Annotated in this window: 394 protein-coding genes, 14 tRNA genes, 3 rRNA genes, 1 other RNA gene, 6 pseudogenes, 1 riboswitch and 3 other annotated features (2 of these 422 running past the window's edge); of the genes and pseudogenes, 75 read left to right on the top strand and 343 right to left on the bottom strand. The window is 46.4% G+C overall.

Features of this window, described 5'->3' with window-relative positions; all coding sequences use genetic code 11:
- The 8 genes in view from ACKPBX_RS13150 to ACKPBX_RS13115 are tightly spaced (at most 50 nt apart) and all read right to left on the bottom strand, a layout consistent with a single transcriptional unit that may run on beyond the window.
- Positions 1 to 427, bottom strand: the start of a protein-coding gene (locus ACKPBX_RS13150; protein WP_086628161.1) for a V-type ATP synthase subunit B. The gene continues 950 nt to the left of window position 1, outside the view; 427 of the gene's 1,377 nt are visible here — the first part of the coding sequence; its start codon is at positions 425 to 427; the stop codon falls past the left edge of the window.
- A complete protein-coding gene (locus tag ACKPBX_RS13145) occupies positions 420 to 2,204 on the bottom strand; it encodes a V-type ATP synthase subunit A (protein ID WP_140185965.1) in 1,785 nt (594 codons plus the stop codon). Before ACKPBX_RS13145 ends, ACKPBX_RS13150 begins: the two co-directional genes overlap by 8 nt.
- A 16-nt stretch (positions 2,205 to 2,220) precedes the next feature.
- Positions 2,221 to 2,532, bottom strand: coding sequence for a V-type ATP synthase subunit F (locus ACKPBX_RS13140; protein ID WP_086985312.1), 312 nt, complete (start codon positions 2,530 to 2,532; stop codon positions 2,221 to 2,223).
- Entirely contained in the window at positions 2,522 to 3,529 is a 1,008-nt protein-coding gene (locus tag ACKPBX_RS13135) for a V-type ATPase subunit (RefSeq protein ID WP_319995600.1), read from the bottom strand. The genes ACKPBX_RS13140 and ACKPBX_RS13135 overlap by 11 nt, the downstream gene beginning before the upstream one ends.
- Before the next feature lie 12 nt (positions 3,530 to 3,541).
- A complete protein-coding gene (locus ACKPBX_RS13130; protein WP_086628165.1) occupies positions 3,542 to 4,132 on the bottom strand; it encodes a V-type ATP synthase subunit E in 591 nt (196 codons plus the stop codon).
- 50 nt (positions 4,133 to 4,182) lie between these two features.
- Positions 4,183 to 4,659, bottom strand: coding sequence for a V-type ATP synthase subunit K (locus ACKPBX_RS13125; protein ID WP_407433261.1), 477 nt, complete (start codon positions 4,657 to 4,659; stop codon positions 4,183 to 4,185).
- Between the two features lie 28 nt (positions 4,660 to 4,687).
- Positions 4,688 to 6,652, bottom strand: coding sequence for a V-type ATP synthase subunit I (locus tag ACKPBX_RS13120; protein ID WP_319995599.1), 1,965 nt, complete (start codon positions 6,650 to 6,652; stop codon positions 4,688 to 4,690).
- Positions 6,639 to 6,959, bottom strand: a complete 321-nt coding sequence (locus ACKPBX_RS13115) for a hypothetical protein (RefSeq protein WP_140185972.1) — start codon at positions 6,957 to 6,959, stop codon at positions 6,639 to 6,641. Before ACKPBX_RS13115 ends, ACKPBX_RS13120 begins: the two co-directional genes overlap by 14 nt.
- Before the next feature lie 535 nt (positions 6,960 to 7,494).
- Between ACKPBX_RS13115 and ACKPBX_RS13110 the strand changes: the two genes are divergently transcribed.
- A complete protein-coding gene (locus ACKPBX_RS13110) occupies positions 7,495 to 7,839 on the top strand; it encodes a hypothetical protein (RefSeq protein ID WP_086628169.1) in 345 nt (114 codons plus the stop codon).
- Positions 7,840 to 7,945: 106 nt separating this feature from the next.
- Here the strand turns inward: ACKPBX_RS13110 and cls are convergent, their stop codons facing one another.
- The 8 genes from cls to uvrB all read right to left on the bottom strand — a co-directional run bounded on the left by cls (position 7,946) and on the right by uvrB (position 19,291).
- A complete protein-coding gene (gene cls, locus ACKPBX_RS13105) occupies positions 7,946 to 9,394 on the bottom strand; it encodes a cardiolipin synthase (RefSeq protein WP_086628170.1) in 1,449 nt (482 codons plus the stop codon).
- 120 nt (positions 9,395 to 9,514) lie between these two features.
- Entirely contained in the window at positions 9,515 to 10,117 is a 603-nt protein-coding gene (locus tag ACKPBX_RS13100; protein ID WP_160117016.1) for an energy-coupled thiamine transporter ThiT, read from the bottom strand.
- Between the two features lie 60 nt (positions 10,118 to 10,177).
- Positions 10,178 to 11,857, bottom strand: coding sequence for a ribonuclease J (locus tag ACKPBX_RS13095; protein ID WP_086628172.1), 1,680 nt, complete (start codon positions 11,855 to 11,857; stop codon positions 10,178 to 10,180).
- A 382-nt stretch (positions 11,858 to 12,239) separates the two neighbouring features.
- Positions 12,240 to 13,280: an aspartate-semialdehyde dehydrogenase gene (locus ACKPBX_RS13090; RefSeq protein ID WP_086628173.1), complete on the bottom strand. Its 1,041-nt coding sequence runs from the start codon at positions 13,278 to 13,280 to the stop codon at positions 12,240 to 12,242.
- 235 nt (positions 13,281 to 13,515) lie between these two features.
- Positions 13,516 to 14,079, bottom strand: a complete 564-nt coding sequence (gene citX / locus ACKPBX_RS13085; RefSeq protein WP_319995598.1) for a citrate lyase holo-[acyl-carrier protein] synthase — start codon at positions 14,077 to 14,079, stop codon at positions 13,516 to 13,518.
- A 480-nt stretch (positions 14,080 to 14,559) separates the two neighbouring features.
- Positions 14,560 to 16,668 (bottom strand): polyribonucleotide nucleotidyltransferase, encoded by a 2,109-nt coding sequence (gene pnp, locus ACKPBX_RS13080; protein ID WP_086628175.1) that lies wholly within the window; start codon positions 16,666 to 16,668, stop codon positions 14,560 to 14,562.
- Between the two features lie 223 nt (positions 16,669 to 16,891).
- Positions 16,892 to 17,161, bottom strand: coding sequence for a 30S ribosomal protein S15 (rpsO, locus tag ACKPBX_RS13075; RefSeq protein ID WP_086628176.1), 270 nt, complete (start codon positions 17,159 to 17,161; stop codon positions 16,892 to 16,894).
- Between the two features lie 138 nt (positions 17,162 to 17,299).
- Complete coding sequence (uvrB, locus tag ACKPBX_RS13070) at positions 17,300 to 19,291, bottom strand: excinuclease ABC subunit UvrB (protein WP_119093095.1); 1,992 nt, start codon at positions 19,289 to 19,291, stop codon at positions 17,300 to 17,302.
- Between the two features lie 262 nt (positions 19,292 to 19,553).
- Between uvrB and rpsT the strand changes: the two genes are divergently transcribed.
- On the top strand, positions 19,554 to 19,808 hold the full coding sequence (rpsT, locus tag ACKPBX_RS13065; protein ID WP_068562182.1) for a 30S ribosomal protein S20: 255 nt from the start codon (positions 19,554 to 19,556) through the stop codon (positions 19,806 to 19,808).
- A 366-nt stretch (positions 19,809 to 20,174) separates the two neighbouring features.
- On the opposite strand, the gene holA is transcribed toward rpsT, so the two are convergent.
- The 22 genes from holA to gdhA all read right to left on the bottom strand — a co-directional run bounded on the left by holA (position 20,175) and on the right by gdhA (position 46,165).
- Positions 20,175 to 21,209, bottom strand: coding sequence for a DNA polymerase III subunit delta (holA, locus tag ACKPBX_RS13060; RefSeq protein WP_319995597.1), 1,035 nt, complete (start codon positions 21,207 to 21,209; stop codon positions 20,175 to 20,177).
- Between the two features lie 23 nt (positions 21,210 to 21,232).
- Positions 21,233 to 23,548, bottom strand: a complete 2,316-nt coding sequence (locus tag ACKPBX_RS13055; protein WP_140185976.1) for a DNA internalization-related competence protein ComEC/Rec2 — start codon at positions 23,546 to 23,548, stop codon at positions 21,233 to 21,235.
- Between the two features lie 20 nt (positions 23,549 to 23,568).
- Positions 23,569 to 24,078 carry a ComE operon protein 2 gene (locus ACKPBX_RS13050; protein WP_086628212.1) on the bottom strand — a complete coding sequence of 170 codons (510 nt, stop codon included), beginning with the start codon at positions 24,076 to 24,078 and terminating at the stop codon, positions 23,569 to 23,571.
- Between the two features lie 60 nt (positions 24,079 to 24,138).
- Positions 24,139 to 24,831 (bottom strand): helix-hairpin-helix domain-containing protein, encoded by a 693-nt coding sequence (locus ACKPBX_RS13045; protein ID WP_200831739.1) that lies wholly within the window; start codon positions 24,829 to 24,831, stop codon positions 24,139 to 24,141.
- 150 nt (positions 24,832 to 24,981) lie between these two features.
- A complete protein-coding gene (gene coaD / locus ACKPBX_RS13040) occupies positions 24,982 to 25,497 on the bottom strand; it encodes a pantetheine-phosphate adenylyltransferase (RefSeq protein ID WP_086628213.1) in 516 nt (171 codons plus the stop codon).
- A 4-nt stretch (positions 25,498 to 25,501) separates the two neighbouring features.
- Positions 25,502 to 26,068 carry a 16S rRNA (guanine(966)-N(2))-methyltransferase RsmD gene (gene rsmD, locus ACKPBX_RS13035; RefSeq protein ID WP_319995596.1) on the bottom strand — a complete coding sequence of 189 codons (567 nt, stop codon included), beginning with the start codon at positions 26,066 to 26,068 and terminating at the stop codon, positions 25,502 to 25,504.
- A 44-nt stretch (positions 26,069 to 26,112) separates the two neighbouring features.
- On the bottom strand, positions 26,113 to 26,433 hold the full coding sequence (locus tag ACKPBX_RS13030; protein ID WP_106448741.1) for a YlbG family protein: 321 nt from the start codon (positions 26,431 to 26,433) through the stop codon (positions 26,113 to 26,115).
- A 4-nt stretch (positions 26,434 to 26,437) separates the two neighbouring features.
- The gene (locus ACKPBX_RS13025) at positions 26,438 to 26,881 is read right to left on the bottom strand and encodes a YlbF/YmcA family competence regulator (RefSeq protein ID WP_319995595.1); all 444 of its coding nucleotides are present in this window, start codon (positions 26,879 to 26,881) and stop codon (positions 26,438 to 26,440) included.
- Between the two features lie 78 nt (positions 26,882 to 26,959).
- The gene (locus ACKPBX_RS13020; RefSeq protein WP_160117020.1) at positions 26,960 to 28,003 is read right to left on the bottom strand and encodes a CAP-associated domain-containing protein; all 1,044 of its coding nucleotides are present in this window, start codon (positions 28,001 to 28,003) and stop codon (positions 26,960 to 26,962) included.
- Positions 28,004 to 28,187: 184 nt separating this feature from the next.
- A complete protein-coding gene (gene ftsW / locus ACKPBX_RS13015; RefSeq protein WP_319995594.1) occupies positions 28,188 to 29,357 on the bottom strand; it encodes a putative lipid II flippase FtsW in 1,170 nt (389 codons plus the stop codon).
- Positions 29,358 to 29,365: 8 nt separating this feature from the next.
- Positions 29,366 to 29,665: an Fpa/YlaN family protein gene (locus ACKPBX_RS13010; RefSeq protein ID WP_086628219.1), complete on the bottom strand. Its 300-nt coding sequence runs from the start codon at positions 29,663 to 29,665 to the stop codon at positions 29,366 to 29,368.
- 217 nt (positions 29,666 to 29,882) lie between these two features.
- A complete protein-coding gene (typA, locus tag ACKPBX_RS13005) occupies positions 29,883 to 31,721 on the bottom strand; it encodes a translational GTPase TypA (RefSeq protein WP_086628220.1) in 1,839 nt (612 codons plus the stop codon).
- A gap of 368 nt (positions 31,722 to 32,089) precedes the next feature.
- Positions 32,090 to 33,364, bottom strand: a complete 1,275-nt coding sequence (gene icd, locus ACKPBX_RS13000) for an NADP-dependent isocitrate dehydrogenase (RefSeq protein ID WP_319995593.1) — start codon at positions 33,362 to 33,364, stop codon at positions 32,090 to 32,092.
- Positions 33,361 to 34,509, bottom strand: coding sequence for a citrate synthase (locus ACKPBX_RS12995; protein ID WP_319995592.1), 1,149 nt, complete (start codon positions 34,507 to 34,509; stop codon positions 33,361 to 33,363). Before ACKPBX_RS12995 ends, icd begins: the two co-directional genes overlap by 4 nt.
- Before the next feature lie 53 nt (positions 34,510 to 34,562).
- Positions 34,563 to 37,274 (bottom strand): aconitate hydratase AcnA, encoded by a 2,712-nt coding sequence (gene acnA / locus ACKPBX_RS12990; protein WP_119093102.1) that lies wholly within the window; start codon positions 37,272 to 37,274, stop codon positions 34,563 to 34,565.
- Between the two features lie 468 nt (positions 37,275 to 37,742).
- Entirely contained in the window at positions 37,743 to 38,516 is a 774-nt protein-coding gene (locus ACKPBX_RS12985) for an inositol monophosphatase family protein (protein ID WP_119093103.1), read from the bottom strand.
- Between the two features lie 48 nt (positions 38,517 to 38,564).
- Positions 38,565 to 38,843, bottom strand: a complete 279-nt coding sequence (locus ACKPBX_RS12980; protein WP_086628225.1) for a UPF0223 family protein — start codon at positions 38,841 to 38,843, stop codon at positions 38,565 to 38,567.
- Between the two features lie 102 nt (positions 38,844 to 38,945).
- Positions 38,946 to 40,352: a dihydrolipoyl dehydrogenase gene (lpdA, locus tag ACKPBX_RS12975; protein ID WP_119093104.1), complete on the bottom strand. Its 1,407-nt coding sequence runs from the start codon at positions 40,350 to 40,352 to the stop codon at positions 38,946 to 38,948.
- A gap of 9 nt (positions 40,353 to 40,361) precedes the next feature.
- Positions 40,362 to 42,008, bottom strand: coding sequence for a 2-oxo acid dehydrogenase subunit E2 (locus ACKPBX_RS12970; protein ID WP_319995591.1), 1,647 nt, complete (start codon positions 42,006 to 42,008; stop codon positions 40,362 to 40,364).
- 106 nt (positions 42,009 to 42,114) lie between these two features.
- Complete coding sequence (locus ACKPBX_RS12965; protein WP_086628228.1) at positions 42,115 to 43,092, bottom strand: alpha-ketoacid dehydrogenase subunit beta; 978 nt, start codon at positions 43,090 to 43,092, stop codon at positions 42,115 to 42,117.
- Between the two features lie 2 nt (positions 43,093 to 43,094).
- Positions 43,095 to 44,204 (bottom strand): pyruvate dehydrogenase (acetyl-transferring) E1 component subunit alpha, encoded by a 1,110-nt coding sequence (gene pdhA / locus ACKPBX_RS12960; RefSeq protein WP_319995590.1) that lies wholly within the window; start codon positions 44,202 to 44,204, stop codon positions 43,095 to 43,097.
- Between the two features lie 614 nt (positions 44,205 to 44,818).
- A complete protein-coding gene (gene gdhA / locus ACKPBX_RS12955) occupies positions 44,819 to 46,165 on the bottom strand; it encodes an NADP-specific glutamate dehydrogenase (protein WP_086628230.1) in 1,347 nt (448 codons plus the stop codon).
- 218 nt (positions 46,166 to 46,383) lie between these two features.
- Between gdhA and def the strand changes: the two genes are divergently transcribed.
- A complete protein-coding gene (def, locus tag ACKPBX_RS12950; RefSeq protein WP_086628231.1) occupies positions 46,384 to 46,944 on the top strand; it encodes a peptide deformylase in 561 nt (186 codons plus the stop codon).
- Between the two features lie 333 nt (positions 46,945 to 47,277).
- Here def and ACKPBX_RS12945 read toward each other — a convergent pair whose 3' ends face one another.
- Positions 47,278 to 48,018 carry an amino acid ABC transporter ATP-binding protein gene (locus ACKPBX_RS12945; RefSeq protein WP_407433628.1) on the bottom strand — a complete coding sequence of 247 codons (741 nt, stop codon included), beginning with the start codon at positions 48,016 to 48,018 and terminating at the stop codon, positions 47,278 to 47,280.
- A gap of 19 nt (positions 48,019 to 48,037) precedes the next feature.
- A pseudogene (locus ACKPBX_RS12940) lies at positions 48,038 to 49,716 on the bottom strand (ABC transporter substrate-binding protein/permease).
- Positions 49,717 to 49,909: 193 nt separating this feature from the next.
- A riboswitch (Lysine riboswitch) is annotated at positions 49,910 to 50,064 on the bottom strand.
- A 200-nt stretch (positions 50,065 to 50,264) separates the two neighbouring features.
- On the opposite strand from ACKPBX_RS12940, the gene ACKPBX_RS12935 reads away from it, so the two are divergent.
- Both ACKPBX_RS12935 and ACKPBX_RS12930 read left to right on the top strand, forming a co-directional pair.
- Entirely contained in the window at positions 50,265 to 50,978 is a 714-nt protein-coding gene (locus ACKPBX_RS12935; protein ID WP_319995587.1) for an HAD family hydrolase, read from the top strand.
- Positions 50,979 to 50,981: 3 nt separating this feature from the next.
- Positions 50,982 to 51,941, top strand: a complete 960-nt coding sequence (locus ACKPBX_RS12930) for a lactate/malate family dehydrogenase (protein WP_319995586.1) — start codon at positions 50,982 to 50,984, stop codon at positions 51,939 to 51,941.
- A gap of 71 nt (positions 51,942 to 52,012) precedes the next feature.
- On the opposite strand, the gene panD is transcribed toward ACKPBX_RS12930, so the two are convergent.
- The 10 genes from panD to ACKPBX_RS12880 form a co-directional block, all read right to left on the bottom strand.
- Entirely contained in the window at positions 52,013 to 52,399 is a 387-nt protein-coding gene (gene panD, locus ACKPBX_RS12925; protein WP_086628237.1) for an aspartate 1-decarboxylase, read from the bottom strand.
- 15 nt (positions 52,400 to 52,414) lie between these two features.
- Complete coding sequence (gene panC, locus ACKPBX_RS12920; protein ID WP_319995585.1) at positions 52,415 to 53,257, bottom strand: pantoate--beta-alanine ligase; 843 nt, start codon at positions 53,255 to 53,257, stop codon at positions 52,415 to 52,417.
- A 14-nt stretch (positions 53,258 to 53,271) separates the two neighbouring features.
- Complete coding sequence (gene panB, locus ACKPBX_RS12915; RefSeq protein WP_407433627.1) at positions 53,272 to 54,111, bottom strand: 3-methyl-2-oxobutanoate hydroxymethyltransferase; 840 nt, start codon at positions 54,109 to 54,111, stop codon at positions 53,272 to 53,274.
- 448 nt (positions 54,112 to 54,559) lie between these two features.
- On the bottom strand, positions 54,560 to 54,760 hold the full coding sequence (locus tag ACKPBX_RS12910; protein ID WP_119093112.1) for a hypothetical protein: 201 nt from the start codon (positions 54,758 to 54,760) through the stop codon (positions 54,560 to 54,562).
- A 466-nt stretch (positions 54,761 to 55,226) separates the two neighbouring features.
- Complete coding sequence (locus ACKPBX_RS12905) at positions 55,227 to 55,451, bottom strand: hypothetical protein (RefSeq protein ID WP_319995584.1); 225 nt, start codon at positions 55,449 to 55,451, stop codon at positions 55,227 to 55,229.
- A 63-nt stretch (positions 55,452 to 55,514) separates the two neighbouring features.
- Complete coding sequence (locus tag ACKPBX_RS12900) at positions 55,515 to 55,724, bottom strand: hypothetical protein (RefSeq protein ID WP_319995583.1); 210 nt, start codon at positions 55,722 to 55,724, stop codon at positions 55,515 to 55,517.
- Positions 55,725 to 56,002: 278 nt separating this feature from the next.
- Positions 56,003 to 56,075, bottom strand: a tRNA-Ala gene (locus ACKPBX_RS12895).
- Between the two features lie 69 nt (positions 56,076 to 56,144).
- Positions 56,145 to 56,927, bottom strand: a complete 783-nt coding sequence (locus ACKPBX_RS12890) for a Cof-type HAD-IIB family hydrolase (RefSeq protein ID WP_319995582.1) — start codon at positions 56,925 to 56,927, stop codon at positions 56,145 to 56,147.
- Between the two features lie 13 nt (positions 56,928 to 56,940).
- Entirely contained in the window at positions 56,941 to 58,722 is a 1,782-nt protein-coding gene (locus tag ACKPBX_RS12885) for an ABC transporter ATP-binding protein (protein WP_086628265.1), read from the bottom strand.
- On the bottom strand, positions 58,719 to 60,449 hold the full coding sequence (locus tag ACKPBX_RS12880) for an ABC transporter ATP-binding protein (protein WP_086628266.1): 1,731 nt from the start codon (positions 60,447 to 60,449) through the stop codon (positions 58,719 to 58,721). Before ACKPBX_RS12880 ends, ACKPBX_RS12885 begins: the two co-directional genes overlap by 4 nt.
- Before the next feature lie 369 nt (positions 60,450 to 60,818).
- On the opposite strand from ACKPBX_RS12880, the gene ACKPBX_RS12875 reads away from it, so the two are divergent.
- Positions 60,819 to 61,037, top strand: a complete 219-nt coding sequence (locus ACKPBX_RS12875; RefSeq protein ID WP_086628267.1) for a DNA-directed RNA polymerase subunit epsilon — start codon at positions 60,819 to 60,821, stop codon at positions 61,035 to 61,037.
- Positions 61,034 to 62,710, top strand: coding sequence for a ribonuclease J1 (rnjA, locus tag ACKPBX_RS12870; RefSeq protein WP_086628268.1), 1,677 nt, complete (start codon positions 61,034 to 61,036; stop codon positions 62,708 to 62,710). Before ACKPBX_RS12875 ends, rnjA begins: the two co-directional genes overlap by 4 nt.
- A 63-nt stretch (positions 62,711 to 62,773) precedes the next feature.
- Here the strand turns inward: rnjA and ACKPBX_RS12865 are convergent, their stop codons facing one another.
- The 22 genes from ACKPBX_RS12865 to gshAB all read right to left on the bottom strand — a co-directional run bounded on the left by ACKPBX_RS12865 (position 62,774) and on the right by gshAB (position 87,194).
- Complete coding sequence (locus tag ACKPBX_RS12865) at positions 62,774 to 63,082, bottom strand: HesB/YadR/YfhF family protein (protein WP_086628269.1); 309 nt, start codon at positions 63,080 to 63,082, stop codon at positions 62,774 to 62,776.
- Positions 63,083 to 63,180: 98 nt separating this feature from the next.
- Entirely contained in the window at positions 63,181 to 63,780 is a 600-nt protein-coding gene (locus ACKPBX_RS12860) for a LuxR C-terminal-related transcriptional regulator (RefSeq protein ID WP_407702599.1), read from the bottom strand.
- Between the two features lie 75 nt (positions 63,781 to 63,855).
- Positions 63,856 to 64,926: a sensor histidine kinase gene (locus ACKPBX_RS12855; protein ID WP_140185996.1), complete on the bottom strand. Its 1,071-nt coding sequence runs from the start codon at positions 64,924 to 64,926 to the stop codon at positions 63,856 to 63,858.
- A complete protein-coding gene (gene liaF / locus ACKPBX_RS12850) occupies positions 64,923 to 65,657 on the bottom strand; it encodes a cell wall-active antibiotics response protein LiaF (RefSeq protein ID WP_086628272.1) in 735 nt (244 codons plus the stop codon). Before liaF ends, ACKPBX_RS12855 begins: the two co-directional genes overlap by 4 nt.
- A 264-nt stretch (positions 65,658 to 65,921) precedes the next feature.
- The gene (gene greA, locus ACKPBX_RS12845) at positions 65,922 to 66,401 is read right to left on the bottom strand and encodes a transcription elongation factor GreA (protein ID WP_319995581.1); all 480 of its coding nucleotides are present in this window, start codon (positions 66,399 to 66,401) and stop codon (positions 65,922 to 65,924) included.
- A 251-nt stretch (positions 66,402 to 66,652) separates the two neighbouring features.
- A complete protein-coding gene (gene udk, locus ACKPBX_RS12840; protein ID WP_086628274.1) occupies positions 66,653 to 67,282 on the bottom strand; it encodes a uridine kinase in 630 nt (209 codons plus the stop codon).
- A 42-nt stretch (positions 67,283 to 67,324) separates the two neighbouring features.
- The gene (gene mltG, locus ACKPBX_RS12835) at positions 67,325 to 68,497 is read right to left on the bottom strand and encodes an endolytic transglycosylase MltG (RefSeq protein WP_086628275.1); all 1,173 of its coding nucleotides are present in this window, start codon (positions 68,495 to 68,497) and stop codon (positions 67,325 to 67,327) included.
- Positions 68,498 to 68,774: 277 nt separating this feature from the next.
- Entirely contained in the window at positions 68,775 to 69,107 is a 333-nt protein-coding gene (locus tag ACKPBX_RS12830; RefSeq protein WP_086628276.1) for a DUF1292 domain-containing protein, read from the bottom strand.
- A gap of 85 nt (positions 69,108 to 69,192) precedes the next feature.
- Positions 69,193 to 69,609: a Holliday junction resolvase RuvX gene (gene ruvX / locus ACKPBX_RS12825; protein ID WP_086628277.1), complete on the bottom strand. Its 417-nt coding sequence runs from the start codon at positions 69,607 to 69,609 to the stop codon at positions 69,193 to 69,195.
- Entirely contained in the window at positions 69,606 to 69,875 is a 270-nt protein-coding gene (locus ACKPBX_RS12820) for an IreB family regulatory phosphoprotein (RefSeq protein WP_086628278.1), read from the bottom strand. The genes ruvX and ACKPBX_RS12820 overlap by 4 nt, the downstream gene beginning before the upstream one ends.
- Positions 69,876 to 70,025: 150 nt before the next feature.
- Positions 70,026 to 72,677: an alanine--tRNA ligase gene (gene alaS / locus ACKPBX_RS12815; RefSeq protein ID WP_319995580.1), complete on the bottom strand. Its 2,652-nt coding sequence runs from the start codon at positions 72,675 to 72,677 to the stop codon at positions 70,026 to 70,028.
- A gap of 316 nt (positions 72,678 to 72,993) precedes the next feature.
- Positions 72,994 to 74,100: a DUF7278 family profilin-like fold-containing protein gene (locus ACKPBX_RS12810; RefSeq protein WP_319995579.1), complete on the bottom strand. Its 1,107-nt coding sequence runs from the start codon at positions 74,098 to 74,100 to the stop codon at positions 72,994 to 72,996.
- 200 nt (positions 74,101 to 74,300) lie between these two features.
- Complete coding sequence (recD2, locus tag ACKPBX_RS12805) at positions 74,301 to 76,799, bottom strand: SF1B family DNA helicase RecD2 (protein WP_319995578.1); 2,499 nt, start codon at positions 76,797 to 76,799, stop codon at positions 74,301 to 74,303.
- 122 nt (positions 76,800 to 76,921) lie between these two features.
- The gene (gene mnmA, locus ACKPBX_RS12800) at positions 76,922 to 78,046 is read right to left on the bottom strand and encodes a tRNA 2-thiouridine(34) synthase MnmA (protein WP_086628282.1); all 1,125 of its coding nucleotides are present in this window, start codon (positions 78,044 to 78,046) and stop codon (positions 76,922 to 76,924) included.
- Between the two features lie 137 nt (positions 78,047 to 78,183).
- Complete coding sequence (locus tag ACKPBX_RS12795; RefSeq protein WP_086628283.1) at positions 78,184 to 78,777, bottom strand: TraX family protein; 594 nt, start codon at positions 78,775 to 78,777, stop codon at positions 78,184 to 78,186.
- Between the two features lie 115 nt (positions 78,778 to 78,892).
- Positions 78,893 to 80,185, bottom strand: a complete 1,293-nt coding sequence (locus tag ACKPBX_RS12790; RefSeq protein WP_319995577.1) for an O-acetylhomoserine aminocarboxypropyltransferase/cysteine synthase family protein — start codon at positions 80,183 to 80,185, stop codon at positions 78,893 to 78,895.
- A gap of 150 nt (positions 80,186 to 80,335) precedes the next feature.
- On the bottom strand, positions 80,336 to 80,911 hold the full coding sequence (locus ACKPBX_RS12785; protein ID WP_319995576.1) for a xanthine phosphoribosyltransferase: 576 nt from the start codon (positions 80,909 to 80,911) through the stop codon (positions 80,336 to 80,338).
- 265 nt (positions 80,912 to 81,176) lie between these two features.
- Positions 81,177 to 81,953 (bottom strand): formate/nitrite transporter family protein, encoded by a 777-nt coding sequence (locus ACKPBX_RS12780; RefSeq protein ID WP_086628425.1) that lies wholly within the window; start codon positions 81,951 to 81,953, stop codon positions 81,177 to 81,179.
- Positions 81,954 to 82,225: 272 nt separating this feature from the next.
- The gene (locus tag ACKPBX_RS12775) at positions 82,226 to 82,573 is read right to left on the bottom strand and encodes a cysteine desulfurase (protein WP_319995575.1); all 348 of its coding nucleotides are present in this window, start codon (positions 82,571 to 82,573) and stop codon (positions 82,226 to 82,228) included.
- A 54-nt stretch (positions 82,574 to 82,627) separates the two neighbouring features.
- Positions 82,628 to 83,770 carry a cysteine desulfurase family protein gene (locus ACKPBX_RS12770; protein WP_319995574.1) on the bottom strand — a complete coding sequence of 381 codons (1,143 nt, stop codon included), beginning with the start codon at positions 83,768 to 83,770 and terminating at the stop codon, positions 82,628 to 82,630.
- A 30-nt stretch (positions 83,771 to 83,800) separates the two neighbouring features.
- Positions 83,801 to 84,892, bottom strand: coding sequence for a hypothetical protein (locus ACKPBX_RS12765; RefSeq protein WP_319995573.1), 1,092 nt, complete (start codon positions 84,890 to 84,892; stop codon positions 83,801 to 83,803).
- A gap of 10 nt (positions 84,893 to 84,902) precedes the next feature.
- Positions 84,903 to 87,194: a bifunctional glutamate--cysteine ligase GshA/glutathione synthetase GshB gene (gene gshAB / locus ACKPBX_RS12760; protein ID WP_319995572.1), complete on the bottom strand. Its 2,292-nt coding sequence runs from the start codon at positions 87,192 to 87,194 to the stop codon at positions 84,903 to 84,905.
- 190 nt (positions 87,195 to 87,384) lie between these two features.
- Between gshAB and ACKPBX_RS12755 the strand changes: the two genes are divergently transcribed.
- From ACKPBX_RS12755 to ACKPBX_RS12740, 4 genes are all read left to right on the top strand, one after another.
- Positions 87,385 to 88,656, top strand: coding sequence for a replication-associated recombination protein A (locus ACKPBX_RS12755; RefSeq protein WP_086628290.1), 1,272 nt, complete (start codon positions 87,385 to 87,387; stop codon positions 88,654 to 88,656).
- Between the two features lie 104 nt (positions 88,657 to 88,760).
- A non-coding RNA gene (gene ssrS / locus ACKPBX_RS12750) (6S RNA) lies at positions 88,761 to 88,950 on the top strand.
- 114 nt (positions 88,951 to 89,064) lie between these two features.
- Complete coding sequence (locus tag ACKPBX_RS12745) at positions 89,065 to 89,346, top strand: Asp23/Gls24 family envelope stress response protein (protein ID WP_319995571.1); 282 nt, start codon at positions 89,065 to 89,067, stop codon at positions 89,344 to 89,346.
- 118 nt (positions 89,347 to 89,464) lie between these two features.
- Positions 89,465 to 89,932, top strand: coding sequence for a universal stress protein (locus ACKPBX_RS12740; RefSeq protein ID WP_086628292.1), 468 nt, complete (start codon positions 89,465 to 89,467; stop codon positions 89,930 to 89,932).
- 311 nt (positions 89,933 to 90,243) lie between these two features.
- Here the strand turns inward: ACKPBX_RS12740 and ACKPBX_RS12735 are convergent, their stop codons facing one another.
- From ACKPBX_RS12735 to ACKPBX_RS12630, 22 genes are all read right to left on the bottom strand, one after another.
- Entirely contained in the window at positions 90,244 to 91,434 is a 1,191-nt protein-coding gene (locus tag ACKPBX_RS12735; protein WP_319995570.1) for an acetate/propionate family kinase, read from the bottom strand.
- Positions 91,435 to 91,484: 50 nt separating this feature from the next.
- On the bottom strand, positions 91,485 to 92,498 hold the full coding sequence (locus tag ACKPBX_RS12730) for a class I SAM-dependent methyltransferase (protein ID WP_319995569.1): 1,014 nt from the start codon (positions 92,496 to 92,498) through the stop codon (positions 91,485 to 91,487).
- 130 nt (positions 92,499 to 92,628) lie between these two features.
- On the bottom strand, positions 92,629 to 92,913 hold the full coding sequence (gene rpmA, locus ACKPBX_RS12725) for a 50S ribosomal protein L27 (RefSeq protein WP_068560128.1): 285 nt from the start codon (positions 92,911 to 92,913) through the stop codon (positions 92,629 to 92,631).
- A gap of 34 nt (positions 92,914 to 92,947) precedes the next feature.
- Positions 92,948 to 93,283 carry a ribosomal-processing cysteine protease Prp gene (locus tag ACKPBX_RS12720; RefSeq protein ID WP_086985390.1) on the bottom strand — a complete coding sequence of 112 codons (336 nt, stop codon included), beginning with the start codon at positions 93,281 to 93,283 and terminating at the stop codon, positions 92,948 to 92,950.
- Between the two features lie 14 nt (positions 93,284 to 93,297).
- On the bottom strand, positions 93,298 to 93,606 hold the full coding sequence (gene rplU / locus ACKPBX_RS12715; RefSeq protein WP_086628296.1) for a 50S ribosomal protein L21: 309 nt from the start codon (positions 93,604 to 93,606) through the stop codon (positions 93,298 to 93,300).
- Between the two features lie 16 nt (positions 93,607 to 93,622).
- Positions 93,623 to 93,696, bottom strand: a sequence feature (ribosomal protein L21 leader region).
- A gap of 194 nt (positions 93,697 to 93,890) precedes the next feature.
- On the bottom strand, positions 93,891 to 94,571 hold the full coding sequence (locus tag ACKPBX_RS12710) for an amino acid ABC transporter ATP-binding protein (protein WP_319995568.1): 681 nt from the start codon (positions 94,569 to 94,571) through the stop codon (positions 93,891 to 93,893).
- 15 nt (positions 94,572 to 94,586) lie between these two features.
- On the bottom strand, positions 94,587 to 95,222 hold the full coding sequence (locus tag ACKPBX_RS12705; protein ID WP_086628298.1) for an amino acid ABC transporter permease: 636 nt from the start codon (positions 95,220 to 95,222) through the stop codon (positions 94,587 to 94,589).
- A gap of 32 nt (positions 95,223 to 95,254) precedes the next feature.
- On the bottom strand, positions 95,255 to 96,055 hold the full coding sequence (locus ACKPBX_RS12700; protein ID WP_319995567.1) for an amino acid ABC transporter substrate-binding protein: 801 nt from the start codon (positions 96,053 to 96,055) through the stop codon (positions 95,255 to 95,257).
- 30 nt (positions 96,056 to 96,085) lie between these two features.
- Positions 96,086 to 96,883, bottom strand: coding sequence for an amino acid ABC transporter substrate-binding protein (locus tag ACKPBX_RS12695; protein WP_319995566.1), 798 nt, complete (start codon positions 96,881 to 96,883; stop codon positions 96,086 to 96,088).
- Positions 96,884 to 96,987: 104 nt separating this feature from the next.
- Positions 96,988 to 97,238 (bottom strand) — a binding site (T-box leader).
- Between the two features lie 79 nt (positions 97,239 to 97,317).
- Positions 97,318 to 97,842 (bottom strand): rod shape-determining protein MreD, encoded by a 525-nt coding sequence (mreD, locus tag ACKPBX_RS12690; RefSeq protein ID WP_086628301.1) that lies wholly within the window; start codon positions 97,840 to 97,842, stop codon positions 97,318 to 97,320.
- Positions 97,842 to 98,696 (bottom strand): rod shape-determining protein MreC, encoded by an 855-nt coding sequence (gene mreC / locus ACKPBX_RS12685; protein ID WP_086628302.1) that lies wholly within the window; start codon positions 98,694 to 98,696, stop codon positions 97,842 to 97,844. The genes mreD and mreC overlap by 1 nt, the downstream gene beginning before the upstream one ends.
- Before the next feature lie 45 nt (positions 98,697 to 98,741).
- A complete protein-coding gene (locus ACKPBX_RS12680; RefSeq protein ID WP_119093235.1) occupies positions 98,742 to 99,755 on the bottom strand; it encodes a rod shape-determining protein in 1,014 nt (337 codons plus the stop codon).
- A gap of 290 nt (positions 99,756 to 100,045) precedes the next feature.
- Positions 100,046 to 100,246 (bottom strand): cold-shock protein CspD, encoded by a 201-nt coding sequence (gene cspD, locus ACKPBX_RS12675; RefSeq protein WP_086628303.1) that lies wholly within the window; start codon positions 100,244 to 100,246, stop codon positions 100,046 to 100,048.
- 327 nt (positions 100,247 to 100,573) lie between these two features.
- Positions 100,574 to 101,974 carry an ISLre2 family transposase gene (locus ACKPBX_RS12670; RefSeq protein ID WP_319995042.1) on the bottom strand — a complete coding sequence of 467 codons (1,401 nt, stop codon included), beginning with the start codon at positions 101,972 to 101,974 and terminating at the stop codon, positions 100,574 to 100,576.
- A gap of 159 nt (positions 101,975 to 102,133) precedes the next feature.
- Positions 102,134 to 102,823, bottom strand: a complete 690-nt coding sequence (gene radC, locus ACKPBX_RS12665) for a RadC family protein (protein ID WP_168173183.1) — start codon at positions 102,821 to 102,823, stop codon at positions 102,134 to 102,136.
- 59 nt (positions 102,824 to 102,882) lie between these two features.
- Positions 102,883 to 103,542, bottom strand: a complete 660-nt coding sequence (locus ACKPBX_RS12660) for an HAD family hydrolase (RefSeq protein ID WP_086628304.1) — start codon at positions 103,540 to 103,542, stop codon at positions 102,883 to 102,885.
- Between the two features lies 1 nt (position 103,543).
- Positions 103,544 to 104,854 (bottom strand): bifunctional folylpolyglutamate synthase/dihydrofolate synthase, encoded by a 1,311-nt coding sequence (locus tag ACKPBX_RS12655; protein WP_086628305.1) that lies wholly within the window; start codon positions 104,852 to 104,854, stop codon positions 103,544 to 103,546.
- A gap of 90 nt (positions 104,855 to 104,944) precedes the next feature.
- Positions 104,945 to 107,593 carry a valine--tRNA ligase gene (locus ACKPBX_RS12650; RefSeq protein ID WP_119093133.1) on the bottom strand — a complete coding sequence of 883 codons (2,649 nt, stop codon included), beginning with the start codon at positions 107,591 to 107,593 and terminating at the stop codon, positions 104,945 to 104,947.
- A 63-nt stretch (positions 107,594 to 107,656) separates the two neighbouring features.
- Positions 107,657 to 107,881, bottom strand: a binding site (T-box leader).
- Between the two features lie 44 nt (positions 107,882 to 107,925).
- Positions 107,926 to 108,420, bottom strand: coding sequence for a thiol peroxidase (gene tpx, locus ACKPBX_RS12645; protein ID WP_086628307.1), 495 nt, complete (start codon positions 108,418 to 108,420; stop codon positions 107,926 to 107,928).
- A gap of 84 nt (positions 108,421 to 108,504) precedes the next feature.
- Positions 108,505 to 109,719 carry a tRNA uracil 4-sulfurtransferase ThiI gene (gene thiI, locus ACKPBX_RS12640; RefSeq protein WP_119093135.1) on the bottom strand — a complete coding sequence of 405 codons (1,215 nt, stop codon included), beginning with the start codon at positions 109,717 to 109,719 and terminating at the stop codon, positions 108,505 to 108,507.
- A 29-nt stretch (positions 109,720 to 109,748) separates the two neighbouring features.
- On the bottom strand, positions 109,749 to 110,885 hold the full coding sequence (locus ACKPBX_RS12635) for a cysteine desulfurase family protein (RefSeq protein ID WP_319995565.1): 1,137 nt from the start codon (positions 110,883 to 110,885) through the stop codon (positions 109,749 to 109,751).
- Positions 110,886 to 111,060: 175 nt separating this feature from the next.
- Positions 111,061 to 112,779: a septation ring formation regulator EzrA gene (locus tag ACKPBX_RS12630; RefSeq protein WP_319995564.1), complete on the bottom strand. Its 1,719-nt coding sequence runs from the start codon at positions 112,777 to 112,779 to the stop codon at positions 111,061 to 111,063.
- A gap of 415 nt (positions 112,780 to 113,194) precedes the next feature.
- Between ACKPBX_RS12630 and rpsD the strand changes: the two genes are divergently transcribed.
- Entirely contained in the window at positions 113,195 to 113,806 is a 612-nt protein-coding gene (gene rpsD, locus ACKPBX_RS12625) for a 30S ribosomal protein S4 (protein WP_119093136.1), read from the top strand.
- A gap of 415 nt (positions 113,807 to 114,221) precedes the next feature.
- Here the strand turns inward: rpsD and ACKPBX_RS12620 are convergent, their stop codons facing one another.
- From ACKPBX_RS12620 to ACKPBX_RS12580, 9 genes are all read right to left on the bottom strand, one after another.
- Positions 114,222 to 114,848, bottom strand: a complete 627-nt coding sequence (locus ACKPBX_RS12620; protein ID WP_319995563.1) for a DUF1054 family protein — start codon at positions 114,846 to 114,848, stop codon at positions 114,222 to 114,224.
- Between the two features lie 69 nt (positions 114,849 to 114,917).
- Positions 114,918 to 115,880: a siderophore ABC transporter substrate-binding protein gene (locus tag ACKPBX_RS12615; RefSeq protein WP_319995562.1), complete on the bottom strand. Its 963-nt coding sequence runs from the start codon at positions 115,878 to 115,880 to the stop codon at positions 114,918 to 114,920.
- Positions 115,881 to 115,898: 18 nt separating this feature from the next.
- Positions 115,899 to 116,660, bottom strand: a complete 762-nt coding sequence (locus ACKPBX_RS12610; RefSeq protein WP_119093144.1) for an iron ABC transporter ATP-binding protein — start codon at positions 116,658 to 116,660, stop codon at positions 115,899 to 115,901.
- Entirely contained in the window at positions 116,657 to 117,619 is a 963-nt protein-coding gene (locus ACKPBX_RS12605) for an iron chelate uptake ABC transporter family permease subunit (protein WP_319995561.1), read from the bottom strand. Before ACKPBX_RS12605 ends, ACKPBX_RS12610 begins: the two co-directional genes overlap by 4 nt.
- A complete protein-coding gene (locus ACKPBX_RS12600; protein ID WP_119093146.1) occupies positions 117,616 to 118,569 on the bottom strand; it encodes an ABC transporter permease in 954 nt (317 codons plus the stop codon). The genes ACKPBX_RS12605 and ACKPBX_RS12600 overlap by 4 nt, the downstream gene beginning before the upstream one ends.
- A gap of 404 nt (positions 118,570 to 118,973) precedes the next feature.
- On the bottom strand, positions 118,974 to 120,482 hold the full coding sequence (locus ACKPBX_RS12595) for a helicase HerA-like domain-containing protein (protein ID WP_319995560.1): 1,509 nt from the start codon (positions 120,480 to 120,482) through the stop codon (positions 118,974 to 118,976).
- Positions 120,483 to 120,691: 209 nt separating this feature from the next.
- A complete protein-coding gene (locus ACKPBX_RS12590; protein ID WP_086628318.1) occupies positions 120,692 to 121,384 on the bottom strand; it encodes a 5'-methylthioadenosine/adenosylhomocysteine nucleosidase in 693 nt (230 codons plus the stop codon).
- 33 nt (positions 121,385 to 121,417) lie between these two features.
- Complete coding sequence (locus ACKPBX_RS12585; RefSeq protein WP_319995559.1) at positions 121,418 to 121,825, bottom strand: hypothetical protein; 408 nt, start codon at positions 121,823 to 121,825, stop codon at positions 121,418 to 121,420.
- Between the two features lies 1 nt (position 121,826).
- Positions 121,827 to 122,387, bottom strand: coding sequence for an NUDIX domain-containing protein (locus tag ACKPBX_RS12580; RefSeq protein ID WP_319995558.1), 561 nt, complete (start codon positions 122,385 to 122,387; stop codon positions 121,827 to 121,829).
- Positions 122,388 to 122,598: 211 nt separating this feature from the next.
- Between ACKPBX_RS12580 and ACKPBX_RS12575 the strand changes: the two genes are divergently transcribed.
- From ACKPBX_RS12575 to ACKPBX_RS12565, 3 genes are all read left to right on the top strand, one after another.
- On the top strand, positions 122,599 to 123,318 hold the full coding sequence (locus ACKPBX_RS12575) for a 5-bromo-4-chloroindolyl phosphate hydrolysis family protein (protein ID WP_086628321.1): 720 nt from the start codon (positions 122,599 to 122,601) through the stop codon (positions 123,316 to 123,318).
- A gap of 11 nt (positions 123,319 to 123,329) precedes the next feature.
- The gene (locus tag ACKPBX_RS12570; protein ID WP_086628322.1) at positions 123,330 to 124,553 is read left to right on the top strand and encodes a toxic anion resistance protein; all 1,224 of its coding nucleotides are present in this window, start codon (positions 123,330 to 123,332) and stop codon (positions 124,551 to 124,553) included.
- 246 nt (positions 124,554 to 124,799) lie between these two features.
- Positions 124,800 to 125,048 (top strand): GlsB/YeaQ/YmgE family stress response membrane protein, encoded by a 249-nt coding sequence (locus ACKPBX_RS12565; protein ID WP_086628323.1) that lies wholly within the window; start codon positions 124,800 to 124,802, stop codon positions 125,046 to 125,048.
- A gap of 166 nt (positions 125,049 to 125,214) precedes the next feature.
- Here ACKPBX_RS12565 and cspD (ACKPBX_RS12560) read toward each other — a convergent pair whose 3' ends face one another.
- From cspD (ACKPBX_RS12560) to ACKPBX_RS12375, 38 genes are all read right to left on the bottom strand, one after another.
- A complete protein-coding gene (gene cspD / locus ACKPBX_RS12560; protein ID WP_086628324.1) occupies positions 125,215 to 125,415 on the bottom strand; it encodes a cold-shock protein CspD in 201 nt (66 codons plus the stop codon).
- A 282-nt stretch (positions 125,416 to 125,697) separates the two neighbouring features.
- Entirely contained in the window at positions 125,698 to 128,478 is a 2,781-nt protein-coding gene (ileS, locus tag ACKPBX_RS12555; protein WP_319995557.1) for an isoleucine--tRNA ligase, read from the bottom strand.
- A gap of 290 nt (positions 128,479 to 128,768) precedes the next feature.
- Positions 128,769 to 129,431, bottom strand: a complete 663-nt coding sequence (locus tag ACKPBX_RS12550; protein ID WP_086628326.1) for a DivIVA domain-containing protein — start codon at positions 129,429 to 129,431, stop codon at positions 128,769 to 128,771.
- 29 nt (positions 129,432 to 129,460) lie between these two features.
- Positions 129,461 to 130,240, bottom strand: a complete 780-nt coding sequence (locus ACKPBX_RS12545; protein WP_319995556.1) for a YlmH family RNA-binding protein — start codon at positions 130,238 to 130,240, stop codon at positions 129,461 to 129,463.
- A gap of 39 nt (positions 130,241 to 130,279) precedes the next feature.
- Positions 130,280 to 130,567, bottom strand: coding sequence for a YggT family protein (locus tag ACKPBX_RS12540; protein ID WP_086628328.1), 288 nt, complete (start codon positions 130,565 to 130,567; stop codon positions 130,280 to 130,282).
- Between the two features lie 12 nt (positions 130,568 to 130,579).
- Complete coding sequence (locus ACKPBX_RS12535; protein WP_086628329.1) at positions 130,580 to 131,053, bottom strand: cell division protein SepF; 474 nt, start codon at positions 131,051 to 131,053, stop codon at positions 130,580 to 130,582.
- Between the two features lie 23 nt (positions 131,054 to 131,076).
- Positions 131,077 to 131,760, bottom strand: a complete 684-nt coding sequence (locus ACKPBX_RS12530) for a YggS family pyridoxal phosphate-dependent enzyme (protein ID WP_319995555.1) — start codon at positions 131,758 to 131,760, stop codon at positions 131,077 to 131,079.
- Between the two features lie 2 nt (positions 131,761 to 131,762).
- A complete protein-coding gene (gene ftsZ, locus ACKPBX_RS12525) occupies positions 131,763 to 133,052 on the bottom strand; it encodes a cell division protein FtsZ (RefSeq protein ID WP_086628331.1) in 1,290 nt (429 codons plus the stop codon).
- Positions 133,053 to 133,097: 45 nt separating this feature from the next.
- The gene (ftsA, locus tag ACKPBX_RS12520) at positions 133,098 to 134,414 is read right to left on the bottom strand and encodes a cell division protein FtsA (protein ID WP_086628332.1); all 1,317 of its coding nucleotides are present in this window, start codon (positions 134,412 to 134,414) and stop codon (positions 133,098 to 133,100) included.
- Positions 134,415 to 134,668: 254 nt separating this feature from the next.
- Positions 134,669 to 135,610 carry a cell division protein FtsQ/DivIB gene (locus tag ACKPBX_RS12515; RefSeq protein WP_319995554.1) on the bottom strand — a complete coding sequence of 314 codons (942 nt, stop codon included), beginning with the start codon at positions 135,608 to 135,610 and terminating at the stop codon, positions 134,669 to 134,671.
- 18 nt (positions 135,611 to 135,628) lie between these two features.
- Positions 135,629 to 136,729: an undecaprenyldiphospho-muramoylpentapeptide beta-N-acetylglucosaminyltransferase gene (gene murG / locus ACKPBX_RS12510; protein ID WP_319995553.1), complete on the bottom strand. Its 1,101-nt coding sequence runs from the start codon at positions 136,727 to 136,729 to the stop codon at positions 135,629 to 135,631.
- Positions 136,730 to 136,745: 16 nt separating this feature from the next.
- Positions 136,746 to 138,134, bottom strand: a complete 1,389-nt coding sequence (murD, locus tag ACKPBX_RS12505) for a UDP-N-acetylmuramoyl-L-alanine--D-glutamate ligase (RefSeq protein ID WP_319995552.1) — start codon at positions 138,132 to 138,134, stop codon at positions 136,746 to 136,748.
- 18 nt (positions 138,135 to 138,152) lie between these two features.
- A complete protein-coding gene (gene mraY / locus ACKPBX_RS12500) occupies positions 138,153 to 139,118 on the bottom strand; it encodes a phospho-N-acetylmuramoyl-pentapeptide-transferase (protein ID WP_086628336.1) in 966 nt (321 codons plus the stop codon).
- Positions 139,119 to 139,187: 69 nt separating this feature from the next.
- Positions 139,188 to 141,116 carry a penicillin-binding protein gene (locus ACKPBX_RS12495; protein WP_319995551.1) on the bottom strand — a complete coding sequence of 643 codons (1,929 nt, stop codon included), beginning with the start codon at positions 141,114 to 141,116 and terminating at the stop codon, positions 139,188 to 139,190.
- A 227-nt stretch (positions 141,117 to 141,343) separates the two neighbouring features.
- Positions 141,344 to 141,724 carry a septum formation initiator family protein gene (locus ACKPBX_RS12490; RefSeq protein ID WP_119093155.1) on the bottom strand — a complete coding sequence of 127 codons (381 nt, stop codon included), beginning with the start codon at positions 141,722 to 141,724 and terminating at the stop codon, positions 141,344 to 141,346.
- Positions 141,725 to 141,819: 95 nt separating this feature from the next.
- Positions 141,820 to 142,770 (bottom strand): 16S rRNA (cytosine(1402)-N(4))-methyltransferase RsmH, encoded by a 951-nt coding sequence (gene rsmH, locus ACKPBX_RS12485; RefSeq protein WP_119093156.1) that lies wholly within the window; start codon positions 142,768 to 142,770, stop codon positions 141,820 to 141,822.
- Positions 142,771 to 142,778: 8 nt separating this feature from the next.
- On the bottom strand, positions 142,779 to 143,210 hold the full coding sequence (gene mraZ, locus ACKPBX_RS12480) for a division/cell wall cluster transcriptional repressor MraZ (RefSeq protein ID WP_086628340.1): 432 nt from the start codon (positions 143,208 to 143,210) through the stop codon (positions 142,779 to 142,781).
- A 256-nt stretch (positions 143,211 to 143,466) separates the two neighbouring features.
- Complete coding sequence (locus tag ACKPBX_RS12475; RefSeq protein WP_319995550.1) at positions 143,467 to 144,510, bottom strand: LTA glycolipid anchor biosynthesis glycosyltransferase, IagA/BgsA family; 1,044 nt, start codon at positions 144,508 to 144,510, stop codon at positions 143,467 to 143,469.
- A gap of 33 nt (positions 144,511 to 144,543) precedes the next feature.
- Positions 144,544 to 144,921, bottom strand: a complete 378-nt coding sequence (locus ACKPBX_RS12470) for a DUF3397 family protein (RefSeq protein WP_160117024.1) — start codon at positions 144,919 to 144,921, stop codon at positions 144,544 to 144,546.
- Positions 144,922 to 145,072: 151 nt separating this feature from the next.
- Positions 145,073 to 145,252, bottom strand: a complete 180-nt coding sequence (gene rpmF / locus ACKPBX_RS12465; protein ID WP_086628343.1) for a 50S ribosomal protein L32 — start codon at positions 145,250 to 145,252, stop codon at positions 145,073 to 145,075.
- A gap of 58 nt (positions 145,253 to 145,310) precedes the next feature.
- Positions 145,311 to 145,868 carry a YceD family protein gene (locus ACKPBX_RS12460; RefSeq protein ID WP_160117026.1) on the bottom strand — a complete coding sequence of 186 codons (558 nt, stop codon included), beginning with the start codon at positions 145,866 to 145,868 and terminating at the stop codon, positions 145,311 to 145,313.
- 94 nt (positions 145,869 to 145,962) lie between these two features.
- The gene (locus ACKPBX_RS12455; RefSeq protein WP_119093160.1) at positions 145,963 to 146,667 is read right to left on the bottom strand and encodes an aspartate/glutamate racemase family protein; all 705 of its coding nucleotides are present in this window, start codon (positions 146,665 to 146,667) and stop codon (positions 145,963 to 145,965) included.
- 41 nt (positions 146,668 to 146,708) lie between these two features.
- Positions 146,709 to 147,926: a carboxylate--amine ligase gene (locus tag ACKPBX_RS12450; RefSeq protein WP_319995549.1), complete on the bottom strand. Its 1,218-nt coding sequence runs from the start codon at positions 147,924 to 147,926 to the stop codon at positions 146,709 to 146,711.
- 142 nt (positions 147,927 to 148,068) lie between these two features.
- Positions 148,069 to 149,286, bottom strand: coding sequence for a nucleotidyltransferase (locus tag ACKPBX_RS12445; RefSeq protein WP_119093162.1), 1,218 nt, complete (start codon positions 149,284 to 149,286; stop codon positions 148,069 to 148,071).
- 54 nt (positions 149,287 to 149,340) lie between these two features.
- Complete coding sequence (locus ACKPBX_RS12440) at positions 149,341 to 150,084, bottom strand: class I SAM-dependent DNA methyltransferase (protein ID WP_319995548.1); 744 nt, start codon at positions 150,082 to 150,084, stop codon at positions 149,341 to 149,343.
- A complete protein-coding gene (gene rsfS / locus ACKPBX_RS12435; protein ID WP_086628349.1) occupies positions 150,081 to 150,446 on the bottom strand; it encodes a ribosome silencing factor in 366 nt (121 codons plus the stop codon). Before rsfS ends, ACKPBX_RS12440 begins: the two co-directional genes overlap by 4 nt.
- Positions 150,443 to 151,060: a bis(5'-nucleosyl)-tetraphosphatase (symmetrical) YqeK gene (gene yqeK, locus ACKPBX_RS12430; RefSeq protein ID WP_119093164.1), complete on the bottom strand. Its 618-nt coding sequence runs from the start codon at positions 151,058 to 151,060 to the stop codon at positions 150,443 to 150,445. Before yqeK ends, rsfS begins: the two co-directional genes overlap by 4 nt.
- The gene (locus ACKPBX_RS12425) at positions 151,047 to 151,673 is read right to left on the bottom strand and encodes a nicotinate-nucleotide adenylyltransferase (RefSeq protein WP_086628428.1); all 627 of its coding nucleotides are present in this window, start codon (positions 151,671 to 151,673) and stop codon (positions 151,047 to 151,049) included. The genes yqeK and ACKPBX_RS12425 overlap by 14 nt, the downstream gene beginning before the upstream one ends.
- 77 nt (positions 151,674 to 151,750) lie before the next feature.
- The gene (gene yhbY / locus ACKPBX_RS12420; RefSeq protein WP_086628351.1) at positions 151,751 to 152,062 is read right to left on the bottom strand and encodes a ribosome assembly RNA-binding protein YhbY; all 312 of its coding nucleotides are present in this window, start codon (positions 152,060 to 152,062) and stop codon (positions 151,751 to 151,753) included.
- Positions 152,063 to 152,292: 230 nt separating this feature from the next.
- Positions 152,293 to 153,420, bottom strand: coding sequence for a ribosome biogenesis GTPase YqeH (gene yqeH / locus ACKPBX_RS12415; RefSeq protein ID WP_319995547.1), 1,128 nt, complete (start codon positions 153,418 to 153,420; stop codon positions 152,293 to 152,295).
- Positions 153,413 to 153,940, bottom strand: a complete 528-nt coding sequence (locus tag ACKPBX_RS12410) for a YqeG family HAD IIIA-type phosphatase (RefSeq protein WP_086628353.1) — start codon at positions 153,938 to 153,940, stop codon at positions 153,413 to 153,415. The genes yqeH and ACKPBX_RS12410 overlap by 8 nt, the downstream gene beginning before the upstream one ends.
- An 811-nt stretch (positions 153,941 to 154,751) precedes the next feature.
- Positions 154,752 to 155,621 carry a homoserine kinase gene (gene thrB, locus ACKPBX_RS12405; protein ID WP_119093167.1) on the bottom strand — a complete coding sequence of 290 codons (870 nt, stop codon included), beginning with the start codon at positions 155,619 to 155,621 and terminating at the stop codon, positions 154,752 to 154,754.
- A gap of 82 nt (positions 155,622 to 155,703) precedes the next feature.
- Entirely contained in the window at positions 155,704 to 156,993 is a 1,290-nt protein-coding gene (locus ACKPBX_RS12400) for a homoserine dehydrogenase (RefSeq protein ID WP_319995546.1), read from the bottom strand.
- Positions 156,994 to 157,182: 189 nt separating this feature from the next.
- Positions 157,183 to 157,413, bottom strand: a complete 231-nt coding sequence (locus ACKPBX_RS12395) for a YkuJ family protein (RefSeq protein ID WP_086628356.1) — start codon at positions 157,411 to 157,413, stop codon at positions 157,183 to 157,185.
- A 110-nt stretch (positions 157,414 to 157,523) separates the two neighbouring features.
- Positions 157,524 to 158,390, bottom strand: coding sequence for an NAD(P)-dependent oxidoreductase (locus ACKPBX_RS12390; RefSeq protein ID WP_319995545.1), 867 nt, complete (start codon positions 158,388 to 158,390; stop codon positions 157,524 to 157,526).
- Positions 158,391 to 158,509: 119 nt separating this feature from the next.
- Positions 158,510 to 159,703, bottom strand: coding sequence for a glycosyltransferase (locus ACKPBX_RS12385; protein ID WP_319995544.1), 1,194 nt, complete (start codon positions 159,701 to 159,703; stop codon positions 158,510 to 158,512).
- 238 nt (positions 159,704 to 159,941) lie between these two features.
- A complete protein-coding gene (ptsP, locus tag ACKPBX_RS12380) occupies positions 159,942 to 161,675 on the bottom strand; it encodes a phosphoenolpyruvate--protein phosphotransferase (protein ID WP_119093170.1) in 1,734 nt (577 codons plus the stop codon).
- A gap of 1 nt (position 161,676) precedes the next feature.
- Positions 161,677 to 161,943: a phosphocarrier protein HPr gene (locus tag ACKPBX_RS12375; RefSeq protein WP_068559983.1), complete on the bottom strand. Its 267-nt coding sequence runs from the start codon at positions 161,941 to 161,943 to the stop codon at positions 161,677 to 161,679.
- Between the two features lie 397 nt (positions 161,944 to 162,340).
- On the opposite strand from ACKPBX_RS12375, the gene ACKPBX_RS12370 reads away from it, so the two are divergent.
- Positions 162,341 to 164,545, top strand: coding sequence for an ATP-dependent Clp protease ATP-binding subunit (locus ACKPBX_RS12370; RefSeq protein ID WP_319995543.1), 2,205 nt, complete (start codon positions 162,341 to 162,343; stop codon positions 164,543 to 164,545).
- A gap of 160 nt (positions 164,546 to 164,705) precedes the next feature.
- Entirely contained in the window at positions 164,706 to 164,981 is a 276-nt protein-coding gene (locus tag ACKPBX_RS12365) for a DUF1827 family protein (RefSeq protein ID WP_068623254.1), read from the top strand.
- Between the two features lie 100 nt (positions 164,982 to 165,081).
- Here the strand turns inward: ACKPBX_RS12365 and ACKPBX_RS12360 are convergent, their stop codons facing one another.
- From ACKPBX_RS12360 to ACKPBX_RS12340, 5 genes are all read right to left on the bottom strand, one after another.
- A complete protein-coding gene (locus tag ACKPBX_RS12360; RefSeq protein ID WP_086628361.1) occupies positions 165,082 to 166,659 on the bottom strand; it encodes a peptide chain release factor 3 in 1,578 nt (525 codons plus the stop codon).
- Between the two features lie 258 nt (positions 166,660 to 166,917).
- Positions 166,918 to 168,315, bottom strand: coding sequence for a hemolysin family protein (locus ACKPBX_RS12355; RefSeq protein WP_119093172.1), 1,398 nt, complete (start codon positions 168,313 to 168,315; stop codon positions 166,918 to 166,920).
- Positions 168,316 to 168,491: 176 nt separating this feature from the next.
- The gene (locus ACKPBX_RS12350) at positions 168,492 to 169,850 is read right to left on the bottom strand and encodes an FAD-dependent oxidoreductase (protein ID WP_086628363.1); all 1,359 of its coding nucleotides are present in this window, start codon (positions 169,848 to 169,850) and stop codon (positions 168,492 to 168,494) included.
- Positions 169,851 to 170,030: 180 nt separating this feature from the next.
- Complete coding sequence (locus ACKPBX_RS12345) at positions 170,031 to 171,134, bottom strand: AI-2E family transporter (protein ID WP_086628364.1); 1,104 nt, start codon at positions 171,132 to 171,134, stop codon at positions 170,031 to 170,033.
- A complete protein-coding gene (locus ACKPBX_RS12340) occupies positions 171,122 to 172,198 on the bottom strand; it encodes a M42 family metallopeptidase (protein ID WP_119093174.1) in 1,077 nt (358 codons plus the stop codon). Before ACKPBX_RS12340 ends, ACKPBX_RS12345 begins: the two co-directional genes overlap by 13 nt.
- Positions 172,199 to 172,354: 156 nt before the next feature.
- On the opposite strand from ACKPBX_RS12340, the gene ACKPBX_RS12335 reads away from it, so the two are divergent.
- Positions 172,355 to 172,789 carry a GNAT family N-acetyltransferase gene (locus tag ACKPBX_RS12335; RefSeq protein ID WP_319995542.1) on the top strand — a complete coding sequence of 145 codons (435 nt, stop codon included), beginning with the start codon at positions 172,355 to 172,357 and terminating at the stop codon, positions 172,787 to 172,789.
- 70 nt (positions 172,790 to 172,859) lie between these two features.
- Here the strand turns inward: ACKPBX_RS12335 and mgtE are convergent, their stop codons facing one another.
- The 5 genes from mgtE to ACKPBX_RS12310 form a co-directional block, all read right to left on the bottom strand.
- Positions 172,860 to 174,230 (bottom strand): magnesium transporter, encoded by a 1,371-nt coding sequence (gene mgtE, locus ACKPBX_RS12330; protein WP_140186045.1) that lies wholly within the window; start codon positions 174,228 to 174,230, stop codon positions 172,860 to 172,862.
- Entirely contained in the window at positions 174,211 to 175,098 is an 888-nt protein-coding gene (locus ACKPBX_RS12325; protein WP_370738854.1) for an RluA family pseudouridine synthase, read from the bottom strand. Before ACKPBX_RS12325 ends, mgtE begins: the two co-directional genes overlap by 20 nt.
- A gap of 300 nt (positions 175,099 to 175,398) precedes the next feature.
- Positions 175,399 to 176,352: an NAD(P)-dependent oxidoreductase gene (locus ACKPBX_RS12320; RefSeq protein ID WP_319995541.1), complete on the bottom strand. Its 954-nt coding sequence runs from the start codon at positions 176,350 to 176,352 to the stop codon at positions 175,399 to 175,401.
- Between the two features lie 2 nt (positions 176,353 to 176,354).
- The gene (locus ACKPBX_RS12315; protein ID WP_319995540.1) at positions 176,355 to 177,185 is read right to left on the bottom strand and encodes an NAD kinase; all 831 of its coding nucleotides are present in this window, start codon (positions 177,183 to 177,185) and stop codon (positions 176,355 to 176,357) included.
- A gap of 23 nt (positions 177,186 to 177,208) precedes the next feature.
- Entirely contained in the window at positions 177,209 to 177,850 is a 642-nt protein-coding gene (locus ACKPBX_RS12310; RefSeq protein WP_086628370.1) for a GTP diphosphokinase, read from the bottom strand.
- 294 nt (positions 177,851 to 178,144) lie between these two features.
- Between ACKPBX_RS12310 and ACKPBX_RS12305 the strand changes: the two genes are divergently transcribed.
- Both ACKPBX_RS12305 and ACKPBX_RS12300 read left to right on the top strand, forming a co-directional pair.
- Positions 178,145 to 178,738: a CYTH domain-containing protein gene (locus ACKPBX_RS12305; protein WP_319995539.1), complete on the top strand. Its 594-nt coding sequence runs from the start codon at positions 178,145 to 178,147 to the stop codon at positions 178,736 to 178,738.
- A gap of 359 nt (positions 178,739 to 179,097) precedes the next feature.
- A complete protein-coding gene (locus ACKPBX_RS12300) occupies positions 179,098 to 179,796 on the top strand; it encodes a DsbA family protein (protein ID WP_119093178.1) in 699 nt (232 codons plus the stop codon).
- Positions 179,797 to 179,884: 88 nt separating this feature from the next.
- On the opposite strand, the gene pepF is transcribed toward ACKPBX_RS12300, so the two are convergent.
- The 4 genes from pepF to spxA all read right to left on the bottom strand — a co-directional run bounded on the left by pepF (position 179,885) and on the right by spxA (position 184,614).
- Complete coding sequence (gene pepF / locus ACKPBX_RS12295) at positions 179,885 to 181,702, bottom strand: oligoendopeptidase F (protein WP_086628373.1); 1,818 nt, start codon at positions 181,700 to 181,702, stop codon at positions 179,885 to 179,887.
- A gap of 82 nt (positions 181,703 to 181,784) precedes the next feature.
- On the bottom strand, positions 181,785 to 182,951 hold the full coding sequence (locus ACKPBX_RS12290; RefSeq protein WP_319995538.1) for a competence protein CoiA: 1,167 nt from the start codon (positions 182,949 to 182,951) through the stop codon (positions 181,785 to 181,787).
- Between the two features lie 383 nt (positions 182,952 to 183,334).
- Positions 183,335 to 183,997: an adaptor protein MecA gene (locus ACKPBX_RS12285; RefSeq protein ID WP_233436801.1), complete on the bottom strand. Its 663-nt coding sequence runs from the start codon at positions 183,995 to 183,997 to the stop codon at positions 183,335 to 183,337.
- 218 nt (positions 183,998 to 184,215) lie between these two features.
- Positions 184,216 to 184,614, bottom strand: coding sequence for a transcriptional regulator SpxA (gene spxA, locus ACKPBX_RS12280; RefSeq protein ID WP_086628375.1), 399 nt, complete (start codon positions 184,612 to 184,614; stop codon positions 184,216 to 184,218).
- A 389-nt stretch (positions 184,615 to 185,003) separates the two neighbouring features.
- Here spxA and trpS point away from each other — a divergent pair, with 389 nt between their 5' ends.
- Entirely contained in the window at positions 185,004 to 185,996 is a 993-nt protein-coding gene (gene trpS, locus ACKPBX_RS12275) for a tryptophan--tRNA ligase (protein WP_319995537.1), read from the top strand.
- A 261-nt stretch (positions 185,997 to 186,257) separates the two neighbouring features.
- Here trpS and ACKPBX_RS12270 read toward each other — a convergent pair whose 3' ends face one another.
- The 25 genes from ACKPBX_RS12270 to pepA all read right to left on the bottom strand — a co-directional run bounded on the left by ACKPBX_RS12270 (position 186,258) and on the right by pepA (position 211,389).
- A complete protein-coding gene (locus ACKPBX_RS12270) occupies positions 186,258 to 187,265 on the bottom strand; it encodes a lipoate--protein ligase (protein WP_119093183.1) in 1,008 nt (335 codons plus the stop codon).
- A 66-nt stretch (positions 187,266 to 187,331) separates the two neighbouring features.
- Positions 187,332 to 188,072, bottom strand: a complete 741-nt coding sequence (locus tag ACKPBX_RS12265; protein WP_319995536.1) for an MBL fold metallo-hydrolase — start codon at positions 188,070 to 188,072, stop codon at positions 187,332 to 187,334.
- 237 nt (positions 188,073 to 188,309) lie between these two features.
- Positions 188,310 to 189,740, bottom strand: a complete 1,431-nt coding sequence (hemG, locus tag ACKPBX_RS12260; protein ID WP_319995535.1) for a protoporphyrinogen oxidase — start codon at positions 189,738 to 189,740, stop codon at positions 188,310 to 188,312.
- A gap of 118 nt (positions 189,741 to 189,858) precedes the next feature.
- Positions 189,859 to 190,944 (bottom strand): M42 family metallopeptidase, encoded by a 1,086-nt coding sequence (locus ACKPBX_RS12255; RefSeq protein WP_119093185.1) that lies wholly within the window; start codon positions 190,942 to 190,944, stop codon positions 189,859 to 189,861.
- A gap of 111 nt (positions 190,945 to 191,055) precedes the next feature.
- Positions 191,056 to 191,415 (bottom strand): 50S ribosomal protein L20, encoded by a 360-nt coding sequence (gene rplT / locus ACKPBX_RS12250; protein ID WP_086628381.1) that lies wholly within the window; start codon positions 191,413 to 191,415, stop codon positions 191,056 to 191,058.
- Between the two features lie 53 nt (positions 191,416 to 191,468).
- Positions 191,469 to 191,669 (bottom strand): 50S ribosomal protein L35, encoded by a 201-nt coding sequence (gene rpmI / locus ACKPBX_RS12245; protein WP_086628382.1) that lies wholly within the window; start codon positions 191,667 to 191,669, stop codon positions 191,469 to 191,471.
- A 30-nt stretch (positions 191,670 to 191,699) separates the two neighbouring features.
- Positions 191,700 to 192,203, bottom strand: coding sequence for a translation initiation factor IF-3 (infC, locus tag ACKPBX_RS12240; RefSeq protein ID WP_086628383.1), 504 nt, complete (start codon positions 192,201 to 192,203; stop codon positions 191,700 to 191,702).
- 261 nt (positions 192,204 to 192,464) lie between these two features.
- Positions 192,465 to 192,965 carry a 2-amino-4-hydroxy-6-hydroxymethyldihydropteridine diphosphokinase gene (gene folK / locus ACKPBX_RS12235; RefSeq protein WP_119093186.1) on the bottom strand — a complete coding sequence of 167 codons (501 nt, stop codon included), beginning with the start codon at positions 192,963 to 192,965 and terminating at the stop codon, positions 192,465 to 192,467.
- 4 nt (positions 192,966 to 192,969) lie between these two features.
- The gene (gene folB / locus ACKPBX_RS12230; RefSeq protein WP_068559928.1) at positions 192,970 to 193,338 is read right to left on the bottom strand and encodes a dihydroneopterin aldolase; all 369 of its coding nucleotides are present in this window, start codon (positions 193,336 to 193,338) and stop codon (positions 192,970 to 192,972) included.
- Positions 193,331 to 194,164 (bottom strand): dihydropteroate synthase, encoded by an 834-nt coding sequence (folP, locus tag ACKPBX_RS12225; RefSeq protein WP_233436802.1) that lies wholly within the window; start codon positions 194,162 to 194,164, stop codon positions 193,331 to 193,333. The genes folB and folP overlap by 8 nt, the downstream gene beginning before the upstream one ends.
- Positions 194,165 to 194,195: 31 nt before the next feature.
- Positions 194,196 to 194,753 carry a GTP cyclohydrolase I FolE gene (gene folE / locus ACKPBX_RS12220; RefSeq protein ID WP_106450871.1) on the bottom strand — a complete coding sequence of 186 codons (558 nt, stop codon included), beginning with the start codon at positions 194,751 to 194,753 and terminating at the stop codon, positions 194,196 to 194,198.
- A gap of 18 nt (positions 194,754 to 194,771) precedes the next feature.
- The gene (locus tag ACKPBX_RS12215) at positions 194,772 to 195,962 is read right to left on the bottom strand and encodes an amidohydrolase (RefSeq protein ID WP_119093187.1); all 1,191 of its coding nucleotides are present in this window, start codon (positions 195,960 to 195,962) and stop codon (positions 194,772 to 194,774) included.
- Positions 195,963 to 196,120: 158 nt separating this feature from the next.
- Positions 196,121 to 198,055 (bottom strand): threonine--tRNA ligase, encoded by a 1,935-nt coding sequence (gene thrS / locus ACKPBX_RS12210; protein WP_086628387.1) that lies wholly within the window; start codon positions 198,053 to 198,055, stop codon positions 196,121 to 196,123.
- A 721-nt stretch (positions 198,056 to 198,776) separates the two neighbouring features.
- On the bottom strand, positions 198,777 to 199,703 hold the full coding sequence (dnaI, locus tag ACKPBX_RS12205; protein WP_119093188.1) for a primosomal protein DnaI: 927 nt from the start codon (positions 199,701 to 199,703) through the stop codon (positions 198,777 to 198,779).
- Positions 199,703 to 201,136, bottom strand: a complete 1,434-nt coding sequence (locus tag ACKPBX_RS12200; RefSeq protein ID WP_119093189.1) for a replication initiation and membrane attachment family protein — start codon at positions 201,134 to 201,136, stop codon at positions 199,703 to 199,705. Before ACKPBX_RS12200 ends, dnaI begins: the two co-directional genes overlap by 1 nt.
- The gene (gene nrdR / locus ACKPBX_RS12195) at positions 201,133 to 201,678 is read right to left on the bottom strand and encodes a transcriptional regulator NrdR (protein ID WP_119093190.1); all 546 of its coding nucleotides are present in this window, start codon (positions 201,676 to 201,678) and stop codon (positions 201,133 to 201,135) included. The genes ACKPBX_RS12200 and nrdR overlap by 4 nt, the downstream gene beginning before the upstream one ends.
- Positions 201,679 to 201,773: 95 nt before the next feature.
- Entirely contained in the window at positions 201,774 to 202,373 is a 600-nt protein-coding gene (gene coaE, locus ACKPBX_RS12190; RefSeq protein WP_119093191.1) for a dephospho-CoA kinase, read from the bottom strand.
- 6 nt (positions 202,374 to 202,379) lie between these two features.
- Positions 202,380 to 203,264, bottom strand: coding sequence for a DNA-formamidopyrimidine glycosylase (gene mutM, locus ACKPBX_RS12185; protein ID WP_119093192.1), 885 nt, complete (start codon positions 203,262 to 203,264; stop codon positions 202,380 to 202,382).
- A 37-nt stretch (positions 203,265 to 203,301) separates the two neighbouring features.
- On the bottom strand, positions 203,302 to 205,953 hold the full coding sequence (polA, locus tag ACKPBX_RS12180) for a DNA polymerase I (protein WP_319995534.1): 2,652 nt from the start codon (positions 205,951 to 205,953) through the stop codon (positions 203,302 to 203,304).
- A gap of 21 nt (positions 205,954 to 205,974) precedes the next feature.
- Entirely contained in the window at positions 205,975 to 206,520 is a 546-nt protein-coding gene (locus tag ACKPBX_RS12175) for a MaoC/PaaZ C-terminal domain-containing protein (protein WP_086628394.1), read from the bottom strand.
- 431 nt (positions 206,521 to 206,951) lie between these two features.
- The gene (murC, locus tag ACKPBX_RS12170; protein WP_086628395.1) at positions 206,952 to 208,283 is read right to left on the bottom strand and encodes a UDP-N-acetylmuramate--L-alanine ligase; all 1,332 of its coding nucleotides are present in this window, start codon (positions 208,281 to 208,283) and stop codon (positions 206,952 to 206,954) included.
- Between the two features lie 237 nt (positions 208,284 to 208,520).
- Entirely contained in the window at positions 208,521 to 209,216 is a 696-nt protein-coding gene (locus tag ACKPBX_RS12165) for a hypothetical protein (protein ID WP_119093194.1), read from the bottom strand.
- 101 nt (positions 209,217 to 209,317) lie between these two features.
- Positions 209,318 to 209,932, bottom strand: a complete 615-nt coding sequence (gene ytpR / locus ACKPBX_RS12160; protein WP_119093195.1) for a YtpR family tRNA-binding protein — start codon at positions 209,930 to 209,932, stop codon at positions 209,318 to 209,320.
- 54 nt (positions 209,933 to 209,986) lie between these two features.
- Entirely contained in the window at positions 209,987 to 210,298 is a 312-nt protein-coding gene (locus ACKPBX_RS12155; protein ID WP_119093196.1) for a thioredoxin family protein, read from the bottom strand.
- Between the two features lie 14 nt (positions 210,299 to 210,312).
- The gene (gene pepA / locus ACKPBX_RS12150; protein WP_086628432.1) at positions 210,313 to 211,389 is read right to left on the bottom strand and encodes a glutamyl aminopeptidase; all 1,077 of its coding nucleotides are present in this window, start codon (positions 211,387 to 211,389) and stop codon (positions 210,313 to 210,315) included.
- 251 nt (positions 211,390 to 211,640) lie between these two features.
- Here pepA and ACKPBX_RS12145 point away from each other — a divergent pair, with 251 nt between their 5' ends.
- Positions 211,641 to 211,994: a PepSY domain-containing protein gene (locus tag ACKPBX_RS12145; protein WP_233436803.1), complete on the top strand. Its 354-nt coding sequence runs from the start codon at positions 211,641 to 211,643 to the stop codon at positions 211,992 to 211,994.
- Between the two features lie 101 nt (positions 211,995 to 212,095).
- On the opposite strand, the gene trmB is transcribed toward ACKPBX_RS12145, so the two are convergent.
- From trmB to ACKPBX_RS12125, 4 genes are all read right to left on the bottom strand, one after another.
- Complete coding sequence (gene trmB, locus ACKPBX_RS12140) at positions 212,096 to 212,761, bottom strand: tRNA (guanosine(46)-N7)-methyltransferase TrmB (RefSeq protein WP_086628399.1); 666 nt, start codon at positions 212,759 to 212,761, stop codon at positions 212,096 to 212,098.
- A 72-nt stretch (positions 212,762 to 212,833) separates the two neighbouring features.
- Positions 212,834 to 213,631 (bottom strand): phosphotransferase family protein, encoded by a 798-nt coding sequence (locus ACKPBX_RS12135; protein WP_119093197.1) that lies wholly within the window; start codon positions 213,629 to 213,631, stop codon positions 212,834 to 212,836.
- A gap of 445 nt (positions 213,632 to 214,076) precedes the next feature.
- On the bottom strand, positions 214,077 to 215,309 hold the full coding sequence (locus ACKPBX_RS12130) for an ABC transporter permease (protein ID WP_119093198.1): 1,233 nt from the start codon (positions 215,307 to 215,309) through the stop codon (positions 214,077 to 214,079).
- Complete coding sequence (locus ACKPBX_RS12125) at positions 215,306 to 216,043, bottom strand: ABC transporter ATP-binding protein (protein WP_119093199.1); 738 nt, start codon at positions 216,041 to 216,043, stop codon at positions 215,306 to 215,308. The genes ACKPBX_RS12130 and ACKPBX_RS12125 overlap by 4 nt, the downstream gene beginning before the upstream one ends.
- A gap of 174 nt (positions 216,044 to 216,217) precedes the next feature.
- On the opposite strand from ACKPBX_RS12125, the gene ACKPBX_RS12120 reads away from it, so the two are divergent.
- Together ACKPBX_RS12120 and ACKPBX_RS12115 are read left to right on the top strand one after the other, a co-directional pair.
- Positions 216,218 to 216,652 carry an HIT family protein gene (locus ACKPBX_RS12120; protein ID WP_119093200.1) on the top strand — a complete coding sequence of 145 codons (435 nt, stop codon included), beginning with the start codon at positions 216,218 to 216,220 and terminating at the stop codon, positions 216,650 to 216,652.
- Between the two features lie 2 nt (positions 216,653 to 216,654).
- Positions 216,655 to 217,035 carry a YtxH domain-containing protein gene (locus tag ACKPBX_RS12115; protein WP_119093201.1) on the top strand — a complete coding sequence of 127 codons (381 nt, stop codon included), beginning with the start codon at positions 216,655 to 216,657 and terminating at the stop codon, positions 217,033 to 217,035.
- 103 nt (positions 217,036 to 217,138) lie between these two features.
- On the opposite strand, the gene ACKPBX_RS12110 is transcribed toward ACKPBX_RS12115, so the two are convergent.
- Positions 217,139 to 217,567, bottom strand: a complete 429-nt coding sequence (locus tag ACKPBX_RS12110) for a MarR family winged helix-turn-helix transcriptional regulator (RefSeq protein WP_200831742.1) — start codon at positions 217,565 to 217,567, stop codon at positions 217,139 to 217,141.
- Between the two features lie 146 nt (positions 217,568 to 217,713).
- Here ACKPBX_RS12110 and ACKPBX_RS12105 point away from each other — a divergent pair, with 146 nt between their 5' ends.
- Complete coding sequence (locus ACKPBX_RS12105; protein ID WP_407433219.1) at positions 217,714 to 218,586, top strand: aldo/keto reductase; 873 nt, start codon at positions 217,714 to 217,716, stop codon at positions 218,584 to 218,586.
- A gap of 231 nt (positions 218,587 to 218,817) precedes the next feature.
- Positions 218,818 to 219,816 (top strand): peptidylprolyl isomerase, encoded by a 999-nt coding sequence (locus ACKPBX_RS12100; protein WP_119093202.1) that lies wholly within the window; start codon positions 218,818 to 218,820, stop codon positions 219,814 to 219,816.
- A gap of 64 nt (positions 219,817 to 219,880) precedes the next feature.
- Here the strand turns inward: ACKPBX_RS12100 and ACKPBX_RS12095 are convergent, their stop codons facing one another.
- The 5 genes from ACKPBX_RS12095 to ACKPBX_RS12075 form a co-directional block, all read right to left on the bottom strand.
- A complete protein-coding gene (locus ACKPBX_RS12095) occupies positions 219,881 to 220,849 on the bottom strand; it encodes a 3'-5' exoribonuclease YhaM family protein (RefSeq protein ID WP_140186099.1) in 969 nt (322 codons plus the stop codon).
- 21 nt (positions 220,850 to 220,870) lie between these two features.
- Positions 220,871 to 223,693 (bottom strand): ATP-binding protein, encoded by a 2,823-nt coding sequence (locus ACKPBX_RS12090; RefSeq protein ID WP_319995532.1) that lies wholly within the window; start codon positions 223,691 to 223,693, stop codon positions 220,871 to 220,873.
- A complete protein-coding gene (locus tag ACKPBX_RS12085) occupies positions 223,674 to 224,933 on the bottom strand; it encodes a metallophosphoesterase family protein (RefSeq protein WP_160117032.1) in 1,260 nt (419 codons plus the stop codon). Before ACKPBX_RS12085 ends, ACKPBX_RS12090 begins: the two co-directional genes overlap by 20 nt.
- A gap of 471 nt (positions 224,934 to 225,404) precedes the next feature.
- A complete protein-coding gene (locus tag ACKPBX_RS12080; protein ID WP_086628410.1) occupies positions 225,405 to 225,755 on the bottom strand; it encodes a YlbF/YmcA family competence regulator in 351 nt (116 codons plus the stop codon).
- Positions 225,756 to 226,480: 725 nt separating this feature from the next.
- Positions 226,481 to 228,562 carry a PBP1A family penicillin-binding protein gene (locus tag ACKPBX_RS12075; protein WP_319995531.1) on the bottom strand — a complete coding sequence of 694 codons (2,082 nt, stop codon included), beginning with the start codon at positions 228,560 to 228,562 and terminating at the stop codon, positions 226,481 to 226,483.
- Positions 228,563 to 229,037: 475 nt separating this feature from the next.
- On the opposite strand from ACKPBX_RS12075, the gene ACKPBX_RS12070 reads away from it, so the two are divergent.
- On the top strand, positions 229,038 to 230,417 hold the full coding sequence (locus ACKPBX_RS12070) for a hemolysin family protein (protein WP_086628412.1): 1,380 nt from the start codon (positions 229,038 to 229,040) through the stop codon (positions 230,415 to 230,417).
- A 70-nt stretch (positions 230,418 to 230,487) separates the two neighbouring features.
- Here ACKPBX_RS12070 and ACKPBX_RS12065 read toward each other — a convergent pair whose 3' ends face one another.
- From ACKPBX_RS12065 to ACKPBX_RS12050, 4 genes are all read right to left on the bottom strand, one after another.
- Positions 230,488 to 232,020, bottom strand: a complete 1,533-nt coding sequence (locus ACKPBX_RS12065) for a phosphohexomutase domain-containing protein (protein ID WP_321381508.1) — start codon at positions 232,018 to 232,020, stop codon at positions 230,488 to 230,490.
- A 119-nt stretch (positions 232,021 to 232,139) separates the two neighbouring features.
- On the bottom strand, positions 232,140 to 232,649 hold the full coding sequence (gene trmL, locus ACKPBX_RS12060; protein ID WP_086628414.1) for a tRNA (uridine(34)/cytosine(34)/5-carboxymethylaminomethyluridine(34)-2'-O)-methyltransferase TrmL: 510 nt from the start codon (positions 232,647 to 232,649) through the stop codon (positions 232,140 to 232,142).
- Positions 232,650 to 232,675: 26 nt separating this feature from the next.
- The gene (gene queG, locus ACKPBX_RS12055; RefSeq protein ID WP_119093208.1) at positions 232,676 to 233,833 is read right to left on the bottom strand and encodes a tRNA epoxyqueuosine(34) reductase QueG; all 1,158 of its coding nucleotides are present in this window, start codon (positions 233,831 to 233,833) and stop codon (positions 232,676 to 232,678) included.
- A 253-nt stretch (positions 233,834 to 234,086) separates the two neighbouring features.
- The gene (locus tag ACKPBX_RS12050) at positions 234,087 to 234,944 is read right to left on the bottom strand and encodes a methyltransferase domain-containing protein (protein ID WP_068559860.1); all 858 of its coding nucleotides are present in this window, start codon (positions 234,942 to 234,944) and stop codon (positions 234,087 to 234,089) included.
- A 215-nt stretch (positions 234,945 to 235,159) separates the two neighbouring features.
- On the opposite strand from ACKPBX_RS12050, the gene ACKPBX_RS12045 reads away from it, so the two are divergent.
- The 3 genes from ACKPBX_RS12045 to ACKPBX_RS12035 all read left to right on the top strand — a co-directional run bounded on the left by ACKPBX_RS12045 (position 235,160) and on the right by ACKPBX_RS12035 (position 238,855).
- The gene (locus ACKPBX_RS12045; protein ID WP_086628416.1) at positions 235,160 to 235,570 is read left to right on the top strand and encodes an Hsp20/alpha crystallin family protein; all 411 of its coding nucleotides are present in this window, start codon (positions 235,160 to 235,162) and stop codon (positions 235,568 to 235,570) included.
- A 146-nt stretch (positions 235,571 to 235,716) separates the two neighbouring features.
- Entirely contained in the window at positions 235,717 to 236,196 is a 480-nt protein-coding gene (locus tag ACKPBX_RS12040; RefSeq protein ID WP_319995530.1) for an RrF2 family transcriptional regulator, read from the top strand.
- A gap of 19 nt (positions 236,197 to 236,215) precedes the next feature.
- On the top strand, positions 236,216 to 238,855 hold the full coding sequence (locus tag ACKPBX_RS12035) for a YhgE/Pip family protein (RefSeq protein WP_319995529.1): 2,640 nt from the start codon (positions 236,216 to 236,218) through the stop codon (positions 238,853 to 238,855).
- Between the two features lie 283 nt (positions 238,856 to 239,138).
- Here the strand turns inward: ACKPBX_RS12035 and ACKPBX_RS12030 are convergent, their stop codons facing one another.
- Positions 239,139 to 240,587 carry a glycoside hydrolase family 1 protein gene (locus ACKPBX_RS12030; RefSeq protein WP_319995528.1) on the bottom strand — a complete coding sequence of 483 codons (1,449 nt, stop codon included), beginning with the start codon at positions 240,585 to 240,587 and terminating at the stop codon, positions 239,139 to 239,141.
- Positions 240,588 to 240,762: 175 nt separating this feature from the next.
- Between ACKPBX_RS12030 and ACKPBX_RS12025 the strand changes: the two genes are divergently transcribed.
- Complete coding sequence (locus tag ACKPBX_RS12025; RefSeq protein WP_319995527.1) at positions 240,763 to 241,116, top strand: MerR family transcriptional regulator; 354 nt, start codon at positions 240,763 to 240,765, stop codon at positions 241,114 to 241,116.
- 110 nt (positions 241,117 to 241,226) lie between these two features.
- Positions 241,227 to 242,918 carry a 1-deoxy-D-xylulose-5-phosphate synthase gene (locus tag ACKPBX_RS12020; RefSeq protein WP_319996437.1) on the top strand — a complete coding sequence of 564 codons (1,692 nt, stop codon included), beginning with the start codon at positions 241,227 to 241,229 and terminating at the stop codon, positions 242,916 to 242,918.
- Between the two features lie 126 nt (positions 242,919 to 243,044).
- On the opposite strand, the gene ACKPBX_RS12015 is transcribed toward ACKPBX_RS12020, so the two are convergent.
- The 20 genes from ACKPBX_RS12015 to ACKPBX_RS11920 form a co-directional block, all read right to left on the bottom strand.
- Positions 243,045 to 243,422 (bottom strand): MerR family transcriptional regulator, encoded by a 378-nt coding sequence (locus tag ACKPBX_RS12015; protein ID WP_119093215.1) that lies wholly within the window; start codon positions 243,420 to 243,422, stop codon positions 243,045 to 243,047.
- 103 nt (positions 243,423 to 243,525) lie between these two features.
- Entirely contained in the window at positions 243,526 to 244,014 is a 489-nt protein-coding gene (locus ACKPBX_RS12010) for a GNAT family N-acetyltransferase (protein WP_319995526.1), read from the bottom strand.
- A 119-nt stretch (positions 244,015 to 244,133) separates the two neighbouring features.
- Positions 244,134 to 244,217: transfer RNA gene (locus ACKPBX_RS12005), tRNA-Leu, on the bottom strand.
- Positions 244,218 to 244,255: 38 nt separating this feature from the next.
- Positions 244,256 to 244,326, bottom strand: a tRNA-Cys gene (locus ACKPBX_RS12000).
- 23 nt (positions 244,327 to 244,349) lie between these two features.
- Positions 244,350 to 244,421 (bottom strand) — tRNA-Gln (locus tag ACKPBX_RS11995).
- Positions 244,422 to 244,429: 8 nt separating this feature from the next.
- A tRNA-His gene (locus tag ACKPBX_RS11990) sits at positions 244,430 to 244,502 on the bottom strand.
- A gap of 20 nt (positions 244,503 to 244,522) precedes the next feature.
- Positions 244,523 to 244,593, bottom strand: a tRNA-Trp gene (locus ACKPBX_RS11985).
- Positions 244,594 to 244,626: 33 nt separating this feature from the next.
- A tRNA-Tyr gene (locus ACKPBX_RS11980) sits at positions 244,627 to 244,707 on the bottom strand.
- A gap of 13 nt (positions 244,708 to 244,720) precedes the next feature.
- Positions 244,721 to 244,793, bottom strand: a tRNA-Phe gene (locus ACKPBX_RS11975).
- A gap of 18 nt (positions 244,794 to 244,811) precedes the next feature.
- A tRNA-Asp gene (locus ACKPBX_RS11970) sits at positions 244,812 to 244,884 on the bottom strand.
- Between the two features lie 2 nt (positions 244,885 to 244,886).
- Positions 244,887 to 244,959 (bottom strand) — tRNA-Val (locus ACKPBX_RS11965).
- 17 nt (positions 244,960 to 244,976) lie between these two features.
- Positions 244,977 to 245,048: transfer RNA gene (locus ACKPBX_RS11960), tRNA-Glu, on the bottom strand.
- A gap of 24 nt (positions 245,049 to 245,072) precedes the next feature.
- Positions 245,073 to 245,161: transfer RNA gene (locus tag ACKPBX_RS11955), tRNA-Ser, on the bottom strand.
- 52 nt (positions 245,162 to 245,213) lie between these two features.
- Positions 245,214 to 245,287 (bottom strand) — tRNA-Asn (locus ACKPBX_RS11950).
- 10 nt (positions 245,288 to 245,297) lie between these two features.
- Positions 245,298 to 245,413: ribosomal RNA gene (rrf, locus tag ACKPBX_RS11945) — 5S ribosomal RNA — on the bottom strand.
- Positions 245,414 to 245,505: 92 nt separating this feature from the next.
- Positions 245,506 to 248,419: ribosomal RNA gene (locus ACKPBX_RS11940) — 23S ribosomal RNA — on the bottom strand.
- A 210-nt stretch (positions 248,420 to 248,629) separates the two neighbouring features.
- Positions 248,630 to 250,188 (bottom strand): 16S ribosomal RNA (locus ACKPBX_RS11935).
- The 16S, 23S and 5S rRNA genes sit together here with 12 tRNA genes alongside, the layout of an rRNA operon.
- 1,310 nt (positions 250,189 to 251,498) lie before the next feature.
- Positions 251,499 to 253,778 carry a maltose phosphorylase MdxK gene (locus ACKPBX_RS11930; protein WP_319995525.1) on the bottom strand — a complete coding sequence of 760 codons (2,280 nt, stop codon included), beginning with the start codon at positions 253,776 to 253,778 and terminating at the stop codon, positions 251,499 to 251,501.
- A gap of 167 nt (positions 253,779 to 253,945) precedes the next feature.
- Positions 253,946 to 255,256, bottom strand: coding sequence for an alpha-amylase family glycosyl hydrolase (locus tag ACKPBX_RS11925; protein ID WP_140186308.1), 1,311 nt, complete (start codon positions 255,254 to 255,256; stop codon positions 253,946 to 253,948).
- Between the two features lie 20 nt (positions 255,257 to 255,276).
- Positions 255,277 to 256,980: an alpha-glucosidase gene (locus ACKPBX_RS11920; protein ID WP_319995524.1), complete on the bottom strand. Its 1,704-nt coding sequence runs from the start codon at positions 256,978 to 256,980 to the stop codon at positions 255,277 to 255,279.
- 341 nt (positions 256,981 to 257,321) lie between these two features.
- Between ACKPBX_RS11920 and proC the strand changes: the two genes are divergently transcribed.
- Positions 257,322 to 258,140 carry a pyrroline-5-carboxylate reductase gene (proC, locus tag ACKPBX_RS11915; protein WP_119094056.1) on the top strand — a complete coding sequence of 273 codons (819 nt, stop codon included), beginning with the start codon at positions 257,322 to 257,324 and terminating at the stop codon, positions 258,138 to 258,140.
- A 104-nt stretch (positions 258,141 to 258,244) separates the two neighbouring features.
- On the opposite strand, the gene perR is transcribed toward proC, so the two are convergent.
- Positions 258,245 to 258,736 (bottom strand): peroxide-responsive transcriptional repressor PerR, encoded by a 492-nt coding sequence (gene perR / locus ACKPBX_RS11910; RefSeq protein WP_086629687.1) that lies wholly within the window; start codon positions 258,734 to 258,736, stop codon positions 258,245 to 258,247.
- A gap of 282 nt (positions 258,737 to 259,018) precedes the next feature.
- On the opposite strand from perR, the gene ACKPBX_RS11905 reads away from it, so the two are divergent.
- On the top strand, positions 259,019 to 260,116 hold the full coding sequence (locus ACKPBX_RS11905) for an FUSC family protein (RefSeq protein WP_119094055.1): 1,098 nt from the start codon (positions 259,019 to 259,021) through the stop codon (positions 260,114 to 260,116).
- Positions 260,117 to 260,220: 104 nt separating this feature from the next.
- Here the strand turns inward: ACKPBX_RS11905 and ACKPBX_RS11900 are convergent, their stop codons facing one another.
- From ACKPBX_RS11900 to ACKPBX_RS11860, 9 genes are all read right to left on the bottom strand, one after another.
- Positions 260,221 to 261,033 (bottom strand): Cof-type HAD-IIB family hydrolase, encoded by an 813-nt coding sequence (locus ACKPBX_RS11900; protein ID WP_319995523.1) that lies wholly within the window; start codon positions 261,031 to 261,033, stop codon positions 260,221 to 260,223.
- A gap of 342 nt (positions 261,034 to 261,375) precedes the next feature.
- The gene (gene pulA / locus ACKPBX_RS11895) at positions 261,376 to 263,355 is read right to left on the bottom strand and encodes a type I pullulanase (protein WP_319995522.1); all 1,980 of its coding nucleotides are present in this window, start codon (positions 263,353 to 263,355) and stop codon (positions 261,376 to 261,378) included.
- Between the two features lie 450 nt (positions 263,356 to 263,805).
- The gene (locus tag ACKPBX_RS11890) at positions 263,806 to 264,957 is read right to left on the bottom strand and encodes an SGNH/GDSL hydrolase family protein (RefSeq protein ID WP_319995521.1); all 1,152 of its coding nucleotides are present in this window, start codon (positions 264,955 to 264,957) and stop codon (positions 263,806 to 263,808) included.
- Positions 264,958 to 265,129: 172 nt separating this feature from the next.
- The gene (gene ntdP, locus ACKPBX_RS11885; RefSeq protein WP_068561041.1) at positions 265,130 to 265,675 is read right to left on the bottom strand and encodes a nucleoside tri-diphosphate phosphatase; all 546 of its coding nucleotides are present in this window, start codon (positions 265,673 to 265,675) and stop codon (positions 265,130 to 265,132) included.
- 123 nt (positions 265,676 to 265,798) lie between these two features.
- Positions 265,799 to 267,073 (bottom strand): A/G-specific adenine glycosylase, encoded by a 1,275-nt coding sequence (mutY, locus tag ACKPBX_RS11880; RefSeq protein WP_319995520.1) that lies wholly within the window; start codon positions 267,071 to 267,073, stop codon positions 265,799 to 265,801.
- Entirely contained in the window at positions 267,073 to 267,909 is an 837-nt protein-coding gene (recX, locus tag ACKPBX_RS11875; protein ID WP_319995519.1) for a recombination regulator RecX, read from the bottom strand. The genes mutY and recX overlap by 1 nt, the downstream gene beginning before the upstream one ends.
- Before the next feature lie 144 nt (positions 267,910 to 268,053).
- On the bottom strand, positions 268,054 to 268,866 hold the full coding sequence (locus ACKPBX_RS11870; RefSeq protein ID WP_319995518.1) for a general stress protein: 813 nt from the start codon (positions 268,864 to 268,866) through the stop codon (positions 268,054 to 268,056).
- A gap of 117 nt (positions 268,867 to 268,983) precedes the next feature.
- A complete protein-coding gene (locus tag ACKPBX_RS11865) occupies positions 268,984 to 269,322 on the bottom strand; it encodes a hypothetical protein (RefSeq protein ID WP_319995517.1) in 339 nt (112 codons plus the stop codon).
- Positions 269,297 to 270,058, bottom strand: a complete 762-nt coding sequence (locus ACKPBX_RS11860; RefSeq protein WP_319995516.1) for a hypothetical protein — start codon at positions 270,056 to 270,058, stop codon at positions 269,297 to 269,299. The genes ACKPBX_RS11865 and ACKPBX_RS11860 overlap by 26 nt, the downstream gene beginning before the upstream one ends.
- Before the next feature lie 273 nt (positions 270,059 to 270,331).
- Here ACKPBX_RS11860 and ACKPBX_RS11855 point away from each other — a divergent pair, with 273 nt between their 5' ends.
- The 4 genes from ACKPBX_RS11855 to ACKPBX_RS11840 all read left to right on the top strand — a co-directional run bounded on the left by ACKPBX_RS11855 (position 270,332) and on the right by ACKPBX_RS11840 (position 272,321).
- On the top strand, positions 270,332 to 270,871 hold the full coding sequence (locus ACKPBX_RS11855; RefSeq protein WP_319995515.1) for a sigma-70 family RNA polymerase sigma factor: 540 nt from the start codon (positions 270,332 to 270,334) through the stop codon (positions 270,869 to 270,871).
- A 91-nt stretch (positions 270,872 to 270,962) separates the two neighbouring features.
- Positions 270,963 to 271,169, top strand: coding sequence for a DUF1659 domain-containing protein (locus tag ACKPBX_RS11850; RefSeq protein WP_086629677.1), 207 nt, complete (start codon positions 270,963 to 270,965; stop codon positions 271,167 to 271,169).
- A gap of 57 nt (positions 271,170 to 271,226) precedes the next feature.
- On the top strand, positions 271,227 to 271,460 hold the full coding sequence (locus ACKPBX_RS11845) for a DUF2922 domain-containing protein (RefSeq protein WP_319995514.1): 234 nt from the start codon (positions 271,227 to 271,229) through the stop codon (positions 271,458 to 271,460).
- Between the two features lie 150 nt (positions 271,461 to 271,610).
- Positions 271,611 to 272,321: a LysM peptidoglycan-binding domain-containing protein gene (locus ACKPBX_RS11840; RefSeq protein WP_319995513.1), complete on the top strand. Its 711-nt coding sequence runs from the start codon at positions 271,611 to 271,613 to the stop codon at positions 272,319 to 272,321.
- Positions 272,322 to 272,606: 285 nt separating this feature from the next.
- Here the strand turns inward: ACKPBX_RS11840 and ACKPBX_RS11835 are convergent, their stop codons facing one another.
- From ACKPBX_RS11835 to ACKPBX_RS11820, 4 genes are all read right to left on the bottom strand, one after another.
- Positions 272,607 to 272,861, bottom strand: coding sequence for a hypothetical protein (locus tag ACKPBX_RS11835; RefSeq protein ID WP_319995512.1), 255 nt, complete (start codon positions 272,859 to 272,861; stop codon positions 272,607 to 272,609).
- Positions 272,862 to 272,975: 114 nt separating this feature from the next.
- Positions 272,976 to 273,590, bottom strand: a complete 615-nt coding sequence (locus ACKPBX_RS11830; RefSeq protein ID WP_319995511.1) for an RloB family protein — start codon at positions 273,588 to 273,590, stop codon at positions 272,976 to 272,978.
- Positions 273,580 to 274,809: an AAA family ATPase gene (locus tag ACKPBX_RS11825; RefSeq protein WP_319995510.1), complete on the bottom strand. Its 1,230-nt coding sequence runs from the start codon at positions 274,807 to 274,809 to the stop codon at positions 273,580 to 273,582. The genes ACKPBX_RS11830 and ACKPBX_RS11825 overlap by 11 nt, the downstream gene beginning before the upstream one ends.
- Before the next feature lie 183 nt (positions 274,810 to 274,992).
- Complete coding sequence (locus ACKPBX_RS11820) at positions 274,993 to 275,643, bottom strand: YdcF family protein (protein ID WP_319995509.1); 651 nt, start codon at positions 275,641 to 275,643, stop codon at positions 274,993 to 274,995.
- A 168-nt stretch (positions 275,644 to 275,811) separates the two neighbouring features.
- Here ACKPBX_RS11820 and ACKPBX_RS11815 point away from each other — a divergent pair, with 168 nt between their 5' ends.
- Positions 275,812 to 276,573 (top strand): glucose 1-dehydrogenase, encoded by a 762-nt coding sequence (locus ACKPBX_RS11815; protein ID WP_319995508.1) that lies wholly within the window; start codon positions 275,812 to 275,814, stop codon positions 276,571 to 276,573.
- 260 nt (positions 276,574 to 276,833) lie between these two features.
- Here the strand turns inward: ACKPBX_RS11815 and ACKPBX_RS11810 are convergent, their stop codons facing one another.
- The 3 genes from ACKPBX_RS11810 to ACKPBX_RS11800 form a co-directional block, all read right to left on the bottom strand.
- Positions 276,834 to 277,232: a GtrA family protein gene (locus tag ACKPBX_RS11810; protein WP_177208593.1), complete on the bottom strand. Its 399-nt coding sequence runs from the start codon at positions 277,230 to 277,232 to the stop codon at positions 276,834 to 276,836.
- On the bottom strand, positions 277,225 to 278,199 hold the full coding sequence (locus tag ACKPBX_RS11805) for a glycosyltransferase family 2 protein (protein WP_319995507.1): 975 nt from the start codon (positions 278,197 to 278,199) through the stop codon (positions 277,225 to 277,227). The genes ACKPBX_RS11810 and ACKPBX_RS11805 overlap by 8 nt, the downstream gene beginning before the upstream one ends.
- Positions 278,200 to 278,273: 74 nt before the next feature.
- Positions 278,274 to 279,431 (bottom strand): acyltransferase family protein, encoded by a 1,158-nt coding sequence (locus ACKPBX_RS11800; RefSeq protein ID WP_319995506.1) that lies wholly within the window; start codon positions 279,429 to 279,431, stop codon positions 278,274 to 278,276.
- A 194-nt stretch (positions 279,432 to 279,625) separates the two neighbouring features.
- On the opposite strand from ACKPBX_RS11800, the gene ACKPBX_RS11795 reads away from it, so the two are divergent.
- Positions 279,626 to 280,252 (top strand): FMN-dependent NADH-azoreductase, encoded by a 627-nt coding sequence (locus ACKPBX_RS11795; RefSeq protein ID WP_319995505.1) that lies wholly within the window; start codon positions 279,626 to 279,628, stop codon positions 280,250 to 280,252.
- 187 nt (positions 280,253 to 280,439) lie between these two features.
- Positions 280,440 to 281,141 (top strand): metal-binding protein ZinT, encoded by a 702-nt coding sequence (locus ACKPBX_RS11790; protein ID WP_319995504.1) that lies wholly within the window; start codon positions 280,440 to 280,442, stop codon positions 281,139 to 281,141.
- A gap of 229 nt (positions 281,142 to 281,370) precedes the next feature.
- Here ACKPBX_RS11790 and ACKPBX_RS11785 read toward each other — a convergent pair whose 3' ends face one another.
- Positions 281,371 to 284,268, bottom strand: coding sequence for a GW dipeptide domain-containing protein (locus ACKPBX_RS11785; protein WP_319995503.1), 2,898 nt, complete (start codon positions 284,266 to 284,268; stop codon positions 281,371 to 281,373).
- A 457-nt stretch (positions 284,269 to 284,725) separates the two neighbouring features.
- Between ACKPBX_RS11785 and ACKPBX_RS11780 the strand changes: the two genes are divergently transcribed.
- Both ACKPBX_RS11780 and ACKPBX_RS11775 read left to right on the top strand, forming a co-directional pair.
- Positions 284,726 to 285,505 (top strand): DeoR/GlpR family DNA-binding transcription regulator, encoded by a 780-nt coding sequence (locus ACKPBX_RS11780; RefSeq protein WP_319995502.1) that lies wholly within the window; start codon positions 284,726 to 284,728, stop codon positions 285,503 to 285,505.
- 2 nt (positions 285,506 to 285,507) lie between these two features.
- Positions 285,508 to 286,194, top strand: a complete 687-nt coding sequence (locus ACKPBX_RS11775) for an HAD family hydrolase (RefSeq protein ID WP_177187559.1) — start codon at positions 285,508 to 285,510, stop codon at positions 286,192 to 286,194.
- Here ACKPBX_RS11775 and ACKPBX_RS11770 read toward each other — a convergent pair.
- The 12 genes from ACKPBX_RS11770 to ACKPBX_RS11715 all read right to left on the bottom strand — a co-directional run bounded on the left by ACKPBX_RS11770 (position 286,163) and on the right by ACKPBX_RS11715 (position 298,002).
- Entirely contained in the window at positions 286,163 to 286,414 is a 252-nt protein-coding gene (locus ACKPBX_RS11770; protein ID WP_319995501.1) for a hypothetical protein, read from the bottom strand. The two genes, ACKPBX_RS11775 and ACKPBX_RS11770, sit on opposite strands and share 32 nt — an antisense overlap.
- A 108-nt stretch (positions 286,415 to 286,522) precedes the next feature.
- Positions 286,523 to 287,926 (bottom strand): 6-phospho-beta-galactosidase, encoded by a 1,404-nt coding sequence (gene lacG, locus ACKPBX_RS11765; RefSeq protein WP_319995500.1) that lies wholly within the window; start codon positions 287,924 to 287,926, stop codon positions 286,523 to 286,525.
- A 15-nt stretch (positions 287,927 to 287,941) separates the two neighbouring features.
- Positions 287,942 to 289,642 carry a lactose-specific PTS transporter subunit EIIC gene (locus ACKPBX_RS11760; protein ID WP_319996436.1) on the bottom strand — a complete coding sequence of 567 codons (1,701 nt, stop codon included), beginning with the start codon at positions 289,640 to 289,642 and terminating at the stop codon, positions 287,942 to 287,944.
- Between the two features lie 5 nt (positions 289,643 to 289,647).
- A complete protein-coding gene (locus ACKPBX_RS11755; protein WP_016173973.1) occupies positions 289,648 to 289,965 on the bottom strand; it encodes a PTS lactose/cellobiose transporter subunit IIA in 318 nt (105 codons plus the stop codon).
- A 19-nt stretch (positions 289,966 to 289,984) separates the two neighbouring features.
- Entirely contained in the window at positions 289,985 to 290,146 is a 162-nt protein-coding gene (locus tag ACKPBX_RS11750) for a hypothetical protein (RefSeq protein ID WP_319995499.1), read from the bottom strand.
- Positions 290,147 to 290,437: 291 nt separating this feature from the next.
- The gene (locus ACKPBX_RS11745; protein WP_319995498.1) at positions 290,438 to 291,493 is read right to left on the bottom strand and encodes an EpsG family protein; all 1,056 of its coding nucleotides are present in this window, start codon (positions 291,491 to 291,493) and stop codon (positions 290,438 to 290,440) included.
- Between the two features lie 16 nt (positions 291,494 to 291,509).
- On the bottom strand, positions 291,510 to 292,580 hold the full coding sequence (locus tag ACKPBX_RS11740) for a hypothetical protein (RefSeq protein ID WP_319995497.1): 1,071 nt from the start codon (positions 292,578 to 292,580) through the stop codon (positions 291,510 to 291,512).
- Entirely contained in the window at positions 292,577 to 293,683 is a 1,107-nt protein-coding gene (locus tag ACKPBX_RS11735; RefSeq protein WP_319995496.1) for a glycosyltransferase family 1 protein, read from the bottom strand. The genes ACKPBX_RS11740 and ACKPBX_RS11735 overlap by 4 nt, the downstream gene beginning before the upstream one ends.
- Before the next feature lie 21 nt (positions 293,684 to 293,704).
- Positions 293,705 to 294,748 (bottom strand): glycosyltransferase family 2 protein, encoded by a 1,044-nt coding sequence (locus ACKPBX_RS11730; RefSeq protein ID WP_319995495.1) that lies wholly within the window; start codon positions 294,746 to 294,748, stop codon positions 293,705 to 293,707.
- A gap of 90 nt (positions 294,749 to 294,838) precedes the next feature.
- A complete protein-coding gene (galU, locus tag ACKPBX_RS11725) occupies positions 294,839 to 295,723 on the bottom strand; it encodes a UTP--glucose-1-phosphate uridylyltransferase GalU (RefSeq protein WP_068562604.1) in 885 nt (294 codons plus the stop codon).
- Positions 295,724 to 295,866: 143 nt separating this feature from the next.
- Entirely contained in the window at positions 295,867 to 296,880 is a 1,014-nt protein-coding gene (galE, locus tag ACKPBX_RS11720) for a UDP-glucose 4-epimerase GalE (RefSeq protein ID WP_068562603.1), read from the bottom strand.
- Positions 296,881 to 296,925: 45 nt separating this feature from the next.
- The gene (locus ACKPBX_RS11715) at positions 296,926 to 298,002 is read right to left on the bottom strand and encodes an LCP family glycopolymer transferase (protein WP_319995494.1); all 1,077 of its coding nucleotides are present in this window, start codon (positions 298,000 to 298,002) and stop codon (positions 296,926 to 296,928) included.
- A 435-nt stretch (positions 298,003 to 298,437) separates the two neighbouring features.
- Between ACKPBX_RS11715 and ACKPBX_RS11710 the strand changes: the two genes are divergently transcribed.
- The gene (locus tag ACKPBX_RS11710; protein WP_319995493.1) at positions 298,438 to 304,185 is read left to right on the top strand and encodes a glucosamine inositolphosphorylceramide transferase family protein; all 5,748 of its coding nucleotides are present in this window, start codon (positions 298,438 to 298,440) and stop codon (positions 304,183 to 304,185) included.
- Positions 304,186 to 304,712: 527 nt separating this feature from the next.
- On the opposite strand, the gene ACKPBX_RS11705 is transcribed toward ACKPBX_RS11710, so the two are convergent.
- Positions 304,713 to 306,032, bottom strand: coding sequence for an IS1380 family transposase (locus ACKPBX_RS11705; RefSeq protein ID WP_319995492.1), 1,320 nt, complete (start codon positions 306,030 to 306,032; stop codon positions 304,713 to 304,715).
- Between the two features lie 437 nt (positions 306,033 to 306,469).
- Positions 306,470 to 307,720 carry an IS110 family RNA-guided transposase gene (locus ACKPBX_RS11700; protein ID WP_200831711.1) on the bottom strand — a complete coding sequence of 417 codons (1,251 nt, stop codon included), beginning with the start codon at positions 307,718 to 307,720 and terminating at the stop codon, positions 306,470 to 306,472.
- 555 nt (positions 307,721 to 308,275) lie between these two features.
- Between ACKPBX_RS11700 and ACKPBX_RS11695 the strand changes: the two genes are divergently transcribed.
- On the top strand, positions 308,276 to 309,643 hold the full coding sequence (locus ACKPBX_RS11695; RefSeq protein ID WP_319995491.1) for a glucosamine inositolphosphorylceramide transferase family protein: 1,368 nt from the start codon (positions 308,276 to 308,278) through the stop codon (positions 309,641 to 309,643).
- Positions 309,574 to 312,306 (top strand): glucosamine inositolphosphorylceramide transferase family protein, encoded by a 2,733-nt coding sequence (locus ACKPBX_RS11690; RefSeq protein ID WP_319995490.1) that lies wholly within the window; start codon positions 309,574 to 309,576, stop codon positions 312,304 to 312,306. Before ACKPBX_RS11695 ends, ACKPBX_RS11690 begins: the two co-directional genes overlap by 70 nt.
- Positions 312,307 to 312,406: 100 nt before the next feature.
- Here the strand turns inward: ACKPBX_RS11690 and ACKPBX_RS11685 are convergent, their stop codons facing one another.
- From ACKPBX_RS11685 to ACKPBX_RS11635, 11 genes are all read right to left on the bottom strand, one after another.
- Entirely contained in the window at positions 312,407 to 313,378 is a 972-nt protein-coding gene (locus tag ACKPBX_RS11685; protein WP_319995489.1) for a glycosyltransferase family 2 protein, read from the bottom strand.
- Positions 313,379 to 313,431: 53 nt separating this feature from the next.
- On the bottom strand, positions 313,432 to 314,346 hold the full coding sequence (locus tag ACKPBX_RS11680; protein ID WP_319995488.1) for a WlaTC/HtrL family glycosyltransferase: 915 nt from the start codon (positions 314,344 to 314,346) through the stop codon (positions 313,432 to 313,434).
- Positions 314,346 to 315,884, bottom strand: coding sequence for a lipopolysaccharide biosynthesis protein (locus tag ACKPBX_RS11675; RefSeq protein WP_068559242.1), 1,539 nt, complete (start codon positions 315,882 to 315,884; stop codon positions 314,346 to 314,348). Before ACKPBX_RS11675 ends, ACKPBX_RS11680 begins: the two co-directional genes overlap by 1 nt.
- A gap of 54 nt (positions 315,885 to 315,938) precedes the next feature.
- Entirely contained in the window at positions 315,939 to 317,123 is a 1,185-nt protein-coding gene (locus tag ACKPBX_RS11670) for a glycosyltransferase family 4 protein (protein WP_319995487.1), read from the bottom strand.
- Positions 317,124 to 317,167: 44 nt separating this feature from the next.
- Positions 317,168 to 318,208 carry a glycosyltransferase family 2 protein gene (locus ACKPBX_RS11665; protein WP_319996435.1) on the bottom strand — a complete coding sequence of 347 codons (1,041 nt, stop codon included), beginning with the start codon at positions 318,206 to 318,208 and terminating at the stop codon, positions 317,168 to 317,170.
- 524 nt (positions 318,209 to 318,732) lie between these two features.
- On the bottom strand, positions 318,733 to 319,953 hold the full coding sequence (locus tag ACKPBX_RS11660; protein ID WP_068559247.1) for an LCP family glycopolymer transferase: 1,221 nt from the start codon (positions 319,951 to 319,953) through the stop codon (positions 318,733 to 318,735).
- A 345-nt stretch (positions 319,954 to 320,298) separates the two neighbouring features.
- The gene (locus ACKPBX_RS11655; protein ID WP_319995486.1) at positions 320,299 to 321,075 is read right to left on the bottom strand and encodes a tyrosine-protein phosphatase; all 777 of its coding nucleotides are present in this window, start codon (positions 321,073 to 321,075) and stop codon (positions 320,299 to 320,301) included.
- Positions 321,072 to 321,809, bottom strand: coding sequence for a CpsD/CapB family tyrosine-protein kinase (locus ACKPBX_RS11650; protein WP_319995485.1), 738 nt, complete (start codon positions 321,807 to 321,809; stop codon positions 321,072 to 321,074). Before ACKPBX_RS11650 ends, ACKPBX_RS11655 begins: the two co-directional genes overlap by 4 nt.
- 13 nt (positions 321,810 to 321,822) lie before the next feature.
- Positions 321,823 to 322,563: a YveK family protein gene (locus ACKPBX_RS11645; protein WP_319995484.1), complete on the bottom strand. Its 741-nt coding sequence runs from the start codon at positions 322,561 to 322,563 to the stop codon at positions 321,823 to 321,825.
- Between the two features lie 290 nt (positions 322,564 to 322,853).
- Entirely contained in the window at positions 322,854 to 323,603 is a 750-nt protein-coding gene (gene map / locus ACKPBX_RS11640; RefSeq protein WP_319995483.1) for a type I methionyl aminopeptidase, read from the bottom strand.
- A 439-nt stretch (positions 323,604 to 324,042) separates the two neighbouring features.
- Complete coding sequence (locus ACKPBX_RS11635) at positions 324,043 to 324,696, bottom strand: VanZ family protein (RefSeq protein WP_319995482.1); 654 nt, start codon at positions 324,694 to 324,696, stop codon at positions 324,043 to 324,045.
- A 579-nt stretch (positions 324,697 to 325,275) separates the two neighbouring features.
- Between ACKPBX_RS11635 and ACKPBX_RS11630 the strand changes: the two genes are divergently transcribed.
- On the top strand, positions 325,276 to 325,983 hold the full coding sequence (locus ACKPBX_RS11630) for an EAL domain-containing protein (protein ID WP_319995481.1): 708 nt from the start codon (positions 325,276 to 325,278) through the stop codon (positions 325,981 to 325,983).
- 616 nt (positions 325,984 to 326,599) lie between these two features.
- Here ACKPBX_RS11630 and ACKPBX_RS11625 read toward each other — a convergent pair.
- The 3 genes from ACKPBX_RS11625 to ACKPBX_RS11615 form a co-directional block, all read right to left on the bottom strand.
- The gene (locus ACKPBX_RS11625) at positions 326,600 to 327,280 is read right to left on the bottom strand and encodes a nuclease-related domain-containing protein (protein ID WP_319995480.1); all 681 of its coding nucleotides are present in this window, start codon (positions 327,278 to 327,280) and stop codon (positions 326,600 to 326,602) included.
- A gap of 1,099 nt (positions 327,281 to 328,379) precedes the next feature.
- Positions 328,380 to 328,691 carry a type II toxin-antitoxin system RelB family anti-toxin gene (locus ACKPBX_RS11620; protein WP_319995479.1) on the bottom strand — a complete coding sequence of 104 codons (312 nt, stop codon included), beginning with the start codon at positions 328,689 to 328,691 and terminating at the stop codon, positions 328,380 to 328,382.
- A gap of 166 nt (positions 328,692 to 328,857) precedes the next feature.
- Positions 328,858 to 329,574 carry a nuclease-related domain-containing protein gene (locus tag ACKPBX_RS11615; protein ID WP_319995478.1) on the bottom strand — a complete coding sequence of 239 codons (717 nt, stop codon included), beginning with the start codon at positions 329,572 to 329,574 and terminating at the stop codon, positions 328,858 to 328,860.
- A gap of 531 nt (positions 329,575 to 330,105) precedes the next feature.
- Between ACKPBX_RS11615 and ACKPBX_RS11610 the strand changes: the two genes are divergently transcribed.
- A protein-coding gene (locus tag ACKPBX_RS11610; protein ID WP_319995477.1) for an IS3 family transposase occupies positions 330,106 to 331,232 on the top strand; the annotation gives its coding sequence in 2 pieces (ribosomal slippage) (positions 330,106 to 330,355 and positions 330,355 to 331,232; 1,128 coding nt in all).
- A gap of 563 nt (positions 331,233 to 331,795) precedes the next feature.
- Here the strand turns inward: ACKPBX_RS11610 and ACKPBX_RS11605 are convergent.
- The 8 genes from ACKPBX_RS11605 to ACKPBX_RS11570 form a co-directional block, all read right to left on the bottom strand.
- On the bottom strand, positions 331,796 to 332,311 hold the full coding sequence (locus tag ACKPBX_RS11605; protein WP_319995476.1) for a YjbQ family protein: 516 nt from the start codon (positions 332,309 to 332,311) through the stop codon (positions 331,796 to 331,798).
- On the bottom strand, positions 332,308 to 333,012 hold the full coding sequence (locus ACKPBX_RS11600; protein ID WP_319995475.1) for a triose-phosphate isomerase: 705 nt from the start codon (positions 333,010 to 333,012) through the stop codon (positions 332,308 to 332,310). Before ACKPBX_RS11600 ends, ACKPBX_RS11605 begins: the two co-directional genes overlap by 4 nt.
- Before the next feature lie 9 nt (positions 333,013 to 333,021).
- Positions 333,022 to 333,861 (bottom strand): class II fructose-bisphosphate aldolase, encoded by an 840-nt coding sequence (locus ACKPBX_RS11595; RefSeq protein WP_319995474.1) that lies wholly within the window; start codon positions 333,859 to 333,861, stop codon positions 333,022 to 333,024.
- A gap of 11 nt (positions 333,862 to 333,872) precedes the next feature.
- Positions 333,873 to 334,157 (bottom strand): PTS sugar transporter subunit IIB, encoded by a 285-nt coding sequence (locus ACKPBX_RS11590; protein WP_319995473.1) that lies wholly within the window; start codon positions 334,155 to 334,157, stop codon positions 333,873 to 333,875.
- 12 nt (positions 334,158 to 334,169) lie between these two features.
- Complete coding sequence (locus ACKPBX_RS11585; protein ID WP_319995472.1) at positions 334,170 to 335,516, bottom strand: PTS galactitol transporter subunit IIC; 1,347 nt, start codon at positions 335,514 to 335,516, stop codon at positions 334,170 to 334,172.
- An 11-nt stretch (positions 335,517 to 335,527) separates the two neighbouring features.
- Positions 335,528 to 335,983, bottom strand: a complete 456-nt coding sequence (locus tag ACKPBX_RS11580; protein WP_319995471.1) for a PTS sugar transporter subunit IIA — start codon at positions 335,981 to 335,983, stop codon at positions 335,528 to 335,530.
- Entirely contained in the window at positions 335,973 to 337,925 is a 1,953-nt protein-coding gene (locus ACKPBX_RS11575) for a BglG family transcription antiterminator (protein WP_319995470.1), read from the bottom strand. Before ACKPBX_RS11575 ends, ACKPBX_RS11580 begins: the two co-directional genes overlap by 11 nt.
- Positions 337,926 to 338,825: 900 nt before the next feature.
- Positions 338,826 to 340,649, bottom strand: coding sequence for a polysaccharide biosynthesis protein (locus ACKPBX_RS11570; protein WP_319995469.1), 1,824 nt, complete (start codon positions 340,647 to 340,649; stop codon positions 338,826 to 338,828).
- A 773-nt stretch (positions 340,650 to 341,422) separates the two neighbouring features.
- Between ACKPBX_RS11570 and ACKPBX_RS11565 the strand changes: the two genes are divergently transcribed.
- Positions 341,423 to 343,174 (top strand): IS1634 family transposase, encoded by a 1,752-nt coding sequence (locus ACKPBX_RS11565; RefSeq protein ID WP_319995468.1) that lies wholly within the window; start codon positions 341,423 to 341,425, stop codon positions 343,172 to 343,174.
- Positions 343,175 to 343,576: 402 nt separating this feature from the next.
- Here the strand turns inward: ACKPBX_RS11565 and ACKPBX_RS11560 are convergent, their stop codons facing one another.
- Complete coding sequence (locus tag ACKPBX_RS11560; protein WP_319995467.1) at positions 343,577 to 344,641, bottom strand: glycosyltransferase; 1,065 nt, start codon at positions 344,639 to 344,641, stop codon at positions 343,577 to 343,579.
- 629 nt (positions 344,642 to 345,270) lie between these two features.
- Positions 345,271 to 348,222, bottom strand: a complete 2,952-nt coding sequence (locus ACKPBX_RS11555) for an SIR2 family protein (protein WP_319995466.1) — start codon at positions 348,220 to 348,222, stop codon at positions 345,271 to 345,273.
- Between the two features lie 792 nt (positions 348,223 to 349,014).
- Between ACKPBX_RS11555 and ACKPBX_RS11550 the strand changes: the two genes are divergently transcribed.
- Complete coding sequence (locus tag ACKPBX_RS11550) at positions 349,015 to 349,749, top strand: helix-turn-helix transcriptional regulator (RefSeq protein ID WP_319995465.1); 735 nt, start codon at positions 349,015 to 349,017, stop codon at positions 349,747 to 349,749.
- Between the two features lie 33 nt (positions 349,750 to 349,782).
- On the opposite strand, the gene ACKPBX_RS11545 is transcribed toward ACKPBX_RS11550, so the two are convergent.
- From ACKPBX_RS11545 to ACKPBX_RS11415, 28 genes and pseudogenes are all read right to left on the bottom strand, one after another.
- Positions 349,783 to 350,625 carry an MBL fold metallo-hydrolase gene (locus ACKPBX_RS11545; RefSeq protein WP_319995464.1) on the bottom strand — a complete coding sequence of 281 codons (843 nt, stop codon included), beginning with the start codon at positions 350,623 to 350,625 and terminating at the stop codon, positions 349,783 to 349,785.
- 22 nt (positions 350,626 to 350,647) lie between these two features.
- Complete coding sequence (locus ACKPBX_RS11540) at positions 350,648 to 352,078, bottom strand: MFS transporter (RefSeq protein WP_319995463.1); 1,431 nt, start codon at positions 352,076 to 352,078, stop codon at positions 350,648 to 350,650.
- A 1,498-nt stretch (positions 352,079 to 353,576) separates the two neighbouring features.
- On the bottom strand, positions 353,577 to 354,392 hold the full coding sequence (locus ACKPBX_RS11535; protein WP_319995462.1) for a S1 family peptidase: 816 nt from the start codon (positions 354,390 to 354,392) through the stop codon (positions 353,577 to 353,579).
- 308 nt (positions 354,393 to 354,700) lie between these two features.
- The gene (locus ACKPBX_RS11530) at positions 354,701 to 355,009 is read right to left on the bottom strand and encodes a hypothetical protein (protein WP_319995461.1); all 309 of its coding nucleotides are present in this window, start codon (positions 355,007 to 355,009) and stop codon (positions 354,701 to 354,703) included.
- Positions 355,010 to 355,303: 294 nt separating this feature from the next.
- Positions 355,304 to 355,645, bottom strand: coding sequence for a hypothetical protein (locus ACKPBX_RS11525; protein WP_319995460.1), 342 nt, complete (start codon positions 355,643 to 355,645; stop codon positions 355,304 to 355,306).
- A gap of 207 nt (positions 355,646 to 355,852) precedes the next feature.
- Positions 355,853 to 356,143, bottom strand: a complete 291-nt coding sequence (locus tag ACKPBX_RS11520; protein ID WP_319995459.1) for a hypothetical protein — start codon at positions 356,141 to 356,143, stop codon at positions 355,853 to 355,855.
- Between the two features lie 899 nt (positions 356,144 to 357,042).
- Positions 357,043 to 357,969 (bottom strand): UTP--glucose-1-phosphate uridylyltransferase GalU, encoded by a 927-nt coding sequence (gene galU / locus ACKPBX_RS11515; protein WP_319995458.1) that lies wholly within the window; start codon positions 357,967 to 357,969, stop codon positions 357,043 to 357,045.
- A gap of 190 nt (positions 357,970 to 358,159) precedes the next feature.
- Positions 358,160 to 359,185, bottom strand: a complete 1,026-nt coding sequence (locus ACKPBX_RS11510) for a PfkB family carbohydrate kinase (RefSeq protein ID WP_319995457.1) — start codon at positions 359,183 to 359,185, stop codon at positions 358,160 to 358,162.
- The gene (locus ACKPBX_RS11505) at positions 359,182 to 360,771 is read right to left on the bottom strand and encodes an aldolase catalytic domain-containing protein (RefSeq protein ID WP_319995456.1); all 1,590 of its coding nucleotides are present in this window, start codon (positions 360,769 to 360,771) and stop codon (positions 359,182 to 359,184) included. Before ACKPBX_RS11505 ends, ACKPBX_RS11510 begins: the two co-directional genes overlap by 4 nt.
- A 32-nt stretch (positions 360,772 to 360,803) precedes the next feature.
- Positions 360,804 to 361,541 (bottom strand): 3-deoxy-manno-octulosonate cytidylyltransferase, encoded by a 738-nt coding sequence (gene kdsB, locus ACKPBX_RS11500; protein ID WP_319995455.1) that lies wholly within the window; start codon positions 361,539 to 361,541, stop codon positions 360,804 to 360,806.
- A gap of 726 nt (positions 361,542 to 362,267) precedes the next feature.
- Positions 362,268 to 362,677: pseudogene (locus ACKPBX_RS13835) on the bottom strand (IS1634 family transposase); the annotation flags it as partial.
- Positions 362,678 to 362,687: 10 nt separating this feature from the next.
- Positions 362,688 to 363,473, bottom strand: coding sequence for a 6-hydroxymethylpterin diphosphokinase MptE-like protein (locus tag ACKPBX_RS11495; protein WP_319995454.1), 786 nt, complete (start codon positions 363,471 to 363,473; stop codon positions 362,688 to 362,690).
- A 71-nt stretch (positions 363,474 to 363,544) separates the two neighbouring features.
- On the bottom strand, positions 363,545 to 365,074 hold the full coding sequence (locus ACKPBX_RS11490) for a lipopolysaccharide biosynthesis protein (protein ID WP_319995453.1): 1,530 nt from the start codon (positions 365,072 to 365,074) through the stop codon (positions 363,545 to 363,547).
- Positions 365,075 to 365,099: 25 nt separating this feature from the next.
- Positions 365,100 to 366,134: a polysaccharide pyruvyl transferase family protein gene (locus tag ACKPBX_RS11485; protein WP_319995452.1), complete on the bottom strand. Its 1,035-nt coding sequence runs from the start codon at positions 366,132 to 366,134 to the stop codon at positions 365,100 to 365,102.
- Between the two features lie 115 nt (positions 366,135 to 366,249).
- Positions 366,250 to 367,395 (bottom strand): non-hydrolyzing UDP-N-acetylglucosamine 2-epimerase, encoded by a 1,146-nt coding sequence (wecB, locus tag ACKPBX_RS11480; RefSeq protein WP_319995451.1) that lies wholly within the window; start codon positions 367,393 to 367,395, stop codon positions 366,250 to 366,252.
- Positions 367,396 to 367,832: 437 nt separating this feature from the next.
- Entirely contained in the window at positions 367,833 to 368,837 is a 1,005-nt protein-coding gene (locus tag ACKPBX_RS11475; RefSeq protein ID WP_319995450.1) for a glycosyltransferase, read from the bottom strand.
- An 8-nt stretch (positions 368,838 to 368,845) separates the two neighbouring features.
- The gene (locus ACKPBX_RS11470; RefSeq protein WP_319995449.1) at positions 368,846 to 369,394 is read right to left on the bottom strand and encodes an acyltransferase; all 549 of its coding nucleotides are present in this window, start codon (positions 369,392 to 369,394) and stop codon (positions 368,846 to 368,848) included.
- Between the two features lie 4 nt (positions 369,395 to 369,398).
- The gene (locus ACKPBX_RS11465; RefSeq protein WP_319995448.1) at positions 369,399 to 370,523 is read right to left on the bottom strand and encodes a glycosyltransferase; all 1,125 of its coding nucleotides are present in this window, start codon (positions 370,521 to 370,523) and stop codon (positions 369,399 to 369,401) included.
- A gap of 25 nt (positions 370,524 to 370,548) precedes the next feature.
- Positions 370,549 to 371,691: an EpsG family protein gene (locus ACKPBX_RS11460; protein ID WP_319995447.1), complete on the bottom strand. Its 1,143-nt coding sequence runs from the start codon at positions 371,689 to 371,691 to the stop codon at positions 370,549 to 370,551.
- Between the two features lie 11 nt (positions 371,692 to 371,702).
- Positions 371,703 to 372,599, bottom strand: coding sequence for a glycosyltransferase family 2 protein (locus ACKPBX_RS11455; protein ID WP_319995446.1), 897 nt, complete (start codon positions 372,597 to 372,599; stop codon positions 371,703 to 371,705).
- An 80-nt stretch (positions 372,600 to 372,679) separates the two neighbouring features.
- Positions 372,680 to 373,813 (bottom strand): glycosyltransferase family 4 protein, encoded by a 1,134-nt coding sequence (locus ACKPBX_RS11450; RefSeq protein WP_319995445.1) that lies wholly within the window; start codon positions 373,811 to 373,813, stop codon positions 372,680 to 372,682.
- 59 nt (positions 373,814 to 373,872) lie between these two features.
- On the bottom strand, positions 373,873 to 375,033 hold the full coding sequence (locus ACKPBX_RS11445; protein ID WP_319995444.1) for a glycosyltransferase family 4 protein: 1,161 nt from the start codon (positions 375,031 to 375,033) through the stop codon (positions 373,873 to 373,875).
- 4 nt (positions 375,034 to 375,037) lie between these two features.
- Entirely contained in the window at positions 375,038 to 375,901 is an 864-nt protein-coding gene (locus ACKPBX_RS11440; RefSeq protein ID WP_319995443.1) for an NAD-dependent epimerase/dehydratase family protein, read from the bottom strand.
- Positions 375,902 to 375,903: 2 nt separating this feature from the next.
- Positions 375,904 to 376,518, bottom strand: a complete 615-nt coding sequence (locus ACKPBX_RS11435; RefSeq protein ID WP_319995442.1) for a sugar transferase — start codon at positions 376,516 to 376,518, stop codon at positions 375,904 to 375,906.
- A gap of 622 nt (positions 376,519 to 377,140) precedes the next feature.
- The gene (locus ACKPBX_RS11430) at positions 377,141 to 377,335 is read right to left on the bottom strand and encodes a hypothetical protein (protein WP_319995441.1); all 195 of its coding nucleotides are present in this window, start codon (positions 377,333 to 377,335) and stop codon (positions 377,141 to 377,143) included.
- A gap of 179 nt (positions 377,336 to 377,514) precedes the next feature.
- On the bottom strand, positions 377,515 to 378,771 hold the full coding sequence (gene uvsE, locus ACKPBX_RS11425; RefSeq protein WP_319995440.1) for a UV DNA damage repair endonuclease UvsE: 1,257 nt from the start codon (positions 378,769 to 378,771) through the stop codon (positions 377,515 to 377,517).
- Positions 378,772 to 378,819: 48 nt separating this feature from the next.
- The gene (locus ACKPBX_RS11420) at positions 378,820 to 379,809 is read right to left on the bottom strand and encodes a Gfo/Idh/MocA family protein (protein WP_319995439.1); all 990 of its coding nucleotides are present in this window, start codon (positions 379,807 to 379,809) and stop codon (positions 378,820 to 378,822) included.
- Between the two features lie 392 nt (positions 379,810 to 380,201).
- Entirely contained in the window at positions 380,202 to 382,706 is a 2,505-nt protein-coding gene (locus ACKPBX_RS11415; RefSeq protein WP_319995438.1) for a CoA-disulfide reductase, read from the bottom strand.
- 601 nt (positions 382,707 to 383,307) lie between these two features.
- On the opposite strand from ACKPBX_RS11415, the gene ACKPBX_RS11410 reads away from it, so the two are divergent.
- The 4 genes from ACKPBX_RS11410 to ACKPBX_RS11395 all read left to right on the top strand — a co-directional run bounded on the left by ACKPBX_RS11410 (position 383,308) and on the right by ACKPBX_RS11395 (position 387,283).
- The gene (locus ACKPBX_RS11410) at positions 383,308 to 383,757 is read left to right on the top strand and encodes a flavodoxin (protein WP_140186521.1); all 450 of its coding nucleotides are present in this window, start codon (positions 383,308 to 383,310) and stop codon (positions 383,755 to 383,757) included.
- A gap of 100 nt (positions 383,758 to 383,857) precedes the next feature.
- Positions 383,858 to 384,757: a hypothetical protein gene (locus ACKPBX_RS11405; protein WP_319995437.1), complete on the top strand. Its 900-nt coding sequence runs from the start codon at positions 383,858 to 383,860 to the stop codon at positions 384,755 to 384,757.
- Positions 384,758 to 384,869: 112 nt separating this feature from the next.
- Positions 384,870 to 386,066 carry a hypothetical protein gene (locus tag ACKPBX_RS11400; protein ID WP_319995436.1) on the top strand — a complete coding sequence of 399 codons (1,197 nt, stop codon included), beginning with the start codon at positions 384,870 to 384,872 and terminating at the stop codon, positions 386,064 to 386,066.
- A 2-nt stretch (positions 386,067 to 386,068) separates the two neighbouring features.
- Positions 386,069 to 387,283: a hypothetical protein gene (locus ACKPBX_RS11395; protein ID WP_319995435.1), complete on the top strand. Its 1,215-nt coding sequence runs from the start codon at positions 386,069 to 386,071 to the stop codon at positions 387,281 to 387,283.
- A gap of 78 nt (positions 387,284 to 387,361) precedes the next feature.
- On the opposite strand, the pseudogene ACKPBX_RS11390 reads toward ACKPBX_RS11395, so the two are convergent.
- From ACKPBX_RS11390 to ACKPBX_RS11380, 3 genes and pseudogenes are all read right to left on the bottom strand, one after another.
- Positions 387,362 to 387,545, bottom strand: a pseudogene (locus ACKPBX_RS11390) (family 1 glycosylhydrolase); the annotation flags it as partial.
- 198 nt (positions 387,546 to 387,743) lie between these two features.
- A complete protein-coding gene (locus ACKPBX_RS11385; protein WP_319995434.1) occupies positions 387,744 to 389,033 on the bottom strand; it encodes a hypothetical protein in 1,290 nt (429 codons plus the stop codon).
- A 27-nt stretch (positions 389,034 to 389,060) separates the two neighbouring features.
- A complete protein-coding gene (locus ACKPBX_RS11380; protein ID WP_319995433.1) occupies positions 389,061 to 389,798 on the bottom strand; it encodes a DUF6577 family protein in 738 nt (245 codons plus the stop codon).
- A gap of 636 nt (positions 389,799 to 390,434) precedes the next feature.
- Between ACKPBX_RS11380 and ACKPBX_RS11375 the strand changes: the two genes are divergently transcribed.
- The 3 genes from ACKPBX_RS11375 to ACKPBX_RS11365 all read left to right on the top strand — a co-directional run bounded on the left by ACKPBX_RS11375 (position 390,435) and on the right by ACKPBX_RS11365 (position 392,479).
- The gene (locus tag ACKPBX_RS11375) at positions 390,435 to 391,679 is read left to right on the top strand and encodes an aminopeptidase (protein WP_319995432.1); all 1,245 of its coding nucleotides are present in this window, start codon (positions 390,435 to 390,437) and stop codon (positions 391,677 to 391,679) included.
- Positions 391,680 to 392,025: 346 nt separating this feature from the next.
- On the top strand, positions 392,026 to 392,292 hold the full coding sequence (locus tag ACKPBX_RS11370) for a hypothetical protein (protein ID WP_119092618.1): 267 nt from the start codon (positions 392,026 to 392,028) through the stop codon (positions 392,290 to 392,292).
- Positions 392,293 to 392,406: 114 nt separating this feature from the next.
- Positions 392,407 to 392,479, top strand: a tRNA-Arg gene (locus ACKPBX_RS11365).
- An 81-nt stretch (positions 392,480 to 392,560) separates the two neighbouring features.
- On the opposite strand, the gene ACKPBX_RS11360 is transcribed toward ACKPBX_RS11365, so the two are convergent.
- The 5 genes from ACKPBX_RS11360 to ACKPBX_RS11340 form a co-directional block, all read right to left on the bottom strand.
- Entirely contained in the window at positions 392,561 to 393,136 is a 576-nt protein-coding gene (locus ACKPBX_RS11360; RefSeq protein WP_119092619.1) for an NADPH-dependent F420 reductase, read from the bottom strand.
- A gap of 218 nt (positions 393,137 to 393,354) precedes the next feature.
- Entirely contained in the window at positions 393,355 to 394,260 is a 906-nt protein-coding gene (locus ACKPBX_RS11355) for a helix-turn-helix domain-containing protein (RefSeq protein ID WP_319995431.1), read from the bottom strand.
- A 286-nt stretch (positions 394,261 to 394,546) separates the two neighbouring features.
- Complete coding sequence (locus ACKPBX_RS11350) at positions 394,547 to 396,145, bottom strand: IS1634 family transposase (RefSeq protein WP_319995163.1); 1,599 nt, start codon at positions 396,143 to 396,145, stop codon at positions 394,547 to 394,549.
- A 1,039-nt stretch (positions 396,146 to 397,184) separates the two neighbouring features.
- Positions 397,185 to 398,216, bottom strand: coding sequence for a GMP reductase (locus tag ACKPBX_RS11345; RefSeq protein WP_319995430.1), 1,032 nt, complete (start codon positions 398,214 to 398,216; stop codon positions 397,185 to 397,187).
- Positions 398,217 to 398,441: 225 nt separating this feature from the next.
- Positions 398,442 to 399,314, bottom strand: a complete 873-nt coding sequence (locus ACKPBX_RS11340) for a LysR substrate-binding domain-containing protein (RefSeq protein WP_319995429.1) — start codon at positions 399,312 to 399,314, stop codon at positions 398,442 to 398,444.
- A gap of 120 nt (positions 399,315 to 399,434) precedes the next feature.
- Between ACKPBX_RS11340 and ACKPBX_RS11335 the strand changes: the two genes are divergently transcribed.
- A complete protein-coding gene (locus ACKPBX_RS11335) occupies positions 399,435 to 400,493 on the top strand; it encodes a YeiH family protein (protein WP_319995428.1) in 1,059 nt (352 codons plus the stop codon).
- 246 nt (positions 400,494 to 400,739) lie between these two features.
- On the opposite strand, the gene ACKPBX_RS11330 is transcribed toward ACKPBX_RS11335, so the two are convergent.
- Both ACKPBX_RS11330 and ACKPBX_RS11325 read right to left on the bottom strand, forming a co-directional pair.
- A complete protein-coding gene (locus ACKPBX_RS11330; RefSeq protein ID WP_319995427.1) occupies positions 400,740 to 402,011 on the bottom strand; it encodes a glycoside hydrolase family 16 protein in 1,272 nt (423 codons plus the stop codon).
- A complete protein-coding gene (locus ACKPBX_RS11325; RefSeq protein ID WP_319995426.1) occupies positions 402,008 to 402,472 on the bottom strand; it encodes a hypothetical protein in 465 nt (154 codons plus the stop codon). The genes ACKPBX_RS11330 and ACKPBX_RS11325 overlap by 4 nt, the downstream gene beginning before the upstream one ends.
- A gap of 199 nt (positions 402,473 to 402,671) precedes the next feature.
- Between ACKPBX_RS11325 and ACKPBX_RS11320 the strand changes: the two genes are divergently transcribed.
- From ACKPBX_RS11320 to ACKPBX_RS11305, 4 genes are all read left to right on the top strand, one after another.
- Complete coding sequence (locus tag ACKPBX_RS11320; protein WP_319995425.1) at positions 402,672 to 403,529, top strand: TSUP family transporter; 858 nt, start codon at positions 402,672 to 402,674, stop codon at positions 403,527 to 403,529.
- Positions 403,530 to 403,826: 297 nt separating this feature from the next.
- Entirely contained in the window at positions 403,827 to 404,522 is a 696-nt protein-coding gene (locus ACKPBX_RS11315) for an AEC family transporter (RefSeq protein ID WP_319995424.1), read from the top strand.
- 274 nt (positions 404,523 to 404,796) lie between these two features.
- The gene (locus ACKPBX_RS11310; RefSeq protein WP_319995423.1) at positions 404,797 to 405,441 is read left to right on the top strand and encodes a TetR/AcrR family transcriptional regulator; all 645 of its coding nucleotides are present in this window, start codon (positions 404,797 to 404,799) and stop codon (positions 405,439 to 405,441) included.
- Between the two features lie 98 nt (positions 405,442 to 405,539).
- Positions 405,540 to 407,591 (top strand): ABC transporter ATP-binding protein/permease, encoded by a 2,052-nt coding sequence (locus ACKPBX_RS11305; RefSeq protein ID WP_319995422.1) that lies wholly within the window; start codon positions 405,540 to 405,542, stop codon positions 407,589 to 407,591.
- A gap of 279 nt (positions 407,592 to 407,870) precedes the next feature.
- Here ACKPBX_RS11305 and ACKPBX_RS11300 read toward each other — a convergent pair whose 3' ends face one another.
- The 7 genes from ACKPBX_RS11300 to ACKPBX_RS11270 all read right to left on the bottom strand — a co-directional run bounded on the left by ACKPBX_RS11300 (position 407,871) and on the right by ACKPBX_RS11270 (position 414,012).
- Positions 407,871 to 409,019, bottom strand: a complete 1,149-nt coding sequence (locus ACKPBX_RS11300; protein WP_319995421.1) for an iron-containing alcohol dehydrogenase family protein — start codon at positions 409,017 to 409,019, stop codon at positions 407,871 to 407,873.
- A 107-nt stretch (positions 409,020 to 409,126) separates the two neighbouring features.
- A complete protein-coding gene (locus tag ACKPBX_RS11295; protein WP_319995420.1) occupies positions 409,127 to 409,939 on the bottom strand; it encodes an ABC transporter ATP-binding protein in 813 nt (270 codons plus the stop codon).
- A gap of 12 nt (positions 409,940 to 409,951) precedes the next feature.
- A complete protein-coding gene (locus tag ACKPBX_RS11290) occupies positions 409,952 to 411,010 on the bottom strand; it encodes a taurine ABC transporter substrate-binding protein (protein ID WP_319995419.1) in 1,059 nt (352 codons plus the stop codon).
- Positions 411,011 to 411,022: 12 nt separating this feature from the next.
- The gene (locus ACKPBX_RS11285; RefSeq protein ID WP_319995418.1) at positions 411,023 to 411,871 is read right to left on the bottom strand and encodes an ABC transporter permease; all 849 of its coding nucleotides are present in this window, start codon (positions 411,869 to 411,871) and stop codon (positions 411,023 to 411,025) included.
- Between the two features lie 38 nt (positions 411,872 to 411,909).
- The gene (locus ACKPBX_RS11280) at positions 411,910 to 412,227 is read right to left on the bottom strand and encodes a P-II family nitrogen regulator (RefSeq protein WP_319995417.1); all 318 of its coding nucleotides are present in this window, start codon (positions 412,225 to 412,227) and stop codon (positions 411,910 to 411,912) included.
- Between the two features lie 27 nt (positions 412,228 to 412,254).
- Entirely contained in the window at positions 412,255 to 412,584 is a 330-nt protein-coding gene (locus ACKPBX_RS11275) for a P-II family nitrogen regulator (protein ID WP_319995416.1), read from the bottom strand.
- A gap of 63 nt (positions 412,585 to 412,647) precedes the next feature.
- On the bottom strand, positions 412,648 to 414,012 hold the full coding sequence (locus ACKPBX_RS11270) for an aminotransferase class III-fold pyridoxal phosphate-dependent enzyme (protein ID WP_319995415.1): 1,365 nt from the start codon (positions 414,010 to 414,012) through the stop codon (positions 412,648 to 412,650).
- A 631-nt stretch (positions 414,013 to 414,643) separates the two neighbouring features.
- Here ACKPBX_RS11270 and ACKPBX_RS11265 point away from each other — a divergent pair.
- Both ACKPBX_RS11265 and ACKPBX_RS11260 read left to right on the top strand, forming a co-directional pair.
- Positions 414,644 to 415,048: a type II toxin-antitoxin system HicB family antitoxin gene (locus tag ACKPBX_RS11265; RefSeq protein ID WP_319995414.1), complete on the top strand. Its 405-nt coding sequence runs from the start codon at positions 414,644 to 414,646 to the stop codon at positions 415,046 to 415,048.
- A gap of 80 nt (positions 415,049 to 415,128) precedes the next feature.
- Entirely contained in the window at positions 415,129 to 415,944 is an 816-nt protein-coding gene (locus ACKPBX_RS11260; protein ID WP_319995413.1) for a Fic family protein, read from the top strand.
- A gap of 420 nt (positions 415,945 to 416,364) precedes the next feature.
- Here ACKPBX_RS11260 and ACKPBX_RS11255 read toward each other — a convergent pair.
- The 8 genes and pseudogenes from ACKPBX_RS11255 to ACKPBX_RS11220 all read right to left on the bottom strand — a co-directional run bounded on the left by ACKPBX_RS11255 (position 416,365) and on the right by ACKPBX_RS11220 (position 429,176).
- Positions 416,365 to 418,172, bottom strand: a pseudogene (locus ACKPBX_RS11255) (ABC transporter permease/substrate binding protein).
- Complete coding sequence (locus tag ACKPBX_RS11250; RefSeq protein ID WP_407702547.1) at positions 418,165 to 419,367, bottom strand: quaternary amine ABC transporter ATP-binding protein; 1,203 nt, start codon at positions 419,365 to 419,367, stop codon at positions 418,165 to 418,167. The pseudogene ACKPBX_RS11255 and the gene ACKPBX_RS11250 overlap by 8 nt, the downstream one beginning before the upstream one ends.
- Positions 419,368 to 420,020: 653 nt before the next feature.
- A complete protein-coding gene (locus tag ACKPBX_RS11245) occupies positions 420,021 to 421,346 on the bottom strand; it encodes a 6-phospho-alpha-glucosidase (protein WP_319995411.1) in 1,326 nt (441 codons plus the stop codon).
- Between the two features lie 31 nt (positions 421,347 to 421,377).
- Positions 421,378 to 422,967 (bottom strand): PTS transporter subunit EIIC, encoded by a 1,590-nt coding sequence (locus ACKPBX_RS11240; RefSeq protein WP_319995410.1) that lies wholly within the window; start codon positions 422,965 to 422,967, stop codon positions 421,378 to 421,380.
- 149 nt (positions 422,968 to 423,116) lie between these two features.
- Entirely contained in the window at positions 423,117 to 423,899 is a 783-nt protein-coding gene (locus ACKPBX_RS11235) for a MurR/RpiR family transcriptional regulator (protein WP_086628628.1), read from the bottom strand.
- A gap of 223 nt (positions 423,900 to 424,122) precedes the next feature.
- Positions 424,123 to 425,613 carry a glycoside hydrolase family 32 protein gene (locus ACKPBX_RS11230; protein WP_319995409.1) on the bottom strand — a complete coding sequence of 497 codons (1,491 nt, stop codon included), beginning with the start codon at positions 425,611 to 425,613 and terminating at the stop codon, positions 424,123 to 424,125.
- Positions 425,614 to 425,691: 78 nt separating this feature from the next.
- Entirely contained in the window at positions 425,692 to 427,170 is a 1,479-nt protein-coding gene (locus ACKPBX_RS11225; RefSeq protein WP_319995408.1) for a sucrose-specific PTS transporter subunit IIBC, read from the bottom strand.
- A 617-nt stretch (positions 427,171 to 427,787) separates the two neighbouring features.
- Positions 427,788 to 429,176 carry a PTS transporter subunit EIIC gene (locus tag ACKPBX_RS11220; protein WP_086628625.1) on the bottom strand — a complete coding sequence of 463 codons (1,389 nt, stop codon included), beginning with the start codon at positions 429,174 to 429,176 and terminating at the stop codon, positions 427,788 to 427,790.
- 874 nt (positions 429,177 to 430,050) lie between these two features.
- Between ACKPBX_RS11220 and ACKPBX_RS11215 the strand changes: the two genes are divergently transcribed.
- Positions 430,051 to 431,073 (top strand): PLP-dependent cysteine synthase family protein, encoded by a 1,023-nt coding sequence (locus ACKPBX_RS11215; protein WP_319995407.1) that lies wholly within the window; start codon positions 430,051 to 430,053, stop codon positions 431,071 to 431,073.
- Between the two features lie 450 nt (positions 431,074 to 431,523).
- Here the strand turns inward: ACKPBX_RS11215 and ACKPBX_RS11210 are convergent, their stop codons facing one another.
- From ACKPBX_RS11210 to ACKPBX_RS11155, 12 genes and pseudogenes are all read right to left on the bottom strand, one after another.
- Complete coding sequence (locus ACKPBX_RS11210) at positions 431,524 to 432,528, bottom strand: LCP family glycopolymer transferase (RefSeq protein ID WP_319995406.1); 1,005 nt, start codon at positions 432,526 to 432,528, stop codon at positions 431,524 to 431,526.
- Between the two features lie 103 nt (positions 432,529 to 432,631).
- Positions 432,632 to 433,978 (bottom strand): leucine-rich repeat domain-containing protein, encoded by a 1,347-nt coding sequence (locus ACKPBX_RS11205; RefSeq protein WP_319995405.1) that lies wholly within the window; start codon positions 433,976 to 433,978, stop codon positions 432,632 to 432,634.
- A 261-nt stretch (positions 433,979 to 434,239) separates the two neighbouring features.
- Complete coding sequence (locus tag ACKPBX_RS11200; protein WP_119092650.1) at positions 434,240 to 435,478, bottom strand: L-lactate MFS transporter; 1,239 nt, start codon at positions 435,476 to 435,478, stop codon at positions 434,240 to 434,242.
- A gap of 434 nt (positions 435,479 to 435,912) precedes the next feature.
- On the bottom strand, positions 435,913 to 436,824 hold the full coding sequence (locus tag ACKPBX_RS11195; protein ID WP_319995404.1) for an AEC family transporter: 912 nt from the start codon (positions 436,822 to 436,824) through the stop codon (positions 435,913 to 435,915).
- A 200-nt stretch (positions 436,825 to 437,024) separates the two neighbouring features.
- A pseudogene (locus ACKPBX_RS11190) lies at positions 437,025 to 437,618 on the bottom strand (carbonic anhydrase).
- A gap of 390 nt (positions 437,619 to 438,008) precedes the next feature.
- On the bottom strand, positions 438,009 to 438,167 hold the full coding sequence (locus tag ACKPBX_RS11185; RefSeq protein WP_218142798.1) for a hypothetical protein: 159 nt from the start codon (positions 438,165 to 438,167) through the stop codon (positions 438,009 to 438,011).
- Between the two features lie 208 nt (positions 438,168 to 438,375).
- Complete coding sequence (locus tag ACKPBX_RS11180) at positions 438,376 to 439,356, bottom strand: LacI family DNA-binding transcriptional regulator (RefSeq protein WP_319995403.1); 981 nt, start codon at positions 439,354 to 439,356, stop codon at positions 438,376 to 438,378.
- Positions 439,357 to 439,620: 264 nt separating this feature from the next.
- Positions 439,621 to 440,946 (bottom strand): DEAD/DEAH box helicase, encoded by a 1,326-nt coding sequence (locus tag ACKPBX_RS11175; protein WP_319995402.1) that lies wholly within the window; start codon positions 440,944 to 440,946, stop codon positions 439,621 to 439,623.
- A 75-nt stretch (positions 440,947 to 441,021) separates the two neighbouring features.
- Positions 441,022 to 442,029, bottom strand: coding sequence for a Gfo/Idh/MocA family protein (locus tag ACKPBX_RS11170; RefSeq protein ID WP_319995401.1), 1,008 nt, complete (start codon positions 442,027 to 442,029; stop codon positions 441,022 to 441,024).
- A 156-nt stretch (positions 442,030 to 442,185) separates the two neighbouring features.
- Entirely contained in the window at positions 442,186 to 442,887 is a 702-nt protein-coding gene (locus ACKPBX_RS11165; RefSeq protein WP_319995400.1) for a DNA-3-methyladenine glycosylase family protein, read from the bottom strand.
- 98 nt (positions 442,888 to 442,985) lie between these two features.
- The gene (locus ACKPBX_RS11160; RefSeq protein ID WP_319995399.1) at positions 442,986 to 443,864 is read right to left on the bottom strand and encodes an aldo/keto reductase; all 879 of its coding nucleotides are present in this window, start codon (positions 443,862 to 443,864) and stop codon (positions 442,986 to 442,988) included.
- Positions 443,865 to 443,998: 134 nt separating this feature from the next.
- Positions 443,999 to 444,880 (bottom strand): metallophosphoesterase, encoded by an 882-nt coding sequence (locus ACKPBX_RS11155; RefSeq protein ID WP_319995398.1) that lies wholly within the window; start codon positions 444,878 to 444,880, stop codon positions 443,999 to 444,001.
- Between the two features lie 264 nt (positions 444,881 to 445,144).
- Between ACKPBX_RS11155 and ACKPBX_RS11150 the strand changes: the two genes are divergently transcribed.
- From ACKPBX_RS11150 to ACKPBX_RS11135, 4 genes are all read left to right on the top strand, one after another.
- The gene (locus tag ACKPBX_RS11150; RefSeq protein WP_319995397.1) at positions 445,145 to 446,632 is read left to right on the top strand and encodes a DUF1538 domain-containing protein; all 1,488 of its coding nucleotides are present in this window, start codon (positions 445,145 to 445,147) and stop codon (positions 446,630 to 446,632) included.
- Entirely contained in the window at positions 446,633 to 447,298 is a 666-nt protein-coding gene (locus ACKPBX_RS11145; protein WP_319995396.1) for a hypothetical protein, read from the top strand.
- 546 nt (positions 447,299 to 447,844) lie between these two features.
- Entirely contained in the window at positions 447,845 to 448,735 is an 891-nt protein-coding gene (locus ACKPBX_RS11140; RefSeq protein WP_319995395.1) for a transporter substrate-binding domain-containing protein, read from the top strand.
- A 54-nt stretch (positions 448,736 to 448,789) separates the two neighbouring features.
- The gene (locus ACKPBX_RS11135) at positions 448,790 to 449,470 is read left to right on the top strand and encodes an amino acid ABC transporter permease (RefSeq protein WP_319995394.1); all 681 of its coding nucleotides are present in this window, start codon (positions 448,790 to 448,792) and stop codon (positions 449,468 to 449,470) included.
- 99 nt (positions 449,471 to 449,569) lie between these two features.
- On the opposite strand, the gene ACKPBX_RS11130 is transcribed toward ACKPBX_RS11135, so the two are convergent.
- On the bottom strand, positions 449,570 to 450,076 hold the full coding sequence (locus ACKPBX_RS11130) for a methylated-DNA--[protein]-cysteine S-methyltransferase (protein ID WP_319995393.1): 507 nt from the start codon (positions 450,074 to 450,076) through the stop codon (positions 449,570 to 449,572).
- Between the two features lie 252 nt (positions 450,077 to 450,328).
- Between ACKPBX_RS11130 and tnpA the strand changes: the two are divergent.
- From tnpA to ACKPBX_RS11110, 4 genes and pseudogenes are all read left to right on the top strand, one after another.
- A pseudogene (gene tnpA / locus ACKPBX_RS11125) lies at positions 450,329 to 450,702 on the top strand (IS200/IS605 family transposase).
- Between the two features lie 35 nt (positions 450,703 to 450,737).
- Positions 450,738 to 450,956 carry a hypothetical protein gene (locus ACKPBX_RS11120; protein ID WP_319995392.1) on the top strand — a complete coding sequence of 73 codons (219 nt, stop codon included), beginning with the start codon at positions 450,738 to 450,740 and terminating at the stop codon, positions 450,954 to 450,956.
- A gap of 46 nt (positions 450,957 to 451,002) precedes the next feature.
- Positions 451,003 to 451,290 (top strand): hypothetical protein, encoded by a 288-nt coding sequence (locus ACKPBX_RS11115; RefSeq protein ID WP_319995391.1) that lies wholly within the window; start codon positions 451,003 to 451,005, stop codon positions 451,288 to 451,290.
- Positions 451,274 to 451,930, top strand: a complete 657-nt coding sequence (locus tag ACKPBX_RS11110) for a hypothetical protein (protein ID WP_319995390.1) — start codon at positions 451,274 to 451,276, stop codon at positions 451,928 to 451,930. The genes ACKPBX_RS11115 and ACKPBX_RS11110 overlap by 17 nt, the downstream gene beginning before the upstream one ends.
- Positions 451,931 to 452,348: 418 nt before the next feature.
- Here the strand turns inward: ACKPBX_RS11110 and ACKPBX_RS11105 are convergent, their stop codons facing one another.
- The 6 genes from ACKPBX_RS11105 to ACKPBX_RS11080 form a co-directional block, all read right to left on the bottom strand.
- Positions 452,349 to 452,942 (bottom strand): TetR/AcrR family transcriptional regulator, encoded by a 594-nt coding sequence (locus ACKPBX_RS11105; protein ID WP_319995389.1) that lies wholly within the window; start codon positions 452,940 to 452,942, stop codon positions 452,349 to 452,351.
- A 729-nt stretch (positions 452,943 to 453,671) separates the two neighbouring features.
- Complete coding sequence (locus ACKPBX_RS11100; RefSeq protein ID WP_319995388.1) at positions 453,672 to 455,138, bottom strand: glycoside hydrolase family 32 protein; 1,467 nt, start codon at positions 455,136 to 455,138, stop codon at positions 453,672 to 453,674.
- Positions 455,138 to 455,983: a carbohydrate ABC transporter permease gene (locus ACKPBX_RS11095; protein ID WP_319996434.1), complete on the bottom strand. Its 846-nt coding sequence runs from the start codon at positions 455,981 to 455,983 to the stop codon at positions 455,138 to 455,140. The genes ACKPBX_RS11100 and ACKPBX_RS11095 overlap by 1 nt, the downstream gene beginning before the upstream one ends.
- Positions 455,973 to 456,863, bottom strand: coding sequence for a carbohydrate ABC transporter permease (locus ACKPBX_RS11090; protein ID WP_319995387.1), 891 nt, complete (start codon positions 456,861 to 456,863; stop codon positions 455,973 to 455,975). Before ACKPBX_RS11090 ends, ACKPBX_RS11095 begins: the two co-directional genes overlap by 11 nt.
- Positions 456,864 to 457,016: 153 nt before the next feature.
- Positions 457,017 to 458,321, bottom strand: a complete 1,305-nt coding sequence (locus ACKPBX_RS11085) for an ABC transporter substrate-binding protein (RefSeq protein ID WP_319995386.1) — start codon at positions 458,319 to 458,321, stop codon at positions 457,017 to 457,019.
- 168 nt (positions 458,322 to 458,489) lie between these two features.
- Positions 458,490 to 459,473, bottom strand: coding sequence for a LacI family DNA-binding transcriptional regulator (locus ACKPBX_RS11080; RefSeq protein ID WP_319995385.1), 984 nt, complete (start codon positions 459,471 to 459,473; stop codon positions 458,490 to 458,492).
- A 509-nt stretch (positions 459,474 to 459,982) separates the two neighbouring features.
- Between ACKPBX_RS11080 and ACKPBX_RS11075 the strand changes: the two genes are divergently transcribed.
- Positions 459,983 to 460,438 (top strand): MarR family winged helix-turn-helix transcriptional regulator, encoded by a 456-nt coding sequence (locus ACKPBX_RS11075; RefSeq protein WP_319995384.1) that lies wholly within the window; start codon positions 459,983 to 459,985, stop codon positions 460,436 to 460,438.
- Positions 460,439 to 460,448: 10 nt separating this feature from the next.
- On the top strand, positions 460,449 to 461,373 hold the start of the coding sequence (gene ftsH / locus ACKPBX_RS11070) for an ATP-dependent zinc metalloprotease FtsH (protein WP_319995383.1). It continues 950 nt past the right edge of the window; the window shows 925 of its 1,875 coding nt (coding positions 1–925); its start codon is at positions 460,449 to 460,451; its stop codon lies off the right edge, out of view.

Raw genomic sequence — 461,373 nt, 5'->3', positions numbered from 1 at the left:
TTACAAGTGTGTTCAGGTGGTCGATGGCGGAAATTCCCGTTTGGATGAACTCATCCGGATAGTCACGCGCTACAGGGTTGATTGCCTGTCCGTTCACATCCAAGTTCATTTCCGGGATGATTTCCGGGCCGCCATCAATCGGATTGCCCATCCCATCGAACACACGGCCTACCATATCCTCAGAAACAGCTATGGAAAGAGGTTTTCCTCGGAAGCGGACTTTGGTGTCTTTGATGTTGATACCGCTTGGGCCTTCAAAGATCTGCACCATCGCTTTATCTTTGCTGACTTCCAAAACTTGACCATGGCGGATTTCGCCGTTTTGCATTTGTATCTCAACCAATTCGTCGAATTTGACTCCCTCGATCTGCTCTACAACCATCAACGGGCCTACAACTTCGGTTACTGTTTTATATTCCTTAAGCATGGCGTGTCATCCCTCCTTCCGCAACGATTTCATGCAATCTGTTCTTCATGTCTGCCTTGATGTTTTTCATTTCTTCAAGGTCTTCTTCCCTGATGTATTTACTTCTTGCGATCCGGTCGCGCAATTCAACTGTGCCCTCAATGATTTCGTTGAAGTAAGCGCCTAAACGCATCGCTTCACGTGCTTCTGTTTCGAAGTCAAGGATCATATCCAGCATCGCCAATTGCTTGTTGCGGGAAGTGTACGTATCGACATCATCGAAAGCGTTCTGTTGCAGATAGTCCTCACGCAGCGATTCCGCGATTGCCATGGTCATGCGGTCTTTTTCGGACAAAGATTCGATACCGACCAAACGGACGATTTCTTCCAATTCCGATTCTTCCTGCAAGAGGTTCATAGCATGCTGAACCATCTCTGACCATTTTGTCTGTAAGGCATTGTTCAGATATTCCCCCACTTCGGTATTGTAAAGGGAATAGGAAGTCAGCCAGTTCATGGATGGAAAATGTCTTTTTTGTGCCAATGTAGCATCCAACGCCCAGAAAACTTTAACGACCCGCAATGTATTTTGGGTTACCGGTTCAGAGGTATCCCCACCAGGAGGCGATACCGCTCCAATGGCCGTAATGCTCCCTTCACGATCTTCCGACCCCAAAGCCAACACTCGTCCTGCCCGTTCATAATACTCTGCTACACGGCTTCCTAGGTAGGCTGGATAGCCTTCATCACCAGGCATCTCTTCCAGACGGCCCGACATTTCGCGCAAAGCCTCTGCCCAACGGGATGTCGAGTCAGCCATGATCGCTACACTGTAACCCATGTCACGGAAATATTCCGCGATCGTGATGCCTGTATAGATGGATGCTTCACGCGCCGCAACCGGCATGTTTGAGGTGTTGGCGATAAGGATCGTACGCTCCATCAATGATTCACCCGTGTTCGGATCGATCAATTCCGGAAATTCATTCAATACGTCAGTCATTTCATTCCCGCGTTCGCCGCAACCGACATAAATTACGATGTCCACATCACTGTATTTTGCGATTTGGTGCTGCACAACGGTTTTCCCCGCTCCGAAAGGTCCAGGAACAGCGGCTGCTCCACCTTTTGTGATCGGGAAGAACGTATCAATGACCCGTTGGCCGGTAACCATCGGCGTGTGCGGATTCATTTTTTGCTTGAATGGACGTCCGCGACGGACTGGCCATCTTTGCAACATAGTCATTTCTTTCGGGCCATTTTCCGTTTCGATGACATATACCGTGTCATCCAAAGTGTAGCTGCCGTCCTGGATGGCAGTCAGCTTCCCGGAAATGCCGTAAGGAACCATGATCCGGTGCTCGATGACTTTCGTCTCCTGCACGGTACCGACAATATCACCGGCGATGACGTGATCGCCGACTTTCTTCGTGGCTTTGAATTCCCAGATGTTTTCTCTCTTCAATGGTGAGATATCCGTCCCACGCACCAAATAGTTACTTTGAGTAATTTCACGGAACGTATGCAAAGGACGTTGGATCCCGTCAAACATCTGCGACAGGATGCCTGGTCCCAATTCGACCGACAATGCCTCCCCTGTTGTGATTACCGGTTCTCCAGGACCAATACCGGAAGTCTCTTCGTAAACTTGAATGGATGCGACATCATTGCGCATCTCGATGATTTCGCCGATCAATCCTAATTCACCGACGCGGCAAATATCTTGGATGTTCGCTTCTTCCATTCCTTCCGCCATAACTAAAGGTCCGGAAACTTTTATTATATTTCCATTTTTCAAAAAAGTCCCCTCCAAATTATAAGATATTCTGTCCAACTGCTTTTTCAACATTCTCCTGAATACGGCTTTTCCCGATATTCAACGTACCTTTATGGTTCGGAATCAGGATGATGGCTGGTTGGACACTACTGTCATACCTGCTCACTGTATCAGGTATTTCTTTTGCCATTTCTTCCGTCAGATAAATGATTCCATAATTCTCCATCGCCAGGCGATCTACCGTTTCACGGGCAGTCTGGGCATTATGGCATGCAAATACTGCGAAGCCCAAAATCTTAAAAGGAAGGATGGAATCTTTGTCTCCCACAACTGCAATATTATGAGCCATATACAGGTCGCATCCTCTCTCTCAATATTTGTTCATCTATCTGATTGTCTTTGCCCACCAAAATCAAGCGGATATTGGTGACTTCCTTCTCTTTGGCAAACAGATAACCCAACAAGGGGATCGGACCGAACGGTTGGTACAAGCCTTCCGCAATCAATTCATAGGTCAGTTCATCTACGAGTTTATCCAGCTTCTGTGTGTCCACTTCGTTCGTTGTCTCAGAAATCATATTGGATAAGCGCGTGCCGTATTCTTTGCTGAAATAATACTTGCGCATGACCGCGCTTGGTCCGTTGATCGATTCTTCAATCAAATCGCGTTTCAAAATCGAACCTGAACTGGATAAGACCGTATAGAGAAAACCGCGGGGCTTATTTTGTTTCAAGCTTCGGATCATGGTCGAAAGGTTATAGAGGTCGATCATGCCATCCACCATTTTCGTGATGCTCGGTTGTTGGAGCTCGTTGCTGATGGAACGCAGATGCCTGAAATAATAAGTGTCCATAAAGATAGTGGCCGCTTCGATGCGATGACCTTCATCGAAATCGCGGATCGCTTCTTGAACTCCTTCTATCAGAATCGGATGTTCGTCGTTGCCGTCGCCGGTTTCGACCAATTTCTTCAGACTGGCTATGGAATATTTGCCGATGGGAATCAACAACTGCTCCAGATTTTCACCCGAAAAACGTTGTTTCAACAACACTTTCAGGTTGTGATAGGTATAGCGCAGGGCGAATAATTCCACAATCTCAGCAACCGGTGTGATGCTGAACAAGTCCTGATAGACTTCTGCCAGGTGTTTCATGAGAAAACCTTCGAAATTTTTGTTCATCAGTGTTTCTTTCTCGTCAAACTCATAACCGGTACCTTTCAGAACATCCAAGGCATCTTTTAGAGAAGAGGCTTTCAGCATCCAATCGTAATCCGCTTCCGCCAATAATTTTAATTCATAGGTGCGAAGTATCGTATTGACGCCTTTGTAATCAATCTCTTGCATAGTGCCCCTCCTTTACTTTTCGTCTTGGAATGCTAAAGTCGCCAGCTCCGCTGCGAAGTCGTTCTTTACATCTTCGATCAGATCATCGAAGCAATAGTTGTAGTCGACTCCGCCTTCCTGAAGGATGAATCCGGCTTTATTCGGAATGGACTCCTCAGAAATCTTGACAGCCGGATATTTGACCAACAGCTGCTGCAACTCTTTCCCCTTAAAGTGGGCGATCGATTTTGCGCCCGGAACAATGCTGTAGGCTTTCGAATCGCCAGCCTGAGCAAGCACACCGTTCAGGAATTGCGCAAAATGGATTTCATCCCACGTGTTCATTTTTTCTAAAGCCTGCTGGAAGACCGATTTCAGGATGACCTGTTTCTCTTTCAAAACAGCATTGCGCTCTTTATTTTTCAACGTTTGTTGCTCACGATCAAAATCGTTGCCAACTTTTTTCAAAATGGCAGCTTTGCGCGCCTTTTGTTGTTCAACCAGAGTCAATCTGCTCTCTTCTATCTTTGCGACAGAAATTTTTTCAGCATCCTCCAGCTTGCTTTGTCCTTTTGCTTTTGTCTTGTTCAGGATCTGTTCAGACAAGGATTGTAGATCTTTCACGCTTTCTCATCTCCTTACTTTTTCTTAAATTCTTCTGGAGCTTTTGAGATTTAAGCGTTCAATACCAACAAGAATGATGTAACGAATCCTAGGATCGCATACGTTTCAACCATGGCAGCATAGATGATCCCTTTTGTGTTGTGCTCTTCTCTCTTAGCCAAGATCTGCAGACCCGCTGTAGATACACGGCCTTGCGCGATACCTGAAGTCAAACCAGTGATTGCGATAGGCAGACCGGCCATCAGATAATACAATCCTTGTGCAACGGTCATTTCAGGAGCCATTTGCAGATAAATCAGGAATCCGATAACGAAACCGTACAACCCTTGCGTACCCGGCAATAGTTGCAGGATCAATGATTTACCGAATTTCTCCGGTTGTTCCTTGATCAAGGCAGCAGCGGCTTCACCACACATACCGACTCCTTTTGCTGAACCTGTTCCCGCCAAGCCGACTGCCAAAGCGACGCCTAAAGCCGCGAACATCATACCTCCGTTATTGTCGATAAAATATTGTAACCATGTCATATTTTCCATTTTATAATTCCTCCGATAGTTAAGCTTCTTTTTTATTTTTTAGGTAAATGTATTTCTCTTCTGTCTTCAACGGCTCCAAAGCTCTTCCGCCACCCTCGTAAAACTTGCCGAAAAACTCGACAAAAGCTAGACGAGCACCGTGCACATAGGCACTCAGCATGGACAAGCCGAAGTTGATAGTGTGCAACAAAACAAACAATACAGCACCGATAGTGAACCTTGCCCATATCGGCATAAAGTCGATGATCATGTTAAAAGCTACCGCTATACTTCCCCCGGATACGCCTAAGGCCATCAAACGGGTATAACTGACGATGTCGCCGATGTAGCTTGTGATACCGTACAGATTGTACAAACCGGCGCCTGCCCCCAACGCTTTGTTGTCCGAGGCCATTGCCGTTGCCAGCACAATCGCGACCGCACTAGTGATGGCAACTGCAGCACCCACTGTCACAAGCACTTGGCTCGGGAATAGCATCTTCCCGAACAGGATAAAAATGAGACCCACAAAAATCCCCAGCCAGCCGATGCTGCCGGAAATCGCACCCAGCGGATCTTTGTCGCGCAAGGATAAATAAGTCTTGATTCCCAAACCGAACATAATCTGAACAACCCCGAACACAACCGATATCAACAGGATCGTGTTGGCATCATCGCTCGTGGACAGTAGCACAATCGGCAATTCAAGACCGAAGAAAGAGCCGTAGACCAATCCCCACAAGATGGCTGGATAGGACAGGATGTGAAAGAACAGCAGATTTGTGCGCATGCCTTTATTGAAGTTCAGGAACTTCAATGCCAGTAATGTTCCGATAAGGAGCAACAGACCGTACCCGACATCCGCAATCATCATTCCGAAGAACAAGAGATAGAAAGGCGTCAATAGTGGTGTGGGGTCTATTTCGTCATATTTCGGTAAACTGTACATGGCCGTGATACTCTCAAAAGGAGTGACCAGCTTATTGTTCTTCAAAACGGTTGGAATGGCCGAAATATCCGAATCATCAGCATCATCAACCGTCAGTGCGTACTCATTCTCAGCAACAGTATCAGTCAACGCCAGCTTGATTTCTTTGACTTTATCTTCCTCAAGCCATCCTTGGATAACGAAGAGATGTTTCTCATTGACCAACAATTGTTGGCTTTTGATCCGCTGCAGTTTTGCATAATAAAACTCGGACAGTAGCATTAACTGCCACTCTTCTGCTTTCATGTCGGAAAGATCCGCCAACAACTGTTTGTTTGCTTCACGGTTATCCTGAATACGGCTTTGAACATCCGCCAATGCCTCTGCAGGCGGCAAATCATACTCATACGTTAAAGCTTGGAAATGATTGCTGTCCAACAAAGCGTTTACATCAGTAACTTTTGACGGATCATAGAAAATCACCGTTCCAAATGATTCTTTGTTCTGGAAGATTTCTTCCGTATAGACCAAGGGGTTGGAAGTCACGTTTGTGATGTAATCGTTGGAGAGCGTCTGAGGAATCGTGCCCACTTTGACCGCGATATGTTCAAATGCTGCTGTATCTCTCGGATTGAATGATAATTTTTTCCATAAAAGCAGGAAATCCTCTTGTTCATAAAGATGTTTTTTAGCATCTTCGAGTTTCTTCTGTTCGGCTTTCAGACCCAACACTTTATCCAGAACATTGTCGGAAGAAAATTCGCCCACAGCCTTTTCCAGTTCTTCCAAAGACAAGGATTGTCTAGGGATTGTATACTGTTTGATCAAAGACTCTTTCTTCAGATACGACTTCAAAAAAGATAAGGCTTCCGTGACATTTTCCAGATAACTTTCGGTCTTCTTGATGTTTTGCTCAATTGACTCTCGTTCTTTAGGCGATAAGGATTGCAAATTTTCTTTTGCAGCAGGCAAATCGATGACTTCTAAGCTTTGCAATGTCTGGATAGCCGTCAATAGCTGCTCTTTTTTTTCGTGAAAAGAAATGAGAGTAACTTTTTTCATTTTAGCGATTGCCATATTTCCTCATCACCTCCCCAATTACGGCATTCACAAGTTCTTCTTCTTTCGCTTTAAACCGAGTCTGCAACTTCTCGATTTCCGATTTTTCACTTTCTGCGGAAGCGTTCTTGAGAATTGCCAGTTGCTCTGATTTTTGCGCAAGTTCTTCGGATTGAAAAGTGGCTAATTCCTTTTCGATATTCCTTTTCATCTCGCCTATTTTATCTTGCGTGTTCTGTTCCAGTTTGCGCAGCTTGTTCTGGTAATCCAATTCCAGATCCGTTGCTTCCTGCTCAATCTTTTTAACTTCATCAAATATTTGCATCTTTCATTCCACCTCCGTCCCTCATTTGATTATCCTTAGGAAAAAAGTTTTTTTCCAATCAGTATTTTCATTATACAGTTATTGTAACGGCCGTTCAAATCTATTTGAACGCCATTTTCAGCGGTTTCAACAATCAATGCGGTTTCATTAATAGGAAGAAACTTTCTGAAATTTCTTTAAAAAAGTTAAATGAACATTTTGTGAACAAAAATCCCCAAGAAGCAGGCATCAATGCAAGCCCTCCTCGTGGAGTCACTTTTGCAGCTTATTTTTACGGTGATTCCTCCAAGCAATGAAACTATCTTTTTTTCCTCCTTCAAAGTTAATTTTTGGCCAACACGTTTTTTTCATGACTCTACTTTACTTGATAACGTGGGATTTTTGGGCCATTTGCAGCCGAAACGACAAAACTGCAGGTTGAGTTGCATGAGTGCTGTCCTGAAATTTTCTTGAGCGCAAAATAAATAGCTTGCAAAAAAGAACAGATGTTCTTATAATAGAGTTACAAGACAAACACATGTTCGGAGGAACCAATATGCAAAACTACATCTATCCTGTATCCAATAATAATGAAACTCCTTCCAAGAAAGCATACCTGCGCCCACTATCATCCGTCCAATCCATCAATGAAGCCATCCTGGATAAAGTGATGCCGATCCATCAGGTTGTCCGTTTCGCTAATCAAGCCTTTGAAAATCACACCCCTGTGTATGTTGTGATCGAAGAAAAGCAGGGACCGAAATCATATACAAGAACACTGGTCTGGGGCAAGTTCAATTCCCGCGTAACCCCGAAAAGGCAGGTCATGTTCACAACCGCCGATAAAAAAGTCACTTACCTGCTCAACATCAGTCAAATCTTGGCCATCCAACTTGGTTAATTCACTTCGAACTATGGAGTATTCATAAAATAAATAGAGGACAAGGCCTCCCGTTGCAGATGGGATGGCCTTGTCCTCGTTTGTTCATTTCAATCACGCGCACTGCCTAAAGTATCGGCGAAAGCAATCTGGAAAAAGCCTGCTTGAATTTCCGGCCTTTCGATTGTTTCGCGAAGTAATCATGAGTTGCGCGTATGCACTTTTCCTGATCTTCTTCAAAATTCGCAATCAATTCCGCGGCCACTTCACGATCGTAAATAAAGGCATTGATCTCAAAATTCAGTTTGAAGCTGCGTACATCCATATTTGCCGTGCCTAACGATACAATTTCATCGTCGACCACCATCACCTTTGAATGCAGGAAACCGTTCTGGTACATATAGACTTCAGCACCGTACTCTATGATGTCTTTGGAAAAATATTCCGTTGCCCGGTAGACGAAAGGATGATCCGGCTTCGAAGGGATCATGATTTTGACGCTTACACCGGATAAAGCCGCAATTTTGAGCATTTCGTGCAGACTCTCATCAGGTATAAAATAAGGTGTCTGTATGTAGATCGATTCTTTGGCTTGGCTGATCATCTTCAAGAAACCCATTTTGATGGTCTGATCTTCGTCATCCGGCCCGCTTGCCACAATCTGCATGGCTGTATCGCCTTTTTTATCGGCAATCGGGAAATAGGCCTCTGCATAATCTTTCCGATTCTTGGGCTTGGCAACTGCATTCCAATCCATGAAGAATCGGCTTTGAAGCGTCAGGACCGCATTGCCTTCTATCTTCATATGCGTATCCCGCCATTCACCGAGTTCGCCTTTCCCCAAATACTCATCGCCGATATTGAAACCGCCAAGATAAGCAACTTTGGCGTCCACCACCATTATTTTGCGGTGATTACGATAATTCATCCGCAAGTTGACGAAAGGTATTTTTGACCCAAAAAATACTTCCGTCCTTCCGCCTAATTTTTCAAGGTTTTTGAAAAATCTTGGGTCGTTCCCTCTGCAACCCATCGCGTCGTAAACGACCAGAACTTCCACACCGGCTGCTGCCCTGTCTTCCAAAGCCGCCAGAATGCGTTTCCCCAACTCGTCTGAGCGAAAAGTGTAATAAAGCATATGCACATGATCTTCAGCTTTGTAGATGTCCTGAACGAGCGCATCAAACACACCTTCACCGGTCTTGAATATTTCAAGTTTGTTCCCCTTAGTCAAAATGGATTCATCACTTTCCAGGAACAGGATGGCTGTTTTTTGTGCATAGTCGGTTTCGACCAAACCTTGCGCCAAATCTTCATCCTCCAGCATCTCAATCTGGACCTTCGCCAACTGGGACATACCCAAGCTTTTTTGCGTGCGCATATCATAGATGTTTTCTTTTGACATCTTTTTCCCTATAAAGAGATAGATGATGAAACCCGCCACCGGAAGCAGGTTTAACGTCAACAACCATGCCCAAGTGGCAGCAACGTCTCTTTTTTCTTTGAAGACGGTGATGATTGCACCGATTGTATTTAAAATGATGATTGCCGTAAATATCATTGACCAAATACTCATATGACCACTCCAAATCAACATAATGACAAAACATGTTACTCCCTCATGATAGCACACGAGCACACAAAAACAGAAAGGCGAAGTCCGGATAATTAAAATCCGTCCTTCGCCTTCTATTTTTTAATCATTTAATAGTTTCGATTTTTCTTTTCTGCTCAAGAAACGGCTGCCTTTTGGAATGTACGCTTTAGGAGCGAATTTTGCGATCAACACCAGAACAACTGCGCTGACGCCAAAAGTTGCCGCAAACGATAACGCCTGTCCCGGAAGGAAATGCGCAAAGGCAGAAACGCCAGCAGGAACTGCTTCCTCGCTGAGGAATATGTCCGAAATCAGCGCCCAAACAAAATAGACAAGCGTTCCGAAAAAGGATGCCGTCACTATATTCAAGGCTGCATTCGGGAAACGTTTATTGTTCAACGTGCGTTGCGTGAACTTCGCGAAAAAACCGGCGATGCCCACGAAAACGAATGGCGCCGCTTGGGTCAGGATATCTGCGGCAACATCCATTCCCTCTCCTTTGAGCATAATCAGAACGAGGCCGGTCAGCGTTCCTGAAACCAGTCCAAGCAATATTCCTCTGCGGAGGGAAACGAAAAGCAACGGCAACAAAGCAAAAACAATAGTGTATTCTCCAAATGGCATGACCACATATGCCAAGGCGATCGCGAGGACAGCAAACAGAGCTGCCTCGACCCAAGCCTTCGTACTATTAGAACCCATAAAGATGAATCTCTCCTTTTCAACAACGATCCGTTTCATTGCCTATCCGGCAAACGGGCATCAGCTCTTCTTCTGATAATTGGATGCTTCCATGATGATCGGTAAAATGACCGGTTTGCGCTTCGTCTTCTCAAAAAGATAACGGCTCAACGAATCACGTATCTCTTGTTTCAACTTGGCCCAATCAAAGTCTTTCGTATGCAGATTGTCTTCCACTACTTCCCGGACGATATTCGAACTTTCCTTGACGAGCTCTTCGCTCGCCTTCATGTAGACGAAACCGCGCGAAACAATTTCCGGACCTGACAAAATTTTGTTCAATCTTCTGGAGATCGTCACAACGACAACGAAGATGCCATCTTCCGACAACAGTTTGCGGTCGCGCAGGACAATATTGCCGATATCGCCGACGCCGATTCCATCGATCAGTACATTCCCGGCTGGGACCTGCCCTGTCATACTCATACGGCCTTTCGCATATTCGATGACGTCGCCTTTTCCGGGGATGAATATGTTTTTGAACGGAATGCCGACTTCATTCGCCAACTGGGCATGTGCAGCCTGCATCCGGTACTCGCCTTGGACAGGCACGAAATACGTAGGTCTTAGCAGGTTGATCATCAATTTCAGATCGTTCGGCGAAGCATGTCCGGATGCTTTGTATGTTCCCGATATTTCCCGCACTGAGGCACCGGCGCGGTAAATCAGATTCTTGGTTTTCGCGACTGTTGTTTCCATCGCTGTGGAAGGCGTAGTCGTGATGTAAACCAAATCGCCTTCTTTAAGGTTCACTTGCTTATGTCTGCCTTTGGACATCCGTTGCAATGCTTCCAATGGTTCACCGCTGTTGCCGGTTTCCAGAACCAAGACTTGACCATCACGGTAATCATTGATGTTTTTTACGTTCACAAGCAGATCGGGAGTCGGCAAGACTAGTTTCCCTAGTTTCATGGCGACATCGACTGTTTCAACCAAAGTCGGTCCTGTCAAAAAGATCTTGCGATTAGCTCGGAGAGCGACATCAAAAACTTGCTGAATGCGCAAAATGTTGCTTGCGACACAGGACACGATGATGCGTCCCTCAGCATTGATGAAGGTATCAAGCATTTCTTCCTCAATCTTGCGGTCGCTGACATTTTCCGTAGTTGATTCGGCATCTCCGGAATCGCTCAATAGCGCCAATACCTTGCCTTCGCCGATATCCGTAATTTTGCCGTAATCAGTCCGATACATCGGGGATGCGCTTTGATCAAACTTGAAGTCACCTGTATAGACGACACTGCCTTCTTCCGTCTTCACACAAATCCCTACAGAATCAGGGATGGTATGCGTGGTTCTGAAGAACCGGACGCTTGTGTTTTCAAATTCAATTTCAGTGTTCTCATCGATGACATGGTAATCCTCAAAGCCTGTAGCCAATCCGGTTGACTCAACCGCCAGTTTAGCCAGCGCAATCGTCAAACCTGTACCGAACACAGGTGCATCGATATTCTGCAGTAAATAAGGCAATGCTCCTACAGCATCCGCATGACCATGCGTCAGGAAAATACCTGCTATCTTATTTTTGTTTTCCTCCAGGTACGTGAAATCTGGGATGACAACATCAATTCCCAACAATTCGTTTTCTGGATAGAGCAGACCGCAATCCAATACAAAAATTAAATCGTCCACTTCCACCAAATACATGTTTTTACCGCTTTCTCTCACACCTCCAAGAGAAATTATTCTTACTTTACTCATTGTACCACCTCTTATTTTTCAGCTTTCTATGCTGTTATCTATTTTGATCGTTTGAATGCCTTTCTCCGTATTTTCGTCCCTGAAAATCAGCGCTGCTGCTTTGCCGAACTGCCTTCAGGGTCTACAAGCGAATGCGTTTTCTTCGCATCCGGCTAAACGTGACCGATATCCTCTCTGTTATATTATACATGATTATCGGCAAAATTGTAGCATTTGCTTCAGTTTCTGTTCCGGTTTTCTGAAAGTGCAAAAAAGACCTGCCAAAAGGAACAGACCGGGAACGATGTTTTCACCAAACACCCTTCCCGATCCATCCCTTGACAGGTCCTGTCATATCCGATTCTTCAGTTGACGCGGACTTGCTCATCCGCACTCAAAAATTTTACAGTAGGCCCATTTCGATCATTTTTTCAGCGATCTGCACAGAGTTCCAAGCAGCGCCCTTCAACAGGTTATCCGAAACAACCCACATATGGAACCCATTGTCGACATCCACATCCTTACGGATACGTCCGACAAATGTTTCATTCTTTCCGACTGATTCGCGGGCGGTAGGATAGACTTGATTAGCTGTGTCATCCTGAAGCACAACTCCTGGAGCATCTTTCAGCACTTCCCAGATATCTGCGACAGAAACGTTTTTATCGTCCACTTCAAAATAGACGGATTCCGAGTGTCCGGACATTACAGGGATGCGCACACAGGTTGCAGAGACTTTGATGTCCTTGTCGCCCATGATTTTTTTGGTTTCATTGATCATTTTCCACTCTTCATACGTGTAGCCGCCTTCGCTGAACACATCGATTTGCGGTAAAGCATTGAATGCGATCGGGAAATGCTTCTTATCGCCACCACAAGGCAAGATCTTCGCAACCGGCTCTTCACCGTTCAGGACAGCTTGGGTTTGAGCTTTCAATTCTTCCAAAGCATGCAGGCCAGCTCCGCTTACCGCTTGGTACGTGGAAACGATGACGCGATCCAAACCAAATTTTTCGCGGATCGGTTGCAAAGCCACAACCATCTGAATAGTGGAGCAGTTTGGATTAGCGATCAGCCCTTTGTGTTTGCGCAAGTCTTCCGGATTCACTTCAGGAACAACCAATGGCGTTTCCGGATCCATACGAAAAGCACTCGTATTGTCGATGACGATGGCTCCAGCTTTGATCGCTGCAGGGGAGAATTGTTTCGTGATGCCGCCCCCAGCGCTGAATAAGGCAATATCGATGCCTTCAAATGAGTCATCAGTCGTTTCTTCAATCTGCAGTTCCTGTCCTCGGAAAGTCTTCACTTTGCCTACAGACCGTTTAGAAGCCAACAGCTTCAAACTTTTTATCGGAAAAGAAGCCTTCTCCAACAAGCCCAGCATTTTTTCTCCAACAGCACCCGTAGCACCTACAATGGCAACATTATACTCTTTCATCATTGATCCCTCACTCATTCATTTTCTGTACTATCTATTTTTTAGGATTTGGATATCCTTCACTTAAGCATTTTACCATACTTTATTAGAATTTTTTAATCTATTTTTTAATTATCAAAAAAAACATTCCACGCAGAAACCCCGCCTGGGCTCTCTGTTTGGAATGCTGAATGTTGACTATTTTGTTGTTTCCGATGATTTCGCGGATTTTCTGGATGCAATAAATCAACTAGGTTTCTTAATCCAAATGGACTCTTCCATCTTCCTGCAGAATCGATTCGATTTTTTTCTGGATTTCTTCCCTGCTGTGCACATTCGCGTTTTCGCATTCGAATGCTTCGTCCCCACAAATCATGCACGTTCTCGGTTCATAGCCTATTTCCATTCGCTGCACCTCGATCATTTTGCCTTCTTCCAGATAAAACACGCTGATCGTGAATAGCTGGCCGAGCAAACTGCCGTCTTCTATCATGATGGCTGCTTGCTTCACGGTGGTCGGATAGGTATCGACGACAACAAAGTATTCCGGGCCTGTATCCAAATCCATCAATTTTTCATAGGTGACTTTCCATTTATTTGTTTGGATCGCATTTTTGACTTCTTGGATGCCGATTTCAGAAATCTGCCTTACGATGGCATTATACTTGACGGGTCCAGGAATATTGCATTTAAGGGAAATCAACGTCTGGTTTGCGTTCGTCTTGCTGATTTCTTCTTCAAAAAAGGCACGTTGTTCCCTTGAGGCCAACACTTCCTTGAGCGTCGGCATTTGACCTTGTGAGAAAATAGATTCTGACGCCATTGCACTCATCCTTTACTGTTTTATTTTGTTCTCTGATAATACCATTATTTGTAATAAAAGCTTACATGGAAGCTTCGCGATAGCCACAATTTTAATATAAAAGAGTCTTGGAGGCGAAATTGGAGCCATTATTTGACTTTACTGGAGATTGCACACAAGGGAATGATGAGGTCACAAGAACATTTAAAGCGCTTACATTAACACGGACGATATAATCAGAGAATATATCCAGAAAATGTAGCCGTAAAAATTTGTTTCTCTTTACACTATAATAACGCTTTTATGGAAAAAATTCATTGATTTAATATTAAAATCTATTATTAATCAATATTACTCTATTTGTCAGGATTCTTAGAATAATTTTGACAAGCTTTCTTACGGGCACTGACCTTAAATACTGTCAGCAAAAAGAACAGGCATCGCCTTTTTGTGAAGGTTATGCCTGTTCTTTGCGGAAAGTATTATTCTGTTATAAGCAGATTATTTTTCTTCCTTAGTCAATAGTGCTTTACGGGAAAGATTGATTCTGCCTTGTCTATCGACTTCGATGACCTTGACTTTGACTTTGTCGCCGATGGCTAGGACGTCTTCGACTTCTTTGACACGTTCGTTGGCCAATTCGGAAATATGGACCATGCCGTCTTTGCCTTTTGTGATTCCGACGAATGCGCCGAATTTTTCGATGCGTTTTACAGTGCCCTCGTAGATTTCGCCGACCTTCACTTCATGCGTCAACTCTTCGATGATTTGTTTAGCGCGGGCAATCATCGCAGTATCAGCTGAAGCGATGCTCACGTTACCGTCTTGGTCGATGTCGATCTTCACGCCGGTTTCTTCGATGATGCTGTTGATCGTATCTCCGCCCTTACCGATGACGACTTTGATCTTATCAGGTTTGATTTGCATCATTTCGATCTTCGGAGCATATTGAGACAACTCTTCGCGAGGCGCTGCAATTGTGCTTGTCAGCTCAGCAAGGATTTCCATCCGCGCTTTTTTCGCTTGCATCAAGGCTTCAGTCAGGATTTGTTCTGTGATTCCTTGGATTTTGATGTCCATCTGCAAGGCAGTGATGCCTTCGCTTGTTCCGGCAACTTTGAAGTCCATGTCGCCCAGGTGGTCTTCAAGTCCTTGGATGTCAGTCAAGACTGTGTAGTTTTCGCCTTCCATCACTAAGCCCATCGCGATACCCGCTACTGGCGCTTTGATCGGTACACCGGCATCCATCATTGCCAACGTGCTGGCGCAGATGCTTGCTTGTGAAGAGGACCCATTGGATTCCAATACTTCCGAAACCAAACGGATTGTGTATGGGAACTCGGCTTCAGTCGGGATGACTTGTTTCAATGCGCGTTCACCCAAAGCACCATGGCCGATTTCGCGGCGTCCAGGGCTTCCTGCTCTTCCGGTGCTGCCGACCGAGAATTGCGGGAAATTGTAATGGTGGATGAATCGTTTGCTGTCTACCAGACCCAGGCCATCGATGATCTGATGTTCGCCCAGCGGAGCCAATGTACAAGTGGACAACGCTTGCGTCTGTCCACGCGTGAACAAGCCGGAACCGTGCACGCGCGGCAATAAACCGACTTCTGAAGCCAACGAACGAATCTCGTCGATTTTACGGCCATCAGGACGGATTTTATCGACTGTGATCAAACGGCGCACTTCGTCTTTTTCCATGTCTTCCACGATTTGGCGGACTTCTTTGGAGATTTTTGCAAAGTTGGCGTCATCCAGATACTTTTCGTTGAAGAACACGATTGCTTCAGCTTTCACATCTTCAATAGCGGCTTCACGAGCCAATTTCTCTTCTGTCATGATCGCTGCCGTCATTTTTTCGCCATAAGCAGCGGTAACTTCGGCTACAAGTTCAGGATTCAAAGATAAAAGTTTGACTGTCATTTTTTCCTTGCCGACTTCAGCTACAATTTTATCTTGGAAATCGCATAATTCTTGGATCGCTTTGTGGCCGAACATCAATGCTCCAAGCATATCTTCTTCATTAACCATTGCAGCACTGCTCTCAACCATGTTGATGGCAATTCTTGAACCAGCAACGGTCAATTCGATATCGGATGCTTCATTCTGTGGAGCGGTAGGATTCAATACATATTCGCCATCCACGCGGCCTACATTGACTCCAGCGATCGGTCCGTAGAACGGAATGTCGGAAATCGCCAATGCCAACGAGGAACCGAACATAGCAGCCATTTCAGGCGCGCAATCCTGTTCAACTGACATGACAACGTTTGTGATCTGTACTTCGTTACGGAATCCTTCAGGGAACATCGGGCGGATCGGACGGTCGATCAAACGCGCCGTCAACGTTGCATTTTCACTTGGGCGGCCTTCACGCTTGATGAATCCTCCAGGTATTTTACCGACTGAATACATTTTTTCTTCATAGTTCACAGTCAATGGGAAGAAATCGGTATCTTTTGGTTCTCTTGAACCTACAGCAGCCGTCAGCACAACGGTATCTCCGTATCTCACCAATACCGCACCATTGGCTTGCTTAGCCAATTGGCCGATTTCGACTTGCAGCAAACGACCTGCCCAGTCCATTTGGAACACTTTTTTTTCTGACATGTTATCATTCTCCTTTTGCGATGCTTCCCATCTACCAACTACTAAACAAATGTCAACCTACTGATGACTATAAGCTCACATTTGTATAGTAGCGGTCTGTAGAGCGGGAGCCTCATTCCATTATAGCTGATTGCTCAGCATTTTTGCACTCATTGTCCGAAAAATCCCAAAAAATAAGCGAGATTCACAGTGGAATCTCGCTTCATATATCTTAGCCACGAAATTAACGACGTAAGCCTAATTTTTGGATTAGTTCACGGTAGCGGGGAACGTCTTTGTTACGCAAGTAAGCCAACAAATTACGACGGTGTCCAACTTTTTTCATTAAGCCACGGTAAGAATGGTGGTCTTTTTTATGAACGCGTGCGTGCTCGTTCAAGTGGTTGATTTCATATGTAAGAACTGCGATTTGCACTTCAGGGGATCCAGTATCTCCTTCGTGAATAGCGTATTCTTTGATGATTTCATTTTTAAGTTCTTTTGAAATTGCCATTTTTTTCACCTCTTTCATAAAGTTACCTTTAACTGAGTAAAACGTTGGTGATTCGTTTAACCAAGTTGAAGGTCGTATATATAATACATGGAACAGTTTAACGTAATTCCTTACCGATTGCAAGTGAAAATCACTTTTTTATAAACCTTTGTATTCGGCTTTCAGCTCCAATACCATGTCACGGATTTCTGCCGCTTTTTCAAAATTGAGGGCTTTGGCGGCTTCCCTCATTTCCCTATCCAGTTGATCGAGCGCTTCGCGGCGTTGTTCCATCGTCATCGCCTTATAGACGCTCAAAATGCTGACATCCCCTTCTGCATCTTCTGGCGTGTGCGAGATGCTGATGCGGTCACGGACTTCTTTGATGATCGTTTTCGGCGTGATGCCATGCTTAATGTTGTAGGCTTCCTGCGTCGCACGTCGCCTGTTCGTTTCATTTATGGCCCGCTCCATGGAATCTGTTATGCGGTCTGCATACATGATGACTTTCCCGTTCTCATTGCGGGCAGCCCGGCCGATCGTCTGGACAAGCGAGCGTTCGCTCCTCAGGAAGCCTTCTTTGTCGGCATCCAAGATGGCAACAAGGGAAACCTCGGGAACATCCAACCCCTCCCGCAAAAGATTGATGCCGATCAATACATCAAATTCTCCCAATCTGAGCTTGCGGATGATTTCCGCGCGCTCCATCGTTTTGATTTCACTGTGCAGATAATTGACTTTGATGCCAACTTCCTTCAGATAATCGGTCAAATCTTCCGACATCTTCTTCGTCAGCGTAGTGATGAATACCCGTTCATTGCGTTCGACGCGCAAATTGATTTCACTGATCAGATCATCGATCTGGCCTTTGATCGGACGCACTTCCACAATCGGATCCAACAAGCCGGTCGGACGGATGATCTGTTGGGAAACATAAGGGCTTTGTTCATATTCGTATGGTCCCGGTGTCGCTGAAATATAAAGGATCTGGTTGACCCGTTCCTCGAATTCCTTCAACATCAACGGGCGATTATCCAAGGTGCTCGGCAGACGGAAGCCGTATGCCACCAGCTGTTCTTTCCGTGAACGGTCTCCGTTGTACATGCCGCGTATTTGCGACATCGTGATGTGCGACTCGTCGATGACTGTCAAATAATCATCCGGGAAAAAATCAAGCAGCGTGTATGGTGGCTCTCCAGGAGCGCGTCCATCCATGTGCCTGGAATAGTTTTCGATTCCGTTGCAGTATCCCATTTCCATCAACATTTCCATGTCGTAGTTGGTGCGCTGTTCCAAGCGTTGGGCTTCCAGCAGTTTGTTTTCTTCACGCAGCACTTTGAGGCGATCCTTCAATTCTGCCCGGATCATATCGACTGCATGCAAAGTCTTTTCTTCATTAGCCACGAAGTGAGTGGCCGGAAAAATGGGGAAATGTTCGACGTCGTTCTTGATTTCTCCGGTCAACACATCGACTTCCCTGATCCGATCGATTTCATCCCCAAAAAATTCGACACGGATCGCCTCGTTGTCGCGGGATGCCAGAAAAATTTCGACCACATCCCCGCGCACACGGAAAGAACCGCGCCTAAAATCGATATCATTGCGTTCAAACTGCATTTCCACCAACCTGCGCAGCAGTTCATTCCGCTCCATCTCCATCCCTTGCCGCAAAGATAAGGTATGCTCTTTATAGTCCAAGGGATTCACCAGACCATAGATGCAGGATACGGAAGCCACAACAATAACGTCACGCCTTTCCAGCAAGGAACTGGTTGCGGAATGACGCAGTTTGTCGATTTCATCATTTACGCTGGATTCTTTCTCTATATAAGTGTCACTGGAGGGAACATACGCTTCGGGTTGATAATAGTCATAGTAACTCACAAAATATTCGACGGCATTGTTCGGGAAAAATTCCTTCAATTCGCCATACAATTGCCCAGCCAACGTTTTGTTGTGTGCAATGACAAGCGTCGGCTTGTTTACTTGCTGGATGACGTTTGCTACCGTGAAAGTCTTGCCGGTCCCGGTCGCGCCCAACAAGGTCTGCGCCCGTCTTCCCAGATTCAAGCCGTCGACGAGCTCTTTGATGGCTTCCGGCTGATCACCACTTGGCTGGTATGGAGAAACTAATTCAAATTGATCTTTCATCTGGATGATTCACCTCTTCACTTACTTTTAAAACTATTTTACCACCCAAACATACTTTCGTACACTTTGGAGCTTTTGGCATGGCCTTACACGATTTTGACCCAACAATTTCAAATAAAGCATCCCGGAATTCCGGGCAGCAGTGATTAAAAAGGGAATCTCTTTCATTTTTTATTGCACAACCCTCGAAAATTATGTATAATATGGCATGTTGGCAAAACAGCCTAATAGTTATAGAAATAAGGAAAGAGGGGTGAACCCAATGCCAAATATCGATTCAGCAATCAAACGTGTTCGCACTAGCGAAAAAGCTAACCTAAAAAACAACGCTCAAAAGAGTGCTATGCGTTCAGCTATCAAGAAATTTGAAGCTGCAGTAGCAGAAGGCGCTGAAAATAGCGAAGAATTATTAAAGGCAGCAGTTAAATCTATCGATTCAGCAGCTTCTAAAAACTTAATTCATCAAAACAAAGCGTCTCGCGACATTTCTCGTTTAACTAAAAAATTAGCAAAATAATTTTTTGATTTAAGAGACTTCAAAACGTAAGGCCGAAGACAGACCAGTTCAACTGGTCTGTCTTCGGCCTTTTTCGTATGTAAAGTAATTTGTATAACTTATCAAACTAAGAAGCGTATCACCGCAGGTGTTAAACTGATTTGCAACTTATTTCACGCATCCAAAATGATGTCCAGCTTCACGGGTAAGCCCTTCGGAAATTAGATAAATCGTACCTATTGCGCTCTACGATGCTCAGTTGCATGGGAGTCTTAGGGATTCATCCCTTAGAGTCCCAGTACAAGGTGACCGTAGGGAACGTTGCATGGCACGATTTCCTAAATTTCTTTCAGGCCTGAGCGAACCCGTTCCGCTTTTCTGATCGTTTCACTGTTTGGGCATTGCGTTTGCGTAGCGGATCAGAAACAGCTCAAATTGTATGTCCTTCAGCCCCTGCCCTGTCTTCATGTTGTATTCCGTCTCGACCAATCCCTGAAAAGCATCCGCCAAGACCTTTTCGGAAAGGTTCCTCACTTGTTGGAAAGCAAGTTTGACACGATAAGGATGGATCTTCAATACTTTGGTGATGTCGGTTTGTTGATACCCATTTTTTGAGAGTAGCTTCACTTGCAGCAAGAGCCGGAATTGCCCTAAAAGGATGGCGTTGATTTTGATCGGTTCCTCTTTTTGGAGCAACAGATCCCGGTAAATCTGGATGGCCAGATACGTGTTCTTGTTCAGAACCTGCGTCACCAATTCAAAAATATTTTGTTCCAGATTTCGCGGGATCAAGTCGATCACCATCTGTTTTGTGAGTTTCTTGTCTTCAGATCCGGCGAGAAACAGCTTAGGCAACTCTCTCATTCCCCGGGACAGCTGATTTTCGATCCGCTCGTAAAATAACTCGAGTACGTCGCGGTCCATCTGATAGCCTTCATTTTTTATCATATCCCCCAAAAATTTGCGGGCTTCTTTTTCCGCTAAAGGAGAAACATCCACAGTGACGGCCTTCTTAGCCAAGAGTTTCGATATTTTTTTTCTGCTGTCCAATTTTTCGTAAGGCGCAAAAATAGCCAGAATTGTTGAGGGCGAAGGGTTCTCGAGATAACTCTCCAGCCAACCAAGATCATGCTCCAGCCCATTTTTGGGTTTTTCGGCCGTCAAAAACAGCGGGTTTTCGATGATGACCAAACGTCTTTCCCCAAAAAAAGGCAGCGACTCCGCATCTTCAAGAGCCCGATCCACCAACGTCCCATCCATATTGAATATGCCGACATTCAAATCCTTGTCGGCTTCGTCAACCACCGTACGCAGCAACAGCTGCTTCGCTTCTTCTATAAAAAAATCTTCTTTGCCCAAAAATAAATAGACCGCCTGAAGCTGACCTTTTTTTATTTTGGACATCTCCGTTGTATAATTCACGTTTGGACCACCATTCATCATTTTTATTTTTTGTTCTCCAAAATGGTTCGCCATTCTGTTTCTTCTGACCCATACAAAAAGTGGATAGCGCCCTGTCGATCCGTACGAAATATAGGGATATTCCGCAATTCCAGACGTTCCAGTATTTGCGCATCCGGATGTCCATACCGGTTCTGTTTTCCAGCCGATATCAAGGCCAATTCAGGTTGGACATGATCCAAGAAACCTTCCGAACTGGATGTTGCGCTGCCGTGATGACCTATTTTCAGGACATCGGTCTTCAGATCAGGATAAGTCCGCATCAGCACCTCTTCACCTTCTTCTCCGAGATCGCCTGTGAACAACCAATCCAAACCGCCTATGCTGGTTTGGATGACCAATGAATCCTCATTTCCGCCTTCACCCGGCGCTAAAGGTGCCAGGATGTGAAAAACAAAATCGGCATCAATCTCTAGATCGACCTTGCCCAATAAAGGGAAGAGACCCACTTGATGCTGGCTTTGCAGTTCAAGGAGCACTGCGGCGAAAGCCGCATTCCCCTCCGCTCCTTTAGGGAAATAAACCGCATCGATCGGCAACCCTTCGGCTAGTTCCCGCAACGAACCGACATGATCCTGATCGGCATGTGTCAGAAAGACCCTGTCCAATTTTTTCACGCCTTCCGCTTTTATTATCGACACAAGCTTTTCGCCGGCGGTGGTCGCTGTTTCCCGGACTTGCCAAGCTTCCCTTTCAAAAGTGATCACGCCTCCCGTGTCAATCAGCACGGCACTACGATGAAAGGGCGTTATGATCAGAATGGCATCCCCCTGCCCCACATCAAGCATGACGACTTTTCCGGAAGCCGTCAGCTGGTGGGCGAAGGAAAACAGTCCGACAGCAGCCATCAGGAAACAGAGCACACGGATATCCCTTTGTGCCTTTTCAACGCTCAGCAAGAGCAACACCAAGGCGATCCAGACCAGCGCAAAATAAAAGGCAGGCGGTCTCCCTGTGACGAGTGACGCAAAATCCAAATCCGCAGCTGCTCCAGCGAAGGTTTCCAACAGGGTGAGCAAGTTGTCGGAAACGGCGCAAAGCACCCCCAGAAACGGGGCTTCCGGAAAAAAAAGCACCGCGAAGAACAACAACCAAAACAGCGGAAAAAGCAGCCAGGAAAAGAAGAAGGAAAAGATCACATTCACAAAGATTCCAAGCCAGGAAACCTCAAAAAAATGATAGGCGACAACAGGAAAAGAAACCATCGTCATCAGCGCCGTCAAACAGATATCCTTCAACAGCCCATTCAGTTTCCATTCCGCACTCACCGGAGCAACGAAATACAATACTCCCGCCAAAAGATAGCTCAATTGAAAACTTGCCGAATAAATCAGCAGCGGATTATAAAAAACAGCAACCATCACCGTAAGCGCGAAGGCATCTTTCGCTTCAATCCGATGGCCGGTGATTTTTCCCATCAAAAGGATAAAATGCGTGCAGATAGCTCGGAAGACACCGATTCCCCACCCGGTCAACACACCATAAGCGATCAAAAAAACGACCAGCAGCTTATTTGTAGTCTCATGGCTGACTTTCATCCGCAAAAGGATATAGCGCATCTGAGACAGCAGCAACTGGATATGCATGCCGGAAATCGAAAAAAGATGCAATAAACCGATCCCGCGATAGGCATCCAAGGTATCACCCGCAATAGTATGCGACTGATTGAATAACATGGTTTGAATATAGTCGGTCGTCTGGACAGCAGGCAATTTTTCCAGCATCAAAATGATGGATCTCCTGATGCTGCTTGGCCAGGACCAGAAAGAACGATCCTCACTTAGGGACTGTATCGCTTCGACAGTAACGACCCAATGGACGCTTTTCGCATTCAGATAATCTTCAAAATCAAATTGATGCAGATTCCTCTCAGCTTCCGGCTTCTCCAACTGGACTGTGGCCACGACCCGTTGGGGAAATCGCTGTTGTTCCCAGTTGAACTTTTCTTCTTCCGTTCCGATCGTGTAGTAGAAATAAACGGTTTCTTCCTTGCCTTCCGATTGCAGCAGGGCTTCCCCTGTCAACAGATTGCCGTTGATCCGCATGTCGTTCGGATCCAACTGCAGCGCAGCTGTTCTGATTCCTTCCGCTTCCTGAGCAGAGAACGCAGATGCACTTGACCACTGGTGGACCAGCAAGCTCAAAAGGCTTGCGGTCACTACCGCAGCAGCAATGAAGTTCAGAAGCTTAGATTGCATAAAGAAAAGGCGCGCAAAAATGGCAAACAGCAGTACCCATGCGAAAACGTTGGTTCCGTCAAAACCAAGAATGGTCAACGGGAAGACGAGCAAGGCAGGCAAAAGCAGATAACCTTTAATGGTCAGTCGTCATGATGACCGCAACAAGCAGCAGAGTCATCATCTGGTTGTTCTTTTCGTTTCAGTAATTGAGAAAAATAATCCGGATCGAGGGGAACTTGTTCATACGGAATGTCCATTGTATCCAAAAGATGGACGGCGTAGGAGTCATTATGGTAGTCTTCCAAATAGTAGATTTTCTTGATGCCGGCCTGCAGAATCATTTTTGTGCATTGCAGGCAAGGGAAATGTGTCACATATATTTCCGCATCCTGTGTCTGAGCGCCGAATTTGGCGCACTGCAGGATCGCATTCATTTCCGCGTGGATAGTGCGGACACAGTGCCCGTTCACGACATAGCAGCCCTCATCGATGCAGTGGACATCGCCGGAAACACTTCCGTTGTATCCTCCGGCTATGATGCGTTTGTCTCTGACGATTGTTGCCCCTACCTCCAAGCGTTTACAAGTGCTCCTCAGCGAGAGCAGCACGCTTTGTGCCATAAAATATTGATTCCAAGGAATTCTTTCCATGCAGTAACCTCCATCCATATATAAAATTAAGTATACAAGAGCCGCTCCCTTGATTCAATTTTATTTTGCTCCGACCGTGATTAGATTTTTAAACCCCTCGAAGGTTTTTTCACCGATTCCTGAAACTTCCATTATTTCCTCGATCGTCTGGAAAGAGCCGTTCTCCTCACGGTACGCGATGATGAGCGCAGCTTTTTTTCCACCTATCCCATTCAATGTCTGCAGCAATACCGCGTCTGCCGTATTGATGTCCACTTTCTCGGTTCCGGCCTCCTCGTTTCCGATTTCTTGTTCGGTCAGGTTGTTTTCCGGCACCGCAATCGGCCGCTCGGCTGCTTCCCCGACTGCAGGAATATAGATCACCATCTGATCCGTCACGCGCTGGGACAGATTCACTGTGTCGGCATCAGCCGTTTCACTCAAGCCACCCGCCAAATCAATTATGTCAATGACGCGCATATCAGCCTCAGCTTGGTATACACCCGGATTTTTTACGGCCCCCTTGATGTCGACAATGATGATTTCCTGGGCCGGCCCCGACTCTTGCGGCTGCACTGGCGTCTGATCAGACTCAACAGAGCTTGCCGCCAGATAAGTTTCATCCAACTGCAGTGACTCGGTGTCGGTTTCTGCCGTATTGCCGGATATCAATCTGCCCAAGCCAAAGAGACATACCGCGAGAAACATAAACAAAACAGCAAATCTGATCACTTCCCGTTTATGCCCAGCAAGCCATTCCCGAATAGCATCCAAACTATCCCTCCTTTCGCATCCACTGAAAACATACGCAAAAAGGCACAGAAACATTCAGCCATTCGAAAAAATTATCCACCTGGTCATCAAAATAAAAAGGTCGGGACAAGAACCAGCGGCTCCTCTCCCAACCTTATGCACATGCTCGATTCATTCCGATATTTTTTTCCCCTTGAACGCGCTATCCTTGAATTTCTGAAGGATAGCGGCGTTGATGTTGGCCGGCACCAAGGTGGATACATCCCCGCCGAACATCGCGACTTCCTTGATTAGGCTGGAACTGAGGTAACGATAGTTTTCCGAAGACAAGAGAATCACCGTCTCAAGATCGGGAGCCTGCAGCTTATTCATCGAGGCAATGCTGTGTTCATACTCGAAGTCCTTTACGTTTCGCACCCCGCGCAAAAGCGCACAGGCACCGACATCCCTTGCCATTTCGATTGTAAGCCCACCGGTATGGCGGATGACCCGGACCTTCGGAAAGTCACGCAAAGCTTCGGCAACCAACTGAATCCGTTGCTCACCGTCAAATAATGATTGCTTGGATGTATTGGTCGACACCGCAACGACGATTTCGTCGAAAACAATGGCTGCACGGGAGATCGTATCGATGTGCCCGTTTGTCAAAGGGTCAAAACTCCCTGCAAATAGTGCTGTTTTCCCCATGGAATCACCCTTCCTGATAGTAGTCGAACATTTCGATAGCGATGGTCCCATAAACGGCACGCTTCCATTTTCCGTAAGGGCCGATCTGTTCAGGCAACGTGTTCTCCTTTGCCATTTCACAAACAAATACGGTTTCTTCGTTGACTAACTGCAAAGCGATCATTTCAGTGATGTCAGCCACTGTCTTTTCTTCAGCATACGGCGGATCAAGGAAGACCAAAGAAAATTGCGTATTCGGATTTTCCGAGGCAAAGACACGCAGATTTTTTCGCGCATCCCCTGCATAAATAGTGAATTTCTCCGCTTCCTTTGTGACCGCGATGTTTTCCTTGATCGTATCAAGCGCTTTTCGGTTCTTTTCGAACAACACCGCTCTGTCTATCCCGCGGGAAACCGCTTCGATTGATAAGCCACCGCTGCCTGCAAACATATCCAAGCTGATTCCGCCATCAAAGAACGGACCGATGATATTGAACAAGGACTCTTTGACCTTGTCCGTCGTTGGGCGTGTATTGCTGCCAGGAACGCTTTTCAATCTGCGTCCTTTGTATTCTCCTGCGATAACTCGCATCTGTCCTCACCTACAAACAAATATTTTTTATTTCGATATACATTCTAAAAAGAATATGTCTTCGTTTCAAAAGCGGATACGTTGTATTCCGATTCAGGATTACTGCGATCTTTCCTGTCAGGAAGAGCATTCTTCAGGGTCATGTCGATTTCAGGACGATGCGACAATTCCACTTTCCTGACAAAATGCAGACTGTTCAATTTTTCTGCTGTAGCCTGTGCCTCTTCTTGGTCGACGTACAATAAGACATACTTCATTCTGTTGGAAACATAATGGATATAGCCGTATCTTTTCAAATTTTTGATCTGTCTCAAGGTATAGACCCAGACGACGATGCCCTGCCTTTTGGTCACTTCTAAACTCATATGTTTACCCCCTACTGGAAATATGTATCTGGCAAGCTGCAGGCATGTTTGATTCTCCTGATTGAAAAAATGGGTCCCCTGCAGAAACCAATATATTCGGTGAAATGGCATGCGCCAATCGCTCGGAAACCTTGTCCAAAAGCAGTTGCAATTCACGTTCCGCTGTCCGAAAGCGATAGACGGATTCATCCAAATCCATGATCCGCTTCGCCTGGTAAACGCGTTGTTTGATTTCCGCATAATCCGGTGCAAATTCAGGGTAGGCTTCGACCCGTTCGTATGCCTCTTTTGCTTCATTGAATGCCCTTATCTTAGCGTTGGCCTCTTCATTTTTTGCCAGAAGACGCTTTGCTTCCTTATAAGATGACATAGTTTCTCCGCTGCAGATTGCTTCCACAAGCCGGAATGTTTGGTCTTCCAACGCAAAGTACGCTTCATTGATGATCATCTTATTCCCCTGCCTCGTATGTGTTGATGATGTCTACTTTTTAGTATAGCTTGAAACGACGGGCGACTCAACCGTTTTTTATGGTTCTATCGGCTGCTCGCTCAAAAGGATCAATTGGTAATGCTCATTGCCCGCGACGGCGTAGCGCGTCAGATAGTCATCAAATATCACGTTATCCTCTTGCAGCACCTTCAGGAAGAGCGCAGGAACACTGTAGACATCGTCATCAAAAACAAAGGCCGTCCGCGTATCCGGGGCAACTTCCGCTAATTTTTTCTCGATGCGTTGATCCGATAAAGTGAAGGCCGCGGTAAAATCATTGATTCCTGCTTCACTCGGCATAAGCTCGCCTGTAGCCGTAAGCAACTCTTCGGATTCCTGGAACATAGTCAAGCCTCTGCGTTCGCGCAGTAAAGCTAAAATGCTTTTGATTTGCAGTACATTTTCTTCATCCGCAGCAACGCTTCGTTCCCAGTCATCACGTCCGACTTCATAGGATTCGTCTGAAACGATGGAATAATATTCCAAATCCAGCAGCGCCTCATTCGAAAGGAAGTACATCCCATAAACCGTTTCTGTCACGTCGTCAAACAGCAAAATCACAAAGCTGTCATTCTCGAACTGAATCAATGGCGCTAATTTTTTTTGTTTTTTGGACAATGCCAGTTCATACGGCGTATCACCGACAGTAAGTTGAAAATCCCTTGCCAGGTAACCCTCATCGAGTACATTTTCCTGCGTCATGCCGATTGTGTACATGCCCGTTTCGATTTTGTTTCCCAAAATATACAGGGAGCGGATGATATCATCCTTGACGCCTATTTGGATGTAGTCAGTTGCATTTGTTCCGAATATCCACCATTCGCTGTCTCCATAGGCTTTGCCTACGCGTATCGGATCCCCGTGTTTGGCCGTGTAGGCAGCAATGGGCTGACCGATGTAGGATTCATAACCCGTCACAGGCAAAGGATACCCTTCATTTTCATCAATGGATGCTTGCTCGTTCCTCACAACGCTTGCAGGCGGTCTTGTTTGATCCCCGTTATCCACATAGAGAGGGAGTGTATAGGCTATGAAAGTGAACAAAATGAAAAGTGATACTACTTTGATGGAAAATTTCATCCCTATCCCTCCTTGTGATTTCTGAACGTTCAAGATGGCACGATTACCACGATAAATCTTATTATACTCTATTTTTGTTCGATACGAAAAGCTTTCCGGCAACTGCTGCTCCGAGGCATCCGCTGGTTGCGGAATCGAAGCCACCATTCAAAAAAAGAGCCGGATTCCCGGCTCTTTTTCCTGTTTATTTTGGTTGTTTGGAAATCTGATCGTTGATGTACATATTGTTGACTATGCCGATCGAAACAGCGGATACCAACAGGCTCGATCCTCCGTAGCTCACGAACGGGAAAGTGACCCCGGTCAATGGCATCAGACCGGTTGCACCACCAACATTGATTACTCCCTGGACCAGGAACATAGTGCCGATTCCGATACAGACCAGTTGGGCAAACGGATCTTTGATTTTGATTGCATCCTTAAAAATACGATAGACCATATAGAAAAACAGCACCAAAACGAATGCGACACCCACTAGACCCAACTCTTCCCCGATGATGGACAAGATGAAATCGGTGTGGGGTTCCGGCAGATAGCCGGACTTTTGGATGCTTTCACCGATGCCTACACCGAAAAGGCCCCCCCTGCTTAAAGCGTAGTACGAATTCACCACTTGGTAACCGGAATCCTGTATGTCGGCGAACGGATCGATGAATGATGTGATCCGTTCCATCTGATAGGAATGGAAGAAAGGGATGCTGCGCCCGAATGTTTTCACCATGACGATAATCAGACCATAGATCACACCGATTGCCCCAAAAATCATTACTCCATACTTGACCTTGACACCACTGTGAAGGAACAGCACGAGGCAGATGAAAGCAATGATGGCAGCCCCGCCGAGATCGGGCTGCACGAATACCATCGCAACTGCTGCTGCCGTTAACAGGAGCGGTTTCTTCATCGTATCGTAAAAACCATCATTGATGTGGGACTGGTGTTTGGAAATGATCAAGGACAAGTAAAGGATCAGGTTCAATTTCATGAACTCGGCGGGTTGTAATCCGAAAGATCCGAAGTAGATCCAGCCGCGCGCCCCTTTCGTTGCCGTACCCGGCCAAAGCAAAAGATAAGCCAAGATACCGAAAAGAATATACAAAACAAACATCAGCAGCTTTTCATTTTTGAACAGACGTTTTGAGAGAAATGAAACGAACAGCGCACCGAACAGACCCAGGACAGCGAATAACATTTGCCTGTAAAAGAAGTGTTCTGAATTATTGTAATCCGTCATGGCGCGGTAACTGCTGGAACTGTAGACCATCAGTATGCCGAAACCCGACAGGATGATGTATGGAATCAGAAGACGCCAATCCATATAGGAGAATTTTTTCTTGATTGCATTTTTAATCATGTAGATAACTAAACCCCTTTGTCGGCGGAATCGTTTTTCGATTGATCAAAATAGTTCGTGTACATGGCGTTCAAGGAAGCTTCCAAATCACTCAATATTTTGTGTCCCTCTTCTTTCGAGATGATTCCCAATTTTACAGCATACTCGACTTCACGGGAGAATCCGTACATTTGCGTATCCACCACATCCTCAAAGGCTGGACAGTTCGCAAAGCAGAGGTGTTCTTTTTGGCTATTGATTAATTTGTAGATCTTTTCAGCATCCTGCATCAAGATTTCCAAGGCAGTCGTTTTGTTGATGCTATCCATATTAATTCCTCCCCTCAAAAGTTACTTCATTCTATCTTGAATTACTCCGCATTCCTTGCGGTTGATACAAAAATTGTACGATCTTTCCAGTCTATTATACCAAACAATCAGGCCGGCGCATACCGCCATTCTTCCCCAAGCGGATTCCAGCCTAATGAAGAGAAAAAGGCCCGAGGCAATGATTGCCAAGGACCCTTTTCCAGAACTTGCTTTCGGATTATTCTGCTTTTTTCTTGCGTTTTGCAGCTTTTTCGCGCTCATTTTTATCCAGGATTTGTTTACGCAGACGAACACTTACAGGTGTCACTTCGCAATACTCATCTTCTCCCATGAATTCAAGAGATTCTTCCAGCGTCAATGTGCGTGGACGTTTGATCACGTTTGTAGAATCTTTGTTTGCAGAACGGATATTCGTCATTTGTTTCGCTCTTGTGATGTTGACAGCGATATCTGTGTCGCGGGCATTTTCGCCGACAACCATACCTTCGTAGATTTCCACACCAGGTTCGATGAAGATCGTACCACGATCCTCTACGCCCATGATGCCGTAAGTTGTTGTTTTGCCTGTTTCAGTAGAGACAAGCGCGCCTTTGCTGCGTCCGCCGATTTTTCCTGGCAACTCTGGTAAGTACGCTTCAAACGTATGAGCCATGATGCCATAACCGCGTGTAATGGATAAGAACTCAGTAGAGTAACCGATCAGTCCACGTGATGGAACAAGGAAGATGATACGGACTTGACCATTTCCGCTGTTTTGCATATCCTGCATTTCAGCTTTGCGTTGGCTGATTGTTTCGATTACGGAACCCATGTATTCCTCAGGGGTGTCGATCTGAACACGTTCAAACGGCTCGCATCTTACGCCATCAACTTCTCTGATGATAACTTCTGGACGGGATACTTGTAATTCGTAGCCTTCACGACGCATGTTTTCAATCAGGATGGACAAATGCAATTCGCCACGTCCAGAAACGATCCAAGCATCAGGAGAGTCGGTAGGATCAACACGCAAAGATACGTCAGTGTGCAATTGTTTCATCAAACGCTCTTCGATTTTGCGGGAAGTGACCCATTTACCTTCACGACCTGCGAAAGGAGAGTTGTTTGTAAGGAAAGTCATTTGCAGTGTAGGCTCGTCGATATGCAGAACCGGCAAGGCATCACGGTGGTCGACAGGAGTCACTGTTTCACCAACAAAGATATCTTCCATACCGGAAATGGCAATCAAATCGCCCGCTTTTGCTTCTTCGATTTCGATACGGTCCAAACCAAAGTAGCCGAACAGTTTTGATACACGGAAATTCTTGAATGAACCGTCCAATTTAAGTAAAGATACTTGATCCCCAACTTTGATTGTGCCACGGAATACGCGTCCGATACCGATACGGCCAACAAAGTCACTGTAGTCAAGTAAAGCTACTTGGAATTGCAATGGTTCAGCAGAGTTGTCGATTGGAGCTGGAATGTGTTCGATGATTGCATCAAAAACGTTATCCATTGTATCTTCTTGTTCAGTTGGATCATCTGACATGCTTGAAGTACCGTGCATTGCAGAAGCATAGACAACCGGGAATTCCAATTGTTCGTCATCAGCGCCCAATTCGATGAATAATTCCAGAACTTCATCCACGACTTCAGCAGGTCTGGCAGTCGGTTTGTCGATTTTGTTTACAACGACGATAGGAATCAGTTTTTGCTCCAAGGCTTTTTTCAATACGAAACGCGTTTGCGGCATCGTACCTTCGTAAGCATCGACAACAAGTACTACACCATCAACCATACGCATGATACGTTCTACTTCTCCACCGAAATCCGCGTGTCCTGGCGTATCCATGATGTTGATGCGCGTACCTTTGTATTGTACAGCTGTATTCTTCGCCAAGATCGTAATTCCGCGTTCTTTTTCAAGATCGTTGGAGTCCATTGCGCGTTCCATAAGTTCAGTTCTAGCGTTCAATGTATCCGATTGTTTCAACAATTCATCTACTAATGTTGTTTTACCATGGTCGACGTGGGCGATGATTGCAACATTACGAATATCTTTTCTAAATTCCATTTGTTGTTTTCCTCCAAAATGTTTACTTGTTTTTCACTGCTGTTTGATATGCCAACTGCTACTGCCATTATATAGTCGATCACAATTCTGAATTTGAACTTCCCATCAGTTTTCGTTTACGGAATAGGTGAAAACCCGTTGAAAACTCATGAAGACAACTATCAACTTGTCCAGTCTATCACCTCCGGAACCATTTGGAAAGAAAAAAGTTCAATGTAACGGCTTTCTTGAAAAAGTTTTTCTTTCAGTTGTCACTCAGGCTCAACTGGCCCTGACCAGCAAGTATTCAGGGCCAGCCTCTTTTTGGCTTAATCCGCAAAAAGAGACATAATCCAAAAAGATTATGCCTCTGTTTTTTTGATTGGGTCCTACATGTTTTTGATGACCAGTTCCGCAAATCCAGAGCAGCTGACTTTTTGGGCAGCCTCATCCTTCATCAGATAATAGAAATCGCGTGTGACTGTTTTGTTGGCAATCGTCTTTTCGATGCCACGGGTGATCAAGTCGCTGACTTCATTCCAGCCGATATAATCGAACAACATAGCACCTGACAACAGCACCGATGAAGGATTCAATTCATCCAAGCCGGCATATTCCGGTGCAGTGCCGTGTGTTGCTTCGAAAATAGCATGCCCAGTGTCCTCATTGATGTTAGCCCCGGGTGCAATCCCGATTCCGCCCACTTGAGCAGCCAACGCATCAGAAATATAGTCACCGTTCAGGTTCAATGTAGCGATGACGTCATAGTTCTCAGGGTTCATCAAAATCTCCTGTAGGAAGATGTCGGCGATCCGGTCCTTGATGATCAACTTGCCTTCCGCTACAGCATCTTCATAAGCTTTATCAGCTGCCGCCCTGCCATCCGCAGCTTTTACGGCATCGTATTGGGCCCAAGTGAAGACTTTATCGCCAAATTCGCGTTCAGCTAAAGCATAGCCCCATTTTTTGAAACCGCCCTCTGTGAATTTCATGATGTTGCCTTTGTGGACCAAGGTCACTGAAGTGCGCCCATTTCCCAAGGCATATTTGATGGCGCTGCGGATCAAGCGTTCCGATCCTTCGATTGAAACCGGCTTGACGCCGATTGCTGATGTCTCAGGGAAGCGGATTTTGTCCACGCCGAATTGGGTCTGCAGAATCTCGATGATTCGTTTTGCCTCTTCGCTTTGCGCTTCGAACTCGATCCCTGCATAGCAGTCTTCGGTATTTTCCCGGAAGATGACCATATCGGTTTTCTCAGGTTCTTTCAATGGTGTCGGCACGCCTTCGAAATAACGGACAGGGCGCAAGCATACGAAAAGGTCCAATGTCTGGCGCAAAGCAACATTCAAAGAACGGATGCCCCCGCCGATTGGTGTTGTCAGTGGTCCTTTGATGGCCACCAAATGTTCACGGATGACATCCATAGTCTCGTCAGGCAACCAGGAACCAGTCAAATCGAATGCTTTCCCTCCTGCAAGCACTTCTTTCCAGACGATTTTACGGGAATCGCCGTAGGCTTTCTCAACTGCGGCTTCAAATACTTTTTTGGATGCTTGCCAAATTTCCGGACCGATGCCATCCCCTTCGATGAAAGGGATGATCGGAAAATCAGGTGTGTGCAACCCTGTTTCATTCATAACAATTTTTTCGCCAACTGTCATTGTGCTGTACCTCCAATAGTTTCTTTTTCAGTCAAAGGGATGTAAGTAAGATTTACGGCTCCCACATATTTAGAACGCGGACGGATCAAGGTAGCTTCACGCTTTTGCTCAAAGACATGCCCTAACCACCCGGAAACACGGCTCATTGAAAACAATAGCGTGAAGAGGTCATGTTCGATCCCGAAGCAGTGATAAACAGTTGCTGAGTAGAAATCCACATTCGGAATCAAACCCTTTTCCTTCAATAGATAGTCTTCCACTTCGCAGGAAAGATCATATAAATCTTCTTTTCCGAATTCCTGGGTCAATTCCTTAGCCATGCGTTTCAAATGTTTCTTGCGGGGATCTTCCGTTTTGTAGACACGGTGACCGAATCCCATGATTTTTTCTTTATTGTCCAACTTTGATTTCAAGTAACCTGGAACATCTCTGGTGTCTGATTCAGCGATTTCGGAGAGCATATCGAATACGCGCTCATTTGCGCCACCGTGCAAGGGGCCCTTTAGAGCTCCGATAGCACCTGTGATACAAGAATAGACATCCGTCAGTGTAGAAGCTGCAACGCGTGCAGTGAAGGTCGAGGCGTTAAGATCGTGATCGGCATGGAGTACCAAACAATGATTATACGCTCTGACCAAATCCGGATTCGCTTCTTCGCCTGTCAACATATACAGGAAATTGGCTCCGAACGATAGGTCCTCGCGTGGCGCGATCGGATCCAAACCTTTGCGTAATCGGGCAAATGCGGCAACGATCGTCGGAATTTTTGCTTGTATCGAGATTGCTTGAATGTAGACAGAACGTTCGTCCATATCTTCCGCATACGGATCGAATACGCCCAATAGTGAGACTGTCGTGCGTAAGACACTCATCGGGTGCAGATTTTGGCGGCACTGTATTTTCAGGCAAGCAATGACACTTTCAGATAAGGCCATATGCGTGTGAAGATCTTGCTCCAACTGCGCAAATTCTTCCCGGCTAGGCATTCTTGAATTCCACAACAAAAAGATGATTTCCTCAAACGATGCATCTTTTTCCACTAATTCGTCGATATTATATCCTGAGTAGGATAATTGTCCCTCAACAATTGCGCTTAGGGAGGTTTCTGATACGACAACGTCTGCTAATCCTTTATGTACTTCCATGATTTTTCTCTCCTCTCAAAAACCTCTCTTCAGCAAATTGGATGGCTTGCTACTTAATAAGCAAGCCCCATTTTTTTACGGATCACCATCGGCAGGATGCCTCCGTTACGGTAGTAAGTCATATCCACTTCAGAATCAAAACGGGCAATGGTCGTAAATTTGATTTCTTGGCCATCTGATTTGACTGCCGTCACCGGAATTTCCGCATGGATGCCGACACTATCGTTCAAATCGATCGTGATTTTTTCCGATCCGTCCAGTCCCAGACTTTCTGCATCTTGACCTGTTTGGTATTGCAAAGGCAATACGCCCATCATCACAAGATTCGAACGGTGGATTCTTTCATAGCTCTTGGCGATGACTGCTTCGACCCCAAGCAGTTTGACACCTTTGGCAGCCCAATCGCGGGATGAACCCATCCCATAATCGTCACCTGCAAAAATCACTAATCCGGTTCCGTTTTGACGGTATTTTTCTGATGCATCAAAGATACTCATCTCTTCGCCGGTCGGCCAGTAAATCGTGAAGCCGCCGTCTTTGCCAGTTACCAGTTGATTGCGGATACGCATATTCGCCAACGTACCGCGCATCATCACTTCATGATTTCCGCGTCTTGCGCCGTATGAGTTGAAATCACGGACGCCCACGCCTTTAGAAGACAAATATTGTCCAGCTGGTGTGCTGATGTCGATGCTTCCTGCAGGGGAAATGTGGTCGGTCGTAACCGAGTCACCGAATTTACCCAATACCGATAGCCCATTCAAAGATACGATTGGCTTCGGTTCAGGCGATAAATTCTCGAAGAATGGCGGATTTGCGATGTAGGTCGATCCCTCTTCCCACTGGTACAAAGCGTCATCATTCGTTTCGATCGCATTCCATTCAGCATTGTCATCAAACACATGCAAATATTCCTCTTTGAATATCTCAGGTGTCACAAAATCACGGATCATCGCTTCGACAGCGTGTCTTTCTGGCCACAGATCAGCTAAGTAGACGGGTTGACCATCTTTGCCATTGCCGATAGGCTCGGTTTTCAGATCGATGTTCATCGTACCTGCCAACGCATAAGCGACTACCAATGGCGGCGACGCCAAGTAGTTGGCTTTGACCAATGCGTGGATCCGTCCTTCAAAGTTACGGTTTCCGCTCAATGCGCTTGAAACCAATAAGTCGTTGTTTTTGATTGCTTCTTCCACTTCAGGCAAAAGCGGTCCTGAATTTCCGATGCAGGTCGTACAGCCGTAGCCGACGGTATTGAAGCCCAGTTCTTCCAGGTAAGGCAGTAAACCGGCATTATCCAAATAAGCAGTGACTACTTTTGATCCGGGTGCCAACGAAGTCTTGACGTATTTCGGAACGTTCAGTCCCAATTCCACAGCTCGTTTCGCCAATAATCCGGCACTCAACATTACGTATGGATTCGATGTGTTCGTGCAGCTTGTGATGGCCGCGATTGCAATGTCTCCTGTTTTCATCTTCACTTCTTCTCCATCGAGGATAAGCGAAACTTCTTTTTCTGTTTCATCTTCGGATAATCCAAATCCGGCATTGCCTTTCGGCGCAACCAAGGATCTTTGGAAATCTTCTTTCAACTTCGATACCGGCACCAAGTCTTGAGGGCGTTTAGGTCCTGCAACATTGGCCTCGATTGTGCTCAAGTCGATTTCAACGACTGTGGTGTATTCTGGTTCCGGATCTTCAACACGGTAGTAAAGATCGTTTGCTTTTACGTATTCCTCTACTATAGAGACATGTTTTTCATCCCTGCCTGTCAACGTCAAGTAGTTAAGCACTTCATCGTCAACCGGGAAGAAGCCGCAGGTCGCACCATATTCGGGCGCCATGTTGGCGATGGTCGCACGATCCGCTAATGTCATGGAAGATAATCCAGGACCGAAGAATTCGACAAATTTTCCGACTACTTTCATTTCACGCAATTTCTGCGTGACTTTCAATGCCAAGTCGGTTGCGGTAGCTGCTTCCTGCAATGAATTTATGAAGCGTACACCTACGACTTCAGGAACCGGGAAGAAGGAAGGCTCTCCCAGCATGCTGGCTTCCGCTTCGATTCCGCCAACTCCCCAGCCCAATACGCCAAGCGCATTTGCCATCGTCGTATGCGAATCCGTTCCCACCAAAGTGTCAGGGAAAACTAAGCTTCTGTTCTCATCGATTGCTTTTTCTGTGACGACTGATGCCAAATATTCAATATTGACTTGGTGTACGATACCAGTTGCAGGTGGTACGGCGCGGTAGTTGTCGAATGCTTTTTGCGCCCAGCTTAAAAATTGATAACGTTCCTGGTTACGCAGGAATTCCATCTTCATGTTCGCGATCAAGGCTTGCGGGGATCCGAAGTTATCAACTTGTACGGAGTGATCGATGACCAGATCAACTGGCACTTCCGGATTGATGATAGCTGGATCTCCGCCTAAATCATGGACCGTTTTTCTTAAGGAAGCCAAGTCAACAACTGCCGGCACCCCTGTGAAATCCTGCAGGATAACGCGGGAAGGTTTGAATGGTATTTCGCCCTCGTTCGTTTCAGTTGCGCTCCAGTTAGATAAAGTGACAACATGTTCTTCCTTGATGCCGCTTTCTCCCACCTGACGTAACAATGATTCAAGCAGAACTCTGATCGAGTAAGGCAGTTTAGCGATTTTGATTTTTTCATTGTTTTCTAATTTTTTTAATTTATAGTATTCATACTGATGACCATTTAAACTAAAAGAAGCTATGGCATTTTGATTAAATTCTGACATTGTATAACCCCCGTTTATCATCTTTTTCACATTCAACTCATTTAATACGAAGATTATAACCATAATTTAATCAAATGTAAATGTTTTAAATAAAAAAAACACCGTCAGGATGCGCAATCAATTGGAAAAACCTTACATGGATTTGTAAGGTTTTTCATTAGAAAAAATGAGAGACCTGCCTCCAATCACACCAAAAATGAGATTCCCCCTCATTAAGCATCATTAGAAAGGGTCTTAAATACTCATTTATTTATCATTTTTAGGTTTTTTCTCACATTTATGATTTTTAATCTAATCCTCTTTCTGAGAAAAGTAATTTCTTTTTTCAACACAAGTGAATAAAATCGTTTATACCATACCTTCCCATGTCATGATTCCTGACATCTTTCGTTAACCAAAAAAAAGTGAACAAAATACATTATTCTGTATCTTGTCCACTTAATTTTAATCTTAATGAGGCTCCGACATTCATTGCCATTCGTTCTTGATCTCCTGGAAAGCACATCTGTTGGCGACAATCACTGCATTATTCTGGAGCAGGTTTATTTTTTCTCCCGTAACTTGTCTATATACCAAGCCCACCTCTTCGGCTATGACCAATCCGGCAGCGATATCCCATGGGGCCAAGGAAGGAGCGATATAAGCCACCAGTTTACCGGAAGCAACCCAAGCTGTTTCCAACCCGGCGGAGCCATTCACGCGCAACCCACTGCTGTTTTTTGCGATTCTGCGCGCTTCCCCCGCATCCGATACCACCAACCGGTTGCTGATTGCGACCAAACCCTCAGAAAGAGGCAGTTCCTCCACGGTCGGCAGTCTTCGATCGTTGCAGTAAGCGCCATTATGCCGGATCGCAAAGTAGAGCTCATCCCTGACGACATCATAAATATATCCCAGATGGCCGACACCATCTTCATAGATCCCTATCATGATGGCGAAATTTGCTCTCTGCTTGATGAAATTGAGGGTACCATCAATCGGATCGATGATCCAGACAATCCCTTCCAGATCCTGTATATCATGTCCTACGCTTTCTTCTCCCAAAATACGCTCATCAGGGAAATGCGCAGTGATTTTCTCATACAGGAACAACTCGATTTCCCGATCCATGTTTGTCACCAAATCCGTTCGCGACGTTTTTTCTTTAATTTCAAGTTCTTTATTGAACGATTCCCGCAGCAAATCTGCAGCCTCATGCAACCAAGACATGATCAGGCTGTGTCTTTTATCGATCTGATTCATCCGGCCCCTCCCTTCTCCTGCTTCTATATCTGCGCCTTAACCAGTCATTTAACGCTCCCCAAGGAAGATCTTGTTTTTTTCGCTCTTCTTTATTTCCTGCAGCACCTTGTACAAGGAGTAACCAGATTCTTTTTCGAACTGATTGCCGTATTTCTTTTCCTGACCGACTGAAGGCAGCACCGTTTTAAATTCCCGGTAAGCCTTCATAAAGTCTTCTTTGCTGATCCCACTTTCATAAGCACGCTCGACAGCATTCCATAAAGAGATGACTTTAACGATCTCCTCTTTGGACCATTCTACTTCGAACGGATAGTCATAATGTTGCATCTTATTCCCTCCATCTGATTCCTGTTTCTACTATATTATACATGACAAAAAAAATAAAGAGAATCCGGATCCGGATTCTCTCTACCTTTTACTATTTTTGAATTAGATGTGGATCGGCATGCCCAAAGCCAATTCGGCAGCGTCCATGATTGTTTCGGATAATGATGGGTGACCGTGGATCGTCAACGCGATATCTTCTGCGTTCATTCCAGCTTCAATCGCCAATCCAAGCTCAGCGATGATTTCGCTGGCATTCACACCGGCAACTTGCGCGCCGACAAGAACGTTGTCTTCTTTTGTCGTAACCAAACGGACAAAGCCTTCTGTCTGGTTCAAAGACAATGCGCGTCCGTTACCTGATAACGGGAATTTGGATGCTTTGACATCCAACCCTTTATCTTTTGCTTCGGCAGCAGTGAAGCCGATGGTAGCTAATTCAGGATCCGTAAAGGCAACCCCTGGCATAGCGCGGTAATCAACTGCAGAAGGATGTCCTGCAATAGCTTCAGCAGCAATTTTAGCTTCATAGCTGGCTTTATGAGCCAAGGCAGCACCAGGAACGATATCGCCGATCGCAAAAATGTGTTTTACATTTGTGCGGCCTTGATTATCGACCTTAACCAAACCACGGTCAGTCATTTCAACTCCGACTACTTCAAGACCCAAGTCATCCGTATTTGGACGGCGACCGACAGTAACCATTACGTAGTCAGCTTCGATAACTTCTTCTTTACCGTTTGCTTCATATTTGACGGTTACGCTGTCTCCGTTGTCGACGGCTTCTTTAGCCATTGCTTTCGTGACGACTGTAACGCCTTTTTCTTGGAATGATTTTTCAACGAACTTGACCATATCTTTTTCAAATGTCGGCAAAATTTGTGGAGACCCTTCAAGAATAGTCACTTCAGAGCCTAGGTTAGCGTATGCTCCGCCTAGTTCAGTACCGATGACACCGCCACCGACGATGACTAATTTCTTAGGAACTTCAGTCAAATTCAATCCGCCAGTGGAATCGATGACGCGTCCGCCAAATTTGAAACCTTTGATTTCGATCGGACGGCTACCAGTAGCGATGATCGCATTTTTGAAAGTGTACGTTTGTGCTGCATCTTCAGTGAAGACACGCAATGTTTCTCCGTCATTGAAGAATGCATTACCACGGATGATTTCAACCTTGTTTTTCTTCAACAAGTACTCAACACCGGACGTCAATGTTTTGACGACTTTGTTGTCTTTCCATTCTTGAGTTTTCGAGAAGTCCAGTTTCACATTTTCAGTTGTGATACCGAAAACGGAGGAATCCAAAGCTTCTTGATAATGATGTCCAGCAGAAATCAATGCTTTTGAAGGGATACAACCGACGTTCAAACAAACGCCTCCGATCCATTCTCTTTCGATGATTGCTACTTTTTGTCCTAATTGTGCAGCGCGGATGGCAGCTACATAGCCACCAGGTCCCGCTCCAACAACAACTGTATCTAATTCAACTGCGAAATCGCCTACTACCATTGTCTATTTTCACCCTTCCATCAATAATAATTCTGGATCAGCCAATAATCTCTTAATGTTGTTCATTGCTTTTTGAGCAGTTGCGCCGTCAACGATACGGTGATCGAAACTCAATGAAAGTTTCATAACGCGGCCGACTGCCAATTCGCCTTCTGCATTGACGATAGCTTGTTGCGCTATCGTTCCAACACCAAGGATGGCCACTTCAGGGTAGTTGATGACTGGCGTGAAGAATCCGCCGCCAACAGAACCGATGTTGCTGATAGTTACAGAACCGTTTCTCATATCCGCAGCTGCCAGTTTGCCGTCATGGGCTTGCGCAGCCATGTTGTTGATTTCATCGGCAATTTTGAACATGCCTTTTGTATTTGCATCTTTAACGTTCGGTACGAACAGACCGTTGTCTGTATCTGTAGCGATACCGATGTTGATGTAGTTCTTCAATACGATTTCTTGAGCGGCATCGTCGATTGAAGCGTTCAGGATAGGGAAGTCACGTACAGTCGCTGCCAAAGCCTTAACAACATAAGGCAAGAAAGTAAGTTTTGTTCCTTGCGCTGCAGCAACATCTTTGAATTTCTTGCGGTGATCCCATAATTTGGACACTTCAACTTCATCAAACAAAGTTACGTGAGGCGCTGTATGCTTGCTGTTGACCATCGCTTTCGCAATCGCTTTTCTCATCGGAGACATTTTTTGACGTGTTTCCGCTTCGCCCATAGTGGATGTGAATGGTTGAGCTGGCGCTGCAGCTTGTGTTGCTTGAGCTGCTGCTACAGGAGCCGCTTGGACTGCTGCTTGTGCCGAAGCTTGACCTTGGACTGCTGGAGTCACAGCTTTAGCTGCCACTGGAGCCACTCCGCTGAAGTTATCGATATCTTCCTTCAGTACACGACCACCTTTTCCAGTCGGTGCAACTGCAGTGATGTCGATGCCTTTTTCGCGTGCGTATTGACGGACGGATGGCATAGCCAAAACTTGCTTATTAGGATTTGCTGCTGCAACCACGCCTGATGACGCTGGTGCAGTTGAAGCTGCTGCAGGTGCTGCGGCTGCTTTTGGTGCTGGCGCTGCTGCGGCCGGGCCATTTTGGCCTGGTGCATCGATTTCCACCAATACATCGCCGATGACTGCAACCGTGCCTACTGGCGCTACGATGCGGACTACTCTGCCTGTAACAGGAGATGGAATCTCTTCAACAGATTTGTCGTTCTGCACTTCAACCAATGTATCATCTTCATTGATCATATCGCCTTCTTTGATAGGCCAAGAAACGATTTCACCTTCCATGATACCTTCGCCTAGAGCAGGCAATTTGAATTGGAACAGTCCTCCTGTTGAAGCTACAGGTGCTGCTGGAGTTGATGCCGCTGAAGCTGTTGCTGGTGCAGGATCTTCAGAACCTTCATCTTCATGACCTGGAGCATCGATTTCCACCAATACATCTCCAATGACTGCAACCGTACCTACTGGCGCAACAATCTTCAAGACTTTCCCGGTTACTGGGGATGGGATTTCTTCGACTGATTTATCATTTTGTACTTCTAATAATGTATCATCTTCATTGATGGTGTCGCCTTCTTTGATTGACCAAGAAACGATTTCACCTTCCATGATACCTTCGCCTAGAGCAGGCAACTTGAATTTAAAAGACATTTTCTTAACTTCCCTTCATTTGTCTATTTTTGGATTTCCGACGCACAAAAGCGAACAAATACAATTCTCTGGGATATGGAATTGTATTTGTTCAAGCTTTCAGCTCTTAGAAATGATAAGTTTCTCTTACTTTATTCTCGATATCAGTAGCATTCGGTAACCAAATGTTTTCTGCTTGACCGAACGGGAAGACAGTATCCGGAGCAGCTACACGTCCGATAGGAGCTTCTAACGATAACACTGCACGTTCAGAAATTTCGGACATGACCATTGCGCCCACACCAGCTTGACGCTGTGCTTCTTGGACTACTACGACACGGCCTGTTTTTTGTACAGAGGCAATGATCGTTTCGACATCAAGAGGAGCAACCGTACGCAAATCGATTACTTCAACCGAAATGCCTTCTTTTTCTAGTGTTTCTGCAGCTTTGATAGCTTCGCGGACCATTGCGCCGTAAGTGATGACGGACACGTCAGATCCTTCTTTTGTGATGGCAGCTTTGCCGATAGGAACAGTGTACGCTTCTTCAGGAACTTCATCACGGAATGAACGGTACAATTTCATGTGCTCCAAGAAGACAACAGGATCGTTATCACGGATAGCTGAAATCAACAAACCTTTTGCATCATATGGGTTCGAAGGGATAACCACTTTCAAACCTGGTGATTGAGCCATCAAGCCTTCCAAGTTATCCGAGTGCAATTCAGGTGTATGCACACCGCCACCGAAAGGAGAGCGGAAAACGATAGGCAAATTACGCGTACCTGCCATGCGGTAACGTGTACGTGCAGCTTGTGCTACAACTGTATCCATTACTTCAAATACAAAACCGAAGAATTGGATTTCCGCAACGGGACGGAAACCTTCCAACGCCAAACCGAATGCCAAACCACCGATACCGGATTCAGCTAAAGGAGTATCAAACACGCGGTCTTCTCCGAATTTTTCTTGAAGTCCTTGTGTTGCACGGAATACACCGCCGTTTTTACCAACGTCTTCTCCGAAGATCAAAACGTTTGGATCGTTTGCAAGTTCAATTGCAAGCGCATCAGTGATGGCTTGGATCATAGTTAATTGTGCCATGATTATTTAGTCTCCTTTGCTTCGTAGTACGCGATTTGTTCTGCTATAGTTTGGTTAGGTTCTTCGAACATGCTCTTCAAGAAGTCAGATACTTTTTGTTTAGGAGCTTGGTCAGCTTCCTTGATGGCATCTTTGATCTCTTCTTTGACTGATTCGATGACTTCATTTTCTTTTTCTTCAGACCACAAACCTTTTGCCGTCAAGAATTTGCGCATGCGGATCAATGGGTCTTTTGCTTGCCAGCCTTCCAATTCAGCAGTGTCACGGTAACGTGTTGGATCATCACCTGACAAAGTGTGTGGACCAAAGCGGTAGCAGATTGTTTCGATCAATACAGGGCCATTTCCGGCAACAGCGTATTCTCTTGCTTTTTTGGTTATGGCATATACAGCCAAGATGTCCATTCCATCGACTTGGATACCAGGGATTCCGGCAGCCATAGCTTTCTGCGCCAACGTTTGAGCAGCTGTCTGCACGTGGCGAGGTGTTGAAATCGCCCATCCGTTATTTTGGATGAAGAAGATGGCAGGTGCTTTGTAAGATCCAGCAAAGTTGATTCCTTCATAGAAATCCCCTTGCGAGCTTCCGCCGTCACCAGTGTAAGTGATGGCAACATTTTTCTTGTTGCGTTTCTTCAAGCCCAACGCGACACCGGCAGCTTGCACGTATTGTGCGCCGATGATGATTTGCGGTGGTAAAGCTTTGATGTTGTCAGCATATTTATTGCCATCCACATGGCCTCTTGACCAAAGGAAAGCTTGGGTCAACGGCAAACCGTGTTTGACCAATTGAGGAACATCGCGGTAACCAGGCAACAAGACATCTTCCTTGTCGATTGCTGCGATACTTCCTAATTGGCTCGCTTCCTGACCGGCTGTCGGCGCATAGAAACCTAATCTACCTTGACGATTCAACGCAGTTGAACGTTCATGCAAAATTCTGGACCATACCATATCTGTCATGAATTGAACCAATTGTTCATCAGAAAGATCTGGCATAAGGTCAGGGTTCACAATATTCCCTTCTTCGTCCATGATTTGGACCATGCGAAAATCTGTGTTCGTGCTGCTTAATAATGCGTCAATGTCGATTTTTGTTTGTTTTGTAGCCATGCTAACACTTTCCTCTCTATTCCCTTGATATTTCATCTCTGTCGATGAGGTTTATACAGATGATTTCAACTGTATCAATTCACAGTTGGTACATGAATAATTTACCACGCATCCGAGATATATGCAAGGCAAAAGGAAAGTTTTCGATTTTTGTGCACAGAATATCTATCGCTACTTAATTGTAAGCGTTTAACAAATCAGTTTTGTTCATTTGTTAACGAGTGCTGCCCCTCGCTATTTTAACGTAAATTAATGCATTATTATTATGTATGTTTACAGATTGTCGCAATCAGACACAAGGAGTCTGTACTACATTTAAAATAAAACTGTTTCTATAAAAAATATGAACCCTTGATGGAATAGGCTTTCAAAAGTATAACAGCCTTAATATTATAACTACCCCTTTTTCGATAATCATTTTCTGCATTTTTTCATAACCACTTTACAATTTTCTCTCGGCTTCCAGCCTGCCATTCCATTCATTCACGAAATCACAAACTCACTACTATGAAAATATGATTAGAGCCCATGCGCATTCCCCTCAAAAACAAAGAAAAAAGGTTATTTCAATTAAGAAATAACCTTTTTTAGAAAAATTTATGCAGAAACTTATTTTAAACCAAACCTTGATAAATCATAGCATCGGCAACTTGCACAAACGCTGCGATGTTGGCACCTGCCAAATAGTTGCCCGGTATGCCGTATTCTTCAGCTGTTTTTTCTGCTGTCTTAAAAATGTTTGTCATGATCTCCTGCAGCTTGCCGTCGACTTCTTCGAATGTCCAATGACTATGGGCACTGTTCTGAGCCATTTCCAACGCGGAAGTAGCTACTCCACCTGCATTGGCTGCTTTAGCCGGACCATAAAAAATGTTATTGTCTGCATAGATTTCCACAGCTTCCAAAGTGCTAGGCATGTTTGCGCCCTCGCTGACACAATAGACGCCAGCTTTGACTAATCTTTCAGCTTGTTCTTTGTCGATTTCATTTTGCGTTGCGCTAGGCAAGGCAATATCATAGTTCAGATCGAAGTCCCAAACGCTGCCATCTTTATATACCGCCGTCGCTTTTTCGGCAGCGTAGGCAGTCAATCTTTCACGACGAACTTCTTTGATGTCCTGAAGCAAAGCGACATCGATGCCCGTTTCATCGTAGATAAATCCATTTGAATCGGAACAAGCCACAACCGTACCACCAAATTCATGAACCTTTTGGATAGCATAGATGGCAACATTTCCGCTTCCGGATACTATCACTTTTTGGCCGGCAAACGATTTCCCGTTCGCTTTCAGCATTTCTTGTGTATAGTAAACCAACCCGTATCCTGTCGCTTCTGTACGAGCCAAACTTCCGTTCATGACGACCGGTTTGCCCGTCAGAACACCTGTCTCAGCGCCATTCAAGCGTTTGTATTGGCCATACATGTAGCCGATTTCGCGTCCGCCGACACCGATATCGCCAGCAGGGACGTCCAAAGTAGGCCCGATGTGTCTTTGCAGCTCAGTCATGAATGATTGGCAGAATCTCATCACTTCAGCGTCGGTTTTGCCCTTAGGATCGAAATCAGATCCGCCTTTACCGCCGCCGATCGGTAATCCGGTCAGGCTGTTTTTGAAGATCTGTTCGAAACCTAAGAATTTCAGGATGCTTTCATTGACTGTCGGGTGGAAACGCAACCCGCCTTTGTATGGTCCGATCGCTGAATTGAATTGGACACGGAAACCTTTGCTGACTTGAACGTCCCCTTTGTCATCCATCCAAGGAACACGGAAGGAAACGATGCGTTCAGGTTCTACCATTCTTTCAAGAATGTTCCATTTTATGTAGTGCGGATTCTTTTCCAAAGCTGGTTCGATCGTGTCGAACAACTCCCTAACCGCTTGTAAAAATTCTTTTTGATGCGGGCCTCTGTCTTCAACCTTTTTATAGACTCCTTCAATATAATCTTTAGCAACTGTCATAAAAATCATCTCTCTTTCGCTATAAAGTAAGAAAAACCTCACACCGTCGTGTAATCATTTTTTCATTTTCTTATTTTACACATACCCCTTCTTTATTACAAGAAAAAGATGAGTCTAGCTTTTTTTTTTCGAAACGTGTACTATGTAACGTGAAGTGTTTTGTAGTTTGCTAGCCCAATCATTTCAATATAAAAACCAACAAAAGGAGGAATGCATGCATGATCACTATGGATAACATCATCCGGGAAGGTCATCCTACATTGCGGAGGTCGGCTGACTTGGTCACTTTCCCTTTATCTGCGGAGGATCGAAAAATCGCCGCAGAAATGATGGAGTTCCTTTCGAACAGTCAGGACGAAGAAATCGCCGAGCAACTCAACTTGCGCGCAGGTGTCGGTTTGGCAGCTCCGCAAATTGACGTATCCAAGCGCATCGTTGCGCTACTGATACCAGGGGAGTATGAAGATGATCCTCCGGAATTGGCTAAAGTGATGTTCAACCCTAAAATCGTAAGCCACTCCATCGAAAGCGCCTGCCTTAAAGGTGGCGAAGGTTGCCTTTCCGTGGATCGCGAAGTACCGGGGTTTGTCGTCAGACATAGCCGGATTACGGTAGCTTACCAAGATGCCGAAGGAGTGACACACAAAGCCCGCTACAAAGGCTACACAGCCATTGTGGTTCAACACGAAATCGACCATCTCAACGGTGTCATGTTCTACGACCACATCAATGAACAAGCACCCTTTGCAGTCGCAGACGACGTCATCATTATTGAATGAGAATGAAAAAGAAGGGGCTGTCTCAAAATGAGTCAGCACCTTCTTTTTGGTTTGCTGGTATGATTGTCTAGTCCGGCGTTCGCATTTATGATTGTGATTGTGAGCGCGATTCCCCGCCAAAATGGTTTTGACGGGGAATCGAGTGTTGTCCGTGGACGTTTTTCCCCGCCAAGGTAGTTTTGGCAGGTTTTCTGACCGTGATTTGAACTGTTTTTCCCCGTCTAACCGCTTTTGGCGGGTTATTTTTGAGCATTCATTCATTTCCCAAATAGAAGGGGCAGTACCAAAATCAGAAAGTACTTTTCTGATTTTGGTACTGCCCCTTCTTTGTTTTTATTTTGTAAGATATCTCTCCAGAAATTGCTTCGTGCGTGCCTCGGTTGGATGATTGAAGATATCATCAGGGGCTCCCTGCTCCAGGATGACGCCTTGATCCATGAAGATGACGCGATCGGAAACTTCCTTCGCGAACTCCATTTCATGCGTCACGACGATCATCGTCAAGCCACTGTTGGCAAGATCCTTCATGACCTTCAATACTTCTCCCACCATCTCCGGGTCCAAAGCCGATGTCGGCTCATCGAACAACAGCGCATCCGGCTCCATCGTCAAAGCGCGAGCGATAGCGACGCGTTGTTTTTGGCCGCCTGACAATTGATCCGGTTTGGCGTTTATGAAGTTCCCCATCCCGACCTGTTCCAGATAGCCCATGGCGATCTTTTCGGCTTCTTGCTGAGACTTTTTAAGGATTTTCACAGGTCCTACCGTGCAATTATGCAATACATCCAAGTTGTTGAACAGATTGAACTGCTGGAATACCATCCCCAATTTGCTGCGGTACTTGAAGATATCATGCTTCGAGTCCAGAACGTTTTCACCGTTGTAGATGATTTCTCCCGCTGTAGGTTTTTCAAGCAAATTGATGCATCGCAACAGAGTCGATTTACCGGATCCCGATGAACCGATGATGCACACAACTTCCCCTTTATTCACGCTGAAATCGATGTCCTTCAGCACTTCATGTTGACCGAAGTTCTTCTTCAGATGCTGTACGTCAATTACTTTTTCCATCAAATGATTCCTCCTGTGGCAATTAATTTGCTCTGTCTCTTTCTGCTTGTTTTTTGCGAGCCATTAATTCTGGTGTAGTCAATTGGTCTTGACCTGCACCCATCATCTGATAATTATCAGGGCCTTGCATTTTTCTTTCGATAGCACGCAGAATGCGCGTCACCGTGAAGGTCATGACGAAGTAAATGATTGAAGCCACGAAGAATGATTCGAAATAACGGAAGTTATTCCCGGAAATCGATTTGGTCGTAAAGAACAATTCCGAAACGGAGATGACGTTCAATACGGACGTATCTTTTATGTTGATGACGAATTCGTTCCCTGTCGCCGGCAGGATATTCCGGATCACTTGCGGCATGACGACATTCCGCATCGTCTGCAAGTGATTCATCCCGATTGCTTGAGCGGCTTCGAATTGCCCTTTGTCGATGGAAATGATCCCGCCGCGGACGATCTCCGACATATAAGCGCCCGTATTGACCGATACGATCAAAAGCGCTGCAAAGATGCGGTTCATGTCGATGTCAAACGCCAATGCGGCACCATAATAGATGACCATGGCTTGCACGATCATAGGCGTGCCGCGGAAAATTTCGATGTAGCATGACAGCAAAAAATTCACCACGTTGTACACGTGTTTTTTCCAACCCGATTCCGCAACCGGGATCGTACGGATGACGCCGATCATCAGACCGATCCCCAGTCCGATGATGGTTCCGATTAAAGCTATATATAATGTTGTCCATGCACCTGATAAAAACTGTCTCCAGTTTTCTTCGATGATGCGGATAACCCAACTAAACTCCATTTAATGTATGCCCCTTTTTGATGTTCCGTCAGTCTTGATTATTCAGCTGATGGTTGGTTTTGGATTGCTTCATCCATCATTTGGATGCGTTCTTCTTCTGTGATGCCGCTCAGGATCTCATTGATCTGGTCTTTCAATTCACTTTCTTTGATCAAACCGATTGCGATTTCTGAATCAGCCGCGGACAATTCGAAAGTATCCGTTTCATCCAATTCGATCATTTTGAAAGCGGAATTGGCTGCTGAAGCGCTGATGGCTTCCGGACGTTCCGATACGTAAGCATCAATTGTGCCTGATTCCAAAGCTACGCGCATGGAAGTGAAACTGTCCATTGCCGGTTGCTTTTGCACGCCTTCAATCTGATCGATGACGCCATAGTGCAACGTATTCAACTGTGCGGTAACTTTTGCGTCCGCGAAATCAGCCAAAGTTGTCGCATCTGCATAAGCGCCATCCGCTTTGACGACAAGTACTAGTTCAGTCGTATAGTAGGAATCCGAGAAATCAATCGCTTCTTTGCGTTCCTCTGTCGGCGACATGCCTGCAACGATAGCATCGATTTTAGATGAAATCAACGCCGGCACCAGGCCATCCCATTCCGTCTTAACGATGACCAGTTCCTTACCTAAACCGTCCGCCACTTTTTTGGCCATCTGAACATCATAGCCATTAGCGTACCCGTCAGCGCCGTCGATTTTCACTGCGCCGTTGCTGTCATCATTTTGGGTCCAGTTGAAAGGAGGGTAGCCTGCTTCCATTCCGACCACGAATGTTTCAGAATCCGCTGAACCGTTGGCTGCGGATGAATCATCAGTGGCTCCGTTACCGCAACCCGCCAAAATAAACAAGCCTGTCAATGCTGCCATTGTTTTTTTCCATGTTTTTACTGTCATCTCTATTTCCTCCTAATGTATATAGTCTTTTTTTTACTGCTCAAAAATAATAAAAAATAACCCTTCTTATACGGCCGCTTTTGTCCACCTTTCTTCCCATAGAGCGTCATAACAACGATAATTCAGTCCGTTTTTGTGCAAAAAAATAGACTATAAAGCAAAAGGCCCTATAATCCAGCTTCCTTCTGCCCGCAATACCGAAAGTACTCCACAAACGATTTTGGGCAAATCGTTCTGACAGTGTCAGGATTCTTAACCCTGACCCCAACACAGCAAACGCTGTATTTCGGCGAACACCCCTTTCAAACGGGCATTTTACTCTTGATGTTCGCAGCCTCTTTCATTATTGTATGATCGTATGACATTATTGTATGTTATTATACTGTACGGATTTTTAATTTGCAACAAAAAGCGCTTTGCCCCGCCATCCGAAGCACTACACTCATCGACGGGCACCATCACGGATCGTCCCTATTTTTTCCGTTTCAAAAAATCGGTTTCGGATGCTATACTGACTGCAACGACAAAAGGGAGGAACTACCTCAATAATGCTTACTATACTATTCGATTTAGACGATACTTTATACGACACAGCAAGTCCGTTCTTCCAGGCGCTGGAAAATTACCGCTTGGAGAACAGCCACAGCGACGAAGAAACCTTCGCACTTTTCCGCGAACATTGCGATGCGGCTTTCGATCTGTTCTCCAATGGGGAGCTGACGCTGGCCGAGTCCCATATCATGCGCACACAGCATACGTTCGCCGACCTGGGCCTTGCGCTCACCAACGAAGAGGCGATGCACTTCCAGGAAACCTACCAAAAGAGGCAAGCAGAAATCACGTTAAGCCCAGGCATCGATCAACTTTTGAATGAGCTGGAAAGTCGGAACATTCCGATTGCGGTCTTCACAAACGGTCCTGAAAAGCACCAGATGAAAAAGTTCAACGCCTTGGGTCTGGAGAGATGGGTGCCGCCCGCACGCACCTTCATTTCCGAAAAAATCGGTTGCCCAAAACCCTATGCCGAAGCCTTCGCGCATGTGCAGGAGGCTTTGAAGGCCAGTCCTGATGAGCTGCTCTTCATCGGGGATACCTACGAAACGGACATCATCGGCGGCCAGGCTGCGGGTTGGACTACTTTGTGGTATAACCATCGCCAGAAACCGGAAGATGAAAAAGTGGTGCTGGAGCCAACCTTCTATTCTGTAGCGGAAATGCACCAAGCCATAAACAATAACATCTCAAAACGAAAGGAAATATGACCTATGATCCAGACAAAATTAGCCATCATCGGGGTCGGCCATGTCGGTTCCCAAGTATTGACCGACTGCAGCCACCTCAACTTATTTTCTGACATCGTCCTGATCGACAGCAACGAGGACACGGCAAGAGGCGAAGCCCTGGACCACCGCCATGCGCTGGCCGCTAGCTACCGGACACACAGCAAAATCTACGCCGGCGATTATGCGGACTGCGCGGATGCCGACGTCATCATCATTTCCGCAGGCGTCAGCGAGAAGCCTCGCCCCGGTGAGGATATGCCCCCAAGAGCGTTGATGGGCAAGGAGAATGCCAATGAAATACGCAAAATCATGGCCGGCATCACCCAGCACACAAAAGACGCCATCATCATCCTGATAACGAATCCGGTCGATACGATCACCTACATCGCCGAAAATGAGTTCGACTATCCGAAAGGTAAGATTTTCGGCACCGGAACGACTTTGGATACTTTCCGCTACCGTCAGATTGTTGCTGCCCATTATCATGTCGATCCCAAAAACGTCAGCGGCTACATCATGGGCGAACACGGCAGCACCGCCTTCCCGGCTTTCAGCAGCACGACTGTGGGTGCACTCACCCTTACCCAAAGTGATGCCTTATTGGACCCTGCGGCACCATTGGACCGGGAATTCGTGACCCAAGAAGTGGTGCACACAGCTTCCGATGTCTTCAACTGGAAAGGCTGGACCAATTCAGGCATCGGGGAAGTGGCGGCAGCCTTGGCCCGCGCAGTCATGCTGGACGAGAAAAGCATCTTCCCTGTGACCGCGACCGTCGACGGCTTTTACAACTGCCATGGCGAAGCGGCCTTCAGTATGCCTTGCATCATCGGCAGGAACGGCTTGGAAAAACAGATCCCCTTGCCGCTGGATGATGAGGAATACGAAAAACTGCAACTCTCCATCAAAGATATTCAATTTACGCTGCAATCCGTGAGATAGGAAAAGCGCAACCGCATCAAGCCAATCGGCCATGATGCGGTTGCGCTTCTTTTTATTCCTATATGGACAAATTACATGCTGAGTCTGCCGTGTTCTTCATATCTTGTTACTGTTGTGATGGCATTCTGCTCATCCACAAACACCACCAGCGGTTTGTGTTCCTTCGCTTCCTGTTCATCCATCATGCAGTAAGCCATGATGATGATTTTATCGGACACCTGAACGCAACGGGCGGCGGCACCGTTCAGGCATATCATACCCGAGCCGCGTTCGCCTGCGATGACGTAAGTTTCGAACCTGGCCCCGTTGTCGATGTCGACGATCTGGACCTTTTCATATTCGATCAGCCCTGCGGCGTCAAGCAGATCCTTGTCGACAGTGATGCTGCCCACATAGGAAAGCTCCGCTTGGACAACGACGGCGCGGTGTATTTTACTTTTTAGCATATTGAGTTGCATTGTTTTTCCCCCCACTTATTCCGTGATAAAATTATCGATCAGACGCGTTTTTCCGATATAGACTGCCAAAGCCACCAATACAGGTCGCTCGACGCTGTCCACTTGCTGCAGCGTACGCGCATCCACCAACTCCACATAATCGATCTTCGCCATTGGTTCGGCTTGGATCATTTCCGAAATGGCCTTCAGGATTTTGGCAACATCCCGCTCGCCATCCGCAAGCATTTGCTTCGCAACTTCGAGCGCTCGGCTCAGCACCAACGCTGCCTTGCGCTCATCCGCTGACAGATAACTGTTGCGCGAGCTTTTGGCCAATCCGTCCGCTTCCCGGATGATTGGGCAGCCAATGACTGTGATGTCCATATTGAGGTCGCGGACCATCTGCTGGATGACCGCCAATTGTTGGGCGTCCTTCTGTCCGAAATAGGCACGGTCCGGCTGCACGATGTTGAACAGCTTTGTCACGACTGTGCAGACGCCCCGGAAATGGGCCGGCCTGCTTTTCCCGCATAAACTCTCCGTCAGACCATGCATGTCCACAAAGCTGCTGAAATCGGGATGGTACATTTCTTTCGGCTCGGGATGGAAAATCAGGTCCACTCCACTGGCTTCGCACAAAGCGGCATCCTTTTCCAGATCTCTTGGATAGCTTTCCAAATCTTCGGATGGGCCGAACTGCATCGGATTCACAAAAATGCTGACGACCACCCGATCATTTTCGCTGACGGCTTTCTGCATCAAGCTTTGATGGCCTTCATGGAGATAGCCCATCGTCGGAACAAAGCCAACCGACAAACCTTCCTTTTTCCAGGCCTTCACGGCACTGCGGATTTCTTCAACCGTTGCTGCAATCTTCATTCGTGATTACTCCTCTAATATAATTTTTCGATGACCGCATCGGAGAGTGCAAACGTATGCTCCGCTGCCGGAAACGCGCCGCTTTTCACTTCAGATATGTAGCCTTCGATGGCTGTCTGCATCTGTGGTCCTATTTCAGCATAACGCTTGACGAATTTTGGTGTGAAATCGGAATAGAGTCCCAGCATGTCCTGGTAGACCAACACTTGGCCGTCGCAGCCATTACCGGCACCGATGCCGATCGTTGGAATCGAGATACTCTTTGTGATCAACTCAGCCAACTTGGCCGGTATGCATTCCAGCACCACCGCAAATGCTCCAGCCGCTTCGACAGCCTTCGCTTGCTCAATCAGGCTGCGCGCCGCTTCTTCATCTTTCCCTTGGACCTTGAATCCGCCGAAAGCATTGACGGATTGGGGCGTCAGGCCGAGATGCGCCATGACCGGAATGGAAGCTTCCACGATTGCCTTTATCTGCGGGCAGACTTCAATGCCGCCTTCCAGTTTGACGGCCTGCGCCCGGCCTTCCTTGATCAGCCGGCCTGCATTTGAGACCGCATCATAGACGGAGGTCTGATAGGACATGAACGGCAGATCGCTTACGACTAATGCATCCTTTACTCCTCTGGCGACAGCTTTCGTGTGGTGGATCATGTCCTCCATTGTTACCGATAAGGTGTCTTCATACCCCAACATCACCATCCCCAGCGAATCGCCCACCAGTACCGAGTCGATCCCTGAAGCATCGATCAGTTTGGCAGTGGAATAATCATAAGCAGTCAGCATCGTCAGCCGCTCATTTTTCTGCTTGGCATTGCGGAAAGTCAAAACCGATTTCTTCACCCGAATTCTCATCCTCTCTTCATCCAATGTAATATATTATTCACACATTACGTTCTGCGGGGAATAATGTCAACAACTTTTTGAAACTGGAAGCCCTACCAAAAACAATTGCTGTCATGACAGTTGGGTATTCCGGTTTAAAAATAGTCTGAAACGCATTCAAAATGGTATTCAATCCAAAAAAATAACCTTTAGAGCGTTGAATGAACACCGTCCTGACAACGTTTCTAAAGGTTATTCATGTAATTATGATGGAGACGATGGGTATATCTAACACAAAAACAACCATATATAATAGAATGCAAAACGTCGCTACAGTTATGCTTTTCAACTTTCAGCCAATGAATAATAATCAATGTATAGCATTCAAATGGCATTCAATTTAGGGCAGGGCAATTAATCTATTCGCTATTGGATAGGTTATTTTTTTTGCACCCGGTCAGCAGCCGTCTTGCTGATTCTATTTGAATAAATCCCAGAATGAGAACGTGGTTTTCTTATAAATTTTATTGTACGCTGCGCGCTTTGGATCTCTTATCCATCCCATGCCCTTTTTACCATATAGCGGATTGATAGAACTCTTGACCGCGCGTTTCACTCGTCCGGTTGTCCTTGCTTTGATTGATCGTTTAATACTTGGTGTACGCATTCCGAATTTCATTGCATTCAGTCCTTTGTAGTTCGAATAACTTCCTACTTCAGTATACTACTTTGGCAAGAAATATCCCTATATTCGTTTCGGATACATTAGCCAATAACTAACCATATGCCAATCTGGAATAGCGTGATAATGCGTTAAAATCGCTCATGAATGAAGGCAAAAAAATAATGCTGACTACCTTAGGGGTATTTATCTATATAAGCCTGACAACTATTTCATATGCCAATTATTGAAAACGCGATTATTTTTTGGTTCTTTCTTCAGCAAGTAATTTCTGCATTGCATTCGTGCCAAAAACAAATTATTAATGTTGCTTTAGGTATTTTACATGACTGCATGGAAAGTCTCTTAAATCGCTTGTATTTGCCTTCTTCTGCAATATGAGGATGCCATTGATGCCGCTCCACTTTATTTTGCACACAAAAATGAGTACCTAATTTTAGAATTTAGATACTCATTTTTGTTATTAAATTTGAAAGACGCCATCACTCGCGATTATCTCTTTCGCGCGCTCCTCGGTTATTTCCTCGAAATCTGTAAAGTCATTCATGATGATTTCTTCGTACCAATAATCGGATGCTTCCCAGGTTTTGCTCTCCGGGACGTACTTAAACATCCAGTCGCCGTATTTCAAAAGGAAATTTTTCCGATTCGCCCTCGTCGTTATGTAATATTTTGTCGTTCTCATCATTTCACCTCTTCCTTTTTTTGCCTTTTGATGCGCGACCTCGCCCCTGCCTTTTCCAAACAACGGTCACGGCCGCAAACTGGCAGCAATTTCTGTTTCTCCTATTTCGTACAATTTTCGGATGATGATTGATGATTTGGCCCGTCGCTCCAGCTCGTCCTCCGTGCTTTGATAAATATCAGTGTAGTTGATGGCATTGTATTCCCGAACCAGTTTTTCGATCTGCTCTTTGTTTTCTGGATGCTTTATCCAAAAAGCTGGGATGTAGGTACTCATGCTTTATCCACCTTGTCTTAATTATTTTGATTCATCCAAGCTAACCTCTTTAAGTTAATTATACACCCGTTCTTATTCAAAATGATCATTGCTAAACGTGTCCAGCGATGTGATTCTGAATGTTTATGCTCATGTAACCGAAAAAGAAAAAGGCGAAACAGCTGATAAACTTGCCGCATACGTGAATTTTTAACATTACATGGTCAAAAAAACAGACCATAGAAAACTACAGAATTGGCTCTGTATCAACGTTTCTATGGTCTGTTATTTTTATATGATGGAGACGATGGGGCTCGAACCCACGACCTCTTGACTGCCAGTCAAGCACTCTCCCAACTGAGCTACGCCCCCGAAATAACAGGGTATCAACGACGTTCGGCAAAAACGCCTTATGAATGATATGATACCCTATTTTCGATTCTATATCAAGCCTAATTTTCCAAGTGCGTAGGCAATTCCGCCTGAATTACAGTCTTTCGTGACAAATTTGGCGACATCCTTGACGGAATCGACCGCATTGCCCATTGCGACGCCATAGCCGACGCTGGAAATGAGTTCATAATCGTTGTTTCCGTCACCGAAAGCTATTGTATCTTCATGCGCAAAGCCCAGATGTTTCGCCATCCACAGAGCAGTTTGTGCTTTTGAACCAGGATTCGGCAACACGTCCACTCCAGCATCGTGCCATCGCACAAAGCGGAATTCCGGAAAAGCACCGTCTTCATAGATTGCTTTCTCTTCTTCTTTATAGAACAAAAGTGCTTGATAAAGCGGATTGTTTTGATAGAAAGACACATCGTGGTCAGGGACTTCGAACTCGATGCTGCGCATCGCTTCGCTTGCGTTGTTCTCGATCGATTCATGGCGACGAGCCAGAGCATGCGCTGATTCGTAGACAACCTGATGGCCGCTCTCATCGGAAATCTGCAGCAATTTTTCGAATGCATTCAAATCCAATTTGTTTTCATACTTTAGTTCATGCTTGAAGTAACCTGCTGCGCCGTTGCAGACGATGTAATTGTCCAATTGGAACGTATCGATGACCTCTTGGGCCAGAAACAGATTCCGCCCTGTCGCAATCGCGATTTCGTGCCCGTTCTTCTGCAGTTGGCGCAAAGCTTGGACAGTGCTCTCAAGCGGCATCTTTTCATCATTAAGCAATGTTCCGTCGATATCAAAGAAAATGAATTTTTTGTTCTTCAAATTTTTGCTCCCCTTACTCTGACTCATTTTTGAATTGACTGGTGTACAAATCGTAATAAAATCCTTTTCTTTCCAACAGCTCTGCGTGCTTGCCATGTTCGATTATTTCGCCTTGATCCATGACGAGGATCAAATCGGCATCGCGGATGGTGGAAAGCCGGTGCGCAATCACAAAACTGGTCCTGCCTTGCATAATGCGTTTCATCGCTTTTTGTATCAAAGCTTCCAGTCTAGTATCTACGGAACTTGTCGCTTCGTCAAGTATTAAGATTTTAGGATCCGCTATAAAAGCGCGGGCAATCGTCAGCAATTGCTTTTGACCCAAGGAGATATTGGAGGCCTCCTGGTTTATGACCGTCTCGTAGCCTGCACCCAAAGTCTGGATGAAATGGTGGACATTGGCTGTGGTCGCGGCATCCACCACCTCTTCGAAGGTCGCATCCAGTTTTCCGAAGCGGATATTCCCTGTGATCGTGTCCTTATAGAGCCAAGCGTCCTGCAGTACCATCCCGAACTGGGAGCGCAAGTCAGCGCGGGTCAGTTCTTTTGTGTCGTAGCCATCTATTTTGATGGCGCCCGAATCCACCTCATAGAAGCGCATCAGGAGATTGATCATCGTGGTCTTGCCGGCGCCTGTCGGACCGACGATCGCCACTGTTTCCCCGCTTTTTACATTGATGTTGAAATTCTTGATCAGCGGGTTTTCTTTGTCATAACTGAAGGAGACATTCTCAAAAGTGACATCGCCGCGGATTTCCTTCGGCAAACTCATTTTCACTTCTCCTTGCACTTCCTCCTCTTGATCAAGGAGATCGAAGACACGCTGGATGGAAGAAGTGGCCGATTGGATGATGGCCGATAATTGTGTGATTGTCGAGATTGGCTGATTCACTTGCCAGACATACTGCACCATAGCCTGCACATTACCGATCGTCATCGCTCCGGCCATCGCTTGCAGGATCCCGAGCACAGCGATGATGATATAGGAAGCATTGGTGATGAGTGCCACAGCCGGAGACATCAGCCCGGAAATGAAGGCCGCCTTGAAACCATTCTTTTTCAATGATTCATTGATGGAATGGAATTCATCGAAAGCATCCTCTTCTTTGCCGTAAAGCTTGATGATGGAGAAGCCGGTCAGCGATTCCTGGACAAACCCGTTCAGCTGTCCGAGATATTTCGCTTGCCCACGGAAATACGGTTGCGACAGCAGCGTGATCTTTTTGGAAAGGATGGTGGCCAACGGAATCAGCACGACCATGGTGAGAGCCAGCTTCCAACTGATCGCGAACATCATGATGAGCGCAAATGTGATCCCCAAAACGGCATTCAGCACCTGAAGCAACGATTGCTGCAACGCATTGCCGATGGAATCGACATCGTTCGTCACTTTGCTCAGAATATCGCCGAATTGGTTGCGGTCAAAGTAGGCAATCGGCAGCCTGTTCAATTTGTCGCTCAGATCCTTGCGCAAATCACGCATGGCATCCTGGACGACATCCGTCATGAACAATTGCGAATAGAGATTCGTAGCCTGGAAAAGCAATGCCCGAACAAAATAGATGATCAGCACTTTCGATAAATAATCGTAATTGATGCCGGCACCTTCCACGCCTTTCAACATATCCGAAACATTTCTGCCGATTTCCGTGATGGCAAATCCGATTATGAAAGGCTCAAGTACATTCAGTATCGTCATCGCTACGGTCAAGAGGATGGAGCCGAAGAACTTCAGTTTGTAAAATTTGAGGTAATCCCATACCCGGAGCAACGTTTTTTTGTCCACTTTTTTCATGCGAGTTCCTCCTTGCTCATTTGCGAGGATGCTATATCATAATAGATTTCACAATTCTGCAATAGGTCTTTGTGGGTCCCCTGACCGACGACCTCACCTTCATTCATTACAATGATCTTATCTGCATGCATGATCGTGCTGACGCGTTGGGCCACAATGATGACTGTCGCTTTTCCGGTCTCTTTTTTGAGCCGCGCGCGCAAAGTCGCATCCGTCTTGTAATCCAAGGCCGAGAAACTGTCATCGAAAATATAGATATCCGGTTTACGGACGATTGCCCGGGCAATCGATAACCGTTGCTTTTGCCCGCCGGAAAGATTGCTTCCGCCCTCCGACAAATGTTCATCGAAACGCTTCGGTTTGCGCGCTATGAATTCCTTGGCTTGGGAAATATCGGAGGCTTCCTCGATTTCTTTTTTCGAGGCATCCCATTTCCCGTACCGAAGATTTTCGGAGATCGTTCCGGTGAAAAGCAAGGCTTTCTGCGGAATAAAGCCGATTTTCTTGCGCAAAGCTTTCAGATTATAATCGCGCACATCATGCCCATCGATCAGGATGCGCCCTTTCGTGACATCATAAAAACGCGGAATCAATTGGATCAGCGTCGATTTGCCGCTCCCTGTGCTGCCGATGAAGGCGATTGTTTGCCCTGGTTCAGCCGAAAAGGAAATATCCTTGATCACCGGGGTGTCGGTGTTCCCAGGATACGCAAAACTGACCGCTTCAAAACTCAGATAACCATGCGTCGTGGTTTCCGTAATCCCTTCTTCGTTCGGGGAAATGCTGCTGGTTGTGGACAACACTTCCTGGATCCGCTTCGCGGAAACCGATGCCCGCGGGTACATCATGAAGACGACCGCAAAATTCAGAAACGAGAACAAGGCATGGAAACTGTATTCGATGAAAGCCGTCATGTCCCCCAGTTGAAGGCTGCCTCCCTCGATCTGCTCGGAACCAAACCACATGATGGCGATGATGATCAGATTGATGACATGTGAAAATACTGGCTGGTTCCAGGCCATCAGGCGGAACAGTTTTTTTGAAACCACGCTATAGGCGTTGTTGACTCCCTCAAACCGTTGAGCTTGAAAAGCCTCCTGGACAAATGCCCGGATGACACGCATGCCGGAAAGTGACTCCCTTAAATTCCCGTTGATGTCATCAAGATTTTGCTGTTGAGCCTCGGATAGCGGCTGTGATTTTTTGCCGATCACAATGATCATCACAAGCAATGCCGGAAAAGCCGGCAACAGGATGATCGATAAGTCCGGACTCGTGCGCGCTATCATGAATGCGCTGGCGAACATCATGATGAAGGTCATCAACCCCATCCGCAGCAGCATCTGGGCGAATTGCATCAGAATGAAGGCGTCATTGGTGACCCGCGTCACCAATGATGAAACGCCGATGCGGTCATACTCTTCGTGGGAAAAGGTCTGGATATTTTGGTACATGTCATTGCGCATATCCGCTACCATGTTGGTAGTGATTCTGCCGGTTGCATAGGCGACAATGATTCTTCCCACAAACCCGATCAAGGCCAAGCCGACCATGACTGCAGTCGTGCGCAGTATATTCTCTTTTCCGCCGCCTGCAACCGTTTCGTTGATCAAGCCTGCAAGCATCGTGGGCAACCCCAACTCCACAAGCACAAAGCCGAAAGCTCCCAGCACATTTAATAAAAATAATTTGTTATATCGACTGATATAACGCCAAATTAAAGACATTTCGATACACCTACCTTAATGGAAAAGATTCTCCGGGGTTCTTCAGGGCAAAAAAAAAGAGCACGCTCGTTTTTCTGTCCAGCCTTCCAAACCCTCTGTATCCAGTCTAGCCAATTACTGTGTTTAAGTCTACAAAAATATTGATTGCTTTCGTTAAAAAAAACAAAAGAGAATTGCTTTACTATTGGAAAGGCTTGCACCCTTCAAAAATGATTTTGCCAGTCATTTCTATACTAACTGCCTTAATTGTGGTAAACTTACAGTACCGATTGTATGAAAAAATACAACTATTGACCAAGTTAACAAACTAAGATTGTAATTTTTAAGTACAGTACTATCAAAAACAATAAGAAAAATGGAGTGAACTATATGATATTTAAAGTAACATACCAACCAGCAAAATTTGATGCACCTACCAGAGAGAACACGGAATCTCTTTACGTGGAGGCATCCGATATCGTCATAGCCAGAAGATTAGTTGAACAAAATACCCCCTACAACATTGAATTCATCCAACCTTTGGAAGGCAGCCATTTAGAATACGAACAAAAAGATCCTAATTTTAAAATCACGGAGTTCAATGTATGAAACCTAACATAAAAAACAATGAGGTCGGTGTATTTGCCCTCGGGGGTTTAGGGGAAATCGGCAAAAATATGTATGGCATACAATTCCAGGATGAGATCATCATTCTTGATTCCGGGATCATGTTTCCGGAAGATGACTTGCTTGGCATTGATTATGTGATACCCGACTACAGTTATTTGGTGCAAAACCAAACCAAAATCAAAGGATTGTTCATTTCTCACGGGCACGAAGATCACATCGGTGGTGTCCCTTTTCTTTTGAAAGAATTGAATGTCCCTATCTATGCAGGCAAATTGGCGCTCGCCATGATCCGCAACAAACTGGATGAGCACGGCTTGCTAAGGGATGCTATCCTGCATGAAATCAATGAAGATTCTATCATCAAATTCCGTAAAACCAGCATCAGCTTCTTCGGAACAACGCACAGCATACCGGAAACCTTGGGGATCGTGGTCAAGACTCCTCCAGGCAACATAGTGTTTACCGGTGATTTCAAGTTCGATTTCACGCCTGCAAACGGCAAACCGGCCAATATCCATAAGATGGCGAAAATCGGAGAAGAAGGCGTGCTTTTACTTCTGAGCGACAGCACAAATGCGGAAACACCAGCATTTACGCAATCAGAGCAAATTGTTGGTGAGTCCCTAAAAAACATCATTCAAAAAGTTTCGGGAAGAATCATTTTTGCTTCCTTCTCGTCCAACATCTACAGACTGCAACAAGTCACTGAAGTCGCACTCGAAACGGGCCGGAAGATCGCTATATTCGGCCGCAGCATGGAGACGAACTTCCGTACGGCCAGAGAATTGGGTTTCATCGTGGCTCCTGATGATCTGTTCATTGAAACACGTGAGCTGAACAGCCTTCCCGCTGATAAAGTGCTGATCATGTGTACGGGGTCCCAAGGTGAACCGATGGCTGCATTAAGCCGGATCGCCAACGGTACACACAGACAGATTTCCATTCATCCCGGCGACACTGTCATTTTCTCAAGTTCACCGATTCCTGGGAACACAACCAGCGTCAACCGCGTCATCAACCTGCTTTTGGAAGCTGGGGCAAACGTTGTTCACGGTAAAGTAAACAACGTCCACACTTCCGGACATGGTGGCCAACAAGAGCAGAAACTGATGTTGACTCTGATGAAACCAAAATACTTCATGCCTGTCCACGGCGAGTACCGGATGCTGAAGATTCATACAGAATTGGCAAAAGCAGTCGGCATTCCACCCGAGAATTGCTTCATCTCCGATAACGGAGAAATCCTCGCCCTGACTGCGGATTCCGCGAGACGTGCCGGCAGCTTTACGGCAACGGACGTCTACGTAGACGGAAAAGGCATCGGCGATATCGGGAACATCGTCTTGCGCGATCGTCGTGTCCTTTCTGAAGATGGCCTTGTGGTCGTAGTATTGACCGTTGATTTCCGCAACAAAGATTTATTGGCAGGACCGGATATCCTTTCGCGAGGATTCATCTATATGCGCGAATCAGGCGACCTGATCAATGAAGCGCAAGCAATCGTCCGCCAGGATGTTCTTTCCTTATTGAAGGGAACCGATGCTGTCACCGAGAAGAAACTGAAGGACACCGTTACGAATGCCATTCAACCTTACCTGTATGAAAAAACGGAACGCCGCCCTATGATTGTACCCGTCATCATGAGCGTCTGAAACTAAAAACCTAAACAGAATAGAAAAAGAGGGCCTGGATCAAAAATCCAGCGCCCTCTTTTTCTATTTGTCCTCTTTATTTTGTGCGATGAAGTTATACTCCGGTTCGCGTTGTTTTTCATCGAATCCGACATGCAGATCATAGCCATTAAAGAACCAATCATCAGCATCCTCTACATAATATAAAATGCCATTGTATTCAGCTTTTGCAATCGGAGATACTGGCTCATCCACATCAAGGCCAACGGAGAACCCTTCATGTATTTGGCTGCTGCCGTATACCTTCCCAAGGAAACGAACCCCTTTTTTGCCTGAAATGCCCATTTCCTGTTCAAACCATTTTTGTGCGCGTTCACTGATTTCTATTTTCATCTAGTCGCTGATCGGATGATCAGCCTGCCCCCCTCACTGCTATCTATCATATTCATCTTATCATAAGGAAGCATCATTTTATAACACTTTGCTCACAGTCATCGAATCAGATGATGCTTGAAAGCATAGATTGTCGCTTGGGTCCTGTCATCCACTTCCAACTTTGTCAGAATATTGGACACATGTGTTTTGACTGTCTTCAGTGTGATGAACAGTTGATCGGCAATGTCCTGATTGGAGTAGCCCTGCGCGATGAGCAGCAACACTTCCCGCTCTCTGGCGGTCAGCTCTTCATGCAGCGGCCGGATATTTCTTTTCGAGAAGCGCTCCAGCATTTTATCGGTCACTTCTGGCTCCAGGACAGACTCGCCGTGGTAAGTGGAACGGATCGCATCGGCAATTTCATGCGCTGAAGAGGTTTTCAGCATGTAACTGGAAGCCCCCGCCTCCAAAGCCGGATAGACCTTCTCATCATCGATGAAACTGGTGACGATGATAATTTTTGCTTTGGGCCATTCATTCAATATCGCTTTTGTCGAGGCAATGCCGTCCATTACTTCCATGACCAGATCCATCAAAATGATGTCCGGACGAAGATCCAGGGCCATTTCATAGCCGATCAAGCCGTTTTCCGCTTCCCCTATTACTTCAATGTCATCTTGGATGGATAAATAGGCCGAGTAACCCAGCCTCACCATCTCGTGATCGTCGATAATCAATACACGTATCAACCTGAACCCTCCTAATGAAAATTTTTCAAAAATTCCGTCATTCTATTCAGCGCTTGCGTCGTTGGTCTTCACATTGGTATTCGGGATGCGTATTTCGATCACGGTCCCTTTTTTGGGAAAACTGATGATTTTGCAGCTCCCGCCCATCCCCTGCACGCGTTCTTTGATGTTCATCAGACCATAGCTGCCGGATTTTTCGATTGAGGTATCGAAGCCGACACCATCATCGTAAACGCGGAGACTGATTTCCTGCAAGGTTTGTTTCAGATACACTTCCAGATGGGTTGCCTTTGCATGCCTCAGCGTGTTCGAAAGCAGCTCCTGCACAATACGGAAAAAATGATCCTCGATGCCGCTCATCGTGTGCACATCGTCGATTTCCCATTTGATCGCGATTTGGACTTTCGACTTCAATTCCACCAACAACTGTTCGATCCCTTTTTTCAGGGATTTGCCTTCGAGTTTGGTTGGACGAAGATGAAGCAGCAATGCTCGCATCTCCGACTGGGACTCGTTGATGATGCCTTCTATGAGACGCATCTGTTTCTGTATTTTTTCCGGAAAATCACCCGACCGCTCATTGACCGCCGACAACATCATCATTGCGGCAAAGAGTTGTTGGCTGACGGAGTCATGCAGTTCCCTCGCGATGCGGTGCCTCTCCTGCTCGAGTATTTCTTCTTTCGTTTCGTTGCCGACCTGCTGCGGATTTGCACTCAGATGCTGCACTTCCCGGGACAGGCTGAGCATCTTTTCCCTGAGCATTTCAATTTCAATATGGATAGCCTGACAGTACTGATCCAAAAACAGTGATTTATCCCGCTTTTTGTTGAATGCCGTATGCTCATAATTGCCAAGATAAAGCCAATGCAACTTGTCCTTGATGCGGTTTTCTTGATTTTTCAAGTAAAAGTGGGCGATCCAAGTTACAACGATCGCAGCAAAAAGCAGCAATACGATGATGTAAAGGAATGCCGGCACATAAAAACGATCCACCTCAAGCAGTTCCTGATAACTTAAATAAGGTCTGAGGGCAAATAAAACGCCGGCCACGATAAAAACAAAGACGCCGAGTATCGTGCTGAACAGAATCAAAACCGCGCTTCTCCTCATAGGTAGATCACCTCCAGATCACCCAGCAGGCTATTGGACACGATTTTTATTTTTCTGTTTGTCTCATCGTAGTCCCGGCTGTATAATTTGACCGTTTCGTTGGTCAAGTCTATTTCATCTTCATTGAACAAAAGCTGGCCTTTGATGGCGGAATGGTGGACAGCCACTCCGATTCCCAAAGGTACGATTACCCTGGTCTTTCCGAATCCTTTGCGGATCAGAATGATATTTTCCTCTTTCGGCAGCAATGTATTCCCCAAATCGATGATCGTATCGCCCATGAATACTGTCAGATTGACATCATCCCATTCATAGACATCCGACCCGATACTGGTGTTTCCGATCCATTTCTGACGCTTTCTGGAACCGTTCCGCTGTTCCGGCTCTTTCGTTTTGACTGTGCGAAATGCTTTTTCTTCCCATGGAACGTCCACAAAAGTATCCAGCTTCAGTTCAGACCAGATTCCCTTTCCATTGATGACAACAACCAGTATGAAAAGAATCAACATCAGCCACACTGAGAAAGTGGAGAGTATGCTCATGACTACCATAAACCATCCGATCAAGCCTAGAATCTGACGACGCTCGCCTTTTCCGGTTCCGAATTTAATGAATATCAGTCCGAACACAAAGACCAGCAGTAAATCGGTGTCCTGCACCAATTGAAACAGGACAGCCAACCCTAATAGCCCTTCAATGAGCAAAAATAATTTCAAGGCACTCTTTTTCATCCCAAGCCCCTCCTTCCTCTACAATGCTCTATAAATTTCCCGCTGAACCTTAGCTTAAGCATCTGCTTCCATTATAGATTACCTGCACCGTTTTGACAGGGCGCTAAGGGTTGATAGTATGCTAAGACTAAAGTCGTAGGGCCCAAATGATTGCATCTACTCTGTCATTATACCCGATGAACCCCAAAGAAACATAAACAAATAGAGGGTAGGACAAAAATCATTTGGAATGATTTTTGTCCTACCCTCTTCTTGGATGCTTTTTTAAGCTTGTTCGATTCTGACGATTTTCACGTTCATATCGCCGCCCGGTGTGCCGATGGCGACTTCTGCGCCGATTTGCTTGCCCAATAAGGCTTTAGCGATCGGGGAATCGTTTGAAATCTTGCCTTCAAGCGGATCTGCTTCTGCACTGCCGACAATGGTGTACGTTTCTTCATCACCATCCGGTAATTCTACGAATGTCACTTTCAGTCCAATCGAAACCACGTTGCTGTCGACGTTTTGTACTTCAATGATTTCCGCAAAACGGATCATTTTTCCCAATGTTGTGATGCGGCCTTCGACGAAAGCTTGTTCGTCTTTTGCAGATTCATATTCCGAATTTTCGGATAAATCTCCATAGCTTCTGGCAATCTTGATGCGTTCAACGATTTCTCTTCTTTTATTCACTTTTAAGTCTTCAAGTTCAGCTTCTAATTTGGCTTTACCTTCAGCTGTCATCGGATATGCTTTTTCGATCATAAGAAATATGCCCCTTTTAAGTAATGATTCAATATTCAATATGCAGCACAGGACCGCAGTTCCCTTTTTTTATTGATAGCTGTCCCCGAAAGCCAAAAGGATCCGGGACAGGTAGCATGTCATCCAAAGAGAAATAATCATTTCCTGTGGCTCTATATCGTTTATTGGCTGCCTAATTAATAGTGAATTTAAAATACCATTTAATTCCAGTAAAAGCAATTATATTTTGAAAATATTACAGGCATCTATTATTATTCTGCATTTTCAGACAAAATTGAAGCAATTTTTGTGGTCATCAGATCGATTGCGACTTGATTTTGTCCACCCTCAGGAATGATGATATCCGCAAATTTTTTGGTTGGCTCGATGAATTGCTGATGCATCGGTTTGACCACTGACAGATATTGGTGGATGACAGAGTCAAGCGTCCGGCCTCTTGATTCCATATCGCGTTTGATTCTGCGGATGATACGGATATCATCATCCGTATCCACATAGACTTTGATGTCCATCAGATCACGCAGTCGTTGATCCTCTAAAATCAGGATTCCCTCAACGATTATGACTTCTTTCGGCTCGCGATGGATCACTTTATCGCTGCGTGTGTGCTTGGAGTAGTCGTAAACAGGTTGCTCGACGCTCTCGTATTTTATTAATTTTTTAAGATCTTCGATGAACAAGTCCGTATCAAACGCAAACGGATGATCATAGTTTGTTTTCAGGCGTTCCTCAAATGGCAGATTGCTTTGATCTTTGTAATAAAAATCCTGTTCCAACAGCAAAATGGAAACATCAGTAAACTTGTCTAAGATGGCCCGGCTGACACTGGTTTTCCCGCTTCCCGATCCCCCTGTCACCCCAATAACGATAGGTTTTTTCACTGGTGTATTCTTCCTCTCTTCATGCAGCTCACTTTATTCGTCTTATTCGCTGTCTACGTATTGGCTTTGCAATTGCAAATGTTCTTCATATGTTTCTGAAAAATAAACGATGCCTGTTTTTGTGTCCGCAACGAAATACAGATAGTTCGTATCAGCTGGTGATAGAGTCGCTTGAATGGATCCTTCGCTTGGGCTATTGAATGGCCCAGGCCCCATTCCTGTGTTTCTGTACAGGTTGTACGGCGAATCTATTTCAAGATCCTCGAAAGTCACTAATTCCTTGTGCTCATTCAGCGCATACAAAATACTGATGTCCGATTGGATCGGCATATCGATTTCCAGACGATTAAAGAATACGCCGGCAATGTTCGCACGATCTTCCGGTGTAACGCCTTCTTTTTCGACTAGTGAAGCAATCGTCAGAATTTCATGAAGGGTATGGCCTGAAGAAGCAATCTGCTCTGCATAGGGCGTTAGCACTTCATTCGTCTTCTGCAACATCTGTAAAACCACTTCATCCAAACTATTTCCGGTCATATAATCATAAGTCGCCGGATAGAGGTATCCTTCCAAACGATAACGCGTATCGGTACGTTGGGATGCTTCAGTCAAAATATCAGGGTACTGTGCAGCCGCATTCGTCAAGAATTCCGGTTCATTCACTTTCGCCAAAAATTCATCAGCTGTGAAATCCGTCTTCGCTTCGACTTCCGCTGCGATTTCCTCGATCGTATTGCCTTCTCTTACGATGATTTTGTGATCGCTCGATTGCGGCACAGGACTTCCGCCCGCTTGAAGCGTCGCAATGATATCGTCCAGGCTCATGGAAGGCGATAATTCATAAAAGCCTGCTTGGAAATCAGAAACATTTTGCGTCTTGATGTAGTAGTTGAAGATGGTCGCGTTTTTGATGACGTTGCCTTCTTCCAACAGTTGGGTGATCCCTTTTGTGGACGTCCCTATCGGAATTTCCACTTCGACGACTTCCGTGCTTTCTGGCTCCAATGGCTGAAGTGCGTCTGTTATATATTTGTAGCCGGCAAAACCAACGATGACTCCTAACAGGATCCCTATCGTTACAATTGCAAAAACAATTTTCCGCACTAGCGACCGTTCTTTTTTGCGTATTTTCATTTTGTCTACGGCTTCTTTCTCCAACGTAGGACGAATGAGTTTTTGCTGCTCTTGAGGTTCTTGCTGATCATTTTGAGACAAAGACGAGTCCCTCCTTACTTGAGTATATGGCTATTTGTGGACTATTAGCCATTCGACATCCGTAATTATACACGAAAACCTATATAAATTGAATCTTTTTTGTTATTTGCATAGACATATGGAGCATATTGGACAGTTTTCTCATCATTTTATCAGGCCGGCCCCGGTTGCATGCCAAAAGCTCAAAAAAGCAACGCAGCAACCGCAAAAGAAAAAGAGGACCCAGACAATAATTGTCCCGATCCTCCCTTATTTTCCTTACAAGTCACTGACAAATTTATTGAAGGTCTTCGTCTTCCATAAATGTGTTCAGAACTTCTTCGATCATATCCCATTCTTCATCCGATTCGATCGGCTCTAAATCGCCTTCTCCGCCATCTTCAGTTTCAACATAGGAATAAGCCTGCAATTCGATTTCTTCTCCTTCAGGAGCTCCTGCTGGATAAACCAGCACGTAAGACTTTCCGAAATCTTCTGATTCGAAAGTGAATAAGATTTCGAATAACTCTTCATTTCCGTTCTCATCCACGATTGTGATGTGCTCGTGGTTATCTTCGTGGTCATGGTCGTGGTTATGGTCATGATCGTGATCGTGATTATGTTCAGTCATGGTATGCACCTCTTTATCTAATTATTGTTTTTATCGTTCAAACAAAGGATATTGTAACGCAAATAGGACAAAAAAACCACTTTCTTTACTGGCTGTCCAAATAATTCTGAAGAAGTATGACAGCAGCAAGTTTATCGATTACTTTTTTCCGTTTTTTACGGGAAACATTTCCTTCATTGATCAACATTTTTTCTGCTTGAACAGTGGTGAGTCTTTCATCAACATAATCGACCGGCAATCCCAACTCTTTTTCAAGCAAATTCCCATAAGCGATGGAAGCCTCCGCCCGGAAACCAATGCTGTTGTCCATATTTTTGGGCAATCCGAGTACAAACTTCTCAACTTCATACTCCTTGACCAATTCGGCAATCCGTTCAAGACCAAATATTCCGTTGGCTTCGTCGATTTTGACGATTTCGATCCCCTGCGCCGTCCATCCCATCGGATCGCTGATGGCCACGCCTACCGTTTTTGATCCGACATCCAAGCCCATGAGCCTCATTGGATGATTCTGCCTGTTCCAGAAAGATAGCTTTTCACTAATTCCTCCATTATTTCATCACGTTCGTGACGGCGGATCAGGTTTCTGGCATCGTTATGACGCGGGATATAAGCTGGATCGCCAGAAAGCAGGTAGCCTACAATCTGATTGATAGGATTGTATCCTTTTTCTTCCAATGCGTCATAAACAAGGGCTAATGTCTCTTGGATATTCTTTTTCAGATTATCATCAAAATTGAATAACATCGTTTCATCTTTCGAACTCATAGCGACACCCCAGTTTTCTTTAGTATATTTACCATTTTACAAGAAATGACTAAAAACTACAACAAAGAAATGCCGCCGCCTTTTTGCCGATCGAGTTAAAAACACAGGGGCAGGCATCTTTTTTGGATGCCTACCCCTGGGAAAGGACGCTTATTTTGTATTTTCAGCGATCCAGGACGCAACGTGTTTCAGAGCGTCCGGGATGCCTGCCGGGTTATTGCCGCCTGCTTGAGCCATATCCGGACGACCGCCGCCTTTGCCTCCAGCAAACGGAGCGAGCGTCTTGATCAGATCGCCGGCTTTCAGGCCTTGTTCCAATTTATCTTTGGAAACGGCAGCCAGCATATTGACTTTGCCGTCTGTGGCCGAAGCTGCCACGAAAAGATCAGAGACTGCCTTTTGACGCCATTGGTCAGCCAATTGACGCAAAGCATTCATATCCTGATTCTTCGTTTCATAGGTGATGTACGTTACACCGTTGACGATTTCGACATTTTCAAAGAGATCTTTGGCTTCTGCGTTCATGATTTTGGCTTTCAAGGACTCATTTTCGCCTTGCATTTCCTTCATTTCTTGCTTAAGCTGATTGATTTTACCGGCAACTTCTTTTGTTTGTTGGGCTTTCACAAGTTGTGCCGCCTCGCTCAACTCAGCTTCTTTTGTACGGAAATACTGGTAAGCTGCCTGACCGGTAACTGCTTCGATGCGTCGAACGCCTGCACCGATGCCGGATTCAGACAAAATCTTGAAGACGCCGATGTCCTGCGAATTTTGTACATGAACCCCGCCGCATAGTTCGACAGAGTAGCCGCCGACGTCAACCACTCGGACTTCTTTGCCGTATTTTTCACCGAACAAAGCCATGGCGCCCATTTCTTTCGCCTTATCAACAGTTGTTTCGACAGTTACGACAGGCAATGCTTCCCAAATCTTTTCATTCACGATTTCTTCCATCCGCACCAACTCTTCTGCTGTGACTTGCCCGAAATGGGTGAAGTCAAAACGAAGTTGATTCGGATTCACAAGCGAACCGGCTTGATTGGCATGATTCCCTAAAACATCCTTCAGCGCTTGGTGCAATAGATGAGTAGCTGTATGGTTCTTGGTTATGCTTCTTCTGCGCGCTTCATCCACGTGCAGGATATATGTTTCGTTCGAATGGATTTCCGTCAGGACACGCGCAATGTGCATGGTTTGGCCATTAGGGGCGCGCTTGACGTCTTCGATTTCTGCAATCACTTCACCAGCTTCGGTTTCGATTGTTCCTTTGTCTGCAACTTGTCCACCCATTTCTGCATAGAACGGTGTTTCGCGGAAAATGATCTGAACGCGATCATCTGCAGCTGCTTTTTCGACGATTTCGTCATTCGCAACCATCACTGAAAGCTCGGACGAAATTTTTGTTTGTGCATACCCGGAAAACGTGCTCGGAACCAGTACTTCAGCCCAGACCGGTGATTGCACGGAGAAGGAGTCTTCCACTTGCCTTGCTGCACGGGCGCGGTTACGTTGTTCCTGCATCTCTTGGTTGAACCCTTCTGTATCGACTGTGAAGCCTTTTTCTTCGGCATATTCGCTAGTCAATTCCAACGGGAATCCGTATGTATCATACAGTTTGAAGGCATTCGTGCCGTTTACGGCAGTTTCACCTTTTTCGTTCATCTCTTCAAAGACGCTGTTCAGGATTTCCATCCCTTCATGGATCGTTTCCTGGAAACGTTGCTCTTCATTTGTGATGACTTTGATGATGAAATCTTGGTCCGCTTTGACTTCAGGATAATAAGATTCCATGATGGCTGCCACAACCGGAACCAATTCGTTCAGGAACATTTTTTCGATGCCCAATTTTTGGCCATGCATGACGGAGCGACGGATCAAACGACGCAAAATGTAGCCGCGGCCTTCATTTGATGGCAAGGCACGGTCCCCTATCGCAAAGCTGACGGCGCGGACGTGATCAGCGATGACTTTGAAGGAAATATCCAATGTTTTGTTTTCACCATATTTCTTGCCGTTGCTTAACGTCTCGATTTTTTCGATGATCGGCATGAACAGATCCGTTTCGAAGTTGGTCGGTGTGTTTTGGACTACGCTTGTGACACGTTCCAGACCCATCCCCGTATCGACGTTCTTATGCGGCAGCGGCTCATAGGTGCCATCCGGCTTGTGGTTGAATTCAGAGAATACTAGGTTCCAGATTTCAAGGTAGCGTTCATTTTCACCGCCCGGATACATTTCAGGGTCTCCGTCAGGCAAATCCTGGAAGGCTGGTCCGCGATCGTAGAAGATTTCCGTATCCGGTCCGCATGGCCCTGCTCCGATATCCCAGAAGTTGTCTGCGATCGGAACGATATGATCTTCCGGCAAACCTACTTTTTCCTGCCAAATGCGTTTTGTGTCCGTGTCTTCCGGATAATAAGTGACGTAAAGCAAATCCGGATCGAACGCCAACCATTTTTCATCCGTCAGGAATTCCCAAGCCCAAGGGATCGCTTCTTCTTTGAAGTAGTCCCCGATCGAAAAATTCCCCAACATTTCGAATAAAGTATGATGTCTTGCAGTCACACCAACATTTTCGATATCGTTTGTGCGGATGCTTTTTTGGGCGTTGGTGATGCGCGGATTTTCAGGAATCAACGTGCCATCAAAATATTTTTTCAATGTCGCTACGCCTGAGTTGATCCATAATAAGGTAGGGTCGTTGACTGGTATCAGCGAAGCGCTCGGCTCCACTTTTGACCCTTTCGTTGCCCAAAAATCAAGATACATTTGACGGATGTCACTGCTTTTCAGATTCTTCATTATTACCTTCCTTTTCTCTTCATTTATTTTTGGAGTGGAAAAAATAAAAAACACCCCACTGCATACAAGGACGAATCACGCGGTACCACCTTGTTTGCAATGAAATGTTTTGAGCATTCATTACCTCTCGGATCCGTTAACGCTGGAAGCGATAGTATTTCTACTATATTCACGCAAAGGGAGCATAAACGGATGCGTTTCCTTTCACCAAACGGAAACTCTCTTTTGTTATCCATTCCTATATCCTCTGCTTCAATCAGGAATAAGTATAACCAAAATCACGTCCGCATGCAAGCAGTTCTTAAGAAAAGCCGGGTCACATTTCTATGCGAATGGAACGTCTTGCGCAGTAATAACCGGGTGACAAGGGCTCTTGCTGCTTCGCTTTCAAAGCATCCGCATGGTTTTCATAATAGGTAGCGTAAGGGAGAAGTTTCTCCAGTATATTCTCGGCTTGAATGAAAATCCAGCCGCCTTTGGCCAACAGCCCGTCTTCGACGAGTTCCGGTCCCCAGCCCATGTTCGCGATTTCCAGACCGAACATGTTTTTTTTGTAGAGGTAGCTTTCATCCGGTTCGAACAGGTTGCGATGCAACTGATTTCCCCAACGGAAAAGCCTGCGGGTGGATGCGCCGCAGCAATATTCCCATTCATCGCTGGACAACAGCCCCATGCCATCTTTCTCCAATTGCTTGCGCATCTCTGCATACGTTGTCTGGTAAGGAGCGTATACGGTGTACGTATCCAAATCTTCATTCTGTTGCAGGAAGAAGGCATCATTTTGGACCAGATGCGCCGGAAAATCCGCAAATACCGAGGATCCGTTAGCGCTCGGCATCAAGGCCTGATGAATGTCCTTCTCGTGTATGCTGAACCAATCGGTCTGGCCTTCAAATTTCCCGTTTATGACTGCATAATTCCCGACTTTCGTCATTCCCACATAAGTCGGGCTGACTTCCACCAATAACGGCGGGATCTCTGTCGTCCGGAGCTGCGACATTTGGCTGTTGACCAATTCGTCCAATTCCTCCAACGAATGGATTGGTTCGATCTTCTTCTTCATCCAATGATCGTCATGCAAAAACTCGGCGCCTTGAACAGATAGTTTCAGGCAATTTTCGATGGCGAGGTACATCTCTTTCCTGTCGGAGCTGATGTCCAATGGGTCCAGGCCGTTGATTCCGCTGTCCCAACCGAGGACTGCCTCCTTATGGCCGGGCACAAAAACAAATGGTGCGCCGTTGATGTCCACTGTGAACGTCTCGGTCTTGATGCCACCCATCTGATAATAAGCCGGACGGATATCCGCGACAGCCAACAGGGGATTCACAAAATAACGGACAACGCTGCTGGCCAGAACAAGCTTGTGCTCCATCGGGATGTTCTTCCAGTTCGGATTCATCAATTGATCAAATAGTTCCATTATACCACTCTCTTCTTGTAGCTGTATTGGAAAACCAGTAACTTGCTTTACTGTCAGTATAGCAGAATATTGGGGCGGCGAGTAGCTTATTTCTTTTGCTGAAGCGATCGACTTTAATTGGAGTATTCTGCGCTGATTGATTTTCTGACAGCAGAAAAGTCCGCAGACAAATTCTTCATTGTCTGCGGACTTCTCCCGGATTATTTTTCATTCATGAAAGTTTCCGGCGTTATATTTTCCATGCCGATCATCGGATCGATGCTCCCATCGGAAATCTGCCCGATGGTCAAATGGTAGACGGGTATTATTTTTGGCGACTCTTTATTTTCTGGCTTTTGGGTTGCGGATACTGTAGTTGTTTCGGTGATCGATACAGCAACTTCATTCCCGGCGCCGAGCGCCTTCGTTTCCTTGCTTTCGGCCGGCTCTTCCGCAGTGAAGACCTTGTCATTGTTCAGGTTGTGTTCCAGTTTTTCATGCAGCATCGTTTTCCGGATATCGCCGGTGCTTACGACTGCCGTTTCGAAAGCTTCGTAATCCCCGCACAAAATCAATTTGCTTTTGCTCCTGGTGATGGCGGTGTAAAGCAGATTGCGGCGCAGCATCCGCCCGTACTGTTTCACCATCGGCAGAATGACCATCGTAAATTCGCTGCCCTGCGATTTATGTATGGAACAACAGTAAGCCAAAACGAACTTGTTCCAATTGTTCCGATTGTAGGTGACTTCCACGGTATCAAACAGGATCGTGATCTGGTCGACTTTCTCTTCCGTCTCCTTGGCGAATTGGATGGCAGTGATTTCACCCATGTCTCCGTTGAAGACGTTGTTTTCCGGTTGGTTCACCAACTGAAGCACCTTGTCGCCTACCCGATAGACGACATCAAAAAAAGCGACTTCCCGTCTTTTCTTGTTCCCTTTCGGATTGAAGATCTCCTGCATCATCGTATTGATGGCATCAATGCCGGCAGCACCTTTGTACATCGGCGCCAGAATCTGGATATCCTTCGCGGTGAAACCTTTTGACTTCGCCTTTTCGACGACTTGCCGGATCACCGGCTCGATCTGATGCGTTTGGCAAGGCAGAAACGACCGGTCAGCTTGATTGTTGCGGAAATCGCGCGGGAGGATGCCGTTTTTGATTTCGTGAGCCAACGGGATGATCGACGAATCGCCTGATTGTCTGAATATCTCGTTCAGCTCGACCTGCGGCAACGCTTTGCAGTTCAGAAGATCGAACAGCACCTGGCCCGGCCCGACAGACGGCAATTGGTCCTTATCCCCCACAAACAGCACTTGCATGCCCTGCGGCACCGATTTCAGGAGCCTGTGCATCAACCAAGTATCCACCATCGAAACTTCGTCGATGATCAACAGCTTGCCTTCCAGTTCTTGCGTATAAAGTTCTTCGGATTCCTTTTCCTGGCCCGTCAAACCCAGCAAGCGGTGAATCGTGCTGCCGGGCAGGCCTGTCGTTTCCTGCATCCGTTTTGCTGCACGTCCGGTCGGAGCGGCAAGCAAAATCGGGAAAAGTCCGTCTTTGTAATCCTTAGGGTCTTCCGGCAGATCGTTCAATTCGGAGAACATGCGCACGATTCCTTTGAGAACGGTCGTTTTGCCGGTACCGGGTCCACCGGTCAGGATGAAGAACGGTGAAAGCAAAGCTGCTTTTATCGCTTCGATTTGGGAGGCGCCGTAGCGGATCTGCAGATTTGATTGCAGATGCTCGATTTCCAGATCCAAATCCACTCCCGGATAAGCAATTTTCGTCTTTCGTTTCAGAAGTCTATCGATCGATGATGCGATGCCCTCTTCTGCGAAATAAAGGGATGGGATGGCAAAACGGCTGTGATCCTCGACCACTTTCATCCCCATCACCATCTCCATCAGCGCCTCGATGACGGGCGCATCCTCGATGATGAAGCGCCGGCTTTGTTCAAGCAAGTGGATCGTCCGCTCAAGCAAGACGGTCCCGTCGACATAGGTATCCCCGTTCGAGAGGCAAAGTTCCTGCAATGTCGCAAACAAGCCACCCTTCAGCCGGCTCGTGTGATCCGGAGCGAAATTCAACTCCTCCGCCAATTGATCGGCTTTCTTGAAGCCGATGCCTTCGATATCCTCGAGCAGTCGGTAAGGATTTTCATTTAGGACAGTCAGCGTTTCGGTGCGGTAAAAATGAAAGATATTCGCTGCCTGGTTATTGGAGAAGCCATAGTTACCCAATGCGATCAGGATCTTCTCGGTTCCTTGCGTCTGCATCAGCACATCGCGCATCATTTCCCTTTTTTTGGGCGTCATGCCGCTGATGCTTTTCAGAGCTTCCGGGTCATCAAGGATGACGTCGACCGCTTCCTCGCCAAAAGTTTCCACGATTTTTTCCGCAGTCCGTTTCCCGATTCCCGGGAAACGTTCCCCCGACAAGAATGCAATCAACCCGTTCTTGGAGGTGGGTTTTTCCTGTTGATAGGAATTGGCTTGGAATTGGACGCCGTATCTTGGGTGCTCCACGACCTCACCGAAAAAGCGATAAGCTGTATCTTCGGTTATCTGCCCGAAGCTTCCCGTCACAACAATTTCATCATGCTTTTGCGGGAGATTCGATTCATTGACTGAAATCAGCATGACTTTGTAGAAATTACTCGCGTTTTCAAAGAAAATCGCTTTGATTTCTCCGACGATATAGCCTTGTTCTGTATCCATCCGGATGATCCCCTCCCTTTTTTGACTATTCAGACTTGTTATAAGATTCCTTAAGAACGATACCACAATTCGCGCACAAATTAAAGAGAGGCCGGAGAAAAAACCGACCTCTCACTCATTATTTAGATGTACTGCAGGGTGCGTTCGGCTTGATATGCCTTATCGATTGTGCCCCCACCCAGACACTCCATGCCATCATAAAATACAACTGCTTGGCCTGGTGTAATGGCGCGGACCGGCTCCGCAAATTCCACACGGGCAGTCGTTTGGTCTTCGTTCAGGTAGACAGTGACTGCAGTGTCCTGTTGACGGTAACGGAATTTAGCCGTGCAGGTGAAGACGGATGGTTTTTTCACTTCGGATGTGAAATGGATATCAGTCGCATCCAGACTGTCGGCATACAGGTTCTCATGATGGTAGCCTTGGCCCACGTAAAGCGTGTTGGTCGCCAAGTCCTTGCCGATGACGAACCACGGATCATCGGATTCCCCGCCGCCTCCGATTCCCAAACCTTTTCTTTGCCCGATCGTATAGTACATCAATCCGGCATGCTCACCCATCACATCGCCGCTCAAAGTGACCATTTTACCCGGGATCGCCGGCAGAAAGTTCGTCAAGAATTCTTTGAAGTTCTTCTCGCCGATGAAACAGATGCCTGTCGAATCTTTTTTCTTGGCAGTCGCCAAACCCGCTTCTTCAGCGATGCGGCGCACTTCCGGCTTTTTGATCCCGCCCAGCGGAAACATCGTTTTGGAAAGTTGCTCTTGGGAAAGCTGATTCAGGAAATAGGTTTGGTCCTTGTTGTCGTCCACTCCTCTGAGCAGATGAGCGGTGCCGTCTTCGTCACGGACGACTTGTGCATAATGCCCGGTTGCGACATAATCCGCGCCCAGTTCCATCGCATAATCCAGGAAAGCCTTGAATTTGATTTCCTTATTGCACATGACATCCGGATTCGGTGTCCGTCCTTTCTTGTATTCGTCCAGGAAATATTGGAAGACCTTGTCCCAGTATTCCTTTTCGAAATTGACGGAATAATAAGGAATCCCGATCTGTTGTGCGACAGCCTGAACATCCTTGTAATCTTCGGTTGCCGTGCAGAATCCGAATTCATCCGTATCATCCCAATTCTTCATGAAAATGCCGATGACGTCGTAGCCTTGTTCCTTCAAAAGCAATGCTGTGACAGAAGAGTCAACGCCACCGCTCATTCCGACCACCACGCGTATTTTTGAATTGTCTTGCATGCCTATCACACCCTTACTTTATTTGTGTATTTTATCACTTCTTACAATATATAAGTTAAACCCGATACAAAAAAACAGTTTACACCATCCCGGCGCATATTTCAAGCTTTCTCGCCTGTCCGCATCCAACCCGACAGTCACATCAGCCTGGCGATAAGCATCAGGATAACTTGATGGATAGGGTAATAGGCATATCCGGCCCATTTCGGCAGCGGTCTGATCTGAAAATCAACCGGCAGAAGCATGGGAATGAGCGACACTGCAGCGAGTGCCTGCAACGAGGGGAATTGCATAGCATTCACCAATAAAAACAAAACAATTCCCGCTCCGACATGTTTTTCCGAAAGCACATAGATTGTCCACCCCATCAAAAAGCCATACAAACCGTATTCCGTAAATTGGACCAAAAAGATTGCCGGCAAGATGAACCGGTAGTCTTTGATCGATAAGGCAAAAAGTGCCAAGGTGAAAAGGATATTGAAGACATTCCCTGTTTGGGCGGTTATCGGCATACTGATGAGCCCGGTAAGGACCAACCGCAGCAGATACTTGCGGAAATCACGCGTTTCCCTTACCCCTTGCACGGTTGTGTACAAAAAACAAGGGAAAGCGATGCGTCCGACAACTCGCAGAAAAAGCAATGAGGGGAACAGATAGTAGCCGATATGGTCGATCGTCATTGTGAGGATCGCAATCCATTTGATGAGTGCCGTTTTGTTGTTGTACGCCATTCCTTCACTTCCTTTCTATTCATATTCACCAAGCTGCAAAAGTACTTTCGCAATAAAGAAAACAAAGCAGAAAACCTTGGGAGGATTTCTGCTTCATCTTCAGGTAAACTTTCGATCAGACTGTATAAGGCTTCGCATCCAGGTTCAGAGTTGCCAAAGCTTGCTCGATGTCTTCGATGATATCTTCCACGTTTTCAAGCCCTACCGAAAAGCGGATCAGGCCTGGTGTGATGCCTGCTGCCGCCAATTGCTCGTCGGTCAGCTGTCTGTGGGTCGAACTTGCCGGATGGAGCACACAAGTCCGGATGTCGGCCACATGGACTTCATTGGACGCCAGCTTCAGGCTGTCCATGAATTTGATGGCATTTTCTCTGCTTCCTTCGATCGAGAGCGAAATGACGCCGCACGTTCCGAGCGGCAAATATTTATTCGCCAATTCGTGATACTTGTCTCCTTCTAAGCCAGGATAATTCACAAATTCAACTTTTTCGGATTTTTTGAAATATTCAGCGACTTTCAAGGCATTGCTGCAATGTCTGTCCATCCTCACAGGGAGTGTTTCAAGCCCAAGATTCAATAAGAAGGCAGCATTCGCGGTTGGGTATGCCCCCATGTCCCTCATCATCTGTACCCGTGCTTTTGTGATATACGCAGCTTTCTCGAAGCTTTCCGTATAGACGATGCCATGGTAGGATTCATCCGGTTCGGTGAATTCTGGGAAATTGCCGTTTTTCCAGTCAAAATTGCCGCTGTCGACAATGACCCCGCCCATCTGTACTGCATGGCCATCCATGTATTTAGAGGTGGAATGGACCACAATGTCCGCTCCAAACTCGAACGGTCTGCAAAGGTATGGCGTCGGGAACGTGTTGTCCACGATCAAAGGCACGTTGTTGTTGTGAGCGATCGCTGCCCATTTTTCGATGTCCAAAACGGATAAAGCAGGATTTGCGATGGTTTCACCGAATACAGCCTTCGTGTTCGGTTTGAACATTTTTTGGATTTCTTCTTCAGGCAGTTCTTGGTCGACAAAGGTGCATTCGATTCCGAATCGCTTCAAAGTTACGGCAAACAGATTGATGGTTCCGCCATAAATGGAGGCGGTGCTGATGAAATGATCGCCCTCCTTCAGGATGTTCATCAAGCTGATCATGGTCGCTGCCTGTCCTGATGTTGTGCACAAAGCCCCTACGCCACCCTCCATCGCCGCAATTTTCTCTTCCACGGCCGCAACCGTAGGATTGGAGATGCGCGAATACATGTGTCCGGCAGCCGTCAAATCGAATAATTTACCGATATGTTCTGTCGAGTCATATCTGTACGTAGTGCTTTGGTAGATCGGGAGCGCGCTCGGCTCCCCGTTCCCTGGGTGGTACCCTTCGTGTAAACATTGTGTTTCAATTCTCATTATTGACCCTCCTCATTAAGATAACGCTCATAATCTCATATATATTTAACATTTTACCACAATTCCAAAAGGCTTTGTGGAGATATTGAGGCGAAATCGAAAGATCCCGAGGAACAAAAAAAGACAGAACGTGTCTGTCTTCCGGACTTGCTATTCTTCGATGAACTGTACCGTACCGTTTTCAAAAGCCTTGATGCGCGCCAATGAATAGACATCCATGCCTTGTTCTTCCAGAATTTTTCTGCCTTTTTGGAAGGATTTCTCGATGACGATACCGACACCGGCAATCTCCGCTCCTGCCTGATTGCAGATCTCCATCAAGCCGTTTGTGGCTTGTCCGTTCGCCAAAAAGTCGTCGATGATGAGGACAGTATCGTTTTCGTCAAGATATTGTTTGGAGATTGTGATTTCATTTGTGACATCTTTTGTGAAGGAGTAGACGGTGGCCGAATAAAGATTGTCTCTCATCGTCAGACTCTTTTGTTTTCTTGCAAAAACAACTTTCACTCCCAATGCCAAACCCGTGAATACCGCAGGCACGATGCCGGATGTCTCAACCGTCAGAATCTTGGTGATTTTTTTGTCAGCGAAATATCGTGCAAATTCATCCCCCAATTGTTGCATCAATACGGGGTCGATCTGATGGTTCAAGAAATTGTCCACCTTCAGCACGTTGTCCCCCAACACGATGCCGTCCTTCAATATGCGTTCTTCCAACAATTTCATAAAAAAATCCTCCCTAATCACATTTCGTTCTATCTATCAGCCGCTTGCATGAGTCTGCTAGCATGACATATTTAGGTTTACAAATAACAGTAAAACAATACAGATAATCTTCGCTTTTGTCAACCATCCGTAAGCATTATCGCCGATTGGGGCAAGCATCAACCCGGAAAGACGAACAAATCTGCATTTGAACAGTTTTTTATCCGCAGAAGAAAAAACGAGAAGGATCCGCATGTCGGATCCTTCTCGTTTTTGGTTGTACAGCTTAGTCTACGTATACTTCGGAATCTTTGTTCATCCATGCGTACAGCAAACCGATGATCAATCCGCCGCCGATGTAATTTCCGATCATCGCGAAGAACCAGTTCGTCAACACGCTGCCGACCGTCATCCCTGGCAAAGCGCCGCCGAATGCGAAAAACGCAAGGCTGAAGGAAGAGAAGTTGGCGATAACGTGTTCAAAGCCTAAAAATGCAAAAATGAAGATGATGAAAATGGTCGAGAAAAGCTTGCCGGCGTCATCCTTCATATGCGCGCTCACAAATACAGTCGTATTTACGATGACGTTCGCGAAAATACCTTCGGCTACCATCTGTATAGGTGTTTTGAGCAACTTGCCTTCAACTGCATGGAAAAGGAAGTGCTCAGCCGGCAAATCTTGGAAAATGTTCGTGAATGACATGACGAATGAAGCGATTGTGCCACCGATAAGGTTGAATAGAATACAAGCGAATAAAATTGCTAAAGCTCTTTTTGGTGCCAACACCTTGCGGTATATGGCTGCTGTCATATACATCATATTGGATGTACCCAATTCTGTGTTCATGTAATTGATCATGACCAAAGACCATGCAAACATGAATGAGTAGAAAAATTTTCCGCTACCGGGCAGCATATGTTCTGCTTTTTCAGCGACCATAACTGCTATTGATGTACCCAACGTCAAAAACATACCAGCAAGCATACATCTGATGAAATATTTTACTTGTGAAGTCTCAAATAAATGCGACTTCTTTAGGGCGCTTTTATCAACTGTAGTCATGGCTGCGCCTTGATATTTTTGTTCCACTTTCTTCATCTCCCGAATTGTTTGTGCGATTCTGAATAAGTATATCATATTTCATAAGAATTGGAATGAAAAAAATAGCGTTTTATATAATTATATTAATGCACTTATAGTGTGCATCGTGTTTTTTTGGTGCACATGCATCCAAGTGGGTTATGTTTTATATTTTTTTCAAACAAAAAGACCGTCCGTAAGAATTACTCCTACAGAATCGGTCCCTAGTTTTCATCTGTCCTACTATTTTTGGATCACTCCGCCGCTTCAGCCAGGACACCGTTTTCGACCAAACTGTCCAAAATATATTCCAACTGATCTTTCGCAGCCGACATGGTTTTCTTGCCGTAGACATCCACTGTCTGCAATCCGTTGCTCGTCGTTGTGGAAACTTTCAATGTTTTCAGATCGGCAGCGACGACAATTTTCACTTTGATCCCTTGTTTATTCAGCACGCTGTTGTCCAAATCGCGTACCATTTGGAAATTGCCGTTTTTGGTTTCTTCAAAACCATTGTCGCGCAAAGTGTAGCGCTTCACTTGTTCATTCAATCGAAAGGTTTTTCCGGATCCCTTTAAAGATACATTTTTTTCGAATGCCATATGCAGTCCTCCAAGATAACGTTTTCTCTATCATAACACATTTTTTTCTTTCGTTCAGCCGTTCTTGTATTGCTTGTTGTGGATGCTTTGCAGCAATGCAATCAGTGTGTCCGCCTCATCGGCAGTGTTATCCGGTCCGAAAGAAATGCGCAGGGATTCCGTTGCCCGTGGATTCCCCTTTCCGTACATCGCTGCCAATACGTGACTCGGTTCAAGACTGCCGGCTGTACAGGCGGATCCTGCAGCCAGCATGATCCCTTTGAGATCGCACTGGATCAACATTTTATCAGAACGCATGCCGGGCAGCCAGATGTTCAAGATGTGCGGTACCCCTTCAGGATAGACACCGTTGCACTCAAATGGGAGACCGCTCTTTTCAAGTCCGCTCAGGAAATAATCCCCCAGTTCCCGCTTTTTGCGGTTGCTTTCTTTGCGTTCTGCTTCCATCAGAGTGACTGCCTCGGCAAACCCCCTGATGTAGGGCGTATTTTCCGTTCCGCCGCGGTGGTCGTTCTCCTGGCTGCCGCCATGGATGAAATTAGGCAGATGCAGGCTATTTTTGCGGTATAAAAATCCGATGCCTTTGGGACCATTGATCTTATGTGCGGAAACGGACAAGAGGTCGATATGCTGTTGCCCGACATCAATCTGCTCGCTGCCGTATGCTTGAACGGCATCTGTATGGAAAAGGATATGTCTCTCCGCCAAAAATGCACCGATTTCGGCTATCGGATTGATGCTGCCCACCTCGTTGTTCACATACATCAATGAGACAAGGATCGTATCCTCGCGAACCGCATTCTTCACGGATTGCAGGGTCACTTTTCCGGCAGCGTCCACAGGCAGATACGTCACCTCGAAGCCTAACGTTTCCAGATAATTCATCGGATGCAATACCGCGTGGTGCTCCGCTGCTGAAGTGATGAGGTGTTTGCCCTTTCCCTTCAGAGCCAATGCAGTCGGTATGATGGCTGTATTGTTGGATTCGGAACCGCAGCTCGTGATGATGATATCAGCCGGATCTGCTTGGATGGATGCCGCAAAAATTCTGCGCGACTGGTCGATATGCTGTCTTGTTCGTCTTCCCAGCGCGTAGGTGCTGGAAGGATTCCCGTAATCTTCGATAAGCGATTCCTGAATGACAGCCACAACTTCAGGTCGCACCGGGGTCGTAGCGGCATGGTCGAAATAAATCAATTTGTTACCTTCTTTCTTTCGCTAATCTTTCTAGTGTTCAAAATAACTGCTCAGCCAACGGTACAGGCGTATTTCGATGCTGGCATCTGTTTCCGGAGAGGAATCCCGGGCAGTTGCTGGTCCCTGTCCCAGCAATTTCTTCGCCTCTTCAATATCAACACGACAGAAAAACGCATAGGCCGCCCTAATTCTGTTGTTTGCATACCAGTACCTTTTCAACAAAGGATGGGCTAGTATTTGGCTGTGTTTTTCCTCTGCAGTGACGATCCTTCCGAACAACGCATCGCAAAACAACGATTCCATCACATAAATCGGCCAATAGACCGACTCTTTGACTGGGCGATTGGCCGAAAAAGTCTGCAGCAAGTTATCGGCTTCTTCAAAATCCAGTTCCCCTAAAGCGCGGACATAAGCGACCATGTAGAAGTAGTCAACCAGGAAGGTTTTTTGATACTGAGCATCTTTTACGTTTTCGAAATACGCGTCCGGCAAATCCGCAAAAGGGACTTTTTCTTCGATAAGCTGCGCCATTTCCAATTGCTGGAACAAGAGCTTGCGCGCGTGCAAAGATCGGCTTGCTTCCCTCAGCAAAGCTCCATCATTCTGCGCTTTCGGCAGCAGGTTCGCTAAAGCCATCAAGACTGGCACAAGACTGAACAAAACCATCAGGGAGCCTAGCTTCAGCTCCATCGAAAAAGCCGTCCCGTACAGGGTTGCCCCCGTCAAAGCGTTAGCCAAAACACCTCCCAGAAGGTAGCCACGATAAGGCAATTCCGCATAGTCCCCTTTCGGCGGTGCCATCAAGCATTGGCCCGCCAGCACAGGGGAGGCAGCCTGCATATGATGCAGGCTATGATCCGCTTGGCTATATTTGTAACGTCTGACTTGAAAACTGACCAGCCGATAACCGCTCAATTTCCCGAAAAGGAAATGTCCCCCTTCATGAAGAAAAATGTGTACATAGATGGATAAAAACAGGCTAACCGACAGAACGGGAATGAGCAGGGGATCAAAAGACAACAGCTTCCCCCAATCGCTGAATCCCTTCGCGATCAGATATCCGTACAGCATGATGATGGTTATTGAAATGTAGATGGCAATTCTCAGAAATGACTTTTTCATAAAATTCCCCCTACTCTTCCTCCAGATGCATTTCCGGGAACAATAAGCGCAGTATTTCCATCGTCAAACGTCGACTTTTCCCTTGGTATGGATAAATGTGGATCAGCATGGCTGGGTTGAAGTTCGCCTCAATCACCCCGTAGTTTGGCTCCACTTTCGTGGCCGGGACTGAATGGTCCGGGATGATGATATCCACCCCACACACTGCAACACCCAGTGAGGCTGCCATCTGCACAGCCAATTGCTTGTAGCTGTCGTCCATCTGATCTGTGAAATCAATCGAGTCGCCGCCGGTACTGATGTTTGAATTATCCCGCAGACGGACAGTCGTGCCTGCAGGCGGGATACTGTCGAAAGTATAGCCTTGTCCTTGGATCGTCAATTTTTCGAGCTCACCGGTCGCTATCAGTTCCAATGGGGAACGGTGATTTTTCCCGCGGAGACTGTCTTTATTTTTCTCCTCGACCAATTGACGAATCGTGTGGCTGCCGTCGCCTACCACATTGGCCGGCACACGCAGCAATACGGCCTTCGTCTCATTGCCGATGACAAAGAAACGGTACTCGGTGCCGGACAAGTAATCTTCCACAAGCACATCTTCATCTTCTTCAAACGCCATATGGATGGCTTTCTCATAATTCTCAAAGGAAGCACCTTCCTTGAAAATGGAAATCCCTAGACCATAGTTCGTGGACTTTGGCTTGACGACGATGCCTTTCCCGGCAAAGATAGGATAGTCGCGCAAGGCTGCTTCGACAGAGTGGTACTCCCCACTTTCAGGAACCGCGAATCCGTTCTCCGCCAGTATTTTTTTGGTGACGACCTTGTTTTCCATGATCAGCGGGCCGATGTAGCTGTCCTTTGCCGTCATATTGCCGTTCTTCACGTATTCGCGATGGTTCTTGTAGGTCAGCGAGATGAATTGGTCATAACGGTCGAGCATGTTGATTTTCAAACCTTTTTGGATGGCATCGAACATCAGGATCTGCGTGGAGAGTTCCATGTCCTCAAAGCCTCTCAACGCATACGGACGTTTCCAGGCAGCCTCTTTGTACTTTTTGGCCAAAGATGCGGCCCAAGCCGTTTTGTCCTCTCCCGCTTCCAATGCGTTGACCATCTGGCCCGCCACTGTTTTCTCCGGATTGTGGAATGCTTCGATTTTTTCTTTGACGATTGCGCTGATTTTCTCTTCTGCGCCGATCGCTTCCAGCATATCCAGCATACCTTCGAGGACGGACAGCCCTTCCGCTTGGAATGCGGATGGTTGCAGAGGATTCTCCAAAGCAGTGGTGTAATTCATTTCTTTCCCGATTTTCATCTCTTCGTCGTTGGCATCTTGCTCGATCCACAATAAATAGAGCAGGAAATAATGGATGAAGTACATATCCTCTTTATGCATGCCGAACTCAGCAAATGGGTTCAGATCGAACAACCTGAATTCAAGATAGGCGATTCCGTTCGTGAGCAAATCACGCGCTTTGTTGGCCCCCCTGAAACGGACAGTGGAATAAAATTCTTTTTCGGCAATGAGCTTGCCGTTTGCCACCATTTCTTCGATATCCTGCACATAGGCATCAATCGATTCAAAAGAAACATGGACGTCCGCTTTATTGACGTATCCGTATTTGCTGCTGCGGATGCTTCTTGTGTACCTGTCCAGAGGCAAATCGTGCTGTGTTTCTTTTTCGAAGTAGGAGCTGTCGGCTGAAACGGATCCCCCCATAAGGTAGGTCATGATCCATTGGTGACGGATGAAGTTATGCGCCATCTTCAAGTAGACATCCGATTGGAACGCCTTAAGCGTCCCGGCAGACCCGGAAAGCTGATGAAGCTCTTTGATGAGGGCAGGATTCAATTCGAAGTTGAAGTGGATGCCGCTGACCATCTGCTTCTTGTTCCCGTAAACAGAGACCAAGTACTCCCGATACGCCACATCAACCGAACTGTCCAACTTGGCTACTTTGATTTCATCGCCCTTCGGCATGGTCGGCGGGATGCTGCAGGGCAACAGATATTCATCTTCCGGCAAGGACCTCAAGACGACATCATGGATAGCCATCAGCCATTCATGTGTTTCCTCGATTGTCTGCATCGGCGGCGTGATCAATTCCGGTTGGCTTTCCGCAAAGTCAGTCTGTATGTAAGGATGGAAACTGCGATTCCCGAATATTGTCGGGTGGTTTGTCTTGGCAATCGTACCCTCACTTGTTATCCGTTGGCTTTCTTTTTCGATTCCAAAAGAGGCTTTCGAAAATAGTGCCGATAATTTATGTGTTAAAATAATCTCTTTGAAATCTGTCATTATATGCGCTCGCTTTCTGCTTCCAATTTTCAATGTATTCATTATAGCTGTTCTGCTTGTAAATAGTAAAGATGTTGCCTGCCATTCTTTTCAATCAATTTTCACGAATCAGCAAAAAATAACCGGGCGAATGTTTGTTCTTTTTTATGAGATGGCATATAATGGGGAGAGTAAAAAGGAGCGGAGAATAATGAAACAACCTTTAGCATACCGTATGCGCCCCGTCCACATCGACGAAGTCATCGGCCAAAGCCACCTGGTCGGCGAAAATAAAATCATCCGCCGCATGGTCGATGCCAAGATGCTTTCTTCCATGATACTGTACGGCCCACCGGGAATCGGCAAGACCAGCATTGCGAGCGCCATCGCCGGATCGACCCATTCGGCTTTTCGGCAGTTGAACGCCGCCACCGACACAAAAAAAGATCTTCAGATCGTCGTGGAGGAAGCCAAATTTTCCGGACAGGTCATCCTCTTGTTGGATGAAGTGCATCGGTTGGACAAACCCAAGCAGGATTTTCTCTTGCCGCACCTTGAAAGCGGCCAGGTCATCCTGATCGGCGCCACCACCGAAAATCCATACATCAGCATCAGTCCCGCCATCCGGAGCCGAACCCAGATTTTCGAATTGAAGTCCCTGACAACACAGGACGTCATATTGGCGCTGGAACGGGCCATCGCTGACGAAAAACGCGGTTTGGGGAAAGAAAAGATCGTGATCGATGAAGATGCCTTGCTCCATTTCGCCAGGAGCACGATGGGTGACGTGCGCGGTTCTCTCAACGCCTTGGAATTGGCTGCCCTATCCACCAAACCGGATGCAGACGGCACCATCCACATCACCTTGGATATCGCTGAGGAATGTGTCCAAAAGAAAGCTTTGGTCCACGATAAGAACGGCGATGCCCATTACGATGTTATATCGGCATTCCAAAAATCGATCCGCGGCAGCGACGTCGATGCGGCCATGCATTATCTGGCCAGGTTGCTGGAAGCCGGTGAATTGCTGATCGCCTGCAGAAGGTTGATGGTCTGTGCTTACGAAGACATCGGCTTAGGCAATCCGCAAGCAGTTGCCCGTACCGTTTTGGCCGTTCAGGCGGCGGAAAAGTTGGGCTTGCCGGAAGCCCGCATCCCCTTGGCCAACGCTGTCGTCGATCTGGCCCTTTCGCCGAAATCCAATTCGGCTTACCTTGCCTTGGACAGCGCGCTGGCGGACGTGCGCGCCGGAAAGTCCGGCGACATACCGGATAGCCTGCGCGATGCCCATTACAGCGGTGCAAATAAACTGGGCCGCGGCATCGGTTATCAATACCCGCACGATTTCCCGGATCACTGGATCAAACAACAATATTTGCCGGATTCGCTGAAGAATCGCCGCTACTACGAGCCGGCTGCAACGGGCAAATACGAGCAGGCCCTGGCCAACCAATTGCAGCACCGCTTCAACAAAGATTCATGAGTACCATTTGGTAGCGTTTAACCTGTTGCTGCTGTGACGTTTACCGATTAAAATGCTTGTGTTTTGCTTGCCAACTATTGATTAGTATGCTACTATACGTATATAGATTTCTGAGGTGTTCGACATATTCTCAATGTGTTGACCGAACAATTTATTACTACCTTGGGATCCTGTTTATCTCAGTGGATAACACGCCTTATCATTTGGTAGTTAGAGACTGGATATTGGAGCCCACCTGCTTATATGCGGGTTCAAAACTAGTAGAATATACTCACCGGCACCATCGGATTTCTAATAAAGTTTTATACTTTTGGAGCTGCTCTTTGAGCAGCTTTTTTTGCAGACTGGAATATACGGGAAAACGTTTCTTGAGCCATTATCCCGCTATTTCCTTGAGGAGGACACCCTTTGGTAGAAATGTTGATTGCCGTTTTTTCATTATTGCTGGTTTCGACCGGACTTTTCATGACTTTGAAAGGCCCCACTGTCTTTGTGTTGGCTCCGGACCGGATCACCGAACAACAACGCCAACAGATTTGGCTTTTTTTCCGCAATGGCGGAGCCCTATACATGTTGATCGGGTTTCTCTGCTTGCTGACGATTTTCTTCAGGAGCACCCTGCTCTATGCATTTGCTGTACTGGTTGCCTCAGGTATACAGCACTCTTCAGCATCCGCCTGGCCGGCATGATGAAAAATCAGAGCCGCTGACCATTAAATTCCCGGAAAAAATCGCATACGCTTTTATTTTTATGGAAAGTGAAGTAAAATAAACTTGTAAGCGATACTAGTTTAGAGGAGTGGTTAATATGTTTCAAGAGTATAAGAAGATTTTGATACCGGTTGACGGATCCAGAGAATCAGAATTATCCTTCCGTAAAGCAGTGGAAGTGGCCAAACGGAATAAAGCAGCCATCATCATCACTCATATTATCGATACAAGAGCGATACAGACGCCTACAGGTTTTGAAGGCAGTTTTACGGATGAAATCGTCCGCCAATCCAAAACATTGATGGAAGAATACAAAACCTATGCCACTAACGAAGGCATAACGGATGTTCATACCGTCATCGAATATGGCTCACCGAAAGCCATCATCGCGAAAGATTTGCCTGCCGAATATGGCGTGGACCTGATCATGATCGGTGCGACCGGCCTTAATGCCGTCGAAAGACTGTTCATCGGCTCCGTATCCGAGTACGTCATCCGGAATGCACCATGCGATGTGCTGGTAGTCCGGACCGACCTCGAGAATAAACCAAAACCTAAAAAATGATAGGCAGCGGCCTAGCCCCTGTCTCAGAAAAAATTCAACAAAAAAATTCCGTTATGCCAGTAGTTGGCATACCGGAATTTTTATTTTGTAATAAGAATGCATAATATATTTTGAATCCCAAAGTGCATTACCTTTGGTGTTTTACAGGATTGCAAAATGTTCCGTGCAATTATAACGGTTGGCTAGCTTCACGGGTTAGCCCTTCGGAAATTAGACAAATCGTACCTATTGCGCTCTACGATGCTCAGTCGGCACGATTTCCTAAATTTCTTTCAGGGCTGAACGAACCCGTTCCGCTTTTCTTTTTTTTTTTAGCTAAAGCGTACGACGTCGCGAGCGATCATCAACTCTTCATCTGTAGGGATCAACAATACTTTGACTTTTGAATCGTCAGTTGAAATGATTCTTTCAACGCCGCGGACATTGTTCTTTTCATCGTCGATTTTGCAACCGAACCAAGACATGCCATCGATGATGATTTTGCGGGTAGGCGCAGAATTTTCTCCGACGCCAGCAGTGAAGACGATCGCATCCACACCGTTCATGATTGCAACGTATTGTCCGATGTATTTTTGGATGCGATTGTGGAAGATATCCAAAGCAATTTGAGCTTGCTCGTTGCCTTTTTCAGCTTCTGTTTCGACATCGCGCATATCGCTTGATACGCCGGATAGTCCCAACAGGCCTGATTTTTTGTTCAGGATGTCAACGAATTCATTGATATCCGTGATGCCCAATTTGCCCATCAAATAGGCGATCAAAGATGCATCAATGTCACCTGAGCGAGTTCCCATTGTGATACCAGCCAATGGCGTGAAGCCCATGGATGTGTCGATAGATTTTCCACCTTCGACAGCAGTGATGGAACCGCCGTTACCGATATGGCATGTAACGATCTTCAACTCTTCGATCGGTCTGCCCAACATTTCAGCAGCGCGTTCAGCAACGTATTTGTGGCTTGTTCCGTGTGCGCCGTATTTTCTGGCAGCATATTTTTCATAGTAATCCATCGGGATGCTGTAAAGATAGTTTACTTTCGGCATTGTTGTATGGAAAGATGTGTCGAATACAGCAACACTTGTGATTTCAGGCAACAATTTCTTGAATGCACGGATTCCAGTAGCGTTCGCTGGGTTATGCAACGGCGCCAATTCAGCCAGTTCTTCGATTTGTTCCAGGACAAGATCATCCACAAGCGCGGAATCTTTGAAGATTTCGCCGCCGGCAACGACACGGTGGCCGACACCTGTGATCTCATCGTAGCTTGAAATGATGTTTAGTGCTAATAATTGATCCAGTAAGTTATGTACCGCGATCTCATGGTTCGCAATATCTTCCGTTACTTGGAATTTTTCGCCTTCTCCGTGTTTGATTGTGAAGACGGAATCGTTCAAACCGATTCTTTCGATAATTCCGGTTGCAAGAACTTCCTGATCAGGCATAGCGTATAATGTAAATTTCAAGCTTGAGCTACCAGCATTGATAGCGATGATTTTTGACATTTTTTTCTCTCCTTTAAATTGACTGATTTTTCTTATATCTCTAATAAATATTATATCATCTTTGCGCTCCAATTGTGGAAAATATCCAGGAAAGATTGCATCTTTTGTGCGTTTTTAAGATCTGGAATTTCCCCCAAAAGCACTTGTTCAGCTTGAATCGATTTTTCACCATTTTTTTGAACAATAATGATTGATTTTTTCATTCCATTTTTGTGGAACAGATCTTCCGGAAGGCTCAAAAATGCCTGTATATGAACGGTTTCCTTCAACCACCCCATTAACACAGATGTTTTATCTGTTTCAAAAATGTCAGAAGGAACGATAAAGATCCCCCAACCAGATTCTTTCAAATAGTTCACATTTTGTTCAAACATTAAGAAATGCGCAAAAGAATTTCCTTCCGAAAAAGCTGTTTTGTAGTTTTTTGCGCGCTCGTTTACAGGATAATATCCGATTGGAAAATCTGATACCATGACATCGGAAGGCGCAATCAACAGTTCCTGCAGGCTGTCCGAATGGGTGTAATGGATTTTTTCGGACAATCCCATCAAGGATCCGCTGTTCGCCGCTACACTGATCAACAGGTCATCGTTGTCAACTGCTTCCGCAGTCACTTCATTGCCTCTGCTTGCCAAATGCGCCAGAACGATATTGAGAAGATTCCCTGTCCCTGCTGCCAAGTCTGAAACATGCAGTTTTTCTGTCTTATCTTTTTTTATTTCTCCGATGAAATAAGCGATCAGATACGCAATCGTGTCCGGTGTCATTTGATGATTCATCTGGAGCTTGTCTTCTTTCGTTGCTTTGATGAAAGTCAATTGGATGCTCTTGCGGATGATTTCCTTATCCAATGCATCCATGTTCATCTTTTTGTAGAGTCTATTCAATCGTTCGACTGCCTCGTTTGAAGGCAAGCCTTCCACTTGTTGTGCTTTCCCTTCAAAGGAAAGATTTTCCAGCGTTTCGGACAACGCTTCTACATATGAAAGTTCAGCTTCCGTTTGAAGTAATTTGATCGCTTCATCCATTAAACCGAAAAGAGTCTCAACATTTGTTGCTTTCAAGTCGTTCACCGTCCCTTACTTTTTGTTGTTCTGTAAAATACAAAAAAACCTGCGAAGGAAGTGACTAATCATTTGCCCCCGCAAGGTTTTTTGTGTGTATGTAATTGGTTGATCGGCAAAAGTACAAGTATTATTTAGCTGTAGGGTATACAGAAACTTGTTTTTTGTCACGGCCTAAACGTTCGAAACGAACGACACCGTCAACTTTTGCAAATAGAGTGTCATCTCCACCGATACCGACGTTAGTACCTGGATGGATTTTTGTTCCGCGTTGACGGTACAAAATCGATCCGCCAGTTACTGTTTGTCCGTCTGCACGTTTAGCGCCTAAACGTTTAGATTGGGACTCACGTCCGTTGGTAGTAGATCCGCCCCCTTTTTTGTGGGCGAACAATTGTAGATTCAATTTCAACATGTGGTTTGCACCTCCTTATTAAGTAGTACAGTTTTTATTGCATTTTTATGGTCACATAATCCGGATATGTCTGAGCGACATCTTCCAGCGAATAGAATAGATGCTTCAGTAAAATCTGCGTAATGTATTGCTGTTCCGCTTCCCTTTCGGAAAGTATTTCCGCATAGAGATACCCGCCTTCATCATTAGCTTCATCAACAAGCATCTGGTAACCGGCTAAACGTTCAACGCTATTCACAGTTTCGATGGCCAGTACAGAAACAGCGGCACAGATAATATCTTCGCCTGCTACCCCATACCCGGCATGTCCCGTAATCTCGAAAGAGAGCAGGTTGCCATGGTCATCTTCTTTAAATTTCACTTCAATCATGGTTATTCACACTCTTATGCTTTGATTGCGTCAATGATTACTTTAGTATAAGGTTGACGATGACCTTGCTTGCGGTGTGTATCTTTTCTTCTCTTGTATTTGAAAGTAGTTACTTTCTTTTCTTTGCCCTGTTTTTCAACAGTGCCTTCTACAGAAGCACCTGTTACGAATGGAGCGCCAATTTTAGTTTCTTCTCCACCTACAAATACGATTTCATCAAAAGTTACTTTATCACCAGCTTCAGCATCTAATTTTTCAATGTAGATCGCTTGTCCAACTTCAACTTTTAATTGTTTGCCACCTGTTACGATAATTGCGTACATATTCTCTGCACCTCCTTATTTTACTTAGACTCGCCAAACGAAGTGCCCTTTAAGGTCTTATGACTCCCATTCGTGCGGTTGTAGCCGTGGTGCGCACATTTACAACATTAATAGCTTATCAAAAATCCGGCTTCAAGTCAACCTAAATCAAAACATTCGTCAAATAAGGCGCCATTTACTTCACTGCGGACCAAAAATGTTAAACAAAAAACAGGGCAGCTGCCCTGTTTTTTTGTTTGGACTGTCCAATTTTCTGCGGACATGCCCTAGCCTTCACAATATCCTTAACGGTTCTTGACGAATTCACTTGAGGATACGATCCGGGTACCATATTGTTGCCCGAACTCGGTATCATGCGTAACGATCAGAATGCCGGTTCCTCCTGCTGCAATTTCCTGGATCAGCTTTCCGATGCTGTCGGAAGATTCACGATCAAGCGCAGAAGTCGGTTCGTCAAAACAAAGCACGCGCGGATTCAGCATCATCGCCCGGGCGATCGCAACCCTTTGCTTCTGGCCCCCGGATAAAGTCGACGGCATCGCATTCAATTTGTCTTCCAATCCCATTTGTTTCAACAATCCGGCAGCTTTTCCCGCCAGTTTTTCGCGGCTGCCCAATTTTTGGGCAAGTGGCGCCTCCAGCAGATTGTCCAGCACAGTAAGGTTCGGGAACAAAGCGTAATCCTGGAACACCATGCCGATTTTGTTTTGGTAAAGGCGTCTTTTTTTGCGGTCTGCATATTCTGCGCCCTTCAACCCTTGTTTACACAAGACAGCATCCTCAATCGAAATGGTGCCTTGGTCTGTTCTTTCAAGATTATTGAGCAAGCGCATCAAGGTCGTTTTCCCAGTACCGGAACGCCCCACAAGCACAACAATTTCATTGGAATCGATGTGGAATGAAAAATCATCGATTACGGTTATGTCATGATAAGACTTTGTTAAATTCATCGCATTTAATAACATGATTGCCGCTCCCCCCTAAAAGTTCCCTTTGGATTCAAGTTTATTCAGCAGCACCGTAATGACAGCCGTGACGGATAAATAGACGATACCCACTGCCAGGAACGGCACTAACGAAGCATACGTGTTCGCGGCAATCTGCCCTGCCCGCAACAGTTCCCCGAGACCGATGACATAAACCAAAGATGTATCTTTTACTAGCGCAATCACTTCATTCCCTACAGATGGCAATACGATCTTGGTGACCTGTGGAATGATGATTTTGAAAAACCCTCTGACCTTACCGATACCCAACACCGAAATGGCCTCGAACTGCCCTTTCGGGACGGCTGTGATGCCTCCACGGAAGATTTCCGCATAATAGGCGGCATAGTTGATCATATATGCCAGAATTGCTGCCGAAAAACGATCCAACGTAATGCCTATCAGCGGCAAACCGAAGAAAACAAACATCAATTGCAGCAGCAATGGCGTCCCTCTCATGATGAAGACATATAACTGGATCAGAAAACCCAGCCATTTCGGGCCGTAAACCCGGATGACGGCAATCAGAAACCCTAACGGAATGCTGGAGATCCCTATGATGAAGAACAACTTAAGCGTCATCTTCAAGCCGTCAAGCAATGATGGCAGTATCGTCTGTATCAAGTCCATTTCATAAACCTCTTTCTTACCCTTTATTTTCGTTATTCACTATAAAACCATTTGTCGTATATTTCATCAAAGGTTCCGTCTTCCTTCATGTCGGCCAAAGCTGCATTGACGCGCTCCTGCAAGTCAGCATTGTCCTTTTTGAAGGCAACCGCCATCTCGTCTTCCCCGAAATTATCATTCAGGACACGGTAGATGTCTTTTCCTGACTGTTTCATGTAGTAACGACCGTAGACTTCACCGACGACGATGGCATCCACGCGGCCTGATTCCAGGTCGCTGAAGGCATTATTATTGGAAGGATAAAGCACCAAATCCCCGCCCAACTTTTCAAATATCCCTGATGCATCTTCCATGATCTTGTCCACAGAACTGGAAGATTGTTGTGTCGAAACCAACTTCCCTTCCAGATCCGCTTTCGTTTGGATAACGCTGTCCTTCAAAACGATGATGGCTTGCGCATCCACGATGTACGGCTCGCTCAAGAGGACTTTTTCGGCCCGTTCCGGCGTGATCGCATAGCCGTTCCAGATCATATCGATGTTTCCGGAATCCAATTCGGTTTCCTTCATTGCCCAATCAATCGGTTGGAAAACCATTTCGGCCCCGATCCGTTCACCGACAGCTTTCGCCAGATCGACATCGAATCCGATGATTTCATTGCTGTCATCACGGAATCCCATCGGCGCAAATGTGTCATCCAAACCCACGACCAGCGTTTCCTCGGCATCAATCTCCGAACTGTCGGAAGCATCATCAGCAGTCCCAGCGTTACATCCAGCCAGCAACAATAAACCCGTTCCGATCAAAACAGCTTTTTTTAGCTTATCCAACATGCAGTTTTCCTCCTTCAACAAACGGTAATGCTATTCAGCGAACCAAGTTGTATAGATTTCATCGTACGTTCCGTCTTCACGCATATCATTCAACGCTTCGTCAATCGCTTCTTTCAGTGCGACATCGTCTTTGCGGAGACCCACACCATATTCTTCATCGCCAAAATTATCGGTAAGAACGGCATACTTTTCCTCACCTTTTTGTTTCATGGTGTAACGGCCCAACACTTCATCAACGACGATTGCATCACTGCGGCCGCTTTCCAGGTCGTTGAACACGTCATTGAAAGTAGGGTACAAAATAGCAGTGCCCCCATCAAACTCAGCAGCAATTCCTGTTTCGTCGGCATTGATGGCATCAAATGCCGCAGATCCTTGTTGCGTAGCAACTACTTTCCCAGCCAAATCGGCTTTTTTCTCGATATCACTGTCCGCCATTGTGACGATGATTTGGCTGTTATTCAGATACGGTTCTGTGAAAAGCACTTTCTCTTTGCGCTCTTCCGTGATGGTGTAACCATTCCAAATCATGTCGATGTTACCGGAAGCCAATTCGGTTTCCTTCATTGCCCAATCGATGGGCTGGAAAGTGATTTCCACATCCAAGCGTTCAGCGACTTCTTTTGCCAAGTCGACATCAAAGCCGACGATTTCACCGCTCTCATCTTTGAAACCCATAGGTGCAAAAGTATCGTCCAGCCCCATCACCAATGTTTCTTTGATTCCTGAATCTTCCGATCCGGTTGCAGAAGAATCCTCAGCAGTTCCTCCACCGCATGCAGCCAATAAACTTGTAGACGCCAACAACATTAATGCTAATTTTTTCATATTCTTCTCCTCCATATATGTGTACTTTTTTATTACCGAATTTTGTGATGGTCACTCCTCAAGCCGTTTCCAATAAAAAAAGCCCTCTAACTTCCTGCTGAAAGTTAAAGGACGATTGAAGTCGTGGTTCCACCTTTTTTTGCGGCATCTTCACAGAAACCGCCTCATAACGTTCCATTCGAAACGTCAGTGCTGTAACGGGCACAACCGAGTCAACCTACTAAGGGCAGCGGATGCTGTCTTTTCGGAATTCTTGCTCAGAGACGTGATTTCACTGGTTTCTATTGTCTGCTCACACCACCCGCAAACTCTCTGGAAATAGCCAAAAGTTACTTTTTCTCTTCATTGCATTTAGAATTTAAGACAATAATACCACAGCGTTCGTTAAATGCAAGCATTTCATTAAAAAAGATCTCATTCATTTCTCATCATGGTCAGTCGTACATCCAGCCCACAAGTTTAAACAATGGGTAATAAATTACAATGAACAGCACAATGTTCAACACGATGGTCGGTCCCAAACGCTCAGAAGCGAATGCACTGAAATCAAGCTGCGTAATGTCAATCAAGCTGTAAAAGCCAAAAACGAATGAATCAACCAAAACGATCGCTAAGATGAACAACAGAGCCAACACAAAAACATTTTCCGTCAAATATTTCTGCATTTTCTTCACGAAGTACACGATCACCGCAAAAGCGACTGCGTAAACGCCCAAAATGCCGCTGTAATAACTGTCGAACAACAGCCCGAACAAAACTGCGTACAACTGCATCGGCTGCTTGGGGAAATAGTAGGAAAAAAGCACGAATCCGAACAGAGCCAAATGCGGCACAAGGATATACTCTTCACTGACGAACTGGCCCGGAAAGGCATTGATCAAAAAGCCATCCAAAATCAAAAGCAAGTAAAGCATCACGGGGATGAAATAAGTGTGATGCAAAGATCTGTTCTGCACCATCACTCACCACTCCCACTCAGCCGTTTGATGACCGTTACGAAGCGGATATTATAAACCTCTCCGGCAGGCTCGATCGTCACCTGTTTGAACAGGCCATAGCTGTCCATGGATACCTCTTTAACAGTGCCGATCAGCAAGGCGCTTGGCGATACGCCGCCCAAGCCTGATGTGATCACACTGTCGCCAGGATTGATCACAGCATCCGGAGCAATCTGGGACATGGAAAGCATCTTCGTGTTCTCATCATAGCCATTGACGATGCCATGAACAGGTCCAGATTCAGTCTGGATTTCAGCTGACACACGGTTAGTCGTATCATTTGAAGTGGTCAACAAAAGTACTTTCGCGCTGGTTGAGCTGACTTCGGATACACGGCCAATCAGACCGTTCCCGGCCATCACCGACATATCGACCTCCACCCCGTCCTGGGATCCTTTATCGATGACGATTTGGTTCAACCAACTGTCCGGGTTGCGGGATACCACAGACGCATTGATTTGTTCATATTCTGATAAAGTGCTTTTTAGTTCAAGTTCTTCCTGCATCCGCGCATTTTCTTGCTCCAGATTATAGACTTTCACTTGCAGCTCATATACGGTATCAATTTTACTTTTTAAAGATTGGTTTTCTTCATACGTATTCATCAGGTTATCGACTGAATCAACAAAATTCGCCACTACTTCCGCTGGCTTAGAAAATATTCTCGCAATGGAGCCTGTCACATCGTTCCCTACTTGTTGCGGTATCGATGTATCTTCTCTGTTGTTGGTGAGAGAATATGCTATCAAGCTGATAAAGGTGATCACACTGATCAATAGGATAATCAATTTTTTGTTGTTAAAAAACTGATTCACATTGACACCTCATTTCGTACATCACTTTCAATTACATTCATCATCTTAATGCCTTAAATTTTTACGCTTGTACGCGTTGATATTCTTCAAAGTTTCGCCTGTCCCGATGGAAACGCAATCCAATGGGTCGTTCGCGATAAATACAGGAACTTCCGCTTCTGCCGAAATGACTTCAGCAATGTTCTTCAACAAAGCCCCACCGCCTGTCAAAACGATGCCATGATCGATGACGTCAGCAGATATTTCGGGAGGCGTCTCTTCCAGCACTTCCCTCACGGAAAGGATGATGTTTTCGACCACATCATGGATCGCAACCGCTACGTCCTCGGCATGGATCTCCAAAGTCTTGGGCAGGCCGTTGACCATATCGCGGCCCCTTATTTCCATGGAGCCGTAGGAAGCTGCCTTTTCGATGTCGGCACAACCGATCGTTATTTTGATATTCTCGGCAGTCCGCTCGCCGATCAACAGACCATACTTTTTGCGTATGAACTGAATGATTGCCTCATCCATACGATCGCCAGCGGCTGTGCTGGAACGGCTCGTGACGATGCCTCCGAGCGAAATTGTCGCGACATCCGTCGTCCCGCCACCGATGTCCACCACCATATTGCCTGTAGGCGCATGCACCGGAAGCCCGGCACCCACCGCGGCTGCAAAAGGCTCTTCTATGATGAAAGCTTCTTTGGCACCGGCTGTCCGGGTGGCATCAAGAACTGCCCGCTTCTCGACTTCCGTCACACCACTCGGGACACAGACCATCACGTATGGTTTGATGAATGCATTTCCAGTCGCTTTTTTGATGAAATATTTCATCATTGCGACAGTTGTATCATAATCCGCAATGACGCCTTCCTTCATGGGGCGTGATGCCACAATGGTTCCGGGTGTCCTGCCAAGCATCTGGAAAGCCTCTTCCCCAACGGACAGAATCTCCCCCGTATGGATATTTTTGGCGACGACAGAAGGTTCTCTGATCACGATGCCCTTGCCGGCTATGAAGACGATCGTATTGGCCGTACCTAAATCAATTCCGATGTTTTTACCCTTAAAATTCAAACTTACCAAGTACTTCTCATCCTTCCGTCTGATTGACTACAAACTCTCCCACAAACAAATTCTTTTCTATTTTACCACAAACCGGAACAAGAAAAACATCAATGTAACAAACAAAAGAAAGAATTAATCTATTTGACAGGAATGCCGTGGATCGGTAATGCCGACGTAAACAACTCACCCTAATTGACACAATATATCTACACTAACCAAAGTGAGTCATCCAGTTGGTCACATTTAAAAAGGGCCCGAGACAGTGTCCCGGACCCTTTGATCGTTTAAGTTAAGGAAAATTAGATTTTTTCTACGTTAGAAGCTTGCGGTCCACGGTTTCCATCAACGATTTCGAATGAAACTGCTTGTCCTTCTTCTAATGATTTGAATCCGTCACCTAAGATAGCTGAGAAATGTACGAATACGTCGTCTCCGCTTTCGCGTTCGATAAATCCAAAACCTTTTTCTGCGTTAAACCATTTTACTGTTCCTTTTTCCATGAAAAATTCCTCCTCGTGCAAAGCACTAAAAATGTGATTTTTGCTTTTGGTACGATAGGAATGTTCAAGACAATCTATTCTTTACCAAACAAAAACACTAATATAATGATATATCAGGTTTTCCGATATTGCAAGTTTTTTGCCATCAAAGTATGTGTCAATCTTTTCTATGCAAAGTTCAGAAACCTTACTTGTAGTGCCAATTTGAAATTGTTTTAATATTGTCCCTGAAGCTTTGGCGCGCGTCGCTTGCCCTTCCCTCCGGGAATACAGTGAATCAAAAAGCGTAATTCACTGTATTCCCGGAGGATTTGAAGAAAATTCTGATTAACTCGCAAATATTTTCTTCATCATTCCCATGCTGCAGGTCGCGTTCATCGCTGGTATACCAGCCTGTCTAGCGGGTGTCCTCTCTCTGCCAGAATGTTTCTTTAACGCATTTCTGACTGCGAATTTCAGTTTTACCGCTAAACTTTCCGGAACGGTACGTACTGGCTCCGTTAACGCTTTTTCTAGGGTTCCCATCTTCTTACCTTCAATGATGGAGACCATCGCCCGAGCGCCATCATGGCTCCAGTATTTCCCATTACCTTTCATTCGGTAGCTGTAAGGTCGATGATTACTTTCACAGCTTCCAATTCCCCGGATTCCTTTGCAGGATTCGATTTCTCTTAACGGACGAAGATACGCCCAGTTTCTTTCTAGGTAGGCTGCCAAAAGTCGTAACTCCTCTTTTTGATCTTTCTCCTGTTCTAGCGAGATTTTACTTTCAATCGTATCCAACACAATCGCAATCGAATCCCAATCATAGGACCATAGGGCCTTTTTCAGCGGCAGTTCCATCTCTGGACACCAAGAAAGACGGCTCTTAATCTTTTTGTGAACGTGATAGCGATCCACCTGATGGATATGTTCCTTACACACACCAATTGCCATGGCACAGTCCTCTGCCCGATAACCTGAGCCACCATCGGTGTTCGAAATGACTACCGTATTTTTGAGATCGTAATGACTCCCTAAATAAATCGCTGCTTTCTCCCATGCATCTTTCGCTGATTTCAACGATGACACAAATATCGGATTTTTCAGTTTCTTTCTTTTCCCGCTTGTTGTGACGCCTTCTGCTATTTGGACTCGGTGGATCTCTTCTTTTCTTTTCCCCTTGCCTTTAATGACGATCCCATCGCCTTCTACCAAGAGAAAAGGTACTTCTTTCTGTTCTTCGGGTAAGGCCACTTCGTATTCTTCTAAGTTTTGTTTCTCCCACTGCGCTTGCTTTTCTCCTACCGATTTCACAATATTGCCCACTGTTCCATGGCTCATGCTGAACGAAGTCAGTTTAGTGACGGCTTCGGCCACACCGCGGTAGACGCTGCCAGTCACAAGTTCGGCCACTTGCTTTTGTAAAAGGGTAGAGTAGCGCTCGCTTTTATTGAAGCCACAGATGTTATCCAGTGGGAAAAAGCTCTTTTCACCTTTCTTCTTTAAACGTCTACGCATAAACTCGACTGTACCGAATGTGAAAGTAATCGTGCGTGAATCCCTGTTGGCGATACGCCATCCTTCCGCTTTAAACGGAACGTACAACTCGCTATCCAAGGCCTCTAAGGCCTCCTTCATGAGTTGACTTACAAGATCTGAGAAATAAGCCTGAAGCGTAGTTTCTGCATCAAGCACATGATTTGAATCCTTTATTATGTGGTGAATTTCTGCTATAATTTTTTCCATGAAGACCTTCCTCTACACTAAATTGGCTACCAACCTTTAGTTGTATTGTAAGGTCTTCTTTTTGACTATTTCAACAAAAGAATAGTTTTGCATAGAAAAATTATACACTTAGGCCATCAAATTATCATTTCCATCTGCGTCAACATTTACTGAATCGGACTAAATGATACCGTATTCCCGCAGACTGAGATAGTCATCGACCCCAATGATGAAGTGATCAAGAATCTCGATCCCCATCATTTCTCCGCATTCCACCATCCTGCGGGTAAAGACCAAATCAGCCTCCGAGGGATCGGGATTCCCGGAAGGATGATTGTGCGCGAGGATGATCCTCGCTGCCGCAAACCTTACCGCCTCCCGGAAAATCTCGCGCGGATGCGCAACCGAACTGTTCAGACTGCCGATGAATATCGTCTTCTTCTTGATGATTTCGTTCTTTGTGTTCAGATAGACAGCCACCACGTGCTCCTGTTGGAGATCGCGCATCTCTTTCTGCAGCAGCGTTCCGGCACTTTGCGTCGAGGTGATCGTTCCGCTCTTCAATTGCGTGGCATTGGCGATGCGGACTCCCAGTTCGACACAGGCCTTGATTTCGATCGCTTTTGTTCGGCCGATTCCGTGGATCGAAGTCAGCTCTTCCAGTGAGGCCAGCTTCAAGGAATGCAGATCTTCGAACTCATTCAGCACCCGTAACGCCAGCTGCATGACATTGCTGTCCCTGGGCCCCGTCCGCAGAATGATTGCCAATAATTCATGCGTCGCCAGGGCTTTTTCTCCGAATTGATCCAATCTTTCACGCGGGCGCGAGGCTTTAGGAACCTCCATCAGCAGATTTGTTTCTTGCACCATCCTGTTTTACCCCTTTCCTTCCGTCTACTCATTAGATACGCAGAAAGAGGCGGAACAGGTTATTTCTCTTTCAGCCAATCCATGACCGCGTGCAGGTCCGGCAAAATGGCAATCGTTTTTGCTTTCGCTTCGTCATCGGGAACGATCAGATCCGGGATCATGATCACTTCAATGCCCGCGTCATAGGCCGCGCGGATGCCATTAAGCGAATCTTCCAGGATCAGACAGTCTTCTTTCGGAATGTCGAGGGGTTTCCAGGCGCTCAGGAAAATTTCCGGATCCGGTTTTGCGAAGGACACTTCATCCCCGCAGACTTGGTAGCGGAAGTACTGCGAAATATCAGCCAACTCAAGGTAAAAGCTGACTTCTCTCCTCCGGCTACTGGAAGCAACGACGCACACCACGCCCTCCTCCTTCAGAAAGGCCAGCAGATCATAAAGGCCTTTTTTGATCGGAAGCCCCTGCTCGGAGGCGATGTCCGTCTGCCTCTTCTTCATTTTTCTCAGGAATCGCTCCGCCAATTCAGCGTCGCCGAAGTCGGATGCCAATTCAGGCATCACATCTTTATCGGATCGCCCTACTTGTTTCAGGTAATAATCGAAGTCGAACGCTATCGGCAAAGCCAACTCTTCAGCCAATTCGCCTTGCGCCTGATAGCCCAACGTTTCCGTATCGAACATCAATCCATCCATATCAAAAATGACCGCTTTTTTACGCATCTCATAACTCCTTATTCTTTAATAAATAATGCCTTACTTCGGAAAGAAAATACAGCGAGCCTGTAATCAACAACATGCCCTCTTCGGATTGTTTCGCCTTCAGTTCATCGATCGCAAAGCGCCAATCTTCGTAGGCTGCAGCTTCCGATACGCCCATCCGTTCGCACAGTTCCTCGACTGATGCAGCCCTTGGGAAATCGAAACTGGTCACGTACAGCTTGCTGTCCGGGATCGACTTGATCAACTGGCCCATTTCCTCCAGGTCCTTATCAGCCAACGCCGCCAACAGAATGGTGATATCTTTATCCGAAAACTTCTTCTTGATCGCTTCAGTCAGCACTTCCATAGCCGGGATATTATGGGCACCATCCAGCATGACAAACGGTTCTTGCGAAACGATCTCCATCCGGACCGGCCAAGCCGTCCCCAGAAGGCCTGCTTTGATTGTCTTCTCCGAGTAGCTTAAAGCGTGTTTTTTGCAGAACAGCAAGAATGTCTGCAGCGCAGTGGCTGCGTTATCGACTTGATGGCCACCCATCAAGGCAATTTCGAGGTTCTCAAAAGTGCCCAAGGGAGAGGCAAAGTCAAAGACTTCATGGTAATCAGAACCCTCATGCCAATTGGTGACGCTGAAGTCCGGTCCGTATGCATACAAGGGCGCTGCCTTTTTTTCCGCAGTGTCCCGCATTACCGACAAAGCCTCTTCAGGCAATCTTCCGATGACGACAGGTGTCCCTTGCTTGATGATTCCGGCTTTCTGATAGGCGATCTCCGCCAGTGTATCCCCGAGGATATTGCTGTGGTCTTTGCCTATCGTCGTGATGAGCGACAAATCCGGTTCGGCAACATTCGTGCTGTCGTAAAGACCGCCCAGACCGACTTCCAACAATACGACATCGCACGGATGGGAGCCAAAATACGAGAACATCATGGCGGTCACAACTTCGAATTCAGTCAGCGGCCCCATATCCGTCAGGCTGATTTCCTCATAGAGTGCATGCAGAATGTTCGCTTGTTCCAATACGTCTTCATCCGGGATGTTCGCTCCATTCACGCCGATCCTTTCATTGAAACTGACGATATGCGGCGAGGTGAAGGTTCCAACCGTATAGCCAGCCGCCATGAACAGGCTTCTTAAGTAAGCAACATTCGACCCTTTTCCGTTTGTTCCGGCAATATGGATGGATCTGAATTTACGTTCCGGGTGATCCAGTTTTTCCATCAACCATTTCATCCGGACTATTCCCGGTTTAGGGCCCATGCCTTTGCGGGTATGGATCCATTCCATCGCTTCTTCATAAGTTGCAAACATCTACCTCTTCACTCCATTTCCATTTAAGAAGAACCCTATCCACAAAGGAACTTGCTAATAGGGTTCTTCCTGTTCAATTTGATTCTCTTATTAAGCCAACTGTTCTTTCAGGGCAGCGATGCGTTCTTCAACGGCCGCCAATTTTTCGCGGTATTCCGTTCCTTTTTGTTTCTCCCCATCGATTACAGCCTGCGGGGCTTTGCTGACGAATTTTTCGTTATTCAATTTGCTTTCCACACGGTCGACTTCTTTGGTCAATTTCTCCGCTTCCTTCTCGAGACGGGAAATCTCATCTTCCAATTTGATCAGGCCGGCCAACGGCATATACACCTCTCCGCCTGAGAAAACTGCGGTGACAGCGTCGCTGGCTGCCTGGATGTGTTGGCCGATTTCCAGTGTATCCGGGTTGCAGAAGCGGAAGATGTACGATTCATTGGCGCGGAAAATCGCTTCGGTCTCATCGTCATTCACTTTCAACTGCATCGGAACTTTCTTGGACAACGGTGTGTTCATTTCAGCGCGGACATTGCGGACGCCACGGATCAATTCGATCAGTTTTTCCATCGCTTCTTCTGCTGCTTCATCGATGTAGCTGTCACTTGCTTCCGGATAGGCTGCCGTCACGATGGAATCGCCTTGATGCGGTACATTCTGCCAAATTTCTTCGGTGACGAACGGCATGACCGGATGCAATAAGCGCAATACATTATCCAAAACATACGCCAAGATACTGCGGGTTGTCTGTTTGGCCTCTTCATTTTCCCCTTGCAGAACTTCCTTGGACATTTCGATATACCAGTCGCAGTAATCATCCCAGATGAAACGGTACAACAAGCGGCCAGCTTCACCGAATTCAAATTTCTCGAACAGGTCCGTCACTTTTGTGATGGTCTTATTCAGGCTGGAAAGGATCCATTTATCGGCTATCGTCTTTTCCCCTGAAATATCGATGTCGTCGAATGTCAGGTCTTCCAAGTTAAGCAGCACGTAACGGCTGGCATTCCAGATTTTGTTGATGAAGTTCCAGGAGGCATCCATCTTCTCATAGCTGAAGCGGACATCCTGACCAGGTGCGGAACCGTTCGCCAAGAACCAACGCAAAGCATCAGCCCCGTATTTTTCGACCACATCCATCGGGTCGATCCCGTTTCCGAGCGATTTGCTCATCTTGCGGCCTTGCTCGTCACGGATCAGACCATGGATCAGTACATTCTCAAACGGACGTTTTTCGGTGAACTCCAGACTCTGGAAAATCATCCGGCTTACCCAGAAGAAGATGATGTCATACCCTGTCACCAAAGTGCTTGTAGGGAAATAACGTTTGAAGTCTTCCGCATCTTCATCCGGCCAGCCCATCGTCGAGAACGGCCAAAGCGCTGAACTGAACCATGTATCCAGAACATCCTCATCCTGCGTCCAGTTTTCGCTGTCGCTCGGGGCTTCCATGCCTACGTACATTTCGCCGGTTTCTTTATGATACCAAGCCGGGATTTGATGTCCCCACCATAATTGGCGAGAAATGACCCAGTCATGGACGTTGCCCATCCAAGTCAGGAAAGTATTCTCAAATCGTTCAGGATAGAAGGAAACTTTTTCTTCTGAGGATTGATTTTCGACCGCACGCTCAGCCAATGGTTGCATTTTGACGAACCATTGCGTCGAGATGCGCGGTTCCACAATAACGTTTGTCCGTTCCGAATGTCCGACGCTGTGGGTCATTTCCTCAACTTTGACCAAATAGCCCAGTTCTTCCATATCTTTTATGATCGCTTTGCGCGCTGCAAAACGGTCCATTCCTGCATATTTTCCGGCTGCTTCGTTCATCGTCGCATCATCGTTCATGACGTTCACTTGCGGCAAATCATGGCGCAAACCGACTTCAAAGTCGTTCGGGTCATGCGCCGGCGTGATCTTGACGACGCCGGTCCCGAAGTCCATCTCAACATAATCATCAGCGATGACCGGGATTTCCCGATTCACCAGCGGCAACGTCACAGTCTTGCCGATGAACTGCTGATATCTTGCATCTTCCGGATGAACCGCGATGGCAGTATCGCCCAACATGGTTTCGGGACGGGTAGTCGCCAACTCCAGGTAGCCTGAACCATCCGTCATCGGATAGCGGAAATGATAGAAGGCTCCCTGAACGTCTTTATGGATGACTTCAATGTCGGATAATGCGGTCTTCGCTTTGGGATCCCAGTTGATGATGTAGGCGCCGCGGTAGATCAAGTCTTTTTCGTACAAGCCGACGAAGACTTTGCGGACCGCATCCGACAGTCCTTCATCCAGCGTGAATCGCTCACGGTCATAATCAACGGAAATGCCCATTTTTCCCCACTGTTCTCGGATAACGCTAGCGTAATCCTCTTTCCATTCCCAAACTTTGTCGACAAAGGCTTCACGGCCCAGGTCATAGCGGGTAAGGCCATCCTCGGCTAATTTCGCTTCAACCTTGGCTTGGGTGGCGATGCCGGCGTGGTCCATCCCAGGCAACCACAGCGTATCGAATCCTTGCATGCGTTTTTGGCGGATCAACATATCCTGCAGCGTCACATCCCAGGCATGGCCCAAGTGCAATCTGCCGGTTACGTTCGGAGGCGGAATCACGATCGAATACGGTTTTTTGCTCTTGTCGCCGCTGGGCTTGAACAGCCCTGCTTCCACCCATTTTTGATATTTCCCAGCTTCTACTTGTTGGGGTTGATACTTTGTCGGCATTGCGTCTGCTTTAGACATTCAGCCACTTCCTCTCTCTTTTACATTGATTTGTTGCGAAAAAAAAACGCCCTGCATACGAATATGCAGGACGATATGAATCGCGGTACCACCTAAATTACAGGAATCGGATCCCTGTCTCTCTTTTTGATAACGGAGAATACTCCGAGCTGCGCTACCCAGTCCGCAGACCTTCACGCAACTTGCTCACAAGCTACTTCACTTCCCTTCCCCAAAAAAGCTTTCACCAAACGCTTTTCTCTCTTGTGTGGTTCCGGGTAAGCTACTCTTCTTGATCGACGCTTATTTATACTTCACTAGTTTAGCACCTTTTGATTAAAATCTCAATGCGATTAAAGTAATTTTTTTGCAGCTGCCAAGGCTGCTGCTTCATCTGGTTCCGTCGCGATTTCAGGGACGATCTCCATGTAGGACAGGACGCCCTCTTTGTCGATGACGAATACGCTGCGGGCCAACTTGTTGCCCATATGAGGCACCTTCAGTCCGTAGGCTTCGCCAAATTCGCCGTTGTCGTCATGCAGCATCTGCATATCGATGCCGCTTGCCGAGCACCAGTTGATCAATTCTTCTTTTGTATTTTTCGAAACCGATAACAACGTCAATCCTTCGACATTCGCTGCCGTCTCGTTGAATTTGCGTGTTTGTTTGTCGCAGACGCTCGTGTTGATGTCCGGGAATACGCTGATCAGAACAACCGAACCGCGCAAATCATCCAAAGATACCTTTTCGTCTTTTGTGTTGTACAACGAAAATGCCGGTGCCTTCTCCCCAACAACAGGCTGAGTCCCTAAAACCTCAATAATTTCACCTTTTAATGTCACTTGCATGAAAACATTCCCCCTTATCCGATAATACTCTCATTATACAGATAAGCGGTGATTTATGGTAAGGATACGCTCTCGCAGGGAGAGTTACAGCAGATCCGAAAAGAGCGCCTCGTCTTGGCTGGCGGTATCCTCTCGGCCTGTTATGCTTGATATGACAATGCCTGCGACTGCGCGTGCCACGAGCGGTTCCACATCAAGGATCGCTTCAAAACGTCTGGCCTTGTCCAAATGCGGTTTTGTTTTGGGTGAGGGTGGCGCAAAAATCGTGCAGCAGTCCTCGAACGGTTGTACCGACAAATCAAATGTATCGATTTTCTGCGCCAAATCGATGATTTCCAATTTGTCCATCGTTGCGACAGGCCGAATGATCGGCGTCGTTGTGACATCATTGATGGCAATCATGCTCTCCAGCGTCTGGGAAGCGACTTGGGCCAAAGATTCCCCATTAAAGATGGCCAGCCCTTTGCGTTCGGCTCTGATGGCATCGGTGATCCGCAGCATCATCCGGCGCGTGATCGTCATCAGATAATCCGCCGGCACTTTCTCTTTGATTTCTTCCTGGATTTCCGTGAACGGCACTTCGATGAACTGGATTTCACCGCCGAATTTAGTCAATTTGGCAGTCAAATCTTTGGCTTTCTGCAACGCTTGCGGACTTGTGTAAGGCGGACTGTGGAAGTGCACTGCCTCAATCTTAACGCCGCGTTTCATGGCGAGATAACCGGCCACCGGCGAATCGATGCCTCCGGAAAGCATAAGCATGCCTCTGCCGCTGGAACCGACAGGCAATCCGCCAGCCCCTTGATAGGTTTGCGTACTGAGCATGATGCCGCTGGTCTTGATGTCTACGCGCACAAGGATGTCCGGCTGCTTCATCTTGACCGAAATACCAGGGAAAGCATCCAGTACAGTTGCCCCCAGCTCGGCATTCATGAAGGTCGTGTCATGCTCGTAGGAATGATCCGAACGACGCGTAGCTATCTTGAATGTCTTTCCGGCCGTCTCCATTTTGGCAAGCAACTCCACCAAAACCCGTTTCACTTCATCGAGATCATGCGAAACCAGATATACCGGTGAATAGTTTTGGATGCCGAAAACATGCTGCAGGCGTTCGATAATGACGGCCTCATCAGCTCCGTTCAGATCCAACAACATAAAATCGTGCTCGGGTTTTATTTTGATCTGCGGATGATCCTTTGTGACCATCCTGACATTTTGCGCCAACTGCTGGACAAAACGTTTTTTGTTTTTCCCTTTGGTCGACAGTTCGCCAAAGCGGATTTGAATGTGCGTTTCCATTTATGTTCTCTTCCTATCTGTCAGTTATTCTACTGTATTTTTTGGAACTGTTCATGCAGCGTCCGGAAATGTTCAATGAAGGCTTCAGCTTCCGACTCGGTATTTTCGCCGGAAAGGCTTATCCTGACAGCACACTGGCTCCAGGAAACAGGCACACCCATCGACCCCAACGTATAGGGCGTGCCTTTCTTTCTGCTCGAGCAGGCGCTGGTTGTTGAAATGAAGATATCCATGCTTTCGAAAGCATGGACCATTACTTCTCCCCTGACGCCTTTCATGGCAAAACAGAGGATATGGCCGGCGCCATCTTCAGGTGAAAAGATTCGGACATCCTCATATTCCGAAAGGGCCGCAGCCAACTTACTCCGGACCAGCCTTTCTTGTTTTCGGCTTGATTCGCTGCCTTCAAGCGTTATGCGCAGGGCTTTCGCCATCGCCGCGATTCCCCCGACGTTCTCCGTCGTGCTGCGCATGCCCGATTCTTGCCCGCCTCCCGTCAATAACGGCGCGATCCGTTTGCCATGTTTCTTGTAGAGGATGCCAACGCCTTTGGGGCCGTTGAATTTATGCGCTGACAGCGACAGGAGATCCACACGGCGATGCCGGATCAGCGGCTCGCATTCACCGACAGCCTGCACGGCATCCACATGGAAATGGACCCAAGGATAATTTTCCAGCAGCTCGCCGATAGCCTCGATCGGCTGGATGCTGCCGACTTCATTATTGATGGCCATGACGCTCAGCAGGATCGTATCTTTCCTTATCGCTTTCTCAAGCTCATCGAGGGATACGATGCCGTTCGCGTCGACAGGCAAGTAGCTGATTTCAAAGCCTAATTTTTCCAGTTGCTCCAACGATTTGGTGACCGCCGGATGTTCAACCGAAGAAGCGATCATGTGCTTCCCTGCAGCGAACTTCTCCATCGCTGTTCCTTTGATCGCCCAGTTGTCGCTCTCCGTACCGCCGCTCGTGAAGAAAATTTCATCCGGCTGGGCGCCCAGCAAATGTGCAATCTGTTTGCGCGATTGCTGAAGCAAAGCATCGGCTTCGTTGCCTAATCTGTGCAGACTGGAAGGATTGCCAAAAAATTGTTCATTGACCTTCCGGTAAGTATCCAAAGCTTCCGGATACATTTTTGTTGTTGCACTGTTGTCAAAATAAATCATCTTTATCTACACTTCCTTAATAACTTTGCATTCTCATCGAGACATCCTATCCATTATATAGAAAATGCCTGACCATTAAAAGCTTACGGCTGAATTTTATTCCCTTCTCATAAAAAGAGGGTCAAAAAAAGGGCCGAGACAATGTCCCGACCCTTGCATTTTGTTTGTTCTGCATTTAATAGTAGTTACGATTTTTTTCTTCCTGGTAGGATTCTTCCACTTTGCGGGCAGCCCCTGCTTCGACGCGGTTCAGCGGAATTTTGATGGCTTCCAGCGCACCTTCGTAGTCATATTCGCGATGAAAAAGCACCAAAGCTTTGTTGATGGCATTTTCGATTTCCACATGCGAATGGCGGAAACGGTTTGCGTATTGGATCATATATTCCGTCAGCATCGCATTGTCCACAATCGCTTGCGTTTGGTTATCCAGCATTTCGATGTCCTCTTCGCACATCTTGGAAATGGCATCGATTTCGTCCATGTCGATCTTCACGCGGTTCAGCTTGGAAGCCAAATCCTCGATGCGATCCGTGACTGAGAAAAATAGGTCCAAATAGATTTTCGGCAAACCTGGCAGATGGTATTTCTCGATGGTCCGTTTCATGTTGCGCATATCCAGCTCGTACAGATCGATGCTGTCTTTGATTTCTTTTTCGCGGTTGCGCAAATCACTGAGGTTGCTTACTAATTCAGACTGTTCCTTGTCGATTTCGGAAAGGCGTTGGCTGATTTTTTCGTAATATTCGCGGACAACCGAATAGGAAATTTCATGTTCCTTCATCATCTTATCGTAGTAACGCAAGGCTTCATTTTCCTTCAGTAACTGTTCTTCGAACTCTTGCGCACGGCCCAACTCGTTCTTGTTCAAGAAATAATTCTGGGAAACGCGGTCGATTTCAAGCAACACATAGCGGTTACTCTGCAGGACATGATCCATTTTCTTCTGCAGATTCGCCGTATGACGGCCCACAAAATCCTTGGCTTCCATTTCTTTTTCCATGATGGCATAAACCGCTTCGATATCGCGTTCGACTTTATCCATCTTCTTGCCTGCTTCATTGATATCGGCAAGGCCGATGGAATCTTTTGCTTCCTGGATTTCTTTTTCGACAGCAGCTATCTCAACGGAGACATCCACACCTTCGAAAATGTACTTCTCATCCAACAGGCGTTGGAAGCCGTCTTTCAGATCACTCACTTGTTCTTCATACTCTGTTTTGATTTTTTCGTTCAGTTGAGGGATCTTTTCGACCACTTCTTCCATAATAAGCAGATCCTGCTCGATACGCGACAAGATTTCTTTGGCTTCCATATGGTCGCCCTCGTTCGTCAATGAATTGAATTTCGTGAAATCCAACTCCATGTAATTAAGGTTCTTCTCCAACGTTTCGATGGCTGGACCGAATGTAAAGCTGTGCGCCAATAGCTGTTTGCGGATTTTATTGTAGCGTTCCTGGATTTCTTCCAACTCTTTGCGGTTTTCCTGTGCACTTTCCAATAATTTTTCGAGTGCCTTGTTCACTTTTTCAACGCTGTTTTTCGTTTCGTCGATCAATTGATCCGCTTGCGAAATGGCTTGTTTCGCCTTGATGAAATTCATGCGTTGGATGTATTGTTCGGCACTGACCAGCGCCGCCTCGATTTCAGGATACTGAAAACGCGTGATGGTCTGCCATGTAGCTTGCCAACTTTCATACGTGCGCTTCGTTTGGCCTGTCAAATTCATATTTTTCAATGTGAACAGGTTATCGGCCACAGGTATGGCCATCGCTTTTTGTTTCTTCTCATCGATCGCCTTGATCCGATTCGCTTGTTGCCTCGTCAAATACATGATCGCACCGTACCCGATCAACACTAACAATATTATCGCTACTAACCAGTATATAAACTCCATCAATAAATCCTCCACCTATTCCGACAATTTCGTTTATTTGATCTTAAAATTGAAAACGCCCAATATATCTCATTTTTTAGTATAACATAGAAAGAACCAATCAGAAACCAGAAAATAATAAGGGAACTGAATTCCTTTATTAGGAACAGTGAAAGCGTTCCGCTGCTGGGCAAAGTCCGTCAAATATCACCTTTTCATTGCATTAACTTCTGTTGTTTGGTACAATAACCTTTGTGTAAAATAATGCAGCGAGAAAGAAGCACCCGCGTCAACAGTTCATCGCCATCGTGAGATGGTTCAATTGCGTACCCTTGCGGCTGCATAAGGTGAAGATTGAAGGATCAACTGCACGCATTGCTGACTTATCATTCTTATTTTACTCCAAAAATCAAACATTTATTGGAGGAATTTTATTATGTCACGTTATACAGGACCAAGTTGGAAACAAGCTCGTCGTTTAGGCATCTCCCTATTGGGAACAGGTAAAGAATTGGAGCGTCGTCCATACGTTCCAGGTCAACACGGCCCTAACAATCGTAAAAAATTATCTGAATATGCTATGCAATTGCAAGAAAAACAAAAATTGCGTCATATGTACGGCATGAACGAACGTCAATTCGCAACTTTATTCAAAAAAGCTGGTAAAATCAAAGAAGGTAAACAAGGTGTTAACTTCATGATCTTATTGGAACAACGTTTGGATAACGTAGTTTACCGTTTAGGTTTAGCTTCTACTCGTCGTCAAGCACGTCAATTAGTTAACCACGGTCACGTAACTGTCGATGGCAAACGTGTTGATATCCCTTCATACGAAGTGGCTGTTGGCCAAGTAATCGGCTTGCGTGAAAAATCTAAAAACTTGGTAGTTGTTAAAGCTGCTGCTGAAGCTTTGTTCGGACGTCCGGACTTCATTACCTTCGACACAGAAACATTAGAAGGTTCATTGAACCGTCTGCCAGTTCGCGAAGAATTGCCAGCTGAAATCGATGAGTCATTCGTAGTAGAATACTACAACAAATTAGGTTAATCTCCCCGGAGATCAGCTTCAAGGAAACGGCAAAGCAATTTGCCGTTTTTTTTGTACAGGAAAAGCGGAACGGGTTCGTTCAGCCCTTCTTTAAGGAAACACTGTGACCTAATCGGTCAAGTGTATCATGCCTCTAAGCGATTGAAATCGCAAGAGTCATGACAATTTAGGAAATCTGGCCTCGCAACGTTCCCTACGGTCACCTTGTACTGGGACTCTAAGGGATGAATCCCTAAGAGTTCCATGCAAATGAGCATCGCAGAGCGCAATGGGTCAGATTTATCTAATTTCCGAAGGGCTAACCCGTGAAGCTAGCCAACGTTTTGGATGCTCAAAATATTTTTCAAGCCAAAAAGGACTGAGCAGCGATCATTCCCGCTATTCAGTCCTTTTTGCTTTGTATTGGGTTACGCGTTTAGCTGTACTGTTCCATGCAGGCCTGGTAGATCGGCAGCAGTTCGCGGAGCGTTTCCTCCAACACTGCCAGCGTGCCTGCTTCCGTCGATAAGCGCGGATCGGCTGGCGCCAATTTTCGGCCGAGCAATAACTCTGCTTTTTTTACATCCCGCAGCCGGACCAGGACAGTTTCCCAATCGACAGCCTCTATCGGCAATACAGCCGCCACGGTATGGTCGATCGAAACGACGTAATCACGCGGCAACTGCTCCAATTCCGGAATCCGTTCCATTAAAGCAGCAGCCATTTCTTTTTCCTTCACGGGTTGATCGATCAGGCAAAGATAAAAACTGACCCCCTCTTTCGCAATCCCGATCTGGAAATGCGGATATTTTTTGTAGCCTCTCGCATCCCCACCGATGGCGCACCAGGTATTCTCGGGCGCATATTTCGTGCGGCGCAGGTGTTTGGCGATATGCACGGGCACCGACTCAGCACCCTCTTCCGAAACGATGAGTTTGGCCCCCGCTGCCGAAAAATGCCTGAACTTGGGCTGGATCCGGTCGCGGATGCCTGCCATCCTTTCATCGAGTCCCTGAATATCAAAAACGTTGAAGTCTGCCTTATCGAAATGATAACCTGCCAAATTGTGCACCTCTTTCTGATTTGCTTCCATCATTATAGAGAAAAAATCAGAAGCTGGACAATTTTTTGCTTACTGGTAGCCCACTGCGATCTCTTCGATCATCAGGTGGAACGATTCTATCCCGCCGCCTGAGAGGTACCACAAGTCGGAGGAAAGATTGATGATTTTATTATTTTTATAAGCATCCGTCTGATAGACAAAATCATTTTCCAATAGCGCCGCGTTCTCATCGGATGCCGAACCGATTGCCGCTGTGCGGTCGACGACAAACAAAATCTGTGGATTGATTTCCAGCAACCCTTCATAGCCGACGGACTGTCCATGCGTGGAATCCTCGATCGCTGCATCGACAGGCGTGAAGCCCAATGTATCGTAAATGAAGCCAAAGCGTGAGCCTGTGCTGAAAGCGGACATGCTGCCATCGTTCAATAGCAACGTCAATGTTTTCTCGCTGATTCCGGCTGTCTTCGCTTGCACGGCTTCGATCTCTTCGTTCAAGGTAGCGATGGCTTCCTCGGCTGCTGCTTCTTCGTCAAAGATGATCCCTAAGCTAGTGATGTTCTTTTGGACCGATCCCCAATAATCCGTGTAGTCGACACTGAGTACGACTACTGGTGCGATTTCCTCCAATTGTTCCGCGAAGTCCAGCAGTCGGTTCGAAATGATGATGAGCTCCGGCGCCAAATTCGCCAACGCCTCCACATTCGGTTCCTTAAGCGTTCCTACGTTCTCGAATTGATCTGCCGTATCCGCTAGATAAGCCGGCATGTTTTCGGTCGCTGTACCCGTGACTGCATCCTCTCTACCCAATGCGATCAATGTGTCCAAATGTCCAAAATCCAAAACAGCCACGTTTTTCGGGTTTTTGGGCACTTCTATGGAGCCGCGTGCATCCTCGATGGTCACCGTTGCTTCGGATTCCGCAGTCGCTGTTGTTGAATCTGCCGCATCGACAGCCCCTTCTTGGGCGCCGCAAGCCGCCAGGGTGAAAATTGAAGCCAAACTTAAGATTGTCTTTTGCCATTTTTTCATTTTCCATTCTCATCTATGTCAAATTGCTTGGTAGGTGCAATGTTTTTTTCCATCCGCAGTCATGATGACTTCCAATGGCACTTCATATAATTCCTGCAAAACTTGTGTCCGGATGACTTCCTCGACCGTGCCGCTCCGGAACACTTTTCCGTTTTTCATGGCGATGATGTTGTCCGAAAAAACGGATGCGAAGTTGACATCGTGGATGACGATCAGAATCGTTTTACCCAATTCGTCAGCCAAATTCCGGATGGTCTGCATCGTCACGATGCTTTGTTTCAGGTCGAGATTGTTCAGCGGTTCATCCAATAAGATGTACTCGGTGTCCTGCACCAAGATCATCGCGATGGCCGCCCGCTGGAGTTGCCCCCCAGACAACGTATCCAAATAGCGGTTGGAGAATTCCACCAGGTTCAGATAGCCCAAAACCTTGTCGATCATTGCAAGATCCTCTTCATTCAGCCTGCCCTTCGTATAGGGGAACCTGCCGAACGAGACCAGTTCGCGCACCGTCATGCGCACTTGATAGGCATTCTGTTGTTTCAGGATTGAAAGCTCCTTCGCCAGTTCATCGGATTGCCAAGCCTCGATTTCTTTCCCGTGTATCGTCAATATGCCCTCGTCCTTTGTCAAAAGACGGCTGATGACCGAAAGTAGCGTGCTTTTGCCTGCCCCATTCGGACCGATGAAAGCTGTGATTTTTCCTTTCTCGATTGCCAAAGAGATGTCATCCAATACTTTTTCATCCTCATAGGCTTTGCTGACGTTAGAGATTTTCATAGTTTGCCCCTTTCCTTCCATAATAGCCAAAAGAAGTAGATTCCCCCGAACAGTTCGACCAGAATGCTCAAATTCGTCTGCAGCTTGAAGACTTCTTCTGCCACGAATTGTCCGGCCACGACCATCACGAAACTGAGCAAACTCGCACCAGGCAACAGATAGTTCAGGCAATACGTCCTGAACAGACGATAAGCGATATTCGCCGCCACAAAACCGAGAAACATCATCGGCCCGACGAGCGCTGCAGAGACAGTCATCAACAGGATGACATGCATGAAGGTGAGCTTGGTCTCCTTTTCGACGGAGATCCCTAAATTTTTGGCCGTTTGTGTACCCAGTCCCATAACTTCCAACACCTTCCGCTTGCGCCACAGACTGATGATCGAAAACAAGGCGATCGGAACAGCCAAAACAAGTACAGAATCATTGATGTTCTGAAAACTGGCATACAGCTTCGTCTGCAGTTTGTCGTACTCATTCGGATCCATCAGCACCTGCATGAAGGAACTGATACTGTTGAAAAAAGTCCCCATGACAAGCCCGATCATCAAAATGATTTGCATATCGTAATTTTTCCGGTTCCACGAAAGCCGGTACAGCAAGAAATAACTGCCCAACATCAAGAATACCAGGAAACTGAACTGCCATTCCGCATTCAGTTGGCTGCCCAACAGCGAGAAACTGAAATACATCAACACTGTCTGCAGAAGCCTGTAGAAGGATTCGACCCCAAGAATGCTGGGGGTCAAAAAATTGCTGTGCACGACAGTCTGAAAGCTGACAGTCGCAAAGGCAGTGCTGATGCTGATGACTGCAAATGTCAAAAGCTTCGTGCTCCGCAACTTCATAATGAACAAATTACCGTTGCCTTGGTTCCAGAAAAAATAAAGGAAAGCCACAGCCACTGCAATCACGGCCAACCGTTTCATGATGATGCGGTTTTTCAACACGTTTTTCATGCCGTCCGCCCTCCCTTCAGCAACAGCCACAAGAACAGGCCGCCGCCGAAAACACCAAGCACCGTTTCCACCGGAATTTCGTACGGTGGGATGACCGAACGCGCAAAGACGTCGCACAGCAACAAGAAAATCGCTCCGAACAGTGCAACCTTGCCGTGGGTATTGCGGATGTTATCACCAAAGCGCAACGAGACGAGGTTCGGGATGATGACTCCCAAAAACGGCAGATTTCCGACTGTGCTCAGGATGACCGCCACAGCCAAGGAGACGAACAGTGTCCCGATGAAAAGGACCGCTTCAAAAGGCAGGCCGAGGTTTTTGGCCGCGTCTTTCCCGAAGCGCGCAATCGTGAAATGATCGGCAAAATAAAAAAGTGCCAAAAATAACAGGAAAATGAGGTACATCCCCTCATATTGTCCTTTGATGACCAATGAAAAATCGCCTTGCATCCAGGCGGAAAGATTTTGTGTGACGTTGAAGCGGAATGCAAAAAAATTGGCGATCCCTCCCAAAATATTTCCGTACATCAGGCCCAGTAAAGGGATCGTCATCTGGCTCTTGAAAGGCAAGCGATTCACGACCACCAAAAACAGGAACGTCCCCGCCGCCGCAAAGAGGAAGGAAAGAGTCATCTTCCCCACAACCGATAAGCCCGGAAAGAAAACCATCCCGCACAGCATGCCCACCCTTGCCGCATCCACCGTGCCGACTGTATCAGGAGCGGCAAACCGGTTCTGCGTCAATGATTGCATGATCAGGCCGGATAAGGACAAGCCCGCTCCAGCCAAGAGAACCGTAATCGTCCTCGGCAGCCGTGACGACAACAGTATCAGACGATCCGTGTTGCTCCCGACCAGAAACTGTTCGACCGAAAAAGCAGCAGTCCCTACTCCCAGGGAAAGCATAATCACTCCTGCCAAAGCCAGAACAAGCAGTAATTTCTTCAACATCTATTCACCATCTTCCAAAAGCAACTCCTTAATGATAACGATTCTAATTGAGAATCATTCTCAATTAATGGTATAGGTGCTATTCTACTGGATGCGGAAATAAAACACAATACCAAATATGAGATTTTCATGAAAAAAAGTAAGCAAAAAAAGAAAAGCGGAACGGGTTCGCTCAGCCCTGAAAGAAATTTAGGAAATCTGGCCCTGAATGAGCATCGTAGAGCGCAATGGGTCAGATTTATCTAATTTCCGAAGGGCTAACCCGTGAAGCTAGCCATCGCTATTGGATACATGGAACACTTTGCAAACGTGTTAAACACCAACGGTGATGCACTTTCGCTTCATCAAAAAAAAGAAACCAAAAAGGCCAGCCCTTGTGTGGGACTGGTCTTTTCGGTCTGTCTTCATTTTTTCAGGATGCCCAAAATACCGCGGGAGATGACGCGGCCGACTTCCCGGCCGACTTGCGACATCAAATTTTTGGTGAATCTGTCCATCGTCGAATCGCGGGAACTGCTCGCTCGTTTTTGCTGGGTTTGATCTTTTTGCTGCTCTTTTTCCAATTGCTTCAGCTGTTCGGCTTTTTCCCTGTCCCTTGCGGCAAGCTCTTCATTTTCCTCCAACTCAATCGCCTTGATTTCCGACAATCGCTGCAGTTGTTCGTAGGAGGATTCCCTGTCGATCGCCTTGCTGTATTTATAATACAGCAAGGAACGGTTGATTTTTTCTTCTTTGACTAGCGGTTCCAGGATGCCCATTTTGCTCTCCGGAGGATAAATCATGACTTGCTGAACATAGCCGGGAATCCCTTCCGGATCTAGGAAGGAAACCAGCGCTTCCCCGACCTTCAGCTCCGTCAATTTCTTGTCCAATTCTTCCCCCTCCACCTGCCGGAACGTTTCGGCGACCGCTTTGACTGTTTTCTGCTCCTTAGGCGTAAAGGATCGCAAAGCATGCTGAATTTTGTTGCCCAATTGGCTCAGAATAGCATTTGGCAGGTCAGTGGGATTTTGCGTCACGAAATAAACACCGACTCCCTTGGAACGGATCAGCCGGACAATGAGTTCGATTTTTTCCTCAAGCACATCCGGAACGTCATGGAAAAGGACATGCGCTTCATCAAAAAAGAAGACAATCTTTGGTTTTTCAAGGTCACCGACTTCCGGCAATTGCTCATACAGCTCCGAAAGGAACCACAGTAGGAAAGTCGAGTAGAGTTTTGGTGACATGAACAGGCGGTTCGCCATCAGAATGTTCACATAGCCGCGCCCAGCTGCATCTGTTTTCAATAAATCCTGGATATCGAACATCGGCTCCCCGAAGAAAAGATCGCCGCCCTGTTCCTCAATAACCAATAAACCTCTTAAGATCGCACCGATCGATTGCTTTGAGATATTCCCGTATTCGCGGCGCAGCTCTGTGGCGTTGTCTCCGACGAAATTCAGGATCGCCCGCAAATCTTTGATGTCGATGAGCAGGAGTTGTTTCTCATCCGCAACTTTGAACGCGATGTTCATGATCCCTTCCTGGGTTTCATTGAGTCCCAACAGCCGCGACAACAGGATCGGACCCATATCCGAAATGGTCGTCCGCACCGGCACACCGTTTGATCCGAAAATATCCAAGAGCTCCACTGGATAAGCACGCGGCTCAAAATCCTCAGGCTGCAGCTTCATTACCCTTTCCATTATTTTTTCGCTCAACTCACCGGGTTCCGCAATGCTCGCCAAGTCACCTTTGACGTCCGCAAGGAATACCGGAATCCCCGCTTTGCTCAACTGTTCCGCAATCACTTTCAAAGTCACCGTTTTCCCCGTACCGGTCGCTCCGGCGATTAAGCCGTGGCGGTTCAGCTTATCCAGATGGATGATTGCCGGTTTGTCCCCTTTCCCGATCACCAGTTCTTGGCGCATCCAAATCCCCTCCTTGGCCTGACATTTCATTCTTATTGTACAATATTTTGAAAAGCCCTTACAACAGTAAGCACTTTCTTTTGAAAAGTAATAGTGCCCGAAAGTGCCGCAGACAGCAAAAACCACTCAACCATTTTCGGTTGAGTGGTTCAGGCTTGCTTGATTGCTGATTTCAGCTCTCAATGAACCGGCAAAATGCCGCAAGGCTTCTATTCTTCGCTAGTTTTCAGTAATTCGATGACCATTTCTGCGGATTTTTTTCCGGCTTCGACGATGAACTCGTCGAACGTCAGCGCCGCGCCATCGCTTGCTCCGTCCGAAATGGCGCGGATGATTGCGAAGGGTGTGCCCAATACGTAACAAGCTTGGGCGATTGATGCGCCCTCCATTTCGGTCGCATAGGCATCAGGGAAATGTTCCTTGATGCGGCTTGTGCCGCTTTCGGAAGCGATGAAAGAATCGCTTGAAACAATCGTCCCTTGGACAGCATGCAAACCGACTTTTTCAGCCGCCCGCGTTATTTGTTCAACGATTTTTTTATCGGCCGTGTAATAATGCGGCATCTGCGGCACTTGTCCCACCGAATAACCGAATGCCGTGGCGTCCACATCATGGTATGCAACCTTATCGGCTACGACGACGTCCCCCACATGCAAGGCTGCGTTTAATCCCCCCGCCGAACCGGTATTGATGACGAAATCGGGACGGTATCGATCGATGATGAAGGCGGTGGCTATGGCCGAGTTGACTTTACCGATGCCTGACTGCACCAATACTACATCCTGATTTTCGATTTTCCCTCTTGTAAAAACGAGGTGGAAATGTGTTTCTTCTATCTTTTCTGTCATATTTTCCAACAAAATACGGTTTTCTTCTTCCATTGCTCCAATAATCCCGATCATGAGTGTTTCCTTCCTTGTAGCTGCATTGTTAGGTCATAGGACGAAAGCTATCGCAAAAACCAAAATGATCAACAAAATGACGATCAGGATGGCTTTGTTCAGGTAGCCGTCCAGTTTTCTGCCTCTTTCTTTATCAGTCAGACGCTCCACCTTTGCCGAAGTTGCGGATTTGTCAACCTTCCGGAACAGGTTCGCTTTTGGCTTGGCGGTTTTGGCTTTGTTGCCGTTCTCCGACCTTTTCTTTTCGGTCGGAATACTGCTTTTCTCGCCCGCGGAAGCAGTTGATTGCTTGTTGTTCTTTTCTGTTTCCGGAGCAGAACGCTCGGCAACTTTTGCCTTCGGAGCGACTTTCTTTTCTGCTGTCCCCGGTTTTGTCGTTTGGTCCCTTTTATACTGACGGTAACGTTCCCGGGTGATCAGCGGTTTTTTTGGTTCTGACATGCTATCCCTCTATTCTTTCCCGCAAAAGACGCATCTCCCAATACAGCATGGCATAGATTGTTTTCGAATCGCAAATTTCTCCGGATTCCTGCAAAGCTTTCGCTTCGTCGTATGTCAATTCCAAGATTTCGATGAATTCATCCTCATCCATCGGTAAAGAATTTTCGACTTTCGTCAAACCTTCCGCCAAATAGATTGTAATCTTTTCATCCAAATAAGCCGGGGTCGGATAAAAAACCGTCAATTCGGACCAATGCTTCGCACGGTAATCCGTCTCTTCCTCGAGCTCACGGATTGCTGCCAGCAAAGGTTCCGCATCGGATGTCTCCAATTTGCCTGCCGGGATTTCGACAACTGTCCGATCCAAAGGTTTCCGGAACTGTCTGACCATGACCATTTTCCCGTCGGAAGTGAAAGGTATCATCGCTACAGCTCCAGGATGCCTGATCATCTCCCTGACTGAAGTTTTCCCGTTCGGCAGCAGCACTTCTTCCCTCACCAAATGCAGCAAGACGCCGTCGAATATTTTTTCGCTTTTCAGTGTTTTTTCTTCAAATTCCATTTTATGTTCCTCCCAATCTACTGTCCTGATCATGTATTATCATAACCTATCTTTTCGGCTATTTACAAGAGCCGCGTGAGAATCGGCCCAAACGGGAGTTGGCGATGAAAATCATCCTTTCGGCCGATAGGTGTCCCTAATGCTTTTATGCTAGAATAATAGCATAAGCACAGACAAAGTGAACAGCATGTTATCAAAGGAGGAAAAATTTATGTGGAGCAACATCAAGGATATATTGAAATATACGTTTTCCAGCGTCATCAGCCTGATTGCATTAGTGGTATTCTTTTTCATATTCGATTTCGATTTCTGGACTTCAATCGGCCTGACCATCGGCTTGGGCGCCTTCCTATACTACATCCAAGCCGGAGGAAGGATGCAATGGTCGCTTAAGGCAAAAAAACAACGAGGCACACTGGGAAAAGTGAGCGCCGACAAAGAAGCCTTCTACCATTCTAAAGGGATGACCAAGGAACAGATCGCCTATTTCCGCAGCACAATGGATCAAGCCAAGAATACGATCCAAGACATCGAATCGAATCTGCAGCAGCGATCAAAATTAAAAGCTATCGCGGCACGCAATGATACGGTGGACATACTGAAGGATTTCTTCAAAAATATCGTCAATCAGCCTAACCGATTGCACGAAGTCGATAAATTCCTGTACACCAATCTACCCAACCTGAAAGAGCTGACAGACAAATACATCGCAATCGATGGCCACGTTTCCAAGACGAAAGAAACCTACACAGCCTTAGATAACTGCTCCAAAACAATCGATGATATGTGTCGTCTGATCGCTGAAGACTACGTGCGCTTCATGTCCAATGATATCGAGGATATGGATATCGAGTTGGAACTTGCAAAGCAAGTTTTGAAAAGGGATAATGAAGGAAAGAGTAACGAAAATGCTTTAGACGAAGAGCTATAGGGGGAATACTGATGGACCAATTTGATGCTACCGGAAAAAATGGACAAACAGACAGCAAGGATGTCAATCAAGAATTGGACGATTTACTGGCCAATCCTTTTTCAGATCCGTTTGCTCAACCAGCAGTGATTGCTGATAATACCACAGTCGCCAACGAGGTGATCAACCCGGATCGGCTGATCGACCGGTTGCCGGAAGAAAGACAAAAACAAGCACTGGCATTAGCCGGCCAAATCGATGAGAACAACATGCAAGCCATCATCAGCTACGGCGCTGCAGCTCAAAAACAATTGGGGGAATTCTCCCATTCGATGCTGGACCATGTCCAGAACCAGGACACCGGCGAAATCGGCGATTCCCTGAACGATCTGATGTATCGCCTCAACGAAGCCAAACCGGAAGACTTGCGGGCAGAAGACAACAATGTCTTCCGCAAAATCTTCGGCAAGGTAAAACAATCCGCCTATGAGATGACGGCAAAATATCAGAAGATCGGCGCCCAAATCGACAAGATTGCGATCAAATTGGATAAAGAAAAGAATGGCCTGCTCAACGACAACGTAACGCTGGAACAGCTTTACCAAAAAAACAAGGATTATTTTGAGGCCTTGAACATCTACATCGCCGCCGGTGAAGTGAAAATGGAAGATCTTCAGAAAAATGCAATCCCGAAAGCGATCCAGACCGCTGAAGTTTCCCAAAGCCAAATGGATGTGCAGATCGTCAACGATCTGAAACAGTTCCTTGACCGTCTCGAAAAACGCACCCATGATTTGCGCTTGACAAGACAGATGACGATCCAACAGGCGCCACAGATTCGCTTGATCCAAAACACGAACCAGGCATTGGCAGAAAAAATCCAATCCTCCATCCACACCGCCATTCCCTTATGGAAAAATCAAGTGGCCATCGCCCTTACGCTTCTGCGCCAAAAGGATGCAGTGACAGCGCAAAGGCAAGTATCCCAGACCACGAATGATCTGATGCGCAAGAATTCGGAAATGTTGAAAATATCAGCCATCGAAACCGCTAAAGAAAATGAACGGGGTGTGATCGATATCGAAACGCTCAAACAGACACAACAGGATCTGATCGAAACATTGGAAGAGACGCTGAAGATTCAGCAAGAAGGCCGAATCAAACGCAGAGAAGCCGAAAAGGAACTGTCTCTGATGGAGAACGACCTGAAGGTCAAACTGTTGAATATCCATCAGCAGGAACAACAAATCCACTAATATCAAAGGGCTGCCTCATTCGGGGCAGCCTTTGGTTTTGCCCACTTATCCGATTATTGTTCGTTCCCTAAACAGTCCCCCTCCGCGGAGCGGCAAGAGGATTTCTTCTCCACATTTTCAGAAAGCCTCTCGTCTCGAGGGCATATTATTTGTAATGTGACTCATTTTATATATAATAAGAGTATAGTTAATAGGAAATAACTATATTGTTACTGCATTTGTATTTGAAAAAAAGGAGGAAAAGAAATGGGCTTTATTTGGTCTTTAATTGTCGGTGGTATCTTAGGCGCATTAGCAGGATCGTTCATGGGTAAAGATATTCCGGGTGGCATTATCGGCAATATCATTGCTGGTTTCGTCGGTTCGTGGTTAGGAACAACTTTATTCGGAGCATGGGGCCCTGAAATCGGAGGATTCTATATCGTTCCTGCACTAGTGGGAGCAGTCATCCTGATTTTCATCGTATCCTTTGCTATGAGAAGCATGAAAAAGTAACCTCTCCATACCGAACATAAGCGGACTATTGTCTGCTTTCTGATAAAAGCGTTGTTTTGCGATCCTGACAGGGATTGCCTAAACAACGCTTTTTTTTGCATGTAAAAAGCGCACTGGGAGTTACTCCCGGTGCGCTTTGAATTCGCTAATGTTAAAAAGAATAGGATTATAATTTTACAACGTTAGCTGCTTGAGGACCACGGTTGCCGTCAACGATTTCGAATTCAACCTCTTGGCCTTCTTCTAAAGATTTGAAGCCTTCGCCTTGGATAGCTGAGAAATGTACGAATACATCGTCTTTTCCGTCAACTTCGATAAATCCAAAACCTTTTTCGCCATTAAACCATTTTACTTTTCCTTGTTCCATAATCGTGTAATACCTCCAAAATTTTCATTGGTAAAATGCTAATACAAATATTTACTATCATATATTAGTACAAGTTACTAATATAATTATAACGAATATCTCACACGATTTCAAGAGGAAGTTATGCGCTTTCTTTGGAAATTTTATCTGCAACGGATAAAACCTACCATTTCAACCTAAAACAAACAGAAGCACGCAAGAATGACTTCAGAAGCCATCTGTTTGCGTGCTCTATATTTATTATTTACATGGTTTTAACAATTCTCTTTAAAGTGGTGCGAATTATGCTTCTTCCTGTACGAGTGCTTCCGGATATTCAGATCTTACAATATCCGCACAACGTTCGCATAAGGATGTTGCATCCTCGATTGTTCCGACCTCTTCTTTGATGGCACGGCATCTTTCGCAAGTTTCCCCATGTGCGTGTTCCACCAGGATCGCAAGATTATCGAACTGCATCGCTTCAGCTGGAGCGGCCGTCAATTCTTTGATGTCAAGCTGTGAAACGATGAATAATTGTTCCAGGTTTGCATCAAGGGCCGCGAACAATGCTTTTGTATCTTCATCAACAAACAAGGTCAGATGCGCTTCGAAAGATTTTCCGATCGTCTTTTCATTACGCGCAACTTCCAATGCTTTCAAGGCCGCATCGCGGATGTCCAGGAATTTTTCCCATTGGCCTAAAATCTCTGCTTGGTCTTCACGGACGCTGCTTTCCGGCAATTCAGCCAGTTGGGCGTATTGTTCCTCTTCCTTCAGGAAACTCCAGATTTCTTCTGTTGTATGTGGGATGATTGGCGTCAAAAGTTTAGCCAATTTAACCAATACTTCGTAAAATACGGTCTGCATGGCGCGTCTCTCTAGATTATCCTCTTTTTCGATATAGACAACATCTTTCGCAAAATCAAGATAGAATGCCGACAAATCAACTGTACAGAAGTTCATGATCGTTTGGTAGATGGTCGAGAACTCGTACTCCTTATAGGCTGTCACACATGTTTCAACGACTTGATCCAAGCGCGCCATCATGTATTGATCGACACTGCGCAGCTCTTCGTATGCCACTGAATGTTCTTTCGGTTGGAAATCTTCCGTATTCCCGATCAGGAAACGCATGGTGTTACGGATCTTGCGGTACGTTTCGGAAACTTGTTTCAGGATGTCGTCGCTGATTCTGACGTCGGATTCGTAGTCGACACTGGACACCCATAGACGGACGATATCTGCGCCCATGTTCTTGACGACTTTTTCCGGCAGGACAGTATTGCCCAATGATTTGCTCATTTTGCGGCCTTCCCCATCCAAAACGAAACCTTGGGAAAGGACTGTTTTGTAAGGTGCTACTCCGTTGATCGCAACGCTGGTCGTGATGCTTGAGTTGAACCAACCACGGTATTGATCGGAACCCTCCAAGTACATATCAGCAGGGAATGTCAAATCTTCCCTTGCGCGCAGCACAGCCTCATGCGAAGAACCGGAATCGAACCACACGTCCATGATGTCCATTTCCTTCGTGAATTCACCGTTCGGGCTGCCTGGGTGCGTGAACCCTTCAGGAAGCAGGTCTTTCGCTTCTCTTTCAAACCAGACGTTCGATCCGAATTCGCCGATCAATGTCGCAGCGTGGTCGATCGTTTCCGGCGTGATGACGGGTTCTCCATTTTCCGCATAGAAGATCGGCAACGGAACGCCCCAAACGCGTTGACGGGAGATGACCCAATCGCCGCGATCGCGGATCATGTTGAACAAGCGGACTTTTCCGGATGGATGCAGCCACTCAACATTTTCGATTTCGTCCAGGATGTCTTGACGGAATTTATCGATGGATGCGAACCATTGCGGCGTTGCGCGATAGATGACCGGTTTCTTTGTGCGCCAGTCATGCGGATAGCTGTGGACGAAGAAATCCAGTTTCAGCAATGCGCCTTTTTCAGCCAACAATTCGGTGATCAGTTTATTGGCTTTATCGTAGAACACGCCCTCGAAACCTGGTGCTTCAGCCGTATAGCAACCTTTGTTGTCAACCGGTGATAACACTTCCAAACCATATTTTTTGCTGACAAGGTAATCATCCTCACCGTGTCCTGGAGCGGTATGGACCAACCCGGTACCTGCTTCAAGCGTTACATGCTCCCCTACCATGACCAAAGACTCGCGATCATAGAACGGATGCTGAACCGTCATGTACTCCAACTCAGAGCCTTTCAGTTCCTTCAGGATTTCAACAGATTCCCATCCGATGGCTTCCTTGACCGTGTCCAGCAATTCTTTTGCGACAACAAATTTTCTGCCGTCAGCGGAAACAACCACATATTCGAAATCAGCGTTAGCGGAAATGCCTAAGTTTGCCGGCAAAGTCCAAGGCGTAGTCGTCCAAATGACCATTGCAGTATCGTTATCCAATAAGCCTTTGCCGTCTTTGATCTGGAAAGCCACATAGATGGAAGCAGACTTCACATCTTTATATTCGATTTCGGCTTCCGCCAGCGAAGATTCACTTGATGGCGACCAATAGATCGGCTTCAGGCCCTTATAGATGTAGCCTTTTTCCGCCATTTTTCCGAAAACGCGGATTTCGGCTTCTTCATATTTCGGCAACAAGGTCACGTATGGATTTTCCCAGTCGCCTGCGATACCCAAACGTTTGAAGACGGTTCTTTGACCGTCGATCTGATTCCAAGCATAATCTTCACACAATTTGCGGAAATCGGCCAAGCTCATCGCTTTGCGGTTCACGCCTGTATTCGTTAAGGCTTGTTCAATCGGCAGACCATGCGTATCCCAACCCGGGACAAAAGGGGATCGGAAACCGGACATGGATTTCGAGCGGACGATGATGTCCTTGCTGATCTTGTTCAAGGCGTGGCCCATGTGGACAGCACCATTGGCATATGGAGGGCCATCATGAAGGACAAATGTCGGTTTATCCGCATTTTTTTCTTGTCGTTTGGCATAGATATCTTTTTCTTCCCAATCCTTTTGCCATTCCAATTCACGGACAGGCAGGTTGGCTTTCATAGGAAAAGCCGTTTTCCCTAGGTGCAGCGTTTCTTTCATTTTCATTGTCGGAAGCTCCCTTATCATTAATTTTTTCTACAAAAAAAGACCCGTCTCCAAAAGGGACGAAGTCTTCGTGGTACCACCCAAATTTAAAGCGACAACGGCCGGAACAGGCTGTCATGCTTCCTCATTCAAACCGTTAACGCTGTTCAGGCGACCTTTTTTACTTATGTTTGTTCAAAAAGATTCTCATGGAGGATCCTTAAAATAGAGGGACTTATTGGCCTTTCACCATTCGCCAATTCGCTGGAAGTTTCTTTTTTTCGGGTGTTCCATTCTTCAATATCTAGATTTTACTTGTTTTCTGCCGGAATTTCAATAGCTTCCACAGCAGCTTGCGCAAGTTTCTCTTCAGCTCTGGCTTCTTCAGCCAATCTTCCGCCGACTTCGAATTCGGCAGCATCTTCAGAATTGGCGACCAATTCGTCGATGATGCGTGTACGGTTGGATAACACTTCATTCAAAGTAGGAGTCGAAACTTGACCTTCCGGTGAAGCATTCAACAAGTTATTCCATTCATCATTCATGATGAGGTTCAACTGTGACTCAACCAAAAGTTGCAGCTTCTGTTTGAAGTTACGGCTTTCCTTGCGGACGCCGTCAGTCTCTTCATTGATTTTTGTTGCTTTCCCAGCCGCTTCATGCAATAAGCGATCCGCACTCTTTTCCGCCTCGAATAAAATGATTTCAGCTTCTTTGCGCGCATTTTCTTTCAGTCTGTCGGCAGCATCCTGTGCCACTACGATCGACTTATTCAAAGCATCCTGCAGGTTGCTGAAATACTGAAGTTTTTCTTCGGCAAATTTCAGTTGCTTTTGCAGGTCTTTATTTTGTTTGATGACTTCTTCAAATTCTTTAGTGACATTATCCAAAAAGTCATTGACTTGTTCTTTATCGTACCCTTTTATTTTGACAGGGAATTCCTTGTGTTGAATATCTAATGGAGTCAAGCTCATCTTATACACACCTTTCGTTCTTGTCATTCTTATTTGTACAATACGCCGAATTCGACGCGCCATTTGTCTTTCTTGGACTTTCCTTCTATAGCCTTAATCTGGATCCGTCCATAACCGCGGATGGAAACGATATCCAGCAAGCCCAATTCGAAATCGGGGCGTTCAAATGCGGCCCAGTTCAATTTCACTTTTCCGCTGGTCACCAATTCTTTTGCGCGTTGTCTCGATATGTTGTAGATGGCAGCGATCACAGTGTCCAACCGCAGCGAGCTGACAGTGTCATGCACAATTGTCCAATCATCGATAGGTGTGATCAGATCAGTGTAGGTCCGGTTTTCCAGGCGGACACTGACCTTGCCTATCTTAGTGACCTGCGAATGCACATAGCTTGCTATATTCGACGCCAACAGAAACTGCCAGCGTGTGCCATCAGACAGGATATCGCCGAAAAGTTCCCTTTTCATGCCGGTTCCGATCAACGTCCCCAGTATTTTCCCATGGGTCAGACTGGCAAATTTCGATGGGTACACTACTTCGGTAAGCTCCATTTCAAAATCGCTTTGCGTCGGACTGAAATATTCAGGGCAAATGATTGCCCGCTTGCGTTCCGCCGCTTCGTATCCCCCATAGAATTGGACATGGATTTCACCTTTTTTCCCGACCATCATCTCAAGGATGTATTGCTGTCTCGGATCCAAGAAATCCGTCAAATACGGTGAATAGGTTTCCTCCGCTTGCGTAATCCAGGATTGGGCGCTGTCAATGAATGGCTGCTCTTCCTTGCGGAAATGTTGATAAACTTCTTGCATACGAATCCCTCACTTTTTCGTTTGATGAAAAAATGTCCGTCAATTCAGCAATCTGATCAGGAACAGGATAACGACCTGCGCTCCATACTCCACCAAATTCAGGAACAGGATGCCCGCCACTACACTGAAGCTCATCATGCCTACAGATGGGATCAATCTTCTGAAAATGTCCAGGTAAGGCTCCACAATGCTGGAGATAAAATAGCCGAATTTGGAACTTCTTGCACCAGGCAACCAACTCATCAATGCGTATACCAGCAGGACGGTTGAATAGGCCGATATGCCCCAACGGATAATCTGTAAAAGCCAAATCAATATTTGTGTCATTTTGTTTCCTTTCTAGTAAAACGAACGCTCTTCCTCCAGTGTTTCGTCCAGTGCGCCTTCGACTCCGACTGAAGCGGGGGTGCATAAAAAGATTTCATCGCCAACGCGTTGGATTTCTCCCCCGATCGCATATACCGTTCCGGTCAGAAAATCCACGATCCGTTTTGCTTGTTCCGCATCTATCCTTTTGAAATTAAGGAGGACTGCTTGATTCTTCAGCAGATTATCGGCAATCTTCTCCACTTCGGAATAGACTCTCGGCTCCACGACATGGATACTGGCTTTTTCGGTCATTGCTTGTTGATTCATAGGAATTACCTTTGCTTTCGTCGATCTCTTTTGGGTGCTCCGTTGAGTTGGAGCCCCTTCTTCATTGCGCTCGGACCTGCGGACTGGAACGACTGTCGATGGTTCCTCGACTTCCTCAAATCCGTCTTCCTCGTCTTCAATGACAAAGTACTTTCGGAATAAATCTTTCAGACCCATAAGACCCCTCGCTTCTTCTTCGTCTATGCTTCTGTTTCAGCAAAGAACGCCGATCCGACGCGTACGAAGGTCGCACCTTCGGCAATCGCTACCGGATAATCTTGGCTCATGCCCATGCTCGTCTCCGTGCATGGGGCATAGGCCAAGTTCAACGCCGCTACTTGCTCTTGCATTATTTTCAGATCTTTAAAGCATTGACGCAACTCCACGTCTGTCGCATCAATGGGTGCCATCGTCATCAATCCGACAACGATGATATTCGGAAAACTTTCCAGACTCTGGATGAAAGGCACTGCCTCGGATGCGGAAAGCCCATGTTTTGAACTTTCACCTGTAACGTTGACCTGCACGAAGCAAGAAACAGGCTTCTCCGCCCGCTCATTGATTTCTTTTGCCAATGAGGGACGATCCAATGCGTGGAAGTAGGCGATGCGATTGATCACCTGCTTCACTTTCCTTGTCTGTAAGGTACCGATGTAATGCCAGCTGATATCTTCTTGCGGAAGAGCTTCCTGCTTTTCGAGCAGACCTTCGAGGCGATTTTCTGCAAAGTGGCGGTAGCCCAAGCGGTACAATTCTTCCACTTGATCTGCAGGTTTTGTCTTCGTGACGGCGATGACCGTCACATCTTCCCGTTTGCGTCCGGCTGCCAAGCAGGCTGCTTCCACAGTTGACTCCACTTTCCGGCAATTTTGCTCAATATTCATTCTTATCTGCGTCTCTTGCGGAAGAATGGTGGTGTATCCAATGAATCCTCTCCACCGTTTCTATCCTCTTTATTTTCGTGATAACGTGGATAATTATCTTCTGTTTGTTTGACAGGGTACTCTTCTGGCTCAGGTTGAACCGATTGGGGCGCCTGTTCCCTTACGTTTGTGTCTCTACGGATATCCCAGTCGCCAAACAGGTCTTTGGCTGGTTTTTCTTCTGCTCTTTCAGTCGGAAGTTGTTTCTCCGGATACGAAACAGGTGCGTTCCCTACTTCTTTACGCCCCTTAAAAGCACTGCCTCCGCGATTAGCGGTTTTTTTTTCATCTTTTTTTTTGTCGTCAATCCCTGTAGCGATTACTGTAACGATAACTTCGTCGCCCAAGTTTTCATTGATTGAAGTACCGAAGATGATGTTCACTTCGGATGATGAAGCTTGTGCTACGATATCACTTGCATCTTGTGCTTCGAACAACGTCAAATCTGAACCACCCGTGATGTTCAACAAAATCTGCTCAGCGCCATCGATGGAAACTTCCAACAGTGGGGAAGAAATAGCTTTTTTGGTTGCTTCTGCTGTACGGTTTTCACCTGAAGCGATACCGATCCCCATCAAAGCAGAACCTTGGTCTTTCATGACAGTCTTCACATCAGCAAAGTCCAAGTTGACATATCCTGGAGCAGTGATCAAGTCTGAGATCCCTTGAACACCTTGACGCAATACATTATCGGCTTCACGGAAGGCTTCCAGCATAGGCGTCTTTTTGTCGACGATTTCCAAAAGACGGTTATTTGAGATGATGACCAATGTATCGACGTTTGCTTTTAAATCAGCGATGCCTTCTGCAGCATAACGGCCTCTTTTAGGCCCTTCAAAAGTGAACGGACGCGTCACAACACCGACAGTCAACGCACCAAGATCTTTAGCGATTCTGGCTACGATAGGAGCTGCACCAGTACCTGTGCCGCCACCCATTCCGCATGTGACAAAAATCATGTCTGCACCAGCCAAGGCTTCAGAGATTTGTTGTTCGCTCTCTTCTGCAGCTTTGCGGCCAACTTCAGGAACTGAGCCTGCGCCCAATCCTTTCGTCAATTTAGGCCCGAGTTGGATTCTAGTTTCCGCACTTGATGCATTCAAGGCTTGTGTGTCCGTATTGGCCACGATGAATTCAACACCTTTAACGCCTTCTTCGATCATACGGTTAACGGCATTGCTTCCTGCCCCACCGACACCGATAACTTTAATTTTTGCTCCATCACTCATGCTTGAATCGAATTCCAATTCCATTTCATTTCCTCCTATTTCATACCATTCTTTTTATGTTCAGCGTGATTATTCAAACAGATTATTGAACCAACGTTTTAATTTCCCGACTAAGCTTTCTTCGTAATGATCTTCATCGGCATAAGTCTCATTTTCATAGACAGGTTCTTCGATGATCGCAGGTTGTTTCGCAACTTTCGATTGCAAAGGGATCACTTTGCCTGTCGCCTGCACTTTTCCTTTGGCAACACGGTAAATATCATCCAGACCCGCCGCATACTTGATCAGGCCGATGCTCGTTGCATAGATCGGATTGCGCATCCCCATCTGCTCCGGAATATACAGCTTAACGTTGATTTCGAAGATTTCTTTTGCCAAATCGACGACGCCCGGCAATGCCGCTGCGCCTCCGGTCAGAACGATACCGCCGGGTAGGTCGCGGGCCTCCACTTTATCCAAGGCACGTTTGATGTTTTCGAAGATCTGCACAAAGCGCGCTTCGATGATTTCGGCCAGATATTTCTCATCCACTTTCACTGGTTCTTCTTTTCCGATCGTTTCGACAGGGAAAAATTCTTCATCGGACGTGTCTTCGGAAATGGCATAACCATATTCGCGTTTCACGCGCTCTGCATTTTCCAATGTCGTATTCAAAATGATGGAAATGTCCTTGGTCACAAGGTCGCCGCCCTCGGGATCAACAAAGGAAAATTTCAGTTGATCGTCGTGCATGACAGAGGCGCTTGTTTGGCCGCCACCCATGTCGATAAGGATGGTCCCGAAATCCCGCTCGCCCTTATTCATGGCTACGCTTGAAATGGCCAATGGCTGTACAACCATATCTTCGATTTGAAGACCTGCTTTTTCTACACAACGTTTGATGTTATGGATGATTGTTTTCGGACCAGTGATCATGCTTGCGTACAATTCAAGACGGACGCCGATCATGCCTCTCGGGTCTCTGATGCCGTCGAACCCATCTACGATGAACTCTTCAGGGATAACGGAAATGATTTCTCTTTCTGGCGGAACGGAACGGACTTTTGCTGCAGCAAAGACGTTCTGGACATCCTTGTCTGTGATTTCTTTGTTTTCGCTTGCGACTGCATACATCCCGTGGCAAGGTTCGATGCTGATTTGATTGCTTGGTATGCCTACGATGACGTTTGATATCTGAATATTCGCTTTTCTTTCAGCTTGACTGACTGCACTGCGGATCGATTCGACCGTTTCATCGATATCAACGATGACGCCACGGCTAAGACCTTTGGAAATTTCATTACCGACTCCAATAATGTTCATTTGATCTTTCACATATTCTGCGACTACGACTTTTATTGAAGTGGTTCCAATATCTAGACTGACGTATATTCCTGAATTCTTCATGGTTTTATTGAAACCTCCGTTTGACATAATGGCTTGTGTAAACATCCGTATTGTTCCGAAAAAAATTGTCGGTTACTGATACGTGATGCCAGAAAGCTATACCTTATCATTTTATCATAATAATTCTTCATTTACGAAGATTTTTACAAATAATTCTATCAGAAGGAAGTCTGACAAAAGTTCTTCAATCCCTCAACAATGACTGGAATCATTGTTCAAGGATTGACTGCAAGTCAATCCTAATCTCTTTCAGCTCATTCGGCTGGCGTGGCGGAATCTGCCGAAGCGGCCGCTGCCTCTTCCGTTGTTTGCGCAAAGGGCGTAAAGTAGACACCCACTTCAAGATCGATGGTCCCTTTCGTCTCGCCCAATTGGCTCACGATGTCAGGGTAGTATAAGATCTTCTCGGCTAGTGACGGCAAAATCGCCTTCACTTCATTCCCATCATTCATGTACACCGTGATTGCATATGGATTTTCTTCGGTTCCGGTATATTTGATTTCAGAGATGCTGTTCTGGACACTGTCCGTCAATTGCATGTATTGTTCGAGCAGGTCCTCCAAATTCTGGTTCATTTCAAAGCTTGTGATGATCGGGTTATTCCCGATCGGAACCTTCAATTCCGTGTCTGCCACAGTTCCGTTTTCCATGACATTATAATAGCTGCCTCCCGAATAAACATAGGCAATGGTTTCATGTTCCGTTACATGAATTGTGACATCGTTCATGCCGCGCAGCGTCACTTCCGCTGTTTTGACTTGGGGCAAAGTAGTAGTGATGTAAGCATCGATTTTTTCGTCATTCCAGACGGCGCCCAAAGCAGTCAGTTTCCCGGTGATGTGGCTGGCATCAATGATGCTTTGCTCCGGAACAGCCTCGGCCCCTTCCACATAGATGTCCTTGACTTTCCCGTATGGAGAGATCAGAAAACTGCTGCCGATGGCCCCAACCAAGAAAATGCTGTACCAGCCAAAGTACCCTTGTCGTTTGCCGGTTTTCGCGGCTTTGGAAAGGTGTTTTCTTGGTTTCAACTTCGCTTTTTTCTCATCCACCAAACGCTGCAGGTTGGAATTTTTTGTGGTCTGCTGCTTTGTCTGCGCCTTTTGCCTTTCCGATTCAGCAGTCGCGCGCTGCCAGGGAGTCCCTTCCGACGAACTCTTACTGTTCAGTTTCTGCCGGATTTTTCCGAAAACCATCTGGTCTCCCTCCCTTTCTCACTTTTTCAAAGCCAGGATGACATCGATGATCCGGTCTGATGCATCCGTTATGCCCATCTGTTTGGCTTGGAAAGCCATTTCTTTACGTCCCATTTCATCTGTCATCAGCTTGTTGATGGCGTCAAACAAAGATTGTGCCTGCAGATCCTTCTCGAGGATCATTTCGGCTGCCCCGTTTTTCACTAGGCTTTCCGCATTTTTTTGTTGATGGTTGTTTGTGACATAAGGACTTGGGATCAGGATACTCGGCAAGCCCAAAGCCATAACTTCCGTCAATGTGGTCGCACCGCTGCGCGATACAATCAAGTCGGTACGCTTGAACAATTTCGGCATATCATGGATGTACGGCACAATACGGACGTTGTCCAAATGGTTCGCAAGCGCACTGATCTCTTGCTCCACCGCATTGAAGTGGACGTCTCCTGTAGCCAACAGAACTTGATACGGTTTGTCTTTGAAGAACGGGTAGGCGTCTACAAAAGATTCATTCAACTTTCTGGCTCCGCGGCTGCCGCCAAAAATCAAAACGGTCGGCACTTCATCCTTCAATCCGTATTCCTTCAGGTCGGCACTTTCCTTCAATGAAGCTACTTCCTGCGCCCGGGGATTCCCGGTGAAAACAATCTTTTCTGGATAAGCGGAGAAATCATCACGGGCATCCTCAAAACAAATGCAGATGCGGTCCACAACTCTGCTCAAAAATTTATTGGTGACGCCTGCGACTGAATTTTGCTCGTGGATGATGGTCGGCACGCCCAATTTGGATGCAGCATACAGGACGGGGGCACAAACATAGCCACCCGTCCCGATGACGACATCCGGCTGGAACGCTTTGATGATTTTCTTAGAGTCAGAAATGCTCTTGATCATCAGGTAGACCGTCTTCAGATTCTGAAGCGATAAACTCCGGCGCAGCCCCTGAATCTTGACGGATTTGAAGGCCACACCAGCTTTCGGTACGATTGTGCTTTCCAAACCACGGTCCGTTCCCACATAAAGGAATTCGCTGTCCGGATATTTTTCTTTGATACGGTTCATCAGGGCTAACGCCGGGTAGATGTGCCCGCCTGTTCCCCCGCCGGATAATACTATTTTCATAAGCACATTAGGTTCTTTAGAAAGAACCATCCTCCTCACTCGTGGCTTTGACCAAGGACTGGACAGCATCCGTGAATGTTTTGCCGCGCACTTCAAAATTTTTGTACTGATCCCAGCTCGCGCAGGCCGGAGACAACAGGATCGTATCGCCTTCTTCGCTGTACTGGTAACCGATCGGAACCGCACTGGCAACATCATCCGTCACGACGATTTCTTTGATGCCGGCTTGCTCGCCTGCATCCTTCAGTTTCTCGGCAGTTTCCCCGAAGACGATCAACGTCTTCACATTTCCAAGAAAGGGAACGAGCTCTTCGAAGGTATTGCCACGGTCCAATCCTCCCGCCAACAGGATGATCGGCGTCCGGAAGCTGCTAAGGGCTGTTTTGGTTGCGAGAATATTCGTTGCTTTCGAGTCATTGTAGAATTTTCTTCCGTTGAGTTCGGCTACGAATTGGATCCGGTGCTCAACGCCATAAAAGAGATGGAAAGCTGATGCGATAGCCTCATTGGCTACACCGGACAGTTTCGCCACAGCGATTGCAGCCAGTGCATTTTCGATGTTGTGTTCGCCAGGAACCCTCAAATCGGAAATAGCCATCACTTTTTCGCCCTTGAAATACAGCGAACCTTCTGATGCATAGGCGCCATCTTCCAGAACCTGTGTGCGTGAAAAAGGAATGATTTGTGCTTTTGAGAGCTGCGACATTTCACGCAATTCGGTTTGATCCCAATTCAAAACAAGATAATCATCCGCGGTTTGATTCTCGGTTATGCGCCATTTCGCTTTGACGTATTCCTTGCGGTCTCCATGATAATCCAGATGGGCTTCCGTAATGTTCGTGATGACAGCGATGGCAGGCCGCATCGCTTCGATACCCATCAATTGAAAGCTGGACAACTCCATTACGACATCATCATCCTCTGTCGCCACACGTGCCACTGCCGATGCAGGCACACCAATGTTGCCTGCTTTATAGGCTTTCCCTATTTTTCTGCCCGCATTCAACAGGTCAGTGATCATCGTCGTGGTCGTGGTCTTTCCGTTCGTGCCTGTCACACCGATCAGGCGACCTTCAAGAATCTCTGCCGCCAACTCTACCTCTGTCAATACTGGGATTCCCAATTCAAGGGCACGTTTGACCATCGGGTTGTTGTAAGGAATACCCGGATTCTTCACCATGAACGAGAAAGATTCATCCAGCAGTTCGATCGGATGGGATCCAGCGATCACTTTGATGCCGGATGAAATCAACTCCTTCGCATCCGGATTGTCTTTCAATTCCTTTGCGTCATTGACCGTGACCATTGCGCCGAGTTCCAGGAGTAGTTTGGCCGCATTCATACCGCTGAGCGCCAAGCCCAGCACCAATACTTTTTTATTTTCGAATCGATTATTTGTTTTCATGTCTTTTTCTCCTTTCGCTTAGACAAGCAGCCACAAGGCTAAGATTGCAGAAACCAGACCGACAGCCCAGAAAGTCAGGACGACGCGCCATTCGCTCCACCCACTCATTTCAAAATGATGATGGATCGGAGACATCTTGAAGATGCGTTTGCCGCGCAATTTGAAGGACCCTACCTGCAACATGACGCTGGCCGTTTCGATGACGAAAACAAGGCCAATCAGCAGCAAGGACCATTCCAGATGTAAGGCCAACGAAACAACGGCGAGTCCTGCTCCCAATGCCAACGAGCCGACGTCGCCCATAAAGATCTTAGCCGGCTTTTTGTTGAAAAAGAAAAAACCGATCAGGCCTCCGACGATTGCGATACAAAACAGCAATACTTCCAATTGTCCTTGACGGTACGCCAATATGCCGTAAGCAGTATAGGCGATGCCTGCCGTTCCGGCAACCAATCCGTCCAAGCCATCGGTCAGATTCACAGCATTCGAAAAACCTGTGATCCAGATGATCGTAAATACAGCGAACAGCAACCAATTGTGGATCTGTCCAAAGAAGGGGATCGTGATCAAAGGATCCGAACCCGACAAGAAGAACAATGCGACAAATACGAAAGACCCGACCAATTGCGAAAGGAACTTTTGCTTGGAAGTCAGCCCTTCATTCTGTTTTTTGAATATTTTCAGGAAATCATCCAAAAAGCCGATTGCAGCAAAAAACAACAGCACGAACAGCAACATAGCCAGTTTTACGGTGAGGACATCCTTCCAGATCGCTGTCCCGATAACGGTAAGGATCGCAGCGATGATGAAGACGACTCCGCCCATCGTCGGTGTGCCGCTTTTGACTTGATGCCATTTCGGTCCTTCTTCCCTTGTGATCTGTCCAAATTGTTTCACTTTAAAATAGCCGATGAAAATTGGCATCATGCTGATTGTAATGGCAAAGCTGATCGATAAAGGCAACAGCATTTCTGTCCAATGCATATGATTTCCTCCTAATAGGTGTTTTACATTTTTTTATTGATAGATTGCATGAAGGGTGCTGCTGGATGCTTACTCCAAAATGATCTTGACTTCCGTAGCAGCGTTCAGGATGGATCCTGTCTCCAGACTCTGGAAAACTACATAGCCTTCCCCTTCAAAAGTGAAGTTTATCCCTGCGATTTCTGATACTTTCAGGACATCGTCTTTTGACCAACCGTAAACATCAGGCATCGTCATCGCACCTTCCGTCATGAGGATCGCCTTCTGATTCGTGATCGTCTGTGTTCCCGCATATGGGTATTGTTGGACGATTCGGCTGCCGCTGCCGATGATTGCTGTATCATTATAGCCGACAGCAGTCAGTGCCGCCAATGCCTCATCCTTGGATAAAGTTGTCACTTCAGGCATCGAGGCCTGGTTGACGTCCCCGGTCACTTCCGTGTTCAGATTGTCATACTCGATTGCCCTTGTCATGAATGGATTGAATATTTCCGACAGATACTTGGAACCATTCAGACTGTCCAGGTTTGCGGGCCGTTTCATTGTCAAATACAGGATATAGCTTGGATCATCCGCTGGCGCGAACCCGACTACCGAGTAAAGATAATTGGAATAGCCAGTGTAATATCCGCCTGTTGAGGAATTGACCACTTCCGCCGTACCCGTTTTTGCAGCAATCTCTGTCCCTTCGATCTGGTACGCCTTACCGGACCCATTCTCATTGTAGACGACTTCCTTCAGGTAGGTCAGGACCGTCTGTGCGGTTTCCGCTGTGATAGGTGATCCTGCTTCTTTCGGCTCGCTAACGGTGATTTCGCCCGTATTCGGATTTTCTGTGCGATCCAGATAGTTCAGCTTCATCATGGTGCCTTCATTTGCGATTGCCGTAAATGCTTGCATCAATTGGAAAGGCGTAACGGTTACCCCTTGTCCGAATGCCGTGTTCGCCTTTTCCAGCGGATACGTATAGCTGTAATTCCCAGTTGCTTCATTTTCCAGTCCCGAATCGGTTGATTGGCCGATGCCGAAAGCTTTCATGTAGGACTCCCAAACGTCGTAACCCATCGCTTGCACCAGTTTCACGAAGGCCACATTGCTTGAGCGGGCCAATCCCTCAAGATAGGTTATATTGCCCCAACCATCCTTATTGTAGTCACGGATGGTTCCGCCTTCCACTTCCACACTGCCGGAAGTGTATGTCGCAAACGGGCTGAATACTCCCTCGTTCACGGCTGCCGCCAAAGTCAAAATCTTGAAAGTGGAGCCCGGTTCATAGGTATCTTCAACCAACAGATTTTGCCATTGCGAATCAATGCCATCTTTGGTCGTGGCGTTGAATGTAGGCCGTTGGGAAGCCGCCAGGATCGCGCCGGTCTCCGGATCGACCAACATTGCAGTCATCGATTCCGGTTCGGCTTCCGCATACACTTGCGACATCAGGCTTTCCATATAAATCTGAAGGCGACTGTCGAGCGTCAGATAAAGATCGTCCCCTTCGACAGGTTCCTTTTCCTGAATCTGCGTTCCTGGAATCCGGTAGCCATTGGAATCTTCTTGATAGGTGACTTCACCATCGCTGCCATCCAACTCATCATCGTACAGGGATTCTATCCCCATCATGCCGACCAATTTCTTTTCTTCGTTCGTGTCTGCTTCCTGTTCGCTGGCTGAACTTTGCGCAAAGCCAACTAGATGGGAAGCAAAAATCCCGTTCGGATAAAGCCTGGATGGCGTTTCTTCGAATGTGATCCCTGGAAGTTCTTCCGCTTCAATGCTGGATTTGGTCGCATAATTCAGGTTCGTTCCTGCGCTTCCGAATTCTACCTGCTTCAAATCCTCTTGATTCAGGATGGTCAGAATCTCTTCTTTGCTCATGCTGATGTATTGTGCCAGTGCTTCGGCTGTTTTTTCCTTGTCGACGATATGTTTCGGATTTTCTGTATCCTCACTCCATTCATCGGTCAAAACGGCCACCAACGAATAAGAAGTAGCATCCAAGGCAATGGGACTACCACCTATGTCATAGATGGTACCTCTTTTTGCGGCAAGGATACTACTTCTGGTATATAAGTTATTAACATGCTCGCTTAGATTCTCGCCATTTACCTTCTTGGTGATCATGATCATAGAAAAACGAAAAATAAATACAAGAAATAGTAAACCTGTCAACCCAACCATGATACGAGTCATTTTTTTTCGGTTTTTTTGAGGATTAGCTGTTTTTTTCATCGCGTAACATTCCTAACGTTTGCTTCATTCATTTCCAGACCAAGTTCTTTTGCTATCTCGATGATGCGGTCGTATCTTGAAAGTTCTTGGACTTCCTGCTCCAAGTTTTGATTTTCTAAACCGATCGCAACGCTATCGTTTTGTAAGTCCTGCAACGCTCTGTTCTGATTGGAGAGGGTCACTTGTGTAGCCAGTGATAACAGCAATACGACTAATGCGCTGAACAGCGTGATGGTGATGGCAAATTTTTCAAGTTTTACATATTTATCTCTAACGACCTTGTAGCCTATCGGTTCAGGCTGGCCTTTTTTAGGTTCTGCCAGTTTTTTCGGCAGCGTCGGTTCTGCTATCGCCGCCCTGTATTCAGGTAATGCCACTTAATCCTCTCCTCCCCCGCAATAAATTGTGCAACTCAGGCACAATTTATCGTTTCCGGCTGATGATCTTTAGTTACAGAGCTGTTGTGCTCCTGTTATATCTTGACTCTTTCGATGACACGCAATTTTGCACTTTGAGAACGCGAATTTTCACTTAATTCCGCCTCGTTGGGCATGATTGGTTTTCGGCTGATCAACTTGTAGTCCGCCTCATATTCCTCGGGAAGAATAGGCAACAGCGGCAAGGTGTCCTCTTTCGAACTGGCTTCTTTGAAAAGAACTTTAACGATCCGATCCTCCAAGGATTGGAAGGAAATGACGCTCATCCGCCCTCCTACGTTCAGCATCTTCAAGCCATCTTCTATCGAATCTTCAATAGCGGATAATTCATCGTTGACGGCGATACGCAAAGCTTGGAAAATGCGCTTAGCCGGGTGTCCGCCTTTTCTTCTGGCAGGTGCAGGGATGCAGTCCTTGATGATTTCGACCAGTTCGCCGGTCGTCTCGATCGGTTGGGTTTCCCTGATTTTTTCGATTTTGCGGGCAATCTGTTTTGAGAATTTTTCCTCGCCATAACGATAAAAAATCTTCACTAATTCACCAAAAGGCCACTCATTCACAATAACTCGGGCCGTCAATTCCTGTTCTTGGTCCATGCGCATGTCGAGTGGTGCATCATAGCGGTAACTGAACCCTCGTTCTGCTTGGTCCAATTGTGGGGAAGACACTCCCAAATCGTACAGGATGCCGTCTACGCCAAACACATCACGGTCTTCCAGTTCTTCTTTGATATTCCGAAAATTAGCCTTGATGAGTGTCACCATGCCTTTTTCGATATAAGTCGCCAACGTTGCCTCAGCATTTTCGATAGCGATACGGTCTTGGTCAAAGGCATACAGATGCCCATTTTCATTTAATTTTGATAAAATCACGCTGCTGTGTCCGGCACCACCTAAAGTGCAATCGACATAGATGCCATCTGGTTTGATGTTCAAACCATCGATGGACTCTTTTAACAACACGCTATAATGTTCAAATTTTTCCATTTTTACACCTACAATCCAAAGTCGATCATCGTTTCGGCAATATCTTCGAAGTTTTCGGCAGCCTCATCAGCAAATTCTTCCCACTTCTCGTTGCTCCATATTTCAATACGGTCGGCTACTCCGACAATACGACATTCTTTTTCAATTTTCGCATAATCCAATAATGTTTGAGGGATGTTGATGCGCCCTTGTTTATCCAATTCGGCTTCCATAGCGGCTGAATAGAAGAAACGGGTAAAAGCACGCGCATCTTTTTTGGCAAGGGGCAGCTGTTTCAATTTTTCTTGGAGCAGCTCCCATTGGCTTAACGGATAGCCGAACAAACAGCCGTCCAATCCACGGGTGATGATGAAAGTTTCGCCTAATTCCTCGCGGAATTTTGCGGGCATGATCAATCTGCCTTTAGCATCTATATTGTGTTTGAATTCGCCCATCAACATAAAGACACTCGCCCCCACCTTCAAATATGTTTTCAGTCTACCACATCCCCCCACTTTCTACCACATTTTCCCGAACAATTCATAAAAAAAACAAATTGATTTCGCTAAATAATCGAAATCAATTTGTTTTCAGTTATCATCTATCTTTTTGCCCGACGCAAGGATGGGACATCACAAGCGTCACGCGGATAAAGCTCGCTTAGGACCAGTCGTTTTCGGTAAATTTATCGAAAGTGGGGATTTCTCCCACAAAAAATCATTTTGTTTGTGGGACCGAGATTTGGCTTTTGTCGGACTTATGCAACTGGATGGCAGTTTCGTAAGCACTCCTCAATTCCGAACCGATGTAGCTGAGGTCCTTCTGGCGTATGCGATCCTGGCCGGCAGCCTTCAAAGAAGGCAGGTCACCTTCCAGAATGCCGCTGATCAACCTTCGGAAATCGTCATTCGTCTTGCCTTTGTAGACGTGCTTGCCATCGACCAGATCATCTTCATAGATCGGTATATCCCGGATCAGGATCTCCTGTCCCATGGCAAGAGCCTCCAGAAGGACGATTCCTTCCGTTTCTTCGTAGGTTGGGAAGAAAAACAAATCAGCACCGCAGTATGCATTCCGTAGCTCACCAGGAACCACATAACCGGCAAATTGCAGATTGGGCAATTTTGTCTCCACCGCTTCACGGATTTCCCGCGGAACTTGATGGAGGTTCAAGTACCCGAACCAGATGAACTGGTAAGCGGGCATCGCTTTGGCTAAGGCGACAAAATCAAGGATCCCTTTCCGTTTGATGTAAAGCCCGACAGACATGACGACCTTGTCTGTTGCATTATATCCATATTTCTGCCGGAAGGACGCACCCATTTCCGCAGTCGCTTGGTAAAACGACAAATCGATTCCGTTCGAAATCGGTATGATCGGTTGTTGCAGCCCCGCCTGCTGCAGCAATTGTTTTGAATAAGGGGTCGGCGTCAAGACCACATCCCCGTGGCTGTAGCAGTGCAGAATCCACTTGCTGAAAAGCGGCGCAGCCGCGTTGGAGAAGATAAAAGAATTCTGGAAGTCCTCCTTTGTGGAGTGGGCATGATAAACGATCGGTTTCCCCTGCTTTTTGACTTTATGCAGCAGACGATACGATTGCCCGAAGTAGGTATTGATGTGCATCAGATCAAAATCATCTCTGTAATCTGTCGTAAAAGATATCCCTTCCAGTGTGAGAGCTTTTTTCTGGTGCTCGATGGCTCTGCCTAAACCGGATTTCCCGATGTATTTCATGCCTTCAGAGTACAATAATACTTTCATGTTTTCGTGCCACCTCATTCTTCAATTTTCGGACTATCCCCTTACAAGGAAATAAATGCGCAACAGCACCAACAGATAATAAAAAAGCAGTGCCATCAAAAACAGTATTTTTATGAAATAACGATAGAACCGCTTCGGCCGATGGATCTTTTTACGTTTGTCAAAATACAACGTCTGCAGCAGACCGACGACGCAAGCCGCCAGCAGAAAGTGCGGCAAGAGTGAATAAGTCAAACTGTAGACACTCAGCAGATGGATGCCTACGAACAAAAACGGCAACACGACGTCCGCAACCGTCAATTGGATAATTTGTTTATACCTGAGATACGGCCTAAAAAATTTATTGATCAGAATGATTTCTAAAATCGGAAAAACATACAACAGAATTTCAAAATAGTGGAAGTTTTGCATCCCAACGCTCCTTAACAAAAATATGGCGTATATGCCCGCATACATACATTTTACATCATTCCGGAAAATTATGCCTCCTTGAAAAATGAGAACAAAAAAAGCCAGCAGAAAATTCATTCTGCTGACTGGAATTGCGGATGGCATTTCAGGATTAGCTTTGTTTTTCGATAACTACTTCTCCGTCATAGTGACCGCATGATGCACAAACGTGGTGGCTCTTTTTCAATTCGCCACAGTTAGGGCATGCGTTCAAGCCTGGAATTGATAACTTGAAGTGCGTACGTCTTTTTGCTTTTCTTGCTTTAGATGTTCTTCTTTTAGGTACTGCCATTTCCTTACACCTCCCTGTACTAATCGCTGTATTTAGTTAAAAATCAGCGTCAAAAATTTCACTCTGTTTTTTCTTCGTCTTCTAACAGGGCCTTCAGACCAGCTAATCGCGGATCGATCTGATCGGTTTTTTCCTCTTGTCTCTTTCTTGCGAAAGATTCTTCGGAAACAACTTCCCATTCAGCGCCACTAGGCATTTCATCGGACACCATCTCTTCCGGCGTGAACACTTGTAGAGGCAGATTCAGCAGAATGTTGTCCTCGATAGCGGGGACCAGATTCACTTCATCACCTTCAAGCGGCAACACGACTTCCGCAGGCTTGTCCTGCTCGAGATAGAGTGATTCACTTTCAGTGTACACTTCTTCGATTGCTAATTGCAAGGGTACATCAACTAATTCCAACGACCTTGACGAAGGCAGGGTAATCGTTAAATCGATTCGGAAATTGGCAAGCACAGAATGATTTTCGTATAATAAGAAACCTTCCGCCTTAATCGGCGACACTGCTTTGATTTCATTATTTCTTTGCATCAATGAACTTTCCCGGTCTATCATCCGAGAGAAATAGTACGGTTCACCACGATGTTCTTGTAATTCTTTTAATGGCCACTTCATTTCCATCACCCCTAAAATAACAAATTGAATTATACTAGTGAAAAAAAACTTTGTCAATGTATTTTCCTTTACATCAAAAAAGGAAAACGTTTTTTTATGCTTTTAATTCTTTGGCCAACGCGATTGTTTTGTCCAAAAGCACCTTTTCCGCGTCGACGATCGGATAGCGTTGTTCTTCATCTTCACTGTTCATCAAGGAAACTTCCGTGCAACCCAGCAGCACAATGTCCGCACCGCAATTTTTGAAATCTTCCAAAATTTCGTAATACAAAGGGAAAAATAAATGAGATCTCTCTTTGATGTAATAATAAATCATTTTATTGATCTTGTCTTGTAATTCTCTGTCCGGCAATACCACTTGGTACCCTTTCTCAACAAGCCGATTTTCGTAAATGCGGCTCTGATGCGTTCCCTCTGTGGCAAATAATCCGACTTTTTTTGCGCCCTCATAATGTTCCGCAATATAGTCGACCGTAAGATCGATCATATTCAGAATCGGAATATCCGTCTCCTTTTGAATATCATCGAAGAAATAATGGATAGTATTGCAGGGCATGATGATGAATTCTGGCTGAAGAATATTCAACATATGAACATCTTCTATCACTGCTTCCACCGGATTCGGTTTGGTCGGATCCAAAATATATTCCGTACGATCGGGAATATCTGCGTGATTCATCAGAATGTAATTGAAATAATCTTGGTCGTTTTCAGGGAAATGACGCTTGTTCATTTCAACGAGAAAATTGGTCGTCGCCAGCGTTCCCATTCCTCCAAGAATACCAAAAAATTTTTTCATACTTTCTCATCCCTCGTTTCCCGTTTGTTTCTTTATTCAGATCATTCCTCTGGCGGATGCTCTCTGAATTTTTTGTAATAGTTGAATTTAGAAGCCAGCACATAGAATTTTCTTTTCGGGCTGACTTCAAAAGGCGCATCCAAAGGGTGCACTACTTTCCCATCTTTGTACAGCTCTTTTACTTTTTTCCGCAACACATCGGACTTGACATACTTCAGCAAAAGATTCTTTGGTGTCATAGTGAACAAGGCTTCATTCGTGTTGATCGTGACCCCAAGTTTTTTCTTGGCTATGTAATCTTCAATATAGTATTTCGCTACATTATTCCCGCTGGCGGTGACATAATAGTTGCTGACGCCCAGACGCCCGTTCAGTTCAAAGAAAACATAGTCATCTTTGCGCTCATCGTACTTCACGTCAAAATTGGAGAAACCATAAAACTCGGTTTCCGCAATCAGTTTTTGGACGGAAGCAACGATTTTCTGCTCTTCCCTTGCCCAGATCGTCAGATGGTTTCCGATGGCGGATGGTGTATGGTCTTCCAAAAGGATGTGGCCGAACGCAATCAGCTTGATTTCCTTGTCCCTTGGAGATGTGTAGACCGTTACGACACCAAGGTAAGTGTCATCACCGGACACGTACTCCTGCAGGATCAGGTTGTCTGTATAGCCGTTGTCGCGCACTAAATGATAGATGCGTTCAAGATCTTTTTCATCGCGGCCGATGAAGACTTTTTCTTTGCCTTCAAAATGCAGCCCCTGATACAGGATGGCATTCGATGGCTTGATGATGATCGGAAATTCAAACGGCAATTCCAGTGAAAATTCATCCATGACTACAGTCTTCGGATAAGGAACACCTGCTTTTTCACAGATGGCGTAGAAACTTTCTTTATTGGTCGCCCGCAGGAATACATCTTCATCCACATACGGAATGATCCAATCATCACTGAAGCGGTCCTTCGTTCGGATCAACAGTTCTGCATAGCGATCGTCTGCCCCGAAGATGATTTTTTTCATATTCGGATAGTCACGGCCGATTTGTTGAATGGTCTCAAAAAAATGATCCAGGTCATCGATTCCCGGTTGGATGTAATGCTTGATGATACGGGAATTGCCGATAGGGCCTATGATCATCGGGCTGATGAGATTCGTTTTAACTTGGTACGCTTCATAGAAAGCTCTGGCCAAACTATAGGCTCCTCTGTTTCCCCCTACGATTACGGGAACGAAACTGACGGAGTTGGCTTCTTCGCTCATTTGATTGTCCTCCTTAGTGCCTAAAACCGAACATTAACGGTTCTAGCATCTATTAACCTATCCATTATATTTCTTTGGTTGTAGTCAGTCAAACGCTTCTTGCGATTTTTCATTAAAGTTTTCATTAATTTTATCAAAAAAATTAGAACGGATTCCTCGGCTCATTGCGGATGTAAATGGGCGACCGGGTGAAATTCTGCTCCTCCAAAACCGGAAGGCCCCCCAAACGATAGATGCGGTCGCTCCTGATTTCCAGTTGCAAGTCCGCTGTATGGGGCTCACGCAATTTCGTGACGATCGGAGTATCCGTGTTTTTTTTCAAGCTGTTCAGATAGCGTCTTCCGGCCTCTGTAAACCCGAGCAAGCGGATTGTGTCCGCTTTTTTCTGGAAAGAATCCGCTTCGTCCTTGGTTATCCCCAACAAAATATAGGAACAAACCCGCTGCAGCCGAGCCCACGTCCAACGCTTGTTCTTCATGCGCCGAATGAAGGCCATAAAATCAGCTGCATCCTCGGCCTCCTTTTTCAGTCTGTACTCCAGGCCTTCTTCCACCTGATAGATGTTCCGGAGTTCCGTATGTGAAAGCAGCATGAGCTGATATTGCAGCATCGCCCAGTAAGAGGCCCAATCAAGCAGAGGGCGCCTCTCCAGCGCCTCTAAGGTCTCTTGCGGCACAAACCTGCCCATGTCCTCCCTTTCGGTTTCTTTCCCGTGGTGGAGGGACCATTCGCGAATGGCGGTGCCACTTGCAAATTCTTGTCCAAAAGCTTCACTGTCGTTGTGCCCGGCACCTCGCCTAAGCACGATGGCCGTTTCCATAGGTTCGGGGAATTGTTCATTTTCTTTGACATACGCCAATCCGAGCTGATTATTGGGCGTTGAAAAGGAAATAGCAGAACCTTGTGGGCGCAAGACGTCGGCAATGGCCGTTTCCAGTTGCGCAGCATAGGTTCTGCCATCATTTCGGTAAGTCTGAAAAATCCGATCGATTTCCGCTTCGTGTTCGCGCAAGAAGCGGCTGTGAGAAACGAAATCTTCTGCTGTTCCTTCTTCAGCCCCGAATGCAAAGGCATCGCACTGCATCGCCTGCAATAAGCGGATGCCTGCTTTTGCGAACAGATCAGCGGCCTGCACACTTCCCAACACGGGCATCTCCACGACAATATCCGCGCCATTCCGCAATGCGATTTCCGCACGCGTCCATTTATCCAATAAAGCTGGAGCGCCCCTTTGGACAAAATTGCCGCTCATTGCGACAACCATGACATCACTTTTGGTCATCCGTCTGGCTTCCGACAGTTGATAGCGGTGACCGTTATGGAAAGGATTGTATTCTGCGATTACACCACAAGCTTTCATCGAAGCGCCCCTTTGGTTTCATTTATGGTTGCGCGGTTTTTTGCCTTGGTTTGCTTAAGCTTTTTTGCAGGCAAAAAACCAGCGCGGACTGTCAGCGTGCACGTCAGCTTCACCAAATTCGGCTGTAGCCGTCACATCGGTGAAGCCGGCTTCTTCAAGGAGCCGTTTATAGACTTCCAGCGGATACGTGCGTTCGCGATGATATTCCGAATGGCGTTCGAACAATTTCGGATTACTCTGGGATCCCACGAAGAAAGTCAAATCATGCTCGACACTGTTCGGAGCATCGCCGGCAAAACTTTCCCATAGGAAGGCTCCCGCTTCATCCTGATAGATGTATTGATATCCCGGAAAAACGTCATTGACTTGATGCATCGAATGGACGTCGAACAAAAGAACACCATCAGGAGCGAGATTCCGCATGACGCTTTGAAAGACTTCCGCCACTTCAGCTTCATCAGTCATGTAGCAAAGCGAATCAGAGAAGCACGTCACGACGTCAAAATCCCCCATCGGCTCCAAAGAACGCATGTCCCCCACAGCCAACGAAAGCGTAACGCCTTCTTCCTGCATCCGATTGTATGCAAGTGAAAGCATTTCGTCGGAGAGATCTACTCCTGTTACTCGATGGCCTTTTTTCGCCAGTTCCACTGCAATCTTTCCTGTTCCGCATGCCAATTCCATGATGTCCAGACCGGATTTCCCGGCTGTATATTTTTCAACATAAAGAAGCCAGCTGTCGTAGACAGACTGGTCCATTATTTCATCATAGTAATGGGCAAAGATGTCGTAACTCATTGCTCAGTGACCATCCCCGAGATGTCGACCATTGGCGCATCACTCCATAATTTTTCGATGTTGTAATAGCCACGTTCCTCATGGTTGAATACATGCACGATGACGTCGTTCAAATCGATCAATGTCCATTTACCTGAATCTTTGCCTTCAACATTTTTGACTTCGCCTTTGTTTTTGTGCACGTTCTCTACGATCGCTTCCACGATTGCAGCGACTTGCTTTTCATTACGGCCGTTCATGACGACAAAGTAATCACCGATAGATGTCAAACCGCGTACATCCAATGCCATGATATCCTGAGCCAATTTGTCATCTGCTGCTTTAACCACTACTTCCAATAATTCTTCACTTGTTAATTTCATTCTGATTTCCCCACTTTTCTTTGGATCCAACTGTTGTAGACATAGATTGTGCCGGGATAAATCGGCAGTTCTTTCTTCACCAGGTGGATGATTGTTTTTTCTATTTTAAAATATGCTGCCTCATCCAGGCTGTCCGCAGCCAGTCTTCTGGCTTCGTCCACACCCTTGAAGGCGCGTCCTGATTCGATGTAATCGGCGATGAAGAGGACTTTCCCGATCAGGGTCATCGTCTCGCCACCGATTGTATGCTGGCGGATTGCGCCAAGGATAGCCTCGTCCGTGATTCCGAATAGCGTTTTGGCATAATAAGCGCCGACAGGGCCATGCATGATTTCGCTGCCGTAACCGGTCATTTCGCTGTCCATCCCTTCGGACAGGACGATTGCCTTCATGCTTTCCGGGTCATGCTCTTTGGAAAAGTCGTGCAGGAGAGCGGCCAAAGAACAGGCTTCCACAGCTGCGCCGTATTTTTCCGCCAATTGGATGGAACAGGCTTCGACCCGCAGCACATGCTGAAAACGCGATGGCTTCATCTGTTTTTCCACTTCCGCCAAAATGGCTTCCCGCGTCCAATCCGTATAGATCCCTGTGTATGCAAGCTCAGTCTTCGTCATCGAGATAGAGTCCTTCTTTCAAAATGTAATCTTTGACGTCCTCTTTCACCAAATAACGGATCGAGCGGCCGGTTTTGACCATCTTGCGGATTTCCGTCGAACTGATGTCGATCAACGGCGCATCAACCCAAATGATCGGATAGATGCTTTCCCTTCCGTATCCTGGCCTGGCGACGCCGACGAACTGCACAAGTTGCACCAATTCATCGATGCGTTCCCACTTCGGCAAGTATTCCACCATGTCCCCGCCGATGATGAAATAATAATCGGTGTCCGGATGCATGGCAGTCAATAATTTCATCGTCTCGATCGTGAAACTCTTGCCGCCCCGCTCCAACTCGATCGTTTCGATATCGAACAGCGGATTGCCCGCAATGGACAACCGCACCATCGACTCGCGATGTTTCGCCGGGATCGATTCTTTTTCGTCGACATGAGGGGGTTCGGCATCGGGCATGAAATAGATCTTATCCAAGCCGAGTTGTTCCCCAACCTGCTGCGCGACGATCAGATGGCCTAAATGGGGCGGACTGAAGGTCCCTCCCATGATGCCGATGCGTTTCCGGTCCTGGAAAGCGATCTGCGTCTCGACCTCGGTTTCTTCGATGATCATATAATCCGTTTGTCCGATCAAATTTAAAGTTGTGATCAATTTTTTCTCACCTCAATAAAATAGGGATTGGCCTGCCTTTAGATTTTTTCAACGACAGTCGAATAACGACGATTCTTTTCTTTGGTTGAGGGTTTGAACAACACAAGCGTGCGTCCGATCTGTTGGACGACTTTCGCTTGCAGTTTTTCTTCGATCACTGCAGCGACATCTTCCGTTTCTTCATCCGTGTTCTGCAGAAGAGCGATTTTCAGCAATTCCCTTTTCTCCAATGCTTCCCCGATTTGGTAAAGCATCTCTTCGTTCAATCCACCTTTACCCACTTGGAAGAGCGGATTCATATGGTGCGCTTCTTTTTTCAGATATTGTTTTTGTTTGCCTCTTAATTCCATTTGACACCTCAGTCTTTTTATTCTAAGAAAATATATTTTTTTCAAAAGTGCATCACCGTTGGTGTTTTATTTATTCCCAAAGTAATTCTGCACCTCATATGATGGCTAGCGCTCCAAGCCTGCCTCTCGGAAATTAGATAAATCTGACCCATTGCGCTCTACGATGCTCATTCAGGGGCAGATTTCCTAAATTTCTTTCGAGGCAGAGCGGGCTTGTACCGCTTTTCTAATTAAATGATCGGTTTGCGCATGACAGCGTCCACGCCTTGCGGGACCCATGCTGCGACTTTACCTGGTTTGCGGACAGTAATCCATCCCAATCCGGAAAATACGATATCGGACGGTACTTTGACATTGAATTCACGTCTGACCAACGGCGGGAAATTTCCAGCGTCTTCCGCAGACGGCGGCTGAAGAAGGGTCCCCAGATGTTTTGCATAGAATTCATCCGCTTTTTCCAATTTGGTGCGGTGAATGTTCAAGTCATTCGAGAAATAGCAAGTGAAGGATGATTTTTCTCCACTGATGAAATCAAAGCGCGATGCGCCGCCCAAGAACAGTGTCTGTTCCGGGTTCAATTGATAAGTGATCGGTTTGATTTCGTGTTGCGGCGCTACGAGCTTCAATTCTTTCGGGCTCAGCACATGCGCCATCTGATGATGATGGATGATCCCCGGCGTATCGATGAGGAAATGCCCATCGTCCAAAGGAATACGGATCTGATCCAACGTTGTGCCAGGGAATTGGGAAGTCGTGATGACATCTTCCTTGTTGCCTGTCGCCGCACGGATGATCTGGTTCATGACAGTGGATTTACCTACGTTCGTAACGCCCACGACATAAACATCTCTGCCATCCCGGTGTTCTTCGATGGTTTCCAACAGATCATCGATGGACGTCGCTTTCTTGCCGCTTACCAGCATGACATCAACCGGGCGCAAGCCTACTGACTGCACCTGTTCCGTCAACCATTGCTTCACACGGGACAGTTTGACCGATTTCGGCAAAACATCCACTTTATTTCCGACAACCAACACTTTATTTTTGCCCGCAAAGCGATGCAAGCCGGGGATCATGCTGCCGTACACATCAAACAGATCGATGACGTTGACGATCAAGGCATCTTCCATCGAGATGGTATTCAGCATAGCCAAAAACTCATCATCCGTGACGGATACTTTTTCCATCTGATTGTAGTGGCGCAATCTGAAACAGCGTTGGCAGTATAATTGCCCGGAATCCAATCCCTTTTGCAGAGCGGCCGCCGGGGTATACCCTCGTTCGGTCGGATCATCGGTCTGGATTTTCGCCCCACAGCCGATGCAATAGAGATCTTCTGTTAATTCTTCTTTAGTCAAGTGATTTCCTCCATATCATTCCTGGATCATTTTTCAACAAACGTTTCAGCAGTTTTCTTTCAAAGAATCGATTTATGCGCGTATTCCATCCGTCCGAATTGATGATCGGCATTACCCACACACTCTTGACTCCCGCTCGATTTGCACCAAAAACATCCGTAAGCAATTGGTCCCCAACCATCAGGCACTGGTCCAACGGAAGCTGCAGCTGTTCAGCTGCCTTGATGTACCCACGGCGGGAAGGCTTCATGGACCTTGGCACATAAGTCAATTGCAGCTTGTCCGCGATTATCTTGATGCGCTTATCGCTGTTGTTGGAGATGATGACGACAGGTATCGCATTTTCTTTCATCAAAGCGATCCAATCCTTCAATTCCTGTGTCCCTTCCGGATTATTCCAGGCGATCAAGGTATTGTCCAGATCGGTCAGTACACCTTTGATGTTGTTCTTTTCAAGTTGTTCCGGAGTGATGTGATAGATGGACTCCACCATCCATGTCGGTTTGAATTTATTTAACATAATGTCTCCTCATCAAAAAAATAAGAGGACGGGAAAAAGCAACAACGTCACTTTTCAAGCAGAACCCGAGAGAACTCCCCCAAGTCGCGCCCCAAAACCGAAAAACTGCACGGCACACAATCCGAAAAAAACATCCTGTACCCCGCAAAAAAGTTTTGACCCAGCCTCACTACTATCCAATTGTATATTATAACCCCATTCCAGTAACATTATAAAGCATAAACCAAAAAATACAAGAGCGCGATGCTATGCGGTAGGGGGCGAGCACTAAACGGATTAGCCGCAATGGGCTGCTTTTTGCCCATGTAGGCTAATCAGATTAGGCGGAACCCCCTGCATAGCAGAGCGCGTCTAAGAGGAGCGCGATGCTATGCGGGAGAGTGTCGGGTAGCACTGTGGTCGCAAGCGCCCAAGTGTATCATGTCTCTATGCGATTGAAATCGCAAGAGCCATGACAAATCCCGGGTAGAAATCGAGCACTAAGAGGACTAACACTAAACGGACGCTTTTTGTCCGTGTGTGGTAGTCAGCTTAGGCACAGATTTCTGGGATTCAGAACACGGTTAGACATCCGGACGCTTGCGCTCGGGCCTGGAAAGATGGATAACTTTCCGTTATTCATCTTTTCTGCTCGCATCCGGCCCAAAGACATGGATAACTTTCCGATATCCATCTTTTCTTCCCGCATTCGGCCTAAATACATGGATAACTTTCTGTTATTCATCTTTTCTGCTCGCTTTCGCCCCTAATCTTGCGGGCGCCCCCCCCAAAAATACAAAAAACCCGAGGATTTTACTCCTCGGGCCCACTATTATTTGATTACTTGCACGCCATTTTTTTCAACATGCAGCAACTTGACTTCACTGTCTTTGACAGCTGCTTTTGCCGCAGCTACGAATGCTGCTGCCTTTTCAGGATGGATCATCGTGAGTATCGTCGTGCCGGCACCACTCAGGTAAGTACCGTACGCGCCCATCTCATGCCCCAATTCCCGAACTTGACTCAATTCCGGAACCAAGGCGCCGCGATAAGGCTCATGGAAGACATCCTGCTCCATCAATGCGCCCGCTTTTTCGATGTCACCCGAGAAAACAGCCGCCACCAACATATTCGAGATGCTGCTGCCTTTGATAGCTTCCTTGAACGGAAGCGCATCCGGCAAAACAGCCCTGCTCTCTTTCGTCAACAATTCCTTTTCCGGAATCGTCACTACCAAAGCAGTTTCAGGGAAACTCGCTTTCGTCCAGTATACTTTGGAATCCAAAACGGCTCCGACCGTAAAATCTCCGGTGATGGCAGGTGTCACATTGTCAGGATGGCCTTCAATGCGTGTTGCGATTTGAATTTTATCATCAATGCTCAATTGCAGATCTGCGCATTGATTGGCCAACTCAATCCCTGCAACGATAGCAGCCGAACTGCTGCCCAAACCTCTGGCAGCAGGCACTTCACTCGTCATCGTGATTTTCCTTGGCGCCATGTCCGGCGCCAAAGACAATGCGGTTTCAATAATCAGATTCGTTTTATCAGTCGGAATCCCTGCTCCCAAATCATGGAGGATTTCCCACTCGTCGGCCTCTTCTTTTACAGTCAAGGTCAAATATAATGATACAGCCAATCCAAGGGAATCGAACCCTGGCCCCAAATTGGCGGAAGTTGCCGGTACACGGATATCAAACATCCTACTAATCAATCCTTTCCAAAAGAACGATGGTTCATCATTTCTTACTCTTTAGTGTGTTCGAAATACGAAAGAAATCCGATCAGTGTTCCAACACTTTGAAATGGACTTTCAATTTCATATCATCATTATCTTCCATCGCCTGGATGATTTCATTTTCTTGCGCTTTCGACATCGGATGCGTAACGATGACAATGATCGCTTTGCCGTTTGCCAATGGCTCTTGGATGATTTTATCGAAGCTGACTTCCGCAGTGGCGAAGATTTTCGCCAATTCCAAAAACTGTCCAGCACGATCGGTAACTTCCAAACGCATGAATACAGGATTGATAACCTGCTCAGGCTTCGCGATTCGGGTCTCTACCTCATATTCGTTAAAGATGTTCCCGGTGGTTCCCATAAGGATATTTTTAGCGATATTCATCACATCACTGACGACGGCTGTTGCGGTAGGCAACTCGCCAGCTCCAGCACCGTAGAACATCGTCTCCCCAAGGGCTTCCCCAGCCACAAAGACAGCATTCATTTCATTGTTGACGCTGGCCAAAGGATGTGATTCCGGAACAAATACCGGTCCGACTTCCACATTGACGCTGTCGTCGATTTTTTCGGCAGTACCGATCAGCTTGATTTTGTAGCCTAAACGATTCGCCAATTTGATGTCGTTGATGGAAACGTTGCGGATACCCGTCACTGCTACATCATCCAAAGTCACATCATTCGTTCCGAAGGCAAGACGAGCCAAAATGACCATTTTGCGCGCTGCATCCAACCCATCGACATCGCTTGTCGGATTTTTTTCAGCAAAGCCTAATTCCTGTGCCAATGCCAAGGCTTCATCGTAAGAGTAGCCTTCTTTGTCCATTTTCGTCATCATGAAGTTGGTCGTACCGTTCACGATTCCCATGACTTTTTGGATGTTGTCGGAAGCGAAACTTTCCGTGATCGCACGCAAGATCGGCACACCGCCAGCAACAGCTGCTTCATACAAGAAATCGCATTTGTTCGCTTTCGCCAGAGTGACCAATTCTTTTCCATGCAAAGCCACAAGATCTTTATTCGCTGAAACGACATGCTTTCCAGCAGCAAAAGCTTTGGAGATGTAGTCTTTTGCTGCCGGAACATATCCGATCAATTCTACTATGATCGAAATTTCTTCGTCATTCAAAATCTCATCAAAATTATCTGTGCAATGAACAGCATCGCCAAAGAACGTTTTGCATTTTTCGATATCGCGGTCCAGAACCGTTTTGATGACTACTTCCTGTCCGACGACTTGATTGATTTTATTTTGGTGGCCGCCGATGATGCGGGCAACGCCAGTCCCTATCGTTCCTAGTCCTAATAAACCTACGTAAATCTTGTTTGCCATTATTCCACCTCTTCAATTATTTCCTTATTACACAGTATACTGAATGTTGCGGAATTACTCTACATAAAAATTAAAAAATTTTAATGATTGCCACTTTATTCCCATGAAAATGGAAAAGACAAAAAAAGGCAGCGGGAAAATGAGCCGACTCATTTTCCCGCTGCCTTAGTTCATGCAAGGATGGATGAATTAATCTTGTAATAATTCGTAAATTTCGATGGCAACTAAATCAAGATCATCAAATTGATAAGTTTGGTTTGAATCGTGTTCTTCCAATTCAAAACTTTCCGTATCGCGGTTGTATTTAACGACGCAACGTTCTACGCCTGCTTTTTCAAAACGACGGATTTCGACATCACCATTGTCTTCCATCATTACTTCTAGGCGACGAAGGATCGCTGAGAGCTGTGAAGGTTTCATGATATTTCCCCTTTCAAGACTAACTTCTTATTTATTCTAGCATTTTTTTTCTGAGTGCGCATCAATTTACTGTAATTTACCCAAGAAAATCAATATTTGAGCAGTGCGCCTTATTCGCCCCACCAAAGCTTCACCAACGCTTGCGTACCATCATCAGCGAAACCTTTGTCCGCTAATTGTTCGTAAAGGAGCGACGCCTGTCTTGTAGCCGGCAAATCGATGCCCATCTTCTCCGCTTCATCCAGCGCAATTTTAAGGTCTTTGACAAAATGTTTGACGAAGAACCCTGCTGTGTAATCTTCCTTCAGGATTCGAGGACCATAGTTCGTCAAAGACCAGTTCGCGGCGCTGCCGGAACCGACTTGCTCGATTACGCGTTCCAGATCCAATCCGGCAGCTTTAGAATAAACAAGCAACTCGGTCATACCGGTCATCGTGCCTGCAACCATGATCTGGTTGGCCATTTTAGTGTGTTGGCCACTGCCGGCTGGTCCTTGCAGCATTACTTTGCTCGAAAAAACCGACAAGACATCTTTTGCGGCATCAAATGTTTCTTCATCTCCGCCTACCATCGTTGTGAGCGTTCCGTTCTGCGCACCCTTGTCTCCGCCTGATACCGGGGCATCCAGAGTCCGAATCCCTTTTTCTTTCCCAAAAGCATATATTTTTTCCGCCAATGTCGGCGTACTCGTCGTCATATCAATGAGAATATGGTGGTCATCCGCTTGCGAGAAGATTCCGGCATCACCAAAATAGGTCTCTTCAACGTCTGTCGGATAGCCTACTATCGTGATGATGATATCTGCTTGCGCCGTCACATCGGCCGGCGTATCGCACCATTTTGCCCCCTCTGCGATGACCGCATCAGCCCTGCTCTTCGTTCGATTATAGACATGGACAGGATAGCCCGCATTCAAAAGATGTCTGATCATGGATGAGCCCATGACACCCGTTCCTATAAAACCAATTTTTTCCATTTGTACAACCGTCCCTTCTAAACGCTATGTTAACAGTATACCTTACGCCTAGCGCAGATAAAAACAAAAAAGCGCCGGGAAACAGATTATCCAAGCAATCTGCTTCCCGGCGTTCAGGCTCAACGTTTGATTTTTTCCAGGAGATTCACTCTCAATTTCAATTCTTCGCGCGGCTGCGATTCATAAATGTCGATACTTGTTTGATAATAGCTCAATACGGCACCCGCAAATGCTTTTGAAGAAATTTCCTGCATCAGTTCATCCCATACTTCTTGGTTGATCGCAACATCGGAACTATGAAAAAAGTCCGCATAGGCGATGATTGTCTTGCCGATTTTGTCATCCTCTTCGAACAACATCCCTAAGCTATCCTCTGTTATCAGACCGGATAAATAGTCATTCCGTTTCGCGATGACCGGACACCCGTTCACGATTGATTCCAAGTAGGTCAAGCCTTGCGTCTCAGATTCTGAAGCATTGATATAAATATCCGCCATCTGGTAATATTCGCTCACATCTTCATTTCTCACTTCGCCGACGAAAATCACGTTTCGGGTCAAATCCATTTCCGACACCAGCGCTTCCAATTCATGGCGCATCGGCCCATCCCCGACAAACACAAGCTTCGCGGACGGGTAGGCTTCGACAACCTCAGGAAAGGCATGAACAAGCTTGTCCAGATTTTTTTCTGAGGACAACCTGCTGAGGGAGAGCAGCACCAATTCGGAATCCGAAATGCCCAACTCTTTGCGCTTGCTGGTTTTGATGCCGGCAATCCGTTCTGGTATCTTGACACCCGTTGGGATGACGCGGATTTCCTTGTAGATGTTGTAAGATGCCAATTTCTCCTTCATTTGCTCGCTTGGAGCAATGATGCCCATCGTACTGTTGCAGAAATAACGGGAGGCTATCTTAACAGCCCGGGGCTTCACAACTTTCCCTTTAGCGATGTAGTGCAGATATTTTTCGTACATGGTGTGGTAGGTATGCACTGTCGGAATCTGCAGCATATAGCCAACAAATTTGCCCGTCAATCCCAAACTGAACTCCGTATGCGTATGCACGATATCGATATTCTGTTTCTTCGCTTCCTTCAACGCTTTGTTCATCCCTTTCACCGCAACCCGACGATCTTTGAAAGACAAGAACGGGATACTGGTCAAACGGATTATATTTTCTTCAGCTTCGTCAGCTTTCGGGTCGGTTGTGGTAAAAATGATGACCTCATGACCTTCTGCCTCCAATTCCTCTTTCAAGGTGCGGATTGAAGTGGATACCCCGCTCACTTGAGGAAAATACGAATCTGTAAACATGCCTATTCTCATGATTTCACCTCGAAAAAATCCCATCAAATTTATAATTGCTCAATATATTCAGTATATAGAACATTCTGATATTTGTCACTCATCCCGCAGACCTACTTTTCAAAATATATCCGCCCGAAACGGGATGAGCATATAACGGACTGTATATCCATGATCGGTTTGAAATCGCAGGCACACAAAAAGGCCAGGCATGCAAGCATGCCCGGCCTTTTTAACCTGAATCGGCTTAGTCTACTAATTTAGCTTTCATTTCTTCAACCAATGCAATGACTTCTTCAACAGTCGTACATTCATTGATCGCTTTGTCCGCTAGTTTTTCCATTTCTTTGGAATCCAAGCGTTTCATCAAGCTGCGTGTTTTCAGGACGCTGGATGCGCTCATGGAGAACTCATCCAAACCAAGACCTACCAACAACGGAACCGCTGTTTGATCGCCGGCCATCTCGCCACACATACCAGTCCATTTGCCTTCAGCATGAGAAGCATCGATAACATGCTTGATCAGCGTAAGGATAGCTGGGTTGTATGGTTGATACAAGTACGAAACTTGTTGGTTCATGCGGTCTGCCGCCATTGTGTATTGGATCAAGTCATTTGTTCCGATACTGAAGAAATCTACTTCTTTAGCGAATTGATGAGCTAAAACAGCTGCTGCTGGGATTTCGATCATGATACCTACTTGGATATCATCAGCGACTTCTACGCCATCGGCTAATAGATTCGCTTTTTCTTCATCCAACATCGCTTTTGCAGCTCTGAATTCGTTCAGAGTCGAAATCATCGGGAACATGATGCGCAATTTACCGTAAACGGAAGCACGCAACAATGCACGCAATTGTGTACGGAACATTTCTGGCTCAGCCAAACAAATACGGATTGCACGGTAACCCAAGAATGGATTCATTTCTTTCGGCAATTCCAAATAAGGCAATTCTTTGTCCCCACCGATGTCCATTGTACGAACTACGACAGGTTTGCCTTCCATGCCTTCCAAAACAGTTTTATAAGCATCGAATTGCTCATCTTCTGTCGGGAAGTCCGAAGAATCCATGTACAGGAATTCAGTACGATATAGACCTACTGCTTCAGCGCCGTTGGCGATAACGCCTTCCAAATCTTTAGGCGTTCCGATATTGGCTGCCAATTCGATGTGTTTACCGTCTGCTGTCACTGTATCTGCATTCTTCAGTTTGTGCCATTCAGCTTGCATCGCAGAGAACTCTTCAGCTTTCTTCTTGTATGCAGCTAATGTTTCTTCATCAGGATTGATGAAGACGTCGCCGTCCAAACCATCCAAAATGATGATATCGCCATCTTTGACGATTTGTGTGATTTCTTTTGAACCTACGATTGCAGGAATCTCCAAAGAACGGGCCATGATTGCGCTGTGGGATGTGCGTCCACCGATGTCGGTAACGAATCCTTTTACATAATCACGGTTCAATTGAGCAGTATCACTAGGAGTCAAATCTTTTGCAACGACGATCACTTCTTCAGTGATTGACGATGGGTTAGGGATTTTGACGCCCAACAAGTGGCTCAATACACGCTCCGTAACGTCGCGGATATCCGCAGCACGTTCTTGCATGTATGGATTGTCTTCCATCGCTTCGAACATACCGATGAACATGCCGGCAACATCAGAAAGTGCTGATTCAGCATTCACACCGTTGTCGCGGATGTTGGAGTTCATTGATCCAATCATTTCTGGATCGGATAATACCATTAAATGTGCATCAAAAACTTGTGCTTCTTCTTCGCCAAGTGACACTGCCGCTTTGTCTCTGATTGCACTTACCTCTGATTTAGCGGTTTCAAAGCTTTGCAAAAGGCGAGCAATTTCGCCTTCTGAATCTTCCACTTTACGCTTCTCAAAGGATAGATCCGGTTCAGTAAGCAAATACGCTTTCGCGATTGCAATACCGTCACTAGCTGCTATTCCTTGTAAGTGGTTTTTCATATTACTCTGCTAGCCCTTCTTTTACCATTGTTTCAGTGATTCCAGCCATAGCGTCTGCTTCGTCCGGACCTTCTGCAGTGATGACAACATCAGCGCCTTGGCCTACGCCTAATGACATTACACCCATGATGGATTTTAAGTTAACTGATTTACCTTTGTATTCTAAATTGATATCTGAATTAAATTTGCTTGCAGTTTGCACCAATAAAGTTGCTGGACGTGCGTGAATCCCTGTTTCTGCGATTACGTGATATTCTTTTCTTTCCATGTCATAAACCCCTTTTGAGATGTATTTATTTAAGGTATTTTTAATACGTTTCCATTATAACAGAAAAATGGAAACACGGACTAAAAATAACCCTTTCATTGAATAAGATTACCATCTTTCGCTTTATACTACAACTGTTTTAACCAGATTCGTTCAAATTTTTGTCATAATTGCCGAAATGCCACTAATTTAATACAACCATTCCGTTAGGCTGAATGGCGTCCCGCTATAAAATTTTCGTTTCGTTTCAAGGCAAACTACTTGAAAGTCAAAATAGGTCAATGTATAATGGGATCATAAGGTCAGAGTTGGTCAGGATACCTTCTCACGAGAATTCCTTAGCCGTTACTACTATAATATACATGTAGCTATGATCCACATAGAAAGGAAGATTGCCATGCTTTGTCAAAATTGCGAAAAAAACCAAGCTTCCATTCATCTGTATGCCAGCGTGAATGGACAAAGACGCCAAATCGACTTATGCCAGAGTTGCTATCAAGAATTCAAAGCCGCTCAATCGCAACAAAACAATCCGAATCCAAGATCCCAAGGCCCTGTAGACCCTTTTTCTTTCGGTAATCTGGATTCCTTCTTCAAGAAAATGCAGCAAAACCAAGAACAGAATTTCCAACAGCCTCCTGCCCCTGAATCTGCCCGTGGAGGAAAAGGCGGCGGCAAAGGCGGCTTGCTGGACGAATACGGCATCAACCTGACGCAATTGGCCCGCGATGGCGGCATCGATCCTGTCATCGGAAGAGACAGTGAAATCGCACGCGTCATCGAAATCCTGAATCGCCGCACGAAAAACAATCCGGTACTCACAGGCGAGGCTGGAGTCGGCAAAACAGCTGTGGTGGAAGGCCTTGCCCAAAAAATCGTGGACGGTGATGTTCCTCAGAAATTGCTGGACAAAGAAGTGATCCGCTTGGATGTCGTCTCACTCGTCCAAGGAACCGGCATCCGCGGCCAATTCGAGGAACGGATGCAGAAATTGATGGATGAAATCCGTGCAAACAAACAAATCATCCTCTTCATCGATGAAATCCATGAAATCGTCGGGGCAGGAAACGCTGAGGGAAGCATGGATGCAGGCAATATCCTGAAGCCCGCCCTTGCGAGAGGCGAACTGCAATTGGTCGGCGCCACGACGCTGAATGAGTACCGCAGAATCGAAAAAGACGCTGCTTTGGAACGCCGATTCCAGCCCGTCCGGGTGAATGAACCGACACCTGAACAGACTTTGATCATTCTCCAAGGCATCCGTCCGAAATACGAAGATTATCATCACGTCAAATATTCGGATAAAGCACTGGAAGCGGCTGTCAAATTATCGCACCGCTATATCCAGGATCGCTTCCTTCCGGACAAAGCCATCGACTTGCTCGATGAGTCCGGATCCAAAAAGAACCTGACCATTAAGCCCATCGATCCGCAACAGATCGAGGAACGCATCGAAGCGGCGGAACAGGAAAAACAAGCAGCCCTGCATGCGGAAGATTACGAAAAAGCTGCCTATTATCGCGATCAGATCACCAATCTGAACAAGATGAAACAGAATCCGACGCCGGCCGATGGCGATCCCGTCGTCACGGAACAGGATATCCAAAAGATTATTGAGATCAAAACAAATATTCCGGTAGGTGAGTTACTTGAAAAAGAACAAACGCAATTGAGGAATCTTGATAGCGATCTGAAGAAAAATGTCATCGGCCAGGACGAAGCCATCGACAAAGTATCCAAAGCGATCCGCAGAAACCGGATCGGATTAAGCCGCAAAAACCGCCCGATCGGCTCCTTCTTGTTTGTGGGACCTACCGGTGTCGGCAAGACCGAATTGGCCAAACAGTTGGCGATCGAAATGTTCGGGACCGAGGATGCGATTATCCGCTTCGATATGAGCGAATACATGGAAAAACACGCCGTCTCCAAATTGATCGGTTCGCCTCCTGGGTACATCGGCTACGACGAAGCCGGCCAATTGACCGAGCGTGTCCGCCGCAGTCCCTACAGCATTCTGCTTCTCGATGAAGTCGAAAAAGCCCACCCGGACGTGATGCATCTCTTCCTGCAGATCCTTGATGACGGCCGCCTGACGGACTCCCAAGGCAGAACCGTCAGCTTCAAGGACACCATCATCATCATGACCAGCAACGCCGGCACAGGCGTCCAGGAAGCAAGTGTAGGTTTCGGCGCAGCCATGAAAGGCAAGACGCATTCCATCCTGAATCGCTTGAGCGATTACTTCAAACCTGAATTCATCAACCGCTTCGATGCGATCGTCGAGTTCAACCAATTGTCCAAAGAGAATTTGAGCAGCATCGTCACGCTTATGTTGGATGACGTCAACGAATTGCTTAAGGATAAAGAAATCAGCGTTACTGTCTCACAGAAAGCAAAAAACCGCCTCATCGATCTGGGCTATGACCCAAGCATGGGTGCACGTCCACTGCGCCGTGTCATCCAGGATCAGATTGAGGACCAGGTAGCCGAATTCTACTTGGATAATCCTAAAATCAAAGATTTATTTGTCGACGCAGATGAAGAAGGCAATCTGATGGTCGTCAGCAAAGTCGAACGCACAGAAACAACGGTATCTGAATAAGATACGCTTTCGCAAAGGCAAGAGTTCATGAATGGACTCTTGCCTTTTTCTTTTGAAAGGCAATGAAAATTATTCATTTATTTCTTTACCCTTTAAATAAATCAACAGTTGTTATATAATTATTCTATAAACAGCCAACCTAAGTTAGGGGTGTTCGTCCATGAAATTGATCGATGTTACAAATAGCCACGCTGATCTTGTACGTGAGCAATTGGCCAACACCGATGCTCAATTTGTCAAAGTGTATTCTTTGGGACAAACTACAGTCATCTTTACCGGTGCCGCAACACATGAGGATGTCATCATCCTCAACAAAAATCGTCGCGTAAAACAAAGCGAAATCGACTTTGTGCTGACGAAATTGTTGCACCTTACCGTTGACGATGTGGAAGTTATGCCTGGTCATAACTTCGTGGAGCTATCTCATCTGAAATGATTGACATTTTCTGCACTCGAAAAAAACTCTTCTTAACGCAAAACGCACACTGCTTTTTCGGCAATGTGCGTTTTTTGTTTTGTTTTTTGTTTTGTTCAAATCAAAGCAAAGCTGTCAATTTGACTTCCGGATATTTATCCTCGAACCAGCGCATAGCAAATTGGTTTTCGAAAAGGAATACGGGGTTGCCGAAACGGTCGCGGCACAATAAGTTACGGCTTGAGGACATGTTCGGATCCAGATCATCCGAATCGATCCAGCGGGCAATTTTGGAGCCCATCGGCGTCATTTCGACCTCCGCGTTGTATTCATGCAGCAAACGGTACTGGAACACTTCAAACTGCAATTGGCCGACCGCACCCAGAATGTAATCTTCTGTATGGTAGGTTTTGTACAATTGGATGGCTCCTTCTTGAACCAACTGTTGCACACCTTTATGGAAAGATTTCTGCTTCATGACATTTTTCGGAGTGACTTTCATGAACAATTCCGGTGTAAATTGCGGCAACGCTTCGAACTGAAGGCCTTTTTTGCCTTCATAGATTGTATCGCCGATTTGGAAGTTACCGGTGTCGTACAGTCCGATGATGTCGCCCGCTACAGCCGTTTGGACTTGCTCACGGGAATCGGCCATGAACTGCGTCGTATGCGCCAGTTTGATCTTTTTGCCGGTGCGGTGAACAAAAACGTCCATTCCGGGCTTGAATTCACCGGAGCAGACCCGCACGAAGGCAATCCTGTCTCGGTGAGCGGGATTCATATTTGCTTGGATCTTGAAGATGAAGCCGGTAAAGTTTTCGTCCGTAGGTTCCACAATCTCTTCCGCTACGGTCACATGCTCACTTGGGCTTGGAGCAAAATCCACAAAGGCATCTAAGAATGTCTGGACGCCGAATCCAGTCAAAGCTGATCCAAAGAAGACAGGCGTCAATTTCCCGGCTGCGATCGCTTCTTCCGAAAAGTCGTTGCCCGCCTCTTTCAACAATTGAACATCTTCAACTGCTTGGGTATAGATGGTTGATTGCGTCACTTGGTAATCGCCTTCGATTTCGCCATCTTCATTCAGCGGCAGGAAATCGTTGTCTTCATTTTCTTCAGGATGAGTCAATTCCACGCGATTATTGTAGATGTCATACAGACCCAACAAATTTTTCCCCATGCCCATCGGCCAGTTCATCGGATAGGCCTCGATCCCCAAAACTTCTTCCAATTCCGCAATCAGATCCATCGGCTCGCGGCCATCACGGTCCATTTTATTGATGAAGGTAAAGATCGGAATCCCTCTCATGCTGCAGACTTTGAATAATTTCTTTGTCTGGGGCTCAATACCCTTCCCGCTGTCGATGACCATCACTGCGCTATCCACAGCCATCAGCGTACGGTACGTATCTTCCGAGAAATCCTCGTGCCCGGGCGTATCCAAAATATTGATCTGTTTTCCGTCATAATCAACCTGCATGACCGAACTGGTTACCGAAATACCCCTTTGTTTTTCGATATCCATCCAATCCGATTTGGCGAATCTGCCTGATTTTTTCCCTTTTACCGTCCCTGCTTGGCGGATTGCGCCCCCGAACAACAACAACTGCTCCGTGATGGTCGTTTTACCGGCATCCGGATGGGAAATGATGGCAAAAGTTCTTCTTGCTTTTACTTTATCTGCTAATGTTTGAGTCATATTGTTCCCCTTTTTCCAAATATCTCCATCGTGAACGCTATCTACACAAAAAGATAGCATGAGCAATATGCACACGCTAACCCACGATAATACCTTTGTTATTATACAAGAAATCCGAGCATTCCACAAGATTGTCGTTGCATCAGCATGCAGCCCGCAGTTACGTGTTGCTATCTGTGTGCATGCCAAGGAGCCCTATTGCAAAAAACAGCCTCGCCCTGACCGACTTTTATCGATCCGGGCAAGACTGCTCAGTATTCATTTTGTTTCTTCTGTTAAATCAGCGGCTTCTTCAGCCTCTGCCGCTGCCTTGTCCTCTTTGAAACGTTCTTTTGCGGGGCGATCATTTTCGTTCATATAAGACACCCCGACTTTCAACAGGCGGCGATTGTCGAACTCCAACGTTTTGATGACCAATCCGTTCTCTTCGATGGATGCTTCCTCATTTTCTTCTGGAAACTCACCCAACTCCGTCAACAAATAACCGGCGATCGTATCGACATCCGCCGATTCAAATTGCGTGCCAAAATAGTCATTGAAACGATGCAAAGGCGTAGCCCCATCGGCTTCGTATACATTATCACCGATCCGCGCGATCAGCACATAACTTTCATCGTATTCATCCTCGATATCGCCAACGATTTCTTCGAGAATGTCCTCCAAGGTCACAATCCCCACCATGCCGCCATATTCGTCATGTAGCAACGCCAATTGGTTATGGCTTTTCTTCAGATAGGACATCAATTCATCCGTAAGGATTGTTTCCGGAACAAAAAGAGGCTCATTCATGATTTTTCGCAGATCAATCTGATTTATAGGGGTATCCTTGGATTCCTTCAACAAATTCTTCAGATGCAACACACCAATGATATTGTCCTTGTCATCTTCATAAATCGGTATGCGGGTATACGGGGAATCCAATGCGGCTTCTATGTTCTCCTCGACATCATCGTTCACATTCAGCATGAAGGTATCCGTCCGCGGCACCATAACCTCCCGGGCCATTTTGTTGTCCATGGAAAGCACCCCTTTCAGCATATTGAATTCCATCCTTTCGATGGTCCCTTCATCACTGCTCTTCTCCAGCAGCTCGCGCACTTCTTCGCGCGAAAACATATCGTTGCCGCTCGTGAACGTGATCGGCGTCATTTTTTCCAACACACTGGTGGAAAAGGATAGGAACCAAACGAAGGGTTTCATCAGCTTTTGAACGACAGTGATGAAGCCTGCACCTGCCCGCGCCACTTCTTCCGGGCGCTGCAACCCCAGTTGTTTCGGATACAGTTCACCGAATACCAAGGAAATATAGGAGAGTGCTAGCGTGACAATCAGAATGGCAGCCTGTTCAGCTCCGGGTATATTACTCAAATAGGGGTCGAGTCTGGCTGCGAAAGTATTGGCAGCTGAAGCACTGGAAAGGAAGCCCGCGAAAGTAATGGCAACTTGGATAGTCGCCAAAAAATCATCGGAATGGTCCAAAAGCGCCAAAATTTTTCGCGCTTTTTCATCCCCTTTGATGGCCTGGTTCGCCACCCTATTTTTGTTCAATGAAACAAATGCGATTTCGGATGCCGCAAAAAATGCGTTCACCAATGTCAATACCGCAATCAGCAGCAGTTGCCAAAGCAAGGTCTGATTACTGGGGTCTGTGGTCATAGATTGTTTCTCCTTCGTTTTAATATCTCTTTGAAAGTTCATTGTTACCTTTCATTATCTAATGACCCGGCAAAAAAAACAAGTGTTTTATCCGGAAACACCGTCCATCCCATAAAGAACCCCTCCGTTAATCACCTGAGCGATTAACGGAGGGGTTCCAAATTTAAGGAATTGAATTATTTAGCAGCTAATTCTGCTTCTTGTTCCAATGCTTTTTGAGCCAACAAGTTCAAGTAGTTCCAAGGACGGTCAAAATGAGGTTGGAAGAAGAAGTCCACAAGAGCCAAATCTTCAATCGTCATTTTGTTTTGGATAGCCAATGATAAGGTATTGGCTGATTGTGTGATGTCGTACTTGGACATCAACTGTCCGCCGACGATGCGGTTCGTACCTACTTCGTAGACAAGTTTCATCAACACTTTTTCATTTGATGGCATGAATTCCGGACGGTAGAAGTCTTCCAGAACTACGGAGCGTGTTTCAAGTCCGAAAGCTTCAGCACTTGCATCGTTCACACCGGTAGAACCGATAGTGAAGCCATTCAGGTACAATCCGGAAGTGGATTGGGTTCCGCGGTATTTCATTTTAGGTCCGTTGATATTTTTACCAACCAACAATCCCATGCGCACAGCGTTTGTTGCCAATGGAATATATGCATGTCCGCCGTTCGGATTGTAGTTTACCGCACAGCTGTCGCCTGCTGCATAAACGTCAGGCAAGCTTGTTTGCATGTAGTCATTCACGATGATGGCACCGTTCTTCATCATGTCCACTTGGCCTTTGACAAGGTCAGTGTTCGGTCTGAAGCCTACGCATAAGATGACCATTTCAGCTTCGTATTCTCCGCCTGTCGTTACAACAGTTGTGATGTCTCCAGCTTCGTTATCTTTGAAGCCTTTAACCATTTCATTCAATTGTACTTTTACGCCATGTGCGCGCAAGTCATCTTCAAGGATGTCCGTAAATTCAGAATCCAAATATTTATTTAAAATGCGATCCAAACCATCGACCAACGTCACTTCTTTACCGTCGTTAGCAAAAGCTTCAACTAACTCGATACCGATGTAGCCGCCGCCGACAACGACGATTTTCTTTTTATCGTCTTTGCGTGCGATGATTTCTTTTGCTTGGTTATAGTTTTTGCAAAGCAAAACATTTTTGCTCTGGATTCCTTCGATTGGCGGGATGATTGGCCATGAGCCGATCGTTAAAACTAACTTGTCATATGTGTCTTGAAATTCTTCGCCGGTAACTAAGTTTTTCACAGAAACAGTTTTAGCTGCTGTATCAATGTTTGTTACATCATGTTGCATGTTTACGTTTGCGCCTAGTGAAGCAAGCTCCTCAGGGTTAGAGTAGAATAATCCTTGTGGATCTTTCACGACACCGCCGACGTAGAGCGCAATCCCGCATGACAAGAATGAAACGTTGTCGTTTCTTTCGTATACTGTTAATTCAGTACCTGGATTCTCCTTCAAAATTGTCTTCACTGCTGACGTTCCGGCATGTGTACATCCCACTACGATTACTTTCATTGTACTTCCTCCTAAAATTTCCGTATTAATATATTTTGCACAAACCAATTGCCGCCGTTCTCATAATTCATAATAAAAACTGCACAAATTGACTCGTTATGCCCTTAACACTTTTTACATAATAAAGGATTCCAAAGGTAAAAAGCAATCAATAACCCTTGGAATCCACATTAATTTTTATTATTCTTTATATAACACTTTTTTCTTTCTGTTTTTGACGTAACGGTGGACATATTGGACGATGGTTTTCACGACTGCATACGCGGGAATCGCCAATATCATTCCCAGAACGCCGGATATTTTGCCTACAGCCAACAGCAGAAACAGAATCGTCAGCGGATGCATATCCAACGTTTTCCCCAAGACGTTCGGTGAAATGATGTTCGATTCAACTTGCTGTACCACCAACACAACGACACAGACCAACAGCGCTTTTGTCGGGGAGACTGTCAATCCGATTATCGCTGCCGGAATCAAGCCGATGTATGGCCCCAGGTATGGAATGATGTTCGTGATGGCTGCCGTGACCCCCAGCAGGAAGGCGTACGGAAGTCCGATCAGCAGATACCCGATAAAGGTGAATGTCCCGACGAACAGACATACAAGTGCCTGCCCGCTGATGTATTTGGCGATGGTTTTATTGATTTCCTTGAACAACGCTAGTACATCGGAGGAATATTCATGCGGCAGCAATTGAGCGACCGCTTCAGGAAACTTATGTCCATCCTTCAGCATGTAGAAAAAAATCAATGGAATGATGATGACAAGCAACGCGATGTTGGCTACAGCTGAGAGCACGGAACCGATGCTGCCCGTCAAGCCGTTCAGGAAGGCGCTGATGCTGCTTTGGACATTTCCGCTCAACTGAGACAATTGGGTTGGGATATCCAGTCGCTGAACCCATTCCTGTTCAATCACTTGTTGATAGAGTTTATTCAAGGAACGGACCACGCTAGGCAAATTAGTCAACAGTTCTCCGATTTGGCTTACGAGATTCGGAATAAGCCCCAAAAAAGAGAAGATGACGATGCCGATCAGCAGAACCATGACAATGAGGATGCCTATCGGCCGTTTGATGTTCAGCCTGTTCTCGAGCATTTCGATGAACGGAGTGAAAATATAATACAGAAACCCCGCCACAAGCACCGGCGTGAAGATCGTCGAGATGAAGGTGCCGATCGGATAAAAAATAAAGTCGATTTTGGTTGACACCCATATCAGGCACGCCATCACTAAAAGCCAAACACTCCAGTAAAGCAGATTCGTTTTCCTTAATTGTTCCATTCAATATCCCCTTGTTTCTCAGGCAGTTTGCCGATCATCAGGGCGGACAGGTACGCTTCCAACAGTTTGGAGCAGGCTTCCAAGGACTTCCGATGGGTACGTTCATAAGCATGGCTTGCATCGATCCCCGGTCCGATCAACGCGTGGCGGACGTCCCAACCCGCTTTCATGGCTGCGGAAGCATCACTGCCGTAAAACGGATAGATATCCAGCTTATAAGGAATCTCCTGTGATTCGCATAATCCGACCAACTGCTGCCGAAGTCCGAAGTGATAAGGACCCGATCCATCTTTCACGCAGATGGACACGGTGTATTCGTCAGTCTGCTGGTCGTCGCCCATCGCGCCCATATCGACGGCCAAATATTCCACCGTGTGCGGCGGCATATTCGAGTTGCCCCCGTAGCCGATTTCCTCATTGTTCGAAAAGAAGAAACAAGTCGTGTAAGGCAGTGTCAATTTTTCGTCCGCGATGCGGTGCAGGAACTGCAGCAGGATAGCCGCGCTGGCTTTATCGTCCAGATGCCTTGATTTGATGTAACCGGACGGGGTAATTTCTGTCCGAGGCGCAAAGCTTATGAAATCCCCTACTCTGATGCCAAGCGCAGAGACATCTTTGGCGGTGTGCACTTCTGCATCCAGCCGGATCTCCATATTGTCCTGGTTTCGCTCAGCCGTACGTGCATCCTTATAGACATGGACGCTCGTTTGGTGCAACAGTATTGTTCCCGTCCAATCTTTCCCTGTAGCCGCACTATGGACCGTACAATATTCCCCATCTATGGAATGGTAGGTAAAGCCGCCGATCAGGTCGATTTTCAGTCTTCCGTCCGGTTTGATTGCGCGCACCATCGCTCCCAGCGTATCGATATGCGCTGTCACGAATCGTCTGCTTTGATCTTCAGCGCCTTTAACCGTCACCATCAGACTGCCCTTATGATTCCTTTCAGGTTGGTACCCCTTCCGTTTCAGGTTTTCATCCAAAAAATCGATGATTTCCGCGGTATACCCAGTCGGCGATGGGATGTTTGTCAATTGTTGGATCGTTTCAATTATGTCTGGCATAAATTATTTCCTCCTCTTGCTGATTATATAAGTATAGCAAAAGAACCCAACAAAATGAGGCAAAAACAATTAATTCAGACAAAAAATGCCGATTCAGGTAAAATAAGAAAAGAGGTTCCAGCGAACCCAACAAATTTTGGAAGCGAGGAATACGCATTGTTGCATTTTGAATGGACACAAGACTTAAAATCCAAAACCTACAGGGATGCCTTGGACATCCGTAAAGAAGTATTCGTGGAGGAGCAGCAGGTGCCGGTCTCCATAGAAATCGACGATTTGGAAGATAAAACCTTGCACCTCGTCGGATATGAAGAATTCATTCCGGTTGCCACTGCCCGCATTTATCCGATGGAAAACGGAAAATACAAGGTGCAGCGCGTCGCCATCCGCAAAGCCGTAAGGGAAAAGAAATACGGCAGCATCCTGATGAAGGAAATCGAAAGGCACGTCCGCGAAATCGGCGGCAAGCGCCTGTTCCTCGGAGCACAAAACCACGCCATCGGTTTTTACGAAAAAGTCGGCTACAAAATCTGCGGCGAAGAATACGAAGAAGCCGGCATCCAGCACCATGATATGGATAAAATACTATAGCACTGAGCCAAAAAAACAGGCAATGGACACAGCCAAAGCGGATGCTTTTCCATTGCCTGTTTTTTTGCACCTACATGAGTGTGGTGATAAAATGTTTTGCGATGTTGAAATAGATCAAAACTGAAGTCAAATCGCTGAATGTCGAGATGAACGGACCGCTTGCGACGGCAGGATCAAAGCCAAGGCGATCCATCAATACCGGAATCAAGCTACCGGCCAGATTCGCCACCGTGATGGCAACCAACATGGAAATACCGATGATCCCACCCAAAATGAAGTTCTGTTTCCAAACACCGATGACAAGCGCAATCGTTATACCAGTAACCAACCCGGAGATCAAACCGGTCGCCAACTCGGATAAAATTGTACGGAATAAATTTTTCTCCTCATCATCCTGCATGCCGATTTTCCGGACTGCGACGGCAAGTGATTGTGTCCCCGCATTACCGGATGTCCCGGTGATCAAGGTGACAAATACGGAAAGAATCGATGCATCCGAAATCAACCCCTCATACTGACTGATCAAAGTGGAAGTACCCATACCCAAGAATAATAGCGTAATTAACCACGGCAAACGTTTGGATGCTGCCACAAAAGGGTTTTCTGATTGCTCCTCAACGTCGACCCCGGCCAATCCGGAGAAGTCGCTGACGGCTTCCTCGTCGATGACGTCGATGATGTCATCGACGGTGATGATACCCAGCAATACATTGTTTTCGTCGACTACCGGCACAGCCAGGAAGTCATAGTCCCTGATTTTATGGGCAACATCTTCTTGCCCTTCTTTTACATTCACCGATACGATCCGTTCACTCATGATATCGCTGATCATCATATCTTCATCATTCACGATCAGATCCCTCAAGGAAATGACCCCGACCAGCACATTATCCACATTGACGACGTAGATATAGTAGATCGTTTCCGCGTCAGGCGCTTTACTTTTAAGGATAGCCATCGCGGATCGGACCGTCTGGTTGGCTACGATAGAGACAAATTCCGGCGTCATGATGGCCCCGGCAGTCTCATCCTCATAACTCAATAAGGCACGGATCTCTTTCGCCGCCTCTGTAGGCATCAAGCGCAGATAAAGCCAAATCCGTTCATCCTTCAGTTGCTTCAGCATGTCCACTGCATTATCGGCATACATGTTTGCCAACATATCGGCCGCGTATTGATTGTTCATTTCCAAAAGATACTCTTCAATCGATTCCACATCTTCTTCGATGATTTCGAACATGTCCGCCATTTCGTTCGCGGAGAGATAATTGTACACCGTTATGCGTTCTTCAGGGGACAACGCCAGATAAATCTGGGCCTGATCATAGAGGTGATAGTCCAAAAAATCGGAACGGAATCTTTCGATATTCTCTCCCTGGAACGATTCGCGGATTTTTGCCAACGCTTCGTCCAGTTCAAATTCATATTGTGGTTCCAGCATGGATATCAGCCTCCTTATCCCTCTGTCTGCTTTCCCATTTGATGAAATCATCAGGCAATGGTGCTTCTATCTTTAAAGCTTCTCCACTGATCGGATGCACAAATGCCAATGACTCGCAATGCAGGGCTTGCCGCAACATGTCTGGGTCAGCTTTCCCTCCATAAAGGTCATCCCCAAGTAAAGGCGCACCGATTGAGGTGAAATGCACGCGAATTTGATGGGTCCTGCCCGTATGCAACTTGATTTTGACAGTCTGTCCATCCGGATAGGACTTATCCAACCAGTATTCCGTCAGCGCTTGTTTCCCGTCTTCCCGCACCATTCGCGTTATGATCGAATCCTCAGTCCTGCCGATAGGGGCATCGATGAATCCATGCGTTTCCGTCAGCACGGTCTCGGATAAAACCGCACGGTATGTTTTGTCGACTTCTTTGTTGCGCAATAGCGTATCCATCAGAGCATGCGCGTACCCATGCCTTGCAAAAAGCATGACGCCTGTCGTATCTCGATCCAGTCGCGTGACAATATGGATGACTTGGTCCACGTAGCCTTGACGCTGATAGTAGCCTTTCACGCGATTCGCCATGGAAAGACGCGGGTGCACCTTCGATGGGATGGAAGCAGCGCCAAACGGTTTGTTCACAACCAAAAAGTGGTCGTCCTCAAATAAAATGTCCAAAGGCATGTCCACTCCGACAGTCGTTTCATGTTCCCCTTCATCCGGTATGCGGATCATCACTTTATCGCCTTTTCCCAAGGTCGCCAATACCGTTCTTTCCTTGCCGTTCAGCCAGATACAGCCTCCATCGAATTTGATGGTGGCCAACAGACTTTTTGATACGCCCTTTGAACGTAAAAAAGTCTTCATCAGTGTCGTCTCTTCTTTTTCATATATCCAGCTAAAAATCACTTTACACTACCCCTACTCTATACCGAATCTCTGTGTGCGGGCCTGCCGCCTTAGTTTGTCCCGAGCTATTTCAAACTTGGAACAGGTTACCCAACAAACCCCATGGTCTTGGAACCTTCAGGATTCCGCTCGGCAACATACATTCCTATTCTAACCAAAATAAGGGCATTCCACAACTCATGCCCCGTCATCGCGAAAAAAAATGTCAACAAAAAAGGACTGCACCATCTGAATCGCTGGTGCAGCCCTGCTTTACTGTTAGTATTTTTTTTCAAAATCAATCAGGTTGCGGCTTGGTTTGCCGTATTTTTTATAACTCTCTGCATTTTCTGAAACAACCTCAAACAGATTGTCGCGGAAATGCTCAACCACACCCGAAAAATGCGGGGTGATCAGTATCTTTTCATGATTCCACAAAGGACTGCCGGCAGGCAACGGTTCCTCATCGAACACATCCAACGCCGCAAAGGCCACTGTCCCGTTGTCCAAAGCCTTGATGAGGCTATCGCTGTCCACCGTGACGCCACGCCCAACGTTAACAAAGAGAACGCCTTTTTTCATCCGTGAAAAAAGAGCATCATCAAAAACACGGTAGGTTTCATCCGTTTGGGGGAGAATGTCCACGACAACATCTGCAAAGTCTATGACCGTGCCAATGTTATCCATTTTGACAGTCACATCCAAACCGGGTATCTCCTTGCCGCTGCGATTGACAGCGATGACCTTCATTCCGAAGGCTTTAGCCAATTCTCCCAAGCGATTGCCGATGTGGCCCGCTCCGACAATCATCATCGTTTTGCCTTTCAGCTCCTGGAGCTCCGTCGTCTGTTCCCATTTCCGTTGCGGCTGATTCAAGATCGCAGTCCGCAATCCGCGCATATGCGAAAGCAATACGCCGATGACGTATTCAGCAATCGGTTCGCTGTGGATGCCGCTCGCATTCGTCAAATAGATTCCCTGTCTTTCAAAGGTTGCCAACGGAAGGCTGTTCACGCCGGCCGAAATCGCTTGGACCCATCTTAATGCAGGCAAATGCCCTTCCTCCAAAAGTGTGGTCAATCTGTCGTTCCAGCCGACAGTCCACTCGACTTCACTGAACGCTTCTGTTTCAGCATCATCGGTAACCATATCGTAATCGGGATAGAGTTCTTTTAGCTTTTTGATGTGCTGTTCCTTCAAACGTGTCTTCAGCAGCCACTTTTTAGTCGCCATATTCACTGCTCCTTTGCCCGTTCGTTCCTATCGTTTTTCTTTACGCCGATGAATGCATCTTCGACCCGATCCCAGAAATGCGTATGACGATAACGTGCGAAATGTACACGCTCTCGGGCAATCCGATAAACCAGTCTTTCGATGCTTCTTTTCTTGAATGTCAAGTGATCCACAGACAAAATCAAACGATCTTCCTTGTGCGGATAGATCACGATCCACTCGTCTTTCGCGATGATCATAGGCGAGCTCAGCGTCCGATAGATGCGGTTATTCACCGAGGCCATCTCCGTCAGCTGGATGGCTTCCGTTCGTGGATGGATAACGGCTCCTCCCAGCGACTTGCTGAACCCCGTCGAACCTGTTGGTGTGGAAACACAGAGACCATCGCCACGGAATGTCTCGAACAGTTCATCCTTCACGTAGATATCGCAAACCATCGTTCCGTCCATTTTCTTCAGACTCGCTTCATTCAAAGCGATGTAGCGGGTTTCTTCCTCTTCATCCGCATACTTGACGCGGACATCGAGCAAGGGATAGCTCACGCTTTCCCCTTTATCATGCTTTAGGCTTTCGGTAAGCTCCGGCAGTTCGTAGGTCCGCCAATCTGTATAAAAGCCCAGGTGCCCGGTATGGATCCCCACAAAACGCACTTGGCTCAATTGGTCTTCGTACTTATGGAAAGCTGACAGCAAGGTGCCGTCTCCCCCGATCGACACCACCAGATCCGGATGGTCCGTGACAATCTCAATCTTTTCAGCGAGGCACATCTCTTTGAATTTCGCCGCAACCGATAAAGTCTCTGGCGTCTGGTTATGGACCAGTGCAATTTTCATATCTGATCTCCTCTCGACCGATCTCATCGGCTATCATCTCTTTTGTCAGAGAAATAGCGTTGAGCATCCTTTATTTCTTCGCGAATTTCCGACATCTCTTCGTCGAGACGGAAAGCGGCTTCTGCCGCACGTATCAGACGGTCATGCAGTTCTTCCGGATATTCGCCCCGATATTTGTAGTTCAATGAATGTTCGATCGTTGCCCAAAAATTCATGGCCAGAGTCCTGATCTGAATTTCGACCAATATTTTCTTTTCTTCGTAAATACGCTGGACCGGATATTCAATCACCATATGGTAAGAGCGATAACCGCTCTCTTTTTTATGTGTAACATAATCCCGTTCTATAATGATTTCAAAGTCATTTCTTGCGCGCAGAAGGCGCACAACCTCATGTATATCCTCTACAAATTGGCACATGATCCGCAAGCCGGCAATATCCTGCACATCCTGTTCCAGTCTGGTCAGGTCAATATCCCGGACTTCCGCCTTTTCCAATATGCTTTCCTTCTTTTTGACCCGCCCAGTGATGAATTCAATGGGTGCATGCACATTCTCATCGCGATACTGCTTACGGATTCCCTTCAGCTTAACTTTTAATTCCTCTACCGCTTGTTCGTACGGTGCTAAAAATGAATCCCAGTTTTCAACTTCCTTATTTTCCATAGAACGACACCCTATCATATAGTATATGCTACTTTATTTTATCACAATTATTTATGATTCTATACAATTCTTGTCGAAAAGGACCGAATTCATTTTCTCTTCATATTATTAGGCTGCGTTATCCGCGCCAGCATCTCCAAATAATCAACTGCGCAAAACTTATGATACAATAAGAATAAGTTTTCGCATCGCCTGCCAGTATATATGCTGATGAACGGCCCGCAACGAAGGCTCGAATTTTTGATCAGCGATTCCGACCAAAACGAACCTCATAACCGAAAGGAAGTAATGACGATGAGCCAAAATATTGAAAAAGAATTCAAAAACCTATTGAATAAAGAAGAATACGAAGCGTTGCTTACTGCCTTCAACCTTGAAGCAACAGAACCCATCAAACAAACAAACGTCTATTTCGATACACCTGACTTTAAACTCAAGGGCCTGAACAGCGGACTGCGCATCCGTATGTATGAACATAAAGGTGAAATCACACTGAAAACACCTATTCAGGAGAATGAAAAATTGGAAACGAACGATGATCTGACCCTTGATGAAGCAAAAGCATTGGTCGATTCCCACCGGATCAAAGCATCGGGAAATGTGGCCGATAAACTGAAGGAGTTGGGCATTGCGACAGAAGACCTTAGGATCATCGGCCAGCTCTCTACCATCCGTTATGATTTCCCCGGGGACAAAGGTACCTACTTCTTGGATAAAAGCTTCTACCAAGATCAAATGGATTACGAATTGGAATTCGAGTCCGAGTCTTTGGAAGAAGGGGCTCTCGCGTTCCAAATTTTCCTGAAACTTCACGATATCAAAGTCCGAAAAGCGAAACAAAAAATCGAACGCATGCTGGCCTATCCCAATTCGACTACGCACCAATAATCGGTAACCGACAACGGTTCATACAGATAGACCTACCCTCCGGAAGTCCAAGCGGAGAATGGGTCTTTTTGCTTATTTCGTTGCGCGAAAACAGACAAAAACGTGAAATCCTTCTATTTAAATCGGATTCTAGGCCATACAAGATAAAAAAATCAGTCGATTTAGTTGCAATAATGTAAATTGTCTCGTAAAATACACCTTGACAATAAAACAAGTGATACTGAACAAGAAAAATGAAGGTTGCACGGGAGAATAGCCTGTTTTGAAAAGACTGTTCTTAGAAAAGCCTTATTGCTACTTGTTTAGGCTTTTTTTTGGTAAACTAAAAGTAAGCAAAATAGGAAAGAGGGAGGGATAAAATGTATAGGTCAAAACAGAATACAACTGATTCTATCTCTTCTCCTCAACAAATTTTTGAGCTTTATCTATTTGTGAACCCGATCGGCTACAAATGCTACCGTACGGAACAAGAAGTCCTGAAATTCATGAGTTCGTTGGATGGACCTAAAGTCCACTTCCGTTTCATAACGTTCCATAATTTCAATACCGTCACTCAGTATATGAAGCGATTAAATTTACCGGAAAAGGATCTTACCTTACGTAATCAAATATATAGTTCAATCTATGATGCCTCATTGGCATACAAGGCTGCCTTGATGCAAGGTAAAAAACGCGGCCGCAACTTTTTGCTCCATCTGCAGAAATCACTTGCGGATGGCAAGACCATCTATTCAAATGAACTGTTGGCTGAAGTCGCCGTCAAAGCCAAACTGGACGTCGATATGTTCTTCGAGGATAAGGAATCACCTTTCGTAAAAAGCAGCTACGAAGCGGACCAGCACATCGCGCAAGAGATGAACATCAAAACGAATCCGTCTCTTGTCATCTTTGATAATCTGAATTATCAATACGGCCTCTTGTTGGAGGACAACATCACTGCCGAGGTACTTCATGAAGTGATCAAAGATTGCTCGGTTGCATGCGAACAGAAGAGTGCCAACATGAAAAAAACAAATATCACGACAATCGGAAAAAACTACCTACGCATCACACACTGATGCTAAAAAACTTCGCGGCCCCAATTGGCCGCGAAGTTTTTTGTTTATTTTACTGACGAGACGCTTTTATGACATGGATTCTTTTTGATTAAGCTTGTTGCGCCGCAATCAATTGTTCCAGTTCGTTCAGACGTTCCTCGAACACTTTCATGGCATCCTCAATGTAAGCGGACTGAGTCATATCCACGCCTGCTTTTTTCATCACTTCAATCGGATAGTCACTGTTTCCTGCTTTCAGATAGGCAAGGTACTGCTCCAACGCGCCTTCCTCTCCCTCAACGATCCGTTTTGCCAATGCCGTCGCAGCCGAAAAGCCGGTTGCGTATTGGTAAACGTAGTAATTATAGTAGAAATGCGGGATGCGGGTCCATTCGATTCCAATCTCAGGGTCCTTTTCGACACTTGGACCATAATATTTGGCGTTCAGTTCTGCATAATAAGAAGTCATGAAATCTTGTGTCAAAGGAACACCTGCCAAGGCTTGCTGATGGATGTAGTGCTCAAATTCAGCAAATTGGGTTTGACGGAAGATCGTTCCCTTGAAGCCGTCAAGGTAATGATTCAAGATATAGATGCGGACCTTGGGATCGGTCTGGGTCTTCAGCAAATAATCAGTCAAAATATTTTCGTTTGTTGTCGAAGCGATTTCGGCCAGGAAAATCGAATAATCGCCGTACACATAGGGCTGATTCTTTCTCGTCAGATAGCTGTGCACACTGTGACCCAGTTCATGGACCAAGGTATACAGTTGATTCAATGAATCTTGCCAATTCATCAGGATATACGGATTCGTGTCATAGGCGCCGGAAGAATAAGCTCCGCTGCGTTTGCCCTCATTCTCAAGCCAGTCGATCCAACGGTTGCCGAATGCCTCCTGGAGGATAGCCTGATAATCCTCTCCCAGCGGCTGAAGGCCGCGCAAGGTTTCTTCAGTCGCCGCCTCGATGCTGTATTTGATCGGTGCCTCCCCTGTCAACGGGGTATACATATCGTACATATGCAACTCCTCGACACCCAACAATTGCTTGCGCAAGTCCACATAGCGATGCAACAAAGGCAGATGCTCATTGACCACCTGGAGCAACGTATCATAAACCGCTTCCGGAATGTGATTGTTCGCCAGCGCCGCTGCACGGGCAGATTCATATTTATGCACTTTGGCTTTGTAATTGTGCGCCTTCACGTTCGTGGATAAGGTGGTCGCAAACGTATTTTTCAGACCCTCATACGTTTGGTAGAGCGCTTTGAAGGCCCCTTCGCGCACTTCCCGATCCGGACTTTCCATCAGCTGCCCATACAAACCGTGAGTCAGTTGGACATCTTGGCCTTCCTCGTTCTTGACTGTCGGGAAGGTGATGTCTGCGTTATTGAGAACCGAGAAGGTTTTGCTTGGCGCAGCAAAGATTTCCCCAGCCCCCGCCAACAACTCTTCTTCTCTGGCGGACAGGACATGCTCACGAGCAGAGGTTAGGCTATCCAAAAGATGCGCATACGGCTGCAACTTTTCGTTCTCTGCCAAGTATTTCTCCAGCTCGTCCTCCGGAATCTCCAGTATTTCCGGTTCGAACCAAGAAGTCGCTTCACTGACGCTCGTCAAGATCGACAAAGCTTTGTCGTGCAGATTCTGATACAGGCTGTCCGCAGTATCCTGATCATTCTTCAGATGGGAGTAAACATAGACCCGTTCCAATTTCTGGTTGATCTTGAGGACTTCTTCAATCCCTTTCAGCAAGGAGTGACTGCTTGAGCCGATGGATCCTTGCAAGGCCTTCACGAACGGCACTGCACCCGCTAATTCGTCCAACGCTTTCTCGAAAGCTTCATCTGTCGCAAAGATCGTTGTCAAATCCCATGTGGAAGTCTCCGGGACCTCCGCTCTCTTCAGTCGTTTTTGTGTGTTTGTCATGCGGTTTCCCCCTCTAATTTCTCAATAGTATAATTTTATCATACCTTGGGACCGAAAGGATACTGGCAAGAATATACAGGTTCTACCCCAAGCAAGAATGCTGAATATCCGTTTTCCCTTCCAACGGCGCGGAAAGCAGGATCCATTCCTCCCTGCCGATGGCTGCGGCATGCCCATCCTCGACCAGACGCATCATGAATTGGAGCAACGGTTCCCATAAATTCGCCTCATCAGCTTCCTTCGACGTCCTTGTCCGGATCATGTTCATGCGTATGCATTTTGACAGCCAATCAAGCAGCTGTTTTTTGGTGAGAGGCGTTGTCGTTTCCGGATCGCTGAAATCCCGGAGAAGATAGTACCGCCAAATATATGCCGGTGTGCGGATGCCTAATGTTCGGCAAGGTAATTCGAACAGGAATGCCGGCAAATGATAAAGGTCCTTCCGATCGAGATAGACCGCCAACAGAAATTTCCGGTGCTCCGGGTCGGTGCGGTACCGCAACAGATTGATATCCTTCGCCTGCATATGCTTTCGTGGGACATTTTTTTCGCAAGCTTTAGGCATCAAATCGGCAGCACCTGGCAAATGCCCCTCCCTGTAGAGATTCTCTAAGCAAGCAAGTTTGAGTCCATCCAAAGGAATCGCAGTCTTCACAAAATGAAAACGATCATCACTTCCCAACTTGAGGTGGTGATAGATGGCCATTTCTTCCGTTTGGGTATCCAGAATACCGATCCAACTTCCAAGTGCGACGGAATGCTTCAAGAATTGATAGATGGACTGCGTCATTTTGGTGCTGCCCGGTTGATAGTTCATCCCACAAATCCACCATACTTCGTAGCCGAATCGTTGGTATCCCTTCGTCCGCGCCAACAAATCGGCAGGCGAGATCGGACTGCATTGGTACTCCACAGCAATTTTCTTTCCATCCCCAAGAACTAGCAGTAGATCCGGGCGCTGCTGCAATTCCGGCAGCCAACACTCCAGTGTGACTTCAAAACCTTCACTCTTGAATTTTTCAAAAAGCAACTGCTTCCCTTTTAGGTGGGAAAGCGTTTCGCCTTCCGAAAAAACGGCACAATCCGAATGTTGATGGTGGGCAAAATGCGCAACCATGATGTTTCCATTTTTCAGCACCAACTTCCCTTTGCAGGCCGGACAATAATACTCTTCGAGATTCTTGCCTTTTTGTTTTGAAGCCTGGTAAGCCTGAATCAATTCTCCACTTGCATTTCTAGCGATCAGCATAAGCAACCGCCCTTTCTCTCCGTTTCCCATAATATCCGCAAAAGAATTAGAAAAGCGTTCCAAGCCCGCTCTGCCTCGAAAGAAATTTAGGAAATCTGGCCTCGCAACGTTCCCTACGGTCACCTTATACTGGGACTCTAAGGGATGAATCCCTAAGAGTCCCATGCAAATGAGCATCGCAGAGCGCAATTGCTGAGAGACTTCCTGCGTCAGCAGGTTAGTCGAACAGTATCCTTGGCTCGAAGAGACAAGGGGTTCCTTAATCTCTTTCCGAGAGGCAGGCTTGGAACGCTAGCCATCGGTTGGGAATGCAGCATATTTCACTTAAAATAATCATCTTCTTGAAATACAAAAAATCCGACCCTTTTCGGGGTCGGATCAGATTATTTAAAGTAGTGTCTGGCTGATTCCAATGCGTTGTCCTGGATGACCAACTTACCGTATTCGCCCAATATTTCAACAGCGATATCAGATTCCTCCGCAAATTCCAAAGCCTTCAGAATTTCGTTATCGATATTCGTTTCCGTCATCTCATCTATGAAATAGACAACCGTCAAATAATATTGATTATCATAATAGTAAAGCGAAGATACGCCGCTCTCCAAAAACATCCGTTTCGCCAGCTCCAAGAAATCATCAAAACTCTGGAATTTAAATACGACTTCCACCGGTGCCATATCATCTTCTTCGGATTCAACATCCGTTTTATCCCGTGCGTTGAAGCTCTTTGTCTGTTTTTTGATGTAATCCACTACATGCTCCAATTGATTGGAGCCATTCGCCATGTCGAAGTCGTCTTCATTATTCATCCCTTTACTGATGAATAACTCTAAGCCATTCCCATTAGGCAGCACTTGGAAAGTAATTGCATCTGATTCATGAAATTGATTATCAACATCGACTTCCTCCAGGATGCTGTAGAAAAAGCTCTCGATTTGCTTTTGATTTCCTAATAAATCCAGAAAGGTGATGCCTCTTTCCTCTAAATCAGAATTCTCAATCAAAACGCGAATTGTGTTTTCGTTGATGTTTTCCATTTCCATCATGCTTCACCCCACTTTTCTTTCCCTATTTTTCTTATACCCATTGTAAATCAAATCGCAAAAATGTAAAGACAAAAGCACAAAATCTTTTAACTTCTCATTTGTTTTCTCATCTGAGCGTTTCTTTCCTGTCAAAATGCCAACGTTTTGCGGTCAAAAAAGACAAGTACAGCCGTTGATCCGGTGCACTTGTCTGTTGATTCCTGTTTAGTTGCTGTTGACTAGAAGTTTGCCAATCTTTGCGCTTTTTGTAGTTCCAACGCGCGGACTTCCCTCGGCAAGAAACGACGGATTTCGTCTTCGTTGTATCCCACTTGCAAACGTTTCTCGTCCAGAATGATCGGACGACGCAACAGGCCGGGATTATCCTCGATCAGAGTGAATAATGTATTTAAAGGTAAATCGTCTAAGTCGATGTTCAGTTCTTGGAACGCTTTGGATCGAGTGGAAATAATTTCTTCAGTGCCTTCTTCAGTCATTTTCAGGATGCTTTTGATTTCAATTTCTGTCAAAGGTTCGGAGAATATATTCCTTTCAGTATAAGGGATGTTATTTTCTTCTAGCCATGCACGTGCCTTGCGACATGAGGTACAACTTGGGGAAGTATATAATGTTACCATCTCTGATCTCTCCTTTTTTTGTAAGTTTTGTTTGTGAATCACTTACATATACTATTATAAACCAATACGCACACAATAGCTATCCTTTTTTTTAGGGTTCTACAAAATTCTGTCACATTTACGACACATCTTCACTTTTCAATAGTCAGCAAGAAGTTTGTGAAAACCTTATCTAACAGCATTTTAACCGAACGTATCTCAAATTCGAAATTTTACAATTTATAATAAATATTGTTTGATAATTATTTTTTTCCGAATTCAGTCTAAATTTTAAAAACGCTTCCATTGCCTCCACAGTCATCCGACTTTGTGCATTCGATTTAAATCGTGAATACAAACCCGATTTGCGTTATAATAAATAATGACGTACTTAACCTAGGAGGCTTTCTATGAAAAAGAAAATATTTTCCGGCGTTCAGCCCAGCGGTATCCCGACAATCGGGAACTACATCGGAGCGATGAAACAATTCGTCCAACGCCAAGAAGATTACGACTGCACCTATTGCATCGTAAATCAGCATGCGATCACCGTACCACAAGATCCAGCCACTTTGACCGAAAGAACACGTGGATTGGCGGCACTTTATTTGGCGCTGGGAATCGATCCGAACAAGTCGACCATCTTCATCCAATCGGAAGTCCCTGCCCATGCGCAAGCTGCTTGGATCGTCCAATGCAACACTTACTTGGGCGAATTGGAACGAATGACCCAATTCAAAGATAAATCATCCAAACAAGAGACGGTTTCGGCCGGATTGCTGACTTACCCTCCTTTGATGGTAGCGGATATCGTCCTCTACAATACGGATTTCGTCCCTGTCGGCGAAGATCAGAAGCAGCATATGGAATTGACAAGGGATTTTGTGCAGCGTTTCAACAATAAATATGGCAAAAGCAAAAAAATCCTTTCCATGCCGGAGCCAATGATTCCCGAAGACGGCGGACGGATCATGAGCATCCAAGACCCTACCAGCAAAATGAGCAAATCCGACAAGAACACAAAAGGCTACATTTCCTTGCTGGATGAACCAAAAGTCATCCGCAAAAAAATCAAGAGTGCTGTCACCGATTCAAGCGGCATTATTGAATACGATAAAGAAAATAAGCCTGGCATCTCGAACTTATTGACGATTTTCTCGGCCTTTACTGATCGCTCGATCGATGACTTGGTCAAAGAATTTGCGGGCTCAGGCTACGGTAATTTCAAAGAAAAACTGGCGGATGCCATCATTGCTGAATTGGAACCGATGCAGAATCGTTATTACGAGTTATTGAGTTCCAAAGAACTGGATGATATTTTGGATGCAGGCGCAAAACAAGCGAATGCTGTTGCCTCCGAAACACTGAAACGCATGGAAACAGCAATCGGCCTCCACAGATAACAGAAATGCTGAACGGGTTGTTCAGCCCTGAAAGAAATTTAGGAAATCATACCGTATGAGCATCGTAGAGCGCAATATGCTGAGAGACTTCCTGCGTCAGCAGGTTAGTCGAATAGTATCCTTGGCTCGTAGAGACAAGGGGTTCCTTTATCTTTTCCGAAGGGCTAACCCGTGAAGCTGGCCAAGAAATGCTGAACGGGTTGTTCAGCCCTACAGATGTAAAAGAGAAGCTCCGCAAATTGCGGGGCTTCTCTTTCTTTATCAGTACAATTCTTCAAGCAATTCTTCTGCTGTCACATTACCGAAGTATTTTTTGATGTCAAGTTCATTCAATTTGGCAAGCATATCCTCTTTGGCATATTTGACTCCGATAAAAGCATCTTCAACATCCTTGATTTCCCCCAAGCCAAAGAAATCTCCGAAAACCTTCAGCTGTTGGATATGCCCATCTTCAACGTTCATGCGGATTTCAATGGACCCGATCGGAAAACGATGATGTTTTTGGATTTCGAATTTGGGTGATTTGCCGTAATTCCAATCCCAGTTGCCGAAGTACTCTTCGCGGATTTCATAAACGCGTTTCCAATCTTCCTCGGTCAAATGGTACTCTTTTACTTCCTCACGCGTTTTTACATCAAAAATCGACAACAGCATCAAGTCTCGGAATTCTTCCGTAGTCAGGTCTTGATAAGCCTCATCAACAAAAGGTTTGATGTTGGTCACGCGGCTGCGGATCGATTTGATGCCTTTCGATTCGATTTTCTCTTTGCGTGGCTTCAATGCGCCGGTTACGGCATCCAGATCAGAGTCGAAAAGGATTGTCCCATGGGCGGTCATTCTTCCGTTTGTCGCATACATGGCATTCCCCGAGAATTTTTTCTCTCCGATGACCAGATCATTTCTGCCTTTTAATTCAGCTTCCTTGACGCCTACGCTGTGCAAAAAGGAAATGACCGGTTTTGTGAATTTTCCGAAATCACGGAATGAATCACCGTCATCCTTCGTGATGAAGCAGAAAGAGAAGTTCCCCAAATCGTGGTACACTGCACCGCCCCCGGACATACGGCGGACGATGTGTATCTTATTCGCTTCGACATAATCCGCATTGATTTCTTCGATCGTATTCTGGTTGCGGCCAATGATGATCGACGGCTCATTGATATAGAACAACAGTATCGGCTCATCTAAGATTTTTTCCTTCAATAAAAATGTCTCTAAGGCAATATTTACGCTGGGATCCAACTGTCCCTGATTATCCACAAAATACATATGTTTATACCTCTCCCATTCTTGATTCGATTTGTTGTTTCGCTTCGTTCTGGTTGATGAACACAATCAAATTGTGACGATCCGGTCCTTTTCTGCAAGCGTGACGGATACGGACGGTGCTGCTTCTTTCGCTTGACCCAGCAGCACAGATAGCTCGCCTTTTTGCGGCAAATGCGTCAGTATCAGCTGTTTGACTGCCGCTTCTTCGGCTATCGCCCCAACTTCGCCTGCAGTCATATGCGCATGGTGTCGCTCGTTGCCGTTGAACAGGTTCGCATCAGCCATGAACAGGTCAGCATCCTTCACAAAAGGCACGAATGCTGGTAAATAAGCTGAATCCGCCCCGAAGACGAAGACCTTTCCGGTGGCGATCTCCTCGATCCGCAACGCATAGCACGGAACCGGATGGATGGTTTTCAAAAAACGGATCCGGAATGGCCCCAATTCCAACGTCTCATCCGGAGCATAGGCAATCCCTTCGCTCACTCCCGTCATCTCCAACAAGCGGAAAAATTCCGATTCAGTATGCCCGTATATCGGCAGTACTTTTTTTACCTTGCCTTCTGCAGGATCTTTCAGCTGAAAAGTATATTGCAGGACACCCAAGTCCGCAATATGATCTGCGTGATAATGCGTCAGGATGAGCGCATCCAAATCCAAAGGGTCCAAATGATGCTCCAGCGACAACAAAGCGTTGCTGCCGACGTCGATCAATAGTCTGAAATCATCGGATGTCAGCAGATAAGCTGTCGTACCGACATCTTTTGTGGGATAGCCGCCCATGCAGCCCAAAATTGTCAATTCCATTAAATGTCCTCCAATCCAATATCTGATAAACAAAGAATCCTATCCAGATTATATCATGCCTCTAGCCATCCTCAACGGCAAACTCTTTCATAGCAACCAAAAGAAACAGTTTTTTCAAAAAACGATAACAGTTTTATATCGGTGGATTCATTATAGCACCAAATAAAATTAAACACTATATGAAATTAAAAACAGTCCACCATTATCTGTAAACACACAGATAGGCGGACTGTTTCATTATGTATTCAAACTGTCATTATTTTCCATTTTTTTCATGTAACGGATCGCCTCATCAGCCAAGCGCTTCCCCTCAATGATGGCATTTTCCATTCCATAACCAGTGATCCCGTTCCCCCCGACAAAAATGCCTCTTTTTGCATACTCTTGACGGGCTGGATAGCCTGCCTCCAGCATCTCTTGTCTTTGTTGCAGACTAAAATGAGGTACGGCCTTTTCCCAACGATAAAATGTGGACTGCAAAGGTTCCTCACTCAAGGTCAAAATTTCCTTTACTTCATTTTTGATGATATCCATCACAAGATCATCGGCTAATTCTATCAAGGTTTCTTCCAGCCGTCTGCCGAATTCCACAAGCACGTAATAATAGTCCGCTTGTTCAAACAGCGGCCATTTGTTGTTCAAAACGACAAGCTTGGTGCTATGGAAAGAGCTTCTCCGTGGAATCACAAATCCTTGCCCTTCAGGCAGGTTTTTGACTGATTTTTTATTTATTTTGAAAAAAACTGTGCCTACGCTCGTGCTTTGGGCTTTTGGGAAATCAATTTCATTAGAGAATCCATCCAAAAACCCAAGAGATTCCTGTGGGTTTGTTGTGACGATGACACTTCCCGCACGCATGGATTCGCGTCCATTCAGTTCAACCAACAGCAGATCATCTGACACAGTGCTCAACGACTTCACTTTCTGATTCATGTATAGATGGCCTTCCAGGTGTTGGGCCAGACGTTTGGTTAAGCTTGCCAAACCTTCCTTGAAGGTATACTCCTGGCCAGATCCATCGGCGTAACGCATCAGTTGCTCTTTTTTGTCCTTGCCTATGTGCGCCTTCCCGTAGATAGTCACCAAATTTTCATCGAATAATTTTACTGGCATCAGTTCCATGGAGCCATAGACGTTATCCGGGAAATAGGGTTCAGCCATATAATCGACCACTTCCCGCCCCAAACGGAATTCCAAAAAGTTGTCGGTGGAATATTCCGGGTTTTCATGCAGATTCTTGGAGAGGAAAATACTGTTCATGAACGCTCGCAGCTTTGCATCCAAGGTCAATCCATTTGCCTGCCAAATATCATTAAGGAAAAGCGGCATGCCGTGGTAGGTTGGCATAACGTCATCAATTACCGCATTTCCATCGAACAACACCAGTTTGCCCCCATTGCTGAATTGCTTTTCCTTTTCCAAGCCTAATTCCTGCAGAAAACCGGAAATATCCGCCCTTCTCGAATCGAAAGCTGATGCTCCCACATCAATCGCATAACCATCCATATCAATCGTGTGGATCATGCCACCGACAGCGGCTCGCTCTTCCAGTATGACATATTCAAACGGGAGGTTTTGTTCCCGGATGGCTTTATCGATTTCATAAGCGGCTGTCAATCCTCTCAGCCCGCCGCCGATGATTGCGATACGTCTTTTCATCTTCTCCATCCTGCCATCCCCTCCTCTCGCTTTCTTGATACCCACATTATCATTATCTATATCTTACTCTATCCATCAACGAAAATATGTGGATACTTTTCGACAGATATTCATGCTGCTCTTGTTTTTATACGTTTTCGCGGATTTGTTTGACCGTATCGGCATCCAAACGTTTGACTAATTCCGTGACCAATTTGACTGCATTCAGATAGTCATCTTCATGGATCATGGACGTGTGCGAATGCAGATAACGTACTGGCACTGTGATCGCGAAGGAAGGAATGCCATCCAAACTCTGATGTTGGGCGCCTGCATCCGTTCCGCCACCCGTAATGACTGTGTACTGGAATGGAATTTCGCATTCTTCGGCAACGCCGACAATGAAGTCGCGCAAGCCACGATGCGGAATCATCGATGCATCATAAATCAATAACTGCGGCCCTTTCCCTAATTCGGAATCCGCTTCTTGAGGCGTCATTCCCGGGGTATCCCCTGCCGTCCCTGTATCCAAGGCAAATGCGATGTCCGGACGGATCATGTGGGTGGCCGTCTTCGCTCCGCGCAGACCGACTTCCTCCTGGACATTTCCGCCGCTGAAAATCACATTCGGGTGTCCAGATTTGGCGACATTTTCCAACACTTTGAGCGCAACAGCCAATCCGATGCGGTTATCCCAAGCCTTCGCCAACAGGAATTTGGAATCGTTCATGCGTTTGAAGGAAATGTACGGCGTAATCATATCACCGGGCTTGATGCCCCATTCCGCTACTTGTTCTTTTGAAGAAGCGCCGATATCGATGAACATATCTTTGATTTCATATGGCTTTTTGCGTGCTTCCGGCGTAAGGACATGCGGCGGTTTGCAGCCGATGACTCCGTGGCAGCGCTCGCCTTTCGAGTTGGTGATTTCCACTTGCTGGGCAAGCATGACCTGATTCCACCAACCTCCCAAAGTTTGGAATTTGATGAAACCCTTCTCGGTTATGCTCGTGACCATGAATCCCACTTCATCCAAGTGCCCCGCCAACAAAATGGTCGGCCCCTCTTCCGCTCCTGTATGTTTGGCAAAGAGACCGCCCAATCCGTCCTGCGAAAAGCTTTCGGCGAAAGGTTCGGCATAACGTCTGAAGACTTCGCGGACCTCGCCTTCATTGCCCGGAACGCCTCTCGCATCCGTCAATTCGATCAGCATTTGTAATTCTTTCTCTTCCAAAATGATACCCCCATTGATTTAGTGACATAAGATAAGTATAGCATTTACTGCAAGAAAAACAAAAAATCGCCGCACTCCCAGTCAAAGACCGGGGAGGCAGCGATTCAAAAATTATTTAGCCAAAGCAGCTTTAGCTTGTTCAGCTACTGCAGTGAAAGCTGCAGCGTCTGTAACAGCCAAGTCAGCCAACATTTTGCGGTTCATTTCGATACCAGCAAGTTTCAATCCGTGGATCAAAGTGCTGTAGCTCATGCCGTTGATGCGAGCAGCCGCGTTGATACGAGTGACCCATAATCTACGGAAGTCACGTTTCTTTTGACGACGGTCTCTGTAAGCATAAGTATAAGATTTCATTACTTGTTCTTTAGCTGTTTTGAATAATGTATGTTTTGAACCGTAATAACCTTTAGATAATTTAATAATCTTTTTGCGGCGTTTACGGGTTACTGTCCCACCTTTTACACGTGGCATAGTGATTTCCTCCTTATTAGAACCAAAGTTCTATCTCGTATTGTTGTTTAGAATTATTTCATTTGTGATAATTGTTGGCTGATGCGTTTCATATCAGATGCACTAACCATTGAAGCTTGACGCAATTGACGTCTTTGTTTCTTCGTTTTTCCGTGGAATCTATGGCTTGTAAAAGCGCTCCAACGTTTTAGTCCGCCGTTACCAGTTCTTTTGAAACGTTTAGCTGAACCACGGTGAGTTTTTTGTTTTGGCATTTGTCTTTCCTCCTAAATTAAGTTACAAATTTATTTATCGGCTTTTGGTGCCAACATCAAGAACATGCTTCTTCCGTCCATTTTAGGATGAGATTCAATCGTCGAAACGTCAGTAAGCTCAGATGCAAGGCGATCAAGGACCCTTTGTCCGATTTCTTTATGGGTGATCGCACGTCCTTTGAATCGGATGGATGCTTTCACTTTGTCACCTTTTTCCAAGAATTTGCGAGCATTCCGCATTTTCGTTTGAAAATCATTTTCGTCGATGGAAGGACTCAAGCGCACTTCTTTAAGGCTTACCACTTTTTGGTTTTTACGGGCTTCACGTTCACGTTTTTGTTGATCGAAACGGAACTTGCCGTAATCCATAATACGGGCAACGGGCGGGTTTGCATTTGGCGATACCAAAACTAAATCTAAATTTGCTGCTTCTGCAATCTGCAATGCATCACTTTTCGATTTGACTCCTAGTTGCTCGCCGTCACTACCGATAATGCGTAGCTCGCGGGCACGGATGCCGTCGTTAACCATCATATCTTTTGCTATGGTCGTTCACCTCCATGATATTTGAGAGAAAGAACGCAGAAAAAAGTCGGCGGGTCATACTACCCCGCCGACAATACTCGCATTGCTGCAAGTTACTTGTACATATCTGGCCCAAGGACGCAATTGTCCACTTAGGCGAGAAGCGGGTGCCTCTGCTTAATTTCTCAACTTTTATAGTATACCTTGTTTAGATGAAAACGTCAAGAACATTTCAACAAAAATATTCATTTTCAATATAAGTTCAGACATTCAGGATTCCGGTGCGTATTTCCAGATTTCTTTGAGATCATTCGCTGGCAATTCTGCCACCAATTCATTGACTGTTTTGTTCCATTCCGGAACGACATACTCCGGATTCAGTTCCTGCAGCGGCAACAGCACGAAGGAACGCTCCTGCATCCTTGGATGCGGCACGGTCAGCCGTTCTTCTTTGATACTCTCCACTCCGTACAAAACAATATCGACATCCAAGGTGCGCGGGCCGAAGCGGATGGTCCGCACCCTGCCGAGTTCCTGCTCGATGCTTTGGCAGCTGTCCAGCAAGTCCAATGGCAACAGATCCGTTTCTGCTTCGAACACAAGGTTCAGGAAATCCGGTTGGTCGAGGTAGCCGACGGGTTTCGATTCATAAATAGATGATACGCGCTTCACTTCCACATCCGGCAAAGACCGGAAGATCTCCAAAGCTTTTTCGAGATGGGCAGCGCGCGGTTCCAGATTCGTGCCTAAGGCGATGTACACGACTGGCATGGGCTTAGCTCCCTTCCCTTTCGCGGTAGATTTCAACCGCAACGGAATCATAATGGCCGACTATCGGCGGATCCGGTTTGATCACTTTCACTTGGCAAGCCTGCAGCCCGTCGAAGCGCGCAAACAAAGCGATGGCGATATGCTCCGCCAAAGCTTCGATCAGGTTGAAATTTTCGCCCTCCACTACCGCTTTGACGGCCTTGTAGGCATGTCCGTAATGGATCGAATCCTCCATTTTGTCGCTGTAGCCGGCTTTTTTTGTATCGGTGTGCAGCACAACATCTACGTTGAAGCGTTGTCCCAACACCTTTTCTTCTGCATTCAATCCATGAAAGGCATAGAATTGCAGATTATTCAAATAGATTTTATCCAATCGGGCTCTCTCCTTTTTTCAACATGATATCCATCATCCTTGCCATTTCCGCATTGGCCCTCACATTGTGCACACGGAACAGCTGGGCGCCGTTCACGATGCCCAACGCAGTCGTTGCGGCGGTCCCCAGATCGCGTTCCTTGAAAGGGAGATCCCCCAGCGCCGTTCCGATGAACCGTTTGCGGGACGTTCCCAAGAGCACTGGGTAACCTAGCTCCGTAAACCGCTTCAGATGATGGACCACATTCAAATTGTCTTCATAGGTTTTCCCGAATCCGCAGCCAGGATCCAGGATGATGTTTTCTCGTTTGACGCCTGCCGAAACTGCAATCCGCACGCTCTCCGCCAAGTCGGCCAGCATATCCTCAATCAAAAAGGCATAATCCGGCTTTTCCCGGTTGTGCATCAAAATGATCGGCACATCAAATGCTGCTGCGACTGCTGCGATCTCGGGATCGTACTTGCAGCCCCAGATGTCGTTGATGATATCGATGCCGGCTTCGCAAGCCGCACGGGCGACCGCCGACTTGTAGGTGTCGATTGAAAGCGGCACATCGACCGCCTTTTTGACTGCTTCAATGACCGGCACAATGCGCGCAATTTCCTCTTCATCAGAGATTTGGATGTGGCCCGGGCGTGTTGATTCTCCACCGATGTCGATGATGTCGGCGCCATCCGCAACCATTTCGAGCGCGTGGGCAACGGCTTTTTCGACCGTGTTCCACTCCCCGCCGTCGGAAAACGAGTCCGGCGTCACATTCAGGATCCCCATGATGTAACTGCGCTGCGACAGGTCATATATTTTTGTCTTCGTCGTTAATTTCAAGATACATTCTCCTCATCAGCGTGTAATTTTTCTACAGTTTGATTAATTCCAACACTTCGCTTCTGGATTTGAATGATTGTTTGAATGCGCCACGGACTGCGGATGTCACTGTCTTGCTGCCAGGTTTTTTCACGCCCCGCATCGTCATGCACATATGCTCGGCTTCCAAAACCACCATGACTCCTTGCGGTTGCAAATGCTCCATCAGGATATCCGCAACCGTCGTCGTGATCCGTTCCTGGATCTGCGGCTTTTTGCTGACCTCATCCAGGATACGCGCCAACTTGCTCAAACCGATTACCTGTCCATCCTTCGGCATATAAGCGATATGGCCTACCCCGAAAAACGGCACCAGATGATGTTCGCAAGTGGAATAAAAAGGAATGTCCTTCACTAATACGATTTCGTCGGTATCTTCATGGAAGACCACCTTAGCGTGATCGGCAGGGTCTTTCTCGACTCCGGAAAAAATTTCCGCATACATGCGCGCCACCCGCTTCGGTGTATCCTGCAGCCCTGAGCGGTTCGGATCTTCCCCGATCGCCTCCAAAATCATTTGGACGGCGGTTTCTATCTTTTCTAAATCCATGTTTATCCTCCTAAACGCTCATTCCGCGGCTAACGCCGCAAGGGTGATGTCTGCGACTGCTTTAGCCGCGACCAATAGAGCTTTTTCATTGATGTCGAATTTCGGGTGATGATTATTGAAAACTTCTGCCTGGTTCGGACGGGCGCCGACATTCAGGAAAGCACCGGGGATCTTCAGCAGATACTGTCCGAAATCCTCCGCTCCAGTGTTGGCAGAAGTTGCGATGACCTGCTCCAAGTAAGAGCCGACACCATTTTTTTCCAGAACAGCGGCTGCTTGCTCGGTCTCTTTCGGATGATTGTACAAAGGCGGGTAATCGGAGTTGTAGTCGATCTCCACTTTCACGTCGTACATCTCCTCAAGACCGCGGGCAATCCGGTGGAAATGCTCCTCGATGACCTTTCCGACCTCAAGATCCATGTAACGGGCATCCCCACGCAGAATCAGGCTGTCCTTGATGACATTGCTGCTGCCGACCGCTTCGAAGGAGCCGATCGTCACGACAGCCATGTCATAAGGGTTGATGCGTCGGGAAACGATGGTCTGCAGGTTCATCACGAAGCTGGAAGCCGCCACAATCGCATCATTGGACCGGTGCGGTTGCGAACCATGTCCGCCTTTTCCTTGAATCGTGACTTTTATGTCGCTGCAGCCAGCATAGGCGTAGCCGCTGGTGTAAAAGACGGTGCCGACTTCATAGTCCGGGTAGAAATGGATGCCGTAGATTTCATCTACATCATCAAGCAAACCAGAGTCCATGATGCTCTTGGCGCCGGCCGGGGCCATTTCTTCGGCATGTTGGTGCACGATTTTGACGGTCCCTTCCCATTGGTCCCGCAGGCGGATCAGACAATCTGCCAAGACCATCAGATAGGCAGTGTGTCCGTCATGTCCGCACGCATGCATGACTCCTGGATTTTTGGATGCGAACGGCAGACCTGTCTGTTCTTCGATCTGCAGCGCATCGAAATCCGCCCGCAGCGCGATGGTGCGCCCTGGTTGTTTCCCGTCGATCGTGACGACGATGCCATAGCCATTGCCGACGTTCGTCTGCACATCAACCGATTTATTTTCATAGAAACGGGCGATGAACGCAGCCGTCTCCTTCTCGTCGAATGACAGTTCAGGATGCTCATGGAAATGACGGCGCAGAGCGATCATGTCATCTTCGCGGCCGTCCAGCATATTCATCAATTCATCTCTTAACATAAACTCTTCATCCCCTATCAAGCAAAATATATAAGAAAATGAAGGCCCGGAACACAAACTGCCATGTTCCGGGCCTTCATCAAGCTAACAGAATCAAAGCTACATCACTGAAACTTATTGTATCATGATTTGCTCAGAAAGATGTGGATTTGATAAGATTATTTGAAGTTTTTGATTTCAGATTGAACCTCAGCCAAGAAATCATCCATGCTGAAAGTAACCATTTCTTTCGAGCCATAACGGCGGACAGTTACGGTTCCGTTCAGCAATTCCTGATCGCCGATGACCAATTGGTAAGGTATTTTTTGAGTCTGGGAAGCACGAATTTTGTAACCCATCTTCTCGTTGCGGTCATCAACTTCGACGCGCATACCCAACTGTTCCATTACGGCTTTCAGTTCATATGCTTGATCGGCATGCAGATCAAGGTTGACAGGGATGATTGTTGCTTGGACAGGAGCCAACCATACCGGGAAGGCACCTTTATACTCTTCGATCAGATACGCCACAAAACGCTCCATTGTGGAGATGACGCCACGGTGGATGACGACAGGACGGTGGTTGTTTTCGCCGTCTTCGCCGACATAAGTCAGGTCAAAGCGCTCAGGCAACAGGAAGTCCAATTGGATAGTGGACATCGTTTCCTCCAAACCCATCGCTGTCTTGAACTGTACATCCAATTTAGGGCCGTAGAAAGCAGCTTCGCCGACAGCTTCGAAGTATTCCAAACCGAATTCGTCCATCGCTTCCTTCAGCATCGCTTCCGCTTTGTTCCACATATCATCGTCATCGAAGTATTTCACTTTGTCTTCTGGATCACGGTAGCTCAGACGGAAACGGTAATCGCTGATCTGGAAGTCCGCATAAACATCCATGACCAACTGCAGCACACGTTTGAACTCGTCCTTGATCTGATCCGGACGGACAAATGCGTGGGCATCATTCAGAGTCATTTCGCGTACGCGTTGAAGACCGGACAAAGCGCCACTCTTTTCGTAACGGTGCATCATGCCCAATTCGGCGATGCGGATCGGCAATTCGCGGTAGCTGTGGATGTCGTTCTTGTAGACCATCATGTGGTGAGGACAGTTCATCGGACGCAACACCAACATTTCGCCATCGCCCATATCCATCGGCGGGAACATGTCCTCATGGTAGTGGTCCCAGTGGCCGGAAGTCTTGTACAATTCCACATTCGCCATGATTGGTGTGTAGACGTGCTGGTAACCCAGGCTCACTTCTTTATCGACAATGTAACGCTCAAGCGTGCGACGGATCGTTGCGCCTTTAGGCAACCAGAAAGGCAGGCCGGAACCGACTTCAGGGGAAATCATGAACAAGTCCAGCTCTTTGCCTAATTTGCGGTGATCGCGTTCTTTTGCTTCTTCGCGCATTTTGATGAATTCAGCCAAGGCTTTTTTATCGAAGAAGGCTGTTCCGTACACACGTTGCATCATTTTGTTGTTCGAGTTCCCTCTCCAGTAGGCACCCGCCAATGACAACAACTTGAAGACTTGGATTTTGCCTGTTGCCGGCACGTGGACACCGCGGCAAAGGTCAGTGAAGTCATCTTGCGTGTAGACAGTGATGACGTCACCCTCAGGCAACGCTGTGATCAATTCGACTTTGTAAGGGTCGTTTGCGAAGATTTCCAATGCTTCCGCGCGGCTCACTTCACGTCTGACGATCGGATAGTTCGCCTTCACGATGTTCATCATTTCCGCTTCGACTTTCGGTAAGTCCTCTTCGGCAAGCTGCACTTCCATATCGGTATCATAGTAGAAACCAGTTTCGATCGCTGGGCCGACACCGAAATGGATTTCAGGGAACAAGCGCGTCAAGGCGTGCGCCATCAAGTGGGCAGTCGAGTGGCGCAGGATACCCAATCCGTCTGCGTGATCCGGTGTCACGATTTCAAGCGAACCATTCGTCTCCAATGAACGGGTGAAATCCACCAATTCCCCGTTGAATTTCCCTGCCAAAGCCTTTTTGGCCAGGCTGTTGCTGATGCTTTTTGCTACTTCTTCCACTGTTACGCCGGCTTCGAATACTTTTACGGCGCCATCAGGAAAAGTGATTTTGATTTCTGACATGCTGATTCCTCCAATTAATTAAATTCTGTACGTACGGTGAAGATAAGAAATGCTGAACGGGTTCGTACAGCCCTGAAAGAAATTTAGGAAATCGTGCCGACTGAGCATCGTAGAGCGCAATAGGTACGATTTATCTAATTTCCGAAGGGCTAACCCGTGAAGCTGGACAACTTTTTTAGATGAATGAACTTTTGTGTAAATTCATTCATGTTAAAAAAGGCAATAAAAAAAGCCCATCCCCAGCTTGTGCCGGAAATGGGACGTGTCTACGTGGTTCCACCCAAATTCAAAGAGTGCGACAGGCATCCGCTTAAGATTCTGTCTCATCCTTACTTGAACGCGATAACGAGCGTACCGTTTCCCCCTACTGCAGTTTCAGGGAATCTCTCGAAAGGGGTCGATACATGATTGATTAGGATGTTCCACCAAGCCATCCCTCGCTAAAAATCAGTTCATCCATCGGTGTCTTTCTCATCGATTTGTCTTTCGTTTCATCTGTAGTCCATTTAAACACAAAAAACAATTGTTTTCAAGTTTAAAATAAGAAAAGCTGAACGGGTTCGCTTAGCCCTGATTAAGGAAACACTGTGACCTAAACGGTCAAGTACTCTGATGTCACAGTGCGACATCAGAGGGCCTCACTACGAGACCAGTTGGATGGCCTGATGACAGGACTAAGCGATTGAAATCGCAAGAGTCATGACAATTTAGGAAATCGTGCCTACTGCTCGAAGCGGCGGTTCTTCCCGGTCATAGGAATCTCGCGCGATAAGAAGCGGATCCGCTCCATCAGACGTTTCGCCTTCATCGGCTCGTCATCGCCCCGGTTGCCCATGCGCAAATGCTCCTCCAACTGCTGCATCGTAAAGTTGGAACTGAAGAATGTCGGCAAGTCTTCCTGCATCCGGTACTGGAGGATGACGCCGAGCACTTCATCACGGATCCAGGTGGAATTGGCTTCCGCTCCGATGTCGTCCAACATCAGGATCTCCGCCTTCTTCACGGCATCGATCTTTTCGTTGACCGTGTTGCTCTGGATCGCCTGCTTCATCTCCATCGTGAAGGTCGGGTAATGCATCAGTGTCGTCAGATGGCCACCCATCGCCAATTCATGCGCAATCGCACCCAACAGATAGGATTTCCCTACTCCGAATGGACCATAGAAATAAAGCGCTTGGTGATGCACTTTCGGATTCCCATTGAATGAATCAATGAAATTCAACGATTCCAGAATGGCCGGCATCCGCTCGTTCGATTGGACAAAGCGATCCAATGTCGCCGTGCGGACATCCTTCGGCATCGACATCGAATGGACGCGGCTCCGCAATTCCTTTTCTTTTTCCTTTGCCATCGTCTCGTCCGTCGGTGTGTAGACGACATCTATGTAACCGGCATTCAATACAAGGTGTGGCTCATAGCCTGGATTCTGCGATTCTTTCCCCAGCTTGATCTTCTCTTTTTCCTGCACATATTCGTGCAATTTTGAATAACTTCTCTCGACGATTTCCCGCGTCAGGCGTTCTTCGTGTTTCTGGAAGAACGCTTGAACATCGGCATCCTTCATGATTGTGTCGATCATGCCTTTGTAGCGTTGGCTGATTTCGGGATTATTCATATATTTGTAGAATGCTCTTCCGATATGATCCATCACTCATCCCCTGCCTTTCCGCTACTCTTTAATTTTTTGATGCGTTCATTCAGTTTTTGTTGCGCTTCCGGCGTCAGCGGTGTTTCCACAACCGACTTATGTTCCTCTTTAGCCCAATCCGGCAAGTTTTCTTTCTTGCGCGCCACCGTTTTCCCATAATTCTTTGCGGTCGTTCGGCTGGCTGCCCGCTTCTCCGCTTTCGCTTTCATCTCGCCGGCGAATTGCTTCGCTTTCGCCAACGCTTTTTCGGGCGAATCGACGCCGTCCTGCAGCCAATCGTTTGCGATGGCTTCCACATAGGCCTTGGAAAGATGCGGATTGTTGAGGATGACCAACACATAGTGCGTCAATACGTTGAGCACACTCGGTTTGAAATCAGCCTTTTCCATCAGCGTACGCAGCAATTGCGTCTCCGAGGCGGTCACGATGCCGCCTTTCTGCTTTTTGATGCTGGTCAAAAATTGATGCGGCGTCAATTGTTCGCACGCCTTGATGAACGAGATCTCTTCACTGGAAAAGCGCGCCTGAATCAATTTTTGTTCCCGGCCTTTTTCAGTATCTTTAGCCAGTTGGATGCTCTGGGTGACTTTGTCCTTTACTTCCAACCGGGTGCTGTGTCTCTGTTCATAGGCATCGGATACAATTTTTTTGAGCGCTTCTCCATCCACTTTGCCTGATTCGATGTCAGCGGCCTCCAGAATGAACTGGGCCATCTGCAGTTCGTCGCAACCATACAGCGTGTAGAGGATAGTGATCGTGTGCTCCAATTCCTTTGTGATGGATTCACGTTTGACGAATTGCTTGTTCAACAGCTGCCGGAAAAACGAGAAGTCAAACCCATCGTTCTCGATCACGGGCAGGCTTGCCGCGTTATCCCCCAACAACGTATTATCGTTCTGCCTCATCCGCGCTTGCTCCGTAAAGGCACTTTCCGAGAAAGAAAAAACATCCAAAAAGGACTTGGTGATATTTTCCGCATTTTTTACGTCGCGGACTTGCCGGCTGAACCGCTGTTGCAACTCGCGGTATTTCCTTTCGCCGACTTTTTCATATAACAGCAACCCCATCAGGTCATCACTGAAAAAAGCATGACTGGACAGCGGCTGCTGCAATTCGTATAGGTACTGCTTCTCAGGCTCGTTTACCAGAAATGTCTTCAGCAAACCGATCCCTTCCAATTTCACGCGCGCTTGATAGAACTCTTGGATTCCGCTGTTCGATAGAGCCAATAATTCGGTGTGAAGCAACTCCTTGCTCCAATAGCTCTCCTGCGGAATCTCCGCAAGCAGCGTCAAATAGAGGCTGAATGCTTGCGGCCCGATGATGGGCTGATACAATTGGGTCAGGATTTTGCGGTCCACATCGGAAATCAAGTTCGTCTGGCTTGCTCTGAAAGGATCCTTAGGACTTATGTTTTGCCATGGATAGCTCATTGTTCATTGTCTTCCTTTCCGGGGGCTGCCTCGTTCGGAGGAGCATCGGATGGTTGGATGTCTGAAGCTTCAGCAGCCGCTTGTTCGGCTTTTTTCTTCTCCATGTTCTTCAATTCATCAAGGAAGGTTTTCCGATCCGAAAATTGGCGGTAAACACTTGCGAAACGGATATAGGCGACGTCGTCTATTTTGGATAACTTATCCATGACGTATTCCCCGATGACGATGCTGGATACTTCATTTTCTCCAAGCGCTCGGATTTCGGCTTCCACCTCATTGACGACAGTCTCCAGTTGTTCGAGGGCGATCGGCCGTTTTTCGCAGGAGCGGATCAATCCCCGCAACAACTTTTCACGGCTGAACTCTTCGCGCGCGCCATTTTTTTTGATGACAAGCAACGGCGTTTGCTCGATCCTTTCGAATGTAGTGAAGCGGAAATGGCATTGTTCGCATTCGCGACGGCGGCGGATGGCTTTCCCGTCATCAGCCGGACGACTATCGACAACACGCGATCCGTGATAGTGACATTTTGGGCATTGCATCGGCTTTCCCCCTTTTCTTTCCTTTATTATCGCTTCATTATAACATACTTGTGGCTCAAAAACCTTGAAAAGATGGTCTTTCCGAGACCATCAGGCTAGGCGGAAAGATGTCCATGCAGCCATTCGTTGACTTGTTTTTCAGTTTCTTCGATCGTCCTGGAATTGTCGATGACAAAGTCCGCCAGCTCTTTTTTCTTTTCGATCGAAAGCTGACTTTGCATTCTCCGGGTGGCTTCCTCCGCATCCAAATGATTGCGGCTCATCAGCCTTTGCAATTGCAGCTCTTCCGGAACATAGACGACCATCACGGCATCGCAGCTGTCCTCATACCCGCCTTCGTACAGCAATGGAATATCCAGCACGATCAAATTGTGCCCTTCCGAAATATAGCGTTCTTTTTCTGCCTGTATCCAATCATTGATGCGCTCCTTCAGCAACACATCCAGTTCTTTACGCTTCTCCCTATCCGAAAAGATCAGCGTTCCCAAACGTTTGCGATCCAGCGTGCCATCAGGCAGCAGATAGGCTTCCCCAAAATGTTCGATGATGTCCGCTAACCCCGGCGCACCCGGAAGAACGACAGCCCTTGCTCCCAAGTCTGCATCGACAACCGGAATGCCCGCAGACAAAAACAGCTTCGCTACAGTCGATTTCCCTGTAGCGATGCTTCCTGTAAGACCCAATATATAACTCATGTTCGTTTATCTCGCCCCTTTGTACGCAACGTCGGTGATGTCTGCTGCCTTCGAACGCGTCTTCGACAGTTGTTGACAATGCGGACAATAATGCGTCCCTCTCTGTGCAACCCTTATTTTTTCGATCGGATGGCCGCAGTTTGGACAAGGTTGTCCGGTCTGTCCGTAGACGGCAAGGGAGACTTGGAATTTACCTGCCTCACCCAACGTGTTTTTGTAGGTCCGGATAGTCGACCCTCCGGCTTCCACCGATCTGCTGATCACATCGATGATGGCTTCCTGCAGTCTTTTGGCTGCAGCCGGCCCGATTGTGTCGGCTGCTTGAAGGGGATGGATTCTGGCTTGGAAAAGCGACTCATCCGCATAGATATTTCCGACGCCGGCAACAATGTTCTGGTCAAGGATGACCGCTTTGATCGCCCGATGCGACTTGGCAAGATCTTTCTTGAACTTGCTCAATTTGAAGAAATCCGCGGTCGGTTCCGGCCCCATCTTTTGGAAAGGTTCATAATCATCCCGCTTTTCGATCGGCAACAGCGTGAATTTGCCGAACTTGCGCACGTCAAGGTAACGCAATTGGCGGCCATCGGCGAGATAAAAAATGACATGGGTATGCTTTTTGATCGGTTCACCGGATTCGCTCACCTCATATTTACCTTCCATCCGCAGATGGGAAATCATCGCCCAGTGGTCCAACAAGAAAATCAGATACTTGCCGCGGCGTTCGATGGTGTTGATCTGTTCCCCCCGCAGGACCGTCTTGAACCGTTCAGTGGAGAAAGGCGGCGTGATCATACGATCCCAAAAGACGGCTACATCTATGATAACGGCTCCTCCGACAAGGTTAACGAGCCCCTTGCGGATGGTTTCTACTTCTGGCAATTCCGGCATAAGCAGCCCCCTTTCTTTTTATCAGATTGTTCCTTGTTTATTTTGCTTCATACCAGCTGTCGCCGAAATTACTGTCCACTTTAAGCGGCACAGCCAAGGAGACAGCATGCTCCATGATTTCCGGCACCAATTTTTCCAATACCGGAATTTCTTCTTCCGGGCATTCGAAGATCAGTTCATCGTGAACCTGCAGCAGCATGTTCGCTTGAAGACCTTTTTCCTTGAGGACTTTATCCATCCGGACCATCGCAACTTTGATGATATCTGCGGCAGTGCCTTGGATCGGCGAATTGATGGCAGTCCGTTCCGCAAAGGAGCGCAGATTGAAGTTGCGGTTATGGATGTCAGGCAGGTAGCGGCGTCTGTGGAATAACGTTTCGACATAACCGTTCTCTTTCGCTTCTTTGACGATGTCCTCCATAAATTGCTTCACACCTGGATATTTTTCGAAATAACGGTCAATGAATTCTTGAGCGGCTTTTCGGGTGATGTTCAGGTTTTGGGACAACCCATAGTCGCTGATTCCGTAAACAACGCCAAAATTGACGGCCTTCGCTTGTCGGCGCAGATTGGCGGTGACGTCTTCCGGTTTCTCGATGCCAAAAACACGCATTGCGGTCGAAGTATGGATATCCTGGCCTTCCAGGAAAGCTTCGCGCAGATGCTCATCCCCGGAAATGTGCGCCAGCACACGCAATTCGATCTGTGAATAGTCGGAGGCGAACAGCTTCCAACCTTCTTGTTGCGGAACGAAAGCTTGTCTGATTTTCCGGCCTTCCTCCATCCGGATCGGGATGTTCTGCAGGTTCGGATCGACGGAACTCAAACGGCCGGTCTGCGTCAATGTCTGTTGATAGCGCGTATGGATCTTTCCGGTTTCCGGTTTGATGAATTTCAAGAGCCCTTCCACGTAGGTCGATTGCAACTTGGACAACTGTCGGTAATTCAGGATGTGCTCAACGATCGGCGCTTGCGCCTGCAGTTTTTCCAGCACATCGACCGCTGTCGAATAGCCCGTTTTCGTCTTTTTGATGGCGGGCAAGCCCATCTTCTCGAACAGGATGACACCCAGCTGCTTCGGTGAGTTGATGTTGAACTCTTCCCCCGCTTCGGCATAGATGGTTTTCTCGATTTCAAGCAAACGGCCGGCAAATTCTTCTTTCATTGTCAAAAGACGCTGCGGTTCCACTTTTATCCCCTGGATTTCCATGTGCGCTAAGACAAACGACAAAGGCAGTTCCATTTCGTAATACAGGTCTTTTTGCACGTTACTTTCCAGTTCCGCGTTCAATTGGGCAAACAGCGCTTGGATCGCTTTCACTTTGCGCGCCAAATGATCATGCAACACAGCGTCTTCGGGAACCGCAGTTTTAGCGCCTTTTCCGTAGATGGCCTCATCAAAGGAGACATCGTTGTAGCCGTATTCCTGGGCGACTTGCGCAAGGTCTTTGCTGTTGTCCTTCGCATTCAGGATGTAGGAAGCCAGCAGGATATCAAAGTCGATACCTGCCAGCGCGATGCCGGCATAATGCAGCATGACCATCGTCCGTTTGCCATCGTACACGATTTTATTGGCTTCGGCATTCTCAGCCCATTCCTTAAAAGCATGGCTAGCCTGCACTGTTTCCAATGAAGCTGTGTATATTTTTTCGTCCGTGCCCCAGCTGACTGCGAGGATTTTCCCGTCGTGGTAGTTGTCTTCAAGCATCTCCACATACAGAGCCATCCGGTCCGTAAAATGCTCGGGACGGATTTCCGTCAGGACTTCGAAATGGATATCTTCGAAGGATTCCGAGCGGTCTTCCGAAGCCACGCCCAGCTTGTCCAGGAATCCGTTGAAATCCATTTCGCGATAGAAGTCGGTCAGTTTGTCGATCTGTTTGCCTTCAACCGCAAGGTCATCGAGCTTCAATGTCACCGGCGAATCCAGATCGATCGTAGCCAGCGTTTTGCTCATGAATGCATTTTCTTTGTCATTGATGAGATTTTCTTTCATCTTGCTTTTCTTCAGTTCATCGACATGCTCGTAAAGGTTTTCGATGGAACCATATTCGGTAAGAAGCTTCAAAGCAGTCTTCTCGCCGACTTTGGTGACGCCCGGATAATTATCCGAGGAATCCCCCATCAGACCTTTCATGTCGATGATCTGTTTCGGTTCGATGCCGTATTCTTCACGGATGACGTCCGGGGTGTAGGATTTCAATTCCGACACGCCTTTGACGGTGATGTCGACCCGGATATTATCTGTCGTCAATTGGATCATATCCTTATCGCCTGAAATGATGACGACATCATAGCCGGCCTGATCTGCCATCCGCGAGTAGGTCCCGATGATGTCATCGGCTTCATAATTGACCAATTCATAGGTCTTGCCTCCGAAAGCATGGACCAAGACGCCGAAATAAGGCCACTGTTCGGACAACTCCGACGGCATGCTGGCACGCCCGCCTTTGTAATCGCCATAAAGGGCATTACGGAAGGTCGTTTTACCTGAATCGAATGCAACCAACAGATGCGTAGGCTCTTCTGTCTGGAAGATGCGTTCCAATATATTATTGAAGGCGTAGAGCGCGTTCGTATGCAATCCGTTCTTGTTGCGGAACCCATCCAGATTCGGCAATCCGAAAAAGGATCTGAAAGCCACACTGCTGCCATCCACCAATAGTAATTTTTTCTTTTTATCAGTCATCTGTGTACATCCTAACTCTGCTTATTCTGAATCGTCTGCTGTGCTGGTTGCGGAATCAACTTCCGAAACGACGGCTTCCCCGACTTCAGTTTGCTCGCTCATGACCACGTTCTCTTCCTCATCAAAAATCAACTTGCGAGGCGTCTCAACGATCAATTCAGCATCCAACACGCGTTCATTTTCCATATTCGTTCCGACAACGCTGATCGTCACTTGTTCGCGGCGCTCATCCACGCGCTCGACTTCGAAATTGAACGTGATCGTGCTGTTGTGGTAGATTGGTTCAATCACATTCAAAGAAACGTCCACAATATGTGAACCCGGACCCGGTAAATGTTTGGAAACGTTGCTCGTCAAAATCCCCACCAACAAAACAGTTGGCACGATCGGTTTATGAAACCGAGTCGTCTGCGAATAATCATGTTGAATATAGAGCGGGTTTCCGTCATTCGTCAATCCAAGATACAGCAAAATATCTTTGTCTTCGATGATTTCCGTGACGGTCAGCGAATCCCCCTCTTGAATTTCATCAATCGATTTTCCAAGCTTTATATCTTTCAGACCCATTTTCACTTTTCCTTTCTTTGAACACATATATGTCTATCATATCAAAAACGCCGTTCCGATAAAAGCCGTTTAGCTGTTTGAAACCATTTATTCCAAAAACCGGAACAAGCCCCCCGCTTGCTTGCATCAAAAAAGCCCAGGAAGCGATCCCTGGACTAATAGTGTGTGATGATTCGCGTTTAGATACCCGGACGTTGGAGTGAACAGAGGATGTCCACCTCTTTTGTGGACATCCTCTGTTTGCGAAACGGGAGCGGTATCTGCGAATCAGAACCGTTCTAAAATAGTGTGTGATGAATCCTGAGCTCAGAGTTTGAGCACTAACGAGGTTCAGGACCAAGCAGCCCGGTTTTGGCTGAGTGGGCCTGAACAGCGTTAGGCGGAGAACTCTAGGATTCAGAACCGTTCTAAATCAGAACCGTTCTACTGTATTAATTTGTTGTTGGTACGCTGTGGCTCAACAGCTCTTCATAAGCCAGTTCAAATTTCTGAACATCCCCGGCGCCCATGAAGATAGCGACAGCATCATGGAACTGCAGCAGCGGAGACATGTTGTTGACGTTCAATACCGTTGCGCCTTTTTCGATTTTGTCGGCCAAATCGCCGATCGAAACCTGTCCGTCCTTTTCGCGAGCGGAGCCGAAGATATCGCAAAGGAAGACCTTGTCGGCCAATTCCAACGACTCAGCGAACTCACTAAGCAGAGCAACCGTACGCGTGAAGGTATGCGGTTGGAATATCGCAATGATTTCCTTTGTAGGGTATTTCTGTCTGGCCGCATCGAGTGTAGCGCGGATTTCGGATGGATGATGGGCATAATCATCGATAACGACCATATCCGAAATGTATTTCTCGCTGAAGCGACGTTTTACGCCTGTGAATGTCTTCAGTTGCGCAGCTACCTTGTCATTGTCCAATCCTTCCAGCCAGCAGAATGTGATGATGGCCAATGAGTTAAGGATATTATGCGTGCCGAATGACGGGATTTCAAAATGACCGTACCTTTCGCCATTTATTTCCACATCGAACTGACTGCCGGTTGTGTCTTTTGTGACATTTTTGGCGACAACATCATTGTCTTCAGCAAAGCCATAAAATGTGACCGGATATTTGCCTTTCAATTCACGGACATACGCATCTTCGCCGCAAGCGATGACGCCTTTTTTCACTTGGGATGCAAATGAATCAAATGCGCTGTAAACATCATTGATGTCTTTATAGTAATCCGGGTGATCGAAATCGATGTTCGTGATGATGGCATAGTCCGGTGAATAAGCCAGGAAATGACGTCTGTATTCACAGGCTTCCAGCACAAAATACTCCGCATCTTCCCGACCGAAACCAGTGCCATCGCCGATCAGATAGCTTGTCGGTGCAATCCCGTCCAACACATGGGACAACAAACCGGTCGTGCTCGTTTTACCGTGTGAACCGGTAATGGCGACACTCGTATAGTTTTTGATCAAGTCGCCTATGAAATCATGGTAGCGGATGACCGTCAAACCGATTTCTTTTGCTTTCGCGATTTCTTCATGGGAATCAGGGAAAGCATTCCCTGCGATGACCGTTAAACCCGGTGTGATGTTCGCTTCGCTGAATGGCATGATTGTGATGCCAGCATCATCCAAGCCTTTTTGCGTAAAGAAATAAGTTTCGACATCCGATCCTTGGACGCGATAGCCTTTCCCATGCAGGATCAATGCCAACGCACTCATCCCAGAACCTTTGATGCCGACAAAATGATAAATCGTTTCCGTTTCCATAATTACCTCCAAATGAATATGGAAGGTTAGTCTTTCGGCTACCTTCTGATGTTTGTGTCTCAAAACAATCGCTTAGGACCTGATGACTTGCTGTCCATTTATTGAATCGCAGTCAGTATAGCACGTGCAGATTAAGAAAATACTTAAAATTATTTAAAATTTGAGGTCAAACATGTCAATAATTTCATTGCATCATCAACCCAGCGCACAAATCGGCCTAATGTTTCAATCCGATGACTAAAAATAAGAGTGGCTTGCCGAATCGGCAGGCTCATGAACGAATTTTCCGGCTGTATCATAAGAGCGTTCCTGCTCCATGATGCCCAGCAGCGAGCGGTTCATTGCCCGTTTGGATTTGCCTTCCAACGGTTGCAACTCACTTGTTTCCACGCTGTCTTCCTCCAGAGCCACATCGTCTTCAACAGGTGACGCAAGTTCGAAAATAAGCAAGTCCGAGCTGTTCTTCTTCAATAATGCCGCAATCGCGCGATAATCGATTTTCTTTTCTTTCAGGTTTTCCCAGCCTTTCAACGGTTCCGGTACTTCGGTCAGTTGGAAAGGCCTTCTGCTCTTGTACGAAGCAAAAGGGTGCATGCCCAATTCCGTGCGGCGCTCCTTCTGCTTTTCGTCCTTCAGTCTTTTTTTCTCGACCGCAAAAACGTCTTCAGCAGGCTTCACAGCTTTATCCCTGAAGGATACAAATGCCTCCTTGTTGTGGCGGATGTACGGGACCGTGTCCATTGGGTTCAGCAAATCTTGCGAAATGTAGGAGGACGGTTGTGCAGAATCGCCTTTTTCATCCGGCATGCCATGCTCTTCATCCTCTTTTTTCAGGTAATTCGGAAAATCAAACTTATTTGTTGCAGGATGACTTCCTTCCATTCCTGAACGATGGTCATGCCGAAAAAAACTTGGTCCATCATAGCGACTCATCCAGTCAGCTCCTCTCTTGTTTTGCTTCCGGTAATTCTACATCCGGTTTCAATGGAATTCCTTTATAATAGTACTTCTTTTTCCGACAAAATTCCATAGGGTTATTTGGAAAATGCTGCGCCTATTGCATAGCTGTCATCCAAGACGAGGATGCCTTTTTTAGGGCTTGCGTTTTCCAGTTGCAATTCTTTGGCTGAGCAGATCATGCCGTGGCTGGCTACGCCGCGCAACTCACCCGGCCAGATGATCAAACCGCTGGGCATAACAGCGCCCGGCTTGGCTACGACGACGCGTTGCCCTTTTTTGATGTTTGCTGCACCACAGACGATCTGCAGTACTTCTCCGTTGTCCACTTCCGTTTGCGTAACGGACAGATGGTTGGAGTCTTCATGCGGCACGCATTCCTTGACGTAGCCCACAACAAACTTAGGTGAGCGATCGACAACGACAGCATCACTGAAACCTGCCGCTTGGATCAAAGCATTCACTTTTGCGACTTCCTCATCTGAAAGGATAACTTGTCCGTTTGCATCCAACGTAAGCGTCTCTGAAATCGAAAACAGATTGTAGCCCATCGTTTCATTTGTACGGTTGTTGAAAATGCGCGTCACATTCTCTTTTGATTCGCAGGATTGTTCTTGGCGGACAGCGATATCCCCTTTCGTTAACATTAATGTATCCCCGACTGCTTCACGATTATAAAAACTTAACCACATGTTGTATTTTCCCCTTTATGTTTCTTCATTTATTATTGCCCAAACGAAATAGTATCACAATTGTTCCAAAAAGGCTTCAATCTCTTTTTGCGTCTTCCGGTTGCGTGAAACGAAACGCCCCAAAAGCTCTCCCTCAGCATAGACGACGAAGCTCGGGATTCCGGAAATCTGCAGAGCTTCACCCAACGTACCGAAATCATCGCGGTCTATTTCAACGAAACGAAAATCCGCGAATTTGTTCTCAACTTCGGGCATGAACGGACGGATGTAATGGCAATCCGGGCACCAGCTGGTCATGAAGACGAATACTGTTTTTCCCGAATCGCGCAGTTCTTTGAATTGATCCAAATCTATCAGTTTATCCATAATCAAGCTCCCCCTCAGTTCATGTCCATGATGGTTTCATAAGTGCTCTTGTCCAATGCTTTGATGACTTGCGCGACCATTTCCTTGGCCGCCGCATAATCATCGATGTGGAACATCGTCTGATGCGTATGGATGTAGCGCGCGCAGACGCCGATGACCGCGCTCGGTACCCCGTCGTTCATGACATGGGCGGCTCCCGCATCCGTTCCGCCTTTGGAAACGAAATACTGATAAGGGATATCGTGCGTTTCCGCCGTATCCAACAGGAATTCGCGCATCCCTTTCAAGGTGATCATGCCTGGATCCTGGATCCGCAAAAGGAACCCTTCCCCCAGATGGCCGAAAGTATCCTTTGTCGTCGTAAGGTCATCAGCAGCCGAGCAGTCCACCGCGAAGAACAGATCCGGCTTGAACTTATGAACGGCCCCTTTTGTCCCACGCAGCCCGACTTCTTCCTGGACGTTGGCTCCGGCGATCAACGTGTTCGGCAACTTTTCATCCTTCAATGCTTCCAGCGTCTCCAGAACGACCGTGTTCCCGTAGCGGTTATCCCATGCTTTTGAAATGATTTTTTTCTTGTTGGCGGTCCAGATCGTTTCGACTTGGGGAACAATCGTATCTCCTGGGCGGACTCCAAATGCCAACGCTTCTTCTTTCGTATCGAAACCGGCGTCGAAGAGGATATCCGTCACTTTGACTTTTTTTCCTTCATCGGCCCCACGCAACAAGTGCGGCGGAACAGATGAAGAGATAACAGGAATATCGCCTTTTGACGTCTGCAGCGTATAACGCTGTGCCGAAACGACATAGGCATTCCAGCCTCCTAGCGGCACGACCCGGAAAAGCCCGCGATCCGTGATGCCTGCCACCATAAAGCCGACTTCATCCATGTGCGCCGCCACCATTATGCGCGGCGCCGTTTTATCTGCATGCTCCCTGATTCCGAAAATACCGCCCAAACCGTCCGTTTCGACGCGGTCCACCAACGGGGCCATTCTTTCGTGCATATAGTTCCGGATATTGCGCTCATTTCCGCTTGTGCCCTGCAATTCCGTCAATTCTTTGATCATAGCAAATGTTTTATCTTCCATATTTGAATGGAGCAGCACATATCTTTAACCTTATGCCGCTCCCTGTCCCCCTTCATTGTCTGACTATTCTTTCCATTATAGCGCAGCATCGTTGTCATAGCAACGATTCCATTCGGTCCGAAGCATTGTCCGGCCCAGGAAACGTTTCCTTTACGAAGCCTTATGCAATCGACGTTTCCCTATTATTTTTTTCGTTTTATTGCTATACTTGGGGGAGAAAAAAGAAAGCGCATCAATTTGAGGAGGAACACATGATGAACTTTTTGGAAAAATGCATGTGCAAAAAACACAAAGAAGAAATCTTAGGCGGTATTTTATTCGGAGCCGGACTCGTGCTTGGTTCAGTCGTGACAGCCCTTTGCTATGAACAGAAACGGACCGTAAACGGCGACAAAATACTGGAAAACGTCAAAAAAATGTTCTTGGCCGAAGCTCCGATTGAAGGATCATGGATCGAATTGCATCCAGTCCCACTCAGTCGTTATTCTTCAAAAACGGATGTGTACTACGGCGGAATCTCACGTAAAGAAGAAGGCGTGTTGGTACAATATGAATTCATAGCCGACGCCTACACAGGAACCATTTTGGACTTATACAAACTATAAAGAAAAGAAATGCGATACAAGCCCGCTCTGCCTCGAAAGAAACACAGAAAAAGGAAGGACCAAAGCAATCACAGCTTTGGTTCTCCCTTTTGTTTTGTGTTTTATTTTTCTGAATCAGCCGTTGCTTTTTTTGGGAACGCTGCTTCGACGCGATAGATGCGGTCTCCTCGGGAAGAGAACTTCGCTTCGTACTCCGTCATGATGTTACCCTCAAAATCGCTCTTGTGCAGATCCAACCAGACTTGCTTCAAAGTCATGCCATACTGCGAGAAGCTCGCCAAAGAATATTCGAACAGGCCTTGATTATCCGTCTTGAAATGAATTTCCCCACCGGATACCAGGATTTGCTCATAGTTCCGCAGGAAGTTTTTGTAGGTCAAGCGGCGTTTATCGTGTTTGGACTTTGGCCACGGATCGGAAAAGTTCAAGTAAACGCGAGCCACTTCGCCCTCCGCAAAGAAATCCGCTACATTCTCTCCGTCCGTATTCAGCAACTGGACATTTTTCAGACCTGATTCGATCATCTTATCAAGCGTCATGACCGCTACGCTCGTCTGGCGTTCGATACCGATATAATTCACTTCTGGATGCATGCGGGCCATCTCGACGATGAACTGGCCCTTGCCTGAGCCGATTTCCACATGGATCGGTTGCTCGTTGCCGAAGCGTTCCTGCCATTTCCCTTTCCAATCCGCTGGTTCCATCACTACATATTGGGTACTTTCAGCCAATTTTTCGGCAGCCCATGGTTTATTTCTTACGCGCATAATTCTCCTCTTTCTTAACTGTTTTTTTCGAAAAAAGAAATCCTTTCCGTCCGTGTAAAAACGAAGAGGATTTCATAAATAACTGTTTAGGCGATTCTGATAAAGCTGTTTCAGCAACAGAATCAGTTGGTTCATTTCCACATTGCGTTCCTGCGAATGGCTCTTTTTGATCAGGCAGAGGCACACCATCATGCTGTACCACTCCAACCGGCGCTCCATATTGTCATTCATCTGCAAGCCATACTGCTCCAACCATACTCCCCATTCTTCATGGGGAACGTATTGCACAAGCAAGGTACTGATGTCCGAAAACGGATCGGCAATTTTGACCATTTCCCAATCCACCAGATACAACCGGTCTTCCTCATCCAACAGGAAATTTTTCCGATTCACATCTCCGTGGCAGACCGTCTTTTGCGAGTCGTCGATGCTGGCGATGCTGTTCTTCACATATTCAGTCACCTGTTGCAGGACCGAATTGGATTTCAAGTCATCCGGCAGCTCTGCAACGTAAAGGTTGTAAAAATTGATTGGGTTGAAGATTTCACCCTTTACCTTCTGAAGCATCTTCAGGAGATTTTCGGAATGATGGATGCGATGCAGGATGTCCCGCACGGTCTTCCCTTTCATCTCATCCGGATTCAATTCCCTGCCGTTGAGCCATTCCTGAGCTGTCAGGACATCCCCATTGCCGACCCGTTTGGTCCAGATCAATCGCGGTGTGATCCCCTCAACGGAAAGCGCAGCTAAGAAAGGTGAAGAGTTTCTTTTCAAAAAAACCCTTTCCTCGGCTCTGGTGCCCATATAAGCTTGTCCTGTGTCTCCTCCGATGGGATGTAGCCGCCACCCTGAGTCCATTTTATAATCCATCGAGCTCATTCCTTACTCTAATCTTTAGTTTTGAAAAGCGGTACAAGCCCGCTCTGCCTCGAAAGAAATTTAGGAAATCTGGCCCTGAATGAGCATCGCAGAGCGCAATGGGTCAGATTTATCTAATTTCCGAGAGGCAGGCTTGGACCGCTAGACATCTTTTTAGGTGCATGAAATATTTTGCAAACTTGTGAAGCACCAAAGGTGATGCACTTTTAATTTGATAAATTTATATCATTGAAAAGAAGGAGCCGGGACGAAAGCCCCAGCTATCTCGGTCTGCTCTTCTGTTCATACGCTACGTGTTCATTCGGCGACGCAGCTCGTTTTGCTCTGAAAGCGCAACGGCCATCACTCGCATACAAGTATCATTTTAGATTTCTTTGCATAGTCAGTCAAGAATATTCCATGTGATTTCGGAACTGAACCGAGTTTAACCCGTGCATCAGTAATTTGCCGCTTCCCTTTTTTCCGTACGCCCACCTATATAGAACTGGATGAACAGCCAGATGAACCCGGCGTTTAAGGCGACAGCAGCCAAGCCAGTCTGCCAACTGTTATTGATGAAGATGATTCCCGCAAAAAGGAATCCTTCCACTCCCAAAAGGTAGCCGAGCAAACGCTTGAAGCCAGCAAATTTATCTTCGCGCTGCGTCGGATAAAGCCGGTACAGCATATTTTCATTGAAATGGAAATACAGCGGCATCAGCTGGAAGCCTGTCAAATAAAGGAACAATAGACTGAGCCCTAAAGAAAATCCGGCTGACGGCGTGAAAAGCAGCAACAGCATCCCGATGGCCAACAGCCGGAAAAACAAGCCGCTGTAATCCGTCCCGCGCAAAAATGCCCGTGCATATAAATACTGGTAGGAATTGCTTTTGCCTTCAACACGGCGAAGCAAGCCGTCGAAATATTTTCTTCTTTTTGCTTTGCTCTTCACTTGCGGAACATCCGTGAACAGATTGATGACCCGGTTTAAGCGAGCTTTTCGTTGTTCTTCCGAGGCAATCATCTGCTCCCATTGATAGAGCGGATAGCGCGCCTCATACGCTACTTGTACTTTTTTACGCAGAAACATAGTATACAGAATTACAAGTACCGGCGCAACCCATGGATGAAAAAATATCGCGACGCTGAAAGATAAAATCGCCGCGCAAGCCAAGTAAAGATCATTTTTCTGGCGAACTTTCCGATCGCCTATCTTCAAGCCCAGTTCCAGCAGATCCAAATGGATAACTTTCAACAGCAGCAAGGTTGCATAAATCGGCAGCAAATCACTTGCCCCGATCGTTCTCCCGGCAAAAAGCATCGGCATCGCTGCGGCTGCCAAAAATAACAACAGAATCGCCGGAAGGATCAGGCTGTATTTTTTCGCTTTGCTGAAATAGCTCCCCCATTCCTTTTCCTTAGCCAAAAGGAACACTTGGTCGGCCGGCTCCAAAAAGGTCGCCAGCTTACCGATAAAGATGCTGCCGGAAAAAAGAAACACGATCAGCAGCTTTCCCCAAAGGAAGTCCGGCGTCACGGTTTTCACGAATTCGGAATATTGGTAAGCCAAAGCTCCCAGCAGAAAGAGGAGCACGAGGACGAAATGATCATTGAAGATATATTTGCTGTAGCGGCTGAATTTTTTCAGTTGCAGTTGCTGCCTTCTTTTCCAGATAGTTTCCAGGTTCATGATCGATCCACTTCTTTCGTCAAGCTGATGTAAAGCTCATCGAGACTTGCTCCCGGCATGCCCATCTCCCGCTGCAGGTCAGCCATCGTGCCTGTCACTTTGACCTCGCCATGGTGAAGCAGGACGAAATTATCGCATTCTTTTTCGGCAGAAGCCAGCACATGTGTGGACATCAAAATGGCTGCACCCTGCGCTTTTTTCTCCCTGACCATCTCCAGGAACGAGTGGATGCCAAGCGGATCCAGCCCCAGGAATGGTTCATCGATGACATATACCGGCACATCCAACATGAATGCGCAGACAATCATCACTTTTTGTTTCATGCCTTTGGAAAAATAAGCCGGAAACCAGTCCAGCTTGTCCTCCAGACGGAAATCGTGGATGTAGCGCATCGCCTTTTCCATGGCCACCGCTTCCGTGATTCCGTAGGCCATCGCCGTTATTTCCAAATGTTCCCTTAAAGTGAGTTCTTCATAGAGCACCGGAGTCTCGGGAATAAAAGCGAAGGACTGGCGATAACGTTCCGTGTCCTCGCGCAGCGTCCGGCCATCGATCGCGATTTTACCGCTGAAAGGCATCATCAAACCAATGATGTGTTTGATGGTCGTGCTCTTGCCTGCTCCGTTCAATCCAATCAATCCAGTCAATTCCCCGGCTTTGACCTCAAAATTTATATTTTTTATGACAGGCAATTGCGTATAGCCGCCCGTGACATTCTCCAATAATAGTGACATTTAACCGTCCCTTTCGCATGTGTTTGTGCCTTATATTATAGCACAGCCTTGCCCCATCCCAAATATGTTGCTGAGCGAAGCGTCAATTCGACCCCAGGATATCAAAAAAAAACCAAATATGATAAAGTTAGAGCATAGAATAAACTAGATTATGAACAGAAAGAGGTCAAGCATATGACAGATTGTATTTTTTGCAAAATCGCGAACCACGAAATCCCGAGCAGCATTGTCTATGAAGATGATGTCGTCATTGCGTTCCTGGATTTATCACAAGTGACAAAAGGGCATACGCTGTTGGTACCCAAGAAGCATGTCGCTGATATTTTTGAATATGATGAAGAATTGGCGAAGGAAGTCTTTTCGCGCATCCCTAAAATCGCGCGCGCAATCGAACGATCCAGCGATGACATTTTGGGATTGAACATTCTGAACAACAACCGATCGATAGCCTACCAGTCTGTTTTCCATTCGCATATCCACTTCTTGCCGCGTTACGAAGATTCGGATTCAGATGGTTTTGGTTTGAAATGGAAGACGCACGAAGGAAAATATTCGCAGGCAGAATTGGCAAAAGTAGTTGCATCCATCAAAGATAGTCTGGAGGAATAGATATGCGCTCATTTATGGAAGGAATAGTATTCGGTACGGTAGTCGGCGGTCTGCTTGGCTTGCTGAACACCCCCCGCAGCGGAAAAGAAAATCGCGAGAAAGCGAAAGCTTACCTTGAGGACAACACACTTGCGGTCGAAGACCTCAACGTAAGCGTCCAAGGTTTGCGCAATGCGATTCAATCATTGACCAACGAAGGGTTGGCTTCCGTCAACTCAGTTTCGGAGGAAGTCGCAAAATCGATTGAGAGCTTTACGCAACAGGCTCAACCCAGAATCAACCGCATAAACGATAAGATTGCAGTATTGACTGAAGATATGGAAAAAGTCGCTGCGAGCATGGAATCGCAAATGCCTGCAGCGACAGATGCACCCAATCAATAATCGAAATTAAAAAAACGACGTTCCAAATGCAAACCGGATCACCGGTCATTTAGAGCGTCGTATTTTTCTGTGTTTCTGTCATAAGGAGTCCAGTCAAGAACCCCTATTTAGTCTGATTATCGGATAGTTTGAAAAGCGCCTGTATCGGCATCGCCGCGAAAGATTCCGTGAGCACCTGTTCCACTGTCGCAGCCGCTGCATCCAGTTTCGCCGCACCAGTTTTCGTCAAGGTCGTATAGATGATCCGCCGATCCTGCTCGCAGACATTCCGCTCCAACGCTCCGCAGCCCTTCGCCTCAAACTTGCTGACCAATCTCGATACAGCACTTTGGCTTAAGCCGACCTTTTCCTCCAGATCCTGGAGTTTCAGCTTTTTCTCCGCTTCCTGTGACAGGAAATAAAGGACATAGAACTCTTTCAGAGAAAGGTTATGGTTCGTCTGCAAACTTTTTTCCAGCGTGCTCTCGACTTTCAGATGAAAATTATTGATTTCCAGCCATTGGCAAAACGCAGAACTCATTTCACATTTCACAAAGTTCCCCCCATTCCTTTCTTTTTATCAGCTTATGATACCAAATATTGGCATTATGAGCAATCTGCCACGACTGGACGCAGATGATTTGCTTGCTGAATTCGGCTATGTTAACCTGAAACCATGCACACGCATATATATTTCAGATGGGAGTGTTCGATTTGGAAAAAGAAATCAAGAATATCACCTTCAGCAACGGCGTAACCATCCCGCAACTGGGCTTGGGCGTCTTCAAGATGAAAGACGAAAAGGAACTGAGTGAAGCGATCCGCGTTGCTTTGGAGGCTGGCTACCGCCATTTCGACACCGCGATGATTTACGAGAACGAAGCTATTGTGGGACAAGCTTTGAAAGAAAGCAGCATCCCAAGGGAAGAAATCTTCTTGACCTCAAAAGTTTGGAATTATGACCACGGCTACGAGGAAACCAAAGCGGCTTTCCAGGCCAGTCTGGACCGTTTGGGCACGGATTATCTTGATCTTTATCTGATCCACTGGGCTTCCGCAAACTACATCGAGACTTGGAAAGCGATGGAAGAATTGTACAATGCAGGCAAAATCAAAGCCATCGGTGTCTCCAATTTTCAGATTCATCATCTCGAGGATCTGATGTCGCACACGGAAATCATCCCAATGATCAATCAGATTGAAACGCACCCTGCCTTTCCACAGGATGAACTGCGGGCTTTCATGGCGCAGCACGCAATCATCCATGAAGCTTGGGGTCCGCTTGGGCAAGGCAAAAATGACCTATTGACGCAAGCTGTGCTCCTTGAGCTTGCGGAGCAGTATGGCAAGACACCTGCCCAAATCGTTTTACGCTGGCATATCGAACGCGGCATCGTCGTCATACCGAAATCGGTCACGCCGAGCCGTATCCGAGAAAACCGCGACATCTTCGATTTCAGCTTATCAAAAGAGGATATGGACAAGGTCGCGACCCTCAATACCGGCGAAAGGTACTCCGGGAATCCCGACGATCAGGAATTCCTGACCAGAACCTCAATCCGCCCGAATTGAGGAAAATAATCCAGAAGAGGAGCACTTTGCCACCTTAAGCGGCAGAGGCCCCTTTTTTTGTTGTATGTTGCGTTTTTTGTCTGCTTCCGAACCAGGCTTCAGATATGAATTTTCTGAGAAGTTTGCTAGCGTTTTTAAGGAATATTTTCCATAATCACGGCGTTTATGATATATTTATAATTAGTTATTCTTGGGATAGATAAATAGAAATAGATTGGAAGTGCCACATTCATGAAAAAAAAATTAGCATTGACGTCCGTTGCTTTCTTGACGGCCATCACATTAGCAGGCTGCGCGACTGGCGAAACTGTCGCAACGACTCCAGCAGGCGATATCACAAAAGATGAATTATACGACGCAATGAAAGCCTCAATCGGCGAAACTGTCTTGCAACGTTTGATTCTGATCGACGTATTGAACGATAAAATCGGAGACAATGAATTAGAAGCTGAAACAGAAGCTGAACTGTTGACTACCATCGAACAATACGGCGGAGAAGAAACTTTCAACTACATCTTGTCACAATCAGGCTTTGCAAATAAAGATGAATACCAAGATGTATTGTATCTGAACAAACTGATCGAAGCAGCCGTAAGAGCTGAAACGACTTTCACGGATGAAGAAGTGGAAGCCTATTACGAAGCTTACCAACCACAAATCAACGTACAGCATATCTTGGTTGCGGATGAGGCAACTGCTGTAGATTTGATCAACCAAATCAATGCAGGCGCGGATTTCGCGGAATTAGCTAAGGCCAACTCCACCGACACAGCCACTGCTGAAAACGGCGGAGAAACAGGATTGTTCGGAGCAGGCGAGATGGTCGCAGCATTCGAAGAAGCCGCTTATGCGCTTGAAGTCGGTGAAGTGACACAAACACCAGTCGCTACCGAATACGGCTACCACATCATCAAGATGATCGAGAAGACTGAAAAAGGAACATTGGAAGAAGAGCGCGAAAACATCGAAACAGTGATGATGGACGAAAAACTTGCCGACAATGATTACCTGACATCCGTCATGTCCAAAATCGTCCAAGCAGCGAATGTTGAAATCAAGGACGAAGACTTGGCAGCAGCGATCGATCAATTCTTGCCTGCTGAAGAAACAACCTCATCAGACGCAACATCCGAAGCAACAACTTCAGAAGAAGCTAGTTCAGAAGCTAGTTCAGAAGCAACTTCTGCAACTGAAGAAGCGGAATCAGCTACATCCGAATCTGCAAACTAATAACTTTAATGTAAAACACGCAAGTTACCAGCCTTTTGATGCTGGTAACTTGCGTGTTTTTTTGTTATTGCCCTTCTTCAGTAGCTTGCGTAAAAACCGGCTTATAGAAACTGCGGTTCTCCAGCCCGAAAATCCGCTCGCTGAACGTTCCCGGTGTCGTGCGCAATAAGGCCGTGTCGATCATATTGATGGAAGCATCCAAATTATCAAGGTGATGGATGATTTCGGCTTCCAAAAGATGCGGCGTTACCGGTGATCCGAATTCCTGTTTACCGTGATGCGCCAGAACAATATGTTTCAACAAGATTACTTCTTCGCTGTCCTCATCGATGTTCAGTGACAGACAAGCTTTGGTGATTTCTTCATCAATCAGGACGATATGCCCGATCAGATTCCCTTTCAGCGTGTACTCGGTCGACATGCTGCCGCTCAACTCGATCGTTTTTCCGATGTCGTGGAGAATCACTCCCCCGTACAGCAAAGACTTATTGACTGATGGGTAATGTTGAATGACCGTTTTTGCCATCCGCAAGATCGATACCGTATGGAAACCGAGTCCGCCAACGATAGCGTGATGGTGACGTTTTGCAGCGGGATACTCGAAAAATTCCCGTTGATATTTTTTGAGTATATGACGGACAATCCGATTGATTGGTGCGCTCGTGATCTCAAAAAGGATTTGGCTGACTTCCTCCACCATTTCTTCAGATTTCAACGGAGCACGCTCCATATAGAGTTCAGGTCTGTTTGGTTCCCCTTCGCGGGCTAGCCTTAGTTTTGTGATGCGCAGTTGAGGATTATTCTGATACATTTCCCGTTTGCCGGTTACGGCAACGACTTGGCCAGCCTGGAATTGCTGGATATCCTCCTCTTTTGCGTCCCAATACTTCCCGTCAATCTGACCGCTGCGGTCCTGAAAAGTAAAAGCGATGAATTTCTTGCCGTTTTTTGCCAGACGGATATCCGCACTTTTGATCAGCACATAAATTTCAAAATTATCATCTATTTCGTGTTCATATATTTTTTTGGCCACCCCTACCAGCCCCTTTCACTCCTATTTTAACATGTATACTTGTTTCTGTGAAAATCGTTGTACGCAAACGTCGTCGAACGTGAAAAAGAGCACCTGCACGTCTTCGCTCAACTCTTCCAGCAACGTAAACATGATATTTTTCCTATCCTCATCGAAGTTCACAAAACCATCATCGATCAAGATCGGCATGCTGACGATATCGGCAGTGTTCCTCACAAATGCAAGCCGCAGAGCAATGTACAACTGTTCCACCGTTCCCTGCGACAATTCATTCGGTAAGAAGGTCGTTCCGTCCTTACGCTGCACCTTCATGCCGTTCTTTTGGAACGCGATGCCGGTGTATGCACCTTCCGTCAACCGACTGAAAAAGGTTATGGTATCATCCAACATCAGCGGCAGGCGATCCTCTTTCCCGTACCGCAATGCCCCTTCGATCCATTCTCCGGCGGTAACCAAACCGGCCCACTCGATGGCAAGGTCCCTCAGCTCGGTTTCTGCCAAAGCGAACTCCTGCAGCAAGGCACTGTAAGTACCGCCTTCTTCCAATTGTTCCAGCTGATGCTTCAGTTCAACCTCAGTCCGCTGCAGTTTCGACAATTCAGTCTTCAACTGCTGCATTTCCAGTTCATTCTTTTCGTAAAGATCCGCGCTTTTCTTGGCATCGCCATAACGATCCAAAAGTTGCTCGCGCCCATTGACTTGCTCATCCAGCAATTCTTTGCGCTTGAGGTTCTGCTCCTGCTTTTCCTTCAGAGCCAACAACTGGTAGAATTCCGCTTCCGTTTTTGCGTTTGCCTGATCCAATAGCCGCTGTCTCTGTTGATGGGACTCGGCAAGGTCGCGTTGGATCTGTTCCAACTCTTGCTGCAGTTCATTGATTTTATCCTGAACATTCGCAGCCATATTTTCTTCCAAAACGACGGCATTCTGTATCTCGGAGAAGCGTGCGACCATTTCAGTGACTGTCAGATGTTCAAAGTGGAAACGGCTGCGGATGAACGCAGTTTGCTCGTTCCATTTATCCACGGCAAAATTAAGATCGCTCATTTCGGCTTCCTGATTGATTATCAGAGCGGCCTTCTCCGCCAAAACGGCACCGGGGTCCAATTGCAGGAGTTCCCTTGCCGTCATTCGGGCCGGATAGCCTTTCTGCTGCAGGAAAGTCGTCCATTCGGTTTGGAGCATGTTTCCGCGCTCTTCCGTTTCTTCCCGGCTGTTCAAAAGTTCCAAAAACTTATCCTGCAACTCTTCGAGCTCTCTTGTTACAGCCGAGATTCTTTCCCTGACAGCGGCCTGCTTCAGAAATTGCTCCATCGCATTTTCGGAGGAGCCTTCTTGGGAGGCAACGTCCTTCGTTTGTGTCTGTTGCTTCCTTCTGGTCAGGATAGCCCCACCGACAGCAAGCACAGCAGACAACGCCCATGCAATTACCCGGAAGTCTGCCAGAACAAAAGACAGGACTAAAAATACAGCCGCAGCCAAAAACAGCATGCCGAGCGGATTTCTTTTCGTTGGGACGGGTGCAGCAATTCTTTGATTCGGCTGTTGCACATCGCTTTGCAGCGTGGCATACGCTTCATCAGTAAGCTTCTCGTGTTGGAGGCGAGTCTCTTCTTGCTGGAGGGTTTCCAGCTGTTCCGCATGAAAACCGATATTGTGGTCCAAGCGAAGCAGCTGTTCTTCGATCTGTCGGATGTCCTGCGCAAGCTGCTGCAACCGCCCGCGTTCTTCTTCCTTAAGCGGCTCCGGAGCGGGCAGGGCCAGATTCAACCCCAAGGCCATTTTTTGTTTGGCCAAATCAGCCTTGTTGTTGCTGATCTCATTTTCCAGATAAGTCATCTTATTCAGATCCGCTTGCGTTTTGGCTGCACTGTGCAGCAAAGCCGCAAACTCCGATTGATGCACCTTGTACCATTCCACCTGGACATATTCGCCCAACTGTTTCTGCAGCTGCGCTAACCTTTCCTGGAGTTGCGTTTGCGCTTGGATCGACGCGGCCATTTTTTCCTGCTGGTTCTGCCACTGGTAACGGGCATCTTCCGGCACTTCACTGTAGTCGACAGCCGTAATTTCCTTGTTCAGCCGTTTCCACTCCTGATAGCTGTCCGCCAACCGCAAGCTTTCTGCGATTGCGGTTTGTTCCTGCTCCAGTTCCTGTTGACGGGATAATAGTTCGGCCTGCTGCTTTTGGCTGTCCGATAAATGCAGCAGCGACGTTTCATAGGTCGCATTTTTCGCTTTTGCTTGCTGAAGCTTCCTTTGCAGTTTTTCAGCAGCCTGTATCTTCTTGTTCAAAGGCGGAACGCTGCCTGTCGGTTTGAAGCGTTTCGCGGCTTCATCCCGGTATTCTTTGGCTAATTGCAGCAAACGTTCGCTCCCGCTGGTGCCGATGCTCAACAGATAATGGTTGAGGTCGTCTTTTTGGGTTTTTTTCAAGGAAAGCAGACTGTCTATTTTGAATGTGTATAACGACTCAAAAGTCTCCCTGTCCATCCCCAACAGGAAACGCCCGAGATTTTTTGTCGTCTGCTGCACACCATCCGGCAGCGTGACGAGGGCCTGCCCTTTATTGCGGTCCTTCACCCGCTCAACGATGACATCCCCGAACCGCGTGTCCTCCAAAAATAAGCGACCGCCGTATGCTTGCGCTTGTTTCGGGACGTACAGATTCTGATCTTTCTTGCGGGCACTGGGAAACCCGAAGAGGATGCTGTTGATGAAGGATGACAAGGTGCTTTTGCCGGCTTCATTTTTTCCGTGGAAGACCTGCAGATCCTGCACACCATCAAATGTCCGGTTCACCCATTTCCCGTAGCCGTATATTTCAATCTTCCGTATCTTCACTGTCTTCCTCCTCAAACGCGACCGCCTGCACCAGTCTGGTCTTTGCTGCAGCCAGCACTTCCTCTTTGAAGCTTCGGTCTTTTTTTAAATCAGGGAAAGTAGTCCTCATGAGCGGATGTTGGAAAAAGTTGTCCAGCTGTTGATAGAATACGTCATCTGCGCTGATTTCCGTCCAACTTTTCGAAAAACTTTCCTTCATGACCTGATCAAAGGAAAATAGTTCCTTTTCCGTATCGACCGCAATTTTCAACTGATACAGATAGATGAAAGGCCGCTCCAACCGTTGTCTGACACCCTCCAATATCTCCTCATCCTCGATCTTTTTGACGACATCGGGATGCAGCTCCTGGATATCCGTGAACAGCAGCGACAACAGCACACTTGATTCACTCTGGGAGCGATAGTAGTCCATGCGTTCCTCGATGCGCGCGAATGCATCATTCAGGGTTTTGCATCCAAGCAACGACACTGTCTCTTTCTCCCAGACGATCGGCGCCGTTGGGATGAACGACAATGCAGGAGCCATCCCTTTCCGGAGCGTCACCAGGTAAGCGCCTTTCGCTTCGGTTTCATTCGGATTGCGCCCTTGCGTATTGCCGCAATAGACGACAGGCGGAGCCGTCTGCAGCTGCTGCCTTTTGTGGATATGTCCCAAAGCCCAATAATCATAATTTCTCGCGTTCAACTCGCCCAACGAAAATGGCGCATAGACGCCTTCTGAAGAGTTCAAGCCTTCGAGATAGCCATGCAGCATTCCGATATGGTAATCCACGCTATGATTCCGGTTCGGGTATTCAACGATCATCCGTTCCTCGACCCATCTGGAAGGATAACTGAAGCCGGTAATGGCCACCCGTTCCCCTGCTTTAGTGGTCAGGATTTCTGTCGTGACCGCTTTTTCGAAGACTGTGACATTTCCTGGAAGCTGCAGTTTGAGCGATTCCCTTCCGAGAAAATCATGGTTCCCATGAGACAAATAAACCGGGATGCCTGAACGATCCAGTCGGCCCAATTCATCCCTCAGGAAGGCCTGCGCTTTTACGCTCTGATTCTCCTCATCGTAGATATCCCCGCTGATCAGAAAAAAATCCACTTGGGCCGCGATGGCTTGCGTCACCAATTCCCGAAAGGAATCAAAAGTGGACTGGTAAATGGCATCAAAAAGTTGCGGTTCCAGCTGTTTTATCCCCTTAAAAGGGCTATCCAGATGGAGATCCGCTGTATGGATAAATGTAATCACAAGCTGTCCTTCTTTCCGCATGCTATGCTTAATTTGGCAAATAAAAGAAAAGCTGAACGGGTTCGTTCAGCCCTGAAAGAAATTTAGGAAATCGAGCCATGCAACGTTCCCTACGGTCACCTTGTACTGGGAGTCTAAGGGATGAATCCCAAAGACTCCCATGCAACTGAGCATCGTAGAGCGCAATAGGCACGATTTATCTAATTTCCGAAGGGCTTACCCGTGAAGCTAGCCATCTATATTGGATGCATGAAACATTTTGCAATCCTGTAAAACACCTACGGTGATGCACTTTTGATTCTAAAAATCTTTATATGTTCCTAGAAGCATCAAAAAAACTGCGCCATTTCCTCCAAATATCGGATGAAGAACGTTGGATGGCATTGATAGGCAATGCGTTGAATCCTGTCCCTATCTGTCATCCGGCCATTCTTTCGGAAATGGTCACAGCTTATCGTCAAAAATTAAGTCTTAGTCTTGTGCAGGCGCGTATAATTCTTGCAACGGTTTTGTGATGATGGCATTGACTTCTTCCATCAATTGGCTCAACTGTTGCTCTTTAGCCATCAAAGATTGGATGACTTCGTTGCCGGATGCTCTCTCAGCGATTGCTTGAGCAGAAGCCACATCATCATCAGTTATCGCCGCACCTGTCATTTGTTTTTGTTGCAGCCCGATTTGCACATTACGGAACTCCTCAAACAAATCAAAAGCCACTTTATCTTCTCTCATTGCAGCATAAGCTGAAGACAACTCAGTAAAAACAGAAGCCTCACGCAGATTTTTTTCCAACTCATAAGCCGTATCATAAATATTACTCATTATCCCATTCCTTCCATTCGCATATTACATAAACTATAACATTATCCGAACAATAAAGCCATCAAAAAACACGAAAATACGTTCTTATCAGAGCGTGAGAAAAGTCGTTTAGCTCCCCGTACGTTGGAGCATCCCCCGAAGTGAACCTCTTTTGTTCACTTCGGGGGATGTGAAACGTTAATGGGAGCTGACTTTTCGAACGCGTCTACGCAGAGCGTGATGAATCCCGGGTAGAAATCGCGCACTAAGAGGACTAACACAAAGCGGACGCTCTTTGTCCGTGTGTGGTAGTCAGCTTAGGCACAGATTTCCGGGATTCAGAACGCGTCTACGCAGAGCGTGATGAATCCCGGGTAGAAATCGCGCACTAAGAGGATATTACGTGAACGGCCGCTCTTTGGCCGTGACGTAATATCAGCTTAGGCACTCAAACTGTTTAATAAGCCGAACGATTCCCTACAACAATATGCTCTGTTTGTCCGATTCTTCCGCCTTATCGGACAACCCGCAAGACATTCGCTCTCCGCTTGTCCGATTCTTCCACCTTATCGGACAACCCGCAAGACATTCGCTCTCCGCTTGTCCGATTCTTCCGCCTTATCGGACAACCCGCAAGACATTCGCTCTCCGCTTGTCCGATTCCCCACAATTATCGGACATTCCTTTCAACAAGCATGTCAAAAAAAAGACAAGCCGTGACAGCTTGTCTTTCCTCAAATCAATTTTTATTGTCCGAAAGCCTCATTGGCCCAATCGAACAATTTTTGCGAACCCTCGCCGATGCTCTGTCCGAACGAGCCCATTTCGTTCATGAACTCATCCAGACCATTTTTCAGCCCATTCATGATGCCAGCATCATAGGTTTCTTCGGCAGCAGCGACAGCAAATTCAGTTTGCGGGCTGATCGACAACAACGCCCCCATCTCGGCACTGTACAAATTCGCCATCGTCTTGCCGGCGTTGTTCAGATTGTGGGCTTCATTGGTTTCGTCATACCCCAACCAAGTAGCGACGACAAGATCGGGTGTGTACCCCACCATCCATTGCGACTTGATGTAGCCTGTTTCCCTATCAAGTTCCGTCGTTCCGGTCTTGCCCGCAATCACCATCCCGTTCGATGGTTGCGCCGATGCGCCGGTTCCGCCATCTGCGTACACGCCCATCAGCATGCTCGTCATTTCCTCAGCGACTGCGGCTGTCGTGACGCGGTTCGTTTCCGGATTCGTATTGTCCACAATCACCGCTCCGGTCGCATCGACAATCTTCGTGATGAAACGCGCTTCCGTGCGCACCCCTTCATTCACGAAAGTCGTATAGGCACTTGCCAACTGAACTGGCGACACGCCGGTGCTCATCCCTCCCAGCGCGATGGCACCCAGGTTTTCATCCGCTTCACCGATGGAGATACCGAAATCCTCCAACTTAGCGATCCCTTTTTGGATGCCCAGCTTGTCTAGAAGCCACACAGCAGAAGTGTTCTTGCTCTCGGCAAGCGCTTGATACATTGGCAAAGTGTCATACAGACTGTTTTGGTCATAGTTCCAAACGGAATAATCGTCATCGCCGTAAGTCAAGGAATCATCATCCATCACTTCCGCATCAACTTCGTATCCGGCCTCAAGAGCCGGCGTATAGACGGACAGTGGCTTGATGGTTGAACCCGGTGCCATGGTCATCTGGGTTGCACGGTTATAGGTCCGGAAACCTTCATAATTCGTAGCGCCGACGACCGCGAGCACATCCCCGGTTGCCGGTTCCAGGGCCACAGAAGCACTCTGCAGCGAAGTCCCATCTTCCGCAGCCGGCAGATAGGCATTCGCATAGGTGTCATCCATCTGGTTCTGATAATCCTGATCCAAGCCGGTGTAGATTTTATAGCCTCGGTTCAGCAGGTCCTCTTCATCCAGGCCGTAGGTATTGATAGCCTCGTTTATGACCGCATCGAAATAGTAGGGATAGTTATAGCCGCTGTCTGCATAATAGTTATCCACCACATTGATATCTTCAGCGATCGCCGCATCTGCGGTGGCTTGATCGACAAACGCATTGTCCGCCAATAGTTGCAGGACCGTATTTCTTCTGTCAGTGCTCGCTTCATAATTATCGATCGGGTTGTAGTAGCTCGGTGACTTCAGGATTCCGGCCAGTACAGCCGCTTCCGACAAGCTAACTTCACTCGCCGATTTTCCGAAGTATTTCTGCGAAGCATCCTCGACGCCCCACACCCCCGACCCGAAGTAGGCGTTGTTCAGGTACATCTCCAGGATTTCGTCTTTCGTGTATTTGCTTTCGATTTCGAACGCCAAAAACAGCTCTTTGGCTTTGCGGATCAACGTCTGATCCAATGTCAGGTAGGCATTTTTGGCCAATTGTTGGGTAAGCGTCGAACCCCCACCGACGATATTCCCGCCATTCAGCACGAAGCCGACTGCGGCACGGCCGATTCCTATCGGGTCAACCCCCGTATGCGTGTAAAAACGTTTGTCCTCCGTCGAAACGACCGCAGTCTGGATGTTCGGAGAAATCTGGTCGATCGTCACGAACGTCCCTTTCTGCGAATAGAGTTCCCCGGCTTCATTGCCGTAGCGGTCGTAGATGACCGTTGTCTGTTCCAGACCGGCCTTCAAATTTTCGACGTTGGCGGTCTTTGCCAAGAAAACAAGATAGGTGCTGCTGATCAATGTACCGATCAACAAGAACAACACGATAAATTTGTTGATCCGGTATTTCCGCCAGAGGTTCTTGCGTTTCTCATTGAAACGGGCCCATCCGGCTTTCAAAATTTCTTTAAATGGTTTATTTTGCATTTTTTCATCCTTCTTCATTTAATACATCCCCCCAGCTTGCTGAATGCCTTTGCGGTGCGCGTGGCAGTGGAGACACAACCTAAGCTTTTCACATGAAAGCACATTGCAACAACAGATTCCGTATCATAGTAACAGGAATCGCTCAAATAAGAAACCGACTTAAGTCGCAGAAATGCTCTCGTATTGCAATTTCTCTATTTTGATTTATAATTTTAGCATAAGTATCGTTTTGAATTAACCGAATTTTGCTTAAATAATTATTAAGGTAGGTGGCACCAGTGGGACAGAACGCATCAGATGACAACCATCTGTAGACCAAAAGAATTTTCGAAAACGCGTATTTTCAGGGATTCTTTTGGTCGCTTTCATTTGTTTCAGCGTGAAACCAGAGATCTCGTGAAGAAATTTCCTATTCAGGATCATTATTTCACAGGAGGTGAAGTCTGCTCTCTATAAAGGAAGCAGGCAATCAATTATGTCAATTACAACCGGTTTACTATTATTTTTCCTCATTCTTTTCATTGCTTCTTTTTTCGTTATGTCCGAATATGTGCTCGTGAGGATCCGCCCTTCCCGGCTGGATTTCCTGGTTGAAGAAGGAAATCCGCAAGCAAAATTATTAAAAAATATGACCGTTAAACTCGACAGCTATCTTTCAGCGACGCAACTGGGGGTTACGATAACTTCCCTCGCTCTTGGTTGGTTAGGGGATCCCACCTTTAAACGCCTGTTCGATACGCTTTTCGGCAACCTGCCGATTCCCGATGCGATCGCGACCATCCTGTCCTTTGTTGTTTCATTCTCTGTCTTGACTTCCATCCAAGTCATCATCGGTGAACTCGTTCCCAAAAACGTCGCCTTGAGCCGCACTGAGAAAATGGGATTGCGGATCGCGAAACCGTTGAACATTTGGTACCGCGTGATGTTCCCACTGATTTTTGTGCTGAACAAAACCGCCAATGGCATTTCAAAAGCGATCGGGATGAAAACAATCGGCGAATCGGATGACAATGTATCCGAAGAAGAACTTCGCCTGATTATGAGCCAAAGCTTGAAGAGCGGCGAAATCAACCGCGAAGAATACCAATTCGTGGAAAATGTCTTTAACTTCGATGAGCGGATGGCGCGCGAAATTATGGTTCCGCGTACGGAAATCGTAGCGGTGGACTTCAACATGTCGCTCAGCGATATCGCAAATGTCGTCCAGCAAGAAAAATATACTCGCTATCCGGTCATGCGTGAGGATAAAGACTCGATTGTAGGTGTCATCAACACAAAGGAAGTCTTCGCTGCATTTGTCGAAGCTGTCCAAAACAAGGACGAAAGCAAATTCACCGTCACCGATTTCGTTCGCCCGGTCATCACGGTCATCGAAACGATTCCGATCAAGGAACTCCTGGTCAAGATGCAGAAGGAACACAATCAAGTCGCCATTTTGATTGACGAATACGGCGGCACAAGCGGCCTCGTTTCGATGGAGGACATCGTGGAGGAAATCGTCGGCGACATCAGCGATGATTTCGAGACGAAAGATCAACCTGAATTCATCATGCTTGGCGAGAATCATTACCGTATCAGTGCCCGCATGTTGATCGACGATGTCAACGACTTGTTCGGCTTGGACATCGACAACGAAAACGTGGATACGATGGGCGGCTGGCTGCTGGACCAAAAGTATGACGTCAAAGAAGGCGAAGAAGTCGAATACCACGGCTACCGTTTCAAGGCCATCCAAAAAGAGAAAAATTCGATCCTAGTCATCGATATCTTTACGACAAGGAAGCTGAAAAACCATATCGACTCTGCCGATTCAGGAGAGCCAGAAGAAACAGAAGGACCCGAAGCAACCGAATAAGCAAACTGAAAAGACTTTGCGGCAGGCACTTGAGCCTACCGCAAAGTCTTTTTTTGTCCATCAAATTATATTAATGAAGATGCCCCGTATCCAATTCCGGACGTCCTTTGAAGAAAGGCAGCACCGTTTTCGCGATCAACGGAAGTTTGCCGACTGCATCGCTTTCGATCGTCCATACCAACAACGGCTCATGCAGGCTCAAACGCAGGATGAACCAGCCTTCTCCGTACTGTCCGCCCAGATTCACGCGCACGCCTTCAAGATGGTCCGCAACCAATGTCATATCCTCCGTGGCAGCGATGAAAGCGGCAAAATCCTTGATGATGGCATTGCCCACTTCAAAAATCGGTTCTTCGATGATTGTAAAGCGGTACTCCATCGTTTCTGCAGGCTGGCCTAGCGTCGCGATCAGATCGCCCAAATGCTTGCCTTCCGTTGACAGCTGCGCATCGGCAATCAGCAGTTTTGCGATCAGGTAGGCGCCGTCATCCAGGAAATAATTTTCCTTCAGCGCCGCATGTCCGCTCGTTTCGATAGCCAAGACCGCATTGGTGCCCGCTTCATTCAATTCGATGCCGCGGTTGATGACATTCCGGTAGCCGGTCAGATAACGGTCCTGGACCCCGCCAAGTTCCGTGATGAACGTCTCCAAGTGGGCGGATGTCGCCGAATTCGTGACGATGGTGGCACCTGGCTCTTCAGTCAACAGCACCGCCGAAATCAACGCAATCAGATTATTGCGGTTGAACGCTTTTCCGTCGCTGTCGACAATCGCGGAACGGTCCACATCGGTGTCGAAGATGATCCCAAGATCGGCCTTGTTTGCGATCACCGCATCCTGGATGCTCTTCATCGCTGCTTTATTGTCCGGGTTCGGGACATGATTCGGGAAAGTGCCGTCCGGATCCAGGAATTGGCTGCCTGAAGTGTCGGCTCCCAAAGGCTGCAGCACCCGGTCCACAAAGAATCCACCCGCTCCGTTGCCGGCATCCACAATGATATGGCGTCCCGTTAAAGGCTGCTCAGCGTTTTCAGCTGAAGCGATCCCTTTGCGGATTTTGTCCTGGAGATCGGCTGCGTAAGTTGAAAGCAGGTCCATCTCGGTCACAACTGCAGCTTGTTCTTTTTCAACGAATGCTTCAGGCATTTCGAATGCGTATTCCAGAATTTCTTCGATATCTTCGTGTTCCGCTCCGCCCGTTTTGGTGAAGAATTTCAGCCCATTGTATTCAAAAGGAAGATGGCTTGCGGTGATCATGATTGCTGCATCCGTCGCGTAATCTTCGTACTGCGTCGACATGAACATCGCCGGCGTAGTGCAAAGACCGACATCGATGATCTCGATGGCATACGGCGCCATCCCTGCCATAAGTGCCTTTTTGATGTCACCACCGGATAAGCGGCTGTCCTGTCCGATCGCAATTTTGACTTTCTTTTCGCCGCTCAAGCTGATGTTTTTCCCTTTTTGGAGCCAGTCCACGAAACCATATCCGATGCGCGTCACTTTATCCGCCGTAAGCGTCGCTTCATGTTTTTCCGTCGGAATCGCAATCCCGCGAACATCCGATCCATTCTGTAAGGCCAATAATGCAGCTTTTTCCATCATTCCATCCCCTTTTCGATTTTCCGTTACATCCATTATACCTATTCGACGGAAATAAAAAAAGAACGGCCGAAGCTTTTTTGCTTCGGCCGAACGGTTTAAAAGCGGAACGGGTTCGTTCAACCCTTCAACTTGTCGTTCTCATAGGTGTGGGTCAATTCCAGATTGGGGAAACCTTGCTGACGCAATGCCTCATAGACGATCATGCAGGCTGTGTTCGAAAGGTTCAGGGAACGCACATGCTCATCATTCATCGGAATGCGCAGGCATTTTTCAGCGTTTTCCTGCATGAAAGTTTCAGGCAATCCGGTCGTCTCTTTGCCGAAGATGAAGAAGACATCCTCATCCTTCGTGAAGTCGGCCTCGCTGTAGATGCGGTCGGCGAACTTTGTGATCAGATACAGCTGGCGGTCGCCCAGATAGTCGAGGAATGCCGCCAGATCTGCATGATGGATGATGTTGACATCATGCCAATAATCGAGTCCGGCACGTTTCAGCTGCTTATCATCGGTTGAAAAGCCCAAAGGTTCGATCAGATGTAAAGTTGTATTGGTTGCAGCACAAGTGCGCGCGATATTGCCTGTATTCGCAGGGATCTGCGGTTCAAATAGTACGATATGGTTGGTCATAAGTGAGACTCCTTTATTCTGTTAGATTAATCTGCTTCTTTGATATCAAGTATTTTCAGATAAGCCTTCTCCATTTCGGCTTTGGTTTCTTCGTCCGTTTCGATTATAAGTCGTTCGGAGAAAAAAGCCAACAATTCCGGATTGGCTTCGCGCACAATTTCCGCGATGGCCCAAGCAGCCGTCCCGCGCAGAACCGGCCGGGGATCCTGCTCAACCATCCGCAGCAGTTCCGGAATCGCCGTCCGGTCGCGGTAATTCGCCAAAGCAATGACCGCGTTGCGTTGCAGCGGCTTTTTGCCGCGCCACGAACCAGCCAAATGTCCGAATTGCTCCTTGAATTCCCGATTAGAGATCGTCAGCATCGGCTGCAGAACAGGCGTGACACTTTCCGGTTCCGGCTCCATTTCCGGATGCAGGTGATGATCCATGCCCCGATTATATGGACAGACTTGCTGGCAAATATCACATCCGTAAATGACGTGGCTGATCTTTTTGCGGTACTCTTCCGGCATGTACCCTTTTGTCTGCGTCTGGTAGGACAGGCAGATTTTCGGGTTCAATTGGCCGTTTCCGAGGATCGCTCCGGTCGGACAGAAGTCCACGCAACGCGTGCACTCCCCGCAGCCGAAGACACCCGGGTCATCCGCAGGAAAAGGGATATCAGTGATGATCTCCCCCAAATAGACGTAAGATCCGAACTCGCGCGTAATCAACAGCCCGTTGCGGCCGATGAATCCCAATCCGGCCCGCTGCGCCACCACGGTATCAATCAGCTCTCCCGTGTCCACCATCGGCTTGAAGCGGGCTTCCGGAATTTTTTCCTGGATGAAGGCAATCAAGCGGTCCATCCTATCGCGGAGGATGACATGGTAATCGGTCCCCCAGGAAGCGCGCGAAAAATTACCACGACGTTCGCCGCGCGTCCGCTCCGCCTTTTCGGTCATTCTGCTCGGGTAAGCCAACGCGATCGAAAGGATCGATTGCGGCTTTTCGAATATCCGGTCCGGATAAATCCGTTCGTCCAGAACCGGGTGCTCAAACCCGACCGTATGGCCCTTTGAATGTTGTTCCTTCAGACTTTCCAACATATATTCAAAAGGTTCGGCAGTCGTGAAACCCAGTTTATCGATGCCCAACTTTTTGCTTTCTTCTATTATTTCAGCCTTCAATGCGGCAAAATTCATTTTTTCATGCTCCTGACAGTCAGTATTTTTTTACCGTTCGGCGCCTTCGTTCGGTCCGAAAAAGATTGCGAAAATACGCACAAAAAAACGTATCGTTTCGGTGTCAGGCACGGCGAATGCGATACGTTGGTCAAGGTCATTTTGTGGAACAAAACGATAATAATGGCTACAAAATGATATACGTATTATAGCATATCACACCGCTGTGTCAATATTTTTCGGAAACTTGGGCTATGTTCGGGTTACGCCAAAATCAGACAGCTTTGCTGGCGACCAAAAGTGTGACTGCCACAGTGACAGAATTCAACGGATTTGCCGATGCATTTGCTAGTGATTCTTCAGATGCGCCCCATGATAGTGGCGTCATCTCCATCAACCAGCCATAGCTTTTAGCATCAAGATCCACGGTATAGATGACTTCTTCACTGACAGCATCCGGATAAATATCGTAGAATCGGTCAACCACTTGTTGATTGTCGTACTCTCTTTTTGTCGTATCCAAGGCATACAACTGCTCTCGCAACTCGATCAAATACTGTGCATTCGGCACAACTTTGATGACCTTACCGTCTGGTTTCAAAACACGGTCGAATTCCTGGTACTGCGATGGTGAGAAGATGTTCAAGATGACATCAAAGGCACTTTCTGCAAAAGGTGAATGCGCCAGATCGGCCACGCACCAGAAGGCATCCGGGAAAAAGTTGCTGGCCGCCAACTGGATCGCATCCTTCGAAATATCAAAGCCAATTTTTGTCCCCTTCAAGCCTTTTTCGGTCAAATAATGCAGATGCGATCCTTCCCCGCAACCGACATCCAGAACCGCCGCCGTCTCCGGCTTGTCGATATGGGCATAGACGGCATCCAGCAACGGATGGAAAAAGCCGGTGTCCGCCAAATTTTTCCGGCTCGACAGCATCTCTTTGCCGTATTCATTCTGGCCGCCCTTCATCAACAGATGCAGTGTTCCCTTTTTTGATACATCAAAATGATGTCCATTTGCGCAGACGAGGCTATGCCCCTCCACCGTCTCAAATTTCCCTTTGCAGATAGGACACTGGAAAAGATTCCGATGCTGTTTCAGATAAAGACTGCCCGCTTCAATTTTTTTCATAAATACTACCCTTTCTCGGCCTCTCCCGTTCACGCGGTGTGAGGCGTTCACTGTCTCAAAACTCCTTTAACAGTTTACCATAGAACCCGTTTGGAATCAGCTTTTGCTTCATTTCCGCTGTTTGGAACCGGAATCATTTCAGTGGAATTCCGATGCACGTAGGTTTATACTGAGGGTGAACAAAAGCTTCAATTAAAAGAAAGGAGATTTTTCAAATGTCAAATGAGTTACGCAAAAGCAACAGTTTCTTCGACCTGCTGTCGGACACCGGATCGATGTTCCAAAATCGTTTTTTCCAGGAAATAAAATTGGACGTACATGAAACCGAGGACAACTATCAAGTGACAGCCGATCTGCCGGGCTACGCCAAAGAGGATATCACTGTGGATTATGACAACGACATTCTCTCCATTTCAGCCGTCCGCAAATCGGAAAAAGTCGAAAAAGACGATAAAGGGCAAATCATCCGCCAAGAACGTTCTTCGGGTTCCGTACACAGGGAAATTTATTTGAAAGGCATCAACGACGAAGATATTACAGCTACTTTGACGGAGGGCGTCTTGAACTTGGTGCTTCCTAAAAAAGAGCCTACTCCTCCAACTAAACGCAAAATTGAAATATTCTGATACTTATAGAAAAGACCGAGCAAACCGCCTTCTTGGCTTGCTCGGCTATTTTTTTTGCCTCAAAACGAAAAGCTTCACTTGAACAATCGGACATTAAGAGATAAAATACATCCATGGATAAAATATATCTATGAAAGAAGGTGGAAATGATGAAAATGAAAAGCGGCGTGGAACAAGCCATCTGCATCCTGATCATGCTGGCGACCCAAATCGATCAGCGCCCGATCAAGAGCGCCATCCTGAGCAAGCGTTTGTCCGTCTCCGATTCCTATCTGAAGAAGGTGATGCGCTCCCTAGTCGTTTCAGGACTGGTCGATTCCGAAGCCGGCAAGGACGGCGGATTCAAATTAAACCTGACTCCAGAAGAAATAACGATGCTGCATATCTATGAAGCGATCGAAGGAACGCACAGCTTTGTCCGGCCATCCAATCTGGCCGAAAAAGTTTTTTTACGCGCGGAAAAAATCAAGTACAAAAAAAAGGAAGTACTCGAGGTTTTCTTTGATGCAGAGCAGCAATTCAAAGCCCGCTTACAGAAATACACACTCGATTCGCTCTTGGTCGAAGGCTCAGACAGGGTCGAAAACGTAGATTGGGAATCCATCGTCCTGTCTACAGAAATTTAAATAAAGGAAGTGCACTACCTTGTTGAAGCAAGAATGGAAGTCTGTTTTCAAATCGAAAAAAATATTAATCATCCTGTTCGGGATCAGCCTGATCCCTTCCCTTTACACCGTGCTCTTCCTCAGCTCCATGTGGGATCCCTACGGTAAACTGGCCGAACTGCCGGTCGCTGTCGTGAATCAGGACAAGGCCGTTTCCTATAATGAGGAAACTTTGGGTATCGGTGACTCGCTTGTCGCCGGCTTAGAAGAGTCCGACAGTATGGACTTTCATTTCGTGTCTGAGCAAGAAGCCGAAACCGGACTGGCTGATGGCACCTATTACATGGCTCTGACCATCCCTGAGAACTTCTCGGAAAATGCAACCACCTTGTTGGATACAACGCCTAAGCCGATGGAATTGACTTACCGGACTAGTGCAGGCAGAAGCTATATCGCTTCAAAACTGACGGCTTCTGCCGCCAAAGAAATCAAGGATACCATCTCCGATGAGGTGACGGCCATCTACGCGGAGACCATCTTTGATAAGCTTCAGACGGTCGCAGACGGCATGCAAACGGCAGCGGATGGTAGCGCACAGCTCAGTGACGGCACCACCCAGATTAAGCAAGGCAATGAAAGCTTGAGCGAAAATCTCCATGTGCTTGCGGACAGTTCCCTAACTTTCAGGGATGGTGTCGATACATTGGTTGTCGGCCTACAGACCTATCTCGATGGTGTCGGCCAACTGGATGCGGGCGCCTTGGCATTGAACGAAGGCGTGGGTACCTTGACTGCCGCAATGCCGGATCTGGAAGCCGGCGTCAGCCGACTGAATGCCGGCGCGGCTGCTGCGGCTGCCGGCAGCACATCACTGAGCAACGGTCTTTCCAGCTTGGCCACAAACAGCCTCACATTATCGACAGGCATGAACAATTTGAACAACGGCATGAACCAATTGGCAGCTGGCAGCGCCACCTTGACCGACGGCTTGACCGCACTGAACTCGAATCTCACGAGTGCTGAACAACAAGCCAAACTTGCTGCGCTGCAGGGCGGACTCGACCAAATAAAAACCGGCATCGAAACACTCGACAGCCAGCTTCAGCAATCCGCCCTGTCAGCGGACTTGACTGCCGTATTGTCCCAGCTGAACGGTCTCAGCACCACCCTTTCGTCGTCCCAATCAGAATTGAACACCATCATCGCTGCCGCGGATCCCGCCAGCAACACAACTGCCATCATGGCTGCAATCACCCAAACCGGCACCGAATTGACAGCCGAGCAGGAAGCGGCTGTCAACCAAGCTGTATCAGCGCAAATGGCGATCATTGCAAATGAACAATCCAGTTCCATACAGACGATCACAAATGATCTCTCTGCACTTTCCAGTTTGAACGGTATTGATGCTTCCGCGATCACGCAACAAGTGACCGCACTCCAAAACAGCATCAGCGGTCTGTCGGCAGGCTATGCCACTGTTTACGGCGGCGCGACAACCCTCGTTTCCGGATACGGCCAGATTGGTGCAACCACCCAAGCCCTGCTTACCGGTGGCAAATCGCTCCAGGCTGCCATCGGAAGCGCTCAAAGCGGCTCCCAACAACTTGCTGACGGCCTGTCCCAACTCAGCAACGGTTCCGAACAATTGGCTCAAGGTGGAAAGGGCCTGACCGAAGGCAATATCCAAGTGAGTGACGGCTTACAGACTCTGAATGAGAAGACCGGTCCACTGGCAGCAGGCGCGGCAAAACTCAAGGACGGAACAGAAGCACTCGCCAACGGAACCACGCAGCTTGTCGAAAAAGGCAATCTGCTGACCGATGGTACCAGTCAACTTGCTGCCGGCGCTGAAAAAATCAGTGACGGATCCGGTCAATTGGCGGATGGATCAAGCCAGCTGAATGCCGGCCTGATCAGTTTGCTCAGCGGCACGAATGAACTTGGCGCCAAACTGTCGGATGGCAGCGCTGCTCTGAATGAAGTCGATGCCACGGAAAGCACCTATGCCATGATGGCTGAACCGGTCATCACGAACCAGATCGAAACGGCTCCGGTCGCCAACAATGGCACCGCGATGGCACCCTACATGATGTCCGTTGCGCTCTTCGTCGGCGCCATCAGTCTGAACTTAATGTACGACATCTTCACTCCTCGGAATTATCCGAAAAATGGCCGCAGCTGGTGGGCCAGCAAAATCTCAGTCCTTTCCGCTGTCGGCATCTGCCAATCCCTCATCATGGTAAGTCTTCTTTTGACCGTGAATGGTTTGGAGCCGTCCTCGATCGGAAAATTGCTCTTGCTGTCCATTCTGACCGCAGTCGTCTCGGTGTCGATCGTCATGTTCTTCAATCTGCTTTTTGATAAAGTCGGCTCCTTCCTGATGCTGATTTTCCTCATTCTGCAGCTATCCGGATCCGGCGGCACTTACCCGATCCAATTATCGAATCCATTCTTTGAGGCGATCCATCCTTATCTGCCGATGACTTATTCAATCGATGCCTATCGTCAGCTGTTCGGACTCGGCGGCAGCATCTCCACAGATCTGTTCATCTTGTCCGCGATCCTGATTGTCTTCAATCTGCTGATCATCCTTTTCTACGCGATCAAACGGAAACAGTTGCGGAAGGAAGACTTTGAGGTCGAGGAAGAATCTGCAGCTCTGGAAACCCAAACCGCTTAAAAACTCTATGAATGCCAAAACACGCACACCGGTATAGGCTGTGCGTGTTTTCTTTTTTTTCTTTTCTGGGTGCGTGCAGCACGGCTGACGCTGCTGTTGCGCCAGCTCCGGTGGACAGCGGCTTCGCCGGAGTTCAGCTAATATTCTGAGTTGCCATCTCCGATGAGGAGACCTTCGCCGGAGTTGCGGCCGAAAATTACCTTCGTACTCCGGGGAGCGCCCCCTCACCGGAGCTGAGGCCCAGATTGCGTCACGCGCATAGAGTCGGATCAGTTTTCCAAACTTAATCCGCCAATATGTTTTCCCCGTTTGTGTCAATCACTTCTTTGTACCAGTCGAAGGATTTTTTCATTGAGCGTTCCAAAGTACCATTTCCTTCGTCATCCAGGTCGACATAGATGAATCCGTAGCGCTTGCTCATCTCGCCGGTGGATGCGGACACAAGGTCGATGCAGCCCCAAGGTGTGTAGCCGATCAGGTCCACCCCATCCAGCACGGCTTCATGCATCGCCTTGATGTGTTCCTTCAGATAATCGATGCGGTAATCATCCTTTACGGAACCGTCCGCTTCTTTGACGTCCTTTGCACCAAGACCGTTTTCGACGATGAACAACGGCACTTGATAACGATCCCAAAGATCCTTCATGGAAACGCGCAAGCCCATCGGATCGATCTGCCAGCCCCATTCGCTCGCCTTCAGGAACGGATTTCTGACGCCGTTCATCAGGTTGCCTGAGGCCGCATCACTTTCGACCTGCTCTCCGACTTCATCAGTCGCCATACTCATGTAGTAACTGAAGCCGATGTAATCAACCGTATAATTTTTGATCAGGTCCAGATCGCCTTCCTCCATGACCGGCGCTTTGGCAACATATTCCTGCAGCAGACGGTTCGTGTAAGTCGGATAAGCCCCCCTTACTTGCACATCGCTTGTGAAATAGTCGAAAGCCCTCTCTTTGAATTGCGAAGAAAATTGGTTTTGCGGATGCGCATTCAATGGATAGAATGGCGCATAGATCTGCATGCAGCCGATTTGGATGTCTTCGCGCAGCTCATGGCCGATTTTCACAACAAGAGCGCTTGCGACGAATTGATGGTGCCAAGCCTGAAAACGATTCGTGAAGTCATCCGAACCCGTGCTCGGGATCAGCCCTTGCGACAATGTCGGAAATTCCAAAGCCGAATTGATTTCATTGAATGTCATCCAATATTTAACTTTTGATGCAAACCGTTCCAGAACGACTTTAGCGTAACGTTCGAAGAAGCCAACAATCTTGCGGTTTTTCCAGCCACCGTATTCCTTCGCCAAATAAAGCGGCATTTCGTAGTGGGATAGAGTAATGACTGGTTCGATCCCGAATTTCAAGCACTCATCGATCAGTTCTCCGTAGAATTCCAAGCCTTTTTCATTCGGTGTCTCCTCATCGCCTAACGGGAAAATTCGGCTCCAAGCGATTGAAAAGCGGTAGGCTTTGAAGCCCATTTCAGCGAATAAGGCTATATCTTCCTTGAAACGATGGTAGTGATCGATTCCGACATGGTTCGGATAACCATATTTTTCCTTGTCGATCGTCCAGTCGAATTCCTGCGAATTCAAGATGGCGAAACGCTGCTTCCCGCCCGGCATCGCATCCGCAACGGACGGCCCTTTCCCGTCTGCATCGAAAGCTCCTTCACACTGATTTGCGGCAGTCGCACCGCCCCAAAGAAAATCCTTTTTGAAACTCATCATAATTGCCCCCTTTTTTTCATTCGTTCAACTGACTCAACTCTACCACTTAACCTTGACTTTAAGTCAACAGGAAACAGGAAATTTTATCCATTTGAAAATTTTGCTTGACTTAACCTTAACTTTAAGTTGTAAGCTTTGCCTATAAAACAAATTATGCCAAGCAGAGGTGAAAAAAATGAATATTTCAGAAGCAGCAGAAAAATCAGGGCTGACCGCGGTGACCTTGCGTTATTACGAACGGATCGGCTTGATCCCGCCGGTTACAAGAGGAAACGGCAGCGTCCGGTTATATCAAGAATCCGATCTCGGGTGGATCAATTTCATCAAATGCATGCGCAATGCCGGTCTGTCGATCGAATCCTTGATCGAATACACAGCCCTATTCGACAAGGGAACGGAAACCGTCGTTGCCAGGAAGGAAATCCTGATAGAAGAACAGAAAAAAATGGAAGAACGTTACAACGAACTAGGAAAAACACTGGAAATACTGAACAAGAAAATAGAACACTACGAGCAGGAACATTCTTGAGAACTGCACACACAACCAAAAGGAGCGATTTTGATTTGAATACACTACAGACAACAATCATAGACAAAGTGAACAGTCCCGCAGACGTTAAGACACTGAACCTCGTTGAGATGGAACAATTGGCTGGAGAAATCCGCACCTTGGTCCTGAACAAAGTCAGCCAGGTCAGCGGCCATGTCGGACCCAACTTGGGTGTCGCCGAATTGACGATCGCTTTTCATCATGTTTTCGATTCGCCAAAGGACAAGATTGTCTGGGATGTTTCCCATCAGTCCTACCCTCACAAAATTCTGACAGGCCGCAAACACGGCTTCGTCGACAAAGAGAACTTCGATTCCGTCACAGGCTACACTTCCCAGCATGAAAGCGAACATGACTTCTTCACTGTGGGGCATACTTCCACGTCCATCAGTCTCGCTGTCGGCATGGCAAAAGCGCGGGACCTGAAGAAGGAAACGGGAAATGTCGTTGCCTTGATCGGTGACGGTTCCCTGAGCGGTGGGCTCGCCTTCGAAGGCCTGAACAACGCGGCAGAATTGGGGGCCAATCTTATTATCATCGTCAACGACAATGAAATGTCAATCGATGAGAATTTCGGCGGCCTCTACCGTTCGTTGGCCGAGCTGCGCGCGACAAATGGGGAAGCAGCCAACAATCCGTTCAGAGCACTGGGCTTTGATTACCGCTACCTCGAGGAAGGAAATGATTTGGCAAAATTGATCGAAACCTTCCAGTCTATCAAAGACATCGATCATCCGATCGTGCTCCATGTCCACACCGAAAAAGGCCACGGCTACGAAAAAGCCACTCAGGAAAAAACGAACTACCATTGGCGTTCACCTTTCAACCTGGAAACAGGCGAAAGCCTAGGATCGGCTAGCGGGGAATCCTACAATTCCATCATCATGGATCATCTGATCAAAAAGGTCGATGAGGATGAAATGAAACTGGCTGCCATCAATGCGGCCATCCCGGGAATGTTCGGCCTGAAAGCCTTCCAAGCCGCGCATCCGGAGCATTATTTCGATGTCGGCATCGCCGAAGGCCACTCGATCACATTCGCCGCAGGACTGGCTTCCCAAGGCGTCAAACCGGTCGTTTTCCACTCGAGCACCTTCCTGCAGCGAGCCTATGACCAGTTGTCGCACGATCTGGCCATCAATGAATTGCCGGCCGTACTGATCATCAGCGGCGGGAAGATCTCAAGCGGGGCGGTGACGCATAACGGACTGTTCGACATTCCATTGATCAAGAGCATCCCTAATTTCAACTATCTTGCGCCGACAAGCAAGGAAGAACTGCTTGCGATGCTGGATTGGGCGCTGCAACAGGAAAAAGGGCCGATTGCCATCCGATTGCCGAACGGACCGGTCGTCTCCAGAGAAAATACACTGGCTGACTTCCAATCGCCAACTTATGAAATAATCCGCAAAGGCAAAAAAGTTGCAGTCTTGGCGCTCAGTTCTTTCCTTTCTCTCGGCGAACGAGTCGCTGAGCAAATGAAGGCTGCAACCGGTGAGGACATCACCGTGATCAATCCGCGCTCCATCACCGAGGTCGATGCAGATACGCTGAAGGAACTGGAAGCCACCCATGACTTGGTCGTCACGCTCGAGGACGGTTCATTGGCTGGTGGCTTCGGTGAGCAGATTGCTTCTTTCTATGGTGCTTCTGCTGTCAAAGTTTTGAATTTCGGCGCGAAAAAAGAATTTACCGACAATGTTCCGCTCGAAACGCTTTATGAGCAGTTCCATCTGACGCCTGAATTGATTGTAAAAGACATCTTGGACACATTGGCCTAGGCTGATTTTGTTGGCATAATGAGAAAACCATCCAAGCGGACGTTTAACTGTCCGCTTGGATGGTTTTTGTTTTATCGAAAATCATTCTGTTCGGTTACCGGATCTTCAGTCGGAACAAAAATCACCTCAATGGGCCAGGGTCTCTTCAGAATCCCGCAGCGTGCCTTCGAAGCTTTTGATTTTTCCGTTCAGCCTCTCGATCGTTTCACTGATTTCCTTCTGTTTGGCAATCAGTTGATCTCTTTCCCTGATCAAAATATTTTTGCGCGCTTCATCGGACTGCTCCCCATTTCTGAACAAGGTCGTATATTCAATCAGCGACTCGACCGACATCCCGGCACTGCGCATGCATTTAATAAAATCAATCCAACCAAGATCGTCCTTTTGGTAATCCCGTACACCGCCATTTTTGCGGGTAACTGGCGGGATCAGGCCCTCACTTTCATAATAACGCAGTGTTGCAGCTGTGAGCCCGGAAATTTTTGCAGCTTCAGAGATATTCATATGCTATCACCCTTTCTCTCGAATACAGTATACAACAAATGGAAAAGAGTAGCGCCAACAGAAGTCTGTCTGGGTATTCCATATCCACTTGCGCGATTTCCACTCAGGTCAATTCCAAATAAAACGGAATGATGTCCATAAAAGTGTCGTCATCCATTTTAAAGCCACCCGGAATGGTCCCCAACTCTTTGAAGCCCAGCTTTTTATAAAGGCTGATCGCACCCTTATTGTTGGCGACTACAGCATTGAACTGCATGATACGGAATCCAGCCGCTTTAGCCATCTCCAACGAATGCACCACAAGATTTTCGCCAATGCGCTTCCCTCTTTGATCAGCTTTAACAGCGTAAGAGGCATTCGCAATGTGACCGCAACGTCCTATATTGTTGGGATGAAGAATATACAAACCAACTATCGCGCCATCTTCTTCCGCCACGCCGGTAAAAGACTGTTCCGCGAAAAAGGCTGCCGCTTCCTCCAATGATAAGCCGTTTTCTTGTGGAAAATACTGACCTTCCATGACGACATGATTCCAAATTTTGGTCATTTCCCCCAAATCATTTTCGCTATATTTTCTGACAACGATATCCATCACCCTACCCACTTTCGCATGTAAATTCACTGGTTATATTATAACCCAAACTACGATTCGCTATGCAAAAAAAATAAGCCTGCAACGATGAAATCATCGTTACAGGTTTATTTGTCTGATACCGGCGGCCGGGGTCGAACCGGCACGCCCTTGCGGGCACTGGATTTTGAGTCCAGCGCGTCTGCCAATTCCGCCACGCCGGCATGATAATAAATTAATTACGATAGATCACCTATCGGAAAGGCGGTAACCGGATTTGAACCGGTGATAGAGGTTTTGCAGACCTGTGCCTTACCACTTGGCTATACCGCCGAGATGTTGCTATTTGAAAAAAACTGGGCTAGCTGGATTCGAACCAACGAATGACAGAGTCAAAGTCTGTTGCCTTACCGCTTGGCGATAGCCCAATAAAGAGGGCGACCGATGGGAATTGAACCCACGAGTGCCGGATCCACAAACCGGTGCGTTAACCACTTCGCCACGATCGCCATGATATTAATTTAAAAAACAGGGGTAGTAGGACTTGAACCCACACTGACGGTTTTGGAGACCGTAGTTCTACCTTTAAACTATACCCCTATGGAACAAATTTGAAATTTAATCCAAAAAAAATGGAGGGAGGCAGATTCGAACTGCCGAACCCGAAAGAGCGGATTTACAGTCCGCCGCGTTTAGCCACTTCGCTATCCCTCCAACATATAAAAAATGGTCCGAGACGGATTCGAACCGCCGACACCTTGAGCTTCAATCAAGTGCTCTACCAACTGAGCTATCAGACCAAAATAAAATTTAAAAAACGGCTCCGACGGGATTTGAACCCGCGATCTCCTGCGTGACAGGCAGGCATGTTGACCCCTACACCACGGAACCAATGGAGGTTGACGGGATCGAACCGCCGACATTCTGCTTGTAAGGCAGACGCTCTCCCAGCTGAGCTAAACCTCCATAATGCTGGTAATAAATGATCCGTACGGGAATCGAACCCGTGTTACCGCCGTGAAAGGGCGGTGTCTTAACCGCTTGACCAACGGACCAAGATATTTATTATACTGGGAATACGGAGAGTAAGGGATTCGAACCCTTGAGACAGTTTAACCCGCCTACACGATTTCCAATCGTGCTCCTTCGGCCGCTCGGACAACTCTCCAAGTTCCGATAAAATCTTATTCATATCAAATGCATGAGACTAAACCGAAAAACTCCGCAAGTAGGACTCGAACCTACGACATCATGATTAACAGTCATGCGCTACTACCAACTGAGCTATTGCGGAAAAACAAAAAGCGCGGCAACGTCCTACTCTCACAAAGGGAAACCCTTCACTACAATCGGCGCTAAGAAGCTTAACTTCTGTGTTCGAGATGGGAACAGGTGTGACCTTCTTGCCATCGTCACCGCACATTTTTCAAGAGAACGTTGTTCTCTCAAAACTGAATCTACAAAATTAAAGGGAACCCGAAAACACCGCTTGAGTTTTCTTCTTTTTAAAAATTGGTTAAGTCCTCGACCGATTAGTATTGGTCCGCTCCATACATCGCTGTACTTCCACTCCCAACCTATCTACCTGATCATCTCTCAGGGGTCTTACTCACTTAAAGTGATGGGAAATCTCATCTTGAGGGGGGCTTCACGCTTAGATGCTTTCAGCGTTTATCCCGTCCACACATAGCTACCCAGCGATGCTCTTGGCAGAACAACTGGTACACCAGCGGTGTGTCCATCCCGGTCCTCTCGTACTAAGGACAGCTCCTCTCAAATTTCCAACGCCCGCGACGGATAGGGACCGAACTGTCTCACGACGTTCTGAACCCAGCTCGCGTACCGCTTTAATGGGCGAACAGCCCAACCCTTGGGACCGACTACAGCCCCAGGATGCGATGAGCCGACATCGAGGTGCCAAACCTCCCCGTCGATGTGAACTCTTGGGGGAGATAAGCCTGTTATCCCCAGGGTAGCTTTTATCCGTTGAGCGATGGCCCTTCCATGCGGAACCACCGGATCACTAAGCCCGACTTTCGTCCCTGCTCGACTTGTAGGTCTCGCAGTCAAGCTCCCTTCTGCCTTTACACTCTACGAATGATTTCCAACCATTCTGAGGGAACCTTTGGGCGCCTCCGTTACATTTTTGGAGGCGACCGCCCCAGTCAAACTGCCCGTCTGACACTGTCTCCCTGCTCGCTAAGAGCAGCGGGTTAGAGTGGTCATATCACAAGGGTAGTATCCCACCGTTGCCTCCTCCGAGACTGGCGTCCCGGTATCATTGGCTCCTACCTATCCTGTACATGTGATACAAACACGCAATATCAAACTGCAGTAAAGCTCCATGGGGTCTTTCCGTCCTGTCGCGGGTAACCAGCATCTTCACTGGTACTATAATTTCACCGAGTCTCTCGTTGAGACAGTGCCCAAATCGTTACGCCTTTCGTGCGGGTCGGAACTTACCCGACAAGGAATTTCGCTACCTTAGGACCGTTATAGTTACGGCCGCCGTTTACTGGGGCTTCAATTCAAAGCTTCGCTTGCGCTAACCTCTCCTCTTAACCTTCCAGCACCGGGCAGGCGTCAGCCCCTATACGTCATCTTTCGATTTTGCAGAGACCTGTGTTTTTGATAAACAGTCGCTTGGGCCTATTCACTGCGGCTGACCTTGCGGTCAGCACCCCTTCTCCCGAAGTTACGGGGTCATTTTGCCGAGTTCCTTAACGAGAGTTCTCTCGCACACCTTAGGATTCTCTCCTCAACTACCTGTGTCGGTTTGCGGTACGGGCAGTTACTTTCTCACTAGAAGCTTTTCTTGGCAGTGTGACATCAGGAACTTCGCTACTAAATTTCGCTCCCCATCACAACTTGTCCTTGAGAGAAAAAGCATTTCACTCGTTCTCAGACTTGTTGCTTGGACACACATTTCCGATCGTGTGCATTCCTTAGCCTCCTGCGTCCCTCCATCGCTCAAACAAAAGCAACTGGTACAGGAATATCAACCTGTTGTCCATCGCCTACGCCTATCGGCCTCAGCTTAGGTCCCGACTAACCCTGGGAGGACGAGCCTTCCCCAGGAAACCTTAGTTATTCGGTGGACGGGATTCTCACCCGTCTTGCGCTACTCATACCGGCATTCTCACTTCTAAGCGCTCCACCAGTCCTCACGATCTGGCTTCGATGCCCTTAGAACGCTCTCCTACCACGGAACCCGAAGGTTCCATCCACAGCTTCGGTGATCTGTTTAGCCCCGGTAAATTTTCGGCGCAGGGTCACTCGACTAGTGAGCTATTACGCACTCTTTAAATGATGGCTGCTTCTGAGCCAACATCCTAGTTGTCTGTGCAACCCCACATCCTTTTCCACTTAACAGATACTTTGGGACCTTAGCTGGTGGTCTGGGCTGTTTCCCTTTTGACTACGGATCTTATCACTCGCAGTCTGACTCCCGGATCTAAATCAATGGCATTCGGAGTTTATCTGAATTCGGTAACCCGAGAAGGGCCCCTAGTCCAAACAGTGCTCTACCTCCATGATTCGCATATCCGAGGCTAGCCCTAAAGCTATTTCGGAGAGAACCAGCTATCTCCAAGTTCGATTGGAATTTCTCCGCTACCCACACCTCATCCCCGCACTTTTCAACGTGCGTGGGTTCGGTCCTCCAGTGCGTATTACCGCACCTTCAACCTGGACATGGGTAGGTCACTTGGTTTCGGGTCTACGACCTCATACTTATTCGCCCTATTCAGACTCGCTTTCGCTGCGGCTCCGTCTTTTCAACTTAACCTCGCATGAAATCGTAACTCGCCGGTCCATTCTACAAAAGGTACGCCATCACCCATTAACGGGCTTTGACTACTTGTAGGCACACGGTTTCAGGTACTGTTTCACTCCCCTTCCGGGGTGCTTTTCACCTTTCCCTCACGGTACTGGTTCACTATCGGTCACTAGGGAGTATTTAGCCTTGGGAGATGGTCCTCCCGGATTCCGACGGAATTTCTCGTGTTCCGCCGTACTCAGGATACTGGTAGAGCTGATTTGGATTTCGCATACGGGGCTATTACCCTATGTTGCGCAACTTTCCAGTTGGCTTCTGCTATCCATTGCAGTCTCATGTCCCAGTCCTACAACCCCAAAGAGCAAGCTCTTTGGTTTGGGCTTTTCCCGTTTCGCTCGCCGCTACTAAGGGAATCGAATTTTCTTTCTCTTCCTGCAGGTAATGAGATGTTTCAGTTCCCTGCGTGTTCCTCGATACACCTATGTATTCAGTGTAACGTAATATCCTATCAAAGATATTGGGTTGCCCCATTCGGAAATCTCCGGATCAAAGCTTACTTACAGCTCCCCGGAGCATATCGGTGTTAGTCCCGTCCTTCATCGGCTCCTAGTGCCTAGGCATCCACCGTGCGCCCTTATTCACTTAACCTATGGTTAAGCTCGCCATTGCTGGCTTGCTAACTTATTTCGTTAAAAACTCATTTAAGTTAACTTAAAACGCGGTAAAATGTTTAGGTTTCTTACTTTATTTTTGTAGTATTCAGTTTTCAAAGAACAAATTTTCTTGCTTGAGAGATTGATCTCTCAAAACTGAACAAAGAATGATTGAACCAAGCAAGGATTCCATTATATTCCTTAGAAAGGAGGTGATCCAGCCGCACCTTCCGATACGGCTACCTTGTTACGACTTCACCCCAATCATCTGTCCCACCTTAGGCGGCTGGCTCCAAAAAGGTTACCTCACCGACTTCGGGTGTTACAAACTCTCGTGGTGTGACGGGCGGTGTGTACAAGACCCGGGAACGTATTCACCGCGGCGTGCTGATCCGCGATTACTAGCGATTCCGGCTTCATGCAGGCGAGTTGCAGCCTGCAATCCGAACTGAGAATGGCTTTAAGAGATTCGCTTGACCTCGCGGTCTTGCTGCTCGTTGTACCATCCATTGTAGCACGTGTGTAGCCCAGGTCATAAGGGGCATGATGATTTGACGTCATCCCCACCTTCCTCCGGTTTGTCACCGGCAGTCTCATTAGAGTGCCCAACTGAATGCTGGCAACTAACAATAGGGGTTGCGCTCGTTGCGGGACTTAACCCAACATCTCACGACACGAGCTGACGACAACCATGCACCACCTGTCACTTTGTCCCCGAAGGGAAAGTCCTATCTCTAGGATTGTCAAAGGATGTCAAGACCTGGTAAGGTTCTTCGCGTTGCTTCGAATTAAACCACATGCTCCACCGCTTGTGCGGGTCCCCGTCAATTCCTTTGAGTTTCAGCCTTGCGGCCGTACTCCCCAGGCGGAGTGCTTAATGCGTTAGCTGCAGCACTGAAGGGTGGAAACCCTCCAACACTTAGCACTCATCGTTTACGGCGTGGACTACCAGGGTATCTAATCCTGTTTGCTCCCCACGCTTTCGAGCCTCAGCGTCAGTTACAGACCAGAGAGTCGCCTTCGCCACTGGTGTTCCTCCATATATCTACGCATTTCACCGCTACACATGGAATTCCACTCTCCTCTTCTGCACTCAAGTTCCCCAGTTTCCAATGACCTTCCACGGTTGAGCCGTGGGCTTTCACATCAGACTTAAGGAACCGCCTGCGCTCGCTTTACGCCCAATAAATCCGGACAACGCTTGCCACCTACGTATTACCGCGGCTGCTGGCACGTAGTTAGCCGTGGCTTTCTGGTCAGATACCGTCAAGGCTGGAGCAGTTACTCTCCAACTTGTTCTTCTCTGACAACAGAGTTTTACGATCCGAAAACCTTCTTCACTCACGCGGCGTTGCTCCGTCAGACTTTCGTCCATTGCGGAAGATTCCCTACTGCTGCCTCCCGTAGGAGTTTGGGCCGTGTCTCAGTCCCAATGTGGCCGATCACCCTCTCAGGTCGGCTACGTATCATCGTCTTGGTGAGCCATTACCTCACCAACTAACTAATACGCCGCGGGTCCATCCATAAGCGACAGCACAAAGGCCGTCTTTCCTTTCCCGATCATGCGATCAAGAAAACTATGCGGTATTAGCACCCGTTTCCGGATGTTATCCCCCTCTTATGGGCAGGTTACCCACGTGTTACTCACCCGTCCGCCACTATCTTCTCAGTGGAAGCAAGCTTCCATAGAAAAGACCGTTCGACTTGCATGTATTAGGCACGCCGCCAGCGTTCGTCCTGAGCCAGGATCAAACTCTCATGTAAATGTGGACTCTTGTACAGAAATCCTACACGTTAAGCTGATAGCTCTTAATTTCTTGCTGACTTTATGTTTGCGATACTAAGTATCGTCTTCGTTTGCTTCGACCGAAGTCTAAGCTCCTTGCACATTTGGTTCGTTCATTCTTTATTCAGTTTTCAAAGGTCAATCGCGCATCACGTGTTACGTGATTGCTTATTTATATTATCACGGTCACCGCACCTTGTCAACAGTTTTTAAAATTATTTATTTAACTGTCGGCTGGATGAATCAGCAACTTTCATATGATAACATCGTTTTATCTTGCTGTCAACAATGAATCTTATCTTGACGCTGCCTTACAAAAGACAACTTCATAATACTATCATCATTTCAAACCTGTGTCAAACAGATTTCAGAATAAAACGCGTCGGATTACCGAGGAACTAAACTTTACCACAAAAATGTAAGCCCTGTCAACAGGAGTGCATCGGCATTATTGTGGATTCATCATTTTAAGGGAAACCCGATTATTTTTTCAATTGTAGGGCTGCATATACTGAATTCCCCAAAAATACTGCTGAAACAGCGCGAGAAAATCAAAGAGGCAACCTCAAATTGCGAGGTTGCCTCACTTCATGCTTGTAGCACTAGTTCCTGTTGATTTATCTACCAACAATGTAGACGTTGGTATTTAAAGTTAATGTTCGTTGACATGATCTTCGTTCATGTGAGTCTTACAAACTTCCGGACTTCTTTTCCACTGAATGAGGAACATGGCCACAATATGAAGTTGTAGTACTGAAGATTCATCAAACATTTAAACGGGGCATCTCGCCACTCACATTTAAACACGAATCTTCTTCGAGATAACATTTTAAGTTTACTCGCCTAAAATGTTTCTCACTTCTGAACCTTTATCCATTCTATTACGGTTTTAACTTCACAGGTTAAATCAATTTTTCATAGTTTTTCAAGCTAATCTAAATCTTTTCTGCTGCTACGTTACTTTTTTCATTCAATCTGTCATGTTGAATCTTTTCTAGATTTTTCGGGTCTATACTTAAAGTCTCTACTCGATCATGAATGAAATTAAAACCATAAGATGCAAGAACTTCAATTGGTTCTATGTAAAGAATTCATTTTATACAACCCTTTCGAGTTATATATCCTTCTTTACACTGTAATAATAACATGAAAGCGCTTGCCTTTCAAGTGAATGTTGCCCATTTTTTAAAAATTATTTGAATTTGTTATTTGAATTATTTTTGTGTATTCCTCCAAGTTCGATGACAGAACGCAAATCAGGGCTGCCTTCCAGCAGCCCCCAATTCGATCAGAGCTTCGTCTTGACGGCGACAGCTTCATTCACTTGCACCAATTCATCATTTAAATACACAGCTAGCTCTGGTCCTTCTTCAACAGTGAGGGTCACTTCTCCACCGATCACTTGCACATCAAGCAGGCTGCCGCGGAAATTGATTTTGAAGTCATAACCTTGCCAGTTTTTCGGAACAAATGGTTTGAAATGCAGGAATCCGTCTTTCACGCGCATTCCGGCAAAGCCTTGGACGATAGCCAACCAGGCACCGCTCATCGAAGTGATGTGGAGCCCGTCATCCGTGTCATTATTGTAGTTGTCCAGATCCAACCTTGCGGTGCGCGCGTACAATTCGACCGCTTTTTCTTCCTTTCCGAGTTCCGCAGCCAGAACGGCATGAACGGAAGGCGACAAGGATGATTCGTGCACAGTCATCGGTTCGTAGAAATCAAAATTGCGTCTCTTTTCTTCCATGCTGTACCGGTCATTCAGAAAATAGATGCTCTGCAGCACATCGGACTGTTTGATGAACGGAGAGCGGAGTATCTTATCCCATGACCAATGCTGATTCAATGGCCTTTCGCTCGGATCCAACGTATCGGCAGGACGAAGGTCTTTATCAAGGAACGTGTCATGCTGGACAAAAACCCCCAGTTCCTCATCATACGGATAATACATCCGGGCAACAATATCTTTCCAGCGGTCCGTTTCCGCTTCCGTCAGGCCATGCTCTGCCCATTTCTCGGGGGACCCTTTTTTGAGCGCGTCCAACGTGTACTGGAGTGTCCACGTCGCCATATTGTTGGTGTGGTAATTGTTGTTGACGTTGTTTTCGTACTCGTTCGGGCCAGTAACGCCATGGATCATATATTTTTGGTTGCGTTTGGAAAAATGGACCCGATCCGCCCAGAACCGGGAAATACCGACGAGGACATCGATCCCTGTTTCGACGAGATAGCTTTCATCCCCTGTGTAGTTCGTATAGTTGTAGATGGCATGCGCAATCGCCCCGTTGCGGTGGATTTCCTCGAAAGTGATCTCCCACTCGTTGTGGCATTCGACCCCGGTGAAAGTCACCATCGGATACAAAGCCCCTTTCAATCCCTGCTGGCGTGCGTTGTGGAAAGCACCCGGCAACTGCTGATGACGGTAACGCAACAATTGGCGGGTGACTTTCGGATCGGCCACGGAAAGGTACATCGGCACCATGTATGCCTCCGTATCCCAATAGGTGGCGCCGCCGTATTTCTCGCCGGTGAAGCCTTTCGGACCGATGTTCAAGCGTTCGTCTTCTCCATAATAGGTAGAAAACAATTGGAAAAGGTTGAAGCGGATCCCTTGCTGAGCTTCGTCTTCGCCCATTATTTTCACGTCCGCTTTCGCCCATCTCGCTTCCCAAGCACGTTCATGCGCGGCGAGAAGCGTGTCGTAGCCTTCTCCAACAGCTTCAGTTGCCATCTTTTTGGCGATGAACGCCTGCTCGGCATCCGGAATGTCCCGGCTGGTGATGACAGCGACATACTTGTCCAAAATGATCTTTTCGCCCGCGGAAACGAGTCCGGAAAAAGTTTCTTCTACTAAAAGGCCGCTTTCGTTGCTGCCGGTTTGCCCCAATCCGGAAATGCGGTTGCTCATTGCTGCTGTGACTGTAAACCGATCGATCCCGAATGGATTCGGAATCGTTTTGGTGCTCAGACTGACAGGCGCATCCAGCGTGCGACCAGCTTCCTCCCAGAACATTTCCTCGTAATTCGAATCCTCATTCGTCACGTTGCCGTCCAGACGCGGATGGAATTCCAGGTCGGCCGAGCCTTTCAGCACTTCTGCCGTTACCCGCACGAGACAAAGCTCCTTCTGGGATATGCTGACGAAGCGCTGAAAAGTGAACTTGATTTCTGCAGCATCGCCCTCGCTTTTCCAAATGAAACTGCTGTTCAATACGCCGCGCTGCATGTCCAATTCCATGTGGAAATCCGCAACAGGTTGCTTCGCCAAATCAAGCGGTTCGCCATCGATAAGGACTCCGACAGCAATGAAGTTCATGGCATTGATGACTTTCCCGAAATATTCCGGGTAGCCGTTCTTCCACCAGCCCACACGCGTTTTGTCGGGATACCACACGCCCGCCAAGTAGGTCCCTTCATGTGTATCGCCTGAGTAGCCCTCCTCAAAATTGCCTCGCATCCCCATATATCCGTTGCCGATCGCGGTCAGACTTTCCTGCAGACGCTTCTCTTCTATATTCAACACAGTTGTCTTTATTTTCCAAGGATCGATATCAAACAGTCTTTTCATATAACAGTCCTTCTTTCCGGAATCAGATGCCGGTCCTTTTCGGAGCCCGCATAAGAATGATTGTTTTGATGTCTCTATTATCCCAATTTTGACCACCTCGATGCAAGCGTAATCACGATTGATACTGCTGTATTTCCGATCCGCCCCATCATTCATCCCCTGCAAACTCAGACCTCGGTCAGCAGCGCTTCGCCGTAGCTCTTGAACAATATCGGCACGCTTCGGGTTTCCAGCAAACCTTCACTGATTTGATAGTCCTGATCATCCAACAGATTGCGGTAAACACCATCCGGTAAATCGACAGCAACTTTGGCAGCTTTCCCATCCAGACAGAAAATGCCCGTCAGCCTTTCGTTCCCATGCCGATAATAGCCGATAACTGTCTCCGCTCCGGAAGCTGCCTTCATGTCGTAACTCCCTTCCCGAACGGCAGCTTCCCTTTTGAAACGTTGCAGCCGCTGCAGCAAGGGCGTCAGATCCTCCTCGCTGGCCCACGCAATCGGATCCTTTTCGAACAGATCCGGAAGATGGTCCGTCGCGGTCTCCTGTCCGCCGAAGAGCAGCAGTGTCCCTTTCTGGAAATAGGCAAAGGCAGTCCAATTCCGCAATCTGCCGATGTCATCGATCTTTGAGCGGATGCGCGGGTGATCATGGTTCTCCAAGAAACGCAGTTTGACGTAATTAATGGGATAGATGCCGTCCTGAAAAAGAAGGATATCCAGATAGTTTTTGAGGCTGATTTCTCCCCAGAAGTAAGCCTGTTGGAAATCGTGCACATCATAGTCATAGGTGATGTCGAACGCTTCGTACAATTCACTGTCGGAATGCCCGACATTACCGCGATCCCGATTCATCCTCAGAAAACTCGGGTGGACTGATTCAGCCAACCAGACGACACCTTCTTTGACTTCTGCGACTTCTTTTCTGGCGCGGACCCAAAAGTCCAAGGGCACGAGACTCGCGACATCGCAGCGGAAGCCGTCCACAATCGAAGCCCACTGTTTCAACGTCTCAATCTGATAATCCCGCAAATCCGGATGGCTGTAATCCAAGTCGACGATGTCGTACCACTCGCCGACTTTGTTGCCCATTTCGCCGTTCGGTCTACGGTAAAACCACTCCGGATGTTGTTCGACAAGCCGTGAATCCGGCGAAGTGTGGTTGTAGACGACATCGATCATCACCTTCATGCCCAAATCGTGGATAGCGGCGGCCAGTTCTTTGAAGTCGTCCATCGTTCCGTATGCTGGATTGACAGCGCGGTAGTCTTTGATGGCGTAGGGACTGCCTTCCACCCCTTTGCGCTTCGTTTCGCCGACGGGATGGATCGGCATGAACCAGATGATGTCCGCGCCCAGCCCCCGGATCCGTTGCAGATCAGGGATAACGGCAGCAAAAGTCCCTTCAGGTGTATGGTTACGCACATATATGCAATAGATGATTTCATTCCGTAAGTTCAAGCGTGTGTCTTTTGCCATAAAGATCCTCCTTGACTAGTTTAACTATTGTAATCGGTCTGGAAAACAGCCACACCGTAAGGCGCCAGGTACAAGGTTTCCCCTTCCATTCTGTTCCCTTCATTCTGCAACAGAATCTGGCGGTAAGCATGCTGTTCCAACGGGTGAAGCACGAATTCGCGCGGTTGGTCCGTGACGTTACAGATGACCAATCCGACTTTCTTGTCCATCACGCGCTCGTAGACAAAGAAGTCATCGTGCGTATCCCAGAGACGATAGTCCCCGTCAATGAACAAATCCGTCTTCTTCAGATCCAATACTTTCCGGTAAAAATGCAGGATACTCTCGGAGTCGGCTTCTTCCGCCGCTACGTTATAGGCCGCTTCGACATTGACACCACTCCATGGGGCAACCGTCGAAAAACCGGCAAAAACTGACTGGCCCCATTGCATCGCACCCCGGCTGGCATCCTTGGAACTTTCCCGCAGATTGTAGAGAACTGCTTCTTCGCTGTATCCCAAAGCAAGCGCATTCTTATAAAACGTTTGCGCTTCCGGGGAATGGAAATCGTTGATGTCATCGAGGAAAAGATTCTTCATCCCAATTTCTTCCCCGTTCAGGATAAAGGGGATGCCCTTCTGGAGATACATCAATGCTGCCAACATTTTCGCGCTGTTATCGCGGTAGGCAGTGTCGTCCCCGATCCGGGAAACGACCCGGGCCATATCATGATTATTCCAATAAAGCGTCGGACCACCGACATCCGCCATGACTTTCTGCCACTCCTGCAGATTTTTCTTGAAGGCGCCGTAGAGGAGTTTCGTCTTCTGCATATTTGGGGAAAGGCGCGGGTCTTTCGCTTTATCATCCATCGTGAAGTAACGGAAAGTGATGACCGTATCGCAGCCTCCGACAACCGGATCCGTATAGGAACGCGCCAGCTCGACGGTGGCCGAGGCTGCCTCCCCGACGATGAAGGTGTCCGGATAACGTTCCCGCAAAGTTGAGGTGAAGAATTTCATGTACTCGTTGATTTTTGGAAGATTGGCGTAATAGTTCTCGGCCAGGCCGATTTCCCCTTCATCCAGCCCTTCCACATCCGGGAAACCTTCTTGCTTTTGCAGATGGATGAAGGCATCCAAACGGAAGCCGTCGACTCCCTTGTCGAGCCAGAAAAAGGCGATGTCGACCATCGCGCGCCGCACTTCCGGATTGGCCCAATTCAGGTCGGGCATTTCCTTCGCAAACAGATGGAAATAATATTGGTCACCTGCTTGTTCCTTTTCCCAGACGGTGCCTGTGAAAAACGATTCCCAGTTGTTAGGCAAATCTTTCCCGCCGTTTTTTCCGTCCGCCCAGATATAATAATCGCGGTAGGGATTGCCTTTCCCCTTCAATGCTTCCTGGAACCAAGGATGTTGGTCCGAAGTATGGTTCATCACAAAATCGAAGATGACTTTGATGCCTCGTTTGTGCGCCTCCAGGATAAGCTCTTCAATTTCAGACATCGTCCCAAAAATCGGATCGATCTCCAGAAAATCGGAAATGTCATAGCCATTATCGACTTTCGGCGATTGGAAGATTGGATTCAGCCATATCATATTGACGCCCAAATTTTGAATATAGTCCAATCGGCTAATGACACCGCGGATGTCCCCGACACCGTCACCGTTGGAATCCTGGAAACTCATCGGATACACTTGATACACAATCAATTCATGCCACCACTCACGCACATTACCCATATCAAAAACCTCACTTTTATGATGTGAAAAGCGGAACGGGTTCGCTCAGCCCTGAAAGAAATTTAGGAAATCGTGCCGAATGAGCATCGAAGAGCGCAATAGGTACGATTTATCTAATTTCCGAAGGGCTAACCCGTGAAGCTAGCCATCATTATTCGTTGGAAAAATACTTACCTTAAGCTTACCCAAAAGGCCTAATAAAAACAAATCACAGGATGCGATGATGCCCATACTTTGCAGCATTCCATCATTTTGTGTACGATTTCCCCATTTCCTTGGTATAATGATGAAGTTAAAGCAATTAAACTAACTTACTCAACATCCAAAAGGAGTCCTCATTCATGAAAAAAACAATCGGATTCATCGGCAGCGGGAATATGGGCGGAGCCATCATCGGCGGGCTTGTCGGTTCTGCACTTGTCGCACCTAACCAAGTCATCGTATCCAGCCAAGATAACGAAAGCCTGCAAGCCTTGAAAGAACAACACGGCATCCGCATCGCGGCAGACAACAGACAAGTGGCAGCCGAATCGGATATCCTCTTTTTGGCAGTCAAACCGAATATCTACAATGTCGTCATCGACGAAATCAAAACGGCCATCAAAGAGAATGTCGTCATCGTTACGATTGCAGCCGGAAAAAGCTTAAGCGACATCGAAGAACGCTTCGGCCGCAAGTTGAAAGTGGTCCGCGCCATGCCGAACACCCCTGCATTGGTCGGCGAAGGCATGACCGGCATCTGCGCAAATGAAGTGGTAAACGTCGCTGAGTTGACTGATGTCAAAAACATCTTCGACAGCTTCGGTCGCAGTGAAATGGTTTCGGAATACATGATGGACGCAGTTACAGGCGTCAGCGGTTCTTCCCCGGCCTTGGTCTTCATGTTCATCGAATCTTTGGCAGACGGAGCCGTCCGCGGCGGCTTGCCCCGCCAACAAGCCTATAAATTTGCGGCGCAAGCAGTCCTTGGTTCCGCAAAAATGGTGCTGGAAACCGGTAAACACCCAGGCGAACTGAAGGACATGGTCTGTTCCCCAGGCGGAACGACAATCGAAGCCGTTGCCGAATTGGAAAAAAATGGATTCCGCTCAGCGGTCATCTCGGCAGTCCAGACAACCATCGACAAATCCATTGCCATGAGCAAACCGAAAGAGAACTGAACCTATCCAAAACGAACCCCCTGAGCCGCTACGTTGGCTTAGGGGGTTCATTTGTGATACAAAAAAACTCTCCCTCTCAAGATTGGAGGAAGAGCTCATACTTATTAATGATGGTGGTGATGATGTCCCGCAGCTTCGGCTCCATCATCGACGTCTTCTTTTTGGACCCCTTTTTCCAGGCACTCAGGACAGATGCCGTAGACTTCCATGCGGTGATGGCTGACCTGGAAACCGGTCAAATTCTCGGCAACCATCTCCACATCATCCAATACCGGATAATAAAGATCGACGATTTTTCCGCAGCTTTCACAGATGGCGTGATAATGTTGCGTGTTGCTGAAGTCGAAACGGCTTGAAGCATCCCCATAAGCCAATTCCTTCACAAAGCCAATTTTTACAAAAAGTCTCAAGTTGTTGTAAACAGTGGCTGCGCTCATGTTAGGAAAACGATCGGCCAACGCTTTGTAGATATCATCCGCTGTCGGATGCATTCTGGACTCGACCAAATATTCCAAAATCGCGTAACGTTGCGGTGTAATTCGGATATTTGCGTTTTTCATTTTTTCGATTGAATCATTTACGATTGTATGGTGCATGGTGTATCCCCCCTCTTCTGGAATCACTTGTATATGATAGTCATTATAATTTACATTTAGCTGAGTTCATCATATATCGATTTGTCAAAAATAGCAATACATAAGCCCCTGACATTCACAAAAAAATACTTACTTTTCATTACTCGGACGCAGATGGAGGCGTATCCACCGCAAAAGTTGTCCGACAACAATCCTATCAATCTTTACATGGACACGGGATTAGTATATTCTTAACAAGGATTACTCTTTTAATATCATTTATTGACATGGAGCTGAACTTATATGAAACTTGGCGCCCGCACCTTTAAAACGGGTCTTGCCGTCGCATTATCAATGATCGTCGCCCAATACTTCGGATTCGAAGGCGGGGGTGTCATCGCAGGCATTGCTGCCATCTATTCCACCCAGCCTTCACTCGGCCGATCATACGCAAATCTGAAGAGCCGGATGATGGCAAACACGATTGGCGGCTTGGTCGCTGTGTTTGTCGTCATGACTTTGGGATACAACATCTATCTTCTCGGCATTTCGGTCATGCTGCTGATCGCCATCCTGAATGCTCTCAAGCTCGAAGACGTGATCGGGCTGTCGATCGTGACATTGATCGTCATCATGGTCGGCACGGATGACAATTTGATGTTGAGTGCAACCTACCGCGTATTGGAAACGTTCGTCGGCGTCATCATCGCCTTTTTGGTCAATACATTCGTCGCCCCTCCGCGGTACGATGAACGCTTGTACCACACGGTGGACTATGCCACTACCGAGTTTCTGATTTGGATCCGCGCCGGTTTGCGCAAGAACACCGAATATTCCATCATGAACAACGATCTGAAATGGGCACGCACGCAGCTCAAAAAAATGGACAACCTTTATCAATACTTGACCGAAAGCGGTCTGTTCAACAAACAAAACAAATATCAGAACAAAAAGATGCTCGTCGTTTACCGCAAAATGATCCAAACGACCCGCTCCGCCTTCCACGTCCTGGAAGTCCTGCACGATTACGAAAATGTTTTCTATCAATTCCCTGTTGAAATGCGCATCATGATCCGTGAACGTTTGGAAACCTTAATGAGCGGCCACGAACAGATCATGTTGAAATTCAGCGGACGCGTTCGGGCCAATCAAGTCAATTTCTTTGAAGCCGATAAGGCCCAACGCCATGAAATGATGGATGTCTTTTTCCAGCGTGCCCAGGAAGAAAGTGATTACGGCAAGTACAGCAGTTCTGAAAGCTACGGCATCATTCATCTGATGAGTGCCATCCTGGCTTACGAAGACGATCTGGTCCACTTCAACAAATTGGTCCGCAGCTACAAAGCGACACCGGGCAATAAATCCAAGAACATAAACAATATCGAAGACATCATCCACTGAACTACCGAACCAATTTGTTCAGTGGATGCGAATAAAGGCGCGCAATCGACCCAGAGTATTTCTGGTCGATTGCGCGCCTCTTTTCTATTCCGGAAACATTTTCCTTAGCTTGGGAAAGCCCATTTCTCGATGGCATGGGCCACGCCGTCTTCTTCGTTGGATAAGGTGATCTCGTTCGCGATGCTCTTAAGATTGTCGGTTCCGTTCGACATCACGACGCCCAGACCGGCAACTTGGATCATTTCATAATCGTTCTCGCCGTCGCCTAGCGCCATCACTTCCTCCATCGCGATCCCGAGATGGTCCGCCAATTTTATCAACGCGGTGCCCTTATTCGAGTTCTTTTCCATCACTTCCATAAGGAAATCCTGGCTGCGGACGATATAGAAGTCATCACGCATCTTGTCGGGGATGGCCGAATCGATGACATCCACCTCGTTCGGCTCGCCGATGTAAAGGATCTTCATCAAACCCATCTCTTCGCTTACTGCTGTGGGATCCAATACGCTGATTTCCATGTTGACGAGAGTGGCATCCTTTTGCATCGATTCCGTCACTTCATCTTCCAAACTGTAATAATGGTGCTCGCCAACCAACAGTGTCCCAACAGAAAAACCTTTTCCGAACTCGTAAATTCCCTGCACCTCGGCGAGCGTCAACGTTTTTTTGTATACCGTTTCGTCCGTGTCTGCACGCAGAATGTAGGCACCATTCTGGGCGATGATGTAGTCCTCGTGTTCCCCGAATCCCAATTCATCGGCATACGGCTTGATGCCTGCAGGCGGACGGCCGGTGCAAAGCACGATTCTGATTCCACGGCGCATTGCCTCTTGGATCGTCTCTTTTACCTTATGCGTCATCACTTTCTGTTCATTGACCAACGTGCCATCGATATCGATCGCTATCATTTTTATCATTTGTATATCCCACCTCATCATTATCGTGCAATATCCTACTCAGTTCATTGTACCAAAGATTGCTCTAGGATGTGATGATCTTGTTCGATACGGAATGGAAAATGTTGCAAAGGATAGCAATCAGGGTGTCGCATGTTGTCTAAGTCCGACGGCGCAGGCCTTGGCCGGAGTTCAACGCGGATTCGATAGCTCTACTCCGGGCAACACCCGTTGGCAGGAGTAGAGCACGGTTTCGATTGCTCTCCTCCTGCCAATCCTTCCTTCACCGGAGTTTAGCTCCTGATTGTGCATTCGCACTCAAAAAAACGGTCGCCTCAAATGAGACGACCGCCCGGACTACCATCATTTATTCTTCACAAGCACTGTAACGGAAAGGTATTCCACCCGGATGCGGGATAATCCTTCGATTATTCTCGGTTCATCCACGTTCGTTTTTCCGTCCTCGATCAACACCCGATAATCCCCTGTTTCGACATCAAAATCGATCGCATTCGTCTGGCCATTGAAGATGACGTAGTATAATTTTTCCGTATCTTCGAGTTGGTAGACAACAATCTGGTAATCAGCTTTCAGGATATTCATATGCCCCTTGACATCATCGATGGTCCGCAAGCGGAATAACGGCTCCCGTTTGCGTAATGCAATCAAACCTTTCATGTAATCCACAGCCTGTTTCATCTCGAAACGGCGGTGCCAATCCATGCGGTTAATTGAATCCGGCGCATTGTAGCTGTTCTCCAGCCCGTTCTTTGTGCGCATGAACTCTTGCCCTGCATGAATGAACGGGATGCCTTGGCTCAGCAGAACGAAGCTGCTTGCCAAAAGATGGCGCCGCATACGGGAACCTTCATCATCCCATGGCAGCGAAATCTTCAATTTGTCATAAAGCGTCAAATTGTCGTGAGCCTCCACATATTGCACCATCTGGGCTGGAGTCTTGTAGTTGCCTCGGCTAGCGGGGTAGTACGCTCCGCCTTGCAGATTTGTGGCGATCCAGCCTTCCATGAACGGTTTGCCGGTGACAAAGCCGGTATCGTTCCCGCTGTTGAAGTCGGAACCTTTGATTGCTTCACGCAACGCATCATTGAAATGAGCCACACCGGGCATGCGGTCCGCATTCTGTTGGACAGCCTTTTCGGAAGGAGGCAGATTGGTGTTCAGATTCCACCCTTCACCGAGCATGATGATGGAAGGATCGATTGCATCCAAAGCGATACGGATTTCATTCATCGTTTCGACATCATGGATTCCCATCAGATCAAAGCGGAATCCGTCCATGTGGAAGTTCTTCGCCCAATAAGTGATGCTGTCGATGATGTATTTGCGCATCATGTAACGCTCCGAAGCGGTATCATTGCCGACACCCGTCCCATTGGAGAGCGTTCCATCAGTATTTTTGCGGAAGTAATAACCCGGAACAGTTTTTTCCAAAGCATGCAATTTCGGTAAATAGACGTGATTGTAAACGACGTCCATGATGACGCGGATTCCCGCATCATGCAAACTCTGAATCATTTCCTTCATTTCCAGTATCCGAACTTCCGGTTGATAGGGATTGGTCGCATAGGATCCTTCCGGAACATTGAAGTTCTGAGGATCATAGCCCCAGTTATATTGTTCCAACGGTTTCAACTCATTGACTGTAGAAAAATCGGCCATCGGCAAAAACTGGACATGCGTTACGCCAAGCTCTTTCAGGTAATCCAGCCCTGTCTTGTCGCCATCCGCAGATAAGGTACCTTGCTCGACTACACCTAGAAATTTGCCTTTGTTTGCAATCCCGCTTGTTGGGGAAATCGTGAAGTCACGAATATGTAATTCATAAATAATGGCGTCGACTGGTGAAGCGATCGGCTCCAATCGGGCTCCCCATCTTTTAGGATTCGTTTTCAAGACATCCAAAATGACAGAGCGTTCTCCGTTTGCGGTGGTCGCATAGCTATAGGGATCAACTGTCTCAACAACTTTGCCATCCGGAAAAGTAATGGCGTATTTGTAGGCAGTGCCCGCATAGTCCCCAATCATAATGAGTTCGTGAGTCCCTCTTCCACCGTTCCCCATCGTGTGTCTTTTCTTCTCTTTGCGATACAGACTTTCATAAACGATTACTTCTACGCTGAGCGCAGTCGGAGCCCATAGCCGCAGAATAGTCCGCTGCGGTGTATAGAGTGCTCCCAATTCCCCATCAAATGAATACTTTTTATCAAAAACAGGCGACTGTACAAATTGCTCTAGTCGATAATCTAAATTATCTAAGTTATTTTGATAATAAGTAGTCGATAGAACGTCAGTCCGTTTCCGTTCATCAACTTGTATGTACATGACATTACCTCCGAAAAATCTCTCTTCTGATGAAATTGCGTTTATGCGGATGGCTATCGTGCGGCGTTTTCCAAATTTGTCTGCATATTTGTGAAATATATGGCTTTGGACCTACCCAGAACCCCTTTTATTAAAACGCTTACATCTTTTTATTACGCCATAATTATACAATAGAAACGCAATAATATCAATCTTTCAAAGGCTATCTTAAGAAATAAGGACAATACTGCTTTTGTGTTATCCTCACTACGCAAGTTTGTGAAATTCGGATTTGAAACATTTGACTTATCTGCCGCTATGTGAATAGAAATACGGAAATTCCACAGAAAAAGCCTACATTTACCGGACAATACGGCAAATGTAAGCTTTTTATTTATGTGATTTATTTGTGATGGTCTGATTAGAATATTCCATAACCCTGTCATGTCAGCATAAAAATCAGATGCTCAACTACTGAATCGATGTAGTCCCATCAGTTTCCACAGTTGTACTTGTCCCAGTATAATTGTCGTTCGCATCCGTATCTGTAGAATTTGATGTATTCGGCAAAGTATCATCTGTATCTGGTGCTACATAAGGTGCAACGTATGTCGACTCTTCATAAACCGGCTCTTCGTACACTGTCGCTTCGCTGACAGTCTCCTCGATTACAGTGGCAGGCACTTCTGGCACGACTAATGTCGGGGCGATCGGTGTGTAGGCAGGCTTTTCGCCGTCCACGTACAAACCGGTCGTCGTATCGATCATTTTTGTCCGCAGGCTGTTCGCAAACATTTCACCGTACAGTTTTTGTCCGGCTTCATTCAATTCCAGACCAGCAGAATCCATCAAGTTGGTCACTGTTTCACTGCGGTTTGTCAAATCAGCAAGGAAATCCGCATGCAAGTCATACAACGGAACAGTGAAAGCTGCATTTTCTTCCACCAGATTGTTGGTATAGTTCCGATAATCCAAGGCACGGGAATTCCAATCGGCCACTTTGGCTTCGGCAGGAGCCGGCGTCACCAACACGATCAGCGCATCAGGCAGGGCAGCTCTGATTTCATCATAAATCGCGTAGATGTTTTGCGTCGAATCAACCAAACTTATATTAAGTATCTGATCTGCCTTCGTCGGGATGGTGTAAAAAATCACATCCGGACTACTTGCGACCATTTCCTGAACATATTGGCTGCTCAGAAAGACCGAGCTGCTGTCAGAAGGATGACTGAAGAACGATGTCGTCAGATTCTCGAGCGGGTAATCGGCTTGGATGGCGGCGATGGCAGCATTGGCCCAGACCGCATCGGATGCGACATCCCCGAAAAAGGCGACATTGACTTCTTTCGCATGATGATGAACATACTGCAGATAATCAACGACCGATGCATTGTTTCTGTTCTCAGCAAAAGCGGCCAAGAACTGCGCATAAGCTTCGGATGTATCGCTCTCGGCGATTTCCGACTCTTGCGAGGAAACCACTTCGGAAACTGTTTCCGTCTGTTTTTCTCCTTCGTTCAATAAGGCCTCTTTTTTACCGGCCGCGTATTTATATCCAAAAAAAACAACGGCAATCGTAAGGATTCCCATGATGGAAACAAGCACTATTTCCCTTTTTTTCATTCTGATTCCTCCAATATTTTAATCGTATTTCAAATATTGACTCTTTATTACAGATATATTTATCATAATATAACGGTTGTGTTAATGCACGGTATTTTTTAGGCCAGGCGGATATTTCGATAAAAAACCAGTCGATCATGAAGCTCGACTGGTTTTTTATAATTTGGATTCATCACGAGTTTTGCTGATTATGCGACAGCTGACAGTACCGCTCATACCATAAGTCGACGTATTCTTTGGAAAATGGACCTTTTTCTTCGTTGATCCAGCTCACCAAAATCTTGACGTTCTCTTTCAGGATATGGTCGATCTCTTTTGGGTAATTCATGCGATTGCGATGCAATTCATACTCATCTACATCAAGCAAACGTTTTTCACCATCAGGAAAAACTTTAATGTCCAGGTCATAATCGATGTACTTCAGTGCTTCCTGGTCGATCACATAAGGCGATGCCAGATTGCAATAGTAGGAGACACCCTTTTGGCGGATCATGGTGACGATGTTGAACCAATAATGTTTATGGTAATACAACAATGCAGGCTCTCTGGTGACCCAGCGACGCCCATCTGCTTCCGTTACTAAGGTGTGATCATTACAGCCGATTATGGATTGGTCACTAGTTTTTAATACCATGGTGTCACGCCACGTTCGATGCAGGCTGCCGTCATGCTTATAACTCTTTATGGTGATGAATTCTCCCTCCCGAGGGTTATGCATCACGGTGCCCAACTTTCTTCAACTATTTGAGCCCTCGCCGGAAATCATTTCGGCGGACCTCTCAACTTTCAGTTCATTGAACAGTATATCATAGAATGGAAATAGATTGCGAAACTTTAGCCATTATAGACCAAATTCTTTTCGGGTTTGCTGCTGAAATTGTTGCCACATTTTTTGCTGCGGCACCGGGAAAGCATAATCGGCAAAATCATTTTCGCTGACCCAACGGCATTGTTCTGGCAATGGGCTGCCATCGTTCGTCAACACACGTCCGTAATAACCGGTGATGTGCCATTTGATGTGACTGAAGACATGATTGACCGATCCGGTTTCCGCCTTCAGCCACACGGGCTTCAAGCCGTATTTCTCAGCCACAGCCGCTGAAAGCTGGGCTTCGATCTGGCGGAAGGACGGCAATTTTTTGTCGGCCTTCTTTGCTGCTTCCGTCAGCTTCGGGAAATTCTCCGCGACCAGTAATTCTGTCTGGATAATCGCCTGATCAAGTGTCGCATCCTCCGATCCGGCTATCGCATCGAGGTCGAGTTGGATCAACGGAAAGGTCCAAAAATCCGCCAGCAGGCCGCTGCTCGGGCGCTTCTCCAAAAGGAACTGCTTCTCTTTGTTCTGCAGGATGACGCCCTGCAGGTTCATCGGCACCGGCCTTTTCGCTTTGCTCTTGACCGGATAAAGATGCATCGTTCCGTTTTTGTAGGCGGCATTGAAGGCCTTGATCGGGCTGATTTCAGGTTGCGGATTCAGCGGCGAACAGATGCTCGAGCCCAGATCCATCAAGGCTTGGTTGAAGTCGCCCGGACGCTCCGGATCGATCAGTTCGCGCACGATTGCTTCGAAGATTTTCCGGCTGGCCGGTTTGGCGATGTCGGCATCAATTTCGAACAACCGGCTCATGACGCGCATGACGTTGCCGTCTACTGCCGGCTCTGGGATCTGGAAGGCGATGCTGGAAACGGCTCCTGCCGTATACGGACCGATTCCCTTCAGCTTCGCGATTTCCTGCGGATTTTCCGGGAAAACACCGCCGTATTCGGCGACGATCTGTTGCGCCGCCTTCTGCATGTTCTTGACGCGGGAATAATATCCGAGTCCTTCCCAAGCCTTCAGGATCGCGTCTTCAGGAGCTGCCGCCAACGCTGTGATGTCCGGGAATTTATCCAGGAAATTTTGGTAATACGGGATCACTGTGTCCACCCGCGTCTGCTGCAGCATGATTTCCGAAACCCAGATGCTGTAGGGATCGCTCGTCCGGCGCCAAGGCAGGTCGCGTTTTTCTTTGTCGTACCAATCCAACAAGGCTTTACGGAAAGCTTTTATCTTCTCGGCCGGCCACATTTCGATGCCGGCTGCTTTGAATATTTTTTTGTGTTCTAAGTTTGTCATTATTCTGTTTCCTGTTCCTTTTCTTCGATATAGGCGGAGATCAGCTCACCCGGGTAGCCTTTTTGGTAAAGCCCCGATCTGACTTTTTGGTGAAGTTCACGGCCTTTCGCCTTGCGTTCATAACGGCGCCAAAGCTTGTCCCCCTGCATGCGCAAAGCTGCCATTTCATCCTCTTCCTCTTTTTCCGTTTCGATCTCTCCCATGACTTCCAGGACAATGTCGGAAGGATAGCCTTTTTGATGCAGATGGAGCCGGATTTTCGAAGCCGCTTCATGCGAAGAGACCCGGCTTTGTTTGCGGAGTTGCTTCTCGGCGATCGTTTGGGCATTTTCCAGCTGCAACTCATGCGGATATTGTTTGAGGGAGAAGGCGATATCTTCCTCCGACAATCCTTTCCCTTTCAGTTCATTGGCGATCAACTGCGGTCCCTTCAGATTCAGGTTCGCCGCCGTGCGCGTGTAACTTTCGCCATAGATGCGGTCATTGACGTAATTCTGATCCACCAGCCGCGTCAGCGCACGTTCGATTGCGTCCGGGCTGATCTCCTCCTCATGCAGTTTCTTGCGGACTTCTTTCTCGCTACGCAGGCTGTAGGATAGATAATTGACTGCAGTCGTGTATGCCATATAGTCGTAGTTTTCCTTCTCGATCTCGGCGCTGCGCTCTTTCGTGAGCGTCATGCCTTTATGCAAGCCGACCTTGATGAGCACCGCTTCCGATATCGGAAAGGAGTACTCTCCATCGATGAAGACATTGAAGCGGTCCTTCCGTTTTTTCTGGACGGTTATTTTTGTTACGACAGGCAATTTTTCAGCCTGTTCTTCAGTATGATCCATTTTCTTCATCCTTTCGGCGAATCTCACTTGCTATTATACATGCAAAACACAAAAGGAACAAAACGTATGTTCGAAATCCCCGCTGCGCGCTAAAAACACCAAGGGCTGCCCCATTCCGGGGGCAGCCCTTGGTGTATGTACCAATCACAGAGCCGGTTTTGGTTTGTCCGTCTCTTCATAATCAGGTTCGATGTCTTCCGCGTCCTCGCCGGCTTCAGCAACAACAGTGTCGCCTCCGAACGGGTCCTTGGAAAACTGTTCCTTTTCTTCCTCCAACTCTGGCATGGAATCATCTTTGTCGAACTGCATTTCAGGCAAATGGTGACTGTCTTCCGCCATCGCAGGATCCGCTACCGTTTCCGCTTCGATCGGTTGGCCGGTGATATCGTCGGTCATATCAGCAGGCTGATTCGGCGACTCTGCTGCAACTTCGGTGACTTCCAGTTTTTTCTCGGCTTCGATGGAATGAGCCGGCATGTCGCCGACTTCTTCGCTGTCGGCGGATATCCAATCCGGTTTCGTTGCAGTGGCAGCTGCGACAGGGACAGCTTTTTCGTCAGGCAAGATGCCATCGCGCACCAAAAATTCGGCGTGTTCGTCGTTGATCGGAGCTGCATCGTCGATCAGCAGCAGCAATTCACCATCATCCAAAGCATCCTCAAAGCGCTCATACGTATCCTCATCAATGCCGTAGCGTTCAAAAATAGCTTCTTCCTCTTCTTCGTCCAAATCAACCGTAAAGAATTTTACGATCTTATCCCATAAGGAATCTTCCTCGCGGTCCTCACCGGTTATGATGACCTGCACCGCAGTTTCCTCCGTAATGTAATTGCTCTTTCCGTTGCGGGTGATGACCAGCAGTTGCTCAGGCGCATAGCCTTCATGCTTGATCAGATGCGTGATTTCATCGATCAGCAATTCCTGATTAGCAAAGGTACCTTCGATTCTCTTGTCCATAACGATTCCTCCCATTACTGAAGATTTGTTCTTTGTATTCATTGTAAAATACTTCAACCTGAATCACAAATGATAGCCTTTTTTATAATTATGCAACTCATTGCCCGGTTAGGTTGGCTACTTCGCTGCGTTCCTGAGATGGGGCAGATCGACGTAAAGATTCTCCCGCAACAGGTGCAGCGCTTCGTCCGTCACCGGATTGTCACGCAACGATGGATGGCGCAAAGCCGTTTCGGCAAAGGAAAACTGAAAGATTCGGATATAATCCTCCATCGAAATCAGCGAAATGCGATCGGTATGCGCATGAAAAGCATTCCCCAACAGATTGTTCTCGCGCTCTTCTTTTCTCCCATCGACATAATCGAAATTCTTAAGGACGTTGCGCAAAAGGTGCTCTTGGCGATGGACAATCTGGCCGGATTGTTTGACCTTATCCGCGAAAAATTGCGGGCGCACCGGAAGCTGGAAAACATGCTGATTGACGCAATGGACTTCTACCCCTTTTTCCCCTTTCAGCGCCCGATAATGCTGCACCTTCGAAATGGACTTCTACCCCTTTTTCCCCTTTCAGCGCCCGATAATGCTGCACCTTCGAAAGGTTGATCCACGAACTCTGCTGGCGGGTCGGACCGCTCAACGGCAAAAAACTGTACCTTCCAAAAATATAGGGCACGCAATGACTGTCTTTGCCGCTGACGCGCGTGGAGATGCCGCGAATGAAATCATAGCTGAACCCGATCAAATCAAAAAGCGAACGCATCACACTGTTGCTGTTTTCGCGCGTCTTGATGAGGCGGCCGTCCTTGAAGAAGATGAGCGTCTTGAAATCGGTCTGGTGCAACTGCGGATTCAGGCTGAGCAGGTACAAAAAACTGTTGTCCAGCACAAAACGGTCCAAATCCCAAGCCTGTTCCAGATAGGTCTGGATACTTTCCGGATCGAGCAGGACAAGGAATGGTTCCGGCTCCTCCTTATTCTGGCTTTTATGGGCAAACGATGCTTCCAACGATGTGCGGAAATGCGACATGATTGCATCCAATGTTGCCGGATCGAGTATTTTGCCCTCTTCTTTGGTTGCTTCCAAATCATTCATGTGCTGTTCGGCAGTCTGTTTGCTGCTCTTGTCAGTGGACTGCTGCTCCGCTTGTTGAGTCTGCACCTTCCGATATTCTTTAGCTTTTTTATTTTCCATAAAATCCCCCCAAATAGGAATGTCTAACAAAAATATATACTACTTTTCATCATAATGATATAAGAACGCTTACATTTTCTCCGTTATCGCCACAAACATGGCTGAAAATGTGATTCGAGTCACTTTTGTCACCTTTTTTGCCGCATTTACCGTTTTGACCCCGGTGCACCCCGACCGCTAATATGGGCATCAGCAAGCTTGCCAAGGCCGTGATGAGCATGCACAGGGACATCCCCTGCATCACGCCATCCACTACATTACGGAGGCAACGCCATGAATATGAAAAAAAGAATCTGCACCGATGAAGCCGCAACCTTATTGAGCGATCTATACGCGGGTGTCATCCATCATTGTCTGAACAAAATCAATCGGTATCCGGACCACAACGACTATGACGACTTCTACCAATTAGGGCTGATCACCCTTTTTGACACTTACGAAACCTGCCTGAAGGACGCGCTCGCAACCGAGAACAGCTTTCTGTTCGTCAGCTATGCCAAACAAAAAATCCACTGGACTTTCCTGGATCAGATCCGCAAGGACCGCAAAAAAGAAAACCGCGAAGCCTACCTTTCCGAAGAGGAGCTGGAGGAAATCCCCAATGCAGTCTCGTTTGAAGACCAAGTGGAGCAGGCTGATCTACTGCAGCGCCTTTGCGACTGCCTAACCGCTGAGGAGAATGCCTATCTGCGGGACGCGCTGGAGGGATTGAACATCACCGAAATCGCCAGGAAACAAAAGATTTCACGCAAAACACTCTATAAAAGAAGACGGCAGATCCAAACCAAAGCCAGCGATTTTTTGAAGGTCTGAAAGATAGGGTTACACATTGCCTGTCCGTCTTCGTCGTTATAGGTGTAAGCAGTCATGACACTTACCAGAAAAGAAAACGGAGGAATGCCAAATGGTGAAACAATACGAAGAAGGAAACATCGAGCTTTATTTCAATGATTTTGCAAACGAGAAGGAAGTCAAACAGTCATTCGCGAACCTGAAACCAGGCGTCACTGCTGAACAGGTCCAATCCTTCCAAACAGCCGTATCCGGCCTTGTCGATCTGCCTGCTGCCTACGCAGTCGTAGTCGAAAAGAACCGCTACTCCATCGCCTAAGCCAACCGAAAGCAGCGAAGCAACCACTACCCATCAGACATCTAGGAGGAAATGAACATGACGACAACAGTAACCTTGGAATTGAAATTTTTGACGGCCGACGGGAAAACCCGCAACTTGAGTGTCAAGAACCCGAAACCCGGCTTGACATCGGCTGAACTGCAACCGGCAATGGACGCCATCATCGGTCTGAACGCGTTCGAAGTGAAAGGCATCAACCCATTCACGGCAGTGAACAGCGCCCGCTACGTGGAACGCACCATCACCGACCTGATCGCCGAAGCCGAATAAAAATAAGAAAAGCAGTACAAGCCGCTTGGACTGCTGGACAACTTAAGTATTCATCAACAACGCCCAAGGGTGTCTCATTTGGAGGCACCCTTTTTGATTATCCATCCACCACAAGAGACTACAGCATGAACAAACACGAGGAGGAACACCATGAACTACACAGTCGAAAAACGGATTTTTTCCATCTACCAGAATCCACTCACCGCGGCCAACCTGATCATCGCTCACGAATCCGGAAACCCGAACAACGTCGGCAAAAACAGCCTCGAGAACGAAGTCAGCTACATGCAGCGAAACTGGCAAAACGCCTTCGTTTCCCATTGGGTCGGCGGAGGCGGGAAAATAATCCAGATCGCCAACACCGGCAAAGTCCAATGGGGTGTCGGCTCGAAAGCGAACGGCTATGCCTATGCCCAAGTCGAGTTGGCGCGGACGAACAGCCGCGCCATTTTTGATCAGGACTATAAAGCTTATGTCTGGTTGCTGCAAAAGTTGGCGCTGGAAGCAGGCATCCCCTGCACATTGAACAGCGGAGCGAGCGTTCATGACAAAGGCATCAAAACCCATTCCTGGGTTTCGAAAAATGTCGGCGGAACCAACCACACCGATCCGGATGGCTACCTTGCAAGTTGGGGCGTATCACAAGCCCGGTTCCGTCAGGATATCGAAGCCGGACTCTCCGCGCTGCCTCCCCTTGCGAGCGCGCCCGGCACATTCCTGCTGCACCGCGTCGTGAAAGGCGAAACGCTCTGGGGGCTGTCGCGCAAATATGGAACGACACCGGCTACGCTGAAGCAGCTGAACCAGCTGTCGGGCGATTTGATCTTGATCGGTCAACATCTGAAGGTGCGCCAATACTGAACGATACCGCAATATACGTAGGGTCCGGTTCACCACTGTTGCTTCCGCAGATATCGTTGAATATGCATTACGCGCTCTTCTCCGGTGAACGTAGGCTTCGCCGAAGTTCAGCCCACATTTTTAGGTGTGTGCTCCGATGAAGCCGGCTTCGCCGAAGGAGAGGCCGATTATTACCGGTGTCCTCCGGCGAACAGGACCCTCGCCGGAGCTGTGCGTCGATTCCGCCGCCACAAAAGAAGGCCAGCCCCGAATCATACCGGGGCTGGCCTTCTTTTGTGTTTCCCATCAATAATAAGCGCGTTCGTAGTTGAATTCGCCGATATCCAGATCCAAGAACTCCCTGATGATGGCATATTGTACCTCCAGTGGCTCCTCCTTGACCTCAGTGCACAAGTTTTCGCAGCTCCTGAAAAATGCAGCCGCCTCATCCGTCGTCTCGAACAGGTACTCCTCCGCCACTGCGTCGTCTTCAACAAAATGAATGACGACCCCTTTCTTGTCCTCCGTGAAATCCATCCCTAATACCGGTGTCATGAACATATGTAATCGATCCCTTCTCGTCTTGTTAAGTGGCCTTTGCTGCTTGATAAGACCTACACTGGTATTATCCGCAATAATTCGCGCCAGCTTTTTTTATTTTTAAAATTTTTTAAATTATTTTCGCAGATGTTTGTTCAGTTCCTCGACCAGCATGAAGACGGTCGTGGACGGGTTGTCCCGCGCTGGCGACGGTGAGCGCTGACTGTAGAGTTTCTTGGCGTTCTGGATGGCGGCCGGCTGCCTTGATAATAGTACGTTATACATGTGCGGATGATTTTTTTTGTAGAAAAAGCCCAGCCGTTTCGACAGCATGTCGGGGTAATGGAAGCGCGAGATCGATTTTTTGATCAGCTCGAAATGCAGCAGATACCAGATTTCGAAAGCTTCGTTGCTGTAGGCGGCGCGGAAACCTTGACGGTAATGCGTTTCGCAGAAAAAGACGGCTTCATTGAAGATGTCGCGATCGAAGGAATCCTTGTCGAACACCAGCCAAATTTCATCGTATTCATCCGGCCGGGTATCGACGACTTCGCGCGCATAGTTGACCAAGGACATCGTATTCATCGCCGTCCCGACGATTTCGACCTGCGCCGAAATGACGTGAAAACTGCGGAAGTAGTTCGGCTCGGTCTTGGTGCCTTCGCAAAGGATCAGGAAAGTTTTTTCCGGCCGTTTCGTTCCGACCGGCCGTTCGAATTTTTTCTTGTGTTCCCTTCTTCTATTTTCCATTGTCGACCCACCAATCCAACGGCCGCGGGAACGGGATCGCCCCGTATTTGCCGTTCAGGTAGTTGCGGTAAAATTCAAAACTGTTCTTCCTTTCCTCGTCATCAAAACGATATTCCACCAAGGAAGTCAGGTGGCTGGCGCTGTAGCTGTCCTTTTCCACGAACCAGACCTGGTCCCGCCGGAAAAGGCTGCTGGACAGATTCGTGATGTCGTGCGTCGAATAGATCATCTGCGCGCCTTTATCGTTGACAGGCCCGGAAAAAAGTTCCAGCACATAGCGCGTCATCAAGGTGTGGAATTGCGTGTCCATCTCGTCGACCATCAACAGGCCACCCTTTTCGAGCGCCTCAATGATCGGACCGGCCAATGCCAACAATTTGACGGTGCCTGCAGATTCGGTATCCTGGAAACGAAAATTTTCACAATGGGGCTCTGCTTCACCTGCTTCATTGCGCCGGGTCTTGACGACGAAAAATGCCAGTTCCGATCGGCCGTTGCGCGGGTTGCCGAGTTCATGGATAACGATGTCCTGGATGGACGGATCGGCAACGCGGATCAAGGCCAAGAGGTTATGTTTGTATTTGGACAGATGCATCTTCGCCATCGAAATAGTCAGCCCGATTTTCGACGTATCCAGGATGATGCGCATCTCCGTGAACCACTCGAGAAACAGTTTCAGCTCCGGATATTCGGCTGATTCAGGTGCGGAAAGCAAGGAAGACAAGGCCAAACGCGTATCCTCCAAAGTGATTTTTCGGAACAGATCGGCCCATTCCCCAACGACGATCTGTCCGGTCGCATTCCGGAAAAACAGATCCTTCTGCGCATCGCCTTCCAGATAAAGGAATTCCTCGGTCACCCGTTTGCGATTGACAAAAAAACCATAGCGATAAAGCCTCCCGGCCAAAAGGAAGCTGACTTCCAACATCGTATCCTTTTTCTCGGTCCGCGCATCCAGATGGAACGGTTCAATGTGTTCCAGCCATTCCGTGGACGTGTAATTCTGCAGCAGTACACCTTCTTGGATCATCTTCATGGCCTTCAGCAGATTGCTTTTCCCGCTGGCGTTCGCCCCGTAGATCGTAGCCAATTTTGTCACGGCGATATTGTCCTTGCCATAAACAGCTTCCGGGTGTTCAGCGATCGGGCTGGCGACCATCGAAAAAGTAGCCTCATCCTTAAAGGAAAAAAAGTTCTCCATCACAATTTCCACGAGCATCTCAGCACCTCCTATACCCAAAAGTATAGCACCCTAGCAGCGTTTCTTCTAAGAATAACCGTCAAGAATGCAAAAGCGAAGAATATTTTCGCAAGCGCATACATCTGTGCGGATTTGTAGGGGATTTGTGGATGTTTGCATGAAGAAAATTCCCCATGAAATTAAAAAAGGCGCGCTCCCAATTCAAGAGCCGCCTTCCCCTATATCGATGAAATGATATAATCCCAACCAATAACCGACTGTTTTGAAGATCTCATATTGCGCCAGTCTTCTGCCGAGCTGCGTCTCGATCCACGGCAAGCCGTACGGACCGCCGGCTGACACATAAATGAACGTCAAGTCCTTCCCTTCCGCTGCCTTCTCGAAGCTGAATTTGACCCGGTTCATGTGATAATCGCTCGAAACGACGATTGCGGAGTCGTAGCCGTTCTCTTCCATCAACGCGATGCTGTAGACGGCATTGGTCCAGGTGCTGGTCGCCTGGTAATCCGCAAGAATGTCTTCATCCATCATGCCCAGTTCCCCGTAAGGCTGCAGATGCAGCAGCTCGGCTTCCACCAGCAGCGGCGAGACGATGATCTTGCCGGACTCGGAGTACCCTTCATCCAACAGTTCGGAGGCCTTGATCCCCCGCTCCGGCGCGCCTTCCGGGACGATGATGATGTCGGAAACGACCGGTTCCTCATTGATTTCCAGATTGGCGAGGATGTAGAAGCTGATCGCCAAAGATACACCGGTCACGATCAAAAACACATTCAGCAGCAGCATCGTTATTCTGGTCGATTCGTCCGTCTTCAGAAGGCTGCGCTCCTTGTCGAATGGATAATTTGCCATCTTCCGCATTCCACATCCTTTCCCCACGTTATTATCACTCTATTTTATCCGAAATGTGAAAATAAGCCATCGCTTTTTGTATTTTTTCTTTTGCGGTGATCATTATCGGATACACGTAAGCGCTATCGTGATATGATTGAATCAGCAAAGCATAAGGAGGAAATCAACATGAGACTGATGAACACAGTTGTTGTTGTGACCGGAGGCGCTTCGGGCATGGGTGAAGCAATCTGCCGCAAATTCGCAAAAGAAGGCGCAAAAGTGGTTATTGCTGATTACAATTACGAAGGTGCCCTGAAAGTCACAAACGAAATCAATGCCGAAACCCTGGACGCTGCCGCTGCCATAAAAACCGACATCTCCATCGAAGCCGATGCCGACGCCATGATCGACACCGCCATCGCCCTCTTCGGAAAAGTGGATATCCTCGTCAACAATGCCGGCATCATGGATGGTTTCGAACCGGTCTGGGAAGTCTCGAACGAGCGCTGGGACCGGATCTTCGCCGTGAACGTCAACGGATCGATGTATGCCAGCCGCAAAGCCATCCAATATTTTCTGGAACAGGGCAGCGGCAACATCATCAACATCGCTTCGATCGGCGGTCTGCAAGGCGGACGGGCCGGTGTCGCCTATGTCGCTTCCAAACATGCTGTCATCGGCCTGACGAAAAACACGGCTTTCATGTACGCGAAAAAAGGCATCCGCTGCAACGCGATCGCCCCTGGAGCTGTCGCTACCAATATCGCCCAATCGATGGGTACCGTCAGCACCTTCGGCCAGGAAACGACCGGCGTCGGCATGGCGATCAATCCAGCTTTCGGAATGCCCGACCAGATCGCTTCCGTCGCGCTCTTTCTGGCTTCCGACGACTCCAGTTTCGTCAACGGATCCGTCGTGACCGCGGACGGCGGCTGGACCAGTTACTGATTTTTGCTTACTGTTACAGAAAAACGAATGCGGCTATTCCGAAAAGGAGGCAGCCGCATTCGTTTTTTCATATATACTTGATGCCTGTTGGAAAAACTAAGTGGCTCCTCCGGCGAAGGAGTCCTTCGCCGGAGGAGCGGAAGCGATTCAGCCCCCAGCTCCGACGAAAAGCGGCTCACCGGAGAAGAGTATCTGATTTTAGCCCCAGCTCCGGGCAAGCATGCTGTCACCGGAGTTCCGGGCCAAAACCACGGTTTTCTTTATCCTGCGTTCTTATCCTCCAGCCAAATCTTCCGCGAAATGAAATTCCAGGCCATCACGAACACAGTCGCGGCGATCTTGGCCACCAAGTAATGCAACGCCACTTGATCAACGAACAGCCACATCAGCACTTGGTTCAATCCCAAACCGATGACACTTAAAGTGACGAACAGCAGCAATTCCTGGCGCTTCTCGGCTTCGCCGAAGCGGCTCGTGAACACGTAGCGCATGCTCGCCGCGTAATTGAATAAAGTCGCCGCGACAAACGCCAGCGCGGCTGCCGTCAAATAATGCAGGCCGATGAAATCGGCCAAAATATAAAGAATCAGAAAATCCAGCACCGTCGACACCACACCGACGATTCCGAATTTTGCCACTTGGCCCAACAATTTAGTCATTGTCCTGCCCCTCCCTGCGATCAGTCGGCACATTCACATCCTTCTCCTTCAGGATGTAGAGCGGACGCCGTTTCGTCTCCATGAAGGTTTTCCCCAGGTATTTACCGAGGATTCCCAGGCAAAGCAGCTGCAAGCCGCCCATCCCCAAAATGATGACGATGAGCGAGGTCCAGCCGGATGTTGCGTTGCCGAAAACCAGTGTCCGCACGGTCAGGATCAAGGCCGCCAAAATCGCAACGGCGAACGAGAGGAACCCGGTAAAAGCCGCGATCGCCAACGGTGCCTCGGAAAAGGCCACAATCCCGTCCAGCGAATATTTAAACAGGCTCCAGAATGACCAGGTCGTCTTGCCGGCGATCCGCTCCTGATTTTCATAGGACAGGTACTTCGTCTCGAAGCCGACCCAGCTGAAAATCCCTTTCGAAAACCGGTTGTATTCGGTCATCTCGAGGACGGCGTCGACCATCTGGCGGGTCATCAGCCGGAAATCCCGGGCGCCGTCGACGATTTCGGTATCGGAGATTCGGTTGATCAAATGGTAGAACTGCCTCGCGAAAAAGGATCGGATCGGCGGTTCGCCTTTGCGGTCAAGGCGTTTCGTCCCGATGCAATCATATTCGCCTGTGCGGATCAGGGCAACCATCTCCACCAGCATAGCCGGCGGGTCCTGGAGATCGGCATCCATCACGGCAACGTAATTACCGGTCGCGTGGCGCAGCCCCGCAACCATCGCCGCTTCTTTGCCGAAGTTGCGCGAAAAGGAAAGGTAGTGCACGCGCTCATCCAAAGAAGCAACTCGCTTCAATTCAGCCAGCGTGGCATCTTTCGAGCCGTCGTTCACGAAAATCATTTCGAATACGGCATCCGGCAACTGTTCGCTGACCGCTGTTATTTCTTTATGGAAAATAGGCACCATCTCTTCCTCGTTGTGGCAAGGAACGACGATGGAAATGATATCTTTTGACATGTGTCCACCCCTGCATGTTCTTTCAGAATTCTGAGCTTTCCTTTATCGTATCATACTTAGCGCAGGTTGACCGTCTATTTCTTGAAATGATTCAGCAAATCGAGGCACCATGTTTCGACATACTTCTGCCATAAGTAGGCCACAGGCAAAGCGAACAGCGGCGACAGCAACAGCACGATTTCCGGCGGGATGATCTGGCCGAGTAACGTCACAAAGAGGACGATCGACGTCGTGTGCGTCAGGTACAGGCTGAAGGACAGCTTTCCCAAGAGCAGCAGCGGTTTCGATTTGAAGAAGGCCGTCAAACGCGGCGATTCCAAGCACAACAACAGGAACAAAATGATGCCCAAACCAGTCAGCAACAGCGCATGCCGCACCCAGAACGAAAATCCGAGCGCCGCCAGGATCCACTGGCTAGGAATCAAGAACGGAATCGCCCAGGCCGACAGGATCCGGAAAAGACGGTGCTCCTGCACAAATGTCCGGATCGCCGGCATATGCTTCGCCAAAACAGCTCCCATAACAAAAAAGATTGCATAATAATTCGTCCGGTTGAGCGACTCAGACAGCTGCGCCAACCAAGCTGTGTCGCTGCGCATCCCCCAATCCGTCAGCTTCTCGATCGCGAATTGCATGACGGCATAGCCGCCTAACACTTTCCCCGTCGCGTAGCGATGCAATGCCACCGCGATAAAAGGCAGAATGAAGGACAGGCGCCATTCCTGGACCATGCTCCAGAAAGCGCCGCTGAGGATGTTCAGATTGTAGTCATAACCGACAAAGTACAGCAGCATTTCCAGCGCGTTAGGCACTCTTTTCCATTTCACATTGAACGAACCACTCAAGTCGATCGTGTCATGTTTCCAAGCTCCGAATAGGGCAATCAGCATGACCGTTACCGTGATGATCAGCACATAAGGGAGCATCAAGCGGATCCAGCGTTTGATGATGAAAGGCTTGAAATCCAGCTTGCGCCCACTCAGGTAAGGCCGCGCCAGCACGAAACCACCGATGATGTAGAAGACCAGCACCGCCTCATTGCCGCCCCAGATCAGTTTCAAGGGTGTCTGTGTCGCCACCCGCCAAAATGAGTTGGCAAAAACTTTATATTCATTGGCACTGTAACCATAAACTGTCCAGACCGCCATGTGGAAAATCATGACAATGACCGAGGCTAATCCCCGCATACCGTCAAAGATTTCAATCCGTTGGCTTTGGCCGGATTTTTGCATATCATTCACTCCCATTATCAACAAAACTATCGAAATATTCCTTCCTATGTTAGTGCAAATGTTACGAAAATTCAAATTGTTTATTTTTTTGAGCATATCCACTATTTATTTCGAAGTCGAGATGTTATACTATACTTACATGCGGTAAGTGAAATGAAACTCGCATCAAATATACCATAAGTGGAGGAACACACATGAACGTTTTAGTAGTAAAAGGAAACAACAGACCAGCAGAGGAAGCAATTTCTTCAAAAATGTATGAAACTTTTTTGGCTGCAGCCAAAGAAAATGAAAAATTGAACATCACAACTTATAACGTCTTTTCAGAAGACATGCCATACTTAGGCCAAGATCTTTTCGGCGCTTACGGCAAAATGGCAGTCGGCGAAGAATTGACTGACATCGAAACACGCCTTTTGGCAGCAAAACAAAAAGCAATGGATGCAGTGACTGCTGCTGACGTGATCGTATTCGCCTTCCCATTGTGGAACTTGACGATCCCAGCTAAATTGCAAACATTCATCGACTACATCTTTGCAGCTGGCTTTGCTTTCAAATATGATGAAACAGGCACAATGGTTGCTTTGATGCCTGAAAAGAAAGTTATCCTATTGAACGCTCGTGGAGGCTACTACTCCGCTCCTGAAATGGCCCCAATGGATATGGGCATCAACTACATGCGCAACGTATTCGGCGGCGTATTCGGAATGGAAATCATCGGCGAAGTCATCATCGAAGGACACGCAGCTGTTCCTGATCAAGCAGCAGCAATCATCGAAGAAGGCCTTGCTAAAGTTACAGAACTGGCAAAATCACTTTAATCTAATCTTTCGGACGTGCATCAGCAACCAGCTGGTGCGCGTCTTTTTTTGTGCTTTTTCAATCATAATCCTGACTTTTGGCAGACAAAATCATTTTATTTATTGTTGACAGCCTTCGCACAACTATGCAATAATACAAAACGTAATCATTTCGATTTATAAATCATTTATTTTTCAGGAGGACCACATGAATAAAAAACATAGAACAACCCGCTGGATGATCGGCAGTCTGCTCGTGCTGAGTTTGGCGGCTTGCCAGCCCGATCCGGAAACCGAGGAGACCACAGAATCCAGTACCACTGCCGCAGAGATCACGATCGAGCCCGTCAACCTGCAGGACCAAGCGACCATCGATGCCGCCAACGGTATCTTTGAGGACAGCCAAGTTGCCGACCGCCCATTGAGCGATTGGGAAGGCGAATGGCAATCCGTCTACCCTTACCTGCTTGATGGCACACTCGATAGCGTCTTCACGGATAAAGCGGAAGACACCGGCGAAAAGACCGCCGAAGAATACAAAGAATACTACACCATCGGCTACGAATCGGCCTTTACCGGCCTGACGATCACCGCCGATTCGATCACGTTCTACGAAGGCGATACCGCACGCACCGGCACTTACGCGTACAGCGGCTATCAGATCCTGACCTACGAATCCGGCAAAAAAGGCGTCCGCTACCTGTTTGAACGGACGGATGATGCCGAAGCTGCACCGAAGTACGTCCAGTTCAGCGATCACATCATCGAACCGACCGCATCCGCGCACTTCCACATTTATCTGGGAGACGATAGCCACACAGCGCTCCTTGAAGAGATGGACAACTGGCCGACATTCTATCCGGCTGGGATGGATGGGGACGAAATCGTCGAAGAGATGTTGCACCACTGATCGGATAGTCGTTCAGCGGGAGCTGTGCTCCGGTGAGCAACGGCTTCGCCGGAGTTGATTGCTGATACGTTCCGCTCCTCCGGCGAGGGGTTCTTCGCCGGAGTTGGCGACTATTTTGTAGTGTTTCCTCCGGTTAGCGGCCCCTTACCGGAGCTGGCGCTCTGTCACAAAAATATGCAAAAAAACTCCGGCAAGCGCCCGCCTACCGGAGTTTTTTTGCATTACAGGATCAGAAACACCGCTTGTCGACCCAGCCTAAAGTTTTCCCGTTCAGCATCACTAGCGCGTAATGGCCGTCCACCGATTCCTGGATGACCTGAACAGTGATATTCAAGTAGGAACTGGTCAGGCCGAGCATCGTGAATCCCGATGTACCCCATGGTAAACTATCGATCGAATAGCCGACCGAGCGGATTGTGGCGGCGTAATTCACCGCTTTCGTATTCAAAACCGCCAACGCGCGGTAATCGACCCAGCCTAAGTTCTGGCCATCCAACTGGATCAACTTGTAATTCCCATCAATGGATTCCGCAACAACCTTCACGAGGCTGCCCAAATAATTGTTCGTGCTATTTAGATACTGGTATCCGGCAGTACCCCAAGGCAAACTGTCGATGGAATAGTTCTGGCCGGAAACGCCGGCATAATAGGAAACCTGGCGCGCATTGCTGAAAGCCCGTTTGTCGATCCAGCCGATCCGTTGGCCGTCGATGGCGATTTCCGCGTAGGCACCGTTCGTGCTTTCCCGCAGCACAGTGGCTAATTTCCCGAAATAAGCCGCTGCATCGGCAATCTTGGTATAGCCCGGCTCACCCCACGGCAAGCTATCGATTGAATAAATCCCGTTCATGATTGGGAGATTATAATTGATGGCAACATTCGAAAAGTTCTGCAGGCCCCTGCTGTCGATCCATCCCAATGGCTTTCCGTCAAGCGAAATGTACGCGTAAGCCCCATTCGACGTTTTGCGCGTCACCACGACTTCTTTCCCGTAATAATTCGCGGATGAATCCAGATACACGTATCCCGCTTCGCCCCAAGGTTGGCTGTCGATCGAATAATTCGTGCCGGAAACGACAGCTGTATAATGAACAACGGTCGCATCGAAGCTCTCGAAGGCGCGGTAGTCGACCCACCCCAGCGGCAAACCATTGTAAGCCAAACAAAGATAGGCGCCGTCCGCAGATTTGCCGATCACAGTGACGATTTTGCCGACATAAGAGCTGCTCCAGTCAAGCGTCCGGTAGCCGGCACTCCCCCACGGCAGACTGTCGATCGAGTAGCTACCCTTTCGGATGACCGCGTTGTAGCTCGGAAATGCCGCGTTAAAGGTCCGCTTATCGACCCAGCCCAATTTGATTCCGTCTACCGAAATTTCGGCATAGATTCCGTTCGCCGTTTCCCGGATGACCGTCGCCATTTTCCCATAGTACGCCGCCGTATCGCCGACATGAACAAAGCCCGGCTCGCCCCACGGCAACGAATCGATCGAGTACCCGCTGTTCATGATCGGTAACGTATAACTGGCCGGGACGGTGGATAAGGTCTTCAGCGCATCCCTATCGATCCAGCCGACTTCCTTCCCGCCGTAGGAAATAAGCGCGTACTGTCCGTCAACCGTCTGCTTCGTGACCGTGACTTCCTTGCCGTAATAGTTGGAACTTGGCTCCAAATATTTATATCCGATCGTACCCCAAGGCAGGCTGTCGATCGAATAATTCGTGCTCGCTACGACTGCGTTGTAATTCACCGCCACCGTCTTCGGTCCGTCGAATTTGGTCAGATCATAAGCGCTGATGATGGCATTCAGCTTGATGTAATAGGAAGAATCCGTCGCATAACGGCCCGTCAAATAAAACGTAGCATCTTGATAACTAGTAGTATTTTCCTTCCAGGTGCCTTTGTAGTAGCTCGGATCCCAACTGACGCCGTTGCGCAGTTTTTCCGCATAGTCGATCATTGATTCGTAATAGGAAGGGTACAATCTGAAAAAGGCATCGATCCAGATGATCGACCCGTCGCTTTCTTCCTCCCATGTGCGCATCACAATCGAATTGCCGGCGTATGAACCTTTGATTCCGAAGAGATTGTTGCCGACGGTGCTGAGCTTGCTGGTACCATAAGCGGTCTCCAGCGAAGCTTGGGCGACCATGACCGAAGCGTAGAGATTGTAGTCGTTGCCGATTTCGGTGGCGTACTGCCCGAGATAGTTCACGAATTCCGCTGTTGTGGCGAATGTCCGCGTTTCCTTGTCGATCTCGGCATAGGCATTCATACCGTTGACGCTCAGCAGCTGGCCGATGTTGATGAGTGTACTCGTCAAACGGTTCCACCGTATCAGACTGGTTACGTCTGTGTTGTAGTGCGTGGCTATTTTTTGCAGCGTGTCACCGGACTGGACATAATAATACCAAGTCCCTTTCGCTTCCTCCACGACCGGAGCGGTTGAAGCGACAGTTGTTTCAATCAGCAGAGGCGCCTGAACCGTTTCCTCGTTTTTTTCGGTATCCGTGTATTCCAGGTCAATCTCTGCTGTCGGTTCAGCACTGCTTTGTTCGGTTGTCAATTCCGGCTGCGTTTCCTCTCCGACCGGTGAAGACGGTTCGGCAGGAATTTCTTGCGGATTTTCTGCCTCCACACCAGGCATCACTTCTGCAGCTTCCTGCACCGGTAATAGCCAATCCGTCTCGCTCAACAGGAATGCTCGGGTAGCATCCTTATAGACTTTCACCTGCAAAGTAGCGGTGCCATCCGGAAGCGCCCCCAAAGGAACAGCAAAACGTCCGACTTCATCGGCGGTCTGCTCGCCGACTTTGCTCTCTTCTGCACAAACAACTACGTACGCGTTCGGTTGCGTCATGCCGGTCAGTTGATCCGCACCGTAACCGCCAGCATCCAGAATGGTTTCGACAGGCACCGTTGAAACTGTTTCCGCCACAGCTTCTGTTTCCTCTTCCGTTGGTAATTCGGTCGCTGGCAGCGGATCTGTTGCTTCAATCAGCGCCGAGTCTGCAGCGGTGCTCTCCCCTTCTGCGGCAAAAACAGCCTTGTTGCCGACAAGCAAGCTTGCAGCCACGCTTGATAAAGCGATATAAGTTCGTAGGTATTTTTTTTGAACAATCTTCATAGTATCCCTCCTCCATATCTGTCGACGGATTTCTTAAAATGTATTTAAATTAGATAGTTTCATTATATCACTCTGCGTCATTAACGCATCATTACTTTTCCGTTACAAGCGTTTTCACAATTAAGGCGCTGCCGCCTCACTAATCCGTGGTTTCGCCTGAGCTGACTGATTATACGAACGTTTACCTCCGGCGAGTCGCGGCTTCGCCGGAACTGGACCATCTTCACCGAATCCCCCACCCATGTTCATTAATGATTGTTTGTGTTTCTTTCATCCTCTATGGAAAACGTATCCAAACGATTAATAAGCAATTGATTTCACCGCCACGACATTAAAAAACACATTTTTGTTCGAAAACCCATCATATTGTCGCGTTTTTGTTTATTTTTGTTCGTTCTCTGTTGACCAGATCGTGAAATTGTGCTAAATTATGGTTAACATAAAGAGGTGAATGAAAATGTTAAAAAAAGAACGCCTGCTGATACTCACTGAAATCGTCAACCAGGAAGGCATCATCACCGTAGCCGATATCGTCAAGCAACTGAACGTTTCCGACATGACCGTGCGCAGGGATCTGGACGAACTCGATAAGGCCGGAAAAATCCTGCGCATCCACGGCGGAGCCCAAAGCATCAGCTACGCATTGGACCAGGAACTCTCACATACGGAAAAACAAGAAGTCCAAAAAGAAGAAAAGAAAGCGATTGCCAAATTGGCGGCAAGCTACGTTGAGGATGGCGACACCATTTTCCTCGGGCCGGGCACGACGATCGAAATACTGGCGAGCTATCTCGGCGGCAAAAAAATCCGCATCATCACAAACAGCTATCCGGTTTTCGAAAATCTGCGCCAATACGACACCGCGGATATCATTATGATCGGCGGCGATTACCGGAAAAACACAGGTGCTTTCTTCGGCCCGATCGCGAACGACAACCTGAAAAAGTTGAAGTTCTCCAAATGCTTCATCAGCGCCAACGGCATCCACAATGAAGCGATCTCCACCTATAGCATGGCGGAAGGAGAAACCCAGAATATCGCCCTGAACAACTCCCGCACAAAATACTTGCTGGCGGACAACAAGAAATTCAACCGAGACGACTTCTACAATTTCTACAACCTGCACGACATCGATCACTTGATCACGGATGACCATATCAGCGCAGATCTGGTCACGCATTACTCGCAATACGTCACCCTGACCCAAGCCCAAACAGAAGAAGGAGCTAACTTATGAAACTGAACGGCATCATTTTTGACTTCAACGGCACAATGTTCCAGGATTCTCATCTGCACGAACAGGCCTGGATCGACATGATCCAAAAGTACAGTCCAGGCAACGGGCTCACAGAAACAGAGATTCTGACAAACGTACACGGCCGCACGAACGACAAAATCCTGCGTCATTTTGTATCCCCTGACTTGACGGACGAAGAAGTGCAGAAACTTTCTTTGGAGAAGGAAGAGCATTACCGCAGACTCTGCCTGAACAAACCGGAGCAACTCGTATTGACGGACGGCTTGACCGAAGTGCTGGACGATCTGAAGGAGCGCAAGTTGCCGCTGACGATCGCCACCGCGACCATCAAAGAAAATGTCGACTTCTATTTCGACACCTTTGCGCTTGATCGTTGGTTCGATCCGGACAAAGTCGTCTTCGATGATGGTTCCTTCCCCGGCAAACCGGAGCCGGACATCTTCCTGCATGCCGCCAGAAAACTCGGGGTACCCCCCGAAGAATGTCTGGTCATTGAGGACGCCTATTCCGGGCTCCGCGCGGCCAACAGCGCGAACATCGGTATGATCATCGCAATCGACCCGTTCTTCAAGAACCGGGAAACCTTCCAAAAGGAAAACCTCTGCAAGGACGGTGTCATCACGGACTTCCACGGCTTCACCCAGCGCCTTTTCGCAGAACAAGCATAAAAATTAAAGAGAACGCACCCTCGGCCCGGCCGATGGTGCGTTCTCTTTTTGTAAAGTACGGTGTTGCCAAGGTTACCGTATCAACGGGAGCTGTGCTCCGGTGAACGACGGCTTCGCCGTAGTTGACTGCTGGGTTTCGCTGTCCTGCTCCGGCGAAGGGTGCTTCGCCGGCGTTGGCCCCTATTTGTGGATCGGTTCCACCGATGAGCAGTCCCTTCACCGGAGCTGGCTCTCAATTCCCCGAAAAAAAGCATCGGGGAAAATTTCCCGATGCTGTTTTGTGTAGTTGTATTATTTTTTTCTTTCCTACTCTGTAAGAATAAACGTGCTATTCGATTATCTGAGTTTCTGCCAACTTCTTATACCAGTAAGCACTTTTCTTCGGATAACGTTCCTGTGTTTCAAAATCCACGTAGAATAATCCGTAGCGTTTCTCATAGCCATTTGACCATGAGAAAACATCCATCAATGACCAGATGAAATAACCTTTCACGTTCACACCTGCTGTTATGGCATCTGAAATGATCTCTAAATGCTTTTTGACATAATCGATACGTGCATCATCCTGGACTGTACCATCTACAAATTCATCTTTATAGCCTAAGCCATTTTCAGTAATATAGATTTTTTTATAATTAGGATAATCATTTTTGACCCGCATCATTTGATCATATAAGCCTTGTGGATAGATCATCCAATCCCAATCCGTTCGTGGAACATCTACGTCAAACTCTCTTCTTCCGACACCTTTCAGCTGATATTTGGATCCGCCTTTAGCCCCGGTTGAATTATGCGTAATTTCTGATTCACCATCAAAGGCACGCATCCAATCGCTCATGTAATAATTGATGCCCAGAAAATCGTTTAAATCCTTCGCTGCCTCAAGCATTTCAAAATCCTCTTCACGAAGATCCAACTTGCCACCATTTACGGAGAGAATATGATTGACACCCTCCATCGTTTTTTGAGAGTACCTACCCAAGTAAGTGGCATCCAGAATGAATTTGTTGTGAATGATGTCTTCCAATTCTGCTGCTCGAACATCACCCGGATTGGATGGATCATAAGGGTACTTTGTTGGGAGCGCATGAACGACACCAATTTCTCCTGAATATCCATTATCCTTATAAAACTTAACAGCTCTTGCATGCGCAAGCATCATGTTGTGATGGGATTGGAATAATTTTTCAAAATCATACTTGATCCCTGGAGGGAATTTACCCACTAAGTACTGACCATCACCTATCGGGCCTATTTCATTGAACGTAGTCCAATAGTTAACTTCTGAAAATTCTTTAAAACAGTACGCAGCGTAATCAACAAAATAGTCAATGTTTTTACGATTTAAGAAGTCTCCATCTGAATGCAACACTTCAGGAGTATCAAAATGATGCAGCGTGACAAAAGGTTCTACATGACGTTTATGGCATTCTGAAAAGAGATTATGATAGTATTCAACACCTTTAGGATTTACTTCACCAAAACCAGTCGGAAAAATACGTGACCATGCAATGGAAATTCGAATGCCGTTTACACCGAATTTTTCACTAAGTTCCAGGTCCACAGGATAACGATGATAAAAATCACTGGCTGGCTCTGCTGTATACCAATAGTTTTCTTCAAGATAAGTATCCCATGCTACACGGCCTTTTCCATCTGTTTGTGTCGCCCCTTCAGCTTGATAGGCTGCTGTTGCGCCCCCGAAAATAAAATCTTTTGGCAACTTTTTCATATTATAATCTCCTGTCTAGTCTTCAAATTGTTCCTGAACAAATGCAAGAGCTCCTTGGCCATCACGGGTCAATTTAATATATTGACCTCCTTGCGTTTTAGCAAGTTTAACGCCCAACCTGTCAGTATCTTGTTTAATATCTTCGTAATTCGAAGCCACTTGAGGTGCTAGGATGACTAAATCATAGTCTTTCATGATATCCATGTGAGCCCCATAGCTGCCTGCCGCTGCTTTTATATTCGCCCCATATTCAGTCGCAGCTTTATTTAAAGCATTAGCCAGAAGTCCACTTGTTCCCCCACCAGCACAAAGGACAAGAACATTTTTAGATTCCGTTGATTTATTCTCAAAAACTTTCGTATCAGAATTTGCAAGGACCGCTTTGGCTTTTTTAGTATCAAAGCTACCTTCAACTTTTTCTTTCAAACTATCAATAGAGGATACACCTGCTTTTTCTTCTTCAAGAATTTGTGCATCATAGACCTTAAAGAACGGGTAGTAAATCACTACGTCCACTACAATCAATGTAAGAGCGAGAACAAATGACATCAACCCAAATCCTGTTCCTATAACAATTCCCAAAGGACCTGGCGTTGTCCAAGGCAAATTCACACTAAAGCTGTTCATTCCAATAACATCAACGAAGAATTTGAAAATCCATACGTTAGCAATTGGTGCAAAAATAAATGGAACAAAGAATACTGGATTTAAAACGATAGGTGCTCCAAATAAAATTGGCTCATTAACCCCAAAGAAAGTTGGTACAACTGACGCTCTGCCGATCGCCTTATTCCGTTTTGATTTTGATAACCACATGAACATGAATGGAACAACTAACGTTGCACCCGTACCACCCATTGTAACGATAAACATCTGTGTTCCGGATGTCAGAATCTTATCTGCATGCTGTCCAGCCTGTAAAAGTTGGAAATTTGTTTCAATATTCGCATAAGTAATCGCTGCAATAGCGGGTTCAACGATAGATGGTCCATGTATACCAACGAACCAGAATAGTGCATAGGCACCAAATATGATTGTGATGCCCAAGTAACCATCAGCTGCTGTAAACAGGGGCTCGAATAATTTAATGATAGACTGCGCTACATTCGTGCCCATAATATTTCTAGTCACTATATCCAAACCATAAAGAACGACGATCACTAAGGTAAACGGAATAATATCTTTAAATACTTGTGAAATGTTTGGTGGCACTTCTTCCGGCATCCGGATTGTGACATTATTTTTTACAGTTATATTATAGATATTTACAGTAATGAATGCTGCAAGAAAAGCTGTTAATAGTCCTTTTGTGCCTAAGAATCCGTTCGCAAATCCGCCACCCTCAACTGCATCCGCAGCAAGGAGTAAGAAACCAGATATGGAAGCCAGCATAGTAGAAAGAAAGTTAATTTGATTTGTATTTTCCAGCTTTCTGTTAAAGGAATCTGTTAAAGATTTTGCTGTTGTACCAGCAACCAAAACTCCTAAAATTCCCATTGTATATCCGTATGGCTTCATAATCAAAGCTTCGGTCGATGGACTCCATGAAAAACCAAAGATATTAGGAACATATGCAATCAATAAGAAAATGCTTGAGAAGAGGACAACAGGCATTGCTGAGATAAAGCCATCACGTATTGCGCGTAGATAGATATTACGAGATACTTTCTCAAAAAAAGGTTTAGCTTTTTCAATTTGTGCAATCAATGTATTCATCATAATTAGTTGCTCCCTCTTTTATATAATTCAATCATATGTTTCATCAAATCCCTAAGTAGCAATGTTGTCATTAAGTGATCCTGTCCATGCATCATCGTAACGCTGTACGCAATATCATCGCCTGAAGCTTCCATAGTAAGCAAACTTGTTTGAGCTTTATGGGCCTCTTTGATGCTGGTATTTGCTTCTTCACATAATGCTTCGGCTTTATCATAATCACCTTTTTCTGCTGCTTTTAAAGCATCCAAAAGGTATGATCGCGCTTCACCTGCATAGGCAACAATTTCAAACCCTAATAAAGTAGCTTCTTCCCTGTTCATTACTTCTCCTCCAATTCGTTCAGATTTTTTCTCCCCAAGATGTTGCTCTCATTTCAAACAATTTGTTCAGTATAGCGCTCTCATTAAAGCCAGTCGTGCGCAACCATTCACGTGTAACTTGCTCACCTTCCTCGATATAAAGTTGTTTCAATAAAATCACTACCTGAATCTCCACTAACATCGACTACCTCATAACTATTATCCACAAGATAGCCTTTAACGATCTTACGAAGACGGATCGAAAATCATAATCCATTTTCCCGGAAGCGTTTTTATTTCCTTATGCCCTCATTATAAACAGAACCAAACATAAAATCAATCTTTTTGTTCGTTTTTTGTTTTATTTTTTTGTTTTTGTTGAATAAATGTTTCTTTTTGTTTTTTAATATGATAAAACAGCTTTTTTATTAGTGACACCACTTTACAAGTTACAAAAAAACCACCTGACGGATGCTTAGTCAGGTGGTTTTGATCAACCGTTCAGAAGTGTCTGATACGGAATGAAGTAGTGATAATCTCCCGAAAGAATAAAAATCAACAGAAAGATGATAACCGTAAAGCCGATCGCGAAGATCAGATTGAGCAGCTTGTTCTTCGTGAAATTCAGGATGAAGTACGGCGCCACGAACATTTCGTAGGTCGCGAAAGGCGAGCTGAGCCTTCCCCCTACCGTCTCCAGGTTACCGAAGGCGATCAGGATAAGCGAAGCGAAGAAGTACAGGTTGTGGTAGGTACGGTATTTCTCATCCTGCTGGATTTTCGTGAACAGGAGCGTCCCGAAAAAGATCAGCAACTGCATCCAGAGAACTGGATTCATCAGCCATTTCCCGCTTGTGTAAGCCGGATTGGTGAAGTAAGGTGCATAACGGCCGGGAATCGCCCACAGGTACAGGCTCGGGCTCTTCACGATCAGTCCGGCGACAACCGCAAGCGAGAACAATATCCCGACTTGGCTCCATTTCCCGTTGTAGAGATGATTTTCATAAATATAGCCCAAAATGAAAATCAAAGCCGTGACGTGGAAAAGCGAAGCGATTAGTACGACGGCCATGAACTTAACGAAGTCCTTCGATTTGATGTACTTGACCGAATAAAGCAGGATGATGCTGGCCAACGAACCCCGGATCTGGCCCATATCCCGCGCCAAAAAGAAGCGCGAAAAATAGTAGAACAGCATCAAGGACGGGTAAGGCACATTGAGATAGAGGTACTTCACAAGCAGGAACATCGTCAGAAAAGCAAAGAACAACAAGAAAGTGTAGTAATTCAATCCCAGGTTCAAAAAGAGATAATTCAGGAAGAGATAACCCGCTTCCGCGTCGAGTTTGCCGTTGAAGACATCCTGGATGCCGCTCATGTCATCGAAAAATGATTTGTACGAAACGAAGTCATAACCCGTATGATAGCGGAAGCCGGCCAGAACGGCCAAAAACCCGCCGCCGATCAGCACAATCTTCTTGTTGCCCTGCAGAGCTTCCGTGATGGCAAGCACCAGCAGCGCAAGGAATGTGAAAAGATAAAGTGTCATCAACTTACCTCCGATTCTATTGTAGGACGATTTTGATCGGAGCAGTATAGTTTGCCAACAAGGTACGCTGTTTCTTGTACCAAGCTTTATTTGTGACATGTTTTTGGGAAACCAAGATGATTTCGTCGAAAGTCAGTTTCGGGTCCGCGGCAACGATATCGGACGCAAACACATAGTTCGTAGCCGTATCCTTCAGCAAGCGTTCCTGGACTTCACTAGGCAAAGCCGGATCGGAAAGGATCAGTTTCTGTTGCGCGGCAGGATATTGGATCGTATGCACCAACTCATCATCAATCTTTCCTTCATTGAATAGCGTAAGGTCGATGATGGTATCCTCATCCGATTCCCTGTAATTGAATACATCGGTGACTTCTTTTTTGAAGAACAAACGCGAGAGTGCAATCAAAATCCCTAAAACCGTTCCTGCAATCAGGACAGCGACAGCCATCACAGCATAACCGACAGGGCCTAGGCCTTCTTCCTCTTCAGTTTTTTCAGGCCCGTTTTCGATCACGACCTCATGCGGATCGGAAAGCATCGAAACCGACTTGTTCTCGAGCAATGTCAATTCCTTGTCGCTGATTATGTCGTACAGCACCGCAGCAATAGCGAGATTCTTGTCTGCATCACCCGTCCCCACAGTGACATTCAGCGAGTTGTCGCCAGGATCGTTCGTGATGTCCAGAATGTACTTGGCCGGGATTTCGCCTTCTTCCAAAGCCTCGATTTCTTGGGCCGCAGTCACTTTTTCTGCGGTATCGATCGTCGTGAAGACGATAGGCGACAATAGCACGGATTCCAATACCGTCGAATTGGTAAAGGCGCTGCCTTCGTCATTTTCGATGTAGATTTCGAAGCGGGCCGCTCCCTCATGCAAAGCAGCGTACTCTTCGCCGGTGATCAGATTTACTTCCAAACCGGTTTCCGGATCGATTTCCTGTTCTTCCTCCACCGCCCCGTTGCTGAACAAGGTGTAGCCGATGCCCAGTGCATAAAGCAGCAGCGTGGCCAGTGCAGTCAGCCAGACAGTCTTCTTGTTGTCCTTCAGAAATCCCTTTAATTGTTTGGTTGTGGGTAAATGCATCATGCCGTGACCTCCTTCGCATCGTAGATTTTTTCCAGTGCTTTTGCGGTCTTCAGCATATCAAAAGCTTCCATTTCCGGTTTCGGGCGATTGCCTTTCGGCTCGCCCATGACTTCGGCTTCCCATCGGTCCAGGTCCGCATCCAGCGGCACAAAACGGACATTCTCGGATAACACCGTGTCCTCTGAGACCTCAGTCGACATCACCAATTTGACGTTGGCGGCCTGCGCTTCCACTGCCACGATCGGCAAGCCTTCATACAACGAAGGCAACAGGAAGACGTCCATCGCTTTCAGCAATTCGGCGATATCTTCGCGTTCGCCCAGGAAGAGCACATGGTCGGATATTCCCAGATCATTGGCCAAGCCGTGGATCTCTGCTTCGAGACTGCCGGCGCCGACCGACAACAGGTACGTGTTCGGGTGTTTCTTGAGGATGTGCTGTACAATCTTCAGCAACAGCCGGTGATTTTTTTGTTCTTCGAAACGGCCGATGTGACCGATCACGAAGGCGTCTTCCGGAATGCCCAACTGCGCATGCATTTCTGCCTTCGTCACCGGCACGTTGCGGTAACGGTCGAGATCGATGCCGTTCGGAAGCATGACGAAAGGCTGTTCCTTGCCGAAAAGGCCGATGCCGGCTTCATCCGAACAGCCAATGAAATCAGTCGCATATTTCATCATCAAATTGTTGAAAATCGGGCGCACGACGCTGTACGGGAATCGGTTGCCTTTGCCGTCGGAAGTCGCATGGCTGTGGGCGATGCGTTTTTTGACGCCGGCTTTGGCAGCCAGCCAGAGGTTCAGTCCGCCGCCGAAGAAGATTTCGTTGTGGACGATATCGACTTGGTTCTCCTGCAGCAGTTTGCTGACGGTTTTGATATAGCGCAGCGGGTGCTTGTTCGGGTTCGGCACGACGAAAATTTTGCCCCCCAATGCGGCGATTTCGTCATGGTAGGGACGTACGTCGGCAAATTCTTCATAGATGACGAAATCGAATTGGTATTTGGAACGGTCGATGTTGCGGTAGGCGTTCATCATGAAAGTCTCCGCCCCGCCCTTTCCCATTCTACCCTGGAAATGCAGGACACGTTTAGGCTGAGTCATTTTTAAAGTTCTCCCATCTTTCTAGAAATTTCCTTTGAGTTTTTCAATCAATTTCGGCGACGCATTGCTTAAGAGGTGCATCATGCCGGAAGCGATGTAGTTCAGGTAGACCGATTTCGATTGGAATAATAGCTTCATGATTTTCCGGATCGGCGTATCAGTCAGGCTGTGGGCCGTTGCGTACTGCACACGCGGGTGCTGCAGTATTTTTTGGATATAGGCCGTTTTGCCGGTCCAATCCAACGGGCAGCTTGCTCCGTGCAGCGGGATGATGCAGGACATCGTGCCTTTCAGGAAAAGCGCGCTGAAGCCGCCCAGGTCCTTGTCGGTCAGGTCCAGCAATTCATTGTAGAATTCCAGGAACGTTTCGAATTTATTGTCGAAATACTTGTTCGTCAAGCTGCTCTTGCCCTCAAAGGCGTATTGGTACAGCACCTCACTTGTCGTCACGACTTTTTGAGCATGACGGTAGTAGGCGATGTTGAACAAGCGGTCCTCACAGCTGCTGTAGCTCGGAAAGGCGATCTGATGCTTGCGGATGATGTCCAGACGGTAAATCTTGTTCCAGATGACATACATCAGCTGCTTGTTCATCAAAGGATAGAGGTTCTCCAGGAATGCCGCGTTCGAGGCGTAGACCTGATCTTCGGCGATCACCTTTTTTTCCGAAACGATCTCCTGATTGTCCAGAACCCGCAGATTATAGGATGCCACGATCAGGTCCGGAACCTCGCTGGTGAGGATCGCTTGGTAGCGTTCCAACGTATGGCGCTCGATTTCATCGTCCGCATCCATCAAAAACAGATACGTGCCTGTCGCGCGTGCGATCCCTTGATTGCGCGCATTCCCCGGTCCGTTGTTCGGGATGGTGATGAAAGCGAAGCGGCTGTCCTCGGCAGCAAATGCCTGCAGAACGTCCGCGGTCGCGTCCTTCGAACCGTCGTTCACGATGATGACCTCAAAGTCGCTGACCGTCTGCGCGGCAATGCTTTCCAAAGTGGCACGGATGGTGCCGGCGCAGTTGTACGCCGGTATCACGATGCTGAAAAAAGGTTTGTTTTCCATTAGTTTTCCTTCCTAACGTTGGGCATGACGGAGCACCCGGGCCACCCAAGGCCGGGGCCAGATAAACGTTGCTCCTGTCAGGTCAACGCTTTATGACTTGTTCTTTAATTCCTTCGCCAGTTCTTTCAGATAAGGGCGCATCTTGTCGGCTGTGTCTTTGTTCTCCAGGCCGAATTCGATGTTCGCGATCAGCAGTCCGTACTTGTCGCCGACGTCGTAGCGCTTGCCTGTATATTCATAAGCCACCAGCGGATGGATCGCGTTCAACGATTCGATTGCATCGGTCAGCTGGATTTCGTTACCGGCATCCGGCGCTTGGTTGCGCAGAATGTCGAATATTTCCGGCGTCAACAGATATCTACCGATGATGGCAAGGTTGCTCGGCGCTTCTTCCGGAGCCGGCTTTTCGATGAAGTGGTTGACGCTGTAGATATGCTCGCCGACCTTCTCCTTGATGTCGACGATGCCGTAGCGGTTCGTCATGCCTTCAGGGATACGCATCGTCGCAACGACTCCGCCCTTCGTCTCGTCGTAGGTATCCATCAACGCTTTTGCCAACGGGACTTCGCTCGGCATGATATCATCGCCCAAAAGCACGACAAAAGGTTCGTTCCCGATGAAAGCTTCAGCCTGCAGAATGGCGTCTCCCAGCCCATTCGGGTAGGCTTGGCGCACGTAATGGATATGCGGAATATTCGTCTGCTGAACCAATTCCAGCATCGCCGTCTTGCCTTTTTCCTTCAAGTTCTCTTCCAAGGCGATGTTTACGTCAAAATGGTCCTCGATCGGGCTCTTGCCCTTCCCGGAGATGATGATGATTTCTTCGATGCCGGCAGCCATGGCTTCTTCCACCACATATTGGATGCTCGGTGTGTCCACGATCGGCATCATTTCCTTTGCCATCGCTTTTGTTGCCGGCAAGAATCGCGTTCCTAAACCTGCTGCAGGTATTACAGCTTTCCGTACTTTTGTCATGGGACTCCCTCTTTCTTCGTATAGTCTGTTCCATTATAACAAAGATGCCGCCAAAAAAGAATCAACATAGGACAGAAAAAGGGCCACGGCACGCACCCAATCGGATGAGTGATGCCGCGGCCCAGGCTCTTTCAGCGCAAAAACTACGCTTCGTAGCCGTTCGGATTATTCTTTTGCCAATTCCAGGAATCGCGGCACATATCGGCCAATGTCTTCTGGGCTGTCCAGCCTAATTCTTCCTTCGCTTTAGTCGCATCCGCGTAGCAGGTAGCGACATCGCCGGGGCGTCTGTCGATGATGGTGTACGGAATCTCAACGCCTGTAGCCTTCTGGAAGTTATACGTCAAGTCTAGCACGCTGTATCCAATACCCGTCCCAAGATTGTAGATGCCGACACCGTTTGTCTCTTTGATTTTGTCCAAAGCTTTAATGTGGCCCAGCGCCAAGTCGACTACATGGATATAGTCACGGACGCCTGTGCCGTCGGGTGTATCGTAATCGTCACCAAAGATGCTCAAGCGCGGCAATTTGCCGACCGCCACTTGCGTGATGTAAGGCATCAGGTTGTTCGGGATGCCGGTCGGGTCTTCGCCGATCAAGCCGGATTCATGCGCGCCGATCGGGTTGAAGTAACGCAGCAACGCGATGCTCCACTCGGAATCGGAAACCGCCACGTCCTGGAGGATCTGTTCGATCATCACTTTCGTGTAGCCGTAAGGGTTCGTTGCGCTCGTAGGCATGTCCTCCGTCAGCGGCGACACGTTGTTCATACCGTAGACTGTCGCCGAAGAGCTGAAGACAATCTTCTTCACGCCGTGGCTGCGCATTACGTCGCACAGCACCAAAGAGCTCGTGATGTTGTTGTGGTAATATTCGATCGGTTTCGCTACGGATTCGCCCACCGCTTTGTAGCCCGCGAAATGGATGACGGAGTCGATATCCTCTTTTGAAAAGACAGCGTCCAAGGCTTCGCGGTCCAGCACATCCACTTCATAGAAAGTCGGTGCTTTGCCGGTGATCGTTTCGATCCGGTTCAACACTTCCGGCTTGCTGTTCGAATAGTTGTCGACGATGACCACTTCCTGGCCTGCTTTCAATAATTCCACTACGGTATGGCTGCCGATATAGCCGGCTCCGCCTGTTACTAAAACTGACATAATATCCCTCTTTCCGATTGACTGTTTTTATTTTAACCTATGAAATCAATAACTATTGTTGCTGTCCTCTTCCAATGTCAAATCACTATCCAAACCGCTGCCGTCTCCGTAACCATATTGGATATCCGCATCCGAAAGATTCATATCATCCAAAACAACCTGTTCCAGTTCCAGCTCGTCGCGCAACAGATTTGAGATGCGCATCCGCTCTTCGGGGTGGACATAATTATAGTAGATGTCTTCCATATACATCTCTTCACCGGCGATATTCAGCTGATTGTAGGCTGTGATCGAATCACTGTAATTTTTCTGGATATCGATCAGATTCTCAAAAGTCAGATTGGTGCGCATGTTCGTCTCGACTGCCGTCAGGATATCCTGATAGTTGGAAATGCCTTCGATGCTCAACAACTTATCCACGATCGCCTTGATGACCATCTGCTGACGCAGTTGCCTTCCGGTGTCGCCTTGCGGATCATCATAGCGCATCCTTGCGAAGGCCAAAGCATCCCATCCTTGCAAAGTGACGGTTTCCCCTTTCACGAAGTAGGCGTCGTTGTAATCAAACGTCAATGGGCTCGTGATTTCGATACCGCCGATGGCATCGACCAAATCCGCCAAACCATACATGTTGATCTCGACGTAGTAATCGATTGGGATATTCAGGAACTCCTGGATGGAATTGAGCGCCATCTCTGTCCCTCCGAAAGCATAGGCATGCGTGATCTTATCATTGTATTCGTTGTAGATGTCCGTTTGGTAATTGACCATCTCGGTGTACGAATCACGCGGAATGCTGACCAAAGTAGTCTGCTTCGTTTCCGGATTGATCGTCACAATGATTATCGTATCAGACCTTCCGCCCATCTCTTCCAGTTCGTCTCCGTAACTATCGATTCCCAGCAAAGCAAAGGATATCGGTTGGGTTTCTGAAAAGGAAACCTCTTCCTCACGCTTATCCTCGGTATCCACTGCGTTGAACACGGCGTTCATCGTACTGTCCACATCATTGTACGCGCCCCACATCAGTCCGCCCACGACAACCATGATGCCGAGCAAGGAGATGAGCAAGACCCTTTTCCAGATTCTCTTTTTCTTGAAATCACTTCTGGATTCATTCATATTGAGTTCCTCTTTCCACGCAATAATAGCTGATTGATCCACAGATCTTGTCTGCGTCTTTTATAAATACCTATTCAGTATAAAACAATCTTTCACATTAAAAAAGAATAAATGAAAAACATAATGAAAAAATAAACTTTCCTTCCCTGCCCGACTTGTCGATCCATCGCTCTCGTTATTTGTATGGATAGTGGTCAAAAAAGCTGTCATACCGTGTCATGAATATCTGTATACTACACTAACTTCTTAATTGTAAAACGCTTCCATTTATTCTATAATAAGGTGAAGCAAGTTCGTTGCACCTGTCTCCCCAAAAAGAAGGTGAAAAAAATGTAGAATGATCAGGAACGACCCCATAACCGCAGAGCGCCAGCATGTCTGACCAATAAGCAACATTCTTTTATTCAAGTTTAGCATCTAAAGGAGGGCTAAATTATGAAACAAAGGTTCCTTTTGCTGGCTCCTCTCTTACTGATGGTTACCTTATTCGGTAATACGCCTGTCGTAAAGGCATCAACAGAAGAGCCAACACAAGCTGCACAATTCCTTATACCTGAAGCAGCTCTCGAGGAAACAGTTCCCATAGATGAATCCTTACCAATTGTTTCAACCGAAATCCAAACTCCTTCAACAACTGAAGCACCAACAACCGAAACACCTTCTGTTGTGGCAGAAGCACCTGTCGCGGAAACTTCTCCTGAGACGGTACTTTCCGCAGAAACGGCACCGGCTGCCACAACCGAACCTAGCCTAACAACTACCGAAAATCCAATCACCGAAACGCCTGCGACAGTGGAAACTGTCCCAATTGCACCTACAGTCCCCGATGCCGAAACTTTGGCTCCCGGTATGACGACCCCAGCGGAAGCCGCAACGGACCCGCAAACTAACACAACGGATCCTATTCCGGAAACGTCACCTACCCAACCATCCACGCCAACTGACGAAGACAACACTGAAACCCCCACACTAACTACCGATCCGATTGAAGATCAAACGACACTTACTGTTGAAACTGACACGGAAATTCCTGCAGAACCTCCGATAGAAGCCGAGGAACCAATTGCAGAAGCAGAACCGCAAGAAGATGCTGTCGAAGAAGCTGCAGCAGCCATAATGGCTATGGCAAGCGAGGCAGCATTCTCGACTGGACCATCACAATATGTCAGTTATGTGAACACTAGCGACAACGTGATTGCTTTGACGTTCGATGATGGCCATTCCTATGCAAATCTTTCGGAAATATTGGCCATCCTTGATGTTTACGGCGCAAAAGCAACCTTCTTCATGAATGGGGATGCATCCGCCGATCTTCTGAAACAGATTGTCGATTCCGGACATGAACTCGGAAACCATACTTATTCGCATCAAGATTCCACCATCATTTCTGCTGATGCGCTTGCCTACGACATCAACCTGATGGAAGATTACGTACAGGAAAGCACAGGCACGACTTCACGGCCATTGTTCCGGGCTCCTTATGGCGCTTTGAATGATTCGGTACTGGAAACAGTCGGCAGTCTGGGCTATGAATACACCATCGGTTGGTCCATCGACACACTCGACTGGTCCGGATTATCAGCAACCACCATCAGTTCCACAATCATGAATAATGTGAACCCTGGCGACATCGTCCTGATGCATGCCAGCGTTGGTGCCGTCAACACACCTGATTCTTTATGGTATACCCTATCCGCTCTTCAGAATGCCGGCTACAGATTTTCCACAATCGGTCAACTTTTGGGGATCGCCAGCGAAGATACTGAAGACGAAGTGTACTACGAAGATGAGGAAGAATTTGATACGGGCACATCCAGATGGGTGGACGATATCGAAACCGATCAACCTTATGTAGCTTTGACTTTCGATGATCTGGAAGATGCTGCAGTTGTGCAGGAATTGTTGGAGGTGTTGGCGTCTTTGAACGTCAAAGCTACCTTCTTCCCTGACGGCAAAGCGGATCCGGATTTGCTTGCACTGATCGTCGAACAAGGCCATGACATCGGAAACCACACTTACTCTCATTCCTATTCCACACAGCTTAGCGCTTCGCAATTGGCATCCGAACTGACCACAATGGAAAACATCATTCAAGATGCTACCGGCGTAACATCCAGACCTTATTTCCGCCCTCCATACGGCGACTATAATCAATCCGTTTTGGAGACTGCCGGAAGCCTTGGTTATGAATACACAATCGGCTGGACAACCGATACCTATGACTGGGATGATTATTCATCCACTGCCATTTCCGATCGCGTCGTCGACAATCTTTTCCCTGGCTCCATCTATCTTTTGCATGATGCAGCAGCCACTCCTGAATCACTATGGTATATGGTTGCTTCCGTTAGAGCAAATGGCTTCGATTTTGTTACAATGACAGATTTGTTGGCATTGGATGGCGTGTTTTCTCCAGTGGAGGATGATGGCAGCGGAACGGAAGATCCAGGAGGCGTGAACGAATTAACAGGATTAGATCCGATTCCGGGTACTACCAATCCAATCATCACAAAAGATATTGTGACGGACCGGACCGGACAGCTCGGTGTCGCGGAACCTTACATCGTCTACGAAGACGGTGTCTACCATATGTTCTTCGACGTCATCCTCGGATACAATCCGGATACTGGATCCACAGCCGATGAAATCGGACACGCCTACAGCACCGATATGATCAACTGGACCTACACTCAAATCGTCCTTGGCGAAGAAACCAACGGAACAAGAGCCGCATCCCCTTACGTGATGGAATACGAAGACGCCTACTACATGGTCCCTGACCGTGTCGGCGATGTCAATGTCTATCAAGCTTCGTCATTCCCGCTCGAATGGGAACTTTACGGTACTTTGCTATCTGGCAATTTCGTCGATCCATTGGTCTTTTCCATGGACAACGTCTGGTACATGACCGTTTCCGAATTGCCTTACAACAGCCTCTCCCTTTACTACAACACGTCCGGAGACTGGCGCAACAGCAGCTGGGTATTGCACTCCAGCAGCCAGATCATTCCTGAGACCTCAACCGAAGGCGGACTCCGCAATGCGGGCAATGCCTTCATCTACGAAAACTCGGTCATCATTCCGGTCGAAGTCACTCCTAAAACCACCAACATCTACGGTGAATACACAGACTGGTATGAATTGTCCAATTTGTCTACGACCACTGTCACCGTAACCAGAAGAAGCAATGCCGTCATCTCGCAATACAATGACGAATGGAACGGCGATGCGATGCACCATATCTCCTATGTTGCAGCAGGAACTGGTTACTATTATGCAACTGATGGATACAACTGGAACAACAACGAATACAGCATCGGCTTATTCACAGGTTCCGACCCTTCGGATACCCAAAATCCGGTGACTCCGACCATTCCGACTATTCCAACTGATCCGGTCGACCCTGTTGACCCAACTGATCCTACAAATCCTACTGACCCAACTGACCCTACCAATCCGACAGTTCCTACTGACCCTACTGCAGTTCCGACCGTACCGGTGGATCTGTCCGCAATCGCAGGTGCCGAAAATCCGCTGATCACCAAAGAAATGGTGACCGACCGGACCGGCCAGCTCGGCGTCGCAGAACCGTACATCGTTTTCGAAGACGGCGTTTACCACATGTTCTTCGACGTCATCCTCGGATACAATCCGGATACTGGATCCACAGCCGATGAAATCGGACACGCCTACAGCACCGATATGATCAACTGGACTTACACCCAGATCGTCCTTGGCGAAGAAACCAACGGAACAAGAGCCGCATCCCCTTACGTGATGGAATACGAAAACACCTACTACATGGTCCCTGACCGTGTCGGCGATGTCAATGTCTATCAAGCTTCGTCATTCCCGCTCGAATGGGAACTTTACGGTACTTTGCTATCCGGCAATTTCGTCGATCCACTGGTCTTTTCCATGAACAACGTCTGGTACATGACCGTTTCCGAATTGCCTTACAACAGCCTCTCCCTTTACTACAACACATCCGGCGATTGGCGCAACAGCAGCTGGGTACTGCATTCCAGCAGCCAAATCCTTCCTGAAACAAGCACGGAAGGCGGATTGCGGAACGGCGGCATGCCGATCATCTACGAAAATTCTGTTGTGATACCGGTGGAAGTGACCCCTAAATCAAACAACATCTACGGGGAATACACGACCTGGTATGAATTATCCAATCTGTCGCCAACGACCGTCACTGTTACGAAAAAAGGCACAGCCGTCATTTCCCAATACAACGATGACTGGAACGGTGATGCGATGCATCACATTTCCTATATCGCTGTAGGGGACGGCTTCTACTACGCAACTGACGGATACAATTGGAACAAGAACGAATACAGCATCGGAATATTCAAGGGCGCTACCACCACAGATCCTACTGACCCTACCGATCCGACAGATCCAGTTTTGCCGACTGCTCCTTTGACCATGGAAGACATCGCTTTGTATTACAGTGTCAGAAATCCGATCCTTTCCGTAGACAGCATCACGGACAGAGTGGCCAGCCAAGGGATCGCCAATCCGTACGTCATGTTGGAAGACGGCACCTACCATGTGTTCTTCAATACCATTCAGGCCTACAACCCGTCTACCGGTGTGACGGCTGACGAAATCGCACATGCTTGGAGCACCGATCTGCAACAATGGAATTACACACAAGTGGTGCTGGGAGTCGATACCACCGGCACAAATGTCGCTTCTCCTTATGTCTTTATGTATCAAGATGAGTACTATATGGTACCGGATCTGACCGGCAACGTGAACGTATACAAAGCCTCTTCCTTCCCGTTAGGCTGGGAATTCTACGGAACGTTGCTGAGCGGAAACTTTGTCGATCCACTCGTCTTTGCGCAGGATGATATCTGGTATTTGGCTGTCACCGCTCAACCATACGATAGCCTGTCACTCTACTATAATAGTTCCGGCGATTGGCGCAACAGCAGCTGGACAATGCATCCGGAAGGAACAATCATCACAGCAAGCGCAACCGAATCCGATCTGCGGACGGCTGGTAATCCATTCTACTATGATGGAGCTGTTGTCCTGCCGATCCAAGTCACTCCAAGCGATGGCCGCTACGGTGAATACACGTATTGGTACCAACTGTCCAATTTGTCTCCGACTACCATTTCCGTCATCAATCTCGGGCTTGCAGTTGAGGCACAGAAAAATGAAACATGGAACAGCGACGCGATGCACCACATCTCCAATGCCGCATTCGGTACCGGTAATATTTATTTTGTCGACGGAATGAACGATGGCATCTATACGATCGGTCTCTATACCGATTTGGCACAGACCATCCATCCACCTGTCGCAGTGCCGTTCCCTACTGTAACCAATCCGATTCTGACAACTGCGATCGTTACCGATCGCACCGGGCAGTCCGGAATTGCAGACCCATTCATTTACTTGGACAACGGCATCTACTACATTTTCTTCGAAATCATCGGTGGTTACAATGCCGCAACTGGTTTGACCGCTGATGAAGTCGGATATGTCTGGAGTGCTGATCTGGTTAATTGGACTTACGGTCAAGTTGTCATTGGGCCATCCCTACAAGGGGTTCGGGCAGCTTATCCTAACATATTTACGTATGAGGATAACTACTATATGGTTCCGGATATCGCAGATGATATAAATGTCTACACAACCACCGATTTCCCGAACAATTGGACCTACTATACCACATTGCTCGAAGGGACATACTCCGACACGAACATATTCTTGGTAGACGACGTTTGGTATATGACGACTGCCGAAGACCCCTATCTCAGTCTTTCCCTGTACCACAATACATCAGGTGATTGGCGGAATGACCAATGGGTATGGCAAGAGGATATCCTGATTGGCACAGGAACAGAATACAGCTATCGCAGCGCCGGCAACCCGTTCATCTACGATGACTACATCATCATGCCGGTCCAGGCTCACCCAGACGGCGGTATGTACGGAGAGTACACCTATTGGGTAAAACTTTCCAACTTCTCCACTACCGATGTCGACGTCGATATTATGAGCACAGCCGTCACCGCCATCTTCAATGGCGGATGGAACGATGAGTCGATGCACCACATCTCTCACGCGGACTACCTTGATTGGTATGTCTACATCACCGATGGTTACAATGATGGCGAATACTCACTCGGCCTTTACATCGAAGATTCCTTGGTCTGACGCTTAGCCTTAACATGTTTAACAAAGCATCAAGAAAATAGGTACAAAGTGCACCACGAATAACCCTGCTACGATATGATGTCCATATTGTAGCAGGGTTATTCGTGGTGCTGGGATTTTCGAACCCCAAGCAAATAATCTTCAAGAAGATCAGGCTCCTCTTTAAACGTTGTGTTCGGAGGTCATTGCACAACTAAGTGAGGGATACATTCAGATTATGAGCTTCGGCAGTCTAAATCATATTGTAGGTAATGCTTAGAATGGCAAAGTACATACAGTGTCAGAACCCCGTGATATGAATGTCTGTATAATAAACTAACTTATTTCTGAATTATTCATACCACCCCAAATCTTGATATGAACAACTCTATTTCATCTGCAATATTGGATTTTTGGCAGAGCTGTTATTTTTTCCCTTTCAAAACGTCTCTTAGAGACGAAAAGAAGCACGGAATGCGATTGTTATTGTGTTTTTGGGCATACTAATCCCTTTGTTCGAAAGTTTTTTTTAAATTTGCGGGGTCTCCTCACCAAGACAAGGATTGAATTTGCCGTAGGATATGAAAAAATTCATCTTGGTAGACATGATGGGTGCTGAGTTTTAGCATCATGCGTCTTCCGCTGTAGATCAGTTTCCCAGCGATCTTGAAAAACCGAAGACGAATACTTTGTATCTGTAGGCCTTTGGCCTTTTCCGGGAAAGCTAGTGTGCGTATAAAATTGTTGATGTTATAGGAAAGGACGCTGACCATCATGCGGACGGCATTCTCCAAGAAATGAGAACTGTCCGTCTTGTCGAAGAAGAGGCCATTCTTGGCTTCCTTGATGAAATTCTCCATCGTACCTCTCTTCCAATACGTTTGGTAGACTTGTTCAGTCGAGACAACATCGGATAGATTGGTGATAATGAATTCATGGTGGAAAATCAGTTCATTTGCTTCCCTGACAGAACGAATGCAAACCCTACGATCATGCTTCCAAGTGCCGGCTTGGTAGCGAATGGAGTAGAAATGCTCTTCCTTCTGACTCCATTCGGTCTCATCCCCAACTTGAACAAACTGTTCCGCGAACTTATGCAAGCGGGCATTCCGTTTGAGCCGAATGACGTACTGATGCTCTTTTTCTTCACAGAGGTCATACAGTTCCGGCGCTGCAAAGCCACTATCTGCGCGGACAAGAATGGTGCTGACTGGAACGGTCTGATTATAGTGTTCAAGAAGCGGATTCAAAAAATCGGCTGCCCCGGTTGAGCAGTATGTGTTTCCGGAACGCAGTTCCGCCTTCAGAAAGTCCTTGGTCAGACCATCAAAGGCAACGAGCGGATGATAACCGGTTGTTTGATAATGTGTGTTAAAGGCCGTTTCTTCTTGATCGCCGTAGGTGTCACTATATGTGGAATCCAAATCCAAAACCAGTTCTGTTGCATTACGTTGTATGCGTACCTTATCCAGAATCGCTTGATTGAGCGCTTGTAGCTGCAAAAGCGCATCGGGACTCTCACTAATGCGATCCCAAAAACGCGAAAGCGAAGGTTGTGAAGCCAATGTACTTTTTTCAAGCATCTGCTGGAAGAAAGGATCATGACGTAAGATGTTGGCAGATGCATCGGTATCATAGCCTGCAATTAATTGGAAAATCAGTTGTTCAAGGATGGTTTCATTTGAATGTGTAGGTAAAAGACGGGAGTCTTGAAAATGAAGCTCTTTCTCCATCAACTGTTCGAATCCGATTGAATAAAGGAATTCTTTAACTAAAACGAGACCAGCATCCGTGGAGAGATTACCTCCAGTATTTGTAACCGTCATTTTTTTGTTGAAGTTTAACTTATTTTCGTGTAAAGTTGCCATTGAGAGAACCCCTTTCTTTGGTTGTTGGTCGTACATTAACCATAACAGATTGGGGTTCTTTTTTCACACCTTTTGGGTGTGAACTGGAAAGACAAAATATGTTGGAAGACTAACGTTTCAAGACGTTTTCTGAAAATCTATGAATAATTCAGGTTATTATTTGTAAACTTATTTCAATTATTGTAAAATATATTAGGAAAGTCCATTGCACCCGTCCCCCTGAAATGAAGGTGAAAAAATGCAGAATATCAAGTAACATCTCATTATTTACAGAGTGCCAGCATATTTAAACAGTAAACAATATCCCTTCATTCAATTTTAGCATATTAAAGGAGAGCTAAGTTTGAAAATAATAATTAACAAGATAGAGCTTATATCGTATAAAAAGGTATTCCAAATAAACCTATAAACACTTACGAAAAATAAGCGATAGGTTTTCATATAACGGATGTAATTTTATAGCCCTGTCTCTTAATTAATTTAAGAGCTTGTTCTGTGGTTATTTCTCGTGAAGTAGGGATATCGATCATATCGGAAAACAGTTGAGCCTGATAAACTTCCTGGTTTTTCAACATATGATAGATAGCCGTTAAGAGTTTACGGGCTATAGCGATGATTGCTTTTTTATGGCCCCTTCTTTTTTTGATATTGAGATATTTATTTCTAATTTCAGGATATTTTGTACTTTTGACAACGGCATTGGCTATTTGAACCAGTAATGGTTTGAGATAGCAGCCCGCTTTGGAAATCCTTACGGATTTTTTCTTCCCTGCACTTTCATTATTTGTGGGTGCTAATCCTGCCCAAGAACAGAGATGTTTAGAGGAATGAAATTCAGACATATCAACACCAATTTCCGAAATTAATGCGACTGCGGATAGTTCATTTTTAAATCCAGGAGAAGTTTGAATGAGTTGGATTTCATTTTGGTAAGGCTGGGCGAGTTCGAGGATAGTTTCTTCTAAGTGTTTTTTGCATAGTGTTAATGCATCAAAGTGTTCTTTAATGATCTTCAGCTTTATCTTTTGTTCCGGTGTAATAAAACCGTCCACTGCTAATTCAAGTTCGGGTAATTTCTTTATTAGGCGACCGTGAATCAAGCTCTCTAATTCTTCTGCCGTAAGCATGGACTGCTCAGGATCTTCTAGGATGCGTTCGATAATTTTCAACGCACTTTTTCCGAATGTGTCGGAAACAACACTAGCGATCTGAATATTGGATACGGTTAGAGAATTTTGAAATCTGTTCTTTTCACTGGACGCAAAATTGGTTAATTTGAACCGGTAGCGCATTAAATCACGCAATTCACGAATCGCTAGTGGTGGCATGAAACTACCTGCAACCAAATCGTGTTTGAATAACTCAGCTATCCATTGGGCATCCTTTGTATCTGTCTTTTTTCCGCGAATTGCTTTCACATATTTCGGATGAGCAAGGGTAATATTAACCGAAGGTTCCAGAATATTGTATACAGGGATCCAGTATTTCCCCGTAGATTCCATACAGACATCAAAACAAGAGAATAACTCTAGCCACTGTAACAGCTCTCTCAATCCTTGTGTGAATGTCGAGAAGCGATGGCGTTTGTAAGTTGTGATTCCCTTGTTGTCTGTGATGGCAATACAGGCTACCACGAACGTTTTGTGGACATCTATTCCACAACAAATAGGATAAACAATTTTCAACATCAGTTTTTCCTCCTTTCTTTAAGGATAGTAGAGTGTTGCAGTGACTATTATTCCTAAATATATGGATCGCTTTTGCAAAGATAAGTTTACGTGCTCACTGTCACACTTATTTGTACTTGAAGGAATAATGACACATATAAAAATGCAGTCCTACAGAATGTCAAATAGGGCTACTCACTCCTCCGTGATTTGTAGTGTACAACTACTCTACAGGGGAAGAATACAATAATATACGCCGAAGGCGCAACGATTTTCATTTCGTTTTGTGCCTTGAGCGAAGCGAAAGGAATGCTTATAAATATGAAAAAAAGGTACCTTTTGCTGGCTCCTCTCCTACTAATAGTTACCTTATTGGGTAATATGCCTATCGTAAAGGCATCAACAGAAGAGCCAACACAAGCTACACAATTACTTGTACCTGAAGCTACCTTTGGAGAAACAGTTCCCATAGATGAGCTCCCGGCCCTTGCAACAATGGAAACCCAAACGCCTTTGATTACTGAAGTCCCAGCAACCGAAATACCCCCACTAAATACTGATCCGGTTGAAAACCAAATGATGCCCTCTGTTGAAACTGACACGGAAAATCCTTCAGAAACTCAACTAGAAACTAAGGATCCTATTTCAGCAGAAGTTGCTGTTGAAGAAGCAATCGCTGCCGTTGCAGCTTTGACGAGCGTGAGCGAATTAACAGGATTAGATCCGACTTCGGGGATTACCAATCCAATCATTACAAAAGATATTGTGACCGACCGAACCGGACAGCTCGGCGTTGCGGAACCGTACATCGTCTTCGAAGACGGCGTTTACCACATGTTCTTCGACGTCATCCTCGGATACAATCCGGCTACGCAAGCCACAGCCGATGAAATCGGACATGCCTACAGCACAGATATGATCAACTGGGCCTACACACAGATCGTCCTTGGCGAAGAAACCAACGGAACAAGAGCCGCATCCCCTTACGTGATGGAATATGAAGACACCTACTATATGGTCCCTGACCGTGCCGGCGATGTCAATGTTTATCAAGCATCCTCCTTCCCGCTCGAATGGGAACTGTACGGCACACTGTTATCCGGCAATTTCGTCGATCCATTGGTCTTCTCGATGGACAACATCTGGTACATGACCGTTTCCGAATTGCCTTACAACAGCCTATCGCTTTACTACAATACTTCCGGGGATTGGCGCAACAGCAGCTGGGTACTGCATTCCAGCAGCCAGCTCCTTCCTGAAACATCAACGGAAGGCGGACTCCGTAATGCAGGCAATGCCTTCATCTACGAAAATTCAGTCATCATTCCGGTCGAAGTCACTCCGAAATCCAACAATATTTACGGAGAATACACAGACTGGTACGAACTGTCCAACTTGTCAACGACTACTGTCACCGTAACCAGAAGAAGCAATGCCGTCATCTCGCAATACAATGACGAGTGGAACGGCGATGCGATGCACCATATCTCCTATGTTGCAGCAGGAACCGGTTACTACTATGCTACTGACGGATACAACTGGAACAACAACGAATACAGCATCGGCTTATTCACAGGCTCCGACCCTTCGGATTCCCAAGATCCGGTGATTCCGACTGACCCTATCGACCCGGTTGATCCTATCGACCCGGTTGATCCTATCGACCCGGTTGATCCTATCACCCGGTTGATCCTATCGACCCGACTGATCCTATCGACCCGGTTGATCCTATCGACCCGGTTGATCCTATCGACCCGGTTGATCCTATCGACCCGGTTGATCCTATCGACCCGGTTGATCCTATCGACCCGGTTGATCCTATCGACCCGACTGACCCTATCGACCCGACTGACCCTATCGACCCGGTTGATCCGATGGATCCGACTACAGTTCCAACCGTACCGGTGGACTTGTCTGCAATCGCAGGTGCTGAAAATCCGCTGATCACCAAAGAAATGGTGACTGACCGGACCGGCCAGCTCGGCGTTGCAGAACCGTATATCGTTTTCGAAGACGGCGTTTACCACATGTTCTTTGACGTCATCCTCGGATACAATCCGGATACTGGATCCACAGCCGATGAAATCGGACACGCATACAGCACCGACATGATCAACTGGACTTACACGCAGATCGTTCTTGGCGAAGAAACCAACGGAACAAGAGCCGCATCCCCTTACGTGATGGAATATGAAAACACCTACTACATGGTCCCTGACCGTGTCGGCGATGTCATTGTCTATCAAGCTTCGTCATTCCCGCTCGAATGGGAACTGTACGGCACACTGTTATCCGGCAATTTCGTCGATCCATTGGTCTTCTCGATGGACAACATCTGGTACATGACCGTTTCTGAATTGCCTTACAACAGCCTATCGCTTTACTACAATACTTCCGGGGATTGGCGCAACAGCAGCTGGGTACTGCATTCCAGCAGCCAGATCCTTCCTGAAACAACTACAGAAGGCGGACTGCGGAACGGCGGGATGCCGATCATCTATGATAATTCCGTTGTGATCCCAGTGGAAGTGACCCCTAAATCCAACAACATCTACGGGGAATACACGACCTGGTACGAATTATCCAATTTGTCGCCAACGACCGTCACTGTTACGAACAAAGGCACAGCCGTCATTTCCCAATACAACGACGAATGGAACGGCGATGCGATGCATCACATTTCCTATATCGCTGTAGGGGATGGCTTCTACTACGCGACTGACGGGTACAATTGGAACAATAATGAATACAGCATCGGAATCTTCAAGGGCGCTACCACCACAAATCCTACAGATCCTACTGATCCTACTGACCCAACTGACCCAACTGATCCGGTCTTGCCAACTGCTCCTTTGACTATGGAAGATATCTCCTTGTATTACAGCGTGAAGAATCCTATTCTGTCCATCGCCAGCATCACGGACAGAGTGGCAAACCAAGGGATTGCTAACCCATACATCGTCTTGGATGACGGCACCTATCATGTGTTCTTCAATACTATTCAAGCCTACAACCCGACTACGGGTGTAACGGCTGACGAAATTGGACATGCATGGAGCAACGATCTGCAACAATGGAATTACACTCAAGTGGTGTTGGGAGTCGATACCACTGGCACAAATGTCGCTTCACCTTATGTCTTTATGTATCAAGATGAGTACTATATGGTACCGGATCTGAGCGGAGATGTGAATGTTTATAAAGCTTCTTCTTTCCCATTAGGTTGGGAATTGTACGGAACGCTCTTGAGCGGCAATTTCGTCGACCCACTCGTCTTTGTAGAGGATGACATCTGGTATCTAGCCGTCACTGATCAACCGTATGATAGCCTTTCTCTCTACTACAACAATTCCGGTGATTGGCGCAACAATAGCTGGACACTGCATCCGCAAGGATCGATCATTACAGCTACCGCAACCGAATCCGATCTGCGGACGGCCGGTAATCCATTCTACTATGATGGAGCCGTTGTCCTGCCGATTCAAGTCACGCCGACTGACGGCCGCTACGGCGAATACACGTATTGGTACCAATTGTCCAATCTGTCCCCGACGACCGTATCTGTCATCAATCTCGGACTTGCAGTAGAGGCGCAGAAGAATGAAGCTTGGAATAGTGACGCGATGCATCATATCTCGAATGCGACGTTCGGAACCGGAAATATTTACATAGTGGATGGAATGAACGATGGTATCTACACGATCGGACTTTACACCGATCTGCAGCAGTCCATCTCTCCGCCTGTCGCAGTGCCGTTCCCGAATATTATGAATCCGATTCTGACGACTTCGATTGTGACGGACCGCACTGGCCAGTCCGGAATCGCCGACCCATTCATTTACCTTGATAACGGCATCTACTACATCTTCTTCGAAATCATCGGTGGTTACAATGCCTCAACTGGTTTGACCGCTGATGAGGTTGGATATGTCTGGAGTGCTGATCTGATTAATTGGACTTACGGTCAAGTCGTCATCGGTCCTTCCCTACAAGGCGTTCGGGCAGCTTATCCAAACATATTCACTTACGAGAACAACTATTACATGGTTCCGGATATCGCTGATGATATAAATATTTATACCACAACCGACTTCCCGAACAATTGGACCTACTATTCCACATTGCTGCAAGGAACCTTTTCTGACACGAACATCTTCATGATCGACGATGTCTGGTATATGACTACCGCAGAAGCACCATATATGAATCTCTCCCTTTACCACAACACATCAGGTGATTGGCGGAACGATCAGTGGGTATGGCAAGAGGACATCCTGATTGGTACCGGTGATGAATATAGCTACCGGAGTGCGGGAAACCCGTTCATTTACGATGACTACATCATCATGCCGGTTCAAGTTCACCCTGGCGGTGGAATGTATGGAGAGTACACCTATTGGGTTAAACTTTCCAACTTCTCAACGACAGATGTCGACGTTGATATCATGAGTACTGCCGTCACAGCCAGCTTCGATGGAGGATGGAATGATGAGTCGATGCACCACATCTCTCATGCGGACTATCTGGACGGGTACGTTTATCTTACCGATGGGTATAATGACGGCGTTTACTCACTAGGCCTCTACATAGAGGATTACTTGGTCTGACATCTAGTCTTAAAAGCAGTTATTTACGCTAAACACCTAAAAAAGCCATCCAGCTTGGAGAACCCTTTCGGATTCGCTCAAGCAGATGGCTTGTTTTTGTTCACTTTTTGATGGTTTTGATCACCTTATAGACGGGGGTCGCGACGTTCGGAAATGCCAAAAATACTGCATAAAGACTGTTCAGCTTCGGCTTCCCGCTCGCTTTGAGCGCTTGACGGGCTGCAGCCAACTTTTCGATGACTGCTTTTTTCCCGTCTGCATCATTTTGCGCATCCAACGTCAGGATGGCCGCCAAGGATTCGGTGAATAAGGACCGGTAGCTCTTGTCGCTGTAGTCCGACTGTCCGTACGCATGGAAATAGGCCGCCCTCTCCTTCAGGGCATCCAAATAATCCAGCTTGTTCTTCAGCTTGAAGCCTTCGCCCATGATGCTGTCTGCGCGCTGCCAGTAATAAAGCAACGGCTCAGTTGTGAAGGCAATCTTCCCGGCTTTGTCCAACAGCTTGTAGGTCGTGAACTCATCTTCGTGGATCCTGCCGACGGGATAACGGATCCCTTCGAACAGTTCCGCTTTGTAAAGCTTGCCCCAGGCGACGACCATCTGCTCATGGAACGCGCCGAAATGGATGATGTGATCCAACGCCTGTCGGCTGGTGAAGCTGAAGGTCTTCGGCTCCTCCGTCCGTTCCGGCAACGATTCCGTCGCTGTGCGCAGGAAATTGCAGGCTGAGACATCCGCATCCGATTCATCGAGAATCTGAAGCAAATTCTCCAAATAGCGCTCGTTTATCCAATCATCGCTGTCAAGGAACGTCAGGTAGCGTCCCTTGGCGGTCGGTATGCCGGCATTCCGGGCGTCCGACAGACCACCGTTCGGTTTGTGGATGACGTGGATGCGGCTGTCGCGCTTGGCGTAATCTTCGCAAATGTCGCCGCTGTTATCCGGCGAACCGTCATCGACCAAGATCAGTTCCCAGTCGCTGTACGTCTGTGCCAACACAGAATCCACACAACGCGGCAGGAGATCGGCCACTTTATAGACCGGTACGATAATACTGATTAATCTGCTCATGCTAATTCCTTTCTTCGGCTGCTTGTTTGTCTGCCGGATTGCATTTTAAAAATTTAGACTTTGTAGCGCTTGGCTGCGTCATAAATGCGTTTACAGAACAACAATCGGCGCTTGATGAAATAGAGCTTCAATTTGATTTCGGCCAGGAAAGAACGTTTTTCTTCGACCTTTTCAACCATCTTCAGGTGCTGGCCGCCGTATTCCTTCATCGGCATGAACCAGTCGGAAAGATGGACATCGAAAATTTCCGGCCGCTCGCGATAGGACATCATCAGCAATTGTTGGTCATCATCGATGCAATCCAGCATCACTAATGCTTCCATCGCTTTTTTGGTCAAGTTCCACAGATCATCAGCCAAACTGTCAGGCAGGATGACCGGCGCGCCCATCAGGCATTCGGAAAGGAACTGCAATTGGAACCCGGCATGGATCTTGTTCGGATCGCTCAAGCTGAACAGATGGACTTTATCCTCCAGATCCGTTTGCCATAAGTAGTCGAAATCGGCGGCATCACTGAAGCTCTTGCCACCGTGGTTGAAGCCGAAGTCGAGCCAGGCCAGCATGCCTGTGGCCAAGCCCTTCTCGACCGCATCATACAAACACCAGTATTTCATCAGCATGATGTAATCATAATTGGCTTTGTTGTCGGGCCACTCCGGATCGGTATTCGCCCGGAACTGATGGAAATCAGACTTCAATTCTACGGCTGCCATGCGCTCATAAAGGGCAGGTTCAACCTCAAACACATCCGCAACTTCGATGACGACGGTCTTGTCGGCCAAGCCGAATTCGCCGCGGATCTCCATCACTTTCGGAGCCAGTTCCGGCGTCGTATAGACGACGATCTGATTTTGGATCCGTGCCCAAAATCGGAAGTAGTCCAAATATTTTTCTACGCTTCTTGAATAGAACGCATATTTATCGCGGCCAATATCAAAAAAGCCGGTTACGATCGTGATTTCTCTCATCAGTTTTTTCCCCTCTTCAATAATTTACTGGATACAAGCAGCTGCAATTTGTCGCGTTCAGCTTTGCCGAACAGCAAGAAGTAGTTGATCACCAAGCCCACAATACCGCAGCCGACAGCTGCTGCACCCAATGCGGGCCAACCATCGATCGCCGGCACTACCAATTTCACCCCGACAAACGTCAGGACCATCAGCACGGTTACGGCAAAGTAACGCAGAATGATCGGATAAAAAATCGTCTTTTTCTGCTTCAGACAGGTTGCGGCATAGATCGGCATGAAGGTCATATTGGCGATGAAACCCACCGACGTGCTGACACCGGCGATCGCCAGTATCCCCAGATCGGTCGTGTTCAGCAAAAGAAAAACGAGCATGACATCAAATATGCTGATGCAGAACCAGAACAGCGAATTCATCTTCAAACGGTTCGTGATCAGGAAGACGTTGTACATCCCCGTGATCGGCGGAGAATCCAAGAACGGAAAAATCGTCAGCAAAAGCAGTACATAAATCATGTCCGCGTCCTGCGTCGGCACCCACAATTGGATCAGCTCATGACCGAAGGCAACGAGAATCGCAGCCGGGATATTCGCGAAGGCCGAGGTCAAAAGCATGTTCTGCCTCAATTCCACCAACAAACTCTTGATGTCATTCTTCGCGTAATGATAAGTCAACTGCGGCGCAAAGAGATTGGAAATGCTCGCAACGACTTGGTTCAGGATATTGCTCAATGTTTTTGCTACGGAAAGTTGCCCCATCGCGATGGAACTGATGAACAGGTTGCTGATCAGGAGGTCCAGTCCGTCCGATAGCGTTTGGCTCAGGCTGCTGATGCTGCTCCAGACACCGGAAGCGAACAGTTTTTTGACTTTCGCCATCGAGAAATCAAGCGGTCGGATTTTGATGTCGGGAACCAATTTGCGCGTATAGTGAATGTTTGATATAAGAACAAAAGCCGTGCAAATCAGCATCACCAACCCGACGATTGCCACGGTTGTCGGCAACACAGAGAAGAATACTATGAAAAGGATCGCCTTCAGCGTATAGGAAACGGCATTGATCAAACTGCTGATATAGAGACGATTCGTGATGAACGTCGCCACTGTGAAGACGGTACTGATGATCGACAGCATAAAGTTGAGGAAAACCAGTGTGTACAATTGTTTCACACTCACGACTAATTCAGCCGGAATGTTGATCAGTTTATCCAAGTTCGTGACCACAAACAGACCGAGCACCGCGAACAAGACGGCCATGACGATGTTCGCCATCAGGACTGAATTGAAATATTGATTGGCTTCTTTCTTGTCGTCCTTATGGTAAGCGATCGTGATGAATCGGCCCGCGACCGAGTTCAGCGCGACCGTGATGATGACCGCATAGTTGGCCATCGAATTCGCGAGGTTCACGAACCCGTAAGCTTCCACCCCGATGTTATTGACGATGTAATCGGAGAGGAAAAAGTTGATCCCCAGGTTGAGCACCAAGGTTACGATGCTGGCGATCATGTTGATGGATAATGTTTTTTCTTTATTCATGAATTTTGATGATTCCTCCTTATTCAGGGGGGAGCCTTTCCGGCCGATACCCTTTTATCTGTCCTTGAAACGGTCCACGAAATCGGTGTAGAAAACTTCCTTCGTGTAACGCAGTGAGCGTTCCTTGGCATTTTTTGCCATTTGGCTGCGTAATGTCTCGTTTTCCTTGAGGGTAGTGATGCTGTCCGCCAGTTTGCTGACCAAATCAGCGTTGCGTTCCAGGATCATCGCCAATTCCGGCGTCGCATACTCGGGGATTCCTCCCGAATTCGTTACGATCAGCGGTCTGCCTACCGCCATTGCTTCGAGGACGACCAAGCCGGCCGCCTCTTCGATCAGGGTCGGCACGCTCACGACATCGGCGATGGCATAAAAGCGATAGGTCTCTGCGTTGGCGACATATCCCGTGAACACCATCCGATCGGCGTTCTTCTTCACCAATGCCTCAACCTCTTCCAGATAGTCCGATTTGTCCTTCAAGGCAAAATTCGGGCTGCCCATGATGAGCAGCTTCACGGTCGGATCAGCGACTTTTTCCAATGCCAGAATCAGTTCCTTGACCCCTTTTTCCGGGATGACCCTCCCGCAGAACAAGACCACGAAATCAGTGGGAGAAAGCCCCAGGTCCTTGCGCAAGGCTGTTTTTTCTTCGCTGCTGAGGCTGTCCGCAAAACGATCGTTGTCGATCGCATTCGGCAGCACCGTCACCTGTCCGGAATCCATGCTGGAGGTCGCCAGCCATTCGTCCTTGACGAAACGGCTGACCGTCAACACTTCCCCGAATACGCTGTCCAGTTCGGCATCTCCGCGCAGATGATGGTGCAGGTGCAGAAAGACGTTTTCCTTTCCGAGCGCCTGCGTGAATTGCTTGAAAACGGCGTAATCCCCGCCTTCAGCGACCACCGCATCCGGCTTGGCGGCCAACACTTTGCGCACCCCCAACCAATAATACAGGTTCGGGCGCGAAAAGCGGATTTTGAGCAGTTTCCTCATCAATACCTTGACCGCTTTGTAGGCGCCCGCAAACAAGAGGTTGCGCTTGATGTAGATGAAATCCGTCTGCTTGTATTTCTGGCTGCGCGCTTCGGCCTCCTCGTCGTGGATGGAAACGACCAAAAAGCGCACTTTCTTTTCTATTTCATTCTGTTCGATCAACAACTCCAGCAAAGTCTCGATCGCTCCGCCTTTGACGGCAGGAACCGGCAGGATGCCTGGAGAAAATAAACAGATAGTCTTCACTCGTCGATCCCCTCTCCTCATACTTTTCTATGGACAGCTATAGTTTAGCCTTTCCCCATTGCAGCTTTGATTCGGTTGAACAGGCTGTAATAAAGATAGAGCGCAACGCTGGCTTTCTTCTTCATCAAGGTCAGCTCCAGTTTCTTCCGCGATTCGGCTTCGCCCAAATCCAAGCGGGTGAGGATCGCTTTGAGTACCGGATCTTTCAGGATGGCGGTGATATTCTTGATCTTTGCGCCCATCGGCTGGTGATTGCTTTTGTGCGCCTCATTCGCCAGCGACAGCAAAGCGATGATGATATAGCGCATATCCAGGCGCTGGGCCAATTCGTCCGCCTTGCCTTCGCGCTCCAACAGCGCCTGCAGCTTACGGAAAGCATGGATTTGGCGTTCATGGAAAGCTTTTTTGTAGGAATTAACGACCGAACTCTCGTGGACGCGGTAATGGTAGTGGCTGCCATCATCGATGGCGATGCGCTCGCTTTTGAGGAAAGCTTCGACGCAGACAAGCAAGTCTTCCATGAAGGCGACTTCCTTGTCGAACCAGATATTTTCGCCTTCCAGCAGCTCGCGCTTGATCAAAAGGCGGCAGACGCTGCCCATGATGTCCGTTTCCCCGCTCTTGAAGCTCGGTTTGGCGATGACATTCGCCACGATATCGCCGAGGATCGCATCCTTTTCGATGACCCCGGTTTGTTTCATCAGGACTGGATCGGTGCCTTCCTTCGTCTCTTTGACATAATTGCACATGCAGATGTCCGCTTGCGCTGCCGTAAGTGTCGCAAGCATGCGTTCGTACATGTCCGCGTCCACCCAATCATCCGGGTCGACGAAGCCCACGTACTGCCCAGTAGCTGCACGCAGACCGTCGTTGCGCGCTTCCGAAACGCCCCCGTTCGGTTTGTCGATCAGGCGGATCCGGTCGTCTGTGGCGGAGAGCGCCACGCAGACAGCCAGACTGTCATCCGTCGAACCGTCGTTTATCAGTATGATTTCGATTTCCTTCAGCGTCTGGTTGGTTAAGCTATCGACGCATTGGTTTAAGTAAGGTGCCGCGTTGTAGACCGGCACGATGATGCTGACCATTGGTTTCACCCTAGGTCCTCCTCCCGATCCTGCCTCTGCAGGATGTATTGGCTGACGTTGCGCCCCAAAATGTGCGCAGTTTGCCCATTACCCTCTAGTATAAGTCAATTAACCGGAATGAAAAAGGAAAAATAACAATCTTAACAAAATTGTAAAGGCGGATTGATGGTTTGGAGGGGATCTCGGGGTCGTCACTTGGGCGTGACGATGTATTTTTGGTGGATTGGTTCCCAATTAACCCGCCAAACGGGCTGCGGCGGGGAAAAGGGAACGGTGCAGCTGCAGAATAAACTGCCAAACCACATTTGGCGGGTTTTCCGCTGAATATTCGCATCCAATTTACCCGCCAAGGTGCTTTTGGCGGGCTATTCCGGCTCTCCGCCAGTCAAAGACGCAGCCGCGACTGAAAAATGCCAAAACCTGATCATACAAGCCATTCCACAGAAAAAGGATGGGCAGTCTGCCCATCCTTCCATCTTTTTCGTACTCTTTATTTGCACCGCTTACTGATCAAATGACTCATCTTAATAAGCCGAGTCATAGATTTCTTCTTCGTAATAGGTGTCGTCCTGGACAGGCTCTTCATAATAGTAATCTTCGGTATACGTTTCTTCTTCGATATACGGATCGGAATAGTTCGGCGTGTAGACATCAGTTTGTCCGTACGTGGACGAATCGTATGTCGTATCCGTGTAGGAAGAATCCGTCGCGGAAGATTGAGTATCATAATACGGCTCACTGTCCGATGTCGAGATCTCTTCGATTGTCACTTCCGGCAATTCCAACTCAGCCCGTAGGATGTTGGACAAGCGCAACCGTTCTTCCGGATTTACGTAATAGTAATAAATTTCGTCGATGTAGACTTCTTCGCCTTCAACATAGAATTGTTGGAAATTCTCCATTGATTTGCGGTACCCGCTGGCGATGGAAAGGATTTCGTCCAATGACATATTTAATTGGACATTGTCTTCCAAAGTGGCCAGGATATTTTTATAGTTCACGACCGTTCCCATCGTCAAGACTTTATCCAAGATGGCTTTGATAACCATCTGTTGGCGTTTCTGTCTGCCGAGGTCGCCTTCCGGATCCTGTTTTCTCATCCGCGAGAATTGCAGCGCTTCGAAACCGTTCAGGATCCTTGTTTCTCCCTCGATGAATTGCGGACCATAGAAATCGAACGTCAGCGGACTCGTGATTTCGACACCGCCGATGGCATCAACGATGTCCGTCAATCCGTCAAAGTTCACTTCAACGTAATAATCGATCGGAACATTCAAAAATTCCTGGACCGTATTGATGGACATTTCCGTACCGCCAAAAGCATACGCATGGTTCATCTTGTCATAGTAGTCACCGTAATAATCGTACACATCGCTGTATCCGACGATTTCCGCGTAGCTATCGCGCGGGATGCTCAAAAGTGTTGTTGTCTTTGTGTTCGGATTCACTGTGCAGACGATGATCGTGTCGCTGCGTCCTGTTTCCGTGCGCTCTTCTTCAGCAGTACCCGTGTCAGCTCCCAGCAACAAGAACGAAATCGGCTGCGTTGCCGTCTCTACTTCGATCGATTCTTCCCGCATTTCGACTACACTCACCTCGTTGTAGATCGATTCTGCGGTGCTGCCGATGTCGGAATAAGCCTTAAAAAAGTATGCAACGACACCGACCATCGCAACCATCAGAATGGAAAAGATGACCTTCCATACCCTTTTTCTCCCTTGTCTGTTTTTTCTGGTTTCATTCATTATGCGTTCCTCTTTCTCTTGAATGAATATTTATGCATAAAACAATTGTTTTTCAGGATTGCTCCTGGTCTGCCCTGTTCTAGCCAGCAATACTCGTTCATCAAGTATTTTGTTGAACATAACTATATAAAATCTCTTAGTCCATGCAAAAAGAAGCCCAACTGTCTATCCGAGGCACTTGTCATAGAATCTTAATAATATTATCAATAAACTGATGAACAATCAAGACGCTTAAGGAATTAGTAACACAACAGAAATAATTCAAATGGCTGAGCATTAAAAATATTTAAAAAAAAGCCAGGAGAACAAACTGCTTTGTTCCCCGGGCTTAGGACTTACGCATATTCACTTGCCGAACAATCGGAATCTTTTTTTCTTTTGATATACTTCAGACGGATCCTCCGTATGGACGACGTCTCCGTTGAAAAGATCTTTTGCGTTCTGTTTGAAATAAGCGACTTTCTCGGGTCCGAATTCTGCTTCAAGTTTAGCGACAGCTTTCCGGAAATGAAAACCTCTTCCGCGTGTGTTATGGGCATCCGATGCAAGGATGTGCACAAGGTTTGCTTCGATCAGTTGGTTGCTGAGCCTCGCGTTGTCTTTGCCAAAGGCCCCCACATAGCTGCTCGCAGTAACTTGTGCCAACGCGCCCCTTTCAATGAAAGGAAGCAATATATTTGGATCATCAATGATCGCCTGATTCCGTTCCGGATGAACGATGACCGGCGTGATGCCTTTTTGTCGTAGTTTAAAAAATAATGATTCTGTAAAATGCGGTATCGACATGGTCGGGAATTCAATCAACAAATATTGTGATTCGTCGTCGATGAATAAAATATCCCCTTTCTCGATATCTTCCAGTATTTCTCCGTTGATGCGGAGTTCTTGTCCAGGAAAAAGGGTCAGACCGATCCCTCTGCTGTCCAGTTCTGCTTGCAGAGCTGCTGTAGCTTCCATGACAGCCTCTTTTGGGTTCAAATATTTGCCGTTTTTATGATGCGGCGTCACAAGGATGTGGGAGATTCCTTCGGCAACGGCTTGTTGGGCCATCGCCAAGGAATCATCCAATGTTCGAGCTCCGTCATCGACACCAGGCAACAGATGACAATGAAGATCGATCACTTCGCTTCCCCCTCGTTTGTATAACCATAACCGTAGTAGGAATAATCAGTTTTCTTCTCTACACCATTGAAAACCACGCCCAATATGTTCGCGTTCACCATTTCCAATAACTCTTTCGCGTTCAGGACAGAATCTTTTTGTGCCACACCATGACGGATTACCAACACAACGCCGTCAGATTTTGCAGCCATGATTTGCGCATCAGTCACTGATGTCACCGGAGGCATATCATAGATGATGATGTCGTACATCTCTTCGAATCGTTTCATCAACCCGTTCATACGGTTTGAGTTCAACAACTCGGATGGATTCGGCGGAATCGGTCCGCTTGTCAAAGCATGCAATTCTGTTCTGGGCACGTGTTGGATAACCTCGTCAATTTTTTTGTCAGGTTCGCTCAAAAGTGTCGTCAAGCCCTCAACATTGCTCAAACCGAAAGTGCGTTGCACGGTCGGTCTGCGTAAATCCGCATCGACCAACAGCACGCGTTTCCCTTGGTCGGTAAAAACGGATGCCAAGTTTGCGGCTGTGGTTGATTTTCCTTCCCATGGACCGGATGATGTCATGACGATGGATTTCACATCGCGGTCGATCATTGAAAATTGTATATTTGTACGGATGGTCCGATATTGCTCAGCGATAACGGATTTCGGCCGCAATTTTGAGATTAGACTTAGACCTTTACGTTGTTGGCTGTCCAACTTCATGATCTTCTTTCTGCTTGATCCAAACATATCTTATCGTCTCCTATATGCGTCTTTTAGCTTTACGCGATTTTACATCAGGTGTTGCTTGAACAAAACGTGTAGCTGTCAACTCTTCTTCTGACATCAGCGAAACAGTTCCCAAATTCGACCAACCCAACTGTGCGATGAACTTTTCGTCCTTGACTGTCTTGTCCATGAACTCAACAAGAAATGCAAACCCAATACCGATCATCATTCCGACCAATAAACCAAGCACAAGGTTCATCGCTGTATTCGGTGATACAGGACTCGGGTTTGCGACTGCCTGAGAAAGGATCGTAACGCTATTTACGTCCAAAATCCCCCCGATTTTTTGCTCAAACGATGATGCTGTTGCATTTGCCAATTCTGCGGCAGTGAATGGATTGTCATCTGTGACCGTAATGCTGAACACTAATGAACTGTTCTCCGTTTGAACGGTTAGCTTGTTGCGTAATTCTGCTATCGTCAAATCGGATTCTGTGTTCCTGACAACATCCTCCAAAATGATGGGCTCTTTGATGATGCCCTGATACGTATTGATCAGACTTAGGTTAGTCTGGATATCTGCATTTGTGATTGCTTGGCCCGCATTTTGTGCCTGATTTACGACGATTTTGGATGTAGATTGATAAGTCGGTGTCACAAAAAAGAATGTATAAACAGCGGCCAACAACAACCCGGCCATACTCCACACGATGATCGAACCGAGACGTTGCTTCAATATTGCAAAGATTTCACCTAATGATATTTCTTCTTCCATGATTTCCCTCCTGATTACAAGCATTAATAATGACAATATCAACTGTCCAGCAGGGAAATCCAACGAAACCGCCAATTTCTCCACTGTAGAACAGTGTACTATACCGTTCTTGAAAAAACTATAATTATTTTACTGAATTTCTTGGTAAAGTTTTATTTTTAAGGAAATTAAATATAATACTATATCGCGCTTACTTCTGAAAAAAGAGCCCAGAATCTGGATTCGGGGCTTCATCTTTTCAAGAAAAGCGAAAACCAGTCCGCTGGCCGTCAAAATGCTGTCTCTTTAGCTTATTTTTGTTGTGTCAAAACTTTTGCGCCCTCTTTGGTGATTGCGATTGTGTGCTCGAATTGGCAGCTCAGACCGCCGTCTTTTGTGCGGGCTGTCCAGCCATTGTCGTCCATTTTGGACTTCCAGACTCCTGTATTGACCATCGGTTCGATCGTGATCGTCATGCCTTCCTTCAGGCGCAGGCCTTTGCCTGCATCACCGTAGTGCGGAATGGAAGGACTTTCGTGCATCGTCGGTCCGATGCCGTGGCCGATGAACTCGCGGACGACAGAGAATCCTTCGCCTTCGACATAAGTCTGGATCGCATGGCCGATATCGCCGACACGGTTGCCTGCTTTCGCCTGCTCGATGCCCAAGTACAAGGCTTTTTCAGTCACTTCCATCAGACGCTTCACTTCCGGTGCAGCTTCGCCGACCGCATAGCTCCAGCATGAATCGGACATGGCACCGTTGTAGTTCACGACTGTATCAACCTTGATCAGATCGCCGTCCTTCAGCACATATTTGCCCGGGAAGCCATGGCAGATTTCGTCGTTGACGCTCGTGCACGTCGCGTACTCGTATCCTTCGAAACCGATCTGTTCGCAGATGGCGCCAGCTGCTTCGATGCGCGCCTGCACAAAGTTGTTGATCTCCATCGTCGTCAAACCCGGCTTGATGAAACCGCGTAATTCTTCATGGATCCCCGCCAAAATTGCACCGGATTCTTCCATAGCTTGAATTTCGCGTTCAGATTTTAAAGTTATCATATTTATTCTATCCTCTTCCTATAAAGTATTCTTTCTCATTATACATTAAATGGACGAGATGGCTAAATTATTTTCTTCTGCTGGCAAAAAAACGCAACGAGAATTTTTGGGGGCGACCTGGCCCTGTTATTGGCCCGACCGGGAACATTTTCCTGAACGAAACGAAATTTCCCGTTGAGGACAGCCTCGCCGGGAATTATAGTATTTTTTGGGTCGATATTCCCGGTGAACATTTCCTCATCGGGAAATCCGATTTCTTCAAAAGGAATATTACCGGTGAGCGCGGCTTCGCCGAGAATTCAGCTAACATTTCATTTGGCTCTATTTCTTTGCTGACTTTCGACAGCTATTGAAAAATGTCATAAGTTCCTGGTAATCTCTTATTCTATATTAAAAGCACATATGTCAAAAGCCCAGAAACAATATCCAGTGCTTTCGGCTATTTCCCCTTCCGTCGCCTCCACAATTCCTGGGCACCCACATAAAGCAGGATACCAAGCGCTGCACCGAATCCATCGATGAAGACGTCCTTCACCAACGGTCCGCGGCCGGGTACGAAGATTTGATGGAACTCGTCACTGATGGCATACGCCACACAGAGCATGAGACCCATACCCCGCCGTTTCCAGTCGGACGCGGTGGGATTTTCATTCTTCATCGCATGCGAAACCAGGTATCCTAGGATCAGATAGGCGATGAAGTGGGCAGATTTCCTGATCAACCTGCCTGCGTAGGAAAAACTGGTGTTCTGCACGAAATCGACGAACAGGAACAGGCCGATCGCCAGCACCAAAAAAATGGCGGTTGCGCCGATGATCCAGTTTTTTTTAATGCCGAAAAGTTTCGGTTCGTCCTGTTTTGTTTCCAACAGATAGATCAGCAACATGACGCCTGCCAAAAACACGACCGTCCCCTGCGCACGCGTGAAATATTCGATGAACGCGGCAAGCTGATTGAGCACGTCCGCCAAGAAACGCGTCACGCTTCCGCTCAAGACGATGGACTGGTCCGCCGGTTGGGCCGAAAGGATGAAAATAACTAGCATCCATGCAATTACCGGTAGCCACTCATAATAGCGTCGCTCCCTTTTCACCGGCAGCCCTCCTTTCGATTCCGACTAAATGTTCCTTTCAGTATATCAGAAAGTGGCCGGCCGGTGTAGTGCGCCGGCCGAACATTTTTGCGCCCTTGCGCTCGTTCCTCCGGTGAGCGGCATCCTCGCAGTAGCTGGTGCCGACTTCTGCGGCTGTCCTCCGGCGAATTTCCCCTAACCGGAGCTGGTGCGTCACTACCAAAGGTTACCTCCGGGGACGCACGGCTTCGCCGGAGGTACGCCCCCCCTTCGAAAGCCGGATCAGCCGGCCTGGCATACATCCAGCTGACCAAAGTTAACAGCACAAAAAGGCAAGATCCGACGAAGCCACTGTTCGTCGGAGTTCTTGCCTTTCATTTTTTTCGGTGGCTATGGGATGCACATGGATTTGGTTATTCTTATAAGACTTTTTTGCTCACCAAGCGGATTATAGCGATAAAATTAGATAGAAGCCAAATGTATAGTCATGTCAAATTGTTTTTTATTGCACAAATATATTCTTTTGATTATTTAATCATCGGACTAAGTTCCATATAATTTCGCTGGTTCATCTGCAGTAAGTGTAAAGGAGGAAATGTAATGGATGAGATGCAAGCGTTGCTGGACGATTTATATTTGGTATGCCAGCCAATTATGTTGTGTTCGCATACAAACAACAGTATCGATGGGTACGAAATTTTATTGAGATCACGAAAGCTGTGTGCTTTCCCCGAAAAAATGTTCTTGTGGTTCATTGAGAAGGAAGAACGCAATTCCAAATTGATGGCTTATTATTTTAGGGAACTGAAAAAATTGATTGCGAGCCACCGCAACACCAAGCTATCGCTTAACCTTCATCCGAAACAGTTACAGCATCCTTCCACGTGGGGGTTTTTGGACAGCATTTCCTTGATGAGAAAAAATGTCTCCATCGAACTGACTGAACACTACTGCGCATTCGATCCAGCTGAAGGAGCGGATATGCTCCAAACCTATATCTCCAAACTGAAGACAAAGGATTTTTCGCTGGCGATTGATGATATAGGCAGTGGCCAAAACAACTTTGAATTGGTGACCAAAAATATCCAAAACATCCATACAATCAAAGTTTCGTTGTTGAATTTCAGAAATCTCAATGAAGAGGTCACGTTCCATTTCTTGAACAGCTGGCTTACTTTGTCAAACCATTACAATCTCAAACTGATTGTTGAGGGTGTTGAATCGGAAAGAATCAGCAACAAGCTCAAAAACCTAGGCATGGTTTATCAACAAGGCTATTACCATGGAAAAGGCCAAGTATTGTGCTGACCTTTATTTGAACGCTTCCTCCGGTTAGAGGTGTCTTGCCGGAGATAAATATCCAAAAAGGATGATCACCTCCGACCACCGCGGCTTCGCCGTAGGACAGTTACCGAAAGTCAGGCCAGCTCCGGCGAGCATTCGCTCCCCGGAGTTGGGCTTTTGGGCGCTATCTGTCCTCCGATTAGGCGGGCGCTTATCGGAGCTGGCGGTTTCCTCCTGTTAAGGGATCCTCTGCCGGAGGAGAACATCCAAAAAGAGGATCACCTCCGACCACCGCGGCTTCGCCGGAGGACAGTTACCGAAAATCAGCCCAGCTCCGGCCAGCATTCGTTCCCCGGAGTTGAGCTTTTTGGCGTTATCTATCCTCCGATTAGGCGGGGGCTTATCGGAGCTGGCAGTTTCCTCCTGTTAAGGGGTCCTCTGCCGGAGGAGAACATCCAAAATGAGGATCACCTCCGACCACTGCGGCTTCGCCGGAGGACAGTTACCGAAAGTCAGCCCAACTCCGGCGAGCATTCGCTCATCGGAGTTGGCGACCTTCCTCGCACCACAGATTCATGCCCCCAACCAACACAAAAACCCCCGGAATTCGGGGGTTTACTATCTTTTGACATTCATTCCTTCATTCCAACCGCACCGTTTCGATCCGCGCTTGCTCGATCGCAGCAGCTGTATGCGTATACGGCACCAGTTCGGAATAGATCTGGTTGATCTCGAGCGGCGTGAAAATGTCGGGCAGCTCGGCCATGTCCTTGATGATTTCGCGCACAATCATGCTTCGGTTCATGACTTTGACGCGGCCTGACCGGACGTACATTTTCTTCAGCGTGCACTGATCGCTGAAAACGACATAAGATTTGAACGCATCAGCCTCGAGCGCCAGCTGACGTTCCAACGACGAGATGCGGCTCTCATTTTGCCAAATCGGGTTGTAAAACTGCTGCTTCGGACCCCGTTTCATCGTCTGGGTCCAATAACGACTGTCTTCGTCGCCGAAAATGCAGCCGCTGAAATTCTTCGACTCGAACACATAGATACCGGTCCGTGCAATCATCACGAGATCAATATCGATCGTGGTCCCATCGCTCTTCGGCAAATGAAGATGAGGCAACAGCCGATTCGGCTCGCCCAATTTTTCCAAGTGACTGTAAATCATGAACTCGCCACTCGTCCCCTTGTCCAGCAGCGTCCCGGCAAAACTGCGCCCGCTCGCGGAACCGTTGCCCGACTTGACGTAGCGGATGTGAATCATCCGTGCCGCGATAAGAAAAACGAGAATGATAAAAAATAAGAAGGTCTCCAAATCGGTGCTCTCCTTCAGAATGGTTTTGTCAGCCGCGAAAATTGGCCGGACTTCCCGACGGCTAGCGCTGCGTTAAGTTTCGATCCACTCGCGGATTGTTACCGCTATCATTTTCGGATTATCCAAACAGAGGATTCCGATGAACGGCCTCACGCTAAATCGATTTTACTATATTATCGGAAGTTAGACTACAACTTTATTCATGAAATTTCGGATACCTGACTGAGCGTACGCCGGGAAGGGTTTTTCACCGGTGAGATGATTCTCTGCCGGAGGAAAACATCCCGAAAGAACATCACCTCCGACCAACGCGGCTTCGCCGGAGTTCGGCCTCCCACCACGCTTCCTCCTCCGGCGAACATTCTCTCCCCGGAGTTGATTTCGCGGGCGCACCGCTGTCTTCCTATGAGCGCTCTCCTCATCGGAGCTGGCAGTTTCCTCCGGTTAAGGTTCTGTCGCCGGAGGAAAACATCCCAAAAGATTATCACCTCCGACCACCGCGGCTTCGCCGGAGTTCAGCTGCCTGCCATGCTTCCTCCTCCGGCCAGCATTCGCTCCCCGGAACTGGCTAGCCGTCGCAAGAATGTCCTCCGATGAGCGCTCCGCTCATCGGAGCTGGCAGTTTCCCCCTGTAAAGGGCTTCTCTGCCGGAGAAAACCACCCAAAAAGATCATCACCTCCGACCACCGCGGCTTCACCGGAGTTCGACCGCCAACCGCGCACCCTCCTCCGGCTAACATTCGCTCCCCGGAGCTGGCTAGCTGACGCAACGCTTTTCTCCGATGAGCACCCCGCTCATCGGAGCTGGCAGTTTCCTCCGGTAAAGGGGTTCCTCGCCGGAGGAAATCCTCCAAAAAGACGATCACCTCCGACCACCGCGGCTTCGCCGGAGTTCGACCGCCGCACCACGCACCCTCCTCCGGCTAACATTCCCCCCCCGAAGCTGAACTACCCGGCACCACACCAACTCCGACGAGCACCCGCCTCGTCGGAGTTCACCCGCCCACTAGGTATTTCCAAAATAATCTTGTTTCTGGAACATACTGAAAAGACCGATGGAATTTGCTCCATCGGTCTTAAAAATATTGCACTCGATCGTCTATCTGACTGATTTCTCAACTGCTGCTTGCTTTACCTCAACGAACCTGATTTCGACGTGCTTGCCCAAAGCTTGCGCTATGTCTTCTAGCATGGAGAATGATGGTTCCGTTCTGGCGCTTTCGATCCTCGCAATGGTCGAGCGTGATTTGTTCACCTTTTTGGCGAATGCAGTCTGGTTCAATCCTGTTTGTTGTCTTAATTCGAATAACAGGTCTGCAAAATCTAATTTTGCTTGTTCTTCTTCAAATGCCTGTTTGAACTCGGAACTTTCGGACTTCCGTCGCTTAATCGCTTCACTGTTCTTGCTCAATTGCCATCCCTCCTCTTGTTTTTAGCAAACCAGAATACTTTTTTATAGCCTTTGCTCTGAGGATTGTTAATTTTTATCTTATTTCAATTATACACCTCATTGTAGCAAGTAAGCTACAATTGTCCAATTTATTTTGAAACACTTGCTTCCAAATTAATCCAAATCGTTACGGACCTCTCCACTTCATCGCATCAACATGCGCCTGTTTCGTCTCATCATCCGCTAAAGTATACCGACTCAATTCATTGTATATTTGTTCGATTTCCAAAGGCGTGAAAATTTCCGGCCGCTGCGTCATGTCCTCTATGATTTCGCAGGCCAGCTCATCCCGGTTCATCACCTTCACTTCCGGTGAATAGACAAGCATTTTCTTCAGGAAGCACCGCTCGCTGAAGACGATATAGTTATGAAAAACCTCGTCACCCAGCCCAAGATGCCGCTTCAGAAAACTGATGTGCTTCTTGTTCTGCCAGATAGGATTGTAGAATTGAAAATGCCGGCCGCCTCTGAAAATCTGTTTCCAGTACCTGCTGTTCTCATCCCCGAAAATCCAACCACTGTAATTTTTCGACTCGAAAACATAGATTCCGGTTGTTGAAATCATGATCAAGTCGATTTCGGTGGTTGTCCCATCTCCTTTCGGCAGATAGACATTCGTCAACAATTTGTGCTCCTCGCCCAAATCCTCCAAACAGGAATAGATCAGGAACTCTCCGAAGTTGCCGGTGTCAAACAGAGTATCGAAAACGCTATTGCCGCTTGCGTCGTTGTATGCGGTCCTTTGGTATCGGTTGTATCTGTTAGGTTTCTTCTGCTTCGGCGGGGCTACACTAAATTCCTTATACAAACCAACAACCAGAAGAAAAATCAGTATTATTTCCAAATTCAGCAGCTCCTTTACTGGGACAGGCATCAGGAAGGCATCAAAGCAATCAAAGATAATATACGCGAATCGACGATAAATGATTGTCGCTTTACTAGATTTTTAATCGGTTCTCTTCTCCTGTTAACGTTCCTTCGCCGGAGTAGCGAACCCCGAAAGACTATCACCTCCGACCACAGCGGCTTCGCCGGAGTTCGTCCGCCCGCCACTCTTCCTCCTCCGGCCAGCATTCGCTCACAGGAGCTGAGTAGCCGGCTCAAGTCCGTCCTTCGATGAAAGAACCGTTCATCGGAACTGGCACTTTCCTCCGGTTAGGATCCTCTCGCCGGAGGAAATAACCCAAAAAAATCATCACCTTCGACCAACGCGGCTTCGCCGGAGTACGTCCATCCACCAATCATCATCCTCCAGCCAGCATTCTCTCCCCGGAGCTGGCTAGAGGTCGCAATGGATAGGTTACACTTAACTGGACAAATTCATTGAGGTCTATATAATAGAACTTAATATAATCAAAAGGAGAATATAATCCCCATGACACCACGTCCAAGAAGAACCTATACCGATGACTTCAAAAACCAGATGGTACTCCTCTACCAAAACGGCAAGCCGCGAAAAGACATATTGGCCGAGTATGAGTTGACCGCATCAGCTTTCGACAAATGGGTACGCCAATCCCAATCGTCGGGCTCATTTAAGGAAAAAGACAACCGTACTCCCGAACAGGAAGAAATGATACGCCTACGTAAAGAAAATGAGCGCCTAAGGATGGAAAATGATATTTTAAAGCAAGCGGCGCTGATACTCGGACAAAAATAAAAGTTATCCAGGCAAATGCCGGTAAATACCCAGTATCAGCGATGTGCGAATGCCTAGATATCGCCAGAAGTACCTATTACTACGAAGCCAAGAGTAGCCCATCCGATGATGAATCGCTAACAGAAGAAATCCAGGAAATCTTCCGAGCCAATCGGCGTACCTATGGCACGCGGCGGATCAAGAAAGAGCTGTCCAAAAAAGGTAAAGTCGTTTCTCGCAGGAAAATCAGCCGCATCATGAAGAAGTTGGGACTACAATCCTGTTACACGGTAGCCCACTATAGGGTCCATCAACCGAAGAGCAATGAATCGGATCTGGGGAATACGCTGAACCGTGAATTCAAAACAGCCAATCCACATGGCGCAATCGTTAGTGACCTGACTTACGTCAGAGTTGGGAAGAAGTGGAACTACTTGTGTGTCCTGCTCGATCTGTACAACCGAGAAATCATCGGTTATTCGTGTGGTGAGTACAAAACGGCAGAGTTGGTCCTGCAAGCTTTCCATACAGTCAAGGCCCCTTTGTCGTCCATTCAGCTCTTTCATACGGACAGGGGCAGCGAGTTCGATAATCAACTGATTTCTAAACTATTGGATACTTTCGACATCGTCCGCTCCCTCAGCGCCAAAGGTTGCCCTTACGACAACGCTGTTGCCGAAGCGACCTTCAAATCAATCAAGACAGAATTCGTATACCAAGAAACATTCGAAACAATAGCAGAACTTCAGATTAAGTGGTTTGACTATGTGCATTGGTACAATCATATCCGTCTGCACAGCACATTGGACTACATGGCCCCTGTGGAGTACCGCCGCCAATTGGCGGAAGCAAACTGCGAATAAAACAAGACGAGGCTGGCTTGCGTACCATTGACATGGAGGGGCGGCAGGATAGGCTTTGGGGCTGGCCCATATTTCGATTCTTGAAAATTTGGAGACAGGCCAGTTTATCCTACCGCCAGAGGCTCCGTGTCAATGGCAGCCGTGTATACCCTCAAATCATTTTTGACACCTTATTATTTTTGTCCGAAAAAGTGTTGACAGTCCACTGCTCATCGGAGCTGACGTTTTCCTCCGGGCAGGGGCTTCCTCGCCGGAGGAAATCACAAAAAAAATCATCACCTCCGACCACTGCGGCTTCGCCGGAGTTCGGCCTCCCACCACGTTCTCTCCTCCGGCCAGCATTCGCTCCCCGGAGGTGGGATAACCGGCACAGCACTGTCTTCCGACGAGCGCCCTCCTCGTCGGAGCTGACGCCCACCTCCGGGCAGCTGCCTTCCCACCAACGGAAATATCGAAATGAAAAAGGAGATTAATACCGCCCTAGCGGTACCAATCTCCTTTATTGAATCTTACTTTTGCGTGCTAATACATCCTTCAGTTTCCATTCAATCTCATTAACTATCCTATTCTCCCATCACCATTACATGGCAAGTACGGTTGCGAACCCGATTCTGATCAAAATCAATAAAGTAGATATATCCTACCGATCCGATTTCCAGTTTCCCTTCACTGAGAATAAAACTTTCACTAGCGCCGAAGAAAGATGCACGGATATGCGCATCGCCATTCAGAATGGTTCCCGGATCGCTTGGGTAATTCGGATCATCCAATTCCATCAAAAAGTCCAAATGTTTCGGTCCTGGATAGCGATAATTTGTATTTTCGGATAGTTCTCTAGGAATGATCCGATCCAAGATCCGGTTCAGGTCAACATGCAGAAATTCGTCCCCATTGAAGTCTGTATCATGAACATACTCTTCGAAAATGACAGAACAGGTTGTATGAGGGGATTGTATCACGCAAACCCCATTGGTTATGCCACTATCAGCGATGATCTGTTTTACTTCATCAGTAATATTGTGATAGGTGACCCGACTGCCGTTGGAAGTCAATGTCAACTGCTTTTTGACAAACTTCATTTTACCGCCTGCCTTTCTTTGATTTCTGCAACCTTTTCGATCATCTGACGCAGGATGTCGGCTGGATCTGCTGCACACACAATGCCACTCGTTCCTCCAGTGCCGTCCGCACCAGTCAGTAAAGCATCCTCTACGTCCTTGACAGCAGATATCCCAGCAGCTTGCAGCATCAGGATATCCGGATTGATTTCACGAACCGCCCTGTTTGTTTCGATTTTATAAGAGTCATCACTGGCTTGGCCCGTTCCGATCAGTGCTGTCGGTTCACAGACCATCACATCGGGTGAAAGTAAGGCGATGGCGCGGGCTTCTTCAATAGAGTCTGCACAGGCAATCGTCAAGATACCCAGTTCATCCGAGCGCTTGATTGCTTTGACAAGCTCTCCCAATTCCATTTGGTGTTCCGCGTGATTCAAGAAGGTCGCATCAACCCCAGCCTCACTCAACGCTTCCGGCAAAATGTATCCCATGCCTCTGCCGACTTCGATCCCATCAAGATGCTGAACTGTGATGAATAGACGCTTTGTGGCCTGACGGATTTTGGTGACATCCACATGCTGGACTGTAAAAAGAATATCAATATCATGTTTTTCAGCTAAAGCATCCGCTGCTTTTGCCAATGATAAAGCTTTTTCCCCATACAAGTATGCCTTTGGATTCACAACGAAAAACGGTGTTCTGAGTTTGCGTTTAGTATTCATAGGTGCCTCCTAACCTTCATAAGATTCAGTATGAAAAACAGTGTAGTAGTGCGTCAACATCTCTGCCATCCCATTATTAGCGATCTTTTTCAGTTCAAAATAATCTTTTGGATCAGCTTCTTGAATGTCATTCAGTGCTTTGGTGATGAAATCAGTGAAAATATTGATTTTGCGAATACCGCCCAATGCACAACGTTCCAAGTTTTCATCCCCTGAGGAAGAGCCGCCATGCAATACAAGTGGGACATCCATTGCGGCATGGATATTTTTGAGTACTGTAAAATCAATCTTGGGTGTGCCCACATAATGACCATGAGCAGTACCAATCGATACTGCCAGCGAATCAACACCAGTCAGCTGTGCGAAAGAGACTGCCTCTTTCGCATCCGTGTAAATGGAATCACTCGTTCCGGTTGCTTCCAAACTGTTTCCGGAGCCGACATGGCCAATTTCAGCCTCGACAACCACTCCAAATTGATGAGCATAGTCTGCAATGGCTTTTGATCGACGAACATTTTCTTCGAAGGAATCTTCTGATGCATCCATCATCACCGAAGTGAACCCTAATTCGATTGCTCTCTTAATGAACGCTTCATCTTGACCATGATCCAAGTGCAGCGCTACTGGAGATGTGCTTTTTTCCGCCAAAAACTTTCCAATCAAGGCAGCTTCTTCCAGACTCAACATGTCGCTGTGGGATTGGGCAAAAGCAAGAATCAAAGGTTTCTTCAGCTTTTCAGCTGTCTGGACATAGGTACGCGCGCTGTCCAGATCGAAAAAATTAGCCGCAGGTACAGCGAAATTCTTTTTTTCTGCATAATCAAACATTTCTTTTGTCGTTACAAGCATATTCAGAATCCCTACTCTCTGATTTTTCTCTCAATCTCAGCATACATCTCTTCAGTGCCGAATCCGGTCAATAACGGAAGCCCCATAATGACTTTATCTTTAATGGAATCTGGCACTACCGTAGTGCTCACTATGATGTCATAGTCATCGATCCGCTTCATTTCATCCGCAATTTTGGACTGGTACAACTTCACTTCATCCGTTAGCCCTTTACCGCGCAACCACTCTTTTACTTTATTCGTAACGATGGTTGATGTCGCTACACCTGTACCGCACATGATCAATAATTTTTTCATTTTGAATTCCTCCTATTTGGTTGCTTTCGCTACTTGCCTATTAGGCATGATTTTATTGACGTACACTAATCCCATAAGTACTACCGTGCCGATTAGAGCCAAACCGCCCCAGCTCAACACTTTAGTTAAACCAACGTACATCCAGGTTGTCCATAAGCCACCTTCGGCCAAGGCAGTAATCATGGCATTTCCTTGCAGATCAAAGTTGGCTGCCTGTGCAGAGGCTGTTACTAATGGCGCTACCCAAGATGTGATGTACAAAATGCTGACCATGTAAAGAGAACCTGCAATCACCGTACGAATGATGTTTCCATTAAACACAGCCGCCATCAGACAGATCAGGAACGGAATCGTTGCCAAATCTCCGAACGGTAAAGTTGTGTTTCCAGGCAAGATGACTGACAACAAGATAGTGATCGGCACCAACAGCAAGGAAGAAGATAACACAGCCGGATGGCCTACTGACAAAGCAGCATCCATACCAATATACAATTCACGGCCCGGGAAGCGTTTTCTTACGAATTCATTCGCTGCTTCAGAAATAGGCGTCAACCCTTCCATCAACAATGAGACCATTTTTGGCATGATGACCATGACAGCGCCCGTCTTAACAGCCAATTGACCGGTTCCAGCTACATCATATCCAGCCAAAACTCCGATGACTAAGCCGATCATAAAGCCCATAACGGTTGAATCACCGAAAACACCAAATTTATTTTGAATCGTTTCGGGATCGGCCTTCCAATCTTTAATCCCTGGAATTCTGTCGAATAACCAGTTCATAGGAAGTGCAAAAACAAATCCTGGTGCTGCGGTTCCGTGCGGAAAAGTGATGTTCGGGAAGCCATAGAACTTATTGACGACTGGCCCCAAGATATCCCCCATCAACAAAATCATCATCAAGTAAATGACTGTTGCGGCAATTCCCATCGCAAAGTTATCTGTCAACGCATACACCAATGAAGCAATAAAGGCTGCATGCCAGATATTCCAAATGTCCACGTTCAATGTTTTCGTTAACCCAACGATAATCAGGATGACATTGACGGCAACACCTATCGGAATAGCCAGACTCCCCAGAATCGTCCCATAGGATATAGCAGCCGCAGCCGGCCACCCCACATCGATTGTAGTCAGCGTCAGACCAAAGCGCTCCACCATTTGTTGAGCCGCCGGTCCTAAGCTGTTACCCAATAGATCGATCACCAAGTTCAATCCTACAAATCCAACCCCTACCATCAGAGCTGACGTGAGTGCTTTTCCTGGCTTCGTTCCCAATACCACACCAAAAATGAAAATCAAAATCGGTAAGACAACGATTGATCCCAAATCCACAAACCATTGCAATGCATCTAACATTTCTTTTCCTCCTAGCTTAATCCATATTTTTGAATGATTTCTTGATACTCTTCCTTCTGATCAACTTTCATCAATAATTCCAAAACACCTTCTTGTTGGAACATTTCAATCAAACGTTGCAACATTTCCAACTGTTCATGAGGCTCTTTCAGCGCCAGCATAAATAGCAGCGATACGGAAACCTCTTTGTCATTCGTTCCCATTTCTAAGAACGACAATGGTTTCTCCAGAGACATGAACCCCACCTGGGATTCTTTAACATATTCACTGTCTGTATGGGGGATAGCTACCCCAATACCGTTAATTTCCAAACCTGTGGGAAAAACTTCTTCCCGTTTGATGATATTGGCTAAAAAATCTTGATTGACACAATTGTTTTCCGATAATTCGTCTGCTAACATTTGAAATGCAACTTCCTTAGAAGACACATTCTTTTTTAACAACGCAATCTGATGGTTAAAAAACATGCCCCGTTCCTCCTCTCAGAAGCCGCTCGTACAACTCCTCTTTGTTCTTACTTTCTACAACCCAATTTATTTCCTCCGGAGAGTTAAAAAGATCATAAATCGATGCAATCAATTCTTTTGCTTCTGTCATGTCTTCCTCAGCTATTGCCAATAAGACCACCAATTGGACTCGGCTCATTCCCCACTTGATAGGTGATTCCAAAGCCATAAACGTGACCTTGGTTCGGATAACCGTTTGTGGTTCAGCATGGGGAATGGCGACACCCGTCTTCAATCCCGTACTGCCCAACTCTTCTCTTTCAAACAGTGTCTTTTTGAAGTCACTCGTTACAAACCCTCGCTCAAAATAATCATCGGCTAAATAATTCAGAATCGACTCCTTCGATTCGAATGCCTGCTTCACATACAGGAAGTCTTTATCCAGATACTTACTGAGTACTGTCGAATTCTGATATTGTTTCGAATGAAAACTCTTTTCGTACTGGCTCAAGTTGCTGATATAGGCAGATATTTTTCCGACTTCTTCCGGTGTAGGCAGCGCTGAAACATACATAATTTCTACTGGCAAAGTATCCAACGGAATGGTCGAAATGATTAAATCAACATTCGCCAGAGAAGCTGTATGCAGTTTATCGGAACTGGTGATTTCCAATATCACATCAGCCGACACATTCTGCTTTACACGATTAAAGATCAATTCGGACGTCGCCAGCCCTGAATGGCACACAATCAGGATATGCTTCGTCACCCGGATCCTTTCAAATGCCAGTTGAAAATGGATTGTCAAAAAGGTCACTTCATCCTCGGTCAACGATACTGCATATTCCCGCTCGATATCACCGATCACAAACTTGGTCAGCGTAAACATCGTAGAATATTGCTTCTTGATGCTGTCCCTCAGCGGATTGATGATAAGAATGTTGTTTCTCAGCCGATGGATCATCGGAACGATGTGGGCTATCAAAGCCTGGGCAAGTAATTCATTGTCCGTCAGATCCACGTCCAATAAGTCCGACATATTCCGGATCATCTTATTGGTGACCAACAACATTTTGTCTTTATTGTTCGCGACCTTCAGATAAGGCTCTACACCATGTGCCAACAACAAGGAACAAATATATTGCACATCTTCATCCGTCAATTGAATCATCAGCTCGACAGCAGCTTTTTCTGCAAAGGATATTCCCTGCATATAGAGTTTCATCCGATTCATTTCGTCAAAAACCAAGTTTGACTGTTGGACGATATGATAGCCCAATTGCGCACGTGACAAGAAAATTTCAAGCGAAAAAAGTAATGAATCCACAAAATAACTATTCAGCGGACGCCCCAACAAAATGGCCAAATCTGAGACGAAGCGTGAGACAAGAGCCACTGTCTTCTCCTGAAAAATAGTCTGAATAGCAGGTGCATCCAGATTTGAATTGTCGATGTAATGATCCAACAACGCCTTGAACACACGCTGGCGAGAACACTCATCCGATTCCAGAATCAAGTGTGAATGGGTCAGGTATGCGTTCACTTCATGATCCTGGCAAAACCGGATGATTTCATCCACATCTTTCTTGATGGATTGATGACTGACGAAAAAATAATCTGCCAGAGCTTGATACGTCATCGGTTTATCGGAAAAAAGATAGTTTGCGAAAATAAATACTTTTCGGTATTCCGGTGAGTATTCATCGAATGATGTAGTATTTTCGACAAATAAACTCGTCACCTTTTTCCTTGCATTGCTTTCGCCTTCGATTTTGATGCCCTTTCGTGGTAAGCGGGAGATGTGTAACCCTGTTCCCTCCAGCTTCTCTTCCAAATGAGTCAAATCTGTATAGATTGTTTTCGAAGAAACGTATAGTTTCTTTTGAAAATGCACTGCTGGCAAATACTCTGTTTCTTCCAACAGCAATTGCAATAACCCTTGTTCTCTTTTACTTAATAACATTTTCCTAAACCACCTCCGGAAGCGCTTCCTTGATTCTTATACTATCCCACAATAAGTTTTCCGTAAATAATATCTCGCTACCACATTAATGTGGAAACACGAACAATCGCTTACGCCATCATGTTCCTGCGGTTAAAGTAGATCCCGTCCGAGCTGCCGATTACATCCTGGAAGGAGCCTTTCTACCGGAGGTGAACATCCATAAAGATCATCACCTCCGACCGCGGCGGCTTCGCCGGAGTTCGGCCTCCCCACCACGCACTGTCCTCCGGCCAGCATTCGCTCCCCGGAGTTGAGCTACCTGGCGCAGAACTGTTCTACGATGAACGCCCTCCTCGTCGGAGCTTATGATTTCCTCTGGGCAGCAGCCTTCCCGCTGGAGGAGAACACCCAAAAAGATTCATCACCTTCGACCAACATTCGCTCCTCGGAGGTGACATTCTCCTCCGGGCAAGGGCTTCCTCGCCGGAGGAAATCATCCAAAAAGATCATCACCTCCGACCACCGCGGCTTCGCCGGAGTTCAGCTCTCGCAACACAACCTCCTCCGGCCAGCATTCGCTCCCCGGAGTTGAGTTAGCCGGCGCAAGACTGTCTTCCGATGAGCGCACTGCTCATCGGAGCTGACGTTTTCCTCCGGTGAGGGGTTCTCCGCCGGAGGAAAACACCCAAAAAGATGATCACCTCCGACCACCGCGGCTTCGCCGGAGTTCGGCCCCCCACCGCGCATCCTCCTTCGGCCAGCATTCCCTCCCCGGAGTTGAGTTAGCAGGCGCGAGGCTGTCTTCCGACGAGCGCTAGCTCCGTCGGAGCTGACACGTATATAACAAAGCACACCCTCAACCGGCATCGCTGCTAGTTGAGGGTGTGCTTGTTCTACAAATCATTACTAAATCATACCTTAAACATTTTCATTTGCGAAGGCAATCACTTCGTCACGAAGCTTGTCATTTGCCAAACCATCAAGTGATTCGACAAATTTCCAGACCTCTTGTCGGTCATAGGTTGTGGCATTGCCGACGAATATTTTTTCGAAGACTTGATTGTCGGATAATTGTCCATCAACCAGCAATTCTTCGTACAATTTCTCGCCAGGGCGGATGCCGGATTCCACGATTGGAATTTCCGCTTCCGTATACCCGGATAACTTGATCATTTTGCGGGCCAAATCGGAGATTTTGACAGGTTCGCCCATATCCAGGATGAAGATTTCTCCCCCTTTGGCCAGCACGCCGGCCTGCAGAACCAGACGGCTTGCTTCCGGAATCGTCATGAAGTAGCGGATCATGCGCATGTCGGTGACAGTGACCGGACCGCCTTTTTCGATCTGCTCTTTGAAGACAGGGATGACGCTGCCGCGGCTGCCCAATACATTTCCGAATCGGACTGCAGCGAATTTGGTTTTACCCGGTTCATTCAAGGAAGTCACCAGGATCTCTGCGATACGCTTCGTCGAACCCATCACGTTTGTCGGGCGGACCGCTTTGTCGGTGGAGATCATCACGAAACTCTTCACTCCGGCCGCTTTGGCGGCTTCAGCCATGTTTTTTGATCCGTAGACGTTATTTTTTATTGCTTCCATCGGATTGTATTCCATCAACGGTACATGTTTGTGGGCCGCTGCGTGGAATACATGATCGGGTGTATAGGTTTCCATTACTTGGAAAATACGTTCACGATCCTGGATATCCGCAATGACCGGAATGATCTCGATCGTGCATCCGTACAGGTTGCGCAATTCTTTATCGATCAGGTAGATCGAATTTTCACCATGGCCCAGCAAGATCAATTTTTTCGGTCCGAATTTTGCGATTTGGCGGCAGATTTCCGATCCGATCGAACCACCTGCACCACTCACCAAGACCACTTCATTTTCCAACTGCTCGGCAATTTTCGTGCGGTCCAATTGCACTTCTTCGCGTCCCAGCAAATCGACCACATCAATGTTGCGGAGGCGGCTGACGGTCAGTTTGCCCTTCAGGACATCCTCGATCCGCGGCATCTGATTCACTTTCACATTTGCCCGGTTACAATATTCCAAGATGCTTTCCAACTCTTGCGGCTTCAGGGATGGGATGGCGATCGTCACCTGGTCGACGGCAAACTCCTTCACCAATGCAGGAATGTCTTCTTTCGTACCGACGACCGGGATGTCGAACAAGCGCGAATTCGCCTTGTTCCTGTCACCGTCGACAATGCCGACGATTTCGATCTCACTCGGCTGACGCAGGATGCTGTCGACGAAGATACTGCCGCCAGCACCGGCCCCGACAACCAACGTGCGGACCTTCTTGTCGATCGGCACATTGTTCTTTTTAAGCTTGCCATCATTCCATTCATGATAGAAACGCCAGAACACACGCGATCCGGGCAGGAACACCAAACTGAACATGTACATCAGGAAAATGTAGCGGAAGCTGACACCTTTGATGAAAAATAACGAAATGAGTGCCGAAATCGCATAGGATACCGTCATCAAAATCGTCGACTTCCCGACTTCATAGATGCTTGTGTAGCGGACGATCCTCGCAAATAAGTGACTGCGCAGCCCGAGCAGAATGTAACTGCCGATGCAGACACTCACCATGACGAAAAAGAACGTTTGCGGCGGCCCAATATACGCCTGGATCAACCAGTAGGCCAATAACGCGGATACGAAAATAAAAAATGAATCCAGTAAAATTAAAACCATTGCCTTTTGTTTGCGTGATAAATTAAGCGACATATCTCAGTACTCCTCCTAAAAAACTTCCTTGACGCTTGCTGTCTTCTTACAACATCTCAACTTTATGTCCAAATCTATGGGAACCTGAGCAAAAAGCTGTCCCCATCGAGAAAAATTGTTGCCTTTGTTCGGAAAGCGGCCACTTCCCAAAGCCAAAATCCGCTTCGGAACGGGCAGATGCGCCTTCTTAAAACCGGATCGAACGATGGAAATCCAACAGTGAATAAAATTTCCTTAACATATCATATTGTACTATATCATTCTTGAAATAACTATAATTATTTTACTGAAATTCAGAATTAACTGTGCCGAAAAATACGTCCTCTTGCTCCTTGCGAAAAAAACACGCTGCCATCCGCATTGATGAATAAAATGCGGATGGCAGCGTGCTTTCGTTCGGTTTTTGCGCCGGAGAAGAGGATCCCGAGCGGGTTGTCTCCTCCGGTCAGGCGGGCCTCGCCGTAGTTGGGCTACGGGAAAATGACCGTGCTCCGGCAAACACATTTTCAAAGGAGTTAGGCTTCCCAGCACGAAATGTGCTCCGATGAAGAGAGCGTTCATCGGAGCTGGGCACACCTTTGGCGTTATAACGCGCGGATGATATCCCCTACTGCATTCTCATATGCATCCAGATTTTCGGGCGTTTGACACTTACGAATCGAAAAAGCATCCGGAAAGCCCGAGAGGGCTTATTTTTTTTGTCAAATTTATCGGTTATATTTTGCGTGACTTCGCGTGATTTGTTATAATGAAAATAAAAAGGGGCTGTTCTTATGCGGTTGAAAGTTTCAAAATCTAAAAACGCTGCCTCCTTCTACGTTACCAAAACCATCTATGAGAACGGAAAGGAACGAACCATCACGGTAGAGAAGCTCGGCACTGAAAAGGAACTCCGTGAAAAACTGGATGGGCAAGATCCTTATGCATGGGCAAAAACGTATGTGTCGGAGCTTACTGCGAAGGAAAAAGAAAACCAGCGAGAAATCCTCGCTCCCTTATCCCCTATCAAACAAATCGAAAAAAATCACCCTTGTCTATTCAATGGCGGCTACCTGTTCCTCCAGGATATTTATTATGATTTAAAGTTAGACAAGATTTGCCAAACAATCAGCGACCGGCACAAGTTCAGCTTTGATCTAAATAGCATCCTCTCCTATCTGATTTACGGCCGAATCATTTATCCCGCTTCCAAGAAGGCCACTCATGAACTATCCCAAAAATTTCTGGAGCGACCCTCTTTTGAACTGCAGCATGTATATCGAGCGCTGGAAGTGCTGGCAAAGGAATTCGATTGGATTCAGGCCCAACTCTATAAAAATAGTCTGGCTATTCTTCCTCGGAATACGCGCGTCCTCTTCTACGACTGTACAAATTTCTTTTTCGAAATCGAACAGGAGGAGGGGTTAAAACAATACGGCTTGTCGAAGGAGCATCGGCCCAATCCGATTGTGCAAATGGGGCTTTTCATGGATGGAAACGGCATGCCACTGGCATTCTCAATTCAGAAGGGGAATACGAACGAGCAGACAACCTTGAAACCCTTGGAGAAGAAGATCCTTTCAGATTTTGAATTATCTCAATTCATAGTGTGTACGGACGCAGGATTGGCATCGACAGCTAACCGCAAGTATAACAATCTAGGAAACCGGGGCTTCATAACTGTTCAATCCGTCAAAAAACTGAAAGCCCATCTGAAGGATTGGGCGTTGGACCCGAAGGGTTGGCGGCTAGCTGGCCAAGACGAATCCCCTGAAGATGGCTATGATGTGAGGCAACTTTCTTATGATTCGAAAGAAGACCGGAACAAGAACTTTTATAAAGTGCGATGGATCAATGAAGATGGTCTAGAACAAAGACTGATTGTCACTTATTCTCTGAAATACCGCATTTATCAGGAGCAGATTCGCAATCGTCAGGTGGAGCGCGCACAGAAACTAATTGATACCACTCCTCAAAAATTCAAGAAAGCCAACCAGAACGACTACAAACGGTTTATCGAGCAAATCCCCTACACCTCTGATGGTGAGAAAGCAGAAAAGGTTGCGTTCTCCTTAAATCAAGATGTAATCAATAAAGAAGCTCGGTATGATGGCTTTTACGCTGTATGTACGAATCTAGCAAGTTCCGCTGAGGAAATTATAGCCATTAACCACAGGCGTTGGGAAATCGAGGAAAGCTTTCGCATCATGAAAAGTGAACTGAGGTCCAGACCCGTCTATCTGAGTCGTGACGATCGCATTATTGCTCATTTTATGACTTGTTTCATCTCACTTATGGTAGTGAGGGTGTTGGAGAAAAAAATGGGAGAAAAGTTTACTTGCCAAGAGACCATCACAAAACTAAGGGAAATGAACTTCATGGAACTCCGTGGCGAGGGATTCATTCCGGCCTATACTAGAACAGATTTCACAGATTCCCTACATGAAGCCTTTGGCTTCCGAACAGACTATCAGATTCTCCCTACAAAAAAAATGAAAAAAATTTTTAAAATGACCAAAACCACGAAAAAGGTACGCACTTTTTAACAAAATAAAAAAGCCGAAAAAAGCTGTAATAGCAGCATTTTCTCGGCTTTTTTCCTTCTACAAGTGTCAAAGACAGGATTCTTGAAATAACTATAATTATTTTACTGAAATTCAGAATTAACTGTGCCGAAAAATACGTCCTCTTGCTCCTTGCGAAAAAAACACGCTGCCATCCGCATTGATGAATAAAATGCGGATGGCAGCGTGCTTTCGTTCGGTTTTTGCGCCGGAGAAGAGGATCCCGAGCGGGTTGTCTCCTCCGGTCAGGCGGGCCTCGCCGTAGTTGGGCTACGGGAAAATGACCGTGCTCCGGCAAACACATTTTCAAAGGAGTTAGGCTTCCCAGCACGAAATGTGCTCCGATGAAGAGAGCGTTCATCGGAGCTGGGCACACCTTTGGCGTTATAACGCGCGGATGATATCCCCTACTGCATTCTCATATGCATCCAGATTTTCTCTGATGATGTTGTCCGCGACCAGATCCGTGATTGCCTGCATATCGATGCGCGCCAGGTCGGTTTCTTCGATCGAAACAGCGACGCCTCTAAGCTTCAGTTCTTCGATGTTTTCGGTATCTTCCAATACGCCTTCCCTATCGATCAGCACCAGGTTCCTTTTTGAAAGCAAGGCCTCCGATATCGTTCCCCAGCCGGCTTTGGCGATGACGATGTCGCTGGCGGCGAGGTAGTTGTGGGTATCGAAAGTTTCGACGGGAAGCTGGACGACGGTGGCGTTGCCGGTAGCGGTGATGTTGATGCCGCTTGTGGCGAAGATGGTGCCGTTCCAGTTGGCGATTTGGATATTCAGCAGGCTGGCGGATTTGCCGCAAGTGATGAATATGCTCGGGCCGTATTGAGCTTTGATGGCTGCGATGCGGTCGGGATCGAAGCGGCGGCAGATGAAGCCGATCTGTTTTCTTGGGACAGTCAGTTCGGGTGCCGGCAGCATCAGGTCGTATTCAATGAGGAGGTCGAGTTTGGCGTAGACTTCCCTGAAACGGGCGATAAAGGTTTCGGAAAGGCCAAGGAACTCGTACTGCTCGCACCAAGTGAAGTTGGCGATGCCGATATTGCGCACACCCAATTGTTCCCCCACTTGAATGCCAATGACGCTGATGTCACTGATGACGCAGGCGACGGGCAGATCGCGCAGAATGGCGACTTCCGCAGCAACAGCGGTATCCCACCCGGCCATGAAATCGGTCAGCTCGTGCTCGAGACGCGGTATGTCGACCTGGAGACTGTTGTCCTTATTGACGAGGCCGACCTCGGTGCGGATGTCCCTGTAGGTCACGCGGTCGCCGAAACGCGCGAGGTACACGCGGGCGAAGCTGTTCTGATAGACGCCGCTCGCGAGATAAATCAGATGATCGGTCGTCTCCAAAATTTTCTCGATGATCGCCAGGCAGCGAGTCATATGCCCGAAGCCATGGGATGAAGCATAAAAGGCAAGATATTGGTTGTTCATGACTGGTCTCCTATTATGTATGTTATATTTTTATGAGAGCTGACGCCCCCGGGCTATGCATCTAAACAGATTAGCACTTTTTGTCGACTTGACTTCGTTGGAATTTACTCACTTGACCTTGAATCTTCTCCAGCAACCATTCTCTTCTCTGATGATAACGTAAAATGTTTAACACTCACTCGTAGCTTCTTCCCCAGCCACATTCAATAAGCAATTCTTAACCAACGATTTCTGATAACGCTCCACTTCTGTCTGTGAAGACATCGATAGTTCTCTGGATGTATCTTAGGCGAAGTATTGGTTTATTCCATCGCTGTTGCTGATACTCTGCATAGGGCTAATAAGCATCAGCGCCCCCCAGTTCCTAATAGTACATTACTGCTTTCACAACACAAATACGCCAATATCTTGTACGCACTAAACTAGGTATATTTTTAAATGAAATGAATTTGAGGTAACCACGCTGGCTTCTTACTCCAAATTACGCATAATTGCCAAATAACCTGTTAGATTCTATGAATAGAAGCTTTTCCAAAAATTCCGGTATCCTCAGTATAGAAAATATCCAAATTGGCTTTGTTACAAATAGAATATAGAACACATATATTGCTCGCTTAACTAAACTGTCATTACATAAAGTATTTTAGTAATATATCTAGATAGCGTTTATCTTTTGAATTTTTAACACGCTCTTTTAATATTTCTATTAAATGAGGTCGCATATTTTTATCCTTTGATATTTTTTCTAATAGTTCCTCACTGTAATTTTTCAACCAAATCGCCTTAAACTTTTTATAATCAAAGTCCTCTGGATCAACGAACAGATCATATTCGTCATCAATTCCGACAAAATCTTTCATTTTAGAGTTGTTAAGTTCTCCAATAAAATATTGTATTGCAAAAGTAACAATATGATTGTCTGCATACATTTTTTGTATACCTTTTTCTTTGTCGCTTCTAATAGTACTCAAACGTTCCTCTATGAAATTCAGAATGATATCTTCATATTCCGTTAGATGTTCTAGAGCCCCTACTCTCCAACTGTCAATGATTTCATCTAAATTTGTTATTGTTCTCATGCTCGAAAGATGCTCGTTAGCATCTCGTGATAGAATTGAGGAGAGTTTATATATATAATCGATCTGATATTTTGATTCGTCGGTAAGAGTTAATGCATAATTCGATAGTTCCTCTGAAGTATAGTCTTCATAGTAATATTTAATCAGATTGGCAAAATTTATTGGCAGTGCTCCCGAAGATGATTGTTCAATAAACTTGCTGTCCCTTTGTTTCTCAACTTCCACTAGTAAAAATTCCTCAATTATTTGGATTGCTTTTTTAGGCAAACCATTATTTTGTGTAATTCTGCTTAACCACAGAAATTTGGTATTAATATCAGCATCAAATTCAGGATAATAAAATAATATCGTCCTAAAAAGTTTGATCAAAATTTTATCTGACAGTTTTATATACTTTGCAAAATAGAACGCTGTTTTCGCTTCAGGGATAAAAATATGATAAAACACAATATTGTTGTTTTCATTTGAAAAATACTTAATTAAATTATTTGCTATACGAGTGATATAGTTTTCTATTTTATCCAGGTCTGAATAAGTAAAGCGTTCTATTTTACAAATTCGCTCAATATACTTCACATCGTCTATATTGAATGATTTAGTGATGCTCACAAAGTCAAAATAATCAATGTGAAAGTTTGATCTAACTATCCCCTTAAAAAAACCTAACTCATCCTCATCTCGAGTTTGATCATATTCTGCTTTTTCAAATTGAAGAATAATAGAGCTGCGAATATATTGTTTTATTTCTTTAAAGTTCACTGACCATAAACTATTTTCATAAAGAAACCGAATATTATCATTCAGCCTAAATTGAACATCAATATCTGAAGTTAAGTTCCCCATAGAATACATACCTTTATGGATTTCATTATGAATCTTATTTGTCAATTCAAAAAGTTTTACAGTATCTTCATAAAGAAACTGGTTATCACTTAAGAATTCAAGTATCTTATATCTTTCTTGAAACTTGTAAGGCATGCTTTGAAAAATCTCATCAACGTCAAAATTTTTCATTTCACTTTCAAGTCTATTTAAAAAATCATCAGTAAAAGGCTTATATAACCCCCTATGTGTGAACTGACCTATTCCGCCAAAATAATCTTTTGATTGAATTATTGATTGATACAATCTATACCTATTAATTTGCGAAAGATAATGTATCCACCAATTTGATTCATCAGTTGCTTCTGACAAAAGTTCTGAATAAAGATTATAAGATTCCTCCCACATCCCAAGACAGGCTAAATAAAAAGCCTTCTCATAATCCGCTTCCATGTTACATGTATTATTTTGAACAATCCTTTCCATTTCTTCATAGTCATTATTATAGGCGGGACTATCAATTGTAAAGGAAGTGTCAATCATTCTATTATCCGAGTTATCTGCCATGCAGATTATTTTATTGGCATCAAAAAAATTAGTGATTTTCTCGAACTTATTTTTTGTTTCATAAGATAGTTTTCTAGGCATTTTTTCTTTAATTTCAAAAAAATGTTCCAAATAACCGAATCCCTTATTCTTATGTTTGACCACCATTCCATTAACTTCAAAATGATAATCAAATTCAAAAACATACTTCAAGTCGTTTTTCCTTATATTTTTCAACACAAATAGAGGACTCAACTTCTGATAAATGTAATCTATTACATCATCATCAGAAGTTAAATTATCATTATCCCTAGTTTCAATTAACAGATCCATAACAGAGTCATAGCGTTCCATATAATCATCTTTTTCTGTTTCTTTGATGCTTGCTGAGTCAATTATTCTTAGGCCTTTATTTTCATAATAAACAACATCATTTTCTTCAATTTTCTCATGATCTGTTCTAATAAAAAACGGTTTATTATATCCCTCCTTTTGTAATTGCTTAACCCAGTTTAATAGAAGATTAATATTGTAGTCACCTACTCCATAACCGATAAATACAATAGTGTGTGTAGCCATAATTGTTTTCATAAGGTTACTAATAAGTGGCGAGTTTAAGTCGTAATTCATATAATCGCTTTCTTTTAGTACAACATTTTCACCTTTAATCCCCCTACTAAAATCACCGTGTACTTTTAGTAGATACCTTGATGAAGGGGCTAAAGCAACATCTTCTTCTGCACTAATATGACTATAATACTTGCCTCGCTGCAAGCATGTCTTATCTATCAAATTATCGTAGTTTGTAGTGATAATATGTACAGGATTCATAGCGAGAATCTTAAAATGTATCGGGTTGGGATTTTTATCAACACTAAAAATATCGTTCAGTATCTTATCATAAGCTTCTTCACCTTTTACATCATAAAAGATTTGAGGTATCTTTAAATATTCATCTGTAGAAAAATCACCCTCTTTTTTCTTACCATAAAGTTCATTGAAGTATCTATCTACCAATTCCCACCATTGTGGATATTCAGAAAGCGTTGAAAGACCCGCCCCAACGAAGAAAACTAGCTTCCCATATTTTGAAGCTCTCGCTATTTCTTTGATATATTCTCTATACTTTTTCACAAACACGCCCCCATTTCTAGTAACATCGTAATTAAATAAAGCTCCGTATTATATGGTACAAAAAAATTTTAATACATAAATTCCAAAAACTCCCAATTTCTCCCAAATATGTTCAATCATTGAACACCAACATCATTTGGAATACCTATATTAAATATTATTTAAAATACTATAATTCTTAAATTCAATTTTACTACACCATATCCTATTAAACTATGCTTAAAATTTGTTAAAACAAATTTCTTCAATCCCTTGTTTTTATAGCTAATATGAGATACGTTGCAGAAAATCACTAGCACGGAAAACAAAAAGAAAATCTGTCTAAATACCTTACGCGAAGGATTTAGGCAGATTTTCTTGTTAATCTAAATTAATATTTCTTTGAATGTGAGGCTTCGCCGAAGCTCTGTCATTAATATACATGTGTTTGTCCGATGAAGCCCTTTTCCATCGAAAGGCCGTACTCAGAATCCACCCTGAAATCCGGACATAACTTCTTCTCTGGAAATCAGACATCCAAAATGATCATCACCTCTGACAACAGCGGCTTCGCCGAACTACACCCTCCTTCCCGCACCCACCTCCGGCCAGCATCTGCTCCCTGGAGTTGAACTTCCCGGAACAATACTGTCTTCCGATGAGCCCTCTGCTCATCGGAGCTGGGCAGCCCGGGCCAGGCGCAAGATCTTTCCGTCTACCAGCTCAGAAATAAGTCCTAAAATTGAAGCTTCCCTTCCAACCCTTTACGAAATCGGTTACAAGCTATAGAATAATTCTATAAGGAGGCAGCATATGGCGCATAAATATCAAGTCTTTCTCGAAAATACAATTCATGATCACAATCATTTACAGACTGTATACGAGCGATTGGATTACATCTTGTTGTTCAAAGAAGCAATTAGCAATAATAACCCGAAGGAAGCTAAAGAAGCGATGGCTCGTTTCTATGAATACATTGCCTATGATCACCAAAATTATGTCCCACCGGAAGATTTGTTGGCAGCCGCTATAGGCCGTACGCAGTTCTTCCATGGGTTAATCTACTCCGCTTTGTTGGATCTGTTGGCTCCAAGTGTATTTGCCTATTCCCTTTCATTGGTACACATCGAGACTATTAATCAGATGAAAAAACCGGATGAAGCTTTTGCAATAACCTGCACAATGATTGATACGTATTGCGAATATGTTCAATCATTGAAGCGGATTCAAACAAGCGATTTTTCGACCAAAGTGTTGACATTGATAGATCTAAATATCAAGAATGTTTTGACAACGCACATTTTGGCGGATCACCTGCATCTTAATCCCGATTATCTCCAAAAAAAATTCAAGGCAGAAACCGGGCGAAACATCACCGATATCATTAACGAACGTCGGATAGCATTAGCGAAAATCTATTTACGCAGTTCCCAATTTTCAGTAACGGATGTAGCCTATGAAGTTGGTTTTTCTGATGCGAGCTATTTCGGGAAAGTGTTTCGTAAGTTTGCCGGTGTAACTCCCGGGCAATTTCGAAAAAATAAATAGGAGACCAGACGACGTGTCTGATCTCCTGTTTTGTTACGCATCGCATTTATACCAGAGTTCGATGCCATTTTGACGAACGACTTCGCCTTTGCGGAAGCCGATTTCTTCGTATTGGCCGGTTAGAGTACCTTCAAGAATCCCGGCTGTAAGTTCCAAATAATCTTTGACCACCTCTTTGTGCATTACGGGATTTTCATGCCCTACCAAAAGAGTGTCATAAGCATCGCTCAAATCCCAAAGTTTTTTGATCGAGTGGGAATAAATTTCTAGTTCTTCGCGATTCCCGCCTTCTTTATTGAAAATAATGATGCTGTCATTAATAGTATCCCCACTGAATAACAGGCGGTTGGTGCGGTCAAGATAAGAGACATGCCCAGGAGAATGGCCCGGAGTTTCATAAATTTCCAAGATACGATTTCCGAGGTCAATTGTGTCCCCTTCCTTGATAGGAATATACGGGAACAAGGTCAAATCTTTTTCTTCCGGCAATTGTTCAACCAACGCTTCGATATGCCCTTCACCAGGGAAACGAATGGGAACGCGGGTTTCGATATACCATTTCCGCATGGCTACGCTCGGATAATGCTCCTGATACAGTTGGTCATCCCTTTCGTGCATGTAGGCCTCATCAAAAGCGTACATGCCTCCCAAATGATCCAAATGGCCGTGCGTTAACAGCACTTTGATCGGTTTGTCCGTGATTTTACGGACATCGTCTATGATGTTGCCGATTCCGGCTCCGGTATCAATCAGGGCAGCGTACTCGTCTCCAACTGCGACATAATAGTTATCCAAAAAATAGTCGCTGATGTTCCAAGTATTTTCGTTAATTTGTGTTATTTGTTTCTCGATTTTGGGAGTTGTGTTTACTGCCAAATCAAATCACCCTTTCTATTTTTTATAGTCCATTAACCTCTTGAGAAATCTTTTGCATTTCTGCATCCGTCATGTTGTAGATAAAGTGGAAGCAAACAAAAATGAGAACTGCTCCAATGACCGGTAAGATACCACCCAACATCTTGATGGACGAAGCGACTTCTGTCGTTTGTGCGGCTCCGAGCGCTACATCATAACCGACAACATCCAGCAATAGCGCAATCATCGATGTGGACAGACTGGAAACAAGGAATACCAGGAACGTTATAGTGGCGCAAATAGTTCCGTCATTACGGTCTTTTGTAAGGTATGCTTGGTAGTCCACAGCATCAGCTATCAACGACCAAATCAACAGACTGAAGAACCCTACAAAAAATTGCCCCAACAATTGGAAGAAAATATACATGGTCGATGAGACAGGGAAAACTGCATTTACTGCGAATGATGCCGCTGCCAATAGTGCCGGCCATGTCACAAGGTTCTTTTTCCCAAAACGGTTAATCATCGGCTTAACAATAAACATAGCCGCAACTATCGGAATCAAGGTTGCTAAACCAAGTGCTGCGAGTTGCTCCGTTGCACGGTAGTGACTCATGAAGACATACTGGTTCATGATGCCGGTTGTTTGAATAAAGAATTTCGTAATGATATAAGCAGAAATAACTGCAATCATCGGACGATTCTTCACAAACGTTTTCATAATTTTGAAATAGTTGATGCTCTTTTGTTCATCTGTTTTATCAGGTATAACGATACGCTCTCTTACCAAAATATGGGTCAAGAACAAGCAGACGGCAGTGAATACGGACAAGATAATGGCTAAGACAACAAATTGACTTGCGACCGGATTGTCCATTTGATCGAACAAGATTAACGGTGCAATGGAGGTCACTATGACGTTTGCCATCACAGATCCGATACTTCTGAAGTTTGACAGATCGGTTCTGCCTTTCATGTCAGCTGTAATGGAGCTCAGCATGGCACCATATGGTACATTAATGAACGTTCCCACGATTCCCCAAATGAAGTAGGTGATAAGGGCATAGCCGATTTTGACAGCGTAAGGTGCGCTAGCTAAGTTCACAAATAATAAAATTGTAGTTACGAGATATGGTAACAAGTATTTCATTAAGAATGGCTTGTACTTACCAAATTTAGAGCCCGCTTTGTTATCCACTACCCTTCCGATAAAGGGATCATTGATTGCATCTGATGCCTTACAAATCGCGATAATAAGTGAAAAATGTACCGGTGTTATTTGCACGATATTAACGAAGAAAATCATTAAGTACGTGTTGACCAGTACTTGTAATGAATTAAACCCTAAATCCCCGAACATGTAACCGAGTTTATCTTTGATTCCAAATGCCGGTGCGCTCTTGATACCATCAACATATTCTTGGTTTGATGGAACCGCTAAAGTTACCTTTCCTACTTTTGCTTCTGTAGCCATTTCTAATCCTCCTTAGATGTTTTTCCAAATTTGTAACCGCTTTACTTTGAATGGCTTAAGTATAAATTGGAAAGCGTTTTTATAATAGTTGTTTTCAGATTTGTTTTGGTAATATTCCGACATAGAGAACTTGACTGTTGTGTCCTAATAGCTCAGCTCCGACGAGCAGCTCTTTCGCAGGAGCAGGAAATCCGAAAATATACCTACCTCCTATCAGCGTGGCCTCACCGTACTTCAGGCGTGCGGAAATTGACTAGCTCCGGCCAAAACATTCTCATCGGAGGTGGAGTAATCGAGGTGGGTTCTTTTCACCCAGATATGAGGCTCTGTTCATCTGCAACATGCTCCGCCAAGCCAATTACCACCAATGACAGAATACTTACCAGTCAATGACACGAGAATTACCACAGAGTGCCACGGATGTTACCACTTGATACGATCGGTGGAAATGGTGGCTTAGATACAACAACTGGTAACCTCTTCGCTGAGAGTGGTAAAAAGCTTTGCATTTGGTGGTACATTTCTCTGCACAAGTGGCTCTATCTATTTGCAATATTCAACTTTGGCGAAAATATTCAATCTTAATCATTGGAAACTGTTCAATTCAGTTTAGCTCTAGCATTTTTCAATGAACGGTAACCAGGGTCGCACTTGGTGGCTCTCCTTCATGCACTCGCCGGCCCCATCATTCGCACAGGTGGCTCTATCCATTTGCAATATTCATCTCTTGCCATAGTGGCTCCATTGCTCGCACTCCAGTACAGATAAAAAGCTAAGTCTCCACGTTTGTAGGCAGGGGACTTAGCTTTTTATCTTATGCTTATATATTGTCATCGGTGTTGCCGCCCTCCTCCGGTGAACCATATTTCCGCCGGAAGAGGACATCCCAAATGACGGTTACCTCCGACCACCGCCGTTTCGCAGGAGTACAGCCGCCCGCAACTTATCCTCCTCCGGCTAGCATTCTCTCATCGGAGTTGAGTTAGCCAACGCAAGGCTGTCTTCCGATGAGGGCTCGCTCCATCGGAGCTGTGATTTCCTCCGGTGAACCATATTTCCGCCGGAAGAGAACATCCCAAATGACGGTTACCTCCGACCACCGCCGCTTCGCAGGAGTACAGCCACCCTCCACGCATCCTCCTCCGGCCAGCATTCTCTCTCCGGAGTTGAGCTAGCCGACGCATAGCTGTCTTCCGATGAGGGCTCGCTCCATCGGAGCTGTGATTTCCTCCGGTGAACCATACTTCTGCCGGAGGAGAAGATCCCAAATGACGATTACCTCCGACCACCGCCGCTTCGCAGGAGTACAGCCACACTCCACGCATCCTCCTCCGGCCAGCATTCGCTCCCCGGAGTTGAGCTAACCGACGCATGGCTGTCTTCCGATGAGAGCTCGCTCCGTCGGAGCTGGCTGGCTCCCGCGCGCCATAGCTCAAAAAAAAGAAGACCGACCGCCATCGACAGGCGATCACCCTTCTCTTTTACATAAACCATTTGTTCAAAATAATGCTGCCAGTTCCAAAATACGGCTGGATTTGATCACCAGTCCGAGGTTACTCGGCAGGTGTGGTGAAACAGTCGCGGTAATATCACTCTTCTTCGGTAGGCCTTCCGGTGCTGCATGCGGACCTGCAGAGAGCGTGCCCAAGAACAGGATGCGGTCTTCATTCGGATAGTAATTTCCGTCGCGATCGATATAACCATTCTCATCGATGATGAAAACCGGTGAACCGCTCGTGCCTGGCATGGTGGGAGCATCTATCAGGAATTCTTGCTTGCCATTATAATCCATTATTGGGTGCGTAGCTGTCACACCACTTCTTAAAACGGGTCTATTGTTGACCGCGTCCCATAACCCATCAGGATAACCTGCAGTGGTAATTGTCTCCATTGTATCCAATTCATCGAGTTGTTTCTCTGTTGGAATCAAGTCCATCGTAATCACTGGATAAAACAGCTGGATGCCCTTGGCTTCTGCTTTCAGGACAAGCTTATCTATCGGCAACGCGCACAAATCGACACCGGGATCCGGATGCATCACCCACTTTTTTTCGAATTGGCTTAACGATACTTTATGGTGATTTCTATCATCAGGCGCACCATCTTCAGTTTCTTGCGTAAAAACAAGCCTACCTTTTTCGGCACCTTTGATCACACTCTTATTGGTGATGAGCGCCGTGATGGAGATATTTGTATCTCCATCCTTTTCGAACTCAACTACATATCCTGTCCCCGCCGTAACATGATTATTTTTCCCCGTGCATTCGATTCTGACCGTTCCATAAGACAGTATTTCTCTTAAGGTTAATTCCACATTTTTGCTCCTTTTATCATGCATTATTTTTTGAAATAATCGAGTATGTGCGCTGTTTGAATGGGAAGACTGTCGCACATCACGGCGAAAGCTCCGGGCTCAAAGACACATATTCCGAATCGATAGGATCCTTAACCAAGGAAATCTTACTGGGGAACAAGTATGATGTACCACAGCGCCCCGGACTGGCCGCGCTCGTTCGGAATTCGGCTATCCGGCGGACAGCTCTTCGATGGGTCACAACAGCAAGGGGCACAGACCGAGACAACCGGGCTGTGCCCCTTTACTTATGCGAATTTATGATTGCCTTACGCTTCGATTGCTGATGCGGCTGCAGCAGGTTCGACAGGATTTGCGCGAACGTTCAATTTATGGTCGACTTCTCTGAGCAGCAGATCCAGAAATTCTTGATGGTAAGCCTCTTTCTTGCGTATAGGAACGTTTTTCATGAAGGCGGTCAGGTTCTCTAAAGCATGGCTGAAATTACTTGCGTCTTCATCCGTATTGAATATATACTCGCGGCGTATGTTCTCTTCTGTCTCCAGGTAGTTGACGAAAAATCTTTTGTCATATTTCCGGACACCACAGTAAGGTGCAACTAGTTTAAAATTTGGCATGCTATAGGTTTCCTCCGATAATTTATATTATTCAATCCCTGTTAAATGGCTTTCATTTATATTCGAATTAGTTATCTGGTACTCATCCCTCTATTGTTGATTGCCCGGTGGAAAATGACATAGCACCGTTCTTTTTCGGCTGGGGCCGGTGAAATCCAACATTGGCTACCGGTGAAAAACATCATTTATGAACCGGTGTTGACACGGCTCTTTTCCTCGCATTCAGTGGCTCATTTCTCCGCACAGGAAGAGGCAGAGACCGGACCACCAGCCGTGTCTCTTCCTTCTGTTACTTTATGATAGCCTTTGTTCGATCGCTGATAACAGCGCTGCTGGGATTGCTGCTGCGGCTGCAGCAGACCCACCTGGGTTTGTGCGGATGGACAGTTTATGGTCAACTTCTTTAAGCAGCAAATCCAAGAAGGCTTGATGATAGACTTCTTTTTTGCGTACGGGAATGTCTTTCATGAAGACGGTCAGGTTCTCGAGGGCCTTGTTGAAATTATTTGCATCCTCATCCGTATTGAATACATACTCACGGCGTAGGTTCTCATCCGTATTCAGGTAATATACGAAAAAATTCTTGTCATATCTGCTGACACCGCAGTATGTTGCTACCATCTTAAAATTTGACATGTGATAGTATTCCTCCAATAATCCCGATTTTATTAAAGCGTTTTCATTTAAATTCAAACAAATAGTTGCTGTCGATTATTCACCCTTGCTGTTGTTCAGGAGTGAGCATTTCGCTTCAACCATTCCCATCGCATCAATGACTGCGCACAGTCAATTGTATTCGGCAAAACAGTGTTTAATCATCTGCCCCCAAGTAATTTGTAGTTATCAGCTTGCTTCTTGCTCGTCCTCAGGAGTCGCCTCGTGCACGATCAATTCGTACTCTTTATCCTTGATAATTTGTTCCAGAAATTCCAGATGATACAGCTCCTCTTTCCCTTTCGGTACGTTGATCATAAACGCGTCCAAATTTTTAGCTGCATTGCAGAATTCCTGCGCATCTTGCGCATTGGCAAAAATATACTCCCTCGCCAAGTCTTCCGACTCCAGATAAAAAACCTTTACTGTATCACCTTCCATGTGCAAACCACAATAAGGTGAAATGACATTAAACTTCATTCTGTATCCCCCAACTCAAATTTTTAGGCTAAGTCAAAAAGTACGCGCTTTCATTTATCGATAAAAACCAAACGTTAGTTTATAAGCATAAAATATCCCTAAGAAAAAGATCCAATATTTTTGCTTAATGATGACTAACGCCTCTATTTTTAACTTTAAAATCAAGTTTATTCTTCTGGCGACCTAACCCTTAATTAGAATACCACAGGCTTATTCAAAAGAAAAGCCCTTTTTAAAATATTTTAAACAAATGTTTCGACGACGTAATCAAATAGTTTTTCATCGCTAATTCAATCGTTTTTTAAGTACATACAAGAAACACTATGCAGCCGACGTACGGAATCCCAATGGTGCTTCAACCCCTAATACACTGCAATTCGTCGGATGTGTGTCAGTGCTCTTAAACCAATCTTCTCCGATTCTGTGCTCGGTAACTAAATGGCTCATACGATCGCAACCACCTGCTCTGCCTCTCACATTCAACGGTTCACCTTTCCGAACACAGGCGGATATCAGATCTATCCATTTTCAATATTCATGATATGCCGAAAGAGGTTTACCTCCTGTCAAATCACTTCGCCAATTTTCGGCCACCCACAAAAAATCCAGCTACGATGAGATCATTCTTATCGGGGCTAGATCATCCACGTGCTGATTTTCTCCTTTAAGAGGAGCGCTCGTCGGAGCTGACGGTCCCTGGCACACCCTCGGGTGTGCCTAGCTGTTGAACATAATAAGGCAAAGACCGGGATTAAAATCCGGACTTTGCCTCGAAATCTTGCTGGAATATATGATTGCAGTACCCCCCCCTGAAAATCTGGACTTCCTACAAATACTTGCCGACCAGCCTAAAAATGGCACACACTCAAAAAAAGATGTTTTTCTTTTTTCGGGCACTTCTACATTACTGAAACGGTTGTCCCAGCCACTATAATATCATTTTCGCTCTCCCCAGACAGTTCTTTCCCAAGCGCGATGATGAAGTTCTTCAGTTTGTCTTTGACTTCCGGATGGGTCAGGCCGTAGTTAATACTGGTGGTCATGAAGCCGAACTTGTCACCAACATCGTAACGAGTTCCTTCGAATCGTTTTGCGAAGACGCGTTGGGTTTGGTTCAGGGTATCGATGGCATCGGTCAGTTGGATCTCGCCACCTGCTCCAGGAGTTTGGTTCTCAAGAATTTCGAAGATTTCCGGCGTCAACAGGTAACGGCCGATGATGGCCAAGTTGCTAGGCGCTTCTTCGGCTTTCGGTTTTTCCACGAAACGGCTGACATTGTACAGTCCTGGTTCCAATTCGGAGTCGATATCGATGATACCGTACTTGGATGTCTCTTCCTGAGGCACCGCCATAACTGCGATATTCGATGCATGCGTCCTCTCATAGGCATTGATCAGTTGCTTAGCCAATGGCACTTCATCCTGCATCAAATCGTCGCCTAGCATGACTACGAATGGCTCATCGCCTACGAAGGCTTTCGCCTGCAGGACGGCATGGCCTAATCCCAACGGATAGGCTTGGCGCACGAAGTGAATACGAACTCCTGTCGTCTCTTGTACCAATGCCAACAGCTCATACTTACTTTTTTCACGCAAGTTCATCTCCAGCTCAACATTGGAATCGAAATGGTCCTCGATGGCGCGCTTGCTTTTACCTGTGACGATCAGGATCTCTTCGATGCCCGATGCGATGGCTTCTTCGACGATGAATTGAATCGTCGGCTTATCAACGATCGGTAACATCTCCTTCGCCATCGCCTTCGTAGCCGGTAAAAAACGCGTGCCGAAACCTGCTGCTGGGATGACTGCTTTTCTAACATTCTTCATAATAGCTATTAGCTCCTTAAGGTTAGTACGTTTTTTATTGTAAGCGCCAAATAGCGGTTACCTATAATAACCACATTTATATGTCATCGTATTTTTAGAAAAAGTTAAGTCTGTTACAGTGATAACATAAAAGGCACAGGCTAAATTTTCTAGTCTGTGCCACATACCAATATAGAATCAGGTGGAAATATCACCTTGATACTCTACCTGTTCTATTGCCATTAACAAGATTCCTTACTTCTTCTACCGTAACTCTATTAAAATCACCTTCAATAGAGTGTTTTAAACAACTCGAAGCTGCTGCAAAATCAATTATTTCTTGCAAAGGCATATCATTAATGAACCCATAAATTAATCCTGCCCCAAAGCTATCTCCAGCACCAACCCTATCAACAATATGGACATTATAGCTGTTGGAAAAATTACTAGTTTGGTCTGCTGAACCAAAAAGCATCCCTGCCCAGTTATTATCATTTGCCGTTATACTTGTTCTTAACGTAATCGCTACATACTTGAAATTAAATCTATCATGAAGTTCTTTCGCAACTTCTAAATATGATGAATTATTTATTTCCCCCATATTCACATCAGAGTCTGCTGCCTTAATACCAAAAACATTTTCAGCATCCTCTTCATTTGCAATACAGACATCTACATACTCCATTAATTTTTCCATACTCTTTTTAGCGTCACTAGGCGACCATAAATTACTCCGATAATTCAAATCACAACTAATAGTTATTCCTAATTCTTTTGCATTTTTACATGCTTCTAAACAAATATCATTGATATTTACACCTAACGCTGGACTGATACCAGTAAAGTGGAACCATTCAGCATCTTTAAATATCTCTTTCCAATCAAAGTCTGACAGTACCGAATTAGCAAAAGATGAATAAGCTCTATCATAAATCACTTTTGATGGACGCTGACTAGCTCCTTTCTCTAGATAAAAAAGTCCCAATCGATCTCCTCCACGAACTATTTCAGATGTTTGCACTCCAAAATATCTCAAAGAGTTAATGGCTCCTTGACCGATTGGACCATTTGGAACCCTAGAAACGAACTTTGACTCTACTCCAAATTCTGCTAACGATACAGCGACATTAGCCTCACCTCCACAAAAAGTTGCATCAAAACTGGAGTTTTGAAGTAATCTTGTGTATCCTGGAGAAGCTAATCTCAAAAGTATCTCTCCAAATGTTACAACTGTCATTTTCCCACCTCTTCTAGCTCATACTTTGATTTCGTTATAAACTGTACAGGTATTTGTTTAGAAAATTCCTTAATCACTTTATGAATACCGCCATTCAATAAATCTACGGTTTCATTTGATTTTATAAAAGCTAGATCTTCCACCGAATAATTTGATAAGGAGTCATAGGAATAGCCATCAAATCCTGCTAATGAAACTTTGTTAGCTTTCAGCAGTATCATTAATTTAATGAACATAAGTCCTGAATTATCAGAAACTGCTTCTTCATCATTTATCAAATCTATGTATCTTACTATTTTGACATTGTTTGTAGGAACATGGATATTTGATGTAACAATAATTTTTGCCTGAGTCTTTCCATAGACTTCCTTGAATCTGCGTAAATTTCCGACAAAAATATAATCTGGAGTGATATGATCAGGAATAAAATTAATAGCAATTGTAACGGTATTATTCTTCTCCGTTTCGTGTTTGATTTCTGCTGTGTTTTTGTTAATACTGCTTCCTGATGCGATTATTACAATATTTTTATCCCTAAAAGCTTTTTCTAGTTCTATTATGGATTCAATCGTATTTTCTTGTATTGATTGATAAGTCTTATAAAGTGAATCCATATAATCTTTGTCAAATCCATTCTTCTTTTCTAGGCTAATATTTTCTAATATATTACTAATGTCTTCAATCGTTAAGGTATTTTTTTCGGCTAGATAAGACGCATAGTTAGGATGACAATTATGCGTTGCAGATATATAATGAGGTAATGAGTAACCCCAATAATTTGTTAAATATATATTATTTAATACCTCGTCAATAATCTGTAATATAGGCTTTTGTTTGTATTGAGAATCATTATTCTCATTGAGGTATTCAATAAACAATTCGGTATTCAAATTACCGGCACCACGCCCCATACCAAAAACGCTAGAATCAATTATCAAATCTCTTTTTATTTTCAAATCTACTAAACTCTGTGCATTCGAATATGCAAGTTGTAGATTGTTATGAGAATGATATCCAACTTTAATATCAGAGCTTAAGTTATGATCAATTAAATAAAATAGCCTCAGCAAGTCTTTTCTTTTCATAACACCAAAACTATCAACAAGATAGACTGCATAAGGATTTAATAAGTTTATTCCTCTAATTAATTCCAAAAATTCGTCATCAGAATATGAAACTGATACCATCGGTTGAACAAAGACTTTGTAACCTTTTTTCGATATTTCATCACAATATTTCAAGGCTTTTTGCATATCTTTCTTATGAAAAGTCACTCTGATACCATCAACTGAAGAATTATCACATATAGGAAGGTTTTCTAAGGTATATTCGTTGTAATTAATCATACCTACGAACATACTTTTTTTCCTGTTTGCAGGAATAAACTGAGAAATTCTATCTACTGAATCGTACTGAGAACTCCCATCAACATAATCTGTTTTTGCCGTAATATAACCGCATTCAATAATATCTACTTCTGCATCTACAAGATTCTTTAAAATATAAGATATATTCTTATTACCAAACTGCCATTGATTAATATAACCGCCATCTCTTAATGTACAATCTAAAACGCTAATTACCATAATATATCTCCTTTTTAATTTTTTTCAAATATTCACAAAATTACATTGTTTTCTCTCACAAAGTTCCTTACTTTTTCTAAATCGTTAGGAGTATCAACCGCTATACTATTTGTATTGACCTCAACATATTTTACGTCAATACCATTTTCAATAAACCTCAATATTTCGATGTCTTCAATTTCTTCTAGCTTTCCTCTTGCAGTATTGCAATAAAATTCTAATGCTTCAGGTTTGAATCCATAAACACAAACTTGCTTATAGTATTTAAATTCAATTCGTCCTTTTGGGTAAGGAGCAGTACTCCTGGTTAAATAAATACCCTCATTTTGATTATTCGTTAGTACTTTGGGTACTGTAAAATTCACCACATCAACTGGATCATTTATTTCACTCATTAAATTTGAAACTAATAAAGCATCATCGTTTATAAAAGGTTCGATAGCTTTCTCAACAGTTTCTGGTTCAATCAAAGGTTCATCACCTTGTATATTAATATATAAATCTGCCGGAATTCTTCTTGCTACTTCTCCTATTCTATCTGTTCCAGTTTGATGACTTTCGGATGTCATGATTACATTTATATTTAGTGAGTTACATACTTCTAAAATTCTTTCATCATCTGTAGCAACATAAACTTCATCGATTTTTTTTACTTTCTTGACTTGATTATATACCCACCATATCATCGGTTTCCCCATAATATCTGATAACGGTTTTCCAGGAAAACGTGATGATCTATATCTGGCTGGTATTATTCCTATAATTTTCATATTATTCCTCCATTAATTCATTCTACATATCACTACTTCAAACTAATTTGACAATTAATCTCTCGAATTTCGCAGTGTGAAAAATTGAGTGAGCCTTTATGTGTATTCCTTTTTCAGTAATTAAATAGACATCTTGACAGTTAAATGTATAAGAAAAACATCCTGTCACTTGGTGTATTTTTATTAATACCCAAAAATACCAAATCCATTAAAATCTGTATTTGAAGAACTAAAAATCCTTAGACATGTCGGAATCACAAAAAGAGTTGGCTTTTCATGTGGTATATATTCCAACTGATTTTATACTTTATTTTTGAAGGCAAGAATTCTTTTAGATTACCTGGTAAGATTCTAAAGTAATTATCCCTGGATTTCCCGCCAATACCTAACTATGCTGGCGGGGTGATACTCGGTGCTTCATAAATTTGCTTTGTGAGAACCTCTCCGACCCTTATGTGGTCGTAACCCGGATGCTCAATACATGCTATGATATCAAGTTTATCCAAGAGAGACTGAATCGTATAGTTTTGAAAAATCCCGGCTTGATGCATCCTACATTCCCGGAAAAGTCGTAATTAGGTCGAGTAAAACCTTGATATCACTGTGTTTCCAACTAGCTACACATGAATTGCATAACTAGGCGGATTGGACCTCGAAATACTGTTAAATCGTTGATTTGACGGATTTTTCATTTGTTCCTAGTTATGTATTTCCGGGAATCCAGGTATCAAGCAGTGAATTGAAATAATCCTCGTGCTCCATTCCAGTAATTTTTTACCACTAAAATAAAGATGAAGATACATGTACCGTTTTCCTTTGATTACATCGCCTTTATACGGGTGTTCTTGTGAATAAGTATATTCTATCACCGCAGTAAGGCTGTAGAGTTGATAGGTTGCATTATAATTGGCGCGTGTGCGTATGCTTCCCTTAACTTTGTTCAGCTCCTGTTGCACATACTTAAGCGATACTTTTGTGGTCATTAGAAATTTCAATTGATTCTGGTGTAAGGGGTTGATGTTTTCCTCATGGAAAAACCCTCTGTCCATCACAACTTTCCCTTTGCCAAAACCAAGACAATCTCTATCGGCAAGTAAGTTTTTGGCTATTTTGACATTACTGATGTTGTTGGCAAGCTTAAGAAGCCTACTTCAAAACATCATTTAAATCAATTCGTTGGAAAATTTCAAGTTCTCCTCCTCTTGTTGCATTCATAATTTTAATATTATTCTTTTTCGCAAAATTATTAGCATTAATAAATCCCTGTGTAATTAAGTCTACATCAACGATATTCCCAGGAATTACATTATAATTACTGAAGTGATCTTTGGTATCTCTTTTTTCTAACTTTCCATCCTTTATCTGATTCGAGAAAGTATGATCAAATCCAATAAGATAAATCTCTGAGAACCCCATATATACAGCAAATTGGAGCATTCCATATGATACGCTCCCGCTACTATATACTATTTTACTAACGTCTTTACTAAAATTCTTTGATATTTTGTTAGAAAATGTTTTTTTGTCTATATAATAATGTAATTGATTTTTTTTTGTTTTGAATTTACTCTTTACTTGTGTTTTAGTGTCAACATAGTATCCTATGAATTTATTCTTACAAGGTACTTTTTGAATATCTTCACTAAATTCCTGCACATACTTTGGGTCGTGTACAAAATAGTAATATGGTCTCCATTTTGTTTCGCTCAACGTATTATAAATCATATTGCAGGAGAAAGTTATTTGGTTTTGTAATTTATCAAGATCTTCTACCTTTAAACTAGGGCCATTACCTATGATGAAACATTTTTCTCCCAAATGTCTATTTTTAAATTCCTTAATCTTGTGTTTGTTCTCAAAATCAAAAAAAAATTCAGCTTTAACCAAATGGTATTTTACAAAATTGTATATCTTAATTAAATGTTTTTTCATTTTACCTTCCTAACTGAACGTGTAATGTTCGAATTATCTGTATTTATATTATGCAATATTTTCCAAAATCATCATTTAGTTATATTCATCATTCTTAAAAATATAGACTTAAAGTATATATATTCTTTTGTATTCTTAAAAACTATTATTATAATCAGGGGAGTGATGCTTACACAAAGTAATAATTTCACCAAAAATATTCCAATCCCTGTACTAGGTAAAAATGAAAATATTAACATCATAAGCATTAAAAGTAAGAAAAGAACACCGGCATACAAACTAGTTTTTAGATAATATTTTTTAACTGAAGTATTAAATCCGTATCTATATATAATGTATGGATCAAACCAAACATTGGTTAAACCCCTAGTCACTGTAGTTCCAAGTAGTACTCCTATTAATCCATATCTTTGCGCCAATACGATTGAGACCACAATATTGATTAGCGCTGAAATTATAGGTCTGTACTTCCCATATACAAATAGACCTTTTGTTCTTCTAAACATCCAAATTGGATTCATCATTCCTAATATATAAAAATTTACAGCAATTACTATTGTTGTTGAGAAATTCAATATAAATGATGAATTGAGCCATATTTCAATAAAAGGGTTAACCAAAAAAACAATACTTATAAATGAAAATCCATACATTACAAAATGTAAAAAAGTAATATATTCTAAGAGTTCTTCTTGTTTTTTTTCATTTTCTGACACGACATAATTACCCACACTTGCAAGTACTGAGTCCGATAAGAGCATCAAAAGAGTGGTTATTGTTCCAATAATTAATGTATAGTTTGACAACGTCCCAACAGCTGCAACACCAACAAAGGTTGAGATAATTATATTATCGCTACCATCTAAAGCAACACTTCCCACTCTGTAAATCATTAAAGCTTTGACATTTGTCCATATGCTACTTTTTTCTTTTCTTTCTAATTGATAATTATTTTTAGATTTTAAAAATGGATACAGTTTGTTTGCTTCTAAAGATATGAGAATATTTTCAAATAATGTTACAGAAATTTGAACTAGAAGAAAAATAATATAGTTACCAGTGATAATGAGTATAATAATTTGAACTAACGTCTTAATTATACTAGATACTAAGTGTATTTTAGCAATTATATACTGCTTTTGATCTGCCTGAATTATTGATTTTTTATGCGAAAAAAAATATGATGCTACTGAATTAAACAAAAATAATAAGTAAATTAATTTTAAGTTACTAATCCCCGGAGTATCCTTAATTATATAATCTAAAAAAGGCATAATTGTCAAACCTACAACCCCAACAACAAGGCCAATAATACGATAAACTTTAGCATAAAAATTCATGAGCACTTCTAAAGCATGTTCATTTTTTTCGGCTAAAGGCTTATACATGCTGTACATCATAGCTGTTCCAAAACCGAGTTCAGACAATGATAATATTGTTAGTACGTTAGTAAACAGCCCATTAACTCCAAGGTATTCAATGGACAAATATTTAATAAAAACAGTTCTTGTTACAAAACTAAGAACTATGGTTAATCCCTGCGTCATAAAACCAAATATAGTGTTTTTGATTGAATTATAAGTTCTACTATTTGAATTCATTGCTTCTCATCATACTTTCTTCCCATTATATTAAGATATCAAACCTTTGGGATACACTTATTGTATTTAACTTTGATAAATCTTTAGCCATCATAAAATCAGCTTTTTTTAGAAGTTCTTCTATGTTAATTTCTTTCATCAGTTCTATATAGTTAGAATCCTTCAACCAACCATTATAAACTCCAGATATTTTCCTATTTGAATTATCTATTGCGATGCACGGAGTCTTTGTTATTGCACAAAAGATCATGCCATGAAGTCTATCAGTTATTACTAATCTTGATTTTTTGAATACATCCCAAATTTTGTTTAACTCATCAATCCGTTCTTGTACTGACATCCTATTTTTATCAATATGTGTATCTTGATAAAAAATATCGAAATTCTCACCTAATTTTTCTATAAACTTAAGCTCGGTAACCTTATCTAAAAATTTTTCGCCATCACTTCGAAGGCACAAAGTTATACCCTCTCTTTTATACTGAGGTAATGATTCATCAAGTGATAGTACAATATCTGGTGTAAAAACTACTTTGTTCTTTTTAAATAATTCTTCATATTTCTTGAAGGATTTCTCTTCCCTGGCAGACAAGGTCAGATTCCTATGCTTACTATATACTTTGATTGCTTTCTGTAAAGCCTTTTCCCCATAATCTGTATCTGAAAAATCAATAGTTTGTGGGAAAGCTATTATCTTATTTTTAGGAAACTGCTGAATTAAAAACTGTCTGCAATATTCAATATCATCATACATATCGCCTGTATTTCCTCCTCCAACAAGTGTAATAATGTCTTCAGTAGTACAAATTTTCTTAAGCGACTTTATTTCTGTAAATGTTTCACTAATTGGAAAATCAATTATTTCATATGTTGGAAACCTATCTTTTAAAAATTTTGTCTGGGCATACGTAATCGCAACATCTCCTAAATTTCCATAGTCAGCAGCTAAAGCAACTATTATTTTTTTCTTGTTTCGATATTTTTCAAAATTATCACTTTTAGAATTGCTTAATAAATACTTACCACAAAGTTTTAATCTAATTTTTTGCTCTCTACTCATCAGTTTAATATTTATCAACTCCACATTACCTATAATTTATTTTCTTAAATTAATTAGATGATACACCGTTTTACAACTTTTCACGTCCCTAAAGGGCGTAGGACAAAAAAGAAAGCTATTCATTTAAATCCAATGGCCTGATATCACTTATCCCAAATTCAAAGGCAATAGCTTCGAGAATTCGTTTAGCTGCTTTTCCATCTCCGTACGGATTCTTTTTTTCTACCATTTTCCCATGTAATTCTGGATTTTCTAACAATTCAGTCATTGCTGAAATAACATCCTGTGTTTTTGTTCCAACAAGTTTTAATGTTCCTGCTTTCACGCCCTCAGGGCGTTCGGTTGTGTCTCTCAAAACTAAAACCGGAACACCTAATGATGGCGCTTCCTCTTGTACCCCACCGGAATCACTCATAATCATATAGCTTCTAGCAGCAATGTTATGAAAATCAATTACATCTAATGGATCAATTAAATGAATCCGCTTATGATTTCCTAATTCTTTGAGTGCTATTTTCTGAACTAAAGGATTTAAATGAACTGGATAAATCACTTCGACATCATTGTGTTTATCAACAACCGAACGAATCGCTCTAAAAACTCTCTCCATAGGTTCACCTTGATTTTCACGTCTGTGCATAGTGAGTAGTATTAATTTATTATTTTCCGATATTTTATCTAAAACATGGTTTTTATAATCCTCTTTTACAGTTTCTTTTAATGCATCTATTGCTGTATTTCCAGTTATATAAATATGCTCCTTCGGATGATTCTCTTCCAGTAAATTATTAGCACTTTGATTCGTAGGTGCGAAATAGATATCCGATAACACATCTGTCACTTGGCGGTTAATTTCTTCTGGATATGGTGAATATTTATTCCATGTACGTAACCCAGCTTCTACATGACCAATTTTTATGTTATTATAAAAAGCAGAAATTCCTGCCGCGAAAGTTGTTGTTGTATCTCCATGAACTAAAATAATATCTGGTTTTGCCTCTTTTATTATTTCTTCAAGACCAATCAAAACATTTGCTGTTATTTGAGAAAGAGTTTGGTTACTTTTCATCACATTTAAGTCATAATCAGGTTGTATATTAAAAATTTCAAGTACTTGATCAAGCATTTGTCTATGCTGTGCAGTCACAGTAACTATCGATTCAAATCTATTTGATTGTTTACAAATTTCTAATACAAGTGGAGCCATCTTTATTGCTTCAGGTCTAGTACCAAAAATCGTCATTATTTTTATTTTTTTCATAATTGCCATCCTATATTATGTATTCGCACTTTCAAAGTTTACCTTTGACATACGTTAAATTTTTTCCTGCTTTTATAGGGATAATGACAAAAAAATTGTCAAACCCGTTTTTTTGTTAATAGTGATAGGAACGGTATTTCATTTGAGGTGAAAATTTTTACTCCGAATACACTTAATTACGGAGCCAGTTTAGCTGTTGTACTGAAACTTTTTCTGGAACACATTCTCTTCAAATTGTCGGGTCAGATCTATATTCATTCGCGCGGATCATTGACATTATTCATTTTTCTTCTTTGATGCCCCAAAGAAAATCTTATCGTCGAACTATGTTTCAATAAACCGGGATACCGAATTCGATAGATTAGCCAAAAAAATGTGAATATATTCCCCATAAAGTAAGACATGAAATTATTTTACCAGAATATTCTTTTGATTTTTCAACTAATTCTTTTTTTCACTGTTATTATAGATTTAAAATAATATGCAGAACATAAGAGAAGAGGCATATTAAATACGATAGACGCTTTAATGAACTTATCAGATTTATTTAGCGGTTTAAATAATTTTATTTGCTCTGTTGTTACTTTATCAAGGAGTATTTTTTTTATATTTTCATATTTGTTTGTTATTTTTAGATTATTGTTATAAAAAAACATATTGGAACAACAATAACGAATTCCATCTATATGTGCCTTCGCTACAACTCCCCTAGTATTATCATTGAAACCAAATAGCTTAAATATAACTTTTTTCCTAGCATTAAAGCCTATTATATGTAAATCGTAGGAATCGTCATAATATTGTTTTACTAAAGTTTCACGTTTCCTACTAATATAATTATATAATTGTTCATTAAGATATTCAATATTATCTGTATTAGTTAATACATATTCATTAAAAACAATATCTTCAACTAAGGACAGGCCTTTTTGAAAAGTATATTCGTTATTTTTAAGATAGGATGTTTTATATAATTTATTCCAAGCATAACCAATAATACTGATCATAGAATCTAGATTATTTATATCAATTATAACAGCTTCATTATTAATTACTTTTTCGTTCTCATCTAATACTTTATTATATAAGCCAAAAATTACAACATCTGCATTTTTTTCTATAGCTGTGGTTAAAGACTTCTCTATCATATCAAGTTCAACGTAGTCATCACTGTCAATAAAGCAAACATGTGCTCCTTTAGATATTTTTAAACCTGAATTTCTAGCATCAGATAGTCCACCATTTGCCTTATGAACCACCTCTATCCTAGCATCGTATTTTGCATAATCATCAACTATTTTAGCTGAGTTATCCGTAGACCCATCATCAACTAAAATAATTTGTAGATTTCTATAAGTCTGATGTATTATAGAATCTATACATTTGTTAATATACTTTTCTACATTGTATACTGGTACAATAATACTCACTAATGAATCCATATTTCCTCCTACTCTACATATCCTATTCCATCTTCTAATTCAACAATCATTTCCCTTTTTTTTTCTTCAGAAATATTTTTGCGTAATGTATACTCTTCTCCATAAAGTGGTCTTGTTTTTATTAAATCATCATTTTTTGCATGGTATTCATGTAATGGACAGATGAACTTGACCGGATTACCTGCATATACACTATTTGAAGGAATATTTTTCGAAATTACACTTCCAGCACCGAGAATAACATTATTCCCAATTGTAACATTAGGTAAAATTATACTTCCAGCACCAATAAAAACATTATCACCAATCTTAACACAACCAATTTTTGTATAATTAAATAAATTTTTTGTACTTGCATCATGAGCTAGTACATGTACTCTAGGAGCCATTGTAACATTATCTCCAATTGAAATTAACCAACAATGCGACGGATCTAAAATAACACCATTTAGTCGTTTGAAATTATCACCCACTTTTAACCCCATTTTAATAAGTCTTTCCGTGGTATACTCTCCTCTAATTCTATATATTAGCTCTTTGATTAATTGCTTAACCATGCCGTTACTCCTCACTTAAATTATCTAACAACTCTTCAACAGCTTCTACAGTTCTTTCTGTACTGAAAAAATCTCCTCGTTCAATTGCTTTTCTCTTGTAGTAATTTAACAGCCCCGGATCATTTAGCATTTGTCTAATCCCCTCATATAAGGCAACTTCATTATTTTCTGTAATAATCCCATATTCATTGTTTTCACCCAACATTTCTTTCATGCCTGAACATAGTGTTGTAACTACTGGAGTACCTACAATCAAAGATTCTGTAACCGCCGTACTATAACCTTCACGAAGAGATGAACACACATACAAATCACACTTTGAAACATATTTATAAGGATTATCTTTATAACCCAAAAAAGTAAAGCTATCTTTTATTCCATTTTGTTCAAGAAATGCTTCAATATTTTTCTGTTCTGGACCTATCCCTAATATGTAAAAATGATTTTCTAATCCTTCATCTAATAATTTTTTATGAATTCTCGCTAACGCGATGAAATTCTTTGAGGGTATTATCTTTCCAACAGAACAAATATTTATTATGTCGGGGTTGAATTTAATATCACTTACCAGTTCATTAGATATCTCGCGAATTTTTCTTGTTTCAATAGTATTGTATAACACTTTAATGCTGTGCCCTACATCAGAAACTTTCATAAATCCTTTCATTACCATATCAGACACACAAATAATTTGATCAAGATTTTCGTAGCATTTTTTCCCTTCCTTATAATTTCTAAAACCTATAGCCAAATCCGATTCATTGTAAAATTCTGTGTGTATCCACGCTATTTTTTTTGATTTATATTTCTCATTAGCCTCACTAATTAATCTCACTGAAGCACCTTCCAAATATGCAATTTCAATATCGTATCCATCTTCTACAAACAATCTATATGCAAGGTTTAATGGGAATAACTTTAAAAACCAAGTGCTCCCTCTGAAGTTTTTTTTGAAGATACTTTTATACTTTATGTTGTTAGCAAGATATTGTTTATTAATTCCTATATCCAAAATAGTTTTTACTGTTATATCATATTTTCCTTCATCTAGATTGTTTACTAGATTCACTAATACTTTCTCGGCTCCTCCATGACTTAAACTAGGAATCAAAAACAATACTTTCTTCATACTTTTCACCTCTAAAATATTCATATTAATAAAAATAGTTTGTCATCCATCTTCTGTAGATATTTAATACCTCACTAATATACCCAAAACCAGCCCACGCAATTACCATTTGATAAAAGAAAAATACTAAGTAAATAATTATGAACATATAATACACTATTAACTTAGATTTTTTGCTAAATACATTAGTCAACAACCAAGGTATTAAAATTAAATTATATAAAGAAAAATAAATAGGCATCCGTCCAATAAATATACCGCTTGTCACAGTACCTAATAAAAAAAAGCCCACCGCAATCATCGACATATTTATAGCGATTTTAATATACTCAGGAGCTATCTTTTTAATATATTTCCTATTCCAAAACGCAATCATTACTGGAACTGCTTCAAAAAGTACTCTAATTATATTTACTCCATCATCCACTTTAAATTGTTCTGTCATAACAGAATACGGAGTATCTGAAATGGCGCCATTAAAAACATTTAACAATTTATCCACAAACACTACACTTAAAATGATCATAATGCTAAATACACTCATTTTTCTTCCCCATGGTTCTGTATTAACAATAAAGTAAACTGGAATCAGTATTACTGCAGACGCATGAACAGTTGAAAGCAGAATGACTACTATTAAAAACGTTATTGTTTTTTTTTTGATAATAAGTCTAAAACACCCAAAAAGTAATGCTGCAACCAAGAATTGACGTGCCCCATTGAAGAGCCACGTAAAATAACATGAGGTGACAAATAGAAACATACTAAAAAAATAATTGACCGAATACTTGTATAACGTCTTAAAAATCGGTATACAACTTAATGTTACGATTGCGAATAGCCACACTTGATAATCACTTGATAATAAAGTTTTAAATATCGAAGAAAGCAAAACAAATCCTAAATCTTTTTCCTCCTGTCTTAAATAACCTGGAATATCATTAAAATTATTAGGCATTGAATTAAACCAAGATATATACGCACCTGTGTCTGCAACTCCAGAACGTAACCCTGCAAAAAAAACAATTACTACCATTACTAATATCGCCATGAATAAATTAACTTTATTTAGTTCATATCCTTCAACTAATACTACATCTTTCTTAATATGAGTTCCAATAATTCCAAACAAAGAAACCCACACCAATATTATCCAAAAAATCAGCATATTATGATCCCCTATCTTTTGTAGTGTATATTGTATCTAATATACATTGTTAGAAGACACCCAAAAGGAAACATTAAAGCCGTTAATAGCTTATTTGGAGACTTAGTAATTATATGTTTATATTTTTTCGCTATAATACAACTTGAAGTATAATGAATTGCATTTTTCACTTTAAAAAGTAAGCTTGATTTTTTTAAATTCATATATAATATCCGGATTTGTGCAAAACTGTTGGGACTATCTACATACTGATTGAATATATTTTTTGTCATTCCTTCTTCCAAATATTCTACAAAACACAAATTTTCATTTAAAACAAGAAACCTATAATCTTCTCCAATCAACACATTCATATAGTTTGGATTGAAATTCTTCTCATTATTTAAAGTTGGCATAGGTGCAACTTTCTTATAAAGTTCCGTTCTCATAACTATTTTTTTATCACCGACTAATTTCTTTGTAATCATTAATTCATTTAAATCAACATCTTTTACATCCGGTAGAGGTTCTCCTATAATTTCATTTTTTGTGTTGAAATCTAATCCGATAATTCCCGCGAACTTAACGTCTTTTTCTTTTTCCCATAGTTTAAGGATTTTCTCAATGGCATTATCAGGCATATAGTCATCTGAATCAATACAAATACATAATTCTGTGTCCATTATTTCTATAGCTAAATTATAGCCAGTATGCAGCCCTCCATTTTTCTTGAAAGAATACTTAATCTCGAAATCATTGGATTCTCTAATCCACGATTCAACTAATAATTTCGTTTCATCTGTAGATCCATCATCTATAATTAACCAACAGAAATCCTTGATGGTTTGATTTTTTAAACTCTCGTAACACATATGTAGCAAATGTGCTCTATTATACGTTGGTGTGAAAACTGTTATTGTTGGCTTCATTTATACCCTCCTATTTTTAAAGATACAGTCTGTAAACTATGTCTCTTGAGAACAAAAATTTCAATCTTACTTAATTTCAATTATATACTTTTGTACAAATTAATTAATCGTCTCTCCATTTCATTCCAACTATAATCTTTTTCGTAAAGTTTTTTCATCTTACATGAAATCTCTGCCCACTCAGATTTACGAATTATTAGATTTTTCAATCCAAGCTTAAGGCTTTCTTCATTGTACTCTACTACTTCACCGATATTATTTCGAGAAACGATATCGTCCATTCCAGTATTATTAACCATAATAATTGGCTTTCCAAGCATTAATGCTTCATAAAACTTATTCGGGGCTGCATAGTAATGATTTGGAACTTCGGGATCATAAATTGCTGTCATAATATCACAATTTCCTTCTAACTCTAAAGCTTTGCTATATGATAATTTTCCATAATAAAATATATTTGAACATTCTCTTGATTTTTCTTTAAAATATCCTTCAAGAATTCCGAATCCCCCAACATGAAATTCATAGTTAGAATTATTTGCAATAATTTCTGTTAATTCTTTTAAAAATCTCCTCTCTTCCAAAATTCCCACATAGCAAATTTTTATTATATCTTCACTAAATTCATCTACTCTTTTTTTATTTTCTATTATTGGAGGTGAATTATGTATTACGGTTAGTTTATTTGGACTAGTACCTTTTATCTGCTTTTTTCGTTGTTCTGAACATATAATAACTGCATCTGCTGTATTAATTATTTTATGATCCAATTTTTCTACAGAATTTTTTAAATATCTAGGTATATTGAAAGCATCAACATAATAATCAAAAATATCGTATACAATTTTTTTATTAAGTATTTTTGCACATAGCAATGCAGTATTTGCCGTATCAAAATCACATGCATGAATAATATCAAAGCTTTTTCGATTTTTGATTAACCATATTGCTAAGTTTAATTGAAATTTTAATAGTGGATATAAATTCTTTTTTACTCCTCCTCCAAATGAAGCTGGAATACCTACTCGGTATATTTTTGACTTTCCATTTTCAAAATTTAAATTTGATACTTCAATACCACGCTTACTGTATCTATCCCATGCAACAATTTTTACATCATAGCCTTCTTTGATGAGACAATTTACTTCTTTTTCAACTCTTGAATCTGGCGAAACAGGGTTTGAGCGTAAGAAAACTATACGCTTATGGTTCATTTCATCATCCCTTCACAAATGAGAAATTTACTATTATTTTTGCATTTTCTAACAAAACCTTAGTAATTTTCTTTATTTATAGAACTGTATATTATATTCATATGCTCTTTTATTATATTTGAATCAAATTGTTTAATAGTATTTATATTTGTATCACAAAATTTTTGCGCCAATAATCTGTCTCTGTTTACTTCATCAATCTTCTCAGCAAATCCATCTACATCATCAGTTTTTAAAATATACCCACCTTTTCCATTTTTAATTAGATCTGTATTGCCTCTAATATCTGTACAAATAACAGGTATTCCTACTGCCATCGCCTCCATCAAAGCTACTGGTAGGCCTTCTTGTAGTGATGGAAATACAAAACAATCCGCAGCATAAAGCAATTCTTTCACATCATTCCTATACCCAGCAAAAATCACTCTGTCTTCAATGCCTAGCTTTTCTGAAAGATTCTTTAAATAATCCTCAAGCTCCCCCAAACCGCAAAGTAAGAACTTTACATTGTTTGATTTCACTTTAGATAGAGCATTAATGATAACTTCATGATTCTTACGTTTTGAAAGCTGTCCTGCACTAAAGAGCAAAAAATCTTCATTATTGATACCCAGTTTTGTGCGAATCATTTTTTTATCTGCTCTCGATGATTGAATTGACTTTACATCTATCCCAATTCCAGGAACATATTCAATTTTTTTTGATTTGAAATTCTTTGCTCTACTGTAGTCTTCTAAATTTATAGTTATAATAACATCTGTACATTTAGCGCAATATCTTTCAATAGGATAAAATAAAATCCAATTAAGTATAGGGGCTCCTGTATAAAAATGAAATCCATGAGCTGTATAAATAACCTTTGTGCCACTTTTTCGATATTTTTTACAAGCCATTCTTGCAATAACCCCACCGATAGGGGAGTGACAGTGAACAATATCATAATTGTTCTCCTTCAACAACTCACTTAATTTTTTATAAGCCTTCATCATCGAGCCAATTGCTATAATTTTTCTTGGTACAGGAATATGATAGGCGCTAATTCCCTTTTTTTCTAACTCCTCTCTGAATTCGTTCACTTTGTCTTGAGAAGTAATACTACCTTGTTCAAAATTACAAGCAACATCAACTGTATAACCTAAATCTTCTAATATCTTAATATTATCCATATTAAATAAATCTATCATTGAAGCAACAGATGCAAACATTAATGCTTTTTTCAAAATGCTAGCCCTCCGTTTTATTTATTGATTTTCGCAAATTATTTATTTGATAACTTTTTTTATACATTGAAATTTCTTTATCATATAATAAACTCCCAAACACTTTGTTTATGACGTTTACTTTTCTACTTAATATTTTCAGTGTAGGATTAAATAGGTAAATCAATCTGATTTTTTTCCCATTAGCTTCAGCTATTAAGCTTACCATTTCTGAGGTCTTTATATATTCTTCATTCTGTGGAAAAAAGATGCCCTTTTCCTCATTTACAATCATTAATCGAATAAATTCAGTTAAATTATCGATATGAAGCATACTTCTTTGATTGTCGATATCTGGAAATATGGGTGATTTATTAGCAAACTTTGCCAATAACGGATAGTTCCCTTTTGAGCCCTTACCGTATATCATTGGCGGACGTATAACTACTACATTGAAATCATCCGACTGTAAAGGAAGGATACCTTGTTCCGCCTGTAGTTTGCTGTCCCCATAGAAATTAGCCGGTTGCGGGACTGTATCTCTCGTGATTATTTTGGTTTCACCAATTTTGCTGCTTGCACCATAAACAATCATGCTGCTCATAAAGATGATCTGCTGGACTCCTTCAGCTTTAGCTTTTTGAGCAATTTCAATAGTAAGATCTCGATTAACTTTGTAGTAGAGTTCTTCTTGATCAGCTTTCGCATCTTGGTGGGCAATGCCCGCTACGTGAAAAAGCGTGTCGTATGGAGAAAAATCAAGTTCTTTCCATTCACCATTTCTTGTGTCAACAGTTTCCACTTGATATTCTTCCGGCCACTGTGAGACCCATTTTTCAAAACAGGTGCCAATATAGCTATTGGCACCTGTAAGCAATATTCTCTTCATTTCTATTGATTACCTCCTTCACTTAGTGTTCCTGTGCCGCCTTCAATAACTCCGTCACTTTTCAAAACGCTCGTTATGGTTCCGACAAAGCATTTCACATCGAAAGCGAAATTCATTTTTTGAATGTATTCTCCATCCAACTCAGATTTGACAGTAATCGGTAGCTCATCACGGCCATTGATTTGAGCCCAACCGGTCAAACCAGGGCGAACATCATTTGCATTGTATTTATCTCTTTCAGCAATCAAGTCGTACTGGTTCCACAATGCTGGGCGCGGTCCAATGATAGACATTTCGCCTTTGATGATATTGAAAATTTGAGGCAATTCATCCAGGCTTGTTTTTCTCAGGAATTTGCCGACCTTTGTGATGTACTGATCTGGATTTCCTAATAAATGCGTTGGTGTGTCCTTGGGTGTATCGATACGCATCGTACGGAACTTCAAAATATTGAAATGCGTTTTATTGATGCCGACTCTCTTTTGTTTAAAGAAGATTGGCCCCGGCGTATCCATTTTTATTGCAATAAATAAAATTAAGAATAATGGCGATAAAATGACTGCGGCCAATACCGAAAGAACTAAGTCAATCACTCTTTTTACTTTCAAATACTCCATACAGCACCCCTATAATTATTTTTTTCTTCTTATAATTGTGTCTAAGATATAATCACATAAAGAAAATATCTTTCAGTATTTTAAATGATAACATTTCTACAACCGTTTTTGCACAAAAATAGAATTTTTTTTGAAGTTTTACTTAAAATTTACTTTTTAAAGCCGAATGATAAGAAAGCAAACGAATACATTATGAAGAGACTGTGAAATCACGCTATTCTAGCCTTTTGTTTTTGATACCGAAAATTAGAATAAAAGCTTAATTACGATTTAGTGTTTTTAAGAATTGCACCGTCCTTATATTTAATATTTTGCATCATACAATACCCACCCAAGAGTTTCGCTTTGTTAGTTCTTTCTTGCAAACCATGCCCTCTATTATAATCCTTTTCTGATCGCCATCTTATTTTATATTCCAATAATCATAATTTCAGGTAACACTTTTCCGGAACGCTTGTTACCTCCAGTTAAGACAACTCCGACGGAGGTGCGCTGCTTGCGAGTCGCTCACCTCCGGTCAACAGCCGCTCGGCGGAGATGGGACTGCTGGCACAGCAGTGTTCTCCGATGAGGCGGATCTTCGTCGGAGGTGGCTAGAGTCTCAGTTTTTTTGATAATCCTCTTACGCTGTTCCGCTTGCGCAGAACAAGACGATGATCGTCACTAAAGTATGGACGAATCCATCTTGCAGAAGTGTCCTTTTTTCATTGGACATCCATTTGGTTATCGCACGCGGCATCCACAAGGCTCCTTCATTGATGACATCGCCCAAGCGGATGGCCAATCCGATGCCTGTAGAAAAGATAAAGTTAGGCATGTTCTGCTCCCGCGTATCGATGCTTTGATTGAATGGGTGTCCAGGAAAACTGCGAATAGCCCTGCTAGGGTATGCAATCCATATCGCATACCCTAGCAGGGCTATTCGTATTGAAGTATACAGCTGATTCTTTGACCGTTAAGAACCAAATAAGATAGAGACATCCCACTCTATGGATATCATAGATAGAAGTATAAAGACTGCAACAGATATTCCGAGTCATATTTATCAGCTAGCTTAAAAAGCTGGCGTTTCAATGTTGCCAGCGTGCCTGTGTTGTTCCGGTAGTTGCTGAGGTTCTTTTCGTACTGTCTGCGCTCGGCTTCATTCGCTTGTTTCTTGAAGTAGCCCCATACGTGGGCTGCGGCGTTTTCGGCGTAGCCGGGATTTGTTTCTACAGCGAAGGCGCTGTCGATGAGGCGATAGAATTCTTGGACCGGGTAGGCTTCTTTGTCCTTCAGCAATGTGCGGATGGCTTGATAAATCGCCGGCGATCTTTCGAGGATGGCGTACTTGTAGCGGCCCCATTCTTTTTCCAACAGTGATGCTTTTGGCGCGATTGTCGTCGCGTTTTGGCATTTGATGGCGGACAGGTTTTTGTCCTTCACTTCCAGCATGATGTCGATCTGTTTGTCCTCCAGCTGTTCGTGGAAAGTTAGGAAAGTCTCTAGGTGGATCGTATCGGTATGGGCACCGGGCCGTTTGCCTGGCGCCTGCTGGGAGTAATGGATTTTTTGCTTTCCATCCGCTTCTTTCCAGGTTTTTTTGGCTTCGGCGATCCAGTATGGATCGGCGCCTCCTGAAGGAGACGGATTGATGGCATGGTGCAGATTATCGTAGACGGCAGGGATCTGGAGTCGGTCCGCCAGTTCGAGGACCTCTTCGATGTTGTAGAGCCGATCGTCGTTCTCGATGATCAACCGGTTTTGGACAGGTTCCGGAAGTCGGCGGAAATTCTGTTCGAAGCGCTGAAGTGCTTCTTTTTTATCCCCATAGATGCCCCCGACATGCAGGACGATTTTGTTGGTTTGATTGGTCCCAAGTGCGGTCAGGATTCTGTCGTGGTAAATCAGATCGGCGATGGCGCGCGCGACGACGTCTTCGGTCGGCGAATTCAGGACGGTGTATTGGCCCGGATGCAGGGAGACGCGCATACCGCTTTTTCGGATCTTGGAGCCGATGCGGTCGAAGGCTTCTTTGTGGATTTCCGGCCAAGCAAGTGCATTGACCGGACTCGAACCGAATGGGATCAGATCCGAACTGATGCGGAACAATTTGATGTCGTTCTTGCGGTTGTAGTCGATCATCCGCTCCAGGGCGGCGAGGTTGTGCGCGGTCACCTCCGTCAGCCTTTCCGGGATCGCGTTGCGTTGCATGAGGCTTCGGATGTTCGTGTTGGGTGTGCCGATGTTGAGGCAGGCATAGCCGATGGACATAGAGGCCCTCCTTTAGATTTTCTGTTCGCTATTTTTGGTTTCTTGAAATCAGCGCTCGTATCTTTTACGGTAATCCTTCAATAGAACATCAAACATGCGGATGCCGTTGGTTGCGCTGGCGGCATCGGCCGGACTTTTCGCTTTACCGTTCAGTTCGTCAACGACGGTTTGGATAAACGGCATGGCGACATGCTCCGGCGTTTCGAAAGTGTAGGTTGTTGTTTCTCCGTCCTTGATGAGGCGAATCCACTCGAAACTTGTGCCTTCGAAGACCAATGTCCCTTCCGATCCGATGATCGTCACTTCATCCAGTTCGAAGTCCGCGACATAGCACCAGGCGGCCGATCCGACGACACCGTTCGCGAAACGGAAGGATGCCGACACGGTGTCCTCGACTTCATAGAGTCCGGCCCGGTTCTCGACGATGCCGGTCATCGCTGTGATGTCGCCGAAGTAATAGGTCAAATAATCGAGAACATGCACTTGGATATCCAGATCCTTCCCGCCTCCTGCAGCCGGCAACAGCCGCCAAGGCAAGTTTTCCTTGTCGAAGTCTTCAGTGGCTGGTTGCTGGTATTGGCGAATTTCCACCAATTGCGGTTGGCCGATGGTGCCATCATCCAGCAGTTCCTTGATTTTCTGGAATTTCTCGAGCGCCCGGCGGTAGAAGCTGACGAATACCGGCAAGTCTTTTTCCTCGGCCGCATCCAGTATCGCTTGGCATTCCTCGAACGTGCGCGCCATCGGTTTCTCAATCAACGGCACCTTGTTCGCCGCAATCACCTGCATGGCATAGTCGAAATGCGTGGCCGGCGGTGTGGCGATGTAGACAGCCGTGATTTCTTCGTCCGCCAGCAGTTCCTCGACTGTTGCGTACACCTGACCGTTTCCGTGGCGTTTCACCCAATCATGCGACTTGGCTTCGGTGCGATTGTATACCCCCTTCAAACGGGACCCGTCCGCTTTATAGAGCCCCGGACCACTTTTCTTCTCCGTTACATCGCCGCAGCCGATCATTCCCCATACAGTCTCTTTCATATCTGTCCCCTTTTCCGATTTCGATTGTTTTTGTATACAGCCTATTATACGCGACCGTAGGTTGGTTTACCTGCAGAGATGCCTCCCTCATACAAAACAAGCCCCCGAAACGACTGCGTGCGTCGCTCCGGGGGCTTGTTGCTACTTTGAATTGTGAGGTTCTGTTTGGACGAACAAGCTACAGGTGTGCTACCGTCCTGGGCATTCGCCCGACAATTGGGGAATGGTGTCGAGCGAACGCGATTTTGTTTTTCGTCGGCTTTTCGGTAACCTTCGCTTTCCGTTTAGTCGACACCCTGGTTTTTCGTCGGCTGAACCAACCATCCAAAACAACTGAATGTCAACACAAATAAGGCCCCCGCCGCGGCGGGAGCCTTATTTGTGTTGCTGGATTAGATAAACAGGTTCAAGTTCGAATCCATCGTGTCGCCGATGTAAGCTGCTACACCGCCGAAGTCCACGCCTTCGATGATTTCCTCTTCTTTGATGCCCATGATGTCCATGGACATTGTGCAGGCTACCATCTTGACGCCCATTTTTTGCGCTTGGGCGATCATGACCGGCAGGCTGTCGACGTTCTTCTGTTTCATGACAGCTTGGATCATTTTCGATCCAACGCCGCTCATGTTCATTTTCGATATCGGCAATTGGCCTGCGTGGTTCGGCAGCATGATGTCGAACATTCTTTCCATGCCGCGTTTCGCTACGCTGACTTTCTCAGGACGCTTGATGACGTTCAAGCCCCAGAAGGTAAAGAACATCGTCACTGGCTTGCCGTAAGCTGCCGCTCCGTTGGCGATGATGAAGGAAGCCAAGGCTTTGTCCAAGTCCCCACTGAAGACGACCATCGTTGCGCCATCTTTCGTTTCCTGCAGGACAGGTGCTTGTGCCGCTTGGGCTGCCAATGCTGCTTGGTTGAAGCCGGTTGGTTCCGCTGGAGCTGCTGCGCCGCCTTTGCCTTTCGCCACGTGAGCGCGGACGATTTTGCCGTCGATTTCTTTCGAGATCAGCGTGTTGCCGGTGTTCTTCGTCCAGGCAGCGATGTCCGCCAGGAAGCCGAAGTCGGATGCTTCGATGATCAGTTCCTGACCGTCGACCATCTTGTCCATGTTCTCCTTCACTTTCAGGATCGGACCCGGGCACTGCAGTCCGCAGGCATCGACTTGGATCGTGTTGCCGACCGGTTGGGCTGGCTTCGCGTGTGTCGGTTCCACATGCACGGCCTCTTCCGGCGCTTCTTCTTTATAATTTAAAACAGTGTTCGCTTGTTTGTAGGTTTTGTAGCCGCCGTCCAGGTTCTTGACGGTGAAGCCGTTCTGCATCAGGATGCGGGCTGCGTTGTAGCCGCGGTGGCCGACTTGGCAGAACACATGGATCGTTTTGTCTTTCGGCAATTCGCTCATGCGCGCACGGATGTCGCCCAACGGAATCGTGTAGGCATCGCCCAATACACCGGTCGCCAATTCGAAGTCTTCACGGACGTCCAGGAAGAACGCGCCGCTTTCGATCAGGCCGTCGACTTCATGCCATTGGAACGAATCGACTATGCCTTCCAAAAGGTTGGAAGCTGCATAACCTGCGATGTTGGCTGGATCTTTAGCGGATGAATACGGTGGTGCGTATGCCAATTCCAAATCCGGCAAATCATAGACGGTCGCGCCCAATTTCATGGCTGTCGCGATGACGTCGACGCGTTTTTCCACGCCTTCCATCCCCACTGCCTGCACACCCAAAATTTTGCCGTCCAAGCCGAACAACAATTTGATGTCCAACGGGGACGCGCCTGGGTAATAACCAGCATGGGAGTTCGGATGAATGTGGACAACTTTATAGTCGGTGCCGAGACGTTCCAAGGTTTTCTCGTTGTTTCCGGCTGCCGCCACCGTCAATTCGAAGACTTTCGCAACAGAAGTTCCCATCGTGCCTTTGTAGCGGACATCCATGCCGTTCAGGTGATCGGCAACCAAGCGGCCTTGGCGGTTCGCTGGCCATGCCAACGGAACGACTGTCGGGCTGCCGTTGACGAAGTCTGTCACTTCGATGACGTCCCCTACTGCAAAGATATCCGGATCGGATGTCTGCAATTGGTCATTCACGACGATCGCGCCTCTGAAGCCTGTTTCCAAGTTGGATTCGACAGCCAAATCGTTTTCAGGTGTCACGCCGATGGATAGGATCGTCATATCTGTATTCAGCACTTTGCCGCTGTTCAAGCGAACTTTCATGCCGTTCTCTTCGAAGGCTTTGACGCCATCGCTCAAGATCAAGTTGACGTTATGCATGTCGATATGGGCATGGACAGATTGCGCCATTTCGAAGTCGATCGGTGCCATGACCTGGTCGCTCATTTCGACAAGGGATACGTGGATGCCCAGTTCCCATAAGTTTTCCATCATTTCCAAGCCGATGAAGCCGCCGCCGATGACCGTCGCGCGTTTCACTTGATGCTCGTTGATGTATGCTTTGATTTTGTCCATATCCGGGATGTTGCGCAACGTGAAGACGTTCTGCGCGTCCTCGATGCCTTCGATAGCCGGTTTGATCGGACGCGCGCCGGTCGAGATGATCAATTTGTCGTAGCTTTCTTCAGTTATAGCGCCTGTTATGACGTGTTTCACTGTGATTGTCTTGCTGCCGCGGTTAATCTTCACGACTTCGCTGAAGTTCTTGATGCCGATGTTGAATTTCTTCGCCATGCCGCCGACTGTTTCCAACAACAAGTTATCGCGCTCTTGGATGACGCCGCCGATGTGGTAAGGCAGGCCGCAGTTCGCGAAAGAAATATATTCACCCTTTTCAAAGATGACGATTTCATCCTCTTCATTCAATCTTCTCAAGCGTGCCGCTGCAGTCGCCCCGCCGGCTACACCGCCGATGATCACAATTTTACGTTTCATTATATAAAATCCTCATTTCACAAAGTTTTTAAGTTTCGGTTATCTGCTGACAATAATACCCCGGTAGGTATAATTTGTAAAGGGAAATGTGTCGAGAATGTTAAAAAACTTTTGCACAAACTTTCGGCACCGACGAAAAGGGCTTTCGTCGGAGTTGGGGTTCCGATGATCTGCTTTCCTCCTGTTACCGGGCTCTGACCGGAGCTGAGCGCGTAATCAGAGTCTGTCCTCCGACGAGCGAGTCCTCCTCGGAGGTGAGCGTTTTGCGCTCGCCTCACCTCCGGAGAAGGCGTGCCTGGTAGGAGTTGGTGCTTTCCTCCGGTGAGCGCCCTTCTCAACGGAGGTGGGATCTTCGGTATTCATCTTCCTCCTGCAATCGAATGTTGGCCGGAGCTGGGCGCGGATTCGTACCTCCGACGAACAGACTCTCGTCGGAGGTACGAATACCCTCACCGCCTCTGCTCCTGCGAAGGCCGCGCTCGTCGGAGTTGCGCGGCCGCAGAACACCCTGTCGCAATTCTGCGATTATTTGATGCCAAGCGGATGGAACTTTGGTATACTTTGAATAGAAAGCAATCGTGAGAAGAAAGAGGGAAACACAATGGCATCAGCATTGATCGTATACGCAAGTTTGACAGGAAACACCGAAGAAATCGCCGATATCGTCGCAGACCAATTGGAAGCATTGGGCGTTGACGTGGAAGTAAAAGAATGTTCGCAAGCTGCACCGGAGGACTTCTTGGCATATGACATGAACATCATCGCGACTTACACTTACGGAACGGACGGCGACCTGCCGGACGAATTCATGGACTTCTATGAAGAGATGGAAGATGTCGACTTCACAGGCAAAATTGCCGGCGTCGTCGGATCTGGGGATACGTTCTATGAATATTACTGCAAAGCAGTCGATGATTTCGAAGCGCAATTCAAAAAATTCGGCGCAACAATCGGCGCAGAAAATGTCAAAATCGACTTGAACGCCGAAGAAGAGGACATCGCGAACCTGCAAAAATTCTCTGAAGCGATGGTAGCTGCCCTTAACAAATAAGCAACACCCTTCATTACCGCAATAACAAAAAAACAAGAGTCGGCATTCGGGAATCCCTGCGGTTGGCTCTTCTTTTTTACAACAGGAAGGAGGCGGTTACATGGACGTCGGAATGGAATATGAAATACTGATGCTCCAGCTGGGGTCGTTGGCCCGCAAGCTTTTCAACGCCGAGGAGAATCTTTCGAAATACCAAGAAGCACTGGAAAAAGCTACTGCGACATTGGAAAAGGAGAACCGCGACCTCGAACGGCTGCGCAATGACAGCTTCTCGAATACCCTCCTGAAACTATTCGGCAACTTCGACCGCCGCTATGACAAAGAGTACCGCGAAATCATCGGCGCCAAAGTCGAGTTCGACAAGGCCTACGCGATGAAGATCGCCGCCGCACGCAGAGTCAAGGAAGTCGAAGCGGACATCGAAGAGAAAAAGCTGCGGCTGCGCAACATCAAGGAAGACGTCCTGCGCAAACATCCGAACATGAACCAAGTCGTCAGCGAGCGCCAACAACAGATTCTGGCCATTCAGCACGAATGGCGCGAAACGAACGAAGCCGAACAAGCCGGAATCGCGGTGCTGGAATCCCTATCGGATATCATCAGCGGTCTCGATGCCGCCGATGTCCTTTCGACCTGGGATCTGATCACCGACAGCAGCCTCATCCTGGATTTCCTGAAGCACGACAAGTTGGATGCCGCTGAAGCCTCGCTGCTGCATCTTGAACAGACCGTCTATACTTTTGCGCGCGAGCTGCGCGACTTGGATTTCGTCTTCGAAAGCGACCTCGAGACCATCTCCTCCACCCAGCGCGCCCTCGACATCTTCTTCGACAACCTCTTCTCCGATTGGGGAACGAAAGTTATCATTGAGAAGAATATCGAAAACCTGAAGAAGCTGCAGGATAGCACCGAGGATGTCATGGAAAGTTTGGCTGAGAAGAAACGCGAACTGGAGACGACTTTGGAAGTGTTGGCGGTTGAGGATGATACGGTAGCGTAAAAACTTTTATTCATAGGTCTTCGGTAAAAAAACTCATTAATAAAGATTGTAAATATAGGATTTTATCAACTAAACAAAAAAATTATGCTGACAGTAAAGATTGGGGGAAAATATGAATATTATTAGTAAATTATACGATAACAGGTCTGGTTGCTATTCAGTAATGACCGAAATGACCATACAGAATTATTTAGAATTGGTGGATAATGTTTATCGAGAACAAGGAAATATTTCAGGTCAAAGGGCAGCTATTAGAACAAAATCAGGAAAAAAAATACGCGATCGAATGGTTGATGACATAATAAAAGGTGCAGTACTCCCCCCCTTAGTATTAGGCGTGATATCAAAACAATCAGAAAATGATGCACAAGTAACTAACTTTCTTATGAAAAGCAGCAAAGAATACAAAAATATGCTTTCTTTGATCGATGGAATGCAACGGACCACAGCATTTAAAGAAGCTGTTCAAAAACTTAAGGAAATAGGCGATAATCAAAAATTGAAGGACTTTTTCGAAAGAAAAATACGTGTTGAATTTTGGGTTGCTAAAAATACTAACAATCTCTTATATCGTATGTTGGTCCTTAATACTGGACAAATGCCTTGGAACTTGCGTAGACAAGTAGAAATAATTTATTCATCTTTAATTAACGATATTTCAGAAAATATACCGGGTATTGAATTAATCAAACAAGATGAGAACAGCAAGCGATCAAGAGCTGGGCAATTTCCCGCAGATAAAGTAATCGAAATGTTTCTGTGCTTTGCAGCTAGATCTGAAAACATTGACACAAAAGACTCAGTTACAGATGAATTTGCTCGATTGGATGTAATTGAAGCTTCATCATTTTTTGAATTTAATAAATTCTTTTATGAAACTCTAGAATTACTAGTAAAATTTGATCAATTAATTTTTTCATATAAAGGAAGTACTAAACACGATAAAGAAAAATTCAGAGATGGCAAAGACTTATTTACTAGTCAACCTGCAAGAATTGGCTTTGTAACTTCAATAAGTAAGTATGTCTTTGGCCTCCCGGGATCTAAGCAAAATGATAGTGTATACGAGGATAGAATGTTGGTAGTAAAGAAAAAATACCAGCAACTATTCGAATACCTCGATGCTCCCAACATTAATCTATTGGATGAATTTCTTGAATTTGACACGCTAAATGAAAAACTAGATGTTGTAACTAGTAAAATAGGCGATTTCGAAAGAAAATTTTTCACAAATGCTTTTGGAACTATTTTCCACAACGATTTCTCTTTTGATGAACCTACTTTAGCAGTTTGTTGGAGAGCAGCGTAATTATGAAAATCCACAAGAATGAACGAAGCTATGACAATAGAAAAAAGTATGTTTTAAATGAACTAACATCTCTTTACAACTATCTGGAAGAAAAACCCAATAATGTAAAACATAGTATTGGAATTCATTCAAGTGATGAACCCGATAAGACAAATTTCAAATTCATAGAGAGCGAAGTAATTAACGAAAGGGTAACTTCATTTATATTCAGAAATGAAACCAATATTGATATTCTTAATATTGGATTCTTCGGTTTATCAGAATCTGAAATGAACAAGCTTGACGAGGCTTTTCAAAAGGATAATCTTTTTTTATCTGCATCAAGAGGATCTAAAAATTTTAACATTTATCTTCAAACTCTTTGTGATTTAGAATTATCTCCCATTCAAACTGCCAATCCAATGGAACTATACGATAAAATTCTATATCCATCAGATGAAGATATAGAATTTGAGGATATTATTTATTTTTTTGGTGATTTTTATTTTTTAACACTAAACCTCTCCTTGGTCGACTGCACAAAATTGGAAAATGAGATATCACGAATATCTTCATATGTATTCATAAAATCCAATATACTTATTTCCTTACCGTTTAATGAACATATTTTAAGTAGCCTATTAGAACTTACTAAAGAGTTAATCCATATAAATTATTATCATCTCTTAGAAGGTATAGTATCACCTACTTGGGGAGACTCTTTTTTTAAATTTTATAAAATTATCGAGAGTTTATATCCAATTTATTATTATAGAAAACTCTACTCAGATATAAAACCTGCAAGTAATAATATTGTCTATTTGTCGTATTTACTTGAAAAGAATGTAAAAGTTAAACCAAATGAGGAAGATTCAATAAAAAATGCCTTTGAATTTTATAAAGGAAGTAATGAACTTCCACCTGAGCTATTCAAAATTTTTAATGTTAGTAATTCTTCATATTCATCTTTAGCAACGCATATGTATCGTTTGAGAAATTCATATGTTCACGGTAGATGGATATTTGATCCGAAAAATTTAGAAATCATTTCTGATATTGGTGAAGTTAGTTTTGAAGAAGCAAATAGAAAGACTGATACTGCCCATATATATAAAAATATTACTAAAAAAGATTGGCAATTAATAGTAACTGAAATGTTAAAAATGATTATTTTCTTCTTAAACGATGCTATAGAAAATGATTTTATTGAAAAAGTATTAGCAATTGAAGCAAAATAAAAAATACATATTTTGTACTAAACAGAGTACTCAAAAACCCAGCTTCCCAACTATTCGGGATTCTGGGTTTAACTATTGTTACCTTAAGTCTTCCCCATTCGTGGCGATGACTTAGGGTAACAATGGAAGGAGTCTTTGCGTTTGCGCTGGAGCGCGCCTTCGCCGGCGTTATTTTTGTCGACGTAGATCAGGCCGTAGCGTTTGTCCATTTCACCGGTGTAGGCGGAGACGATGTCGATTTCGGGGCCCACATGGTGTAGCCTAGATGGTAGGCATCGTGGACTTCGTCGTCTTCGAGTTTGTCGTAGGCACCGTAGCCGTTAAACATGCTAACAAATGTAAATATGCAAAAAAAGAACTGTTCAAAACCAGAATACACTATTCTGATTTTGAAAACAGTCCTTTGAATCGTAAAAATCACGTCAATTTTTTAATGGGAATTGACAAACTCCAACTGTATCTAAAGTATATCATTTTCCGAGATGTCTGCAATAGCAATTTGAATTTTGTCAAAACTTTTTCTGAATTGAACATCGGTCTTGGAAAAGACGATACTGGCATCTTCTTTTAACTTAGTTTTACTGTAACCATCATCGCGTTTTTTCTGAGAAAACAATTCAATCATGATTTTCGGATCCTGTCGTTTGAATACGAGATATTTTATCGGAATATGCTGGGTGAATTTAGGCAAGTCTCCTTTTTCATTAAATGTAAAGTCATTCTCGTCACCGAAAAAGGACGTACCGATCAACTGAACACCTAACCCAAGCCCCCTAGAAGTAAACACGCAATTATAATAAATGTATATAACCAGGTAATCAGGTAGCATTGCACGAAGGATTCCATAGTATTTGTCTTTGTCTTTGATGTTGGAATCGTTTATTAGCTTTATCGCTCGATGGAACAGTCTAAAAAAATCGCCATTGTTATCCATGTTTTTAGCAAACATTTTGTTATCAATGATTTGAAAAGCGTGTTCAAATCGGATTGGTCTGTTCAAAAGTTCATTCTCTTTATAATGATGCTTTAGCAGTTCCATCACACCTATATTTCCGAGTGTTTCAAACTCTTTTTGGTTAAATGTTGCTTTTCTCTTTAGAGAAATGGACGCACTCAGAGCATTTGATATTTGAGGATTACTCAAAAACTTCCAATAATCCTCTTTGTTATCAGAAGCAGTTAACTGTTTTACTTTTTCACGCAAAGTGTCGTCTACACCGCTCTGATTCAGCATACCATTTATTTCAACTTTGTTAAGATGGAATATTCCCATCAATTTGAATGCTTTGTGAACATCAACACTCTTGTGATAAGGCTTGTCATCTAGAGATTCTTTTATGGTGTTAACAAAATCGATTATGTCCTTTTCAGTGATGGATTTGCTTTTTTCAATTATCATGTCCAAGAGTTTAAAGAAAGTATTCACCACTCTATCATCATCGCGATGTAGTTTGTCTTTGTTTGAATTAACTCGATAGGTGATAAGTGTAAATGCAAGTGCAGCCAGCGAAATAATTTCGTTTGGTTCAAAATTTGTGTTAAAAAACGAGAATACAGGTTCAAAGTATTTGGCGTTGGAACCCAACTTGTTGGTTATCGCGTTTACATAATCCACAGCTATGAGCGACGCAATGGATGTACATGCTAGAAACAGGACAAGTTTATTTTTGTAGACAATAGATGACTTCGCCAGAAAAGAACAACCCGCAACAATTAAAAACATAATGTAAAACAAAAATTTGATTTTCAATATAAATCACCTCGCCTCTTCCATCTGTCAAATTATCTCTTTTTCCATTAGGCCAAAGAGAATTAACTTCTTTTCAACATGCCTTTTCTTAGCGTACCGTAGGATGGTTGAGTAGTTTAAGTTGTATTTATCCTGGGCGTTGGTGATGATTTTTTTTACTTCGGATGCGCCTATCGGTAAAATCATGGGATCGTTTATTATAATGTCGACCAATAATTGTTCCAGCTTCGGGATATGGTAATTCTCATTTATTCGATTCAGGGGGGCATCCACATATAGCCTCTTGAGGATAATGTTTTCTTCTTGCGGCGAAATATAGAGATCATAAAATTTTTCGTCCGGATTGAGATAAACATTCCGATATTGCTGCTTCAGGAAGTGAAAAACAGATTTCAGAGCATCGATATCAACTTCGAGGATCACATTTTTGGACAGGTAAATGTGATCTGCCAAATCATTCAACCATTCAGTCGGGTAAACAGAAAAATTAGCATAAGGATACTTTTCTTGGATCATTTCGGCCAATTCAGTCATTCTCTTCGTTTGCTCTGGCTGAAATGCCTGCTTTTCAGGCAAGACGAATTGTCCTCTACTCGGGCTATAGAGGACATTATTTTGCTTCAATTGATAAATACGCCAACGCAAGGTGTTAACTTTTATATCCGGTTCAAAAGTCTGGTAAAATTCCAAAAGCTGTTGAGTCGATACAGGTTGATTGTTTTTAAGAAAAATTTCCAGTTCGCTTATCATCAATTTTGAAGTCATAATCTGTCCTCTCTTTATCAAATAAACGTGTCGAAAAAGGATAATGACCCGTTTGTTTGATTTTATTATAACTAACCAAGCGGCATAAAACAACAAAATGACCCGATTGTTGGGTTGCAGGGCTGGGGGCTGGGTTTCTCCGGTGAACGCTCTCTCACCGGAGTTGGGATTCCGGTGATATGCTCTGCTCCTGCGAGAGAATGCTGGCCGGAGCTGGGAGTGTGGGCAGCGCCCTCTTCTACGGCGAGCGGATCCTCGTCGGAGGTGACGGCCCATGATGAACGCCAGCTCCGGCTAAGCCAATGCTCATCGGAGGAGCGAGGTCTGGCACCCTTCGCCGGCAGCCGCCTGTTCCCTTTGCCAATTTGCTCATTCTCACAAAAATCTATTGCATTCTTGTGTGGCATATGAGAATATAGTACATGTAATCGATTTTATATCAATTACAGGAGCCCTTGTGGTTCCAGCTTCTGTTTAATCCCCCCAAGGTTAAATAGACAAAGCTCAGCTTCGGCTGAGTTTTTTTGCGTTCCGGGGTCAATTTTGCACAAATGCACGAGAGAATTATCTATTCTCTAGAGGTAAGTTGTGCTATGATAGTGCCATTACGTTTATATGCTTAGGAGTGAATACACAATGGTATTACCGAATTTTGAGGAAAATCTACAAAAATACGCCAAATTGTTGGTTTCGAAAGGGATCAACGTTCAAAAAGGCCACACAATCGTCATCACTGTCGACGTCGAGCAGGCACCGTTCGCGCGTCTGTTGACCAAGGAAGCCTACGCGCTGGGCGCCGAGGAAGTCATCGTCAAGTGGACCGACGATTTCGTCACCCGCGAAACGTATCTGCATACGTCCGAGGAGAGAATGACGAATATCCCGCAATACAAAGTCGATGAAAGTCTCGACATGATCGAAAAGAAAGCGAGCCGCCTTTCTGTCCGCTCGGCCGATCCGGATGCTCTGAACGGCGTCGACGGCAAGAAATTATCTGCTGTGCAAAAAGCGAATAACGTCGCCTTCGATGCGCAACGCACCGCGACCCAAGCCAACAAAGTGAGCTGGACCGTCGCTGCCGCAGCCGGCGCGAAATGGGCGGCGAAAGTCTTCCCTGATCTGGCTACCGAAGAGGAACAAGTCGACGCTTTGTGGAACGAAATCTTCAAAACTTGCCGCGTCTACGAAGCCGACCCGGTTGCTGCCTGGGATGCGCATGAAGCGCGCTTGTTGTCGAAAGCCGACGTTCTGAATGCCGAGCAATTCGACACGCTGCACTACACAGCGCCAAACGGAACCGATTTGACGGTCGGCATGCCAGCCAACCACGTCTGGGAAAGCGCCGGCAGCGTGAACGCGCAGAACGAAAAGTTCATCGCCAACATGCCTACCGAGGAAGTGTTCAGCGCGCCTGATTTCCGCCGCATCGACGGTGTTGTGAAATCGACGAAACCGCTGAGCTACGCCGGCAACATCATCGACGGCATGACCTTCCGCTTCGAGAACGGTCAAGTGACCGAAGTCTCCGCTGAAAAAGGCGAAGAAACGATCCGCCGATTGGTCGAAGAAAACGACGGCGGACGTAGCCTCGGCGAAGTCGCCTTGGTTCCGGATCCGTCTCCGATCTCGCAATCCGGCATCGTCTTCTTCAACACCCTGTTCGACGAAAATGCTTCGAACCACTTGGCGCTGGGCTCCGCTTACGCATCAAGTGTTGTTGGCGGTACTGAAATGACGCAAGAAGAGTTGGCAACAGCCGGCTTGAACCGTTCGACTACGCACGTGGACTTCATGATCGGGTCCGCGGATATGAATATCGATGGAATCCGCAAGGACGGATCGGTTATGCCGATCTTCCGCAATGGGGATTGGGCGTTCTAATTTTATGAGTGTGGCCTCCCGGGGACGGGAGGCTTTTTGTGTTGTTGGGGGCTTTCGCCGGGCTGGCGGCTAGATGGGTGCGTCAGCTCCGACAAGGGTACGCTCCCCGAAGAAAAGCGTGCCACTGATGTCTCACCTCCGGCCAACATTCCCTCATCGAAGGAAAACTTTTACCGGTAACCACACATCCGGCGAGCGACCCTCTCGCCGGAGGTCCCACTGCGATTCAGAAAACGGTTTCTTAATTTTTCCTAGCGCGGCAGTACATTGCTTTTGTTCTGATTTTGGATGGGCTATAATGTGGATAGAGAGTCAGACAAGTCTTCACGAAAGCAGGGTGTTTACCGTGATCGATCGAAAAAAAACGATGGAGCAGCTCGAGGAGGTTTCGCATGCAGTGGAACCGGAAAAGCCGTCCAGCAAGAGTTGGCTGTATATTTTTGGGGCAGTCATATTAATTTTTGGCCTCACCTTCATCTTCCAACAGATGAGTGGCATATCGAACGGTGAAGTCCGGCCTGCCGACATCGAGAGTCTGCAAGCGGAAATCGCTGAGCTTAGGGGTACCGTTTCCGATTTGGAAGCGCGCATTGACGCGTTGGAAAACGAATGAGTTTCGGGCAGCTGATTGGCTGCCCTTTTTATGCTTTCCGCTGACTCCCGGGAATTTTTTCAGATAGGTATGGAAATTGCACGCATTAAGTGATACAATGAATAGTGTTCTGTTGGTCCTATAGCTCAGCGGATAGAGCACTCGTTTCCTAAACGAGGTGTCGGAAGTTCAATTCTTCTTAGGGCCGTCATTTCAAACGCAAAAAGATCGGATATCCTTCGCGGGTATCTGATCTTTTTTGCGTATATTATCAGTGTTGGTTAGATGTTTAATGGAAGATGCCGAAACCACCCGTCCAGCTGATTTTATCGGCAGCAGCGAGCGAAATCTGTAGGAAGCCCATTGCTTCGAGCTCGCGGGCCCGTTTCAGCAAGCCGGCATCGATGAAGGCCAGGCCGCTGCCCTCCAATGCGGCAACCAGTTTATCCTTGGCTTCCTTGTCGTCGGATGCCAACAACACTGTCGTTGGGTGGGCGCCTGCCACTTTCTTCGTCGCAAGTGTGGCGGCGAAATTCGTGTTGAAGGCTTTGACGACAGAAGCATCCGGTATTTCTTTGGCGATCTCAGCTGCGGCTGAGCTGTCGGTCGGCACAACAAGGCTGTCGAATGTCTCAAAATTCAATGGATTGGTGATATCGATGACGATCTTCCCGGCAAACAGGTCGCGATGGGCAGCCAATATTCCGGCAATAGCCGGATACGGAACCGACAGAACCACGATATCCCCAAATTTCTCAATGACTGTATCCTTAGTTATGTACGTTACTTGATTCCCGGCGGCCTCAAAATTTCCCCCTATTGCACTTCCCATGTTCCCTTTGCCAAAAATACTGATTTCAGCCATATTCCATTCCTCCTTCTGGATGTCCAAGCGTTGCGCACTAACTTTTTATAATCATGTACAAACTTATTATAGCTACCTGCCGGGCCGAAAGGAAATTTTTGCTCTTAGACGGTTCTGGTGAATCGAGCGCACAAAAAATCGGCTATCCATTTGATCTGGATAGCCGATTTTTTGTGTTTTCTGAGCAGATGTTATAAAAAATGCTAAGGCGGAGCGCCCTATTCCTGCGGCGAAATCTCTAGCTGAAGCGGGCCTTTGTCTTCAATATCCAAATAATACGAAAGTTCTTTTTCTAATTCGCTTAACAACTTTGTGTCTTCAATCGCGTTCAAGATAGCGTAAGCCTTCTTTATGTACTCGGAGCCTTCATCAATTTTCCCTGTTTTTTGTAAGATGATCCCTTTTCTGGAATAGGCAATTGCTAGTTGATTATATTTTTGATATTTCTTGCATAAAGGAATAACTTTTCCCAAGTAGGCAAGAGCTTCCGGATATTTCTTGTCATCGATCAGTAAAATAGCCAAATTGATATCCACATTGTTCAATAGAACTTCAGCTTCCTTCAGATTCTGGTAAGGTTCTAATTGTTGGATTACTCTTTCACCAATGTTCACGGCTACATCAATCGGGAAAATAAATAAAATGTAGTTTATTAATCGGATATCCAGTAAATACCACCTATCAAACTTTTCCAACCGCTCCCATTTTTTTTTGGCAAACACTTGTGCTTCCTCAACGTTTTGGGTTGTATTTAAAGCAATCAAACTTTCACATGCGTAGTAAAGATTTCTTAACAAATAGTCTTCCTCTTCTTTTAAATACGCAAGAATCTCATTTTTAAGCAATTGCAAATCATCATGGTGATTATACTTCAATGAGAAAAATTCATTGATCAGCTTTTCTTTTATGGTCAAACTTTCTTTATTCAATATGTAACGGAGCTCCTCCACTGATATATTCAGTTTTTCAAGGATCGCCAACCATTTTCGAAAAGTAGGTTCTATTTCATTTCTCTCTATTTTAGAATAGGCAGATTGCCCCATAATGCCTTCTGCGACATACTGTTGAGAATAACCTCTATCTATCCTGATTTCTTTAAAAACATCTCCGAAATCTTTTTTCACAGGCATCTTCTTCCTTGTTTTTAAAAGTATTATACGACTAATTGGATCAAATTGCATTTATCTACTTTATAATGTAACTATCAAGGAAAATATTTTTTTAGAAAAGGGGTAGCTATCATGAAAAAGTTTATTGTTTTGTCCTTAGTCCTAGGAGTACTGGGTAGCAGTAGTTTCATTTTAAAGGATTTAACTACCGCTGACAACCTATCCAGCAAAGATATTCAGCATGAACAAGTGGCAAAAGCGCCAGCAAAATATTCCACTAATATCCTAGATTCCCAAAAAATTATAACGTGGTCGGGGGCACAACACCTAAGGTGTTATATAATTGCGACTGCTTCTTCGTAATCTCACCCACTCGCACTGCACTGCCTGGATTTTCAAATGCCTCAATGACATCCAATTCGTCCAGTAATTCCTGCATCGTATAATTTTTATACAGCCCTTTTTCGGACATCTGCTTTTTGATGTACGATAAATAGATCAATGCAATAAACTGCACGAATAATTTTCCTTCAAGCGAACTTTCTGATGAAACGGCTGTGCGCCGTAAATTCAACCGCTCTTTAAGATTTCCAAAGGCTTTCTCAACGATGTCTTTGTTACGGTACAAATCTAAAGCGGCGATGGGATCCTTGATTTCATTGCTGATGAGGGCAAAGAATCCGTAGTCTTTTTCCGCTTGGGTAATGGCTTTTTGTTTTGGGGTTACCTTTGTCCCGCGTTTTGGTGTTGAAGTGATTTCGAAGTATTTAGCGTACTGCTTTTCGTGTTCTGCTTTGCGGTTCCCGGAAACTAGTTCTGCTTCGAGCCGATCAAGAAGCGCATTGAAACGGTTCTCGTGCTCCAGTGCTTTTTCACCGCTAAAATAAAGATGCAGGTACATCCGCCGTTTCCCTTCAATCACATCGCCTTTGTACGGGCGTTTCTGTGAATACTCCCAGTCTATCGTTGCAGTATGGCTGTAAAGTTGGTAGCTGGCATTGTAATTAGCGCGTGTGCGGATGTTATCTCGAACCTTGTTCAGTTCTTCCTGCACGTATTTCAGGGATACTTTTGTGGCCATCAAAAATTTCAAATGATTTTGGTACAAGGCATCGATATTTTCCTTGCTGTAAAACCCTCGGTCCATTACGAGTTTGACCTTGCTAAAACCAAGATTGCCTAGATCGGCAAGCAAGTGCTTCACTGTTTTGACATCGCTTATATTGCCTGCTAACTTGCGGTAGTAAAACGGTAAGCCAGATTCTTCACCAAACAACAAAGCAAGATTGATCTGCGCAAGCGGATCGTGGTCCTTGTTGATACCGTATTTGACTTGCTTAAGAGACTCTGAATAGGAGGAAACACTGGTAGTATCATAAGCCCAATATTCATTCTCCGTCCGTCGCTTAGCCTGCAGGCTGAAAAAACGATTTTTAGCTTCTTCCGTAACCGAGGCAAACAGATCGCTGCTTCTTTGCGAGGGAATACAGCTGCCGTAAGGATGGGAATGGGTGCGATCCCACTTTGGAAAACGAAGCATCGTATTGCGATCTTCCAAAATCAAGAAGTAGGCAATCGAGAGTATCTGCTTATAGCTTTCAGGAAAGCAAGCTTTTAGATCGGCTGTAACACCAAGCAGTTCTCCGATTTTGTCAAACAGATAGGTCGCTCCGTAGAAGCTTCGTTTCATGACGGTGGATGGTACCGGCCCTTGCTTTGCAGGTGCTAATGCCGGCGGCATAGCCAATCGCTTAGAGGGAACCAGGTTCCCAGCTTCGTCCAGTTTTCCTATGCAGACACGCTTGCTGCGCGACTGTTTCTTTTCTTTATCCCAATAGTTGGTTGATTCGTAAACATAGGTAGTGCCGTTCTTCTTGTTGGTTACATATACTAAACTCATAAAATCACGCCTTTCCACGTTATAATTATAACGTGGAAAGTGCGGAAATTCAATAGGAATAGCCAGAAAATTCCTTTTATATCAATGTTTTTTGCATTCCTCGTTATAATTTACACTGGAATGAAGGTAATATGCTTTGGTTTATAGGATAAGGAGCATATACGCATGCCAGGCTGATCGATGACCGTTTCTCTATGCTCGTTGTTTCAACACTAGCATCTCTGGACTTCCTGTAAAAAGGAAAAACAGGCTAGGACGCGTGTCCTAACCTGCAGACTGCCTGAAGCAGTTCATTCATCCACTTGTTTTCCCGACAAACCCATAAAATAAATCACCTTATTCATTTGTAGCGAGGAATTTCATCATTGAGTGAGGATGAGTCATTTTTGAAAAAAAAAATTAATTTAAATGAAGGTTTTTAAAACGGAGTAAAGGTATATTATCTATGGGTGAACCAAGGAACGTGCATGTGACTGCCTCATAGTTAATTGGCCGATACAATCTACCCCCAGCAAGTGTTTTTCCGACAGTGACGACCGTTACCAGCGCTTCATCCTTGTCGATTATCAAACATTTGTTGTATTCCCAACAAAGGATTTCCTTTGTTGAACTCAGTATAGCACCGTTCTTTTTGGTTTTCCATTCCCTGGTAAAATGTAAAAAACCGTGCTTTTACAAAACTTTATTTACACAACATACAATTAAAATATTTTTAATATGTTGAAATTAAATGTTTCTTTTGCAATTCAGCTAGGTTTTTAATGGATTTATCATTGTTTTCAATATGTGCTATGTTGACATTTGCATATTAAAAAAGTTGGTTTACCGTTATAAAAACTTTAGAAATACAAAATTGTATTTCTCTGTTTCTTTTATATTTTGAAGCAAAAGCGCATTCGCGTTTTTTTTCTGTTCTGCTAAATATAAAATTATAAACTGAATTTTTGCTTTCAAAAAAAAGAGACCCTTACGCTTTCGTGTAAGGGCCTCTTTCTGTCTGCATCCTGAAACGTTTGTTTCCAGGAATATTTGTGTGATTTTAAAGGATCGTGTCGCCTTCGCCATATGAGCTGCGTCCGGCTTCGATGATGCCTTGGTTGCTGTCGCCGTTGTAGATGGAGTTTTTGACCAATACATAATCACACTTACGGATAGCAGAAATATCTCTTCCGCCCGCATAGGAGATCGAGGATTGCAGATCTTCGCGCATTTCGTTCAATGTGTCTGCGATCGTACCGCGGTAAGGCGTCAAGATCTTCTTGCCTTCAACGTTTTTGCGTTGGCCTTTTTGGTATTCGGAAGCACTGCCGAAGTACTCTTTGTACAAGCGGCCGTTGATTTCCTTCGTTTCGCCAGGTGACTCATCGTGTCCGGCCAATAACGAGCCGACCATGACCATTGTCGCACCGAAACGGATCGATTTGGCGATGTCTCCGTTTGTGCGGACCCCGCCGTCAGCGATGATCGGTTTGCTTGCTGCTTTCGAGCACCAGCTTACCGCCGCCAACTGCCAGCCGCCTGTACCGAAACCAGTCTTGATTTTGGTCGTGCAGACTTTACCAGGTCCGATTCCCACTTTTGTAGCATCGGCTCCGGCGTTTTCCAATTCACGGACGCCTTCAGGAGTGCCCACATTACCGGCAATCAGGAATGTTTCCGGCATCACTGCTTTGACGTGTTTGATCATACGGATGACTTCATCGGAATGACCATGCGCCACGTCGATTGTTGTATATTCAGGAACGGCTTTTTTAGCCGCCAATTCATTTACGAAATCGAATTCTGCTTCTTTGATCCCCAAACTGATGGAAGCAAACAAACCTTTTTCATGCATGTGTTGGATGAACGGCAAACGGCTCGCTTCATCAAAACGGTGCATGATGTAGAAATAACCTTCCCGTGCTAACTTTTCAGCAAGTTCTTCGTCCAGGATAGTCTGCATATTCGCAGGCACCACCGGCAATTTGAACGTGCGGCCACCTAGTACGACAGTTGTGTCGCATTCAGAACGGCTTTGAACAACACTCTTGTTCGGAATTAATTGTACGTCTTCATAGTCAAAAATTTTCATTTACTATTTCCCTCTTTCTGTTAGTGCACAATCCTTTTGGGAATCGCTTTACACAGACACGGACGTGAAGGCAAAAAATGTCTTCTATCGTAAAGTCCCTATAGTAAGTTACACTACTGCCACAGGTTTGTCAAAGATTAATTGGTGATGAAACGTTCGGATTTCTTATCCGCGTCACGAAAAGCCGACAGATGGCGCATCCCAGCAAAGTTCAGTGCATCCCCATCAACGATAAAAAGACAACAGTTCCTGGAGCGGCCCGCGATCACGGAATTCCTTCAGATGGACGACATGAAACGGATGCTTCACAGCGAAGCGCCGGATCGGAATCTCCTTCAGCGTCCCCTCCTCCAACTCCTTTTCGACCGAGATGCGGTAGAGGAAGGCAATGCCGCGGTTCTTCGCCACCAACTGCTTGATTGGGCCGATGCCGCCGACGATGGTCGCCCGCCCGAAGCTGCTGAGGTTCGCCCCTTCTTTCAGGAGGGCATTTTCCAGTATCCGCCGCGAACCGGAACCTTCCTCGCGGACAAACAGGTGCTCGCTGAAGAGCGCCGACAAGTCCTGTTCGCTGCGCCACAACGGGCTGACAGCCGCACAGACACCGATGAACGGCTCATCGGACAGCTTCTGGAAGCCGAACTGGCTCTGGTTGAAGTCGCCTTCGATCAGCGCGAAATCGATTTTCCCCTTCTGGATCAAACCAGTCAGCGTGGCCGTATTGTCAACGATCATCGACAAATGATGGCGCGGATGCTGCTCCAGATAGCGCCCAATCAGTCCCGGCATGACGTACTCACCAATCGTCAGCGTCGCCCCGAAAGACAGCGTAGGCGCATCATCCTGCTGCAGCAGATGCGTGCGGATCCGCGCCACATCGCGGTTCAGCAGCGACAACTGTTCCTCCAGATAGCGCCCCTTTTCGGTGACCAGCAGCTGCTTGCCTTCAAAGCGGAACAGCTGGACGCCTAGCTCCTCCTGCAAATGCTGGATGTGCTGGGTGACGGCCGGTTGGGTGATGTTCAATTTCTTGGCTGCTTTCGTGTAGCTGCCCTCCTCGATCAGCGTGAGAAAGGTCTTGTAGCGGTAATCCAACATGAGCTGCGCCTCCCATTATTTTTGCTTATACCTGCATAATAAATCATTATTTTTATTTATGCAAAAAGTCGGGTAAAATGGGTTACTGTAATGGAACATTTAAGGAGGTTATTCGCACTCATGAAAATAAATGCAATCAAAAAAGAACTGGATGGGATACTGCCCGGCCTCGCCGCCAGCATCGCCATCTCATTGGTCAGCCAATTTTTCGCCCGCTTCCTGCCGACGCTCGGTGCAGCGCTCATCGCCATCCTGTTGGGGATGCTTTTGGGCAATACGCTTTTGAACCGGCCTGGATTGAGCCAAGGAACGAAATTTTCTGAAAAACGGCTTTTGGAATACGCCATTGTGCTGAACGGACTGATTTTGGATTTCCAGGTACTGAAATCAGCCGGACTGAAAGGCTTCGTCTTCATCATCCTGCAGATGTCCCTGACGATTTTCGTCACCTACAATCTCGGCAAATACTTCGGCTTCGGCAAACGCTTCTCGCTGCTGATGGGCGCCGGCAACGCAGTCTGCGGCTCCTCTGCCATCGGAACCGTCTCGCCGATCGTCCAAGCCGACAACAAGGAAAAAGGCATCTCGATCACGATCGTCAACTTGACTGGAACCGCGCTGATGGTCCTTCTGCCGGTCCTGGGCGCCGTCCTCTACGGCAGCGACACGCTCCGGACATCCGCTCTGATCGGCGGCACCGTCCAATCCGTCGGCCAAGTCGTCGCCGCCGCCAAACTCGTCAATGACGACGTCGTTACCCTGGCGACCGTCTTCAAGCTGATGCGCGTACTCCTGATCATCGGCGTCGCCGTCTTGTACGGGCGCATAAACACGGATGAAGGAATGCCGTTGTTCACGCGCAAAAAACACGCGGAATCGGCTGACGGAGCGGGAGCGTCCTCCAGCCCGGCCGCCGTCTCCTACGGCGTGCCGTGGTTCCTGACCGGATTCGTCGTCTTCTTCCTGATCCGCAGCTTCATCGGTGTCCCCGACAGCGTCCTAGCCGCCTCAAAAGCGATCAGCACCCAATTCGAAGTCGCCGCCCTCGCCGCAATCGGCATGCGCGTCAAATTCGCCGACATCATCAAAGAAGGCCCCAAAGCCATGCTGTACGGCTTGACCGTTGGTTCGGTGCAAGTTTTGATGGCCGTGGTGTTGATACGGGTGTTTTTCGGGTAACAGCATCAAAAAGCATCGGTTCCTGCGGGAGCCGATGCTTTTTTCTTTGCTGTTGCGCGATTTGTCGGGTGTTTCGCGGTTTCCGGTATCCGAACAGTCGACACCTGCGCAATCTCTCGAGTATCTGAGTCACCGGCCTGGGCTAACGCCCGACAGAAGAGCAATCTGTCGGGTGTTTTGTGGTTTTCGGTAATCCTTCAGTCGACAGTCTGGCTAGAGCTCGGGTAAATGAGTCACCGTCCTGGGCTAACGCCCGACAGAAGAGCAATCTGGCTGGTGTTTTGTGGTTTCCGGTAATCCTTCAGTCGACAATTTGACTTGTACTGTAGCTTTCCGGTTCCCTATTGCGGCTTCCGGAACGCCGATGATTTCCCCTTCCAATTTGAAAGTACCTGGCTTCTCGAGCTGTTCCAAAATGGCGGGCGTCAGTTCCTGCCGTTTGACCCACTGCTGGGTACCCGTGCCGTCATTGTAACGGAGCGTGACATAGGAAGGAAAGCCGACTAGCTGGCCGTGTTCGACGGCGTATTGGCCAGCATTCAGCGAGAAGACCGCTTCATCTTGGGAGACGATTTTCAGTTCATCGACTTGTTCGTGGTCATCCGGCACCTTTTTCCAGACCTTCATGTAGTCGATCTGGAACACTTTCGGGTAAGGCGCGGCAGGATCGAAAGGCCCTACCCACCAATTCTCTCGTCCCTCGTAGGCGGACAGAATGGAGATCATCGGATAGGCGACCTCGGCCTGGAAGGTCCCGATTTCTTCATCGTCAAAGTAAACGATAAAGCCTTCCGGAGTCCATTCGAAAGTATACAGATGGAATTCATTGCTCAAATCGGCATCGCCTACATCATAAATGAAATGCTGCTCCCTCACTACCGGATCCCGGTGCGCATAAAGCGAAGCCGTGATGACGTTTCCGAAATTCAAGGCATTTTCGAAAACATCCACTTCCACGTCCTGTTCCGGCGTATCCTGGATCCCGACGAGCCACCAGGCGCACATGTTGCCGAAACTGTTCATCATTTTCGCCCGGATTTCGAAGACGCCGTACTGCGTGATGAATCCCATGAGTGGCTCGATGTCGTTGCGGACCTCAAGTCCAGCCTTGAATTCGTGCAGCCCGGTCCGGTTTCCTGTCATCACGCTGGATGTGCGGACGGTGCCGTCGAACTCGGGATTCCACGGCTGCGTATCTTCATTGATGATCAGATTCAGGTTGCCGTCCGCCACCTCGTAGACGGCACGCGCGGCATCCATATCCGGCGTCCAGGAAGCCAGATACTGGTCGTTCCATATGGCTGGGTTGAGCGTATCTTCGTCAAAATTCTCTTCAAAAATCAGGCGATAATCGCCGTTGTATACCGGAACCGCATCCGTTTTATCCCCGTTCGCCATCCCGCGACTCAGCAGGGATTCCATTGCAGAATACAAAGATGAAAAATCCACATGGAGGAAACCGAAAAAGATTGCCGCAACGACAATACAGCCAATCAGGATTTTCGTTGTTCTTTTCACAGTACCTCATCTTCTCTCGTAGGATACACACTTTCATTCCGAGCGATCGTCTGGTTCAGGTGATCGACCACATAAGCCAGTCCGTCCAGCGTGAGGTAAGTAATGTCCGTTCCTTCCCCACTGATCCGGAGCGCTTCATCCTCCCCGTCAAAGGCGACTGTCATCGACCGGTCCTCCAGCTGATTCCCTGTGAACTCGCGGAAATGGTACTGTGCCACATATTGTTTGCTCGCAAAAATCGCGAAATAAGGATCGGCCAAATGGGTGCTGGCTATGCTTGTGTCGGCTTCTGCAGATTCTTCACTGTTGCTTCCCACGGTTGACTCAATTGGTTCACTTTGGCTGCTTGCGGCGACACTGAGTGATTCATCCGATGCAGTTCCTTCATCCACCAGTCCGCAGGCGGCGGAAAATACGGCGATTGCCGTCATAGTCCCTATTAAAGTTATTTTTCTTTTCATTAAAAAAAACTCCTTCCACCAGGCAAAAGGTTCATTCCGTTGTTCTGATTTTCGTTTCCTTGTGTCCATTATACCCCGGAATAATTGTCGCCACTATGAAAAGCCCTCCGTAATCATTTAGATAAAAAGGTGGCGAATACGGATGGCCGAATCATGTCTTATCATTTGCATCTGCCGCTCCATTGAGCGCACAATAGAAATGAAGGAACGAATTGTCACTTGCGGGCTTGCAGCAACTATCTTGGTCCTTTTCGTATGTCCTCAAGCAAAGGTTGTGGAAAAAATGATGTACGTGATCGTCTGCCTTGTTGCCCTTGGCGCATCTTTTTTGACCCTTTTTTCCGGATTCGGGCTAAGCACCTTGCTGATGCCGGCATTCGCACTCTTTTTCCCGCTGGAAACGGCCATAGCCATGACGGCGGTCGTCCATCTGGCGAACAATGTCTTTAAGCTGGTGCTTGTGGGACGGAAAGCCGATAAATCGGTACTGTTGAAATTCGCCCTGCCCGGCATCGTTGCGGCTTTCGTGGGCGCGTGGCTGCTGACCTATTTTTCGGAATTGCCGCCGATAGCAAGCTACGCAATCGGCCAGAGGGACTTCCAGATTTCAGTGGTCAAGGTCGTCATCGGGGTCCTGATGATTGGTTTCGCCATAATCGAGTTGCTTCCGCGCTTCGAAAAGCTGGCATTCGCTGAGAAATGGTTGCCGTTGGGCGGCGCCGTCAGCGGCTTCTTCGGCGGTCTGTCCGGTCATCAAGGTGCCCTCCGCTCCGCCTTCCTCAGCAAAGCGGGCCTCGAGAAGGAAGCCTTCATCGCGACCGGCGTTGCCGCGGCCTTCTTGATCGACCTTACCCGGCTTTCCGTTTATGCGAACCATCTGGGCACCATCGGCACGGATGCCGACTGGGCGTTGGTTTCGGCTGCGATTGCTGCCGCCTTTGCGGGCGCATTCGCCGGCTCGCGGCTTCTGGAAAAAGTGACCTTGCGGGCGGTGCAGCTCATCGTGGGCGTCATGCTTGCCTTGGTTGGTGTTTTGCTCGCTGTCGGGCTGATCTGAAGGCACTATTGGTTGATGAATGGAGGAGCTGTTTCATGAATGACATCATAATTATCGCCTTGAAGGCCTTTCCCGTCATCGCTTTGATAACGACAGGGGTGGTCCTGGAGAAGACTGCCTTCATCGGCGCCGATGTCGTCAAAGGCATGAAGAAGCTGATCATGAATCTGGCTTTGCCTTGTCTTTTGTTTCTGATTTTGTTGGATGCCGATCTGCAAACGGACTATCTATGGGGATCAGTCGCAGTTTTTCTCACCTGCCTTGTGGCTTTAGCGATGGGATTTTTGTTCAAAAAAAATGTTGCGGTCGTCCAATGCGTTCTTCCCGGCAGTCTATTCCAGCTTCGTCACCGGCATCATCGGCTATCCGCTCTTCATCTCCACTTTCGGCGCCGAGCACCTGTACAGATTGGCGATCCTCGATATCGGCAATCTAATATTCATCTTCATCGTGCTCGCGACTTTTTTGGATAAAGTCGGTTGCAACCAAACCGGCAGAAAAAGGATGAGCCTGAAGGACCAGGTCAAACATATAGTCAAATCCCCTTTCCTGATCACGATGTTTTTGGGAATTTTGGTCTCCATACTTGGCGGGCGGACGTTTTTCCACGCGAACCCGGCGACGGCAGCCTTGCTGACGGCTGCGGGAATGCTCGCCGACATCACCTTGCCGCTGATCCTGCTGGTGATCGGTTATGAACTCCACTTTGATCTGAAACAGCTTTTGGTGCCGCTTCCTGCGGTATTGCTGAGGATCGGTATGATGCTCCTGTTAGCCTACCTGCTGAACACTTTCATCATCGACGGGCTGCTAGGCCTGGACCGGCTGTTCCAGATGGCCGTCTACACGATGTTCATCTGTCCGCCCACCTTCATCATTCCAGTCTTCATCGAAGGCGATTGCCCCGACAAAAGCTTCATCCTGAATTTCCTTTCGCTGAACGTCATCCTTTCCATCGTGACGTTCATCATACTGATGACAGTGTTGCTTTGACGGTTTGAATTGGGCGGGGTTTCCCCGCCAAACAGACTTTGGCGGTTTATTTTGAGCTGTACGATGCTGATTTAGCCCGCCAAATCAATTTTGGCGGGGAATTCTGCTCTATGACGGGCGGGTTCTCCCCGCCAAGCAGCCTTTGGCGGGGAAACTCCGCCCGATCCGAGATCCACATATCCGCACATCAACCGCCAATCTCCGGAAACTGCTTGCTTGTTTCCGGTTTCCAACGTAAGATGGAACCAAAACTAACTGTAAAGGAGCGGATAGAGTGGATTCGATTTTTGAAATCTTTAAACACAAAATCCAGAACAACGAGAAATTGACGCCTAAGATGCAGGCTATTTTGAGCGCCAGTCTGGAGTTGTTCGCGGAAAAGGGCTATTCAAACACATCGACAAAGGACATCGCCCGCTTGGCGAATGTGGCGGAAGGCACCATCTTCAAGCATTTCGGGTCGAAGGAGAATCTGCTGTACGCCAGCATTCTGCCGATCCTCAGCAAGTCGCTCGAAGTGTTGATTCCAGCGGAACTGCAGAAAAACAAGGAGAATATGGCTGACTTATCCTTCCATCATTTTCTCCACCATGTCCTGCCCGACAGGATTGATTTCGCCGGCAACAATATGAAAATCTGGAAAATATTTCTGACCGAATATCAGTACCAGGAAAGCATGCGCGACAATCTGCTGACGCTGATTCCAGGAGCACTGTTCCAAGAGATCAACCAGCTTTTGGATCTGTTCAAACAAAAGCAAGAGATCGTCGACTGGCCGAATGAAGAAATCATCCGCCTGATCATCAGCACGGTTGCCGGTTTTGTCGTCGCGAAATCGATGGGTCTCTCCAGCAACGCCGATGCGAATGTCGAAACCGATCATTTGATTCTTTTTCTCGAAAAAGGCCTCCAGCCATAATCAGTCCTTGACAGTCTGCTCTGTTAAGGACTATACTGTACCCACAAGATAAAAGTGAGTGATTACTCACTTATTTATTTAAGAGGAGGAACAGTTATATGGCATTTTTGGAAGTAAACAACTTAAACAAATATTATCCAATCACCGACAGCGAACGTTTCCACGCATTGAAGGACGTCCAGTTGTCTTTCGAAAAAGGCGAATTGGTTTCGATCATCGGTGAATCCGGCAGCGGCAAGTCGACGTTGATGAACCTGTTGGGTGGCTTGGATTCGCAATTCGACGGTGAAATACTGGTGGACGGCGAGAATATCGGCCAGTTCAAGGAAAAGGAAATGGTCGCTTTCCACAAAGAGAAAATCGGCTTCATTTTCCAAAGTTTCAATCTCGTCCCTCACCTTTCCATTTTGGACAACGTCACCTTGGCGATGACGCTTTCGAACATCGACAGCAAAACCCGAAAAGCACGCGCCAAAGAGGTGCTGGAGCAACTGGGTCTGAAGGACCATTACCAAAAGAAACCGAGCCAATTATCCGGTGGGCAAAAGCAACGGGTGGCGATCGCGCGGGCCCTTGTTAATGACCCGGACATCATCATCGCCGACGAACCTACCGGAGCGCTTGATTCCCAGACATCCGATCAAGTGCTGGACATCATCCAGGACATCGCGAAAACCGGCAAGCTGGTCATCATGGTCACCCACTCGGAGCGCGTCGCTTCCCGTTCCACCCGCATCGTGACGATCGACGACGGCAAAATCATCAATGACGAAAAGCGCCCGCCGCTGCAGTTCCACGACAACGCCTTCCAAATAAAGGAAAAGCAGGAAAACAAAAATCTGAGTTTCTTCGCGGCCATCCGCATGGCCTTGTTGAATATGAAAGAGAAATTGAGCCGGAACATCCTGATTGCGTTGGGCGGAAGCATCGGCATCATGAGCATCATCCTGATGCTGGCGCTCGGCAAAGGCGTGAACGACTACCTGACCGACACGATGAATGAAAACGTCAATCCGATCATCAGTGAAGCGCGGATGACCGAGGAGACGCAGTCCGACACCTCTGCAAGCGTCGAAACCGTCGCAGAAGCAGCACCTGCGCAGCCAAGCGGCATGGGCGGCGGTGGCGGAATCGGCGGCACGCTGATCGCCGATAATCCGGCCGCGCAGCTTTCGAAGAACATCCCGTTTGAAGAGGCTAACATTGCCGAACTGGAAGCCATTCCGAATGTCGAAAAGTTGGAATTGTCCTACGCTTCCTTCTCGATGGGCAGCGACACGGTCGTTTATGAAGGCGAAAATTATCCCTTCATGAACTTCGGCACGACTTCGGAGTTCATGACCGACTCCAACATTTTGTACGGCGAATTCCCGGAGCAGGATGAAGTCCTGATCACTGAGGAAATGGCCGATGGAATGGCCGGCACCCCTGAAGATATGATCGGCAAGGAAATCGAAGTCAAGCTTGCCGTCAACGGCAACCCTTTGAACGGCACCTACACGGTCAGCGGCATCTACACAGCCGGAAACGCGATCGGCCCTTCCGGCGCTTTCGACTCGGTCTTCATGACGATGGACACTTTTTCGGACATGAACGCTGAAAACGGCTTGACCGTGGAACCGAATGTCGCGTATCTATTCGCGGATGAAACAAGCAATTCCCAAGACATCAAAGATGCGATCAACGGATTGGGATATGCAGGCTCTTCCACAGACACGCTGGCAAAAACCTTCACGAAATTGCTGGATATCTTCACGTATATCCTAGCCGGTGTGGCTGGCATTTCCTTGTTCGTATCGGCCATCATGATCCTGACTGTCCTCTACATCAGCGTCGTTGAGCGGACGCAGGAAATCGGCGTCATCAAAGCGATCGGCGGGCGCAACAAAGATATCCGCCGCATCTTCGTCTCCGAGTCCTTCCTGATCGGCTTGTTCAGCGGCCTGCTGGGTGTCGGCATTGCCGCCCTGCTTTCCACAATCGGGAACGTGGCGGTCGAGCGCATCTTCGGGACGACCATCCTGCACATGACCCCGACCTATGCCTTGTTGGGCATCCTGGCCAGCGTCATCATCAGCGTCATCGCCGGTGTCTTCCCTGCCAATAAAGCAGCCAAGCTCGATCCAATCGAAGCTTTGCGTCATGACTAAGTTTAAAAGCAACTAAAGAAACAGCCATCCAGCTTCGTTTTGAGGTTGGGTGGCTGTTTCTTTGTAGTAAAGGAAAAAAGAGTTAGAATGTTTCAAACCTCGGGGCGGGGTTTTCCCCGCCAAACAGACTTTGGCGGTTTATTTCGGGCCGCCCGAAGTTGATTTAGCCCGCCAAATCAGTTTTGGCGGGGAACTTTGAACTGCGCGCACTAGGAATACCCCGCCAAAACCGGTTTTGACGGGGTATTCCTTGTTATGTGGAAAGAAAAAAGCAGCCGGTTACGGCTGCTCCACATACATATCTGTCTTAGTCAATGTCCCGAACAGATCATAGAGGATGTCATCCGTGATCTTGACGGGATTGTTCTCGAGGTTCGGGTGATGGGAAAGCTGCACCAATTCGTCAATCTGGGCATCGGACAAATCCAAATCCGTCAGATCCGTCCGCAAGCCGATCTGTTTTTTCAGCGCTGTGATGGCATCCGCCATCGCAGGCGCATCGGCAAAGCCGAGTGCTTTGGCGAAGGCGGTCACGCGGCCGTCGGTCTCCAGCAGGGCGTTCACTTTGGCGAAGTAATCGATCGTCAATCCGCAGGCTTCGCCGTGCGGGATGCCGTAGAGGTTCGTCAGCGGATAGGAGACGGCGTGCGAGGAAGTCGTCTTCGGCAGCGCGAAGGCCAGTCCGGCGATGACGGAGGCTTCGGCCATCTTTTCGCGCGCCGTGGCGTCGGTCGGGTTTGCATAGGCGATCGGCAGATGCTCGAACACCAATTTGGCTGCATGGATCGCCAGCGCGTCGCAGATTGGCTGGTGGTTCACGCTCCAGTATCCTTCGACCGCTTGGCAAAGGACATCGATCCCGGAGCAGGAGGTCACTGTCGGCGGGCACGTATAGGTCAATTCCGGATCGACGACAGCGTAGGCCGGGAAGAAGTTTGGCGACAGGATCGGCGCTTTTTTGCCGGTTGCGTGGTCGGAAAGGACCGAGACGCTCGTGACTTCGCTGCCGGTTCCGGAAGTCGTCGGCACAGCGATCAAAGGCAGGAAGGTTTCCGGCAAAGCTTTGCCGGTGCCGTGGTAGAGCCTGATCGACTCGTTCACCGTGGCGATCGTCGCGGCAGCTTTGGCGAGGTCCATCACGCTTCCCCCGCCCAGCGCGACCACAAATTTGGAGCCATTCGCGCGCATCAGCTCGGCGCAGGCATCGACTTCGGCCACCTCAGGATTGGGCGAAACGTCGCTGTAGACGGCGTTCAAGAGGCCGCCCGCTTCGGCGATGACTTTGTCGGCCAGTCCGGATTTGCGGAAGGAACGCGAACAGATCAGGATGCCGTCCGTCTCCCCGATCTCCGCGATGACCTCCTTCAAAGTGGAAATTTTTCCGTTTCCGAAGATGATTTTCACTGGTTGTTGATAATTCCAATCCATTCCATGCACCCTTTCTGCAGTAAATTTTGCTCTATTAAACAGCAATCCGAAAGGCGCGCCATCGCGGCAAGCCCTTCGGATCATTTTGTTTCATTATACCATCCAACCTACACAGCCAGCTCGTCTTTTTGGTTGATGACGTTCAGGATTGATTCGCGCATCGTCATGTATTGCTTGGAGTAGCGGGCGCTTTCGCTGTTGGCTCCGTCCATGTCGTAGGTGAAGTCGGTGTCGAGCACCTTCACGATGCGGCCGGGGCGGCTGGACATGACGATGACTTTCGTCGCCAGGGACAGGGCTTCGTCGACATCATGGGTAATGAAGAAGACGGTGCTTTGGTTCTTCATCCAGATGCGGCGGATCAGCGCCTGCATCTTGTCGCGGGTCAAAGCGTCGAGTGCGCCGAACGGTTCGTCCATCAGGATCATGCCCGGTTCGTTGACCAACACTTTCGCCAAGGAGGCGCGCTGCTTCATCCCGCCGGAAAGTTCATACGGCTTGCGGTTGGCGAAGTCCTGGAGTCCGACGATTTCCAGATATTCCTCCGTGATTGCTTCGCGTTCCTTTTCCGGAATGTTGCGCATGCGCAAGCCGAAATTGACGTTCTCTTTGATCGTCAGCCACGGATACAGCGGCGGCGACTGGAAGACGACTCCCCGCTGCCAATCCGGTCCTTCGATCGGCCTGCCGTTCATCAAGGCTTGTCCGTCCGTCGGCTGCATGAAGCCCGAGATGATGTTCAAGAGCGTGCTCTTGCCGCAGCCGGATGGTCCCATTACGCAGATGAACTCGCCTTCTTGGATGTCGAGATTGACTTGGGCCAAGGCCGTCACTGTCCCGATTTCGCTGTTATAGACCAGTTCGACATCCTCCAGTTTTACCACTGTCTTTCCGTTGATTCCTTCATAAGTCCTCTGCATAAGCGGTTCCCCCTATTCTTTCGAATCCAAGTAAGCTTCGACGTACGTTGTGTTGATGCCTTCAGCGAAATCTTCTTCGCTCGGCGATGCGGTGATGTTGCCTTGATCCAGGTAGAATTGGCCCATATCATACATTGTAGCGGCCATTGCGCCGACTGCATCGGATGACCCCAGGTTGGCTGCATCCAATTGTTCCTCTGCGGAAATCCAGTTTTGGCCTTCCATTTGGAGCTTAGCGGACTCTTCAGTGATGTTCAGTTGCTTAGCGATGATGGAGATGGCTTGATTCGGATCTTCTCTGTAAAGCGTTACGGCTTTATCGACAGCAGCGATGTATTTCTCAACGATTTCCGGATAAGCTTCGCCGAATTCGCTGTGGACGATTTCGACGTTGGCTGTCATATAACCCATTTCAGCTACGTCGCCACTGTGAAGAACGATTGTGCCGTCAGTCAGCAATTCGCTGAGGGTAGGCTCCCAGATGTAGGCGGCATCGATGTCGCCACGTTGCCATGCCGCAAAAATGTCGGACGGCTGCAGGTCGATCAAGGTGAAATCAGTCTCTTCAAAACCGCTGGCCGTGATGGCGCGCAGCAGGCTGTAGTGGGCCGTGCTGGCGAAAGGAACGCCGATATTCTTGCCTTTCAGGTCTTCCAGGGAGGTAGCGTTCAGTTCGTTCTTGGCAACCAAGGATTCCACGGAACCTAACGTCTCATGGATCCAGATCATTTCAATCGGGATGCCAGAAGCGATACCCAATACGGCCGAGCCCGAACCGGTCAATCCGAAGTCGACGGCGCCGGAAACCATGGCCTGGTTGATCGCTTTTCCACTTTCGAATTGGACGATTTCGATTGGCACACCCATTTCATCCTCAAAATAGCCTTCCGCTTTCGCGATGCCTTCGTCGTTCGGCATTTCCAAAGTCGCGATGATGACTTTATCAGGCAGGTCGCCATCCGCCGAAGCGGTGGAAGAATCGGTCGCGCTGTCCGCGCTGCCGCAAGCCGCAAACAAAAGAGCTGAGCAAGATAAGAACAGTAGTTTAGAGAACATGTGGTTTTTTTTCATAAAAGCCTCCGATTATTTTCCTGCCCAAGGGACAAATTTATTTTGTACGATGACGATGATTTTATCCAAAAGAATGCCGGTGATGCCCATGATGATGATGCCGACGAAGACGATGTCGCTGCGCAGGTAGTTGCTGGCATCAAGGACCAGCCAGCCGATCCCGGTCATGGCCGCGACCATTTCCGCCGAAACGAGGGTCGTATAGGCGACGCTGAGTGCGGTGCGCAGGCTCGTCAGGATATCCGGCAAGCAGGAAGGCAGGATGACATGGAAGAACACTTGGGTCTGGCTGGCGCCGACCGTTTTTGCGCTGTTGATGAAGTCTGTGTTGACTTTCGCAACGGCGGAGACGCAGCTGACGTAGATCGGTGCGAAGGCCGCAAGGAAAAGCAAGGCGACTTTCGAAGCATCCGCGATCCCGAGCCCCATTACCAACAAAGTGTAGTAAGCCAATGGCGGCAACGGGCGGTAGAAGTTGATGATCGGATCCAAGGCCGCTTTGATCTTCGTGTTGTAGCCGCTGAGCAAACCCAACGGAATCGCGACGATGATCGCCAATCCGAAGGCACTGAGCAAGCGCCATAAGCTGGTGCCGATGTGCTGCAGCAAGGAGTAGCCTTTATAACCGTTGAAGAGGATCTCTACGAAGGCCGTCCAAACCGCCAACGGGCTCGGCAGCAGCATCGGGCTGACCAGCCCCAGCGCGGTTACGACATACCAGAGCACCATGATCGCTGCGACGGTGCCGACGGTGATCATTTTTTCCGGCTGGATCCTCTTTCGTCTTTTCTTTGCCGCGGTCGCGGACGTGCTTTGCTCGGGAATCAGTGCATCGCTTGTGAGCGTATCTGCTTTCTTCATAAAATTGTCCTCCTTGGTCTCTTTTCGCCTAAACTGTTTCATGCGCGGCGTACCTGATATTCGCGGGCGATCGTTTGCACGAAAATTTTGCCGTCCCCCGCCTGGCCGGTGCTGTTGACGGCCAACAAAATGCCGATCACGTTTTCCACATGCTCATCCTCCGTCACGATCGTAAACATCCGTTTCGGCATCAGCACGCTGTGTCCAATCGCTTCGCGGAAATCTCTCCCTATCAGCGGATTCTTGCCGCGTCCGAATACTTTTCGGCAAGTGAAGCCTGGAAATCCGCCCGCTGCCAATTTTTGTTTCGTTTCCGTCACCTTGTTCAGGCGAATGATCGCTGTCACTTCCTTCATGCAATTCCCACCTTTACAGTCCTTCTATTAAAGTCCTTCTACGCCGCTACTGATCGTATAGGCGTTTTCGATTGCGTGAACGAATATTCTGCCGTCGCCGTAATTCCCCAAATCGCTTGTGCGCGCTTGTGTGGTGATCACGTCGACGATTTCCTTCTCATGGGCTGCTTCGGCCACGAGGAACAATAATTCCTTCGGCAGTTCGTCGTAGAAGACGTCGCCGATATGGATGCCGGCTTGTTTCCCCCGTCCGTACACGTCCATCCGCGTCACGGCGGTATGCCCCTTTTCAGCGAGTTTCGCCAAAATCAGTTCGGTCTTCTCCGGCCTCACGATGGCCTCAATTTTCACTAGCATGCGCTCCACCCCTTTTATATAGTAGATTTTTTGAAATGTGTTGCGGCCGGGACCCGGCGCAGTTTACATATATTGCTCATCGACAAGCGTCAGCACTTCATCCAGGATCGGCATCACTTCAGCCAACTCTGCTTCGGTGATCGTAAGCGGAGGGCAGACACTGATCGTCGTTTCGCGGCCGAAAGTTGAGAAGCCTCGGTCCTTCAGTTCCTTGTAGATCGCCGGCATGATCCGGTTCGGCGTGTTGAACGGCACAAGCGGCTCGCGCGTTTCCTTGTCGAGCACCAGCTCCACTCCGCAGAAGAGGCCGTAAGTGCGGACATCGCCCACGCAAGGGTGCTTGGCTTTCATCTCTTCCAGGTAGCCCTTCAAGATTGCGCCGATTTTTTCGACGTTGGCGGCGATGTTTTCTTCTTCATAGACTTCCAATGTCGCCAAGCCGGCCGCGCAAGCCAAGGTGTGGCCGCTGTAGGTCAAGCCGCATTGGAGTTGGTTTTCGGTGAAATATTCGCTGATCCACTCGGAGACGATCACGCCTCCTAGCGGAACGTAGCCTGATGTCACTCCTTTGGCGAAAGTGATCATATCCGGCGTGAATCCGTATTGTTGGAAAGCGAAAGCTGTTCCGGTCCGGTAGAAGCCGGCCATAACTTCATCGCAGATCATCACGATACCGTAGCTGTTGCAGAGGTTGCGCACCCCTTCCAAATACCCTTTCGGATAAGCGATGATGCCGTTCGCGCCGATGACCGTTTCCAACAGGATGGCCGCCACGTTGTACGGGCCCTCGTATTGGATCTGTTCAGCCAGATTCTTCAGGTAAAAGGCCGTCAATGCCTCTTCGGTTTCAAATGGAAGATTGTCGCGGTAAGGAGACGGATTGGAGAATTTCACGAAGCCGTTCGCACCGCCGATTTCAGCAGCGAACCTGCGGGAATCCCCGGAAGCATTCGAAGCTGCAAGCGTGGCGCCGTGGTAGCTGTGGTAGCCGCTGAAGACTTTCGTGCGCCCCGTCGCGATCCGCGCCATCTTGATCGCATTCTCGTTCGCATCGGCTCCGGCATTCGTGAAGAACACGCGCGCCATATCCCCGCCGGCCAGCTCAACCAGTTTTTTTGCCAACAAGGACTTCACATCGGTCGCATAACTCGGTGCCATGAAGCACATCTTTGCAGCCTGATCCTGGATTGCCTTCACGACTTTCGGATGCTGATGGCCGATGTTCGCGTTGACCAACAAGGAGGACATATCCACTTGACGGTTGCCTTCATAATCCCAGAAATAAATGCCTTCCGCCTTTTCGACTGCCATGGCAGCTTGGCCCTGCTTCGACCAGGCCCGCATCACGTACTGTTGATCCATCGCTATTACTTCTTCTCCGGTTAAAGTTGTTGCTTCCGTTGTATTCCATGTTGCGTTCACTGTCATGCTGTTCCCTCCCGATGAAATTTCTTTTAATCATTTTCTAATATGTCCCCATAATAGTGTGATTTTTACTTCCGGTAAACTGAAAGCTCTAATTTCATGATAGCATTTATGACATTTCTGCTTTCATGAGGAAAATATTCCGCTTACAACGGGGAATATTTCTTGTTGTTTGTCAGTTATGTAAGGTTTTTCTGAAAAGAAACTGACTTATTCTTCCGGATAATTGTGAGGGGTTTCAAGTTTGATATGGGTGGAATGATGAAGATAGGCTATCGTTATATTTAAGTTTCCTTTTGAAAAATGACGCCAGTTTCCAGGAATGCACGTCAGATTTACTGACACACTTTGATTGCAGAAGAGTTTTTTTGCGGTTATCAAGAGGGATCATGTGAGGAATCCTACCGTTTATAGGGTCGAGTTTGGGAGAATGTTCGGAAGTTTACCTGATGAATAAAAGACAAAATGTTCAAAAGAACGCAACAAAAGCGAAGACGACCAGCTGGAGGATGCTGATCGTCTTCGCTTCTATTCGAGCTTAATAAAATTCAGTGTAGCCCTCATTTGACTAGCACGTATAACACACGTACAATAAATTACATAGAAGAACGCAGTCATAAGAGGGGGACCCATCATGATTGAAGACAAAGTATACATCTATCCGATCTACATCACCGTCGACTTGGCCGAGGAATATCCTTATTTTGTCGAGATACCGGATGTGAATGGCTACACACAAGGGAAAGATTTGGCGGAGGCCATCACGATGGCGAGGGATTATATCGGTTTTGCCGTCATCGATAAAATGGAGCAAAACGAGCCTCTCCCCTTGCCAGATCAAATCGCCTATCTACAAAAAAATACGCAGATTAAGACACTTGTGGATATCAACTTCAAAAAATATAAAGCACAGCGCGACAACAAAGTGGTGAAAAAGACGCTCACGATTCCCAATTATTTGAATGAACTTGGCATCGAAAAAGGCATCAACTTCTCGTTGACGTTGACAGAGGCTTTAAAGGAAAAATTGGACGTCTGATGCAGCGGCATTATTGAACAAATTAGTTGTATAATCATTAGGAAGCACGTCACTTTTCTATTTGAAATGGGGTTTTAGTTATGGACTATTCAGAAAGTAAATTACCGCCCACCTATGATGTGGCCGAGAACGAGTTACCGTATCAGATTAAATTGGCTCTGTGGCAGACTGCTTTCGGCTTGCAAAAAGTCGATGGCCTCAGCCCATCCGAGTACATGGTCGAGCTGGCCTATGAAAATATAGAAGGAAAAAAAGGATATGACGCCATTTATCGCGAAATTTCGGATTATCACCGGGAAGCACATGTGGATGCAAACACGGTCGAGGCGGATATCGTTTCGCTCCGGATTGCGGAATTGTTAGCTGAAGATCACTTCCTACTCTCCCCTTCCACGCTGTTGGGCATCCACAGGCATTTGTTCACTGATGTTTTCCCGGAAGAAATTCCGGTGGGCAAGTTTCGGACGGTGAATATCACAAAGAAAGAGCCTGTGCTCGATGGGGAGACTGTCCAATACAGTTCGCATTTCATGATTCAGGATACTTTGGCGTACGATTTTGAAAAAGAAAAGAATTTCTCGTACAGGAACCTGACCCACGAGCAAAAAGCGCTGCATGTGATGGCATTTTTGGCAGACATTTGGCAAGTCCATCCTTTCAGGGAAGGAAATACTCGGACGGTCGCTGTTTTCGGTATCCAATATTTGAGGAAATTAGGATTCCACATCGACAATTCACTCTTCAGCGAGCATGCCGCCTACTTCAGAAACTCCCTCGTTTTCTACCATCATCATGGCGAAAAACAGGATAAACATTTCTTGAAAATATTTTTCGAAAATCTGCTGTTGGGCAAAAAGAACGTACTGTTGGATGAAGACATGTATGCGAAAGAATAGGACAAAATGTTCAAAAGAACTAAAAAAACGAAGACGAACAGCACGCGGATGCTGTTGGCCTTCGCTTTTTTTTCGTGAAGTAAACGAATTCCCTGTGGTTATCCGGTTTCCGAGTCTCACCATTGCGCTTTGAACATTTGGATCGAATGTTCGAAGGTTGTCCGATAACGTCGATGAATCGGACATCCGCTGCACGTTCGGTTCGATGGTTGTCCGATAACACCGATGAATCGGACAGCCTCTGCGCGTTCGGTTCAAAGGTTGTCCGATAACGTCTATGAATCGGACAATCGCTGTAAGTTTGGTTCGATGGTTGTCTGATAATGCCGATAAATCGGACAACCCAGGCTACTGTTATCAAAAAAGCAGGAGCTGCTGCCTCATTCCGAGACAGCAACTCCTAATAGTGTTCAACATTCATCATTTGGCTATGCCGGCAGTCCATTCTGCGACCAGATCCGGATTGGCTTCGACGAAGGCTGCAGCAGCGTCCTCGGCTGATTCGCCTTCATAGATTTGAAGCATCAATGCTTCGACATCTTCAATGGTCCAGTGGAATTGATCCAATACTTGGTAAGCTTCAGGCATGTCGGTTTCGAGCCCTTCACGAACCATCGTGTGGACTGTCTCTTCCCCGCCGAAAATGCCATTGGGATCATCCAGGTATTTCAGGTCATAGGCCGAGAATTTCCAGTGCGGATTCCAAGCTGTGATGATGATCTCTTCTTCATTTTCGATTGCTTGTCCGAGCGTGACGGTCATCGCGCCGGATGAAGACGTCTCGATTGCCCAATCGCTCAAATTCGGATATCCGGTCAGCGCATTTTCAGCGGCTGCTACGATACCGGCGCCCGGCTCGATGCCGGTGATGGATTTGCCGGCTTGATCGGTCAAATCTGCGATCGAGTCGACATCCATATAGGCAGGAACGGCCAAACCGATTTTCGCGCCTTCAAGGTTTCCGCCCAGGTCGACCATCTTGTCACCGTATTCTTCCATTTGCGCACCGTGCGTTCCTGGTAGCCAAGCGCTCAGCATGGCATCCGCTTCGCCAGTGGAGACGGCTTCCCACATGATGGCGTTGTCCAATGGGGTCAAGGTCACATCGTAACCGAGGTCTTCCAATACTTGAGCAACGACATGGTTTGTGGCCACCGCATCATCCCATTCGACGTAAGCCAGTTCAATTTCCTGGCCTTTGCCGACCGTATCTTCCATGGATTCTGTTTCGGCCGCACCGCAGCCAGCGGCGATCAGCGAGACACCTAAGCCCAATCCGGCAGTAAGTCCAAGGCGTTTCCAGTTACGTTTTGTTGTTTTTGTCATATTATGTTTCTCTCCTTTTTGTTTGGCAATCAGGAACGATTTAGTCTTTATGTTGAACTTTTTTTACTGAATTTCTGGGTCAAGCGGTCAATGATGATGGCAAGCACAACCAAAGCCAACCCGGATACGAAACCGGAACCGATTTTGGCGCGTTGCAAGGCGGAAAGGACATTACGCCCCAATCCGGGTGCACCGATCATCGAAGCGATGACGACCATCGACAAGGATAACATGACGGTTTGGTTGATGCCGGCCATGATCGTGGATTTCGCCAGCGGCAATTCGACTTTGAATAACCTTTGCGCGCCGGTGCTGCCGAATGATTCGGCTGCTTCAACCAATTCGGTGGAAACTTGTCTGATCCCCAGATTCGTGAAGCGGACGGTCGGCGGGATTGCGAAAATAAGTGACGCAAGCACTCCGGGAACCATGCCGATTCCGAAGAATGCTACGGCCGGAATCAGATAAACGAAAGCCGGCATCGTCTGCATGAAATCCAGAATTGGATTGATGATGTTGTTCGCGATTTTATTTTTCGCCATCAGGATACCGAAAGGCACACCGATCAGGACGGACAGTAAGCTCGAAAACAGGACCAACGTCAAGGTGAACATCAAGTCTTCCCAGAGCCCTTGGTTATAAACGAACCAGAGTCCGACGACGGAAAAGATGGCCAACCCGAATTTTTTACCCGAGGCAAAGAACGCCAACAGCGCCACTAACGCGATCAGAATGACTGCCGGAATGGCAGTCAGCGTTGAGGTCATCAGATCGATCAATGTCTGCGAAGACGCTTTGATCGGATCGAACAGGAAACTGAATGTATCGGCGGTTTTGTCTGTGATGTATTCAGCAAAATCGGCAACCGGTAATTCAGGTATGAAATTCAATAGATTATCCATTTACGGACACCTCACTTTCTCCCGCCAAAGCAGCTATGACAGCTCCTCGGACAAGGACACCCACCAATCTGTCGTTTTCGATGACAGCGACCGGCGAGCTTGAATCATGGATGATCGGGAAAATATCGCTCAAGGTAGTATCTTTGGAGACGGTCGGGATATCTTCTCTGAGGATACCATCCACTCTATTAGTGTTAGCTTTCAACGCTTTCGTAGCGTCCTCGGCAGTGATATACCCTTTCAGTCTGCGGCGATTGTCCACCACAAGGATCGTAGAAATCCCTTCTTGGCGCAATAATTCCAATGCGAAGAGCGGGCCGTGTTTTTCGATGTTCATGACGATTGGACGCTTCATGATGTGTTCGGCAGTCAGTACTTTCGAACGGTCGACGTCCTCCACAAATTTTTCGACATAGCGCGTTGCCGGATTGGTCAAAATTTCTTCCGGCGTACCGATTTGGACCAATTCCCCGTCCTTTAGCAGCGCAATTCGGTCTCCGATGCGCAAAGCTTCATTCAGGTCATGGGTGATGAAGATGATGGTCTTGCTGACGTTTGCCTGCAGATCCAACAGTTCATCCTGCATCTCACGGCGGATCAGCGGATCCAAAGCCGAGAAGGCCTCATCCATCAACAGAATTTCCGGGTCATTCGCCAAAGCACGGGCCAAACCGACCCGCTGCTGCATCCCGCCTGATAATTGGTTAGGATACTGATGGCTGTAATCGCCAAGTCCAGAATTTTCCAATGCCTGTTGCGCTCTTTCCTTACGCTCGGCTTTTGCGACGCCTTGCACTTCGAGACCGTACTCGGTGTTCTCCAATATGGTGCGGTGCGGGAATAAGCCGAAGTTCTGGAAAACCATACTCATTTTTTCCCTGCGGACTTGGCGCAATTCCTTCTTGTCCATAATCGACAAATTCTCTCCGTCAATCAGGATGTTCCCCTTCGTCGGTTCGATCAGACGATTGAACATCCGCACAAGTGTGGACTTTCCGCTTCCGGAAAGCCCCATGATGACGAAGATTTCCCCTTCTTCTATGGAAAGACTGACATTATTGACCCCGACCGTCGCTCCAGTGGCACGCAGGATATCTTGCTTGCTCTTCTTTTGTTCAAGCAGTTCCAGAGCCTTATCTGTTTTTTTTCCAAAAATTTTCGTTACGTTCTCTATTTTTATTTTCGGCAAGTGCATTGCTCCTCTCAAATTTTCGATGCTGTATGTGTGGATTCTGTTCGTAATGGGAATGAAATCCCGAATCCGATTGTGCGTCTCCGTAATGTACAAATATAGTCTTACATTTTCATTTATTCCGAAAATATAAATTGAAGATAATTTCGTTACATCACAAAGGTATAATCACTATTATCCAGTTATGGCGCGGATATGCAAATCAAAAATGAAAAACTTGTGAATTTTTTGTGAAAAAGGATGCGGTTACACGCGCTTCCTAAAGGTAACCGTAGTGAATTTGGAATTTTTTTAAATAAGTTGTTTAATGGATAGACATATTGCAATTAACCATGCGCAACATATCGGCATTTAGTCATTATGATTTATAGATTGTCGAATAATCGGGAGTTATTCGACAATCTGATCCGCGGTGGATCAGAAATTGTCGAATGTCGGTATACATTCAACAATCTTGGTGCTATTTTTGTTTTATTTACCGAATACTGACTGGATATTCGATTTTTTAGGTCAGCCCTTGTTTATTCACACAGCCTATCGTTATAGCCGCACGCAAAAAGGATCCCTATCTCTTTAATGAGCAGGAATCCTTTTTCAATCAGTTATCTTTCAGGTGATACTTTTCGCATTACATACAATTCTGGCTCCATTTACGATCAGTGCAGTTCTGGCCAGTAATCTTTGTTTGCTTCAATCAAGTCATCCAGAATGTCCTTGGCAATTTTTGCGCTCGGGATCGTTTTCGATAACGTCAAGGCTTGCCATAGTTTTTGGTAGCTCTGTTCGACATAGGCTTCCACCACTAGTTTCTCGACCGTCACTTGCTGGAACATCAAAGCCTGCTCAAATGCAGGGATTTTCCCTTGTACCAATGGTTCCGGCCCGTCATTCCCCACAATGCAAGGCACTTCCACCATCGCATCATCAGGAAAATTGGCGATAGCGCCATTGTTTTCCACAATCATCAACATTCTTTCGTGCGTATTGAACGCAATCGCTCGGGCCAAGTCCACGATAAAGGAGGCATGGCTGTCGATATGGAATCCACCGTCAACTGCGGTTCCCTTCTCGATGATGTTGCGTGCAGCGGAAAAGACTTCTTTTTCCCGGCCGTTCATAACTTCATTGGCGCGCGTATAGTTGCGATCGGAATGGGCCACCTCATAATCCGGATACAAATAATATTTCAGATAGGTATTCGGCAGATAACGCGGATTGACCGCTAATAAATCTTTTGCTTTTTTATGCGTTTCTTGCCAACTCTGATCCATATGTTGCGTGTCGACTTCAACTTGGGTCAAGTACCCGTTCTCGGCCACATAGTCTCGAATTTGATCAAGATACTCGTGCCCTTCTTTGTCTTTCACGCTAGTCCACCAGCCAAAGTGGTTCAGACCAAAGTAACGAACTTCCAGGTCTTGCGGATCTTTTCCGATGATTTGGGACATTCTGCGCAGCGTTCCCACCGGCATATCACAGATGTTCAGGACTTTCGAATTCGGACGCAGGACGCGGCAGGCTTCGGCCACAATCGCAGCTGGATTTGAATAGTTCAGCATCCAGCAATCAGGCGAGTAGGTTTCCATATGGTCGATGATTTCCAGCATCCCAGTGATGCTCCGCATGCCATAAGCTATCCCACCAGGTCCGCAGGTTTCTTGGCCGATCACGCCATGACGCAACGGAATCTTTTCGTCCTTTTCGCGCATTTCATATTTTCCGACCCGAATGTGCGCCATACAGAAGTCTTTATCTGTGAACGCTTCTTTTGGATCGGTTGTGTAGGAAAACTTCAAATCAGGGGCTTTTTCTTTCAATAAGATTTCCAGAGCTTCACCCAGTACGGCTTGACGTTCTCCATCGTTGTCGTAAAGCACCAATTCGCGCATCGGGAAACGATCTATATTATCCAGCATCATCATCACGATTCCTGGCGTAAACGTGCTGCCACCACCAGCAATTACTACAGAAAATTTTTTCATAAACAATTCATCCTCACTTTTTGAATTCAATTTATTCTTCTACAATTTCTCTATTTAATACTGTATCAACGGCTCTACGAATACTGTTCACCTGCAAACCATATACGACTTGAACATTTTGGCCTTTCTTGATGATGCCACTGGCCCCGGTCTCATTCTTTAAGATCCCCTCGTTCACTTTTTCAGGATCGGTTAAAGTAAGTCGTAAGCGCGAGTAGCAGTTCGTGACCGTCTCGATATTCGCTTCGCCACCGAGAGCAGCAACGATCGTATGTGCCACTCCCAACTCATTTGCGGGTGCTCCTGCTTTGGCGTTCTTCTCTTGAAAATCCTTTTTCGAATACAAACGTGTTTCTAATCCCAACTCTTCTCTACCGATTGTTTTGTAATTAAACATCGTGATCAAGAAGCGGAACAGGAAGTAATACACTATAAAGAAGAATAAGCCGACCACAATATACATGGGCCACGCTGTTCGTTCTGTTCCCAGCGGCACATTATATAACAAGAAATCTATTAATCCGTTTGGCCCGATTGCCCGCACGTTCAGAACATTCAGCAAGACCATGCTCAACCCACTTAAACCAGCATGGACAACAAATAATAAGGGAGCGACAAACATAAAAGAAAATTCGATTGGTTCTGTTACTCCAGCAATCAAAGAAGTCGCCGCTGCAGGAATCAGAATGGCACGCGCTTTCGCTTTATTTTCCGGTTTGGCTGTATGGTACATCGCTAGGCAAGCACCAATCAGACCGAACATTTTAGAGATACCGCGTGCATCCCAGATGACACTCGGTGCCAATAATCCGCCATCCGGATTTGCAATTTCAGCAAAGTAGATGTTCCGTGCCCCTTCAAAAATTTTGCCTCCGACCTCAGCGACGCCGCCCAGTTCCGTGTATAAGAACGGTGTATACACTAAGTGATGCAGTCCGGTCGGGATAAGCAAACGTTCCAACGAACCATATAGGAAGATACCGAAGTTACCGCTTTGATTGATCAAGTTTCCTAAACTGCTGATGCCCCCTTGGAAGAACGGCCAGATGTAAGTGAACAAAATGCCCAAGGACACAAGGACAGGAATCAACACGATGAATACAAACCGCGTTCCGCCATAAATTTGGAAAGCATTGTTGAATTCTTTGTTGGCATAGCGATTATGAACAATCGCGGTAACCACTCCTAGGAAGATGCCCAGAAAAACACCCATGTCCAAGACTTGGACACCTAAGACCATCGTCTGTCCGGTCCCTTGTAAGTTGCCTTCCACCAGCATACCTTGCAGGCCCATGAAACGGTTCATGGCATTTATGAAGACAAGGTAGCCGAGCAAGGCAATGAATCCGGCCTCTGATTTTTTTTTGTTGGCCAATCCAACGGCCAGTCCGACACAGAAGATGACACCTAGGTTCACTAAAATGGAAACAAGTGATCCGGATAATATCGTTCCGAATCCAGTTGTGACAGGATTATCTAAAAAGGGTAAAACTTCCAACAGGCGTGCATTGGTAAATAAATTTCCTATGGCAATCAAGATACCGGCTATCGGTAAAATTAAAACGGGAATAAACATCGCTTTGGAAAATTTCTGCATCGTATCCATGACTCTCTCTTTCATTTGTTTCCCTCCAATATAATTTCTTTAAGATGTTTACAGTGTAGCGAGAATTGTCCGGAAATAAAAGGCTTTCATAACGTTAAAAAACGTGTTTCGCAAAGACGAAACACGTTTCACTGACTATTTTTTTACTTCCGCTTTCCAACTTTTTATGCTTTTTCTTCTGTTGGCTCTTCAACTTCATTGATTTCTTTCAGGTAACGGCTCAATAGATACTCCACAAGCAGCAATGTAAAGGGAAAGAAAGTATTGGGCAGCAGATTCCTGTCATCAAGTTTGTGTTGATCGGTAACCTTAAAATTCAGATTACTGCATTCACCTAGCCGATTAGGTGTTTCCTTGGTGAATGCTACTGTAAAAATGTCTGCATTTTTCGCTTTCAGCACCTTTTCGATGACGCTTTGCGTTTCCCCCGATTTGGAAATGGCTACAAAAGCCCCAATATTCTTCAGATTATTCTCTAACACACCAATAGAATCCAATGTGGTGGCAAGAATGACCTGTTTCCCCAACAGTAACAGTTTTTTGTAGAGATATTCCGCTGCAATCGCCGAAAAACCGGCAGCGTAGATGAAAATAAATTTTCCGTTCAAACACAATACTTTCTCGATGAACTCGTCCATATCCTCTATTGAATTATGTTGCAGTACGAGCGCATGATCCAGTTGGAAAAATTCATCTTCCGAAGTTCCTGCAGGCACTGTTTCGGCATTAACAAGCGGCAACAAGTGATAATAAAGATCGATGAAGCCCGTATAGCCTAGCTTTTTTGACAAGCGGATGACACTTGCTGGTGAGGTGTAATTTTCTTTGGCAATCTGACGGACGCCCATTTGTAAAACGGTATCCATATTATTGATGATGTAGGCCAACAGTTGCTGATCTGATTCACTTAATTCCTTACCTTGAAATAACTTCGCAATATCTACCACTTACGGATCCACCCCTAAAGTTTTTATCCTCTCTAGTATAACGAAAACCAGCTTATCTATGCATATTTATTCAAAATATTTGTTGAAATAAGAGAGCTGTTCCATTCGGGCAACGCGCCGGAAATGGTTCCTTCGTCCTACGCGCTAAACGAAAAAAACGCACCACTCGCAGCTCTTCACACAGAGCTGCGGGTGGTGCGTTCAACTATCATTCGCCGCTTCTTCAGGCCAATTCCCAAATTTCGAGGCTGTAATCGATTGTGCTGCCTGCCGTGAGCGACAGACCGGTTTCTCCCGCTTTCGGGAACACGCGGGAGGTGAAGGTGCCTTCGCCGTCGTTGACGAAGATTTCAATCGAGCTAGTGTCGACGAAAATCTGCAGTTTCACTGCATTCATCTGTTCGACTGTCAGCGTCCGGGTCGTGCCGAAGTCTTCTGCGAACGGTATGCCACAGCGGCTGCGGTCGATCGTGATTTTCTTGGTTGATGGATCCAAGGTGATGCGAAAACGTTTGTCGTTGGCCGTATCTTCGCAAAGATCCAACGTTACCGGCGCATGGTCAGCTGAAGCCGGGAAAGCCAGATCCAGCTGGAGCTCATAGCAGTTTGCACCGGCACGGTCAATTGTCTTTTCGCCAAATAACAAGCCCGCGTCGGAAACAGTTTTCTCTTTGCGCAAGGCCACCAATTCGCGGACCGGTTGTTGGATCAGTTTGCCATCCTTGATGGACAACTCGCGCGGCAAGGTCAGGCAGTGTGCCCAGTCTTCGCTGTCGGTCGGATACGCGACATCCGGTAATCCCATCCAAGCCGTCAAGATGCGGCGGCCATCCGGGCTTTCGGCGGTCTGCGTGGCATAGAAATCGAATCCGGCATCCAGTTCCTGGAAACCATCATGCTCCAATTTCAGCTCCTCCATCCGGAAATCATCAGCGATGACATAGCCGGTCTGGAATATGTTGTGGTAACGGTCACCTTCCGGCTCCAGTCCTTGCGGCGAAAACAGCAGCACCGTTTTGCCGTCGATTTCGAACAGGTCTGGGCATTCCCACATGAAACCAAATTCCGGCAAGCCAGTATCAACTTCACCCATCAATTCCCATTCCAAGGCATCCTTGGAACGGTACATCAGGATTGTTCCGGTTTCGTCGGTGCGTTGGGCACCAATGACGGCGTAATAGATACCATGCTGCTCCCAGACTTTAGGATCGCGGACATGGTCGGTGTAGCCATCCGGATTGCCGGCGATAGCAGGCGGCAGAAACTTCGTGAAGCTGCCGTCCGCTTCCAGGCGGGCAACGATTTGGTTCGGCACCCTTTCCCATTCTTCCGTGCGGACATTGCCGGTGTACATGATGTGCAGCTGGCCGTCCTTGACGAAGCCGCTGCCAGAATAGACGCCGTGGCTGTCGTACGGGGCGTCAGGAAACAGCGCGACGCCCTCTTCATTCCATTGCACGAGGTCCGTCGAAGTCAGATGGAACCAGTGTTTCAGGCCGTGGACTGCGCCCATCGGAAACCATTGATAGAAGAGATGCCATTTGCCGTCGAAATAGGTGAAGCCGTTCGGATCGTTCAAAAGGCCTGTGTTCGGTTGGATGTGGTAGTGCTGGCGGAAGGGCGACTGCGCCACCCTTTTCGCCAATTCTTCCATATAGTCGTCGGAATAATCCGAGAGTTTTTTATAGCGCTCCTCGCGCGTCCATTCTTTCATCGTGTTATTCCTTTCCGTATCAAATTAGTCGTATGTCCAGCAGTCCAAGCCTGCCTCTCGGAAATTAGACCGATTGGGTCACAGTGTTTCCTTATTCAAAGTTGAAGGAACTTGTTCTTCATTTCTTTTTTTCGCTTCGTCTTTTGTCCAGTCGCGTTTGCTTAAGACATAGGTCATGGATACTGTCGTGAGTGTCGCAATCAGCATGCCCAAGACGTAGATCCACAAGTCTTCTTGTTTGATCGAGATGACGCCCGGCAGGCCGGCTGCGCCCATTGCGATCGCTTTAACCTTGAAGAAGGAGATGAACGCGCTGCTGACACCAGAACCGATCATTGCTGCGTAGAACGGGTAGCGGTATTTCAAGTTGATACCGAACATGGCAGGCTCAGTGATTCCCAAGTAAGCAGAGATGGCGGAAGCGGAAGCCAAGCTTTTCGCTTTTTGTTCCTTGATAATGAAGAACATCGCCAATGCGGCAGCTCCTTGAGCCACGTTTGACATAGCGGCGATCGGGAAGATGAACGTACCCCCTGTTTTGGCGATATCAGCCAACAATTGCGTTTCGACAGCGATGAAGCTGTGGTGCATACCGGTAACGACCAGTGGAGCGTAGAAGAAACCGATGATGGCTCCGCCGATGGCACCTGTTGTGTCATACAACCATACAAGGCTGTTTGTCATCACGTCGCCGAGCGTGCGCGTCAGAGGTCCCACCAAAGTGAAAGTCAGGAAGCCAGTGCTGATTATAGCGAACAGCGGTGTGACCAGGTTATCCAATGATGTGTGCACGCGTTTGTGCAAGAAAGTTTCGATTTTTGCCAAGATGTAAGATGCGAATAAGATCGGCAGTACTGTTCCTTGGTAACCGACTTTCGCGATTTCGAAGCCGAAGATATTCCAGAAAGGCACTTCGCCTGCAGCCAAAACTGATGGATAGGCGTAGGCATTGACAAGATCCGGGTGGACCATCAACATCCCCAAAACAGCTCCCAAGTATGGATTTCCGCCGAATTTCTGCGTTGCGCTGAAACCGATCAGGACTGGAAGGAAGACATATGCCGCGTTGGAGAAAGTGTTGATCATCGCTGCAAAACCTTCGATGGCCGGATAAGCTTCAATCAGCGATTTTCCGGTAACAAACAAATCCGGTGCCGTGAATACGTTGTTCAATCCCATCATCAAACCACAAGCTACGATGGCCGGGATGATCGGTACGAAGATATCTGAAAGCATCTTGACGCCTTGTTGGATCGGGTTCAATTTTTGCGAGCCGGCTGTTTTGACTTCCTCTTTGCTCATGGCGTCGATGCCAGCCATTTTGATGAATTCTTTGTAGACTTCATTGACTGTTCCGGAACCCAGAATGATCTGGTATTGACCCGCTGTGGAGAAAGTCCCTTTGACTTCGTCGCGTGCGTCCAATCCCGCTTGGTCGACCTTGCTTTCATCTTTCAAAACCAAGCGTAAACGTGTTGCGCAGTGCGTCGCCGCCTGTACGTTGTCTTTTCCACCGATGTCCATCAACAATTCTTCTGCAATCTTTTTGTAATCCATTTTTTCTCCCTCTTCCCTTTAATCTGTTCTGCCTAAGAATAAGTGCAATAATAACAATACTTCGCTTCCATGCGGAACCGGTTCCTTTTCGGTTCAAAACGATAAGGAGCAGGTTTTCAGTGTTGGTGAAACCGGTTCCTCTTAATAAGAAGAGTAAACCCTTTCAAAGATAAAGTCAAGCGTTTTCTAAAAATTTATTTTGTATTTTTTATAGATCGGCTGACGATGGCCTTTCCGCTCGATTCGGCCTCCGCGTAATCCGCTGAGGCTGAAGATAGTCATGTGGAAGGAAAAAGAAGGAACTTCCGACAATTACAGGGAGCAGGTTTTATTGAGTGCTGCATAAAGTCTCTTTTTTTGAATGTCCTTGACATTGGGTCCACATTATCAGTACCACCCAACGATTTGTTGCTTTCTTCATTAAAGCCTGAGATGGACTTTCACCACAAAGTTATCACCCGTTCCGGGCGCACGTTAGAAGGGGGTGTCTCAATAGGAGGCAGCCTCTTATTTGCGGTTTGGCGGGGTAGGTCTGCCCATAAACCTAGAAAAGGGAGTGCCTCAGAACCAGAAAAGGATTTTCTGGTTCTGAGGCACTCCCCTCTTTCTTTATTTAATTAATCTAAATTAAGCTGCTCTGAAATTTTATTCGACTGTACTTTCACAGCAATGAACCCTGTCACAAATGCTCCTACAATGACAACTAGGTACTGGATCATAGATGCGAAACTACTGGTGTAAAGCAACAGTCCAGGAATAAAGGTGATTCCCATACCTGTAGCAGATAGGCCAAAGATATACGTAAGCAGACCACCCACAGCTCCTCCCAACATGCCGGAAACCAGTATTCTCAAACTTCTCAGATTCACACCGAAGAGAAGAGGTTCTGTAATTCCAAATAAGGTAGATGTGGAAGAAGAAATAGCGTTAGTTCTCTTTAGTTTAACATTCATTAGTAAAGCTGCACTGATTGCTGCCCCTAATTGTCCAGCCATACTGGCTGTCATAAGTGGATTCAGCACATTTTCACCCGTATCGGCAAGTAACTGAAGCTCAATGATTGATAAAGTGTGATGAAGGCCTGTAATAACCAAGAGTTGTTGAAGTGCGCCAAAAAGGATATATCCAATACCTAAAGGTGCATTGATCAGCATGACGATAAAGTCACTGACTGCAATCTCGAATGTATGAGTGATAGGACCTAAGATAAAGAGCATTAGAAAAATGGTTACTGTTAATGTTACAAACGGCGTTACAATCAGGTCGATGATTTGAGGAACAACTTTTCGTAGCTCTTTCTCAATTCTTGATATTAGATACCCTGCTACGATAGCGGGGATGATAGATCCTTGATAACCTACAATAGGAATATTAAGTCCTAAGAAAGAAACGTTGATTGCTTCAGCGCTTCCACCGGCTACAGCCCAAGCATTAGGCAAATTAGGAGATACCATCATAAGGCCAACTACGATACCGATGATGGGATTTCCACCAAATTTACGAGTGGCACTATAGGCAATAAGTACTGGTAGGAAAGCAAATGCGGTATCTGTCAGCATCTGGAACATGCTCAACATAAATGGACTAAATTCTACACCCAGCTCCACAAGAAGTCCTCTTAAACCCATTAATAGTCCCGTTGTAACCAGTGCAGGAATTAGAGGAATTAGAATATCCGCCAAAGTTCGAACGACTCTCTGAACGGGAGTCATGTTGGAGTAAACGTCTTCTTTAAACGCTGTATCCGCTGATTCATCCATCTTTGTATATTGCTTAAATTCAGAATAGACTTCATTTACCTTTCCAGTTCCGAAAATAAACTGGTGTTGTCCTGTATTAAAGAAGTAACCTTTGCTTCCAGTGACAGCTTCCGCTTTTTCCTTGCTCACCTTGCTGTTATCTCTTAAGATAATTCGAAGTCTTGTAGCACAGTGTTCAAAATTTTTGACATTATCCTGGCCTCCCACAGCGTCAAGAATGTCTTTGATGGTTTGTTCATTTTTCATTAATAATTCCTCCTTTTTTTTAGATCTACCCCTAGTAACAATCCAATTTTTTTCTTGTAGCGATTCTATAGAGCCTATGGTTATGTACCTGTTCCATTTCGGGTAAAAAATGTGCTCACGTCATGAGTTTCATTAAGCTTCCATCTTCGTTGAAGGTATAAATAGTAGCTAAATAATTTCATGTTCACTTCTAAGAAACAAAAGCTCTCTGATATCAAAACACACCGAACGGAACCGGTTCCTCTACAACTGAATAGTAAACCCTTTCAAAAATAATGTCAAGCGTTTTCTCAAAAATTTTTTTTAGTATTTTCTGGATCGGTAAATCAGAATCGCGCCAGTTTTTTCGGTGCATTGGACACCTATTGCGACGTGATAATTGCTCTGCTGCTCCTATGCTTTCGGATCGCGCACATGATCGGTGTAGCTTTCGGATTGCCAACTTTAGCAAGCGGCAGGAAGTTCCTAAAGCTCTTTTTTTCTTCCAAGCTGGCGACGCTTTTGCTCGGCACCCTATCCCATTTCCACACCGGTATCCGTCAACACTTCTCCTGCAATTTTTTGGTGATCTGTTTTTTTCTCCTTCCTTTTTTTGATCTGTTGTTCCTAAGAATAAGTGCAATAAAAGCTTTGTTTCGCCTCGCTTCGGAACCGGTTCCTTCCCGGCCCAAAATGATAAGGAGCAGGTTTTCTGTATTGGTGAAACCGGTTCCTCTTGATATGAATAGTAAACCCTTTCAAAGATAAAGTCAAGCGTTTTCTAAAAAATTGTTTTGTATTTTTTATGGATCGGCTGGCGATGGCCTTTCCTTGGCAAAAGCGTTAAAATGAAGGCAAAGAACGACATGACATAGGAATGGGAGGTTTTTTGACCATGACGATAAATGAAAAAATGTCCGAAAAATTTGATGGTTTGGCGGCTTTGATCGGCCACACCCCAATGCTGGAAATTTCCTTGCTTTACAAAGGCGAACCGCGGATCGTATACGCGAAGACGGAATACTACAATTACTCCGGCAGCATCAAAGACCGCGTCGCCTGCCACATTCTCCGCCAGGCGTACGAAACAGGCGCCATAGCTGAAGGCATGCCGATTGCGGAGGCGACCAGCGGCAACACAGGCATCGCTTTTGCTGCGATTGGGGCCTACCTGGGCAATCCGGTCACGATATTCATGCCCGACTGGATGAGCAAGGAGCGGATCAACCTGATCGAAAGTTTCGGCGCAACGATTCGGCTCGTTTCCAAAGCGGAAGGCGGCTTCACCGGCTCGATCGCCCTCGCCGACCGGATGGGCGAAACCGAAGGCACATTCCTTCCCCATCAATTCTCCAACCCTGAAAATTGCGCTGCCCACTATGCAACGACCGGGAAAGAGATTCTGGCCCAACTGGCGGCTTTGGGCAAAAGACCGCAAGGCTTCGTCGCCGGCGTCGGTACCGGCGGAACGCTGATGGGCGTCAAAGATATTCTGCAGGAAAGCTACCCGGATTGCCTGGCCTTCCCGCTCGATCCGGCCTCTTCCCCGACGATGGCGACTTGCGGAAAAGTCGTCGGCCCGCACCGAATTTTCGGCATCGGCGACGAGTTCGTGCCGGCCATCGTCAAACTGGATCAACTGGACAACATCCTATTGATCGATGACTGCGATGCCATCAACATGTCCCGCAAACTCGCGCGCGTGCTCGGCTTAGGCGTTGGCATCTCATCGGGCGCCAACTTCTTGGGCGTCCTGAAAGCGCAGGACCTGCTGGGTAATAAGGATGCCGTTGTCGCGACCGTTTTTGCCGACGACAACAAGAAATACCTCTCCACCGATCTGATGTACGAGCAAACCGTTTCTGCGGGTCATTTGGCCTGCGACGTCGAGCTGATTAGTATGCGGGCTATCCGATAAATCTTACAGAGGCATGCAAAAAAACTTCCAGCTATTCTGAACGATTAGCTGGAAGTTTTTTTATTTGTAGTCGGGGGGCGGCTGGCGCCCGCTCCTCCGATGAACGCAGGCTTCGCCGGAGTTCAACCTGCATTTAAGTCTTGTCCTCCGAGGAGACGGTGCCCCCCGGAGTTGAAGCCCACGAGTTACCGGCGTCCTCCGGGGAGCACACCCCTCACCGGAGCAGGGAGCTGCGAATGAAGCTGCGCAGATTCTTTCATTCATCATTCAACCACTTTCCACTCGGCCGCGACTGGATCACTGGTGACGGCAAGCCATCCCCACACCAATTCTGGTACGTACAGTTTAGGACTTTGCCACGTAATATACCGTCTTCTGCCGTCGAACCAGCAAACTAGATCCCGAACTGTTGCTCTTTCTCGTATTTTAAGAAGTCTCCCTGTTTCCAGGCTATTCCAATTCCAATTCGATCTGCAGCAGGTCGCGGACGCGCGTCAGTTCGGCTTCATCCACGAAATTGTAGTAGATGTCGTTCATCATATCGCCTGTACCGCCGAGTTGCTGCTGTTCGATGTTGCCTACCGCGCCGAGGTAATCCTGATTTTGGAGCGTGTAGAAATCGGACAGTTGGAAGCTTGTCTGCATGTTGGCTGAAAGAGTTTCTAAGACCGCCTGGTAGTTCAGCAAGGTTTCCGGTGTCGCCAATTTGCGGATGACGCCTTCAATGACTTGGCGTTGTCTGCCTTGGCGACCGGTATCGCCGGCCGGATCTTCGTAGCGCATGCGTGCGAACGCCAACGCTGCCTCGCCATCCAATTGGTTCGTGCCTTGGACGAAATCGTAGCCGTTCTGGTTGAAGGCAAGCGGGCTCTCGACAGTGATGCCGCCGACCGCATCCACGATTTCCTGGATCCCCGCCATGTTGACCATCACGTAGAAATCGATCGGGATATCCAGCATCTGCTGCACTGTATTGATCGACATCGCGGTGCCTCCGAGTGCATAGGCGTGATTGATTTTGTCGGAAGTGCCGTAACCGACTATTTCGGTGTACGTATCGCGTGGGATGCTCAACAGTGTCGTCTTTTGCGTATGCGGATTGATGGTGACAACCACCATTGAGTCGGAACGGCCCTGTTCCGTGCGGCCCAAATCACCGGTGTCTACGCCCAGCAATAGGATTGAAACCGGCTCGCCGGCTTCCAGGAGTTCAGATGGTGTTAATACTCGAACATCGGCTCCGCTTTCTTCATCAGCCGTTTCCGAAGCGTCGGCTTCCGTACCGGTGTTCGTTGTCCGGAAGGTCTCGACTTCGACAGGCGTATAAGCTGTGTCCATCGTGTCTTTCACATTTGCATAGATCGAGTAGACATACCCGAGGACACCGATCACCAGAATTGCCAGAATACTGATGAATATTTTCAAACCGTTCTTATTCCGTTTATTTGATTGCATTGTTCCCTCTCCTCTACCCAAAAAGCTCATTGTAAGATGATTGTTGATGTTTATTGCATTTCAGCTGGATCAGTCCGGATAGTAAAGCCGATGCGTTGGCTGCTTATTCGTACCAACTGATATCGCAGTCCGGCAGAACACTCTGCAGCATTGTTTGTTGTTCAGCATTGATGTCCGCCTTGCTGATATGCAGTTTCCCCAACTTAGCCAAACTCGACAAAGGTGCGATATCACTGATTGGATTTCCCTTCAAATCGAGGTACCACAGATCCGCCAAATCCGCTAATGCTGTGATATCGCTTATCTGATTTCCAGACAGATTCAAGTGCCGTATTTTGGTGAGACTGGCCAAGCTGTCGATGGTGCTGATTCTATTCTGGGCCAGGTCTAGGTAGACCAATCCCGTCATATTTGCCAAGGCAGCGACGTCGCTCACTTGCGCTCCGCTGATTTCGAGATGTGTCAGCCCGGTCATTCCCGCCAAACTGCCGATGTCCTCGATTTTTGTGGCGTTCAAATCCAAGCGCGTCAGCTTCGTCAGTCCTGCCAGTGGCGAAATGTCGCTTATTTCTGTGCCACTAAGGTCCAACGTCAGCAGATTGCCGAGACCCGCCAAGGCGCTGACATCGGCTATTTCAGTCCCACTCATGTTCAACTCCATCAACTGCGTCAAATCCGCTAAGGCTACGGTGTCACGGATGAGTGTATTGTCCAGTTCCAGGATAGTCAGCTGCGTCAAGCCCGATAGCGCCGTGAGATCTTTGACTTTGGTGTTCCCTAGGCTCAGATAGCGTAACTGGGTCAAATCTGCTACAACTCCGACATCTTCAACTTCGGTGTTACGCAGCTTCAGAGACTGCAGGCCGGTCAAGTCGGCTAACGGGCGGATATCAACGACTTGTGTGTCATTCAGATAGAGCACCTCAAGCTTCTTCAATCCGGCTAATGCTGTGATGTCCTCCAATTGGTTGTTGTTGAGGTAAAGGGTTTTGAGTTTCGCCAAATCCGTTAAAGCTGTGAGATCCTGGATTTGGGTGCGGCTGATGTCGAGATATTCCAGCTGCGTCAAACCGGCCAGCGCGCTGATGTCATTAATTTGCGTATCATTCAGATGCAGTATCCGCAGGTTCGTAAAATGTTCGATTCCGCTGATGCTGTTGATATCTTTATTGCCCAGATAGAGCGCATCGACCGACTCGATATCGCTCGCAGTCAGGTCGCCCTCTTCTTTGCCGATCAATTTACGCACATAATCTTCAATCGCTTCATCCGCGAAAGTCAGCGGCCGATTTTCTTTTGCGGTTTCTGCGTCTGTTTCCGGTTTGCTGTTGGCTTGAGACGTGCTCTCTTGGCTGCTTTTTGCTGAATCCAGGCCCGATTCCATTGTGTCGGAGCAGCTCGCCAAAAAAATCAAGCTGAATAGGGTCACCAGCATCGTTCTATTTTTCATATAAATCACTCCTCCTAAAAGTACACTGGAGCTAACGATGGAATCCATAATGGCTGGATTCTCTCAGGAGATGGTCGTGGGAACGGGTTAATTTATATCTTGATTATAAGCCTCCTCTGCTCGGATCGCTAACTTTACGGGCTTAATACTTGTAGACACTTATTCGCAAATTGTGTGCCACAACTCTTTTCATTCAGAAAAATAGCCCGTGTTGAGGAGAACTTCTCTCCTCAACGCGGGCTATTTTCAATGAAGTGTCTTTTAAACAGTTTCCGCTGCAAGCTTGGCCACAGTTTTTCTTTTTGCATAGACAAGGCTCAAGCCCAGTCCCAGCAGGACGACGGCAATCGCGACATAGAAGGCTTTCGTGAAGTCACCGTCGTTCGCGGCAGCCAATGACGCAGTCACTTTCGGAGCGACGAATGCGGCGCTCGAAAAGCCGATGAAGACGATGCCGTAATTGACGCCCTGATTCGCCGGACCAAAGTTATCCATGACCAATCCCGGGAAGACGCCCATCACGCCGCCGAAGCAAAGGCCCAAGGTGACGATCCCGATAGCGAAGGCCCACACTTGGTTGACGCTGACGAGCAGGATGAAGGCAAAAATGATGGCACTGTAGATGATGATGACCGCGCGGATTTGGCCGATGCGATCAGAAATCGCGCCCCAGAATACCCGGCCTGACGTGTTGCTCAAGGAATAGAGGCTGACATAAGCGGCAGCGGCCGATGCCGACAAACCGAACATCGATTGCCCGATCAATGATGCGTTCGAAGCAATCATCAGACCGGAAAAGGCGCCCATCGCGAACATCAGGATAAGCAGGTAGAATGCGGGACTCGCCAACATTTCCTTCCAGTTTTTGTTTGCGGTGATGGTTTTTGCTGGTGCTGGAGCCTTTTCGGAGGCCACAGCCGTTTGTGGAACTGCCTGTTTCGGTGCCGAGCGGATGAAAAGACTGAAAAAGAATCCGATCAGCGCATACGCCAAGCCCATGCGCCAGAAGGCTTGGCTGACTCCGTAGCGTTCGATCAGCGTGTTCGCGATCGGTGCCGCGATGATCGCCGCTCCGCCCATTCCCCCCGTGATCAGACCGGAAGCCAAGCCTTTTTTATCCGGGAAAAAGCGGATTGTGTTGCTGAGACAGGCGGAATAGGCAAAGTTCTGCGCAAAGCCGCCGAAGATTCCGTAGATCAGGTACAACTGAAAAATGCTCGTCGCTTGCCCGGTGAAAGCGAAGCTGATTCCGAAAAGCACAACGCCGATGCGGGCGATCCATTTTGCCCAGCCACGGTCCGTAAAATAGCCGCCGAAGATCATCGGGATCGGCCCCACTGCGGAGTTGATTGCGAACGCCATCATGATATCCGGTACCGCCCATCCCCGCAATTCCGCCAAAGGTCCTGCGAAAACACTGAACGTGTAGACGATACCGGTGCACAACAAGATCCCCATCGAGCTGATCAGCACCACCCAACGATTTGTTTCTTTCTTCATTACTGTTCCTCCTTTTCCAAGTTCTTTATTATTTTCAAAGCTAGCGGTGCAAAAGTTGCGACGCTATCCCAATATTTGCTGATGCCTTTCATTGATGAAGGTTGTTCCATTATGCCATGGAATCATGTTATAGAGTAACACTTAAATGATATATTCAGTTATAGGTTGATGTTATATGTTTGTGCTGCTGGCCAGGTTGGCCGGAGCTGAACGATACGTGCGGCGCCCTTCTCCGGCGAGGGGGTGCTCACCGGAGGACGACAGTAACATCTTAGGGCCAACTTCGGCGAGCGCCCCCTCATCGGAGGAAAAGAGGCATATGTGGGCCGAACTCCGGCGTAACCTGCGTTCGACGGAGGAAACAAATTCCGCCCAACAAAAAACCACCCGCTACACAAGAACGGATGGTTTTGAATTTTTTTCATTTGACATTTTTATCCCATGACCGCCAAAACGAGCGGCAGCGCGAAGATTCCGATCAGGATGGAAACGGAATTCATGAAGGCGGAGGTTTCGACGTCCCCGCCCGCTTCGTCGGTGAATCCGGTCGCCATGGATGCGATCGGCGAAAAGAACAGCATGCAGAGGATCGTCTTCACGACCATTGATACCGGCAGGAAGAGCACGGTCAGGATGGAGAAAATCAGCGAAAAGCCGTAGCGGATGGCCAAGTATTTGAAGGCCAGCTTGAAGCGGTGCGCATCCAAGCCCAATTCCAAACCGATTCCGATCATCAGCATCGCCAGGAATGTGTTGGCGCCGCCCACCGTGGACGTAAAGGTGATGACCTCATCCGGTAATTGCAGCCCGAGGAGGCGCATCAGCAACAGGATCAAGTATGTATCGAACAACGGCGAAAGAAACATGAGTTTGAGGAAGCCGCCTAAAGTTGTTTTTTGCTTCTCATCCGCAACAGAACGGGACCAACCATAGCCAATTCCGGCAGCTCCGAATGAATTGCCGACATCGAAAAGGGATGCGAAAATGATCGACTGCGGGCCCATCAATCCGGCGATATATGGCATCGCAAAGGCCCCGACATTGTAGCTGCCGAGGTTGATGATTCCGAAAGCCTGCGCTATACCGCCTTTCCGTTGGTTCACCAGATATCCGGTGATTTGCAGGATCAAGTTAGCGAGGAGGCCGATTGCGGTCAAAAACAGCAAGTTGTAGGTGATATCGAACGTGTTGAAACTGGTGATCAGGGCGCAGGGCAACGTGATCCGCAGTACGATTTTCGAAAATTTCGGAAAATCAGCTGCGCTCACCCACCCGATCCGTTTGATGACGTAGCCGATCACGATGATCAAAATCAATGATGCGGCTTTTGCTGCTATTTCCCCCATTACGTTCCCCCTGCTCGCGTTTTTCCTTAATTATAACAAAAAAAGTGCATCCGTATCCGTTCTTTCTGTATGTTGTAATCACGATACGGATTCCTTTGCATCCTCGATCAGAGCATTCAAAAAAGTTCCGCCCGCACCAATACGAATCGGGGGGACGGAACTTTTTCAGCCAAGGCGCTCAAATCGCCAAAACAGGATCGTTATTCTTCATATTTCAGAACGGAACGCTCGCCCAATGGTTGGACCTCTCTGTTGTTGCCTTGATAATATTCGTTGAAGGCTGCAATTTGTTCCGCGGAAACTTCCACAGGGTTCGCCATCACGTACCACTCGACATTTTCGGTCAGCGGCGGTGTCGTCAAGGAACCTAGGTAATGTTAGTAGCTTTTGTTGGCTGGAAGCAGCTCGGCAACGTTCAGGCTGAGGCCGCTCGCAACGTCTGATTCTTCGTTTGCCTGCACATCATCCAGGATCGCCTGAAAAGCAGCATTTTCTGTTCCTTCTTTAAAGAAGACCGCGATGACTGCTAAGCGGCCATCCTGTGCCTTGTGGACAAAATGCAGTTCGATCGGGAAACTCTCCCCATCCACCGTGTGCTCGCTCGGGGAATGTAAATGGAATTGCGCCAATTCAAAACCGCGTCCGGCAATCGTCGCTTGGCCGCCGTCTTCGATTTCGATGCTGTGCCCGTTATCGACCACATCGATGATCTCCTCCGCATAGTCCAATGTCAAGGAACCGTCCGTGGTCATCGCTTCGGTTGCATTCGTTTCGATATTGATCGGGGATTGCATCGCGCCGGATTCGAAGTCCCATTCATCCTGGTTTTCATAATCCAAATGTTCCTCAGCGGCTGCTTCGGTCGTTTCTTCAGTCGTCGTTTCGGAGGTCAGTTCCGTCGTTTCCTGTGCACTGCTGTCCGTTTCTACCGTTTCTTCTTGGCCGCAGCCACTCAGTCCCAATAAAGCGAACGCCCCCAGAACCGCCAAAACTTTTTTTAATCCTTTTGCATTATTCATTTTTCCGATCTTCCCCCTCAAAAACAATATCCATTTATTATATAATAATCCGCAATTAAATTATCAAATCAACCGCGATAAACAATAATTCAACAGATAACCCCTTCTGTCAGCTGTATTCAAAAGGATATTGCGAAGAGGAGAAGGCGGGTCTATATGGTCCCGTCAGTCGTCGCGCAGGTCGATGACCATATCGATGCGGTCCTCCATCGTCTCGCCCAAACCGATGATGCCGCCGCTGCAGACAGTCAGACCTGCCTTTTGCGCAGCGCGGATGGCGGCGATTTTGTCGTCGTAAGTATGGGTCGTGCAGACATCGAACACGTTACCGCAAAAAATAGATGCAAACCCGTATTTTTAAAGGGTGACAATAAAAATGTGGAGAAAACGTACGGATTCTCAGTTTCGTTTTTTTTGAAGCGGTTGTGAAGGGTTGTGCTTCTCCTGTGTATTGTGGAAGGCTCAAAAAACCGACACGCAAGCATTAGGTTGCGTGTCGGTTTTTATTTATTGATCGTTGCCTAAGTTATGTCTAAGCATTTTTTTGGGTAGATTCCCTGATCAACAACTCGTTATCCAGCGTTTGGATCAGGTCGACTTCTTTTTCCAGAATCAATTCCATCAGAATTTTGGCCGCCAATTCTCCGGACTCCTGGAAAGGATAATGGACGGTTGTGATGCGCGGATAGACCGCTTCGGTGATTTCGTAGCCGCCGAACCCCGCTAAGGAAAGCTGGTTGGGGATTTCAATCTGCAGTTCATGCGCAGCGCGCATGATCCCGATCGCGATATTGTCGGTCGCGCCGATCACGAAAGTCGCTTTGGATTGCGGCAGGATTTCCAGTGCCTTTTCGTAGGCGTCCTTCATGGCAAAGCTCGTTTTGACGAAGGTATAGTCGATATCATGGCCTTCGAAAGCCTGCTCGATGCCGTTGCGTCGGGTCACCCCGACCGCCGTATCGGATTCGTCGACCCCGAAGACAAGAATGTTCCTGTGTCCGTTCGCAACCGCGTACGCTCCGACCGAACGGCCCGCCTTCTCGTCATCGTGGATGATGCAGTGGAAATCGGGATGCGATTGCCCGACGATGACGACGGGAACATCAGCCTCTTCGAACGCCTTGACATGAGCCGGTGTGATGGCAGCGGCGAAGAAGACGATGCCGTCGACGCGCTGCTTCGCCAAGGTGGAGATGGCTTCGATTTCGCGCTCGCGGCTCTGATCCGCATTCGTGATCAACAGTTGGTTTTTGGAAAGGCGCAAACTGTTCTCCAAGCCCCGCAACGCTTCATTCGTCGCAAAGGAATTCAGACGCGGAATGATCGTCCCGACCATATGCGTGCGCTTCGCTTTCAGGCTTTGGGCAAATTTATTCGGTTTATAGTCGTTCTCGGCAACAATCTCATCCAGCTTCGCCTTTGTTTTTTCGCTGACCGCCCCGCCGTTCAGATAGCGGGAAACGGTGCTCTTCGCCACACCGGCCATTTTGGCGATGTCATTGATGGTGACCATAGTTAGCGCCCACCCCTTTCTTGTGCTGCATAGCGGACTTTGTTCCGTATACATATTCATTCTCTGTCTTTGATTATACAGGTGCGAGCGGTTCGCCGCAACGGACCGGGGAAGGAATTCTGCCTATTGGGACTAGTGAACGCGCAACTGGCTGGAGTTCCGGCCCGCATCTCGCCGAACGCAAAAATCCGCACTTCGCCGCGGACAGCCTCCGCAAGCGCGGTTTGGGGCTGTCCTTCCGGCAGAATGCGGAAAGTTCTTCAATTATTCAGTTGGCTTTTTTTCTGTTGGCTTGCGGCGCGCGCCTTTGTTTTTCTGATCTTTGGAGCGGATTTTTTTCTTTTTCGTTTTTTTGGCAACTGCTTCCTTCGCAGTCTCCTCCTCTTTCAAGGCAACTTTTTTCTGGATTTTAGCTGCTTTGGCTGCGGCCGGTTTCTGCGCATCGCGGATAGCGTCACGTGATTCGCGGCTCGGCAGTTCGTTGACGAGCTCACCGCCGTAGATGAAGAATTCTTTTACTTCATCCGGATGCGGCGCAAAGCGTTTGATATCGCGGCTGTTGCGGTCATTAACAAGTGACAGTACAACCCCTTTTTTGCCCATCCGGCCCGTACGTCCGGAGCGGTGCAGATAGGTTTCCTTCGAAAGCGGCAGATCGTAATGGATGACGTAAGGCAGATCTTGGATGTCAATCCCACGGGCGGAAACATCCGTCGTCAGCAGGAACGTCGCGTTACCTTTGCGGAATTCATCCATGGCGCTCTTACGCTGTGCCTTGCCGTAATCGCTGTGCAGCATGCGGACATTGATGCCCTCGAACTGCAGTTTTCCCGCCAAATAATCAAGTTCCTGCGTAGAATTCACGAAGACAAGCGCCTGCATGCCTTCCAGGTTGCCCAAACGGCGCAGCATTTCCGCACGTTTCCGCGTCGGTGCCTCGATGAAGCCATGGACAGTCTGGTCCATGAACTGACCTTCTTTGGTTGTGTCGAACCAAAGCGGCTCCGTGTTGAACCATTTCTGGATGTCCTTCAGATTCTCACTGTTCGTAGCCGAGAAGAAGCCCATCTGGCGGGATCCCGGCGTTTTTTTGATCAATTCGCGCAAGGCACTCAGATGTTCTTCCTGCATCAAATAGTCCGCCTCATCCAGGATGACCGTCTTGATGTTGTGCAATTTCAGTTTTTTCTGGTTTGCCAATTCCAGCAATCGTCCCGGTGTTCCGACCACGATTTCCGGCTTTTCCTTCAGCTTGTCGATCTGACGGCCAACGTTCGCGCCACCGATGATCACTTGCGCGCTCAAGTCCTTCAGGGAACCCCATTCAGCCAAAACGTGCCCTACTTGGTGCGCCAATTCCTGCGAAGGCACGAGAACCAACAATTGCAATTCCTTGTTGGCATCCGTTTTTTGCAGCAACGGGATAGCATAAGCCAACGTCTTGCCGGTACCGGTCGGCGATAGCCCAACAACATCCTTGCCTTCCATCAATGGCTTGAAGACATTTTCTTGGATCGGCGTCGGCAGCTGAAAACTCATCTCATGCCAGTATTTTTCGAATGGCATTGCCATTTCTTCCATCATCATCATTTATTTCCTCATTTCTTATAATGCAGCCTGTTTTTAGGCTGCGGTGCATACCTCGCGCGGAAGCATCCGTCCGACCTATGCCTCATCTAAATCCGCTGGGTAAACGATGCCTGCTTTTTTACGCAGAGCTTCCATTGTCCGGTTGACGTCTCGGCTGATCTGCGTCCAACGTTCATAGTCTTCTATAGTATCAGGATTTTCCGGATCATTCAAGACGCGCGCGAATGCACGGACCTCATCATCCATAAAATGTCCGGATGCTTTTTCGGCCAATTGGTACCGTTCGTTGGTCTCGCCGTCCACCAGTTCCACCGATTGGATCAAATTGACCCCATCGAGAATCAGTGTTTTTTTGGCACTGTATATTTCTGAATCGGCGAAGGAATTGTAAATTTTTGACGTGTGCAGGCTGGCTGTGAAATACGGATATTTCAGCAGCATCGTGCCGGCTCCGTCAACGCCCGTCTGGATTTTCTTGGCGGCATAATCGACTTCCTCTGGCACACCGAACCATGCGATGGCAGCATACAGCAAGTACACGCCCAAATCGGAGAGTGCCCCACCGGAAAAATTCAGTGAGAAGATGTTCGGTTCCTCGCCGGCCAAAACCTGGTCGTAGCGGGAGGAATATTTGGCATAAGTGAAGCTGGCGCCGTCGATTTCGCCCAATTTGGCGATTTCATTCTTGACCAGCGCGAAGTTTGGCTCATGCAGATGGCGAGCGGCTTCAAACAGGAAGACATTATTGGCTTTGGCCGCCGAGAAGGCAGCTTCCCATTCTTTTGTATTCGAGAAGATCGGCTTTTCGACGATGAGATGCTTGCCATTGGCGATGGCCGACATGGCTTGCTGGAAATGGAGGCTATTCGGTGATGCGATGTAGATGGCATCGACTTCCTCCAAGGCAGTGAATTTTTCCAAGTCCGTGACGAAAATATCCGCACCGTAGCCTTCTCCAAAGCTTTGGGCGGTGAACTGGTTGCGGCTGTAGACCGCTTTTATTTCGAATTGTCCGGATGCTTTGGCCGCTGTTGCGAATGCATGCGCAATGCTGCTTGTTCCGATGATGCCTAATCTGATCATGGTTTTATCCCCTCACTCGTTGTTTTCTTTTGAACATTCTATCCCTATTCTACACTAATCGGGGTCGGATTGCTTAGCGATACCACCTTTTTAGGGCACAAACCGCATCAGAAAAGAAAAAAGCATCCCGATGCAGCTGGGATGCTCTCCTCATATTTATAGCAGTTGCTTTTCCGCCCTTTTCAGCTCTTGGCGCTGCTTCAGGCGTTTTCGCTTTTCGGCTTCCGACAGCGGCGCGTAGTCCTTCAGATCCGGTAGGACGCCGACGGACACTTCCCACAGATAGAGACTCGCGACCGAACCGTATGGCGCAAAACGCCGTTTGTATTTCTGGAACAGTTGCTTGGTGATTTTGCGGTGATGATAAACCATCCGCAAGCCGCGATGGATAGCGAGGTCATCCCAGCTCAGTACATCCTGACGACCCATCGAGAAGATCAGCAACATCTCGGCTGTCCATTTACCGATGCCGCGCAGCTGCGACAACTCGGCGATGACCGCTTCGTCACTCATATCCTTCAGCGCCTCCAGATCACAGGCACCGGAAATGACTTTCTCGGCAGCCTCACGGATATAGGTTGCTTTACGGGTCGATAGGCCACACTGCTGTATTTCTTCGATGCTCGCCCGGCAGATGCGATCCGGTGTTATCGCCCCAAAAACGGCAAGCATCCTTTTCCAGACGGTTTCCTGAGCTTTCATTGAAATCTGCTGGCCGACGATATTGTTGACGAGCGCGGAAAAAAGATCCGCATCGATCGGCCGCTCGATCGGTCCGATCCGATCGATGACGTCCGCTAGAATTGGATCCTTGGCCTTCAGACAGCGGATCGCTTCTTCATCATAATAAAAATTCATTTATTCCACCCTTGCTCTGCATATTTTTCAACCATAACCCCTTTCCCCCATAAGAAAAGCTGGAGACTCGGAAGCCCCCAGCTTTGATTTGATTGGCATCACTTACTGTTACGGATGTCGACCCCGATTCTCTTACCGAGATTGTGGTCTTGGTGCCCCTTCACGAAGTTGCTGTCTTTCTTGATGCGGGTGATTCTTTCTAATTCCTCATCCGTCAAACTAAAATCGAACAGATCAAGATTTTCCTTCATTCGGTCGGCATCCTTTGTTTTCGGAATCGGAATGAGGTCGCGTTGTACGGCCCATCTCAGTATGATCTGTGCCGGTGTTTTATTATATTTTTCAGCTATTTTCATAACTTTGCCGTCTTCCAAAGCTCTTCCCTTAGCCAATGGGCTGTAGGCCATCGTCATAATGTTATTGTCGTAGCCGAAGTCATCCACTTCCTCCATGAGGTTGAATGGATTGATTTCCAATTGGTTCACGACTGGTTTGATGCGGGAGTTCTCCAATAGTTCTTTCAGATCCCCACGCATGAAGTTGGAGACGCCGATGCTGCGGACGATTCCGGAATCCTTGGCTTCCTCCAAGGCTTTCCAAGTGGCTGCAGTTACACCTTCATCAGAGCTCGGGAAGTGGATCAGGAACAGATCAATGTACTTTAGTCCGAGCCGGTCGTAGCTTGCACGGATAGCGTCTGTTGCTTTTTCGAAGCCCATGTCGTCTTTACCGAGTTTGGTCACGACAAAAATATCATCTCTGGAAATGCCTGCGTTGATGGCTTTATGGATACCGCGGCCTACGCCGACTTCGTTTCCGTACATGCTGCCTGTATCAATCAGGCGATACCCACGCATGATGGCCATGAAGACCATCTCTTCAGCTTCATCATTGCTCACGTTCCAAGTTCCGTATCCGATTCCGGGGATTGTAAAACCATCATTCAAAGGCATTCTGTCCATTAAGCTCTTCACCATGATAACCCACACTCCTTCTACTTATTACCTTAAGTGTAACGCAATTTCCTCAGAAACACAAAAATTATTAATGCGCTTACAAAACAAAACGGAGGAAAAACACTTTCCTTTCCTCCCCGAACCAATCCAAACGGTCATATTTCCAAAGATTCTGAAGTGGAGCCGTTCGTTAAGGTCACAATGACCATTTCCGGTCGGTTGTTGATGCGGAACGGGAATGATGACCCACCGATGCCCCGGCTGACGACCAGTTTCTTTTCCGGATCCGTGGGCAACAGATAAACGCCTTCGGTATGCCGTGGCATCCGCCCTTGTCCAGGAGCATACAGCCCACCCAATCTCGGGATGCGGATCTGGCCGCCATGAGCATGGCCAGCAAAGGTGATATCAGCTGATTTCTCCGGATCGATATGGTACTTCAGAAAATGTTCAGGTCGGTGCGCCAACAAAAGACATGTTTGGCCTTGCCAATCTTTTCTCAGCCTGATCTTTTTCAGAAAGTCCTTCGCGATTTTCTGAATGGCCGAGCTTTTGTCGCTCAGTCCCATGATCACGATAGGCTTGCGACCCTTTGCAAGGACGCTGATTGCTTCATCGTCCAGAAAACGGATGCCTGTCTGCTTGTACAAATCCAACACGATAGTGAACATCGGAGAATGGCGGTCATGATTACCTGTTATGGCATAGGTCGGTGCAATCGCCGTCAGTTTCCGGAACAGTTTTTCCGCGACTGAAGGATCAAAAGTACCATCCCCTTGAATCTGATCACCAGTAAGAAAGATAAAGTCCGGATCCGCTGCTTTGGTCATGTCAATCAGCTTGTTCAGATCGACTTTTTCTTTCGGCAAATGGATATCGGAAAGCTGGACTATCTTCAGCCCTTCGTTTTCAGGCGCCAGATTCTTTACCGGAATGGTGTACTCGGTCTTCTGGATCCAGGTGTTTTGGAGATGCAGATAGGCCGCTGTGCCCGCCAAAACGGCAGTCTTCAGCAGGCTTTTGTTTTTTATGTTCATATTTATCATCCTCTATCTTCAAGAAACCCTATTGTTTCCTCTATTCTAATGCTTTGGAGCGCTTCAGTCAAAATAAAACGGTTGGTTCTTGTGACCGTCGGAAGCGATTATCGGAGCTGGGTAATTTTCCTGAAACCATAAGGATGTTGTCCGATACGGTTCAAATAGGTGCTTTTTGCTTCCTATTAATTAATTAGCATGTTATGTTTAATATATGAATATTACTCTTCAACATTACAACATCACTACGAAGGGACTGAATCTATGAGTATATTTACAGAAAAATTAAGGGAAGTCCTGCAGTCCGTGCTGCCGATCACAGCGCTTGTTGTGCTGCTCCATTTCACCTTGACTCCGCTCGAAACCATTGATCTGCAGCGTTTCCTGTTCGGGGCGTTTTTGATCATCATCGGCTTATCCATCTTTCTTTTCGGCGTGGATCTCGGCATAACGCCAATCGGGAAATTTCTAGGGCGAGGCTTGGCCCGCAGCAACAGTATGAAATACGTGCTCGGAATGGGGCTTGTGCTCGGCTTCTTCATTTCGATAGCGGAGCCGGATCTGCATATTTTAGCGACGCAGGTTTCCGAGGTCACAAACGGCATGTATCCGAAAAACCTGCTTTTGATCGTCGTTTCCGTTGGCATCGCCGTTATGCTGACAATCGGTCTTTTCCGGATTGTTTACCGTTACCCGCTGAATAAGGCCTTCACTATCCTCTACCTGGCCATCTTTGGCTTAGCTTACTTCAGCACCAACGACCTGTTCGCCATCGCTTTTGATGCTTCGGGATCGACGACCGGCGCTTTGACAGTGCCTTTCATGCTGGCGTTGGCGGTCGGCGTCGCATCCCTGAATCGACAGACGCAATCAGCAGAGGCAGACAGCTTCGGTCTGGTTGGAATAGCCTCGTCTGGCGCCATTCTGGCCGTATTGATTTTGGGATTGTTCGTCCGTTCCGACGAACCGCTCTCGGGATCGATACCCGGACACGAAGCAGTCGCCGCCAATTGGCTTGCGCCATTCCTGTACGAGCTGCCGAAAATAGCGGGCGAAATCCTGTTGGCCGTTTCACCGATTCTGATCATTTTCGTGCTCAACCATGTCTTCTTCGCTGATGAGAAACTCTCCAAACGTGCTTTCCGCCGTATTTTCTTGGGGATGGCTTATCTGTTCGTCGGTTTGGTCCTTTTCCTGACTGGCGTGAATGCCGGCTTCATGGAAGTCGGCCGCAAACTCGGCATGCTGATTGCCGGAATGGACAGCTCCATTCCGGTCCTGATCGTCGGTTTTGTGCTGGGGGTATTGGTCATTTTGGCGGAACCTGCGGTATATGTATTGACGCATCAAATTGAAGATGTTACAACAGGGTATGTAAAGCGCGGTATCGTGCTGGGCTTCCTATCCATAGGCGTCGGCCTGGCCGTCTTGTTGTCGGTCGTGCGCGTGCTCGTACCATGGTTGCAACTGTGGCACTATCTCGTCCCCGGTTATCTGATCATCCTTGCCCTCTCCTATAAAGTTCCGAAGCTGTTCGTCGGGATTGCCTTTGATGCGGGCGGCGTGGCTTCAGGCCCGATGACGGCGACTTTCATTCTGGCATTCATTCAGGGTGTTGCGGAAATCACGCCGGATGCCAACGTGCTCTTGGAAGGCTTCGGGATGATTGCGATGGTGGCGATGATGCCGATCATTTCGTTGCAATTGTTGGGCGCCATTTATCAGCGCAACAGTATAAAGGAGGGTCTCTAATTGACCGAACAAGTTGAAAACAAAAGATTCTACGATGTCATTTTTGTCGTCGTCAACATCGGCAAAGCCAGCCGCGTGCTTGAAGAAGCGAAAAAATGCGGCATCACCGGAGGGACCATCCTGCATGGTTCCGGAACGGTTTCCAGCGCTTTATTGCGCACAATCGGTTTTTATGAAGTAAAAAAAGAAATCCTCTTTATGGTCTGCGCGCGCGATAAGACGCAACCTACTGTCGAACACATCAGCTCACTTTTCCATTTCGAGTTGCCGAATCGTGGCATCCTCTTCACAAGTCCGATTTCACACTTGCTGGGTACGCATGGCGAACGCCTGCATATGGATGAAAAAGATCCCCATCCAACTTCCGGTCATGAAGTCTTCTTTACGCTCGTTGCCGGCGGATTGGGTGACGATGTCGTTGAAGCAGCGGCTGCGGCTGGCGCACGCGGCGGCACCCTTTTCCACGGGACTGGCGCTTTTGCGGATAAATGCCGAAAAGTGTTCGGGATCGAACTCGACAACGGCAAAGACATCATTATGAACTTGGTCACCTCCGAGGTCGCTCTTGCAGTGGAAACCGCCATTGTCGATCAGATGCAGTTGGATGTGCCGGGTAACGGCTTCCTGTTCAGCTTCGATGCCGAGAATGTACGCGGAGTTCGTTAAGAGTACCGTCCTTGATAGTCCAACCTGAAAGACCCGGATCGGTATTTGATGCCGATCCGGGTCTTTTGCATACTTGAGGAGCGGAATTATCGAATGTTCCTCGAATATTCGATAATTCCGCTTCGTTCTGGGGTCAAATTGTCGAATGTTACTGAGCATTCGACAATTTCGTCCCGCGCCCGGGTCAAATAATCGGATGTTCCTCGAGCATTCGACAATTCTGCCCCGCTCTCGATTTCGCTTTGAGTAATGCCATATGCTCTTTGTGACATCTTTTGTATGTTTTTGTTTTCAGTAACTTTCGTGTCATCTTGCCACAGCTGTTCCCTATTTCACAAACTGTTTTCCGAACTGTATAAACATCTATAGCAGCCTAAACGACTTTTATGAGAAAATATGCTAATTATGTTCAATCTTTTTAATGAAACTCGTTTATAACAGCAAATAAAACTGTATTATTAACGCATATAAAACGGTTGCTTTCAGCCCGGATACGTGCTATCTTATGTCTAGTTCTTATTCGAGGAAAAAGGAGAGGTTTCACGGATGGTAAAGAAAAAGAGAGTTTTATTTGGCGGTTTGACAGCATTACTGGGTTTGACTTTGGCGGCTTGCGGTAGCGGCGAAACAGTCGACAGCAGCGCGATTGATACAGCAGTATTAACTGATTCAGAAACAGCATGGGACAAGATCGAGGAAGCCGGTGTTTTGAAAGTAGCCACTTCCGGAACGCTCTACCCTAATTCTTATCACGACAAGGAAACCGACGAACTGACCGGTTACGAGGTGGAAATTATCCGTGAAGTCGCAGAACGCATCGGCGTGGAAGTGGCATTCACGGAGATGGGCGTTGACGGCATGCTGACTTCCGTCAACAGCGGCGCAGTGGATGTTGCAGCATTCGGGATCGACCGCAATGGCGAAAACGCCGACAAATACAATTACACAACTCCTTACAAATATTCATTCGGTGCCATGGTTGTCCGTGAATCCGATAATTCCGGCATTGAAACGCTGGAAGACCTGAAAGGCAAAATCGCTGCCGGTGCGGCAACGACAACTTACATGAAGGTTGCCCGTTATTTCGGCGCGGAAGAAAAAATCTACGACAACGCGACAAACGATATGTACTTGTCTGACGTAGCGAACGGACGGACAGATGTTATTCTGAACGATTACTATGCACAAAAGTTGGCGACTGCCGCTTTGCCGGATATCCCTGTTAAAGTGCATGACATTTTCTACAACCCATCCGAAACTAATTTCTCCATCAAAAAAGGCAATGACGAATTGACCGAGAAATTCAACGAAGCTTTGGATGAAATGCGTGCTGACGGAACTTTGGCGGAATTGTCGAAACAATTCTACGATGGTGCGGACGTGACTGTCCAGATCGAATATGATTTCCCAGTGATCGACGTAAGCGATGTAGACTAGACCTATAGAATGGAAATGTAAAATAAAATTGTAAAGCAGAAAGGTGGGCAAGACATGTCAGGCATCCAATGGCAGTATATCTTCAATCCGGAGTTGGCTCTCGACAGCCTCCCGTACGTCCTCAAAGGGATGGGCTATACTCTTGGAATCGCGTTGACCAGCATGCTGAATGGCACGCTGCTTGGCTTTGTGCTTGCGATGCTGCAGCTGGCCAAGTTGAAACCACTTCGCTGGCTGGCGCGGCTCTACATCTCCTTCATGAGGGGAACCCCTACTTTGGTCATTTTGTTCCTGCTCTACTTCGGCTTTCCGTTCATCGGCATCCAATTCACAGCCGTAACGGCGGCAATCATCGGCTTCAGCATGAGCTCGGCCGCCTACAGCGCAGAAATCATCCGTTCATCATTGAATTCCGTCAATCACGGACAATGGGAAGCGGCTTATGCGCTGGGGCTTAAATGGTCGTTCATCATGCGGAAAGTCATCGTGCCGCAAGCCCTACGGATCGCCATTCCGCCGATGAGCAACGTGCTGCTGGACCTGATCAAAGGTTCGTCTCTGGCGGCGATGATCACCGTTCCGGAAATGTTCCAGAACGCCAAGATCGTCGGCGGTCGCGAGTTCGATTACATGACCATGTACATCCTGGTCGCGCTCATCTACTGGGCGGTCTGCAGCGTCTTCGCTGCCTTCCAGACACGCATCGAGAAGAAATTATCTATGTATGTGGAATGACAAATAAAACCGCAAAAAAAAACGAAAGAAGCAACCTCAAGTGTTGGGGTTGCTTCTTTCGTTCTTTTTGCATACTTCATTGTTACAAAATTCAAAAAGTCAGCCTTTCTCGATTGCAACCTTTGTCTCATGATTCAGCAAATATTCCTTCAAATGCAAACCGCCGGCATACCCCACCAGTTTCCCGTTTGTGCCGATGACGCGGTGGCAAGGGGTGATGATCGATATCGGGTTGCGGTTGTTTGCCATGCCGATTGCGCGGACGCCTTTCGGATTTTCGATAGCGATAGCTATTTCCTTGTAGCTGCGCGTCTCGCCGTAAGGGATTTGGCGCAAAGCTTCCCACACTTTCAATTGGAAAGGCGTACCGGCTGCATCCAAAGGCAGCTCGAACTCCTGACGCTCACCACTGAAATATCCCTGCAGCTGACGCTCACCTTCCAGCAACAAAGGCGTGTCCGCCTCCACCATTTCCCCGGCTGCGATTTCCTTTTCGATGCGCGGATCCAATTCCGATGAAACATGCTCCAGAAATGTGATGCCCTTGCCGTTTTCAGCCAACAAGTACTTCCCGAGCGGTGTTTGGATATATTTATATGCTTTCATCCTGATCATCAGTCCTTTTTTTCGTAATCACACAATCTCTCTGCTCCATTATACACAGTAGCGCCAACGACAGAAAGTATTCGCACTCTAGTCAGGTTATGAATGGTCTTTTTTGAAATGACTTTACCGAAAGAGCTTCTTATATCCCCTTTCTTTAGCCGTGGGTACATGAGGCGTGTACTCAGTCGTATTATGTGGGCATATTCTGTATAATTAATGAATGGAAAATAAAAAAATAAATCAAATGATAACATCACTTATTCTTGTACCTACCATGTTGTCTGGTGTCCAAAGTATCGGCGAACGGTCCTTGTCGGACCAGTAGCGGCACGCTTAAATGAGCTCGTTCTAGAAACGTACACCGGTCTGTCCGTCGAAATTCAGGAAATGGAAATCATGCCAGACCACGTTCACCTCGTATTGGATATAGACCGACAATTCGGGGTTCACAAAGCAGCCAAACGTATAAAGGAAACTTCTTCCCGCGTGCTGAGACAGGAGTTTAAGAAACTGACGACAAAGCTACCCACGCTTGGGTCGAATAGCTATTTCGATTCCACAGCGGGTGGGCACAGCTTGAAATGATTCAGCAATACATCCAAAGCCAACAGACCTCACGCCGGTAAATGCGAAGGAATCCATCAAAAAAGAAGGAACACGTATGGCTAAAAGCAAAACAGCTTCATTCGTCGTAGCGCTGGGACTTGTTACACATCAAAATGAACAAGCCGTGCTGGATAAGCGTTTCAAAATCGCTGAAAAACTGTATAACAAAGTCTTATACCATGCGCGGATGCAGCTGACAGAGTTGTATAAGAACCGTCGATACCAAGAGGTGCTAGAAGAACGCCGCTTGGCTATCAAAGCAAAGGAAACGTGAGACCGCGTGCAACAAGGAGTTGCAAACTATCCAAAAGACCTTCGGTATGACGGAATACGCTTTGCATGCTTACATCGGACGGATGCGAGAGGCGTACAAGAAGCATATCAACAGCTTCACAGCACAGGAAATCGCTTCGGTGGTCTGGACAAATGCGTCCTCCCTTCTGTATGTCAAAGGCAAAAAGGTATGCTTCAAAAAGTTCGGACAGCTGGAATCGTTGGAAGGCAAGTCGAACGCTACGGGCATGCGCTTCAAAGGCATTCAAGGGCGGCAATCAATACTTCCTGCAACTGGTATTGGAAGGCATCCCGACGGTGAAACGCAACAATAATACAGGTAAGCCCCGCCGAAAACCCGCTCCGAATGCGGAAGTGGGCATCGATATTGGTACCTCTGCGGTGGCAGGTGATGACGGCGTCTTCTTGAAGGAATTGTTTCCAGAAGGGAAGCTCTATGACTGCGCGATTCATCTATTGCAACGAAAACTGGACCGGAGTCGCCAAGCAACAAACCCCGCCAACTTTAACCTCGACGGCTCCGTCACGCGGGGTGTCAAGTTGATCTGGGTACGGAGCAAGAACTACATGAAAATCGTGTTGCACTTGAAGGACCTCTACCGCCGTCGGGCGGTGGCCTTAAAAGAAGCCCACAACAAAACCTCCAATGCCATCCTGGCACTGGGTAATCAAGTTTATTTGGAGGACATGGATTTCCGCGCATTGATGAAGCGGGCCAAACAGACCATTGTCAATAAGGATGCGCGATTCCAACGTAAAGGGCGCTATGGCAAGTCCATTGGCTATCACGCGCCGGCTATGTTGGTCGGCATCGTGAAGCAAAAAGCACCCCAAGAAGGAGGTGCGCTTTACGAGGTGGACACCTTTAAATTTCGTGCCAGCCAGTATAACCACGCAAATGATACGTATATCAAAAAGGCGCGTGACGAACGTACGACCCTTGTTGGCGGGTAACTTGTCCAACGGAATCACTACAGTGCGTTCCTCCTGAAAAATAGCCAACCGACACGCAACGAAACGGACCGCACAAAATGTAGTAGCACAACGTTCGCCACCTTCATGGCGCACCACGACACATGCATACAGACGCTCTGCCAATCAACCGAACGCCAGTCCCGTAATTTAGGACTACGAGACTTTCAATTTGCTTAACAACTGTGTATAAGCAACCAAAAGGTTCAGTTGCGAGCATTCAACGCTAATGTTGCCACTGGGCGCTTTGTTGAGAAAGTCTAATGGCTTTTGGGAATAGAACGGAAATAGAAAAACGACATCTCCACTTTTGTGGAAATGTCGCCAGTACGGTCTGTGACGTCCCAACCGCCCTTGGAACCCCCTAGATTTATCCGTGGTGAGCAGTCAGATGATATGCTCATGAGTGCTTGTTTATTTTGTCGAATTTGAAATTGTAGTAGTCGACAAATTCTTGTGTCGTAGTTTCAGGATCAGTTGAAAAGTCTTCGGCCATCCATCCCCCAATTGTACCCATCAATACATATCTAAATATCTTTGTGTATGCCTTAAAGCTAGGGTCAGTCATATCAACCTCTGAAGACCATATGTCTATTAGCCTATCTAGCACAGCTTCTGACAATTTTCGTGAGTAATTCGGTAGAAAATCTTTTTGCTTATTGAGCAAAAGGTTGTATTTGTTCTTGTTATGATAAATAAAGTCAAAAATGATTATATCAGTTTTTGTCATCAGCATTTTATTGGTCGGATAATACTTTTGAAAACTTGTTTGAAGGGCATCAGCAAATCTGTCCAGGAAATCTTGGGTGACGTCATCCAGTAAATCAAATTTATCTATGTAATGATTATAGAAGGTTGTGCGGGTAAACTCCGCCGTCTCGACGATATCCCTGACCGATATGTATGCGAAACTTTCCGTCTCCAATAATCTGAGTAATGCATCCTTGAATAAGTACTTGGTTCTGTTGGCACTCCTGATCGATTCGTTTTGCATGGGTAAGACCTCCTTAAAAACAATAGTTCCCTATTCGGTATAAATAAAAGTAACACATTCCACAGTCAATGTCATTACCTTAGTCAACTTGACAAATGTGCGCCAGAATAAACGTCAGATTGCTGTCATAAAAAATATTAAACATGGGAATCCAATATTGACAAGTACTTTCGAAAAAAACATGCGTTACGTTCTGAGATTGAATCCATGTCAATGCCTCTCGAATTTTCTTTGTTGTCGTACCAAAAGTACAATATTGTTTTTTGGGGTTTGTTCGTATCTAATGGGCCGTCAAGCATACAACAGACAATGGACTATCGATGCACATTGATTCCACAACAGTTTTCAAACATAGCTCCCGTTGAAATCCCTCCTATAAAAAAAATGACAAGATAACGGATTTCATCGAAATAGACCTATAATTTTATTTCCATACTCAATAGTATATTTGGTTTTTATCAACAAGATGAAAGCATTCATTTTTTGTACGGGTTCGGCAAAACTCCGTTAAAGCTGTTGAATTTGAGCTACCTTCGATTAAATTATAATTGGCAACTTATTTTTGTCATGGATTTGTTTGCGAAGCGAACTTAAAGTTTTTTTCTGATGTCCTTTAATTCAAACACTCATTATACACAGAAAAATACCTGTTCGACAGAGAAAGCCCCATCGAACAGGTATAAAGGAAAAGGTAAATGTGATAACAGTTATTTCGAATGAACCAAATAGTTAATCCGCGATTTTTACATCACGAAGGACACTAGGCGCACCCGAAATGATGGACCAAGCTTGTAATGGTTCCGATGCGTAGTACGTCATCGTCAGCGATTCTTCGTTGTTTACAATCACTTCGACAGAGCTCCTGTCATTGTATATTTGGATGAACAGTTCCTCTTTGTCGGCAAACGATAGTCTTCGGGTCTTGTCGAAGACTTTGCCATCCCTATCCTTGATCGGATAAGCAGTTTGACCGCGATCCAATGACAGTTGCTTGTTCTCGCCATCAATATTCAAAAAGATATGTTCCCCTCTTTCTTTGCCTAATCGCAGTTTCAGAGTCTCCGACAGATTGTCCACAGGAATTCGCATCGTCAGATATTTCGGGGCCTTTTCGGTCAGCAGCAATTCCCCTTCTGCCGTGATTTCTGTCTCTTCCCGGATTGTATTCAGAGCTTGCTCAAATGCAGGAACAACCGTCTGCTTCAGGATGCTGTCTTCATAAAAAAGCTTACGCGGCAATGTCATCTGCCCAGCCCAACCGTGCTTCAACGTATCCGAAGCGATGGTGTTGTTCCACCCTTGCATCCAGGCGATCATCGTTGTTTCCCCTTCATTACTGAAGGATTGCGGCGCGTAGAAATCCATGCCTTTGTCCAACTCTTTGATATGGGTCATCCTAAAGGTATGCGTATCCCAATCCATCTCTCCCTCGACGAACCAAGTGATGTGCGGATAAAAAACATCGGTCTCCTTATCCGTATAGTTCATGGCGCTTAACATGAACACCGCTTTGCCGTCCACTTCCATGAAGTCCGGACATTCGACCATCGTACCTAAATAGGGATTGTTCTGGAAGACCACGGAAACATATTCCCAATCCAACATATTTTCGGAACGATACAGCAACACTTGCCCTTTGTCGTCGATTGTCCGGGATCCGATGACGGCATAAAAATAATCTTCATGCTTGAACATCTTCGGATCACGAAAATCTTCCACAGATGAGCCTTCCGGGACATCTTTTTCATCCAGCACCGGGTTTTTGGCGTATTTTTCAAAGTGAATGCCATCTTCCGAGTAGGCGATATTTTGGTTTTGGCGCAAGGGTCTTCCGTCTTCAGCCGGAAGATGTCCGGTATACATCAGATACAGCTTGCCATCATGCGCAAGCGCGCTCCCGGAGAAGCAGCCTCCCTTGTCATAGGGTTGATCCGGGGCCAAAGCCACTGGAAGGTGACTCCAGTCTATGCCGTCCGGACTGACTGCGTGGCCCCAATGCATCGGACCCCAGACAGAATCGTAGGGATTGTATTGATAGAACAGATGATACTGGTCCTTATAGTAGGAAAAACCATTGGGGTCGTTGATCCATCCGATCGGTGCAGCAAAATGGTAAGCGGGGTAAAAGGTTTTGTCCAACGTCCCCTCTTTTTCTTCAATAAATTGATTGGCTCGTTCAATGCTTAATGCTGTCATTATTTCACTCCTGTTCCGGAACTGCTCAAACCTTGCACCAAATATTTTTGGAAGAATACATAAATCAAAATCAAGGGAATCGTCGAGATTGTCAGGATTGCCATAACTTGATTCGTATAAACAGGCTGAGTGTTATTGATATTCGTTATCGCTACTTGCAGCGGAAATTTTGTTGAGTCGGTCAGTACCATTAACGGCCAGATGTAGTCATTCCAGCTCATTATGAATGATAAGGTACCAACAGTTGCGATGGCGGGTTTGGACATCGGCAACATCACTTTCCAATAAATTTGGAATTGATTCGCACCATCCAATTTCGCGGATTCCTGCACATCTTCAGGGATTGCCTTGAAAAAATTCTGGAACATATAGATGAACAACGGGCTTGCCATCAGTGGCAAGATGACAGCTAATTGGCTGTTCAAAATACCCAATTTTTGGGCAATCACGAATTTTGAGATCATGATTGTTTCCCCAGGGATGACCAACAAGGCAATCATCAGACCAAACAGGATCGCTTTTCCTTTGAAATCGAATTTCGCAAAAGCGAAGCCCGCTAACGAATTTACAGCGATCGATCCGATCGTCACGCTTCCTGCATAAAGGACACTGTTCGTCATGTAGCGGACAATATCAAATCGGCCGAATATTTCTTTGTAGGAAAAGAACCATTCACTGATATGGCCCGATGGCAATAGCGCTTTGATGGAATCCAAATCGTTGTAGATGGCAGCCTCCGGTTTTAACGAGGAGCTGATCATCCACACAAGAGGAAACATGAACAGGGCAGCTAACAGAGTCATCAGCACATAATACAGGATTTTGCTCGCTTTATTATTCATAATCTGCACTTCCAATCAATTTACGTTGGGCAATTGCGAACATAATGATGAGTCCACCATAGATTACTGTCACCGCACTTGCAAAGCCTACTTGACGATCGGTAAAACCTGTCCGATAGATGTAGTAGACAGGCGTCAATGTTGAATTCAACGGTCCCCCTTGGGTCATGACCATCGGCTGGATAATCAGCTTGAAGGCATCGATCAGCGTTGTCGTCAATATCATCAACGAAGTGGGTTTCAGCATCGGCAGCGTAATATGTCTGAATTGTTCCCACTTTGTTGCGCCATCAATCTTTGAAGCTTCATACACTTCGGACGGGATATTTTGCAGCCCCGCCAAAAAGATGAGCATCTGATAGCCTGCCCCTTGCCAAGCGGAAATCATAATGATGACGTACATCGCTTGTTTAGGACTTGTCAACAACGGTTGCGGATTAAAACCAATCGCTTCAAATATCACATTGATCAATCCGTCAGCAGGATTCAACAAATACAGCCACAACACGGATACAACAACCAGTGACATAACCACCGGGGAAAAGAAAGCAATCTTATAGAAGATGGTGCCCCTTGCTTTGTTGTTTACCAGCAAAGCCAAAAATAGTGCTGTCCCTACTTGAATGGGCATAATAAACAGAACGAATTTAAAAATATTTCCGATACTTTTCAGAAACAGCTTATCTTGAAGGAGTGCCTTAAAATTGTCCAATCCGATGAATGCTGTCAAATCAGGGGTCAACATGTAGTAATCAGTCAGTGAATAATACAAAGTCATCATAGTCGGGATAAACAGAAAAAGTCCAAGAATCAATAGTGCGGGCGTCAAAAACATATAACCAGTCAGCGTATCATTATTTTTGTACCATAATTTCTTTTTCATCTTTTCACCTCATTATTGAAGGAGATCCTGAAGTTACAGCAGTTTCCTCCCCCATTTTTGTGCTTCTTTACAAAAGATTCATAGAAAAATCCATGCTGAAAGGATTTTTCTATGAACACTTTACGATCATACACAATCAATCGCGATTTTTTATTATTCTAAGTAACTTTCAATCTCAAGTGCTTTGGACTCCAACAATGCTTTGATGTCTGCATTTTCTTCATAATAAGTACTTTCGGTCACTGTATCCTGGAAGGTTCTGCTGACTTGTGGGTAATTCACCAATACTGGTCTTGCACGGCCTGTCTTGCTGTTCTGTTCGATCAAGACTTTCATTGGTTCAGAAACTTCTTCCATCATGCGGTCTGCAACGGATTGTCTTGCCGGCAATACCGTGTTGCCCATGCTCATATCGTAGAGTTCTTGTTCCGAAACTAAGAAATCAATCAATTCGGCAGCTGCTTCCGTGTTTTTGGTAGTCGATGTCAAACCGTATGCCCAACTTCCAGTCGGACTTACTAATTCTTCTGTTTCCGGTGACACAGGATAAGGCATGATACCGTATTCGATGTCTTGGTATTCAGCATCCAGTTCTTGCATTGTCCACGAGCCGCTTAGCTTCAAGGCATATTCCCCTGTTTGGAAACCGGCCTCAGTCGGTGTGATGGTCGAATAGCCGGATTCGATCAAGTTTTGGATGAACTCAAATGCGCTGACATTTTCCTCGGAATCAAAAACTCCTACAGCCTTTGTTCCTTCTTCGTTCGTCAAATCACCGCCTGCTGACCATACGAAAGGTGTGAAGGCGTACAATAGCCACTCTGAACGGTCATTGAAACCGACATCCAGCACAGGTCCGTTATAATGAGCCACTAAAGTATCCGCCATCGCATTGAACTCATCCCATGTCCATGGGTCGTCCACTGTTGGCAAAGTCGCTAAGTCCACACCGGCTTCTTCCAACATTTGCTTGTTGTAGAATACACCTACGCCTGATTCGGAATAACCGATAGAGTACATCTGATCATCGAAGGTACCTTGTTGGATGATACTTGGAAGGAAATCGTCCATATCCGATATGTAGCCATCCAATGGCTGAATGATTTTAGAGTTTGCGTAAGCTGCTGTGTTAGGTCCATCCAGTGTGATGACATCCGGTAACGTATTCGTCGTCAGTGCAGCATTGATTTTATCCTCATAGCCACCGCCTGAACCACTCCTAGGAATGTATTCGACTTTGGCTGTGATACCGTCTTCATTTGTTTCATTGAAATCTTTGATGGACTGGACCATTACCTGACCTTCTGCCGATTCTTCAGAATATTGAACCCACATTGTCACTTCTTTCCCATCAGCAGACCCCGTCGCATCGGATGAAGTCTCACTTGCGCCATTCCCACACCCGGCAGCCAATAACATTGTTGATAACAGCAACGCACTTCTCTTGATTCTTTCCATTTTCAGTACCTCCATTTTTTGTAATCGGTTTCTTGTTTACAAAACAAATTATATGCTAACCGGTTCCACATGTCAACCGGTTAACATGAATATTTAAAAAAACGCATCACAATCTTTTTGCGTTTTTCATTTAGCGTCCAACTGACACCGCAATAGAGATTATGATGGTTACGCAGTACTTCCTTTGTGTAAAGCGATCGGAAGTACAATCTTGTTTTCGGCCTTCTTTTCTCCAATCTTATCTAACAATAAATCCACCGCGGCTTCAGCTATTTGTTCAATTGGTTGGATGATGGTCGTGAGTGTCGGAAATACAGTCCGCATCATCTCGGTCCCATCAAATCCGACAATCTTCAAATCTTCCGGAACTTTATATCCTTTTTTCAGTGCGGCATGATAAACGATACTCGCCATGACGTCGTCACCTGCAAAAATACCATCATAAGGCAGCGATTCACTGAACAAGTTTTCCATGACGACACGTTTTTTGTCATTCTCTGATAGAGAAAATGAAATTTCCATTACTTCCGGCTCCAAGCCCTCTTCTCTCATTCGGTCTTCGTAGGCACTGACCCGTGCCCGTGCGGTTGTCTTTACACGCGCATCACCGGTAATGCAGAGAATCCGTTTACATCCGGAACCAATCAAAGTTTCCGTAGCCAGTCGGCCTCCGTCATAGTTGTCGCACTGAACAATCGGAATGTTCGCGGTCAACTCGCGATCGATTGATACAATATTCATGCCGTATTCCTCGTATTCTTCAATATCCACGTTGTGCGAACCGACTATGATGCCATCGACTCTTTTTTCCTGCAGCAAGCGCAGATAGACCCGTTCGGTTTCCACGTCATTTATACTATTGCAAATGAAAAGTTTATATCCCTTATTCGATAATTTCTTTTCAATATGAAAGGTAAGCTCTCCAAAAAAAGGATTACTGGTTGTGGGCACAATCAGCCCTACAAAATTGGTTTTATTCGTGAAGAACGAGCGTGCTATCTCATTCGGTATGTAGTTTAATTCTTTAATTGCTGTCATTACTTTTTCTTTCATTTCATCACTTATGTATCCACGGTTATTCAACACACGCGAAACGGTTGTGACGGATGCACCCGCTTTTTTTGCAACATCATGAATAGTCGCTTTTTCCAAGGAAAACCCTCCTCTCTCCTATGTGACTATTTGATCTATAAAAAATTGATCTTTTTATCAGTATATTCTATTTCCGATGAATTTAAAAGATTAGTTGACTAATTGAAATTCCTTTGCGGTCCCTGTATTAAAGTTTCCTCCGGTGAACGCAGGATTCGCCGGAGTTCGCCCCACATTCTGAATACTCTCCTCCGGGGAGATGGGCTTTCCCGGAGCTGGCGCTATTTTTTGGTGCACTCCTCCGTGCAGCGGCCCATTGCCGGAGCTGAAGCCACTTCCAGTCGCTGTCCCTAGCAACCGGCGCACGCCGAAAACATTTCTTATGGAATACTTTCAAGCATCTTCACGATTTCTTCACACTCACGCTTTATAGTAGGTTCACAGCATTCCTCGCGGGAAGGATCTTAGGAATTGTTTAAGACTAAGTTGAACCGCTTGCACGAAAAATAGTTTTGATTTAAAATAGTTTTATATCACAACTATTATCCGATAAAGGAGCGGATTTCAATATGAAAATTGATTTTTTGAAAAAAGAAATCTGGGATTTGATGCGGACCATCCAAGTTTCCAAAGATATGGTCATGTGCCCGGTCGCTAAAGACTATCCCATCACCCCGCTGCAATTGCGGATTTTGATGGAAGTGAATGTGAGTGAAAATCTATCACTCAACCGTTTGGCGAAGGTGATGGATATGAACAACGGCAACGTCTCCACCCTCTGCAAAAAATTGGAACAGCAAGGCTACCTGACGCGGGAACGGCGCGCGGATGATGAACGTTTCATCACGCTGAAACTCACACACAATGGCCAAGCGATCCTTCAGAAAATGGAGCAGGATATCGAAGGCAAATACTGCTTGCTGATGGAAGGCGTGTCCGAGGAACGGCTTGAAAAAATCGCAGTTGGCATCAAGGAACTGCAACTTTTGATACAAGAAATGAACGAACAACAAAGAGAGGATTGACTCAACATTTATGGCAGATGATAAAAATAAAAACAACCGCAAGTGGAATGTGAATCTGAACAACGAAAACCCCGACAATCGCAAAAGGACAGCCTATTACTTGTTGATGGCATTGAGCGTCCTGATGTTCCTGAACTATTTCGCATTACCTAGCTACCTGAACCGAAGCGTGGAGGAAGTGACCTACAGCACGTTCCTGAATCAAGTGTCGACGGGCGATGTATCCGAAGTGAAACTGGAAGAGAACCAAATCACTTTCGTTGCTACTGATGATGCGGGCGACAAACAAGTTTACATTACTGGTCTGATCGATGATCCGACACTCGTCACCCGCTTGGAAGAAGCCGATGTGACCTTCAGTAAGGACATTCCGACTGAAGCTTCTCCGATCCTTTCGATCTTAGTTTCTTGGGTCTTACCGCTCCTGCTGTTCTGGGGATTGGGCAGCATGCTTGGGAAACAGATGGCGAAACGGATGGGCGGCGGTGCCGGTGGCGCATTGTCGTTCGGCAAATCGAATGCTAAAGTCTACGTGAAAGCAGACGACGCCAAGACATTCAAGGATGTCGCCGGACAGGACGAAGCCAAAGAAGCGCTCAGCGAAGTCGTCGATTACTTGCATCAACCGAAAAAATACCAGGATATCGGTGCCAAGAATCCGAAGGGCATCCTGCTGGTCGGACCTCCCGGAACCGGTAAAACCCTGTTGGCCCGCGCTGTCGCCGGCGAAGCCGATGTGCCGTTCTTCAGTATTTCCGGCTCCGAATTCGTCGAGATGTTCGTCGGACGCGGCGCCGCAAAAGTCCGCGACCTGTTCAAGGAAGCCAATGAAAAAGCCCCTTGTATCGTCTTCATCGATGAAATCGACACAATCGGTAAAAAGCGCGACAACGGCAATTTCGGTGGGGGGAACGATGAGCGTGAGCAGACATTGA

This window comes from Trichococcus shcherbakoviae (genome assembly GCF_963666195.1).
Taxonomy (GTDB): Bacteria; Bacillota; Bacilli; order Lactobacillales; family Aerococcaceae; genus Trichococcus; species Trichococcus shcherbakoviae.
The sequence above is the reverse complement of the archived record's forward strand: the minus strand, read 5'-3'. Positions and strand labels throughout refer to the sequence as shown.

What these genes read in the sequence shown, in the direction of transcription:
- ACKPBX_RS13140 (WP_086985312.1), bottom strand. Translation starts at nt 2,532, where the DNA reads ATGGCTCATAATATTGCAGTTGTGGGAGACAAAGATTCCATCCTTCCT.
- ACKPBX_RS13135 (WP_319995600.1), bottom strand. Translation starts at nt 3,529, where the DNA reads ATGCAAGAGATTGATTACAAAGGCGTCAATACGATACTTCGCACCTAT.
- ACKPBX_RS13125 (WP_407433261.1), bottom strand. Translation starts at nt 4,659, where the DNA reads ATGACATGGTTACAATATTTTATCGACAATAACGGAGGTATGATGTTC.
- ACKPBX_RS13120 (WP_319995599.1), bottom strand. Translation starts at nt 6,652, where the DNA reads ATGGCAATCGCTAAAATGAAAAAAGTTACTCTCATTTCTTTTCACGAA.
- ACKPBX_RS13115 (WP_140185972.1), bottom strand. Translation starts at nt 6,959, where the DNA reads ATGCAAATATTTGATGAAGTTAAAAAGATTGAGCAGGAAGCAACGGAT.
- ACKPBX_RS13110 (WP_086628169.1), top strand. Translation starts at nt 7,495, where the DNA reads ATGCAAAACTACATCTATCCTGTATCCAATAATAATGAAACTCCTTCC.
- cls (WP_086628170.1), bottom strand. Translation starts at nt 9,394, where the DNA reads ATGAGTATTTGGTCAATGATATTTACGGCAATCATCATTTTAAATACA.
- ACKPBX_RS13100 (WP_160117016.1), bottom strand. Translation starts at nt 10,117, where the DNA reads ATGGGTTCTAATAGTACGAAGGCTTGGGTCGAGGCAGCTCTGTTTGCT.
- ACKPBX_RS13095 (WP_086628172.1), bottom strand. Translation starts at nt 11,857, where the DNA reads ATGAGTAAAGTAAGAATAATTTCTCTTGGAGGTGTGAGAGAAAGCGGT.
- ACKPBX_RS13090 (WP_086628173.1), bottom strand. Translation starts at nt 13,280, where the DNA reads ATGATGAAAGAGTATAATGTTGCCATTGTAGGTGCTACGGGTGCTGTT.
- citX (WP_319995598.1), bottom strand. Translation starts at nt 14,079, where the DNA reads ATGGCGTCAGAATCTATTTTCTCACAAGGTCAAATGCCGACGCTCAAG.
- pnp (WP_086628175.1), bottom strand. Translation starts at nt 16,668, where the DNA reads ATGTCAGAAAAAAAAGTGTTCCAAATGGACTGGGCAGGTCGTTTGCTG.
- rpsO (WP_086628176.1), bottom strand. Translation starts at nt 17,161, where the DNA reads ATGGCAATTTCAAAAGAACTTAAAAATGAAATCATCAAAGAATACGCT.
- uvrB (WP_119093095.1), bottom strand. Translation starts at nt 19,291, where the DNA reads ATGAAAGATCAATTTGAATTAGTTTCTCCATACCAGCCAAGTGGTGAT.
- rpsT (WP_068562182.1), top strand. Translation starts at nt 19,554, where the DNA reads ATGCCAAATATCGATTCAGCAATCAAACGTGTTCGCACTAGCGAAAAA.
- ACKPBX_RS13050 (WP_086628212.1), bottom strand. Translation starts at nt 24,078, where the DNA reads ATGGAAAGAATTCCTTGGAATCAATATTTTATGGCACAAAGCGTGCTG.
- coaD (WP_086628213.1), bottom strand. Translation starts at nt 25,497, where the DNA reads ATGGGGAAAACAGCACTATTTGCAGGGAGTTTTGACCCTTTGACAAAC.
- rsmD (WP_319995596.1), bottom strand. Translation starts at nt 26,068, where the DNA reads ATGCGAGTTATCGCAGGAGAATACAAAGGACGCAGATTGAAAAGCGTT.
- ACKPBX_RS13030 (WP_106448741.1), bottom strand. Translation starts at nt 26,433, where the DNA reads ATGAGTTTAGAAGTGACCAAAAGGCAGGGCATCGTCGTCTGGGTCTAT.
- ACKPBX_RS13025 (WP_319995595.1), bottom strand. Translation starts at nt 26,881, where the DNA reads ATGATCATCAATGAAGCGTACTTTGCGTTGGAAGACCAAACATTCCGG.
- ACKPBX_RS13020 (WP_160117020.1), bottom strand. Translation starts at nt 28,003, where the DNA reads ATGAAATTTTCCATCAAAGTAGTATCACTTTTCATTTTGTTCACTTTC.
- ftsW (WP_319995594.1), bottom strand. Translation starts at nt 29,357, where the DNA reads ATGATTAAAAATGCAATCAAGAAAAAATTCTCCTATATGGATTGGCGT.
- ACKPBX_RS13010 (WP_086628219.1), bottom strand. Translation starts at nt 29,665, where the DNA reads ATGGATAGCATCAACAAAACGACTGCCTTGGAAATCTTGATGCAGGAT.
- typA (WP_086628220.1), bottom strand. Translation starts at nt 31,721, where the DNA reads ATGGAATTTAGAAAAGATATTCGTAATGTTGCAATCATCGCCCACGTC.
- icd (WP_319995593.1), bottom strand. Translation starts at nt 33,364, where the DNA reads ATGACAGTTGGCGAAAAAATTGTTATGAATGAAACAGGGTTGCACACA.
- ACKPBX_RS12995 (WP_319995592.1), bottom strand. Translation starts at nt 34,509, where the DNA reads ATGGAAGTACATAAAGGATTAGCAGACGTTGTCGTATCAGAAACCTCC.
- acnA (WP_119093102.1), bottom strand. Translation starts at nt 37,274, where the DNA reads ATGTCAGAATTTAATCAAAATGCCATAGCTTCTTTTAGTTTAAATGGT.
- ACKPBX_RS12985 (WP_119093103.1), bottom strand. Translation starts at nt 38,516, where the DNA reads ATGAATCAGATCGATAAAAGACACAGCCTGATCATGTCTTGGTTGCAT.
- ACKPBX_RS12980 (WP_086628225.1), bottom strand. Translation starts at nt 38,843, where the DNA reads ATGCAACATTATGACTATCCGTTCGAAGTAGAATGGTCCAAAGAGGAG.
- lpdA (WP_119093104.1), bottom strand. Translation starts at nt 40,352, where the DNA reads ATGGTAGTAGGCGATTTCGCAGTTGAATTAGATACAGTTGTTGTTGGA.
- ACKPBX_RS12970 (WP_319995591.1), bottom strand. Translation starts at nt 42,008, where the DNA reads ATGTCTTTTAAATTCAAGTTGCCTGCTCTAGGCGAAGGTATCATGGAA.
- ACKPBX_RS12965 (WP_086628228.1), bottom strand. Translation starts at nt 43,092, where the DNA reads ATGGCACAATTAACTATGATCCAAGCCATCACTGATGCGCTTGCAATT.
- pdhA (WP_319995590.1), bottom strand. Translation starts at nt 44,204, where the DNA reads ATGGCTACAAAACAAACAAAAATCGACATTGACGCATTATTAAGCAGC.
- gdhA (WP_086628230.1), bottom strand. Translation starts at nt 46,165, where the DNA reads ATGACAGTTGCTAAAGATTATATTGAAGGAGTCTATAAAAAGGTTGAA.
- def (WP_086628231.1), top strand. Translation starts at nt 46,384, where the DNA reads ATGATCACTATGGATAACATCATCCGGGAAGGTCATCCTACATTGCGG.
- ACKPBX_RS12935 (WP_319995587.1), top strand. Translation starts at nt 50,265, where the DNA reads ATGCTTACTATACTATTCGATTTAGACGATACTTTATACGACACAGCA.
- ACKPBX_RS12930 (WP_319995586.1), top strand. Translation starts at nt 50,982, where the DNA reads ATGATCCAGACAAAATTAGCCATCATCGGGGTCGGCCATGTCGGTTCC.
- panD (WP_086628237.1), bottom strand. Translation starts at nt 52,399, where the DNA reads ATGCAACTCAATATGCTAAAAAGTAAAATACACCGCGCCGTCGTTGTC.
- panC (WP_319995585.1), bottom strand. Translation starts at nt 53,257, where the DNA reads ATGAAGATTGCAGCAACGGTTGAAGAAATCCGCAGTGCCGTGAAGGCC.
- panB (WP_407433627.1), bottom strand. Translation starts at nt 54,111, where the DNA reads ATGAGAATTCGGGTGAAGAAATCGGTTTTGACTTTCCGCAATGCCAAG.
- ACKPBX_RS12910 (WP_119093112.1), bottom strand. Translation starts at nt 54,760, where the DNA reads ATGAAATTCGGAATGCGTACACCAAGTATTAAACGATCAATCAAAGCA.
- ACKPBX_RS12905 (WP_319995584.1), bottom strand. Translation starts at nt 55,451, where the DNA reads ATGATGAGAACGACAAAATATTACATAACGACGAGGGCGAATCGGAAA.
- ACKPBX_RS12900 (WP_319995583.1), bottom strand. Translation starts at nt 55,724, where the DNA reads ATGAGTACCTACATCCCAGCTTTTTGGATAAAGCATCCAGAAAACAAA.
- ACKPBX_RS12885 (WP_086628265.1), bottom strand. Translation starts at nt 58,722, where the DNA reads ATGAAAAAAGTGGACAAAAAAACGTTGCTCCGGGTATGGGATTACCTC.
- ACKPBX_RS12880 (WP_086628266.1), bottom strand. Translation starts at nt 60,449, where the DNA reads ATGTCTTTAATTTGGCGTTATATCAGTCGATATAACAAATTATTTTTA.
- ACKPBX_RS12875 (WP_086628267.1), top strand. Translation starts at nt 60,819, where the DNA reads ATGATATTTAAAGTAACATACCAACCAGCAAAATTTGATGCACCTACC.
- rnjA (WP_086628268.1), top strand. Translation starts at nt 61,034, where the DNA reads ATGAAACCTAACATAAAAAACAATGAGGTCGGTGTATTTGCCCTCGGG.
- ACKPBX_RS12865 (WP_086628269.1), bottom strand. Translation starts at nt 63,082, where the DNA reads ATGAAAATAGAAATCAGTGAACGCGCACAAAAATGGTTTGAACAGGAA.
- ACKPBX_RS12860 (WP_407702599.1), bottom strand. Translation starts at nt 63,780, where the DNA reads ATGGTGAGGCTGGGTTACTCGGCCTATTTATCCATCCAAGATGACATT.
- ACKPBX_RS12855 (WP_140185996.1), bottom strand. Translation starts at nt 64,926, where the DNA reads ATGAGGAGAAGCGCGGTTTTGATTCTGTTCAGCACGATACTCGGCGTC.
- liaF (WP_086628272.1), bottom strand. Translation starts at nt 65,657, where the DNA reads ATGAAAAAGAGTGCCTTGAAATTATTTTTGCTCATTGAAGGGCTATTA.
- greA (WP_319995581.1), bottom strand. Translation starts at nt 66,401, where the DNA reads ATGATCGAAAAAGCATATCCGATGACAGCTGAAGGTAAAGCCAAATTA.
- ACKPBX_RS12830 (WP_086628276.1), bottom strand. Translation starts at nt 69,107, where the DNA reads ATGACTGAACATAATCACGATCACGATCATGACCATAACCACGACCAT.
- ruvX (WP_086628277.1), bottom strand. Translation starts at nt 69,609, where the DNA reads ATGAGGCTCATGGGCTTGGATGTCGGATCAAAAACGGTAGGCGTGGCC.
- ACKPBX_RS12820 (WP_086628278.1), bottom strand. Translation starts at nt 69,875, where the DNA reads ATGAGTTCGAAAGATGAAACGATGTTATTCAATTTTGATGATAATCTG.
- alaS (WP_319995580.1), bottom strand. Translation starts at nt 72,677, where the DNA reads ATGAAGAATCTGAAAAGCAGTGACATCCGTCAAATGTATCTTGATTTT.
- ACKPBX_RS12810 (WP_319995579.1), bottom strand. Translation starts at nt 74,100, where the DNA reads ATGGAACTATTTGATCAATTGATGAATCCGAACTGGAAGAACATCCCG.
- recD2 (WP_319995578.1), bottom strand. Translation starts at nt 76,799, where the DNA reads ATGGATACAGAACAAGGCTATATCGTCGGAGAAATCAAAGCGATTTTC.
- mnmA (WP_086628282.1), bottom strand. Translation starts at nt 78,046, where the DNA reads ATGCAAGACAATTCAAAAATACGCGTGGTGGTCGGAATGAGCGGTGGC.
- ACKPBX_RS12795 (WP_086628283.1), bottom strand. Translation starts at nt 78,777, where the DNA reads ATGGCGTACAACAACAAAACGGCACTCATCAAATGGATTGCGATCCTC.
- ACKPBX_RS12790 (WP_319995577.1), bottom strand. Translation starts at nt 80,185, where the DNA reads ATGAGAATTGAAACACAATGTTTACACGAAGGGTACCACCCAGGGAAC.
- ACKPBX_RS12785 (WP_319995576.1), bottom strand. Translation starts at nt 80,911, where the DNA reads ATGAAATTGTTGGAAGAACGCATATTGAAGGACGGCATCGTGTTGGGG.
- ACKPBX_RS12780 (WP_086628425.1), bottom strand. Translation starts at nt 81,953, where the DNA reads ATGACTACAGTTGATAAAAGCGCCCTAAAGAAGTCGCATTTATTTGAG.
- ACKPBX_RS12775 (WP_319995575.1), bottom strand. Translation starts at nt 82,573, where the DNA reads ATGGCATTCGAAAAAAATGTATCTTTAAAGGGATCCGGAAAAACCTTT.
- ACKPBX_RS12765 (WP_319995573.1), bottom strand. Translation starts at nt 84,892, where the DNA reads ATGAAAAAGTCATTTCTGAGAATTGCCATCTACATTTCAATAACCATC.
- gshAB (WP_319995572.1), bottom strand. Translation starts at nt 87,194, where the DNA reads ATGACAGATTTCAAAGAGATTATTTTAACACATAAATTATCGGCACTA.
- ACKPBX_RS12755 (WP_086628290.1), top strand. Translation starts at nt 87,385, where the DNA reads ATGAAACAACCTTTAGCATACCGTATGCGCCCCGTCCACATCGACGAA.
- ACKPBX_RS12740 (WP_086628292.1), top strand. Translation starts at nt 89,465, where the DNA reads ATGTTTCAAGAGTATAAGAAGATTTTGATACCGGTTGACGGATCCAGA.
- ACKPBX_RS12735 (WP_319995570.1), bottom strand. Translation starts at nt 91,434, where the DNA reads ATGTCAAAAATCATCGCTATCAATGCTGGTAGCTCAAGCTTGAAATTT.
- rpmA (WP_068560128.1), bottom strand. Translation starts at nt 92,913, where the DNA reads ATGTTGAAATTGAATCTACAATTGTTCGCCCACAAAAAAGGGGGCGGA.
- ACKPBX_RS12720 (WP_086985390.1), bottom strand. Translation starts at nt 93,283, where the DNA reads ATGATTGAAGTGAAATTTAAAGAAGATGACCATGGCAACCTGCTCTCT.
- rplU (WP_086628296.1), bottom strand. Translation starts at nt 93,606, where the DNA reads ATGTACGCAATTATCGTAACAGGTGGCAAACAATTAAAAGTTGAAGTT.
- ACKPBX_RS12710 (WP_319995568.1), bottom strand. Translation starts at nt 94,571, where the DNA reads ATGTTATTAAATGCGATGAATTTAACAAAGTCTTATCATGACATAACC.
- ACKPBX_RS12705 (WP_086628298.1), bottom strand. Translation starts at nt 95,222, where the DNA reads ATGGACTTGATACAGACGATACTGCCATCATTGCTTGACGGCTTGAAG.
- ACKPBX_RS12700 (WP_319995567.1), bottom strand. Translation starts at nt 96,055, where the DNA reads ATGTTGGATAAGCTAAAAAAAGCTGTTTTGATCGGAACGGGTTTATTG.
- ACKPBX_RS12695 (WP_319995566.1), bottom strand. Translation starts at nt 96,883, where the DNA reads ATGAAAAAATTAGCATTAATGTTGTTGGCGTCTACAAGTTTATTGGCT.
- mreD (WP_086628301.1), bottom strand. Translation starts at nt 97,842, where the DNA reads ATGGTGCAGAACAGATCTTTGCATCACACTTATTTCATCCCCGTGATG.
- cspD (WP_086628303.1), bottom strand. Translation starts at nt 100,246, where the DNA reads ATGGAAAAAGGAACAGTAAAATGGTTTAACGCAGAAAAAGGTTTTGGA.
- ACKPBX_RS12670 (WP_319995042.1), bottom strand. Translation starts at nt 101,974, where the DNA reads ATGGAAAAAATTATAGCAGAAATTCACCACATAATAAAGGATTCAAAT.
- radC (WP_168173183.1), bottom strand. Translation starts at nt 102,823, where the DNA reads ATGGTGCAAGAAACAAATCTGCTGATGGAGGTTCCTAAAGCCTCGCGC.
- ACKPBX_RS12660 (WP_086628304.1), bottom strand. Translation starts at nt 103,542, where the DNA reads ATGCGTAAAAAAGCGGTCATTTTTGATATGGATGGATTGATGTTCGAT.
- ACKPBX_RS12655 (WP_086628305.1), bottom strand. Translation starts at nt 104,854, where the DNA reads ATGTTTGCAACTTATGAAGAAGCGATGGAATGGATCCATACCCGCAAA.
- ACKPBX_RS12650 (WP_119093133.1), bottom strand. Translation starts at nt 107,593, where the DNA reads ATGTCTAAAGCAGACGCAATGCCGACAAAGTATCAACCCCAACAAGTA.
- tpx (WP_086628307.1), bottom strand. Translation starts at nt 108,420, where the DNA reads ATGCAAGTGACATTAAAAGGTGAAATTATTGAGGTTTTAGGGACTCAG.
- thiI (WP_119093135.1), bottom strand. Translation starts at nt 109,719, where the DNA reads ATGGAAACGCACATTCAAATCCGCTTTGGCGAACTGTCGACCAAAGGG.
- ACKPBX_RS12635 (WP_319995565.1), bottom strand. Translation starts at nt 110,885, where the DNA reads ATGATTTATTTTGACAACAGTGCAACAACAAAAATGTATCCGGAAGCT.
- ACKPBX_RS12630 (WP_319995564.1), bottom strand. Translation starts at nt 112,779, where the DNA reads ATGGAGTTTATATACTGGTTAGTAGCGATAATATTGTTAGTGTTGATC.
- rpsD (WP_119093136.1), top strand. Translation starts at nt 113,195, where the DNA reads ATGTCACGTTATACAGGACCAAGTTGGAAACAAGCTCGTCGTTTAGGC.
- ACKPBX_RS12615 (WP_319995562.1), bottom strand. Translation starts at nt 115,880, where the DNA reads ATGAAAAAATGGCAAAAGACAATCTTAAGTTTGGCTTCAATTTTCACC.
- ACKPBX_RS12610 (WP_119093144.1), bottom strand. Translation starts at nt 116,660, where the DNA reads ATGAAAATCTCTAACGTCAGCAAAGCCTATGAGGATGAAAAAGTATTG.
- ACKPBX_RS12605 (WP_319995561.1), bottom strand. Translation starts at nt 117,619, where the DNA reads ATGAAAAACGTGTTGAAAAACCGCATCATCATGAAACGGTTGGCCGTG.
- ACKPBX_RS12600 (WP_119093146.1), bottom strand. Translation starts at nt 118,569, where the DNA reads ATGTTGAAGAAATTACTGCTTGTTCTGGCTTTGGCAGGAGTGATTATG.
- ACKPBX_RS12595 (WP_319995560.1), bottom strand. Translation starts at nt 120,482, where the DNA reads ATGCGCCAAGAACTGGTGATCGGGAAAGGGGACAAACCGGCAATCATC.
- ACKPBX_RS12590 (WP_086628318.1), bottom strand. Translation starts at nt 121,384, where the DNA reads ATGATCGGGATTATTGGAGCAATGGAAGAAGAAAACCGTATTTTGTTG.
- ACKPBX_RS12585 (WP_319995559.1), bottom strand. Translation starts at nt 121,825, where the DNA reads ATGTCAGAACCAAAAAAACCGCTGATCACCCGGGAACGTTACCGTCAG.
- ACKPBX_RS12580 (WP_319995558.1), bottom strand. Translation starts at nt 122,387, where the DNA reads ATGGAATTTGAAGAAAAAACACTGAAAAGCGAAAAAATATTCGACGGC.
- ACKPBX_RS12575 (WP_086628321.1), top strand. Translation starts at nt 122,599, where the DNA reads ATGTGGAGCAACATCAAGGATATATTGAAATATACGTTTTCCAGCGTC.
- ACKPBX_RS12570 (WP_086628322.1), top strand. Translation starts at nt 123,330, where the DNA reads ATGGACCAATTTGATGCTACCGGAAAAAATGGACAAACAGACAGCAAG.
- ACKPBX_RS12565 (WP_086628323.1), top strand. Translation starts at nt 124,800, where the DNA reads ATGGGCTTTATTTGGTCTTTAATTGTCGGTGGTATCTTAGGCGCATTA.
- cspD (WP_086628324.1), bottom strand. Translation starts at nt 125,415, where the DNA reads ATGGAACAAGGAAAAGTAAAATGGTTTAATGGCGAAAAAGGTTTTGGA.
- ileS (WP_319995557.1), bottom strand. Translation starts at nt 128,478, where the DNA reads ATGAAAATGAAAGAAACGCTGCACCTAGGGAAAACGGCTTTTCCTATG.
- ACKPBX_RS12550 (WP_086628326.1), bottom strand. Translation starts at nt 129,431, where the DNA reads ATGAGCTTGACTCCATTAGATATTCAACACAAGGAATTCCCTGTCAAA.
- ACKPBX_RS12545 (WP_319995556.1), bottom strand. Translation starts at nt 130,240, where the DNA reads ATGCAAGAAGTTTATCAACATTTCCGCAAGGAAGAGCAGCCATTCATT.
- ACKPBX_RS12540 (WP_086628328.1), bottom strand. Translation starts at nt 130,567, where the DNA reads ATGACACAAATATTGATTTGGCTTTTACAGATTATCCGTTGGGGCATA.
- ACKPBX_RS12535 (WP_086628329.1), bottom strand. Translation starts at nt 131,053, where the DNA reads ATGGGTCTGAAAGATTTATTCCGAAAGTACTTTGTCATTGAAGACGAG.
- ACKPBX_RS12530 (WP_319995555.1), bottom strand. Translation starts at nt 131,760, where the DNA reads ATGAATATTGAGCAAAATTGCCGGAAAGTGGAGTCAACTGTGGAAGCA.
- ftsZ (WP_086628331.1), bottom strand. Translation starts at nt 133,052, where the DNA reads ATGGAATTGGAATTCGATTCAAGCATGAGTGATGGAGCAAAAATTAAA.
- ftsA (WP_086628332.1), bottom strand. Translation starts at nt 134,414, where the DNA reads ATGAAGAATTCAGGAATATACGTCAGTCTAGATATTGGAACCACTTCA.
- ACKPBX_RS12515 (WP_319995554.1), bottom strand. Translation starts at nt 135,610, where the DNA reads ATGGTTTTCGGAAAAATCCGGCAGAAACTGAACAGTAAGAGTTCGTCG.
- murG (WP_319995553.1), bottom strand. Translation starts at nt 136,729, where the DNA reads ATGAAAATAGTATTATCCGGCGGGGGAACAGGCGGGCACATCTACCCG.
- murD (WP_319995552.1), bottom strand. Translation starts at nt 138,134, where the DNA reads ATGAAAACAAATAATCGATTCGAAAATAAAAAAGTATTGGTGCTGGGC.
- mraY (WP_086628336.1), bottom strand. Translation starts at nt 139,118, where the DNA reads ATGCATTGGACAGAAATGCTGTTGCCTTTATCGATCAGCTTTGCCATT.
- rsmH (WP_119093156.1), bottom strand. Translation starts at nt 142,770, where the DNA reads ATGGAAAAATTTGAACATTATAGCGTGTTGTTAAAAGAGTCCATCGAT.
- mraZ (WP_086628340.1), bottom strand. Translation starts at nt 143,210, where the DNA reads ATGTTGATGGGCGAATTCAAACACAATATAGATGCTAAAGGCAGATTG.
- ACKPBX_RS12475 (WP_319995550.1), bottom strand. Translation starts at nt 144,510, where the DNA reads ATGAAAGTATTATTGTACTCTGAAGGCATGAAATACATCGGGAAATCC.
- ACKPBX_RS12470 (WP_160117024.1), bottom strand. Translation starts at nt 144,921, where the DNA reads ATGCAAAACTTCCACTATTTTGAAATTCTGTTGTATGTTTTTCCGATT.
- rpmF (WP_086628343.1), bottom strand. Translation starts at nt 145,252, where the DNA reads ATGGCAGTACCTAAAAGAAGAACATCTAAAGCAAGAAAAGCAAAAAGA.
- ACKPBX_RS12460 (WP_160117026.1), bottom strand. Translation starts at nt 145,868, where the DNA reads ATGAAGTGGCCATTAAAAGAATTACAAGAACATCGTGGTGAACCGTAC.
- ACKPBX_RS12455 (WP_119093160.1), bottom strand. Translation starts at nt 146,667, where the DNA reads ATGAAAAAATTTTTTGGTATTCTTGGAGGAATGGGAACGCTGGCGACG.
- ACKPBX_RS12450 (WP_319995549.1), bottom strand. Translation starts at nt 147,926, where the DNA reads ATGAGCGAAGAAGCCAACTCCGTCAGTTTCGTTCCCGTAATCGTAGGG.
- ACKPBX_RS12445 (WP_119093162.1), bottom strand. Translation starts at nt 149,286, where the DNA reads ATGAAAGCTTGTGGTGTAATCGCAGAATACAATCCTTTCCATAACGGT.
- ACKPBX_RS12440 (WP_319995548.1), bottom strand. Translation starts at nt 150,084, where the DNA reads ATGAGTTACGACATCTTTGCCCATTACTATGATGAAATAATGGACCAG.
- rsfS (WP_086628349.1), bottom strand. Translation starts at nt 150,446, where the DNA reads ATGAAATTAACAAGTGAAGAATTATTGGAAGTAGTGGTTAAAGCAGCA.
- yqeK (WP_119093164.1), bottom strand. Translation starts at nt 151,060, where the DNA reads ATGACGAAGACTGAGCTTGCATACACAGGGATCTATACGGATTGGACG.
- ACKPBX_RS12425 (WP_086628428.1), bottom strand. Translation starts at nt 151,673, where the DNA reads ATGATCATCGAAGAAACCGAGGTCGAGACGCAGATCGCTTTCCAGGAC.
- yhbY (WP_086628351.1), bottom strand. Translation starts at nt 152,062, where the DNA reads ATGGAATTAAGAGGCAAACAAAAACAATATCTGAAAAAAGAAGCGCAC.
- ACKPBX_RS12410 (WP_086628353.1), bottom strand. Translation starts at nt 153,940, where the DNA reads ATGTTAAATAAATTCAAACCGACATGGATGGTGGAGTCCATCTATCAC.
- thrB (WP_119093167.1), bottom strand. Translation starts at nt 155,621, where the DNA reads ATGTTTGATATCCGTGTACCGGCAACTTCCGCCAATTTGGGGCCAGGG.
- ACKPBX_RS12400 (WP_319995546.1), bottom strand. Translation starts at nt 156,993, where the DNA reads ATGGCAAACAAGATTTACGTAGGTTTATTAGGACTAGGAACGATAGGG.
- ACKPBX_RS12395 (WP_086628356.1), bottom strand. Translation starts at nt 157,413, where the DNA reads ATGAAACCTTCACAGCTCTCAGCGATCCTTCGTCGCCTAGAAGTAATG.
- ACKPBX_RS12390 (WP_319995545.1), bottom strand. Translation starts at nt 158,390, where the DNA reads ATGGAAAAAATTGGTTTTATAGGAACGGGTGTCATGGGCTCATCCATG.
- ACKPBX_RS12385 (WP_319995544.1), bottom strand. Translation starts at nt 159,703, where the DNA reads ATGTTTACAGATTCGTATTTTCCTCAAGTGAGCGGGGTATCCACTTCA.
- ptsP (WP_119093170.1), bottom strand. Translation starts at nt 161,675, where the DNA reads ATGAAAAACCACTTACAAGGAATAGCAGCTAGTGACGGTATTGCAATC.
- ACKPBX_RS12375 (WP_068559983.1), bottom strand. Translation starts at nt 161,943, where the DNA reads ATGGAAAGAAAAGAATATCACGTAATCGCAGAAACAGGGATTCACGCA.
- ACKPBX_RS12370 (WP_319995543.1), top strand. Translation starts at nt 162,341, where the DNA reads ATGCTTTGTCAAAATTGCGAAAAAAACCAAGCTTCCATTCATCTGTAT.
- ACKPBX_RS12365 (WP_068623254.1), top strand. Translation starts at nt 164,706, where the DNA reads ATGAAATTGATCGATGTTACAAATAGCCACGCTGATCTTGTACGTGAG.
- ACKPBX_RS12360 (WP_086628361.1), bottom strand. Translation starts at nt 166,659, where the DNA reads ATGACTCAAACATTAGCAGATAAAGTAAAAGCAAGAAGAACTTTTGCC.
- ACKPBX_RS12355 (WP_119093172.1), bottom strand. Translation starts at nt 168,315, where the DNA reads ATGACCACAGACCCCAGTAATCAGACCTTGCTTTGGCAACTGCTGCTG.
- ACKPBX_RS12350 (WP_086628363.1), bottom strand. Translation starts at nt 169,850, where the DNA reads ATGAAAGTAATCGTAGTGGGATGTACACATGCCGGAACGTCAGCAGTG.
- ACKPBX_RS12345 (WP_086628364.1), bottom strand. Translation starts at nt 171,134, where the DNA reads ATGGAACAATTAAGGAAAACGAATCTGCTTTACTGGAGTGTTTGGCTT.
- ACKPBX_RS12340 (WP_119093174.1), bottom strand. Translation starts at nt 172,198, where the DNA reads ATGCCAGACATAATTGAAACGATCCAACAATTGACAAACATCCCATCG.
- mgtE (WP_140186045.1), bottom strand. Translation starts at nt 174,230, where the DNA reads ATGCTGGAACCACAATATGAATTTGAACTGGACGAAGCGTTGGCAAAA.
- ACKPBX_RS12325 (WP_370738854.1), bottom strand. Translation starts at nt 175,098, where the DNA reads ATGAAGACTTTTTTACGTTCAAAGGGCGTATCAAAAAGTCTGTTGGCC.
- ACKPBX_RS12320 (WP_319995541.1), bottom strand. Translation starts at nt 176,352, where the DNA reads ATGGCGACTAAAAAGTGGCTGCTGAAGACACGTTTGAAGGAACAGCAC.
- ACKPBX_RS12315 (WP_319995540.1), bottom strand. Translation starts at nt 177,185, where the DNA reads ATGAAAATTGCACTGGTCCATAACCAGACGCCAGAGACTTTATCGGTT.
- ACKPBX_RS12310 (WP_086628370.1), bottom strand. Translation starts at nt 177,850, where the DNA reads ATGGAAAATAAGGAAGTTGAAAACTGGGATTCATTTTTAGCACCGTAC.
- ACKPBX_RS12305 (WP_319995539.1), top strand. Translation starts at nt 178,145, where the DNA reads ATGAGCCAAAATATTGAAAAAGAATTCAAAAACCTATTGAATAAAGAA.
- ACKPBX_RS12300 (WP_119093178.1), top strand. Translation starts at nt 179,098, where the DNA reads ATGTATAGGTCAAAACAGAATACAACTGATTCTATCTCTTCTCCTCAA.
- pepF (WP_086628373.1), bottom strand. Translation starts at nt 181,702, where the DNA reads ATGACAAACACACAAAAACGACTGAAGAGAGCGGAGGTCCCGGAGACT.
- ACKPBX_RS12290 (WP_319995538.1), bottom strand. Translation starts at nt 182,951, where the DNA reads ATGCTGATCGCTAGAAATGCAAGTGGAGAATTGATTCAGGCTTACCAG.
- ACKPBX_RS12285 (WP_233436801.1), bottom strand. Translation starts at nt 183,997, where the DNA reads ATGATGGAAATGGAAAACATCAACGAAAACACAATTCGCGTTTTGATT.
- spxA (WP_086628375.1), bottom strand. Translation starts at nt 184,614, where the DNA reads ATGGTAACATTATATACTTCCCCAAGTTGTACCTCATGTCGCAAGGCA.
- trpS (WP_319995537.1), top strand. Translation starts at nt 185,004, where the DNA reads ATGAAAAAGAAAATATTTTCCGGCGTTCAGCCCAGCGGTATCCCGACA.
- ACKPBX_RS12270 (WP_119093183.1), bottom strand. Translation starts at nt 187,265, where the DNA reads ATGTATTTTGTGGATAATCAGGGACAGTTGGATCCCAGCGTAAATATT.
- ACKPBX_RS12265 (WP_319995536.1), bottom strand. Translation starts at nt 188,072, where the DNA reads ATGGAATTGACAATTTTGGGCTGCATGGGCGGCTATCCCACAAAAGAT.
- hemG (WP_319995535.1), bottom strand. Translation starts at nt 189,740, where the DNA reads ATGGAGAAGATGAAAAGACGTATCGCAATCATCGGCGGCGGGCTGAGA.
- rplT (WP_086628381.1), bottom strand. Translation starts at nt 191,415, where the DNA reads ATGCCACGTGTAAAAGGTGGGACAGTAACCCGTAAACGCCGCAAAAAG.
- rpmI (WP_086628382.1), bottom strand. Translation starts at nt 191,669, where the DNA reads ATGCCAAAACAAAAAACTCACCGTGGTTCAGCTAAACGTTTCAAAAGA.
- infC (WP_086628383.1), bottom strand. Translation starts at nt 192,203, where the DNA reads ATGATGGTTAACGACGGCATCCGTGCCCGCGAGCTACGCATTATCGGT.
- folK (WP_119093186.1), bottom strand. Translation starts at nt 192,965, where the DNA reads ATGCCAGTCGTGTACATCGCCTTAGGCACGAATCTGGAACCGCGCGCT.
- folE (WP_106450871.1), bottom strand. Translation starts at nt 194,753, where the DNA reads ATGGATTTAGAAAAGATAGAAACCGCCGTCCAAATGATTTTGGAGGCG.
- ACKPBX_RS12215 (WP_119093187.1), bottom strand. Translation starts at nt 195,962, where the DNA reads ATGTTAAGAGATGAATTGATGAATATGCTGGACGGCCGCGAAGATGAC.
- thrS (WP_086628387.1), bottom strand. Translation starts at nt 198,055, where the DNA reads ATGTCAGAAATCAAAATCACTTTTCCTGATGGCGCCGTAAAAGTATTC.
- dnaI (WP_119093188.1), bottom strand. Translation starts at nt 199,703, where the DNA reads ATGGATCATATCGGAAGAGCATTCTACAAATATATGAATAATCCCGAA.
- ACKPBX_RS12200 (WP_119093189.1), bottom strand. Translation starts at nt 201,136, where the DNA reads ATGAGCTATCCATGGCAAAACATAAGTCCTAAGGATCCTTTCAGAGCA.
- nrdR (WP_119093190.1), bottom strand. Translation starts at nt 201,678, where the DNA reads ATGCAATGCCCAAAATGTCACTATCACGGATCGCGTGTTGTCGATAGT.
- coaE (WP_119093191.1), bottom strand. Translation starts at nt 202,373, where the DNA reads ATGAGTTATATATTGGGTCTTACAGGAAGCATCGCTACAGGGAAATCG.
- mutM (WP_119093192.1), bottom strand. Translation starts at nt 203,264, where the DNA reads ATGCCGGAATTGCCAGAAGTAGAAACCATCCGCAAGGGGCTCGTTAAC.
- polA (WP_319995534.1), bottom strand. Translation starts at nt 205,953, where the DNA reads ATGACTGATAAAAAGAAAAAATTACTATTGGTGGATGGCAGCAGTGTG.
- ACKPBX_RS12175 (WP_086628394.1), bottom strand. Translation starts at nt 206,520, where the DNA reads ATGGGTCTGAAAGATATAAAGCTTGGAAAATCGATTGATGAAATTCAA.
- murC (WP_086628395.1), bottom strand. Translation starts at nt 208,283, where the DNA reads ATGGAAACGGAAACGATTTATCATTTTGTCGGCATCAAAGGTTCTGGG.
- ACKPBX_RS12165 (WP_119093194.1), bottom strand. Translation starts at nt 209,216, where the DNA reads ATGAGTCGCTATGATGGACCAAGTTTTTTTCGGCATGACCATCGTTCA.
- ytpR (WP_119093195.1), bottom strand. Translation starts at nt 209,932, where the DNA reads ATGTGGTTAAGTTTTTATAATCGTGAAGCAGTCGGGGATACATTAATG.
- ACKPBX_RS12155 (WP_119093196.1), bottom strand. Translation starts at nt 210,298, where the DNA reads ATGGATAAACTGATAGATTTGGATCAATTCAAAGAACTGCGCGATTCG.
- pepA (WP_086628432.1), bottom strand. Translation starts at nt 211,389, where the DNA reads ATGGAAGATAAAACATTTGCTATGATCAAAGAATTGACGGAATTGCAG.
- ACKPBX_RS12145 (WP_233436803.1), top strand. Translation starts at nt 211,641, where the DNA reads ATGATGAACTTTTTGGAAAAATGCATGTGCAAAAAACACAAAGAAGAA.
- trmB (WP_086628399.1), bottom strand. Translation starts at nt 212,761, where the DNA reads ATGCGCGTAAGAAATAAACCATGGGCTGCCGAAAAATTGGCTGAAAGT.
- ACKPBX_RS12135 (WP_119093197.1), bottom strand. Translation starts at nt 213,631, where the DNA reads ATGGATTATAAAATGGACTCAGGGTGGCGGCTACATCCCATCGGAGGA.
- ACKPBX_RS12130 (WP_119093198.1), bottom strand. Translation starts at nt 215,309, where the DNA reads ATGAACCTGGAAACTATCTGGAAAAGAAGGCAGCAACTGCAACTGAAA.
- ACKPBX_RS12125 (WP_119093199.1), bottom strand. Translation starts at nt 216,043, where the DNA reads ATGTCACTATTATTGGAGAATGTCACGGGCGGCTATACGCAATTGCCT.
- ACKPBX_RS12120 (WP_119093200.1), top strand. Translation starts at nt 216,218, where the DNA reads ATGACAGATTGTATTTTTTGCAAAATCGCGAACCACGAAATCCCGAGC.
- ACKPBX_RS12115 (WP_119093201.1), top strand. Translation starts at nt 216,655, where the DNA reads ATGCGCTCATTTATGGAAGGAATAGTATTCGGTACGGTAGTCGGCGGT.
- ACKPBX_RS12105 (WP_407433219.1), top strand. Translation starts at nt 217,714, where the DNA reads ATGGGAGTGTTCGATTTGGAAAAAGAAATCAAGAATATCACCTTCAGC.
- ACKPBX_RS12100 (WP_119093202.1), top strand. Translation starts at nt 218,818, where the DNA reads ATGAAAAAAAAATTAGCATTGACGTCCGTTGCTTTCTTGACGGCCATC.
- ACKPBX_RS12080 (WP_086628410.1), bottom strand. Translation starts at nt 225,755, where the DNA reads ATGAGTAATATTTATGATACGGCTTATGAGTTGGAAAAAAATCTGCGT.
- ACKPBX_RS12075 (WP_319995531.1), bottom strand. Translation starts at nt 228,562, where the DNA reads ATGCAAAATAAACCATTTAAAGAAATTTTGAAAGCCGGATGGGCCCGT.
- ACKPBX_RS12070 (WP_086628412.1), top strand. Translation starts at nt 229,038, where the DNA reads ATGTCAATTACAACCGGTTTACTATTATTTTTCCTCATTCTTTTCATT.
- ACKPBX_RS12065 (WP_321381508.1), bottom strand. Translation starts at nt 232,020, where the DNA reads ATGGAAAAAGCTGCATTATTGGCCTTACAGAATGGATCGGATGTTCGC.
- trmL (WP_086628414.1), bottom strand. Translation starts at nt 232,649, where the DNA reads ATGACCAACCATATCGTACTATTTGAACCGCAGATCCCTGCGAATACA.
- queG (WP_119093208.1), bottom strand. Translation starts at nt 233,833, where the DNA reads ATGAATTTTGCCGCATTGAAGGCTGAAATAATAGAAGAAAGCAAAAAG.
- ACKPBX_RS12050 (WP_068559860.1), bottom strand. Translation starts at nt 234,944, where the DNA reads ATGAAAAAAATTGAAGCGGGCAGTCTTTATCTGAAACAGCATCGGAAT.
- ACKPBX_RS12045 (WP_086628416.1), top strand. Translation starts at nt 235,160, where the DNA reads ATGTCAAATGAGTTACGCAAAAGCAACAGTTTCTTCGACCTGCTGTCG.
- ACKPBX_RS12040 (WP_319995530.1), top strand. Translation starts at nt 235,717, where the DNA reads ATGATGAAAATGAAAAGCGGCGTGGAACAAGCCATCTGCATCCTGATC.
- ACKPBX_RS12030 (WP_319995528.1), bottom strand. Translation starts at nt 240,587, where the DNA reads ATGATGAGTTTCAAAAAGGATTTTCTTTGGGGCGGTGCGACTGCCGCA.
- ACKPBX_RS12025 (WP_319995527.1), top strand. Translation starts at nt 240,763, where the DNA reads ATGAATATTTCAGAAGCAGCAGAAAAATCAGGGCTGACCGCGGTGACC.
- ACKPBX_RS12020 (WP_319996437.1), top strand. Translation starts at nt 241,227, where the DNA reads ATGGAACAATTGGCTGGAGAAATCCGCACCTTGGTCCTGAACAAAGTC.
- ACKPBX_RS12015 (WP_119093215.1), bottom strand. Translation starts at nt 243,422, where the DNA reads ATGAATATCTCTGAAGCTGCAAAAATTTCCGGGCTCACAGCTGCAACA.
- ACKPBX_RS12010 (WP_319995526.1), bottom strand. Translation starts at nt 244,014, where the DNA reads ATGGATATCGTTGTCAGAAAATATAGCGAAAATGATTTGGGGGAAATG.
- ACKPBX_RS11930 (WP_319995525.1), bottom strand. Translation starts at nt 253,778, where the DNA reads ATGAAAAGACTGTTTGATATCGATCCTTGGAAAATAAAGACAACTGTG.
- ACKPBX_RS11925 (WP_140186308.1), bottom strand. Translation starts at nt 255,256, where the DNA reads ATGGCAAAAGACACACGCTTGAACTTACGGAATGAAATCATCTATTGC.
- ACKPBX_RS11920 (WP_319995524.1), bottom strand. Translation starts at nt 256,980, where the DNA reads ATGGGTAATGTGCGTGAGTGGTGGCATGAATTGATTGTGTATCAAGTG.
- proC (WP_119094056.1), top strand. Translation starts at nt 257,322, where the DNA reads ATGAAAAAAACAATCGGATTCATCGGCAGCGGGAATATGGGCGGAGCC.
- perR (WP_086629687.1), bottom strand. Translation starts at nt 258,736, where the DNA reads ATGCACCATACAATCGTAAATGATTCAATCGAAAAAATGAAAAACGCA.
- ACKPBX_RS11905 (WP_119094055.1), top strand. Translation starts at nt 259,019, where the DNA reads ATGAAACTTGGCGCCCGCACCTTTAAAACGGGTCTTGCCGTCGCATTA.
- ACKPBX_RS11900 (WP_319995523.1), bottom strand. Translation starts at nt 261,033, where the DNA reads ATGATAAAAATGATAGCGATCGATATCGATGGCACGTTGGTCAATGAA.
- pulA (WP_319995522.1), bottom strand. Translation starts at nt 263,355, where the DNA reads ATGTACATACAAGTTGATGAACGGAAACGGACTGACGTTCTATCGACT.
- ACKPBX_RS11890 (WP_319995521.1), bottom strand. Translation starts at nt 264,957, where the DNA reads ATGAAAAAAAGGGAAATAGTGCTTGTTTCCATCATGGGAATCCTTACG.
- ntdP (WP_068561041.1), bottom strand. Translation starts at nt 265,675, where the DNA reads ATGCATAACCCTCGGGAGGGAGAATTCATCACCATAAAGAGTTATAAG.
- mutY (WP_319995520.1), bottom strand. Translation starts at nt 267,073, where the DNA reads ATGACAAACTTAGAACACAAAAAAATATTCAAAGCAGCCGGCATCGAA.
- recX (WP_319995519.1), bottom strand. Translation starts at nt 267,909, where the DNA reads ATGGATCATACTGAAGAACAGGCTGAAAAATTGCCTGTCGTAACAAAA.
- ACKPBX_RS11870 (WP_319995518.1), bottom strand. Translation starts at nt 268,866, where the DNA reads ATGGACAAGAGAATCGAAGGTACCTTTGCTAATCAGGAATTGCTGATC.
- ACKPBX_RS11860 (WP_319995516.1), bottom strand. Translation starts at nt 270,058, where the DNA reads ATGGAAAATAAAAAAGCTAAAGAATATCGGAAGGTGCAGACTCAACAA.
- ACKPBX_RS11855 (WP_319995515.1), top strand. Translation starts at nt 270,332, where the DNA reads ATGAATATGAAAAAAAGAATCTGCACCGATGAAGCCGCAACCTTATTG.
- ACKPBX_RS11850 (WP_086629677.1), top strand. Translation starts at nt 270,963, where the DNA reads ATGGTGAAACAATACGAAGAAGGAAACATCGAGCTTTATTTCAATGAT.
- ACKPBX_RS11845 (WP_319995514.1), top strand. Translation starts at nt 271,227, where the DNA reads ATGACGACAACAGTAACCTTGGAATTGAAATTTTTGACGGCCGACGGG.
- ACKPBX_RS11840 (WP_319995513.1), top strand. Translation starts at nt 271,611, where the DNA reads ATGAACTACACAGTCGAAAAACGGATTTTTTCCATCTACCAGAATCCA.
- ACKPBX_RS11835 (WP_319995512.1), bottom strand. Translation starts at nt 272,861, where the DNA reads ATGTTCATGACACCGGTATTAGGGATGGATTTCACGGAGGACAAGAAA.
- ACKPBX_RS11830 (WP_319995511.1), bottom strand. Translation starts at nt 273,590, where the DNA reads ATGGAAAATAGAAGAAGGGAACACAAGAAAAAATTCGAACGGCCGGTC.
- ACKPBX_RS11825 (WP_319995510.1), bottom strand. Translation starts at nt 274,809, where the DNA reads ATGCTCGTGGAAATTGTGATGGAGAACTTTTTTTCCTTTAAGGATGAG.
- ACKPBX_RS11820 (WP_319995509.1), bottom strand. Translation starts at nt 275,643, where the DNA reads ATGGCAAATTATCCATTCGACAAGGAGCGCAGCCTTCTGAAGACGGAC.
- ACKPBX_RS11815 (WP_319995508.1), top strand. Translation starts at nt 275,812, where the DNA reads ATGAGACTGATGAACACAGTTGTTGTTGTGACCGGAGGCGCTTCGGGC.
- ACKPBX_RS11810 (WP_177208593.1), bottom strand. Translation starts at nt 277,232, where the DNA reads ATGACTAAATTGTTGGGCCAAGTGGCAAAATTCGGAATCGTCGGTGTG.
- ACKPBX_RS11805 (WP_319995507.1), bottom strand. Translation starts at nt 278,199, where the DNA reads ATGTCAAAAGATATCATTTCCATCGTCGTTCCTTGCCACAACGAGGAA.
- ACKPBX_RS11800 (WP_319995506.1), bottom strand. Translation starts at nt 279,431, where the DNA reads ATGCAAAAATCCGGCCAAAGCCAACGGATTGAAATCTTTGACGGTATG.
- ACKPBX_RS11795 (WP_319995505.1), top strand. Translation starts at nt 279,626, where the DNA reads ATGAACGTTTTAGTAGTAAAAGGAAACAACAGACCAGCAGAGGAAGCA.
- ACKPBX_RS11790 (WP_319995504.1), top strand. Translation starts at nt 280,440, where the DNA reads ATGAATAAAAAACATAGAACAACCCGCTGGATGATCGGCAGTCTGCTC.
- ACKPBX_RS11785 (WP_319995503.1), bottom strand. Translation starts at nt 284,268, where the DNA reads ATGAAGATTGTTCAAAAAAAATACCTACGAACTTATATCGCTTTATCA.
- ACKPBX_RS11780 (WP_319995502.1), top strand. Translation starts at nt 284,726, where the DNA reads ATGTTAAAAAAAGAACGCCTGCTGATACTCACTGAAATCGTCAACCAG.
- lacG (WP_319995500.1), bottom strand. Translation starts at nt 287,926, where the DNA reads ATGAAAAAGTTGCCAAAAGATTTTATTTTCGGGGGCGCAACAGCAGCC.
- ACKPBX_RS11760 (WP_319996436.1), bottom strand. Translation starts at nt 289,642, where the DNA reads ATGAATACATTGATTGCACAAATTGAAAAAGCTAAACCTTTTTTTGAG.
- ACKPBX_RS11755 (WP_016173973.1), bottom strand. Translation starts at nt 289,965, where the DNA reads ATGAACAGGGAAGAAGCTACTTTATTAGGGTTTGAAATTGTTGCCTAT.
- ACKPBX_RS11750 (WP_319995499.1), bottom strand. Translation starts at nt 290,146, where the DNA reads ATGTTAGTGGAGATTCAGGTAGTGATTTTATTGAAACAACTTTATATC.
- ACKPBX_RS11745 (WP_319995498.1), bottom strand. Translation starts at nt 291,493, where the DNA reads ATGACACTTTATCTTTTCACATTCCTTGCGCTGCTGGTGCTTGCCATC.
- ACKPBX_RS11740 (WP_319995497.1), bottom strand. Translation starts at nt 292,580, where the DNA reads ATGATGCATTTACCCACAACCAAACAATTAAAGGGATTTCTGAAGGAC.
- ACKPBX_RS11735 (WP_319995496.1), bottom strand. Translation starts at nt 293,683, where the DNA reads ATGACTCAGCCTAAACGTGTCCTGCATTTCCAGGGTAGAATGGGAAAG.
- ACKPBX_RS11730 (WP_319995495.1), bottom strand. Translation starts at nt 294,748, where the DNA reads ATGGAAAACAAACCTTTTTTCAGCATCGTGATACCGGCGTACAACTGC.
- galU (WP_068562604.1), bottom strand. Translation starts at nt 295,723, where the DNA reads ATGACAAAAGTACGGAAAGCTGTAATACCTGCAGCAGGTTTAGGAACG.
- galE (WP_068562603.1), bottom strand. Translation starts at nt 296,880, where the DNA reads ATGTCAGTTTTAGTAACAGGCGGAGCCGGCTATATCGGCAGCCATACC.
- ACKPBX_RS11715 (WP_319995494.1), bottom strand. Translation starts at nt 298,002, where the DNA reads ATGAATGAATCCAGAAGTGATTTCAAGAAAAAGAGAATCTGGAAAAGG.
- ACKPBX_RS11710 (WP_319995493.1), top strand. Translation starts at nt 298,438, where the DNA reads ATGAAACAAAGGTTCCTTTTGCTGGCTCCTCTCTTACTGATGGTTACC.
- ACKPBX_RS11705 (WP_319995492.1), bottom strand. Translation starts at nt 306,032, where the DNA reads ATGGCAACTTTACACGAAAATAAGTTAAACTTCAACAAAAAAATGACG.
- ACKPBX_RS11700 (WP_200831711.1), bottom strand. Translation starts at nt 307,720, where the DNA reads ATGTTGAAAATTGTTTATCCTATTTGTTGTGGAATAGATGTCCACAAA.
- ACKPBX_RS11695 (WP_319995491.1), top strand. Translation starts at nt 308,276, where the DNA reads ATGATGCCCTCTGTTGAAACTGACACGGAAAATCCTTCAGAAACTCAA.
- ACKPBX_RS11690 (WP_319995490.1), top strand. Translation starts at nt 309,574, where the DNA reads ATGGATCCGACTACAGTTCCAACCGTACCGGTGGACTTGTCTGCAATC.
- ACKPBX_RS11685 (WP_319995489.1), bottom strand. Translation starts at nt 313,378, where the DNA reads ATGAGCAGATTAATCAGTATTATCGTACCGGTCTATAAAGTGGCCGAT.
- ACKPBX_RS11680 (WP_319995488.1), bottom strand. Translation starts at nt 314,346, where the DNA reads ATGAGAGAAATCACGATCGTAACCGGCTTTTTTGATATTGGCCGCGAT.
- ACKPBX_RS11675 (WP_068559242.1), bottom strand. Translation starts at nt 315,884, where the DNA reads ATGAATAAAGAAAAAACATTATCCATCAACATGATCGCCAGCATCGTA.
- ACKPBX_RS11665 (WP_319996435.1), bottom strand. Translation starts at nt 318,208, where the DNA reads ATGGTCAGCATCATCGTGCCGGTCTACAACGCGGCACCTTACTTAAAC.
- ACKPBX_RS11660 (WP_068559247.1), bottom strand. Translation starts at nt 319,953, where the DNA reads ATGAATGAAACCAGAAAAAACAGACAAGGGAGAAAAAGGGTATGGAAG.
- ACKPBX_RS11650 (WP_319995485.1), bottom strand. Translation starts at nt 321,809, where the DNA reads ATGTTTGGATCAAGCAGAAAGAAGATCATGAAGTTGGACAGCCAACAA.
- ACKPBX_RS11645 (WP_319995484.1), bottom strand. Translation starts at nt 322,563, where the DNA reads ATGGAAGAAGAAATATCATTAGGTGAAATCTTTGCAATATTGAAGCAA.
- map (WP_319995483.1), bottom strand. Translation starts at nt 323,603, where the DNA reads ATGATAACTTTAAAATCTGAACGCGAAATTCAAGCTATGGAAGAATCC.
- ACKPBX_RS11630 (WP_319995481.1), top strand. Translation starts at nt 325,276, where the DNA reads ATGGATGAGATGCAAGCGTTGCTGGACGATTTATATTTGGTATGCCAG.
- ACKPBX_RS11605 (WP_319995476.1), bottom strand. Translation starts at nt 332,311, where the DNA reads ATGAAGTTTGTCAAAAAGCAGTTGACATTGACTTCCAACGGCAGTCGG.
- ACKPBX_RS11600 (WP_319995475.1), bottom strand. Translation starts at nt 333,012, where the DNA reads ATGAATACTAAACGCAAACTCAGAACACCGTTTTTCGTTGTGAATCCA.
- ACKPBX_RS11595 (WP_319995474.1), bottom strand. Translation starts at nt 333,861, where the DNA reads ATGCTTGTAACGACAAAAGAAATGTTTGATTATGCAGAAAAAAAGAAT.
- ACKPBX_RS11590 (WP_319995473.1), bottom strand. Translation starts at nt 334,157, where the DNA reads ATGAAAAAATTATTGATCATGTGCGGTACAGGTGTAGCGACATCAACC.
- ACKPBX_RS11585 (WP_319995472.1), bottom strand. Translation starts at nt 335,516, where the DNA reads ATGTTAGATGCATTGCAATGGTTTGTGGATTTGGGATCAATCGTTGTC.
- ACKPBX_RS11580 (WP_319995471.1), bottom strand. Translation starts at nt 335,983, where the DNA reads ATGTTTTTTAACCATCAGATTGCGTTGTTAAAAAAGAATGTGTCTTCT.
- ACKPBX_RS11575 (WP_319995470.1), bottom strand. Translation starts at nt 337,925, where the DNA reads ATGTTATTAAGTAAAAGAGAACAAGGGTTATTGCAATTGCTGTTGGAA.
- ACKPBX_RS11570 (WP_319995469.1), bottom strand. Translation starts at nt 340,649, where the DNA reads ATGTCGCTTAATTTATCACGCAAACAAAAGGCAATGGTTTTAATTTTA.
- ACKPBX_RS11565 (WP_319995468.1), top strand. Translation starts at nt 341,423, where the DNA reads ATGCGGTTGAAAGTTTCAAAATCTAAAAACGCTGCCTCCTTCTACGTT.
- ACKPBX_RS11560 (WP_319995467.1), bottom strand. Translation starts at nt 344,641, where the DNA reads ATGAACAACCAATATCTTGCCTTTTATGCTTCATCCCATGGCTTCGGG.
- ACKPBX_RS11550 (WP_319995465.1), top strand. Translation starts at nt 349,015, where the DNA reads ATGGCGCATAAATATCAAGTCTTTCTCGAAAATACAATTCATGATCAC.
- ACKPBX_RS11540 (WP_319995463.1), bottom strand. Translation starts at nt 352,078, where the DNA reads ATGGCTACAGAAGCAAAAGTAGGAAAGGTAACTTTAGCGGTTCCATCA.
- ACKPBX_RS11530 (WP_319995461.1), bottom strand. Translation starts at nt 355,009, where the DNA reads ATGCCAAATTTTAAACTAGTTGCACCTTACTGTGGTGTCCGGAAATAT.
- ACKPBX_RS11525 (WP_319995460.1), bottom strand. Translation starts at nt 355,645, where the DNA reads ATGTCAAATTTTAAGATGGTAGCAACATACTGCGGTGTCAGCAGATAT.
- ACKPBX_RS11520 (WP_319995459.1), bottom strand. Translation starts at nt 356,143, where the DNA reads ATGAAGTTTAATGTCATTTCACCTTATTGTGGTTTGCACATGGAAGGT.
- galU (WP_319995458.1), bottom strand. Translation starts at nt 357,969, where the DNA reads ATGAAGAATGTTAGAAAAGCAGTCATCCCAGCAGCAGGTTTCGGCACG.
- ACKPBX_RS11510 (WP_319995457.1), bottom strand. Translation starts at nt 359,185, where the DNA reads ATGACAGTTGTAACATTTGGAGAGATACTTTTGAGATTAGCTTCTCCA.
- ACKPBX_RS11505 (WP_319995456.1), bottom strand. Translation starts at nt 360,771, where the DNA reads ATGGTAATTAGCGTTTTAGATTGTACATTAAGAGATGGCGGTTATATT.
- kdsB (WP_319995455.1), bottom strand. Translation starts at nt 361,541, where the DNA reads ATGAAAATTATAGGAATAATACCAGCCAGATATAGATCATCACGTTTT.
- ACKPBX_RS11495 (WP_319995454.1), bottom strand. Translation starts at nt 363,473, where the DNA reads ATGAAAAAACATTTAATTAAGATATACAATTTTGTAAAATACCATTTG.
- ACKPBX_RS11490 (WP_319995453.1), bottom strand. Translation starts at nt 365,074, where the DNA reads ATGAATTCAAATAGTAGAACTTATAATTCAATCAAAAACACTATATTT.
- ACKPBX_RS11485 (WP_319995452.1), bottom strand. Translation starts at nt 366,134, where the DNA reads ATGAGTAGAGAGCAAAAAATTAGATTAAAACTTTGTGGTAAGTATTTA.
- wecB (WP_319995451.1), bottom strand. Translation starts at nt 367,395, where the DNA reads ATGAAAAAAATAAAAATAATGACGATTTTTGGTACTAGACCTGAAGCA.
- ACKPBX_RS11475 (WP_319995450.1), bottom strand. Translation starts at nt 368,837, where the DNA reads ATGGATTCATTAGTGAGTATTATTGTACCAGTATACAATGTAGAAAAG.
- ACKPBX_RS11470 (WP_319995449.1), bottom strand. Translation starts at nt 369,394, where the DNA reads ATGGTTAAGCAATTAATCAAAGAGCTAATATATAGAATTAGAGGAGAG.
- ACKPBX_RS11465 (WP_319995448.1), bottom strand. Translation starts at nt 370,523, where the DNA reads ATGAAGAAAGTATTGTTTTTGATTCCTAGTTTAAGTCATGGAGGAGCC.
- ACKPBX_RS11460 (WP_319995447.1), bottom strand. Translation starts at nt 371,691, where the DNA reads ATGCTGATTTTTTGGATAATATTGGTGTGGGTTTCTTTGTTTGGAATT.
- ACKPBX_RS11455 (WP_319995446.1), bottom strand. Translation starts at nt 372,599, where the DNA reads ATGAAGCCAACAATAACAGTTTTCACACCAACGTATAATAGAGCACAT.
- ACKPBX_RS11450 (WP_319995445.1), bottom strand. Translation starts at nt 373,813, where the DNA reads ATGAACCATAAGCGTATAGTTTTCTTACGCTCAAACCCTGTTTCGCCA.
- ACKPBX_RS11440 (WP_319995443.1), bottom strand. Translation starts at nt 375,901, where the DNA reads ATGAAGAGAATATTGCTTACAGGTGCCAATAGCTATATTGGCACCTGT.
- ACKPBX_RS11435 (WP_319995442.1), bottom strand. Translation starts at nt 376,518, where the DNA reads ATGGAGTATTTGAAAGTAAAAAGAGTGATTGACTTAGTTCTTTCGGTA.
- ACKPBX_RS11430 (WP_319995441.1), bottom strand. Translation starts at nt 377,335, where the DNA reads ATGCCTAACTTTATCTTTTCTACAGGCATCGGATTGGCCATCCGCTTG.
- uvsE (WP_319995440.1), bottom strand. Translation starts at nt 378,771, where the DNA reads ATGTCCATCGGCTATGCCTGCCTCAACATCGGCACACCCAACACGAAC.
- ACKPBX_RS11420 (WP_319995439.1), bottom strand. Translation starts at nt 379,809, where the DNA reads ATGAAAGAGACTGTATGGGGAATGATCGGCTGCGGCGATGTAACGGAG.
- ACKPBX_RS11415 (WP_319995438.1), bottom strand. Translation starts at nt 382,706, where the DNA reads ATGAAACGTAAAATTGTGATCATCGGCGGTGTAGCCGGCGGGGCGACT.
- ACKPBX_RS11410 (WP_140186521.1), top strand. Translation starts at nt 383,308, where the DNA reads ATGGCATCAGCATTGATCGTATACGCAAGTTTGACAGGAAACACCGAA.
- ACKPBX_RS11405 (WP_319995437.1), top strand. Translation starts at nt 383,858, where the DNA reads ATGGACGTCGGAATGGAATATGAAATACTGATGCTCCAGCTGGGGTCG.
- ACKPBX_RS11400 (WP_319995436.1), top strand. Translation starts at nt 384,870, where the DNA reads ATGAATATTATTAGTAAATTATACGATAACAGGTCTGGTTGCTATTCA.
- ACKPBX_RS11395 (WP_319995435.1), top strand. Translation starts at nt 386,069, where the DNA reads ATGAAAATCCACAAGAATGAACGAAGCTATGACAATAGAAAAAAGTAT.
- ACKPBX_RS11380 (WP_319995433.1), bottom strand. Translation starts at nt 389,798, where the DNA reads ATGACTTCAAAATTGATGATAAGCGAACTGGAAATTTTTCTTAAAAAC.
- ACKPBX_RS11375 (WP_319995432.1), top strand. Translation starts at nt 390,435, where the DNA reads ATGGTATTACCGAATTTTGAGGAAAATCTACAAAAATACGCCAAATTG.
- ACKPBX_RS11360 (WP_119092619.1), bottom strand. Translation starts at nt 393,136, where the DNA reads ATGGCTGAAATCAGTATTTTTGGCAAAGGGAACATGGGAAGTGCAATA.
- ACKPBX_RS11350 (WP_319995163.1), bottom strand. Translation starts at nt 396,145, where the DNA reads ATGAGTTTAGTATATGTAACCAACAAGAAGAACGGCACTACCTATGTT.
- ACKPBX_RS11345 (WP_319995430.1), bottom strand. Translation starts at nt 398,216, where the DNA reads ATGAAAATTTTTGACTATGAAGACGTACAATTAATTCCGAACAAGAGT.
- ACKPBX_RS11340 (WP_319995429.1), bottom strand. Translation starts at nt 399,314, where the DNA reads ATGTTGGATTACCGCTACAAGACCTTTCTCACGCTGATCGAGGAGGGC.
- ACKPBX_RS11335 (WP_319995428.1), top strand. Translation starts at nt 399,435, where the DNA reads ATGAAAATAAATGCAATCAAAAAAGAACTGGATGGGATACTGCCCGGC.
- ACKPBX_RS11325 (WP_319995426.1), bottom strand. Translation starts at nt 402,472, where the DNA reads ATGAAAAGAAAAATAACTTTAATAGGGACTATGACGGCAATCGCCGTA.
- ACKPBX_RS11320 (WP_319995425.1), top strand. Translation starts at nt 402,672, where the DNA reads ATGAAGGAACGAATTGTCACTTGCGGGCTTGCAGCAACTATCTTGGTC.
- ACKPBX_RS11315 (WP_319995424.1), top strand. Translation starts at nt 403,827, where the DNA reads ATGTTGCGGTCGTCCAATGCGTTCTTCCCGGCAGTCTATTCCAGCTTC.
- ACKPBX_RS11305 (WP_319995422.1), top strand. Translation starts at nt 405,540, where the DNA reads ATGGCATTTTTGGAAGTAAACAACTTAAACAAATATTATCCAATCACC.
- ACKPBX_RS11300 (WP_319995421.1), bottom strand. Translation starts at nt 409,019, where the DNA reads ATGGATTGGAATTATCAACAACCAGTGAAAATCATCTTCGGAAACGGA.
- ACKPBX_RS11295 (WP_319995420.1), bottom strand. Translation starts at nt 409,939, where the DNA reads ATGCAGAGGACTTATGAAGGAATCAACGGAAAGACAGTGGTAAAACTG.
- ACKPBX_RS11290 (WP_319995419.1), bottom strand. Translation starts at nt 411,010, where the DNA reads ATGAAAAAAAACCACATGTTCTCTAAACTACTGTTCTTATCTTGCTCA.
- ACKPBX_RS11285 (WP_319995418.1), bottom strand. Translation starts at nt 411,871, where the DNA reads ATGAAGAAAGCAGATACGCTCACAAGCGATGCACTGATTCCCGAGCAA.
- ACKPBX_RS11280 (WP_319995417.1), bottom strand. Translation starts at nt 412,227, where the DNA reads ATGAAGGAAGTGACAGCGATCATTCGCCTGAACAAGGTGACGGAAACG.
- ACKPBX_RS11275 (WP_319995416.1), bottom strand. Translation starts at nt 412,584, where the DNA reads ATGCTAGTGAAAATTGAGGCCATCGTGAGGCCGGAGAAGACCGAACTG.
- ACKPBX_RS11270 (WP_319995415.1), bottom strand. Translation starts at nt 414,012, where the DNA reads ATGACAGTGAACGCAACATGGAATACAACGGAAGCAACAACTTTAACC.
- ACKPBX_RS11265 (WP_319995414.1), top strand. Translation starts at nt 414,644, where the DNA reads ATGATTGAAGACAAAGTATACATCTATCCGATCTACATCACCGTCGAC.
- ACKPBX_RS11260 (WP_319995413.1), top strand. Translation starts at nt 415,129, where the DNA reads ATGGACTATTCAGAAAGTAAATTACCGCCCACCTATGATGTGGCCGAG.
- ACKPBX_RS11250 (WP_407702547.1), bottom strand. Translation starts at nt 419,367, where the DNA reads ATGCACTTGCCGAAAATAAAAATAGAGAACGTAACGAAAATTTTTGGA.
- ACKPBX_RS11245 (WP_319995411.1), bottom strand. Translation starts at nt 421,346, where the DNA reads ATGAAAAAATTTTCTGTAGTAATTGCTGGTGGTGGCAGCACGTTTACG.
- ACKPBX_RS11240 (WP_319995410.1), bottom strand. Translation starts at nt 422,967, where the DNA reads ATGAAAGAGAGAGTCATGGATACGATGCAGAAATTTTCCAAAGCGATG.
- ACKPBX_RS11230 (WP_319995409.1), bottom strand. Translation starts at nt 425,613, where the DNA reads ATGAAAGAATGGACGCGCGAGGAGCGCTATAAAAAACTCTCGGATTAT.
- ACKPBX_RS11225 (WP_319995408.1), bottom strand. Translation starts at nt 427,170, where the DNA reads ATGGATTACAAAAAGATTGCAGAAGAATTGTTGATGGACATCGGTGGA.
- ACKPBX_RS11220 (WP_086628625.1), bottom strand. Translation starts at nt 429,176, where the DNA reads ATGAAAAATGAACAAACCATCAAAGACATTCTTGACGCTGTGGGAGGC.
- ACKPBX_RS11215 (WP_319995407.1), top strand. Translation starts at nt 430,051, where the DNA reads ATGACGATAAATGAAAAAATGTCCGAAAAATTTGATGGTTTGGCGGCT.
- ACKPBX_RS11210 (WP_319995406.1), bottom strand. Translation starts at nt 432,528, where the DNA reads ATGCAATCAAATAAACGGAATAAGAACGGTTTGAAAATATTCATCAGT.
- ACKPBX_RS11205 (WP_319995405.1), bottom strand. Translation starts at nt 433,978, where the DNA reads ATGAAAAATAGAACGATGCTGGTGACCCTATTCAGCTTGATTTTTTTG.
- ACKPBX_RS11200 (WP_119092650.1), bottom strand. Translation starts at nt 435,478, where the DNA reads ATGAAGAAAGAAACAAATCGTTGGGTGGTGCTGATCAGCTCGATGGGG.
- ACKPBX_RS11195 (WP_319995404.1), bottom strand. Translation starts at nt 436,824, where the DNA reads ATGGGGGAAATAGCAGCAAAAGCCGCATCATTGATTTTGATCATCGTG.
- ACKPBX_RS11180 (WP_319995403.1), bottom strand. Translation starts at nt 439,356, where the DNA reads ATGGTCACCATCAATGACATCGCCAAAATGGCCGGTGTGGCGAAGAGC.
- ACKPBX_RS11175 (WP_319995402.1), bottom strand. Translation starts at nt 440,946, where the DNA reads ATGATGATGATGGAAGAAATGGCAATGCCATTCGAAAAATACTGGCAT.
- ACKPBX_RS11170 (WP_319995401.1), bottom strand. Translation starts at nt 442,029, where the DNA reads ATGATCAGATTAGGCATCATCGGAACAAGCAGCATTGCGCATGCATTC.
- ACKPBX_RS11165 (WP_319995400.1), bottom strand. Translation starts at nt 442,887, where the DNA reads ATGAATTTTTATTATGATGAAGAAGCGATCCGCTGTCTGAAGGCCAAG.
- ACKPBX_RS11160 (WP_319995399.1), bottom strand. Translation starts at nt 443,864, where the DNA reads ATGGTGAAGAGCTTAATGGACAGAATGCCTTTGAATGATGGTTTTACA.
- ACKPBX_RS11155 (WP_319995398.1), bottom strand. Translation starts at nt 444,880, where the DNA reads ATGAACATAAAAAACAAAAGCCTGCTGAAGACTGCCGTTTTGGCGGGC.
- ACKPBX_RS11150 (WP_319995397.1), top strand. Translation starts at nt 445,145, where the DNA reads ATGAGTATATTTACAGAAAAATTAAGGGAAGTCCTGCAGTCCGTGCTG.
- ACKPBX_RS11140 (WP_319995395.1), top strand. Translation starts at nt 447,845, where the DNA reads ATGGTAAAGAAAAAGAGAGTTTTATTTGGCGGTTTGACAGCATTACTG.
- ACKPBX_RS11135 (WP_319995394.1), top strand. Translation starts at nt 448,790, where the DNA reads ATGTCAGGCATCCAATGGCAGTATATCTTCAATCCGGAGTTGGCTCTC.
- ACKPBX_RS11130 (WP_319995393.1), bottom strand. Translation starts at nt 450,076, where the DNA reads ATGAAAGCATATAAATATATCCAAACACCGCTCGGGAAGTACTTGTTG.
- ACKPBX_RS11120 (WP_319995392.1), top strand. Translation starts at nt 450,738, where the DNA reads ATGGCTAAAAGCAAAACAGCTTCATTCGTCGTAGCGCTGGGACTTGTT.
- ACKPBX_RS11115 (WP_319995391.1), top strand. Translation starts at nt 451,003, where the DNA reads ATGACGGAATACGCTTTGCATGCTTACATCGGACGGATGCGAGAGGCG.
- ACKPBX_RS11105 (WP_319995389.1), bottom strand. Translation starts at nt 452,942, where the DNA reads ATGCAAAACGAATCGATCAGGAGTGCCAACAGAACCAAGTACTTATTC.
- ACKPBX_RS11100 (WP_319995388.1), bottom strand. Translation starts at nt 455,138, where the DNA reads ATGACAGCATTAAGCATTGAACGAGCCAATCAATTTATTGAAGAAAAA.
- ACKPBX_RS11090 (WP_319995387.1), bottom strand. Translation starts at nt 456,863, where the DNA reads ATGAAAAAGAAATTATGGTACAAAAATAATGATACGCTGACTGGTTAT.
- ACKPBX_RS11085 (WP_319995386.1), bottom strand. Translation starts at nt 458,321, where the DNA reads ATGGAAAGAATCAAGAGAAGTGCGTTGCTGTTATCAACAATGTTATTG.
- ACKPBX_RS11075 (WP_319995384.1), top strand. Translation starts at nt 459,983, where the DNA reads ATGAAAATTGATTTTTTGAAAAAAGAAATCTGGGATTTGATGCGGACC.